Genomic DNA, 393,747 nt, shown 5'->3' on the forward strand with positions numbered 1-393,747 from the left:
GGGGTGCGGGGGCGGGGGGGGGGGGGGCCGGGCCGCCGGGGGCCCGGGGGGGGGCGCGCCCCCGCCTAACCCCCGCCCCCCCCCCCCCCGCGGGGGGGGGGGGGGGGCGCGGCCCCCCCCCCCCCCCCCCCCCCCCACGTCCGCGTGACCCCTCCGACCCCTCGCGTGTGGGCATCAGCACACTCCGTCCCCGCAGGTCAACAGCAAGTTGACGGCCCTTCCAACAGCATGGTGGACTGCCGGAGCCATATACGGCGGCAGGAGAGGAAGCCGGTGTGAATCCGGCGCGGTCCCGCCACTGTCACCGGGGTAGGTAGCCCCGGGAGCCAGGAACTCTCACCGCCGGTCTCGTCGAACCAGGGCGTGGACACCCTGAGTGAGGACATATCGCCATGCTCGGCTGTCGTTCGAGGTCCCGTACCCGCGCAGTGTCCGACCCAGCGATCGGCTGACCCGATGCGTGCCGATCGCGTCTTCGCGTACGGCGCCGCCGCCGGTCTCCTCGGCGACCACGTGCTCGGCGATCCCCGCCGCGGGCATCCGGTCGCCGCGTTCGGCCGTGCCGCCGGTGCCGTGGAACGGGTGTTGTGGCGCGACCACCGAGGCTGGGGCGCCCTGCACACCACCGTGTGCGTGGGTGGCACCGTCACCCTCGCCGCCGTAGCAACTTCGGCCCTACGACCGTCCCGTACGGCCTCTGCCGCCCTCACCGCCGCCGCCACCTGGGCCGTCGTCGGCGGGACCTCCCTCGCCCGTGAGGCCGGGGTCGTCGGGCGGGCGCTGGAGGCAGGGGACATCGATGCCGCTCGGGCGCGGCTGCCGCACCTCTGCGGGCGGGACCCGCACGCCCTCGACGCCGACGGGATCGCCCGGGCCGTCGTCGAGTCCGTCGCCGAGAACACGTCCGACGCGGTGGTGGGCGCCCTGGTCTGGGGTGGCATCGCGGGTGTTCCGGGCCTGCTCGGATTCCGGGCCGTGAACACGCTCGACGCGATGGTCGGCCACAAGTCGGCCAAGTACCGCCGTTACGGCTGGGCTTCGGCCCGCCTCGACGACGTGGCCGGCTGGCCGGGCGCCCGTCTCACCGCCGCCCTCGCGACCGTCGCGGGCGGCGACCCGCGCGGCGCCGCCCGCGCCTGGCGCACCGACGCCCGCAAGCACCCGAGTCCCAACGCCGGTCCCGTGGAGGCCTCCTTCGCGGGAGCCCTCGGCGTGCGCCTCGGCGGGACGCTCTCCTACGGCGGCCGGGTCGAGCACCGGCCCGTGCTCAACGGGGACGGGCGCCCCGTCGCCGTAGGGGACATCGCGCGTGCCGTACGGCTGTCCCGGCGCGTCGGTCTGCTCGCGCTCGGGGTCAGTGTCGCCGGGCGGCTGCTGGTGAAGGGGCGGGCGTCATGAGCGGCGGCGGGCTGCTGGTCGCCGGGACCACCTCGGACGCCGGCAAGAGTGTCGTGACCGCCGGGATCTGCCGGTGGCTGGTGCGGCAGGGCGTGAAGGTCGCGCCGTTCAAGGCGCAGAACATGTCCCTGAATTCGTTCGTGACGCGCGAGGGCGCCGAGATCGGGCGGGCGCAGGCCATGCAGGCGCAGGCGTGCCGGATCGAGCCGACCGCGCTGATGAATCCCGTGCTGCTTAAGCCGGGCAGCGACCGCACCAGCCAAGTCGTCCTCATGGGCAGGCCTGTTGGCGAGATGAGTGCCCGCGGCTATCACGGCGGGCGGCAAGAGGCCCTGCTCGGGACCGTGTTGGACTGTCTCGCCGAGTTGCGGGGCACGTATGACGCGGTGATCTGTGAGGGGGCCGGTTCGCCCGCCGAGATCAATCTGCGGCGGACCGACATCGTGAACATGGGCATCGCCCGCAACGCCCGACTGCCCGTTCTCGTCGTCGGGGACATCGACCGCGGGGGCGTCTTCGCCTCCTTCTTCGGGACCGTCGCGCTGCTGAGCCCCGAGGACCAGGCGTTCGTCGCCGGGTTCCTCGTCAACAAGTTCCGCGGTGATGTGTCGTTGCTGGAACCGGGGTTGGAGATGCTGCTCGGCCTCACCGGGCGCCGGACCTACGGCGTGCTGCCGTTCCGGCATGGCCTCGGGATCGACGAGGAGGACGGTCTGCGCATCTCGTTGCGCGGCACCGTGCGCGAGTCGAACACCGCGCCGCCGGTCGGCGAGGACGTGCTGCGGGTCGCCGTCTGCGCGATCCCCCTCATGTCCAACTTCACGGACGTGGACGCGCTGGCAGCCGAACCGGGCGTGGTGGTGCGGTTCGTGGACCGGCCCGAGGAGTTGGCCGACGCGGATCTCGTCGTGATCCCCGGGACCAGGGGGACGGTGAAGGCGCTGGAGTGGCTGCGGGAGCGCGGCCTCGCCGACCCCCTCGTCCGCCGGGCCGCCGAGCAACGGCCGATCCTCGGCATCTGCGGCGGCTTCCAGATCCTCGGCGAGCACATCGACGACGAGGTCGAGAGCCGGCAGGGGGCGGTCGACGGGCTCGGAGTGCTGCCGCTGCGTGTGCGGTTCGCGCGCGAGAAGACCCTCACCCGGCCGGTGGGCGAAGCCCTTGGCGAGCATGTCGAGGGGTACGAGATCCATCACGGGATCGCCCAACTGACCGGCGGGGATCGGTTCATCTCTGATGACAATGGACACAGCTTGGACGGGTGCCGGGTCGGTCAGACCTGGGGTACCCACTGGCACGGCTCGCTGGAGTCGGACGGTTTCCGGCGGGCGTTCCTGCGCGAGGTGGCGGCCGCCGCGGGGCGCCGGTTCGTGCCGGCGCCCGACACCTCGTTCGCCGCGCTGCGCGAGGAGCAGCTCGACCGGCTCGGCGACCTCATCGAACAGCACGCGGACACGGACGCGCTCTGGCGACTCATCGAGTCCGGCGCGCCGCAAGGACTGCCTTTCATTCCACCGGGAGCGCCCGCATGAGCACAGTGTTGTTGTTGTCGACCGCCGACACGGATCTACTGGCGGCCCGGGCCTCCGGCGCCGCGTACCGGATCGGCAACCCGAACCGGGTCGACGTGGCAGCCGAGTTGCCCGCGCTCGTCGCGGGCGCGGACGTCGCCGTCGTACGACTGCTCGGCGGCAAGCGTGCTTGGGAGGACGGGCTCGCCGCGCTGAAGGCGTCCGGGATTCCGACCGTGCTGCTGGGCGGGGAGACCGTCCCCGACGCGGAGTTGATGGCCGAGTCGTCGGTACCGGCCGGTGTCGTCGCCGAGGCGCTCAGGTATCTCGTCGAGGGCGGGCCGGACAACCTCACCGAACTCGCCCGGTTCCTCTCGGACACCGTGCTGCTCACCGGCGAGGGCTTCGAAGAGCCGCAGAAGATGGCCGAGTTCGGCGTCCACGGCGAGCGCGCCTTCGTCGAGGGACGACCGACCGTCGGCGTGCTCTTCTACCGGGCGCATCACCTCAGCGGCAACACCGCCTTCGTGGACACCCTCTGCGACCAGATCGAGGCGAAGGGCGCCAACGCCCTTGCCGTGTACTGCGGTTCGCTGCGCGGCGCCGACTCCGGGCTGTACGAGATCCTCGGCAAGGCCGACGCGCTCATCGCCACCGTCCTCGCCGCCGGCGGCACGCACGCCTCGCAGGCATCGGCCGGCGGCGACGAGGAAGCCTGGGACATCGGCGCGCTCGCCGGCCTCAACGTCCCTGTGCTGCAAGGACTTTGCCTTACGACGTCCAGGGCGGCCTGGGACGAGTCCGACGCCGCCCTCTCCCCCATGGACGCGGCGATGCAGGTCGCGATCCCGGAGTTCGACGGGCGGCTCATCACCGTCCCGTTCTCCTTCAAGGAGCAAGGCCCCGACGACGTCCCGGTCTACGTCGCCGACCCCGAGCGGGCCGCGCGGGTCGCCGGAATCGCCGTACGGCACGCTAAGTTGAAGCACAAGCCGAACGCCGAGAAGAAGCTCGCGGTCGTCTTCACCGCCTATCCGACGAAGCACTCGCGGGTCGGCAACGCGGTCGGCCTGGACACGCCCGCCTCGGCGATCCGGGTGCTTGATGCTCTGCGGGACGCCGGGTACGGGGTCGATGAACACCCGGACAACGGGGACGAGTTGATCCATCGGCTCATCAACGCCGGTGGCCATGACGTGGAGTGGCTGACGGAGGAGCAACTGGCCGCCGCGCCCGCGCGCGTGCCGCTCGCCGACTACCGGGCCTGGTTCGACAAGCTCGAACCGGACCTCAGGCAGGGCATGTTGGACGCGTGGGGCGAACCGCCCGGCAACCTCTACGTCGACGGCGACGACATCGTGCTGGCATCCCTCCAGTTCGGAAACGTCGTGGTCATGATCCAGCCCCCGCGCGGCTTCGGCGAGAACCCGATCGCGATCTACCACGACCCCGACATGCCGCCGTCGCACCACTACATGGCGGCCTACAGGTGGCTGGACAACAGCTTCGGCGCCGACGCGATCATCCACATGGGCAAGCACGGCACCATGGAATGGCTGCCGGGCAAGGGACTTGGGCTCAGCAGCGGCTGCGCGCCCGACGCCGTACTCGGTGAACTCCCCCTGATCTACCCGTTCATCGTCAACGACCCCGGCGAGGGGACGCAGGCCAAGCGGCGCGGGCACGCCACGGTCGTCGACCACCTCGTGCCGCCGATGGCACGTGCCGACACGTACGGCGACCTGGCCAAGCTGGAGCAACTCCTCGACGAGTACGCCCTCGTGTCCGACCTGGACCCGACGAAGGCGCCGGCCGTGCGCGCGCAGATCTGGACGCTGGTGAAGGCGGCCGAGCTGCACCACGACCTGCATGTGGACGACCAGCCGGACGACGCGGCGTTCGACGAGTTCGTGATGCACATCGACGGCTATCTGTGCGAGATCAAGGACGTGCAGATCCGCGACGGGCTGCACATCCTCGGCGGCGGGCCGGTCGGTGAGGCGCGCGTGAACCTCGTGCTGGCCGTGCTGCGCGCCTCGCAGGTGTGGGGCGGGCAGGCGAACGCCCTGCCGGGGCTGCGGGCCGCGCTGGCACAGCACTTCGGCCTGGTCGAGAAGGAGTTGCTGGCCGAACCGGGCGCGCCGGTGAAGGTGCCGGTGGAGCTGACCGAACTGGTCGACGGGCCCGCCCGTTCCGCCGCCGACGCGATCGATCTGCTGGAGCAGCTGTGCCGCCGGTTCGCGGAGGGCATGGAGTCCCAGGAGTGGGAGGTCACGGCGGTCCCGGCGCTCGTCCGTGCCGTTATCGGCACCGAACTCCCGGACGCCGTCGCGGTGTTGGAGTTCGCCTGCGTCGAGGTCGTGCCCCGGCTCGCCCGCACGACCGACGAGATCGACCACATCCTGCTGGCGCTGAACGGGGGTTACGTCCCGGCGGGTCCGTCGGGCTCCCCGACCCGCGGTCTGGTCAACGTCCTGCCGACCGGCCGGAACTTCTACTCGGTCGACCCCAAGGCCATTCCGTCCAGGCTGAGTTGGGAGGTCGGACAGTCGCTGGCCGACTCTCTCGTGCAGCGCTACCTGCAGGACAACGGCGAGTTCCCCACGTCCGTCGGCCTCACGGTGTGGGGTACGTCGGCGATGCGCACCCAGGGTGACGACATCGCCGAGATCCTCGCGCTGCTGGGCTGCCGTCCCGTCTGGGACGACGCCTCGCGCCGGGTGACCGGCTTCGAGATCGTGCCCGTCACGGAGTTGGGCCGGCCGCGCATCGACGTCACGGTGCGCATCTCCGGGTTCTTCCGGGACGCGTTCCCGCACGTCGTCGGGCTGATCGACGACGCGGTACGGGCGGTGGCCGAACTGGAGGAGCCGCCCGAGTCCAACTACGTCCGCAAGCACGCCGACGAGGACACCGCCGAGCACGGCGACCGGCGCCGGGCCACGGCCCGCGTCTTCGGCTCCAAGCCGGGCGCGTACGGCGCCGGCCTGCTGCCGCTGATCGACGCGCGCAACTGGCGCAGCGACGCGGACCTCGCCGAGGTGTACGCCGTGTGGGGTGGTTACGCGTACGGGCGCGGGCTGGACGGACGGCAGGCGCGTGGGGACATGGAGACGGCGTTCAAGCGAATTGCCGTAGCGGCGAAGAACGTTGACACCCGCGAGCACGATCTCGTCGACGCGGACGACTACTTCCAGTACCACGGGGGCATGGTCGCCATGGTCCGGCACCTGACCGGCACCTCCCCCGAGGCGTACGTCGGCGACTCCGCCACCCCGGACCAGGTGAAGACCCGCACGCTGGGCGAGGAGACCCACCGCGTCTTCCGCGCGCGGGTCGTCAACCCGCGCTGGATGGCGGCGATGCGGCGGCACGGCTACAAGGGTGCCTTCGAGATGGCGGCGACCGTCGACTACCTCTTCGGCTACGACGCGACGGCTGGGGTCGTCGACGACTGGATGTACGAGAAGCTCAGCGCGGAGTACGTCTTCGACCCGGAGAACCGGGACTTCATGAAGAAGTCCAACCCGTGGGCGCTGCGCGGCATCACCGAACGGCTGCTCGAAGCGGCCGAGCGTGGCCTGTGGGCCGAGCCGGACGCGGACACGCTGGAACGACTGCGGGCCACCTACCTGGAGCTCGAAGGCGACCTGGAGGGCGACGACCAGTGACAACTCCCTTTCCGTTCACAGCCGTTGTCGGCCAGGACGATCTGCGGCTCGCGCTGCTGCTGAACGCCGTGTCGCCGGCGGTCGGCGGTGTGCTGGTGCGCGGCGAGAAGGGCACCGCCAAGTCGACGGCCGTGCGCGCGCTTTCGGCGCTGCTGCCGGAGGTCGCCGTCGTGCCCGGCTGCCGCTTCTCCTGCGACCCCGCCGCGCCCGACCCGGCCTGCCCGGACGGGCCGCACGAGACCGGGCCCGGGGCCCAACGCCCCGCGCGCATGGTCGAGTTGCCGGTCGGCGCCTCCGAGGACCGGCTCGTCGGCGCCCTCGACATCGAGCGGGCGCTCTCCGAGGGCGTCAAGGCCTTCGAGCCCGGCCTGCTCGCCGACGCGCACCGAGGCATCCTCTACGTCGACGAGGTCAACCTCCTCCACGACCACCTGGTCGACCTGCTGCTGGACGCGGCGGCGATGGGAGCGTCGTACGTCGAACGCGAAGGCGTCTCCGTCCGGCACGCCGCACGCTTCCTGCTCGTCGGAACCATGAACCCCGAAGAGGGCGAACTGCGACCGCAGTTGCTCGACCGCTTCGGCCTGACCGTCGAGGTCGCGGCCTCGCGGGAGCCCGACCAGCGGGTCGAGGTGGTCCGGCGCAGGCTCGCCTACGACGACGATCCCGCCGGGTTCACCGTGCGCTGGGCGGACGAGGAGTCCGCCGTACGCCAACGGATCGTGGCCGCGCGGGAGTTGCTGCCGTCCGTGCGGCTCGGGGACGGGGCGCTGCGGCAGATCGCGGCGACCTGTGCCGCCTTCGAGGTCGACGGCATGCGGGCCGACATCGTGATGGCCCGTACGGCGACCGCGCTGGCCGCGTGGGCCGGGCGGACCGACGTACTCGCCGAGGACGTACGGCAGGCCGCGTTGCTCGCGCTGCCGCACCGGCGACGGCGAAATCCCTTCGATGCTCCGGGACTTGACGAGAACAAGCTCGACGAGACGTTGGAGGAGTTCGCGGAGCCGGAGCCGCAGTCCGAGGACGACGATCCGGATCCGGACGGCGGTCCTGACGGGTCCGGTGGGGGTGGCGGGCAGCAGCCCGAGTCGGATTCCGATGGGCCTCAGGGTGGCGACACCGGTGCGCAGCCCGAGGCCGGGGAGGGCGGGGAACCGCAGCCTTCGGGCGCGGGCTCGGGTGAGCAGCAGCCCGTGCAGGCCTCCGAGCCCTTCCGGACCAAGGTGTTGAGCGTGCCGGGTCTCGGCGAGGGTGCCGCCGGGCGGCGTTCCCGGGCGCGGACCGAGCACGGGCGGACCACCGGGGCCAGGCGGCCCCAAGGGGCGCTCACCAAGCTGCACTTGGCGGCGACCATCCAGGCGGCCGCTCCGCATCAGCTGGCGCGCGGGCGGTCCGGGCGTGGGCTGGTCGTGCGGCGGGACGATCTGCGGCAGGCGACGCGGGAGGGGCGTGAGGGCAACCTCGTGCTGTTCGTCGTGGACGCGTCCGGGTCGATGGCGGCGCGGCAGCGGATGAGTGCGGTGAAGGGGGCTGTGCTGTCGTTGCTGCTCGACGCGTATCAACGGCGGGACAAGGTGGGGCTCGTGACCTTCCGGGGTTCGGCTGCCGATGTGGCGCTGCCGCCGACCTCCTCCGTGGACGCCGCCGCCGTACGGCTGGAGTCGTTGCCGACGGGTGGGCGGACGCCGCTTGCCGCCGGGTTGCTCAAGGCGCATGACGTGCTGCGGGTGGAGCGGTTGCGGGATCCGGCCCGTCGGGCGCTGGTTGTCCTGGTGACCGACGGGCGGGCCACCGGTGGGCCCGAGCCGGTCGCGCTCGCCGGGCGGGCGGCGCGGTTGTTCGCCGCCGACGGGGTCGCTTCCGTGGTCGTCGACTGCGAGTCGGGGCCCGTACGGCTGGGGCTGGCCGGGCAGTTGGCCGGTGAGCTGGAGGGTACGGCGGTGACGCTGGACGAGTTGCGGGCCGACTCGATCGCCGGGCTCGTGCGGGATGTGCAGGGGAATCAAGGGCGTTCGGGTTCGGGGTCGGGTTTTGCTTCGAGGAGGGCCGCGTAGTGCCGCAGGGGCAGCCAAGTGTCGTACCGGATGACGGATTGACGACTCGTCAGCGGCGGAATCGGCCACTTGTCGTTGTGCATACGGGAATTGGGAAAGGCAAGTCGACCGCTGCCTTCGGGCTCGCCTTGCGGGCCTGGAATCAGGGGTGGCCGATCGGGGTGTTCCAGTTCGTCAAGTCGGCGAAGTGGAAGGTCGGCGAGGAGAACGCCCTTCGGGTGCTGGGGGCTTCCGGCGAGGGCGGGTCCGTCGACTGGCACAAGATGGGCGAGGGGTGGTCGTGGGTTCAGCGCGACTCCCAGATGGACAACGAGGAGAAGGCGCGGGAAGGGTGGGAGCAGGTCAAGCGGGATCTTGCCGCCGAGACCTACAAGTTCTACGTGCTGGACGAGTTCGCCTATCCGATGCACTGGGGGTGGGTCGACGTCGATGAGGTCGTCTCCGTGCTGCGGGACCGGCCGGGCACGCAGCATGTCGTGATCACCGGGCGGAACGCGCCCGAGAAGCTCGTCGAGTACGCCGACCTCGTCACCGACATGTCCAAGGTCAAGCACCCCATGGACGCCGGGCAGAAGGGTCAGCGGGGTATCGAGTGGTGAAGCTGTCGTGACTTCCTTGTCCTCCTCCGTTCCTCGGTTGGTTATTGCCGCGCCGTCCTCCGGTAGCGGTAAGACCACCGTTGCTACGGGGTTGATGGCCGCGTTCGCCTCGCGGGGGCTTGCCGTGTCTCCGCACAAGGTCGGGCCGGACTACATCGATCCCGGGTATCACGCGCTCGCTACCGGGCGGGTGGGGCGGAACCTCGACGCGTATCTGTGTGGGCCGGAGTTGGTCGGGCCGCTCTTCGCACATGGGGCTCGCGGGTGTGATCTCGCTGTTGTCGAGGGTGTGATGGGGATGTTCGACGGGGCTGCGGGGGAAGGGGAGTTGGCGTCCACGGCGCATGTGGCGAAGTTGCTGCGGGCGCCGGTCGTTCTCGTCGTCGACGCTTCTTCGCAGTCTCGGTCTGTTGCCGCGTTGGTGCATGGGTTTGCTTCCTGGGATCCGGAAGTGCGGGTTGGGGGCGTGATCCTCAACAAGGTTGCGTCCGATCGGCATGAGGCCTTGTTGCGGGAGGCGTTGGACTCGGCGGGGGTGCCTGTGCTGGGGGTGTTGCGGCGGGCTCCTCAGGTGGATACGCCTTCTCGGCATCTGGGGTTGGTGCCGGTTGCCGAGCGGCAGGCCGCGGCGGTGGACGCTGTTGCGGCTATGGGGGCGCACGTGTCCGCCGGGTGTGATCTTGAGGGGTTGTTCGCGCTGGCGCGTAGTGCGGGGGCGTTGTCGTGTGCGGCTTGGGATGCGGCTGAGGCCTTGGCTTCTTCGCCCCCTCCGCCCCTACCCGTCCCGTCCCTGGGGGCTGCGCCCCCAGACCCCCATCGGCCTGAACGGCCTCGTCCTCAAACGCCGGACGGGCTAAAAATTGCCGTTGCCGGCGGAGCAGCCTTCACCTTCTCCTACGCCGAACACACCGAACTCCTCACCGCGGCCGGTGCCGAAGTCGTCGTGTTCGACCCGCTCCATGACGAACAACTACCGGACGGGACACGCGGGTTGGTGATCGGGGGCGGGTTCCCGGAGGTGTACGCCGCGGAGTTGTCCGGCAATGAGCCTCTGCGCAAAGCCGTTGCCGCCCTCGCGGAGAGTGGGGCGCCCATCGCCGCCGAATGTGCCGGACTCCTCTACCTGTGCCGGGAGTTGGACGGGATGCCGATGTGCGGGGTGCTCGATGCGTCCGCGCGGATGAGCGAGCGGCTGACTCTGGGGTATCGGGATGCCGTCGCGCTGAGCGACAGTGTGCTGGCCGTGGCCGGGACGCGGATGCGGGGGCACGAGTTTCATCGGACCGTCGTCGAGCCCGGCTCGGGGGCGGCTCCCGCCTGGGGGGTTCGCGCCCCTGAGCGGCGGGTCGAAGGTTTCGTACAACAGGGTGTGCACGCGAGTTATCTGCACACGCACTGGGCGGCCGAGCCCGGTGTGGCCCGTCGGTTCGTGGAGAGGTGCCGGACGTCATGAGCAGCAGCAGGTTGATCGGAGTCGGGGTGGGTCCCGGCGATCCGGAGCTGGTGACCGTCAAGGGTGTCAATGCTCTGCGGGCCGCCGATGTCGTGGTGGTGCCGGTCATGGACAGCGGTGAGCGGGGGCGGGCCGAGGCCACCGTTCTGCACTACGTGCCCGAGGAGAAGGTTCTGCGGGTTGTGTTCGCGCTGAACGAGCGGACCGACCGGGCTCGGCGTGAGGCCGCCTGGGATGCCGCGGGGGCAACGGTCGCCGGGCTGCTCGGCGCGCACGGCATCGTCGCGTTCGCCACCATCGGGGACCCCAACGTCTACTCCACCTTCACCTATCTCGCCCTGACCATCGGGGAGTTGGTGCCGGGGGTCGTTGTGGAGACCGTGCCCGGGATCACCGCCATGCAGGATCTCGCCGCGCGGTCCGGGGCCGTACTCACGGAGGGGACCGAGCCGCTCACGCTCGTGCCCGTGACCGCGGGGGCCGCCGTGCTCAAGGACGCGCTCGCCGGGCCGGGGACCGTTGTGGCGTACAAGTTCGGGCGGCAGGCGGCGGAGGTCGCCGAGGCGCTCAGGGAGACCGGGCGGATCGGGGACGCGGTGTGGGGGTCGGCGCTCGGGCTGCCCGAGGAGTCGATCCGGCCCGCCGCCGAACTGGACGGGGAGCCGCTGCCCTATCTGTCGACGCTCATCGCGCCCGCGCGGCGTGAGGGCGGGCGGGGCGGCAAATTGTGACCGGTCGTAGATCAGGCCGCCGCGAGGCCTACCACCAGCCAGATGAACGCCGCCCCCGCGACCGTGCACAGCAGGGTCGCGGGTGCGGGGTGTTCGTGGTGGGCCTCGGGGAGGATCTCGGCGGCGGCGAGGTAGAGGAGCACGCCTCCGAAGAAGCCGAGATAGCCGCCGAGCAGGGCCTCCGGGATGGTGAGGAAGGCCGTCGAGGCGGCGCCCGCCACCGGGGCCGCCGCGTCCGCGACCAGCATCGCGATGGCCTTGCGGCGGGCGTTGCCGTACAGGCTCGTGATCGTGTACGTGTTGAAGCCGTCCGCGAAGTCGTGGGCGATGACCGCGAGCGCGACCGCCGTGCCCATGCCGCCGCCCACCTGGAAGGCGGCGCCGATCGCGACACCGTCCATGAAGCTGTGGCCGACCATCGCGGCGGCGGCTGTGAGGCCCACCTCGGGCGCGCGGCCGTTGTTCTCCTCGGCTCCGTGCGATGCCTGGCGGGCGGCGAGCAGGCGTTCGACCAGATGGGCCACGAGGAAGCCGGCCACGAAGAGCAACAGGGCGGCCGGTACGCCGAAGACCTCGCGGCCCGCCGCGTGCAACGCCTCCGGCAGCAGGTCGAGGCCGACCACGCCCAGCATCAGGCCGCCGGCCAGGCCCAGGACGAGATGACGGCGGTCGGTCACGCGCTGTGCCGTCCAGCCGCCGGCCAGCGTCATCAGGAACGCGCCGAGCGCGACGAAGACCGCCATAGTCCCCTTGCTATCCGATCAACCCCTGTTCGCGCACATCCTGGCCCACTTCACCCCCACTCGCATTGACGTTCCCCACGCTCCCCACGTTCTGTTTGTTCCGCTTGAGAGGACCCAGCCCCATGGCCGATGCCGATACCCCCACCGGCAAGGTGACCTTCGTCGGTGCCGGCCCCGGTGCAGCCGACCTGCTGACGTTCCGTGCCGCGCGCGCCATCGCCGAGGCCGACGTGGTGATCTGGGCGGCCAGCCTGGTGCAGGCCGAGGTCCTCGACCACGCGCGCTTGGGCGCCGAGATCCTGGACTCGGCGACGATGTCGCTGGAGGACGTCGTCGCCGTGTACGAGCGGGCCCGGAGCGAAGGGCTGCGCGTCGCCCGTATCCACTCCGGTGATCCGGCCCTGTGGGGCGGTACTCAGGAGCAGGTCGACCGGTGCGCCGCGATCGGGATCGCGACCGAGATCGTCCCGGGTGTCTCGGCGTTCTCCGCCGTCGCCGCCCTCGCGCAGCGCGAGCTGACGATCCCCGAGGTCGCGCAGTCCGTCGTCCTCACCCGGCTCGGCGGGGGCAAGACGCCGATGCCGCCCGGTGAGGAGGTGCGGGAGTTCGCGCGCCACGGCACGACCATGGCGATCTTCCTGTCGGCCGCCCGCAGCGGGCAGTTGGTGCGGGAGCTGCTGGAGGGCGGCTATCCGACGGACACGCCCGTCGTCGTCGCCTACCAGGCGACCTGGCCGGAGGAACTGATCGTGAAGTGCACGGTCGGCACGCTGGAGGAGACGGTCAAGGAGCACAAGCTCTGGAAGCACACCCTCTTCCTGGTCGGCCCGGCCCTCGACGCCCACGGCACCCGCTCGCACCTCTACCACCCGGGCCATTTCCACGGCTACCGCAAGGCCGACCCGGAGGCCCGCCGGGCCCTGCGCTCCCGGGGTGCGAGCACGTGATCACCGTCATCGGGATGGGGACGGGGGCGGCGGTCGCGGAGGACGTGCTCGCCGGCGCCCGGCTCGTCGTCGGCGGTCAGCGGCATCTCGCCGCCATCGCCGTCCCCGAGGACGCCGAGCAGGTCGTCCTCGGTCCGCTCGCGCCTGCCCTCGACACCATCCAGGCCTACGTCGAGAAGGGCGAGCCGGTGGTCGTGCTGGCCTCGGGGGACCCCGGGTTCTTCGGGATCGTCCGGGCGCTGGCGGAACGGTTCCCCAGCGACGCCCTCGACGTACGCCCCGGCGTCTCCTCCGTCGCCACCGCCTTCGCGCGCGCCGGTCTGGCCTGGGACGACGCCGTCGTCGTCAGCGCGCACGGACGTGACCTCCGTACGGCGGTCAACGCGTGCCGCGCGCATCCCAAGGTCGCCGTGCTGACCGGGCCGGGGGCCGGACCCGCCGAGCTGGGCGCCGCGCTCACCCACCGGACCGGCGGGCGCGTCCTCGTCGTCGCGTCCGCGCTGGGGTCCGGGGAGGAGCAGGTGGAGCGGGTCACGCCCGCCGAGGCCGCCACCCGGGACTGGGGTACGGCGGTGAGCGTGGTGCTGTGTCTGGACGAGGCGCGGGTGCTGGGTGCCCTGCGAACGGTCGCCGGTGCTGCCGTCGGACCGGCCCGATGGGCGCTGGACGAGCGGGAGTTCGAGCACCGGGACTCGATGATCACCAAGTTCGAGGTACGGGCGCTGGCGCTGGCCCGGCTCGGGCCCCGGCTCGGCGACCTGGTCTGGGACGTCGGCTCGGGCTCCGGGTCCGTGGCCGTCGAGTGCGCGCGGCTCGGCGCCGCCGTCACCGCGGTCGAGAAGACCCGGGACGGTGTCGAGCGGATCCGCGCCAACGCCGAGGCGCACGGCGTCGACGTGCACACCGTGCACGGGGCGGCGCCGACCGTGCTGTCCGACCTCGACGACCCCGATGCCGTGTTCGTCGGCGGGGGCGGGCGCGAACTGCCCGGCATCGTCACCGCGTGCGCGCGGCGGGCCCGGCGGACCGTGGTCGTCGCGATGGCCGCGCTGGACCGGGTACCGGCCGTGCGGGAGGCTCTCTCGGCGGCCGGGCTCGACGTCGACGGGGTGCTGTTGCAGTCGTCCCGGCTGGCGCCGCTGCCGGGTGATGTGACCCGGCTCGCGGCCACCAATCCCGTTTTTCTGCTGTGGGGGATCCGAACCCAGGTCCGAACCCCCGTGTCTCCAGAAGGAGTTGCTCTGTGATCGGCCTCATTTCCGCCACCGCGGCGGGCGCGGCTGCGCGCGACCGGCTGGCCGCCGCGTGGCCGGACCGTACGCGCGTGTACGAGGGTCCCGTCGGGGACGCCGTCCAGGCCGCGTTCGCGGAGTGCGAGCAGCTCGTGTGTTTCCTCGCCACGGGAGCCGTCGTGCGGCTGATCGCCCCGCTGCTGGGCGACAAGCGGACCGACCCGGGGGTCGTGACCGTCGACGAGGGCGGACGGTTCGCCGTGTCGCTGGTGGGCGGACATGGCGGCGGGGCCAATGAACTCGCCGTGGACGTGGGCGAGTTGCTCGGCGCGCAGCCGGTGGTGACCACGGCCACGGACGCGGTGGGCGTGCCCGGTCTGGACACGCTCGGGTTCCCCGTGGAGGGCGATGTCGCCGGGGTCACGCGGGCCCTGCTGGACGGCGAACCGGTCGCCCTGGACGCCGAGTTGGCGTGGCCGCTGCCGCCGTTGAAGGTGTCATCCCATGGTGCCTACGCCATCCGCGTCACCGATCGGGCGGTCGGGCCCGGCGAGCGGGAGGTCGTGCTGCGGCCGCCGTCCCTCGTCGTCGGCGTCGGCGCCTCCAAGGGCGCACCCGTGAACGAGGTGCTCGCGTTGGTCTACGACGCTCTGCGTGCGGCGGAGCTGTCCGTCGGCAACATCGCCGAACTCGCCACCGTGGACGCCAAGGCGGACGAGCCCGGCATCGTCCAGGCGGCTCAGCGCCTGAGTGTGCCGCTGGTGACCTACTCCGCCGAGGAGTTGGCCGCCGTAGAGGTGCCCAATCCGTCGGACGCGCCGCTCGCGGCCGTGGGCACGCCGTCCGTGGCGGAGGCCGCCGCGCTCCTCGGCGGCGGCGAACTCCTCGTCCCCAAGCGGAAGTCGGAGCGCGCCGACGGGCAGCCGGCGATGGCGACCTGTGCTGTCGTACGGCGGGTCGCGCGCGGGCGGCTCGCGGTGGTCGGGCTCGGGCCCGGCGCCCGGGATCTGCTCACGCCGCGTGCGAAGGCCGAACTCCGGCGCGCCGCCGTGCTGGTGGGGCTCGACCAGTACGTCGACCAGATCCGCGATCTGCTGCGGCCCGGGACCGTGGTCCTGGAGTCGGGGCTCGGCGCCGAGGAGGAGCGGGCCCGTACCGCCGTGGCCGAGGCGCGCAAGGGGCAGGCCGTCGCGCTGATCGGCAGCGGGGACGCCGGGGTGTACGCGATGGCCTCGCCCGCACTCGCGGAGGCGTCCGACGACATCGACGTGGTCGGAGTCCCGGGCGTGACCGCCGCGTTGGCCGCGTCGGCGATCCTCGGGGCGCCGCTCGGCCACGACCACGTGTCCATCAGCCTCTCCGATCTGCACACGCCGTGGGAGGTCATCGAACGGCGGGTGCGGGCGGCGGCCGAGGCGGACATCGTGGTGACGTTCTACAACCCCCGTAGCCGGGGCCGGGACTGGCAGCTCCCGAAGGCCCTCGGGATCCTCGCCGGGCACCGGGAGCCGACGACGCCGGTCGGTGTCGTACGGAACGCCTCGCGGCCCGACGAGTCCAGCCGGCTGACGACACTGGCCGCGCTGGATCCGGCGACGGTCGACATGATGACGGTGGTGACCGTGGGCAACACGGCCACCCGGGACATCGCGGGGCGCATGGTGACGCCGCGCGGGTACCGCTGGCAGGCTTCGCAGGCGGCGCAGTCGTCGCAGGAGGTGGCGAAGTGAGTTCTGTGGACCGTGTGGACCGTGTGGTTCATCCGATCGAGGTGGAGTCCTACCGGCGGCTGCGGGCCCGGCTGGACACCTCCCACCTCCCGCCGCTGACCCGTGCGGTCGTGGAGCGGGTCGTCCACTCCGCGGCCGATCTGGAGTACGCGTCCGATCTCGTCCTGGACGAGGGCGAGTTGGCGAAGGCGCACAGCGCGCTGCACGCGGGGGCGCCGGTCGTCGTGGACGTGGAGATGGTCGCCGCGGGCATCACGCGGCACGAGACCGTGTGCAGGCTCCGGAACGCCAAGTCCGGGCCGGGGCTGACCCGTTCGGCACATGCGATCCGGCTCGCGTACGAGGAGGTCGGGCCCGGTGCCCTCTGGGTGATCGGCAATGCGCCGACCGCCCTGGAGGAGTTGCTGACGCTGGACGCCTCCCCCGCGCTCGTCATCGGGCTGCCCGTCGGTTTCGTCGGCGCGGTCGAGTCCAAGGCCGCGTTGCGCGAGAGCGGGCTGCCCGCCGTGAGCAACGTGTCCGAGAAGGGCGGTTCGGCGGTGGCCGCGGCCGCGCTCAACGCCCTGCTGTATCACCCCACTTCGTCATCCGGACCTGTTCCGTCTTCCGAACCTGTCTCACCTTCCGACGCGTACCACCAGGAGAAATCGTGACCACCCCGCCGCCCGCCCTGCTCATCGCCGGACACGGCACCCGGGACGAGGCCGGAGCCGAGGCGTTCCGGGACTTCGTAAGGGAGTTGGGCCGCCGTCACCCCGAACTGCCCGTCGCGGGCGGGTTCATCGAGCTGTCGCCGCCGCCGTTGGGCGACGCGGTGACCGAGCTGGTGGAACGCGGGGTGCGCCGGTTCGCCGCCGTACCGCTGATGCTGGTGTCCGCCGGGCATGCCAAGGGGGACATCCCGGCGGCGCTGGCCCGGGAGAAGGAGCGGCACGAGGGGATCTCGTACACGTACGGGCGTCCGCTGGGCCCGCATCCCTCGCTGCTGAAGGTGTTGGAGCGGCGGCTCGACGAGGCGCTCGGCGAGTCGGCGCGGACGCCCGCCGACCGGGCCGACGTGACCGTGCTGCTCGTGGGGCGCGGGTCGACGGACCCGGACGCCAACGCCGAGGTGCACAAGGCGGCTCGGCTGCTGTGGGAGGGGCGCGGATACGCGGGCGTGGAACCGGCGTTCGTGTCGCTCGCGGCGCCGGACGTGCCGAGCGGCCTGGACCGGTGCGTGAAGCTGGGCGCCCGGCGGATCGTCGTCCTGCCGTACTTCCTGTTCACCGGCATCCTGCCGGAGCGGGTGCGGCAGCAGACGGAGGGCTGGGCGGCGGCGCACCCGGAGATCGACGTGCGGTCCGCCGAAGTCATAGGCCCGGAGCCGGAGTTGCTGGACCTGGTGATGGAACGGTACCGGGAGGCGGTCAAGGGTGATCTGCGGATGAACTGCGACTCGTGCGTGTACCGCATCGCGCTGCCGGGCTTCGAGGACAAGGTGGGGCAGCCGCAGCAGCCGCACTTCCACCCGGACGACGACGGCCACGACCACGACGGTCACCACCACGGGCATCACCATCACGGTGGGCACGCCCATGCACACTGACAGAGCCCACGACCACGATCCGACGGACAGAGCTCACGATCTCCGTCATCACGGTGACGTCGAAGTCCGGGACGACGGCGCCCAGTTGATCGACCTCGCCGTCAACGTGCGCGCGGACACTCCCCCGGCGTGGCTGCGCGAGCGGATAGCCGGTTCGCTGACCGGTCTCGCGGCCTACCCGGACGGGCGGGCCGCTCGCGCCGCGGTCGCGGCGCGGCACGGGCTGCCGGTGGAACGGGTGTTGCTCACGGCCGGCGCCGCCGAGGCCTTCGTGCTGCTCGCCCGCGCGCTGAAGGTCCGTCAGCCGGTGGTCGTGCACCCGCAGTTCACTGAGCCGGAGGCGGCGCTGCGGGACGCGGGGCACTCGGTGGAACGGGTGCTGTTGCGGGAGGCGGACGGGTTCCGGCTGGATGCGGGGGCGGTGCGGGCGGTGCCCGAGGACGCGGACCTCGTGCTGATCGGCAACCCGACCAACCCGACGTCCGTCCTGCACCCCGCTGCGGTGATCGGCCAACTCGCCCGTCCCGGGCGGACGTTGGTGGTCGACGAGGCGTTCATGGACGCGGTGCCGGGTGAACGGGAGTCGCTGGCGGGCCGGACCGACATCCCCGGCCTGGTGGTCCTCCGCAGCCTCACCAAGACGTGGGGGCTGGCGGGACTGCGGATCGGCTACGTCCTTGCCGCCCCCGAGACGGTCGCGGAACTGGAGCGGGCCCAGGCGTTGTGGCCGGTGTCCACGCCGGCGCTCGCCGCGGCGGAGGCCTGCATGGAGTCGCAGGCCCTCGCCGAGGCCGCCCACGCCGCCCATCGCGTCACCGCCGACCGCGCCCATCTCGTCGCCGGGCTCGCCGAGTTCGCCCCCGACGGCCTCCGCGTCATGGAACCCGCCGAGGGGCCGTTCGTCCTCGTCCGCGTCCCGAATGCGGTGGCCGTACGCCGGCATCTGCGCGACCTCGGTTTCGCCGTGCGCCGTGGGGACACGTTCCCGGGGTTGGACGAGGAGTGGCTACGGCTCGCTGTGCGGGACCGGGCGACAGTGAACCGGTTCTTGCAGGCACTGGATCAGGCGGTGACGTTGGCTGGGCGGTGAGGGGGGTCGGCCTTGGCCGTTTGCCCACCCACCCACCCGTCTCGGTGGGCTGAGAGGTCACCGTCCAAGCGTTTCCCACCCACCCGCCCGTCTCGGTCGGCTGAAAGGTCACCGTCCAAACCTTTCCCGCCCACCCACCCGAGTCGGTCGGCTGAAAGGTCACCGTCCAAGCCTTTCCCGCCCACCCACCCGAGTCGGTGGGCTGGGAGGTCAGCGTCTAAACCCTGCCCGCCCGAGTCGGGCGGCCAAGAGGTCAGCCTGCAAGCCCTTCCTTCCCACCCGCCCGCTTGCCGTCTTGCAAGGCGAGCCTCTAAACGCCCGAGACGGGTGGGTGGGTGGGAAAGCAGTTGCCTCAGCCTCGGCGCCGGCGCGTCATCAGCACCGCTCCTCCGCCCGTCGCCAGCAACAACACCGCCCCACCCGCGATGTACGGCGTCATCGAGCTACCCCCCGTCTCGGCCAACCCCGCCTCCGCCGGAGCACCCTGCGGCTTCACATCGGGGGCGGGGTCAGCGGACGGCGTCGAGGCGACCTCGGGTGCCTCACAAGTCGCCCGCGCCAACGTCAACGTCCCCTCCACGTCGGCCACGTTCAGCTTCAACGGGTTGACGGAGACCTTGAGTTCGAGGGCGGTCGCGGCGGCCGTACGGGACGTGGTCGACGTCTTGGACAGATCGAGGCGGACCGAACCGACCCCCGGCACCTGAACCTCCGTAGGGCCACTGGCGGTCACCGTGATCCGCTTGCCGAGCACCGTCACCGCCCCCGGCAGATGCGACGTGGCGACGGGCGCCTTCCCCGCCTCGCACGTCGCCTTCGACGTGACCGCGTCGATCTCGATGAGCGAGAGCAGCGGCAGCCCGGGAACATGGAGCCGCGCATGGGCAAGGTTCGTATAGCCCTCGGCCTTCGTCGCGGACACCGTCGCCTTCGCCGTGGCGACATCCGCACTGAGCACACTGAAAGGCTGGCCGCCATTCACCCCGTCCAACTCGGCGGTGAGCGCGGTCTTTTCGGCACTCTGCGGTGCCTGGACCTCGTTGAGGGAGACCGCGAGCGGGAGGTCCACGGTCTTGTTGAGGAGGGACACGTCGAGCCCGGTGCGGAGCACGACGGCGCTCGCGCGACCCTGGTCGGTGGTCGCGTGGGCGGATCCCGCGCCGGCCAGCGCCACGGGACCGGCGGCGAGGACGGTGGCCGTGGCCACGGTGGCCCAACGGCGTGCGGGCATGCGGAAGTTGGTGCCGTTCAAGGTGTGGGACCCCCAGAAGAGACATGCTTGGGACCCGGTAAGAATTACCCACGATGAGTGAACCGTCAGCGATCCCGCGTCACTTCACCCCATCGTGGGTTTTCCGTGAACGTATTCGAATCGCCTGGCGACTATTCGACCACCAGCCCGTTCAGCACCACCCGCCGCGGCGACGCCAGCACGCGCACATCGGCGCGCGGGTCCGCCTCGTAGACGACGAAGTCCGCCGGCGCACCCTCATCGAGCCCCGGCCGCCCGAGCCACCGCCGCGCACCCCACGCGGTAGCCGACAGCGCCTCCACGGCGGGGATGCCGGCGGTGACGAGTTCGGCGACCTCGGCGGCCACCAGGCCGTGGGCGAGGGAACCCCCGGCGTCCGTCCCGACGTAGACCGGGACGCCGGCGTCGTAGGCGGCGCGGACGGTGTCGTAGCGCCGCTCGTACAGTCGCCGCATATGGGCCGACCAGCGGGGGAACCTGGCGTCGCCGCCCTCCGCGAGCTTCGGGAAGGTCGCGATGTTCACGAGGGTCGGGACGATCGCGACGCCTCGTGAGGCGAACAGCGGGACGAGGTCCTCGGTGAGGCCGGTCGCGTGCTCGATGCAGTCGATGCCCGCCTCGACCAGGTCGCGCAGCGCGTCCTCCGCGAAGCAGTGCGCGGTGACACGCGCGCCGAGCCGGTGGGCCTCGGTGATGGCCGCGTCCACCGCTTCGCGCGGCCAGCACGCGGAGAGGTCGCCGAGGTCGCGGTCGATCCAGTCGCCGACCAACTTGACCCAGCCGTCGCCGCGTTGGGCTTCCTGGGCGACGTAGGCGACGAGTTCGTCGGGCTCGATCTCGTGGGCGAAGTTGCGGATGTAGCGGCGGGTGCGGGCGATGTGCTTGCCGGCGCGGATGATCTTCGGGAGGTCTTCGCGGTCATCGATCCAGCGGGTGTCCGAGGGTGAGCCGGCGTCGCGGAGCAGGAGGGTGCCGGCGCCGCGGTCGGTGAGGGCCTGTTGCTCCGCGGTGTCGGCGTCTACGGGGCCGTGTGTGCCTAGGCCAACGTGGCAGTGGGCGTCGACCAGGCCGGGGAGGGCCCAGCCGTCGACCGTGCGGATGTCGCGTCCGCGGGTTGGACGGTCGTAGGTGATGCGGCCGTCGATGACCCAGAGTTCGTCGCGGATGTCCTCGGGGCCCACCAGGACTCGGCCCTTCATGTGCAGCACCGGTTGATCGCTCATGGGAGGCACGATAGTTCGTCGGGTGCAGGCTCGTCGTGGCTGGTCGCGCCGTTCCCCGCGCCCCTTTAGGGGGTGCTGTCCTCGTCCTGTACCTCAGCCATCGCGGGATCCAGTAGACGCGACAGGAAGTGGCGGGTGCGGTCGTGCTGCGGGTTGGTGATGACCCTGCCCGGAGTGCCGTCCTCGACGATCACCCCACCATCCATGAACACAACCCGGTCGGCCACCTCACGCGCGAACGTCATCTCGTGGGTGACGACCATCATCGTCATGCCCTCGTTCGCCAGCATCCGCATCACCGCCAGCACGTCCCCCACCAGCTCCGGGTCGAGTGCCGACGTCGGTTCGTCGAACAACATCACCTCGGGGTCCATTGCCAACGCCCTTGCGATCGCTACGCGTTGCTGCTGGCCGCCGGAGAGGGAGGCAGGGTAGGCGGTGGCCTTCTCCGAGAGGCCTACACGGCGCAGGTTCTCCGCGGCGACCTTCGCGGCCGCCGTCTTGTCGCGGCGGAGGACCCGGCGTTGCGGGAGGGTGAGGTTCTCGGTGACGGTCAGGTGCGAGAAGAGGTTGAACTGCTGGAAGACCATGCCGATACGGCGGCGTACGGCGTCGATGTCGACATCGGGATCGGTGATCTCGGTGCCGCCGACGAACACCCGCCCCTGGGTGGGCTCTTCGAGCAGGTTCACGCAGCGCAGGAGGGTCGACTTGCCGGAGCCGGAGGGGCCGATGACGCAGACCACCTCGCCCTGGCCGATCTCCAGGTCGATGCCGCGCAGCACCTCGTTGGTGCCGAACGACTTGTGCAGGCCGCGTACTTGGATCTCCGGAGTGCCGGTGCCGGTCACCGGATCGCCTCCCCCGTCTTCGTCTCCATCCGGCGGACCACGAAGCTCAGCGGGATGGTGACCAGCAGGTAGCACAGGCCCGCCACCAGGATCGGGGTGGAGTTGGCGGTCGTACTGGCCAAGTCCCGTCCGTATTTGGAGAGTTCGCGCTCCTCCAGGGTGACGCCGAGGAACAGGACCAGCGAGGAGTCCTTGAAGAGGAGGACGAGTTCGTTGGTCAGCGGCGGCAGGATGATCCGGAAGGCCTGCGGGACGATGATCGACACCATGGCCCGCGCCGGCGAGAAGCCGAGCGAACGGGCCGCCTCCAACTGCCCTTTGGGCACTGCCTGGATGCCCGCTCGGATCGTCTCCGCCATGTACGCGGCCGACACGAGGCCGAGCGCGAGGGCGACCTTGCCGTACGTACCGCCGACGATCTCCGTGCCAGGGAAGGCGAGGGGCACGGCGACGCCGACGAAGATGAAGATCAGCAGGGCGGGCAGGCCGCGGAAGATCTCGATGTAGATCCCGGCCAGCCAGCGGTACGGCCCGACGGATGACAGTCGCATCAGCGCTACGACCATGCCCAGGACCAGCCCGAAGACGAAGCCGGAGAGCGTGTAGAGCACGGTGTTCTTCAACGCCAGCGTGATGACGTCCGGGAACATCTGCTGGGCGATGCTCCACTGCGCGAACTGGTTCTTCAGGCGGCCCCAGTCGGCGGTGACCGCGAAGACGATCACGGCGGCGGCGAAGACGGCGTACTGCACGCCTTGGGACAGCCTGCGCCGCTGACGTCTGCTCAACCCCTGTCTCCTGGGCTGGAGTTGGGGGTCCGCGGTGCCGCTGCTCATGAGGCCGACGGGGAGGCGGCCGAGGCGTCGTAGGGGCCGATCCACTTCTCGTAGAGCTTCTTGTACGTGCCGTCGGCCTTAGCGTCCTTGATGGCCTTGTTGATGGCGGCGAGGAGTTTCGTGTTGCCCTTCTTGACCGTGAAGCCGTACTGCTCACCGGTGTTGAGGTTGTCGACGACCTGGAAGGCGTCGGCGTTGGCCTTGGTCTTGAGCCAGCCCTGGACGACCGGGTAGTCGATGATGACGGCCTGGACCTGGCCGGTGCGCAGGCCGTTGAGGACGGCGTCGGAGGACTCGAAGGAGACGGGGTCGAAGCCCTTGCTCTTCGCGTAGTCCTCGCCGGTGGTCTGCGCCTGCGCGCCGAGCTTCCTGCCCTTGGTCTTCACGTCGGCGAGGGAGGTCAGGCCGCTCTTCTTGTCGACGAGGACGGCCTGGGTGGCGTCGAAGTACGGGTCGGAGAAGTCGACGTTCTTCTTGCGCTCGGCGGTGATGGTCATGCCGGCGGCGGCCAGGTCGCACTCGCCGGCGTTGAGGAAGGCGCCGGTCTTGAAGTTCTCGAACGGGGTGTCGAGGATCGTCTGCTTCACCCCGAGGTCCTTGGCGACCAGGTCGATGAGGGAGACGTCGAAGCCCTGCACCTTGCCGTCGATCTCGGACTGGAACGGCGGGTAGGGCAGGTGCGTGCAGGTGGTGAGCTGACCGGCCTTGACGAGTTCGACGCCACCGGCGGCGGTCTTCGAACCGCTGCCTCCGCTGTCGCTCGACGTGCAGCCGGCCACGAGGACGAGTGCGGCGCTCGCGGTGGTGGCGGCCAGGGTGCGGGCCCGGCGGCCGAGGAGCGTGTTCACGGGGGCCTCCTGTGACGGAACTATGGGTTCCGATTATTCGGAGGGGTTCGGCGGGCCGCTCACCCGGACTGGTGACCAGGGGGCCGTCCGGGCTAAGAAGTCGCCGGTCGGAGGGGTGCGGAGGGCGCTGAGGAGTGCCGGTTACCCTCGTTCCCATCGACTCCCGCGAGTGAAAGAGCACCGCCGTGACGCACCCCTTCCTCGACCTGACCCCGCTGAGCGCCGCGCACTTCGCCTCGATCGAGGACCGGGTGGCCCGACTGCTCGGCACCGAGCAGGATGTCGTGATCATGCAGGGCGAGGCGTTGCTGCCGCTGGAGGGCGCGATCCGTTCCGCGGCGGGGCCGGGCACGCTCGCGCTGAACGTCATCACCGGCCCCTACGGGCAGACCTTCGGGAACTGGCTACGGGACTGCGGCGCCGAGGTGATCGACCTCGCCGTCCCGTTCCACACGGCGGTGACCGCCGACCAGATCCGGGAGGCCTTCGCCGAGCACCCGGAGATCGACTTCGTGTCCCTCGTCCACGCGGAGGCCGCGACCGGCAACACCAACCCGGTCGCGGAGATCGGCGAGATCGTGCGCGCGCACGGGGCGATCTTCTACCTCGACGCGGTGGCCTCCATCGGCGCGGAGCCGGTGCTGCCGCAGGCGTGGGGTGTCGACCTGTGCGTGATCGGCGCGCAGAAGGCGATGGGCGGCCCGGCGGGGGTGTCGGCGGTGTCGGTGAGCCCACGGGCATGGGCCCGTATGACGGCCAACCCCGCGGCCCCGCGCCGCTCGTACCTCTCCCTCCTCGACTGGAAGGACCGCTGGACCGACGCCGGCCGCAAGGCGCTGCCGCACGCACCGGCCCAGTTGGAGATGCTCGCGCTGGAGGCCTGCGTGGAGCGCATCGAGTCGGAGGGCCTGGCCACGCTGACGCACCGCCACGCGCGCGCCGCGGCGGCGACACGGGCGGGCACGCTCGCCCTGGGCGGCGGCCTCGAACCGTACGTCCACGATGCCGCGGAGGCCGCCCCGGTCGCTACGACGCTCAGGACGCCGCCGGGTGTCGTCGCCTCGGAGCTGGTGGCACGGGCCCTGTCCTCGGACCCGACCCTGCCGCTGGCCGCCGGCGGGGGCGCCCTGGCGAAGGAGATGATCCGGGTCAACCACTACGGGGTGGACGCGACGGTGGGCGCGGTGCAGGGTTCCTTGGCAGCGCTGGGCGCGGCGCTGGCCGAGCAGGGGGTGCCGGTGGACCTGGAGGGCGCCCGGTCCGCCGCAGAGAACGCGTGGCGGCAGTCGTGAGCCGAGGTCCTTCCGGGGGCACCGCCGACATCCTGCGGGAAAGTATCGACGGCGTCACCGGCGTCTAATTCCGATGTAATTCCCGGGAATTTTATCGCCTGCTTTACGGGCAGCTTCCCGTATTCTTCTGCCCGATTTACGAGCAGCCAAACGCAAATAATTCGCGTAGATCTCGTGAGGGTTACACCCTTGTGACCCGTTACACAGGGCGTCCATATTGCCCTTTATCTTCGGGTCAAATCGGTACATAGGCTGCACCTTCGCGCGTGTGCTAACACAGCATCGCCCCAGACGTAACCCCATCCCTCCATGCAATTTTGAATTTCCCTCGGTAAATTCAATCCGCATGACTGCCACCCAAGCAGACCTGCACATCGACCGCCCCACGGTGGCCGACGGCGCCGCGTTGTGGCGTATTGCCAAGGACTCGAACGCCCTCGACCTGAACTCGTCGTACAGCTATCTGCTGTGGTGCCGGGACTTCGCCGGTACCTCGGCCGTCGTGCGGGACGAGCGCGGGGAGCCGGTCGGTTTCGTCACCGGGTACGTGCCGCCGGACCGGCCCGGCACCCTGCTCGTGTGGCAGGTGGCCGTCGACGCCGCGCAGCGCGGTCGCGGGCTGGCCGCACGGCTGCTCGACGGACTCACCGAGCGGGTCTCGGGCGACTACGGGCTGACCGCGATCGAGACCACGATCACGCCCGGCAACACCGCGTCCGAGCGTCTCTTCACGTCGTACGCCGAACGCCACGGCGCCGCCGTCGAACGCACGGTCCTGTTCGAGGCCGGTGACTTCCCGGACGGCCCGCACGACCCCGAAGTGCTGTACCGCATCGGCCCGTTGAGCCTCTGAGGACCCCGGCCGGTGGAGTCTCCGACGGCTCCCGGCCGGGTTCCCCAGACTTTCCGCCCCACCCCCGCACCCCCTCACCCCCCACACCGAGGAGCGATTCGCGTGACCATCACCCAGCCCGATCTCAGCGTCTTCGAGACCCTGGAGTCCGAGGTCCGCAGCTACTGCCGCGGCTGGCCCACCGTCTTCGACCGGGCCCGGGGCAGTCGTATGTACGACGAGGACGGCCACGCCTACCTCGACTTCTTCGCGGGCGCCGGCTCGCTCAACTACGGGCACAACAACCCTGTCCTGAAACGGGCGTTGATCGACTATCTGGAACGCGACGGCGTCACGCACGGGCTCGACATGTCGACGAGTGCCAAGCGCGCGTTCCTGCAAACCTTCCAGGACTTGGTGCTGCGGCCGCGCGATCTGCCGTACAAGGTGATGTTCCCGGGGCCGACCGGCACCAACGCCGTAGAGTCCGCGCTGAAGTTGGCGCGGAAGGTGAAGGGGCGCGAGGCCATCGTGTCGTTCACCAACGCCTTCCACGGGATGTCGCTCGGCTCGCTCGCCGTGACCGGCAACGCCTTCAAGCGGGCCGGTGCCGGTATCCCGCTGGTGCACGGCACGCCGATGCCGTTCGACAACTACTTCGACGGCATGGTCCCCGACTTCCTGTGGTTCGAGCGGCTGTTGGAGGACCAGGGTTCCGGCCTCAACAAGCCCGCCGCCGTGATCGTCGAGTCCGTGCAGGGCGAGGGCGGCATCAACGTCGCCCGCCCCGAATGGCTGCGCGCGCTGGCCGAATTGTGCGAACGCCAGGACATGCTCCTCATCGTCGACGACATCCAGATGGGCTGCGGGCGCACCGGCGCGTTCTTCTCCTTCGAGGAGTCCGGGGTCGTGCCGGACATCGTCACCGTGTCCAAGTCCATCAGCGGCTACGGCCTTCCGATGTCCCTGTGCCTGTTCAAGCCGGAGCTGGACATCTGGGAGCCGGGCGAGCACAACGGCACGTTCCGCGGCAACAACCCGGCGTTCGTCACCGCCACCGCCGCCCTGGAGACGTACTGGGCGGACGGTTCCGCGATGGAGAAGCAGACCCGGGCCCGCGGTGAGCAGGTCGAGCAGGGGCTGATCTCCATCACCGAGGAGAACCTCGCCGACATCAAGGAGTACCGGGGCCGCGGGCTGGTCTGGGGCATCGAGTTCAAGGACCCCGAGCGCGCCGGGCGGATCTGCGCCCGCGCCTTCGAACTCGGGCTGCTCGTCGAGACGTCGGGCCCGCAGGGCGAGGTCGTGAAACTCCTCCCCGCGCTGACCATCACCCCCGAGGAGCTGGACGAGGGGCTGAGCATCCTCGCCCGCGCCGTCCGGGAAACAGTCTGACCACCCTGGCCACCTCTTTCATCACCATCTGACACCACGTCAAGGAGGCGTAAACAGCCCGTGATTGTTCGTTCGTTCAAGGAACTCGAAGGCACCGACCGGCACATCAAGGCCGCGTCCGGCACCTGGGAGAGCAAGCGCATCGTCCTCGCCAAGGAGCGGGTCGGTTTCTCGGTGCACGAGACCGTCCTCTACGCGGGTACCGAGACGTCGATGTGGTACGCGAACCACATCGAGGCCGTCGTCTGCGTCGAGGGCCACGCCGAACTCACCGACGACGAGACCGGGCAGACGTACACGATCACGCCCGGGACCATGTACCTCCTCGACGGACACGAGCGGCACACGATGCGGATCAAGGAGGACTTCCGCTGCATCTGTGTCTTCAACCCGCCCGTCACTGGACGGGAGGACCACGACGAGAACGGCGTCTACCCGCTGCTGACCGAGCCCGAGGAGGTGTGACGAGCATGACCACCGTCACCGACATCACCGACCTGTACCCCAGCCGCGGCACCACCGAGGTGTCCGTCCCGCGCAAGGACCCCGTCGTCTGGGGCTCCCCCGACACCCCGGGCCCGATCCCGACGGTCGACCTCCAGGCCTTCGAGCGCGACGGCTTCCTCTCCATGCAGGAACTGCTCCGGGACGACGAAGTCGACGTCTACCGGCAGGAGTTGGAGCGTCTGGTCACGGACCCGGCGATCCGGACCGACGAGCGGTCCATCGTCGAGCCGAAGTCCAAGGAGATCCGGTCCGTCTTCGAGGTGCACCGGATCAGCGAGGTGTTCGCGCGGCTCGTACGCGACGAGCGGGTCGTCGGGCGGGCCCGCCAGATCCTCGGTTCGGATGTCTACGTCCACCAGTCCCGGATCAACGTGAAGCCCGGCTTCGGCGCGAGCGGCTTCTACTGGCACTCGGACTTCGAGACCTGGCACGCCGAGGACGGGCTGCCGAACATGCGCACCGTGTCCGTGTCGATCGCGCTCACCGAGAACCACGACACCAACGGCGGCCTCATGATCATGCCGGGCTCGCACCGGACGTTCCTCGGCTGCGCGGGCGCGACCCCCGAGGACAACTACCGCCAGTCGCTCCAGATGCAGGACGCGGGCACCCCGTCCGACGAGGCGCTGACCGGCATGGCCTCCGAGTACGGCATCAAGCTGTTCACGGGCAGGGCCGGTTCGGCGACCTGGTTCGACTGCAACTGCATGCACGGCTCCGGCGACAACATCACGCCGTTCCCGCGCAGCAACGTCTTCATCGTGTTCAACAGTGTGGAGAACAAGGCAGTCGAGCCGTTCGCCGCGCCGGTACGACGGCCCGAGTTCATCGGGGCCAGGGACTTCACGCCGGTGAGGTGACGGCGAGGCGATCCGCCGCAAGGGCACCCCGGTCACGGCGACCGGGGTGCCCTTCCCCGCTTCAACTCCCTTGCGGCATCAGCCTCTTCCTCGCGTCAGCCGGCCAGCACGTCGAGCACGTCGAGTACGTCCAGCAGGCGGTCGACGTCCTCGGCGGTGTTGTAGAGGTGGAAGGCCGCGCGCAAGTTCCCCGCCCGGTTGGAGACTTCGACCCCGGCCGCGCTCAACTCGCCCTGCCGACGGCCGAGTCCGGGCACGGAGACGATCGGTGACCCGGGGGACGCCACCGGTTCATGCCCGAGGGTGTCCAGCCCCGCGCGGAAGCGGTCGGCGAGGGTGAGGTCGTGGGCGCGTACGGTGTCGACGCCCAACTCCTCCAGCAGCGCGAGCGAGTGGCGGGCTCCGGCGTAGGAGAAGAGGGCCGGGCTCTCGTCGAACCGGCGGGCGGAGTGGGCGAGTTCCGCGACCGGGCCGTAGCAACTGTCCCAGGGTGCCTCGCCCGCGACCCAGCCCGCGAAGACCGGGTTGAGGCCGCCGAGGTCCTCCGGGGTGACCAGGAACGCGACCCCGCGCGGGCAGAAGAGCCACTTGAAGCCGACGGCGGCGACATAGTCGTAGGCGCCCGCGTCGAGGTCGAACCATCCGGCGGCCTGCGACGCGTCGACGTACGTACGCGCCCCGTGTTCGCGTGCCGCCGCCCGGAGCGCGGGCAGGTCGGCGATGCGGCCGTCGGCGGACTGAGCGGCGCTGACCGCGACGAGCGCGGTGCCAGGGCGTACCGACTCGGCGATCCGCTCCAGCGGGACGCTGCGGACCTTGAGGTCGGGGCGCATGTGGAAGGGGTTCACCACGGAGCTGAAGTCGGCCTCGGCGGTGAGGACTTCGGCGCCGGCGGGCAGTGAGGAGGCGATCAGTCCGCTGTAGACGGCGACCGAGGCTCCGGCCGCCACCCGGTCGGCCGGCACGCGGGTCAGCCGGGCGAAGGCGGCGCGGGACGCCTCGACGTCGTCGAACATGTCGGTCGGTGTACCGACCGCGGCCGCCTCGATGGCGGTGTGCATCGCCGTGACCGTACGGGTCGGGAGCAGGCCGGTGCTCGCGGTGTTGAGGTAGGTGTTCTTCGGGGCGAACTCGGCGCGGACGAGGCTCTCGAAGGTCTCCATGTGACCACTCTGCGGCGCCGAGAACCCCTCGTCCATTGCGAATTTTTAGGTGGATCCGCTAAGGAACGCTTATAGATCCACCAGTACTCGGCCCTGACCTGCTGCTTTCAGGCCTGCGGCACCGCGCACCCGTCGGGACCACATGCCTCCGCACCGCCGTCGGCGCTGCTGTCGATCAGCTTGAGCGGGGAGTGCTCGCCCCACGCCTGGGTCAGCGCCTGGGCGAAGACCTCGGCGGGCTGGGCGCCGGAGACGCCGTACTTGCGGTCGAGGACGAAGAAGGGGACGCCGTTCGCGCCCAGCTCGGCGGCCTCGCGCTCGTCGGCGCGGACGTCGTCGGCGTACGCGGTCGGGTCGGCCAGCACCTTGCGGGCGTCCTCGGCGACCAGCCCGGCACCGACGGCGAGCTCGACGAGCCGCTCATCGCTGTCGAACACGGACCGCTCCTCGGCGAAGTTCGCCTTGTACAGCGCCTGGATCAGCTCGTCCTGGCGGCCCTGCGCCTTGGCGAAGTGGAGGAGGCGGTGCATGTCGAAGGTGTTGCCGTGGTCGCGGTCGCGGGTGCGGTAGTCGAGACCCTCGGCGGCGGCCTGCGCGCCCAGGTTGTCCTCACCGGCCTGCGCCTGCGCCTCGCTCATGCCGTACTTCTTGGTGAGCATCTTGAGCACGGGCTGGGTGTCGCCCTTGGCGCGCCCCGGGTCCAGTTCGAAGGACCGGTGCACGACCTCGACGCCGTCGCGGTGCGGGAACGCGTCGAGCGCCTTCTCGAAGCGGGCCTTGCCCACGTAGCACCAGGGGCAGGCGATGTCCGACCAGATCTCGACGCGCATTCTTCGGCTCTCTTCAGGACGTACGGGGGAGAGACAGAGGCTCCCTGTTTCCCCCGTGAACGTTCGAACAGCTCGCTTCATTCCCCCGTCAGGGGCAGGCGCATCCCCAGGTGGTGTCCGCCGTCGGACGGCTCGGCGACCCAGCCCTGCCGGACGTAGAAGGCCTGCGCCCGCTCGTTGTCGACATGCACATCGAGTACGGCGGTCCGCCGGCCGTCGGCCCGCCACTGCTCGACACAGGCCGCGTGCAGGGCCGTACCGAGGCCGGAGCGCCACCTCTCGGGGTCGACGTGGAACTGGAACAGCGTGACCGTGTCCGCCGGGTCGCCGTCCTGGGTACGGAAGGAGGCGACGGCGACGATACGGCCGCTCTCGACCACGCACAGGACATGGGCGTCGGGCCGCTCGATGACACCCCGCCAGGCGGCGAGCCAGTCCCGCCCGTCCTCCGGGACGCCGTCGGGGTAGTACGTCGCCCGGGCCCGCGCGTGCAGCGCGGCGACGCTCTCCGCCTCGGCGGGCAGGGCCGTGCGGATCACCCGGGTTCCACTGACTCGGTCACTGATCATGCAGCCGATGACGTGACTTCGGCCGCTCCGGTTCCCAGGCGGCTGAACTGGGCCCGGTAGGCGCTCGGCGTCAGCCCGGTGCGGCGGACCAGGTGGCCGCGCAGGGAGTCCGCGGTGCCCAGGCCGCAGGCGCGGGCCACCTGGTCCATGGGGAGGGCGGTGGTCTCCAGGAGTTCCTTGGCCCGCTCGATGCGCTGGTGGAGCAGCCACTGCAAGGGACTCACGGCGCTTTCCGCATGGAAGCGGCGGGTGAGGGTGCGGACGCTGACGCCCGCGTGCCGGGCCAGGTCGGTGAGGGTGAGGGGCTTGTCGAGGTTGCGCATGGCCCAGCCGCGGGTGTCCGCGCAGGCGCTGCCGCGCTCGGGTGGCAGCGGGGTCTGCGTGAACTGGGTCTGCCCGCCCGGCCGTACGGGTGCGACGAGGGCGAGCCGAGCGACCTCGTTGGCGACGGCGGCGCCGTAGTCGGTGCGGATGATGTGCAGGCAGAGGTCGATGCCGGCGGCGTATCCGGACGCGGTCAGGAACTGGCCGTCCTGGACGTAGAGGACGTCGCCCCTGAGGTCGAGGGCCGGGTAGCGGTCGCGCAGTTCGTCCGCCAGCCCCCAGTACGTGGTGGCGCTCCGGCCGTCGAGCAGCCCGGCCTCGGCGAGCACGAACGCGCCGCTGCAGATGGAGGCGATGCGCTTGCCCGCGGCGGCGGCCTCGCGGACGGCGGCGACGGCGGCCCGGTCGGGGTCGTACCGTTCGCCGGTGCCCGCGATCACCACGGTGTCGGCGGTGCGCAGGACGTCGAGGCCGCGGCCCACCTGGAGGTCCAGCCCACCGGTCGTCACCACCGGACCGCCGTCGGCGCTGCAGATGGTCACCTCGTAACCCGGGACGCCGTCGATCTCGACCTTCGCGAAGAGCATCTCCGGGATGGCGAGGTTGAACATCGAGACGGGCGACGGCGCGATGATCGCGACGCGATGCGGTGACCGCTTCCTCGGCATGGCCAGAACCTCCGGCTGTATGGCATTCCGGCCACTACTGTACGGCGTCGCGCGCCCGCAGCATGAGGGCATGACAACGCCCACCACCCAACTGACCGCCCGTACCGGCACCTTGACCCCGCCCTCCCCCACGCTCACCCTCACCGCCGCCCTCCTCGGCTTCGCGCTCATCACCCTCGACGCGTCCGTGGTGAACGTGGCGCTGCCGTCCATCGGGACCGCCCTGGGTGGCGGGATGTCGGGGCTGCAGTGGGTGGTCGACGCGTACACGCTGTCCTTCGCCGCGCTGATGCTGTCCACCGGCGCCTTCGCGGACCGGGCCGGGGCGAGCCGCGCGTACGCGATCGGCATCACGGTCTTCACCCTCGCCTCGGCGGCCTGCGGCCTGGCCCCGAACCTGCCCACGCTGATCGGCGCCCGCGTGCTCCAGGGCGTGGCAGCCGCCGTAGTCCTCCCGGCCTCCCTGTCCCTCGTACGACAGGCCTACGCCGAACCCGCCCAGAGGGCCCGGGCGGTGGCCACTTGGGCCGCGGGCGGCTCGGTCGCGGTGGCCCTCGGCCCGGTGGCAGGCGGCGCACTGACCACGGCCTGGGACTGGCGGGGCATCTTCTTCATCAACCTGCCGCTGGGCGCTGTGGCCTTGGTGTTGCTCGTCCGGGCGCCGCGTTCGGAGCGTCGGCCCGCACCGCTGGACCTGCTGGGTCAGCTGACGGCCGCGGTCGCTCTTACGGCGGTCACCTTCGCGGTGATCGAGGGCGGGGGTACGGGAGTTGTGGCTCTGCTGGTCGCGGCCGTCTCGGGCGCGGTCTTCGTCCGGGTCGAGCTGCGGCAGGCCCATCCGGTGGTGCCGCTCGGCCTGTTCCGCAGTCGTACGGTGTCCGTGGCAGTCGCGGCGGGCGCGGCGTGCAGTGTCGCCTTCTACGGCGTGATCTTCCTCTTCTCGCTCTTCTTCCAGCAGGTACAGGGCCGTTCGGCGCTGTACGCCGGGCTGATGTTCCTGCCGATGACCGGTCTGATCCCGGTGACGAACGTCGTGGCGGGCAAACTGGCGGCCCGCTACGGTGCCCGACTCCCCATGCTGGTAGGGCAGTTGCTGGCCGCGCTGGGCGCACTCGTCCTGCTGTACGTCGACGCGGGCACACCCCCGCTCCTGGTGGCCGTACTCCTCGTACCGATGGCCCTGGGCTGCGCCCTGACGGTCCCGCCACTGACCGCCGTGATGATGGACGCGGTGGCGGCGGAGCGCGCGGGCCTGGCGGCCGGAGTCCTCAACTCCGCACGTCAGGTGGCAGGCGGCCTGGGCATCGCCGTGTTCGGGGCGCTGGTCTCCGCCGACTTCACGACAGGCCTGCGGGAGAGCCTCGCGATCAGCGCGGCCCTCTTCGCGGCTACGGCCTACCTCAGCTTCCGTCTCTCAGGTCGTTCGGCCAACTCGGCCTGAACTCAAGGTGGTCGTACGTCACGACACACCCCTCCCCCATCGGCGACTGCGTCATGAACCCGACGAGCGCAGCGTCCGTCTCCTTCTCGTCACCGAGGGTGAAAAGCCGGATGAATATCCACCGCTCGCCATCACGGGAAGCGTGAAAGGCAAAGGCCCGCCCGGTCCGGCTAACCCGCAGCCACACCGAACTCCCGTCCACGGTAAAGGAGTTGGCGTCGTCCGAGTGCCCCCGGGTCACCACCGTACAAACGGTGGGCACATCAGGCGAGTACTCCAGACAGAGCTTGGCCCAGGCCCGCTCCCCCACATGGACATACAACACCCCGGCATCGAACGACCCGGCGAACCCGACAGTGACGCGGGCGATGAGCTGGAAGTCCCCGTGCGGCGCCCCGAGAAGACGAGGCGCGTCGGAGGCGGGGTCCAACCCCTCCCCGGTGGGCGGCACGAACCGATCCTGCCGAGGGCCTGCCCACCCGCTGAGCACACCATCGTCGTACGACCAATGCCCGTCAGGCCCGTAAGTCCGGAGGGGAAAGGGCAGTTGGGAGATCTCCAATTCCATCCACTCATCATCTCAGGCCAAGGGTGTTGCCTTAAGGGGCGCGGGGAACTGCGCGACCAGCCACAACGGACCGTCAGCCCGAAGACCACCGCACCCCCACGGCGCTACCGCTCCAGATGCCCGTCATAACGCCGAGGCAGCCCCAGCGGATTGTCATCCCGAAGCTCCAACGGCAGCAGAGCCTCAGGCGTGTTCTGGTAAGCCACAGGCCGCAGCCACCGCTCAATAGCCGTACCACCAACCGAAGTTGAGGTAGACGTCGTAGCCGGGTAAGGCCCCCCGTGATGCTGCGCGGGCGCCACCGCAACCCCCGTAGGCCACGCATTGACCAACACCCGCCCGGCCAACGGCGTCAGCTCCGCAAGGATCTCCGCGCCACGCCCTTCCCCGGCCGCTTCCTCCGCCGACAGATGAACCGTCGCCGTCAGATTCCCCGGCAGCCGGGACAGCACGGCCTGAGCCTGCGCGTCATCGTCGTAGCGCGCCACGACAGTGAGCGGCCCGAAGCACTCTTCGAGAAGCAGGTCGTACGCCCCCTCGGACGCCAGCTTCTCCGCCGGCACCGTAAGGAACCCGGGGCTCACCGTGTGCTCGCTGCCCGCGCCCGGCGTCACCGGGGACTCCACCTCGGGCAACCCGGCCCGCTCGGTGACGCCCGCGAGGAAGTTGTCGCGCATCCGGTGATCCAGCAGCACCCCGGAGTCCGTGTCGCTGACGGCATCCGTGAGCGACTTGACCAGCCCGTCCCCGGCAGAACCGGACGGCACCAGCACAAGCCCCGGCTTCACACAGAACTGGCCGACGCCCAGGGTCATCGAACCGGCGAGCCCCGTACCGATCGCCTCGGCCCGCTCGGCCGCGGCCGCCTCGGTGACAACCACCGGGTTCAGGGAGCCCAGTTCGCCGTGGAACGGGATCGGGACCGGACGTGCCGCCGCCGCGTCGAACAACGCACGACCGCCGCGTACGGAACCGGTGAACCCGGCCGCCGAGACCAGCGGGTGCTTGACGAGCTCGACGCCCGCCTCGAAGCCGTGGACCAGGCCGAGGACGCCGGCCGGGATGCCCTGCTCGGCGGCGGCCCGGCGCAGCACGCTCGCGACCAGTTCGGACAGGCCGGGGTGGTCGGGGTGGGCCTTGACGACGACCGGGCAGCCGGCGGCCAGCGCGCTCGCGGTGTCGCCGCCGGGGACCGAGAAGGCGAAGGGGAAGTTGGAGGCCGAGTAGACGGCGACGACGCCCAGCGGCACCTTGTAGCGGCGCAGGTCCGGGATCGGCGGGGTCGCGGTGTCGTCGGGGTGGTTGATGACGACGTCGAGGAAGGCGCCCTCGTCGACGATGTCCGCGAAGGCCCTCAACTGGTAGCAGGTGCGGGCGAGTTCGCCGTTCAGCCGGACCGGTCCGAGCGCGGTCTCCGCGTCGGCGACCTCGACCAACTGGTTCTTGGCCGCTTCGAGCTGGTCGGCGGCGCCGCGCAGGAAGGCGGCGCGGACCGTACGGTCGGCGAGCGAACCCCGTGCCGCGTGCGCGGCGCGGACGGCGGTGTCCACCTCCTGGGCTGTGGCCTCCACCGCAACCTGTTCACGCTGCTTCCCGGTTCGGGGGTCGACACTCCAGACTGGTGCTGCTGCCACCGCGGGTCCCTCCACACATGTAATGCCGCAGTTCTGGGTCATTCACCAGGGTCGTTCGATATGCTGAACGCTGTCTCTGATGATGAATATGCTCTCGGAGACTATTTCCCGTCGAACGAAGGGGTCAAGGGCGATGTCGGCAGGCGAGACAGGCGGCGGGGCACAGGTCAAGTCCGCGGTGCGGACGGTGGAGCTGCTCGAATACTTCGCCGGCCGGCCCGGTATGCACTCCCTCGCGTCGGTCCAGGAGGCCGTCGGATATCCCAAGTCCAGTCTGTACATGCTGCTGCGCACGTTGGTAGAGCTGGGCTGGGTGGAGACGGACGCGACGGGCACGCGGTACGGCATCGGCGTACGGGCGCTGCTGGTGGGCACCTCCTACATCGACGGCGACGAGGTCGTCGCGGCGGCCCGCCCGACGCTGGACCGGCTCTCCGACGACACCACGGAGACCATCCACCTCGCCCGCCTCGACGGCACGAACGTCGTCTACCTGGCCACCCGCCAGTCGCAGCACTATCTACGGCCCTTCACCCGGGTCGGCCGCCGCCTCCCTGCCCACTCGACCTCGCTGGGCAAGGCGCTGCTGAGCACGTACTCCGACGAGCAGGTCCGCAAGATGCTCCCGGAGACGCTGCCCGCGCTCACCGAGCACACGATCACCGACCGCGAGAAGCTCATCGAGGAACTCCACCAGGTCCGGGACCAGGGCTTCGCCGTGGACCGCGAGGAGAACACGCTGGGGCTGCGCTGCTTCGGCGTCGCGATCCCGTATCGCACCCCCGCGCGGGACGCGATCAGCTGCTCCGTGCCGGTGGCCCGGCTCACCCCCGCCCACGAACAGATGGTCAAGGACGCCCTGTTCGACGCCCGTGACCGACTGACCCTCGCCACCCGGAGGCTCTGACCCATGGATGTCGCGCTCCGCCCGATCCACGACAGTGATCTGCCGGTCTTCTTCCGGCTGATGAACGACCCCGAGTCCGTCCGGATGGCCGCCTTCACCGCGAAGGACCCGGCCGACAGGGACGCCTTCGACGCCCACTGGAAGCGCATCCGCGCCCTGCCCGGCGTGCGGAACCGCACGGTCCTCGCCGACGGCGACGTCGTGGGCAACGCCGCGGTCTACGGCGAGCCGGGCGAGCGCGAGGTGACGTACTGGATCGACCGCGCCTACTGGGGCAAGGGCATCGCGACGGCCGCGCTGCGCGACCTGCTCGCCGAGGAACCCGAACGCCCGGTGTACGCGCGCGTGGCGGCCGACAACGCAGGCTCGCGGCGCGTGCTGGAGAAGTGCGGGTTCGTCGTCACCGGCCATGACCGGGGGTTCGCGAACGCGCGGGGCGAGGAGATCGACGAACTGGTGCTGACGCTGGACTCATGAACACTCGATGAGCGGGTTCATGAGCGCTCGATGAGAAAAGCCGTGTAAGGGAACGATTCGTTCCCGTCCGATCGTCTTCAGAGCGGGATGAACAAGACGATCAGGCGCACCTCCGTCTTCGTACTGCTCCTCGTTCTCGCCCTCCTGGTGCGGGCGACCTGGGTGCAGTTCTACGACGGCCAGGCACTCGCGGACGACAAGGACAACCGGCGGAACGCGATCGAGACGTACGCGGATCCGCTCGGGAACATCATCGTGGCCGGGAACGCGATCACCGGCTCGGCGCGGACGGGGAGCAGCAGCGACCTCGCGTACAAACGCACGTACACGGACGGCAAGCTCTACGCGGCGGTGACGGGCTACGCCTCGCAGAGCTATGCGCCGACGCAGTTGGAGGGGATCTACGCCGATCTTCTCGATGGCACCGACAGCAGCCTGAAGACCGTCATGGACACGGTCACCGGCGAGCGGGCCGCCCCGGGCAACGTGGTCACGACGATCGACCCCGACGTGCAGAAGGCGGCGTACGACGCGCTCGGCGACAAGAAGGGCGCGGCCGTCGCGATCGACCCGACGACCGGCAAGATCCTCGCCGTCGTCTCGACCCCGTCCTACGACCCCTCGGCGCTGACCGACGCCAACACCGCCGGGACGGCGTGGAAGCAGCTCAACGCGGACTCCGACAAGCCGCTGACCAACCGCGCCCTGCGCCAGCCGCTGCCGCCGGGTTCGACGTTCAAGCTGGTCGTGGCGGCGGCCGCGCTGGAGGACGGGCTGTACTCCTCGGTGGACGAGAAGACGACGAGCCCCTCGCCGTACACCCTGCCGGGCACGGTCACCCCGCTGAGGAACGAGAGTTCCTCAGCGCCCTGCACGAACGCCTCGATCCGGGTCGCGCTCCAGTACTCGTGCAACACCGTGTTCGCGAAGATGGCCGTCGACCTGGGCCAGGACAAGGTCAAGGCGATGGCCGAGAAGTTCGGCTTCAACGACGACAAGCTGGACATCCCGGTGCGGGCCTACCCGAGCGTGTACCCGTCCAACATGAACAAGTCGTCGACGGCCCTGACCGGCATCGGCCAGTACGACGTGACCGCCACCCCGCTCCAGATGGCCATGGTGTCCGCAGCCATAGCCAACGACGGCAAGCTGGTCTCCCCACACATGGTGTCCGAGACCACCGACAGCGGCGGCGATGTGGTCCACAACTACGACGACGCTACGACGACGAAGCAGATCGTCAGCTCGGGCACGGCCCAGCAACTCCAGTCGGCGATGCAGACGGTCATCACGGACGGCACCGGCACGAACGCCGAGATCGCGGGCGTCACCGTGGGCGGCAAGACGGGTACGGCCCAGCACGGCGTGAACAACGACCAGTCGCCGTACGCCTGGTTCACGTCCTACGGCAAGTCCGACTCGACGGGCAAGGAGATCGCGGTGGCGGTGGTCGTCGAGCAGTCGGACGCGGCAAGGTCGGAGATCAGCGGCAACGGCTTGGCGGCCCCGGTGGCCAAGGCAATGATGAAAGCGGCCTTGCTGTGATGCCCTTGTCTTTTGTCTTCAGGGGCGCGGGGCTGTGTCTATTTGCGGCTCCGCCGCGTGGGCGCGACCAGCCACGACGAACTCGCGGCCGACCGCGCAGCGACCTCTACTCCTACTTCACACCCAGAATCTGCTCCACAGGGTCGATGGCGAAGTACACCAGGAACAGCGCCGACACACCCCACAGCAGCCAGTTGACCTCCTTCGCCTTACCGAGCACCGCCTTGATCACGACGTAGGAGATGAACCCGGCGCCGATCCCGTCAGTGATCGAGTACGTGAACGGCATCGCGGCGATGGTCAGAAACGCCGGAATCGCGATCTCGTACTTGTCCCAGTCGATGTGCTTGACGTGGGTCATCATCAGGAACCCGACGGCGATCAGCGCGGGCGCGGCCGCCTGGAGCGGCACGATCGTGAGCAGCGGGGTGAGGAACAGCGCGAGCCCGAACAGCCCACCGGTGATGAGGTTCGAGAACCCGGTACGCGACCCCTCACCGACCCCGGACGCCGACTCGATGTACGCGGTGTTGGAGGACGCGGACCCGATCCCGCCGGCGACAGCGGCCGCCCCGTCGATGAACAGGACGCGCCCGATGTTCGGCACCTGACCGTCCTCGTCCAGGAGACCGGCCTCCGCGCTGATACCGACAATCGTGCCCATGGCGTCGAAGAAGTCGGACAGGATCAGCGTGAAGATCAGCAGGACGACAGTGATCGCGCTGGTCTCGCCGAACGCGCCGAACAGGCTGAAGTGACCGATGAGTCCGAAGTCGGGCGCGGCCACGATCTTGTCCGGCACCTTGGGGGTCATCAGACCCCAACTCTTGATGTCGGCAACGGAGTTGATGATGATCGCGAGGACGGTCATCGTGACGATGCTGATCAGGATCGCGCCCTTCACCTTGCGGGCGACGAGCGCGATGGTCAGCAGGACGCCGAGGCAGAAGACGAGGACGGGCCAGCCGGCGAGATGACCGACGGCGCCGAGCTGCACGGGGACCGTGGTCTCGGCGGCGTCCGGTATACGACTGACGAAGCCGGCGTCGACGAAGCCGATGAACGCGATGAACAGGCCGATGCCGACGCCGATGGCCTGCTTGAGCTGTTGCGGGATCGCGTTCATGATCGCCTCGCGCAGCCCGGTGAGGACCAGCACGCAGATCAGGACGCCCTCGATGACGACGAGGCCCATCGCGTCGGGCCAGCTCATCAGCGGGGCCAACTGGAAGGCGACGACGGCGTTGAGGCCGAGACCCGCGGCGATCGCGAGCGGCAGGTTGCCGCCGACGCCCATGATGACCGTCATCACACAGGCCACCAGGGCGGTGGCGGTGACCAGTTGGCCGGTGTCGAGCGTGTGCCCGAACTTGTCCTTGGCGCTGCCCAGGATGATCGGGTTCAGGACGAGGATGTAGGCCATCGTGAAGAACGTGGCGAAGCCGCCGCGTACCTCACGGCCGAAGGTGGATCCCCGTTCGGAGATCTTGAAGAACCGGTCGACACCGTTCGTCGCCGGTGGTTCGGCACTTGGCCGGTCGGCCACCTTCTGTGACTCGGACATGCGGGTACTCCTCGTGGCTTCAATGATCGGTGCGCGGATGCTGGCTGGATTGTTCCCGCGTTGAACCTGTTTCAGGTTTTCCCCGTGTTACGGAATCGAGGTCGGCCCGCCAGTCCGCGGTCGCCCTGTCAGACGCTGTTCGAAGGTCCGTACCAGATCGGCCAGTTGATCACTGCTACGCTTCCGGATCTCGCGGGGATCATCCCCGAACAAACACGTGTCATCTACATGACACACACAAATCGCAGCGAGGAGAGGTCCGCCGTGGGCACAGTCGTCGACGACGCCGCCTCCGAGGAGTTCCACGCCTTCTTCGAGCGCCACTACGCCGAACTGTCCCGGCTCGCCCACCTGTTGACGGGTGAGGCGGACGCCGCTGACGATCTCGCGGCCGACGCGCTGCTCGCGCTCTGGCACCGCTGGGACCGGGTGCGCGCCGCCGACCATCCCGCGGCCTACGCCCGTGGAGTCGTCGCCAATCTGGCCCGTACCCGGATCCGCAGCGCGGTGCGCGAGCGGCGGCGGGTCGCCCTGTTCTGGTCGCAGCGCGAGGAGAAGACCGAGAACCCGGACGTGGCCGGCGTGGTCGACGTCCAAGAGGCCCTGCGCAGGCTGCCGTTCCGCAAGCGGGCCTGTGTCGTGCTGCGGCACGCGTTCGACCTGTCGGAGAAGGACACCGCGCTCGCCCTCGGTGTTTCCGTCGGTACGGTTAAGAGCCAGACGTCGAAGGGCATGGCGGAGTTGCAGCGGTTGCTCGGTCCGCAGAGCCCCCCGCTGCGGATGCACGCGGCGATGGCACGCGGCGGCGAGACCGGAGGGAGGACCCGATGAGGCACCAGGACGTGCACGACGACGAGTTGATCGCCCGGCTGCACGAGGCGGCCGAGGGACACGAACCCGACCGCTCCCGCATCCTGGCCCGGCTCGAACGCGGCATGGCCGCGCGGTCCCGCCCCGACCACCGGGCCACCCGGCCGCCCGTGTTCGGCTGGGTCCGGGTGGTCAGCGCCACGGCCGCGGTGGCGAGCGTCCTCGCGATCGGCGGCTACGCGGTGGCATCCGCGGTGAAGAGCAACTCCCCCGCCGAGCAGACGGTCTCCGTCTCACCGACGCCGACCCCCACTCCGTCGCCGGACGCGACGAGCCGTACCCCGGTCAAACCGGTTGCGCCGACGCCGAGTTCAGGCTCAGGCACCACGCACAGCACCCCCAAGGCGAGCGCCTCCCCCACCGAGTCCGCGCCCGCCTCGCCCTCCACGCCGGTACTGCCGCCCGCGTCCGGTACGCAGGACGGCCCGCTGTGGTCGGACGGTTCGATCGACCCGGGCAGCAACGACTTCTGGGCGCAGAGCGACGTCACCCTGAAGACGACCAAGCAACTCACCGCGCTCACCGTCCAGTTGAAGGTCAAGCAGACCGGCGGGGTCACCTCCGCGGGCGCCTGGCGCTCACTGCCCGAGCAGGACTTCACGCAGACGGTGACGGAGCAGGACGGGTTCCTGGTCTACACATGGGTACTCAAGGAGGGCCGCACGGTCGCGGTCGGCGAGTGGGTCTTCGCCGGCCAGTACAACCATGAGCGCGGCGGCCGGGACGCCAAGGACGACAGCTACTCGGCGGCGGGCACGGCGGGCGGCCAACAGCTCGCGGTGAAGGGCGACTTCGCGGCGCAGAAGTCGTAGCAGGCCGTCGTAGAGAGCGGCCGTAGAGAAATCTTCAGACGCGCGGCAACCCTTTCTCCACCGGTGGCGACCAAGAGGCGCAAGGTTCCTCTCGCACGGAGTCACACGGAGCAAGTCGCTTGAGCACGCACAAGAAGCACCTCACCCGCAGGCGGGTGCTCGGAGCCTCCGCGATCGGTGTCGCCGCCACCGGCGCGGCCGTCGCGGGCGGTACCGGTCTCCTCTCGTCCGCCTCCGCCGCCGCGTTCGGATACACCGATGACGGCTCCAACCACGTGATCAACACGGGCAGTTCACTCATCTTCAAGGTCTCCAAGTCGACCGGTGACCTCACGTCCCTGGCCTACAAGGGCAAGGAGTACGAGGGCTACGGCGGCAAGCACTCGCATGTCGAGTCGGGTCTCGGTGCCTCCACGGTCACGATCAAGCAGTCGGGGTCGACGATCCTGGTGAAGGTCGTACACGGTGCGATCACCCAGTGGTACGCGGCCCGCAGCGGCGAGAACAACGTCTACCTGTGGACGAACAAGGCGGACGCCTCCTTCACCGCGACCCGGTACATCGTGCGGGTGAAGGCGGGGGTGTTCCCCAACTCCGGTTCGGACGCGTGGGATTCGACCACCGACACGGTCATCGAGGCCGGTGACGTCTGGAAGCACCCTGACGGCACGACCCGCTCCAAGCACTACTCGGGCAAGCGGACCATCGACTACCACCACGTCGGCTTCACTACCGGCTCGGTCGGCCTGTACCTGGTGCGCTCCAACCACGAGAAGGCGTCCGGCGGCCCCTTCTACCGCTCCCTGCTGCGCCACTCGAACGAGGGCGGGGCAGGGCTGTACGAGATCCTGCACTACAACGAGGCCCAGACTGAGCCCGAACGCTTCGGCCTGCAAGGCCCGTTCGTGGTGACGTTCACAGACGGCGGCACCCCGTCCCCCTCGCTCTTCGCGGCGAACCTCGACACCTCCTGGGTGGACTCGCTCGGCATCACGGGCTGGGTCGGCAAGGCGGGGCGGGGGAAGGTGGCGGGGGTCGGCCTGAAGGGCATGGACGCCAAGTACCCCTACACGGTGGGCTTTTCGAACGCCGACGCGCAGTACTGGGCGAAGGCGGCGGCCGGCACCGGCGCGTTCTCCTGCAAGGGGATACTCCCGGGGACGTACACGCTGACCGTCTTCAAGGGCGAACTGGCCGTGCACAGCCAGTCGGTGGCGGTGACCGCGGGCGGTACGACGTCCTTGCACACCCTGAGCATCACGGGTGACCCGTCCACCGCTACGACCATATGGCGCCTCGGCAACTGGGACGGCACACCAGGGGAGTTCAAGAACGCCGAGCTGATGACGTACGCGCATCCCTCAGACGCCCGGGCGTCCAAGTGGACCGGCAACGTCACGATCGGCAGCGGGAACGAGGCCGCGTCCTTCCCGGCGTACATCTGGAAGGACGTCAACAACGGCGTCCTCGTCTACTTCAAACTGACCGCGACCCAGGCAGCCGTAGCCCACACACTGCGGGTCGGGGTGACGACGGCGTACATCAACGCCCGCCCCCAAGTCACCGTGAACGACTGGGTCTCGGCGATTCCCACCCCACCCGCACAACCCTCGACGCGCGATCTCACCACGGGTTCCTATCGCGGAAACAACCACACGTTCGTTTTCAACGTCCCTTCCAGTGCGTGGAGTTCGGACGCGACGAAGTACAACGTGCTGAAGATCAATGTCGTCAGTGGTTCGACGGGGCCGGGATTCCTCAGCCCGGGCACGTCGTTCGACTGTATGGACCTGCTGACCTGAGCCCCCCTCGGTCAGCAGAGCGGCGCCCCCGCCGGTGACGACCGGCGGGGGCGTCGTCCCTTGGATCTCAGGGACTCGTACGCCCCGGTGTCCGGACACGCAGAGCCTGGACGGACCAGTCGAAGAAGGGAGCCAGGCTCTCCGGAGCCGTCCAACCGTTGACCACCGCGAGCAGTTGGAGATATCGCTCCCTGCGGGGGTCGTTGACGCTCTCCAGCCGAGTCGCGAGCCGGTGGCGGAGCTCGACGCCGTCGGGACGGCCGAGGAGCTGCGCGTAGTGCGCGGTGAACACCGCGACGAACGGATCGGCCCGAGGCGAGGCCGGGTCGATGCCGGCGGTCAGGGCCGGCCCGACCTGGTCACGGACGGCTGCGGCGATGTCGCGACGCGGGCCCGTCGTGTCGCCCCGGACCTGATCGGCCACCAGATCCTCGGCCATCCGCCGTACGAAGGCGCGGAAGTCGGGGTCCAGGGACAGTTCGGCCAACTCCACCCACGCCTGGACCTGTTCAGGCTCCGGATTGTCGGGCAGTTCGGGGGTCATCGAGCGCATGACCCCGGCGAATGCGGGGACGGCGTCGTCGAGACCGCCGAATACGGCGTCGAGGAAATCGCCGATCAGACGTCGGCGTTCGTCCTCGGAGAGCTGGGCCAGCCGGTGCATGAATTCCGTCTCCTCAGGTGTGGACCCGCGCTCGGCGACCGCCGTCAGCACCGCGTGCCGCAGGCGCAGGACGCGAATCTGCACCGCCAGCGCTTCGGCGTGCGACGCGGCGACCTCGGGCAGCGAAAGCTCCCGGTCCACGACCTTGCGGATCGTGGAGAGGTCAAGTCCCAGCTCGCGCAGGGTCCTTACGAGGTCCAGACGTGCGACGGCGTCGATGCCGTACAGGCGATAGCCGGCCGGGCTGCGGTCCATCGGCGCCACGATCCCGCGATCGGAGTAGAACCGGACGGTCTTGACCGTGAGCCCGGTCCGCCGAGCGAGTTCACCGATCGAGTAGAGCGTGTCGCCGTCCATGTCACCCACCTTTGCGTCTCCCCCTACTGGAGACTCAAGTCCCTTCGCCGGCCGGGGCATCGCCGCGTTCCAAGGCGGCACGTACGCCTGACCTGTGGCTGGGCCACGTCGTATTCCCATAGGGGTTGCTGTGCTTCGTTGCCGTGCAGCAGGATCGAGCGATGTCCCGAACGGTAGGCCCGCACACCGCCGACCCGTGCCCTCGGTGCTTCGTCGAAGCGGTCCGTCCGGGCGAGCCGGTGACTGTTGGTGGACGCGATGTGGTCGGCTACCACTGCGATCACTGTGCGCATGCGTGGACTCGGCCGGTCGAGGATGATCTGGACGTCTATGACGTGGTCAGGGTGGACCTCCCCAACGCCACGCTCTACGGGGCCGTCTGGCAGGTGGACGCCGATCGCATCCAGGTACGCGGCGCAGGCGGTGAGTGGCTGCGGTGGGTCGAGCGATGGAGGGTGATCGTCTACTGAAATCCTCCCCGCCTGTGCCCAAGGGAGAAGCGCACCGGTCGACTCGTAGGGGTCCTGCGCCTTGGGTCCTCCCCTTGATGACGTAATGAAATGAATCGTCATCAAGGGGAGGCGGAGTCCGCGGCAAGGCACGTCAGTTCATCGTCGCGCCGATCGTCGTAGACCCCGTCGTCAGGAACGTCGTCGACGGCAGCGTCCCGCTCGACGACCGCGCCCCGTACGCCGCGGTCGCATCCGTCGACTTGAACGACGGAGTCGCCACCCCGCTGTCCCAATTGTTCGCCGCGGACACCGCACGCGAACCCAGCGTGTCCGAACCCCCCTTGTTGCCGACGGCGAGGTTGCGGGCCAGGCGGGACTTGCTCGTGGCGAAGAAGAAGCCGGCCTCGGTGTTGGCGTAGGCGGTGTTGCGGTTGAGGATGATGGCGCCGGTGTTGGAGTTCTCGGTGAAGCCGTTGAGGGTGTTGTCCCAGGCCGCGTTGTCGTTGACGACGTGCGCGACGGCGACGCCTCCGCCGCCGAGCTTGAAGCCGTTGCCGTTGCCCTCGAAGGCGGAGTCGTTCCAGCGGTTCTTGCCGTTGCCGTAGGCCCAGGAGTGCTCGATGGTGACCGGCGAGGAGAACTGCCAGAGGTCGAGGCCGTCGTCCGAGTTGTTGTAGAGGCGGGCGCCGGTGACCTTGTTGCCGGTGCCGGAGCCGAACTTGATGGCGATGCCGTCGGCGTTCTGGCCGTGTCCGGCGGCGTCGTAGTTGCCGTAACTGTCCAGGTTCTGCACGAGGTTGTTGGTGGTGCCGTCGCCGCGCAGGGTGAAGCCGGAGTCGCCGTTGTTCGCCGTCACCAGGTTCTTGAAGATGCCGCCGACGGAGGACGTCGCGACGAAGCCCTGTGCCGGGGAACTCTGGAAGGTGAGGTTCTGGACCGTCCAGTAGTCGCCGTAGATGCCGGCCAGCCACTGCCCCGCGGGCAGCTTGGAGCCGTCGATCTTCACCTTCTCCGTGCCGTACGCCTCCAGCGTGATGCGGGCCGAACTGGTGCCGTTCGCCGTGGACTTGAGGGTCGCGGCCGGGGTGTAGGTGCCGGCGCGGACCTGGATGACCGTCCCCGCCGTGGCGTTGGCGACGGCCGACTCCAGCTGGGCGGTGGTGGACACGGTGACCGTCGACGAAGCGGCTTGCGCGCCACCGCTGTTGAGGCCGAGGTAGACGCCGCCCGCCCCCGCGGCGACGACCACCGCGGCGGCGATCGAGAGGGTACGGGTCCTGCGGTGGCGTCCGGTGCTCGTACGCACGGCGTTGGTTCCTTTCCTGGATGACGAGGACGAAACGGGCCGGAGGGGCCGCCCCGGCCCGTTTCTGATCACTGGTCGCCGCCGCGGCCGGAAAGGGTTGCCGCGGTCACGGGAAATGACGGGGGAAGGGAAGCGAAACTTTCGCTCCGGCCCGTCCCACCCGCACCGATTGACGCACCGCACCCCACTGATGACACTCCGAAGGCACAGCCACTCAACAGAATCCCCCACACCCCCACAGGATGTGCCATGCGACCCCGCACCGCCCGCACCCTCCTGCTCCCCTTCCTGGCCCTGGTCCCCCTCCTTCTCGCTCTGCTCGCCGCCCCGCCCAGTACCGCGCACTCAGGAGCACCGCCCGTGACCCACCCCAAGTACGCCGGCTATCTCTTCGCCTACTTCACGGGCGAGGGCACCGCCGACGGCGAACAGATCCGCTACGCCCTCAGCCGCGGCAACGACCCGTTGCACTGGCGGGAGTTGAACCAGGGCAAGCCGGTCCTGACGTCGACGATCGGCGAGAAGGGGCTGCGCGATCCGTTCGTGATCCGCTCCCCGAAGGGCGACAAGTTCTATCTCATCGCCACCGACCTCCGCATGTACCGGAACAGCAGCGGGAGTTGGGACGACGTCCAACGGCACGGCAGCAAGTCGGTGATGATCTGGGAGTCGACCGACCTGGTCCACTGGACCGACCAGCGGCTGGTGAAGGTGGCCCCGGACAACGCGGGCAACACCTGGGCGCCGGAGGCCTATTGGGACGACTCGCTCGGTGAGTACGTCGTCTTCTGGGCATCGAAGCTGTACGCCGACGACGACCCGGGCCACACCGGCTCGACGTACAACCGCATGATGTACGCGACGACGAAGGACTTCCGCACCTTCAGCGACCCGAAGGTATGGGACGACCCCGGTTACTCCGTCATCGACTCAACTGTCGTGAAGTACAAGGACACTTACTACCGCTACACCAAGGACGAACGCGACCCGTCCTCCAGCTCCCCCTGCTCGAAGTTCATCACCGGTGAGAAGTCGACCTCGCTGACCTCCACGTCGTACGACTTCGTCTCGGAGTGCATCGGCAGCGGTGCGATCGAGCGCGGCGAGGGACCGACGGTGTTCAAGTCCAACACCGAGAAGAAGTGGTACCTGTTCGTCGACGAGTACGGGCTGCGCGGCTACGTCCCCTTCGAGACCACCGACCTCGACTCCGGCGAGTGGACCCCGTCCACGGACTACCAGCTCCCCGCAAGTCCCCGGCACGGCACGGTACTTCCGGTGACGCAGGCGGAGTACGATCGGCTGCTGGCCGCGTATCCGGCGACACCGACGTCGGTCGTGGACGCGACGGCGGGCGGGCAGAAGGGGTACGCGGTCGTCACGGAGGCCGCGTCGAAGGTCGTGCTGCCGATGCAACCCGGCGCGGATCTACGGCACTTGGCGCCGACCCTCGCGATCGGCGCGGGCGCGAAGTTCAGCCCGCCCTCCGGTACGCGACGCGACTTCCGCGAGCCACAGTCGTACACGGTCACGGCGGCGGACGGGACGAGCCGTACCTGGACGGTGGAGGCGGTGCCGACGCGAAGTCCCGTGCTGCCGGGGCTGACCGCCGACCCGGACGTGCACTATCTCGACGGGCAGTACTGGATCTACCCGACGAGCGACGGTTACGCGAACTGGGGCGGGACGAGCTTCAAGGCGTACTCCTCAAGGGACTTGGTCCACTGGCGGGACCACGGAGTGATCCTCGACCTGGGTCCCGACGTCTCCTGGGCCGACAAGAACGCGTGGGCGCCGGCGATCGCGGAACGCGACGGGAAGTACTACTTCTACTTCTGCGCCGAGCAGCAGATCGGGGTCGCGGTGGCGGACTCCCCCGCGGGCCCCTTCAAGGACGCCCTCGGCAAACCCCTTGTGGCGAAGGGGAGTTCACTGAGCGGCCAGATGATCGACCCCGCCGTCTTCACGGACGACGACGGGCAGTCGTATCTCTACTGGGGCAACGGGCACGCGTACGTGGTGCCGTTGAACGACGACATGACGTCGTACGACGCGACGAAGGTGCAGGACATCACGGCGGGCGACTTCCGTGAGGGGTCCTTCGTGGTGAAGCGCAAGGGCACGTACTACTTCATGTGGTCGGAGGACGACACCCGCAGCGAGAACTACCACGTGGCCTACGCGACGGGACCGTCCCCGCTCGGCCCGTGGACCGAGCGGGGCACGATTCTGTCCAAGAGCCCCGAGTACGGCATCCTCGGCACCGGCCACCACTCCGTGGTGAACGTCCCGGGGACCGACGACTGGTACATCGTCTATCACCGGTTCGCCCTGAACGGGCCGGGAAAGCCTGGTGGGGACGGCACGCACCGGGAGACCACGATCGACCGCCTGCGGTTCGCGGCGGACGGAACGATTCAGCCGGTGGTGCCCACCCTCGGGTCGATCAGCCCCGTACGGACTGCCCGTACGGACTAGCTGACGAAGTAGGTCGGGTTGGGGATCTTGTACGTCTTGTCGGCGTAGCCCCCGTCGAGGTCCGAGTACTGGTCGCCGAAGTTGGCGATGATGTTGTACCCGAGGTCCTCGATGTGCTTCCGGGTACCGGACTTGTACTGCACGGTGGTGCAGGTCCAGGTACCGGCGGTGGCGCAACTGCTCAAGTACGACGGCGGGTTGTCCGCGTCCTTCAGGAACATGTGGTCGGCGTCGAGGTTGACGTCGGCGCCGACCTTCTTCAGGTTGTCGACCGCGTAGGTGCGCTGCGACTCCTTCAGACCCGAGTTGTAGAACACCGTGACGCCCTTGGACGCGGCGTACTTGACCAGCTCGGGGGTGCCGAAGACCTCCGGGCGGTTGGCCTGGGCGACATACGCGGCCCAAGTGGCCGAGCTGTAGCCGTAGTTGTTCTTCTTCTCGTAGTCGAGGCTGAGCAGCAGCGTGTCATCGATGTCGAAGACGACCGCCGGCTTGACGCCCTTGTGGTGCTTGCGGACGGCCTCGTCGATGTACTTCTTCGCCGACGCGTCGATGCGCGCCAGGTCCTTGGCGTACGGGCTGGTCGCCGAGGCCTGGTACACGCCGCTGCTGTCGAGCGTGGTGCCGTAGTAGGTGTCGATGTCCTTCGTCAACAGGCCGATGTTGTACGGCTCGTGCGTCGAGTTGGCCGTCGACTGGCCGGCGGTGGCGACGCCACCGCCGTACAGGGCGGCACCGGCGACGACACAGGCGGCGCCGAGGGCGGCCGCTCTAAGGGACTTCCGCATGGAATCTCCGGATCTGGTTCCGATGGGTGATGCACCAGGTCAGGGACTGTCTACGCGCATCACACGTCAGGCGCGAGGGCCTTTATCCGATCGATACACAACACACAGGACGGAGAATTACCCGTACATGGGCTCCACTTGACCTTCCCTTGGCCGGCTTCCCCTACCGTCGTGGATGCGACTGCGAACGGGGGAACGCGCGATGGGTGACGGCAAGGACCCGGCCGAGGTCCTCGACATCAAGACCGCCGATATCAAGCGGGCGGCACCGGACTTCCAGACGGCGGCAGTTGATCTCGGCAAGGCGCTGACCGCGCTCGTGAAGTCCCTCGACGGACTGGGTGAACCCTGGGGAAACGACAAGCAGGGCAAGGAGTTCGGCGACTCCTACAAGCCGTTGCAGAAGAAGATCGAGAGTGCGGCGGGCACGCTGGTGCTCGGTCTCACCAGCATTCACGAGGCGATGGCCGACCTGGCGGACGGCCATGTCGACAACGACGAGCTGATCGCCGGGATGTTCACCGAAGTGAAGGTCACCAAGTCGGACGGTGCCGGTGAGCGTTGAGGACGAGGCCCGGAAGATCCTGCTGCATCTGGGCCTGTGGTGGCCGGAGGCCGACTCGGGGAAGCTGCGCTCGGCGGCGACGGCCTGGCGCACCTTCGCGGACGCCGTGGACGACGTACGCGGCCCGGTCAACCAGAGCGCGTCGTCGATCATCCACAACAACACCGGTGAGTCGATCGAGGCGTTCGGAAAATTCTGGGGCCGTTACGCCAAGGACAAGGACACCGGCTGGCTGAGTGACCTGGCCGGTTCCGGGCGCCAAATGGCCACCGCACTCGACAAGTTCGCCGACGCGATCGACGACGCCATCAACAAGCTCTGGACGCAGATCGGCATCGACGCGGCCGTGATCGCGGGCGGGGTGGCGCTCGCGTTCTTCACCGCGGGCCTGGCCTCCGGCGCGGCCGTCGCGGCGGCCGACCTCGTCATCGAGTTCGGCGCGGGTCTCGGCGTCGCGGTCTCCACGACGATCGCGGAGATCGCCGCGGGCACGCTGGTCGCCGCGACCTTCGGCGGGATCGAGTCGGTGACTGTCGACCTCGGTCACGAACGCGCTGGGCCACACGCGAACGATGGCGTACGACCCGGCCGGCCTCCCGGTGTCCCTGACCGACGAGTTGGGGCACACGACGACGATCCGCCGGGACGCCTTCGGCCGCATCCTCGCGGTGACCGACCCGCTCGGGCACACCACCCGGACGGGCTGGACCCCGGAGGGCAAGCCGTCCTGGCGTGAACTGGCGGACGGGGCGCGGGAGTCATGGACGTGGGACGCGCAGGGCAGTCTGCTCAGTCACACGGACGCCGCGGGCAACGTCACCCGACACTCCTCGACGCACTTCGACGTGCCTGCCTCGCGCACCGACCCGGACGGGGCTCGGTACGAGTTCGCCTACGACACGGAGCTGCGGCTGACGGGGGTGACCAATCCGCAGGGGCGGACGTGGTCGTACACATACGACGACGCCGGGAGGCTGACCGCGGAAACCGACTTCAACGGTCGGACGCTGACGTATGTGCACGACGGGGCGGGACGGCTGGTCTGCCGTACGAACGGGGCCGGAGAGACATTGCGCTTCACGCGCGGTCCCCTTGGCCGTGTCGTGGAGCAGCGCGACGAGGCTTCCGGCGACATCAGCACGTACGCGTACGACGCGGACGGAAGGCTGATCCGGGCGAGCAACAAGGACGCCGAGGTGGTGGTGCGACGGGATCCGCTCGGCCGGGTCGCGTCGGAGGCCGTCAACGGCCGGACAATCGCCTTCGAATACGACGCCCTCGGGCAGCGCACGCGGCGCGTGACGCCGTCCGGGCTGGTCTCCGACTGGGCATACGATCCGGCTGGGCGGGCGACCGGACTTCGCACCGCGGAGACGGAGTTGGCTCTCTCCTATGACGCGGCGGGGCGTGAGACACGGCGGAGCATCGGCGAGGCCGTCGCTCTCACCCAGAGCTGGAGCGCGGCCGGGCGTCTGGCCACACAGACTGTGGCATCGTCGTCGTCCGTCACGGCCGGGGCCGACCGGCTGCTCCAGCACCGCGCCTATGCCTACCGGGCCGATGGCTACCTCACCGAGATGGGGAACTGACCTCGGGCACCCGCCGCTTCGACCTGGACGGCATGGGCCGGATCACGGGTGTGCACGCCCATGGCTGGACCGAGACCTACGCGTACGATTCCGCGGGCACATCGTGTCGGCGCGGGCGCCTGGGCACGCCTCCCCCGGTGAGCGCGAGTTCGACGGCACACTCGTCCGCAGCGCGGGTCGCACCACTTACGAACACGACGCACAGGGCCGCCTGGTGCGCAAGAGGCTCAAGCTCCTCGACGGCCGGACGCGCGCATGGTCGTACGGCTGGAACGCGGAAGACCGGCTCACCGAGGTGGTCACCCCGGAAGGGGACCGTTGGCGGTATGCCTACGATCCGTTCGGGCGCCGTGTCTCCAAGCATCGCGTGACCGAGGACGGGGCTGAGAGCGACCGTATCGTTTTCTCCTGGGACGACTCCAGGCTCGCCGAACAGACCGGCCCGCACGGCAGGGTCATCACCTGGGATCACGCACCGGACACCGACCGTCCTCTCACACAGACGGAGCACCGGCCGATGTCCGTCCGGCCCGGGACTTCGTTCCTCGCTCAGCTGGCCGAGGAGACGACAGCCGGCGACGACACCCGCTTCCACTTGATCATCACCGATCCGGTGGGCACGCCTGCCGAGTTGGTCACTCCTGACGGCCGTGTCACGTGGCAGCGCCGTACCTCGGTCTGGGGGACGGGGCTGCACCCGGTGCCCGACGACGAGGTGCCGGTGGACTGCCCGTTGCGCTTTCCCGGCCAGTACGCGGATTCCGAGAGCGGTCTGCATTACAACGTCTTCCGGTACTTCGACCCGGAGACAGGAGGATTCATCTCGGCCGATCCGCTCGGCCTCGATCCTCACCCCAACCACTACGCGTACGCCTCCAACCCCTTTGCGTGGCTCGACCCGTTGGGGCTCGCCTGCAAGAAGATCCCGACCGATGAACTGAATTGGAACGCGCGCAGTCGGCCGACCTTCGGGCACACCTTCACTGAGCACGGAGCGGGCACGAAGAACACGACGAGCCTGACCGACCGCGCACGCAACACCGGGAATCCACAAGGACAGTGGCTGGACAACGACAAGGCTCTGGACTTCCTCAAGGCGCAGCACGACCCTGAGGGCGGAGTACGTGAGGTCGCGCTCCCGAAGGGAATGGGACAGGTCGTCATGCCCAACGGTGAGATAGTGGAGGCCAACTACGCGAGGTTGGTTCCCAAGCCTGACGGATCCTACAAAACAGCGTTCCCGATCGTGAAGAAGTGAGTACACCCGTGGAATTCCGAATGGCTCTGCTTCCGCCGTCCCGTGGAACCTCGTCGACGCCCGACTTCGAGCTCGACGAGGACTACGAGTCCCTGGCCATGGACACATGTCAGCTCCTGGCGGAGACGGACTGTCGCTTTCACGTCGCGGGTTTCGGTCAGGACCCCTGGCCGGTCGACATCTCCTACGACCTTTCAGCGGTCGTGGAGCAGCTGCCCGAGGCCCTGGCCTCGGTGGGCGACGGGAAGCCCGCGCAGATCGACTTCTACGGCCAAGGAGTCGAACGGCTCGTGACGTTCACTCCGCACGAGGGGCAGGTCGTCATCGCCTGCACGACGGAGACGGACTGGACGCCCGAGCCGAGCACGGAAACCGTCTCGCCAGAAGAGGCCGAGGCGATGTTGGCCGCCCTGGCCCACGACTTCAGGCGAGCGCTGGATCGCGCCTGTCCGGACATCGCCGCGGTACAGCCTTTCGCCGGCTGGTGACAGCTCAATAAAATTTGTCAAGGCGGAGCTTATCTGGCAGAACTCCCTCGCCTGCGCGATGCCCTTTCCCCGGGCGCCTGGGTATTCGCCTCCGATCCGGCGCACTACGACATGGGGAGCGGCAACAATCACTGCGTCAAGGATCTGAAATTGTCCGGCATCCATGTAGCCACCGACAAAAGCGGTGAGATGGTCCTGGAATTCCCCCCGAACCAGTGGAAGCACGACTCCGGGCTGCGCATCGGCAATTCCGGCGTGAAACACTTCTCCATCAACTATGCGCATTCCATCGACTGGATGCTGGTCGACACCGTTCGGTGCCAGGACCTGGAGGCGGTGTGGGAGAGCACGGACAGGACGGGCTGACGCAGCAAGCGGGCCCAGCCCGCAACACCGGAACTGGGCCCACTCCACCGGTCAGTTCATCGTCGCCCCGATCGTCGTACTCCCTGTGGTCAGGAACGTCGTCGCCGGGAGCGTGCCGCTGGACGAGCGGGCGTTGTACGTCGATGACGCGTCCGTGGAGATGAAGGACGGGGTGGAGATGCCGGAGTCCCAGTTGTTGCCGGACGAGGTGACCGCGGAGCCCTTGGTGACCGCGCCGCTGCCGTTGCCGACCGCGAGGTTCTTGCCGAGTTTGGCGGAGCTGGTGGCGAAGTAGTAGCCCCACTTGCTGTTGGCGTACGCGGTGGTGCGGTTGATGACGAGGGCTCCGGTGTTGGAGTTCTCGGTGAAGCCGTTGCCCGCGTTGCCCCAGGCCGCCGAGTTGTTGATGACGTGCGCGACGACCTCGCCGTCACCGCCCAGCTTGTAGCCGTTGCCGTCGCCCGCGAACGCCGAGTCCGACCAGCGGTTGACGCCGTTGCCGAAGGACCAGGTGTGCTCGACGGTCACCGGCGTGGAGAAGGACCAGAAGTCGATCCCGTCGTCGGAGTTGTTGTACAGCCGCGCCCCGGTGACGAGGTTCCCGCTGCCGGAGCCGAACTTGATGGCGACCCCGTCCGCGTTCTCGCCGTGCGTCGCGGCGTCGTAATTGCCGTACGAGTCAAGGTTCTTGACCGTGTTGTTGACGGTGCCGTCGCCGGTGAGCGTGAAGCCGGAGTCGCCGCCGTTGATGGTCTTGACGTTGTTCCAGTTGGTGCCGGTGCAGGACTGGCATACGACCGCGCTGTCCGGGGAGTTCTGGAAGGTGAGGTTGGAGACGTTCCAGTAGTCCGCCGTCAGCTTGAAGATCCAGGACCCCGACGGCAGTGACGAACCGTCGATCTTGACCGTCTCCGAGCCGTACGCGGTGAGCGTGACCGGCGAGGACGAGGTGCCGTTCGTCGTGGACTGGAGGGTGGCCGTCGGGTAGTACGTGCCGCCGCGCACCTGAATGACCGTGCCGGCGGTGGCACTTGAGATCGCGCTGGTCAGTTCGGCGGTCGTGTCGACGACGACCGTGGCGGCCTGCGCCTGGGTGGGGAGGACGGCCAGCCCGGCGCCGAAGGCGAGGACTGTGCCGAGGGTGAGAGCGGTACGACGAGACATAGGAGTGCGGTCCTTTCGTCGTTCTGTTGCGGACGGGGGGATTTCAGGGACGCCAGTCACCGAGGTAGGTCGCAGGGGTGTGCAACTTGGCCTCGGTGGCCGTGAGTTGGGGCCGGTTCTCCGGGACGGTGATCACGGAACCCGGTCCCGTGTCGCGGTACTCGTGGAAGCGCATCGACTGCCAGGGATAGGCGTCGCGCATGTTCGTGTAGGGCGCGACCGGGTCGATGCCGGGCCCGATCCGGGTGTCCCGCACGACGAGGGACGGCCAGGCCGTCGTCTCGTACGACGGGACCCACGGCCGGGCCAGCTTGTACGCGGCGTCCTCGGCGCCGGAGGTGATCCGCGAGCGGACCGCGAGGATGCCGTGCGGATTGGCGCGGGCGGTGGACGGGGCGAAGACCATGCCCTTGGGCGTGAAGGCCACGTCCCGTTGCAGGGTGTGGAAGTGACAGTCCGCGAAGACCGCCGTCGCCCGCCCGAAGACGAAGTCGACGTCCCCCTGGATGTAGCAGTGGGAGAAGTACTGCCGGTCGAAGGCATCCAGCGCGGACGTGTCCACGAACAGCGTGTCCTGGTGGGCCAGGAGACGGACGTGCGCGAACTGCGAGCGGTCACCCGTGACATACGCGGCCACCGCCTGCGTCCCCGTGATCTCCGGATGGTCCGCGCGCAGCCAGTCGTTGGCGAGGGTGAGGTCCCGTACGGTCAGCCCGGGCGCCGCCGACGTGAAGGTCGCGGAGCCCGCCGTACCGTACGTCCCCGAACCGTCCGGTTTCTGCGTCCCGTTGGCGTTGTCGTAGACGATGACGACGTCACGCGGGTCGCGGGTGGCACCGCGCAAGGTCAACTCCCCCGCCCCCACGGGCACGTTGACGATCTCGCGGTACGTCCCCGGGTGCACGACGATCGTCCAGCCGCCGCCCTCCGCCGCGTCCACGGCCGCCTGCACCGAGTCACCGGGCCGGACGTGCAGGACACGACGACGGTCGAGCGCTACGGCGGGCCCGGCACCGGCGGCCACCAGACCACCGGCGAGCCCGGTCAGAAGGGTGCGTCTGCGCAGGGCCATCTCAGTGCCTCCGCCCCGGTGTCCAGTCGCCGAGATACGCCTCGCGGGTCGCCGACTCGGCCTGTACGGACGTGAGTTGGGGCCGGTTCTCCGGCACGCTGATCACGGCACCCGGGCCCGTGTTCCGGTACTCGGCGAACCTCTGCCTCTGCCAGGGATAGGTGTCCGACATGTTGGTGTACGGCGCGACCGCGTCGATCCCCGAACCGAGCACCGTGTCCCGCACGGTGAGCATCGGGTGGGCGGTGGTGTCCGAGCCAGGCACCCAGGGACGGGCCAACTTGTAGTAGCCGTCCGGGGCTTGGCTGCTCACGCGGCTGCGCGTCACCAGATACCCGCGCGGGTTCGCGACCGCTGTGGAGGGCGCGAAGACGAAGCCGTACGGTGCCGTCGCCAGGTCGGTGCGGTTGAGCGTCCGGAAGTGGCAGTGGTCGTAGACGGCCGTCGCCCGCCCGAAGACGAAGTCGACGTCTCCCTCGACGTAGCAGCGCGCGTAGTACTGGCGGGCGAAGACGCCGAGGGCCAACGAGTCGGCGTACAGGGTGTCTTGATGGCCGAGGAAGTGGCAGTCGAAGAACGCCGAGCGGTCGCCCTGCACCTTGATCGCGACCGCCTGTGTGCCGGTGATCTCGGGGTGGTCGGCGCGCAGCCAGTCGTTGCCGAAGGTGATCCGGCGGGCCGTGAAGCCGTCGGTGCGGATGGTCGTGGTGGCCGAGCCGGAGGTGCCGTACGTGCCCGAACCGTCCGGTTTCTGGGTGCCGTTGGCGTTGTCGTAGACGATGACGACGTCACGCGGGTTCTCGCTGGCGCCGAGCCAGGTCATCTCCGTGGCGGCGTCGGTGAGTTGGCCGGTCGCCGGGTCGGTGACTCCGGCGGTGACCGTCTCGCGGTAGACGCCGGGCGCGATGACCAGGGTGTACCCGGCACCGGTCGCGGCAGTGACGGCGGCCTGGACGGTGGCGAAGTCGCCCCGGCCGCGCGGGTCGACGTACAGGGTGAGCGGGGTGAGGCGCGCGGCCGGTGAACCGTAGCGGCCGAACGGGCTTGGCCTGCCGAGGGCGAGGGCGGGGACGGCGGTGAGGCCGAGCGCGGCGCCCGCGCCGGCGCTCGCCATGAGGAATCCCCGTCTGGACAGGGGCAGTTGGAGGGAGTGGTGCGAGGGCATGCGGGTGCTCCTTCGCGGTGCGGCTCATGAAGTGGGCGCCGGTGTCGGGCCGGTCGGAGGGCACCGGCCCGGTTTCCGGTGCGGTGGTGTCAGCGCAGGCAGCCCGCGCCCGCGCCCCGGTCGACGACGAACGGCACGGTCTTCGCCGGGTCGATCTTCGTGCGCAGGGTCGGGGTCCAGCCCGCGCCGGACTGCAGGATCTCGGTCGGAACACCCGCGTTGTGGACGGCGATCAGGTCGGTGAGCCGGCCGTTGACGTAGTTGTCGTCGGCGGTGAGCGGCGCCTCGGACCACTTCTTGAGGATGGTCGCCTCGGAGGTGCCGGCCGGGACCGTGAACGCGTTGTGTTCCGCGACGAGTTGGGACTCCAGGCCGATGCCGTAGCTGTAGCCGTAGCCCGGCTCGGCGACGAAGTGGTTGTTGTACGAGTCGACTTGGCCGAAGCGGACGCGGGGTGCGCGCTCGACGAGGTTGGAGAAAAGGTTGTGATGGAGCGTCACCTTCAGGTGGCCCCGGTCGATGGCGGCCGTGGAGGCGCTGTCGCTGTTGCCGATGAGGATCGTCTTGTCGTGGTCGGTGAAGACGTTCCAGGAGGCGGTGACGTAGTCGGCGCCCTTGACGATGTCGAGTTCTCCGTCGTGCTGCTCGAAGATCCGCCCGTAGTAGGTGGGCAGTGAGCTGTCCGGGTGGTCGCCGTCGGTGAACGTGTTGTGGTCCAGCCACACATGGGTGGAGCCATAGATGACGGCGCTGTCGTACTCGGAGTTCCAGTTGCCGGTGTCGCCGTCGGTCGGGTCCCACTGCGGGAAGCAGTCGAGCGGGCTCTCGAAGGCGAGGTTGCGGACGATGACGTTGTCGACGGCCGTGATCTGCAGGCTGGCGCCCTTGAAGCCGGCGTCCTTGCCGATGCCGATGATGGTGGTGTTGGCGGGGACGAACGCCTTGATGGCGGTGTTCTGGTTGGCGGCGGAGACGCGACGCAGGCCCTCGGGGCTGTCAGCCGGCTCGTTGTCGAGGTTCTGGTCGTAGCCCCAGACGGCGGGGTCGTAGGTGGCGAGGTACTGGGCGAAGTCGTAGCCGGGCGAGGCGAACGAGTCGCAGCCCTCGGCGTTGGCGTCGATCACACCCTTCACTCTGATGATCTTCGGCGCGGTGCCGCCGGCGGCCAACGCTGCTTTGAAATCAGCCCAGTTGGTGACGGTGTAGACGTGCTCGGGGGTGGCGGCCGCGCCACCGCTGGTGCCGGTGCCGTAGGAGGCCCAGCCGTCACCGGCGCCGAGGGTCTCGCGGGCGAGACTGCGCGGATGGGCCTGGGCGGTGGTGCTCGTGAGGGCGAGAGCCAGTGCCGTGCAGCCTACGAGCGACGCTATGACGCGTCCATGACACATAGATATACGCACTGTGCGGGTCTCCTTGCTCAGAGGACCGAGGCGTCCGTCGCCTCGGGCCAGGTGATCCAGGACGTCGGAATGTCGTCGCGCAACCGGACGACGTCACGCGGCGCGAGCACCCGGGTGCGCAGCAACTCCCGCGCCACGAGCCGCGCCACGGCGATCGCACCGGGCGGATTGAAGTGCGTGTTGTCCTGCTCGGTGTCGGTCCAGTTGAAGTAGACCTTCGTCTCCTCCGCCCCGAGCCGCTGCCACAGCGCGAGCGACAACGCCTCGATGTCGAGCAGCGCGACGCGCTCCTCCTGGGCGAGCGCGCGCATCGCCGCCGGATAGTCGCCGTGGGTCGGCAATGCGTTGCCGTCGGCGTCGAACCTGCGGCGCTCGACGGGGGTCGTGAGCAGGGGGCGGGCGCCATGAGCCCGCGCCCCTTCGATGTACAGCCGCAGATAGTCCTGATACGTCGTCCACGGCTCGGTGTAGCGGGTCGGGTCGGCGGTCTTCTCGTCGTTGTGTGCGAACTGGACGAGGAGGAAGTCGCCGGGCCGGATGGCCGCGAGAATGGCGTCCAGCCGCCCCTCGTCGACGAAACTCTTCGAACTCCGGCCATTTACGGCTTGATTGGAGACCTCCACCCCCTTGCGCAGAAAGAAGGGGAGCGCCATTCCCCATCCGGTCTCCGGAGCTTCGGTGGAGTACTTCTGGGCGGCGGTGGAATCACCGGCGATGTAGAGAGTGCGGCCCTTCCGCCCTCCGGGTCGAAGAGGAACGGCGGCAAGCGCCGCGAGGGTGACCTGCCTACGACTTAAGGACACAGGGGTGCCTTTCAACGCAGCTGAGGTGCATGCCTTTTAGGGGCGCGGGGAACTGCGCGACCAGCCACAACGGACCCGCAGTCCCCCACAAACCGAAACCACCCGAGCTCAGTGGTTCTGCTTCCAGTCCGCCTGCGCCTTGTTCAACTGGTCGGCCAACGTGTCCAGGAACTCCTTAGCCGTCATCTTCCCCAGCAACAGCTTCTGGAAGTTCGGCTCGTTGTCCGCCTTGGAGATGGTGTTCCAGTCCGGCAGGTAATACGGCAGCTGCACAATCTTCGTGGAGGCCCCGTTCAACGCCGCCGCAGCCAACTGCGTGGGCTCGGACTTCTGGATCCACGCCGCACTCGCCGCATCCGTGTTGGCCGGAACCTGCCCGGCGGACTCGTTGTACTTCGAGTTCTCCGCGGCAGACACAGCGAACTCGATGAACTTCCAGGCCGCTTCCTTGTTCTTGCTGGACTTGAACAGACTCAGCCCGTCAACGGGGTTGGAGATCTGCACCCGCGTACCGTCGTCCAGCGTCGGATTGGGAATGCCCTTGAACTTGTCCGCGCCCAGAGCCTTCAAGTGGTCCTGGTAGGAACCGAGGTTGTGACTCAGCATCCCGATCGTGCCGCTGTCCCACTGCGCGACCATCTTCGTGAAGTCGTTGTTGAGGTCGGCGGACGGAGTGTCCTTCTTGAACAGTCCGACGTACTTCGCCAACGCGGCAACGTTCTTCGGGTCGTTGACCGTCGTCTTGTCACCGTTCCAGAACGACGTGATCCCGGTCTGCCCGTACACCGCGTCCAACGCGGGCGCGATGGACCCCTCACCACCCCGGATGGTGAACCCGAACTTGTTCTTCGCCTTGTCGGTGAGCTTGTCCGCGGCGGCGTAGAACTTCGACCAGGTCGTCGGCGCGTCCAGCCCCGCCGCCTGGAACAGATCGGTGCGGTACCACAAGGTCCCGTTGTTGGCGGAGGTGGGAATCTGGTACAGCGTGTCTCCGCCGCCCGCGGACTTGCTGACGTCGAGCAGGTTCTGGCTCAACTTGCCGTTCAGAGAACTCGACTTGAGCCGGCTGTCCAACGGCTCCAGCGCCCCCTGCACCGCGACCTCCGCGAGCACCGCGGTCCCCACGCCACCAACGTCGGGCAGACCCCCGCCCTGGATCGCGGTGTCGTACTTGGACTGGGCGCTCGCGGCCGGTATCCCGACGTACTTGACCTTGATGTCGGGGTTCTTCTTCTCGAAGTCCGCGATGATCTGCTTCCAGATGTCGGTGCGGACACCGCCGTTGTTGTCCCAGAAGGTGATCGTGCCCTTGCCGGACCCCTCGTCGCCCTTGTCTCCCGCGGCGCCGCTGCCGTCGTCGCCGCAGGCGGTGGCGGTCAGCGCGAGCACGGAGCCCAGGGCGACGGCCACGGCGGCACGCCTGCTTCTGCGGATGCTGGTCTTCATAGAGCGGCTCTCTTCTTGTGGATGCGACGGTGTGGTGGCCTCGCGGGCGGTGGGCAAGCGCTTGCCACGGAGGTGCGTCATTGCGACTCCCAACAGGCGGACGGGCAGGGTGAGTTAGAGAGAACTGATCCGGAATCGCGTGAAACCGGCCGCGCCGGCATGTCCCGTGCCGACGGGCGCGAGCGCGAAGAGCCCGAGCAGGGCGCCGACCCAGCGCCAGGGGGTGGCGGCGAAGACCTGGCCGGTCGGACGCGGCCCGTCCCCGACGTCGTAGAAGAAACGGCACCGCGCCCCGGCGCCGATCTCGATGCGGAGCCGGACCCGGCCCTCGGGGGCGAGGCACGGCTCCCCCGCGTCCCGTTCGCGCTCGGCGACGGGCTCGGCGAAGCGGTGGACGAACATCACCCGGCCGTCCGTGCTCCGCTCCAGCCCGATCCAGCTGTACGCGTCGCCGAGCACGGCGAGCCCAGCTCGTGCGCCCAACTCCTCGCTGTGCAGCCGCAGTTCGACCTCGACCGATACGGGCGTGCCGGGGAGGCGCTGGGTGAGGAGGTTCGGGAGTCGGCGCAGGTCGTGCGCGTCGGCCGAGCGGGCGCAGGTCAGTCGTAGGCCGTCGCCGGAGTGGTGGGTGGCCCAGCCGTCCTGCGGGTTCGCCGTCCACTGCCACTGGCGGCCGTACCGTCCGCCGGGGAAGTCGTCGTCGGTGGCGGGCGCGGCGGACGGCTGCGGCGGGAGGTCCGGTTTCCGGTGTACGGCCACGGGGGCGCCCGCGTCGCCGATGACCGGCCAGCCCTCGTCGTCCCAGCGCATCGGCTGGAGGTGGACCAACCGGCCGTAGGCGCCCCGCTGTTGGAAGTGCAGGAACCAGTCCTCGCCGGACGGGGTGCGCACCCACGCGCCCTGGTGGGGGCCGTTGACGTCGGTGTCCCCTTGCTCCAGGACGACCTTCTCCTCGTACGGGCCGAAGAAGCCGCGTGAGCGGAGCGCGCCCTGCCAGCCGGTCCCAACTCCCCCTGCGGGGGCGAGGATCCAGAACCAGCCTTCGTGCTGGTGGAGTTTGGGGCCCTCCAGGGTGAACCAGCCGGGGATGCGGTCGGCGTCGACGATCACCTTGCCGTCGTCGAGCAGGGTCGTGGCGTCGGGGTGCATGCGGTGGCCGGTGAGGCGGTTCTTGGTGCCCGCGCGGGACTTGGCCCAGGCGTGGACGAGGTAGGCCTCGCCTTCGTTTTCGTCGTCCCACAGGGGACACGGGTCGATCAGGCCCTTGCCCTCCTTGAGGAGGTGCGGGCGGGTCCAAGGGCCGCGTATCTCGGGGGCGTTGATCTGGAAGATGCCCTGGTCGGGGTCGCCCCAGAAGATCCAGAAGCGTTCGTCGTGGTACCTCAACGCGGGGGCCCAGACGCCGCAGTCGTGCCGGGGGGACTTGAACTCCCGTTCTGGTTCGAGGCGTTGGAGGGCGTGGCCGACCAACGTCCAGTTGACCAGGTCGCGGGAGTGCAGCAGCGGCAGGCCCGGTACGCGGCCGAAGCTGGACGCGGTGAGGTAGAAGTCGTCGCCGACGCGGATGACGTCCGGATCGGACCAGTCGGCGTTCAGGACGGGGTTCGTGTACGTCTCGTGCGTCACTGGCTGACCGCCTTCCGCACGAGTGCCGCGGCCTCGGCACGGTCCAGGCTGCCGTCCGCGACGACAGTGACGATCCGTCGTACGACCGTGTCGCCGGGCGGTATCGGCAGCCGCTCCTCCGGTGCCAACGACGCGCCCACGCCCGGGTATTCGGCGGTGCGGACGAACCACGGGTCCTGGCGGGAGCGGTCCGTGGCGCCGGCGAAGACCAGGGTCCAGCCGGTGCCGGCGAGGGCGAGCCAGTCGGCGCGGGTGCCGTGGATCTCCGGTTCGCCCTCGTGGTCGGCGGTGAAGACGCGCGGGGTCTCGGCCTCCTTGCGCGCCCGCCAGAAGAAGCCGCCGTACGCGGCTCCGGGGCGGCCGTTGGTGGCGGGGCTGCCGATCGAGAGGGGGTCGGGCGTCACGTTGGTGAGGGAGAAGGTGAAGTCCAACGCCCAGGCGGTGTCGGTGAGTTCGGTGGCGGCGACCGTACGGCGTTCGCGCAGCAGTTCGGCGCCGGAGGCCACCCAGCGGAGTTCCTCCACGAAGCCGTCGGGGTCGCGGAGCTGGAAGGTGGAGTGGCGTTGGGCGCCGTGGTTGTCCCGTTCCGTGGGGCCCTGGTCACGGACGTAGGTGCGGCCGCCCCAGAAGTTGTGCCCCTCGACGTCGGGAACGGCGACACCGACGCCGAGGTGGTGGGTGTGGTCGACGGGGCTCAGCTCGGTGACCGCCGTGCCGGCCAGGGTGGTGACGGGGTGCAGATACGGGCGCGGGGAGAGCCTGGCGGGCAGCTCGGGCCGGGTGACGTACCGGGCGACCGGGCGGCCCGCGACGCGCAGCACCGGCGTGTCATGGGTGATCATCAGGTGCTCACCTCTTTCGGTGGGGCCCACGAGGCGCCCAGCTCGGAGTAGAGGGCGAGGGTGTCGGCCGCCGCCGTGACCAGTGCGTCGATGCCGGGGACGACCCGGCGGTTCTCGGTGGGGATCAGGTGCCAGGCGTCGGTGGGCAGCGGGGCCGGGTCGGGGGCCTGGCGGATCGCCTCAACCACCTTCATGAAGGCGCCTGTTGTGTCCGGCTCGACCAACAGCGCGTCTCCGTCGGTGAGATGGGCGACCAGGTTCTCCAGCAGGTCCGTGCTGCCGTACTCGAACTCCTCCGGGCCGTGGCCCGCGCGCTGGAGGAGGACGCGGTCCTGCTTGTACCAGTAGGTGATCCGGCCCTGGCTGCCGTGCACCAACACGTAGGGCTCGCCGGGGTGTTCGGCGCACAGGGTCACCGCGACGGTGACCGGGCGGCCCTGGACGGTGGTGACGCGGACGCAGGAGGTGTCGTCGGACTCGATGTCGTTGGCGCGGACGAGTTCGGTCTCGATGCGGACGACGTCCTCGGCGCGGGTCGTGTCGTTGAGCGCGAGGGCGGTGGCGACAGCGTGCGCGAGGGGGTTCGTCAGTGCGCCGTCGATCACGTCGACGCCGTTCAGGCGCCGCTTGCCCGCCCAGGGAGCGCGCCGGTAGTAGGCCTCGTCGCGGGCCCAGGCACCGGCGCCGCCGACGCCGGTCAGCGTGCCGATCGCGCCCTTGGCGATCAGCTCGCGGACCGCGGGCACGGCGTGCGAGCCGAGCGACTGGAACCCGATCTGGCAGACCACCCCGGCCGCGGCGACCCCGTCGGCCATCCGGCGGAACTCGGCGTACGAAGGCGCGGGCGGCTTCTCCAGCAGCAGGTGCACACCCCGCTTCGCGGCGGCCAGGGCGAGGTCCGTGTGGGTCGGGATCGGGGTGCAGATCACGGCGACCTGGGCGCCGGTGGAGTCGAGGAGGGCGCCGAAGTCCGGTGACTGCGCGGGGAGTTCGCCCCCGAGCTCCTCCTCGGTCAGCGGGGTCAGCTCGCAGATGCCGACGAGGCGTACGAGCCCCTTGTCCTGGAGCCGGCGGATGTTCTCGACGTGCCAGCGGCCGTGGCCCCGGGCGCCCGCGAGGACGATGGAGACGGGCGGGGTGACCGCCGTAGCCGCGGGTGTGGTGACGGTCGTAGGACCGGTGTTGGTGGTCATGGGATTCTCCCTGCGTCGACGATCTTCGCCAGCAGGGTAAGCGGTTGCCTCATCCCTTCACCGCCCCCGCGCTGAAGCCGGTGATCAGCCACTTCTGGATGAAGGCGAACACGATCACCACGGGTATCGCCGCGACGATGCCGCCCGCGGCGAGGGCGCCGAGGTCGACGCTGTCCGCGCTCATCAGGGTGTTGAGGCCGACCGGGATCGTCTGCTTGCTCTGGTCGGACAGGAACATCAGGGCGAAGAGGAAGTGGTTCCAGGCGTGCACGAAGGCGAAGGAGCCGACGGCGATCAGCCCGGGCCGCAGCAGCGGGAGGACGACGATGCGGAACGCGGCGAAGCGGTTGCAGCCGTCGACCCAGGCGGCCTCTTCGAGGGACTGCGGGACGTTCCTGATGAAGCCGCTGATGAGGATCATCGAGAGCGGCAGCTGGAAGACGGTCTCCGCGATGATGACGCTGCCGAGCGAGTTGATCATCTGGAGTTTGGCGAAGATCTGGAACAGCGGGACCAACAGCAGGGCGCCCGGCACGAATTGGGAGCAGAGCAGGGCCAGCATGAACGCGCGCTTGATCCTGAACTCGAAGCGGGCGAGCGCGTAGCCGCCGGCCAGCGCGACCACGGTGGTGAGGATCAGGGTGGCCACGCCGACGTAGACGCTGTTCTGGAAGTAGACGCCGAAGCTGCGCTCGGTCCACACCTTCTGGAAGTGGTCGAGGGTCATCGGCCAGGGCACGAGGGAGGTCGAGCCGGCCGGGCGGAACGCGAAGAGCAGGATCCAGTAGAAGGGGATCAGGGTGAAGACGAGGTAGATCCCCAGGGGGACGTAGATCTGCCAGCGCGGGACCTCGTCCCAGGCGCGGCGGACCTTGCGCGGCTGCTGCGGTGCGGCGGACTCCCGCTCGCGGGCCGGGGCGATCTCGGTGATCACTTGTCGCCGCCTCCGAACTTGCTCAGGCGCAGATAGATGATCGAGAAGAAGAGAAGGATGACGAAGGCGACCGTGGTGAGGGCCGACGCGTAGCCGAAGTTGTGGGCCTCGACGCTGGTGTTGGCGACGTACAGCGGGAGCGTGGTCGTCTCGCCGGCCGGGCCGCCGCCGGTCAGGGTGTAGAGGAGGTCGACGTTGTTGAACTCCCAGACCGCGCGCAGCAGTGTGGACAGCACGATCGCGTCCTTGAGGTGCGGCAGGGTGATGTTCCGGAACTGCTGGAAGCGGCTCGCGCCGTCGACCTCGGCGGCCTCGTAGAGGTCCTTCGACACGGACTGGAGGTCGGCGAGGATGAGGATCGCGAAGAACGGGACGCCCCGCCAGAGGTCCGCAACCACCGCTGCGGAGAAGACGGTTGAGGGGTCGGACAGCCAACTCGTGCCGTACTGGCCGATGCCCATGTCGGCGAGGTAACGGGTCACGCCCGTCTGGGAGTTGTAGAGCAGCACCCAGATCGCGGAGGTCAGGACGCCCGACACGGCCCACGGGGAGAACACCAGCGCGCGGCCGACGGACCGGCCCACGAAGGTCTGGTTGACGATCAGGGCGAGTGCGAGACCGAAGAGCAGTTGGAGGCCCACCTCCACGACGACCCACTTGGCGCTGAACGTCAACGTGTCCCAGAACTGGGGGTCGTTGGTGAAGGCGTGGGTGAAGTTGTCGAGGCCCGCGAAGCCGTTGCGCCACGGTTTGGTGGGGTTGTAGTTCTGCAGGCTGTAGTAGAAGACGCTGATGACCGGGTAGGTGATGAAGCCCAGCATGAGCAGCGCCGCGGGGGCGATCAGCAGGTACGGGAGCCTGCGCGGTGTCGCGGAGGCACGGCGCCGCCGGGGTGGCGCGGGCGGTTTCGCCACGGCTGCGGCTTGGGCCATGACTGTTCTCCGTTCAGTACAGGACGCTCAGTGCGGAAGCTCGGTACAGGAGGCTCGGTACAGGAAGCGCTTGCTCGACGGGCATGGGAATCGGGCGTGCGAAGGGTGCTCAACCGGCGTACGGATCAGGCACCTTGCCCGGCCGGGCCAGGAACTCGAAGTCGCAGCCGGTGTCCGCCTGGGTGATCTGGTCGTTGTAGAGCGCGCCGTAGCCGCGCTCGTACCGTGCGGGCGGCGGTGCCCACTCCGCCCGGCGTCGCTCCAACTCCTCGTCGTCCACGTTGAGTTGGAGGGTGCGCGCCTCGACGTCCAGGGTGATGGTGTCCCCGGTCCGTACGAGCGCCAGTGGTCCGCCGACGTACGACTCGGGCGCGATGTGCAGCACGCACGTGCCGTAACTCGTCCCGCTCATCCGGGCGTCGGAGATCCGGACCATGTCCCGGACACCCTGCTTGAGGAGGTGGTCGGGGAGCGGGAGCATGCCGTACTCGGGCATGCCGGGGCCGCCCTTGGGACCCGCGTTGCGCAGCACCAGCACGCTGTCGGCGGTGATGCCCAACTCGGGGTCGTTGATGGTGCGTTGCATGGTCCGGTAGTCGTCGAAGACGACCGCGGGGCCGGTGTGCTTGAGCAGGTGCGGTTCGGCGGCGATGTGCTTGATGACGGCGCCGTCCGGGCAGAGGTTGCCGCGCAGGACGGCCACCCCGCCCTCGGACGCGACCGGGTTGTCGCGCGGTCGGATGACGTCGTCGTTGTGCACCCGCGCGCCGTCGAGCTGCTCGCGCAGGGTGTCGTACGAGACCGTCGGCCGGTCCAGGTGGAGCAGGTCGGTGATGCGGGAGAGGAAGCCGGGCAGGCCGCCGGCGAAGTGGAAGTCCTCCATGAGGTACGTCTGGCCGCCGGGCCGTACGTTCGCGAGGACCGGGACCGTCCGGGCGATGCGGTCGAAGTCGTCGAGCGTGAGATGGACGCCCGCGCGGCCGGCCATGGCGATCAGGTGGATCACGGCGTTGGTGGAGCCGCCGAGGCCGAGGACGGTGGTGACCGCGTCCTCGAAGGCGTCCTGGGTGAGGATCGACGAGAGAACGCGCCCCTTGTGGACTTGTTCAACGATCCTCATGCCGGACTGCGCGGCCATCCGATCGTGCCCCGAGTCCACGGCGGGGATGCTCGACGCACCCGGCACGGTCACCCCGAGCGCCTCGGCGGCGGCCGTCAGCGTGGACGCCGTGCCCATGGTCATGCAGTGCCCGGGCGAACGCGCGAGGCCGCTCTCCAGCTCGGTCATCTCGCACTCGCCGATGAGGCCGGCGCGCTTGTCGTCCCAGTACTTCCACATGTCGGTGCCGGAACCGAGGACCTCGTTGCGCCAGTGGCCCGGCAGCATCGGCCCGGCGGGGACGAAGACGGTGGGCAGGTCGACGGAGGCGGCACCCATCAGGAGCGCGGGCGTGGACTTGTCGCAGCCGCCCATCAGCACGGCACCGTCCACGGGGTACGACCGCAGCAATTCCTCGGTCTCCATGGCGAGGAGGTTGCGGTAGAGCATGGGAGTCGGCTTCTGGAAGGTCTCGCTGAGGGTGGAGACCGGGAATTCGAGCGGGAAGCCGCCCGCCTGCCACACGCCCCGCTTGACCGCCTGGGCGCGCTCACGGAGGTGCACATGACACGGGTTGATGTCCGACCAGGTGTTGAGGATCGCGATGACGGGCTTGCCGAGGTGTTCCTCGGGGAGGTAGCCGAGCTGGCGGGTGCGGGCCCGGTGGCTGAAGGAGCGCAACCCGTCGGTGCCGTACCACTGGTGGCTTCTGAGCTCGTCCGGTGACTTCATACGGACCATCCGGCGGCTATCGCGGCGACCTCGGCGCGCTCGCTCTCGGGCAGGGACCTGCTGGGCGGGCGGACCTCGCGGCGGCACAGGCCGAGGGACGCAAGCGCTTCCTTGACGATCGTGACGTTGTTCGCCGAGCCGTTCGCGGCCCTTAGTTCCTCGAATCGGCGGATCTGTTCCCACACCTTCATCGCCCCCGGATAGTCGCCTGATCGAAGCGCTTCGATCATGTTCAGCGAAACGGACGGGGCGACGTTCACCAGCCCTGAGGTGAAGCCGGTGGCGCCCGCCGAGAAGTAGGAGGGCGCGTACGGTTCGGCCAGCCCGGCCACCCACACGAAGCGTTCGAGCCCCGCGTCCCGCGCGAACCCGGCGAAGCGGGCCGCGTCCGGGACGGCGTACTTGACGCCGATGACGTTCGGGCAGTCGTCGGCGAGTTCGGCGAGGCGGACGCCGGGGAGCTGGGCGTTGCGGATGTACGGGACGACACCCAGGTCGGGCACCGCCTCGGCGATGGCGCGGTGGTAGTCGACCCAGCCGCCCTGCGAGACGTACGGGTGGACGGGCTGATGGACCATCACCATCTGGGCGCCGAGATCGCGGGCATGCCGGGCGGAGGCGATGGCGGTGGGTACGTCGTGGCCGACACCGACGAGGATCGCGGCGCGGTCGGCCGCCTCGTCGATGGTCAACTCCGTGACGAGCTGCCGTTCTTGAGGGGTGAGAGCGTAGAACTCACCGGTGTTCCCATTCGGCGTGACGATCCTGACCCCGCCATCGAGCAGCCGGCGGAGCAAGGCCCGGTGGGTGTCCTGGTCGACGCCGCCGTCCTCGGCGAACGGGGTCACCGGGATCGCCACCACGTCGGCCAGGGCGGTGCGTTGGGCCTCGAACCTCGCCGTCATGCCCGACCGTCCTCTCCGTCTGTGTCCTGTCCTTGGGTGTTCCGCCCATGGGTGTCCCGTCCGCCGGTCTCCAACTCGGTGCCGGGGAAGGCCCGTTGGACGAACGAGGCGATGTGGGCGTGCAGTGCGGTGGCCGCGCCGTCCGCGTCCCCGTCGATGGCGAGCCGCAGGATCTCCCGGTGTTCGCCGGCCTCCCGTTCCCAGGAGGGCGAGGCGGCCCAGGCGACGGCGGAGACGAGGGCCGCCTGGTCGCGGACCTCGTCGAGCATCCGGCCGAGCAGCGGGTTGCCGCACGGCAGGTACAGGGCGCGGTGGAACTCCCGGTTGGCGAGGGAGCGTTCGGCGGTGTCGGTGGCCTCGTCGGCGCGGGTCAGCGCCTCGCGGGCGTCGTCGAGGGAGGCGTGGCGTCGTACGGCACGGCGGAGCGCCTCGGGTTCGAGGAGCAGCCGTACGTCGTACACCTCGCGCGCCATGTCCGCGTCCACCATGCGCACCGTGACGCCCTTGTACTGGTTCATCACGACGAGCCCGGTACCGGCCAGGGTCTTGAGCGCCTCGCGCACCGGGGTCTTGGACACCCCGAACTGCGCGGCGAGGTCGGTCTCGACCAGTGGCTGACCCGGCGTCAACTGCCCGGTGAGGATGCGGCGTTTGATCTCCTCCTGCACGTACTGCGTGCGGGAGGGGATCGGCGTGGGCACAGAGGTCATGCGCGCCTCTCGGATCTCACATATGGCGTCTCATATATGACGTACGAAGTACGACGGGTTGAAGGTAGGAGCGGCCCTGTGTTTCGTCAATGCTTCTGACAAAGGAAGCAGAAAGCGCTTCACATGGTCTTGGTGACGCCTTCGAGCGCGGCGGAGGTGCGGCCGGGGAAGATCGCGGCGGCACGTTCCAGGGCCGCTTCCCTGGTGAGGGTGGGTCCCACGTGGGTGATGAGGAGTTCGCGCGCGCCCTTGGCGCAGGCGGCGGCGTCCTCGGGCGTGAGGTGGACTTGCCGTTCGCCTTCGCGATGCCGGTCGATGTCGGCCTCGCAGAGGAACACGTCGGCGCCGCCCGCGAGTTCGGACAGCGCCTCACAGGGTCCGCTGTCCCCGGAGTACCCGAGGACACTCCCCTGGCTCTCGGCGCGCAGCCCGTACGCCTCGGTGTCGTGGACGACGGCGCGTGCGGTGAGCCGGAGGTTCCAGTGCCGGACGGCGTGGCCGTCGTAGAGCGGCCGGAAGTCGAAGACGCCGCTCAGGAACCGTACGTCCGGCTGCCCGAAGAAGCCGGCGAGCCGGCGGGCGCAGTCCTGCGGGGCGTAGAGCGGGATCGGGGAGGTCGGGGTCATCCCGCCGTAGGCGAACGCGTAGGCCGCCGCGAGGAGATCGGCACTGTGGTCGGCGTGCAGATGCGAGATCCAGATCGCGGTCAGCCGCGCCGGATCCGTGTGCCGCTGCAACTCCGCGAACGTCCCCGTTCCCGCGTCCAGCCACACCTCGGCGCCACCGCCGCGCAGCAGGTACCCGGAGCAGGGGCGGCCGGGACGCGGATGCGGGGAGGCGGTGCCGAGGACGGTGAGACTGAGTGGCATGGTGGGGAAGAGTACGGTTCCGGGGCCCGGGGCACTCACGGTTCAGGGCGTTCCGTGGCGCCCGGCTTCCGGGTGGTCTACGGGGATCCACAGGGCGAAGCGCTGTCAGTACCCTGACGCGGTGATGACCAACGCTCTCCTGTCGAAGGCGATGAGCGGCACCGTCGACCCCCCTCTGCTCCCCCTGCCGGATCGTGTTGTCGAGCTTCTGACGGAGCTGGGCAGCCCGCCGCGGCTGGCGGCTCATCTGCGAGCCGTCCATGACGTCGCGCATCAGCTGGTCGTCTGGCTGGAACAGCGCTACCCGGACGTCGTCTTCGACCGCGAGGCGGTGCTCTTCGGGGCGGCGACGCACGACGTGGGCAAGACGGTGCACGTCTCCGAGCTCTCCGGGCCCGGGGCCGCGCACGAGGAGGCGGGGCAGACCCTCCTGCTCGGGCACGGCGTCAGCCCGGAGCTGGCCCGCTTCGCCGCGACGCACGCGTCGTGGGCTTGGTCACCAGTCGGTCCGGAGGACCTCCTGGTGAGCCTCGCCGACAAGGTCTGGAAGAACAAGCGTGTTCCCGAACTGGAGGATCTCGTCGTGGCCCGGCTGGCCGAAGCGACGGGCAGGGCGGTGTGGGAGGAGTTCATCGCGCTCGATGAGGTTCTCGCCCGCATCGGTGACGGGGCCGACGAGCGGCTGACGTTCCAGGCGTCCTTCCCGATCCACGCCTGAGTGCTCGCCGGACTCTCCTACGGCTTCCACCCCGGGTCACGTCCGCTGAGCCCCAACGCCCTTTCCAGCAGCGGCGCTTCCTCCGCCACCGGCACCACCGGCCCGAAGATGCCGCCCCCGCGGGTCGGGTCCTGTGTGGCCGCGAGGAGGAAGCCGTACGACGTCTGGAGCGCGGCCGGGTCGGGGTCGTAGGGGCGGCCGGTGGCCACCGCCAAGTCCCAGCCGTGGATGACCAGTTCGTCGGCGACGACGGCCGCGGCGACCGCGCCGGGGAGGTCGACGCCGCCCGCGCGGGTCATGCCGGTCCAGGCGGCGGGGTCGCGCCAGGCCTCGGCCAAGTCGTCGAGGGCCTTGGGGAGTTGCTCGCGCCAGTCGGGGCCGATGTCCGGGGCGGTGGCGCCGGGGTTGGTGTCGGTCGTGACGCCCAGGTCCTTGCGCGCGGCGTCACGGAAGGCGACGGACAGGCCGAGCACGTGCCCCAGCATGTTGCGTACGGCTAGCTCGGGACACGGCGTCCCGGCCGTCAGCTGCTCGTCGGTCACCCCCTCGGCGAGCCGTGCGATGACCCGGGTCTGGGGGCCGAGGTCGAGGATCGTGTCATCGGTCATGCGTATCTCCTCAGGGATGGGGCTCCACTCATGAGGTAGACCGGCAGCGGCCCCGAAACTCATCGCGCACCCCCGCCGCGCCTCCACCACCGCGCGTTTCTACGGCACCTGCCCGATGCCGTCGCCCCCGCCTTAGACCCACGATGACCAGGCATGACGACAAACTGGACCGTCACGCGCATCCTGCGGGACCGCAACGCGGGGCTGTATTTCGTGGGCCTGGTCGTGTCCGCCTTCGGCACGTCCGCGCTCGGGCTCGCGGCCGGCGTGTGGGTGAAGGACCTCACCGCCTCGAACGGCCTCGCCGCGCTCTGCACCTTCACCGTGTGGGCCCCGACCCTGTTCGGCCCTGCCCTCGGCACGATCACCGACCGCGTCCGCCGCAAACCCCTGCTGATCAGGACGAACCTGGGCCTCGCCGCCCTCCTCCTCACCCTCTTCGCCGTCCACTCCCGCGCCGACCTGTGGCTCCTCTTCGCCGTCCTGTTCGTCTACGGCACCACCGTCGTCGTCCAGGATCCCGCCGAGTCCGCCCTCCTCGCCGCCGTCGTCGACCGCGACCTCCTCGGCGACTTCAACGGGCTGCGGATGACGGCCGTAGAAGGCATGAAACTGGTCGCTCCACTGACGGGCGCGGGCCTGTACGCGGCGTTCGGCGGGCCTGCGGTGGCCGGTCTGGACGCGGTCACGTTCGCGCTGGCGGCGGCCCTGTGGCTGCTCGTCCGCGCGCGGGAGGAACGGCCGCGGCGCCCCGCCGGCACCTGGCGGGCCCAAACCGCCGAAGGCGTACGCGAGTTGTGGGGACATCCCCTCCTGCGCCCGCTGGTCCTGGCGGGCGGGGCCACCATGTTCCTCGCCTCCCTGAGCAGCTCCACGACCTACGCGATCGTCGACGCCCTGGGGCACGACCCGGCCTACACGGGCGTGCTGTACGCGTCCCAGGGCACCGGTTCGGTGGCGGTCGGTCTCGTCTCCGGACCTGCTCTACGACGGCTCGGCGAGCGGCGGTTCGGGGCAGCCGGCATCGCCCTCACGGCGGCCGGGGTGACCGCACGGGCGGTGCCGTCCGACCCGGTGATCCTGGCGAGCAGCGCGGCGATCGGGCTGGGGCTCCCGTGCGTACTGATCGCCGCGTTCACCGCAGTGCAGCGGGAGTTGCCGGATCCGCTGCTCGGCCGGGCCACCGCCACCGCCAACACCCTGATCTTCACACCGAACGTGATCGGCCTGGGGGCGGGTGCGGCACTGGTCGAACTGGCCGACTTCCGGGTGCTGTTGGTGATGACCGGCGCGGCGTTGCTCGCAACGAGCATGTCCTTGACGGTACTGGGGACGACCGTGTCTCAGACGCTGCTTTCACCGGGCGCGCCCCCGGCGTTGCCCGCACCGGACGCGCCTCCGCCACTGCTTGGTCCGGACGCGTCTCCGGCATCACTTGATCCGGGCGTATCTCCGACACTGCTCGCCCCCGGCGCGTCTCCCCCGTCGCTTGGGCCAGGCGAAACTCCGGCGCTGCTTGACCCAACCTCGCCCTCAGCACCACCCGCACCGGACACGCCTCCCCAGCCGCTCGCCCCCGGCGTGTCTCCCCCGTTGCTTGGGCCAGGCATGACTCCGGCGCTGCTTGACCCGGCCTCGTCCCCAGCACCACCCGCACCTCCCGCACCGGACACGCCTCCCCCGTAGCCCGCGCCCAGCGCATCTCCCCCATGGCTCATCCTGGACGCGCCCCCGCCTCAGAGTCCGCCCAACGCCTCCCGTACCTCCGCCAGGTCCCCGTCCGACGCCAACCCCGCGTGATACAGCCGCAGTTCAGTCGCCCCGAGGCTCCGGGCCCGGTCCGCGTCCGCCGCAAGCGCCCCCGGCCGGCCGCCCATCCCGGAGACCACCGTGAAGTTGGCGGCCAACACGGCCCCGTCCGCGGCCTGTTCGGCGAACGGGGTCAGGAGGCCCGCGCCGCCCGTGCAGGGGACGATCACGCCGTCGGCCACGGAGAGGATGTGGCCGGGGTCCACGCCCGCGTTGGCGCCGCAGTGGTACGACACCGGGTCCGCGTGGAGGAGTACCTGGAAGTCGGCGGGTGCGGCCGCCCGGACCGCGGCGACCGCCTTCTCCTGGAGGGTGCGGGCCCGGTCGTCGCGCCACGCGCGCGTGGCCGTCGCGTTCGTGTCGCCGAGGAGTTTCTCGACCCCCGCCCAGCCGCCGTCGGAGGGCGCGCCCTGCCACACCGGTTCCAGCGCGGTGCGTACGGCCGCCGCCAACTCCTCGGCGTCGAGGCCCTGTTCGCCGTAGCCCTCCCGGCAGGTAGGGCAGAAGCACAGGGCCATCAGGTACTGACCGGCGTCCCCGAGGCCGATGCCGGCGGTCTTGTCGTGGGCGTGCAGGTGGGTGAGGCCGTACCAGCCGAGGGACTCCAGTTCGGTGCCGCGCGCGCCGGGGCGTACGGCGGCCTCGGCGGCGAGGTCGACGAGGTACGCGCGTGTGGCGGGCTGCGCGATGCAGGGCGCCCAGGGGTAGCGGTCGCCGTAGGCGTTGACGACGGAGGTGCCCGGATGGTCCGCGCCCAGGCGGGAGTTGTGGGCCAGCACGACCCAGGTGTGGACCTCCAGGCCCGCGTCCGCGAGGGCGGTGGCGGCCTCGCCGTAGGCGTCACCGGGGGCCCAGTCGCCGGCCGGGTACGGCCTCAACTCCCGTCCCTGCCAACGGTTGTCCGGTGGGTAGAGGACGGCCGCGTGCTCGGCGGTGACGATGCGGTGGCGCGGGTGGCGGGGGGTCAACGCGCGCGTGGAGTGGTACGCGGAGGCCAGGGTCGCCTGCTGGACGCCGAGTTCGGCGATCCTGACGCCCGCCGCCGGGTCGCCGTTGACGTCCCAGGGGTAGACGAATGCCGATGCCTTCACGCGCCGTCCTCCATCTCCGGCACCATCGCCGACTCCATCTGTGACTCGATCAACGTGTAGCCGCGTTCGATGAGTTGGGCGAGCTGCTTGACGTGGTCCTCGGTCGGTTCGGTCAGCGGCGGGCGGACCTCGCCGACGTCCAACCCCCGCATCCGCACACCCGCCTTGACCAGCGAGACGGCGTAACCGCGTCCCTGGGCGCGCAGTTCGACGAACGGCAGGTAGAAGCCGTCCAGGAGGCGGTTGGCCGTGGTGTCGTCGCCGGTCGCGAGCGCGCGGTGGAAGGCGAGCGCGATCTCGGGGACGAAGCAGAACACGGCGGAGGAGTAGAGGGTGATGCCGATGCCACGGTAGGCGAGCTGGGTCTGTTCGGCGGTCGGGAGTCCGTTGAAGTACAGGAAGTCGCCCGGGACTTCGGCGCGTACGGTGCTCACGATCCGCTGCATCAGGTCGAGGTCGCCGAGGCCGTCCTTGAAGCCGATGATGCCGTCGGTGCGGGCGAGTTCGACCACCGTGGCCGGGGTGAACACCGCGTTGTCGCGCTGGTAGACGATGACGGGCAGCGGGGTCGCCGCGGCCACCTCGCGGTAGTGCCGCAGCAGCCCCTCCTGCCCGGCGACCACGAGGTACGGCGGCATGGCGAGCAGCCCGTCCGCCCCGGCGGCCTCCGCGAGCCGTGCGTACCGTACGGCGAGCGCGGTGCCGTAGCCCGCGCCCGCGACCACCGGCACCCGGCCCCCGGTCGCCTCCACGGCGGCCCGCACGCACGCCTCGAACTCCTCCGGCAGCAGCGCGTGGAACTCCCCGGTGCCGCAGCACGCGAACACGGCGGCGGCCCCGGCCTCGACGCCCCGGCGGACATGCGCGCGGTAGACGTCGAGATCGACGGCGCCGTCGGGGCCGTACGCGGTGACGGGGAAGAACAGCGGCCCGCTGGGGATACTGAGCCGGTCGGCGAGAGGGGCTGGCGTCACGGGCTCTCCCTTGAAACAGGCGCGTGCGTTCTTCTGATCAACGTCTACATTTCTGAACAGCCCCACCCTAAGGATCTGCCTCAGGGTGGGTCAAGCAGGCAAATGAGCAAGAAGGAAGCGGATTTCCCAGGTCCACGCCACACTTGACGGGCATGGCGGACGATCCCTAGCTTGTCCATGCATGTGAACTCTATTCACGGATGAGGCCGATCATCCATTGCCGACCCCAAGGAGACCGAGGATGCCCGCTCCCCGCACCATTCTGCTCACCGGCGCCGCAGGCGGGCTCGGCACCCTGATGCGGGGCCTGCTCCCCTCGTACGGCTACGAGCTGCGGCTGCTGGATCTGCGCCCGGTCGAGGGCGAGCCGGACGCGATCACCGCCGACCTCTCCGACCGCGCGGCGCTCCGCGAGGCCGTGCGGGGCGTCGACGCGATCATCCATCTCGCGGGCATCTCCCTGGAAGCCTCCTTCGACAAGATCCTCAGGTCGAACATCGAGGGCACGTACAACCTCTACGAGGCCGCCCGCGAGGAGGGCGTCCCCCGCATCGTCTTCGCCTCCTCCAACCACGCGGTGGGCTACACACCGAGGCCGCAGGCCGGAGACCCGCTCATCCCCATCGACACCCCGCACCGCCCCGACACCTTCTACGGCCTGTCGAAGTCCTTCGGTGAGGACCTGGCGCAGCTCTACTGGGACAAGCACGGTCTGGAGACCGTCTCCGTGCGCATCGGCTCCTGCTTCGCGGAGCCCAGCAGCGTGCGCATGCTGTCCGTGTGGATGAGCCCCGCCGACGGCGCCCGCCTCTTCCACGCGGCCCTCACCGCCGAGGACGTCCAGCACACCGTCGTCTACGGCTCCTCCGCCAACACCCGCCTGTGGTGGGACCTGTCGACCGCGCGGGCGCTCGGTTACGAGCCGCAGGACGACTCCGAGCCGTACGCCGAGAAGATCATCGCCGAACAGGGCGAGCTCCAGCCGGACGTCGAGGCGCACGCCTATCTCGGTGGCCACTTCGTGAACGACCCGCCGATCTGGCCGTACTGACGGGAAAAGGAACTCCGGGGAGGCGGGCGGGCACCGAACGGGCCCGCCCGCAGGCATGTTCGGGCAGGGACCCTGCCCGATCTCACGCGCCGACGCACAGCCGCGCAGGTCCGCGACGGGCACACCGCTCGGTAAACGGTCACACACGGGCAGCATCGGGCGTGCAACAGGCCTGGTCAGTGCCGCGCACCCGCTGTAGAACTTCCCCCAAGGGTCCCACCGGGCCCGAACGGGCAGTACTCCAGGTGAGCGGGAAGGCGGTGTCGGCCATGAGCACGAGTTCGGCGGAGGAACGTCAGCGGGAGATCGTGCGGGCCGCGCGCCGCACCGGCTCGGTCGACGTCACCGCGCTCGCCGCCGAGCTGGGCGTGGCCAAGGAGACCGTACGGCGCGATCTGCGCGCCCTGGAGGACCACGGGCTGGTCCGCAGGACCCATGGCGGTGCCTACCCCGTGGAGAGCGCCGGCTTCGAGACGACGCTCGCCTTCCGCGCCACCAGCCACGTCCCGGAGAAGCGCCGGATCGCCCTCGCCGCGGCCGAGCTGCTCGGGGACGCCGAGACGGTCTTCGTCGACGAGGGCTTCACCCCCCAGCTCATCGCCGAGGCGCTGCCCAGGGACCGGCCGCTGACCGTGGTCACCGCGTCCCTGCCCGTGGCCGGCGTGCTCGCCGAGTCGGAGAACACCTCGGTGCTGCTGCTAGGCGGCCGGGTCCGGCACGGCACCCTCGCCACCGTGGACCACTGGACGACGAAGATGCTCGCCGGCTTCGTCCTCGACCTCGCCTTCATCGGCGCCAACGGCATCTCCCGCGAACACGGCCTGACCACGCCCGACCCCGCCGTCAGCGAGGTCAAGGCACAGGCCATCCGCGCCTCCCGGCGCACCGTGTTCGCGGGCGTGCACACCAAGTTCGGGGCGGTCAGCTTCTGCAGGTTCGCCGAGATCGGCGCCCTGGAGACGATCGTCACGAGCACGCTGCTCCCGTCGGCCGAAGCCCACCGCTACTCGTTGCTGGGGCCACAGGTCATCCGCGTCTAGAACGTCCTGAGCGTCTGGCGCGCCGTTTGAAAACCCAACTCACCCACCAGGGGTGTGCCGTTCCCGTGCGCACCCTATTTCTCCCCATATCTGCAGGAGCGATCCATGCGAACCCAGAGCCGACGACGGCCGCCGCGAGCCACGCTCGCCCTGGCCGCCGTAGGGACGCTGCTCGCCCCGCTGCTCTCCGGCTGCTGGGTCGGAGCGGGCGGCGCCGGATCAGGCGGCAACTCGATCAACGTCCTGATGGTCAACAACCCCCAGATGACCGAACTCCAGAAGCTGGCACCGAACTTCACGAAGGAGACCGGCATCAAGGTCAACTTCACGGTGCTGCCCGAGAACGACGTCCGCGACAAGATCAGCCAGGACTTCGCCAACCAGGCCGGCCAGTACGACGTCGCGACCCTCTCCAACTACGAGATCCCGATCTACGCCCGCAACGGCTGGCTGCACGAGATGGACTCGTACGTCGCGAAGGACCCGGCCTACGACGAGCAGGACATCCTCAAGCCGATGCGGGAGTCCCTGACCGCCGACGACGGCAAGCTCTACGGGCAGCCGTTCTACGGCGAGTCGTCCTTCCTGATGTACCGCAAGGACGTGCTCGCGGCGAAGAACATCACGATGCCCGCGCACCCGACCTGGACCCAGGTGGCCGACATAGCCGCCAAGGTCGACGGCGCGAAGCCGGGCATGAAGGGCATCTGCCTGCGCGGGCTGCCCGGCTGGGGCGAGCTGATGGCGCCGCTGACCACCGTCGTGAACACCTTCGGCGGCACCTGGTTCGACAAGAACTGGAAGGCGCAGCTCGACTCCCCCGCGTTCGAGCAGGCGACGAAGTTCTATGTCGACCTCGTCCGCAAGCACGGCGAGTCCGGCGCGGCCCAGTCCGGCTTCGCCGAGTGCCTCAACAACATCACCCAGAGCAAGGTCGCCATGTGGTACGACGCCACGTCGGCGGCGGGCTCGCTGGAGGCCAAGGGCTCCCCGGTGAAGGGCAAGATCGGTTACGTCCCCGCGCCGGTCGAGAAGACCGACTCCTCCGGCTGGCTGTACACGTGGGCGTGGGGCATCCAGAAGGCGTCCCACAACTCCGACAAGGCCTGGAAGTTCGTGTCCTGGGCGTCCGGCAAGCAGTACGAGCAGCTGGTCGGCGAGAAGGACGGCTGGTCCAACGTGCCGGCCGGCAAGCGCGCCTCGACGTACACGAACCCGGACTACGTCAAGGAGGCCGCCGCCTTCCAGGAGATGACGAAGGCGGCCATCGAGGGCGCCAAGCCCAACGACCCCGGCGTACAGCCGCGGCCCGCGCCCGGCATCCAGTTCGTCGACATCCCCGAGTTCACCGACCTCGGCACGAAGGTCTCCCAGGAGATCAGTTCGGCCATCGCCGGACGGCAGTCCGTCGACTCGGCCCTGAAGAAGTCCCAGAAGCTCGCCGAGCAGATCTCCAAGGAGTACGAGGGACGATGACCGCCACGACAACGGCCCCTCTGGCCACCAGTCCGACCCGTACCGCGCGGCAGCCCTCCGACCGACTGCGCGCCTGGGCCACCCGTGCCCCGCTGCTCCCCGCCCTGGTCTTCATGATCGTCGTGACCCAGCTCCCGTTCGTGGCCACGCTGGTGATCTCGTTCTTCGACTGGAACGCGCTCTATCCGAAGGCCCGGCACTTCACCGGTCTCGACAACTACCACCAGGTCCTGACCGACGCCGACCTGCGCCACTCCGTGTGGACGACGATCCTGCTCACCGTGGCGGTGGTGCTGGCCAGCCTGGTCTTCGGCCTGCTGCTCGCGCTGCTCCTGGACCGGAAGTTCCGCGGCCGGGGCTTCGTCCGCACCCTGCTGATCGCCCCGTTCCTGGTGGTGCCGGTGGCCGCGGCCCTGCTCTGGAAGCATGTGCTCTACAACCCTGAATACGGCCTGCTCAACGGTCTGTTGCACTATGTGGGCGGCCCACAGCCGGACTGGATCTCCAACACCCCGCTGCTCGCCGTGGAGGCATCGCTGGTGTGGCAGTGGACGCCGTTCATGATGCTGATCCTGCTGGCCGGGCTGCAGAGCCGCGACCACCAGCAGATCGAGGCCGCGAAGGTGGACGGCGCCAGCGACTGGCAGGTCTTCCGCTATCTGACGCTCCCGCACCTGCGCCGCTATCTCGAACTCGGCGCCCTGCTGGGCTCGATCTACATCGTCCAGAACTTCGACGCGGTCTTCACCATCACGTCCGGCGGCCTGGGCACCGCCAACCTGCCCTACACCGTCTACCAGAGCTTCTACCAGGCGCACGAGAACGGCCTCGCCTCGGCGGCCGGCGTCCTGGTCGTCATCGGCTCGATCATCATCGCGACCTTCGCCCTGCGGGTCGTGTCGTCCCTGTTCCGTGAGGAGGCGTCCCGCGCATGAGCAGCATCGCCGTACGCGCGCGTGCCCGCCGCAAAGGCGCCGGCCTCGGCCTGGTGGCCTGGGTGCTCGGCATCGTGTTCTTCCTGCCCATCGCCTGGATGGCGCTGACGTCCTTCCACTCGGAGGCGGACGCGGCGACCAACCCGCCGTCCTTCGGGGCCGCCCTCACCCTGGACGGCTACCGGGACTTCTTCGGCACCGGAGGCGGCGCGAGCCCCTGGCCGGCGCTCGTCAACTCGTTGGTGGCGTCGCTGGCTTCGACGCTCTTCGTGCTGCTGCTGGCGTTCCCGGCGGCCTACGCGCTGTCGATCCGCCCGGTGAAGAAGTGGACCAACGTCCTGTTCTTCTTCCTGTCCACGAAGATGCTCCCGGTGGTGGCGGGCCTGTTGCCGATCTACCTGTTCGCGAAGAACGCCGGGATGCTGGACAACATCTGGCTCCTGGTCATCCTCTACACCTCGATGAACCTGCCGATCGCGGTGTGGATGATGCAGTCCTTCCTCGCCGAGGTCCCGGTCGCCGTCATCGAGGCGGCACAGATCGACGGCGCCCGGCTGCCGACCATCCTCGCGCGCGTGGTCGCCCCGATCTCCCTCCCGGGTATAGCCGCGACAGCCCTCATCTGCTTCATCTTCAGCTGGAACGAGCTGCTGTTCGCCCGGGTCCTCACGGGCGTGGTCGCGGAGACCGCGCCTGTCTTCCTGACCGGCTTCATCACCAGCCAGGGCCTCTTCCTGGCGAAGGTGTGCGCCGCGTCGCTCGTCATCTCCCTGCCGGTGCTCGCCGCGGGGTTCGCCGCCCAGGACAAGCTGGTCCAGGGCCTCTCCTTGGGAGCCGTGAAATGAAGGCCGCCGTCATCGAGTCCGTGGGCCGCGCCGTCGTCACCGAGGTCCCCGACCCGACGCCGGGCCCCCGCGAGGTCGTCGTCGAGGTCGCCGCCTGCGGGCTGTGCGGCACCGATCTGCACATCCTCCAGGGCGAGTTCGCGCCCAAGCTGCCGATCGTGCCGGGCCACGAGTTCGCCGGCGAGATCGTCGCGGTCGGCACCCAGGTGACCGAGGTCTCGGTCGGCGACCAAGTAGCCGTAGACCCATCCCTCTACTGCTACGAGTGCCGGCAGTGCCGCAACGGCCACAACAACCTCTGCGAACGCTGGGCCGCTATCGGCGTCACCACGGCGGGCGGCGCGGCCCAGTACGCCGTCGCCCCCGTGGCGAACTGCGTGAAACTGCCCGAGCACGTCCGCACCCAGGACGCGGCCCTCGTCGAGCCACTGTCCTGCGCGGTACGCGGCTACGACGTCCTCAAGTCCCGCCTCGGCGCGCACGTCCTGATCTACGGCTCCGGGACCATGGGCCTGATGATGCTGGAGCTGGCCAAGCGCACCGGCGCGGCGAGCGTCGACATCGTGGACCTGAACCCGGCCCGCCTGGAGACGGCCCGCACGCTCGGTGTCTCCGGGTCGGCGGCGAACGCGGACGAGCTGGACCGGCCGCAGGGCTGGGACCTCGTCGTCGACGCGACCGGCAACGCGGCCGCGATCCAGGACGGCCTGGACCGGGTGGCGAAAGCGGGCACGTTCCTGCAGTTCGGGGTGGCCGACTACGCGACCCGGGTGTCGATCGACCCGTACCGCATCTACAACCAGGAGATCACCATCACCGGCTCCATGGCGGTGCTGCACAGCTTCGAGCGGGCGGCGGAGCTGTTCGCGAACGGCGTCCTCGACCCGGAGATCTTCATCAGCGACCGGATCGAGCTGGAGCGGTACCCGCAGGCGCTGGAGCAGTTCGCGGCGGGGGTGGGCCGGAAGATCGTGGTGATTCCCTGAGCGAATCGACGGGGTTCGAGCCGGTACTTCCAAAGCTTGGCCAATTGGTCACTTGGTAAGGGAACGGCAAAATGGTCTCGGTCGTTCACGAGGCATGACAGCTATGACCCCTGGCTCGAACATCCCTCTTCCGGTCTCCCGGGTGGCGGTCGATGTCTCCGCTCCCGTGCGGCTCGACGTGTCGAGCCTGCTGCTCACCGGCGACGGCAAGGTGCGCTCGGACGACGACTTCATCTTCTACAACCAGCCGAACGGCCCGGGTGTGACGTACCGCTCCGGCGGCGGTACGTCCCCGGACGCGATCACCGTCGACACTGCCGCGGTGCCGCCCGGGATCGAGAAGATCGTCGTCACCGCGAGCCCCGACGCCGCGGGGCAGACCTTCCAGGGCATCGAGCCGACGGCGACGATCCGCAACGCGGAGGACGGCTCGGTGCTGGCCACCTTCACGCCTCCTCAGCTGGGCACCGAGACGGCCCTGGTGGTCGTCGAGATCTATCTGCGCAACGGCGTCTGGAAGGCCCGCGCGGTAGGCCAGGGCTATGCGAACGGCCTGGCGGGCATCGCCACGGACTTCGGCGTCTCGGTGGAGGAACCGGCCGCGGCTCCGGTGGCCCCGCCCACCCCGACGGTGCGGACCCCGGTGGCACCTCCCGTGCCGCAGGCTGCCGCGACTCCCCCGCCGCCGCCCGCCGCACCGCCGCTCGGCGCCGGAAAGATCAACCTCGACAAGGGCCGCGTCAGCCTCCAGAAGAACCAGACCGTCTCCCTGGTCAAGGGCGGCCGCCCGCTCCTCTCCCAGGTCAAGATGGGCCTCGGCTGGGAGCCGGCGTTCCGCGGCAAGGACATCGACCTGGACGCCTCGGTCATCGCCTACGGCCCGCAGCGCAACCACATCGACAGCTGCTACTTCGGCAAGCTCTCGATCCTGAACGGCGCGATCAAGCACTCCGGGGACAACCTCACGGGCGAGGGCGGCGGTGACGACGAGGTGATCGTCGTCGACCTCGGCCGCATCCCCCAGGAGGTCACCGGCCTGGTCTTCACGGTCAACTCCTTCTCCGGCCAGAAGTTCACCGAGGTCGCCAAGGCCTACTGCCGCCTCCTGGACGCCGCGACCGGCGAGGAACTGGTCCGCTTCGACCTCACCAACGCCGAGTCCCAGACCGGCGTGATGATGGCGAAGCTGGTCAAGCAGTTCTCCGGCGAGTGGGACATGACCGCGATGGGCGACTTCGTGAAGTCCCGCACGGTGCGCGGGATGGTGAAGCCGGCCGCCCAGGCGCTGTAACCACCCCACACAGTCCTACGACCGCTGCGGGCGCCCCTGATCGAGGGGCGCCCGGGGTTCAGCTCACTCCCCCTGGGCGGCCGCCGGCCGTAGCCCGTCCGTCAGCAGGGACAGATAGCGGCGGAGGTACTTCCCCTGGCCGTTCGCCAGCTCCGAGGCCGTGGACACCCCGTGGGCCAGCCGCAGGACCTCGATCGGCTCGATGTCCTGACGCAGGGTCCCCTCCCGCTGTGCCGCCTCGACCAGCCGCTGCGCCGCGCTCTTCATATGCGTACCGCAGGCCGTGAGCGCGCGATTGCTGCCGTCCGCGACGGCCGAGCCCAGCAGGGCCTTCATGCCGCGCACCTGGATCGTGCCGACGCACACCTCGTACAGCCACTCGGCCAGCGCCTCGCCCGGGGGCAGTTCCTTCGCGAGTTCGTCGGCACGGGTCCCGAGCGCCTCGATCCGGTCGACGTAGGCCGCCTCCAGCAGCGCCTGCCGGGTCGGAAAATGCCGGTACAGCGTCCCCGACCCGACGCCCGCGCGCTTGGCGATGTCGTCGAGGGACGCGTTCTCCCCGTGCTCGGCGAAGGACTCCGCCGCCACCTTCAGCAGTCGGTCGTAGTTGCGCCGGGCGTCCGCGCGCATGGGTCTGACCTGCGCCATCCAGATACTCCTTGCGAACCGGGGACTGTCTCCGTATCTTACCGAGTACTAAACGGAGACAGTCCCCGCTTATTGCTGCGGGCAGTCCGTGCTGCCCGCACGTCTTTCACACGGGGACGCCAGACCGGGAGAACTCCATGTCCACCCCGTCCGCACCGTCCACCGCCGATGCTCTCTCCGCACCACCCCGGCCCGCCAGGCTCGGTACCGTCCTCTTCGTCGTCGTCACCGCCTACTTGATGGTCGGCGTCGACTCCACCGTCGTCAACGTCGCGCTGCCCGACATCCAGAAGGACCTCGGCTTCAGCCCCACCGGCCTGTCCTGGGTCCTCAACGCCTACACGCTCGCCTTCGGCGGGCTGCTTCTGCTGGGCGGCCGGGTCGGGGACATCGCCGGCCGCCGCCGTACGCTCACGATCGGCGTCCTGCTCTTCGCGACCTCGTCGCTCCTCGGCGGACTCGCGACCGACAGCGCCTGGCTGCTCGCGGCCCGCGCGCTGCAGGGCGTGGGCGCCGCGCTCATCGCACCCAACACGCTCGCCCTGATCACCACCAACTTCCCCGAGGGCCCGCGCCGTCACCACGCGCTCGGCATCTACACCTCCATGGCCGGCATCGGCGCCTCGATAGGGCTGGTCATCGGCGGCATGCTCACCTCCTGGGCATCCTGGCGCTGGTCGCTGCTGATCAACGTGCCGATCGGTGCGGCCGTGGCCCTGGCGCTCCCCCGCTTCGTCGGCGAAACCCCGCGCCACGCGGGCCGGTTCGACGCGGCGGGCGCGCTCACCGGCACCGCCGGGATGACCTCGCTGGTGTACGCGTTCATCCGGGTCTCGTCGGACGGATGGGGCGATGCGCAGGCGCAGTTGGGCTTCAGTTTCGCGGCGGCCCTGCTGGCGGGCTTCACCCTGGTCGAATCCCGCGCCACCCAACCGATCATGCCGCTGCGCCTGTTCACCAGCCGCAACCGCGCGGGGGGCTACGTGGGCGTTCTGCTGCTGCCTGCGGGCATGTTCGGCGCGTTCTACTTCCTCACGCTGATCAGTCAACGGGTCCTGGACTACAGCCCGTTGCGCGCGGGTTTCGCCTTCCTGCCGATGACCCTCGCGCTGTTCACGGTGGTCCGCTTCGTGCCGCGCCTGCTGCCCCGCTTCGGTGCCAAGCCGGTGCTGCTCACCGGCATGGCCCTGCTCGTCGTCTCGGCGGCATGGCTGTCGCAACTCCGCGCGGACGACGGCTACTTGACCGGACTGCTGGGCCCGCTGCTCCTGCTGGGCGTGGGTGTCGGCCTCAGCTTCATGCCCCTCAACGCGACGATCCTCGCGGGCATCCAGCCCCGCGAGGCGGGCGCCGCGTCCGGTCTCCTCCAGACCCTCCAGTGGCTCGGCGGCACCCTCGGCCTGTCCATCCTCGTCACGGTCTTCGGTACGGCGACCCGGCATGCGACCGGGTCACCGTCCGAGATCCTCGTCCACGGCTCGGCCCGGGCGTTCGGCGTCGCCGCGCTGATCGCCCTGACCGCGCTGCTGGTGTCGGCGTTCGTGATCACCGGCAGGAAGACCGAGGGGGCCGGGAGGACCGAGAAGGCCGTCTAGAACAGCGCGCTGTACGCGTTCAGCGCGGGCTGGCCGCCGAGGTGGGCGTAGAGCACGGTGGAGTCGGCTGCGATCTCACCGCGGGCGACCAGGTCGACCATGCCGGCCATCGACTTGCCCTCGTACACGGGGTCGGTGACCATCCCCTCGGTGCGGGCGGCGAGGCGCATCGCCTCCAGGGTGGTCTCGTCCGGGATGCCGTAGATGCCGGCGTGGTAGCGGTCGTCGAGTTCGACGTCGTCGAGGGTCAACTCACGCTTGACGCCGATCAGTTGGGCGGTGCCCTGGGCGATGCGGGCCACCTGCTCGCGGGTCTCGGCGGGCTTCGCCGAGGCGTCGATGCCGAGCACCCGGCGCTCGCGGCCGCCCGCCTCCTCGATCGCCCGGAACCCGGCGACCATGCCCGCCTGGGTGGAGCCGGTCACCGAGCACACCACCACGGTGTCGAAGAAGACGCCCAACTCCCGCTCCTGCTGGGCGACTTCGTGGGCCCAGTTGGCGAAGCCGAGGCCGCCGAGCGGGTGGTCGGAGGCACCGGCCGGGATGGCGTACGGCTTGCCGCCCGACTCCTCGACCTCCCTCAGCGCCTGCTCCCAGCTCTCCTTGAAGCCGATGCCGAACCCGGCCTTCACCAGGCGCACGTCGGCTCCGGCCAGCCGGCTGATCAGGATGTTGCCGACCTTGTCGTAGACGGAGTCGGGCCACTCCACCCAACTCTCCTGGATCAGCACGCACTTGAGCCCGGCGCGGGCGGCGCAGGCCGCGACCTGGCGGGTGTGGTTGGACTGCACGCCGCCGATCGAGACGAGGGTGTCGCAGCCCTTCGCAAGGGCGTCGGCGACGAGGTACTCCAGCTTGCGGGTCTTGTTGCCGCCGTAGGCGACACCGGAGTTGCAGTCCTCGCGCTTGGCCCACATCGTCGCGCCACCGAGGTGGGCGGTGAGGCGCTCCAGCGGGTGGACGGGCGAGGGGCCGAAGAGGAGGGGGTAACGATCGTACGAGGAAAGGGACATGGGTTCTCCAGGGTCAGTCGGCGTCGGCCAGGTCTGCGAGGGTGTGCCAGATGTCGGCCGTGACGCGGACCGCACCGTCCGTGTCACCTTCGGCGCAGGCCTCGATCAGCCGCTCGTGCAGTCCGGCCGAGCGGCATGAGCCGCCCTCGCCGAAGCGTCGTCGCTCCAGTCGGCGGATGAGCGGGGTGTAACGGGCGATGGTCGCGGCGGCGGCGCGATTGCCGCTCACCCGCACCGGTACATCGTGGAGTTCGTCGTCGGCGCGCAGGGCCGCGTCCACATCACCGGCGGCCACGGCGGCGGCGAACCGGTCGTTGGCCGCGCGCATCACGTCGACGTCCGTGTCCCGCAAGAGGGGTACGGCGACCCGTGTCACCAACTCGTGCATGGCCCCGACCACGGCGGCGGCGTCCCGCACCTCGGCGGCCACGACCGGCGTCACCCGGGTGTAGCTCTGCGGCTTGCTCTCCAGCAGCCCCTCCTCCACCAGCCGCGAGAACGCCTCGCGTACCGGCGCGCGCGACAAGCCGAGCCGCCCGGCGAGATAGGCGTCCCGCACCACGGCGCCGGGCTCGATGTCACCGGCCACGATGGCGTCGCGGATCGCTTCGTAGGCACGGTCGCGGAGGAGGGTGCGCGGGACGGGCCGTAGAGCTTCCATGAACCGAATAGTAGAAGTGAAATGTTAGATGTCAATCTTGGGGCACAAAGGAGTGCGCACCGATACGGTGGGCCGTCGAGCCAGAGGGGGCTAGATGGAACAGAGGGAACAGCCGTCGCCGGAAGCGGGGCGGGACACCTTCGGCGAGTTGTCGTCGTTGACCGACGTCGATGAGGTCGCCTCGGCGATCGTCGGCCTCATGAGCAACTTGTTCAGCGACTACGAACCGCGGGACGAGGGCGGGCGGCGGGTCGTCTTCGAGTTCGGGGCGAGCCTGCTGCGCGGCGGCTCGGGCGACGCCGAGATGGACGAGATGCTGCGGGAGAAGTACCTGTCCTTCGACGACCGGCCGCGCGCGGAGTGGCACGCGGAGGCAGACTTCGACGCGATCGCCGCGCTGGCGCGAACGCTGATGGACTCACGGGAACGCCCCGAGACACAGATCGTCCAACCGGCCGGCCTGGAACTGCTCGTCCGTGACGAGACACAGTATGAGGCGCTGCGCGCCCCGGAAGGCACGGCCACGGCGTACGAGGTGCCGACGCCGAAGGGAACCTGCACGGTCACGGTCGGCCCGCCCTCGCTCGCCCTGCTGCTGCGGCTCGCACTGAGGCGATCCGGGATGGAGCGTCTGTCGGTGTTCGACCGTCAGCGGACGCAGGCTCACCTCATCGAGCAGGAGCACCGCAAAGGGCTGGCCGAAGGCGCCGTCGCCCGGATCTCGGCGCAGCGGCTGCTCGGCGTGACGGCTGAGCCCTGGCTGTGCTCATTGCGGCTCGACGGCCCGCCCGGCATTGACCTCGCCGAGCTGGAGCAGGTGGCAACGGCGTTCCGAGTACGGCTGGCCTACGAAAGCGACGTGGTGCTCGTACCGGTTCTCGACGTCAACCGTCTCGACGGGTCGTCCCAGCCTCGGCTGATCCGCCAACTTCCGCTGCGGGCGGAGGAGTTCGTGGAGGCGATCGGTCAGGGCACGGCGACCGGATTCATGGGCGACCGGCTGCTGGGCCCGGCGCCCGAGGTCCAAGAGGGGCACGAGGTCCAGGCAGAGCTGTCCCAGCGCTATCTCCGGGCCATCGCGGCGACCGATCCCTTCGCGGCCTTCATGGGCTACTACCAGGTGTTGGAGTACAGCATGGAGGAGGAGTGGTTCCAGGCACTGCGCCGGCGGGTCGAAGCCTCGGGCGGCGTGCTGGAGCGCCCCGCGGACAGCATGCGCAAGGCCGCCAAGCCGGCCGCCGACGCCCTCGGCGAGCGCACCGAGGATCTCGCCTTCCGTGAGGTCCGAGGGCTGAAGGCGGTGCTGGACAGGCATCTCGACATCGGTGCACTCGCCGCCGATCTGGACCGGTATCTGCAGGGCGCAGCCGACTACTTCGCCACCGGCACGGTCCACTTCGCCCAGGTGCCGCACCTGGACTTCGGCCGTGCCGGTGATCCGGCCGGGCAGGCTGTTCTCAGGGCGCGTGCCGCGGAGCGCATCTACCAGGTCCGGTGCGCGGTCACGCACAGCAAGGAGTCCGGCAACCGGTACAGCCCGTACACGGACGAACTCTCCTTGGGACGTGAAGTACCGCTCGTCAGGATCGCCGCGGAACATCTGCTCTTCCCCGCCGACGAGCGGCTGTGACCCGATCGCCGGCGGTCAGCGCTTCTGCCGCTTCCAGGGACCGGTGATCGCCAGCATGATCCCCGGCGTCTGGATGTTGGCGAACAGGGTCTTGCCGTCGGGTGAGAAGGTCACGCCGGTGAACTCGCTGAACTCCGGCTTCTCCGCGGTGCCGATGTTGAGTTCGTTGCGGGCGATCGGGTACGTGCGGCCGCTGTCGGTCGCGCCGAACAGGTGCTGGACGCCCTCGCCGTCCTCGGCGATGACGAGGCCGCCGTAGGGAGAGACGGTGATGTTGTCGGGGCCGTCGAACGCGCCGTCCACGGACGGGTCCGGGTTGACGCCGAGCAGCACCTTCAGCGTCAGGGTGCGGCGCTTGGGGTCGTAGAACCAGACGGCGCCGTCGTGCTGGACGGGGCTCTCCGTGCGGGCGAACGAGGAGACGATGTAGGTGCCGCCGTCACCCCACCACATGCCCTCCAGCTTCCGGGCGCGGGTGACCTCACCGGTGGCGAACTGCTTGCGGACGGAGGTCGTCTTCGCGTCGCGGTCGGGGACGTCGACCCAGTCGACGCCGTACACCGTGCCGATCTTCGTGGCGCGGGAGAGGTCGTCGACGAACTTGCCGCCGGAGTCGAAGCACTTGAAAGCCTGGAGGACGCCCGCGTCGTCGGCGAGGGTGCGGAGCTTGCCGCGGCCGTGGTGGAAGTGCTCGGGCGGGGTCCAGCGGTAGAGGAGGCCGTTGGGGTTGGCCGCGTCCTCGGTCAGGTAGAGGTGGCCGCGCTTGGGGTCGACCACCACGGCCTCGTGGGCGTAGCGGCCAAGTGCCTTGATCGGCTTGGGGCTTCGGTTGGCGCGGCGGTCGACGGGGTCGACCTCGAAGACGTAGCCGTGGTCCTTGGTGAAGCCGTTGGTGCCGGCCTTGTCCTCGGTCTCCTCGCAGGTGAGCCAGGTGTCCCAAGGCGTGTTGCCGCCCGCGCAGTTGGTCGCGGTGCCGGCGATGCCGACCCACTCGGCGACGTGGTCGCGGCGGACCTCGACGACCGTGCAGCCACCGGCCGCGGCGGGGTCGTAGACGAGGCCCTCGGTCAGCGGGACGGGGTGGGGCCAGTTGGCGCGGGGGCCGGCCAGCTCGTGGTTGTTGACGAGGAGGGTGGCGCCGCGCGGGCCGTCGAAGGTGGACGTGCCGTCGTGGTTGGAGGGGGTGAACTCGCCCGACTCCAGCTTGGTCCTGCCGCTGTAGGTGATGACGCGGTACTTGAAGCCGGCGGGCAGGGCGAGGAGGCCGTCCGGGTCGGCGATCAGCGGGCCGTAGCCGACACCGACGTGCCCGTGTCCGGACGTCGATTTCTCGGCCGTGCTCTCGGCGTCGACGTAGGTGTCGGTGTCGGTGGAAGCGAGGGCGTTGGGCGCGGTGGCGAGGGCGCCGACGCTGCCCGCCAGCGCGACCCCGGCACCGGTCATCGCGGACTTGGCGGTGAAATCCCTGCGGGTGAGCGACATACGTGTCTCCTGTGACGGTGGGTGTGCCGTGGAGGGTGGCGGACCTCGGTCGGCGCCACGCTTCCGCCCATGTCTGAACACGAGTTGAACACCGGTCGACTTCGCCGGGCCCTCTTCCATGAATCCGTATGCGATCAGCCACGAAGCCGTATGAGATCAGCCATGGGATTCAAAAATCACCGGTTCCGCTTCGCCCTGGCCCACCCTCGCCGATCGGCTCAATTCCCTTGCTGGGAACGGGCCTTGAAGGCCGCCTTCCGCGCTTCCTTCGCGATCCGCTTGTCCGGGTGCAGGCGGCCCATCGCCTCCAGGACATCCGCGGTCGCCGGGTGGTCGACCCGCCAGGCCGCCGCGAAGAACCCGTTGTGCTGCTGGGCCAGGCCCTCGACCAGGGCCTGCAGTTCCTCGGAGTTGCCCTCGGCGGCGAGCTGCGCGGCGACCGTGTCGACGGTCAGCCAGAACACCAGGTCCTCGGAGGGTGCGGGGACGTCGCTCGCGCCGTGTTCGCTCAGCCAGACCCGGGCGAGGCCGCCCAGCTCGGGGTCGTCGAGCACCTCGCGGAGCGCGGGCTCGGCCTCGTCGCCGACGAGGGAGAGCGCCTGCTGGCAGAGCAGCCGCCGCAGGGGCGCGCCGGTGTCGGCGCCACGGGCCGCGGCGAGCAACTCCCGCGCTGCGGCCAGGGGTTCGCGGCGCGCCAGCCACTGCTCGGTCTCGGCCCGCACGGCCCCCTGCGGGAACGTCGACGTCCCGTCGAGCAGCGCGTCCGCGCCCTTGTCCGCGAGATCTCCTACGGCGGGGGCGGCGAAGCCTGCCTCAAGGAGGCGGGCGCGGAGGCCGTAGAGGCCGAGGGGGGTGAGGCGGACCATGCCGTAGCGGGTGACGTCGGTCTCGTCGACGGGCGCCGAGGGTCCGTCCGTCAGCTCGTCCGGGTCGGCCATGAGCGCCTCGTCGACGGGCTGGTACTCGACGATGCCGACCGGTTCGAGGAGCCGGAACTGGTCGTCGAGGCGCATCATCGCGTCGGAGACCTGTTCCAGGACGTCGTTGGTGGGTTCGCCCATGTCGCTGGGCACGATCATCGACGCGGCGAGCGCGGGCAGCGGGACGGGGCCGTCGCCGGGGCCGTCCTCGTTGACGGTGAGGAGGTAGAGGTTGCCGAGGACTCCGTCGAGGAACTCGGCCTCCGCCTCGGGGTCCCAGTCGAGTGACGAGAAATCGACCTCGCCGCCCTCGTCCATGGCGTCGACAAGACCGTCCAGATCGGGCACGCTCGCGTCCGCGAGGAGGGTGTCGAGGGCGCCGAGCCACACCGCGAGGACGTCGCCGGGCGAGCCGGAGGTGAGCAGCGCCAGCTCCTCGCCGGCCGTGACGGTGCCCTCCTCCTCGTCGACGACCTCGACGAGCCCGGTGTCCACGGCGACCCGCCAGGCCTCGCTCGCGTCGGCCGCGGCGTCCTCGTCGGTGAGCCCGAGGATCTCGGCCGCGGCGGGCAGCTGCTCGTCGACAAGGCTGCCACCGGCGTCGATCCGGGTGTCGGGTCCCGCCCAGCGGGCGAGCCGTGCGGCCCGGGCGAGCAGGGGGGTGGACAGCGCGTCGCGCGCCAGCTCCGCTTCGGAGTGCAGCCGCACCGGCGGCAAGGGGGAGCTGTCTGACATCGGTGGGTTCTCCTAGGGCGCCTCGATGGCCGTACGACGGCCGTACACGACACACGACTCAGCCGCTCAGCCTAGACGGATTTCGACCCATGCCGCCCGGTTCACGTTCCGGCCACGAGGCGTACATGGCTGAAACCTTGACAACTGGGCGGCTCCGCAATGAGATTGACGCGCGTAGAAATGTCATGGACACCCAGTCCGGGTAACATCTACGCGCGTCGCCACCGTCCCACCGGTTCGCGGCTCCCACCGCCGTATTGCCTGTTCTCACCTGTTCCATCACCCTCGTCCCGGCACTCATGCATGTCCCCGGAGGGATCCCGTTGCCGAGCAAGTCCTCCGCGCGTCTCGCCGCGCTGACCGTCGCCGCCGTCTGTTCCGTGGCGTCCACGATCGTTCTCACCTCGCCCGCGCACGCCGACGGCGTGCGCATCCATGACATCCAGGGCACGACCCGCGTGTCCCCGTACGCCGGCCAGAAGGTCGCGGACGTACCGGGCATCGTCACGGGCGTCCGCACGTACGGCTCGTCGAAGGGGTTCTGGTTCCAGGACGCAACCCCGGACGACAACCCGGCCACCAGCGAGGGCGTCTTCGTCTTCACCAGCTCCACGCCGAAGGTCGCCGTCGGCGACTCGGTCACCGTCTCCGGCACGGTCTCCGAGTACGTGCCGGGCGGTGCCTCCACGGGCAACCAGTCGCTGACCGAGATCACCAAGCCGACGGTCACCGTCGTCTCCAGCGGCAACGCCGTTCCGGCCGCCACGGTGATCAGCGACCGGTCCGTGCCGAGCACGTACACCCAGGCCGGTGACACCGCCGCGAGCAATTCGATCAACGCGCTGACGCTCCAGCCCAAGAAGTACGCCCTGGACTACTACGAGTCCCTTGAGGGCATGAACGTCCAGGTCTCCGACGCGCGCGTGGTCACCGCGACCGACCCGTACGCGGAGCTGTGGGTCACGGTGAAGCCGCACGAGAACGCCACCCGGCGCGGCGGCACGGTCTACGGCTCCTACGAGTCGCAGAACGGCGGCCGCCTCCAGATCCAGTCCCTGGGCGCGACGGCGGACTTCCCGGTCGTCAACGTCGGCGACAAGCTCACCGGCACCACGGACGGCCCGCTGGACTTCAACCAGTACGGCGGCTACACCCTCGTCGCGAACGAGATCGGCGCCGTGAAGAGCGGCGGCCTCCAGCGCGAGACGACGAAGAAGCAGTCGAAGAACCAGCTCGCGGTCGCGACGTACAACGTCGAGAACCTCGACCCCTCGGACGGCACCTTCGCCGCGCACGCCGCCGCGATCGTCAACAACCTGCAGTCCCCCGACATCGTGTCCCTGGAGGAGATCCAGGACAACAACGGTGCGACGGACGACGGCACGGTCGACGCGAGCGTCACGGTCAACAAGCTGATCGACGCGATCGTCGCGGCCGGCGGCCCGAAGTACGACTGGCGCTCGATCGACCCGGTCAACGACAAGGACGGCGGCGAGCCCGGCGGCAACATCCGCCAGGTGTTCCTGTTCAACCCGGAGCGGGTCTCCTTCACCGACCGCGCGGGCGGCGACTCGACGACCGCCGTGGGTGTCACCAAGGTGCACGGCAAGGCGCAACTGACCACGTCCCCGGGCCGGATCGACCCGGCCAACGCGGCCTGGAGCGCGAGCCGCAAGCCGCTCGCGGGCGAGTTCGTCTTCAAGGGCAAGACGGTCTTCGTGATCGCCAACCACCTGATCTCCAAGGGCGGCGACCAGCCCCTGACCGCGCAGTACCAGCCGGTCACCCGCAGCTCGGAGACCCAGCGCCACGCGCAGGCGACGGCGGTCAACGCCTTCGTCGACGAGATCCTCGCGGCGCAGAAGAACGCGGACGTCATCACGCTCGGCGACATGAACGACTTCGAGTTCTCCGACACCGCGAAGATCCTCGAAGGCGACGGCGAGCTGTACTCGGCGATCAAGTCCCTGCCGAAGAACGAGCGTTACACGTACGACTACCAGGGCAACGAGCAGGTCCTGGACCAGATCCTGATCAGCCCGTCGGTCCGCAAGGACTGCTTCGAGTACGACAGCGTCCACATCAACTCGGAGTTCAACGACCAGATCAGCGACCACGACCCGCAGGTGCTGCGCTTCCAGCCGTAGCACCTGCGAGGGTTGGACGGGGTCCGCACCAGGTCAGGCGAAGGCCCCGTCCAGCCAGTTCTGCCAGGCGAGTTCGTTCGTCTTGGCGTCGGCGTCCGCGGCGAAGTCGTGGACGCTGACGCCGACCGGGGCACCCCAGTGGTTGCGTCCGAAGAAGCGGATCAGCGCGCTGTCGGTGCGCAGTCCGATGAAGTACGGGTCGCGGAAGTCCACCACGGCGTCGAGGAGTTGGCCCTGGGGCCCGCGGGCCTGCACCCGTGCCCCCTCGGCGGTGTCGTCCGCGAGGCCGAGCGCGCGGGCCGCAACTTCCAGCGCGTCAGGGACAGTTGAGGCGTCGGGCCCGTTGAGTGTCGCGAAGGCGACCGGCCGGCCGGCGAAGTGGGTCACGTACTCGCGCAGGGTGTGCAGATAGAACCCGTTGTGCTTGCTCGCGCCGTCGTACTGGTTGTCCCAGTCGTCGGTGAAGATCCCGCTGTGCACGTACCGCACCCAGGCCCGCCGGCCGTCGTCGCGGGGCTCGATGGTCTCGTCGATCTGGTTGAGGCTCTGGGTCGGGAAGCCGACGTCCTCGCTGAGGGCGGTGAGCCGGTGCGGCGGGTCGAAGTTCGTGAGCGTGGACCCGAAGGGCCCGACGCGCTTCTCCCCGTCGAACTCCATCGGCCACAACCAGCCGCCCGTACCGGACGTGATGGCGTCCCACACCTCCCCCGGCGTGGCGTCGACCTCAAACTCGTAGACGATCTCGAATTCCTTGGACATGACTGGCTCCTGAGTCCTACTGATCCAATTCCGGGGTGGACGGGTCCGGTTCGGGGACGGGCCGGGGCTGCGGCTGTTCCTTGACCGTGGGGTGGACGGCCACGATGATCCGGTGGTCGCGTCCATCCTCCGCGTCACCCGCGTCGTACTTGCGGATGAGGGCGCTCACCCCGGCGGTCAGTTCCTGGATGAACGCGGCCCGGTCGGCGGCGGACGCGAAGCGCACCTCGCCGTCCAGCGCGTAGGTCGCCAGCCGCTTGTGGGCCTTGGTGGCCCCGGTGATCAGCGAACCGACGTCCCGCACCAGCCGGGCGCCGAGCGCCAGCAGCCAGCGCGCGGAGAGCTGGTCGCGGAACCGGTCCGGGTCCGGCTGCACGGCGGCGAGCGCGAGCGGCGAGATGACGTACGACGCGGCGGTCGCCCGCATCAGCCGCTCGGTGACATTGCCCTTGCGCCGCTCGCCTGCCAGCTCGACCAGGCCGTGCCGCTCCAGCGCCTTGAGGTGGTAGTTCACCTTCTGCCGGGGCAGTCCGACCTTGCCGGCCAGCATGGTGGCCGACGCGGGTCCGGCCGCCAGCTCGGCGAGCAGCCGGGCCCTTATGGGGTCCAGCGAGACGGCTGCGGCCTCGGGGTCCTCGATCACGGTGACGTCCAGCATGCGTCCACCGTCTCACCGAACACTTTTTTTGTCCAGGGGAGTGAGGTTGTCGGTGGGAGTTGTCGGCGGGATCCGTCATTCTTGACGTGTCCCACGCCGCGCGGGGCCGACGCCACATCACCAAGGGGGCCCCACTGATGAGCACCGATCCGGAGCACAAGCCGCTCCACGCCGTGGACATCACGCTGGACGACGCCTGGGCGATCTACGACTTTCTGGTGCCGCGCCTCGAATCGCTGCAACGCTCCCACGGCGACGGCACGGAGGAGCACCGCACAGCCGCAGCTCTCGCCGAGGCGGTGTCGGCCCTCGTCCTGGAGATCGAACGTGAAATCCGTGGCCCCGTGAGACCGCGTCTCGCCACATCCTCGGCCCGGCCGCCCGCTCCCGTCCCCGCACCGACCGAGAGCGAGCGGATCGCCAAGGAGAAGCAGCGACTCGGCACGATCAGGGAGTGCTGGAACCAGCTCTGCGGCATCGTTCATATCTGGCACGACAGCGACGGCTACGACCGGGCCCGCTGGCGGCAGGTGTCCTTCCTGGACGCCGCTGCCGAGGTCGAGTATCAGCGGTACGTTGCCGAAGCCTGCCTCCGGGAGGCCGCGCGGCCGTGAACACCGCGATCACCCGCGGACGAGACCGAGCGCGTGGTCGTAACGGCTCACCGTGCTGCTCTTCAGTCCCTGCCAGGTCTGGACGCGTTCCCAGAGCGCGGTGGCGGAACCGATGCCGTCGCCGGGGGCGGCGAGGGCGTCCAGGTGGGACTGGGCGCTGTCCCACTCGGCGTAGTTGAGGACGCGGGTGCCGTCGGTGGAGAGGTGGAAGTGGGCGGAGATACCGCCGGGGTGCGGCGCGGGTTCGCTCTCCAGGGCCTCGAACACGGCGTCCACCCAGGCGCGTTGGCGGTCGGGGTCGGGTCCCTCGAACTCGATGTCGACGATCACGACGCAACCGGGGGTACGGCCGCCCCGGTCGGCCGGGCCGCCGCTGCGGTAGTGGCGGTAGCGGCCGAGGCCGAGTCGCTCGATGGCCGGTACGGCGGTGCCGATCTCGTCGGCGCGCTCCTGGCGGTGGGTCTTGACGAAGGTCTCGTACGCCGGCTCGCTCGTCCATTGCGAGTAGTGCAGCAGGGTGGAGGCGTCGTGGCCGGTGTACACGTGGTAGCCGAGGAGGTCGCCGGCGGGCCAGGGGCGGCGTTCCCAGGCGCCCGCGATCGCCTCGACGGCCTGCCGTTGGCGCAGCGGCGTTCCCACCCGCCAGGTGCTGAAGACGGGGGCGCCGACGCGGGGGTCGGAGAGGTCGGGGTGGGAGTCGGTACGGCGGGTCATGCGGGCCTCCACTGATCGGTACGGGTGCGTATACCGACCAGCCTTCAACCTCGACCAAAGTTGAGGTCAAGGCCCGCCTTGCTGCTGTCCCCCACTCCCTTCCAGGCGGGCCAACCGGCTCTGGAACCAGTCGAGGCGGGCCTGCAACAGGGCGGCTTCCGCGACGAGTTCGGGCACACCGAGCCCATCGGGAAGTCCGGGGTCGACGGTCGCCGCCGGGGCTGCCTGGTCGTCTCCTGGGCCGCCGCTGCCCGCCACCACCCGCAGCCCGTCCCCGGCCAGCCGGGCGAACCCGGCGAGCGGGACGGACGTACGGCTGCGGACGCAGCCCGGGCATGCGGCGGCCAGGGCGCGCCAACCGGGCCTGCCCCAACCGGCGTCGGCGAGGGCGACGGCCCGGGCGCCGCAGCCGCAGGGGCCGACGGTGGCGGTGCGGACGCGTTGGCTGGCGTAGCGGAAGCCGCGTTCGAAGCGGATGTAGGTGCCGAGCACGGTGATGTCGAGGAGGACCGCCGCGCGGTGCTCGGCGGTGCACAACAGGGCTTCCGCAGCCGCCCGTTCGTGCACACAGTGGAAGCCGCAGTCGCAGAGTCGCGCGGGCGAACGGTGCCGGCGGCCGTACACGCAGGACGCGTCGGCCACGACTCCGTACGGCAGCGCGCCGCCCAGCGACACACCGGTGAACCCGGCCCGGGTGCCGTCCTGGGACAGCACCGGGTGGGCGATCTTGAATCCGGTCGGCGGCTCCGTCGGGCGTTCCTCGGGGAGCCGCAGTCTCATCGGGCGGCCGGTACCTCTTCGGGCGCCGTCAGTTCCGTGATCTCCGCGAACTCCGTGATCCTTTCGGGGAGTTCGCGTTCGTCCTCGTGGATCTGCGGCCGCTCCTCGGCGACTCCGGTGGCCAGTGCCTTGCCGAGCTTCATGACGCCTCCCGTGACCAGGGGTGGATCGACTTCCCACGTCGGTGACCTTCCTGGCCATGGTGACCCATGAGGGGGCCAATTGGACATAGGGCCTTGGGCTCTCTCCGTCTCCGCGATTCTCCGGAGGGATGTCGGCGGTCTGTCGGCGGTGACCGCGCGCTGTCAGCGGTCTGTCGGTGGACGTTGCGAGCTTGGCCGGGTGGTGCTCCGCCTGAGCACGCCGCCCCAGAGCGCAAGGAGCCTGTCATCGTGTCTTCCGCATCCCAGAGCCGAACGTGGGACGTTCACCGGCTGCCGTCCGCCGAGGGCAGGAACTTCCTGGTCACCGGGGGCAATGCCGGGATCGGTTACTTCGCGGCGGAGCAGCTCGCCGCCACCGGCGCCGTCGTCGTCCTCGGCAGCCGGGACGCCGCGAAGGCCGACGCCGCCATGGCCTCGATCCGCTCGCGCGTCCCCGGCGCGCGGGTGCGGCACCTCGTGCTGGACCTCGCCGACCTGTCGTCCCTGAAGGCCGCCGTGGACAGGCTGGACCTCGGCCGTCTCGACGCGGTGGTCCACAACGCGGGGGTCGCGCTCGACGACCCGCCGCGCCGGGAGACCGCGGACGGCCACGAGCTGATGTTCGGCACCAACCACCTCGGCCACTTCGCGCTCACCCGGTGGCTGGCCCCCCTGCTGTCCGCGGCGCCGGCGGGCCGCGTCGTGACGGTGGGAAGCTTCGCGGCGCGGTCCGAGCGGCTGGACCTGGACGATCTGGGTTCGACCCGGGACTACCGGCCGAAGCGCGCCTACGGCCGCTCGAAGCTGGCGCAGATGTGCTTCGGCTTCGAACTCGACCGCCGCCTGCGTGCCGTCGGCAGCACGGTGCTCAGCGTGGTGGCCCACCCCGGCGGCGCACTGGACACCCTCACCCCGTCCCGCGCGCCGGTACACGTGACGAACCCCGGCCAACGGCTGCGCGCCCTGCCCGCCGGGCTCCTGGTACAGGGCAAGCACGCCGGAGCACGGCCCGTCGTCCGTGCCGTCCTCGACCCGGAGGTGCGGGGAGGGCAACTGTGGGGCCCAAGGGTGTTCGGCCTGCGCGGCCTGCCACGGCGTGAGCCCGTCCCCTCCCACATGGCCGACCCGGATGTCGGCGCCCGCCTCTGGACGGCGAGCGGTGAGCTGACCGGCACGGATCCGGACCTCGGGTTCCGATAGGCGCGGGAACTTCCGCTGGGCGTCGGCGAGTTGCCTACGCGTCACGCCCGGCGGGCCGGCCACCCCGGCTCCGGTACGGACCGCCGCGGAAGGAGAGGCTCCCGTACGGGCGAGGGCGGTCGCCGTGTTCGTGGGCGGCGTCGGAGCGGTCGGCGGGGGTCGAGCGCTCGGCCAGGGCTCGCAGTGTCTCCAGGCCGGCCATGATCTCGGCGCGGTGCCCGGAGGTCTTCATCCAGGCAGCAGCCGCGCGAACATCGCCCTCGTCGTAGGCCCACAGGACGTGCCCGGCGCAGCGGGTCCGGTGCCAGAGTGGGCGCCGGAAGAAGGGGTCCTCGGTGCCGCCCGGTAGTTCCGTCGCGTACCCGGGCGCGGGCAGCCCGGGACGCGGCACCACGAGCGCGCGACCACCGCAGCGGGGGCAGACCACCAGGACGCGGCCGGTGAAACGGGCGAGGGGGCGGCGTCGTCGTGGTGGCGGCCGGGGACGTCGGCGGCTCCTTCCGCGTCACGCCGCCGCACGGAGTCCCCGGTGTCGCCGCTCCCCGTCACACCACCACTCACCATTCCGCAGCATTCCTTATCGATATCCCGTAGAAGAATTAAGTGGAGCTTCACTGTCGCTCTGCGGAGACTACTCCCATGACGAACACGGCCAGCTCCGCCCCACCCCCTTTCGGTCGCGCCCTGTGCGCGATGGTCACCCCCTTCACCGAGACGGGCGCGCTCGATCTCCCCGGTGCCCAACTCCTCGCCGAGCGGCTGGTGTCGGAGGGCTGTGACGGGCTCGTGCTGTCCGGGACGACCGGTGAGTCGCCGACCACGACGGACGCGGAGAAGGCGGCGCTCATCACCGCCGTCCGCGAGGCCGTCGGCGACCGGGTCCCCCTCGTCTCGGGCGTCGGCACCTTCGACACCCGGCACACCGTGGAACTCGCCCTCCAGGCCGAAAAGGCGGGCGCGGACGGGGTGTTGGTGGTCTCGCCGTACTACAGCAGGCCCCCGCAGGACGCCCTGGAGGCGCACTTCCGCGAGGTCGCCGACGCCTCCGGGCTCCCTCTCGTCCTCTACGACATCCCGGGCCGCACCGGCACCCGTATCGAACCGGAGACCATGATCCGGCTCGCCGAGCACCCCAGGATCGTCGCGGTCAAGGACTGTTCCTACGACTTCCTCGGCATCCAGAAGGTGCTGGACCGCACGGAGTTGGCGTACTACGCGGGCTGCGACGAGCACATCCTCGCGCTGTACGCGGTGGGCGGGGCGGGCTATGTGAGCACCGTCGCGAACGTCGTCCCCGCCCGACTCCGGGCGATCCTGGACGCGTTCGAGGCGGGCGACACCCCCGTGTCCGCCCGCCTCCAGCAACGCGCCACGCCCTTCATCGAGTTGATGATGTCGGCGGGGCTGCCCGGCACGGTGACGGTCAAGGCGCTGCTCAACTCGCTGGGCCTGCCCGGGGGTTCGGTCCGGGCCCCGCTGCGGCCCGCCGGCCGGGATGCGGCCGACGGGCTGCTGGCGGCGTACGAGGAGTTCATCGCCGTGTGACCAGACCGGCGCCAAGTCGGCGCCGGTCTCTCAGCGTTGGGCGAAGACGGGCACCCACCGTCCGGCGCTGACGTCGGACTTGCCCCCGAGGTAGCCGCTCAGCGGTACCTCCTTGTCGCTGCCGACGGTGACCAGCATGAGCCGCGTGTGGAATTCGCTCCCGTTCGTCCCCTCGCCCACGTCCCAGGCGATCAGCGACTTGTCGTCGGCCCAGGCGAGCAGTTGCTGCCCCCGGACCTCGCTCTTCTCGCCGGTGGCGGAGTCGACGATGTACGACGAGGTGGGCCACGACGTCCCCGCGAAGTCACCGGCGACGAGCTTGCCGTCCGGGGACAGCCCCGCGTCGACGAACCAGACCAGGTACTTGCTGCCGTCCTCCGGTGCGGGGACCTCGGCGCCCGTGAAGTCGTAGAACAGCTTGTTGACCTCGTCGGAGGGGAGGCCGGCCCAGATGTACCTGCCGTCGCGGGTGAGGGCGAAGTCCTGGCGGTTGTTGACGGAGGTGGGCAGGCCGTCCGCCCGCTGGCCGCCGACCGTGACCCCGGCCCAGGAGCCCTTGCCGGAGGCCACGTCGAGGACGTAGAAACCGGTGCGGCTCGACGGTACGTCGGGCTCCCCGACGTTGGGGTCCGCCGGGTGGAACTCCGCGTCGGGGTTGTGGGTGTAGGTCGTCGCGACCAGCTTCCGGCCGTCGTCCGAGAACGACACACCACCGACCTTGTGACTGACCTGGATCCACCGCTTCACCTCGCCGGTGGCCAGGTCGAGCAGGCCGATCCGGGAGGCGGGCAGGGTCCGTTCCAGGACGGCGGCGGTCTTCATGCCCGGGGCGACGGCGACGAACGACCATTTGGGGGCCTTCACATAGGTGCCGGTCTTCCGGTCGAACAGCCAGTAGGTGCGCTCGGAGACGGACTCCCTGGCCGACAGCGTGACCTTGGCCGGGATGTAATAGGCGGCAAGTGCCGTCTTCCCGGCGGCGATCAGCTCGCGCGGCGGCGACTGGTCCGGGTGGGCGCTCGTGTTCTCCCGGTCCACGACACCCGTCGGACGGACGTCGTCCTTACCCGAGGAGAGCCGCGGCACACCCACCGCTACGGCGATCACGGCGACCGTCGCGACGACGGCGGCCACGAGCTTTCGGGTACGGCGGCGCCGGCGGACGGCGAGCACCCAGTCGGCGAACCCCGGTCCCGCCGGGGGCTGTTCGGCGGCCTGTTCGCGCAGTGTGTCGCGCAGGAGATCGTCGACGTTCACGGGCGCACCTCCACGGGCGCGTGGTCACGGGAGGACCCGAGCTCGGTGCCGGCCGGGCCCAGGGCGGCCAACTCCGGTGCGAGGACGCGCAGTCGGGCCAGGGAACGGTGGGTGGTGGACCGTACGGTGCCGACGGAACAGCTGAGCAGCCGGGCCACTTCGGCCTCCGGGAGGTCCTCGAAGTAGCGCAGCACGAGGACGGTGCGCTGGCGGGAGGTGAGCCGGGACAGCGCCTCGCGCATCACGACGCGCAGCTCGGCGGCGGACGAGGCGTCCGTGTCCGCGCGGGTCTCCGGCGGTTCGGCGACGGTCAGTTCGCGTCTTCGCCACTTCAGCCGCCAGCGGCTGACCTGCTGCCGGTAGAGGATCTGCCGTACGTACGCCTCGGGTTCGTCGATCCGCTCCCACCGGCCGGCCGCCTTGGCCAGGGCGTTCTGCAGCAGATCCTCACCGGCGTACCGGTCTCCCCCGCTGAGCAGCACGGCGGTCCTCAGCAGCACCGACGACCTGTTGTCCACGAAGTCCCGGAAACCTTCCAGCCCTTCGGCATCCATCGTCACCTTCACTCACTTCCCCGACGGCACACGATGCCCCGCCCCCTGTGATCCTTGGGACGTGTGCGGACACCGCCCGCTATGCCTGCCGGCACGAGAAATTTCCGCCCGCCTCGCCCAACCACTCCCCTACGGTGGCCGCATGAGCCGTCGGCCTGCCCGAGCTGCCGTACGTCGGCTGACGAACATGAGGCCCGACATGGGTCGAGCGCCCTCCCGGCGAACGGAAGGGCGCTCAACTCATGTGGACGAACCGCTAGTTGTGGCTGTGCAGGATCTCGTTCAGGCCGCCCCAGACCGCGTTGTTCGGGCGGGCCTCGACCGTGCCGGTGACCGAGTTGCGGCGGAAGAGGATGTTGGAGGCGCCGGAGAGTTCGCGGGCCTTGACGATCTGGCCGTCGGGCATCGTGACGCGGGTGCCGGCGGTGACGTAGAGACCGGCCTCGACGACGCACTCGTCGCCGAGCGCGATGCCGACGCCCGCCTCGGCGCCGATCAGGCAGCGCTCGCCGATGGTGATGCGGACGTTGCCGCCGCCGGACAGCGTGCCCATCGTGGACGCGCCGCCGCCGATGTCCGAACCGTCGCCGACCACGACACCGGCGGAGATCCGGCCCTCGACCATCGACGTGCCGAGCGTGCCGGCGTTGAAGTTGACGAAGCCCTCGTGCATGACGGTCGTGCCCTCGGCGAGGTGCGCACCCAGGCGGACCCGGTCTGCGTCGGCGATGCGGACGCCCTTCGGGGCCACGTAGTCCGTCATGCGCGGGAACTTGTCGATCGACGTGACCTGGAGGTGCAGGCCCTCGGCGCGCGCGTTCAGCCGGACCGTCTCGACGTCGTCCACGGCGACCGGGCCGAGCGAGGTCCAGGCGACGTTGGCGAGGAAGCCGAACATGCCGTCCAGGCTCTGGCCGTGCGGCTTGACCAGCCGGTGCGAGAGGAGGTGCAGCCGCAGGTACACGTCGTGCGCGTCGAGCGGCTTGTCGTCGAGGGAGGCGATGACCGTGCGGACCGCGATGACCTCGACGCCCCGGCGGACGTCCGGGCCGATCGCCTTGGCCGCACCCTCACCGAGCAGCTCCACGGCACGCTCGGCGGACAGGCTCTCCGTACCGGCGGGCCCGGGTTCGGCGGACAGTTCGGGCGCGGGGAACCAGGTGTCGAGAACGGTCCCGTCGGCGGCGACGGTGGCGAGCCCGGCGGCAACGGCGCCGGTGGTGCGAGGTGCGGTCGTGTCGGTCATGAGGGAAACCTAACCTGGCGGGGGCGGCGGGGACCAACTCGTGCGCGGGGCGTCTCAGGGAACGACACGCACGGGCCCCGTCGACGCGGATCACGGGCCTGCGTCAGCCTCGCTCACCGGCCTTGTCCACCACGGCCCGCGCGGCGATCGAGTTGCCGCCGACGACCTTGCCGTCCAGGAGCATCCGCATGCCGACGATCCGATACGTCTGCGGGTCGAGCAGCCACTGGTCCGCCGCCGACTCCCCGGACTTGGGGTTGTCCTCCCTGACGTAGCCCAGGGCGATCGCCTGGCGCCCCGCGGCGTCCTTCACCAGATGGTCGGTGACCTTCCCGCCCGGCAGGGTCGCGAGGGCGGGTACCGGTGGATGTCCGCCGCGTACCGGTCGTAGAGCAGGGCGAACGACTCCGGCTGCTCCAACGACCGGGCGACGACCTCAGCGTCGTCCCCGTCCCGCGCCGCACCCGGCGGTGGTCCGCTCACCAGGTTTCCCGCGATTCGTCAGTGGCGTCGACGGCGTCGACATGCCGTCGTGTCGGCTCCTGTTACCCGGTGGGGGCCGAAGAGTTCACGGAGCGGGGCCGGAGAGTTCGCGAGGGGGCTGCGGGAAAGCGCTTCAGCCCTCCGCGGGCCACGGAACCACCCGCCCCAACACCTCCCGCGCATACGCCTCGTCATACGGCGCGCCCGTCAACAGCACCTGCAGACAGATCCCGTCGATCAGCGCGACGAGCGCCCGCGCGGTCACCGGGTCGGTCCGCCGGGCCAGTTGGTCGGCGAGGTCGCGGGCCCACTCGTCGGCGACGGGGCGCAGGGCGGGGCGTCGCAGGGCGGCCAGGTACAGCTCGTACTCCAACTCGACGCCCGTGCGGTCACCCGCGAGCCACTCCCCCATCCAGCCGGCCAGCTCCCCGGCCAGGTCGGTCCGCGGGTCCTCAAGACCGCCCCGCGAGGCGATCACCTTGGCGAAGGCCTCGTTGGCCTGGCGCAGGGCGGCGACCATCAGTTCGTCGAGGGTCGTGAAGTGGTACGTCGTCGAGCCGAGCGGAACATCGGCCTCGGCGGCGACGGAACGGTGGCTGAGACCCGCGATGCCCTTCGCCCCGACCACCCGGATCGCCGCGTCGATGATCCGCTGCCGCCGCTCGGGGTCGTGACGCCGGGCCATCAGTGCGTGCCTCCCCTGGCCATCAGTGCGCGCCGCCGAGGTTGAGGACCACGACCCCGACGATGATCAGCGCGATGCCGGCGGCCTTCGCGAGGGTCATGCCCTCACCGAGGAACACCGTCCCGATCGCCACGATGGCGGCGGTGCCGAGGCCCGCCCAGATCGCGTAGGCCGTACCGACCGACATGGACTTCAGCGTCTGCGCGAGCAGCGCGAAGGAGAGCACGTATCCGAGTACCGTGAGGACCGACGGCCACAGCCGGCTGAAGCCGTGGCTGAACTTCATGGCGGTGGTGCCGCCCACCTCCGCGGCGATCGCCGTGAGGAGCATCAGGAATCCCATGTGTACGAGTGTACATAACGGAATCTCATAGAAACCGCTCACTGAAACGGCTGCTCATGGTCCCCTCGCTCCACTACTGTTTCACCGTTCACACACCTGGCTTTCACGGTCACGGCCGTCGCCATGGGCGCCGCTGGAGGAACAGCGCATGCCAGACAGTTCACCCCCGCCCTCCCCCAACTCCCCCTGGGAGAACGGCTGGGCCCCCGACAGCTCCCGGGCCCCCGGAACCCGCCGGCTCTATCTGGCCGGGGCGCTCGCCATCACCACGATCGTCGTGTGCGTCACGGCGATCGTCGTGACGGACAAGCAAACTGACGACACGTCACGCACAAAGAAGGCGGACCCGACGGCACCGGCCGGCGCGGACGGCCCCGGCCTGCTCTCGTACGCGTCCCCGTCGAAGCAGAGCACGCCGACGCCCGACGAGCACAAGTCGAACCCGGCCTCGGCGAAGGCGCCCGGCACCACGCCGTCCGCCACCGCGGGACCCAGCTCGAAGCCCGCCGCGAAGTCCCCGTCTCCGTCCAAGTCGACGTCGTCCCACGGCAGTTCATCCGGCACGTCGGGCTCGTCGTCCTCCACCGCCTGGAAGTCGGTCCGCTCGGTCAACTACCCGGACCGCTACTGGCAGGTGAGCGGCGACTTCGTCAAGCTCAACCCGGCCGGCTCCGCCGCGGCCCGCCGCGCGGCCACCTTCAAACTGGTCAAGGGCCTTGCGAACAGCTCCTGTTACTCCTTCACGACGGCCGACGGCAGCTACCTGCGCCACCGCAACTTCATCCTCCGCGCGGAACGCAACGACGGCTCCTCCCTCTTCAAACAGGACGCCACCTTCTGCCCCCGCCCGTCGCCCTACTCCGGCGCGGTGATGCTGGAGTCGGTCAACTACCCGGGCCGCTTCCTCCGCCACCAGGACTTCCAGCTCAGGCTGGACCGCTACCAGGACAGCACCCTGTACCGGTCGGACTCGGCGTTCCGGTTGGTGGCCGGGCTCGACTAGGCGGGCTCAATGGGGCGGGCCCTCGGAGTCGGCGAGCACCACCCAGCCCACGGCCTCGTCCTGCCCGATGTCGACGTGATGCAAAGAAACGGCCATACCCCGAAGGTATGGCCGTTTCCGGTGAGTCGGCAGGCTCAGACGTTGAACCCCAACGCCCGAAGCTGGTCCCGTCCGTCGTCCGTGATCTTGTCCGGACCCCACGGCGGCATCCACACCCAGTTGATGCGGAGTTCGTTGACGAGGCCGTCCGTGGCGGACTTGGCCTGGTCCTCGATGACGTCCGTCAGCGGGCAGGCCGCCGAGGTCAGGGTCATGTCGATGGTGGCGATGTTGGCGTCGTCGATGTGCACGCCGTAGATCAGGCCGAGGTTGACGACATCGATGCCCAGTTCGGGGTCGACGACGTCGAGGAGGGCCTCGCGGACCTCCTCCTCGGAGGCGGGCTTGATCTCCATGGTCTCGGTGTCACTCATGCCGTCTTCCTTTCCGCGTCGGAGTCGGCTCCGCCCAGGGCCTGGGCCGTCGCGTCCTTCCACGCCATCCAGCTGAGGAGGGCGCACTTCACCCGTGCCGGGTACTTGGAGACGCCGGCGAACGCGATCGCGTCCTCCAGCACCTCCTCCATCGCGTCGTCGGGCTCGATCCTGCCCTTGGACTGCATCAGCTCCAGGAAGGTCGCCTGGATCTTCTGCGCCTCGGACAGTTCCTTGCCGACGAGGAGGTCGTTCAGTACGGAGGCCGATGCCTGGCTGATGGAGCAGCCCTGGCCCTCGTAGGAGATGTCCGTGATCTGCTCGCCGTCGTACTTCACGCGCAGCGTGATCTCGTCGCCGCACGTCGGGTTGACGTGGTGCACCTCGGCGTCGCCATCCCGCAAGCCCCGGCCGTGCGGGTGCTTGTAGTGGTCCAGGATGACTTCCTGGTACATCGAATCCAGCTTCACGGTCTCAGTTCACGTCCCTCAGCCGAAGAAGTTCCGTACGTGCTCCAAGCCGTCGACCAGTGCGTCGATCTCGGCCGGCGTGGAGTACAGATAGAACGACGCTCGCGTGGTCGCAGGAATTCCGTAGCGGAGGCAGACCGGTCGGGCGCAGTGGTGGCCGACCCGGACCGCGATGCCTTCCTCGTCCAGCACCTGGCCCACGTCGTGCGGGTGGATGTCGCCCAGGGTGAAGGAGATCGCCGCGCCCCGGTCCTCGGCCGTGGTGGGGCCGATGATCTTCAGGTCGGGGACGTCCAGCAGGCGCTTCACCGCGTACTCGGTCAGCGCGTGCTCATGGGCGAGGATCTTGTCCATGCCGATCGCCGACAGGTAGTCGATCGCCGCGCCCAGACCGACCGCCTGGGCGATCGGCGGGGTGCCCGCCTCGAACTTGTGCGGGGCGGGAGCGTAGGTCGACGAGTGCATCGACACGGTCTCGATCATCTCGCCGCCACCCAGGAACGGCGGGAGGTCTTCGAGCAGCTCCTGGCGGCCCCAGAGGACGCCGATGCCCGTCGGACCGCACATCTTGTGGCCGGTGAAGGCCACGAAGTCGGCCTGGAGGGCCTGCACGTCCAGCGGCATGTGGGGCGCGGCCTGCGAGGCGTCGATCAGGACCAGGGCCCCGACCTCCTGCGCGCGGCGCACGATCTTCTCGACCGGGTTGACCGTGCCGAGGATGTTCGACACCAGGACGAAGGAGACGATCTTCGTCTTCTCCGTGATGATCTCGTCGATGTTGGAGAGGTCCAGGCGGCCGTCGTCGGTGAGGCCGAACCACTTCAGCTTCGCGCCGGTGCGCTGCGAGAGCAGCTGCCACGGCACGATGTTGGAGTGGTGCTCCATCTCCGTGATGACGATCTCGGTCTCGTGGTCCACGCGGTAGGGCTCGTCGGCCCAACCCAGCATGTTCGCAACGAGGTTGAGCGACTCGGAGGCGTTCTTGGTGAAGATCACCTCGTCGCGGCTGGGCGCGTTGATGAACGTCGCGACCTTGTCGCGCGCGCCCTCGTACAGCGCCGTGGCCTCCTCGGCGAGCACATGCACACCGCGGTGGACGTTGGCGTTGTAGCGCTCGTAGTACTCGTTCAGGGCGTCGAGCACCTGGCGCGGCTTCTGCGAGGTCGCCGCGTTGTCCAGGTACACGAGCTTCTTACCGTCGTGAACCGTGCGGTCCAGGATGGGGAAGTCCTTGCGGATCGCCTCGTCGAGTAGTTGGGACGTACCCGTGAGGAGGCCCGGCGTCTGCGTCACGCTGATACGCCACCCTTCGTGGTGTAAGCCTCGTAGCCCTCGTTCTCCAGCTTGTCGGCCAGCTCGGCGCCGCCGGACTCGACGATCCTGCCGCCGGAGAAGACGTGCACGAAGTCGGGCTTGATGTAGCGCAGGATGCGCGTGTAGTGCGTGATCAGCAGGGTGCCGACCTCGCCGGTCTCGCGGACGCGGTTCACGCCCTCGGAAACGACGCGCAGGGCGTCGACGTCCAGGCCGGAGTCGGTCTCGTCGAGGATCGCGATCTTCGGCTTGAGCAGCTCCAGCTGAAGGATCTCGTGGCGCTTCTTCTCACCGCCGGAGAAGCCCTCGTTGACGTTGCGCTCGGCGAAGGAGGGGTCCATGGAGAGGCGCTCCATGGTCTCCTTGACCTCCTTCACCCACGTACGCAGCTTGGGGGCCTCACCGCGGACGGCGGTGGCGGACGTACGGAGGAAGTTGGAGACCGACACACCGGGGACCTCGACCGGGTACTGCATCGCGAGGAACAGGCCGGCGCGGGCGCGCTCGTCGACGGACATCTCCAGGACGTCCTCGCCGTCGAGGGTGACGGTGCCGCCGGTGATCGTGTACTTCGGGTGGCCCGCGAGCGAGTAGGCGAGGGTCGACTTGCCGGAGCCGTTCGGGCCCATGATGGCGTGGGTCTCGCCCTGCTTCACGGTGAGGTCGACGCCCTTGAGGATCTCCTTCGTGGCGTTGTCGGCCTCGACGGTGACGTGCAGGTCGTGGATTTCAAGCGTTGCCATGGGTTCCTCAGGACTCCTGGGTGAGGGAGACGAGCACGTCGTCCCCTTCGATCTGTACGGGGTAAACGGGTACGGGGCGCGTGGCGGGAAGGCCGGACGGCTTGCCGGTGCGCAGGTCGAACGCGGAGCCGTGCAGCCAGCACTCGATCTGGCAGTCCTCCACCTCGCCCTCGGAGAGCGAGACGTTCGCGTGCGAGCAGATGTCGTTGATCGCGAACACCTCCCCCCCGGTCTTCACGACCGAGACCGGCGTGCCGTCGAGTTCCACCCGCTTCGGGGTGTCCTCCTCCAGCTCGCCGAGGCCACAGGCGCGTACGAAGGTCATCAGACCGACGCCTCCAACTCCGCGTCGATCTTCTCCAGCAGCCGCTCCTGGATGTCGGCGACACCGATCTGCTGGACGAGTTCGGCGAAGAAGCCGCGGACGACCAGGCGTCGGGCGTCGTCGGCGGGGATGCCGCGGGCCATCAGGTAGAAGAGCTGCTCGTCGTCGAAGCGGCCGGTCGCGGAGGCGTGTCCGGCGCCGACGATCTCGCCGGTCTCGATCTCCAGGTTCGGCACGGAGTCGACGCGGGCGCCGTCGGTCAGCACGAGGTTGCGGTTCATCTCGTACGTGTCGGTGCCCTCGGCCTTGGCCTCGATGAGCACGTCACCGATCCACACCGCGTGGGCGCCCTCGCCCTGCAGCGCGCCCTTGTAGATGGCGTTGGACTTGCAGTGCGCGACGTTGTGGTCGACCAGGAGACGGTGCTCCTGGTGCTGGCCGGCGTCCGTGAAGTACAGGCCGAACAGCTCGGCCTCGCCGCCGGGTCCGGCGTAGGCCACGCGCGGGTGCAGTCGTACGAGGTCGCCGCCGAAGGTGACGACGAACGACTTGAACGTGGCGTCCCGGCCGATCAGGGCGTTGTGCTGGCCGACGTGCACGGCCTTGTCGTCCCAGTCCTGGACGGAGACGACGGTCAGCTTGGCGCCGTCGCCGAGGATGTAGTCGACGTTGGCGGCGAGGACCGCGTCACCGGTGTGGTCGATGACGACGACGGCCTCGGCGAAGGCTCCCAGCTCGACGACCTGGTGGCCGTAGGCGACCCCGCCCTCGCCGTGCACGACGATGCGGATCGGCTCGGTCAGGACCGTCTCCTTGGGGACGGTCACGACCGAGGCCTTCTCGAAGGACGAGTAGGCCTGCGCGGCCACGCGGTCCACCGGGGTGCCGGCCTTGCCGAGCCGCGCGTCGTCACGGCCGACGGTCTCCACGGTGACCCCATCGGGGGCCCCGATGGCGACCTTCACGCCGTCGCCGGTGGCGACCGCGGTGCCGTCGTGCAGCCCGCGCAGGCGCTCCAGCGGGGTGAACCGCCACTCCTCCTCGCGGCCGTGGGGGACCGGGAAGTCCGCCACGTCGAAGGACGGGGGCGCGCTCATGCGCGTGGCGACGGTCGACTCGGCGGCAACGGCCACCGCGCCGGCGGTGGTGGACCCCACCGGAATACTCTGAGCCTCAGCCATGGCTGTCGGTCTGCTCTCTTTCCTGCGTCAGAATTCGCTTGCTGCTTACAGAAGACCGGTCTTAACCGACCGAGCCTTCCATCTGCAGCTCGATCAGCCGGTTGAGTTCGAGCGCGTACTCCATCGGGAGCTCCTTGGCGATCGGCTCGACGAAGCCGCGCACGATCATCGCCATCGCCTCGAACTCGGTCAGACCGCGGCTCATCAGGTAGAAGAGCTGGTCCTCGGAGACCTTGGAGACGGTCGCCTCGTGGCCCATGGACACGTCGTCCTCGCGGACGTCCACGTACGGGTACGTGTCCGAGCGGGAGATGGTGTCGACGAGCAGCGCGTCGCACAGCACGTTCGACTTGGAGCCGTGAGCGCCCTCGCCGATCTCGACGAGACCGCGGTAGGACGTACGACCGCCGCCGCGCGCCACCGACTTGGAGACGATGTTGGACGACGTGTTCGGCGCCATGTGGACCATCTTGGAGCCGGCGTCCTGGTGCTGGCCCTCGCCCGCGAAGGCGATGGAGAGGGTCTCGCCCTTGGCGTGCTCGCCCATCAGGTAGACGGCCGGGTACTTCATCGTCACCTTGGAGCCGATGTTGCCGTCGATCCACTCCATGGTCGCGCCCTCGTAGGCGACGGCGCGCTTGGTGACCAGGTTGTAGACGTTGTTCGACCAGTTCTGGATGGTCGTGTAACGGCAGCGGGCGTTCTTCTTGACGATGATCTCGACGACCGCGCTGTGCAGCGAGTCCGACTTGTAGATCGGGGCCGTACAACCCTCGACGTAGTGCACGTAGGCACCCTCGTCGACGATGATCAGGGTCCGCTCGAACTGGCCCATGTTCTCCGTGTTGATCCGGAAGTACGCCTGCAGGGGGATCTCGACCTGCACGCCCTTCGGCACGTAGATGAAGGAACCGCCGGACCAGACCGCGCTGTTCAGCGACGCGAACTTGTTGTCGCCGACCGGGATGACGGTGCCGAAGTACTCCTTGAAGAGCTCCGGGTGCTCCTTCAGCGCGGTGTCGGTGTCCAGGAAGATGACGCCCTGCTCCTCCAGGTCCTCACGGATCTGGTGGTAGACGACCTCGGACTCGTACTGCGCGGCGACACCGGCGACGAGGCGCTGCTTCTCCGCCTCGGGGATGCCGAGCTTGTCGTACGTGTTCTTGATGTCCTCGGGCAGGTCCTCCCAGGACTCCGCCTGCTTCTCCGTGGAGCGCACGAAGTACTTGATGTTGTCGAAGTCGATGCCGGAGAGGTCGGAGCCCCAGTTCGGCATGGGCTTCTTCTCGAACAGGCGCAGGCCCTTGAGGCGGAGCTTGGTCATCCACTCCGGCTCGTTCTTCTTGCCGGAGATGTCCCGGACGACGTCCTCGTTGATGCCGCGCTTCGCGGAGGCACCGGCCACGTCGGAGTCGGCCCAGCCGTATTCGTAGGTACCCAGACCCTCAAGCTCGGGGTGGGCGGTCTCCTCGATGGGGAGCGTCATGCGGGGTTCCTCCCGGCGGTACGTGCAGATGCGTGCGGTGGATCGGAAACGGTCTTGGAATTCTTCGGGATAAACGTGGTGCACACGCCGTCGCCGTGGGCGATGGTGGCCAGTCGCTGGACATGGGTGCCGAGCAGTTGGGAGAAGAGCTCGGTCTCCGCCTCGCACAGTTGCGGAAACTGCTCGGCGACATGGGCGACCGGGCAGTGGTGCTGGCAGAGCTGCTCACCGACCGGTGCGCTACGCGCCGTAGCAGCGTACCCGTCCGCGCTCAGGGCCTTGGCCAGGGCTTCCGCGCGGTTCTCGGGGGCGGCGGCCTCGACGACCTTGCGGTAGGCGATGGCCTGGGCGGCCATGCGGTCACGGGCGAAGGCCACGACGGCCTCGTCCCCGCCCTCGCGCTGTGCGATCCAGCGCAGCGCGTCCGCGGCGAGCTTGTCGTAGGACTGGTCGAAGGCGTCGCGACCGCAGTCGGTCAGGGCGAACACCTTCGCGGGGCGGCCGCGCGTGCGCGCTCCGTAGACCCGCTGCTCACGTGCTTCCACGACGTCGTCGGCGGCGAGTGCGTCGAGATGACGGCGTACGGCGGCCTGGGTCAGCCCCAGCCGGCCGGCGAGGTCGGCCACGGTCGACGGGCCGTGGTCCAGGATGGAGCGCGCGACACGGTTGCGGGTGGACCGCTCACCGGTCGCGAGTTCCTCCTGCGGAGCCTCGCCAACGTTTTTCACAACGCCATTGTTGCGTAATTCCTCAGAGGCAGGCAACCCGCGTCCGGCGGATGGACGGTGCGCTGCATCACTTAGGCATACCTAATCCGACCTGCGAAAACGATCTTTGATCGATCAATCCACTGGCGCCACGGACCCCCTTCGAGGACACTCCACGACCATGCCCACACCCCCTCCCACCGGCCCACTCGTCACCCGGGACACAGTCGCCGCACAACTGCGCGAGCTGGGCGTCCGCCCCGGCGAGACCCTCCTCGCACACACCTCCCTCAGCTCCCTCGGATGGGTCTGCGGAGGCGCCGTGTCGCTCGTCCAGGGACTCCTCGACGCCCTCGGACCGGACGGCACCCTGGTCGTCCCCACCCAGACCGGCGACCTCTCGGACCCGGCCCACTGGGGAAACCCGCCGGTCCCGCGCGAGTGGTGGGACACCATCCGCACCTCCATGCCGTCCTACGACCCCCTCGTCACGCCCTCACGCGGCGTCGGCGTGCTTCCGGAGACCGTCCGCACCTGGCCCGGCGCCGAGCGCTCCGCGCACCCGCAGACGTCGTTCGCGGCGCTCGGCCCGCGCGCGGCCGAGATAGTCGCCGGCCACGCGACCGACTGCCGGCTCGGCGAGCGCAGCCCGCTGGCCCGCCTGGAGGCCCTCCACGCGCGCGTGCTGCTGCTCGGCGCGGGCTACGACGCCTGCACCAGCTTCCATCTCGCCGAGTACCGCGTCCCGTCCCCGCTGGTCCAGGTCGGCCGCCCCGGACCGGACGGCTGGGAGACGGTGACCGAGGTGTCGATCACCTCGGACCGCTTCGACGAACTGGGCCACGACTTCGAACGGGACCGTCCGGTCCTCCGGGGGAAGGTGGGCGCGGCCGACGCGCGGCTGTTCCCGGTGGCGGACGCCGTGGCGTACGCGGAACGGTGGCTGCCGCTGCACCGCCCCCGTGAGGAGGAGTTCCCGTCCGGGGGAGATCCCGCACCCGCCCGCCTGAGGCGCGGGCCGCGTACCTAGACTCGGGCCCATGCGAAGTGAGCCCGTGCTCCAGGTCCAGGCCCTGGTGAAGCGGTACGGCACGAAGACCGCGGTGAACGGCCTCGACCTGGTGGCCGATGCGGGTGTCACCGCGGTGCTCGGTCCCAACGGGGCGGGCAAGACGACCACGGTCGAGACCTGCGAGGGGTACCGGAGGCCGGACGCCGGCACGGTGCGCGTCCTGGGCCTCGACCCGGTCCGTGAGTCCGCCGCGCTGCGCCCCAGAATCGGCGTGATGCTCCAGTCCGGCGGCGTCTACTCGGGCGCCCGCGCCGACGAGATGCTCCGCCACATCGCCAAGCTGCACGCGCACCCGCTGGACGTGGACGCGCTCATCGAGCGCCTGGGCCTCGGCGGTTGCGGCCGCACGACGTACCGCCGCCTGTCCGGCGGCCAGCAGCAACGCCTCGCGCTCGCGATGGCCGTCGTAGGCCGCCCGGAACTGGTCTTCCTGGACGAGCCGACGGCAGGCCTCGACCCGCAGGCCCGCCGCGCGACCTGGGACCTGGTCAGGGACCTGCGCACAGACGGGGTCTCCATCATCCTCACGACCCACCACATGGACGAGGCCGAGCAGTTGGCCGACGACGTGGCGATCATCGACGCCGGCAAGGTCATCGCGCAGGGCTCCCCCGAGGACCTGTGCCGCGGCGGCGCCGAGAACACCCTCCGCTTCACCGGCCGCCCCGGCCTCGACGTCGGCTCCCTCCTGAAGGCCCTCCCGGCCGACTCCACGGCCGCCGAACTGACCCCGGGCTCCTACCGCGTCGGCGGCAAGGTCGACCCCCAACTGCTCGCCACGGTCACCTCCTGGTGTGCGCAGCACGGGGTGATGCCGGAGAAGATCTCGGTCGAACGGCACACCCTGGAGGACGTGTTCCTGGAACTCACCGGCAAGGAGCTGCGCTCGTGACGACGACTGTTCCGGGGACGTACACCCCGCGGCCCGGGGCGGCCCCCCTCCCCCGCATGATCGCGGCACAGGCCGCCCTCGAAACGAAGATGCTCCTACGGAACGGCGAGCAGCTCCTCCTCACGGTGGTCATCCCGACCCTCCTCCTGGTGCTGTTCAGCTCGGTGGACATCGTCGACACCGGCAACGGCAAGTCCGTCGACTTCCTCACCCCCGGCATCCTCGCCCTGGCCGTGATGTCGACGGCGTTCACGGGCCAGGCCATCGCCACGGGCTTCGAGCGCCGCTACGGCGTCCTGAAGCGCCTCGCGTCCTCCCCGCTGCCCCGCTGGGGCCTGATGACCGCGAAGACGGTGTCGGTCCTGGTCACGGAGATCCTCCAGATCATCCTGCTGACGGCGATCGCCTTCGCGCTCGGCTGGTCCCCGCACGGCAACCCGTTCGCGGTCTTCCTGCTCCTGATCCTCGGCACGGCGGCCTTCTCCGGCCTCGGCCTCCTGATGGCGGGCACCCTGAAGGCGGAGGCGACGCTGGCCGCGGCGAACCTGGTGTTCCTGCTGCTGCTCGTCGGTGGCGGGGTGATCGTGCCGATGGACAAGTACCCGTCCGGCGTCCAGGACGTACTCGGCCTGCTGCCGATCTCGGCGCTCTCGGACGGCCTGCGGGACGTGCTCCAGCATGGCGCCGGGATGCCGTGGGGCGACCTGGGGATTCTGGGCGTGTGGGCGGTCGTGGGGCTGGCGGCGGCAGGGAAGTTCTTCCGCTGGGAGTGAATCCGGGCGGGCTCACTGGACCCACATCCGGGAGACGAGCGGGCCGAAGCCCGGCGTGGTCTGGTAGTTGCCGAGGCGGGCGGAGGTGAAGGCCACCTGCCTGACGTTCGCTACCGGGAGCTGGACCGCCTCGTCGGTGACCTTCCGGTCGACCTGCGTCCACAACCTCCCGGCCTGGGCGGAGTGCGGGGCCTTCTGCGGCCTGGGCGGAGGCAACGAGCCGGTCCAGTGACGGGGAACAGTACTCGGCGGGATCCACGTTGTTGCTGCCGTCCGCGGACCGGAAGCCGTCGCAGGTGAGGTTGGGCGTGAAGTAGGTGGAGGAGGACGGGTAGTCGGGCCACCACGCCTGGAACATCAGGTGCGGTCTCAAGGCCCAGGTGATCTGCGCCCGCTGACCCTCCGGAACGGGGGTACGGAGGAAACGAGTGGGGTGCCGAAAGCGGCGCCCCGCTTCCTCATCGCCGACCCTCGTGAATACGTGCACAAGCACCCCCCTACGATGGTCCCCGTGCCAAACGTGACCCCCGCCGACGTCGTAGCCGCCGCGCGCAACCCCCTCGCCTTCATCGCCGCACGTTGGACCCCGGATCCCCGGACGGTCCGGCGGGCGGCTCTCGCCGCGCTCGTCATGTCCGTGGTCATCGTGGTCACCGGCGGTGCCGTCCGGCTGACGGGCTCCGGGCTCGGCTGCCCGACCTGGCCCAAGTGCACGGACGACTCACTGACGACGACCAGCGCGATGGGCTTCCACGGTGCCATCGAGTTCGGCAACCGGATGCTGACGTACGTCCTGTGCGCGGCCGTCGGCTGGGCGATCATCGCCGCGCGCTCGGAGAAGCCGTACCGCCGCACCCTCACCCGGCTGGGCTGGGCGCAGTTCTGGATCGTGATGAGCAACGCGATCCTCGGCGGCATCGTGGTGCTGGTCGGCCTCAACCCGTACACGGTCGCGGCGCACTTCCTGCTCTCCTCGGCCCTGATCGCGGTCGCCACGCTGATGTGGCAGCGCAGCCGGGAGGGCGACGGGGAGCCCAAGCCGCTGGTCGGCAAGGCCGTCCAGCAACTGGTGTGGTTCCTGGTCACCGCCTCCGTGCTGCTGATCGCGGTCGGCACAGTGGTCACCGGCGCGGGCCCGCACGCGGGTGACTCCAAGGAGGTCGACCGCATCCCGATCGACTGGGAGACGGTCGCCAAGCTGCACGCGGTGCTCGCCTGGATCGTGGTCACGCTGACGTTCGCCCTGTGGTTCGTCCTCAAGGCGGTCGACGCCCCCAAGGGCCCCCTGGACCGCACCCGGGACCTGTTCCTGATCCTGCTCTCCCAGGGCGTCATCGGTTACGTCCAGTACTTCACGAACCTCCCCGAGGCCCTGGTCGCCCTCCACATGCTCGGCTCCTGCCTGGTGTGGATCGGGGTGCTGCGGGTGCTGCTGTCGCTGCGCGAGCGGCCGGAGGTCGTGGCCGACCTGCCGGGCCCGTCGGTGGAACAGTCACTGCCCACGCGCGCGTGAAGCGTCACCCGTAATACCCGTAAACAAATGGCTCACCCGTAGCGGGTCACGAAGTCGTCGATCGCCGGGCCCAGATAAGCCCGGGTCAGCTCGGCCCGGCGGTCGAGCCAGCCCTCTTCGGGGGCAGCGGACGGTACCGGATCGTCGTAACGCCGCCGTACGACGTCCTCCACGACCTCCACCGGAGCGCCGAGCGAGGGCAACAGGTCGAGGGCCTCGCGCTTGGTGATCAGGCGGCCGTCCCGGCGGGTGACCGTCGCGCGGGCGAAGGTGGTCAGGCCCACGTCGACCCAGCCGTTCTCGAGCCAGATCTGCGGCTTGTCGACGGCCGGCCGCCAGAACTCCCGCTGGTCCCGTACGACGAACTCGGCCAGCTCCTGGTCCGTCACCTCCGGCAGCAGGTCCTTCGGTGGTCCGCCGTGCAACACCCGCCCGAATTGGTGCAGTTCACGCCGGGTGACCGGCGTGACGGGCCGACGGGTGACGTGGTCGTGGGCCCAGGTGAGGTGGCGCTGGTTCGGGGCGTCCTGCGTTCCCGGCGCGAGGTAGCTGCAGTGCAGCCGGACGGCGAGGGGGTCGGTGCGCAGCCCTCGGTGCAGGGCGACCAGTTGGCGGGCGGTGCTCGGCTTCAGGGGATGGTCGAGGATGGCTATGAGGTCCAGGTCGCTGCGGCCCTCCTGGTAGTCGCCCCCGCCGAGCGAACCATGGGCCCACACGGCGATGGGCTCCAGGGGGGCCAGTTCGTTCAGGAAGCGGGCGAGCAACGCGTCGGTCGGCATGGGCCCAGTCTGTACAGCTCACTCCAGCCCGTACACCCTCTTCGCGTTGCCGACCGCGATCAGTCCCGCCACGCGTTGCGCGTCGGCCGGTGACCAGGCCCCCTCGGCGACCCAGGTACCGAGCACCCGCGCGAGCGCCTCACGGAACAACCGCGCTCCTACGACGTGCAGTTCGGGCAGTCCGTGGGCCCCGCTGGAGAAGAGGATCTTGCCGAAGGGGGCCAGTTCCAGGATCTCGGCGAGCACGGTCGCGGCACGGGCACCGGTGCGCACGAGGGCGGCACCGGAGTCGGCGTAGACGTGCGGGAAGACGCCGGCGAGGTGGGCCGCGTGCCGGTGGTACGGGTAGCTGTGCAGCAGCACCAGGTCCGTGCCGAGGCCGGCCGTCGCCCGTACGAAGTCGGTGAGCAGGACGGGGTCGGTACGGTCGATGCGGACGCCCGGTTCGCCTAATCCGGCGTGCAGTTGGAGCGGCAGGCCGGATGCCACCGCGATCCACAGCAGGTGCCGTAGCAGCACCGGGTCGCTGAGCGTTCCGCCGACCCGGCGCCCGGCCAGCCAGCGGGCCGCCGCGCCCCGTACCTCGCCGGGACCGGGCGGTTCGGGCGCGAGCGCCAGGCCGTGCCGTACGCCCGCCACGGAGGTGAAGGCGACCGCGCTCGCGGCGGCGCCGTGCACCGACTCGGCGAGGTTGGCGAGGAAGGACTCGACGGTGCCGGAGGTGTCGGCGACCTGTTCGGCGAGGAGTTCCAGGCGGACGATCTCCCGCGCGTCCGCCTGGCCCGCGGTCGCCATCTCGGCGGGTCCGGTGAGGTCGCCGGGCAGGCCGGTGTCGATCAGGTACGTCGTGATGCCACTGCCGCGCAGCAGCCTGCGGCCCGCTTCCAGTACGCCGAGTTCACGGCGCCGGGCGAGATAGCGGGCGGGTGGACAGTGCGGCTCCAGGCCGAGCAGGGGTGGGCACCATCGTCGTACGGCGAAGCCCGTCTGGGTGTCGAAGAGGGTGGTGCCGGGGGCGGGTGGGCCCTCGGTGCGGGCGAGTTGGGCCTCGAAGGTGCCGAGGCCCAGCTCCGTTCTCAGGACGCCGTGGCAGTACTGGTCCACGAGGGACGGCGTTTCGATCATCCGGGCTCCCCGTTGCTGGACCTTGTGTTCCTGAGGTCCTAACGGGTGAATCGGGTGTGAGGTGTTGCTGGGACACACCCCGTGTGAGGGGGCGCCATGGGGTGGGGGTGCAGGTGCGTCAGCGATCGACGGTCCGTTGTGGCTGGTCGCGCCCACGCGGCGGAGCCGCAAATAGATACAGCCCCGCGCCCCTTTGGGGCGCTACCCGCCTACCTGGATGCCCGCCATGCGCTTCCACTCGTACGGGCCCGTCGTCACCTTGGCCGCGAACTCGCCGTCGAAGGCCTCGTGGACGGTGATCCCGGACTTCTCGACCGCCTGCTGGGCGATCTCGTACGTCGTGGCGACCAGGTCGCCCCAGCCGCCGTCCTCGCCGACGAGGACGATGCGGGCGCCGCGTTCCCCGATGTACGCGACCTGGGCCTCGGCCCCGCCGTGCGCCTTGGAGAAGGTGCCGATCTGCTTGGCGAGGCGGGCCACCTGGCGCTCGGCCTTCGCGTCAACCTGCTGCGTGTCTGCCATGGCCAGGATGCTACCGACGGGTAGATCGAACGGCGACGGGCGGGGTGAGTGACTCCCGCCTCAGCGGGACTCCTACCTCAGGAAGGGGTCCACCGCGATCGCCACGAACAGGAGCGACACGTAGGTGATCGACCAGTGGAACAGCCGCATCTCCTTGAGTTTGCCGCCACTCACCTCGGCCTTGGCCCGGTTCTGCAGCCCGTGCGCCTCCCACAGCCAGAAGCCGCCGGCCAGCAGCGCGACCGTGGTGTAGAACCAGCCGGTATAGCCGAGGGGCGTCAGCAGCAGCGAGACTGCGACCATGACCCAGCTGTAGATGACGATCTGCTTGGCGACGACCTTGTTCGAGGCGACGACTGGAAGCATCGGCACGCCTACGCGCGCGTAGTCGTCCTTGACCTTCATGGAGAGCGGCCAGTAGTGCGGCGGCGTCCAGAAGAACATGACGAGGAAAAGAATGATGGGCGCCCAGGACATGGAGTCCTTGACCGCGGACCAGCCGATGAGCACCGGCAGGCAGCCGGCGATGCCGCCCCACACGATGTTCTGCGAGGTACGCCTCTTGAGGATCATCGTGTAGACGACGACGTAGAAGAGGAGCGCTCCGAGCGCCAGCCAGGCCGACAGCCAGTTGACGGTCAGGCCGAACAGCAGGGTCGAGATCACGCCGAGCGAGATGCCGAAGGCGAGGCACTCGCGGGGGCTGACCATGCCGGTGACCAGGGGGCGCTGTGAGGTGCGGTCCATGAGCGCGTCGATGTCGCGGTCGATGTACATGTTGAGCGCGTTGGCGCCACCCGCGGAGAGGTAGCCGCCGACACAGGTGAGGAGGACCAGCTTGAGGTCCGGCACACCCTGCTGGGCCAGGAACATCACCGGAACGGTGGTGATCAGCAGCAGCTCGATGATCCGCGGCTTCGTCAACGCCACGAACGCCATGACCCGGGCCCCGATCGGCCGCCGGCTCGGGCTCTGGCTCGCCCCGACAATCCCCGCTGGACGGGATTCAACGGCCGTCACGCACACCCCTGACAGAGACATCCCAGCAAGCCTTCGGGTGTGAACTCCCCGTAAAGGCTCACGCGTACCACGCCACTCTAGACGTTGCCCAGACCCGGACATTCGCGGGGGTGGGGTCGTGTTGGACGGCACCCCCGGACGAGCTGATCGCCACTCTGTTGAGCACTCGGACGAGCACCTCCGTATTCAGTTGCCGGATGCGAATCGACCCAGTCGGGAGGCGGATCCGCGAGAGTCCCGGCAGTCTGGAATGACTCGAAAAAATGCGCGTTCTTACGGGGGTAGGCTCGACAACGGCCGGTGGGCGCCGCGTGCACCGGCATTCGACATGCGTGACATGTGGAGAGGAGCCCTGACCCAGGGTGAGCACCAAGCCGACCACAACAGACCTCGACTGGACCGAGTTGGACCAGCGCGCGGTGGACACCGCGCGCGTCCTGGCAGCCGATGCCGTACAGAAGGTCGGTAACGGCCATCCCGGTACGGCGATGAGCCTGGCCCCGGCCGCGTACACCCTCTTCCAGAAGGTGATGCGCCACGACCCCGCCGACGCCGACTGGGTGGGGCGCGACCGGTTCGTCCTGTCCGCCGGTCACTCGTCCCTGACCCTCTACACGCAGCTCTACCTGGCCGGGTTCGGCCTGGAGCTGGCCGACCTGGAAGCGTTCCGCACGTGGGGCTCCAAGACTCCGGGTCACCCCGAGTACGGCCACACCACCGGCGTGGAGACGACGACCGGCCCGCTGGGCCAGGGTGTCGCCAACGCGGTGGGCATGGCGATGGCCGCCCGCTACGAGCGCGGTCTGTTCGACCCGGACGCCCCGCAGGGCGAGTCCCCGTTCGACCACTTCATCTTCGCCATCGCCGGTGACGGCTGCCTCCAGGAGGGCATCTCCGCGGAGGCGTCCTCCATGGCCGGCCACCAGGAGCTCGGCAACCTGATCCTCCTGTGGGACGACAACCACATCTCCATTGAGGGTGACACCGAGACCGCGGTCTCCGAGGACACCGTCAAGCGCTACGAGGCCTACGGCTGGCACGTCCAGCGCGTCGCCCCGAAGCCGGACGGCGACCTGGACCCGCACGCCATCTACAACGCCATCGAGGCCGCGAAGAAGGTGACGAACAAGCCGTCGTTCATCGCGATGCGCTCGATCATCGCCTGGCCCGCGCCGAACGCGCAGAACACCGAGGCCGCGCACGGCTCGGCGCTCGGCGCCGACGAGGTCGCCGCCACCAAGCGGGTCCTCGGCTTCGACCCGGAGAAGTCCTTCGACGTCTCCGACGACGTCCTCAAGCACACCCGCCAGGCGCTGGAGCGGGGCCGCGAGGCGAAGGCCGCGTGGGACCCGTCGTACCAGGAATGGCGCACCAACAACCCGGAGCGCGCGGCCGAGTACGACCGCATCCGCGCGGGCGAGCTGCCGGCCGGCTGGGAAGAGAAGCTCCCGGCCTTCGAGACGGGCAAGTCCGTCGCCACCCGTGCCGCGTCCGGCAAGGTGCTCCAGGCGCTCGGCGCGGTCATCCCGGAGCTGTGGGGCGGCTCGGCCGACCTCGCGGGCTCGAACAACACGACGATCGACAAGACGTCGTCGTTCCTCCCGGCGGACAACCCGCTGCCGGAGGCGAACCCGTACGGCCGCACGATCCACTTCGGCATCCGCGAGCACTCCATGGGCGCGGAGCTGAACGGCATCACGCTGCACGGCAACACGCGTGCCTACGGCGGTACGTTCCTCGTCTTCTCCGACTACATGCGCAACGCCGTGCGGCTGTCGGCGCTGATGCACCTGCCGGTGACGTACGTGTGGACGCACGACTCCGTCGGTCTCGGCGAGGACGGCCCGACCCACCAGCCGGTCGAGCACCTGGCCTCGCTGCGCGCGATCCCGGGCCTGAACGTGGTCCGCCCCGCCGACGCCAACGAGACGGCCATCGCCTGGCGCGAGGTCCTGCGCCGCTACACCAAGGTCTACGGCGAGGGTGCCCCGCACGGTTTCGCGCTGACGCGCCAGGGTGTGCCGACGTACGACGCCAACGAGAACACCGCCAAGGGCGGTTACGTCCTGTTCGAGGCCTCCACGGGTACGCCCGAGGTGATCCTCATCGGTACGGGTTCCGAGGTGCACGTGGCCGTCGAGGCGCGCGAGCAGCTGGAGGCCTCCGGGGTTCCGACGCGGGTCGTGTCCATGCCCTGTGTGGAGTGGTTCGAGGCGCAGGACAAGGAGTACCGGGACAGCGTGCTGCCGCCGTCGGTCAGGGCGCGGGTCGCGGTCGAGGCCGGGATCGGTCTGACCTGGTACCGGTTCGTCGGGGACGCCGGTCGCATCGTTTCCCTGGAGCACTTCGGGGCTTCCGCCGACGGCAAGGTGCTCTTCCAGGAGTTCGGCTTCACTGCCGAGAATGTGGCCGCCAAGGCCCGGGAATCCATCGCCGCCGCCCAGAGCTGACGCTGACAGACGCTGACAAACGACACGTAGGAGATGCATTTTCCATGACAGACGCACTCAAGCGCCTCTCCGAGGAAGGCGTCGCGATCTGGCTGGACGACCTGTCGCGCAAGCGGATCACGTCCGGCAACCTCGCCGAACTGATCGACCAGCAGCACGTCGTGGGCGTCACCACCAACCCGTCGATCTTCCAGAAGGCGATCTCGGAGGGTGACGGTTACGACCAGCAGCTCTCCGACCTCGCCGCCCGCAAGGTGACCGTCGAGGAAGCCATCCGCATGATCACCACGGCGGACGTCCGCGACGCCGCCGACATCCTGCGGCCGGTCTTCGACGCGACCGGCGGCCAGGACGGCCGGGTGTCCATCGAGGTCGACCCGCGGCTGGCCCACAACACCAAGGCGACCGTCGCCGAGGCCAAGCAGCTGGCCTGGCTGGTGGACCGCCCCAACGCTCTGATCAAGATTCCGGCCACCGAGGCGGGCATCCCGGCGATCGCCGAGACGATCGGCCTCGGCATCAGCGTGAACGTCACGCTGATCTTCTCGCTGGAGCGCTACCGCAAGGTGATGGACGCGTACATCACCGGTCTGGAGAAGGCCAAGGAGCGCGGCCTGGACCTCTCCAAGATCCACTCGGTGGCGTCCTTCTTCGTGTCCCGCGTGGACACCGAGATCGACAAGCGGATCGACGCGCTGGGCACCGACGAGGCCAAGGCCGCCCGCGGCAAGGCCGGTCTCGCCAACGCGCGGCTCGCCTACGAGGCGTACGAGGAGGTCTTCTCCTCGGACCGCTGGCTGGCCCTGGACAAGGCGCAGGCCAACAAGCAGCGTCCGCTGTGGGCCTCGACCGGCGTCAAGGACAAGGCGTACAAGGACACGCTGTACGTGGAGGACCTGGTGGCGCCGAACACGGTGAACACCATGCCGGAGGCCACCCTTGAGGCCACCGAGGACCACGGCCGGATCACCGGCGACACCATCACCGGAACGTACGAGCAGTCCCGCGCCGAACTCGACGCCCTGGAGAAGCTCGGGATCTCCTACGACGAGGTGGTGCAGCTCCTGGAGGACGAGGGCGTCGAGAAGTTCGAGGCCTCCTGGACCGACCTGCTCAAGTCGACCGAGGCGGAACTCAAGCGCCTCGCCCCCTCGGAGGGCTGAAACCTTGTCGAGCAGCAACCCGCTGCGTGACCCCGCCGACCGACGGCTCCCGCGTATCGCGGGGCCGTCGGGCCTGGTCATCTTCGGCGTCACAGGCGATTTGTCACGCAAAAAGCTGATGCCCGCCGTGTACGACCTCGCCAACCGGGGTCTGCTGCCGCCGGGTTTCTCGCTCGTCGGCTTCGCCCGGCGCGAGTGGGCCCACGAGGACTTCGCGCAGGAGGTCCACGACGCCGTCAAGGAACACGCCCGTACGCCGTTCCGTGAGGAGGTCTGGCAGCAGCTCGTCCAGGGGATGCGCTTCGTCCAGGGCACCTTCGACGACGACGACGCGTTCGAGCGGCTCCGCGACACGATCGACGAACTGGACAAGGCGCAGGGCACGGGCGGCAACTTCGCCTTCTATCTGTCGGTGCCGCCGCGCTCCTTCCCGGTCGTCATCCAGCAGCTGAAGAAGCACGGGCTTGCCGACCAGGAGAAGGGTTCCTGGCGCCGCGCGGTCATCGAGAAGCCCTTCGGCCACGACCTCAAGTCGGCCGAGGACCTCAACAAGGTCGTGCACGAGGTCTTCGCGGCGGACCAGGTCTTCCGCATCGACCACTACCTCGGCAAGGAGACCGTCCAGAACATCCTGGCGCTCCGCTTCGCCAACACGATGTTCGAGCCGATCTGGAACCGGTCCTTCGTGGACCACGTGCAGATCACCATGGCCGAGGACATCGGCATCGGCGGCCGGGCCGGCTACTACGACGGCATCGGCGCCGCCCGTGACGTCATCCAGAACCACCTGCTCCAGCTGATGGCGCTGACCGCGATGGAGGAGCCGTCCTCCTTCTCCGCCGACGCGCTGGCCGCCGAGAAGGAGAAGGTGCTCGGCGCGGTACGGCTGCCGAAGGACCTGGGCAGGAACACGGTCCGCGGGCAGTACGCGGAGGGCTGGCAGGGCGGCGAGAAGGCCGTCGGCTACCTCCAGGAGGACGGTATCGACCCCAAGTCGAAGACCGACACCTACGCCGCCATCAAGGTCGAGGTCGACAACCGCCGCTGGGCGGGCGTCCCCTTCTACCTGCGCACCGGCAAGCGCCTGGGCCGCCGCGTCACCGAGATCGCGGTGGTCTTCCAGCGCGCCCCGCACTCCCCCTTCGACCAGACGGCGACGGAGGAGCTGGGCCAGAACGCGATCGTCTTCCGCGTCCAGCCCGACGAGGGCGTCACGGTCCGCTTCGGCTCCAAGGTGCCCGGCACCTCGATGGAGATCCGGGACGTCTCCATGGACTTCGCCTACGGCGAGTCGTTCACGGAGTCCAGCCCGGAGGCGTACGAGCGCCTGATCCTCGACGTCCTGCTCGGCGACTCGAACCTCTTCCCGCGCACCGAGGAGGTCGAGCTCTCCTGGAAGATCCTCGACCCGATCGAGCAGTACTGGGACAAGCACGGCAAGCCCGCGCAGTACCAGTCCGGGACCTGGGGTCCGGTCGAGGCGGACGAAATGCTCGCACGAGAGGGACGGAGCTGGCGTCGGCCATGAAAATAGACCTCACCGACACCACTGCCAGCAAGATCAACAAGGGGCTGGTGAAAGCCCGCCGCGCCATCGGGACCCCGGCCGTCGGCATGGTGCTCACCCTCGTCGTCGTCACGGACGAGGAGAACGCCTACGACGCCCTGAAGGCCGCCAACGACGCGTCGCGCGAGCACCCCTCGCGCACACTCGTGGTCATCAAGCGTGTCTCGCGCTCACCTCGGGACCGCACCCAGTCCCGCCTCGACGCCGAGGTCCGGGTGGGCACGGACGCGGGCAGCGGCGAGACGGTCGTCCTGCGGCTCTACGGCGAGGTCTCCGACCACGCCCAGTCCGTGGTGCTGCCGCTGCTGCTGCCGGACGCGCCGGTGGTGGTCTGGTGGTCGGTGGACGCGCCGCGCGATCCGGCCAACGACCCGCTGGGCGCCCTGAGCCAGCGCCGGGTCACCGACAGCTACGCGGCGGAGAAGCCCGTCGACGAGCTGCGGTCCCGCGCCGAGAGCTACGAGCCGGGCGACACCGACCTGGCCTGGGCCCGGATCACGCCGTGGCGTTCGATGCTGGCCGCCGCGCTCGACCAGGTCGACTCGGAGATCGTCTCCGTCGAGGTGGCTGGCGAGGAGTCCAACCCGAGCGTCGAACTGCTCGCGATGTGGCTCGCCGACCGCCTCCACGTGCACGTACGGCGGGCGGTCTCCGCGGGTCCCGGTCTGACCCAGGTGCGCCTGGAGACGACCGGTGGGCCCATCACGCTGCACCGTTCTGACGGGGCGATGGCCACCCTGGCCCTGCCCGGCCAGCCGGACCGCGCGGTGGCGCTCAAGCGCCGTGAGACGTCCGAACTCCTCGCGGAGGAGCTGCGTCGGCTCGATCCGGACGACACGTACGCGTCCGCGCTGCGGTTCGGCGTGGACCGGCTGGGCGGCATCCAGTCGGCGGCGGAGCGGGCGGAGGCGGCGGCTCAGCCGGTGCCGGCGCTGCCGGTGCGCTCGGTGACGGAGCCGGCGACGACCGGTGCGCAGCCGGCCTCCTCGGAGAGCGGGGGCGCCGACCGGCCCACCCCCGCGAAGATGCCCCCGGTCAAGAAGGCTGATCCGCAGTGAGCACTCCCCAACTCGTCGTCCACCGCGACAAGGAACTGATGGCCCAGGCCGCCGCGGCCCGGCTGATCACGAAGATCGTGGACGCACAGGCCTCGCGCGGCTACGCCTCGATCGTGCTCACCGGCGGTCGCAACGGCAACGGTCTGCTGGCGGCTCTCGCGGGCCAGCCCGCCCGGGACGCCGTCGACTGGGGCCGCCTCGACCTGTGGTGGGGCGACGAGCGGTTCCTGCCCGAGGGCGACCCGGAGCGCAATGTCACCCAGGCCCGGGAGGCACTGCTCGACGCGGTGCCGCTGGACCCGAAGCGCGTGCACGCCATGCCCGCGTCCGACGGCCTCTACGGCAACGACGTGGAAGCGGCGGCCGCAGGCTACGCCGAGGAACTCGCCCGGTCCGCCGGTCCCGAGAACCATGGTCCCGTCCCGACCTTCGACGTCCTCATGCTGGGCGTCGGCCCGGACACCCATGTGGCGTCGCTCTTCCCGGAGTTGCCCGCCGTACGGGAGACCGAGCGCACGGTCGTCGGCGTGCACGGCGCGCCCAAGCCTCCGCCGACCCGGGTCACCCTGACCCTCCCGGCGATCCGCTCCGCCCGTGAGGTGTGGTTGCTCGCGGCCGGCGAGGACAAGGCGGAGGCCGCGGCCATCGCCCTGTCGGGCGCGGGTGAGATCCAGGCACCGGCGGCCGGTGCGCAGGGCCGCGCCCGCACCCTGTGGCTGCTGGACGCGGCGGCCGCCTCACAGCTGCCGCGCGCACTGTATCCGCCGGCGTCCGCCTGACACCGGCGACACCGGCACCCTGCTGAAGAGCCCGTACGACCTCGGCCGTACGGGCTCTTCGGTGTCTCAACGCCCGCGCAGCTCGCGGTACTTGGCGACCAGGGCCATCGTCGACGCGTCCAGGCCGGGCACGTCGGCGCCTTCGGTCAGGGCGGGTTCGACGCGCTTGGCGAGGACCTTGCCCAGCTCGACGCCCCACTGGTCGAAGGAGTCGATGTTCCAGACCGCGCCCTGCACGAACACCTTGTGCTCGTACAGCGCGATCAACTGCCCGAGCACCGACGGGGTCAGCTCGCGGGCCAGGATCGTGGTCGTGGGGTGGTTGCCCTTGAACGTCTTGTGCGGCACCAGCTCCTCGGGCACACCCTCGGCACGCACCTCGTCCGGTGTCTTGCCGAAGGCCAACGCCTGTGTCTGCGCGAAGAAGTTGGCCATCAGAAGGTCGTGCTGCTTCTTGAGCCCGTCGCTCAGCTCGGCCACCGGCTCGGCGAAGCCGATGAAGTCCGCCGGGATCAACTTCGTGCCCTGGTGGATGAGTTGGTAGTACGCGTGCTGGCCATTGGTCCCGGGCGTACCCCAGACCACCGGCCCGGTCTGCCAGTCGACCTCCTGGCCGTCCCGGCCCACGTACTTGCCGTTCGACTCCATGTCCAGCTGCTGCAGATACGCGGTGAACTTGGAGAGGTAGTGGCTGTACGGCAGCACGGCGTGCGACTGGGCGTCGTGGAAGTTGCCGTACCAGACACCCAACAGGCCAAGCAGCAAAGGCACGTTGGACTCGGCCGGTGCGGTGCGGAAGTGCTCGTCGACGAGGTGGAAGCCGTCGAGCATCTCGCGGAAACGGTCCGGGCCGATGGCGATCATCAGGGAGAGACCGATGGCCGAGTCGTAGGAGTAGCGGCCGCCGACCCAGTCCCAGAACTCGAACATGTTCTCCGTGTCGATGCCGAAGTCCGATACCTTCCCGGCGTTCGTCGACAGCGCCACGAAGTGCTTGGCGACGGCTTCCTGACCGGCCTTCAGCTCCGTGAGCAGCCAGTCGCGGGCCGAGGTCGCGTTGGTGATCGTCTCGATCGTGGTGAACGTCTTGGAGGCGATGATGAACAGCGTCTCCGCCGGGTCGAGGTCACGGGTCGCCTCGTGCAGGTCGGCGCCGTCCACGTTCGACACGAACCGGACCGTGAGGTCGCGGTCGGTGAAGCTGCGCAGCACCTCGTATGCCATCGCCGGGCCCAAGTCCGAGCCGCCGATACCGATGTTGACGACGTTCTTGATGCGCTTGCCGGTGTGGCCGGTCCACTCGCCGGAGCGGACGCGGTCCACGAAGCCGGCCATCTTGTCGAGCACGGCGTGGACTTGGGGCACGACGTTCTCACCGTCGACCTCGATCACCGCGTCACGCGGGGCGCGCAGCGCGGTGTGCAGGACCGCGCGGTCCTCGGTGACGTTGATCTTCTCGCCCCGGAACATCGCGTCCCGGAGGCCGAACACGTCCGTGGCGGCGGCCAGCGCGTGCAGCAGCCGCAGGGTCTCGTCGGTGACGAGGTGCTTCGAGTAGTCGAGGTGCAGGTCACCGACCTTGAGCGTGTAGCCGGTGCCGCGCCCGGGATCGGCGGCGAACAGCTCCCTCAGCTGCACCTCGCCGAGCTCCTCACGGTGCTTGGCCAAGGCGGTCCACTCGGGCGTCTGGTTGAGCCTGGTACGGCCGTTTGCGTTCATTGCGACTTCAGCCTTCTTTCCTACCGACCTGGGGGCCGGTTCCAACCTAATTGATCAGCCCGTGGCATGAGCGGTCGTCGCGTCGTCCTGCGGGGCAACAACAGGTACGTCCGGCTTGACCGCAGGTATCAGCGCGATGACCGACAGGACGAAGAAGGCGGCGGTGAGCAGGGCAGGTGTGTTCAACCCCCAGGCGGTGGCGACGGCCCCACCGAGGAGGGCGCCCAGCGGAGCCCCGGCGGCGGCCAGGGTACGGAAGGCCGAGCTGACCCGGCCCAGCATGTCGGCGGGGGCACGCTGCTGCATCAGCGTGGTCGTGTTGACGTTCCACAGCATGCTCATGAAGCCGAAGACGCCGAGTGCCGCCACGATCGCGATCAGGCTGCGCACGGAGCCCATGACGACGAGGGTGCCGGTCTGCACGAGGCCCGCGAGCAGCACGCTCCGCATCGGGCCGAGGCGGGTGGTGATGCGTCGGTTCACCACTCCCCCGGCGAGGCCGCCGACGGTGAACGCGGTGGTCGCCGCCGCGTATCCGGCCGTTCCGGCGTCCAGCCAGCCGGTCACCAGGATCACCAGGGTGGCGATCAGGGCGCCCATGCCGATGTTGCACAGGGCGGTCGCGACGCACAGTCCGCGCAGGGGCCGGTCGCGCCACAGGGTGCGCAGTCCGTCCGCGATCTCACCGCGCAGCGTGCTGCCCACCGGTCCCGGCCCGCGGTCGGGCGCGGCGGTGCGCAGCGAGGCGACCAGTGCGGCGGCGAGGAGGAAGGTCCCCGCGTCGGCCACGAAGGGAACCGCCGCTCCCGCGGCGATCAGCAGGGGCACCACGGGCGCTCCCATCAGGCCGCCGGCGATCTTCTGCCCGGTCATCAGCCGGGCGTTGGCGCTGCCGAGCTCCGCCCGGTCCACCAGGGCCGGCAACAGGGCCGTGGAGGCGTTGTCGAAGAGGGTCTGCACTGTGGTCAGCGCGAAGGCCAGCGCGATGAGCAGCAGGATCGAGGCGTGGTCGAGGGCGACGGCCACGGCGAAGGCGGCGACGAGCAGTCCGCGGAGCGCGTCCACCGTCCACATCGCGCGCCGCTGGTCCACCCGGTCGGCGACCGCGCCGCCGAGCAGTCCGAAGACGATCCAGGGCAGATAGCCGCAGGCGGTCACGGAGGCGATGAGGAGGGGGCGGTCCGTCAGCGAGACAGCGAGCAGCGGCAGTGCCGCGCAGCGCGTCCCCGAACCGCGAGATCACGGCGGCGCTCCACAGCCGCCCGAACCCCCCGCGCCACGCGGGCACATGACTGCCCGTCACCTCGACCGTCGTCACCGCTCACCCTCACGATTCGTCACTTCACAAACCGTAGAGGGCACCCCTGACAATCGGTCCGGGGCGGGTCGGCCACCGGGCTGTGAAACAGCTCCGGCCAGACACCTTGTGGGCGTCCGGCCGGTTCAACTCCTAGATTTCTCCCCGCAGTTTGGCGAGCGCCTCGGCGAGGATCGCCTCGCCGTCCGCGTCGCTGCGCCGCTCCCGTACATACGCGAGGTGCGTCTTGTAGGGCTCGGTGCGCGGCGGGTCCGGCGGGTTGTCCCGGTCCTGTCCGGCCGGGAAGCCGCAGCGCGGGCAGTCCCAGGTGTCGGGAACCTGCGCGTCGCTGGCGAAGCTGGGCTGCGTCTCGTGCCCGTTCGAGCACCAGAAGGAGATGCGCAGCCGGGGCGCGGACTCGCCACGCTCGGCCTCGCCCATCGGCCCCGCCCCGACCCGGCTTCCACGGATCGCGTTGCCACTTGCCACGGTCGTAACTCCCTGCGTGATGGTGCCGCGAAGCGAGTCGGCGTTTTCGCTCCGTTGCGAGCGCCTCAGTCTACGTAAGGCCCAACGCGCGTCCAGTGGTTGGAGTTACAGCCCCTACACCTAGACGCAAGCCCCATGATAGGCCGCGCTCAGCTGCGCGTACCGAACATGGGGCCTTACGTACGGAATGTGCGACGGAACGTGCGGTCAGCTCGTCTTCATCAGCAGGCCGAGCACGACGATGCAGGCGAACCAGAGCACACCGAGCACCACGGTGATGCGGTCCAGGTTGCGCTCGGCGACCGAAGAGCCGCCGACGGACGACGCCATGCCGCCACCGAACATGTCGGAGAGACCGCCGCCCTTCCCCTTGTGCATCAGCACCAGCAGCATCAGCAGCAGGCTGAAGACGATCAGGGCGATCGAGAACCCCAAAACCACGGCTGGACCAACTTCCTCGGATTCGGATGGACGACAGGGCATAGCGGCTGGCGCTATGCCCCCGCAAGAGTACGACGGATCCCGGCTACCGCCTACACGCGGCTTGTCGGTTCGCCTGACTCACTGGTCGCGGAAGCGGGCGATCTTGACGAACTCGTCCGCGTCCAGCGAGGCACCGCCGACCAGGGCGCCGTCGACGTCGGGCTGGGCCATGATCTCGGCGACGTTGCCGGACTTGACGGAGCCGCCGTACTGGATGCGGACCTGGTCGGCCAGCTCCTGCGAGTACAGCTCGGCGAGCTTGCCGCGGATGGCCTGGCAGACCTCCTGGGCGTCGCCGGCACCGCAGACCTTGCCGGTGCCGATGGCCCAGACGGGCTCGTAGGCGATGACGATGGACTCGGCCTGCTCGGCCGGGACGTCCTTGAGGCCGCCCTCGACCTGGGAGAGGGTGTGGGCGACGTGGTTGCCCGCCTCGCGGATGTCGAGTTCCTCGCCGACGCAGAGGATCGGGGTCAGGCCATGCTTGTAGGCGGCCTTGACCTTGGCGTTGACGATCTCGTCGGTCTCCGCGTGGTACTGGCGGCGCTCGGAGTGGCCGATGGCCACGTACGTGCACTTCAGCTTGGCCAGCATCGCACCGGAGATCTCGCCGGTGTAGGCGCCGGAGTCGTGCGCCGAGATGTCCTGGGCGCCGTACTTGATCCTGAGCTTGTCGCCGTCGACCAGGGTCTGCACGGAGCGCAGGTCGGTGAAGGGCGGCAGGACGGCGACCTCGACGGCCTCGTAGTCCTTGTCCGCGAGGGCGAAGGCGAGCTTCTGGACGTGGGCGATGGCCTCAAGGTGGTTGAGGTTCATCTTCCAGTTGCCCGCCATGATCGGCGTGCGCGTGCTCATTGAGGTCAGTCCTCCAGTGCGGCGAGGCCGGGGAGCGTCTTGCCCTCTAGGTATTCGAGGGAGGCGCCGCCGCCGGTCGAGATGTGGCCGAATGCGGTCTCGTCGAAGCCCAGGATGCGGACGGCCGCGGCGGAGTCGCCACCGCCGACGACCGTGAAGGCCGGGGAGTCGAGAAGGGCCTGGGCGACCGCCTTGGTGCCCTCGGCGTAGTCGGGGTGCTCGAAGACGCCCATCGGACCGTTCCAGAAGATGGTGGCCGCGTCGGCGAGCTTCGAGGCGTACAGGGCACCGGTCTCGGGACCGATGTCGAGGCCCATCTGGTCGGCCGCGATGGCGTCCGCGGCGACGGTGGTGGGGTTGGACGGGGCCTTCGTCTTCAGGTCCGGGAACGCGGACGCGGTCACGACGTCGACCGGGACGACCAGCTCGACACCGTTCTTCTCGGCGCGCTCGACGTACTCGGTGACGGCGGGAATCTGGTCGTCCTGTACCAGGGAGGCGCCGATCTCGTAGCCCTGGGCCTTGAGGAAGGTGAAGGCCATGCCGCCGCCGATGAGGATGCGGTCGGCCTTGCCGAGCAGCTGGTCGATGACGGCGAGCTTGTCGGAGACCTTGGAGCCGCCGAGGGCGACCACGTAGGGCCGCTTGACGTCCTCGGTGAGCTTCTTCAGGACGCCGACCTCGGTGGCGATGAGGTAGCCGGCGTAGTGCGGCAGGCGGGCCGGGAGGTCGTACACAGAGGCGTGCTTGCGGTGCACGGCACCGAAACCGTCGCCTACGTAGACGTCCGCCAGGGCGGCGAGCTGGTCGGCGAACTCGCCGCGCTCGACGTCGTCCTTGGAGGTCTCGCCCGCGTTGAAGCGCAGGTTCTCGATGACCGCGACCTGGCCGGGTTCGAGGCCGCGCACCGCGTCGTGGGCGGCGGGGCCGACGGTGTCCTGGGCGAACGCGACCGGCGCGCCGAGGAGTTCGGCGAGGCGCTCGGCCGGCTGGAGGAGGGAGAAGGCCGGGTCCGGGGCACCCTTGGGGCGGCCCAGGTGCGAGGCCACGATCACCTTGGCGCCCGCCTCGACGAGGGCCTTGATCGTGGGCAGCACGGCGCGGATACGGCCGTCGTCGGTGATGAGGCCGTCGGCCAGCGGGACGTTGAGGTCGGCGCGGACGAAGACCCGCTTGCCGTCCACGCCTTCGGCGAGAAGTTCGTCGATCGTCTTCATAAAGGGACTCCTAGGGAGGGCTCTTCAGATCCGAGAGGGCTGATCGATCACTACGTAGCAAAGGCTCGGACACTACGTAGCAAGGGCTCGGACAGCGCGGCGTGCGCTGCCCGAGCCCTGACTCACATCGAGTTGCCTGCTCTGGGAGTTAGAGCTGGCCGCCGACGAAGACCGTGAGGTCGACGAGGCGGTTGGAGTAGCCCCACTCGTTGTCGTACCAGCCGAGGATCTTCACCGTGTTGCCCTCCTGGACCATGGTCAGGAGGGAGTCGAAGGTGCAGGAGGCCTGGTCGCCGACGATGTCCGAGGAGACGATCGGGTCCTCGGTGTAGGACAGGTAACCCTTGAGGTCGCCGTCCTCGGAGGCCTTCTTGAACGCGGCGTTGACCTCGTCCTTGGTGACCTCGCGCTGCAGCGTGACGACCAGGTCGGTGGCCGAACCGGTCGGGACCGGGACGCGCATCGCGATGCCGTCCAGCTTGCCCTTGAGCTGCGGGAGGACCAGGGCGGTGGCCTTGGCGGCACCGGTCGTGGTCGGGATGATGTTCTCGGCGGCGGCACGCGCGCGGCGCAGGTCCGAGTGCGGGAAGTCCAGGATGCGCTGGTCGTTCGTGTACGCGTGGACCGTCGTCATCAGGCCCTTGACGATGCCGAAGTTCTCGTCGAGAACCTTGGCCATCGGCGCCACACAGTTGGTGGTGCAGGAGGCGTTCGAGATGACGTGGTGGTTGGCCGCGTCGTACTTGTCCTGGTTGACGCCCATCACGATCGTGATGTCCTCGTCCTTGGCCGGAGCCGAGATGAGGACCTTCTTGGCGCCGCCGGCGATGTGCTTCTCGGCGTCGGCCTTCTTCGTGAAGATGCCGGTCGACTCGATGACGATGTCGACGCCCAGCTCGCCCCACGGGATGTCGGCGGGGTTGCGCTCGGACAGGACCTTGATCGTGTGTCCGTCGACGGTGATCGTGTCGGCGGTGTGCGACACCTCGGCCTGGAGGCGCCCCAGGATGGTGTCGTACTTGAGCAGGTGAGCGGTGGTCGCGGTGTCACCCAGGTCGTTGACAGCCACGATCTCGATGTCAGCACCCTGCTTCAGCAGCGCGCGGAAGTAGTTACGACCGATGCGGCCAAAGCCGTTGATGCCTACGCGGATCGTCACGAACCGATCTCCTCGTTGGTACGCCGGCTCAGTGCCGGCGAGTTGTATGGGATGTCCCCGACCGCCTACGACCCTACCTCCCTGAGCCCTCCGTGGTGACATCGAGATGCCCCATACACGGCAGGGCGGTCCGTACCCGCCAGTAGGGGTACGGACCGCCCTTGATGTTCATGACATCGTCACACCGGGTCAGCTGGTCAGAGCCGTCAGCGCCTTCTTGAGCAGGGCCGCGCGGTCGGTCGCCGAGGTGACCTGTTCCAGGCCGAAGCCGAGCAGCACGGTGCGGTCGGTGGTGACCGCGCCGTACGTCTGGAACAGGGCTCCGGTGCGGGTCCAGTCCTTCAGGACGGCGGGGCTGCCGGCGGGCGGCCCTGACACGGTCCAGGCGCCGAGCGAGGTCTCGAAGCCCTCGGTCTGGGTCGCCGTGCCGCCGACGACGAGCGAGGTGTCGTCGGCGAGGACGCCGTGACCGCCGGAGCCCGGGTCGGTGATGTAACTGAGCGAGACCTCCACCGACTTGCCCGCGTAGGCGCTCAGGTCGAAGCCGACCTGCTGCCAGCCGTTGGAGGCGCCGGTGAAGCTGTTCCACGAGCCGGTGGTGCCGGTCGCGGTGCAGCCACTGGTGGAGAAGGTCAGGTAGTGCTTGAGCCACGGGTGTTCGGCGACGAGGAACCCGGCCTCGCACTCCGAGGGCAGGGCGGTGCTGGTGGCGCCGCCGACCTCCGGGAGCGTGGTCCAGTCGTCGGCCCCGGTGGTGTGGATCTCGACGACGGCGTGGTCGTAGCCGGGCTCGGTGTCCCACAGCAGCTCGCTGCGGAGCGTGGGCTTGTCGGCCGCGCTCACCCCGGTGAGGTCGATGGTGCGGGTGAGGCGCTTGTAGGCGTCGTCGGTGTGGACGGCGGCGGCCATGTAGGAGCCCGCGTAGGGCCCGTACGGGTTGACGGTCCCGGCGAACTGGCCCGCCCCGGCACTCGCGAACTGCGGGTACGTGGCCGTGGACAGCGAGTCGGAGGTGACGCTGTAACTGCCCGCCCGGTCCAGCGGGTTGCCGGGCGCGCCGCTGAGCGGCCCGGTGAAGCCGGCGAGCTTGCCGGAGCCGGTGAAACCGGTGGCCCCGGGGAGGGACGTACGCGAGTAGGCACCGAGGTAGTACTGGCTGAAGTCGTTCGAGGGAGTGCCGTCGCCGAGGTCGACGAAGCCACCCGCCTGCTCACCGGCCTCGATCAGCTTGCCGCCCTCGTTGAGGAAGGCGCGCAGCTGGAGCTGGGTGTCGTTGCCCGGTCCCGCCGTGCCCGAGTAGTGGACGACGGTCTTGAAGTGGCCGAGCACGCCGAGCGCGTCGGGCGCGCCCTGTGTGGCGACGTCCCAGACGACCGCCTTACGGCCGTCCGCCTTCAGGGCGTCGACGTAGGTCTGCGCCTGTGTCGCGGCAGCGCCCTCCTCGGCGACGACGAGCGTGTCGGCCGCGGGCCTGTTGGCCACCGTGTAGGTGAAGTGCGCGCTGGAGGTGGGCTTCCCGGCCTTGGTCGCGCCGGTGAACCAGACCTCGACCTTGTCGCCCGGGTCGCCGTCCTTGACCTTGGCCCGGTACTCGTCGAAGTACAGGTTGTCGTCGCCGCCGTAGGTCTGGCCGCCCTTCCAGGGCTTCAGTGCCATGTCCTCCGTACGGCCGCCGTTGACGCGGTACTTGAGCTCCTTGTCACGCACGGACTTCCGTACGACGACGGCGACTTCCTGGTCGGCGCCGCGCGAGTACGACGTCGGGAAGGCGGCCGGGGTGAAGTCGGCGGCGCCGAGGCCGACCGATGATGTCGGCTGGTCGGGGTGGGCGGCGGTCTCGGCGACCGAGAGCGCGAAGGGGATGTTCTTCGCGAACTCGTCCTGGATCAGCTTCTCGTCGTCGGGGAAGTTGAAGACGGACTGGCAGTCGGCCGCGTTCCAGGCGTCGTTGGGGTCGATGTTCGACGCGGTCTGGCAGGTCGACATCTCGGGGGTGAACATCGACATGCTGTTGACGTTCGACGCGTGGCCGTCCGCCTCGCCGTTGGTCGTGTACAGCTCCGAGGAGACCTGCGAGTGGTAGCCGGGGATCGCCGGGTTGTCCGGGGTGCCGGCGAGCGCCTTGTAGAGCACGTCGTCCGGGGTCGGCGTCGCGACCTGCCAGCCGACTCCGTAGAGGAGGAGTTCGGCGGCGGAGTGATAGTTGATGCCGTAGGTGAAGCCGATCCGCTTCTCGAAGCTGTCGAGCGCCTGGGTCTCCGGTTCGGAGGCCGGAGCCGTTCCGCGGTAGGTCTCACTCGTGGGGTTCGGGGACGAGCCCTCGTCGTCGTAGCCCCACTTGTAGGCGAAGTTGCGGTTGAGGTCGACGCCGTCGCCGGTGGAGATGGTGCCGTCGCCGTTGACGTCCCGCAGGTTCTTGCGCCACAGGCGGGTGTCGGAGTTCTGGAAGGTGTAGTCGTAGCCGTCCGGGTTGGCGGACAGCACGAACCACAGCTCGGTCGAGTCGACGATCTTCTTGATGCGCTTGTCGGTCTTGTAGTTGTCCAGGTAGTAGTGCATCAGCCGGCGGGTCATCTCCGGTGTGATCCACTCGCGCGCGTGCTGGTTGGACACGTACAGCACGGAGGGCTTGGAGCCGTCCTTGGTCTTCTTCGCGTTCTTGGTCAGTTTGAGCGCGAGGATGTCCTGGCCGTCGATCGTCTTGCCGATGGACTCGACCTTGGTGAGACCGGGGTTGGCCTGGCCCGTCTTGACGATCTCCTCTTCGAGGCCGCCGCTTCCGCTGTACGGGCGGAACACCCCCTGCGCCGCGTCCTCGACCCGCGTCTCGGCCTTGGCCGACAGGGTGTGCTCGGTGAGGTCGACGCCCTGCTTCTCCAGCTTCTGGGCCTGCTGGTCGGTGAGGTAGACCTCGACGGCGGTCTTGCCGGAGGCGGAGAACTGGTTGTCGCCGAGTTCGTGGGCGTCCTGTCCGGCCTTCAGGAGCAGGGGTATCTGCTTCTGGGTGACGTCGGCGTGGAAGACCTTGACCTCGGCGGGGTCGGACTTCGTCGAACTCCCGCCCTGCGCCTGGGCGATGGGTGCGATGCTGGCCCCGGCGATCAGGAGGGCGCCGACAGCGAGGATCGATCTCGCTCTGTGTCTCATGAATCCCCCTAGCAGTCGTTCGCCACAGCGGCGAACAGTTGCCAGGCTCATGACACTTCATGATCGAGTCAAGGGTGCCTCAAGGACAGTCAAACGGGGCCCTCGGGGTGCGGGCCGTTGATTGCCCCCGGCCTGATCGGCCGTCGGGCCCGAATGGGCGCCCGCGTCGGCGTGCCAACGGTTCGTCAGCAGTCGGCCAAGGGGGCCGACGACAACGAAACGCCGGTGCCGACGCCCCAAGTGGGCATCGGCACCGGCGTATTGACGGATCATCGGCCGATCCGTGTCGAGTGATCGTCAGCCGACCATGTTGTCGGCCATCTCCTCGGTGATGCTGGACTCCGTGCCCGGGATGCCGAGGTCCTGGGCGCGCTTGTCGGCCATCGCCAGGAGTCGGCGGATACGGCCGGCCACCGCGTCCTTGGTGAGCGGCGGGTCGGCGAGGGCGCCGAGCTCCTCCAGGGAGGCCTGCTTGTGGTCCATGCGCAGGCGGCCCGCTGCCGCGAGGTGCTCGGGGACCTCGTCCGCGAGGATCTCCAGCGCGCGCTGCACGCGGGCGCCGGCGGCGACGGCCGCGCGGGCCGAGCGGCGCAGGTTCGCGTCGTCGAAGTTGGCGAGCCGGTTCGCCGTGGCACGCACCTCGCGGCGCATCCGGCGCTCCTCCCAGGCCAGCACCGACTCGTGGGCGCCGAGCCGGGTGAGCAGGGCGCCGATCGCGTCGCCGTCACGGACGACCACGCGGTCCACGCCGCGCACCTCGCGTGCCTTCGCCGCGATCGACAGCCGGCGCGCGGCGCCGACCAGTGCGAGCGCGGCCTCCGGACCCGGGCAGGTCACCTCCAGGGAGGAGGACCGGCCGGGCTCGGTCAGTGAGCCGTGGGCCAGGAACGCGCCTCTCCAGGCCGCCTCCGCGTCACAGGTGGCCCCGGAGACGACCTGCGGCGGCAGGCCCCGGATGGGGCGGCCACGGCCGTCCACGAGCCCTGTCTGCCGGGCGAGCTGATCGCCGCCCGCGACCACCCGGACGACGTAACGGGAGCCGCGGCGGAGGCCGCCGGGCGCCATCACGATCAGTTCGGAGCTGTGGCCGAAGATCTCCAGGATGTCCCGCTTGAGCCGGCGCGCCGCCATCGCGGTGTCCAGCTCCGCCTCGATCACGATGCGCCCGCTCACCAGGTGGAGGCCTCCGGCGAACCGCAGAATGGCGGAGACCTCCGCCTTCCTGCAGCAGGTCCGGGTGACGGGGAGCCGGGAGATCTCATCCTTCACCGCTGCCGTCATCGCCATGGGCCGATCCTTCCATGCATCCGAAAAATACGGTCGTACGCGGCGGCCAACAGCTCCGGGTCGTGCCTTGGAGTTCCGTCGGTCCGGGCCACCGGCGCCAGCTCGACCGCGGCGTCCAGCCGCTTGGCGGCTTCGGTGAGCGACGCGCGATCGGGCACGGCGGCCTCGTCGGCCAGCACCACGTCCAGGGCGAGTTTAGGGGCGTGTCGTCCCAAAACCTCCAAATGACGCTGCGGGGAGAAGCCATCGGTTTCTCCGGGCTGCGGCGCGAGGTTCAGGGAGAGTACCCGGCGCGCCTTCGTCTCGGTGAGCGCGTCGAGCAGTTCCGGGACCAGCAGGTGCGGGATGACGGACGAGAACCAGGAGCCCGGGCCGAGCACCACCCAGTCCGCGTCGAGCACGGCGGCGACGGCCTCGGGCACGGCCGGCGGGTCGTGCGGCACGACGTGCACGGACATCACCTCGCCGGGCGTCAGCGCCACGGTCGCCTGCCCCCGGACGGTGTCGACGTCGTCGGGCCGTGCCGGATCGTGCCCCTTGACCAGGGCCTGCAGCTCCAGCGGAACGGCGGACATGGGCAGCACGCGCCCGTGCGCGCCAAGCAGCTTGCCGACCAGGTCGAGGGCCTGGACATGGTCACCGAGCTGCTCCCACAGGGCGACGATCAGCAGATTGCCGACCGCGTGTTCATGCAGGTCGCCCTTGGACTGGAAGCGGTGCTGGATGACACGGGCCCAGGTCTGGCCCCAGTCGTCGTCGCCGCACAGCGCGGCGAGGGCCTTGCGGAGGTCCCCGGGGGGCAGCACGCCCAGTTCGTCGCGCAGGCGTCCGCTGGAGCCGCCGTCGTCGGCCACGGTGACGACGGCGGTGAGGTCGCCGGTGATGCGGCGCAGCGCGGTGAGCGAGGCGGACAGGCCCATGCCGCCGCCGAGGGCGACCACCTTGGGCTGGGTGCCGCGCCGGCGCGGCTTGCCGCCGCGGGCCTCCACGGGCCTGGTCGTCCGTCCTTCGGGTACCACTCGGCGCAGCCTGCCCAGCCGTGGGCTACGTCCTGTCATTCCCGTCCCATGTCCCGGTGTACGACCACCGTCTCCACGCCCTCGGCCACGAGCCGCGCGGCGAGCTTCTCCGCCGTGGCGACCGAGCGGTGCTTGCCGCCGGTGCAGCCGATCGCGATCGTCACGTACCGCTTGCCCTCGCGCCGGTAGCCGGCCGCGATGAGCCTGAGCAGCTCGGCGTAGCGGTCGAGGAACTCCTTGGCGCCGGGCTGGTTGAAGACGTACGCCGAGACCTCCTCGTTGAGGCCGTTGAAGGGGCGCAGCTCCGGGATCCAGTGCGGGTTGGGCAGGAAGCGCATGTCGGCGACGAGGTCGGCGTCGACCGGAAGGCCGTACTTGAAGCCGAAGGACATGACGGTGGCCCGCAGTTCGGGCTCCTCCTCGCCGGCGAACTGGGCGTCCATCTTGGCCCGCAGTTCGTGGACGTTGAGGCTGGAGGTGTCGATGACGAGGTCGGCGTCGCCGCGCAGTTCGCGCAGCAGCTCGCGTTCGGCGTCGATGCCGTCGACGATGCGGCCGTCGCCCTGGAGGGGGTGGGGGCGGCGCACCGACTCGAAGCGGCGCACCAGGGCGTCGTCGGAGGACTCCAGGAAGACGATCCGCCGGGTGACGTTCTTCGACTCCAGGTCGGCGAGGGACTCGCGGAGGTTGTCGAAGAAGCGCCGTCCGCGTACGTCGACGACGACCGCGATCCGTGCCACGTTGCCCTGGGAGCGGGCGCCGAGCTCCACCATGGTGGGGATCAGGGCGGGCGGGAGGTTGTCGACGACGAACCAGCCGAGGTCCTCCAGACACTTGGCGGCGGTGGACCGCCCGGCTCCGGACATGCCGGAGATGATCACCAGTTCGGGGATGGCCGCTTCGGGCACCCCGGGTGTCGTGCTGTCCGTACTCACCTGTGCTCCGTCGTCCTGGACCTCTTGCTGCGGAGCCTGATCGTCGCCGGTTTCCTTGTGCGTCCGATCTCGGTCCGCTGTGGGCTGCTTCTCTTGTTCGGTCATGTCTCCTGCCCCCGTCGCTCGTCCGGGGCTCCCGCGGGTACGGGCTCCCCTGGGGCACCCGCCGTCGTCTCGGGTGTCCCGTCTTCCATGTCATCCATGATCTCTCCAGTCGCCGTGTTCACGGCGGGTGCGGCCGGGGCCGCCTGGGCGAGGGCCACCGCGATGGTCTCGGCGGTCTTGCGACCTATGCCCGGAACCTCGCAGATCTGGTCGATTGTCGCGGATCGCAGCTTCTTCACCGAACCGAAGTGCTTGATCAGTGCCTGCTTGCGTGTCTCGCCGAGGCCGGGCACGTCGTCCAGGGGGCTCGCCCGGAACCGCTTGGCCCGCTTGGCCCGCTGATAGGTGATCGCGAAGCGGTGGGCCTCGTCGCGGACGCGCTGGAGGAGGTAGAGGCCCTCGCTGGTGCGGGGCAGGACCACCGGGTCGTCGTCGTCCGGGAGCCACACCTCCTCCAGGCGCTTGGCGAGGCCGCACACGGCGATGTCGTCGATGCCCAGCTCGTCGAGGGCCTTCTTGGCGGCGGCGACCTGCGGCTGCCCGCCGTCGACCACTACGAGCTGCGGCGGATAGGCGAACCGCTTGGGACGGCCCTCCTCGTCCTTGAGGTCGTCGCCGTCGGCCCACTCCCCCGTCTTCTCCTTCTCGGCGAGATAGCGCCGGAAGCGACGGGTGATCACCTCGTGCATGGAGCGGACGTCGTCCTGGCCCTCGAAGCCCTTGATCTGGAAGCGGCGGTACTCGCTCTTGCGCGCCAGCCCGTCCTCGAAGACGACCATCGACGCCACGACGTCGTCGCCCTGGAGGTGCGAGATGTCGTAGCACTCGATCCGCAGGGGCGCGCTGTCCAGGTCGAGGGCCTCGGAGATCTCCTCCAGGGCGCGCGAGCGGGTGGTGAGATCGGAGGCGCGCTTGGTCTTGTGGAGGATCAGCGACTGCTGGGCGTTGCGCGCGACGGTCTCCATGAGGGACTTCTTGTCGCCGCGCTGCGGGATGCGCAGCGACACGTTCGCCCCGCGCCGGTCCGTCAGCCACTGCTGGACCGGCTCCACCGGGTCGGGCAGGGCCGGGACGAGGACCTCCTTGGGGACGGAGTCCCCGGTCTCCTCGCCGTAGAGCTGCTGGAGGGCGTGCTCGACGAGGGCCGCGGTGGTGACGTCCTCGACCTTGTCGGTGACCCAGCCGCGCTGGCCACGCACGCGTCCGCCGCGGACGTGGAAGATCTGGACGGCCGCCTCCAACTCGTCCTCGGCGACGGCGATCAGGTCGGCGTCGGTCGCGTCGGCGAGGACGACCGCGCTCTTCTCCATGGCCTTCTTGAGGGCGTCGATGTCGTCGCGCAGGCGGGCGGCCCGCTCGTACTCCATCTCCTCGGCCGCGTCCGTCATCTGTTTCTCCAGACGGCGGATGTACGTGCCGGTGCGGCCGGCCATGAAGTCGCTGAACTCCTCGGCCAGTTCGCGGTGCTCCTCCTCGGAGACGCGGCCGACGCAGGGAGCGGAGCACTTGCCGATGTAGCCGAGCAGACAGGGGCGGCCGGTGCGCGCCGCGTTCTTGAAGACGCCGGCCGAGCAGGTGCGGACGGGGAACACGCGCAGCAGGAGATCCACGGTGTCGCGGATCGCCCAGGCGTGTCCGTACGGCCCGAAGTACCGGACGCCCTTCTTCTTGTGACCGCGCATCACCTGCACGCGCGGGTACTCCTCGTTCATCGTCACCGCGAGGTACGGGTAGCTCTTGTCGTCGCGGTACTTGACGTTGAACCGGGGGTCGTACTCCTTGATCCAGGAGTACTCCAGCTGGAGTGCCTCGACCTCCGTGGACACCACCGTCCACTCCACCGACGCGGCCGTGGTGACCATCGTGCGCGTGCGCGGGTGAAGTCCGGCCAGGTCCTGGAAGTAGTTCGCCAGGCGCTGGCGCAGACTCTTCGCCTTTCCGACGTAGATCACCCGGCGGTGCTCGTCGCGGAACTTGTAGACCCCGGGCGAGTCCGGGATCTCTCCCGGCCTGGGGCGGTAGCTGGAGGGATCGGCCATGTTTCACACCCTACTGGCGTGGAGTGACAGCGCGGCGGGGCTGTGGACAACGCCGGACACGCCCGGCGGAACTCTTGCGGGGTGTCCGGCCGGTACTCCGAGCGGGACTCCTACCTGGACTCCAGAAACGTGAGAACCGCCAGGACACGGCGGTGGTCGTCGGGGGCTTCCGGAAGGCGGAGTTTGCCCAGGATGCTGCGGACGTGCTTCTCGACGGTGCCTTCGGTGACCCACAGCCTGCGGCCGATGCCGGCGTTGGAGCGGCCCTCCGCCATCAGCGCCAGGACCTCGCGCTCGCGGGTGCTGAGGAAGGACAGCGGGTCGCCGCGGCGCTGCGCCGAGAACAGCTCGTGCACCAGGGAGGGGTCGACGACCGAGCCGCCCTTGTGGATGCGGTCGAGGGCCTCGACGAACTCGTCGACGACCGTGATCCGGCTCTTGAGGAGATAGCCGATCTTGTGGCCGCCGGCCAGCAGTTCCAGGGCCTCCTCGACCTCGACGAACGCGGACAGCACGAGGATGCCGGTGTCGGGGTGGCGCTCCCGGATCGTCCGGGCCGCCTTCAGGCCCTCGGTGGAGTGGTCGGGCGGCATCCTGATGTCGACGATCGCGAGGTCGGGCCGCTCGGCGTCGACCAGTTCCAGGAGCCGTACCGCGTCGCCGGCCTGGCCCGCGACCTCGTAGCCCAGGCGTTCGCACAGGCTCGCGAGACCCTCCCTGAGCAGGACGTCGTCGTCGGCGAGGACGACCCGTCCCCGCGCGGTCTGCTGCGATGCGTCCATCGTCACGGCTCCCCTTGCCCGACCGGTGCGGTGCGCCACGCACAGCCTGCCGGACAGGGTCGGGTACGGCTAGCAGGTAAGGGAATTGGGGGTGACCGTGAAGACGTGGCGCCGTGTCCGGGCGATTCTCGATGCAGTGCGAATGCGGGCGGACCGGTCACCCGGGCGCGAGGCGCCGGACCCCGGGTCGGCAGGTCGGAAGGGCTGCGGAAGATGCGGCGGACACAGGCGGACAGACGACGGCGGCCGGTCCGTGTACGCCCGTACGAGGACGACACGCGGTCCCTGAAGGACCTCCTCGACCCGCGGGACCCCGACGTGGTCCGCGCCAAGCGCCTGCGTGCCAGAACCTCTGAGCACTCCTGGAGCCGGACGGCTGCCTCTCCGTCCGAGAAGACCGCCCGACGCGTACGCGACATCACCGAGTCCCTGGTTCCCCCGGCCTGGACCCCATCGCGTACGCCTCGGGCGGTCACCCCTCCGTCCGGGGAAGCGGCAGTCGTACGGTGAGGGTCGTGCCCTCCCCTGGTGGGCTGGCGACGTGCAGCTTGCCGCCGATCGCCTCGACGCGGTCGACGAGTCCGATGAGCCCGGAGCCGCGCCCGAGGTCGGCGCCGCCCACTCCGTCGTCGGCGATCGTCACCTCCAGGACGTCGTCCTCGACCCGCGCGGACACCGCCACGAAGCTCGCGCGCGCGTGCTTGACGGCGTTGGTGAGGCACTCGGAGGTCACGTAGTAGACGGCGACCTCGATCCGCTCCACGAGGCGGCCGGCGGGCAGGCGCAGGTCGAGTTCCACGGGGACGGCGGAGCGGCGGGCGAGTGCGCGCAGGGCCGGGCCCAGGCCGCCCTTGGAGAGGATCGCGGGATGGATGCCGCGCGCGACCTGCAACAGGTCGGCGAAGGTGTCGTCCAGGCCCTTGGCGATGTGGTCCAGTTGCTCGGCGAGTTCCTCCGGCTGCTCGTCCAGCATCGACTGGGCCATCCTGAGGTCGAGTTGGAGCGAGACGAGCCGCTGTTGGACGCCGTCGTGCAGATCGCGTTCGATACGGCGTCTGGAGGCGTCCCCGGCGGCCACCACGCGCGCGCGTGACGCGGTGAGCTGGTCGCGGCTGTCGGCGTTGGCCAGGGCGGTGGCGACGAGTTCGGTGAAGTCGGCGAGCCGGGACTCGGTGCCCGGGGGCAGCGGTTCGGTGCCGTCGGCGGCCGCGACGACGGCACCCCACAGCCGGTCGTCCACGACGATGGGGGCGCCCACCGAGCGGCCCACACGCGCGGGGCGGGCGGTGCGCGCCACCTCCGCCGCGGCGGCCGTCTCAGCTTCGGCGGCGGCTCCGCGGGCGGAACCGAGGACGGTGGCGGCCCCGTCGACGCCGTAGCGCAGGACCGCGGCGGAGCCGCTGCTGAGGACCCTGCCCACCTGGTCGGCGACTTCGGAGAACACCTCGTGCGGTGGCACCCCGCGCGCGACGAGGGTGGCGACCCGGCGCAGCGCGGTCTGTTCGCGGGCGGCGCGGCGGCTCTCGGTGACGTCTCGTGCGGCGGCGTAGATCAGGCCGTCCGCGGTGACCGGGCGGGCGTTCCACTGGAGCCAGCGTTCGGTTCCGTCGTCCCGGAGGAGGCGATTCTCGAACTCGGCCAGTTCGACACCACTCGCCAGCCGGTCGAGGGCGGCACGCGTGCGTGCCCGGTCCTCCGGGTGCACGAACTCCAGCCAGGGTCTGCCCAGGAGTGCGTCGGCGGAGTGGCCGAGGGTCCGCTCGAAGGCGGGGTTCACGCGCTTGAAGTAGCCGTCGAGTCCCGCGATGCACAACAGGTCGAGGGAGAGGTGGAAGATGCTCGCCAGCTCCTGCTCGGCCTTGTCGCGCCGCCCGTGCGCGGCGGCGAAGGACGCCATGGTGCCGTTCATGCCGCCGAGCAGCCGCGCCCAGGTCCCCTCGAACGCGGCGACGTCCGCGCGGTGGCCGAGCCGGTTGTCGTCGATCGCCGTGTTCATGGTGTTGATCTCGCCGGCGAGCCGTTCGGTGGTGACCCGTAGTTCCCGGAACGTGTCGGCGACGGCGCCGAGTTCGTCCCGGCCCGTGTACCGGATGTCGTACGACAGATCGCCCTCGGAGAGCGCGCGGGCGCCTGCGGAGACCTCGCTGAGGGGGCGGGTGATCGACAGCCGCAGGGTCAGGGCGAGAACGGTGACGGCGGCCAGGACGGCAAGCGACACGCTGAGGTCGCGTGCCTCACGCGTGCGTGCCGTGTCGAGGTCGCGGGCGGCGTCGCGGCCCAGTTCGGCGGCGGCCTGGTGCTGGATGCCGCGCAGGGCCTCGATGCGCCGGGTCGACGCGGTCAGCCAACCGTCGTACGTGGGCCAGGCGTTGCGCTGGGCGTGCGGGTCGGCGAGGGTCTCGCGGGTCGTGCGGACGACGAGGCCGGGGTGCTGGAGGAGGGCGACGTAGAGCCTGCCTTTTAGGGCGGCGGGCGCGGTCCGGTCGAAGTCGTCCAGGAGCGCGTCCTCCAGGGCCAACCACCGGTCCGTGGCGGTGGCGTGCGGGGCGTCGCGGGTGTCGAAGAGCACGGCCAGTTCGGTGCGTTCGCGTTCGGCGGCCTCGATGGCGTTCAGGAGCGCGATGTGGGCGTCGGCCGCCTGTCCGGAGGTGCGGGTCGGCCGGCCGGACTCCAGGGTGGCGGCCAGCTCCAGGAGGTCGTCCTCGATCGTGTCGTACTGGGCGGCGAGTTGGGGCGCGGTGAGCGAGCCGGTCCCCGACTGGAGCCGCAGGGCGTGCAGTTGGCGGTTCCGCGCGTCGAGCCGGCCCGCTACGTCGGACGGCCCGGTCCAGTCGGCCGCGCCCAGGAGAGCCGCGTTCAGGGCGTGGTCGGTGGCGTGCTGCGCACCGGAGCGTTCCTTCAGGGTCGCCGCTCCGGGACGCAGCCGGGCCTTCACGGCGGCGATGCGTTCCCTGGCGATGGCGTCGGTCAGCGCGGTGGTCCTGAACGACAGCGCGGTCGCCGTACGGAAGTCCCGCATCGTCTGCGCGTCGTGCCACTGCGAGACGGCGCCGAACACGGTGAACGCCAGCATGCCGGTCACCGGGAGCAGCACCAGGAGCATCAGCTTGCGCCCGACGCGCAGCCGGGCGAGGAAGGGTATCCGGAGGGCGGCACCGGGCCGCGGGTGCCGACGACGGGGGCCACGCCGGGCGGGGCGGTCGGAGCGCGGGCTGCGCAGCTCCGGGAGCGCGGTGGGCGTGGCGAGGTCGGGCTCGGGGCGGAACCCTGCGAGCAGCCTACGGAGCGGGCCCGGGGACAGGGGGCGACGCACGGCGGGCCCTCAGCGGCCCGGAGGTGGGACGTATCGATGATGGTCGGTCACATGCCCAGCCTGCCCCCAATCGGCCATGATCGTCAGGGCCTTGGGGAGGCCGGGTCCCTCGGAGTCGGGCACGCGCGCGTAGGACCCACGTCGAGCACGCGCGCGTAAGGCGGCCCCGCCGGGCTCGCGCCCGTGGAACCCTTGTCGAGCACGCGCGCGTAAGACCCCGTCCGGCACCCGCCCGTAGAACCCTGTCGGGCACACGCGCGTGGCGCCCGCTTTCGCTACCTGCTCGGCGGATAGCCGTCGTGCGCCGCGAGGTCGTCGTCGATCTTCTTGGCGGCCTGGTCGAGGGTGGCCTTGACCGGCGCCCGATTGAAGATGATCTTCGCGAAGGCCCGGGAGAAGGCGTCGGTGATCGCCGGGTAGGCGGGCGTCTGGGGCCTGGGGCGGGCGACTCCGTCCTGGAGTTGCTCGATGAAGAGGTGCTCGGGGCCGCCGGGTGCGTACTGCGGCGAGAGTTCGATCGCGCTCTCGGTCGCCGGGATCGCCCCGTTGGCCACGGTCATCCGGTGCACCTGGGCGGGCTGGAGCAGGAAGGACAGGAAGCGCCACACGGCGTCACCGTCCGCGTCGCCCGCCGGGACGCCCCACTGGAAGGAGCCCATCCCCGTGACGGTCCCCTGGCCGAAGTCGGGCAGCGGGACGATCGCGACGTCCCCGGGGAAGGCCTTGTTGAATTCCGGATAGGTCCAGTGCCCGCACCAGGAGATCGCGCTGCGGCCGCTGACGAACGCCTTGTCGTCCTTGACCATGTCGATGAGCCCCGCCTTGGCCCAGTTCTGCATGTCGGTGAGCGCCTTGACCGAACCGGGGCCGTTCACATAGCCGTCGGCGGTGCGGAAGTTCCTGGGCTCGACGAGGTCGCCGCCCGCCGACCACACGGCGGGTGCGAAGCCGTAGGTGTTCCACTCCTGGCCCGGCTGCGCGTAGACGAGCCGCAGGTCGAGCGGTGCCTTGTAGCCCTGAGTGCGCAACTTGCGCAGGATGCCCGTCAGTTCGCCGGCCGTCCAAGCGTCCTTGGGGCCGGTCGGGACGCGTATCCCGGCCTTCTTCATGACGGACTTGCGCACATACAGGCCCATGCCCGAGTCGAAGGTGCCGATGCCCCACAACCTGCCCGCGTAGGTGCCCTGTTGACGGATCGTCGGCAACAGGTCGGCGCGGACGCTCGCGGGCACACAGGAGTCGATCGGCCGGAGCTTGCCCGACCAGGCGTAGCTGTAGAGGTTCGGGCCGTCGAAGTCCAGGAGGTCGGGCAGGTCGCCGCTGGCCGCCGCCGACAGCACCAGGGCGGTGTAGGCGCGGTCCTCCGGGAGGGTGACCAGTTCGACGCGCACCCGCTTCTGCTGTCGGTTGAACTCCTTCACCTGGTTCTGCAGCGTGGTGAACTCGCCGCTGGGGCCCGCGTGGTACCAGACGGTGATGTGCGCGGTTCCGTGGATCTTCCCGTCGCAGGTGGTGTCCTTCGGGGACGCGCCCGCCCCCTTGGCGTCGCTCCCGCCGCCGTCGCACGCGGCCAGCAGCAGGGCCGCGCACACCACCCAGGGGACCAGGGTTCCGCGGATCCCGCGGCTGCCGGTCCACGCGCGCGTGGCGCTCGTTCCGTTCATGGCAGACCCCCACTCGACCGGACGACGTGGTCTCCCCAGGGCGCCGTCATGCTACCGCCCGTCGCATCCCCATCGCCCTGCGTGCACGAGAACCTCCGGTCGTGGCACGGGACTTCAGCACTTTCCGGCTAGCCGGAAAGCGCGGCCGACCGCCGGTTGGCAAGCTGGGCACATGTCGCTGCGCTGTCTCCTCGTCGATGACAGCGCCCGGTTCCTGGAGGCGGCTCGCGCCCTGCTGGAACGCGGCGGCGTGGAAGTCGTCGGCACCGCCTCGACGGGCGCGGACGCCCTCTCCCAGGCCCGGGAAAAGGCCCCCGACGTCGTTCTGGTCGATCTCGACCTCGACGGCGAGAACGGCTTCGACGTCGCGCGCCGGCTGGTGGGCGACGTACCGGCGGTGATCCTCATCTCGACGCACTCCCGGGAGGACTTCCAGGAACTCATCGCCGCCAGCCCCGCACACGGCTTCCTGCACAAGTCGGCCCTGTCCGCGCGGGCGATCAGGGACGTGCTGGGCGACGACGGGCCGCCCGCACCACCGTGAGCGCACCCGGCGTGACTAGGCCACATCACATATGCCTGATGGGCGACAGGTGTTGTCGGGACTTGGTCAACACGCTTCAATGCGGGGGAACTCGGGGCGTGAACGACGGCGTACGGATGTGAAGACCCTTCTCCGGCGCCGACGGGGGCCCCGAAGCAACTCGCGTGAACGGTCTGACCAGCCGTTGTGAACATTCACAGAAAGGGCCCCTGCATGCCGCACGCCACACAGCAGGCGGACGTCGCCACCGCGGAACTGGACTCGGCCCTGCGCGGCGGCCCCTTCCATGTCGCGCTGCGCGCCGCCATCGCCGCCCGCGGACTGCCGCTGCAACGCGTCCAGCACCACCTCTCGCGCTACGGGGTCAAGGTCGGTGTCACCAGCCTGAGTTACTGGCAGCAGGGCGCCCGCCGCCCGCAGCGCCCCGAGTCGCTGCGCGCCGTACGGGCACTGGAGGAGATCCTCCAGCTCCCCGAGGAATCCCTGATCCGGCTGCTCGCCGAGGCCGAGGAACGCGCCGTGGCGCAGCGCCCGGCGGCCCGCTCGTACCGCTCCTTCGTCGAGGCCTCCGGCGTCCTGGAACAGCTGCTGGCCGGACTGGAGGCCTCGCTCGACAGCGGCCTGCACACCCTGGGGCACCACGAGCGCGTGCGCGTCGGACCGCACCGCGAGCTGGCCGGCCGCGAGTCGCACCACATCGTCCGCGCCCACCGGGACGGCATCGACCGCTTCATAGCCGTCCACTACGGAGACCCGGGCTGCACCCCGGACCGCATGACCGTGCACGCCCTGGAGAACTGCCGCACGGGCCGCGTCCGCCGCCACCACGAGACCGGCATCCTGGTCGCCGAACTCCTCTTCGGCACCCGCCTGCGCTCCGGAGATACGTTCCTCTTCCGCTACGGCGTCGAGGACGGCACCGCCGGCGTCTCCCGCGAGTACGTCCGTGACTTCGGTATCGCGGGCGGCCAGTACGCGCTCCAGGTGCGCTTCGACGAGAACGCGCTGCCGGTGCGCTGCCACCGCTTCACCCAGCACTCGGCGGCGGCCCCGCGCAGCGGCCGCCAGGAACTGCGTCTGGCGGGAGGACACCACTCGGTGCACCTCGTCGAGCCGCGGATGCGGTCGGGGATCGTGGGGATCGGCTGGGACTGGGAGTGAGCCGCCGGAGCCCGGCCGCCCTGAGGATCAGGCGGCCGGCCCCGCGACGATCTTCCCGTTCTCGGCCGTCACCTTCAGCTCCTGCAACGGCTCGGTGGCCGGCGACTGCACCACCTTGCCGGTCATGGCGTCGAACTGGCTGCCGTGGCACGGGCAGATGAGCGTCGTGCCGTCCAGCTTGTTGATGGGGCACTGCGCGTGCGTGCAGATCGTGCTGTACGCCTTGAGGGTGCCGTTCGCCGCCCGGCTGACGACCACGTTCTGATCGCGGTACAGCTTGGCGCTCCCCTTGGCGACCTCGCTCTCCGCGCCGAGGTCCACGGGCGCGGTCGGGGTCGCCGCGGCCCCTGAGCCACCGCCCGAGCAGGCGCTGAGTCCGAGCCCGGCGACGGGCGTGAGGGCCGCGCCTCGCAGGACGGTACGACGGCTCGGGGCGGGGCGGCCGGGCATGGGGGTCTCCAGCTGTTGTCGTTCGGGGTGTCCGGGCTGTTCAAGGCGCGGTGCACGGCGACGATACCCGTGGCGTTCCGCCCGCTTTGAGGTGGGTTCACCGGACGGGCGCTCACGGTACGTAAACGTTTGCGCAAGCGTTTACGCCTGGCGTCGGATGAGATACGTTCCCGACCGGAAGGCCTGCCGCATTTCAAGGCCCGCCGCACCTCGGGGAGGGGGATCCGCGATGGCCACCATGGCCGACGTCGCACGGAGCGCCGGTGTCTCCGTCGCGACCGTCTCGCACGTCCTGAACGACACCCGTCCGGTGCTGCCGGGCACCCGGCAGGCCGTGCTGACCGCGATCGAGGAACTGGGCTACACCCCCAACACCCTCGCCCGCTCCCTGGTCACGTCCCGCACCCGCTCCATCGGCCTCGCGGTGTCGGCGATCAGCAACCCGTACTTCACGGAGATCCTCCAGGGCGTGGAGGCCGGCGCCCTGGAACAGGGCTACAGCCTGCTCATCGCCGATCCGCACGACGACCCGGAGCACGAGCGCACGGTCGTCCAACTCCTGCACGAGCGCCGGGTGGACGGCATGATCGTCGCGCCGTCGGCGGCCCCGGACGCCCTGGTCGCCTACCTCGGCCGGCACTCCGTACCGACGGTGTTCCTCGACCGGGTGGTCGACGCCCCCTCGGACGACGCACCGCCCGTCGACCAGGTGTGCGCCGAGAACGTCGAGCCGACGGCCCACCTCGTCACCCACCTCGCCGGACTCGGCCACCGCCGCATCGGCCTCGTCGCGGGTCTGCCCGGGCTCAGCACCACCCGCGAGCGGATCGCGGGATACCGCCACGGCCTCGCCACCGCCGGACTCCCTTACGACGAACGGCTGTTGACGCACGGCGACTCCGAGTCGGCCGCCGCCGAGCGGGCCACCGAGAAGCTGCTGTCCCTCGCCACCCCGCCCACGGCTCTGGTCACCGCGAACAACGCGATGACCATCGGCGCCCTGCGCGCCCTGCGCGAGCGCGGCCTGTCCGTCCCCGGCGACCTGGCGTTGTGCTGCTTCGACGCCTTCACCTGGGCCGACCTGTTCGAGCCCCGGCTCACCGCGATCGCCCAGCCCAGCAAGGAGATCGGCGCCCAGGCCTTACGGCTGCTGTTGGACCGCCTCGCCTCGCCGGACCGGCCCGCCCGCGTCCTGCGCCTCCCTTGCGCCTTCGTCCACCGCACGTCCTGCGGCTGCCCCGACCCGTCCGAACAGTCCCAGAGGGGAAACATCTCGTGATCGTCGTAGCCGGTGAGGCCCTGATCGACCTGGTGCCGCAGGGCACGGGAGCACTCGCCGCCCTGAAGCCGGCGCTCGGCGGCGGCCCGTACAACACCGCCGTCGCCCTCGGCCGCCTCGGCTCCCCCACCGCCTTCTGCTCCCGCGTCTCCTACGACGCGTTCGGCGAGGCCCTGCTCGCCGGGCTGCGGCAGGCCGACGTGGACGTCCTGGACGTACAGCGCGGCCAGGAGCCGACCACCCTCGCGGTCGCCACGCTCGACGCGCACGGCTCGGCCACGTACTCCTTCTACGTCGACGGCACCGCCGACCGGCTCTTCGAGGTGCCCGCGGCGCTGCCCGCCGAGACCGAGGCGGTGTCCTTCGGCACCTGCTCGCTCGTCCTGGAGCCGGGCGCGAGTGCCTACGAGGAGCTGATGCGGACCGCGTTCGCGCAGGGCGTGTTCACCCTGCTCGACCCGAACATCCGGGCGGGCCTGATCCCCGACGCGGACGCGTACCGGGCGCGCTTCAAGAGCTGGCTGCCGTACGTGTCGCTCCTCAAGCTGTCCGAGGAGGACGCGCTGTGGCTGGGCGGCACCCCGCGCGAGTGGCTGGACGCCGGTCCCTCGGCCGTCGTGATCACCCAGGGCGGCGACGGCCTCGCCGCGTTCACCCAGGACGGCACGGTGTACCCGGTGCCGGGCGAGAAGGTCGACGTCGTGGACACGATCGGCGCCGGTGACACCGTCAACGCGGCGCTGCTGCACGGCCTGTCCGTCCGGAACGCGCTGTCCGCGGAGGGGATGGCCGTCCTGGGCCGCGATGGCTGGACCCAGCTGCTGCGGCTCGCGGCGCGGGCGGCGGCGATCACGTGCTCACGGGCGGGGGCGGAACCGCCGTACGCCTCTGAACTGGGCGTTCTGTAGAGGCTGTTGAACGCGTGTGGCGCCCTGCGGGGAGGTTCCCGCAGGGCGCCACACGCGCGTGCTCGCTGCCGGTCAGGCCTTGCGGGCTCGCGTCGTTTTCTTCGCGGGCGTGGCCTTCTTGGCAGGCACGGACTTCTTCGCCGCGACCGCCGCGGTCTTCTTGGCGGCCGTCTTGCGCGGCGCCTTCACCGGGGCCCCGTCGCTGATCCGGTCGGCGTCTAGGATCTCGCGCAGGAACTTGCCCGTGTGGCTGGCCCCCACCGCGGCGACCTGCTCCGGTGTGCCCTCGGCGATGACCAGACCGCCTCCCGCGCCGCCCTCGGGGCCCATGTCGACGACCCAGTCGGCGACCTTGATCACGTCGAGGTTGTGCTCGATGACGATGACCGTGTTGCCCTTGTCGACCAGGCCGCCGAGCACGGTGAGGAGCTTGCTGATGTCCTCGAAGTGCAGGCCGGTGGTCGGCTCGTCCAGGACGTAGACCGTACGGCCGGTGGAGCGGCGCTGGAGCTCGCTGGCGAGCTTGACGCGCTGTGCCTCACCGCCGGACAGGGTGGTCGCGGACTGGCCGAGGCGGACGTAGCCGAGGCCGACGTCCTTGAGGGTGTTGAGGTGGCGGGCGATCCCGGGGACCGCCTCGAAGAACTCCGTGGCCTCCTCGATGGGCATGTTCAGGACGTCGGCGATGGACTTGCCCTTGTAGTGGACGTCCAGCGTCTCCCGGTTGTAGCGGGCGCCGTGGCACACCTCGCACGGGACGTAGACGTCCGGCAGGAAGTTCATCTCGATCTTGATGGTGCCGTCGCCCGCGCAGTTCTCGCAGCGGCCGCCCTTGACGTTGAAGGAGAAGCGGCCGGGCAGATAGCCCCGCACCTTCGCCTCGGTCGTCTCCGCGAACAGCTTGCGGACGTGGTCGAAGACTCCGGTGTACGTCGCCGGGTTGGATCGGGGGGTGCGGCCGATGGGCGACTGGTCTACGTGCACGACCTTGTCGACGAGGTCGTCGCCGTCCACGCGCGTGTGCCGTCCCGGCACGTTCCTCGCGCCGTTCAGCTCGCGAGCCAGGTGCGTGTACAGGATGTCGTTGACCAGGGTCGACTTGCCGGAGCCGGAGACGCCGGTGACCGCGGTGAACACGCCCAGGGGGAACGAGACGTCGATGTCCTGGAGGTTGTTCTCCCGGGCGCCGTGCACCGTGAGCCGGCGGGAGGGGTCGAGCGGGCGCCGGATCTCGGGCAGCGGGATGGCCTTCTTGCCGGACAGGTACTGACCGGTCATCGACTCGTCGTTGGCGAGCAGCTCCTTCAGGGAGCCGCTGTGCACGACCTTGCCGCCGTGCTCGCCCGCGCCGGGACCGATGTCGACGATCCAGTCGGCGACCTTGATGGTGTCCTCGTCGTGCTCGACGACGATGAGCGTGTTGCCCATGTCGCGCAGCCGGACCAGGGTCTCGATCAGCCGGTGGTTGTCGCGCTGGTGCAGGCCGATGGACGGCTCGTCGAGGACGTACAGGACGCCCACGAGTCCGGAGCCGATCTGGGTGGCCAGGCGGATGCGCTGGGCCTCGCCGCCGGAGAGCGTGCCGGCCGCGCGGTTCAGCGAGAGGTAGTCGAGGCCGACGTCGACCAGGAAGCGCAGCCTCTCGTTGCACTCCTTGAGGACGCGCTCGGCGATCTTCTTGTCGCGGGCGTCGAGCTTCATGCCGCCGAGGAACTCCGCGCAGTCGCTGATCGACATCCCGGAGATCTCGGCGATCGACTTGTCCATGATCGTGACCGCGAGGACGACGGGCTTCAGACGCGTGCCGTGACAGGTGGGGCAGGGCACCTCGCGCATGTAGCCCTCGAAGCGCTCCCTGCTGGCGTCGCTCTCCGCTTCGCCGTGCCGCCGCTTCACGAAGGGGACGGCGCCTTCGAAGGGCGTCGTGTAGACCCGCTCGCGTCCGTACCTGTTCCGGTACCGAACCTCGATCTGCGTCTTGTGGCCGTAGAGCAGGGCCTTCTTGGCGCGCTGCGGGAGGCCCGCGAAGGGGATGTCGGTGCGGAAGCCCAGCGCGTCCGCGAGGGCGCCGATGAGGCGGCTGAAGTAGTCCTTGGTGTGGCCGTGCGACCACGGGTGGATGGCGCCCTCGTCCAGGGACTTGTCCTCGTCCGGGACGATCAGCTCGGCGTCGACCTCCATGCGCGTGCCGATGCCGGAGCACTCGGGGCAGGCGCCGAAGGGCGAGTTGAAGGAGAAGGAGCGGGGCTCCAGCTCCTCGAAGGACAGGTCGTCGTACGGGCAGTACAGGTGCTCCGAGTACATGCGTTCGCGCTCGGGGTCGTCCTCGGGGAGGTCGACGAAGTCGAGCACGACCATGCCGCCGGACAGCCCGAGGGCGGTCTCCACGGAGTCGGTGAGCCGGCGCTTGGCGGAGTCCTTCACCGTGAGGCGGTCGATGACCACCTCGATGGTGTGCTTCTCCTGCTTCTTCAGGACGGGCGGCTCGGAGAGCTGGATGGTCTCGCCGTCCACGCGCGCGCGGCTGTAGCCCTTGGTCTGGAGGTCCGCGAAGAGGTCGACGAACTCGCCCTTGCGCTCGCGCACCAGCGGCGACAGGACCTGGAAGCGGCTTCCCTCGGGCAGCGCCAGGACCTTGTCGACGACGGCCTGCGGCGACTGGCGCGTGATCGGCCGGCCGCACTCCGGGCAGTGCGGCTTGCCGATGCGCGCGAAGAGCAGGCGCAGGTAGTCGTAGACCTCGGTGATGGTGCCGACCGTCGAGCGCGGGTTGCGCGAGGTCGACTTCTGGTCGATGGAGACGGCCGGGGAGAGACCCTCGATGAAGTCGACGTCCGGCTTGTCCATCTGGCCGAGGAACTGGCGGGCGTACGAGGAGAGCGATTCCACGTAGCGCCGCTGGCCCTCGGCGAAGATCGTGTCGAAGGCCAGGGAGGACTTGCCCGACCCGGACAGGCCCGTGAAAACGATGAGCGAGTCGCGTGGAAGGTCGAGCGAGACATTCTTCAGATTGTGCTCGCGCGCGCCACGGACGATGAGACGGTCGGCCACGCCGGTCCGCACCTTTCTTGAGAGAAGTGACAGGGGCGGGGCCCCCGTCATTCCCAGACTAGGGGGAGCCACTGACAACGCCGGTCGGAATCCCGGCCGAGGCATAACAACCTCCGGCCTTCCAGCATGCCCGACGCCGCACCCGACGATATAGCACGTGCATTCGATTTATGGCACTGCTTCACCACCTTCACCCAAAGGTGTGGCGGGACTAGGGTCAGCAGCATGATTGATCACGCTCATGACCTGGCCTCTGTACGTGATGCGACCGAGCGAGTGCTCACCGCTGCCGCCGCACTGGACAACGGTTCCGTGGCCGCGCCGTCACGGCTTCCCGGCTGGAGCCGCGGTCACGTCCTCGCCCACCTCGCCCGGAACGCGGACGCCCTCGTGAACGTCCTGGAGGGGCGCCCCATGTACGCGACGGCGAGCGTCCGCGATGCCGACATCGAGCGCGACGCTCCTCGTCCCCTGGACGTCCAGCTCGCCGACGTGCGCGAGAGCGGGGCCCGTTTCCAGGACGCGGGTGCCGCTCCCTCGGACTGGTCCCGCACCGTGGAGCTGCGCAACGGGGTCGTCGACTCCGCGTCCCGGATCCCGTTCCGGCGCTGGATCGAGGTCGAGCTGCACCACGTGGACCTGGGGATCGGCTACGAGCTGGAGGACCTCCCGGAGGAGTTCACCCAGCGGGAGATCGCTTTCCTGGTCGAGCGGTTCGACGGGCACCCGGACGTGCCGTCGACCCACCTCACCGACGGCACGCACGCGTGGAGCACGAGCCGGTCCGCCGAGAAGCCCGACCTCACCGTCACCGGCAGCCCGGCGGCTCTGCTCGGCTGGCTTTGCGGACGCCGTGACGGGTCCGGCCTGACGGTCGACGGGGGCTCCTTGCCGACGCTGCCGCCGCTATAGGGTGACCGCCATGACGTACAGCGGCGAGGTGACGGTCGGCGGACCGGCGGATGTGCACGAGCTCACGGACCTGATGATCACCAAGATCGCGGTAGGGCCCATGAACAACAACGCCTATCTGCTGCGCTGCCGGGCCACGGACGAGCAGTTGCTGATCGACGCGGCCAACGACGCGGAGACCCTGCTCGGCACGATCGGCGAGGACGGCATCGCGTCCGTCGTCACCACCCACCAGCACGGCGACCACTGGCAGGCGCTCGCGGAGGTCGTGACGGCCACGCGCGCGCGTACGTACGCGGGCCGCGAGGACGCCGAGGGCATCCCGGTGCCGACGGACGTCCTGGTCGACGACGGCGACACGATCCGCGTGGGGCAGGTCGAGCTGACCGCGCGTCACCTCGTGGGTCATACGCCGGGTTCGATCGCGCTCGTCTACGACGACCCGCACGGGCACCCTCATGTGTTCACCGGGGACTGCCTGTTCCCGGGTGGCGTAGGCAACACCTGGAAGGACCCCGAGGCGTTCGCGAGCCTGATCCGCGACGTCGAGACGAAGATCTTCGGCACGCTCCCGGACGAGACCTGGGTCTACCCGGGGCACGGCAACGACACGACGCTGGGCGCGGAGCGCCCGCACCTGCCGGAGTGGCACGCGCGCGGGTGGTGACGGTCCGGCAGGAACCGGCGCGTGCGCGCCCCGTGTGAATCCTTCGCACGCACCGGTGTCCCGCACGCGCTCCCCACGCGCGTGGTTGCGCGGTCGACTGGAAGCAGCCCCGCTCAGGACGACGGCTCCTGCGCGGACGGGCCGCCGGTCCATCATTCCCCGCCCTCGACCGGCGGCCCCGGCGAGCGGGCCGGAATCGGCGTCCCACAGGTGCTGTTCACAAGAGCGCAACAAGCGTTCCCACTATGCGGACATTCGGGGCTGTGACCTGGACAATCAGGACGTCCGACTGTCACCCTCCCGCCATGCACCTTGCCCCTCGCGTACTGCGCCGCGCGATATCCGCCGCAACCGTAGCCCTGCTCGCCACCGCCGTCGGCTGTGCTCCGCAGCCGGAGGACAAAGCCTCGGACCAGGCCTCCGGTTCGACCGCGACCACCTGCGCCAAGGGCAAGTTGGCCACCCAGACCTCCGGCAAGCTGACGATCGCGACGGACGAGCCGGCGTACGAGCCGTGGTTCGAGGACGACAAGCCCGCCAACGGCAAGGGCTTCGAGTCGGCGGTCGCGTACGCCGTGGCGAAGCAACTCGGCTACGACAAGAGCGCCGTCGTCTGGCAGAGCGTCCCCTTCAACAAGGCCTTCGCGCCCGGCGTGAAGACCTTCGACTTCGACATCAACCAGGTGTCGATCAGCACCGAGCGCAAGAAGGCCGTCGACTTCTCATCCGGCTACTACGACGTGCGTCAGGCCGTCATCGCGCTCAAGGGCGGCAAGGCCGCCAAGGCGACGAGCATCGCGGGCCTGAAGGGCCTCAAGCTGGGCGCCCAGGTCGGCACCACGAGCCTGAACTACATCAGCGACGTGGTGAAGCCGACGCAGCAGGAGGCCGCGTTCTCCAAGAACGACCAGGCCGTCTCCGCACTCAAGAACGGCCAGGTCGACGCGATCGTCGTCGACCTGCCCACGGCCTTCTACATCACCTCGGCCGAGGTGACCAACGCCAAGATCGTCGGCCAGTTCGAGAACCAGGGCGGCACGCCCGAGCAGTTCGGGCTCGTCCTCGACAAGGGCAGCGACCTCACGTCGTGCGTCACGTCGGCCGTGAACGCCCTCCGCAAGGACGGCACACTGGCCGCGCTGGAGAAGCAGTGGCTCTCCGACGCCGTCGACGCCCCGGTCCTCAAGTGACCGTGGTGAAGGACGACTCCGGCCGGGAGGCCGCGGACGACAAGGGCGACATGCCCGGCGGGGGCGACACGTACGTCCCCTCGCAGCGGCGCCTGGACCGCGAGCGTCACAAGCGCACCCGTGCCCGGCGCGCGACCGCCATCGCCGCGGTGTCGACCCTGGTCACGGCCGTCGTCCTGTACGTGGTCGTGGTCAGCGCGCCGGGCTGGGAGCGCACCAAGGAGACCTTCTTCGACGGGCACTACGCGCGCGAGGCGTTCCCCAAGGTCCTCGAAGGGCTGTGGCTGAACGTCCGGCTGCTGCTGATCTGCGGCGTGCTGGTGCTCGTCCTGGGCATGCTGATCGCCATCGCGCGCACCCTGCGCGGGCCGGTATTCTTCCCCCTGCGGGTGCTGGCCGCCGCGTACACGGACTTCTTCCGCGGGCTGCCGCTGATCATCAACCTGATGATCGTGGTCTTCGGAGTGCCCGCCTTGCGCCTCCAGGGCGTGACCGTCGACCCCGTGTGGCTGGGCGGTGCGGCGCTGACGCTCACGTACTCGGCTTACGTCGCCGAGGTGTTCCGCGCGGGCATCGAGTCCGTGCACCCCTCGCAGCGCGCCGCGGCCCGCTCGCTGGGCCTGAGCAACCGGCAGGCGCTGCGGCACGTGGTGCTCCCCCAAGCTGTACGCCGGCAGGTGCCGCCCTTGTTGAACGATCTCGTGTCCCTCCAGAAGGACACCGGGCTCGTGTCGATCGGCGGCGCGATCGACGCCGTACGGGCGTCCGACATCATCGCGCAGCGCGCCCTGAACTACACGCCGTACATCGTCGCGGGGCTCGTCTTCGTGGCGCTGACCATCCCGATGACCCGCTTCACGGACTGGGTGACCGCGCGGATGGACAAGCAGCGCGCCCAGGGAGGCACGACATGAGCACCGACACCACCTCGCCCGTGCTGCGCATGGAGTCCGTCCGCAAGACCTTCGGCACGTCGGTCGTCCTGCGGGACGTCGACCTGGAGGTCCCGCAGCACACGGTGACCGCGCTGATCGGCGCCTCAGGCTCCGGCAAGTCCACGCTGCTGCGGTGCGCGAACCTCCTGGAGGACATCGACGACGGCGCGATCTGGCTGGACGGCGAGGAGATCACCGACCCGCGCGTCGACCCGGACGCGATACGGCGCCGTATCGGCGTGGTGTTCCAGGCGTACAACCTGTTCCCGCACATGACGGTCCTGGAGAACATCACCCTGGCCCCGCGCCGGGTGCACGGCGTGTCCCGTGCGGAGGCCGAGGCACACGCGCGTGAGCTGCTGGAGCGGCTCGGGCTCGGGGACAAGGCGGGCGCCTACCCGGACCGGCTGAGCGGTGGTCAGCAGCAGCGGGTGGCGATCGTGCGCGCCCTGGCCGTACGTCCCCGGCTGCTGCTCTTCGACGAGATCACCGCCGCGCTCGACCCCGAGCTGGTCGGTGAAGTGCTCGCCGTGGTGCGGGACTTGAAGGACGAGGGCATGACCATGGTGCTGGCCACGCACGAGATGGGCTTCGCCCGGGACGTCGCCGACCAGGTCTGTTTCCTGGACGGAGGGGTCGTCCTGGAGCGCGGCACGGCTCAGCAGATCTTCGGCGACCCGCAACAGGAGCGCACGCGGCGCTTCCTGCGACGGATCGTGGAGGCGGGCCGTCTGTGACGGGGCGTCTGTAACTGGTGGTCTGTAAGGGGCGTGCGCTTGGAGGCCGGTGCTTACGTGTCGGCCTTCCCCGCGCCCGCCAGCGCGGCGACCCGCTCCACGCCGAACACGTACCCCTGCACACCGCACCCCGCGATGACACCGTCGGCGCGCAGCGAGACGTACGAGTGGTGCCGGAACGACTCGCGCTGGTGGATGTTGGAGATGTGGACCTCCACCACCGGCAGCCCGTCACAGGTGTTGAGGGCATCCAGGATCGCGACCGAGGTGTGCGAGTAGGCGGCCGGGTTGATCACGATGCCGCAGTGGTTCAGCCGCGCCTCGTGGATCCAGTCGACCAGTTCACCCTCGTGGTTGGACTGCCGGAAGTCCACCGTGCCGCCGAGCCCCGCCGCCGCCTTGACGCACAGCGCCTCGACGTCGGCGAGCGTGTCGGAGCCGTAGATCTCCGGCTGCCGCTGGCCCAGGAGGTTCAGGTTGGGGCCGTTGAGGATCATGATCGGGGCGTTGGCCAGGGTGCGGGGCACGGTTCCTCCGGTCCGTTCGGACATGTCGTTCGAGGCGGGGCCGCCGGTCGACGGCCGCTGCTCGGACCCGGTCTATCACGACCCCTCCGCACCAGCGCACGCCCCCGTAACCGTTGCTCACTGTGGGTAGTTGACGCGGCATGCACGATGTACGCACCGTAAGACCCCCTTCCATGCTGCGCCTCGCGGCCGCCTCGCTCGCCGGGACCGCGATCGAGTTCTACGACTTCTTCGTCTACGGCACGGCGGCGGCCCTGGTCCTCGGCCCCCTGTTCTTCCCGACGTTCTCGCCGGTGGCGGGGACACTGGCCGCCTTCGGGACGTTCGGGGTGGGTTTCGTGGCGCGCCCGCTGGGCTCGATCCTGTTCGGGCACTTCGGGGACCGGCGCGGACGGCGGCCGGTCCTCGTCGCCTCGCTGCTGCTGACCGGCGCCTCGACGGTCGCGGTCGGCTGCGTACCGTCGTACGGCTCGATCGGGGTGGCCGCTCCCGTGCTCCTCCTGGTGCTGCGTTTTCTGCAGGGGCTGGGGCTCGGCGGGGAGTGGGGCGGTGCGGTGCTGCTCACCGCCGAGCACGCGCCGGCCGGGCGGCGCGGATTGTGGTCGAGCTTTCCGCAGGCCGGGCCCGCGGTGGGGTTCCTGCTGGCCAACGGCGTGATGCTGGCGCTGTCGGCGACCCTGACGGATGCCCAGTTCGCGCACTGGGGCTGGCGGGTGCCGTTCTGGGTGGCCGGGGTGCTGGCCCTCGGTGGGCTGTGGCTGCGCTCGTCGCTCGCGGAGAGCCCCCGGTTCCTCGAAATCGACGACCACGCGCGCGTGCCGCTCGCCGAAGTGGTGCGCGAGCACTGGCGGTTGGTGCTGCTGACCGCCGGGGCCCTGTCGGTGGGGTACGCCATCTTCTACTCGGTGACGACGTGGTCCCTCGCCTACGGCACGGAGCGGCTCGGGGTCGGCCGTACGGAGATGCTGGCCTGCATCATGGCCGCCGTGGTGGTGAAGGGTTCGCTCACCCCCGTGATGGCGCTGCTGAGCGACCGCTACGGGCGCCGGACGCTGTGTCTGCTGGGGTGCACGGCCGCCGCGTTGTGGATGTTCCCGATGGTCGCGCTGCTCGCCACGGGTGCGCCGCTGCTGATGTTCCTCGGGTTCCTGGGGGCGCTGCTCGCGTTCGTGACGATGTTCGCCGTGCTCGGCGCGTACCTGCCGGAGCTGTACGAGCCGCGGGTGCGCTGCACGGGCGCCGCCGTCGGCTACAACCTCGGCGGGGTCCTCGGCGGCGCGCTCACCCCGATCGTGGCGACGGCGCTCGCCGAGCACAGTGGGCGCGTCCCCTGGGGTGTCGGCGCCTATCTGACCGGGGTCGCCCTGCTCAGCCTGGGCTGCTTCGCGCTGCTGCCGGAGACCCGGCCGGTGGGGGCGGTGGCCGCGGAGCCGGTCACCGGGTGAGGGCTCGCGCGGCGGGGGGACGTAAGGCAGCAGGAGACGTAAAGGCTTGCGTAAGCGTTTACGTGCCGTCCGGAACGCCTCGCGCACGGAACTCAGCGCGTTACGGATTGATCGCCAGCTCCAAGTACGCCGCGAACAGCACCAGATGGACTCCGCCCTGGAGCGGTGTCGCCCGGCCCGGTACCACCGTCAGCGAACTCACCACGATCGTCAGGGCGAGCAGCACCATGTGTGTGGAGCCGAGGCCGAGGACGAGCGGGCCGGAGAGCCAGATGGACGCGAGGGCGACGGCGGGAATGGTGAGGCCGATGCTGGCCATCGCGGAGCCGAGCGCGAGGTTGAGGCTGGTCTGCACCCGGTCGCGGCGGGCCGAGCGCAGGGCGGCGATGGTCTCGGGGAGCAGCACGAGCAGCGCGATGATCACGCCGACGACTGCGTGGTGCAGCCCGGCCGCCTCGACGCCGGACTCGATGGTCGGTGAGACGCCCTTGGCCAGTCCGACCACGCCGATCAGGGCGAGGCCCAGCAGGCCCAGGCTGATCAGGGCGGTGCGGGCGGAGGGGGCGTCCGCGTGGTGGTCCTGGGTGATCGCCTCGCCCTGCCGGGAGACCGGCAGGAAGTAGTCGCGGTGCCGCACGGTCTGCGTGGCCACGAAGAGGCCGTACAGGGCGAGCGAGGAGAGCGCGGCGAAGGTGAGCTGGGCGCCGGAGAACTCCGGGCCCGGCTTGCTGGTGGTGAAGGTCGGCAGGACCAGACTGAGCGTGGCCAGGGTCGCCACGGTGGCGAGGGCGGCGCCGGTGCCCTCGGGGTTGAAGACCGCCGTGCCGTGGCGCAGCGAGGCGACGATGAGGACCAGGCCGACGATGCCGTTGCAGGTGATCATGACGGCCGCGAAGACGGTGTCCCTGGCGAGGGTCGAGCTTTTGTCGCCGCCGTCGGCCATCAGGGTGACGATCAGGGCGACCTCGATGATCGTGACAGCGACGGCGAGGACGAGGGAGCCGAAGGGTTCCCCGACCCGGTGGGCGATCACCTCGGCGTGGTGCACCGCGGCCAGCACGGCGCCGGCGAGGACCACGGTCACCAGGGCGACGACCACGGCGGGCAGATCCTTGCGCCCCCAGGTGAAGACCAACAGGACGGCCGCGAGCACCGGTACGAAGGTCGTCCACCGGTTGGTGAGCGACCTGAGCCGAGTGATCATGAAGCGATCCTCGCAGAGGCGTACGGGCCCCGCACTCCGGCGCCGCGGGGCCCGTCCGGTGCTACTTGAACTCGGTCATGTCCAGTACGTCGCAGTCGGTGAACGACGGTGGCCTGGTACACAACGCGGCCATCTGCTCGGCCATTTTGCCGGTCTCGGGGTCCTGGCTGTTGCGCATGGCGTCGTCGTACGAGTCGAACTCGATCACGACGAGGACGTGGCCCGGATTGTTCCGGTCCCGCAGGACGAGGCGGTGCGTCGGCCCGCCGGCACGGCCCGCCATCCGCTTGTCCGCCTCCTCGGCCACCGCCTGCATCTCGTCGAAGCGGTCGGTCTCGAAGTCGACGATCTGCACGAACTTCTTCGATACATCCATGGATACCTCCACGCGGCCGTGGCGCTCCCGGACCGGTCGCGCTCGGTATCCAACGAAGCACCGGGAGCGGCGGTCGGCAATTCATCGTGCGGTGCTCCCGGTGATCGTTGTTCCTACGTCGGACGCGGTCAGACGTCGATGCTGTCCTTCGGAGCGCCTTCGGTCTCTGCCTGCGCCGCCTCGGCCGCCGCCTGCTTCTTGTTGGCCATCAGGCTGGTGATCGTGGTGACGATCAGGACCGCGCAGATCACGCCCAGCGAGACCGGGATGGAGATCTCCGGGACATGGACGCCGGACTCGTGCAGTGCGTGCAGCACGAGCTTGACGCCGATGAAGCCGAGGATGACCGACAGGCCGTAGCTGAGGTGGACCAGCTTCTTCAGCAGGCCGCCGATGAGGAAGTACAGCTGCCTGAGGCCCATCAGCGCGAAGGCGTTGGCCGTGAACACGATGTACGGGTCCTGGGTCAGGCCGAAGATCGCGGGGATGGAGTCGAGCGCGAAGAGCACGTCCGTCGTACCGATCGCGAGCATCACGACCAGCATCGGGGTCATGACCCGCTTGCCGTTCTCCCGGATCCACAGCTTGGTGCCGTGGTACCGGTCGGCCACGCCGAAGCGGCGCTCGGCGGCCTTGAGCAGCTTGTTCTCCTCGAACTCCGCTTCCTCCTCGTCGGCGCGGGCCTCCTGGATGAGCTTCCAGGCGGTCCAGATGAGGAAGGCGCCGAAGATGTAGAAGACCCACGCGAAGCTGGCGAGGATGGCCGCGCCGGCCGCGATGAAGATGGCCCGCAGGACCAGGGCTATGAGGACGCCGACGAGCAGCACCCGCTGCTGGTACTGCGAGGGCACGGCGAACTTCGCCATGATCAGGACGAAGACGAAGAGGTTGTCGACGCTCAGCGACTTCTCGGTGATGAAGCCGGCGAAGAACTCCCCGCCGGCCTGGCCGCCCCCGAAGAGGAGCAGGCCGAGTCCGAAGAGTCCGGCGAGGGTGATCCAGACGATCGTCCAGATTCCGGCTTCCTTGATCGACACGTCATGCGGCTTGCGGCCGATGAAGAAGTCGACCGCGATGAGGGCCGCCAGCCCCACGATGGTCAGGACCCACAGGGTCACGGAAACATCCACTACTGCTCCTCCGGCGGTATTAACGGCAAATGGTCAGCGTCGTCGCTACCGGAGGTCTCTTCCACCTTGGACGGGCGCCCAGGGCCGACGCCCCGGGATCTGGCCTGATCCGTATTGACGGGTACGCCGCAGCAGATAGGGAGTACTCCCCTCCGTACGGAAAAGCCTACCCTAACCACCAAGGAAAGGTAAAGCAATTACCAAAGAAAGGATAAATGTGCAGGTGAAGGCCCTTTACCTGAGCTTGGTGCGGGCCGTCGCGACCTCGGTCAGCACCTGCCGCAGCACCTGGCTGCCGGGCGGCACGAGCGAGGGCTCGTACGTCCAGGCATGTCCGACCCAGGGGTCGGCGAGGTGGTCGTCGGGCAGCGGGGTGAGTCGCATCAGCGAACGCCAGAGGGGGTCGAGCAACGGGCCGTAGCCCGCGGCGTCCTCGCGGTCCGCGACCATCATCAGATGGACGCCGACGCTCGGGCCCTCGTCGGCGAGATAGCGCAGCTGGGTCACGGCGCGGTCGTCGAAGCCGTGCGGAAAGTCGTTGACGATCAGCAGTTGTTCGGCCGTGTCGAGGCCGGGCGGCAGCGAGTCGGCGGCACCGCCGCGCACCGCCATCTGCACCAGGTCCACCCGCTGGGTGAGCCGGGTCAGCACGTCCGTCACCCCGGCGGCGCCCACGGCGGGCGGCGCCGCGAGCACGCCGGTGTGCACCAGGGGGACCAACGCCTGCGCCGCCGAACCGGCGGGGTCGATGACGTGCACGGCGAACTCGCCCGCCGGATAGACGGCGAGCAGCCGGGCCGCGTGTGCCACGGCCGTGTCCAGCGCGAGGCGCCGCAGTTCGTGCGAGTCGGTGAACGAGCCGTCGAGGGACTCCGCGCCACCGCTGTCGATCCACAGGCCGCGCTCCAGCGGCAGCCGGACCAGCATCGGGACGCGCAGCTCGGGGCTCTCCGGGAGGTGGAGATCGCCGAGGCGCACGGCCATCGGGATCTCCATCGGAACGCGGTAGCCGTGCCAGACGGGGTTGTCCCAGCCCGCGAACGCCGGCGGAAGCGCGGGTTCGACCACGTCGGACTCGGCGGCCAGCTGGGCGAGGTCCCGGTCCAGGGCCGCCCGTGCCTGGTCGACGAGTTGGGCGTGCTTGACCTGCGCCGCCTCCCGGGCCGCGTCCCCCTGACCACCGATCCGGCTGCGCGGATCGGACAGGGCCTGGTCGAGTTCCTTCTCCCTGCGCGAGTCCGCGAAGTCGACCGCACTGCGGTACGCGGCCATGGTGCGCGCCAGGTCCTCGAACATCCCCCACACCTGGTTGTACAGCCGCTCCTCCATCGACCACCCGGTCGCGTCCCCGGCAACGGGCCGCGCGGGCTGCCCGGGCTGAGCCGGCGCCGCGGTCGGCGCGGGCTGCGGGGGTGCCCCGGTCTGCTGCCGGCGCGGGTGGCTGTAGTCGATCGGGCCACCGGAGGCGGGGGCGGCGGGCTGAGTGGCGGCCGGGTCCGCGGGCGCGGCGGAACCGGGGAATCCGGACTGCGGCGCTACAGCCCCCGGGCTGCCCTGCGTCCCGTACGGAGACGTCGGCTGCGGTGCTACGGCTCCGGGGGCGCCCTGTGTCGCAGGGCCGCTCCCCTCGGGGCCGAGGACCGGTGTGGCCGTCTGGCGGGTGCGGTCGCCGTCCGGGGTGCGCGGTGGGGGTGCGGCCACGGAGCGGGCGAGGCCGTGGGCCACCGCTTCGTTGATGGTGCCCGCGAGGTGGGGGGCCTGGGGCAGGCCCTGGTCGGTGAGGAGTTCGGCGAGGCCGCCCGCGTAGCCCTGGCCGACGGCACGTACTTTCCAGGCACCCTGCCTGCGGTACAACTCCAGGGCCACGACAGCGGATTCGGCGTCCAGGCCGGTGATCGTGTAGCTGGCGACCTCGGTGCCGTCGAGGCCGGTGACCGCGACGAAGGGCGCGGCCAGGGCGCCGAAGCGGGCAGGGCCGTCGGCGCCGAGGGGCAGGGCGAGGAGCACGCTGACGCGGTGCACGGCCTCGGGCATGGCGCCCAGGTCCACCGCAAGGCGGTGGTCGGCGGCCGCCTGCTTGGAGACCTCCAGGCCGGGCAGGGTGGGTGTGCCCGGGTGGGCCACCCACTCGACACCGTGGATCCTGCCGCGCTCGTCGCCGAGCGTGGCGGCGGCCACGACCGGCTGGCCGGCCGCGACCCGGATCTCCAGGCGCACTTGGGAGAGCGGGTGGTTCTGCCCCCGCACCAGCTCGGCTGCCATCGCTCTCGTCCCCCTGCTCAGCCGTGTCGTGTCGTGTGCGCCGGGCCGCCCTACAGGTGCGGCAGGATCGCCGGCATCAGGTCCTGGAAGGTGCGGCCGTTGGTCGGCGTGCCGAGGGCCGTCAGCGTCCAGCCCGAACCGGTGCGGTGCACCTTCGCCATGATCTGGGCGGTGTACTGGCCGCCGCCCGCCAGCGTGTAGCGGGCCAGCTCCTGGCCGTTGGTCTCGTCGACCAGGCGGCAGAACGCGTTCTGCACCTCCTGGAAGGTCTGGCCCGTGAAGGAGTTCACGGTGAAGACGATCTGGTCGATGTGGACCGGCACGCGCGCGAGGTCGACGAGGATCGCCTCGTCGTCCCCACCCTGGCCGACGCCGCCGACGAGGTTGTCGCCGGTGTGGCGCACGGAGCCGTCGTCGCTCACCAGGTGGCGGAAGAACACCACGTCGACGGGCTGCTTGTCGGCGAACAGCACGGCGGACGCGTCGAGGTCGATCTCCCGGGTGCGCGAGCCGAACAGGCCGCGCCGGGGAGCCGCCTGCCAGCCGAGACCCATGCGCACCGCGGTCAGGCCGGACCCGTCGTTCTTCTGCAGACTGATGGCCTGACCCTTGGTCATGTTGACCGTCACGGCTGTTCCCCTCTCGAACTGTCCCCTGTTGCCGCAGAATCCGCGGATGTCCAGAACCCTACGCAGCGCCACTGACAGTGCCGAACCCCGCATCGGACTTTGTGTCGGTCTTGCAACACAGAGCGCATACCCCGAGGTCCGGCGGTCCACCCGGGCGGTCAGGCCAGGCCGCCCTCCTTCATCTGACGCAGTTCCTTCTTCATCTCGTGGACCTCGTCGCGCAGCCGGGCCGCGACCTCGAACTGCAGGTCGGCGGCGGCGGCACGCATGCGTGCCGTCATCTCCTCGATCTGCTCGGCGAGTTCGGCCGCCGGACGGTCGGTCGGCACGGTGTCCTGGGCCTTGCCCTTGGCGGACTTGGCGCTCTTCGCGGCCTTGCCGCCGAGCGCGGGCACGGGGGTCTTGGCGCCCTTGCCGTCCTTGGCCTTGCGGTACCCCGAGCCGAGCAGCTGCTCCGTGTCGACGTCCTCGCGGGCGATCTGCGCGACGATGTCGTTGATCTTCTTGCGGAGCGGCTGGGGGTCGATGCCGCGCTCCGTGTTGTACGCGACCTGCTTCTCCCGGCGGCGGTTGGTCTCCTCGATGGCCTTCTCCATCGCCGGGGTGATCCGGTCGGCGTACATGTGGACCTGGCCGGAGACGTTGCGCGCCGCGCGGCCGATGGTCTGGATCAGGGAGGTGCCGGAGCGCAGGAAGCCCTCCTTGTCGGCGTCCAGGATGGCCACCAGGGACACCTCGGGCAGGTCGAGGCCCTCCCGGAGGAGGTTGATGCCCACCAGGACGTCGAACTCGCCGGAGCGCAGCTCGCGCAGCAGCTCGATGCGGCGCAGGGTGTCGACGTCGCTGTGCAGGTAGCGGACCTGGATGCCGAGTTCCAGGAAGTAGTCCGTGAGGTCCTCGGCCATCTTCTTGGTGAGCGTGGTGACGAGGACCCGCTCGTCCTTCTCGGTGCGCTTGCGGATCTCGTGCACCAGGTCGTCGATCTGACCCTCGGTGGGCTTGACGACGACCTCGGGGTCGATGAGGCCGGTGGGGCGGATGATCTGCTCGACGGCGCCGTCCGCGCGCGAGAGCTCGTACTTGCCCGGGGTCGCCGACAGGTAGACCGTCTGTCCGATGCGCTTCTGGAACTCCTCCCACTTCAGGGGGCGGTTGTCCAGAGCGGAGGGCAGCCGGAAGCCGTGGTCGACGAGGGTGCGCTTGCGGGAGGCGTCGCCCTCGTACATGGCGCCGATCTGCGGGACCGTGTTGTGCGACTCGTCGATGACGAGCAGGAAGTCTTCCGGGAAGTAGTCGATCAGGGTGTTCGGCGCGGAGCCGGGCTCGCGGCCGTCGAAGTGCATCGAGTAGTTCTCGACGCCGGAGCAGGAGCCGATCTGGCGGAGCATCTCCAGGTCGTACGTGGTCCGCATGCGCAGGCGCTGGGCCTCCAGTAGCTTGCCCTGCTTCTCCATCTCGGCCAGCCGCTCGGCGAGTTCCTTCTCGATGTCGTTGACGGCCCGCTCCATGCGCTCGGGGCCGGCGATGTAGTGGGATGCCGGGAAGACGTAGAGGTGCTCGTCCTCGCTGATGATCTCGCCGGTGAGCGGGTGGAGGGTGGAGAGTGCCTCGATCTCGTCGCCGAACATCTCGATGCGGACGGCCAGTTCCTCGTAGACCGGGAAGATCTCGATTGTGTCGCCGCGGACGCGGAAGGTGCCGCGGCTGAAGGCCACGTCGTTGCGCGTGTACTGGATGTCCACGAAGCGGCGCAGCAGCTGGTCGCGGTCGATCTCGTCGCCGACCTTGAGGGGGACCATGCGGTCCACGTACTCCTGCGGAGTACCGAGGCCGTAGATGCAGGAGACGGAGGCGACCACGATGACGTCGCGGCGGGTGAGCAGCGAGTTGGTCGCGGAGTGGCGCAGGCGCTCCACCTCCTCGTTGACCGAGGAGTCCTTCTCGATGTAGGTGTCCGACTGCGGGACGTAGGCCTCGGGCTGGTAGTAGTCGTAGTACGAGACGAAGTACTCGACGGCGTTGTTCGGCAGGAGCTCGCGGAACTCGTTGGCCAGCTGGGCGGCCAGGGTCTTGTTCGGCGCCATCACGAGGGTGGGGCGCTGGAGCTTCTCGATCATCCACGCGGTGGTGGCGGACTTGCCGGTGCCGGTCGCGCCCAGCAGGACGACGTCCTTCTCACCTGCCTCGACGCGTCGGGCCAGCTCGGCGATGGCCGCCGGCTGGTCGCCGCTGGGCTGGTAGGGGCTGACGACCTCGAAGGGCGCCACCGTGCGTTCGATGTGGGAAACGGGCCGCATGGAACCAACCGTACGACCCACCACTGACAACGGGGTCGGATCAGCGGTTCTGCGGGGTGCGGGAGCGGCGGTGCCCGAGCTCGCGGGCGGCGCGGACGGGGGTGCGCCGGGGGTGCGGCACCAGGGCGCCGGCCGGGACGCCGGGCTTGTGCTCGACGGGGGCCTGGGCCGGTTTCCCCATGACCATCAGCGGGTCGAACATCACGACGACGCCGGCCAGGAGGAGGAAGGCGATGGGGCCGATCATCATGGGCGCGAGCAGGGACGCGGCCGACACGCCGTCGGTGGTCGGGGCCGTGCCGTGGACGTGGACGCTGAGGGCGGCCATGCCGGTGTAGTGCATGCCGGTGACGGCGAGCCCCATGACGAGGCTCGCGCCCACACTCCACAGGAACCCGCGGACCTGCCCGGCGGCCCAGAGGGCGCTGATCGCGGCGACGACCGCTATGACGACGGACGCGGAGACAGTGAACGTGTTGTATTCGAGCTTTCCGTTGAGACGCATGCTGGCCATACCCAGGTAGTGCATCGAGGCGATGCCCAGTCCGGTGAGGGTGCCGCCGGTGAAGAGCGCCGTCCCGCGGGCTCCCCGGTAGCCGACGATGAAGATCCCGACGCCCACCATGACGACGGCGACGGCGAGGCTCGCGAAGGTCATCGGTTTGTCGTAGTGGACCGGTGTCTCGCGGACCGAGAACCCCATCATCGCGATGAAGTGCATCGTCCATATGCCGGAACCGATCGCCGCCGATCCGAGGGCGAGCCATCCGGGGCGCCAGGACTGGGCGACGAGCATCGATCTGGTGGTGCAGCGCAGGCCGAGGGCGCCGCCGAGGCACGCCATGAGGTAGGCCACCAGCGGTGTGACGAGTCCGTAGCTGAATCCGTCGACCGTGCCCTGCATGCGCAGTTGCCCTTCCGTCCTGTTCCATTCCGGAATTCCTGAAACGCGCCCAGCCCCAGGACCGCCGGAACGGTCAGGGTCGACGCAGAGAGTATGACCCCCACCGGAATGGTCGAACGATTTTCCGGCAAAGAAACACGGCCTTGCCTCAGTTGTGCGGCACCGGTGAGCGGACTTGGGCAACACCATTCATTCTGTGTCCATCCTGTAACCCCACGGGTAGTGACGTTCCGCTGTCATCCTTGAGCTGTATGTGATCGCTCGATGCGAGGAGTACGCATGCACCTGCGCGCAGTTGCCGCCTCGACCGCGCTCCTGGGGGCCGCCGCCCTTCTGCTCCCCTCCCCCGCCGCCCGGGCCGGCGACGCCGCCCAGTGGCCCACGGTCGTCGCCCATCGAGGTGCTTCCTCCTACGCGCCCGAGAACACCCTGGCCTCCATCGACAAAGCGGCCCGGCTCGGCTTCCAGTGGGTCGAGAACGACGTCCAGCGCACCAAGGACGGCGAGCTCGTCGTCATCCACGACGACAGCCTGAAGCGCACCACCGACGTCCAGAAGGTGTTCCCCCATAGGGCTCCTTGGAAGGTGAAGGACTTCACCGCCGCCGAGATCGCGCGCCTCGACGCGGGAAGCTGGTTCGGTCCCGCGTTCACAGGCACGCGCGTGCCCACGCTCACGCAGTACATGCGCGAGGTGGAGCACAACCATCAGAGCCTCCTCCTGGAGATCAAGAACCCGGAGCTGTACCCCGGCATCGAGCAGCAGACCCTCAAGCTCCTGGGCAACGAGGGGTGGCTGGACGAGGGGCACCTCGACGACCGGCTGATCGTGCAGAGCTTCAGCGCGGACAGCATCCGCGTCGTGCACGATCTGAGGCCCGCCATCAGGACCGCCTTCCTCGGCACGCCCCCCATGTCCGCCCTGCAGGACTACGCCGCGTACACCGACCTGATCAACCCGTCGTACGGCTCGATCTCCATGGGCTACGTCTCCGCCGTGCACGGGCACACGGGCCCGCACGGCCGTCCGATGGAGGTGTACGCCTGGACCGTCGACGACGCGCCGACCGCCTGGAAGGTCGCCGGGTACGGCGTGGACGGGCTCATCACGAACAAGCCGGACGTGGTGCGCTCCGCGCTGAACGGGTTCTGAGGCCGCTCGCGGGGCGTTGTCAGTGCCGGGTCGTACGGTGGGCGCATGGACAGCAATGGGCAGAACGAGCAGCGGGTCGTGTGGACCGTCGTCGGCACCGACATCGGTCCGCTGCTGCTGGCCGCGACACAGGACGGCCTGGTCAACGTCGTCTTCCACGCCACGGACGCGGTGCGCGACAAGACCCTCGACCGGCTGGCGACCCGGCTGGGCACCGAACCGGTCGAGGCGCCCGACTCCCCTTTGCTGGCCGAGACGATACGTCAGATCGAGGCCTACTTCGCCGGTGATCTGCGCGACTTCGAGCTGCCGCTCGACTGGTCCCTGATCTCCGGCTTCAACCGGCAGGTGCTGCGCGAGCTGGCGTCCGGCGTGCGGTACGGCTCGGTGGTCGGGTACGGCGATCTGGCCGGACGGGTCGGGCAGCCGCTCGCGGCCCAGGCGGTGGGGGTGGCGATGGGGTCCAATCCTCTGCCGGTCGTCGTGCCGTGCCATCGGGTCGTCGAGAGCGACGGCGGCATCGGCGGGTTCGGGGGCGGTCTGGAGACGAAGAGGAAGCTGCTGGCGCTGGAGGGGGTGCTGCCCGAGCCGTTGTTCTGAGGGCTCGGGCGCGCAGGGAAATCGGGGGAGGGACGCTGTGCTGGTGAGGACCGGCTTCACATACGCGTGTGGTCGCGGCGGTACGAGGTGCGCGCTGTGACCGCTGCAGAAGAACGAACTGTCGCGGCCGACCGGCTGCCCGCGCTGCGGCGCCGGGTGTCCGGGGTGCTGATCGCGACCCAGATCCTGGGCGGGCTCGGCGTAGCCACCGGGATCGCGCTGGCCGCCGTACTGGCCAAGCAGGTCAGTGGGACCGAGTCGCTGTCCGGGCTGGCGCCCACGGCGACCGTGACGGGGACGGCGGTGCTGTCGATGCCGTTCGCGGCGCTGATGATGGCGCGTGGCCGACGTCCCGGGCTGGTCCTCGGGTATCTGGTCGGGGCGCTGGGAGCCGGGGTCGTGGTGCTCGCGGCGAGCATCGGGAGCTTTCCGCTGCTGCTGTGCGGCATGGCCGGGTTCGGGGCGGCCTCGTCGGCGAACCTGCAGTCCCGGTTCGCGGCCGCCGATCTGGCCGAGCCGGAGCAGCGGGCCCGGGCCATCTCCCATGTCGTGTGGGCTACGACCATAGGGGCGGTCCTCGGTCCGAACATCGCCGCGCCCGCGGGCCGTAGCGTCTCCGGGCTCGGGATACCCGCGGCGGCGGGCCCCTTTCTGTGGGCGGGTGCGATCTTCCTGGTCGCCGCGGTCGTGGTCGCCGTGATGCTGCGGCCCGATCCGTTGCTGACGGCGCGGGCGCTCGCGCCGGACGAGGACCGGTCGCCCGCCGCGCGGTCGCTGCGGGCCGGGTTCGCGGCGGTGGCGGCCTCGCCGCGGGCGCGGCTGGCGCTGGTGACGGTGTCCGTCTCGCACACGGCGATGGTGTCGGTGATGGCGATGACGCCGGTCGAGTTGGGCCAGCACGGGGCGAGCATCGATCTGGTCGGGCTGGTGATCAGCGGGCACATCGCGGGGATGTACGCGTTCTCGCCGCTCATGGGGAGGCTGTCCGACCGGGTCGGGCGGCTGTCCGGGACAGGGCTCGCGGTGGGGCTGCTGGCCTGTGCCGCGTTCCTCGCCGGTACGGCGGGCGGTAGTCATGGGCGGGTCGCGCTGGGGCTGTTCGTGCTGGGCCTGGGGTGGTCGGCGGGGCTAGTCTCCGGCTCGGCGCTGCTCACGGACTCGGTGCCGCAGCCGGCGCGTGCCGCCGCGCAGGGGCTGTCCGACCTCACCATGAACACCTCGGCGGGCATCGGCGGAGCGGTCGCCGGGCTGGTGGTCGCCGAGGCGAGTTACGGCTGGCTGAATCTCACCGCCGCCTGCCTGCTGATACCCCTGGCCGCGCTGGCCCTTCTCACCCGCTCCCGGAAGATCCCGGTTTCCGATGTCCCGCGAAGGGTGGCCGGGAGGCCCGGCCGGTAGCAGACTCCGCCGTGCGCACAGCCACTGGCATCCGGGGGATCGGAGCCGAAGGGACGGCGAACACGCATGAGTGGAAGCGGAAACAGGGCAGTCGCGTATCTCAAGCCGGGAGCGGTGGAAGTCAGGACCATCGAGTACCCGACGCTTGAACTGCAGGACGGGCCGGGAGTCGCCCCCGCCAACGTCGGCCGAAAGGCCCGGCACGGGGTGATCCTGAAGGTGCTCGCCAGCAACATCTGTGGCAGCGACCAGCACATGGTGCGCGGTCGGACGACCGCGCCCGAGGGGCTGGTCCTCGGACACGAGATCACCGGAGAGGTCGTCGAACGGGGTCCGGACGTCGAGTTCGTCGACGTGGGCGACATCGTCTCCGTACCGTTCAACATCGCCTGCGGACGGTGCCGCAACTGCAAGGAACGCAAGACCGGCATCTGCCTGAACGTCAACCCGGCCCGCCCCGGGGCGGCTTACGGCTATGTCGACATGGGCGGCTGGGTCGGCGGTCAGGCCGAGTACGCCATGGTCCCGTACGCGGACTTCAACCTGCTGAAGTTCCCGGACCGGGACGAGGCACGCGAGAAGCTGCTCGATCTGACCATGCTGTCGGACATCTTCCCGACCGGTTTCCACGGCGCGGTCACCGCGGGCGCCGGGGTCGGGTCCACGGTGTACGTCGCCGGGGCGGGTCCGGTCGGTCTGGCGGCAGCCGCGTCCGCACAGCTGCTGGGCGCCGCGGTCGTCATCGTCGGCGACCTGAACGCCGAACGCCTGGGCCAGGCAAGGAGTTTCGGCTGCGAGACCGTCGACGTCTCGCGCGGCGACATCGGGGAGCAGATCGCCGAGATCCTCGGCGAGCCCGAGGTGGACGCCGCGGTCGACGCAGTCGGCTTCGAGGCACGGGCGCACGGCCCGGACGCCCCGGAGGCACCGGCGACGGTCCTCAACTCGCTGATGGGCGTCACGCGCGCGGGCGGTGCCCTGGGCATCCCCGGGCTGTACGTCACCGCCGACCCCGGCGGGGTCGACGAGGACGCGAAGAGCGGCACCCTGAAGGTGCGGCTCGGGCTCGGCTGGGCCAAGAGCCACGCGTTCACGACCGGTCAGTGCCCGGTGATGACGTACCACCGGAGTCTGATGATGGCGATCCTGCACGGGCGCGTGCACATCGCCAAGGCGGTCAACGCGACCCCGATCTCCCTGGAGGACGCACCGCGCGGTTACGCCGAGTTCGACCAGGGCGCCAGCCGCAAGTACGTGCTCGATCCGCACGGGACTCTGGCGGGCGTGAGCCCGGTCTGACACACGGAAAGTGGGGGCCACGCACGCGTGGCCCCCTTTTTCCACGTCGACCGCTGGTGGTGTCTCCCACAGTCCGCGAGGGTTTGACCAGGCCCGGCACCCGCCAGGGATGAGGGAAGACCGAACGACAGGAGGCGCGTGGTGCTGGTGGTGTCCGAGGAAGTACGCGAGGCGATCGACGCGCGTCGACCCGTGGTGGCCCTGGAGTCGACGATCATCGCGCACGGGCTGCCGCGCCCGCGCAATCTGCGGGTGGCGCTGGAGCTGGAGGCGGCGGTACGGCAGGAGGGCGCCGTACCCGCGACGATCGCCGTGCTGGACGGGCGGCCCCATGTCGGCCTGGACAAGGAGCAGTTGGAGCGGGTCGCCAACGAGAACGGCATCCGCAAGCTGGGCCACCGCGACCTGCCGCTCGCGGTGGCGGCCGGGGCCAGCGGAGCGACCACGGTGTCGGCGACGGCGCTGCTGGCCGCACGGGCGGGCATCCGGGTGTTCGCTACCGGGGGGCTCGGCGGGGTGCACCGGGAGTGGACGGTGACACAGGACGAGTCCGCCGACCTGGGACTGCTGGCGTCCACCCGGATCACGGTGGTGTGCGCGGGCGTGAAGTCGATCCTGGACGTGCCGGCGACCCTGCAGCGCCTGGAGACGCTGGGCGTGGCGGTCGCCGGATACGGCACGGACCGCTTCCCCGGCTTCTATCTCTCCGACTCGGGGTATCCGGTGGACTGGACGCTGGAGACCCCCGAGCAGGTCGCGGCCGTGATGCGGGCGCAGGACGCGCTCGACGCCCCGGATTCGACGCTGATCGTCGCCAATCCGGTGCCCGAGGACGAGCAGTTGGATCCCAGGCTGCACGCGCGTGTGCTCGCCGCCGCGCTGCACGCGTGCGAGGCGGAGGGCGTCACCGGGCAGGCGGTCACCCCGTTCCTGCTCGGCTACCTGGTCGAACACACCGACGGTGCCTCACTGACCGCCAACCTGGCGGCCGTGCGCGGCAACGTACGGCTGGCGGGGCGGATCGCGGCGGCCTGGGCCGAGGCGTGACGACGAGGCCGAACGGCGCCCTCCTGGTCGTCGGGGACGTCGTCACGGACGTCGTCGCCCGACACCGGGGGCCGCTCGCCCCGGGTACGGACACCGCCGCCGCGATCCGCACGGTGCCGGGCGGCGCGGGCGCCAACGTGGCCTGCTGGGCGGCCCATTGGGGCTGTACGGACGTACGGCTGCTCGGTCGTGTGGGCACGGACGCGGCGGCATGGCACGAGCGGGAGCTGGTCGCCTCCGGTGTGCGGCCCCGTCTCGTCGTCGATCCGGCGGCACCGACCGGGACCGTGATCTGCCTGGTCGACACGGGGGCGTCGGCCGAGCGGACGTTCCTCACGGACAGCGGCGCGTCCCTGCGGTTCGATCCCGGCGACTGGTCGGACGCGCTGCTCGACGGCGTCGTACGGCTGCATCTGTCGGGCTATCTGCTGTTCTCCGAGCCGAGCCGGGCGCTGGCGGCCGTGGCGCTGGAGTCGGCACGCGCGCGTGGGGTGCCGGTGAGTCTGGATCCGGCGTCGGCGGGGTTCCTCGTGGAGCTGGGCGTGGACCGCTTCCTGGCGCTTGTCGAGGGAGTGGACGTCCTGCTGCCGAGCCGTGACGAGGCGTGCCTGCTCACGGGGTTGCCCGATCCGGCGGACGCGGCGGCCAAGCTGAGCCGCCATGTCCCCCTGGTGGTCACCAAGCAGGGCGCCGAGGGAGCCCTGGTGGCCCACTCAGGCACGGTCCACGCACGCGTACCGGCCGAGCCGGCTGTTCCCAGGGACACCACGGGTGCGGGGGACGCCTTCACGGGGGCGTTCCTCGCGACGCTGCTGGCGGGCGCCGAGCCGGAGGAGGCGGCGCGGGAGGGGTGCCGGGCGGGGGCTCGGGCGGTGGAACGGGTGGGAGGGCGACCACCTGGGCGGGGGTGAGGGGTGCTTGCGTCGGGCGCCGGTCAACTGTGCTGGGCGGAGAGGGAGTTGTACGGGGAGGGCGGTCGCTGGTGCGGGACGGTGACTCCCCAGCATCGAACCCGGCTCCGCCGAATACCCACCACCACCCCTCAACTCCCGCCCCCCGCCTACGCCTTCCGCCCCCACGCCGAGATCATCGGCGCCGTCGCCAGATCCATCGTGCCGGAGGCGACGTTGGCCAGGTGGCGGTCGATCTCCTCGTCCGTGGCCAGGCCCGCGGTGACGAGTTGGTCGCGGATCTGACGGACCGTGGCGGATTCCAGCGCGGCGCAGGCCGGTGAAGTGACCGGGAAGTACGCGTCGGCCTCGACGCGGCGCAGGCCGGCCTCGCGGAGCAGGCGCGGGAGCCGGCGGCCGTAGGAGAGGTCGGCGCCGCGGTCGGCGAGGAGTTTGCGGAAGCCGTGGCGGAGGCGGTTCGCGAGTTGCTGCTCGGGGCCGTGTTCGTCGGGGCAGAGCAGGGGCTGCAGCGCGGGGTCCGCGTCCTCGATCAGGAGGCGGCCGCCGGAGCGCAGGGACTTGATCATCGAGCGCAACGCCCGTTCGCGGTCCGGCACATGGACGAGGACGAGCCTGGCGTGCACGAGGTCGAAGCCCTCCCCGGGCGGTTCCTCGGCGCCGACGTCATGGACGCGCACCTCGACCGGCGGCCGTGCGGCCGAGGCGACCTGCGAGGTGTCGATGTCGGTCGCGACGACCTTTCCGGTCGGGCCGACTTTCTTCGCCAGCCAGGACACCACCGAGGTGCCGCCGACGCCGACCTCCCAGACGCGCCAGCCGGGTCCGACGCCGAACCCCTCCAGGTGCCGGAACGTCGTGGGGTCGAAGAGCGTGGCGAAGGCGTCGAAGCGCTGTCCCGCCTCGGACTGCCGGTTGTCGAGGAGATACCCGTCGGATCGCGTCATGCCGCGATCATCCCAGTTGCTTCGGTTGTCAGGAGGGGGCGACGCTCCGGTTGTCGGGCGGGGCGAAGCTCCGGTCCACGGCACCCTTGCCACGACCGTGCACCGGTTCATCCACAGCCGGGAACAAAGCGGAGGATTCCGTTCCCACAGGCTTACCCACGGCTCACGTCGGCCTGGCAAACTGGCACGCCACGGCGCAGAAATGCGATGCGAGGGGATCCACGCAAGGAGATCCGGATGTCCATGGCAGGGAATCTTCGGAAGGTCACGGGCCTCGGCAGGGTCGGCGGCCTCCGCAAGGTGGCACGGCTGGCCCGGCGGCACCCGCGGGTCGACCTGAGCCACCACGCCCGGTCGCCGCTGGGCTCCTCGGTGGTGAAGTGCGTCACGTATCAGGACGGCGTCCGGGTCCCGGTCGGCGGCGATCTGGTGGACGCCGTCGAGCGGGTGCGCAAGAAGGACGACGGCTTCGTCTGGCTGGGCCTGCACGAGCCGACGAACGAGGAGTTCGCGGGCATCGCCGAGCTCTTCGACCTGCACCCGCTGGCGGTCGAGGACGCGATCGAGGCCCATCAGCGCCCCAAGGTGGAGCGCTACGGCGAGACGCTGTTCGCCGTGTTCAAGACGGTCTGCTACGTCGAGCACGAGAAGCTGACCGCGACGAGCGAGGTCGTGGACACCGGCGAGATCATGGTGTTCGTCGGCGCCGAGTTCGTCATCACCGTGCGGCACGGACGGCACGGCTCACTGGGGCCGCTGCGCGAGGAGTTGGAGTCGAACCCGCGGCAGCTCGCCAAGGGACCGGCCGCGGTGCTGCACGCGATCGCGGACCATGTGGTCGACGACTATCTGAGCGTCACGGACTCGGTGCAAGCGGACATCGACCAGGTGGAGACGGACGTGTTCGCGGAGAACGGCGCGCGGGCGGACCCGGGCCGTATCTACCAACTCAAGCGTGAACTCCTGGAGTTGAAGCGGGCGATCGTCCCCCTCAGCCGCCCGCTGGAGGAACTCGCCACCCGGCCGATGCGGGTGATCGGACCGGAGATACAAGCCTACTTCCGGGACGTCTCCGACCACCTGCTGCGCGCGAAGGAGCAGATAGCGTCCTTCGACGAACTGCTCAACTCGATTCTGCAGGCGCACCTCGCCCAGGTGACGGTCGCGCAGAACGAGGACATGCGGAAGATCACGGCCTGGGCCGCGGTGATCGCCGTACCGACGATGGTGTGCGGTGTGTACGGCATGAACTTCGACCACATGCCGGAGCTGCACTGGCGGTTCGGCTATCCCCTGGTCATCGGCGTGATATTCGTGTCCTGTCTGGCGCTGTACCGGGGCTTCCGGCGCAACGGCTGGCTGTGAACGCCAGCCGCTGAACCGGAAACGGCCCTGCGGCACAACGCCCGGAAACGGTCCGGCAGTTCAGCGCCCGGGACCGCCCGGCGGTTCAGCGCATGCCGCTGCGGGCGTAGACGCTCTCGACCCAGCCGGCGAGCTGTTCCTCCGTCAGATGCTGGGCCAGGTCGGCCTCGCTGATCATGCCGACGAGGCGTTTGTTCTCGATGACGGGAAGCCGGCGGATCTGGTGTCCCTGCATCTCCTGGAGCACCTCGCCGACATCGGCGCCGGAGTCGATCCAGCGGGGGGTGCCCTGGGCCATCTCGCCGGCGGTGATCTTGGCCGGGTCGTGGCCCATGGCCACACAGCCGACGACGATGTCCCGGTCGGTGAGGATGCCGCAGAGCCGTTCGTTCTCGTCGCTGATGGGCAGGGCTCCGACGCCCAGTTCGCGCATCAGCTGGGCGGCGCGGTCCAGGGTCTCATGGGCGGGGATCCACTGGGCGCCCCGGTGCATGATGTCTCCGGCGGTGGTCATGAAGTACCTCCCGGTGCCGGACGGCCGGCGCGGCACAGAACGTTCCGCTAGTCCCGGCGCCCTACATTCTCGCCGCGCGACGGGGTGAACGCACCCGGACGGTCACGATTTCCGGTGTGCCGGAGCGCCACCCCAGGTCCGCGGGACTCACTCGCTCCGTGGATCAGCCGTTCCACGCCGGGTGACGCGGGTCGTCGGCGCGTACCAGGACGTCCGCCGTACCGGCCGGGTCGGTGTCGTCCTCGTAGCGCTCGAAGGCGGGGAGGGTCCAGTGCTCGGTGTCGGGGGTACGGCGGCGCAGGGCGCCCGGTGAGAGGAGGACGTGGACGGTCAGGTCGAAGGGGAACCAGTGCCGAAGGAGGAGGGGGCCGTGCAGCAACAGGACGGCACCGGGCGGGAGTTGGACGTAGGGGCTGCGGGTGGCGCGGTCGGCGACCGGGTCCCACAGATCGGGCAGGACACGGCCGTCCCCGTCCGGTTCGAGCGGGCCGAAGACCTCGCGCCACAGGGCGCGGGTGTCGAACCAGCCGTCGTAGTACGCCTCGACGTCCTGTCGCCCGTACTCCAGCCGCAGCGAGGCCGGGCGCAGAAACCCCTCGGTGCCGACGACGAGCGAGGAACGGCCGCGGACGCGCAGCGCCTCCGAGACGCGTTCGGCGAGGTCGCCGGGGTGGGCCGCCGGGGCGCCGTCGAGGGCGACGCGCGGCCAGGGGCTGCCGTCGGCCGGCTCCAGGTCGAGCAGACGCTCGGCGAGCAGGTCGCCGAGCCGGTCCCAGGTGATCGCTTCCAGTCGCACAGGGCCCATGATGCGGCAGGCCGCGATCAGCGTGTGTCGGGCCGGTGGCCGCTACGGGCCGCGAGGAGGTGCGGAAGGTGGGGATCGCTCCAGGCGCGGGCGGCGTCGAGGAGCGGGACGAGGCTGCGGCCGAGCGGGGTGTGCCGGAGGGCGCGCCCGGGCTGTCGTACGCGGATCTGGCGGTGGCGGTGCTCGACGAGATCGAGACGCCGACCCGGCATCGCGAGCGCGCGTCGGTGTTCGTCCCGCGTGACGTTCGCAGGGCCGCTGAGAGATAGGAGAGAGACGCGCAGCAGAAGGGAATGAATCGCGTATGGCACCACTCACGACTCCCCCGGCTCCCCGTGGACTTCTGGTTGTTCAACCGCTCAGGAAGCGGCACTGTGCCGAATGCCGTCGGGGGCCGTTGCCGTTGCTGGTCGTCGAGGGCGGGGTGCCGCGGTGTCTCGGCTGTGTGGATCTCGGGCATCTGGTGTTCCTGCCGCGCGGCGACACGGCGTTGACGCGCCGGGCGCGGGAGGAGAGTGGGCTGTCGGCGGTGGTGGTGCGGTTCGACCGGCGGCGGGGCCGGTACGAGCGGCAGGGCGTTCTCGTCGAGGAGGCGGGGCTCGCGCGGGCCGAGGAGCGGTGTCTCGCGGACGCGGAGGCGCGACGGCGGCGCCGGGCGCGGGACGCGGTGCGGCGTGCCGCGGAGGACGTGCGGTTCGCGGAGGCGTTCGCGGCGGAGATACGACGCTTGTTCCCCGGCTGCCCCGGGGCGCGGGCCCGGGCCGTCGCCGCGCATGCCTCGGCGCGGGGCAGCGGGCGGGTGGGGCGGAGTGCGGCGGGGCGGGCGTTGTCCGAGGGCGCGGTGGTCTCGGCGGTGGTGGCTTCCGTACGGCATGTGGACACGCCCTACGACCAGTTGCTGATGAGTGGGGTGCCGCGGCATGAGGCTCGGCGGCGGATCTCGGCGGGGGTGGAGGCGGTACTTCGGGGGTGGCGGGAGGGCGGGGTGCAACCGGAGACCAGGGCGGAGGCAGATGTCCGGGCGAACGCGGAGGCCGGGTGAGGAGGAAGGCGGGGAACCCGGTTGCCCAGCGTGCCGTCACCGGCCCCGAAAAGTGCCGTCGCCGGCCCCTAGGGCATCGCCGCCGACCCGGAAGAGGCCGTCACCGGCCCGGAGCGTGCTGTCGTCGCCCCGGAGGGCCTCGTGGACGCCCGCTTATGCCCGGGCGATTCTCGGCCATGGTGACCCGGTCGGGGGCGGGTTTGACTTGTCCCGGTGGTCGGTGGTGGGCAAGATCTCGGCTCTACGGGCGGGAGTTGATGTCGGCATGATCGGTGAACCGTATGTGACGCTGACGGTTCTGGGGGTGCTCGTGACCGGCGTGATGGCCGGGGTGTTCTGTGGCTTCTCCGTGCTGGTCGTGCGGGGGCTGGCCGAGTTGCCGCCCGCGCAGGGGGTCGCCGCGATGAACGCGATCAACACGGCGGCGATGACGCCGGCCTTCATGCTGCTGTTCGCCGGTTCCGCGGTGGTGTGCGCGGTGATCGCGGTGGTGACGTTCGTGCTGTGGCCGGATCAGGGGACCGTGGAGTTGCTGCTGGGCAGCGCGCTGTATCTGTTCGGCGCGTTCGGGCTGACCCTCGTCGCGAACGTGCCCCGCAACGAGGCGCTGCTGAAGCTGGACCCGGGGACGCCGGAGGCCGCCGCGTACTGGCCGTCGTACGTGCGCGAGTGGACGATGTGGAATCACGTCCGCGCGGTCGCCTCGGCCGCCGCCGCGCTGGTGTACATGCTGGCTCTCACCTGAGAGAAACCACATGATCACCTGAGCGGGCACTGGCGAGGGCTCGCGGGGCCGCCCGCGGGACCAGGTGAGAAAGCCGTCTCGCCCCACTCTGCGCGCCCGGCCCAGGGGCCTTATCGTGGCTGAAAGAGTGCCGCCCGATGACGCACGGCCTGTCGTACGCGGACGCAAGGAAGACGGCCATGGCCGATCCCAAGGGTTTTATGACCACTCCGCGCGAGGAGTGGCCCCGCAGGCCCGTCGCGGAGCGGGTGCAGGACTGGGACGAGGTGTATGTCCCGGGTGCGCTGCTGCCGATCGTCACGAAGCAGGCCGACCGGTGCATGGACTGCGGCGTCCCGTTCTGTCACGAAGCCTGCCCGCTCGGCAATCTGATCCCCGAGTGGAACGATCTGGTCAGCCGGGAGGACTGGCGCGCGGCGGCCGACCGGCTGCACGCGACCAACAACTTCCCCGAATTCACCGGGCGGTTGTGCCCGGCGCCGTGCGAGGCGGGGTGCGTGCTCGCCATCAACCAGCCCGCGGTCACCATCAAGAACGTCGAGGTCGCCATCGCCGACCGCGCCTGGACCGACGGTTTCGCGCCACCTCGGCCACCGGACCGGCTCTCGGGGCGGACCGTCGCGGTGATCGGCTCCGGGCCCACCGGCCTCGCCGCGGCACAGCAGTTGACGCGGGCCGGGCACACGGTCGCCGTGTACGAGCGGGACGACCGGCTCGGCGGCCTGATGCGGTACGGCATCCCCGAGTTCAAGATGGAGAAACGGCATCTGGAACGGCGGCTTGAGCAGATGCGGGCCGAGGGCACCAAGTTCCGTACGTCGACGACGGTCGGGCGGGACATCGGGGCGGCCGAGCTGCGGGCGCGCTACGACGCGGTGGTGATCGCCACGGGAGCGACGGCGTGGCGTGAACTGGCCGTACCGGGGCGGGAGTTGACCGGTATCCACCAGGCGATGGAGTACCTGCCGCTGGCCAACCGGGTGTGCGAGGGCGACTTGGCGGCCTCTCCCCTGTCCGCCGCCGGCAAGCATGTCGTGATCGTGGGCGGCGGCGACACCGGGGCCGACTGCCTGGGCACGGCGGTGCGTGAAGAGGCCGCGTCCGTCACGCAGTTGGACATCTACGCCCAGCCGGACGCCGAGCGCGACGAGGACGCGGAGCCCTGGCCGACGTATCCGAAGATCTACCGGCTCTCGGCCGCGCACGAGGAGGCACGGGATCTGGAGACGGCTCCGGCGGCGGACGCGGACGCGCGGCTGTTCGCGGCGTCGACGCTCCACTTCGAGGGTGACGGGGACGGGCACGTGCGGTCCCTGCACCTGGTCGAAGTCGACGCGGAGCGCAGCCCGTTGGACGGTTCCGGGCGCAGCCTGCCCGCCGATCTCGTGCTGCTCGCCCTCGGGTTCTCCGGGCCCGGTCGCGAGGACGGGCTCATCGGCCAACTGGGGTTGGCGATGGCGCCGCGCGGCACGATCACCCGGGACGCGGACTTCGCGACGAGTGCGCGCGGGGTGTTCGTCGCGGGGGACGCGGCGCGCGGGCAGTCGCTGATCGTGTGGGCGATCGCGGAGGGGCGGGCGGTGGCGGCGGCCGTCGACCGTTATCTGACGGGGAGTTCCCAACTCCCGGCGCCCATCGGGCCGTACGACCGCCCGATGACGGTGTGAGACGGCGGAGGTGCTCGTCCAAGTCGACGTGCGGGGCGCGGACATCACCGCCGAACGGCAGGCGCTCGCCGCGCAGCAGGTCTGGGAACGCTGCCGGGACTCCACCTCCGTGCCGATGAACCACGCAACGCTGGGCAGCCTCGGCGACGGCATGTTCGCCGGGGTCGTACGGCCCGCGCTCGCCGAACACGACCGTATGCGGCTGCGCGGCTGCCTGGAGGACGCGGCCCTCGACCGCGCCCACCTCACGGTGATGGGCATGGGCGACACGGACGCGGACGACGACTGACCCGACGCGCAATCCGGACGTATGATGCCAAAGCGCCCCCGTCCCCGAGCATCCCGGGTCGCCCATGGCAACCGTTCCCACACCCGCACCCCAACTCCGCCTGCCCAGACGTGCGATAAGGCTGCTCCTCGTCGTCGCCCTCTGCTACGTCGCCCTGTGGGCCACCGGCGCGCTCGGCGTCCTCGCGTTGTCGTACTGGGCGCGCGAGGAGACCCCGCCGCCTCCGGGGACCCGTACCGTGCAGGGCATCCGTCACTTCCAACCCGTCGACACCGAGGGCACGTTGTGGCGAGGTGCCGCTCCCTCCCCCGGCGGCTACCGGAAGTTGGCCCGCCTCGGTTTCACCACGGTCGTGGATCTGCGCGCCGAGGACCTGACTGCGGCGCAGCTCGCCGAACCGGGCAGGGCCGGGCTGGACGTCGTACGACTGCCCATTCGGGACGGGCAGACGCCAACTCCCGCGCAGGTGGGGCGGTTTCTGGATGTCGTCGCGTCGGCGGGCGGGCCGGTGTTCGTGCACTGCGGTGCGGGGGTGGGCCGTACGGGGACGATGGCGGCGGCGTATGTCGTGCGGACCGGGGAGGCGTCGTCGGCGTCGGCGGTCCGGCGGAATCTCGCCGTCGGGCCGCCGTCGATCGAGCAGATCTACTACGCGCTGAGCCTCGGCCGGGGCCCGGGCCGGCTGGAGCAACCGCCGTTGCCGGTGGTCGCCGTCAGCCGGCTGGTGGACGCACCACGACGCATGCTGTCGTGGTTCTGAAGCCCGCCGCCGAGCGGTGTCAGGGCTTGCGCCCCACCGCCCCGTACCCGGGAATCGTCCCGTCGTCCTGGCCCGGCACCGGCTCGCCCAGCTCCGGATGCCACCGGTCGACCACCGCCACCCCCGGCTCGACCAGGTCGAGGCCGGTGAAGAAGCGGGCGAAGCCGGTGCGGGAGCGGAGGGCCAGGGTGCTGCCCGCCGCCGTGAGTCTCTCGATCGCCGCCGTCGACTCCTCCGGGGTGAAGTCGGCGGTGGCGTGGGTCATCATCAGGTAGCTGCCGGTGGGGAGTTGGGACAACAGGCCGTCGACCAGCTCGTGCGCGCCGTCCTCGTCGGAGACGAAGTGCAGCAGCGCGACGAGGGACAGGGCGACGGGCCGGGTGAGGTCGAGGACCGCTCGCGCGCCCTCGAGGACGGTGTCGGGCTCGCGCACGTCGGCCTGCAGATACGCGGTGGCGCCCTCGGGTGTGCCGCGCAGCAGGGCCGCCGAATGGGCCGGCACGACCGGGTCGTTGTCGCAGTAGACGACACGTGCCTCGGGCGCGACGGCCTGCGCGACCTGGTGCAGGTTCGGCTCGGTCGGGATGCCCGTGCCGATGTCCAGGAACTGCCGTACGCCGTGCTCGGTGAGCCAGCGGGTGGCCCGGTGCATGAACGCGCGGTTGACACGTGCCATGACCGGCACCCTCGGATCGAGGGCGAGCATCTGGCGGCCCATCTCCACGTCGACGGGGTAGTTGTCCCTGCCGCCGAGGTACCAGTCGTACATGCGGGCGGGGTGAGGCCTGCTGGTGTCGATCTCGACGGTCTTGTCGATCCTGTCGGTGGGCCGCACGGTCATGGCGTGCTCCATAAGCTCTTAAAGCAACATGTGATCAAGTCGGTACCAAAATAAGGAGGTTCGGTAAGGAAAAAGCATTCAGCACAGGTGGTCGGCTCAGGACAGCAAGAAATCCGCCTCGCCCGCTTTCGCCCCCTCGATGAAGGCCGTCATCTCGTCGGTCGTGTAGATCAGGGCCGGCCCGTCCGGGTCGGTGGACTGACGGACGGCGATCCGGCCGTCGGCCAGCTTCATCGCCTCCAGGCAGTTGCCGCCGTTGCCGCCGCTCCACGGCTTGTGCCAGCCTTCGCTTCCCAAGTCCCGCGCGGGCATACCGTTGTAGACGCTCATACGCGGCTTGATGCGATCCATTCACAGCTCCTTGCGGAGATCCTTGAGGATCTCCTTCGTGCGATGTGCCGTAGCGGCCTGCGCCGCCATGCGGTCCATGACCTCAAGGTGGGTCGCCACCTCTTCGCGCGCGTCCAGATAGACGGCGCCGGTCAGGTACTCGCTGTAGACCATGTCCGGCAGTTCGGACATGGCAAATCGGAACAGCACGAAGGGCCCGTACGTGCCCGGGTGCGGCCCCGAGGAGAACGGGGCGACCTGCAGGGTCACGTTGGGCAGCTTCGTGGCGTCGAGCAGTTTGTCGATCTGGGCACGCATCACCTCCGGGCCGCCGACCGGGCGGCGCAGGGCGGTCTCGTCCATGACGACCCAGAAGCGGGGCGCGTCGGGACGGGTGAGCAGGTCCTGGCGCTGCATGCGCAGCGCGACATGGCGCTCGATGTCGTCGGGATCGGTCTGGCCGATGGCTCCGGACTTCAGCACTCCGCGCGCGTACTCCTCGGTCTGCATCAGACCGGGCACGAAGTGCGGTTCGTACGACCGGATGAGCGCGGCCGCGCCCTCCAGGCTGACGTGCATCGAGAACCAGCCGGGCAGGATGTCGTGGAAGCGCTGCCACCAGCCGGGCCGGTTGGCGTCCTCGGCGAGCTGGACGAAGGCCTCGGCCTCCTCGTCGGAGACGCCGTAGGACTTCAGGAGGAGCTGGAGGTAGGGGATCTTGAGAGAGACCTCCGCCATCTCCATGCGGCGGACCGTGGCGGGGGCGACACGGAGGACGCGGGCGGCCTCCTCGCGCTTGAGCCCCGCGCGTTCCCGCAGGTCCAGCAGGCGCCGGCCGAGGACGACCTGGCCGACCGTCGGTGCGGACCGCGGCTCGCTCACGCTCCACCTCCACGAATGAGTGCTGAGTACCGAGTACCGAGTAAGTGACGAGTCAAGTGCTGCGTAATGGGTTGAGTACTGACAGCGCATGCGTCCGTACAGCTCGGCGAAAGGGTTCTCCCGACCCGACGAACCGGTCCCGGCCCGCCGTAACGATCCCGGCGAACCGAATCCTGACAGCCCTGCGGCGCCATTCGAAGACTCATTCGAAGATCGGGACAGACCTCCGGAGATCCCAACTGGCGCCGCGCGACTTTCTGTTGCGAGCAGTGTGCCACGACCGTGCAGAGCGTCATACAGCACTCTGCATTTTTCATAGTGACACTTGCCAAGTGTTCACGGCGGGGCGATAGTGGCAAGCGTGATTCCGTCCGCGCCCTTAGGAACAGACGCCGCCGCAGGCCGCCTCGGTCTCGGTACTGCTCCGGGAGCCGTCCCTGGTGGGGCCGCTGCCGAGCGCCGGTTCCGGTTCGAGCTGGCCGCCCATCCAGGTTCCCCGGCCCAGGCGAGACGCCTGACGCGGGCCCGGCTGTCCGGCTGGTCCGTGTGCGAGGACACCTGCGACACGGCGGTACTGGTCGTCTCCGAGCTGGTCACCAACGCGATCGTGCACACCGCGAGCAGCCACATAGTCTGCGAGCTGCACGATGGCGACGACCTGGTGCGGATAGCCGTCCACGACGAAGGCTGCGCTCCCGGCGAGCCTCATCCGTCCCCGCAGCGGCCGGATGAGGAGCACGGGAGGGGACTGCTTCTCATCGACGGGCTCTGCCGGGCCTGGGGCGCACAGGAACACGGACCCGGCCTGCTGGTCTGGGCCGACCTGCCGCGGCAGGCGGACCCGGCGCACGGCCACCACCCGGCCCCCGGCCACGACAGTTCCGTACCGCGCAACGACCTGGGTTGGGGCGCACGACCCAAGCCGGGTCCGTCGGGCGGTTCGGGCGACGAGGACGAGGCGACGGCACACTTCGGGGCCTTCGAGGATCTGGGCGTATTTCCGGGGCGGGGGCATGGGGGTGCCTCCGGCAGCGGGCATGGGGGTGCCGGCGACTTCGGAGGTCTGGACCTCGGCGGCTTCGGGGGCCGGGAGCACGAAACCGGAGGCGGCCCTGCTCGTGGTGGGGCCGGCTCCGGTACGCGGGGCCGGGAGGGCGCGGGCCACTTCGGGGGCCTCGGTCAGGAGACCACCGGTCTCTTCAGGGGCCGGGGACACCAGGACGCCGGCGACCTCCCGGACTCCGCGGAGACCGGGGAATCGGGCGGGTTCGTGGATTCCCGCGGGCTCGGGGATTCCCGTAGCTTCGGGGACTTCGGTACGGGGGTCGAATGGGTGTGAGCGGCGGGTCTCGTCCCGGCCAGGTGCTCAGTCTCGACACGCTGGTCCGTCTGGGGCGTGCGCTGCACGGGCCGGGTACGCCCCAGCGCCTGGCCGTCCCGGAGGGGATGACGGCGCCGCTCGGCTGTGACGCCGTGGCCGTGCCCGCGCGTTTCGGGCCGCTGGTTCTGCCCCGCCTGCCGCGCGTCGGCTGTGTCTACGCCGATGAGGCGCACTGGTGGTGGATCGTTCCGTCCGACTCCGATTACGCGCTGGACTGGCCTGCGCCGGCGCGATACACCACGGGGGCGCTGGTTCCCGACTCGCCTCGCGCGCCCGGTCTCATCCACAAGCCTGACGGCAAGCTGCCGTATACGCCGCCGATTCCGTTGTACCTGGCGGTGTGCCGGGTTACGGGGGCGACTCCTTCTTGGTCGCGGCCTATCAGCGCGTAGCGCTCCGCGGGTTGAGCGGATTTGTCCGCGGGTCCGGTGGGGGTTTCCCTGCGGGTCCGGCGGGGGGGTTTCCCTGCGGGTTCGGTGGAGTTTTGTCTGCGGGCCAGTGGGGGCTGGTCGCGCAGTTCCCCGCGCCCCTTCGGGCGCTATGCGCCCGCCCGCCCACGCGGCGGAGCCGCACATCGATACAGCCCCGCGCCCCTTCGGGCGCTATGCGCTCGCCCGCCCACGTGGCAGAGCCGCACATCGACACAGCCCCGCGCCCCTTTCGGGCGCGATGCGCCCGCCCACGTGGCTGCGCCGCGCATCAACAGAACCCCAGCCCCCCTGCCTTCCCGGCGTACGCCCGCGCGTCCTCGGCCCTCCCTCCCGCGCTCTCCCCCGCACCCCTCCCACCCCGCGATAGTGGCCGTTCGTGCACGATCGGGGGAGGTCGGCGGTGGGGAGGAAGGGTGACTCGGGGCCAGGGGAGCCGTCCGCGTCGGAGCAGCTGCTGTTCGGTGGGCCCTTGCGGTACGACACGGGGTGGAGTCAGCACGGCGACGCGTTCCTGGAGCTGAGCTTCCGGTCCATGGTGACGCGGTTGCCGGCGATGCTGAGGTCGAGTTTCCGGCTGGCGTGGCAGGCCGACCCGCGGGCCGCGCGGGTCGTGCTGGCCGCCGAGGCGTGCCGGGGCGCCACCCGGGCGGTGAGTCTGCTCGCGGTCAACAGCGTGCTGGGGCGGCTGATCACCGGCGGTCCCATCGAGGACCGGCTGCGCGGTGCCGTCCCCGCGCTGGTCACGATGGCCGCGGTGATGCTGGTGGGCGCGCTGCTGCGGGCCGCGTCGACGTACGCGACCGGGCGTCTTGAGCCGAAGGTGGAGCGGGTCGCCACCGAGCTGTACCTGGAGCGGGCGGCGGCCGTGGAACTGGCCGCGATCGAGGACCACGCGTTCCACAAGCTGCTGGACACCGCGCAGTACGGCGCCGTGTCGGCCCGAAACATGATCTCGTACGCGACGAACGTCATGAACGCGCTGATCTCGCTGATCGCGGCGGCGGGCGTGCTGACCGTGCTGCATCCGGCGCTGCTGCCGCTGCTGGCGACGATGACGCTGCCCAGCGCGTGGGGCGCGCTGACGAACGCGCGGCGCCACTACGAGTCGTTCCACACCTGGGTGCAGCACGTCCGGGCCGGCCGTCTCATCGGTTCGCTGCTCACCGAGCCGGAGGCGGCCCCGGAGATCCGGGTGCACGGCGTCGGGCCGTTCCTGCTGCACCACTTCCACGAGATGTCGGAGAGCGCGGAGGCGGAACAGGCCCGGCTGGCCCGGCTCACGGCCCGTACGGGGCTGATCGCGGCGACCTGGACGGGCCTCGCGACGGCGGCGACGTACGCGACGCTGGGCGGGCTGCTGCTGTCGGGGGCGATGGCGCTCTCGGTGGCGGGTACGGCGGTGATCGCGATCCGCACCGGTTCCGCGAGCCTCGACACGCTCGTCCTGGCGGTGAACCAGCTGCACGAGGAGGCCCTGTTCGTGGGCGATCTGCAGAAGCTGTACCGGGAGGCGACCGAGTGGGCGATCCCGGTCGGCGGGACGGCGCTGCCCGAGGAGCCGCGGGAGATCCGCTTCGAGAACGTCACGTTCAACTATCCGGGCGAGGCCACCCACCCCGCACTCGACGATGTCTCCCTCGCCCTCCCGCTCGGCCGGATCATCGCGCTGGTCGGTGAGAACGGCTCCGGCAAGACGACCCTGGTGAAGCTGCTGGCCGGGCTGTACCGGCCGGACCGGGGCCGGATCCTGTGGGACGGCGTCGACGCGGCTGGCGCGGACCGGCAGCAACTGGCCGACCGGATCGCGATGGTGGCGCAGAACTTCAAGCGGTGGCCGTTCACCGCCCGTGTCAACGTGGCCGTCGGGCGGTCCGCGGCGCCGCTCACCGAGGAGCGGCTGACCGATGCTGTCGCCGAGGCCGGTGCGCAGGACGTGATCGCGGATCTGCCGCGCGGCCTGGACACCCTGCTGGCCCGCAACTTCAGCGGCGGGCACGAGCTGTCGGGCGGTCAGTGGCAGCGGCTCGGGATCGCCCGGGCCGCGTACCGGAGGGGCCGCATCCTGATCGTGGACGAGCCGACGGCGGCCCTCGACGCCCGGGCCGAGCTGGAGGTATTCGAGAAGATCCGCGCGCTGGCCGGCACCGGGCAGACGGTCGTGCTGATCACGCACCGGCTGGCGTCCGTACGCCACGCGGATCTGGTGCACGTCCTCGATCAGGGGCGGTTGGTGGAGTCCGGGACGCCCGACGAACTGCTCGCGAGCGGCGGTGTGTACGCGGAGCTGTACGCGCTCCAGGCGGACCAGTTCACGGCGAAGGTGCCCGCCCCGAAGGCGGGCTGACCTCTCAGGCGGCGGCGTCCACGACGTCGCCGCTGCGCACGACCACCAGGAACGCGTCGGTCGCGATGTCCATGACGACCTCAGCCTGCAGGCCCTCCAGACGGCGCGCCTGCGCGAACTCCTCCGCCGGCCACGAGCCACGCGGCCCGCCGGCGGGAAAACGCTCAAGCACCGTTCGCCCGTTCACCCTGTACCTCCCTGTCGTGCTGAAACTCGGAGAGCTTCGTGAAGCCTCATAGAGTTAAACGCCGACAGTACGGTGAACGGCTCGCGAAGTGACGGTACTGAGACATAGTCGACACCCGGCCGCACACTCCTTCCGCACACGGCCCGCGTCAATCCCTCGTCACCGTCCGTGTCAATCCTCGTATTCGTCGTGATAGCGGACGCGCTCACTTCCCGCAGGCGCCCCGAGCGCCGACGCGCGCCCCTTGGGCTCCTCCCACTCCTCCTGCCGCCCCAGCGCGGTCAGATCCAGGAAGGTGGTGGTCGAGCCGAGCCCGTCGAGCCCGCGCTCATAGGTCGAGTAGGTGTGGAACACCCGGTCGCGGTCCCGCAGGAAGCAGCTGACGCCCGGCCGCTCGACGGGTTCCCCGTCCCCGACGAGCGTGACGTCGAAGTCCCAGTTGAAGTCGCCGCCGAAGGACGAGTACCAGGGCAGCGTCCACCCCATCCGCGCCTTGAACGGCAGGATCTTCGTGTACGGCGCCCTCGACACGGCGGCGAACGTCGTGCCGCGCACCTTCAGATGGGCCAGGTGCCCGATCTGGTCGAGGAACGCCGAGCAGCTGCGGCAGCCCGCGTCCCACTCGGGCGCGAACATGAAGTGGTAGACGACGAGTTGGCCGCGCCCCTCGAAGAGGTCGAGCAGGGTGGCCTTCCCGTCGCCGCCCTCGAAGAGGTACTCCTTGTCGATCTCCACCATGGGCAACCGGCGCCGCTCGGCGTTGAGCGCGTCACGCGCGCGCGTGGCCGCCTTCTCCTTGACCAGCAGTTCCTCGCGCGCCGCGCGCCACTGCGCGCGCGAGACGATCTCCGGAAGCGACATGGGGGCCCTCCTGTGACAACGGTCCGTTGAGGGGTGGACCGGAGGGAGGACCGGAACTCATCGCCGCGTGGGAAAGTTTCTTGGAGAGATCTTCAGAGGGTCGGGGGATGTTCAGAGGGACTTCGTCCCGTACGACACCGGAAGCGCGAGCAGCCCCCGGGCGCGCAGCGAAGGCCGCCACCGCACCTCGCCCTCCCCCAACTCCAGCCGCGGGAACCGCTCCAGCAGCGCGGCCAGCGCGATCTCCGTCTCGGCGCGGGCCAGCGGCGCGCCCAGGCAGTAGTGGATGCCGTGGCCGAGCGCGAGATGCCCGGAGGTGTCGCGGGAGAGGTCGAGCCGGTCGGGCCCGGGGAAGCGGTCCGGGTCACGGTTCGCGGCGGACGCGGACACCCAGACCGTCTCGCCGGCGGGGATGGTGACCCCGCCGATGGTGACGTCCTCGACGGGGAAACGCCGGATGGCGAGCAGCGCGGGCCCTTCATAACGCAGGAACTCTTCTACGGCGGCGGGGAGTTGGGCGGGTTCAGCGCGCAACGCGGCCAGCTGCTCGGGGTGTTGCAGCAGGGCGAGCACGGAGTTGCCGATGAGCTGGACGGTGTTCTCGTACCCGGCGAAGAGGATGAGGAAGGCGAGGGACATCAGCTCGTCCTCGCTGAGCCGGTCGCCCTCGTCGCGCACGGCGATCAGGTCGGAAAGAAGATCGTCACCGGGCTCTTCCCGTTTGTCGGCGAGGAGTTGGGTGAAAAAGCCGAGCATCGCGACGACCGCGTGCTTGCCGGCCTCGGGCGGTGTCCCGGGGGCGGGCGCCACGAGGGTGTCGGTCCACACCCGGAAGTCACGCCGGTGCCGGTCGGGCACGCCGAGCAGGTCGCAGATGACGGTGATGGGGAGGGGGGCCGCATAGGAGGCGATGAGGTCGGTGTCGCCCTCCTCCCCCAGCGCGTCGAGGAGTTGGTCGGCGGTGCGTCGAATGGGCTTGCGGAGCTGCTCCGTTCGGCGCGGGGTGAACGCGCGGCCGACCAGGCGCCGGATGCGGGTGTGGTCCGGCGGGTCCATGTTGAGGAGGTTCGCGTCGAGCGCGGGCGGCAGCGAGAACCCCTTGTAGGTCCCGGCCGTGGCATGCCTCTTGTCCAGCGAGAGCCGCGGGTCGGCCAGCGCCGCCCGCACGTCGTCGTACCGGGTGACGAGCCAGGCGGGGGTGCCGTCGGGGCCGGCGATGCGGTGCACGGGGGCGCTGTCGCGCAGGCGCCGGTACACGTCGTACGGGTGGTCGAGAAGGCCGTCCGCGAGATCCATGGGGCCAGCCTAGAGGCGCGGCTCAGGTGTCGTATTCCTGGATGCGCCGGCCATGACTCCGGTCGACCAGGGCGGGCAGACGGTCCTCCAACTCCCGTACGACAGCGGGCACATCGAGCGTGAGCAGCTCGCGGTCACGCATGAGAACCCGGCCGTCGACGATCGTGGTCCGGATATCGGAGGAACGGGCGCTGTGCACGAGGGTGGCGGCGAGATCGTGCACGGGCCGCGTGTGCGGCCCGGTGAGGTCGACGAGGATGATGTCGGCCCGGCGTCCCGGCGCGATGCACCCGATCGAGTCACCCAGCCCGACCGCCCGCGCACTCTGGAGGGTTGCGTGATGCAGGGCTTGACGGGACGTCAGCCACCGCGGATCGCCTTCGGTCGACTTCTGGATCAGCGCCGTGAGCGCCATCGACTCCCACACGTCGAGGGAGTTGTTGGAGGCGGCGCCGTCCGTGGCGAGTCCGACCGGGATGCCGATGGCGCGCAGGGCGCGGATCGGAGTGGTGTCCGGCCAGGCGAACTTGAGGTATCCCCGGGGCGCGGTGGCGACCGCCGTACGGCCGCTCGCGCGCTCCAGGACCGGGAGGTCGCGGTCGATGATGCCGGTGCCGTGGGCGATGAGCAGGTCGGTGGCCAACAGGCCCGCGCGGTCGAGGACTTCGATGGGGGTGATGCCGTGGCGGGAGAGGCTGGTGTCGGTCTGGTCGCGGTTCTCGGCGGCGTGGATGTGCACGGGGAGGCCGTGTTCCAGGGCGAGTTCGGCGGTGGCGGCCAGGTCTGCGTCGGTCACCGTGTAGGGGGCGTGCGGGGCGAGGGCGGTGGTGATGCGGCCGTCGGCGGTGCCCCGGTGCCGTAGCGCGAACTCCAGTGATTTCTCCCGGCCTTGAGGACCCTGGGAGGAGAAGTAGGCCTCGCCGAGATGGGCGCGGATCCCGCACTCGGTGACCACGGCGGCGACCGTGTCCATGGAGAAGTAGTGGTCGGCGAAGCAGGTGACCCCGGCGCGGATCATCTCGGCGCAGGCGAGCCGCGTCCCCAACTCCACGTCTTTCTCAGTGAGGTTGGACTCGACTGGCCAGACGACGTCGTTGAACCACTCCTCCGTGGGGAGGTCCTCGGCGAGCCCGCGCAGCGCGACCATCGGGGCGTGGGTGTGGCAGTTGATCAGCCCCGGCAGGGCGGCCTGGCCGCGTGCGTCGACGCGTTCGACGGCGGCGAGGCCGACCATGTCCGCCGCGCTCGTCACCGACTCGACGAGCCCGTCCCGTACGACGATCGCCGCGTCCCGCTCGAAGCCGATGCGCTCCTGGTCGTCGTGGACGAGAACGGTGCAGCCGGTAATGAGGAGATCGGCAGGAGAGTCACTCACTCTCCCAACGTACGACGCCGTCCTCGCCCCGCGTGAGCCGAACCGCGCATCCCGGCGTGGCGCTGTCGCGAGCCGTCCCGGACCAGCACGCTTGCCTCACGACCAAGGCTCATGGCGCACGACCAAGGCTTCTGGAAGGGGCCCCGCATGCTCCTCGGCACCTGGAATCTGGAGAACCTGTTCCGCCCCGGCGGCCCGTCCGGCCCCCAGGACAAGGCCACCTACGAGACGAAGCTCGCCTCCCTCGCCGCCGTGATCACGGAACTGGACCCGGTACTGCTCGGCGTCCAGGAGGTCGGTGACCCGGCCGCGCTCGACGACCTGGCCGGGATGCTGGACGGCGAGTGGCACACCGCCACCTCCGCGCACCCGGACGTCCGGGGCATCCGGGTCGGCTTCCTCAGCCGTACGCAGCCGCGGGTCGTCGCCGACACGAACACGTTCCCGGCCCACCTGCGCCCGGTGCAGGCGGACGACTCGGGCGCCGAGGAACCGGGGGTGGGCCGGGGTTTCCTGGCGGTGGAGGTCACGACGGCGACCGGCCCGCTGACGGTGGCGGTCGCCCACCTCAAGTCGAAGCTGCTGACCTATCCGGGCAACCGTTTCTTCCCGCACGACGAGGGCGAACGGGCGCGCTACGGCGCCTACGCCCTCTACCGCCGGGCCGCTGAGGCGGCGACCCTGCGCGCGCTGGCCGACGAACTGCTCGCCGGTGAGGGCGGTACCCGGGACGTGGCGGTCCTCGGTGACATGAACGACGAGGTGCAGGCCGCGACCACCCAGATCCTGCTCGGCCCGCCGGGTTCGGAGATCGGCACGCCGGGCTACGACCGGCCCGACCGGGGCGACGCGGTCCGCCTGTGGGACGTGGCGCCGCTCATCCCGGCCGACCAGCGCTACTCCCGGATCAACTCCGGGCGCCGCGAGCTGATCGACCACATCCTGCTCAGCCATCACCTGGTCCACCGGGTGACGGTGGCGGGGACGGGACTGCCGGGTGAGGGAGCGCCTCAACTCCCGTCGGTGGGACCGGATCCGGCGGAGCGGCGGGAGGCGCCGGGGTCGGACCACGCCCCGGTGTGGGTGCGGGTGGAGTAGCCCCCTGTACGGCCCGTAGGGGCGAACTGGCTAGACGGCGATGGTGAGTTCGATGGCGCGCAGCCCGACGCGCCCCCGTCCCCGCTCGAACTCCTCCAGCAGCTCGGTGAGTTGCTCGATGTGGCGAGACGTGAGCCGTCCCGTGTCGTCGAGATGGACGGCGCAGGCGGTCGTCGTGTCCACGAGCCGTTCGAGGACGGCGGCGACCTCGTCCGTGCCCTCCGTGTGCCGGGCGAGGGCGGGGAGTTCGGCGGCCGAGACGGCGATGGCGCCGCGGGCCTCGGCGAGCGTGCGGTAGGCCTCGCGGCGCAGGGTCCAGCGCTCGGCTCGGTCGTCGGACTCGCTCAGGACGTGCACGAGGTAGGCGTGTGCGGCGGCGCCCGCGGCCGCGAGCCGGGCGCGTACGCCCGCGCCGCGCTTCCCCGGCATCGGCAGATGCCCGACGATCAGCACGATCGCGCAGGCCAGCAGCGTCTCCCCGATCCGGCCGGCGGAGGCCTGCGGCTCCCCGCCGACCATCACGAGGGAGAGCACGAGAACGGTGACGACCGCGGTCTGCGCGGCGAAGTGCCGGGTGGCGACGGGAATGAGCGCACCGCTGAGCGCCACGAGCGCGACAAGCCCTTCGGGCCGGGGCAGCACGGCGGCGAACCCGGCGAAGAGGAGCGCCCCCAGCACGGTCCCCGCCGCCCGGCTGAGCGCCCGCGAGGCGAGCGGTCCGAGGTCGGGCTTGACGAGGAAGACGGCGGTGGCGGGCAGCCAGTACCAGTGCTCGTGCTGCCCGTACCAGCGGGCCTGGTGCAACGCCTGCGCGACGGCGACACTGGCCCCGAAGCACAGAGCCACCCGCAGCCCGTACTCCCGCCCTCCGGCCCCAAAGGCCTTACGGAGCACATCAGTTGGCGTACGCCGACGCGTGTGCAGATCGCTCCCCTCCGCCTGGTCGAAGGCGTCGGCGGCCTGCAGCAGCGCGTCGTCGAGGGCGCGCAGCGCGGGCGCGGAACGGTTGGGCGCGGGCAGCGGCCCGGTGGGCGCGTTGTCGCGCACGGCGGCGGCGAGCCGACGCGGCCCTTCCCCTGCCCGTGCCGAAACCGCTTCCCCGGCCCAGGCGATCGCGGTCGCGGCCTCGGCGAGCGGCAGCGCGGCGGCGTACTGCCCGTGCAGCCGCCGCTCGGCCGCCGAACTGGCGTACCGCCGCAGCCGCGGCCCTGCAAGGGCGTCCTGCGCGTGATCGAGCGCGGCGGTCAGCGCGGCGCGCCGCCCCGTCGCCTCCGGCCCACCGCTGGCGTCGAGCAGCGCGGCGATCGCGTCGTACACGGCGGCTACGGCGTGCCGCTCGCCGTCGAACCGGTAGTCACCGGCGATGGCCCCGGGCGTGGGCAGCGCCAGCCGCAGCAGGACCAGCCAGGCGGCCCCGGCGAGGAAGGCGAGGGCCCGCTGCCACCCCGGTTCGGGCAGCGGCATCCCGGCACCGATGGCGGAGGCGACGAGGAGTTGCGTACCCGCGCCCGACGCGACGGGCCCGATGGCGCTGAACCCACCGGCGACCAGCCCGATGCCGGTGAAGAGCAGCGTCAGCACGACAGCCCCGACATGCGCCCCGGTGTACGTCCCGATCAGCAGACCGGCAGCTCCGGCCAGCGCGGGGCCCCCGAGTCGCTTGACGGAGGCCCGCCGGCTCCCGGGCCGGTCGTTGATCCCGGCGAGCATCGCCCCGAGCGCGGCCAGCACCCCGAGGGACGTACGCCCGACCAGCACGGCTGCCATCAGCAGCGGCCCGGCGGCCAGCGCCCCTCGCGTGACCGCGCTCCAGGGAACCGGTCCGCGCTGGGCACGGAGCGTGTGGGCGAGCCAGGGCGGAAGGGAGAACGCGTCGGTACGACGGGACACAGGGCTCCTGTCTTGACGAGGGCGGGGTGTGCCTTCGGGCGACGGTGGCCGGGGCGGTAGCTGGAGCGGGTGCTGAAGCTGGTGCGGGCGGCTGGGGTGGTAGCCGTGGTGTCCACGGTAGTTCGCGACCTTGTGCGGAACGGGCCGTGCGCATTTCGGCGATGTGAAGGTTGGCCGCAAAGCCGCTTTCTTTATGAACGCAACGCCGAGAACAGCGCCCCCACGTCGGAAACCCCGCGATCGAGCACAGCCGGTTCGGGGCACAGCCCGGCCACGATCCCGTCGACCGCCCGCAGCCCGGCCCGCTCCAGCAACCGCTTCTAGTTCGTCATCCACTCCCCCCGCTCCGCCAGCACCCCGTGCCCGGCCTGCGCGGCGGCCACGGCGACCGCACCGGCGACCTCGGTGAGCCGCCCCTTCGGGGCGTGGTTGGACCGCGCGTACGCGAGGGTGGCGTCGGCGGTGCCGTGCCGGCGCTCGGCGACGACCAAGTAGCTGGGAATCCCGGCGAGATGGAACAGCAACGGCTCCACCCGGAACCGCCCTTCCTCCGCCTCCGCCAACTCCCGTTCCACCACGTCGAGATCGCGATAGTGCACGGCGCCGGAGCGATGGGTGCCCTGGGCGCGGGAGCCGCCGAGGGCTACGGCCCGTGGCGAGGCGGTCGGCGGTGGTGTCGAGCAGCCCGCGTCGTCAGCGGGCGTGGGCACGGCTTCGGCTCCAACTGGTCGTCCGGGGACGGGAATCGCCGGAAGCGTACGCAGGGGACGCGCCGGGCGCCACGCGTTGATGCGCGCCCCTCAACCTGACCCCACACGCTGTCGCACAGGCACTCAGCCCGTCGCCGCCATCCCGAAGTCCGCTCCCGAGATACCGCCCAGCGCCTCCGCGATGCGCAGCAACGGCTCGCGCAGGGCGGTCAGTTCGGTGCGCATCGGCTCGGCCTGTGGCCAGGCGGCCTCGTGGTCCAAGGGGGCCGTGTCCGCCGGGCAGCGCGCTTCGTAGGCGGCGAGGCGGGGGTGCCAGGTGCTGGTGAAGGGGCGGATGGTGTCGTTGATGAGGGTGTAGGCGAGGCTCTGGACGGTCGGGGCGCCGGAGCCGCGTTCGAGGCCGACGCTGTACGTGTGCAGCGTCCCGCGCGTGAAGTCGATCAGTGACTTCAGGGACGCCAGCGCCTCGCGCAGACTGCCCGTGCCCGGTGCCAGTTCCTGCACCCCGATGCGGGTGACCAGTTCGACCTGGATATCGAAGGCGGCCATCCGCTCCGACTCACTGGGTGCTGCCATGGGTGCCTCCCTCCGGCTGCCGGGGAAGGCCAGCGTAACCGGGTCGCGGCGGCCGCACAGGGTCCGCAGGGCCGCGTGCCGCAGGGACTCGGTGCGGGCGGGCGCCGGGTCGTGGTGGTGCCACGCGTGCAGGGTGACCGGGTGGAGCCGCCAGCCGCCGTCGGCCACCGGTGCCAGCAGGCTGCGCACGCGCAGTTCGGAGACGCCGTTCCCGGCCCGCCGCGCGGCGACAGCCCTGGGCACCCGGTCGACGGCGGCGAGCACACGTTCCGCGTCCTCCACCGTCAGCGGCAACGGGTGCAGTACGGCTGCGCAGCGCAGGACGTCGGCGGCCTCGGCCGTGTCCACGTCCCGTACGAGAGCACCCGTGACGTCCGTCCCGGCGAGCGTGTCGAGAAGCGAACCCCCGCGCGCGTGCAGCCGGTCGTACAGCTCGCGCGGCCGATGCCCGGCCCGGATCGCACGCCCCAGAAGTCCGAGGGCGAGCGGATGCCCCTCGACCGCCTCGGCCAGTGCCTCGTCACCGCCGACGAGCACGCGCGCGTGGAGGGCGTCGAGCGGTTCCAGGTCTACGGGGGTGCCGATTCCGGCGTAGGCACGGCTGCGCAGGGTGAAGACGGTGCGGCCGAGTGGATGGGGCGCCGCCATCGCGGCGATGTCGCGGGCGCTGAGCCGGTCGGCGGGGACGGAGTCGACGATCCACAGGAACGGTCCGTCGGCACCGAGGCCAGCGGCGGCGGAGTCGGAAAGGGCCCGCACGGAGTCGTCGTAGGACTGCCCGCTGACCCAGAACACACCGCCCGGGTAGGCCGCCTCGAAGCGGAGTGCGTACTCCTGGGCGAGCGCCGACTTGCCGATGCCGGACATGCCGCGGATCTGTACGGCGCGCGGGGCGTCACGGCCGGTGACGAGGGGCGCGGAGTGGGCGTGCAGGGCTGAGTGCACCTGCCAGAGTTCGGAGAGGCGGCCCAGGAAGTCGAGGCGCGGCTCCGGGGAGCCCAACAGCCAGCGTCGGACGGCACGTTCCTGGATGGCCATCGGGCCGTCGAGGCGGGCGATGTGCTCGCGTACGTCGGCCACCAGGGCGGTGGGGTCGTCGGCCGAGGCGTGCCGGGCGTCGCGGAGTTCGACGGGGTGGATGTGGCCGGAGGCCGGCTCGGGGTTGACGACCATGACGCGGCCGCGCGGATCGCCCTCCCCCAGGCCCGCCAGATAGGCCGTGGTCAACTCCCACTGGCATGCCTCGCGTTCGGGGTAGCCGGTGGAGTAGTAGGCCAGCAGCGCCTTGGAGCGGGCCAGTTCGCGTCGGATGGTGTCGCTGATGCCGGCGAAGGAGGCGACCCCGGTCTCGTCGGTGAACACCTCAAGGCCGCCGTCGCGCAGCATCTGCGCGAGCGGTCGGACCCGTTCCACGTCACCGCGGCTGTAGCTGAGGAAGACATCCCACACGACGGCTTACCCTACTGTGGGTACCGGGGAGGGCGATCATGAGACACAGGCAGCGCAGGCGGCGGGGTCCGGGCGGTCCGTCACAGATCACGGCCAGACTGACGATCCCGTTCGTCGGCGAGATCTCCGGCACCTGGGAACCCGCCGACGCGGAACGAAGCGCGGCCTGGGAGCTGTACCTGCAGCTCGTCACCCGCGTGTCGGTCGAGGAACTCGCCGCCGACGAGGGCTTCCTGCGCGAGGCGCTGTCCTCGTTCTACACGTTCTTCGGCACCACCCGGGACATCCTCCACCGCCACGGGCCCCAGATCGCCCCGCCCGTACCCCCTGGTCACGTCAGCTTCGCCGTCCTCGCGGTCACCGTCCTCAACCGCGTCCTGCGCCCTCTCCTCGCGACCTGGCATCCCCGCCTCGCCGCCTACGAGTCCCAGCGGCCCGAAGGGCGCGATCCGGTGGCGTGGGAGCGGGAGTGGGAGCACGCGGACGCGCTGCGCGGTGCGATCGCGGAGGTGCGGGGCGTGCTGAGGTCATTGGCGCGGACCTTGCAGGAGGTGGCCGAGGTCGGCGACCTCATCGACCTGCCCGCACCGCGCACTCCCGAGGACGCGACGACAAGGGCGAATCGGGGCACCCCCCCCCGGCGGTTCAAACAGGTCCTGACACTCCGAACCCTCCTGACGCCTCCGGGGCCTGAGGTCACTCTCGCCGCGTAAGGCCGTCGGGTCGATTGTCAGTGGTGCGCGCTTCACTGGAGTGGTCACTGAGAGTCACCACGGGGGAGCGGTCGATGGCAGCGCACGAGACGCATGAGAGCGAGCAGGGAAACGAGCAGGGACAGGAGCAGGGGCGGGACGCGGAGGGTGGCGGCGACGCGCATGCCACTCGTACGCATCTCTCGGCCGCCGGGTTGCGCGCTCGGGGATGGACGGCCGGGATGGTGCGTCAACTGCTCGGTGAACCCGATCTGTTGCGGGTAAATCCGCATTCCCGGGCGGCGCCGCAGATCTGGCTGTACTGCGTCGAGCGGGTCGAGGACGCTGAACGGAGCGAGGAGTTCCGGGCCGTTTCGGCGGCCGCCGCGCGGAGGCCGGCCGCAGCGCGGGTCGCCGCCCGGCGCAGGCGGCGGGAGGTGCTGGCGCGGATCGCGGCCGAGCCGATCGACGTGCCGCGGCTGGCTCCGCACAGGTTGGCGACGCTTGCGGTCGAGCATCGCGAACGGCGGGACGAGGAGCGGGCGTACGAGCGGCGGGAGCTGCCACCGGAGGGTGTCGTCGTGCTCGACCGGTGGAAGGTCGACTATCTGCTGCACCGGCTGGCTCGTTACGGCGAGTTGCTGAACGGGCTGCACGGGAGTGCCGGGCGGGCTACTGCGGAGGCGTTGCTCCGGCGGCGGATCCATGCGGCCATCACCGAGGCGTACCCGTCTCTTGCGCAGGAGTGCGAACGCCGACTGTCCGGCGGAAATTGGGATGCGGGAGCCTCGTCCATGTGATCGGCTGACGCCCGCACCGCCCCGACCGCCGACCGCCAACTGCCGGCCGCCGGTGCCCGATCGACCGATTTCTGGGAGACCCCGTGCTCGAACGCGTCACCGTCCCCGCGCTCTTCCCGCCGCCCACCTACTCGCACGCCACCGTCGTCGAAGCCGGTACGAAGCTCGCCTTTCTCGCCGGGGCGGTTCCGCTCGACATCGACGGCAAGGTGGTCGGCGTGGGGGACGCGGTGCGGCAGGCCGAGCAGGTGGTGGTGAATCTCGGGGAGCAACTGCGGGCGGTCGGGAGCGACTTGGGGCATGTCGTCGCGACGGACGTGTACGTCGTGAGCAGCGAGCCCTCGGTGTTGTCCGCCGTGTGGGAGGTGGTCGAGGCGTCCGGGCTCAGCGCGGGGCCGCATTCGTCCACGCTCGTCGGCGTGGCCTGCCTCGGGTACACCGGGCAACTCGTGGAGATCACGGCGACTGCCGTCGTACCGGAAGAAGCGCCGGCAGATGACGAGGTGGCCCAGTCGTGAACCCCGATTCCGAGGTCGTCGTCACGCTGCGGCGGGCGACCGCACCGGATGCGCGCCCCGCCGCCGATGTGTGGCTGCGTTCGTTCGCCGCCGCGCTGCCGACCGTCGTGAGTCCGCGGTCCGCCGACGACGTGCGGGACTACTTCCGGGACGTCGTCGTGCCGTTGCGGGAGATCTGGGTGGCCGACGCGGGGGACGGCGGTGGGATCGTGGGGCTGATGGTGATCAACGGGGATGAGGTGTCGCAGCTGTATCTCGAACCTGCCTGGCGCGGGCGGGGGCTCGGGGACCGGTTCGTCGGGCTCGCGAAGGAGCGGAGTCCGGAGGGGCTGCACCTGTGGACGTTCCAGGTGAACAAGCCCGCCCACCGGTTCTACGAGCGGCACGGCTTCGTCGCCGTCGAGTTCACGGACGGCAGCACCAACGAGGAGCGCGAGCCGGACGTGCGGTATGTGTGGGAGCCCAAGCCGTAAGCCAAGAGCCGTAGGCCACGAGCCGTGGGCCACAAGTCGTGAGTCAGGGGCGGGCGTTGCTGGCCAGTTCGAGGGCGTTCGCCGGCCACCACTGGCCTGCCGCCGGGCCGCCTCGGCAGGTGCCGTCGGACTCGCCGGGGCGTTTGATCCACAGGTAGGCGTCGAGGAGCGGGTTGTCCGTGCGGGTCGTCGGCGGGGTGCCGAGGGCGCGGCCGGGTGGATTGCACCACGCGTCGGTGCCGGTGTAGGGGCCGTTGCCGTTGCGGCTGGTGTCGATGACGTAGTGCTTGCCGGCGAGGTCTTTGGAGAGTTGGTCGCCGTACGTCGAACTCGCGTTGTTCGTCTGGTAGTTGGAGACGTTCAGGGCGACGCCGTCGGCTCGGGCGACCCCGGACGCCTTGAGCGCGGCGACCAGTCGCCGGGCCTCGGGGATCCAGCTGGAGTTGCCCGCGTCGACGTAGACGTGGGTGTGCGGTTGGCGTTTGAGGCGGTCCACGGCGTGGGCGAGCAGTGCGTAGCGTTCGCTCGGCATGACCCGGGTGCAGCCGGCGACCACCTGGGCGACCGCGTCCGGTTCGACGATCACGTAGGCGCCCCGGTCGCCGAGGGCGGTCGCGAACTCGTCGATCCAGGTGCGGTAGGCCGCCGCGGTGGGGGCGCCGCCGAGGGAGTACTGGCCGCAGTCCCGGTTCGGGATGTAGTACGCGACGAGTACGGCGACGCGGCCGGCCTGGGCGGCGGCGGTGGTGCGGGCGCGGACGACCGGGCCAGGGTCGGGTCCGTTGAGCCACTCGGCCTCGGGTCTGGCGGCGATGCGGTCCATCAGCGTGGCGTCGGCTGTCCGGCCGGCCTCGCGCCAGGCGGCTGCCTGCTGTGCGGCTCGGGAGTCGGGGGCGGTCCAGAACGGTTCCGGTACGTCGCGTGTCGCCCCGGCGCAGCAGAGTCCTGCCAGGAGGGTGACGAGGAGGGCTCGGCGTACCGGGGTGGGCAACGTGGCTCCGTTCCTGCCGCGCGGGGTGGCTGGGCGGCGGCTTGTCCTTCCCGGAGTTTGCGGGGCGCTCGGGGTTGGTCCGGTGCGTGACCTGGTAGGGCGGGGGAAGATCACCCCTACGGGGGTGCGGTGCGGCGAGGGGTACGGCGCGATAGGGGGTGCCGGGATCTGTCGTTGCGCGGCTGCAGCGCCGTCGTGGCTGGTCGCGCAGTTCCCCGCGCCCCTTAAAAACGCCTCGGCTGGTCCGGCCTTCAGGGCGCGGGTCGGTCAGAGGCGGTGGGGCAGCGGCTTTTAGGGGCGCGAGGAACTGCGCGAGCAACCCCCACGCACCCGCACTCTGAACTCGACCCAGCAGCCCCGACCAACCGCGCACTCAGAAACCCTGCCTCCACACCCCGGACCACCCCACACCCCCTCAGCACCCCCGCCCCCACCCCCTCCTCTTCACCACCGGCCTCGCGAAACTCCCCGTCCTGCTCGTCCTCAGTCCCAACCCCACCAGCGACTCAGCAAGCTTCACCGCCGCCCCGACCCCGTCCACCACCGGCAACCCCAGCTTCTCCCCCACCACCCGCTGCAACCCCGTCATCCCGGCACACCCCAGCACCAACACCTCGGCCCCCGCCGCGCACACCCGTTCCGCGGCCGCGAGGAACGCCGCCTCCGTGCGGGCGTCGTCGTCGCCGAGGTCGAGGACGCTCAGCCCCGTCCCCACCACCCCCGCGCAGTTCCGGCCCACCCCCGCCAGCTCCAGGCTGTCCTCGATCTGGCCGCAGGACCGTTCCAGCGTGGTGACGACGCCGTAGCGGCGGCCCAGCAGACAGGCCAGGTGGGCGGCCGCCTCGGTGATGTCGACGACCGGTACGTCCACCAACTCCCGCACGCCTTCCCGCCCGTGCTCCCCGAAGCCGGCCATGACGACGGCGTCGTACGCGGGGCCCTCGTACGTCCGGAGCAGGTCCATGACGGCCGCCGCCGAGAGGTAACTGTCGAGCCAGCCCTCCGCGGACTCGGGGCCCCACGCCGGGGTCAGGCCGGTCACGGTGGTGCCCGGGCCTGCCGCGGCCCGGGCACCTCGTACGATCTCCTCGGTCATCTCCTGCGTGGTGTTGCAGTTGGTGACGACGATGCGCACGCTGGTCAGACCTCCAGCGGCTCGGGAGCGGGCTCGGCGGCGGCTCGGTCGGTGCGGCAGATCAGTACGTACAGGCCCGCGCCCAGTGCCGTACCGATGAACCACGAGTACGGGGCCACGTCGCTGAACGTCTTCACCAGCGCGAGCACCGCCGCGACCGCCGCCGAGGGCAGGAACGCCCACAGGGCCTTGGGGTTGACGCCCTTCCGGTAGTAGTAGCGGGAGCCGGGGGTCGCGTCGAAGAGTTCCTGTACGTCGACCCGGCCGCGCTTCACCCAGTAGTAGTCGACCATGATCACGCCGAACAGCGGGCCCAGGAAGGCGCCGAGGCCGCCGAGGAAGTAGTTGACGACCGTCGGGTTGGAGAAGAGGTTCCACGGGGTGACGACCAGCGCGGCGACCGTGCTGATCATGCCGCCGATCTTGAAGGTGATCTTCTGCGGCCAGACGTTGGCCAGGTCGTACGCCGGTGAGACGAAGTTGGCGACGATGTTGACGCCCATGGTGGCGACGGCGAACGTGAACGCGCCCAGCACCATCACCCAGGTGTTGCCGACCTTGGCGACCAACTCCGCCGGATCCGTGATGGCTTGGCCCCAGACCTCCAGCGAACCGGCCGTCACGATCACCGAAACGACCACGAACGCCGTGGAGTTGATGGGCAGGCCCCAGAAGTTGCCGCGGCGGACGGTCTTGTAGTCCGGCGCGAAGCGGGAGAAGTCGCAGAAGTTGAGCATCAGCGTGCCGTAGGTCGCGAGGATCAGCCCGATCGCGCCGAACCACTGCCGCCACTGCTCGCCGAACGAGACCGGGTGCGGGGTCGAGGTGAGGGAGATCGACCAACCGGCCTTCGCCAGCACCCAGATGGCCAGCGCGATCATCACCAGCCAGATCGCCGGGCCGCAGAAGTCCTGGAACTTCCGTACGGATTCCATGCCCTGACTGATGATCACCGCCTGGATCAGCCACAGCGACACGAAGGAGACCCAGCCGAGGGCGTCAAGTCCCAGGAAGGAGTGGTGAGTCCAGGATTCCAGGCCCGGCCACGCGGCCAGCAGCATCACGTTGACGGCGACGGACGCGAGGTAGGTCTGGATGCCGTACCACATGATGGCGATCACGGCCCGGATGAGGGCCGGGATGTTCGCGCCCCACACGCCGAAGCTGATGCGGCTGACGACCGGGAACGGGACGCCGTGGGCCTGCCCGATCCTCCCCATCCAGTTCATGCCGACGTAGATGAGCACGAAGCCGACGAGCAGGGAGGTGAAGACCTGCCAGACGTTCATGCCGAGGACCAACAGGCCCGCGGCGAACGTGTAGTTGCCGAGGTTGTGGACGTCGGACATCCACATGGCGAAGAGGTCGAAGACCTTCCAGTTCCGCTTGTCGGCGGGAGCGAGGTCTTCGTTGGTGAGCCGGGGGTCGGGGACGAACGCTGGTGTGCCGGTGGCTTCGGCACTGTCGGCGAGGGACACGGGGCCTCCAGGGCAAGGGGACGGAGGGCGGCGACCGTTTGGTATACCAAACTGCGGTCATGGTCCCGCCGTCAAGCATTCCGACCGATGTCACGATTGTTAACGCTCGGTAAAAGACCCCCGGAGTCGGAGAAGATTGCTCCATGAGCTCCATGACGAAGATCGAACCCCTGGGCGCGGTCCGCGAGCGCGTCCTGGCGAACCTGCGCCAGGAGATCATCGCGGGCCGCCTCGGACCGGGCGACCGGCTGGTCGAGCGCGAGCTCGCCGAGCGGTTCGGCGTCTCCCGGGTGCCGGTCCGCGAGGCGATCCGCGCGCTGGTCGCCGAAGGGTTCGTCCACTTCGAGACTCCGCGCCGCACGGTCGTACGCCGTCTCACCCCGAACGACGTGCGGGAACTCTTCGAACTGCGCGAGGCTCTGGAGGTCTACGCGGCCGGGCTCGCCGCGTCCCGCGCGACACCGGAGGAACTGGCCGAGGTGGAGGAACTCCTCGACCGCGCGGCCGCCGCGACCGAGGCCGGGGACGCCGAGGTGATCACCGACATCAACAGCCGCCTGCACGACAGCATCGTGGCGATAGCGGGCAACACGCAGCTGACCGCCGCCCTGGAACCGGTCGCCGGCCGACTGCGCTGGATGACCCGACGGAACGAGGAGTGGCCTCAACTCCTCGTGGAACACCGCGAGTTGTACGAGGCGATCGCATCCGGCGACCCGGCCCGCGCCCGCGCGCACGCACTGGCCCACGTGCGGACCAACTATCGTTCCACGGTCCGGCATCTGTTCGGGGACGCGCAGCCGTAGGCAAGGGGAGAGAACATGGTCAGCAGACGTGGCCTGTTGGGCGGAGCCGCCGCCTTCGTGGGCGTCGGCGTGGCGCAGGGGGCGGGGGTGGCCGTGGCGGACGTGGCGCTGGACACTCCGTTCACGCCGGTCGGCACACCACATCTGGCGCAGGCCGAGCAACTGGTGGGATATCAGCGGCTGTTGGCGGCCGGGTATCTGACAAGTGGACTGGTGGGGCACTGGGCGCTGGACGGCTCGGGTACCGACCGTTCCGGCCACGAGCACCCCGTCACGCTCGGCTCCGGCGCGACTTGGACGGCACTGCGGGCGGGCGGCGAGCTGAGTCTCGACGGGACGTCCGGGGCGTACGCGACCACCGACTCCGTCCTGGACACGACACTTCCCTTCACCGTCTCGGCGTGGGTCCGCCTGGCGAGCGACGCCGACCCGGCGACCATGTACACGGCGGTGAGCCAGGACGGGACGACCACCAGCCGCTTCCTCCTCCAGTACGACAACACCGTCTCCACCTGGGCCTTCAAGGTCCGCAGCGAGGACCAGAGCAGCAAGGTGTCGGCCGTCGCGACGTCACCGGCGGCCCTCGGCGTCTGGACCCACCTCGCCGGCGTCTGGGACGGCACGCAGATCCGGCTGTACGTCGACGGGCAGCCGCAGGGCAGCGCCGCGACCACCACCCTGTCCTGGGCCGCGGCCTCCGGCTTCTCCCTAGGCCGGGCCCGCTTCGACGGCGCGCCCGTCAACCGGTTCAAGGGCGCGATCGACGACATACGGGCGTACGGCCGCGCCCTGACGGCCGACGAGATCGCCCTGGTCAGCGGCCGTACGGCCCGCCTGAACAACGTCTATCGGACGGACCCGGGCGCCACCCTCACCTGGGGTACGCCCGACGACCCGGCGAGCTGGGTGGCCCGCGCCCGCTGCGCGTCCTTCGTCACCGGCGTCCTCAAGCACACCTACGGCTGGGCGAGCGACGACTACTTCCTCCAGTACTTCCAGGAGAAGGTCCCGGAGGCCGCCGACTACTGCGCGGCGTTCCTGAACGGCACCGCCGGCCCCCGCTTCCAGCGCGTCCGCAAGGTCGCCGACCTCCAGCCGGGCGACATCATCGCCGTCGACTACAAGGGCAGCGACCCCGACAACACCGGCCACATCGTCATGGTCCGCGAGGTCGAGGGCGTCTTCAGCGGCACCGCCGACTTCACCGGCGAGACCCAGTACGCCGTCGAGATCGTCGACTGCACCTCCGACCCGCACGGCGTCTACGCCCTGACCAACTACCCCAAGTATCCGGACACCCGCATGGTCGGCAACGTCACCGGCGAGAACCTCCAGGGCGTCGGCATCGGCCACATGATGTTCTACGCCTCCGACACCACGGGCGAGTTCTCGCGGTACCGGTGGAGCGTCAACTCGTCGAAGAGCACCGGGACTTACGACGTGACGGCCCGACCGGTGGCCGCGGCGCGCGTCGGCTGACCAACTGGGCTAGCGGCGGGCGTACTTGTCCGTCGCCGCCACCAGCGCCTCCGCGACGCCGGGCGCGCTCGCGTTGTGCCCGGCTTCGTCCACGATCACCAACTCGCTGCCGGGCCAGGCGTGATGGAGCCGCCAGACGACACCGAGGAGGTTGCCGAGGTCGAGGCTGCCCTGGACGAGGGTGCCGGGGATGTCCTTGAGGAGGGGCGCTTCCCGCAGCACGACGCCCTCCTCATTTCCTTCTCCGAGGAAGTGGTCGTTGCCGAAGTAGTGCGTGACGGTCCGCGCGAAGCACATCCTGAACTCCGGGTCCTCGTACCGCTTTTCGGAGCGCGGCGGCGCCGGGACGATCGCCGTCTCCCAGTCCGTCCAGGCGCGTGCGGCCCGCTCCCGCACCGCCCGGTCGGGCGACTCGATGAGCCGGTTGTAGGCGGCGGCGAGGTTCCCTTCGCGCTCCTCGGCGGGGAGTCCGGAGACGAACGCCGCGAACGCCCCCGGGAAGAGCTTCCCAAGCCCCCTGGTCAGCAGGGCGACTTCGGGATCGGACCCGGTGGCGACACAGGTCAGCACCAGCTCCGACACCACACCCGGATGCGTCTGCGCGTATCGCAGCCCGAGCACCGACCCCCACGACGCGCCCCACACCAGCCACCGTTCGATCCCCAACTCCCGCCGCAGCAGCTCCAGATCGGCGATGAGGTGGGCCGTCGTGTTCACGCTCATGTCGGTGTCGTACGCACTCGCGTGCGGCGTCGAACGTCCGCACCCGCGCTGGTCGAGCAGCACGATCCGGTACACGGCGGGGTCGAAGTACCGCCGGGGGTAAGGGGAACAGCCCGACCCCGGGCCGCCGTGCAGCACGACCGCGGGCTTGCCGTGCGGGTTGCCGCAGGTCTCCCAGTAGACGTGGTTGCCGTCGCCGACGTCGAGCATGCCGTGGTCGTACGGTTCGATCTCCGGATACAGGCCCATCCTGCGACCCTAACCTCGCTACGGTCCCGGCGTCCCCGGCCTCGCTACGGCGCGGTCGGCAGCCCAGCCGCCCCGGCCGCCGTACTCAGGACGTCCCGCAGCATCGCGGGGGTGAGTTTGCCGGTGAAGGTGTTGCGCTGGCTGACGTGGAAGCAGCCGAAAAGGTCGAGTCCGTCGAGGGAGACCTGTGTCCCGTGCCCGAACGCGGGCCGTGGGCGCGGGACTTGCCACCCCGCCGCCGCGAACGCCGGCAGCGCCGCCTGCCAGCCGAAGGCGCCGAGGACGACCACGGCCCTCAACGTCGGCCGCAGCAGGGTGAGTTCCTCGACGAGCCAGGAACGGCAGGTGTCGCGTTCCTCGGGGGTGGGCTTGTTGGCGGGCGGGGCGCAGCGCACCGGTGAGGTGATGCGCACGCCGTACAGCTCCAGGCCGTCGTCGGCGCTCACGGCGGTCGGCTGCGAGGCGAGGCCGATGTCGTAGAGGGCCTCGTACAGGACGTCCCCGGAGCGGTCGCCGGTGAACATGCGGCCGGTGCGGTTGGCGCCGTGCGCGGCCGGGGCGAGTCCGATGATCAGGAGCGACGCGTCGGCGGGGCCGAAGCCGGGCACCGGGCGGCCCCAGTACGTCCAGTCGGCGAAGGCGGCGCGTTTGGTGCGGGCGACCTCCTCCCGCCAGGCGACCAGGCGGGGGCAGGCCCGGCAGCCGGCGATCCGGTGATCGAGGTCGGACAGGTTCATGCGGCCACCGTATGTGCCCTCACCGTGCGGGCTCGGGTGAGGATCGCGAAAGCCGCGCCCGCGCCTCCTGGGACGCGGGCCGCGAGGGAGCCCCCTCAGGTCGGCGGCCGAAACCCGCCGGAGGCGCCCACCCCGGGGTACTAAAGTCGAGGCATGGCTTCAGAGGGCGCGGACGAGACCCACGGCGACCAAGGAACCGGCGCGACCACGACGAGCCGGAACTCCGACGCGCCCCAGAACCCTGCCGCTGAGGCGCAGAGCGACGCCGTGGCCGCCGCCAAGGCCGCCAGTCCGGTCAACGGTGAGAGCGTCCGCGTCGACAGTTGGATCTGGTCGGTCCGTCTGGTCAAGACCCGTTCCATGGGTGCCGCCGCCTGCAAGGGCGGCCACGTCCGTGTCAACGGTGAGCGGGTGAAGCCCGCCCACTCCGTCCACGTCGGCGACGAGGTGCGCCTCCGGCACGAGGGCCACGAGCGTGTCGTCATCGTGAAGCAGGTCATCCGCAAACGGGTCGGCCCTCCGGTCGCCGTCCAGTGCTACGTGGACAACTCCCCGCCGCCCCCGCCCCGCGAGGCCGTCGCCCCGGCCGGCATCCGCGACCGCGGCACCGGCCGCCCCACCAAACGCGACCGCCGCGACCTTGAACGCCTGCGCGGCATCCCCGGCGCCGGCCTCGACCCCGCCGCCGCTCCCGATACTCACCGGGACCGGGACACCCGCCGCGACGCGCGTCGCGGTACCCGTCGCGACCCGCAAAGATGACAACTGGTCCCAGCTCCGGCACCACCGCTCCCGATATCCCCCGGGACCACGACACGCAACGGTGACATCCGGCCCGGGCCCCTCGGCCCACCGGACGCCACCGTCACCCCGTGCTCAGCGACAGCCATAGGCACGCACAGCCGTCGCCGCCAGCCGTATCGCACGGATCACGCCCGTCGTCGTACCACTCGCAGCAGCTCCGCGTTCTGCCCCCGCCGTGCCCAGGCGATCAGGGCCAGCGGGATGATCAGGATGAGCGGTGTCGCCGCGTTCTCACCGTGGAACGCGGTCATCTGCACGACGAACGCACCCACCATCAGCGCGCTGAGCGCCGTCGCCGCCACCGACTGCAGCAGCGGGACCAACAGCCCGACAGCACCGGCCAGTTCGAGCGCGCCGATCGTGTACATGGCCCCGCTGCCCCAGCCGATCTTGTCGAAGGACTCCACGGCCGAGGAGTTCGCAATCAGCTTGGGCAGCGCGCTCGCGACGCCGTAGAACAGGGCGAGCAGCACTTGGAGGGCGCGCAGCGCGATCCGGGCACGGCGACCGCGGGTGGTCGCGGACGCGGGGGCCAGGGAGTTGGCGGACGCGGCGGAGGCTACGGAAGCGGTGGTCTCGGACATGAGGTTCTCCTGTGGGAAGCGGTGGGAGCGCTGGGAAGCGGTCCGTGTTGCTGTCACAGGGGTAGACCGGCTCTCGTCCTCGAACTCATCGCCGCCGCACCCGATTTCCTCGGCTAATCCGCTGCCTCTGCCTCTTCGTCTCCCTCTGCCACCGCCACCGCCACCGCCCTCACCCATATCCGGTCCGGTGTCAGATAGCTGTCCACCTTCAGTCCCGCCTCCGCCAGCGCCTCCTCGAACTGGTCCCTCGTCAACGGCCGGGACAGGAACGTCTGGGTCCAGACCGCGTCCGGAAACACATACTCCGCACGCACCGAGTCGACCCCGTCCCCGACCGGCTCCGCCGACACCATCCGCACGGTGAAGCCACTGGGGTCGATCCGCTCGCGCGGCAGGTTCGTGTGGTAGTCCTCGCCCTCCCGCTGGATCAGCACGCAGCCGCCGGGCGCGACATGCCGGACGCAGGTCCGCAGCAGTCCGCGCCGCACCTCGATGTCCCCGGCGTGCACCAGGAACGACGCGAGCATCACCACGTCGAAGGTCTCGCCCAGATCGAGGTTCTCGATCGGGCTGCATATCGTGCGCGCGCCCTTGACCCGCTCCAGCATCTCGGCGGACTCGTCGACCGCCGTGACAGTAAACCCGCGCTCCAGGAGGGGGTGGGTCATCCGTCCCACCCCGCTGCCCAGCTCCAGGATGCGCGCGCCCGCCGGCACGGCCGCGGCGATGATGTCCGGCTCCTGGCCGATCGACAGCCGAGAGTACAGCTCGACCGCGCAGCCGTCCGGAGTGATCGCCCCGGGTCCTGTCCCCTCGTACCCCTCACGCATTTCGATTCGCATGCCCGTCCAACGGTCCGCGTCCGCACGTCCGTTCCCGACTCGCACTGGTTCACCCGTACGAGTCAATTCCCTTCAGGCAGGCAACTGTTGGCAGCTGTTGGAGGTCGGAGCCGAGCCTGGATCAGAGCGGAAACCACCCGTGCCCGATGTACCAGTGCCCGCCCTCCCGCAGATGGTCCCCGACGGCCCGCTCCACCGACGTACCCCGCGGCAGGCTCTCCACCGGCAGATCGGGATGCCCGAAGACGAACTGGACGGGCTCGGTGTCGGCCGGCTCCGTGTCCTCGCGGATCACTAGGAACCGTTCCTGGAAGCGGACGATGTTGGAGTCGGCGGAGAGGCACCGCTTCAACTGCGGGTCGAGCAGCCAGGAGTGGCAGGTCGCGACCTCGTGGCGCTCCTCGGGGAAGTGCCGGGCGAAGAACGCGCGGGCCAGTTCCAGCGAGCGGTCGCACGCGGCCGGGGTGAGCGGCCCGGAGAAGTCGGGGATGTGCAGGTTCAGGCAGGGCGCCCCCCGCACCGCGTCCAGCCCGGCCGCCGTGAGCGCCTGCGCGCTGCGCTCACCGAGCCGCGACCGCTCGAACTGTAGCCGTCCCAGCTGGTACAGCTCGCCGCGGAAGTGCGGGACGAGCCACTGCGGGAACGGCAGCCCTGCCCCGCCGAACCGTCTGTGGTGCACCGCGATGTTGCGTCCCAGGTCGGCGAGGGTGCGCCGGGAGACGTCGGCGGGGACGCCGCGTTCGCGGTGGTACGCGCGCGTGGAGGGCAGTGCGGCGACGAACACGTAGACGGAGAAACAGGCGCCGATCTCGGGCGGGGCCTCGGGCAGCCGGGCCAGGAGCAGCTCGGTGAGCCGGGTCCAGTGGCCGTGCTCCCCGATGTCCTTGACCAGTTCGCCGACGCACTCCTCCAGGAGTCGCATCGCGTCGGTGTCCCGCGCCAACACCCGGTGCAGTCGCACCAGTTCGTTGATGTCCTCATGGGGTACGGCGAGGTCGAGCAGGACCTCGGGCAGTTCGTCGGCGTCCGGCAGCACGATGCGCTTCCCCTCCCTGTGGAGCCCTGTGGAGAACGTCCGAGCCGAAGAGTACGTTGCAAGGAGGAGTAGTGATCCTGATGCGTACAGGCAGTGAGCCCACGACCGCGCGCAGTCCGCTACGGACGCGGTTCTGGCTGAGCGTGTGGGGGCTGGTCTGGACGATCTTCGGCACGGTCGCGTTCGCGATCGCCGGTCGCCCCGGGTGGGCGGCGGCCTGCGCGGTGCTGTGGCTGATCGTCACGATCGACATGACCATGATCCTCAGACACATGCGCCAGGGCCCGCACTACCAGCCGGGCCCGGACATCCCGCCGTACCGACCACCGGAGCACCGCCACCCCTGACCGGCGGAAGCGTGCCCCCGTGGGCATGCCCTCACAGGTGCACGCCTACAGGTATGCGTCTCCAGGAGCACGCCTACCCGTCGAAGCGGGCCGCCTTCAGGTACTGCGGTTTCGGGTCGAGCGCGGCGGCCAGCCTGAAGTGGCGTTTGGCCTGGTCCGCGCGGCCCTGTCGCTCGTAGGTGCGGGCGAGCGCGAAGTGCGCGAAGGCGTTGTCCGGCTCGCGCTCCAGGACGATGGTGAACTCCAGCTCGGCTGGGCGCAGTTGCGCGGCCGCGAAGAAGGCACGCGCGCGCAGCAGCCGCGCGGCGGTGTTCTCCGGGTGCGCGTCGATGACGCGGTCGAGCAGCTTCACCGCGCCCCGCGGGTCCCGCGCGTCGAGCAACTGCTCGGCGGCACGGAAGTCGATGACATGCGTCTCCGGAGTACGTCCGGTCGTTCCGCTGTTCTCGGGCACGGCAAAGTCCTTCCCTCACTCGGACGTTTCAACGCCCGGAGAAAGGGCCGCTATTCCTGAGGGGGCTGCTGGGGCGCATGCGCCCTGCGCACGAGTTCGGCCCATACGTCCCGTACGCGCCGCTCCAGCGCCTCCAGGGGTACGTCGTTGTCGATGACGATGTCCGCGATGGCGAGCCGCTTCTCGCGCGTCGCCTGGGCGGCCATACGCGCGCGTGCGTCGTCCTCGGTCATGCCCCGCAGCCGGACCAGCCGGTCGAGCTGGGTCTCGGGGCTCGCGTCGACGACGATCACCAGGTCGTACAGCGCGGCGAGGGCGTTCTCGGCGAGGAGGGGGACGTCGTGGATCACTACGGAGTCGTCGGCCGCGGCCGTTTCGAGCTCGCGGGAGCGCCTGCCGACCAGGGGGTGCACGATCTCGTTGAGGACGGCCAGCTTCTCGGGGTCGGCGAAGACGATGGAGCCCAGCTTCGGCCGGTCCAGTCCGCCGTCCTCGGCGAGCACGTCCTCCCCGAAGGCCTCGACGACCGCCGCGAGCCCGGGAGTTCCAGGCGCGACGACCTCGCGCGCGATGCGGTCGGCGTCGATCAGCACGGCGCCGTACCCCACGAGCAGTCGCGACACTTCACTCTTACCGGCACCGATGCCCCCGGTGAGGCCGACCTTCAGCATGAACCGAAGCCTACGGCCTGTCACTGACAGGGCACGCGGCGACCGTCGGCAACCGCTCCGTTGCCGTCCTCGCCCTAGTTGTCGCCCTCGCGCTCCGCCAGGAAGCGCTCGAACTCCTGCCCGATCTCGTCCGCGGACGGGATGTCGACCGGCTCGGCGAGCATGTTGCCGCGGCTCTCGGCGCCCGCGGCGGCGTCGTACTGGTGCTCCAGGCCCTGGACGAGCGCCACGAGCTCCTCGTCGCCCTCCTGGATCTGGCGGTCGATCTCGGTCTGGGTGCGGTGGGCCTCGGTGCGCAGGGAGTGCGCGATGCCCGGGAGGACCAGTCCGGTGCCCGCCGTGATGGCCTCCAGGACGGTCAGGGCCGCGTCCGGGTACGGGGACCGGGCGATGTAGTGCGGGACGTGCGCGGCGACGCCCAGGACGTCGTGACCGGCCTCCATGAGGCGGTACTCGACGAGCGCCTCGGCACTGCCGGGGACCTGCGCCTCGTCGAAGGGGCTGCGGTGCCCGGGGACGAGGTCGTTGCGGTTGCCGTGCGGGGTGACGCCGACGGGCCGGGTGTGCGGGACGCCCATGGGGATGCCGTGGAAGTTCACGGACAGGCGGACGCCGAGCCGCTCCACGATCTGCTGGACGGCCGCGGCGAAGCGCTCCCACTCCACGTCCGGCTCGGGGCCGGAGAGCAGCAGGAAGGGCGCTCCGGTGGCGTCCTGGACCAGCCGTACGTCGAGGGTGGGCTCCTCGTAGTCGGTCCACCGGTCCCGCTTGAAGGTGAGCAGCGGGCGGCGGGCTCGGTAGTCGACGAGCCGGTCGTGGTCGAAGGTGGCGACGAGCTGGTGGGGCAACGTATCGAGCAGACGTTCGACGATCTGGTCGCCTGTCTCGCCCGCGTCGATGTATCCGTCGAAGTGGTAGAGCATGACAAGACCGGCCGACTCCTGTGCGAGCGCCATGTCGACGACTGCCAGGCCCTTCGGCTCCCATGCGTACAAACCCTGCGGATCAAGCACAGTGACCGCTCCTCCTCGTGTTCGTACTGCACAACGCCCTCCAGGGCATGGGCATTCCCGCCCATGCCCCTGATCAGGCACCTCTTACGGGCTTTTCATGCGCCGCTCCCGTGTGTCACCGGGAGAGTGTCCACGTCACGAGGACAGCACGCGCGCGTGGAGTGCGGTCACGGCCTTGCGGGCGGAGGAGAACGCGCCGTGCTGCCAGGCGTCGGTGTAGGTGAGCCAGTCGCCGGCGAAGTAGACGCGTCCGGTGGGGTCGTTGAGCGGCTTGTAGCGGACGTCGTCGGGGCCACCGGGGGTGTCGTGCCACGCGGCCTCCAGGTGGGGCGTCTGACGCCAGTGGTGGGAGAAGGACGATGCCAGTTCGGTGCGGTACTTCTCCCCGTAGATCTTCACGCCTGCGGCCACCGCCCGCTCTTCGCGCCCCTTGGGGGTGAGCTTCGCGTAGGAGTCCGCGTTGTCGTCGTAGTTGTAGTACCCGATCAGGACACCCCGCTCACCGTGGAAGCCGTACGAAGGGTGCCAGATGTGGGTGACGTCCTGGTCGGTCTCGGTGATACCGCCGTAGATCCGGTGATCGAGCTCCCACCAACGGGACTTGTACTCCAGGCCGATCTTCGCGGCGGACGACGGGGTGATCGCCTCCAGCGCGGTCTGGACGCCGGCGCCGAGGTTGTGCGGGATCTTGGCGAGGATGTTGGGCGGCAGGGCGCCGACGCAGTAGTCGGCGTCGACCACCTTCGTCCGGCCGCCCTGGGTGTAAGTGACGGAAACGCCACTCCCCTTGTCGGTGATTTTCGAGACGACCGCCCCGGTACGGATGCGATGGGCGCCGATCGCCCGGGTGAGGGCCTTCGGTATCTGGTCCATGCCGCCGACCGGCTGGAACATCAGCATGGCCTGGTCGAAGCCGAATTCGAAGGAGAAGTAGCGTCCGACACCGCTGGCGAAGACCTCGGAGGCGGTGGGCACGTCCCCCAGCAGCACACCAGGGGTACCCGCGGCGGCCGGAACGGTCGAGTACCCGCGGAAGTCACCGCCCTTGTAGTCCAGCGTGTCCCCGAGCTCTCCCCAGCCCTTGAGGAACTCGACGAGCCTCTCCTGGTCGGTGGCGGTCAACTCCTTGTCCAGAGCGCCCTTGTCGGTGGCCTTGGCGAGCAACTCCGAGACATAGCCGTAGACATCGGCCTTGGCGGTGCGGTAGCGCTCGGGCTTGGTCATGCCGGTGGACTCGTTGTAGATGTACGCGTCCGCGTTGACGTTGGTGAACACCTCGATGGGGACGCCGAGTTCACGGCAGTAGTCGAGGGTGACCATCCACTGCGGGATCCGCGCGGGGCCGCAGTTCATGTAGTGGCCGTCGGCGAAGCGGGCGGTCTGCCGGTTGCCGTAGAGGTCGGTCGTGGTGTCGCCGCCGCGGGCGGTGAAGTTACGGCCGCCGGTACGGTCCCTGGCCTCCAGGATCGTACAGTCGTAGCCGGCCTTGCCCAGTTCGTACGCCGTGGTCAGCCCGGCGATGCCACCGCCGACGATGACGACCTTCGCCGCACCGCGTCCGGTGAGGTGGAAGTCCCCGGCACTCAGGGCGCGGAAGGGCTGCTCCCGCTGGGCGGCCTGCGCGGTGGGGGCGAGCCCGAGGGCTCCCATGGTGGCGAACATCGTGCCCGCGCCACCGGTGAGACCCACGTTCCGCAGAAATGCACGTCGGCTCTGGTTCCTTGCCATTGTCCGGCTCCCCTTCTCCGATCATGAATGACCGAGGCAGGGTCCCAACAGCCGGTTACGGCACGGCAGTTACGGATGTATCCCGCACGTTTCTGCAAGGCCGAGGAAACGCGCCCTCTAGGGGCGCGGGGAACTGCGCGATCAACCCCCACCGGCCGCAAGCCGAAACACAACCGAGGGGCCGCACCCCGAAAGGTACGGCCCCTCAATCAAGAGCTACTGCTCAGTGGGCGTTCAGCTCTGCCCACCCGCCAGCTTCTCGCGCAGCGCAGCAAGCGCCTCGTCCGACGCCAGCGCACCGGAGGTGTCCGCACCCTCGGAGGAGTACGAACCGCCGCCGCCACCGGCCGCGGCCGGAGCCGCACCCGGGGTGTCGACACCCTCGGCCGCCGCCTGGGCGTCGGCCTCGCGGGACTTGATGACCTGCGCCTGGTGCTGCTCGAACCGCTGCTGCGCCTCGGCGTACTGGTGCTCCCACGCCTCCCGCTGGGTCTCGTAGCCCTCGAGCCAGTCGTTGGTCTCGGGGTCGAAGCCCTCGGGGTAGATGTAGTTGCCCTGGTCGTCGTACGACGCGGCCATGCCGTAGAGCGTCGGGTCGAACTCGACCGAGGCCGGGTCGGCACCGAAGGACTCGTTGGCCTGCTTCAGGGACAGCGAGATCCGGCGACGCTCAAGGTCGATGTCGATGACCTTGACGAAGATCTCGTCGTTGACCTGGACGACCTGCTCCGGGATCTCCACGTGGCGCTCGGCCAGCTCGGAGATGTGCACCAGACCCTCGATGCCCTCGTCCACGCGGACGAACGCACCGAACGGAACCAGCTTCGTGACCTTGCCGGGCACGACCTGGCCGATCTGGTGGGTGCGGGCGAACTGCTGCCACGGGTCTTCCTGCGTCGCCTTCAGCGACAGGGAGACGCGCTCGCGGTCCATGTCGACGTCGAGGACCTCGACGGTGACTTCCTGGCCGACCTCGACAACCTCGGAGGGGTGGTCGATGTGCTTCCAGGACAGCTCGGAGACGTGGACCAGACCGTCGACGCCACCCAGGTCCACGAAGGCACCGAAGTTGACGATCGAGGAAACCACGCCGGAGCGGACCTGACCCTTCTGGAGGGTCGTGAGGAACGTCTGGCGGACCTCGGACTGGGTCTGCTCCAGCCAGGCACGGCGGGACAGGACCACGTTGTTGCGGTTCTTGTCCAGCTCGATGATCTTGGCTTCGAGCTCCTTGCCCACGTAGGGCTGGAGGTCGCGGACACGGCGCATCTCGACGAGAGAAGCCGGCAGGAAGCCACGGAGGCCGATGTCGAGGATGAGTCCACCCTTGACGACCTCGATGACGGTACCGGTGACGATGCCGTCCTCTTCCTTGATCTTCTCGATGGTGCCCCAGGCGCGCTCGTACTGGGCGCGCTTCTTCGAGAGGATCAGGCGGCCTTCCTTGTCCTCCTTCTGGAGAACAAGGGCTTCGATCTCGTCGCCGACCTTGACGACCTCGTTCGGGTCGACGTCGTGCTTGATCGAGAGCTCGCGGCTCGGGATGACACCTTCGGTCTTGTAACCGATGTCGAGCAGGACCTCGTCCCGGTCGACCTTCACGATGACGCCGTCGACGATGTCGCCGTCGTTGAAGTACTTGATCGTCTCGTCGATCGCGGCGAGGAAGGCTTCCTCGTTACCGATGTCGTTGACCGCTACCTGCGGGGTGGTGGCGGTGGTCTCGGTGCTGCTCGTCATGTGGGAAAGGGCTCCGGTACGGACATTGAAGTCGTAGGTACTGCTCACGCCGAGAGCCTTTTTCGCTTCGCTCTGCAGAAGGCCGGACAGCCAAGGAAGCGCCGATCCGGAACACCAGGTGTCCGGTGGCGCCTCGAAAACCGAGGGGACATACATACAGATGCGAGCGCAACCTGCTACGTCTGAGGTGCGCAGGCCCGCAGCGCAACTTGTAGCATACGGGGGCAGCCAGGCAGGGTCAATGCGCGAAGGCGCACACCCGGGGCGGATCGCCGCATACCCGGCACAAAACGTGTCCCGCGAGGCCACGCAGGCCTGAACCACCCCTTCAGTGACGCCGCCGGGCACAGCCGCACCGTAGAGGTGACGGAAGAGTACGACGAGGGAGCCGATCATCCAAGAGCCCGATGCGTTCGAGCCGGAAGCCACCCGGCGTGATGCCGACGTCACCGAGAGTTCCCGGGCCAACCGGGGCTGGTGGGACCGGAACGCGGACGACTACCAGGTCGAACACGGCACCTTTCTCGGCGACGACCGCTTCGTGTGGGGCCCCGAGGGCCTCGACGAGGTGGAGGCCGAGCTCCTCGGCCCGCCCGAGGAGCTGAAGGGCAAGGACGTCCTGGAGATCGGCGCCGGCGCGGCCCAGTGCTCGCGCTGGCTGACCGCCCAGGGTGCCCGCCCGGTCGCCCTGGACCTCTCCCACCGCCAGCTCCAGCACGCGCTGCGGATCGGCGGATCGTTCCCTCTGGTCTGCGCCGACGCGGGCGCGCTGCCCTTCGCGGACGGGTCCTTCGACCTGGCCTGCTCGGCGTACGGGGCGCTGCCGTTCGTCGCCGACCCGGTGCTGGTGCTGCGCGAGGTGCGCCGGGTGCTGCGGCCCGGCGGCCGGTTCGTCTTCTCGACCACGCACCCGATCCGCTGGGCGTTCCCCGACGAGCCGGGCCCCGAGGGGCTGACGGTCTCCGCCTCGTACTTCGACCGCACTCCGTACGTCGAGCAGGCCGACGACGGCAGCGCGGTCTACGTGGAGCACCACCGGACGATCGGCGACCGCGTCCGGGACATCGTGGCGGCGGACCTGCGCCTGGTGGACCTGGTCGAGCCGGAGTGGCCGTCCTGGAACACCGCGGAGTGGGGCGGCTGGTCGCCCCTGCGCGGCAACCTGATCCCCGGGACGACGATCTTCGTGTGCGAACGCGACCGGTAGAACCACCGAGGAGCTGACGGAACGCGGGCACGCGCGCGTAGAGGCCGTTTCGCACGGCGTACGACACTGGGGTCGTGATCCGCTACGACGCCCTCGACGCGCTGCCCGTCCGCAGTGCCCTGCCCGGACTCGACGCCGCCCTGGAGGCGGGCGGTACCGCCGTGCTCGTCGCGCCGCCCGGCACCGGCAAGACGACGCTGGTGCCGCTCGCGCTGGCCGGGCTGCTCGGTGAGGGGCCCACGCGGCGGGTGGTCGTCGCCGAGCCGCGGCGGATCGCGGCGCGGGCGGCGGCCCGGCGCATGGCGTGGCTGCTGGGCGAGAAGGTCGGCGAGAGCGTCGGCTACACCGTGCGCGGCGAGCGGGTCGTCGGACGGCACGCACGCGTGGAGGTCGTCACGACCGGGGTGCTGCTCCAACGGCTGCAACGGGACCAGGAGTTGGCGGGCGTCGACGCCGTGATCCTGGACGAGTGCCATGAGCGGCACCTGGACGCGGACACGGTGGCCGCTTTCCTGATCGACGTACGGGAGGCCCTGCGGCCCGAGTTGCGGCTGGTCGCGGCGTCCGCGACCACCGACGCGCAGGGCTGGGCCCGGCTGCTGGGCGATGCGCCGGTGGTCGAGGCGGAGGGTGTCGCGTACCCGGTGGAGGTCGTCTGGACGCCTCCGGTACGTCCCGTACGGCCGCCGCACGGCATGCGCGTGGACCCGGCGCTGCTCACGCATATGGCGTCGACGGTACGGCGGGCGCTGGGCGAGCGGGACGGGGACGTGCTCTGTTTTCTGCCCGGGGTCGGGGAGATCGCGCGCGTGGCCGGGCAGTTGGGCGACCTGGGCGGGGCCGAGGTGCTCCAGGTGCACGGGCGGGCACCGGCCGCCGTGCAGGACGCGGTGCTGTCCCCGGGGGCGCGGCGGCGGGTGGTGCTCGCGACGTCCGTGGCGGAGTCCTCGCTGACGATTCCCGGTGTACGGGTGGTCGTCGACTCGGGGTTGGCGCGGGAGCCGCGGGTCGATCACGCGCGCGGACTGAGCGCGTTGGCGACGGTACGGGCGTCGCAGGCGGCGGGGCGACAGCGGGCGGGGCGGGCCGGGCGTGAGGCACCCGGGGCCGTGTACCGGTGCTGGGCCGAGGCCGAGGATTCCCGTCTGCCGCGTTTTCCGGCGCCGGAGATCAAGGTGGCCGATCTGACGGCGTTCGCGCTTCAGGCGGCGTGCTGGGGCGATCCTGGGGCGTCGGGGCTGGCGTTGCTGGACGCGCCGCCCTCCGGGGCGATGGCGGCGGCTCAGGGTGTGTTGGCGGCGGTGGGTGCCGTCGACTCGGGTGGGCGTGCGACGGCTCGGGGTGCGCAGTTGGTTCGGCTGGGGCTGCATCCCCGGCTGGGACGGGCCCTGTTGGACTCGGGTCCGGCTGGCGCCGAGGTTGTCGCGCTGCTCAGTGAGGAGGCGCCCCGGGCTTACGGGGATGATCTTGCCGGGGCTTTGCGGAGTGCTCGACGTGGAGGGGACGCCTATGCCGGGCGGTGGCGTGCGGAGGTTCGGCGGCTGCGGGCCGCGGGGGCTGAGATTTCCCACCCACCCACTGGTCACGCCCCTCCTGCAAAAGCGAACGTCGAAATCGACGATTCGCTCGTCGGTCTCGTCGCCGCCCTCGCCTACCCCGAACGCGTCGCCAAAGCCGACGGTGGTTCCTACCTCCTCGTCTCCGGCACCCGAGCCGAAGTCGGCGAAGCCAGCACCCTTCGCGGAGCACCATGGATCGCCGTCGCCGTGGCGGACCGGCCCATCGGCAAGGGGCACGCACGCGTGCAGCTCGGAGCCGTGATCGACGAGGACATCGCCCGGTTCGCGGCCGGGGCGCTGCTCAGCGAGGTGGACGAGGTCCACTGGGCCGGCGGAGACGTCGTGGCCAGGCGCGTCGAGCGGCTCGGGGCCGTCGAGTTGGCGGCGCGGCCTCTGAAGAACGCCGACGCCGTTGCCGTACGGGATGCGCTTGTCGAGGGGTTGCGGCAGGAGGGGTTCGGGCTGTTGCGGTGGTCCGCGGATGCTCAAGTGCTGCGGCAGCGGCTGGCGTTCCTGCATGTGAATGTCGGGGAGCCTTGGCCCGATGTGTCCGACGACGCGCTCCACGCGCGCGTGGACGAGTGGCTGGAGCCGGAGTTGGGGCGGGCGCGGCGGCGGGGGGATCTGGGGCGGATCGACGCGGGGCAGGGGCTGCGGCGGTTGTTGCCGTGGGCCTCGGGGGATGCAGGGCGGTTGGACGAGTTGGCTCCGGAGCGGTTCCTCGTGCCGAGTGGGTCCAGGATCCGGATCGACTACGGGGATCCCGAACAGCCCGTGCTCGCCGTCAAGTTGCAGGAGATGTTCGGACTTCACGAGTCGCCGACCGTCGCCGGGGTGCCCGTGCTCGTGCATCTGCTGTCCCCCGCCGGGCGGCCCGCCGCCGTCACCGCCGATCTCGCGTCCTTCTGGAAGGACGGCTACAAGGGCGTGCGGGCCGAGTTGCGGGGGCGGTATCCGAAGCATCCGTGGCCCGAGGACCCGGCGAGCGCCGAGGCCACGCGGTTCACCAACGCGCGGCTCAGGCGGTGACCGGTTCCGGTTCGTGGACCTCGGTGGGGGCGGGGTCTCCGGGGCGCCTGCTGCGGGCCTCCAGGTAGAGGGAGAGGGCCAGCAGGAGGAGGCCGAGGGTCAGGAAGCCCCAGGGGAGGTAGGAGACCATCAGCAGGACGAGGGTGCGGTTGGACTTCACCAGGGCGACGGTGTGCTTGATGTAGTCCTCGCGCATCTTCACGTCGCCGGCGAACGCCGTCACCTTGTCCCGGCCGCCCAGGAGAGTGCCGCCGCGCAGCTCCTCCTTGTGGAGCTCCTCGCCGTAGACCGGTGCTCCGGTGACGGGTTCGACCCAGAACCTGCGGACCGTGGTGTACCAGCGGGTGGTGCCCGTCCTGGCGACGGACTCCGGGGTGATGCCCTTCACGGGCATCGTCTTCGGGAAGGGGACCTTGGTCCAGGGGATGGTCTGCTCGAAGTAGTAGACCTTGACGCCGCGGAAGTTCTGGGTGCCCTTGTAGTGGATGGGGTTGGTGGTGCGGGTCTGCGCGTCGAAGTACTCGTAGTCCCGTTTCTGGGTCAGGAACGGCCACTTGAACTCGATGCCGTCCCGTTTCACCGGGTCGCCGTCGACCATCTCGCCGGTGGCGTGGACGGGGTCCTGGGTGTGCGCGTCGAAGATGTAGCGCTCGGGGATGGAGGAGACCATCTTGCCGTCGGGGCCCTGGACGTAGGACAGGCCGTCCCAGACGACGACGTCCCGGCCCGCCGTCTTGTCGATCTTCTTGGCGGCCTCCACGTTGCCCTTCAGGGTCTGCACGATGGTGACCTTGGGGACCGTCTTGGCCTGCATGGTGCCGTAGTCGAGGAGGGTGGCGTTCTTCGCCTCCAGGACCATGTCCTGGTACTGGTTCGCCGGGATCTTGGCCAGGCGCGGGAAGGCGTACCAGCGCAGCAGCGGGGACAGCGCCGTGAAGAACACGGCGAGGGCGAGCAGGATCAGGCTGGCCTTGCGGCGCATCTCGGCCTCCATCCCAGGGAGTCAAACGCTTGCGCAAGCGTTTACGGGTGCGCGGGCACCGTCGTCAGCAGCGGTTTCGGGGAGGTCTTGCCCATCGGTGAGCCCATCGCGGTGATGGTCAGGACCAGCGCGAACGCGAGCACGAGTCCGGTCGCGGCGGCGATCAGGGCACGCATGCCGGCCTCCCGACAGACAGAAACCGAATGGATTCAGGAACTGATAGGTCGTCAGGTCCGGCACCGTAGCAACGCACGGGCGAGATGAGAACACGTTGCACACACGACAAAGGCGCCCACCCGCCGAAGCGGAGGGGCGCCCTCGTCCTACGGTCGTGCAGCCGGACTACGCGCTCGGCGATGCCGACGGGCTCGCGCTGGCGCTCGGGCTGGACGAAGACGTGTCGGCCGCCGCCACGGTCAGTTCGACCGTGAGGGTCGCGCCGCCCGTGGTGGTGATCCGGAGCAGGAAGGTGCCGGTGGTGTCGTCGGCGTACAGCTTCGGCAGCTTGAGGAGGCCGTCGGCGTCCGTGGCCAGGCCCGTGAGGGTGCGTACGGTCTTGCCGTCCGTGTCCTTGAAGTAGGGGCCCTTGTCGTTCTCGGTGGCGTCGTCGGTGGCCTTGATGAGGGTCGCGGTGGCGGCGACCTTGTCGGCGACGGCGCCGTTCTCCGTGGCCTTCACCTCGACCTGGTCGGCGAACTCGCCGCCCGGCGTGCAGGTCAGCGCCGTGGTGCTGGTGCGGACCAGGGTGTCGGCGACGCGGGGCGTGACGCTGGCCGGGTAGTCGAGACCGGCGATCGTACGGCCGACGACGGTCGCGCGGACGGTGAAGTCACCGGTGGTCTCGCCGGCTTGGAGGGCGGGGGCGACGGCCACACCGGAGGCGTTGGTGGTGACCGTGGCGACCTTCTCGCCGCCCGTGAAGGTGGTGTCCGTGGTCCCGACGATCGTGAACCGGATCCTGACCTTGGCGACGGCCTTGCCGGCCGAGGTCTCGGCGCTGGTGCTGATCTTCTTGCTGAACTGGTCGCCCGCGACCGCCGTGAGCTTGGCCGTGCCCGCGTCCGCGAGCTTGGCCACCGTGTCGGTGGGCGTGGGAGTGGGCGTCGGGCTCGGGCTGGACGGCACGGAGGGAGTGGTGGTGTTGCCCGGCTTGCTCGGAGTCGGGTCGGGGCTCGGCGACGGGGTGCTCGGAGTCGTCGGCGAGGGCGAAGTCGTAGGACTGGTGCCGGAGTTGTCGTCGCTGCGGCCCGACGGCAGGGTGCCCGTGCCGTCCGGGACCGAGTGGGTGCCCTTGCGGTAGTACTCCAGCCAGGACAGGACCGTGTTCAGGTAGTCCGTCGAGTTGTTGTAGCTGAGGATCGCGCTGCGCAGGCCCGCGTCGGTCGACAGGTTCCAGTCGTTGCGGCACAGGTAGTGGCCGGCGGCGAGGGCGGCGTCGTAGACGTTGTTGGGGTCCTTGACCCCGTCGCCGTTGCCGTCACGGCCCGCCCAGGCCCAGGTGGACGGGATGAACTGCATGGGCCCGACGGCCTGGTCGTACGTGCTGTTGCCGTCGTACAGACCGTGGTCGGTGTCCTTGATGAGCGCGAAGCCGTTGCCGTCGAGCGCGGGGCCCAGGATCTTGGAGGTCGTGGTGCCGTTCGCGTCGACCTGGCCGCCGCGGGCCTGGCCGGACTCGACCTTGCCGATGGCGGCGAGGAGTTGCCAGGGCAGGTTGCAGCCGGGCTTGGAGGCGGCGAGTTCGGTCTCGGCCTTCTTGTAGGCGTCGAGGACGGTCGCCGGGATGCCGGCCTCGGCCTCGCCCACCGAGACCGGGGTCCCTATGGACGGCGACTGGCTGTCGCTCGGGCTCGGGTTGGGGCTGCTGAGGGGCGGGAGGTCCGTGTAGTACGGCGAGTCTCCGGTGGCGCTGTGGTCGGTGCTCCCGTCGGGCGTCGCCTGGCCGGTGGCGAGCGTTCTGTGGCCGCCGGTCACCGCCGGAGCCTGGGACGCGGACAGTGCCGCGACCGCTGCCGCGGCCACCGCCGTCGTCGCCGCACCCTTGCGCAGCCGCCTGCCGAAATGCGCCGTCATGGAGTGAACCCCTCCCAGGGACGCCCGAGCGCCCGTCCTTGTCTGTTGCCTCTGCGCCTGGTGTGACGGTCGACCCGCCCCACAGGTTGCCCTCGTGGTCGTAATCGGATGGTGTGTACTTCTGTCCTCCGCCTCCGCCCGTCCGCGGGCCCCGCGCGGGGACCCAGGCGACCCTACGACAACTTGCTTTGCACGGGCACCCGTTGGTGACCGTTATTCACCGCTTGGCCATATGCCGATGTCTCCTACGGAGCGCCCTGTTGCCGTTCACCTTGAGTCATGCCGCCGCCGTACTGCCCGCCGTGCGCGGCGACGGAAGAGGGCGCGGCCGTCTCGTGCCTGCGGTGCTGGTGGCGGGTTCCTTCGCCCCCGACATGACGTACTACGCGGCGAGTGCGGTCCCCGGAGCGATGGAGTTCGGTGAGGTCACGCACTCCTTCCCGGGCGTCTTCACGGTCGACGTCGCGATCACCTGGGCGACGGTCGGCCTGTGGCTGCTGCTGCGCGAACCCCTGGTGGCCCTGCTCCCGCGCGCCCGCCGGCCCCGGACGGCGACCCTGTTGCGCTGCGGCGCCCCACGCGCGCGTGCGACCCCGTCACTGGCCGCGTGGTGGTACGTCTCCGCGGTCCTCGGCGGCCTGACCCACGTCGTCTGGGACGCGTTCACCCACCACGACCGGTGGGGCGTACGCCTGTTCCCCGTCCTCGACCGGGAGCTGGGCGGCAGACCGCTGTTCTCGGCCCTGCAGTACGGCAGTTCGGCGCTCGGCGCGCTGCTGATCACCGTGTTCGTGGTGCGTGCGCTACGACGGGTTCCGGCCGCCGAGCCGGTGGGGGTGCCCGTGCTGTCGGTACGGGACCGGTGGGCGGCCGGGATCGTCATCGCCGCCTGTGCCCTGGTCGCGGCGGCGGAACGGGCGTCGACCTGGTGGGCCTACTGGGGCTCGACGGCGACCCCCTGGGACCTGATCCCGACCGTGTGCTTCGGCGCGGGGGCGGGCCTGGTGCTGGGCGTGCTCCTGTACGCGGTCGGCGTCCGCGTGTGGCGTCCGGCTGCAGCCGGGGTGCCTGACGCCCCGGACGGGGTCAGCGCTGACCGGAGCCGTCCGGCGGGGTCGCGATGAACACCGTCATGGTGTGCGCGGAGGGTGACCTCGGGAGCCGGCTGAGGACGAGGTCCAGGTAGCTGCGCCCCAGGTCGGCCCAGAGCCGCCAGACGGGGGTGCCGGTGGGGGTGATGGCGGGTCCCTGGGGATGTCTGGCTTGTTCTCGGGGGTCTACGGCCGTGTCGTCCCGGAACGTGAGGCGGCGCCGGAGTCCTGCGGCCGTGTGCTGGACGGCCATCGCGAGGTCGGCGGGAATGCGGGCGGTGCTTGCGCCGACCGCGAAGGCCGGAACCGGCGGTCGAAGCGCACCCTGCGCTGCGGCGGCCCCCGCTGCCTGCGCCTGCGCCGTCCGGCGGTGAAGCGTGCGTATACCCATGCCCGCATCCTTACGGTCGCCGGAGGCGGGAGGCGCTTCCGCGGGGGCCACGCGGGTGACGGGCCCTCCGGGGGTTGGGCGGAGGTTGTGCGGGGGGTTTCTGCCGCCGGGGGTGGGTGTGTGCCGGGCGGGGTGGGGTGCGGGGCGGGTGCTGTGGGGGCGGGTGCGCTGGCTGAGGTAGGACGCGGTGTCGTGCCCTGCGGGCAGCCTGGGAGCGGGGACGGCGCGCCGATGGGGTGGGGGCGGTGCGGGCGCCCTGCGGGGGCACGAGAGGGGTTGGGGTGGGCTCGGCACCGCCGGGATGGGTTGTGGTGGGTGCTCGCCGTTGCGGCGGGAATCTCTTGCGGGTCAGGTCCAAGAACCGGGATGGACAGCTCTTGTGCGGGCCGGGTCAACGAAACCCCAGGAAGGGCACTGCGGTGCTGGTGGCTGCGGCGTGGTGGGCGTTCGCGGCGGGACTTTCGTGCAGGTGGACTGCAGGGCAGGCCCCACAGGCAGTGGGGAGGGACGAAGGTGAGCCCAGGCGTCCGGGCTCTCCAGCGGCACGGCAGCCCCGGGCCGATCCTCCGCAGCCGGCCCAGGCAACACACCTCAGCCACTCACCCAAGCCACGGTTCCCCGTCACCCACTCCGCCGTGACTCACCGCAGCCCCAGCCGAGGCTCGCCGCGCACCACCCCGGCCGACATACCCCCACCCCCGGCCGGAGCAACCCCCCGCACAACCCCCGCCCAACCGCCGGAGGCTAGTGCGCGGCCGACTCCCAGTCCGGTCCCACGCCCACCGAGACGTCCAGGGGTGCCCGGAGGTGGACCGCGCCGGCCATCGCGTGGCGGACGAGTTCCTCGGTGGCCGCTCGTTCCCCGGGGGCGATCTCCAGGACGATTTCGTCGTGGACCTGGAGGAGCATGCGGGACTTCAGGTCGGCCTCGCGCAGGGCGGTGTCGACCTTGAGCATGGCCATCTTGACGATGTCCGCCGCGGTGCCCTGGATCGGGGCGTTGAGCGCCATGCGCTCGGCGGCCTCGCGGCGTTGACGGTTGTCGCTGTTGAGGTCGGGGAGGTAGCGGCGGCGGCCGAAGAGGGTCGCCGTGTAGCCCGTCGCCCGTGCCTCGTCGACCGCACGGCGCAGATAGTCCCGTACGCCGCCGAAGCGCTCGAAGTACGTGTCCATCAGGACCCGCGCCTCGCCCGCGTCGATGTTCAGCTGCTGGGAGAGGCCGAAGGCGGACAGGCCGTAGGCGAGGCCGTACGACATCGCCTTGATCTTGCGGCGCATCTCCGCGTCGACCGCGGAACCCTCGACCGAGAACACCTGGGAGGCGACCGTGGTGTGCAGGTCCTCGCCCGAGGTGAACGCCTCCAACAGCCCCTCGTCCTCGGAGAGATGGGCCATCACGCGGAGCTCGATCTGACTGTAGTCCGCGGTCATCAGGGACTCGTAGCCCTCGCCCACCACGAAGCCCCGGCGGATCGCCCTGCCCTCGTCCGTGCGGACCGGGATGTTCTGCAGGTTCGGGTCCGTGGAGGAGAGGCGGCCGGTCGCGGCCACCGTCTGGTTGAACGTGGTGTGGATGCGGCCGTCCGTCGCGATCGTCTTGATCAGGCCCTCTACGGTGACGCGCAGCTTCGCCTGTTCGCGGTGGCGGAGCATGATGACCGGCAGTTCGTTCTCGGTCTGGTTGGCCAGCCAGGCCAGGGCGTCCGCGTCGGTCGTGTAGCCGGTCTTCGTCTTCTTGGTCTTGGGCAGGCCGAGTTCGCCGAAGAGGACTTCCTGGAGCTGCTTGGGCGAGCCGAGGTTGAACTCGTGCCCGGCCGCCGCGTGCGCCTCCTTCACCGCCTGTTGGACGGCGCCGGCGAACATCTGCTCCATGGCTTCGAGGTGCGTCTTGTCGGCCGCGATGCCGGACCGCTCCAGGCGGGCCAGCAGGATCGAGGTCGGCAGCTCCATGTCACGCAGCAGGTCCGCCGCGCCGACCTCCTGGAGCCGCTCCCCGAAGGCGTCTCCCAGGTCGAGGATCGCGCGGGCCTGCACCATCAGGGCGTCCGCCTCGGCGCCGTCGTCCGCACCGAACGCGAGCTGCCCGTCGGCCGTGGCGGCGGGGGCCAGTTCGCGGCCGAGGTACTCCAGGGACAGCGCGTCCAGGTCGAAGGAGCGGCGGCCGGGCTTGACCAGGTAGGCGGCGAGCGCGGTGTCCATGGAGATGCCGGCGATGGTCCAGCCGTGCTCGGCGAAGACCCGCATCGCGCCCTTGGCGTTGTGGAACACCTTGGGGCGGTCGGCGTCGGACAGCCAGGCCGAGAACGCGTTCTCGTCGCTCTCGTCCAGCTCGGCGGGGTCGAACCAGGCGGCCGCTCCTCCGGCGGTGGCGAGCGCGACCTCGGTCACCGAACCCGAGCCGAGCGCCCAGGTGTCGACGGTGGCGACCCCGAGGGGCTCGGTGCCGTAGTCGGTGAGCCAGCCGGTCAGTTCGCCGGTGCCGAGGACCGAGCCGTCGACCGCCACACCGCTCTCGGCGGGCGGGGTCGCGTCGGCCTCCTCGTTGCCCGGGTCGACGGCCAGGAGGCGCTCGCGCAGCGAGGGGTTGCGGATCTCCAGGGTGTCGAGAACCATCGCGAGGGCCGTGCGGTCGTACGGAGCGCGCTCCAGGTCGAGGACCGTCCTGGGCAGCTCGACGTCCTTGACCATCTCGGTGAGGCGGCGGTTGAGCTTGACGGCGTCCAGGTGGTCGCGGAGGTTCTGCCCGGCCTTGCCCTTGACCTCGTCGACGCGCTCCACCAACTCCGCGAACGAACCGAACTGGTTGATCCACTTCGCGGCGGTCTTCTCGCCGACGCCGGGGATGCCCGGGAGGTTGTCGGACGGGTCGCCGCGCAGCGCCGCGAAGTCGGGGTACTGGGCCGGCGTCAACCCGTACTTCTCGACGACCTTCTCCGGAGTGAACCGGGTCAGCTCGGAGACACCCTTCGTCGGGTACAGCACCGTGGTGTGGTCGGACACCAGCTGGAACGAGTCCCGGTCGCCGGTGACGATCAGCACGTCGAAGCCCTCGGCCTCGGCCTGGGTGGCGAGCGTGGCGATGACGTCGTCGGCCTCGAAGCCGTCGACCGCGAACCGGGACACGTGCATCGTGTCGAGCAGCTCGCCGATCAGCTCGACCTGGCCCTTGAACTCGTCCGGGGTCTTGGAGCGGTTCGCCTTGTACTCGGTGAACTCCTCGGAGCGCCAGGTCTTGCGGGACACGTCGAAGGCCACCGCGAAGTGCGTGGGCGCCTCGTCGCGCAGGGTGTTGGCCAGCATCGACGCGAAGCCGTAGATCGCGTTCGTCGGCTGGCCCGTCGCGGTCGTGAAGTTCTCCGCGGGCAACGCGAAGAACGCGCGGTAGGCCAGCGAGTGCCCGTCCATCAGCATCAGCCGTGGACGGTCTCCGCCGGAGGTGTTCCCGGAGGTCTTGTCGGTCTTCTTCGATGCTGTCTCTGCCACGACCCCGATCCTGCCACGCCCCACTGACAGTCGGAGTCACGGTCGCCGCGTCGGAGGTCACGGTCGCGACGGCGGGGCCGGGCCAGGAGCGGCGGAAGTCTCCGCCGCGAGGGCGGGAGCGGCGGCCGGAATCGTCGTGGCCCGCGGCGCGGAGGCGCGTACGAAGGCAGTCCGCGGAAGGCGAAGGTGGTGAGCCCGGTGGCGTCGCGGCGGCGGTCGTAGGAGAACCCCTCCCCGTGGCCGCGCGGGCTGAACGACCCCGCGCGCGTGCAAGGTCACCATCGTCGCGCGGACGCGTCCCGGCCCGCCCCGGTGCACACCGGACGGACCGGCACCGGCCGCCGCAGCACAGGCCGGCCGGAGGACAGCACCCGCGGCGGAGACCCGCCGGACGGCAGCACCGGCCGCGACGAGGAGCCGGACAAGCCCACCCCACGCCTCGCCCCGCACCCACGCCGGACCCTCGTAGCCGCCGCCCGCCGCGAAGAAGCAGTTGCCCCGCCCCGCGCTCGCGCCGGACCCCCGCTCGTCGCGGCCTGGACCGAGGCCCGCCCCGTCTCACCCCGCGCACACGCCGAACCCATAGATCCCACGAACCGACCTCGGCGCTGTCACTGCCCCGTGCGAGGATCGGAGATGTAGCGCACATGTGCCAGCGAAGGAGGGCCCGCGATGGCCACGAAGCCGCCCAAGGGTGATCCGGTCCAGGACGCCCCGCAGGTCACCGAGCCCAAGCACGCCGCGGCAGGACTTCCAGCGATCGGGCACACGTTGCGCATCGCCCAGCAGCAGATGGGTGTGAAACGCACCGCGTTGACGCTGCTGCGGGTCAATCAGAAGGACGGCTTCGACTGCCCGGGCTGCGCCTGGCCGGAGCCGGACCACCGGCACGCGGCGGAGTTCTGTGAGAACGGCGCGAAGGCGGTCGCCGAGGAGGCCACCCTGCGCCGGGTCACCCCGGAGTTCTTCGCGGCCCACCCGGTGGCCGATCTCGCGACCCGCAGCGGGTACTGGCTGGGGCAACAAGGGCGTCTGACGCATCCCATGTATCTCCCCGAAGGGGCCGAGCGCTACGAACCGGTCTCCTGGGAGCGTGCCTTCGACATCGTCGCGGAGGAGATCGCCGCCCTCGGCTCCCCCGACGAGGCGCTGTTCTACACCTCGGGCCGGACCAGCAACGAGGCCGCGTTCCTGTACCAGCTGTTCGCAAGGGAGTTGGGCACCAACAACCTGCCCGACTGCTCCAACATGTGCCACGAGTCGAGCGGTTCGGCCCTCAGCGAGACGATCGGCATCGGCAAGGGCAGCGTCCTGCTGGAGGACCTCTACCAGGCCGACCTGATCGTCGTCGCCGGCCAGAACCCGGGGACCAACCACCCGCGCATGCTCTCCGCCCTGGAGAAGGCCAAGGCCAACGGCGCGAAGATCATCAGCGTCAACCCGCTGCCCGAGGCGGGCCTGGAGAAGTTCAAGAACCCGCAGACCCCGCAGGGCATGCTCAAGGGCGCCGCCCTCACCGACCTGTTCCTGCAGATCCGCATCGGCGGCGACCAGGCCCTCTTCCGCCTCCTCAACAAGCTCATCCTTGAGACGGACGGCGCGGTCGACACGGAGTTCATCGACGAACACACCCACGGCTACGAAGAGTTCGCCGCCGCCGCGCGGGACGCCGACTGGGACGAGACGCTCCTCGCCACCGGGCTGACCCGCCCGGAGATCGAGCAGGCCCTGGAGATGGTCCTCGCCTCCGAGCGCACCATCGTGTGCTGGGCGATGGGCCTCACCCAGCACAAGCACGCCGTCCCGACCATCCGCGAGGTCGTCAACTTCCTTCTGCTGCGCGGCAACATCGGCCGCCCCGGCGCCGGCGTGTGCCCGGTGCGCGGCCACAGCAACGTGCAGGGCGACCGCACGATGGGCATCTTCGAGCGCCCCGCACCCGCCTTCCTGGACGCCCTGGAGAAGGAGTTCGGCTTCGCCCCGCCGCGCGAGCACGGCTACGACGTCGTCGCCGCGATCCGCGCCCTGCGCGACGGCGACGCGAAGGTGTTCTTCGCCATGGGCGGCAACTTCGTGTCCGCGTCCCCCGACACCGAGGTCACCGAAGCGGCCATGCGGCGCGCCAGCCTCACCGTGCACGTGTCGACGAAGCTCAACCGCTCGCACGCCGTCACGGGCGCGCGTGCCCTCATCCTGCCCTGTCTGGGCCGCACCGAGCGCGATCTCCAGGGCGGCGGCAAGCAGTTCGTGACCGTCGAGGACTCCATGGGCATGGTGCACGCCTCCCGCGGCCGCCTGGAGCCCGCGAGCGCCGACCTGTTGTCGGAGCCGGCCATCGTGTGCCGCCTCGCCCGCCGCGTCCTGGGCGCGGAATCCCGCACGCCCTGGGAGGAGTTCGAGAAGGACTACGCGACGATCCGCGACCGCATCGCCCGCGTGATCCCCGGCTTCACCGACTTCAACGCGCGCGTGGCCCACCCCGGAGGCTTCGCCCTCCCGCACGCCCCGCGCGACGAACGCCGCTTCCCCACCGCCACCGGCAAGGCCAACTTCACGGCAGCGCCCGTCGAATACCCCGAACTCCCCGAAGGGCGCCTGCTGTTGCAGACGCTGCGCTCGCACGACCAGTACAACACCACGATCTACGGCCTCGACGACCGCTACCGGGGCATCAAGAACGGCCGCCGGGTCGTCATGGTCCACCCCGACGACGCCGCCCGGCTCGGGATCGCCGACGGGTCGTACGTCGATCTGGTCGGCGAGTGGAAGGACGGCGTGGAGCGGCGGGCGCCCGGTTTCCGGGTCGTGCTCTATCCGACCGCGCGGGGCTGCGCGGCCGCCTACTACCCGGAGACCAACGTCCTGGTCCCCCTGGACGCCACCGCCGACACAAGCAACACCCCGGCCAGCAAGTCCGTCGTCGTACGTCTGGAACAATCGACCACCGACTGAGCGTTCGCTCAGCCGTCAGTCAGGTCCACCCGCCAGACGCAGGACGAACGGAGTCGGCCCCATGGGCGAGCAGCAGCACGGGAAGTTCCCGCAGGACGTCATCGACGAGTACTCGGCACTCGGCGTCGACCTGGTCGCCCTCTTCTCCGCGGGGCACCTCGGCACCCGGATGGGCGTGGAGATCGTCGAGGCGTCCGCCGAGCGCGTCGTCGGCACCATGCCCGTCGAGGGGAACACCCAGCCGTACGGACTGCTGCACGGCGGCGCCTCCGCCGTCCTGGCCGAGACCCTTGGCTCGCTGGGGTCCATGCTGCACGGCGGCAGCACGAAGCTCGCCGTCGGCGTCGACCTCAACTGCACCCACCACCGGGGCGCCCGCTCCGGCCTCGTGACCGGCGTCGCCACCCCCGTGCACCGGGGCCGCTCGACAGCGACGTACGAGATCGTGATCAGTGACGAGGACGGGCGACGGGTGTGCACCGCGCGGCTGACCTGCATGCTGCGGGACATCAAGCCGGGCGACCCCGTCCCCGCGACCACCGCGAGCTGAATCCCCGCACGAGCCGATCGCGGCCGGGCCCACGGCTCGCCGCGAACCGGCCCCGGACCGGAGGATCTCGACCCTGTCTTCCGCACCCCCGTCCGCTCCCCTACCGTTTCCCCATGAGGCTGCCGGCATGAGCGGTATCGGGCCCGTCGAATCCGTCGACTCACCGGAGAGAGACGGGAGTTACGAAGTCATCGGGGGTGACTCGCCCCGCCTGACCGACCATTGGCACACCCTGCCGCGACGCACCCGCAGGGCCGTGCTCGCGGCGGGCACGACCGCCGCCGTCGCCGTCGGAGCCGTCCTCCTGCCGCCCTTCCACGACGGGCGGCAGGACACCCCGGCCCCACCCGTGCCGTGGCCCGCGAACATCACCGAATGGCGCTACACCGGGCTCGCCCAGACCACCGACACCCCCACCACGACCGGCTTCTTCCGCTTCGCGGTCACCGTGGACAGCGGACCCCCCGTCGCCATCCGGGTCACCGGCGCCGCCTTCGACGGGCTCACCGCCCAGGCCGTCCCGGCCCCGTCCTTCACCGTCCGCACCGGGGCGACCCGCCGCGTCACCGTGGAGATATCGGTTTCCGACTGTTCGGGACTGCCCCTGAATGCGGACCTCGCCTTTCTGGACGTAACGCTGCGTAACACGCGCGCAATACAACACCACAGTTTCATCTTCGGCAGCGCCTACTCCAAGGACCTTTCCCAGCTCCTCCACAGGGCCTGCGGTACGACAAACGCCAGGCCAGGCCTACGGCCAAGCGGAAGTGCAGGTTCTCAAAATGTGGACCGGGGCTGAATTCCGCCAAACCGGCTGAGACCCACCTTTCGCCAAGCCCGCCAACCGGCACGTCATAACAAGAAAGTCACAAGCCAGCGCACGACGATGCCGATGCCTACAGACCGGGCTTAGAGTCACGGCCAGTCACCGCTCCATCGGGAGTTGGGTACCAGCGCAGCACCTTGCCGCTCCACACCGGGGCGACTGTGCCTGCGGAAAGGACTGATTGTGCGACAGCGTTCTTTGGTGATACTGACCTCCGTTCTCACGACCGGAGCTCTGACCCTCACCGCGTGCGGCTCCCGGGACAGCGGCAGCAAGAGCGACAGCGGGTCGACCACCCTGACCATCGGTGTCGACGCCCCGCTGTCCGGTGAGAACTCCACCACCGGTCTCGGCATCCAGTACGGCGTCCAGATCGCCGTCGACGACGCCAACAAGAACAACTGGGTCCCCGGCGTCAAGTTCAAGGTCAAGGCCCTGGACGACAAGGCGCAGCCCGCCACCGGCCAGTCCAACGCCACCGCCTTCACCGGCGACAGCAACGTTGTCGGCGCCGTCGGCCCGCTGAACTCCGGCGTCGCCCAGTCGATGCAGCAGGTGTTCGCCTCGGCCAACATGGTCGAGATCTCGCCGTCGAACACCAACCCCGCCCTGACCCAGGGCAAGGACTGGGCGACCAAGAAGACGCGGCCGTACAAGACGTACTTCCGCACCGCCACCACCGACGCCCTCCAGGGTGCCTTCGCCGCCGACTACGCGTACAACGGCCTCAAGAAGAAGAAGGCCTTCGTCGTCGACGACAAGCAGACCTACGGCGCCGGCCTGGCCGGGATCTTCAACAGCGCCTTCAAGAAGCTCGGCGGCTCCATCGCGGGCACCGACCACGTCAACACCGGCGACACGGACTTCAGCTCCCTCGTCACCAAGATCAAGAACTCCGGCGCCGACCTGCTCTACTACGGCGGCCAGTACGACGAGTCGGAGAAGATCACCAAGCAGCTCAAGGGCGCCGGCGTCAAGATCCCGCTCTTCGGCGGTGACGGCATGTTCGCCACCACCTACATCCAGACCGCCGGCAAGGCCGCCGAAGGCGACCTCGCCACCTCCGTCGGCGTCCCCGCCGACACCCTGCCCGCCGCCAAGCAGTTCATCGCGACCTACAAGGCCAAGGGCTACAAGGGTGACTACGGCGCCTACGGCGCCTACGCCTACGACGCCGCCACCGCCATCATCAAGGCAGTGAAGGCCGCCAAGGACGGCAACGGCGACAAGCTGCCCACCGGCAACGACCTCCGCTCCAAGGTCGTCGACGCCGTACAGAAGTCCGACTTCGAGGGCATCTCCGGCAAGGTCGCCTTCGATGAGTACGGCGACACCACGAACAAGCAGCTCACCGTCTACCAGGTCACCAACGGCGCCTGGAAGGCCGTGAAGACCGGCACCTTCAACGGCAGCTGACCTCACAGCTCCAGCACCACCGCACCACGGGCCGCGCGGAAGGAGGATCCCGACCGCGCGGCCCGTTGTCACACCCCCCCACCCCCAGGCACGCGATCTGTGCACACGACCACCAGCGACAATGGAGGCCACGCGGTGAACACCCTGCCGCAGCAGCTGGCCAACGGGCTGCTCCTAGGCTCGATGTACGGGCTGATCGCCATCGGCTACACGATGGTGTACGGCATCGTCCAGCTCATCAACTTCGCGCACGGCGAGATCTTCATGACCGGAGCGTTCGGCGCTCTCACGGTCTACGCCTACATCCTGCCCGACGGCACCGCGATGGTGGTCGCCGTACCACTCATGCTGATCGGCGGCGGAATCGTCTCCGTCCTCGTCGCGGTAGGGGCAGAACGATTCGCCTACCGCCCCCTGCGGCAAGCACCACGGCTGGCGCCCCTCATCACCGCCATCGGCCTCTCCCTGTCACTCCAGGAACTCGTCCGGAACTTCTACCCCGGCGCTGACAAGGCCCGCTCCTTCCCGAGCCTCGACGGCAACCACGACATCGGCTCCGTCACCATCTCCGACGCCGACATCTTCCTGGTCATCGCCGCCGTCATCTGCATGTCCGGCCTCGCCTGGTTCGTCCGCAAGAGCCGCACCGGCCGCGCCATGCAGGCCACCGCCCAGGACCCGGACACCGCCCAGCTCATGGGCATCGACACCAACCGCATCATCGTCATAGCGTTCGCCATCGGCGGCTTCTTCGCCGCCGTAGCCGCCGTCTCCTACGGCCTCAAGTACGGCAACATCGACTACCGCATGGGCTTCCTGATGGGCCTCAAGGCCTTCACCGCGGCCGTCATGGGCGGCATCGGCAACATCTACGGCGCCATGCTCGGCGGAGTCGTCCTCGGCGTCGCCGAGACCCTCGCCTCCGCCTACATCAGCAAGATCCCCGGCATGGAACAGCTCGGCGGCTCCAGCTGGGCCAACGTCTGGGCCTTCTGTCTCCTCATCCTCGTACTGCTGTTCAGGCCACAAGGCCTGCTCGGCGAACGCGTCGCGGACAGGGCGTGATCACATGACCGAGACGACCAAAACCCCGGCCACCCCGCCCGCCGACAACGCCACCGCGACCGCGCACCAGGGCCTCATCCCGATGCCCGCCGCAGCGGCCCGCGCACTCACCCTCGGCGGCGGCATCGCCACCGTCGTCTCCGCGTTCCTCGCCTGGACGTGGACCTCCGACTTCCCCGGCGACCTCACGGTCTACGGCTACCCCGGCGGCCTGCAATGGCTCACCGTCGTGGGCGGCCTCCTCGTCGCCCTCTTCGCCCTCGCCGGATACGGCGTCCGCGGCCTCGGCTGGCTCACCCCCGCCGGCGCCACCGGACCCACCCTCCTCACCGCACTCGGCGTCTTCGCCACCACCTGGTACACGGTCATCGCGATCGCCGTGAAGCTCGGCGGATTCGTCAACCTCGAACCCGGCGCGTACATCGCGGCCATCGCCTCCCTCGCCACGGTCATCGGCACCTTCGGCCTGCCCGCCGGCGAAGGCGCGCCCCAGAGGGCGAAGGAAGCGTCCGGCTCCTACCTCGCCATCCACGGCCGCTCCCGGTGGCGGCTCGTCCTCGCAGGCGTCAAGTTCCTCAACGCCTACATCGGCAAGCCCCCCACCATCCCCGCCGCCGCACCCACCGCCCCCTGGATCCAGCGACTCGTCATCACGATCGTCGCCGCCCTCGCCCTCACCGTCTTCGCCTACGGCATCGACGCCGAGGACCAACTCTTCGTCGGCTTCCTCATCGTGGTCGTCTTCACCACCTGGGCCCTGCACAGCGCCGGCCTCTTCGACCGGTTCAGCCACCTCACGGCCACCAACCGCAGCTTCGCCCTCGCCATGGGCTTCGTCGCCGCGATCGGCTTCCCCTTCACCCAGAGCAACGACCACTACGCCAACCTCGGCGTCAACATCCTGATCTTCGGGACCGTCGCCCTCGGCCTCAACATCGTCGTCGGCCTCGCCGGACTCCTCGACCTCGGCTACGTCGCCTTCCTCGGCGTCGGCGCCTACACCGCCGCCCTCGTCTCCGGCTCCGAGTTCTCCAAGTTCTCCGGCGTCCAGTTCCCCTTCTGGGCCGCAGCACTCACCGGCGCAGCCGCCAGCCTCATCTTCGGCGTCCTCATCGGCGCCCCCACCCTGCGCCTGCGCGGCGACTACCTCGCCATCGTGACCCTCGGCTTCGGAGAGATCTTCCGCATCTCCGTCAACAACATGGACGGCGTCTCCGGCCCCGACGTCACCAACGGCCCCAACGGCATCCCGTCCATCCCCGACCTGTCGTTCTTCGGCTTCAACTTCGGCCAGAACCACGACATCGCCGGATTCACCATCGGCCGGTTCGCCAACTACTACCTGCTCATGGTCCTGATCAGCGCCCTCGTCGTCACGATCTACCGCCGCGCCTCCGACTCCCGCATCGGCCGATCCTGGATCGCCATCCGCGAGGACGAGACCGCCGCCACCGCCATGGGCATCAACGGCTTCCGCGTCAAACTCATCGCGTTCGCCCTCGGCGCCACCCTCGCCGGCCTCGCCGGCACCGTCAGCGCCCACGTCACCTACAGCGTGGTACCCAACCCGTACCAGTTCGCCGGAGCGGCCCCGCCCAACTCCGCGTTCCTCCTCGCCGCCGTCGTCCTCGGCGGCATGGGCACCGTCTCCGGACCCTTCCTCGGCGCCGCCCTGCTCTACCTCCTCCCGGAGAAGCTCGTCGCCCTCCAGGACAAGTCACTCCTCGCCTTCGGCATCGCGCTCATCCTCCTGATGCGCTTCCGCCCCGAAGGAATCATCCCCAACCGCCGACGCCAGCTCGAATTCCACGAGACCGGCCAACTCGACGTACCGGACACCACGACCCTGACCGACGAACCGGCCATCACCAAGGCAGGGGCGTAGAGAGCCATGACGACACCCGTACTCGAAGCCCGTGACGTCACCATGCGCTTCGGCGGCCTCACCGCCGTCCGCTCCGTCGACTTCACCGTCAACGCCGGCGAGATCGTAGGCCTCATCGGCCCCAACGGCGCCGGCAAGACCACCTTCTTCAACTGCCTCACCGGCCTCTACGTCCCCACCGAGGGCACGGTCTCCTACAAGGGCACGGTGCTCCCACCCAAGCCCCACCTGGTGACCAAGGCCGGCATCGCCCGCACCTTCCAGAACATCCGCCTGTTCGCCAACATGACGGTCCTGGAAAACGTCCTCGTAGGCCGCCACACCCGCACCAAGGAAGGCCTCTGGTCCGCCCTCCTCCGCGGCCCCGGCTTCAAGAAGGCCGAAAAGGCCAGCGAAGAACGCGCCATGGAACTCCTGGAGTTCATCGGCCTCGCCCACAAGCGCGACCACCTGGCCCGGAACCTCCCCTACGGCGAACAGCGCAAGCTGGAGATCGCACGCGCCCTGGCCTCCGAGCCAGGCCTCCTGCTGCTGGACGAACCGACGGCCGGCATGAACCCCCAAGAGACGCGGGCGACCGAGGAGTTGGTCTTCGCCATCCGCGACAAGGGCATCGCCGTCCTCGTCATCGAGCACGACATGCGCTTCATCTTCAACCTCTGCGACCGCGTCGCCGTCCTCGTCCAGGGCGAAAAACTCGTCGAAGGAACCTCCGACGTCGTCCAGGCCGACGAACGCGTCGTAGCCGCCTACCTCGGCGAACCGTTCGAAGGCACCCCCGACGAAACGGCACCCACCGCCGAGACCACGGAAGCGGAGAGCACCACCAGCACCAAGGGAGAAGCCCAGTGACCGCACTGCTAGAGGTCGAGGACCTCAGGGTCTCCTACGGCAAGATCGAAGCCGTCAAGGGCATCTCCTTCAGCGTCGAAGCCGGCCAGGTCGTCACCCTCATCGGCACCAACGGCGCCGGCAAGACAACGACCCTGCGCACCCTCTCGGGCCTGTTGCAGCCCTCGGGCGGCAAGATCACCTTCGACGGCAAGCCGCTCAACAGCGTCCCCGCCCACAAGATCGTCGCCCTCGGACTGGCCCACTCCCCCGAAGGCCGGCACATCTTCCCCCGCCTCACCATCGCTGAAAACCTCCAACTCGGCGCCTTCCTCCGCAAGGACAACGCAGGCATCGAGAAGGACATCCAGCGCGCCTACGACCTCTTCCCCATCCTCGGAGAACGTCAGAAGCAGGCAGCGGGCACGCTGTCCGGCGGCGAGCAGCAGATGCTGGCGATGGGCCGCGCCCTCATGTCCCAGCCGAAGCTCCTGATGCTCGACGAGCCGTCCATGGGCCTCTCGCCGATCATGATGCAGAAGATCCTGTCGACGATCGTGGAACTCAAGGCATCGGGCACGACGATCCTCCTGGTCGAACAGAACGCCCAGGCGGCCCTGTCCCTCGCCGACCAGGGCCACGTCATGGAGGTCGGCAACATCGTCCTCTCCGGCACAGGCGAGGACCTCCTGCACGACGAGTCGGTACGGAAGGCATACCTCGGCGAGGACTGAGGCCGAGCCTGAGGCTCAGGTAGCTTTCCCCGTTTTTCTACGACGAGGCCCGCGCCCCCTCTCTCGGGGCGCGGGCCTCGTCGTACGTACTGCCGCAGGTCGGTGTCAGCCCTTGGAGGACTTCTTCTCGTCCGCGTCCTGGATGACCGCCTCGGCGACCTGCTGCATCGACATCCGACGGTCCATCGACGTCTTCTGGATCCACCGGAACGCGGCCGGCTCCGACAGCCCGTACTCCGTCTGCAGAATCGACTTCGCACGGTCGACCAGCTTGCGCGTCTCCAGACGCAGCGTGAGATCGGCGACCTCCTGCTCCAACTGCTTGAGCTCGGTGAAGCGGGACACCGCCATCTCGATCGCGGGCACGACGTCACTCTTGCTGAAGGGCTTCACCAGGTACGCCATCGCACCGGCGTCCCTCGCCCGCTCGACGAGGTCACGCTGCGAGAAGGCGGTGAGCATCAGCACCGGCGCGATGCCCTCCTCGGCGATCTTCTCGGCGGCGGAGATCCCGTCCAGCTTGGGCATCTTCACGTCGAGGATCACCAGGTCGGGCTTGTGCTCACGGGCCAGCTCGACGGCCTGCTCACCATCACCGGCCTCACCGACGACGGTGTACCCCTCCTCCTCCAGCATCTCTTTGAGATCGAGCCGGATCAGGGCCTCGTCCTCGGCGATGACGACACGGGTCGTCAGCGGAGGCACGTGCGACTTGTCGTCGTCGGGCGCGTCTACGGGCTGGGGCGACTCGGGGGCGGTCACGGGGGCTCCTCGTTCAGGGCGGGGTGCTGCTCCCAAGAGCGTACCTAGCTGCGGTAAGGTAGTTGCCCAAGGGGTTGGGCAACTCCTTCCTTTCAAAGGCCCCAGTACTCCAACTGGTTAGAGAGGCCGCTCTCAAACAGCGGACAGTGTGGGTTCGAATCCCACCTGGGGCACTTTTCCTTCGGATCGAAGGTTGCCATCGGAAGCGGAAGTTCACGTTCGCGTGAACCTTCGCTTTTTGCTGCGTGTCGCGACGATCACCCTCACAGAGTGTGCACATGTACGACATCAGCACACGCAAGCGAGCGCTCGCACTGGTCGAGCAAGGCCGCAGCCTCAACTCCGTGAGCCGCGAGACCGGCATCTCCCGCGCCACGATCCGCTCCTGGCAGGACCGACTCGAACCCCTGCCCAGCATCACGACTCCGGCTCCCGGGCCCCCCGCTGACAATCAGGCCTACGCCTACCTCCTGGGCCTCTATCTCGGCGACGGCTGCGTCAGCGCCCACCCGCGCGGCACCGGCTACTACCTCAGAATCGCGTGCGCCGACGCATGGCCCGGGCTCATCCAACTGTGTCGCGAGGCCATAGCGAAGGTGCGCCCCGGCATCGGCGTCTTCGCACTCCAGAAGGAGGGCTACGCAATGGTGACCAGTTACTACCGACACTGGCCTCACCTCTTCCCCCAGCACGGTCCCGGCAAGAAGCACGACCGCCTTATCGCCGTCGAACCCTGGCAGCAGGAGATCGTCGACGCCCACCCTTGGGAGTTCATCCGGGGTCTCGTCCACTCCGACGGCTGCCGCATCACCAACTGGACGACCCGCCTCGTCCGCGGTGAGACAAAGCGTTACGAATACCCCCGCTACTTCTTCACCAACCTCTCCACGGACATCAGGCAGCTCTACACCGACACCCTCGACAAGGTCGGCGTCAGCTGGAAGCAGGCCAACGCCAACAACATCTCCGTCGCCCGCAAAGCCTCAGTCGCCCTCATGGACACCCACGTGGGCCCCAAACACTGACCCCACAACATGACGCGTCACAACCCGCCCCCACCCCCTTTGTGACCTCCCCCAATTCCCCGCACGACCGTTGACCGGCACAAACCCCACCCGCGATGTTCGGCCGCATGACACCCCTGAACAGACGAGGTTTCGTCGCGGCTGCCGCCGGTGCCGCCGCAGCCGCCGTAGCCATGAGCCCGGATTCCGCCGCAGCCCTGATCCAGGAACAAATCCCCACGAACATGAACGAATTGAACTTCTCCAACAAAGACGACTTCGCAGCCGCCGACAAGGGATTCATCGCCGCCCTGAAACCCGGTGTCGTCAAGAACGCGGCCGGAGAAGTCGTCTTGGACAACGACGCCTACGCCTTCCTCAAAGGCAACACCCCGAAGACAGCCAACGCGATTCTCTGGCGCATGTCTCAACTCACCCGGAAACAGGGGCTGTTCAAGGTAACCGACCGGATCTATCAGGTCCGCGGACTCGACCTCTCCAACATGACGATCGTCGAGGGCGACACCGGCGTGATCGTGATCGACCCGCTGATCTCGGCCGAAACCGCCGCCGCAGCACTGCAGTTGTACCGGGACCACGTCGCCGACAAAGAAGTGACCGGCCTCATCTACACGCACCCGCATGGAGCACGCGGTCTCCGAGAACGTATACGCGGGGACGGCGATGACCCGCCGTTCCATCTACATGTACGGCGCTCAACTCCCCAAGAGCCCTGCCGCACAAGTCGGTTGTGGGCTCGGGCAGAACATCTCCACCGGAACCATCGGGCTCCTCGAACCCACCCGGTACGTCTCGACGACCGGGCAACGGCTCACCGTCGACGGCGTCGTCATGGAGTTCCAGATGACGCCGGGGACGGAGGCGCCCGCCGAGATGGACTTCCTGTTCCCCGATCTCCGTGCCGTCTGCATGGCCGAGAACGCCACGCACACGATGCACAACATCATCACGCTGCGCGGCGCCCAGGTCCGCGACGCGAAGCAGTGGGCCGCCTACCTCACCGAGTCGATCGAACTCTACGACGGTCAGGTCGACGTCGCGTTCGCTTCGCATCACTGACCTACGTGGGGGAACGACGAGATCGTCGGGCTGCTCGAAGCGCAGCGGGATCTGTATGCGTACATGCATGACCAGACCTTGCGGATGCTCAACTCCGGTCTCACGGCCGGGAAATCGCGGAGGAGTTCCAACTGCCGCCCGCGCTCGCGGAGGTGTGGGCGAACCGGGGTTATTACGAGTCGATCAGCCATAACGTGAAGGGTATTTATCAGCGGTACATGGGCTGGTTCGATGCCAATCCGGCTCATCTTTGGGAGCATCAGCCGGTCGCGGAGGCGAAGCGGTATGTCAAAGCGTTGGGAGGTCCGGAATCCGCCCTGTCGAAAGCCCAGGCATTCGTCCGTGACGGCGATCTCCGTTTCGCCGCCACTCTCCTCAACCAAGGTGTATTCGCCGAGCCCGATGAGAAGAAGCCCAAGGAACTCCTCGCACAGGTCTATGAAAAGCTGGCGTACGCGACGGAGAACGCGGTCTGGCGGAACTTCTATCTCACGGGTGCGATGGAGTTGCTGGAGGGTGTCAAGGCGCCTTCGTCCGCTTCCGACAGCTCGGATGTGAAAGCGGCTCTCTCCGTCGATCAGCTCATCGATGCCATGTCGGTGCGGGTCGACGGGCCCAGGGCGTGGGATCTCGATCTCGCCATCGACTGGTGTCTGCCGGGGCAGGGCACGTACTGGCATCTGCGGCTGAGGCACGGTGTGTTGACGCGTACGTCGGGTGCCTCGCCCAGCCCCTCCGCCGGGCTGACGCTCACCATGAACAAGGTGCAGGTGTTGCAGCTGTTGGCCGGGAAGGGGTTGGGGGCGATTCAGGTGTCCGGGGATGTGACGTTGCTGACCACGTTGTTCTCGGTGATCGTGACTCCTGTGGCGGACTTCAACATCGTTACGCCATAGGGCTACTTGGGGCTGTCGTCCTCGCCGACGTGGTGGACGCGGACGAGGTTGGTCGAGCCGGCGACTCCGGGGGGTGAGCCTGCCGTGATGACGACGATGTCGCCCTTCTGGCAGCGGCCGTACTTGAGGAGGAGTTCGTCGACCTGGTCGACCATGGCGTCGGTGGAGTCGACGTGGGGGCCGAGGATGGTCTCCACGCCCCAGGTGAGGTTGAGCTGGGAGCGGGTGGCCGGGTCGGGGGTGAAGGCCATGACCGGGATGGGCGAGCGGTAGCGGGAGAGGCGGCGGACGGTGTCGCCGGACTGGGTGAAGGCGACGAGGAACTTGGCGCCGAGGAAGTCGCCCATCTCGGCGGCCGCTCGGGCGACGGCGCCGCCCTGGGTGCGGGGTTTGTTGCGTTCGGTCAGTGGGGGCAGGCCCTTGGCGAGGATGTCCTCCTCGGCGGCTTCGACGATGCGGGCCATGGTGGTGACGGTTGCGATGGGGTATTTGCCGACGCTGGTCTCGCCGGAGAGCATCACCGCGTCCGTGCCGTCGATGACGGCGTTCGCCACGTCGCTGGCTTCCGCGCGGGTGGGGCGGGAGTTCTCGATCATCGAGTCGAGCATCTGGGTGGCGACGATGACCGGTTTGGCGTTGCGCTTGGCGAGTTTGATGGCGCGCTTCTGGACGATCGGGACCTGTTCGAGGGGCATTTCGACGCCGAGGTCGCCGCGGGCGACCATGATGCCGTCGAAGGCGGCGACGATGTCGTCGATGGCCTCGACCGCCTGGGGTTTTTCGACCTTGGCGATGACGGGGAGGCGGTGGCCTTCTTCGTCCATGATGCGGTGGACGTCGTCGATGTCCTTGCCGCTGCGGACGAAGGAGAGGGCGATGACGTCGAAGCCGGTGCGCAGGGCCCAGCGGAGGTCGGCCTCGTCCTTGTCGGAGAGGGCCGGGACGGACACGGCGACTCCGGGGAGGTTCAGGCCTTTGTGGTCGGAGACGATGCCGCCTTCGACGACCTTGGTGTGGACGCGGGGGCCGTCGACTGCGGTGACTTCGAGGCAGACCTTGCCGTCGTCGACGAGGATGCGTTCGCCGGTGGTGACGTCGGTGGCGAGGCCGGCGTAGGTGGTGCCGCAGGTCTGGCGGTCGCCTTCGGCGCCTTCTTCGACGGTGATGGTGAAGGTGTCTCCGCGTTCAAGGAGTACGGGTCCTTCGGTGAAGCGGCCGAGTCGGATCTTCGGGCCTTGAAGGTCGGCGAGCATTCCGACGCTGCGGCCGGTCTCCTCGGAGGCCTTTCGGACGCGCTGGTAGCGCTCCTCGTGTTCGGCGTGGGTGCCGTGGCTGAGGTTGAAGCGGGCTACGTCCATTCCGGCTTCGACCAGGGCTTTGATCTGGTCGTACGAGTCGGTGGCGGGGCCCAATGTACAGACGATTTTTGCTCGGCGCATGTTTCGAGCCTAGGCCTTACCGGCGGGTAGGGAATTGGCCGTGCATGACTACTCAACAACCTTTGGGTGAAGGGTTATTGACAAGGCTTGAATGTGCGGCGGGGTGCTCCAATGAGCGTTCGAATCGTCGAATTGCGGATGCATGTCAAAGGCGCGGGGGTGCCATCGTGAAGCGTGCGTTGACCTGGGCGTAGACGTGTTGCCGTTGGGGTTCGAGGTCGAGGGGTGCGGCGGTGGTGTCCTCGGCGGCTGCGCCGGCGAGGGACATGGAGCGCATACGGCGCTGGGGGGTGCCGTAGGTCTCGGCGTTCTCGGCGCCGATGTCGGCGAGTTCGACGAGGGCGGCGAGGGTCGTCCCCAGTGCTTCGGCGTATTCGCGGGCGCGTTGGACGGCTTCGTGGACGGCTTGTTGGCGGGCCTGGCGGTGGACGGGTGAGTCGGGGCGCAGGGCCCACCAGGGGCCGTCGACGCGGGTGAGGTCGATGTCGGCGAGGCGGGTGGTGAGTTCGCCGAGGGCGGTGAAGTCGGCGAGTTCGGCGGTGACGTTGACTCTGCCGTGGTAGCGGTGGACGCGTTCGCCGCGGCCGTGTTTGGTGAGTTCGGGGGTGATGGAGAAGCCGCCGGTCTCCAGGCGTTCGACTGCTTCGCCGTAGCTCTTTATGAGGTCGAGGACGGTGGCGTTGCGGCGGGTGAGGTCGTCGAGGGCGGTGCGGCGGTCGGTGCCGCGGGCGGCGACGGTGATGCCGATGCGGGCGATCTCGGGGTCGACTTCGAGGCGTGCTTCGCCGCGGACGGCGATGCGGGGGGCGTCGGGGGTGCCGTAGGGGACGGGGGGTTGGGGGTCGTCCGTGCCGGGGGTGGTCATACGTCCCACTCTGTCAGGTGGGTCGGCTGGTGGTCATCAGATCGAAACCTGCGGGACCTGTCGCGGCCAGTAAGAAGCGGGTAAGAATCTACGCGCGTTGTTGACCGTTTCCCGAGGAGATCCAGACATGCCCTTGAACCGCCGGAAGTTCCTGAAGAAGTCCGCTGTGACGGGTGCGGGGGTGGCGCTGGCCGGTGCGGCGGCGGCTCCGGCGGCGCAGGCCGCGGAGAAGAAGCCGGGCAGGCATCCGAAGCGGTACTCGCTGACCGTGATGGGCACGACGGATCTGCACGGGCATGTCTTCAACTGGGACTACTTCAAGGACGCGGAGTACGCGGACGCCAAGGGCAACGCGATGGGTCTGGCGCGGGTCTCGACCCTGGTGAACCAGGTCCGTCAGGAGAAGGGGCGGCGGAACACGCTGCTGCTGGACGCTGGTGACACGATCCAGGGCACTCCGCTGACGTACTACTTCGCGAAGGTGGACCCGATCACTGCCAAGGGCGGTCCGGTGCATCCGATGGCGCAGGCGATGAACGCGATCGGGTACGACGCGGCGGCGCTGGGCAACCACGAGTTCAACTACGGCATCGAGACGTTGCGGAAGTTCGAGGACCAGTGCCGTTTCCCGCTGCTGGGGGCGAACGCGCTGGACGCGAAGACGCTGAAGCCGGCGTTCCCGCCGTACTTCATCAAGACGTTCCGTGTGCCGGGTGCGCCGCCGGTGAAGGTGGCGGTCCTCGGGCTGACGAACCCGGGTATCGCGATCTGGGACAAGGCGTATGTGCAGGGGAAGTTGACGTTCCCGGGGCTTGAGGAGCAGGCGGCGAAGTGGGTGCCGAAGCTGCGGTCGATGGGGGCGGATGTCGTCGTGGTGTCGGCGCACTCGGGGTCGTCGGGGACGTCGTCGTACGGTGACCAGCTGCCGTACGTGGAGAACTCGGCGGCGCTCGTCGCGCAGCAGGTGCCGGGGATCGACGCGATCCTCGTGGGTCACGCGCACGTGGAGATCCCGGAGTTGAAGGTCACGAACACGGCGACGGGCAAGACGGTCGTGCTGTCCGAACCGCTGTGCTACGCCGAGCGGTTGAGCGTGTTCGACTTCGAGTTGGTCTTCGAGAAGGGGCGTTGGAGCGTCGAGTCGGTGGCGGCTTCGCTGCGGGACGCGAAGACGGTCGCGGACGATCCGAAGATCACGCGGTTGCTGAAGGACGAGCACGCGCTGGTCGTGAAGTACGTCAACCAGGTGGTCGGTACGGCGACGGCGACGCTGACGACGGTCGACGCGCGGTACAAGGACGCGCCGATCATCGACCTGATCACCAAGGTCCAGGAGGACGTGGTGAAGGCGGCGTTGGCGGGGACCGCGTACGCGTCGCTGCCGGTGATCGCGCAGGCGTCGCCGTTCTCGCGGACATCGGAGATCCCGGCGGGAGAGGTGACGATCCGGGATCTGTCGGGTCTGTACGTGTACGACAACACGCTGGTCGCGAAGTTGCTGACGGGTGCTCAGGTGCGGGCCTACCTGGAGTACTCGGCGGAGTACTTCGTGCAGACGGCCGCCGACGCGGCTGTCGACACGGAGAAGTTGACGAACGCGGGTGGTCGTCCGGACTACAACTACGACTACGTGTCGGGGTTCTCTTACGAGATCGACATCGCGCAGGCGGCGGGTTCGCGGATCAAGAACCTGACGTACAACGGTGCCGCGTTGGACGACGCGCAGCAGTTCGTGCTGGCGGTGAACAACTACCGGGCGAACGGCGGCGGTGCGTTCCCGCATGTGGCGTCGGCGACGGAGGTGTGGGCGGAGTCGACGGAGATCCGGACGCGGATCGCGGAGTGGGTGACCGCGAAGGGTGTGCTGGATCCGGCCGGCTTCGCTTCGGTGGACTGGAAGTTGACGCGGAACGGGACGCCGGTCTTCTGAGCCGGTTCCTGAGCTCGTCCTCTGGGGGCCCGGCGGCTCTGGTCGCCGCCGGGCCCCTTCTCAGCGTTCCACGAGTGGGGTGAGGGTGCGGGTGGCCTGGCGGGCCGGTGGGATCTGGGACTGGGGGTCAAGACCGAACGTGGTGAAGGCCGTTCGGCCGGGGAGGGGGTAAGGCTCCTTGCCCGTGAGGGAGTTGAGGATGGTGGCGCTGCGCCAGGCGGCGAGGCCGAGGTCGGGGGCGCCGACGCCGTGGGTGTGGAGTTCGGCGTTCTGGACGTAGACCTGGCAGCCGGAGCCGGTGACGGCTGGGTCGAGGACGAGCCTGAACTGGTCGTCTACGCGCGGGCGTTCGGCGCTGTCGCGGCGCAGGTAGGGGTCGAGTCCGGCGAGGATGCGGCCGAGGGGGCGTTCGCGGTAGCCGGTGGCGAGGACGACGGCGTCGGTGGTGAGGCGGGAGCGGGTGTTCTGCTGGAGGTGTTCCAGGTGGAGTTCGACCTTGGTGGTCGCGATCCGGCCGGCGGTGCGGACGCGGACGCCGGGGGTGAGGACGGCGTCGGGCCAACCGCCGTGCAGGGTACGGCGGTAGAGCTCGTCGTGGATGGTGGCGATGGTGCCGGCGTCGATGCCCTTGTGGAGTTGCCACTGCGAGGTGACGAGGCGGTCGCGGACGGGTTCGGCGAGGGCGTGGAAGTAGCGGGTGTAGTCGGGGGTGAAGTGCTCCAGGCCGAGCTTGGAGTACTCCATGGGGGCGAAGGCCTCGCTGCGGCCGATCCAGTGGAGTTTCTCGTGTCCCGCGGGCCGGTTGCGGAGCAGGTCGAGGAAGACCTCGGCGCCGGTCTGTCCTGAGCCGATGACGGTGATGTGGTCGGCGGCGAGAAACGTTTCGCGGTGGGCGAGGTAGTCGGCGGCGTGGATGACGGGGACGCCGGGGGCTTCGACGAGGGGCTTGAGCGGGTCGGGGACGTAGGGGGCGGTGCCGACGCCGAGGACGATGTTCTTGGTGTAGGTCCGGCCGAGGGCCTCGGCCTCGCCGTCGCTGTCGAGCTGGGTGAAGTCGACCTCGAACACGTCGCGTTCGGGATTCCAGCGGACGGCGTCGACCTGGTGGCCGAAGTGGAGTCCGGGGAGGCTGCCGGCGACCCAGCGGCAGTAGGCGTCGTACTCGGCGCGCTGGATGTGGAAGCGCTCGGCGAAGTAGAAGGGGAAGAGGCGGTCGCGGGCCTTGAGGTAGTTGAGGAAGGACCAGCGGCTGGCGGGGTCGGCGAGGGTCACCAGGTCGGCCAGGAACGGGACTTGGACGGTGGCGCCGTCGATGAGCAGGCCGGAGTGCCAGTCGAAGCAGGGGCGCTGTTCGTAGAAGGCCGTGTCGAGTTCGCTGAGCGGGTGGGCGAGGGCGGCCAGCGAGAGGTTGAACGGTCCGATGCCGATGCCGACCAGGTCGCGGGGTGAATCGGGTTCGTGGCGTGGGGGGTTGGGGGTCTGGGGGTGACCCGTCGGGGGGTGGCTCATCGGGGGGTGTTTCCTTCCACCAGTTTCAGGAGGGCGGCCAGGTCGTCGGGCCGGGCGTGGGGGTTGAGGAGGGTGGCCTTGAGCCAGAGCCGCCCGTCGAGCGCGGCCCGGCCGAGGACGGCCCGTCCGTCGGTGAGGAGTTGGCGGCGTACGGCGGCCACGGCGTCGTCGGTGGCGTCGGCGGGCCGGAACAGGACGGTGCTGATGACGGGTGGGGCGTAGAGCTCGAAGCCGGGGTGGTCGCGGACGAGGGCGGCGAACTCCCGTGCGCGGGCGCAGACTTGGTCGACGAGGGTGCCGAGTCCGGTGCGGCCGAGGGTTTTCAGGGTGACGGCGAGTTTGAGGACGTCGGGTCTGCGGGTGGTGCGCATCGAGCGGCCGAGGAGGTCGGGCAGGCCCGCTTCGGTGTCGTCGTCGGCGTTGAGGTAGTCGGCGCGCTGGGTGAGGGCGGCGAGGTCGCGGGGGTGTCGTACCGCGAGGAGGCCTGCGGCGACGGGCTGCCAGCCGAGTTTGTGCAGGTCGAGGGTGACGGTGTGGGCGCGGTCGAGGCCGGCGAGTTTGTCGCGGTGGCGGTCGCTGAAGGTGAGGCCTCCGCCGTAGGCGGCGTCGATGTGGAGGCGGGCGCCGTGGGCGGCGCACAGGCCGGCGATCTCGGGGAGCGGGGCTATGAGGCCGGCGTCGGTGGTGCCGGCGGTGGCGGCGACCAGGACGGAGCCGCGGGGGCCCGGGAGTGCGGTGAGGGCGTCGTCGAGGGCGGCGGGGTCGAGGGTGCCGGTGGGGGTGGGGACGACGACGGGGTCGGGCAGGCCGAGGAGCCAGGCGGCGCGGGGCAGGGAGTGGTGGGCGTTGCTTCCGCAGACCAGCTGCACGGTGCCGCTGTGGGCTTCGCGGGCGAGGAGCAGGGCGAGTTGGTTGGCTTCGGTGCCGCCGGTGGTGACGAGGGCGTCGGCGAGGCCGATCTCGTGGGCGAGGGTGCGGGTGACGAGCGCTTCGAGGGCGGAGGCGGCGGGGGCCTGGTCCCAGGAGTCGAGCGAGGGGTTCAGCGCGCTGACGGCGAGGTCGGCGGCGGCGCTGACGGCGAGCGGCGGGCAGTGCAGGTGTGCCGCGCACAGCGGGTCGGCGGGGTCGGCGGCGCCTTCCGCGAGCGCGTGCACGAGGGTGCGCAGGGCGTCGGGGTCGCCGTCGTCGGGGAGTACGTCCCCTACGGCGTCCCGCATGCGGGCGGCGACCGCGTCGGGGCCGCCCGCGGGGAAGGGGCCGCCGCGTGCCCGGCGTCCGGTGCGGAGGGCGTCGAGGACGGTGTCGAGCAACGGCCGCAGGGCGTCGGGTCCTTCGGGGCCTGAGGCGAGGGGGGCGCTGCTCATGCTGTCCTCCGGGGCGCGGGCAGGGGGAGTTCCAGCTTGGACCCGGATGAGTCGACGCGCCCGGGGAGAACAACGATCGGAACCCGAAAGGGTGTTGTTCAGTGCCCGGTGTGGGAGTTGGTGTTGGTGCGGGCGTTGCTGGGGGCTGCGCCCCCAGACCCCCGCTTCGGCCCTGAAGGGGCCTCGTCCTCAAACGCCGGACAGGCTGGAATGCCAGGGGCGTTTGAGGAGCACCCGGGTCTTTGCTACGCCCCCCGTACCCGCAATGCGCGCCCCAGGTCGTCGAGTTGGTCGACCAGCTTGCGGTGCAGGGACGGGATGAGGTCGGCGTCGCGGAGGCATTCCTCGCCGAGGCGGAGGGTTTCGGGGTCGACGGCGTGGGTGGGGAAGGCCCAGCGGCCGGCGGCGTCGGCGATGGCGGGGCCCCGGCGGGTGGCGAGGGCTACCGCGTCCGTGAAGAAGCGGGGCACGTAGTCCCGTACGAGGTCGGCCTGTTCGGGTTGCCAGAAGCCCTGGGCGGTGGCGGTGAAGAGGTAGTTGGAGAGGTCGTCCGTGGTGAACATGGCCTCCCAGGCGGTGCGTTTGGCCTCGGGGTCGGGGAGGGCGGCCCGGCAGCGGGCGGCGCCTTCCTGGCCGGTGGCGGACGGGTCGCGCTCCAGCTCGGCGGCGATCGCGGGCGCGTCGGTGGCGCCGAGGACGGCGAGGCGGGCCAGGACGCGCCAGCGGAGTTCGGGGTCCAGCTCCGGGCCGCCGGGGACGGTGCCCTCGGTGAGCCAGGCGGCGATGGTGTCGGGGTGGGCGGCGACGTCGATGAAGTGGCGTACGGCGATGAGGCGCAGGCCGGGGTTCGACCCGTCCTCGGTGCGGCGGATGAGGTCGCGGCACAGGGCGGTGAGGGTGGCGAGGGCGGCCGGGCGGGCCTCGGGGGTGAGGTAGCGGTCGGTGACCTGGGCGGAGGCGAAGGCGAGGACGCCCTGGACGAGGGCGAGGTCCGTCTCGTGCGGGAGGTGGGCGCGGGCGGCGTCCAGGTAGGCGGAGGCGGGGAGTTGGCCGTCGCGGACGGTGTCGCGCAGGGCGTTCCAGACGACCGCGCGGGTGAGGGGTTCGGGGAGGCCGGAGAGGCTGGTGCGGACGGTTTCGAAGGAGTCGGGGTCGAAGCGGACCTTGGCGTAGGTGAGGTCGCCGTCGTTGAGGAGGAGCAGCGCCGGGGGCTTGCCGAGGGGTTGGGGCTCGGTCTGCGGGACGTCGAGGTCGATGCGTTCGCGCAGGGTGAGGCGGCCGGGGTCGCCGGGGTCCTGGTCATACAGGCCGACGGCGATGCGGTGCGGGCGGCTGCCCGTGCGGTCGACGGTCAGGGTGTACGTGCCGTCGTCGGCGCGGGTGACGGTCGGGGTGAGCGTGTCCACGCCCGTCGTGCGCAGCCACGCGTCCGCCCACGCGTGGACGTCCCGTTCGGTGCCCGAGGCGAGGGAGTCGATGAAGTCGGCGAGGGTGGCGTTGGCGAACTTGTGGCGGGCGAAGTGGGTGTTGATGCCGGCGAGGAAGTCCTTCTCGCCGAGCCAGGCCACGAGTTGGCGTAGTGCGGAGGCGCCCTTGGCGTAGGAGATGCCGTCGAAGTTGAGGAGGGCGGAGGCGGTGTCGTCGACGTTCTCGGGGGCCACGGGGTGGGTGGAGGGGCGCTGGTCGGCGTCGTAGCCCCAGGCCTTGCGGACGACTCCGAAGTCGGTCCAGGTGTCGGTGAAGCGGGTGGCCTCGGTGAGGGTCTGGTAGCCCATGTACTCGGCGAAGGACTCGTTCAGCCAGATGTCGTCCCACCACTGGAGGGTGACGAGGTCGCCGAACCACATGTGGGCCATCTCGTGGGCGATGACCATGCCGCGGGTCTGCCGCTCGGTGTCGGTGACGGCGGAGCGGTAGATGAACTCGTCGCGGAAGGTGACCAGGCCGGGGTTCTCCATCGCGCCCGCGTTGAACTCGGGGACGAAGGCCTGGTCGTAGGAGTCGAAGGGGTAGGGCTCCTCGAACTTCTCGTGGTAGCGGTCGTAGCACTGACGGGTGATGTCGAGGATCTCCTCGGCGTCCGCGTCGAGGTGGGGGGCCAGGGAGCGGCGGCAGTGGATGCCGAAGGGCAGGCCGCGGTGTTCGGTGCGGACGGAGTGCCAGGGGCCGGCGGCGACGGCGACGAGGTAGGTGGAGACGAGGGGGGTGGGGGCGGCCTGCCAGCGGCCTTCGCCGAGGTGTTCGGTGACGCCGTTGGCGAGGACGGTCCAGCCTTCGGGGGCCGTCACGGAGAGGTCGAAGACGGCTTTGAGGTCGGGCTGGTCGAAGGCGGCGAAGACGCGCTGGACGTCTTCCATGAAGAGCTGGGTGTAGACGTAGGTCTCGCTGTCGGTGGGGTCGGTGAAGCGGTGCATGCCTTCGCCGGTGCGGGAGTAGCGCATGCTCGCGTCGACGCGCAGTTCGTGCTCGCCGGCGGTGAGGCCGGGCAGCGGGAGCCGGTTCTCGACGAGGTGCTCGGGGTCGAGGGGGCGGCCGTCGAGGGTGACGGAGCGCAGCTCGGCGGGCTTGAGTTCGACGAAGGTGTCCGCGTCGGCACGAGCGGTGAACGCGATGACGGTGCGGGAGTCGAAGGTGTCTTCGCCCGTCGTCAGATCGAGTTCGATCGTGTAGCGGTGGACGTCGAGGAGCCTGGCACGGGTCTGCGCTTCGTCGCGCGTCAGTACGGACATGCAGGACATGCTGCCTGATGGCACTGACATGGCACAGAAGTGGCCGGTGAGAGGACACCTAGGCGGTCCGGTACGCGGCCTATGTCCGGTCGGACGCGGGTGCGGGGGCGGTGTTCTGGGCGTCGCGCTGGTAGGGCACGCGCGCGTCCGGGTGGGGCAGGGCGGGGCGGGGTTCGTGCGGGTCCTTGAGGAGGGCGCGGAGCTCGCGGACCTCCCGTTCGAGGGCCCGGTGGCGCTGGTGGGCGTCGTAGAGGTAGCGGACCTTGGTGCGCAGGACCCAGGGGTCGACGGGTTTCATGACGAGGTCGGCGACGCCGAGGGTGAAGGCGGCGGAGGTCATCTCGGGGTCGGGGCCGAACCCGGTGAGGAGGAGGACGGGGATGTGCTGGGTCTGCTCCAGGCGGCGCATGTAGCGGACGACGTCCAGGCCGCTGACGCCGGGCATGCGCACGTCGAGCAGGAGGAGGCCGACCCTGCCGCGGAGCACCTGCTTGAGGGCCTCGTCGCCGCTGGTGGCGCGGGCGAGCCGGTAGCCCAGCGGGGCCAGGGCGCTCTCCAGCGCGTACAGCGTGTCCTCATGGTCGTCGACGATGAGGATCTCGGCATCCGACGGCATGGCCCGACGTCCCTCCCGCGTGGGACAACCAGCTTATGACGCAGGTGTTGACGGGGTGTGCCCGTCGACTGACATGGAGTGCACAAGGAGCGCACAGCGCAGCATGCCCCCGAACTCGCCCCGCTGTCACGCCCCTTACCGGACGTGCGAGGTCAGTTCGCCGTGGGTGAACCGCCGTTCACGGCGTCCTCCGCGATGCGTTCGTGGTGGCGGATGACCTCGCCGATGATGAAATTCAGGAACTTCTCAGCGAACGCCGGGTCCAGCTTGGCGCTTTCGGCCAGCGCGCGCAGGCGTTCGATCTGGCGGGCCTCGCGGGCCGGGTCGGCGGGCGGCAGCCGGTGGGTGGCCTTGAGGACACCGACCTGCTGGGTGGCCTTGAAGCGTTCGGCGAGCATGTGGACGACGGCGGCGTCGATGTTGTCGATGCTGTCGCGCAGCCGGGCGAGTTCCTCGCGCACGGCGGGGTCGACGTCACCGGTTCCGTTGGTGCTGGTGGTCATGGGCGACAACCCTACGTGGAGCCCGGCCACTCGATCACCGGGACTATGTGGCGTGCGGCCACTCGATGATCGGTGGGTCGGCCGGATCGGGGACCTGGTCGCTCCAGCCGCCGGGGACGGTTCGGCCCTGCTGGGCGCGGAAGCGGACGGGGGGCATGCCGACGCGGCGGGTGAACAGGCGGCTGAAATAGGCGGGATCGTCGTAGCCGACGCGGCGGGCGACGGCGGCGACGGGGAGTTCGGTGGCGGCCAGGAGTTCCTTGGCGCGGCCCAGGCGGATGCCGAGGAGGTAGTCCTTGGGGCTGCATCCGGCGCCCTGGCGGACGGCGGTGCGCAGGGCGGCGGGGCTCATGCCGGGCCGGGCCGCGTGGTCGGCGACGGTGAGCGGCAGGCAGGCGTCGCGGGCGAGGGCCTGGAGGACGGGGTCGCCGTCGGGGGCGAGGTCGGCGCGGGCGCGGCGCAGGGCGACCAGGAGTTCGTGGACGGCGGCGCCGGTCTCCACCTCCAGGAGGGGGTTGCCGCGGCGTGCGGCGCGGGCCATGCGCCCGATGACCGCGCGGGGTCCCGTCGCGTCCGAGAGGGGCACCACGGGCCGCTCCGGCTCGATGTAGCCGAGTTCGGTGTACGTCGTCGTCGCGGGTCCGGTGAAGTCGACGAACCCCTCGTCCCAGCCGCCGCCGGGGTCGGGCGCGTAGTGGTGCGGCACGCCGGGGGTGAGCCACAGCAGCGCGGGCGCGGTGACGGTGGTGCGGCGGCCGTCGGGGGTCAGGTACCAGCCGCCGCCCGCGCTGATCACGACGGCGACGTGGTGGTCGAGGGTGCGGGGGCCGACGGTGGGCAGGGCGCCGTACTGGAGGCCTACGCCGAGGCAGGCGAGTCCGAGGCGGTGGTGGGCGGGTGTGGGCGTGAAGAAACGCATCCAGGTGTGGTACATCGGCACCCCCTCACGCGGTGTTCGGTCCAAGTAGCGGTGATCTTTGTCCATGGACGTGATCGCCGCCAAGGGGCGAGAGTCGTCGGCATGAGTGAGTTCACCGTGGGCGACAGGGACTTTCTGCTGGACGGGCGGCCGGTGCGGCTGCTGTCCGGGGCACTGCACTACTTCCGGGTGCACGAGGCGAGCTGGGGGCACCGGCTGGCGATGCTGCGGGCGATGGGCCTCAACTGCGTGGAGACGTACGTCCCGTGGAACCTGCACGAGCCGGCGCCGGGCGACTTCCGGGACGTCCAGGCGCTGGGCCGGTTCCTGGACGCGGCGCGGGAGGCGGGCCTGTGGGCGATCGTGCGCCCGGGGCCGTACATCTGCGCGGAGTGGGAGAACGGCGGGCTGCCGCACTGGCTGACGGGAGAACTGGGGGCACGCGCGCGTACGCGTGACGCACGCTTCCTGGGCCACCTGGAGCGCTGGTTCCGTCACCTGCTGCCGGAGATCGTGTCCCGCCAGTTCGACCGCGGCGGCCCGGTGATCATGGTGCAGATCGAGAACGAGTACGGGAGTTACGGCTCCGACGCGGTGTATCTGCGGCGCGTGGAGGAGTTGTTGCGCGACCAGGGTGTCACCGTCCCGCTGTTCACCTCGGACGGTCCCGAGGACTTCATGCTGAGCGGCGGCTCGGTCCCCGGTGTCCTCGCGACGGTGAATTTCGGGTCCCACGCGCGCGAGGCCTTCGAGACACTGCGCGGGCACCAGCCCGATGGGCCGCTGATGTGCATGGAGTTCTGGTGCGGCTGGTTCGACCACTGGGGCGGCGAGCACGTCGTCCGCGATGCCGGGGACGCGGCGGGAGCCCTGCGGGAGATCCTGGAGTGCGGCGCGTCGGTCAACCTCTACATGGCGCACGGCGGCACCAACTTCGCCGGCTGGGCGGGCGCCAACCGGGGCGGCGGCGCCCTGCACGAGGGCCCCTTGGAGCCCGATGTGACGTCGTACGACTACGACGCCCCGATCGACGAGTACGGGCGCCCCACGGACAAGTTCTGGCGCTTCCGCGAGGTGCTCGCCGCGTACGCGGACGGCCCGCTGCCCGAACTCCCGCCCGCACCGGCGGTGTTGGGCCGCCCGGCCGAGGTGGACCTGACGGGCTGGGCGTCCCTGGCCGACGTGCTGGAGGCACGCGGCGGCCCGGAGACGGAGGGGCCCGTGCCGCCGACCTTCGAGGAACTGGACGTGGACCGCGGGATCGTCCGCTACGAAGTGACCGTTCCGGGACCGCGCGCGCCCTATCCGCTCACCGCGCGCGGGCTGCGGGACCTCGCGGTGGTGTACGTCGACGGGGAGCGGGCCGGGGTCCTCATGGAGGGCGACGAGCAGCTCAAGGAGCCCGTCGCCGGGCACGCGTGTGTGCAGCTGTGGGTGGAGTCCCTGGGGAGGGTCAATTACGGGCCGCGGCTCGGGGAGGCGAAGGGGATCACCGGGGGGCTGCTGCACGAGCGGCAGTATCTGCACGACGTACGCGCGCGTGGGCTGCGTCTCGACTCGCTGGACTCACTGGACGACGTCGAGGGGGTTCCGCTGCGGGAACTGCCCCCGGACGGCTCCCCCGGGCTGTACCGCGGCACCGTCGAGGTGCGCGGCGCCGGGGACGCGCTGCTCGAACTGCCGGGCTGGACACGGGGGTTCGTGTGGGTCAACGGGTTCAGTCTGGGGCGGTACTGGTCGGCCGGTCCGCAACGGGAGCTGTACGTCCCCGGTGCCGTCCTGCGGGAGGACGTGAACGAGGTGTGGGTGCTGGAGCTTCAAGAGGCGCCGGTCCCTTCGGAGTTCGCCCTCACGCTGCGAAGCCTCTGAAGGGTCTGCAGAAGGCCGAGGGATCATGAAGGGTCTGTAGAAGGCTGCGGGATCATCGGGCGACGGGGGCGGACCCGATCTCGACGACCCGCGCCCAGTCGGGCGGTGTGTCCGGCACATAGTCGGGGTCGTCCTCGGCGTACTCCCCGGTCTCGTAGCGGCGCGGGAAGAGCCCGACCACCGTCCGGCAGGGCGGCCGGGTGTCCGGCCAGTCGGTCTGGCCGTCGGTGAGGACCACGACCGCGTCGGGCCGGGGCTGGGTGCGCAGCGCCTTGGCGAAGCCGGTGCGCAGGTCCGTGCCGCCGCCGCCCAGCAGCTCGATGCCCTCGGCGCGGCACAGCGGTTGCGCGACCCGGGCCGCCGCGTCGCACGGCACCACGGTGACCAGGTCGCGGCGGCCGCCCACGGCCCGTGCGATCGCGGCGACTTCGAGGAGCGCGCTGCCCAGCTCGGCGTCGCTGACCGACCCGGAGGTGTCGATGACCACGCACACCCGGGGCGGCCGGCGACGCAGGCTCGGCAGCACGATGCCGGGCAGCGACACCGAGCGGCGCGAGGGCCTGCCGTAGGTGTAGTCCTCGCCGGCGCCGGGCGCGGAGACCGCCGAGCGGATCGCCGCGCCGAGCAACTGCCGCCAGGGCTGCGGCGGATGGAACGCCTCCTCCGCCCACCGCCGCCACCCGCTGGGGGCGCTCCCGGGGCGGCCGGTGATGCCCTGCGCCACCCGGAAGCGGACGGCGTCGCGCTGCTGCTCACTGAGTCCGTGCGCGCCGTCCGCGCCCAGGTCCCACTCCCGGTCGAGCCCGTCGGCACCGCTGCCGCAGTCCAGCCAGGCCAGGTCCTGGGTGCGCGGCCCGAGTCGGAACCAGCGCAGGTAGTCCTCCATGAGGTTCCCCGCGGGCAGTCCCAACAGCCCCGGCTGGACGGCACCCTCGGGGGTGACCAGGCCGTCGCCGAACGCGTCGTCGTTGATCTCGAAGTCGGCGGCGATGTTCATCCGCAGCCGCTCCCCCGGGCCGGTCAGTCCGCGCTCGCGGGCGACGCGGTCGCTGCGTCCGTGGTGGTCGCGGAGGAGGTGCGAGACCTCGTGGACCCAGACGCCGGCCAGGTCCTCGACGGACATCCGGTCCACGAAACCCGGCGAGACGTAGCAGCGCCAGTGCCGGTCGACGGCCATCGTCGGCACGTGCCGCGACTCGACCGTGTGGAGCGCGAAGAGGGCCGTGGCGAGATAGGGGCGGACGCGGGCCGCGTAGAGGCGGGCGGCGAAGAGCTTGTCGACGTCGAGAGCGCCCGCCCCCGTGGCCACGGACGTGTTCATCGGCCCCCCTTCGCGGCCGTGGCGGCGCGGTCCGCCCGCTGCGACAGCGAGACCACTCCGGCGAGTCGCTCGATCGAGGCGGGCACGTCCCAGTCCTCGCGGCGCAGCGAGGCGAGGGTGGTCGCGGGGACGACGACCAGGTCCGGGGCGCCGGTCTCCAGCGCCCGGACCAGCAGCGCCCACGCCGCGTCCCAGCGGGCCCGGTCGGGACGGTTGCGGACCGCGGCCACCACACCGTCGAGCACGGCCTGCCGCAGATCCCCGCGCGCGGGCAGCTCACCGGCCGTCGGATCGGCGAGGAAGATCTCGGGGTCGGGAAGGTCCATCCGGTCCACACTCGCGAGCAGTTCCAGCCCGGGACCGTCCCCCACCGTGCCCCTGACCAGGAGGGACAGCACCTCCCGCGAGGAACCGGCCGCCGTGGCGAACGCGATCAGGCTCATCGCCATCTCCCAGCTCCGGGGCGACGGCCAGGCGCCCCCGCGCCGCGTCTCGTTGCCGGGCAGCTGGTGGACGAGCTTGGGCCGCCCGGTGAGCAGCCCGCACACCGCTCGGCGCGCGAAGTCCACGGCCTCGGGCAGCTTCTCCGGGTCGAGCGTCGGCAGGGTCGCCCGCGGCCAGGTCCCACCGAGTCCGCGTACGACGACCTCGTGATCGTGCGTCCATTGCAGGTGCACGAAGCGGTTCGCCAGCGGCGGGCTCAGCTCCCAGCCGTCGGCCGCCGAGGACCGCGGGTTGGCGGCCGCCACGATCCGCACCCCCGGCGGCAGCCGCAGCGCGCCGATCCGCCGCTCCAGCACCAGCCGCAGCAGCGCGGCCTGCACGGCCGGCGGCGCCGTGGACAACTCGTCCAGGAACAACAGCCCCCGGCCCGCCCGCACAAGCCGTACGGCCCAGTCCGGCGGGGCCATCGGGACGCCCTGCTCGGCCGGATCGTCGCCCACGACGGGCAGCCCGGAGAAGTCGGACGGCTCGTGCACGCTGGCGATCACTGTGGTCAACGGCAGGTCCAGGGCGGCGGCGAGCTGCGTCAGGGCGGCCGTCTTGCCGATACCGGGCTCGCCCCACAGCAGCACGGGGAGGTCGGCGGCGACGGCCAGGGTCAGGGCCTCCAGCTGGGTGTCGGGGCGGGGTTCGGTGGTGGTGTCGCGCAGGAGGGTCAACAGGTCGTCGGCGACGTCGAGTTGGGCGGGTGAAGGGATGGGGTCGGCGGGGTTGAGGGCGGCGTACAGGGTGCGTGTGGGCATATGGGGTCACCTTTGGGGTTGGGGTGGGTGTGGGTGAACTCGCTTGAATGGCCGGTTGGTTGAGGGCAGGGCTGCGAGCGCCCTGTGCGGTCAGCGGCCGGTGGTGCGGCGGGGGCGGAGCTTCTGGGCGTGTGGAAGTCCCGGGAAGAAGTGGCCGGATCGGGGTCCGGGTCCGGTCAGGCCCGCCCTGAACAGCCCGTAAGCGAGCCGCCGTTCGGCCGCCGCCCGCAGTTCGTCCCGCAGCGCGCCGCCGCGCAGCACCGCGTCAGGACCGAGCAGTCCTTCTACGACGGCCAGCGCGCCGGCGGTGTCGCCGTGGATGAGGCGTTCGCGCACGCCGGTGAGGCAGTCCGGGTGGCGGTGGGCCTCGTCGATGGCCCGCAGACACGGCAGCGGGGTGCCGGTCAGCGCGACCAGCAGTTCCTCGCGCCGGATCTCGGCCGGATCGTGGTCCAGGGGGGCCAGTACGCCGTCGACCAGACCGATCCGGTGCTGGGCGCCCCGGCATTCGATCAGATGCGGATCCCTGGCCCGGTCCAACACCCGCGCGGAAGCGTGCGGTTGAGGCCGGGACCGATCCGGTACGAGTGCGGCGGCGACCAGCGGATGCAGCTGGCCGGCGTCGATCGCACCGGTGCGGAGGAGTTCCAGGTCGGGCAGGACCCAGGTGGCCGCGTCGGGGAGGACCGGTAGCGCGGTGGTGCTGGCGCTCGTAGACGCCGGTGCGATACGCAGGGTGTCCGCGACCGGGTCCAGGGTCAGCGCGAGCCGGTGCCGGGAGCCGAGCCGTACGACGACGGGACCGGGCGTCCGCCCCTCCGCGCGGAGCAGGATCGCCGCCTCGGCCGCCCATCGGTCGACGGCGCAGTGACGTCCCTCCAGCGCGGTCTCCGGCAGATCCGGGATCGGCGGAGGGTCATCGGAGCGTGGCCGATCGGCGCCGGACCGGACCCGCAGCTCACCGCTCCTCCCCGCGTCCCACAGATGCCGGTGCAGGTCGAGGCGGAACCAACGGCTGGGCCGGGGATGCGGATGCCGGCGGGCGTCGGCGTCGCGGCGCGTGCCGTCCCACAGCGCGAGGCTGACGCGCTGGCCGCCGTCCGCCCAGGCAGGCGGAGTGCGGACCACCAGGTGCGGCGGGCCGGTGGCGTCGTCCCCGTAGCGGGCCAGGGTGAGGGTCAGTCCCGGGCGCAGCAACCCGTCAGGGGCGATCCTCGGCAGATGCCAGCGGAGCAGGTCAGGGGCCAGTCGGCGGAGATCGGCGCGGACCCGGGCGGCCAGTTCCCGGCCGTGGGCGCGCGCTACGGACCGTAGATCGAGATCGAGGTCCACGCCCGCGGCGGCGCAGGCGCCCGCCCAGTCGCCGGCGTGCCGACGGGCCGTAGCGGTCTCGATCATGGAGGGCGGCACGGCGAACTCGCGCACGCGCAGCCAGAAGGAAAGCCGGGAATCCCCGATCGCGGTGTGAGGGAGCATCAGCACTCACCTTGCGCGGACGGGACCCCCATTCTGTGAACAGAGTGAGTCGTCATCGCCGGGAGCATAACCTTCCCGGCCGCGATCTGTCAGGCGGATTTCAGGGGCGTGCATTCGTGCGCACCGGCATAGAGTGGATGCGGGTTCAGGGCGTCTCTGGGGGTTGTGGACGTGGCGGACGACGGACCGGTCGAGCACGGCTACCCGCACCTCGATACGGTGCGGGACGCCATCACCGCGCTCTACAAGCGGTTGTCCTACGACACCGTCCAGACGTTCGCGACCAGCGTGGCCCCCGTCGACGTGGCGTTCGGCGACACGGACGACCTGCATCTGGGGGCGCAGCGGGTGGCCCGTGAGATGGTCCGGCACTACCGGCTCCCGGACGCCCGGCCGATCATCAGTTTCCGTGAGATGACCCATGCGGCGAACGTCGAACTCACTGCCGGGCCCGAGTACTTCATCGAGTTGAACGACCGGTTCCGCACGCATCGGCGGGACATCGGCGCGGCTCTCGCGCACGAGGTCATGCACGTCTATCTGCACCGCCTCGACCTGTCCTTCCCCGGCACCCGCGAGAACGAGATCCTCACGGACACGGCGGCGACGTACCTCGGCGCGGGGTGGCTGCTGCTGGACGCGTACCGGGAGGACTCGGCGTCCTCGCAGAAACTCGGCTATCTCACGCCGGAGGAGTTCGGGTACGTCCTCGCCAAGCGGGCCCTGGTCTTCGGCGAGGACCCCTCCGTGTGGTTCACCAGCCCGCAGGCCTACACGGCGTACGTCAAGGGCATGGCCCAGGCCCGGCGCGACGAACAGCAGCCCCCGTTGACCGCGGCTGGGTGGGCTGGGCGGCGCCGGTACGCCCACGACCGGCGGCACGCACCCCCGGGTTCTCGGTCAGGCGTGCCGTACGCCTTCAGCGGGGACCGGGGTGGCAGCTTGCGGGTGTCTTTCCCGTGCCCTACGTGTCATCAGCGCATCCGGGTGCCGGTGCGGGGGCGGGTACGGGCGAGGTGTTCTCTGTGCCGGACGGTGTTGGAGTGCGACACGTAGGTTGAAGTACCGGGTATGTTCCGGATGTTCACGCGGCAGGCGGTGTTGCTGTGAGCGCCCTTGGGGGCTCCGCCCCCGGGCCTATGCCCACCCACCGCCCGTGCGGGTCGGCTGAGAAGCGGGCCAAGAACCACCCTCTCCACCTACGCCCCGTAAACCGCCCCCGGCACCCCCGCCTCCCCCAACAACTTCAGCACCGTCTCCCCCACCTCCCCCACCCCCCACCGCGCCCCCTTGTCCACACCGGGCCCCGCCCGCCATCCCTCCATGACAGTGATCCGCCCGCCCTCGGCCTCGAACACCCGCCCGGTGACCCCGGCCCCCTCCCCGGACCCCAGCCACACCACCAACGGCGACACGTTCTCCGGCGCCATCTCATCGAACCCGGAGCCGGGCGCGGCCATGGTCTCGGCGAAGGTGTGTTCCGTCATGCGGGTCCGTGCCGCGGGGGCGATCGCGTTGACCTGGACTCCGTAGCGGGCGAGTTCGGCCGCCGCGACCAGGGTCAGGCCGATGATGCCGGCCTTGGCGGCGCTGTAGTTGCCCTGTCCGACAGAGCCCAACAGCCCTGCTCCGCTGCTGGTGTTGATGATCCGGGCGTCCGGAGTACGGCCGGCTTTCGTCTCCGCGCGCCAGTGGGCGGCGGCGTGTTTCAGGGGCAGGAAGTGCCCCTTCAGATGGACGCGCATCACCGCGTCCCAGTCGTCCTCGTCGAGATTGACGAGCATCCGGTCGCGCAGGTAACCCGCGTTGTTGACAAGGGTGTCGAGCCGGCCGTAGGTCTCCAGTGCGGTCGCCACCAGGGACGCGGCGCCGGCGGCCGTGGCGATGTCGCCGCCGTGGGCGACCGCCTCGCCGCCCGCCGCGCGGATCTCGGCGACGACCTGCGCGGCCGGGCTGTCGGGGTCCGGGGTGCCGTCGAGGCCGACGCCGAGGTCGTTGACGACGACCCGGGCGCCCTCGGCGGCGAAGGCGAGGGCGTGGGCGCGGCCGAGCCCCCGCCCCGCGCCGGTGACGACGACGACCCGCCCGGCACAGATTCCGCTCATCTCGCGTCTCCTTCCATCTCGATCACCCTTCAACTCGCTTCCCCTTGTTGGCAGTTGCCGCGTCCAGGAACGCCGGCCGCTCCCCGCCCCCGTGGACCAGAAGGCTCGCCCCGCTGATGTAGGCGGCGGCGTCGGAGGCGAGGAAGACCGCTGCCGCGCCGATGTCGGAGGGGTCGGCCAGGCGGCCGAGCGGGACGGTTCGGGAGACGGCGGCGATGGCGTCCTCGCCGCCGTAGTGGAGGTGGGACAGCTCCGTGCGGACCATGCCGACGACGAGCGTGTTGACGCGGATGTCCGGCGCCCATTCCACCGCCATCGAACGGGCCAGGTTCTCAAGACCGGCCTTGGCCGCCCCGTACGCCGCCGAACCGGGCGAGGGGCGGCTGCCGCTGACGCTGCCGATCATCACGACCGAGCCCTTGGCGCGCTTGAGGTGCTCGTACGCGGCGAGGGACGCGGTGAGCGGGGCGAGGAGGTTCAACTCGATGATCCGCGCGTGGCGTTCGGCCTCCGCGTCGACGAGGGGGCGGTACGGCGCGCCGCCCGCGTTGTTGACGAGCACGTCGAGCCGGGGCAGCGCGGCGAAGAACTCCCGTACGGCGTCCGGGTCGCGCAGGTCGAGGGGCCGGAACTCGGTTCCCTTGACCGGGCCTTCGGGCGGTCTGCGCGCGCAGGTCAGCACCTCGGCACCGGCGTCGACGAAGGCCCGTGCGATACCGGCGCCGACGCCTCGGGTGCCGCCGGTGACGAGGACCGTTCTTCCGTCGAGTGACTGGTCGCGCGAGTTGTCCACAGGGTGCTTGTCCACAGGGCCTCCCGCTCGGATTGTCCGGCTGCTAGCTTCGAAGCCTCGCACCTAACAAATGTTTGGTGGAAAGGTAGCTGATGCGTCCATGGGTGTCTCCACCTCAACCTCGACAAAGGCGATTTCCGTGGTCACGGTCGACTACCCGCCGGTGAACGCGCTGCCGGTGGACGGCTGGTTCGCCCTGGCCGACGCCGTGCGCGCGGCCGGGCGCGACCCCGACGTCCGCTGTGTGGTGCTGGCGGCCGAGGGTCGGGGCTTCAACGCGGGCGTGGACATCAAGGAGATACAGGCGCGGGGCCAGTCGGCCCTGGTCGGGGTCAACCGGGGCTGTTTCGAGGCCTTCGCGGCGGTCTACGAGTGCGAGGTGCCGGTCGTCGCGGCCGTGCAGGGGTTCTGTCTGGGCGGGGGCATCGGTCTGGTCGGCAACGCGGACGTGATCGTGGCGAGCGAGGACGCCACCTTCGGCCTGCCCGAGCTGGACCGGGGCGCACTGGGCGCCGCCACGCATCTGGCCCGGCTGGTCCCCCAGCACCTGATGCGCGCCCTGTACTACACCTCGCGCACGGCGACGGCGGCCGAGCTGCACGCGCACGGCTCGGTGTGGCGGGTCGTACCGCGCGCCGAACTCCTGCCCGCCGCACTGGAGTTGGCGGCCGAGATAGCCGCCAAGGACGGCGAGCTGATCCGCCTCGCCAAGTCCGCGATCAACGGCATCGACCCCGTCGACGTCCGCCGCAGCTACCGCTTCGAACAGGGCTTCACCTTCGAGGCCAACGTCAGCGGGGTCGCCGACCGGGTCCGCGACACCTTCGGCACGTCGGACAGAGAGGAGGCCTAGGTGAGCGACAAGACGATGACGGCCGACGAGGTCGTCTCCCGGCTGCACAGCGGCATGACCCTCGGCATCGGCGGCTGGGGCTCGCGCCGCAAACCCATGGCTCTGGTACGGGCGTTGCTCCGCTCGGACCTCACCGACCTCACCGTCGTCTCCTACGGCGGCCCGGACGTCGGCATGCTCGCGGCGGCCGGCCGTATCCGCAAGCTGGTGGCCGCGTTCGTCACGCTCGACTCGGTCCCCCTCGAACCGCACTACCGCGCGGCACGCGAGAGCGGAGCGTTCGAGCTGACGGAGGTCGACGAGGCGATGTTCATGTGGGGCCTGCGCGCCGCCGCGAACCGGCTGCCGTTCCTGCCCGTGCGCGCGGGCATCGGCTCGGACGTCATGCGGGTCAACCCCGGCCTGCGGACGGTCACTTCGCCGTACGAGGACGGGGAGACGTTCGTCGCGATGCCCGCCCTGCGGCTGGACGCGGCCCTGGTCCACGTCAACCGCGCCGACCGGTTGGGCAACGGCCAGTACCTGGGCCCGGATCCCTACTTCGACGACCTGTTCTGCGAGGCGGCGGACACGGCCTATGTCTCCTGCGAACGGATCGTGGACACCGCCGAGTTGACGAAGGAGGCCCCGCCGCAGTCCCTGCTCGTCAAGCGGCTGAACGTGACCGGGGTCGTCGAGGCCCCCGGCGGCGCCCACTTCACGTCGTGCGCTCCCGACTACGGCAGGGACGAGGACGTCCAGCGGCTGTACGCGACGACACCCTGGGCGGAGTTCTCGGAGCGCTTCCTGGCCGGTGACGAACAGGCCTACGAGTCGGCGGTGCGGAACTGGCAGGAGGAGCAAGGGTGATGGACGTACTGCGCGGGGACGTACGGCGTTCCGAGTACTGCGTGATCGCCTGCGCGGAGGCGTGGCGCGACGCCGGGGAGATCCTGGCCAGCCCGATGGGGTTCATCCCGTCCGTCGGCGCACGGCTGGCCCGGCTCACCTTCGCGCCGGATCTCCTGCTCACCGACGGCGAGGCGATGCTCGTCCGCCCGGACGGGACGCCGGAGGGCTGGTTGCCGTACCGGCAGCATCTGGCCCTGGTGTCCGGTGGGCGGCGGCACGTGATGATGGGCGCGAGCCAGATCGACCGGTACGGCAACCAGAACATCTCGTGCGTCGGTGACTGGGCGCGGCCGAAGCGGCAGTTGCTCGGGGTGCGCGGGGCATCGGTCAACACGCTGAACAATCCGACGAGTTACTGGGTACCCCGGCACTCGCCCCGGGTGTTCGTGGAGAAGGTCGACATGGTGTGCGGGGTGGGGTACGACCGGGTCGCCGAGCACCCGGGGACGGCCCGCTTCCACCGCATCCCCCGGGTCGTATCCGACCTCGGTGTCTTCGACTTCGCGACCCCCGACCACTCGATGCGGCTGGCCTCGCTGCATCCGGGGGTGAGTGTGGAGCAGGTCCGGGAGGCTACGGGGTTCGAGCTGGCCGTCCCGGACGAGGTGCCGTCGACCCGCGAACCCACCCCGGACGAGTTACGGCTGATCCGTGAGGTGATCGACCCGGCCGACACCCGGCTCAGAGAAGTGAGTTCGTGATGGAGACCGCGCTGACCCGGCTGGTCGGGGTCCGGCATCCGATCGTGCAGACGGGCATGGGGTGGGTGGCGGGACCGCGTCTGGTGTCGGCCACGGCGAACGCGGGCGCGCTGGGCGTCCTCGCCTCCGCGACCATGACGACCGACCGGCTCCGGGACGCGGTCCGCGAGGTCAAGTCCCGTACGCGGGAGCCGTTCGGGGTGAATCTGCGCGCGGACGCGACCGACGCCGGCGACCGGGTGCGGATCATCATCGAGGAGGGCGTACGGGTCGCGTCCTTCGCGCTCGCGCCGTCCGCCGAGCTGATCGCCGAGTTAAAGGAGGCGGGGGTGGTCGTGATCCCCTCGATCGGGGCGCGGCGGCATGCGGAGAAGGTCGCGGCGTGGGGGGCGGACGCGGTGATCGTGCAGGGCGGGGAGGGCGGCGGGCACACCGGGGAGGTGGCGACGACGGTGTTGTTGCCGCAGGTCGTGGACGCGGTGGACATACCGGTCATCGCGGCCGGCGGTTTCTTCGACGGGCGGGGGCTGGTCGCGGCGCTGGCCTACGGGGCGGCGGGCGTCGCCATGGGCACCCGGTTCCTCCTCACCTCGGACTCGACGGTCCCGGACGCGGTGAAGGCGGCGTATCTGGCGGCGACGGTCAAGGACGTCACGGTCACGCGGGCGGTCGACGGCCTCCCCCACCGCATGCTCCGCACGGAACTGGTCGACGCCCTGGAGATCTCCGGCCGTACGAGAACCCTGCTCCAGGCGATACGCCGGGCGGCGGGCTTCCGCCGGCTGTCCGGTCTGACCTGGCGGCGCATGATCCGCGACGGCCTCGCCATGAAGCACGGCAAGGAGCTGACCTGGAGCCAGGTGCTGCTGGCCGCGAACACGCCGATGCTGCTGAAGGCGTCGATGGTGGACGGGCGCACGGATCTGGGGGTGATGGCGTCCGGGCAGGTCGCCGGGGTGATCGAGGATCTGCCGTCGTGTGCGGAGTTGGTCGCACGGGTGATGAAGCAGGCCGAGGAGGTGCTGTGGACGCTGGTGCGGGCCGACTCCTGAACCGCCTTTGAACCGCCCGGCCCGATCAGAGCCGTTCGATGATCGTCACGTTGGCCTGGCCGCCGCCCTCGCACATGGTCTGGAGGCCGAACCGGCCGCCGGTGCGCTCCAGTTCGTGCAGGAGGGTGGTCATGAGCTTGACGCCGGTCGCGCCGAGCGGGTGGCCGAGGGCGATCGCGCCGCCGTTGACGTTGACCTTCTCGGGGTCCGCGCCCGTCTCCTTCAGCCAGGCCAGGACGACGGGCGCGAAGGCCTCGTTGATCTCGACGAGGTCGATGGCGTCGATGGAGAGGCCGGTCTTCTTCAGGGCGTGGGCGGTGGCCGGGATGGGGGCCGAGAGCATGCGGATCGGATCCTCGCCCCGGACGGAGAGGTGGTGGACGCGGGCGCGGGGCGTCAACCCGTGCTCCCGCACCGCCCGTTCCGAGGCGAGCAGCATCGCCGCCGCGCCGTCGGAGACCTGGGAGGAGCACGCGGCGGTGATGGTGCCGCCGTCGACGACCGGTTTAAGGCCGGCCATCTTCTCCAGGGAGGTGTCCCGGCGAGGGCCCTCGTCGACCGCGACCGCGCCGTAGGCCACCGTCTCCCGTTCGAAGCGCCCCTCGTCGATCGCGCGCAGGGCCCGCCGGTGCGAGCGGAGGGCGAACTCCTCCTGGTCCTGCCTGCTGATCCCCCACTTCGCGGCGATCATCTCGGCCCCGGCGAACTGGTTCACCGGCCGTGTCCCGTACCGCGCGCGCCAGCCCTCGCTGCCCGCGAAGGGGCCGTCGGTGAGGCCGAGCGGTTCGGCGGCCTGGCGGGAGGCGAAGGCGATGGGGATGAGGGACATGTTCTGCACGCCGCCCGCGACGACGAGGTCCTGGGTGCCGGACAGGACGCCCTGCGCCGCGAAGTGCACGGCCTGCTGCGAGGACCCGCACTGCCGGTCCACCGTCACGCCCGGCACCTCCTCGGGCAGCCCGGCTGCCAGCCAGGCGGTCCGCGCGATGTCCCCGGCCTGCGGCCCCACCGCGTCCAGGCACCCGAAGACGACGTCCTCGACGGCGGCGGGATCGATCCCCGAGCGCGCGACCAGTTCCTTGAGCACATGCGCCCCGAGGTCGGCGGGATGCACCCCGCTCAGCCCTCCCCCGCGCCGCCCGACGGGCGTACGGACCGCTTCGACGATATAGGCCTCGGCCATGTCAACTCCCCATACAGACCTGTGAGTTATGTGCGTACGGCGATCCCGTCGAGGACCATCGACAGGTACTGCCGGGCGATCTCCTCGGCGCTGTGCTGTCCCCCCGGCCGGTACCAGGACGCGGCGACCCACACCGTGTCCCGGACGAACCGGTAGGTGAGCCGGACGTCGAGGTCGGCCCGGAAGACCTGGGCGGCGACCCCGCGCTCCAGCGTGGACAGCCACGCCTTCTCGAACTTGCGCTGCGACTCGGCGAGGAACGCGAACCGCTCCTGCGCGACCAGGTGCTTGCTCTCCTTCTGGTAGATCGCGACGGCGGCGCGGTGCCGGTCGATCTCCCGGAAGGACTCGGTGACCAGGGCCTCCAGCGTCTCGCGCGGATCCAACTCGGCGTCCAGGACGGTGTCGTAGCCGCCCCACAGCTCGTCGAGGAAGGTGCGCAGGATCTCCTCCAGCATCGATTCCTTGGAGTCGAAGTGGTAGTAGAGGCTGCCCGCGAGCATGCCCGCGTGGTCGGCGATCTTCCGTACGGTGGTGGCGTTGTACCCCTGCTCGGCGAAGACCTCGGCCGCCGTGTCGAGGAGTTCACGACGGCGGGCCGGAGCGGCGGTCACCGGGGGCTTCTTCTTGGTCGGCACGGACCCATTGTCGTGCCCCGGCCCCGGCCTCTCGCGCGACCCCTTGTCCGCACTCTCGCGCCGCTACGCATGCTGGCTGCTCACGGAGACGACCTCGCCGGTCATGTACGAGGAGTAGTCCGAGGCCAGGAACACGATCACGTTGGCCACCTCCCAGGGCTCCGCGTACCGCCCGAAGGCCTCGCGCGCGGTGAGTTCGGCCAGCAGCTCCGGTGTCGTCACCTTCACCAGGTGCGGGTGCATGGCGAGGCTCGGCGAGACCGCGTTGATCCGCACTCCGTACGCGGCGGCCTCGATCGCCGCGCACCGGGTCAGCGCCATCACGCCCGCCTTGGCCGCCGCGTAGTGCGCCTGTCCGGCCTGGGCGCGCCAGCCGACGACGGAGGCGTTGTTGACGATCACCCCGCCGCCGCTCCCGCGCATCGCGCGCAGGGCCGCCCGGGTGCACCGGAACGTGCCGTTCAAGGTCACGTCCAGCACCTTCGACCACTGCTCCTCGGTCATGTCGACGAGGTCCGAAGTGCCGCCCAGGCCCGCGTTGTTGACGACGACATCGAGACGTCCGTGCGTGGCGACGGCCGCGTCGAACAACCCCTGCACCTGCGCCTCGTCGGTGACATCGCACGGCAGCGCGGCGACCGACTCCGCGCCGAACTCCCCGGCCAGCTCGGCCTCGTACTCCTTCAGCCGCCGCGCATGCGCATCGCTGATGAGCACGCGCGCGCCCTCTTCCAGGAAGCGGCGCGCGGTGGCCCCGCCGATGCCCGCGCCCGCGGCGGCGGTGACGACGGCGGTGCGCCCCTTCAGCAGCCCGTGCCCGGGGACGTGTGCCGGACTCTCGACGCCTGTCATGGGCCCACGCTAACCTACCAAACACTTGTTAGGGAAGGATGGTTGGCGATGGACCTCGACTTCACTCCCGCCGAGGAGGCGTTCCGTGCCGAGGCCCGCAGCTGGCTGCGCGCACACGTGCCGACCGAGCCCCTCCCGTCCCTCGAAACCGAGGCCGGCTTCGCCGCGCACCGCGCCTGGGAGGGCCAACTCGCCGCGGACCGTTGGTCGGTGGTGTCCTGGCCGGAGGAGTACGGCGGCCGGGGCGTGGACATCGTGCGGTGGCTGGTCTTCGAGGAGGAGTACTACGCGGCGGGCGCGCCGGGCCGGGTCGGCCAGAACGGCGTCAACCTGCTCGCCCCGACCCTCTTCGACCACGGCACACGGGAGCAACGCGCGCGCGTGCTGCCCTCGATGGCGACCGGCGAGGTGGTGTGGGCGCAGGCGTGGTCGGAACCGGAGGCGGGTTCGGACCTGGCGTCGCTGACCTCACGGGCCGTACGCACCGGCGGGGGCTGGCTGCTGAGCGGCCAGAAGACGTGGTCGTCGCGCGCGGCCTTCGCGGACCGCGCGTTCGGCCTGTTCCGCAGCGAGTTGGACACCCCGAAGCCCCATCAGGGCCTGACCTACCTGATGTTCGACCTGCGCGCGCCCGGCGTCACGGTCCGCCCGATCGGCCGCCTGGACGGAAAACCGGCCTTCGCGGAGCTGTTCCTGGACGAGGTGTTCGTCCCCGACGAGGACGTGATCGGCGAGCCGGGCCAGGGCTGGCGGGTCGCCATGTCGACCGCCGGCAACGAACGCGGCCTCACCCTCCGCTCCCCCGGCCGCTTCCTCGCCGCCGCCGAGCGCCTCCTCAACCTCTGGCGGGCACAAGGCAGTTCGCCAGAGCTACGGGACCAGGTGGCCGACGCCGTGATCGGCGCCCGCGCCTACCAGCTCTTCACCTACGCCAACGCCTCCCGTTTCCTCGACGGCGAGTCCATCGGCCCGGAGTCCAGCCTGAACAAGGTCTTCTGGTCCGAGTACGACATCGCGCTGCACGAGACGGCCCTCGAACTGCTGGGTGAGGAGGGCGAGTTGGCGGACACCGACTGGGCCGAGGGTTATGTCTTCTCGCTCGCGGGCCCCATCTACGCCGGTACGAACGAGATCCAGCGCGACATCATCGCCGAGCGCCTGCTCGGCCTGCCGAACGGCCGTCGCTGATGCGCTTCCTCCTCGACCCCGAACAGCGGGCGTTCGCCGACTCGTTGAACGCGATGCTGACGGCCGCGGACACTCCGTCGGTCGTACGGTCCTGGAGCCGCGGCGAGCACGCGAGCGGGCGCGCGTTGTGGCGCCGTATCGCCGGGGCGGGGGTGTTCGCACTGGCGGTGCCGGAGGCGTACGAGGGGCTGGGACCCCGGCCGGTCGAACTCGCCGTGGCGTTCGTGGAGTTGGGGCGGCACGCGGTTCCGGGGCCGCTGGTCGAGACGGTCGCGGCGGCGACGCTGCTGGCCGCCCTGGACGACTCCGCCCCGGCCAAGCGGCTGTTGCCCGCACTGGCCTCCGGCGAGTCGACGGCAACGCTGGCGACGGGGCGGTACGCACTGGATGCGGACATCGCGGACGTACGGCTGACGACCCGGGCGGCACGGGACCCGATGGGACAGGCCGCGGCAGAGACGGTCGTAGAAGCTGAGGCGGCGGACCAATCGGCGTTCGGAGGAGACACGTCCGCATCCGGAGGAGACCGGTCGGCGCCCAGAGAAGGCGCGTCGGCGTCCGAGGCAGGCGGGTCGGCGGGGCCGCGGCTCGCCTCCCCGCCTTGCGACGCACTCCTGCCCGATGACGCACCTCCGGCGGCCGAGTTGCGGCTCGGGCCCCCGCCCGGCCACGCCCCCTCGGCGGGCGAGCCCTGCGCGTCCCTCGACCCCGCCCGCCGCCTCTTCCCCACCCCCACCGGCGGTGAACTCCTCGCTGTCGGACCGCAGGTGACCGCTGCCGTCACCCACGCCCTCACCTGGGCCCGCCTCGCCACCGCCGCCCAAGCCCTCGGTGTCGGGCTCGCGTTGCTCGACAGGACCGTCGCCTACGTCAAGCAGCGGACCCAATTCGGGGTGCCCGTCGGCTCGTTCCAGGCGGTCAAGCATCAACTGGCCGATGCGAAGATCGCGTTGGAGTTCGCACGCCCGATGGTCTTCGGTGCCGCGCTCACCATGACGGAGTCGGACGTGGCCGCGGCCAAGGTCACGGCGTGCGAGGCGGCGTACAGAACCGCCCGTACGGCGCTTCAACTGCACGGTGCGATCGGTTACACCGCGGAGTACGACCTGTCCCTGTGGCTGACCAAGGCCCGTGCCCTGCGCGCGAGTTGGGGCAGCTCGGGTGAATGCCGGGCCGCCGTGCTCAATGGCTTCAGTGGTGGTGGTCGCCGCTCGTGAGTTCCTTGTACTCCTCCGGCGTCGGCTTGGGGATGTGGGTCTCGGGTCCGAACATCGCCTTGGCGAGCCGGGCCCGTACCCGCTGTCCGCCCTTGACCTGCCGCTCGACGCCGTTCGCGTCGACGAGCGGGCCGATCGCGTACGGCGGTTCCTGTTCGTGCTGGGTGAGCCTGAACCGCTCGTCCGGGGTGAGGGGTTCGTGGACCTCGACGTACTCGCCGTGCGGCAGCATCTTGATGAGGCCGGACTCGCGGCCGTGCAACACCTTGTCCCGGTCGCGGCGTTGGAGTCCCATGCAGACCCGTTTGGTGACGATGAAGGCGGCCACCGGCATCACGAAGAACGAGATCCGCACGAACCAGGTGATCGTGTTGATCGAGAGATTGAGATGCGTGGCCACCACGTCGTTGCCGCCGCCGATCAGCAGCACCGCGTACAGGCTCAGCCAGGCCACCCCGAGGCCGGTGCGTACGGGCATGTTGCGCGGCCGGTCCAGGATGTGGTGTTCGCGTTTGTCGCCGGTGATCCAGGCCTCGATGAAGGGGTAGGCGCCGATGGCGGCGAGGATCAGCGGGAAGAGCGTGAAGGGGATGAAGACGCCCAACTCCAGTGTGTGGCCCCAGGCGTTGAGCTCCCATCCCGGCATCACCCGGATCAGCCCCTCGGAGAAGCCGAGATACCAGTCGGGCTGGGCACCGGTCGTCACCAGGTCCGGCCGGTACGGTCCGAAGGCCCACACGGGGTTGATGCTGGCGATCCCGCCCATGATCGCGAGGACGCCGAAGACGAGAAAGAAGAAGCCGCCCGCCTTGGCCATGTAGACCGGCAGGAACGGCATGCCGACCACGGACTTCTGGTTGTGTCCGGGCCCGGGATACATGGTGTGCTTGTGGTAGAAGACCAGGATCAGGTGCGCGACCACCAGGCCCAGCATGATCCCCGGCAGCAGCAGGACATGGACCGGGAAGAGCCGCGAGATGATGTCGTGGCCCGGGAACTCCCCGCCGAACAGGAACATCGACATGTACGTGCCGACGATCGGCACGGACAGGATCGCGCCGTCCGCGAAGCGGATGCCGGTGCCGGACAGCAGGTCGTCGGGGAGCGAGTAGCCGGTCAGCCCGGTGATGATGCCGAGGAACAACAGGGTCCAGCCGAACACCCAGTTGATCTCGCGCGGTTTGCGGAACGCGCCGGTGAAGAACACCCGCATCATGTGGATGAGCATGCCTGCGATGAAGACGACGGCCGCCCAGTGGTGGATCTGCCGGATCAGCAGCCCGCCGCGCACGTCGAAGCTGATGTCGAGGGTGGACTCGAACGCCCGGGTCATCGGGATGCCGTTCAACGGCGCGTACGAGCCGTGGTAGATGACCTCGACGCCGCTCGGTTCGAAGAACAGGGTGAGATAGACGCCGGTGAGGATCAGGATGAGGAAGCTGTAGAGGCAGATCTCGCCCAGCATGAAGGACCAGTGGTCCGGGAAGACCTTGCGCATATTGGACTTGGCGATCGCGTACAGCCCGAGCCGTCCGTCCGCCCAGTCGGCGAGCTTCTCCCCTTTGCCGGCCTCGCCCGGCCGTGCACCGCCCGCCGTGCCGTTCACCGTTCGTGCGCCGTCCATACGTTCGTCGCCCTCCCCGTCCGGATCACCCCACAGGGTGTCACGAGGTCCGGGCTAAGCCAACGGTGCGTCAGCGGGCAATGGCAGCCCGATCACGGCGGTGCGACCCCGCGCGTGCAGCACCGCCTCCTCATCGCCCAACTGCACGGCGTCGTACGGCCCGAGAGCCGTTCCGGCCACCTCGGCGGTCCCGTCGAGCGCCACCACCAGGGTGCCCGCGCGCAGGGGCAGCCGCCCTCGGACCACGGCGACCGTGGGGGCCGTAGAACCCGCCGTAGAAGCTGCCGTAGGACCCGCGCCTCGGCGCCACATGACGTTGAGGTTGACGACCGGCCCGTCCAGCAACCGGCAGTCGGTCGGTACGTCGCCTCTGAAGTCCCGTGGAACGTAACGGGTGTTGACCAGCCACCGTTCGCCGCCCACCGTCAGATCCATGCCCGCGCCCGCGACGACGGTCAGGGTGCGGTCGACCTCCGGGAAGGCCGAGAACGGCCCGTCCGCCGCGACCTCGGCGAGGCTCACCCGCCACGCGAAGTCGTCCATGCCCGCGTCCTCGGGCCAGGCGGCGATCTCCCGCGTCACACCGCCACCGTTCCTCCAGGGCACGGCGGTTCGGGCCGAGGCGGGCAGGAACCGGATCACTGGACGATCCCCTGCTCCTGGGCGGCCGCGAGCCACTGCGGGAACTCGCCCATCAGCCGGTCGTACAGCTCGTCGTCGGACATCTTCCGGGGATCCGAACCGGCCGGGAAGAAACCGGCGTTGTCGATCACCCGCTTCTGCGGCACCGCCAACTCGTCCAGCCTGCGCAGGAATTCGAACTGCTTGCTCCGCGCCTTGCCGAATCCGACGAACTGCCAGAACAGCGGAAGCCTCGCCGCCTTGCACAAGTACCGTTCCGCGGCTGCCCTGTTGCTGGGGCCGCCGTCGGTCTGGAAGACGACGAAGGCCGGGTCCTTCGCGCCGCTGTCGAGGTAGTGGTCGATGACGGCGTCCATGGCCAGGTGGTAGCTGGTCAGCCCCATGTGCCCGAGCCCGGAGACGATCCGCTCGATCCGCCCTTGGTGGTCGTCGAGGGCGATGTCCGTGACGGCGTCGATGTCCGTCGAGAAGAAGACGACCGGCACGGTCCCGTCGTCGTCCAGGTGCGCCGACAGCCCGAGCACCCGGTCCGCGAGCGCCTGCACACTGCCGTTCTTGTAATACGGCCTCATGGAGCCCGAGTAGTCGACCACGAGATAGACGGCCGCCCGCTGCCCGTCCAGCCCGTGCTTGCGCAGCGAGACCCCGGCGCTCTTGTACAGGCTGACCAGCGCGGGCGCGGTCTCCTCGACCTTGCTGAGCGAGATCGCGGCCACAGGGGCTCCCTTCGGATCACGGCGAAAAGGCCGAGATTACGCCACTCCGGTGCCGCGAGAGCAATGTCCCCCCAACCCCGGAATAAGGGACGTAACCACACCTACGCTGGGCCCATGAAACGCGCCGGCGTCCTGATGCTCGCCGCCGTACCCGTCGTCCTCGCGGCGACGGCCTACGGCTCCTCGTCCACCGCCCACGACGACCCGCGGCCCGGGGCGCCCTCGGCGGCGACCCAGCGCAGAGCACCCGAGGGTCTGGCCGCGCCGGCCATGAAGAACCTCGCCCAGGAGCTGGTGGCCAGCGCCGAGAACTCCACCCTCGACTGGCACAGCGCGTACGCCTACATCCAGGACATCGGCGACGGACAGGGGTACACCGCGGGCATCATCGGTTTCTGCACCGGCACCCACGACCTGCTCGTCCTGGTCGAGCACTACACCGCGGCCCACCCGGACAACGGCCTCGCCCGCTACCTCCCCGCCCTGCGCAAGATCGACGGCACGGACTCCCACGAGGGCCTGGACCCGGGCTTCCCGGCCGCCTGGCGCGCCGAGGCGAAGGTCCCGGCCTTCCAGGCGGCGCAGGACGCGGAGCGCGACCGCATCTACTTCGACCCGGCGGTCAGCGCCGCCAAGCGCGACGGCCTGGGCCCGCTCGGCCAGTTCATCTACTACGACGCGATCGTCTTCCACGGCCCGGGCACGGACGGCTTCTACGGCATCCGGGAGCGCGCGACGCGGCGGGCCGAGCCCCCTGCCGAAGGCGGCTCCGAGGAGGCCTACTTGAGCGCCTTCCTCGACGTCCGCCGCGCCACCATGCGGGCCGAGCACCCCGGCATCGACACCACCCGCATCGACACGGCCCAGCGGAAGTTCCTGGAGGAGGGGAACCTGGAGCTGCGGACGCCGTTGGTGTGGAAGGTGTACGGGGAGACGTACAAGGTGCCGTAGAGAAGCGGGAGTCGGTCCCGGACATGCGGCGGCGCCTGCCGGTCCGGTCGGGGACTAGGCAGGCGCCGTCTCGTGTACCGCACGCCTTTGTGCGGGACGTTTTTGATGGGCCGTCAGGCCCCGTGAACTCTCAGACCATCAACGCCCGGTCCGTCGGCCGGATCGGCGCAGGCAGTTCGCTGGCGCCGGTCAGGAAACGGTCGACTCCGCGCGCGGCCGAGCGGCCCTCCGCGATCGCCCAGACGATGAGGGACTGGCCGCGGCCCGCGTCACCGGCGACGAAGACGCCGGGGACGTTGGTCTGGAAGTCGGCGTCGCGGGCGATGTTGCCGCGCTCGTCGAGGCCCAGGGCGAACTGGTCGACGAGGCCGTTCTGGCGGTCGGTGCCGGTGAACCCCATGGCCAGCGTGACCAGTTGGGCCGGGATCTTGCGCTCGGTGCCGGGCTTCTGGGTCAGCTTGCCCTCGACGAACTCGACCTCGACGAGGTGCAGCCACTGGACGTTGCCGTCCTCGTCGCCCTCGAAGTGGGTGGTATTGACGGAGTAGACCCGCTCACCGCCCTCCTCGTGCGCGGAGGTCACCTTGTAGAGCATCGGGAAGGTCGGCCAGGGCTGCGCGACCGCGTTCCGCTCGTCGCCCGGGCGGGGCATGATCTCCAACTGCGTGACGGAGGCGGCCCCTTGGCGGTGTGCCGTACCCACGCAGTCGGCGCCGGTGTCGCCGCCGCCGATGACGACGACGTGCTTGCCCTCGGCCGAGATCGGGGCGGTGACGTAGTCGCCCTCCTGGACCTTGTTCGAGAGGGGCAGGTACTCCATCGCCTGGTAGACGCCGGTCAACTCCCGTCCGGGGACGGGGAGATCACGGGCGGTGGTGGAGCCGGCGGCGATGACGACCGCGTCGTAGCGCTTGCGGAGGTCGGTCGCCTTGAGGTCGACGCCGATCTCGATGCCGGTGCGGAAGCGGGTGCCCTCCGCGCGCATCTGCTCGATACGGCGGTTGATGTGCCGCTTCTCCATCTTGAACTCGGGGATGCCGTACCGGAGAAGGCCTCCGATGCGGTCCGCGCGCTCGTAGACGGCGACGGTGTGGCCGGCCCGGGTGAGCTGCTGGGCGGCGGCGAGGCCCGCCGGGCCCGAGCCGATGACCGCGACGGTCTTGCCGGAGAGGCGCTCGGGGGCCTGCGGGGCGACGTCGCCGGTCTCCCACGCCTTGTCGATGATGGAGACCTCGACGTTCTTGATGGTGACCGGCGGCTGGTTGATGCCCAGCACGCAGGCCGCCTCGCACGGCGCGGGGCACAACCGCCCGGTGAACTCGGGGAAGTTGTTCGTCGCGTGCAGACGCTCCGACGCGGCCGTCCAGTCCTCGCGGTACGCGTAGTCGTTCCACTCGGGGATCAGGTTCCCCAGCGGACAGCCGTTGTGGCAGAACGGGATGCCGCAGTCCATGCACCGGCTGGCCTGCTTGCCGATGATCGGCAGCAGCGAACCGGGGACGTAGACCTCGTTCCAGTCCTTCAACCGGACGTCCACGGGGCGGGACTTGGCGACCTCGCGCCCGTGGTTCAGAAAGCCCTTCGGGTCAGCCATTGATCGCCGCCTCCATCATCTTCTCGGTGATCTCGGTCTCGGAGAGACCCGCTCGCTCGGCGGCGTCCTTGGCGGCGAGCACTGCCTTGTATGCGCTGGGGATGATCTTGCTGAAGCGGTCCACGGACACGGCCCACTCGGCGAGCAGCTTCTCGGCGACCGTGGAACCGGTCTCCTCGGCGTGCCGGCGCACCACGTCGTGCAGCCACAGCTTGTCGGTGTCGTCCAACTCCTCGACGGCGCCCGCGTTCCCGACGTTGACGTTGTCGGGGTTCAGGTCGATGACGTAGGCGATGCCGCCGGACATGCCGGCCGCGAAGTTACGGCCGGTCTCGCCCAGGACGACCGCCCGGCCGCCGGTCATGTACTCGCAGCCGTGATCGCCCACGCCCTCGGAGACCACCGTGGCACCGGAGTTTCGGACACAGAACCGCTCACCGGTCCGCCCGCGCAGGAACAGCTCGCCGCCGGTCGCGCCGTAGGCGATGGTGTTGCCCGCGATGGTGGAGAACTCGGCGAGGTGGTCGGCGCCCCGGTCGGGACGGACGATGACCCGGCCGCCCGAAAGGCCCTTGCCCACATAGTCGTTGGCGTCGCCCTCCAGGCGCAGCGTGACACCGCGCGGGAGGAAGGCGCCGAAGGACTGGCCCGCGCTGCCGGTGAAGGTGATGTCGATGGTGTCGTCAGGCAGACCGGCCCCGCCGAACTTCTTCGTCACCTCGTGGCCGAGCATGGTGCCGACCGTGCGGTTGATGTTGCGGATCGCGACCTGGGCGCGGACCGGCTGGGCGTCGGTGGCGCTGGACGCGGCGAGGGCGTCGGCGGCGAGCTTGATCAGCTCGTTGTCGAGCGCCTTCTCCAGGCCGTGGTCCTGCTTGATGACCTGGTGGAGGCCTGCGCCGTCCGGGAGTTCGGGGACGTAGAAGAGGGGGGCCAGGTCGAGGCCCTGCGCCTTCCAGTGGTCCACCGCGCGCTCGACGTCGAGCGTGCCGGCCTGGCCGACAGCCTCCTCGATGGTGCGGAAGCCCAGCTCGGCGAGGATCTCGCGGACCTCTTCGGCGATGAACTGGAAGAAGTTCACGACGTATTCGGCCTTGCCCGCGAACCGGTCGCGCAGCACCGGGTTCTGGGTGGCGATGCCGACCGGGCAGGTGTCGAGGTGGCAGACGCGCATCATGACGCAGCCGGAGACGACGAGCGGCGCGGTCGCGAAACCGAACTCCTCGGCGCCGAGCAGCGCGGCGATGACGACGTCACGGCCGGTCTTGAGCTGGCCGTCGGTCTGGACGACGATCCGGTCGCGAAGTCCGTTGAGCAGCAAGGTCTGTTGGGTCTCGGCGAGGCCCAACTCCCAAGGTCCACCGGCGTGCTTGAGTGAGGTGAGCGGGGAGGCGCCCGTACCGCCGTCGTGGCCGGAGATGAGGACGACGTCCGCGTGCGCCTTCGACACACCGGCGGCGACCGTGCCGACGCCGACCTCCGAGACCAGCTTGACGTGAATCCGCGCCTGCGGGTTCGCGTTCTTCAGGTCGTGGATCAGCTGGGCGAGGTCCTCGATGGAGTAGATGTCGTGGTGCGGCGGCGGCGAGATGAGCCCGACACCGGGGGTGCTGTGCCGGGTCTTCGCGACCCAGGGGTAGACCTTGTGGCCGGGCAGCTGGCCGCCCTCGCCGGGCTTGGCGCCCTGGGCCATCTTGATCTGGATGTCGTCCGCGTTGACCAGGTACTCGGAGGTCACGCCGAAGCGGCCGGAGGCGACCTGCTTGATGGCGCTGCGCCGGGCCGGGTCGTAGAGCCGGTCCGCGTCCTCGCCGCCCTCACCGGTGTTGGACTTGCCGCCCAGCTGGTTCATGGCGATGGCGAGGGTCTCGTGCGCCTCCAGGGAGATGGAGCCGTACGACATGGCGCCGGTGGAGAAGCGCTTGACGATCTCGCTGACCGGTTCGACCTCGTCGATGGAGATCGAGGGCCGGTCCGACTTGAAGCCGAAGAGGCCGCGCAGGGTCATCAGCCGCTCGGACTGCTCGTTCACGCGGTCCGTGTACTTCTTGAAGATGTCGTAGCGGTTGGTGCGCGTCGAGTGCTGGAGGCGGAAGACCGTCTCCGGGTCGAACAGGTGCGGCTCGCCCTCGCGGCGCCACTGGTACTCGCCGCCTATGTCGAGGGCGCGGTGCGCGGGCGCGATGCCGCTCGCCGGGTACGCCTTCGCGTGGCGGGCGGCGACCTCCTGGGCGATGACGTCGATGCCGACGCCGCCGATCTTGGTGGCCGTACCGCTGAAGTAGGCGTTGACGAACTGCTCGTCGAGGCCGACCGCTTCGAAGACCTGGGCGCCCCGGTAGGAGGCGACGGTCGAGATGCCCATCTTGGACATGACCTTGAGGACGCCCTTGCCGAGCGCGTAGATCAGGTTGCGGATGGCCTGCTCGGCCTCGATGTCGGTGAGGAACGTGCCCGCGCGGACGAGGTCCTCGACGGACTCCATCGCCAGGTACGGGTTGACGGCCGCGGCGCCGAAGCCGATGAGCAGGGCGACGTGGTGGACCTCGCGGACGTCACCGGCCTCCACCAGCAGGCCCACCTGGGTGCGCTGCTTGGTGCGGATGAGGTGGTGGTGGACGGCGGCGGTGAGCAGCAGCGAGGGGATCGGCGCGTGCTCGGCGTCGGAGTGCCGGTCCGAGAGAACGATCAGCCGGGCGCCGTTCTCGATGGCCGCGTCGGCCTCGGTGCAGATCTCGGCGAGGCGGGCGGCGAGGGTGTCGCCGCCGCCGGAGACCCGGTACAGACCGGACAGGGTCGCGGCCTTCATGCCGGGCATGTCGCCGTCGGCGTTGATGTGGATGAGCTTGGCCAGCTCGTCGTTGTCGATCACCGGGAAGGGCAGGGTGACGCTACGACAGGAAGCGGCGGTCGGCTCCAGCAGGTTGCTCGCCGGGCCGAGGGACGAGCGCAGGGAGGTCACGAGCTCTTCCCTGATCGCGTCCAGCGGCGGGTTGGTGACCTGCGCGAACAGCTGGGTGAAGTAGTCGAAGAGCAGGCGCGGCCGCGAGGACAGCGCGGCGATCGGCGAGTCGGTGCCCATCGAACCAATGGGCTCGGCACCGGCCTTGGCCATCGGCGCGAGGATGACGCGCAGCTCCTCCTCGGTGTAGCCGAAGGTCTGCTGGCGGCGGGTGACCGAGGCGTGGGTGTGCACGATGTGCTCACGCTCGGGCAGGTCGGACAGCTCGATCTCACCGGCTTCGAGCCAGTCGGCGTACGGCTTCTCGGCGGCGAGGCCGGCCTTGATCTCGTCGTCCTCGATGATGCGGTGCTCGGCGGTGTCCACGAGGAACATGCGGCCGGGCTGGAGGCGGCCCTTGCGGACGACCTTCGCGGGGTCGATGTCGAGGACGCCGACCTCGGAGCCGAGGACGACGAGGCCGTCGTCGGTGACCCAGTAGCGGCCGGGGCGCAGGCCGTTGCGGTCGAGGACCGCGCCGACCTGGGTGCCGTCGGTGAAGGTGACACAGGCCGGGCCGTCCCAGGGTTCCATCATCGTGGCGTGGAACTGGTAGAAGGCGCGGCGGGCCGGGTCCATGGAGTCGTGGTTCTCCCACGCCTCCGGAATCATCATCAGCACCGAGTGCGGCAGCGACCGGCCACCGAGGTGGAGCAGCTCCAGCACCTCGTCGAAGGACGCGGAGTCGGAGGCCTCGGGCGTACAGATCGGGAAGATCCGGTCGATCTTGTCCTGGTCGCCGAACAGGTCGGAGGCGATCTGGGACTCGCGGGCCGCCATCCAGTTGCGGTTGCCCTTGACCGTGTTGATCTCGCCGTTGTGCGCGACGAAGCGGTACGGGTGGGCGAGCGGCCACGACGGGAACGTGTTCGTGGAGAACCGGGAGTGCACGAGCGAGATCGCGGAGGCGAAGCGCCGGTCGGACAGGTCCGGGAAGAAGGGCTCCAGCTGACCCGTGGTGAGCATGCCCTTGTAGACGATGGTCCGCGCGGACAGCGACGGGAAGTAGACGCCGGCCTCACGCTCGGCGCGCTTGCGCAGCGCGAAGGCCTTGCGGTCGAGGTCGATGCCCTGGGTCTGCCCGTCGCTCACGAAGAGCTGACGGAACAGCGGCATGGTGGAGCGGGCCGTGGCACCAAGGAGTTCGGGCGCGGTCGGAACCTCACGCCACCCGAGAACCGTGAGGCCTTCTTCTACGGCGATCGTCTCAACCTGCGAGACGATCGCGTCGGCGCCGTCCTCGGGCAGGAAGGCGATGCCGACCGCGTATCCACCGGCGGCGGGGAGGTCGAATCCGGCCACCTCGCGGAAGAAGGCGTCCGGCACCTGGGACAGGATGCCCGCGCCGTCGCCGGAGTCGGGCTCGGCACCGGTCGCACCGCGGTGCTCCAGGTTGCGCAGCACGGTGAGCGCCTGCTCGACCAGCGCGTGGCTCGCCTCGCCGGTGAGGGTGGCCACGAAGCCGACGCCACAGGCGTCGTGCTCGTTGCGGGGGTCGTACATACCCTGTGCGGCAGGGCGAGCATCCATGAAGGACCAGTTCTGGCCATTCGCGGTGTGCTGGGACGGCTGGCGCGGCGTACGCATCGGCTCTCCCGTCGTCGTCGTGGCATATGCATGGGCATAGGGACGACGTTGGCCCTCTGCGGGTAAGCGCAAAATTTCGTGCAGGTTACATGATGGAACGGTTCTCGGGAACCGGATACTCCGTTCCAACATGCGGACGCCGTGGGGTCGCGGCGCGGCACCGCACAAGCGGTGGAGGTGAAGGGGACCAAAACGGACAGATCGATGTCCGTCGGTCCATGGCAGAGGGAGCGTCGTAGCCCATCCCGCGGGTGCGCCGCGGGCGTCATTGCCCACAGCGCTTACGGCTCATGCCCAGTGGTTAAGCGTTCGAAACCAGCGAGTAACGGCTACTTATGCGACTCAACGCATAAGTGCGCGTCGGGCTATCCTACGACCGTTCCGAACAAGGTGCCCAGGGCGTACGTCACACCGGCCGCCGCACCGCCCAGCGCGAGCTGCCGCAGCCCGCTGAACCACCAGGTCCGCGCGGTCACCCGGGCCACCACCGCGCCACACCCGAACAACCCGACGAGCGCGAGCAGCAGCGCCGGCCAGAGCGCGGTCGCCCCGAGCAGGAACGGCAGTACGGGAAGCAGCGCGCCCAGCGCGAACGCCCCGAAGGACGACACGGCGGCGACGAGCGGGGAAGGCAGATCCCCGGGGTCGATCCCGAGCTCCTCCCGGGCATGTATCTCCAGAGCCTGCTCGGGATCGCGCGAAAGCTGCCGGGCAACTTCACGGGCAAGCGCAGGCTCGACCCCACGGGACACATACAGGGAGGCAAGCTCCCCTTCCTCATCCTCCGGGTGCTTGCGCAGCTCACGGCGCTCGACCTCCAGCTCGGCCTCGACCAGCTCGCGCTGGGAGGCCACGGAGGTGTACTCACCGGCCGCCATGGAGAAGGCACCGGCGGCGAGCCCGGCCAGCCCGGTGATGACGACGGTCTGATGACTGACGGCACCACCGACGACACCGGTCATCAGAGCGAGGTTGGAGACGAGACCGTCCATCGCCCCGAACACCGCGGGGCGCAGCCAACCGCCGTTCACATCACGGTGGGTGTGGTTGTCGCGGTGCGCCTCGTGGAGCGTCGCTTCGGTCTCGATGATGGCCATGCGGTGATCCCCCAGGAGGCTGAGAGTCAGCTGACGGAAAGCTGACAGGTAGCTAAGGTGAGGCTAACTTTAGACAAGTTCTACTCTTCGACAACACTGAACATACGCCTTTCATTTCCCGCCCTCCAGCAAGGAAAGGCTGGGCTAACCTGCACCTTTATCCTCGAACGCTCATACGTGATAGTGGCCGATCAGATGTCGACCGGGTGACGCCGCACTCCGTCAGGCTCTGCCGAAGGCCTCCCGTGGGAGACATCCGCAAAGGGTTCCGCGCCCTGAGGCGCCCTGAGGGAACCCCGTAGGAGAGGCCGCCCATGGCATCGATCGCCTGCATTCCCCCGGTCCCGGCGCCCAAGAACGCCACCGAACTCCGCGAACGGGCGCGCGGCGCGCTGCTCGGCCTCGCGGTGGGAGACGCCCTCGGCGCACCGGCGGAAAACATGAAGCCCTCGGAGATCCGCGCCCGTTGGGGCCGCATCACGGGCTACGTCGCGGAGAACCCGGCCGGCACGGACGACACGGAGTACGCGATCTTCTCCGGCCTCCTCCTGGCCCGCCACGGCTCGGCCCTCACACCGACCCACGTGGAGGCGGCCTGGCACGAGTGGATCGCGGACCGCGACGAGGGCCCGTTCCGGGGAGCGGGTTTCAGCGAACGCGGCACCCTGGAGAACCTCCGCCGAGGCCTGGCAGCCCCCATCTCGGCACAACACCGCCACGCCTGGAGCGACGGCCTGGCCATGCGCGCGGCCCCCTTCGGCGTCTTCGCGGCGGGCCGCCCGGCGGAAGCGGCCCGTCTCGTCGCGATCGACGGTTCGGTGAGCCACGACGGCGAGGGCATCTACGGCGGCCAGGCGGTGGCGGCGGGCGTGGCGGCGGCGATGGCGGGAGCGCCGACGATCGCGGTAGTGGCATCAGCCCTGGCAGTAGTCCCCGACGACTCCTGGACCGCCCGCTCCCTCCGCCGAGCGGTGGCGGTGGCCCACCGAGGCGAACGAGCGGTCCGCTCCGCGGTCGTCATCGGCGGCTACCCCTGGACCGACCTGGCCCCCGAGGCGGTGGCCCTCGCCTTCGGCGCATACGCCGCAGCGGACGGCGACTTCACGGAGTCGGTCCTCACCGCGGTGAACATGGGACGGGACGCGGATACGACGGCCGCGGTGGCGGGCGCCCTGGCAGGCGCGACCCGGGGCGCGTCCTCGATCCCGCCCGACTGGGCGTCGGCGATCGGCCCGGCGAGAGGGAGCTGCCTGCCGGCGATGGCCGGCCACCATGTGCTGGACATCGCCGAGTTGCTGGTTCCGGGGGAGGGCGGGAAGTGGGGCACGGGGGGCGTGGTCCGACTCGATCAACGGGAGCAACGGGAGTACGTGCTGGCTGCGGATGAGGACGAGGTGCAGCTGTGAGGCGCGAGGAGAGCGAGGGCAATGGGCCGGCGCCGAAGGCGCAACGGATTGAACCTGCGGTCACTGCCGGCGAGTCCGCCGGGCAGGGGCTACCCGCAACCAACGCCCCACTCCACCCGGAGCCGCTCCAGCCAGCAGCCGCGAACGGCGAACACGCCCCGCAGGGGCCACCCACACCCGACCGCCGTCTCCGCCCCGAGCCGCTCCAACTCGCTTCCGCCGACGGCGAGTCCGCCCCGCAAGAGCCGCCCACCTCCAGCTCCCGTCCCAACCTGCTCCAACCCGCAGACGCCAATGGCGAACCCGCCCCACAAGAACCACCAGCCTCCAGCCCTCACCTCCACCCCAACCTGCTCCAACCCACGGCCACCGAAGGCGAACCCGCCCCGCAAGAGCCACCCACCTCCGACGCCCGTCCCGAGCTGCTCCAACCCGCAGACGCCGAAGGCGAACCCGCCCCACACGAACCACCCGCAGCCGCCGACGGCGAGTCCGCCCCACAGGGGCCACCCGCACCCGACGACGAAAGTTGTACGGGCGGTGCGGATGGGAGCACAAAGGCCGATGGCGAAGCCGAGGCCGTTCACGAGGCCCGCCGGATCGAGGGGCTGCTGCTAGGACTCGCCGCAGGGGATGCCGCCGGTTGGCCCGCCGCGAGGCACCGCGCTGCCCGCATGCCCGAGTGGACCCGCCGCCTCACCCGCGAGCTGGACACCTTCGCCGAACAGAACGCGACCACCACCCTCCCCGTCCCCATCGCCCTGAACCAACCCCCCGAGCCCCTACGCCTGGGCCCCTCCGACGACGCCGAATGGGCAGCGTTCGCCGCGGAAGCCGTACTGAGAGCCGGCGACGACACAGTCCTCGGCGACCTGAGCCGCGAGCGCCGCACCCGCGCCGCGATCGACCTCACCTGGAACGCCATCGCCAGCGAGGTCGCCGCCGCAGCGGACCGCGCCCCGGAGGTCGAATCCGCCGTACTCCCCCTCCGCGCCCGCATCTCGGTACGGGCCGGCCTGGGCAACCTCGCAGCCGGCCTCCGCCCACCCGCCACCGGCCACGACAACCCCCACTACTTCGACGACGCGGCCTGCGTAAGAGCCTGCGTACTGGCCGTGGCGCACCCCGGCGACCCCCAACGCGCCGCCGCCCTCGCCGAGTTCGACGCCCACTACACCCAGGACGGCGACGGAGTCCACGGCGCCAGAGCGATGGCCGCGGCCCTCTCCCTCGCCCTGGTCGGCGCGGCCGTAGACGAATGCGTGGCAGCCGCCCTGGCCGAACTCCCGGAAGCCACGGAGATCGGCCGTAACGCCCGCCACGCACTGAAGTTGGCCCAGGACAGCGACAACGCCTTCGCCCTGATCCCCCTCTTGGAACACCAGATCGTCGACCACGTCTACAGCTACGGAATCGCGGCCGCCGAAACCGTCCCGGTAGCCCTCGCGTTGGCGACAGCCGCCCGCGGCCGTATCGCGGAAGCGGTCCCCGCCGCAGCCTGCCTCTCCCGGGTCGCGGACTCGGCCCCGGCCCTGGCAGGCGCCCTCACCGGAGCACTCAGCGGTGGCCAGGCGATCCCCGCAACCTGGCGGGACGCCTGCCGCACCCTCTCCGGCTGCGCCCTCCCCCGCCTCACCGGCACGGACCTCGTAGAACTCGCCGAACTCCTGGAAGCCACACAACCGGCCCTCCCAAGAGGATGATTCAGGGCATGACGCCCAAAGAACCAGAAACCAGCCTCGAAGAGAGGATCACCGGAGCCCTCGTGGGTGCCGCCGTCGGCGACGCCCTCGGCGGCCCCGTCGAGGGCTACTCCCCCGACCAGATCCTCGAACGCCACGCCGGCCGCGTCCACGGCATCGTCGGCCCCTGGAACGGCGAGGCCTGGCGCACGGCCCGCCCCATCGCCCCGTATCACAAGGGCGACGGCCACGTCACCGACGACACCTTGATGACCCACGCTCTCGTACGGGTCTACGCCCGGGTCCGCGACCACCTCGACGCCTACTCCGTCGCCGACCACCTCGTCCCGGACCTGATGCAGAACCCGCGCTGGATCCCGGAGTTGGAGGCGGAAGCCATCCCCCTCCAACGCGTCTTCCTCGCGGAGAAATGGCTCGCGGCCCGCCTCCACTACGGCCACGTCGACCCCCGCGAAGCCGGCGTCGGCAACATCGTCAACTGCGGTGCCGCGATGTACATGGCCCCGGTCGGCCTGGTCAACGCGGCCCATCCGGCGGGCGCTTACGCCGAGGCCCTCGACATCGCGGGCGCCCACCAGTCGTCGTACGGCCGAGAGGCAGCCGGTGTCTTCGCGGCGGCGGTGGCCGCGGCCTGCGTACCGGGCGCGACCCCCGACTCGGTCGTGGCCGCCTGCCTCGCCCTGGCGAAGGACGGCACCCGCACCGCCATCGAGCAGGTCTGCGAAGTGGCCGCCCGTTACTCGGACTTCGAGTCGGCGCTGGTCCCCCTGCGGGAGGCGGTCGCACCGTACGACACGGTGGGCCCCGACTACCGCGCCCCGTCCCTGGACGCCCGCCGCCCCTCCCGCACCAAGGCGATCGAGGAACTCCCCGTCGCGCTCGGCATGTTGGTGGTCTCCGGCGGCGACTACCGCCACGCGGTGCTGGGTTCGGTGAACTACGGCCGGGACTGCGACTCGATCGCGACGATGGCCGGCGCGGTGGCCGGCGCCCTCGGCTCCACGGTCCCGCAGGACTGGTCGAAGACGGTCGCCGAGGCCAGCCGCCTGGATCTCTGGGAACCGGCGGCGACCCTCACCACCGTCACCCGCGAGCTCTTCGAACGCGACGTCCTCCGACGCCGGGCCCACGAGGCGGCGTTCACCGAGATCGGAGGGCTGAAGTGCTCCGACTGACCTGGGTCCAGCCGGAGGACCTGCTCGGCCACGAGCTGCGCCAGGCCGCCCAGGACGGGCGCGAACCGTCGGCGATCGCGGCACGATGGCGGGCGGCGGGCGGGACGGAGGCACCGGAACGGGCGGGCGCGTCGGACCGACCCCCCACCCGCTATCTCCGGTTGCTCGCCGAGGACCTGCTGGACGAACTGGCCGACCTGCCCAGCCGGTTGGCGGACCAGGAGCCCACCGACCTGACACGGATCAAAGCCCTCTGCCCCAACTGGCCCACCCCACAAGCCACTTCCCCACCCCGCCCGGCCCTCTTCGAGGCCGCCTGGCTGGGCCGGGCCGTCGGCTGCCTCCTCGGCAAACCGGTCGAGAAGCTCCCCCTCGACGGCATCCGCCAACTCGCCCGTGCCACCGGCAACTGGCCCCTGAACACCTACTTCACCGCCCGAGGCGTCCCCACCGATCTCCTCGCCACCCACCCCTGGAACCGCCGCTCCGCCCCCACCTCCCTCGCCGAGAACATCGACGGCATGCCCGAGGACGACGACCTCAACTACCCCCTGTTGAACCTCCTGTTGCTGCAGCGCCACGGCAAGGACTTCACCACCGCCGACGTGGCGAAGCTCTGGCTCGACGAACTCCCCGCAGGCCGCACCTTCACCGCCGAACGCATCGCCTACCGCAACCTCCTCACCGGCCTGGAACCCCCGCGAACGGCCCGCCACCGCAACCCGTTCCGCGAGTGGATCGGCGCCCTGATCCGCGCCGACGTGCACGGCTGGACCAACCCCGGAAACCCCGCCGCCGCTGCCGAACAGGCCCACCGCGACGCCACGTTGACCCACACCGCGAACGGCGTCTACGCGGCGATGTTCACGGCGGCCACCATCGCCACCGCGACCACCGGCACCCACGACATCCACACCTGCCTGCGCACCGGCCTGACGGTCGTCCCGCCCGGCTCCCGCCTGGCCAAGGCGATCCGGCACGCCCTCCAACTGGCCCGGAAACACCGGGGCTTCGACGAGGTGGTGGACCAACTCCACGCTACCTACAGCGGAACCCACCACTGGGTCCACGCGATCCCCAACACCGCCCTGATCGCCGCCGCCCTCACCCACGCGGACGGCGACTTCACCGGCTCCATCTGCCGTGCGGTGTCCGGGGGTTGGGACACCGACTCCAACGGCGCGACGGTCGGCAGCATCGCCGCCCTCCTCTCGGACACCGCTCTCCCCGACCGCTGGACGAACCCCCTCAAGAACCGACTCGCCACCTCCGTAGGCGACTTCAACGGCATCGGCTTCGACACCCTCGCCCGGCTCACCCATCAGGAGACCGCCCGCCCATGACCCACATCGCCGTGCTCGGCAGCACGAACATGGACCTCGTCGCCTACGTCGCGAAGGCCCCGCAGCGCGGAGAGACCGTGACGGGACGGGAGTTCCGCACGATCCCCGGCGGCAAGGGCGCCAACCAGGCTATCGCCGCGGCCCATTCGGGCGCCGACGTCACCATCATCAGCGCGGTCGGCAATGACGTCTACGGCGCTCAACTCCGGTCCGCCTTCGAGCACTCCGGTGTCGACACCGACCACCTCCGCACCGTCGAGGGCCCGTCCGGCACCGCCCACATCGTCGTGGACGACGAGGGCGGCAACGCGATCGTCGTGATCCCCGCCGCCAACGGCACCGTCGACCACCTCGCCCCCGGCGACGAGGCCACGATCGCCACGGCCGACGCCCTGCTCCTCCAACTGGAGATCCCCCTCGCCGCGGTGATCGCGGGCGCGGAAGCGGCCCGCCGCCACGGCATCCGTACGATCCTCACGCCCTCCCCCGCCCAACCGCTGCCCCCCGAACTCCTCACCGTCGTAGACCTGTTGGTCCCCAACGAGCACGAGGCCACCGCCCTCACCGGCCGCACCGACCCGCGCGAGGCGGCGGCGTCCCTGCTCGACCAGGTGCCCGAGGTGATCGTCACCCTGGGCGCGGCGGGCAGCCTGTACGCGGCCCGGGGCGCCGACCTGTTCACCGTCCCCGCGCCCCGAGTGACCGCCGTGGACTCGACCGGCGCGGGCGACACCTTCGTCGGCGCACTGGCGGTGGCGCTCGCCGAGGGCCGCCCGATGCGCGACGCGCTGGGCTGGGCGGCAGCGGCGGCGGCGCTGTCCGTGCAGCGGCCCGGCGCGACGGCGTCGATGCCGTTCCGCTCGGAGATCGACAAGCAGTACACCTCATGACCGGGACGACGACCACAACTCCCCTGTCCGGCCTGCGCGTTCTCGATCTCGCGACGCTCTTCGCCGGTCCCCTCGCCGCCACCATGCTCGGCGACTTCGGCGCCGAGGTCATCAAGGTCGAGCACCCGACCAAGCCCGACCCGTCCCGGGGCCACGGCCCGTCGAAGGACGGCATCGGCCTGTGGTGGAAACTGCTCGGCCGCAACAAGCGCGCCATCACCCTCGACCTGTCGAAGCCGGGCGGGCGCGACACCCTCCTCCGCCTCGCCGCCACCGCCGACGTGATCATCGAGAACTTCCGCCCCGGCACCCTGGAGAAATGGGACCTCGGCTGGGCCGAACTCTCCGCCGCCAACCCGAAGTTGGTGCTCGCCCGGGTCACCGCCTTCGGCCAGTTCGGGCCCTACGCCCACCGCCCCGGCTTCGGCACCCTCGCCGAGGCGATGAGCGGCTTCGCCGCGATCACCGGCGAACCGGACGCACCCCCGACCCTCCCGCCGTTCGGCCTCGCCGACTCGATCGCGGGCCTGGCGACGGCGTACGCGGTGATGACGGCCCTCGCCGCCCGCGACCGCACGGGCGAGGGCCAGGTCGTCGACATGGCGATCATCGAACCGATCCTCACCGCGCTGGGCCCCCAGCCCCTCTGGTACGACCAGCTCGGCCACGTCCAGCCGCGCACCGGCAACCGCTCCCAGAACAACGCCCCGCGCAACACCTACCGTACGGCGGACGGCAGTTGGGTCGCCGTCTCCACCTCGGCCCAGTCGATCGCCGAGCGCGTGATGCGCCTGGTCGGCCGCCCCGAACTGATCGACGAACCGTGGTTCGCGACGGGCGCGGACCGGGCCCGGCACGCCGACGTCCTCGACGCGGCGGTCGGCGACTGGATCGCGCAACGCACCCGCACCGAAGTCCTCGCCGCCTTCGAGAAGGCGGAGGCGGCGGTCGCCCCCATCCAGGACGTACGGGACGTCATGGAGGACCCGCAGTACCAGGCCCTCGACACGATCACCACCGTCGACGACCCCGAACTCGGCCCTCTCCGCATGCAGAACGTCCTCTTCCGCCTCTCCGCCACCCCCGGCGCGATCCGCTGGACCGGCCGCCCCCACGGCGCCGACACGGACACGGTCCTGACCGAACTCGGCCTGACCGACACCGAGTTGACCACTCTCCGCCAGGCGGGCGCCCTGTGACCCCCCACCACCTGACCTGGCTCTACGTCCCCGGCGACCGCCCCCCGATCGTCGCCAGGGCCCTCGCCGCCGGCGCCGACGTGGTCGTCGTCGACCTGGAGGACGCGGTCGCCCCGGACCGCAAGGACTACGCCCGCGCGGCCACGGCGGAGCTTCTCGCGGAGCCCCGGCTCAGCGTCCACGTCCGCGTGAACGCCCTGGACACCCCCTGGGCGGCCGACGACCTCCGCACCCTCGCACCCCTCCCGGGCGTGTCCGGCCTACGGCTCCCGAAGGTCACGTCCGCCGAGGACGTCGTAGCCGTAGCGGAAAAGGCCCGCGACCTCCCCCTGTACGCCCTCCTGGAGACGGCCCTCGGCATCGAACGGGCCTTCGCCATCGCCTCCGCGCACTCCTCCGTGCACGGCATCGCGCTCGGCGAGGCGGATCTACGGGCCGACCTGGGCGTACGCGACGACGCGGGCCTGGACTGGTCCCGTTCCCGGGTGATCGTCGCCGCCCGAGCCGCAGGACTGACTCCGCCGCCCCAGTCCGTCCACCCGGACATCCGCGACCTGGAGGGCCTGGCCGCCTCCTGCGCGCACGGCCGCGCCCTGGGTTTCCTCGGCCGCGCGGCGATCCACCCCCGTCAACTCCCGGTCATCGAGAGCGCGTTCCTCCCGACGAACGAGGAGATCGAACAGGCCGAGGCGATCGTCAAGGCAGCCATGCGGGAGGAGGGCGCCCAGGCCCTGCCCAGCGGGCAGTTCATCGACGCGGCGGTGGTGGCGGCGGCGCAGCGAACACTCACGTTGGCGCGCCGTACCTGAACACGATGAGGGCGCCCCGTGAAACACAGGGCGCCCTCATCGTCGTAGAACCGGCCGTCAGCCCTTCTTGGCCGACTCGGCCTCGTCTTTCTTGAGGTCCACTTCGTTCGCCGCGTCCGCTTCCTCGGCGTCCGCGTCTTCCTTCGGCTCCTCTTCCGAGGCCGCCGTGCTGTCGTCGCCGTCGGTCTCATCGGCCGGGGTGTCCGTGTCCGGTTCGACGACCTCTTCGCGGCCCGGGCGCTTCTTCGCCGAGATGACGAAGTAGAGGACCGCGAGCAGGAAGACGATCATCGCGGTCCAGTCGTTCAACCGCAGGCCCAGGAAGTGGTGGGCGTCGTCGACGCGCATGTACTCGATCCAGCCGCGGCCGACACAGTACGCGGCGACGTACAGCGCGAACGCCCGGCCGTGGCCCAGCTTGAAGCGGCGGTCGGCCCAGATGACGAGGAAGCCGACACCGATGCACCACAGCGACTCGTACAGGAACGTCGGGTGGTAGTAGCCGGGGACGCGGCCGTCCGTCGAGGACGTGATGTGCAGCGCCCAGGGGAGGTGCGTCTCGCGGCCGTACAGCTCCTGGTTGAACCAGTTGCCCCAGCGGCCGATGGCCTGGGCGAAGGCGATGCCGGGGGCCAGCGCGTCGGCCCAGGCCGGCAGCGGGATGCCACGGCGGCGGCAGCCGATCCACGCGCCCACCGCGCCGAGCGCGATCGCGCCCCAGATGCCGAGGCCGCCCTGCCACACCTTGAAGGCGTCCACCCAGTCGCGGCCCTCGCTGAAGTACAGCTCGTAGTCCGTGATCACGTGGTAGAGGCGACCGCCGACGAGGCCGAACGGCACGGCCCAGACAGCGATGTCGGCCACCGTCCCGACCTTGCCGCCGCGGGCGACCCAGCGTTTGTTGCCGAGCCAGACGGCGACGAAGACGCCGATGATGATGCAGAACGCGTAACCGCGCAGCGGAATGGGGCCGAGGTGGATGACCCCGCGCGACGGGCTGGGAATGTAGGCAAGTTCCATGGCAGGGTCGACGCTACCGTGCCGGACCGTGACCTCGGCAAGCGGCCCGGCTACGGCTCCATAACGGGCCGGTGTGAAAACCGACCCGCCCGCTTACCCCTCGTCACCCCTTGTTGGCCGCCTGGACCAGCTGCTTCAGCTTCGCCGGGGTCATCGTCTGGTCCGCGTAGATGTTCTTGCCGTCGAAGAGGACGGTCGGGGTGCCGGTGAATCCGCCGGCCTGGAACGCGGCGGCGGACTTGGTGACCCAGCTGTCGTGCGTACCGCTGTTGACGCACTTCTGGAAGGCGGGCGTGTCGAGACCCTTCACCTTGCCCGCCAGCTCGATCAGCTTGGCGTTGCTGGAGAAGGCGTCGTCCGTCTCCTTGGGCTGGTTCTCGTACAGCACGTCGTGGAAGTCGCGGAACTTTCCGGCGTCCTGGGCGCAGGCCGCCGCGTTGGCCGCGCGCTTGGAGCCGGTGCCGCCGAGGTTGCCGTCGATGATCGTGACCAGGTGGTACTGCACCTTGAGCTGCCCGGAGTCGGTCAGCTCGTGGAGGGTCGAGCGGTACGCCGTCTCGAAGGCCTGGCAGGCCGGGCAGCGGAAGTCCTCCCACACCGTGAGCGTCGGCTTGGCACTGTCCTCGCCGACCTGGATCGCCAGGCTGTCCTTGCCGGTCGCCCCGGAGGGCGCCACGACCGGGCCCGCCTTGCCGCTGCCGCTGTCGTCCTTGCCGTGGTTCGCGGCGAGGACGCCGACCACCGTCGCCAGACCCAGCACGCAGACGACGCTCGCGGCCACGATCAGCGTGCGCCGCCGCCTCTCCGCGGACTTCTGCTTCTCACGCTCGACCGCCAGCCGCTCGCGGGCGGTGCGCTTTCCGTCACGGTTCTTCTCGCTCACACCCCGCAGAACGAACCGGGGAGGCGCAGCGCGCCTCCCCGGTCCCAGGTCCACCCATACGAGGGACCAGTTGTTCTGTTATGCCGGTTGCTCCGTGACGCCCGGCTTTCTGTTACGCCTCTCCGCGCACGCCCTTCGCCAGCTCGCCCGCGAGCACGCGGACCGCCTCGACCCCGGCCGCGTCGTCCGGCGCGTCCAGCATCCCCTTGACGAAGGCGGAGCCGACGATCACGCCGTCCGCGAAGCGGGCCACCTCGGCGGCCTGCTGGGCGTTCGAGACACCGAGCCCGACACACACGGGCGTGTCGGTGGTGGCCCGGGTGCGCTCGACGAGCTCCTGCGCCTGCGCGCCCACGGACGCGCGGGTGCCGGTGACGCCCATCAGGGAGGCGGCGTAGACGAAGCCGGTGCCGACCTTGGTGATCTCGGCGAGGCGGGCGTCCTTGCTGCTGGGCGCGACCACGAAGACCGTGGCGAGCCCGTGCTTCTCCGCGTGCTCCCTCCACAGCCCCGCCTCCTGCACGGGCAGGTCGGGCAGGATGCACCCGGCGCCGCCCGCCTCGGCCAGTTCGGCGGTGAAGCGCTCGACTCCGTAGCGGTCGATCGGGTTCCAGTACGTCATGACGAGTACGGGCTTGCCGGTCGCCGCGTGGGCCTCGCGGACCGTGCGCATGACGTCCGCGATCTTGACGCCGCCGCGCAGGGCGATGTCGTCGGCGGTCTGGATGACGGGACCGTCGAGGACGGGGTCGCTGTGCGGCAGACCCACCTCGACGATGTCCGCGCCGCCGTCGAAGGCCGCCTTGATCGCCTCGATGCCGCCGTCCACGGTCGGGAAACCGGCCGGGAGATAGGCGATGAGCGCGGCCCGTCCCTCGGCCTTCGCGGCGGCGAGGGTGTCGCTCAACAGCCGGATGTTGCCGCTCACTTGGCGTCCCCCTCGATCTCCGCGACGTCGGCGGTGTTCGCCGCGACCTCGGCATCGGTGTCGTACAGACCGAAGTACCGCGCGGCCGTGTCCATGTCCTTGTCGCCGCGCCCGGACAGGTTGACGACGATCAGCCCGTCCTTGCCCAGCTCCCTGCCGACCTCCAGCGCACCCGCCAAGGCGTGGGCGCTCTCAATCGCCGGGATGATCCCCTCGGTGCGCGACAGCAGGCGCAGGGCCTGCATGGCGGCGTCGTCGGTGACCGCGCGGTACTCGCCGCGGCCACTGTCCTTGAGGTAGGAGTGCTCGGGGCCGATGCCCGGGTAGTCGAGACCGGCCGAGATCGAGTACGGCTCGGTGATCTGGCCCTCCTCGTCCTGGAGGACGTAGGACCGCGAACCGTGCAGGATGCCGGGCTCACCCGCGGTGAGCGTGGCCGCGTGCTCACCCGTCTCGACGCCGTGTCCGGCGGGCTCGCAGCCGATGAGGCGTACGTCCGCGTCCGGGATGAAGGCGTGGAAGAGGCCGATGGCGTTCGAACCGCCGCCGACGCACGCGATGGCCGCGTCGGGCAGGCGTCCTGCGCGCTCCAGGATCTGGCGGCGGGCCTCGACGCCGATCACGCGGTGGAAGTCGCGGACCATGGCCGGGAAGGGGTGCGGGCCCGCGACCGTACCGAAGAGGTAGTGCGTACGGTCGACGTTGGCGACCCAGTCGCGGAACGCCTCGTTGATCGCGTCCTTGAGCGTGCGGCTGCCGGACTTCACGGCGATGACCTCGGCACCGAGCATGCGCATCCGGGCCACGTTCAGCGCCTGGCGCCGGGTGTCGATCTCGCCCATGTAGATGGTGCATTCGAGGCCGAACAGCGCGCAGGCGGTGGCGGTCGCGACACCGTGCTGACCGGCGCCGGTCTCCGCGATGACCCTGGTCTTGCCCATGCGCTTGGTGAGCAGGGCCTGGCCGAGGACGTTGTTGATCTTGTGCGAACCGGTGTGGTTCAGGTCCTCACGCTTGAGGAAGACCCTCGCGCCCCCCGCTTCCGCGGCGAAGCGGGGTACCTCGGTGAACGCGCTCGGCCTGCCGGTGTAGTTGAGGAGGAGGTCGTCCAACTCGCGGGCGAACTCGGGGTCGTGCTTGGCCTTGTCGTACTCGACGGCTACCTCGTCCACGGCGGCGACGAGGGCCTCCGGGATGAACTTGCCGCCGAACGCGCCGAAGTAGCCCTCGGCGCTGGGGATTTGGCCGTCGGGGTCTGGGATGAAGAACTCGCTGGGCATGCGGAAACCTCACGGTGAGTTTGGGAAATGCCTAATCGCCGTGGGGGCAGGGATTATCTGTTGAGTGCCGGCCGGATGTGGCTGGTCGCGCAGTTCCCCGCGCCCCTATGGGGCGCGCTGCCATCGACGGCCGTTTACCTGCCCAGGTTCGTCACCGATGACGTAACGGACCCTGCGCCCGTGCACCCTGCGTGCCGGGGCGCGGCAACCCCTCGGACGGCAGCCGCGCGCGAGGCGGGCGTGCCGGTCCATGGGGGTCAGGGTGAGTGTCATCGGGGCTCAGCCTAGCGGGTGATCAGCTGCGGCCGTGGCGCAGTGCGGGGTGCTCTCCCGCTGCCACCAGGTCCGAGACCGCCGACTTGGGGTCGCGGCCGGTGACCAGGGACTCGCCGACCAGGACCGCGTCGGCGCCGGCGTTGGCGTAGGCGATGAGGTCGTGGGGGCCGCGGACGCCGGATTCGGCGATCTTGACGATGTGTGCGGGGATCTCGGGGGCGACGCGCTCGAAGGTACCGCGGTCGACCTCAAGGGTCTTGAGGTTGCGGGCGTTGACGCCGATGATCTTGGCGCCGGCGTCGACCGCGCGGTCGACCTCGTCCTCGTCGTGGACCTCGACGATCGGGGTGAGGCCGATCGACTCGGCGCGCTCGATGAGGGACTCCAGGGCCGGCTGGTCCAGGGCCGCGACGATCAGCAGGGCGAGGTCGGCGCCGTAGGCCCGGGCCTCCCAGAGCTGGTACGACGTGACGATGAAGTCCTTGCGGAGGACCGGGATGTCCACGCGGGCGCGGACGGCCTCCAGGTCGGCCAGCGAGCCGCCGAAGCGGCGCTGTTCGGTGAGGACGGAGATGACGGCGGCGCCGCCCGCCTCGTAGTCCGCGGCGAGGCCCGCCGGGTTGGCGATCGCGGCCAGCGCGCCCTTGGAGGGGCTGGAACGCTTGACCTCGCAGATGACCTTGACGCCGTCGCCGCGCAGTGCGGCGACCCCGTCCTTGGCCGCGGGAGCCTTCGCCGCGCGCTCCTTGAGCTCGTCGAGGCTGACGCGCGCCTGCCGTTCCGCCAGGTCGGCACGGACTCCGTCGATGATCTCGTCGAGCACACTCACGCGAGCGGCCCCCTTCCGGACGGTGGAAAAGCCATGGTCACATCTGACCTCGATGGTATCCGGAGGAAGGCGTAGGCCTCGCATCCGGTTGACGCCGGTCCCACTACCTGGACATGTGCCGGTTGATCAAGGATGTAGCCAGCCACCGAACGGCAGGTTCCGGACAACCGTGAAGACCAGCACCAACGCGCCCAGACCCCACAGCTGGACCCTGCCGAGTTCGATCCGCGCGGGCCGGCCGCGCGCCGCACGGACCACCCAGACGGTCCATACGACCGTGAAGGCCAGATAGCCCACCACGGCGATCGCGTTGTCCTGGAGCGCCGCCAGGAAGTCCCCGTGGATGAACTCGTGCGCGCTGCGCAGACCGCCGCAGCCGGGGCAGTACAGGCCGGTGAAGCGGTACAGGGGGCAGACGGGGTAGTGGCCCGGCTGGTTCGGGTCGACCGCGCCGACGTAGGCGAAGGCTCCGGCGACGGTCGCGAGGACGGCCGCGGGCACGGCGACGCGGTTCAGCACGGAGGCGGAAGCGGGGGCGCGCGTCTGCGGCATGCTCTGGCTGTCGGCGTTCACGTCTCGCATTGTGCCCCCTGGCCCTCTCGTGCGGCACGCGCGCGTGAGGGGCGGCCCCCGGTGCCGGTGCACCAGGGCCGCCCCTCCACGAAGTGGTGGCTGACAGCCACGTCTCAGCTGTCGGCGTGCGCCGTCTTGCCGAGCAGCTCGGTCAGGTCCTGGGGACGGTCCTTGGGCATGCCCATTCCCATCGCGCTCATGACCCAGCCGACGATGCCGCCGACGACCGTGATCCCCATTCCGGCCCAGAAGCCGGCCGGCTGCGCCATCACCATGAAGGCGCCCGCGACCAGGAACCCGATGAAGATGATGGTGGTACCGGTCCAGGCGGCCAAAGTGTGACCGTGGCTGTTGCCCGCCATGACGTGCTCCTCGTTGCTGTGTACGTGTGTGAGCAGACGCTCGCGGTTCATTGTTCCGCACGCGTGCGGATGCGGTGCTCCGGGGTGGCCCCGCGCGCGGCGCGGTTCAGGAGCGCCCCGAAGGGGCGCGGGGAACTGCGCGCCCAGCCACGACGGCGCCGCAGCCAACCGACGGCCCGGCGCATCGCCTGCTCTCCCAGCGGAGCGCTCACGCGCCGGTGGGATCCTCGCCGCGGTCAAGGGCCTTCCAGATGTCCTCGGGGCGATCGGGGTCCACCACAGGAGCCCGCCGGGGGCGAGGCGCGCCGTTGCGTTCGTAGCGGCCCGACATCGCGGGCCAGCGGCGGCCGTAGAGCAGGGCGAGCAGGCCGGCCAGCAGGATCAGCCCGCCGCCGACCGCGGCGACGTACGGCCAGGCCGTGTGGTCGAAGGCGTGGACGACCGACGAGGTGTCGCCGGAGGCCTGCGCGGCCTTGTCGTCGAGCGCGGAGCTGTCGGTGGCGCCGAGGAGGGCCGCGGCGACGATGCCCGCGCCGGAGAGCGCGAGGAGGGCGGAGACCGCGAAGCGGCCCGTCCTGCGGACGGCGAAGACGGCGACGAGCGCGGCGAGGCCCACTATGGCGAGCGCCGCGGGCACACCCGTGACGTCGCTGCCCTTGGCGGAGAGCGGGAACGCGTCGCCGGCCACCGTCGCGGTCCCCATCGACCAGCGCTGACGGGTGGCCAGCAGCGCCACGGCCGCGCCGAGCGCACCGCTCAGCAGGGCCACGGCGAGGCTGCGGCGGCCGGCGCGCGCGGCGGGGCCTTCGCCTTCGGAACGGGGGTGAGGAACAGCAGCAGTCACGTGGTCCACTATCGCTCCAACCCCGGGCGAACCGTCACCCGGGGTTCATATGACCCTCGTCCTATTGCCCGAGCCGGTTCGCCGTGTGCACGGCGCGGAGGACCGCCGCCGCCTTGTTGCGGCACTCCTGGTCCTCCATCTCGGGGTCCGAGTCGGCGACGATTCCGGCGCCCGCCTGGACGTAGGCCGTGCCGTCGCGGAGCAGGGCCGTACGGATGGCGATGGCGGTGTCGGAGTCGCCGGCGAAGTCGAGGTAGCCGACGCAGCCGCCGTACAACCCCCTTCTGGACGGCTCCAGTTCGTCGATGATCTGCATCGCGCGGGGCTTGGGCGCGCCCGAGAGAGTGCCGGCCGGGAAGCAGGCCGTGAGGACGTCGAAGGCGGTACGGCCGGGTGCCACGCGGCCGGTGACCGTCGAGACGATGTGCATCACGTGGGAGTACCGCTCGACGGACATGAAGTCGACGACCTCGACCGAGCCGGGCTCGCAGACCCTGCCCAAATCGTTACGCCCGAGGTCGACCAGCATGAGGTGTTCGGCGCGCTCCTTGGGGTCGGCGAGGAGTTCGTCGGCGAGGGCCTGGTCCTCCTGCGGGGTCGCGCCGCGGTGCCGGGTTCCTGCGATGGGGTGGACCATCGCGCGGCCGTCCTCGACCTTGACGAGGGCCTCCGGGGAGGAGCCGACGACGTCGAAGCCGTCGAAGCGGAACAGGTACATGTACGGGGACGGGTTGGTCGCCCGCAGCACCCGGTACACGTCCAAGGCGCTTGCCGTGCACGGTGTTTCGAAGCGCTGCGAGGGGACGACCTGGAAGGCCTCGCCCGCGCGGATGCGCTCCTTGATGTCCTCGACGGCCTCCTTGAAGTCGGGGCCGCCCCACAGCGCGGTGTACTCGGGGAGCTCGGAGGGCGGGAGCTGGGCGGGCGGCTGGGCCACCGCGCGGGAGAGGTCCGCCTGCATGGCGTCGAGGCGGGCGATCGCGTCCGCGTGGGCCTCGTCGACGCCGGTGTCGAGGTCGTTGTGGTTGATCGCGTTGGCGATCAGCAGGACCGAGCCCTCCCAGTGGTCCATCACGGCGAGGTCGCTGGTGAGGAGCATGGTCAGCTCGGGGAGCTTGAGGTCGTCGCGTTCGCCCGGGCCGATCTTCTCCAGGCGGCGGACGATGTCGTAGCCGAGATAGCCGACCATGCCGCCGGTGAAGGGCGGCAGTCCCTCCTGGTGGGGGGTGTGCAGGGTCTCGATGGTGGCGCGCAGGGCGGCGAGGGGGTCGCCGTCGACCTGGACGCCGACGGGCGGGGTGCCGAGCCAGTGGGCCTGGCCCTCGCGGACTGTCAGGGTGGCGGCACTTCGCACACCCACGAACGAATACCGGGACCAGGAGCGGCCGTTCTCCGCGGACTCCAGGAGGAAGGTGCCGGGGCGCTCCGCGGCCAGTTTGCGGTAGAGCGCGACCGGGGTGTCGCCGTCGGCGAGGAGCTTGCGGGTGACCGGGATGACGCGACGGTCGGTGGCCAGCTTGCGGAACGTCTCAAGGTCCATGGCGGCTGACCCTACTGATCCGAGGCGGCGGCACTGGAGTCGGCGCCGTCCTTGAGGAGCACGTCGGCGTCGAAGCAGGTGCGGGCGCCGGTGTGGCAGGCGGCGCCGACCTGGTCGACCTTCACGAGGACCGTGTCGGCGTCACAGTCCAGGGCGACGGACTTCACGTGCTGGAAGTGGCCGGAGGTGTCGCCCTTCACCCAGTACTCCCGGCGGCTGCGGGACCAGTACGTGCAGCGGCCCGTCGTCAGGGTGCGGTGCAGCGCCTCGTCGTCCATCCAGCCGAGCATGAGCACCTCACCGGTGTCGTACTGCTGGGCGATCGCGGGGACGAGCCCGTCGGCGCTGCGCTTGAGGCGGGCGGCGATGTCGGGATCGAGGCTGCTGGGCTGGGGCGTGCTGGTCATGGGGCCATTGTGCCGCGCTCCACTGACAGTCCTGGCCGGGCGTCCACTGTGCGGACCCCGTGCACGGTCGTAGGCTGACGGCATGTCGACCTTCGCGAAGCGTGAACGACTTCTGCTCGCCGATCTCCTGGAGACCGCGGGCCCCGACGCCCCGACGCTCTGCGAGGGGTGGCAGACCCGTGATCTCGCCGCGCACGTGGTGGTGCGCGAGCGCCGTGCCGACGCCGCCGGCGGCATCATGATCAAGCAGCTCGCGCCGCGGCTGGAGCGGGTGATGACGGAGTTCGCGGCGAAGCCGTACGAGGAGCTGATCCAGCTCATCCGTACGGGCCCGCCGCGCTTCTCGCCGTTCCAGCTCAAGCAGCTCGACGAGGCGTCCAACACGGTCGAGTTCTACGTCCACACGGAGGACGTACGCCGGGCACAGCCGGAGTGGACTCCGCGCGAGCTGGACCCGGTGTTCCAGGACGCCCTGTGGTCGCGCCTTGAGCGCATGGCCCGGCTGGTGGGCCGCACCGCGCCGACCGGGCTCGTACTGCGCCGCCCGGACGGCCAGACGGCGGTCGCCCACAAGGGGGCGCCGGTCGTGACGGTCACCGGTGAGCCCTCGGAGCTGCTGCTGTTCGCTCACGGGCGGCAGAGCGTGGCCAAGGTGGAGCTGGACGGCGACGAGAACGCGATCGCCAAGCTCCAGGAGGCCAAGCAGCTGGGGATCTGAGCCGGGGTTGTCAACAGGCCGGGTCAGCCGGGCAGTTCGGCCCGCCGCAGGTCCCGGACGCCCAAAGCGATGACCCCGCCCAGTCCGCAGACCACCGCGCTGACCACGAACACCGGGCCCGTGCCCCACGCCCCGATCGCGGCGGCCGACAGTGGCATGCTGAGCGGGGCGAAGCCGAGGCTGACCAGGCCGGAGACGGCGGTGACGCGGCCGAGGTAGGCGGGGTCGGCCTGTGTTTGGAGCAGTGCTCCGCACATCGCCCCGCTGAGTCCGGCGAGCAGCCCGATGAGCAGGGCGACGCCGACGGCCGCGACGACGCCCGGGACGTAGGCGAGGGCACCGATCGCGACGGAACCGGCGATGATCGACCAGCCGGCGACCCGTCCGGCGTGCGGCAGCCGCCCCCGTACGGTCAGCAGCAGCGCGGCGGCCCCCGCACCGGTTCCGAAGCCGGAGAGCACCCAGCCCATGCCGGACGCGCCCCACCCGCGCTCGTCCGCCAGCAGGGTCAGGCCCACGTTGAGCGGGCCCACGAAACCGAGGTCGCCGAGCGCGATGGCCAGCATCAGCGGGGCGAGGACGCGGTGGCCGCGGATGTAGCGCAGGCCGGCCCGGAGGTCGCCGAGAGGGGATGCCGGCCGGTCATCGGCTTTGTCGTCCGTCGGCAGGTCCCGCATCCGTACGGAGATCAGCAGCGGCACCGACACCGCGATCAGCAGCCCGGCCAACGCGAACGCCGCCGCCGCGCCGCCCACCGCGACACCCAGCCCGCCGAGCGGGGCGCCGACGATGCTCGCGAAGCGGATGCCGAGTCCCCGCATGCCCTGCACGCGCGCGAGTTGGTCGCGGCTCGTCACGCGCGCGGGGAGTGCGCCCACCGCCGGCATGAACACCGCGTCGACCGTCCCGAACACCACGGCGAGCAGCGCCAGCGGCCACAGTCCCGGGCTCGTCAGGAAGAGCAGCGCGGCCACGGCCAGCACCGCCGCGCAGCGCACCGCGTCACTCCCGATGACCACCCTGCGCGGCCCGAACCGGTCGGCGACGACTCCCCCGCCCAGCATCAACAGGGCCCGCGGCACGGCACTGACCGCCATCACCACCCCCGCCTGAGTCGGCGAACCAGCCTGCACCGCTGCCCAGGACAGGGCGATGTAGTACACGCTGTCGCCGACCATGGACGCCGTGTACGCACCGAGCCAGCGCAGGACGTTGGGGTCGCGGTGGGCGGGTCTGCCGGTGGTCGTGCCGTCGGCTATGAGTGTGGCGGTCACGGGAGTTCGTCCTCTCCTGGGCTCAGACACGGAACGGGAAGCCGTACACGTGGATGGCGACGTTCTCGCGCCCTTCGGCGTCGCCGGACCGGCTCTTCTCGTCGTACTTCCGCACCAGGGCGACCAACTCCTCGCGGAGTTCGTTCAGTTCGGCCGGGTTCAGCCGGAAGAGGGACTCGCTGTCGGGTGCCGCGGCGTTCCATTCGGGGCCCCAGGTGAGGCGCTCGTCGAGGTAGCGGCGGTACATGTCGGTGCGCTGCTCGTGGAAGAGGCGGGTCGCCGCGAGGTGCGCGGCCGCCTTCTCCGGCGCGTCCCGGAAGTCCTTGTCGCGGATGCTCACGCCCTCCGAGGAGGGCTGCCACCACCGCTCCCGTCCGTCCGCGCTCTGCGGTGCGGCCTCTTCGATCAGCCCGTGCTCGGCGAGCTTGCGCAGGTGGTAACTGACCAACGAGACGGCCTCGTCGACCTGCTCGGCGAGTTGGGAGGCCGTTGCCTTCTCCGCCACGCACAGACCTCGGTACAGCTGCATTCGGAGCGGATGAGCGAGTGCCTTGAGCGTGCCCACGTCCGTGATGGGACGGCTTCCCTTGGCTGTCATGTACGCCACCGTAGATGCGAAAGGAAAGTTGCACAATATTCTTTGCGCAACTTTCCTTTCGCATCTGCCCACAAGTAAGCCCCGGTCGCCAGGAGACCGGGGCTTACAACGCTTCTACGGAAGTCACCAAACCGGAAGTCACCTCACGGGGTGACCCGCTTCCCTCAACGCCTGCTTGACCTCACCGATCCGCAGATCCCCGAAGTGGAAGACGGAAGCCGCCAGCACCGCGTCCGCCCCCGCCGCCACCGCCGGCGGGAAGTCCGCGAGCTTGCCCGCGCCCCCGGAGGCGATGACCGGCACGGTCACGTGCTTGCGCACCGCCGCGATCATCTCCAGGTCGTAGCCGTCCTTCGTGCCGTCCGCGTCCATCGAGTTGAGCAGGATCTCCCCCGCCCCCAACTCGGCGGCCCGGTGCGCCCATTCGACGGCGTCGATGCCGGTGCCCTTGCGGCCGCCGTGGGTGGTGACCTCGAAGGAACCCGACTCCGTACGGCGCGCGTCCACAGACAGCACCAGCACCTGCCGGCCGAACCGCTCGGCGATCTCCCGGATCAGCTCAGGCCGCGTGATCGCCGCCGTGTTGACGCCGACCTTGTCCGCGCCCGCGCGCAGCAGCTTGTCCACGTCCTCGGCCGTGCGGACGCCGCCGCCGACCGTGAGCGGGATGAAGACCTGCTCGGCGGTGCGGCGGACCACGTCGTACGTCGTCTCGCGGTTGCCGGAGGACGCGGTGATGTCCAGGAAGGTCAGCTCGTCGGCGCCCTCGGCGTCGTAGACCTTGGCCATCTCGACGGGGTCGCCCGCGTCGCGCAGGTTCTGGAAGTTGACGCCCTTGACGACCCGGCCGTTGTCCACGTCCAGGCAGGGGATGACTCGTACGGCCAAGGTCATGCGGACCTCCCGGATTCCCCAGCTTCCCCGCCGGAGCGGTACGCCTCCACCTCGACCTCGACGACCAGGCTCGGGTCGACGAAGCCGGACACGATGATCATCGAGGCGGCGGGGCGGATCGCGTCGAACAGTTCCTTGTGTGCGCGGCCCACGTCCTCCACATCCCGGGCGTGGGTGATGTACATACGGGTGCGCACCACATCGGCGGGGCCGAGACCCAGTTGCTCCAGCGCCGAGAACGCGACGTTGAACGCGTTGACCGTCTGCTCGTAGGGACCGCCCCCGGCGATCTCGCCGTCCACTGTCGACGTGCACCCGGAGACCAGCACCAGGCCGTTGGGCAGCTCCACCGCGCGGGAGTAGCCGAAGGCGTCCTCCCAGGGCGCGCCGGTCGACACGCGTCGTAGCTCGGTCACCGGGCCACCGCCTCCAGGGCCTCTTCCAGGGTGAACGCCTTCGCGTACAGGGCCTTCCCGACGATGGAGCCCTCGACACCGAGGGGGACCAGCTCGGAGATGGCACGGAGGTCGTCGAGCGACGACACGCCACCGGAGGCCACCACCGGGCGGTCGGTCGCCGCGCAGACGTTGCGCAGCAGCTCCAGGTTGGGGCCCTGGAGGGTGCCGTCCTTGGCGATGTCGGTGACCACGTACCGCGCGCAGCCCTCGGAGTCGAGGCGGTCCAGCGTCTCGTAGAGGTCGCCGCCGTCGCGGGTCCAGCCGCGTCCGCGCAGGGTCGTGCCGCGTACGTCGAGGCCGACCGCGATCTTGTCGCCGTGCTGGGCGATGACCTTGGCGACCCACTCCGGGGTCTCCAGCGCGGCGGTGCCGAGGTTCACCCGGGTGCAGCCGGTGGCGAGGGCGGCGGCGAGGGTGTCGTCGTCGCGGATGCCGCCGGACAGCTCGACCTTGATGTCCATGGCGCCGGCGACCTCGGCGATGAGCTTGCGGTTGTCGCCGGTGCCGAAGGCGGCGTCCAGGTCGACGAGGTGCAGCCACTCGGCGCCGGAGCTCTGCCAGGCGAGGGCGGCCTCCAGGGGGGAGCCGTAGGAGGTCTCGGTCCCGGACTCGCCGTGGACGAGGCGGACGGCCTGGCCGTCGCGGACGTCGACGGCGGGGAGGAGTTCGAGCTTCGAAGGCATCAGAGGGTTCCGATCCAGTTGTTCAGCAGCTGCGCTCCGGCGTCGCCGGACTTCTCGGGGTGGAACTGCGTGGCCCACAGGGCGCCGTTCTCGACGGCGGCCACGAAGGGCTTGCCGTGCGTCGACCAGGTCACCAGGGGGGCGCGCATCGCCGGGTTCACGACTTCGAGGGTCCAGTCGTGGACGGCGTAGGAGTGCACGAAGTAGAAGCGCGCGTCCGCTTCGAGGCCCGCGAAGAGCTGGGAGCCCGCCGGGGTGTCGACGGTGTTCCAGCCCATGTGGGGCACGATCTCGGCCTGGAGCGGCTCGACCGAGCCGGGCCACTCGTCCAGGCCCTCGGTCTCCACGCCGTGCTCGATGCCGCGCGCGAACAGGATCTGCATGCCGACGCAGATGCCCATCACCGGGCGCCCGCCGGCCAGCCGACGCCCGACGATCCAGTCACCGCGCGCCTCCTTGAGGCCCTGCATACAGGCGGCGAAGGCACCGACACCCGGCACCAGCAGGCCGTCCGCGTTCATGGCCTTGTCGTAGTCACGCGTTATCTCGACCTCGGCACCCGTGCGCGCGAGGGCGCGCTCGGCGGAACGGACGTTCCCGAAGCCGTAGTCGAAGACGACGACCTTCTTAGAGGCATTCGCCGCGCTCAATTCCACACCGCCAATCGCATGACCCCCGCGACCAGACACATCCCCGCGCCGATGGAGACCAGCACGATGAGGCTCGCCGGCATCTTCTGCTTGACGAAGGAGTAGACCCCGCCGAGGAGGAAGAGTCCGACGACGATCAGGAGGCTGGAGAGGCCGGTCACAGCGCGCCCTTCGTGGAGGGGAGAATGCCGGCCGCGCGCGGGTCGCGCTCGGAGGCGTACCGCAGGGCGCGGGCGAGGGCCTTGAACTGGCACTCCACGATGTGGTGCGCGTTGCGCCCGTACGGCACGTGCACGTGCAGCGCGATCTGGGCCTGGGCGACGAAGGACTCCAGGATGTGCCGGGTCATCGTCGTGTCGTACTCGCCGATCATCGGCGCCATCTTCTCGGGCTCGGTGTGCACGAGGTACGGGCGGCCGGAGAGATCCACCGTCACCTGGGCGAGGGACTCGTCCAGCGGGACCGTGCAGTTGCCGAACCGGTAGATCCCGACCTTGTCGCCGAGCGCCTGCTTGAAGGCGGCGCCGAGCGCGAGGGCGGTGTCCTCGATGGTGTGGTGGGAGTCGATGTGCAGGTCGCCCTCGGTCTTCACGGTGAGGTCGAACAGACCGTGCCGGCCGAGCTGGTCGAGCATGTGGTCGTAGAAGCCGACTCCTGTCGACACGTCGACCTTGCCGTGCCCGTCGAGATCGATCTCGACGAGGACCGACGTCTCCTTGGTCGCCCGCTCCACCCGTCCTACGCGGTTCATGTGCTCTGCTCCTTCGTCAACTCACGGACCGCGTCGAGGAACGCGTCGTTCTCTTCGGGGGTTCCGGCGGAGACCCGCAGCCACCCCGGGATGCCGTTGTCCCGGACCAGGACGCCCTGGTCGAGGATCTTCTGCCAGGCGGTGTGCGAGTCCGCGAACCGCCCGAACTGCACGAAGTTCGCGTCGGACTCGACGACTTCACACCCGAGGGCACGCAACTCGCCCACCAGCCGGTCCCGTTCACGCTTCAGCTGCTCCACGTACCCGAGCAGTGTGTCGGTGTGCTCCAGGGCGGCCAGCGCGGTCGCCTGGGTGACGGCCGACAAGTGGTAGGGCAGCCGTACGAGTTGGACGGCGTCGACGACCGCCGGGTGCGCGGCGAGATAGCCGAGGCGGAGCCCCGCCGCCCCGAATGCCTTCGACATCGTCCGCGAGACGACGAGATTCGGCCGACCTTCGAGCAGCGGCAGCAGCGAGTCGCCGTGGCTGAACTCGATGTACGCCTCGTCGACGATCACCATCGACGGCTTTGCGGCCTGCGCCGCGTCGTACAGCGCGAGGACCGTCTCGGGCGGAACGGCGTTGCCCGTGGGGTTGTTGGGGGTCGTGACGAACACGACGTCGGGCTTGTTCTCGGCGATCCACCGCTCGGCGGCGGCGACGTCGATCGTGAAGTCCTCGTTGCGCGGACCGGAGATCCAACCGGTCCCCGTGCCGCGCGCGATGAGCGCGTGCATCGAGTACGACGGCTCGAAGCCGATCGCGGTACGGCCGGGCCCGCCGAAGGTCTGCAGCAGCTGCTGGATGACCTCGTTGGAGCCGTTGGCCGCCCACACGTTCTCGACGCCGACCCGGTGACTCCCGGTCTTCGTGAGGTAGTTGGCCAGCTCGGTGCGCAGCTCTACGGCATCCCGGTCGGGGTAGCGGTTGAGGTCGTGGGCGGCCTCACGGACGCGCTCGGTGATCCGCTCGACCAGCGCCTCGGGCAGCGGGTAGGGGTTCTCGTTGGTGTTCAGCCGCACGGGCACGTCCAACTGGGGCGCGCCGTAAGGGGACTTGCCGCGCAGCTCGTCCCGTACGGGAAGATCGTCGATTCCGAAGCTCACTTGCCGGGCACCTTCCAACCGAACCTAGCCTTGACCGCCGCTCCGTGCGCGGGCAGGTCCTCCGCCTCCGCCAGCGTGACCACGTGATGCGCTACGTCCGCCAGCGCGTCCTTCGTGTAGTCGACGATGTGGATGCCGCGCAGGAAGGACTGCACGGACAGGCCGGAGGAGTGGCAGGCGCAACCGCCGGTCGGCAGCACGTGGTTGGAGCCGGCCGCGTAGTCGCCGAGGGAGACGGGCGCCCAGGGCCCGACGAAGATGGCGCCGGCGTTCCGCACCCGGTCGGCCACGGCAGCCGCGTCGGCCGTCTGGATCTCCAGGTGCTCGGCACCGTACGCGTCCACGACCCGCAGACCCTCGTCGATGCCGTCGACGAGGACGATCGCGGACTGCCTGCCCGCGAGGGCCGGGGCGATCCGGTCCTCGATGTGCTTGGTGGCCGCGACCTGCGGTTCGAGTTCCTTCTCGACCGCGTCCGCGAGCGTCACGGAGTCCGTGACCAGGACGGCCGCGGCGAGCGGGTCGTGCTCAGCCTGGCTGATCAGGTCGGCGGCGACGTGCACCGGGTCGGCGGTGTCGTCGGCGAGGACCGCGATCTCGGTCGGGCCGGCCTCGGTGTCGATGCCGATCTTGCCGGTGAAGTAGCGCTTGGCGGCGGCGACCCAGATGTTGCCGGGGCCGGTGACCATGTTGGCCGGGGCGCAGGACTCGGTGCCGTGGGCGAACATCGCGACGGCCTGGGCGCCGCCGACGGCGTAGACCTCGTCGACGCCGAGCAGCGCGCAGGCGGCGAGGATCGTCGGGTGCGGCAGACCGCCGAAGTCCGCCTGCGGCGGCGAGGCGAGCGCGATGGAGCCGACGCCGGCTTCCTGGGCCGGGACGACGTTCATGATCACGGACGACGGGTAGACCGACCGACCGCCGGGCGCGTACAGCCCCACCCGGTCGACCGGCACCCACTTCTCGGTGACCGAGCCGCCGGGCACGACCTGCGTGGTGTGCGTCGTACGGCGCTGCTCGCGGTGGACGAGCCGGGCGCGCCGGATGGACTCCTCCAGGGCCGCGCGCACCGCCGGGTCGAGCTGCTCCAGCGCGTCGCTGAGCGCCTGCGCCGGGACCCGCACCTGCTCAAGGCGTACGCCGTCGAACTTCTCGGCGAAGTCGATCAGCGCCGCGTCGCCCCGATGATGCACGGCCTCGCAGATCGGCCGCACCTTCTCCAGGGCGGCCGAGACGTCGAAGTCGGCTCGGGGCAGCAGGTCGCGCAGGGCGGGGCCCTCGGGGAGGGCGTCGCCGCGCAGATCGATTCGGGCCAAAAAGAAATGTTGCAGCACGGGAGTAATTCTCGCAGACCGCCATCGGGCGCTGCTCCCGCATATCAATGGCTGATACAGAACGTGGCCGGAACCCGGAAGATCCCCTTCACGTCTAGTGTTCCGGGGGTTACTCAGCGGGCATGAACTGCTGTGCGAAACCCGTGAGTAGTTGAGAGGGATGAAAGAGCAGTGACCGAGGGTGCCGGCATCCGCGCGGGGGATGTCCCGGACGATGCGACCGCCGCCGAGGCCGGTATGTGGCAGGCCTTCCGCAACGGCAGCGTGTACGACCTGAGCAGCGGCGACACCGTCGTCGACGATCCGCACGGCGGACATCCGTGGGGCCCCGAGCGGACCGTACGGGCACGGTTCGTGTGCTGGCTGCTCCTCGACGGACCGCCCGCGCTGTCGGGCCGGGTGGCCTCCCTGAAACTCACCGGTGTGCAGATCAGCGGCATCCTGGACCTGGCGGGCGGCACCGTCACGCCGTACGTCGAGCTGAAGGGCTGCCGTTTCGAGCGGGAGGTGCTGCTGCCGGAGGCCCGCTTCCAGACCGTACGGCTGGTGGACTGCTCGGTGCCGCGGCTGGAGGCGGCGCGGGTGCACACGGAGGGTGACCTGCATCTGCCCCGCTGCCGCTTCCACAACGGCGTACGGCTGACCGACGCGCACATCGGCACCGATCTGCTGCTGAACCAGGCGGTCGTCTACCGGGACCGCACCGGGCGTTCGATCGCCGCCGACGGCATGACCGTGGGGCAGGACCTGCAGGCCGAACTCCTGGAATCGCACGGTGAGTTGAGCCTGCGCAGCGCCAAGGTGGGCGTGTCGCTGAGCCTGCGCGGGGCCCGGCTGTCCAACCCGTACACCCGACTCGCCCTGAACGCGCCCCAGTTGACCGTCGGCCGCACCCTGTACCTCACCCCGGCCGGTGTCGGCGGTCCCTGGCTGAGCGGTACAACTCCCGCGCGCGGGACGCGTATCCAGCGTTTCTCGTGCCAGGGCGGGGTGCGGCTGGACGACGGGCGGTTCGGGGACGCGGTGGACCTGGAGCGGGCCCGGTTCACCTTCACGGACGACCAGGAGCTGTCGCTGCTGCGGATCCAGGCGCCCGAGTTGCGCTTCCTCGGGGAGCGGCCGCAGCGCGGCAAGGTGGTGCTGTCGGGGGCGCGGGTCGTCAACCTCATTGACCGGGCGAGCAGTTGGCCGGGGCCGGGCAACCTGCACATGGGCGGCTTCGCGTACGAGAACCTGGTACCGCAGGGCCCGTTCCCGCTGGACTCCCGCCTCGACTGGGTGGCGGCGGCGACTCCCGAGTACGCCCCGGAGCCGTACGAGCGGCTCGCGACCGTGCTGCGCGACGCCGGTGAGGACGAGGACGCGCGCGAGGTGCTGCTCGCCAAGCAGCGGCGGCGCCGGGAGAGCCTGCCGATCGCGGCGAAGGTGTGGGGGGTCGTGCAGGACTGGACGGTCGCCTACGGGTACCGGCCGGGCCGGGCCGCCGTGTGGATGGCGGTGCTGTGGGCGGCGAGCTCGCTGGCCTTCGCGCACGCCGACCACGCGCCGGTGAGCGGGAACGGGCATCCGCCGTGGAGTCCCGCCCTGTTCGCGCTGGACCTGCTGCTGCCGGTGATCGACCTGGGGCAGGCGGGCCAGTGGCAGCTGCACGGCGGCTGGCAGTGGCTGTCGGTGGCGCTGATCCTGCTGGGGTGGATCCTGGCGACGACGGTCGCGGCGGGCGCCACACGGCTGCTCAGACGCGGCTAGGAACCGCCCGTAAAGGGCGCCGGGCACAGCACTCGAACAGTTGAGCAACAGTCACCTTTTGCCTGGGCTTGACCGAAGCGCGTACAACTTTCAGCCGGGTGGTCAAACGGTCTGGCGCACTCCGGATCGGCGGTCTTTCAATGGTCGACACCATGGCTCTGCTGCGCGCGTTCATCCGCACCGCCCGGATGGCAAGGAACACCTCGCGGCTCGCCGCCGGGCTGCCGGCCGACGACGAGGTCCTCCTCGACGCGCCCGACGACCGGCTCGGCCCCGCGCTGGTCGCGGCCGGGCGCGGCGAGTACGGCCCCTCCTCGGACCTGCTCGCCGCCACGCGCGCTGCCGCCGAGTGGGAGGACCGCGACCGCCACACCCGCCGGCTCGCCGCGTTCGCCCGCTCCCGCCCCGAGTGGCTGGACGACTGGTGCGCGGCCGCCCCGCAGAACCCGGACGCGCTCCTCCTCACGGCCCAGCTGGCGATGGACCGCGGCTGGGAGTCGCCGGCCCGCGCCGAACTGCTCCGCGAACTGAGCCCGCTGATCACGGCGGCGGCCGAGGCCGAGCCGCGCGACCCGGTGCCGTGGCGCCTCGCCCTGGACCGGGCGCGGGGCACGAACGCCGGGCACGCCGAGTTCGAGCGGCTGTGGGGCGAGGCGGTCCGCCGCTCCCCGCACCACTACGGCTGCCATGTGGCGGCCCTCCAGTACCTGTCGGCGGCCTGCTGCGCGCAGTGGGGCGACACGCCCCACACCGCCCGCTGCTCCCACCGCGAGTGCTTCGACTTCGCCGAACCGGCCGCCCAGGACGCCCTGCCGGGCTCACTCGTCCAGGCCCTGCCGGTACGCGTGGCCTTCGCCTGCCTGACCGACGGCTGTGCTCCTACGGTGCCCCGCGCCCGCCTGGACGCGGCGGCCGACCTGGCCATAGCCCTCTCGGCCACGTACGCGGCGGCGGACCCGTGGCCCGCAGAGGTCCGCAACCTCCTGGCATACGTCCTCATCCGCCTGGAACGATGGACGGACGCTCTCGACCAGCTCCGCCTGATCGGCCAGCACGCGACGTCGTTCCCCTGGGACCGGATCTCCGACGACCCGCTGGGCCAGTTTCTCGAAATCCGGGACGGCGTACGGATAGCGGTGGCCTCGGACATCCCCCTCGGCGGCCCGATTCCGCCCGCTCTGCAAGCGATTCCGACGCAGCCGTGGGCCTTCGAGGACGCACCCGGGTATCCACGGAGTGAGCACGGCGGACGTGCCCGCTCCGGCGACCATTAGGCTTTTGCGCCGTGACCACCGTCCGGCTGCCGCTCTTCCCCCTGAACTCGGTTCTGTTCCCGGGGCTCGTGCTTCCTCTGAACATTTTCGAGGAGCGCTATCGCGCCATGATGCGCGAACTGCTCAAGACCCCTGAGGAGGAATCGCGCCGATTCGCCGTCGTGGCCATCCGCGACGGCCACGAGGTGGCATCGACCGCCCCGGGCATGCCCGACCAGACGGCCGTGCCCGAACGCGGCCCCGCGGCCGGCTTCGGCCCCGACCCGCTCAAGGCCTTCCACTCGGTGGGCTGCGTGGCCGACGCGGCCACGATCCGGGAGCGCGCCGACGGCAGCTTCGAGGTACTGGCGACGGGCACGACCCGCATGCGGCTGCTCTCCGTGGACGCCTCGGGCCCGTTCCTGACGGCCGAGCTGGAGGAGCTGCCCGAGGAGAAGGGCGACGAGGCGGGCGCCCTTGCCGAGGGCGTGCTACGCGCGTTCCGCCAGTACCAAAAACGCTTGGCGGGCGCCCGCGAACGTACCCTGTCGACCGGCGAGGCCGAACTCCCGGACGAGCCGGCGGTCGTCTCCTACCTGGTGGCCGCAGCGATGATGCTGGACACGGCGACCAAACAACGCCTCCTCCAGGCCCCCGACACCGCCTCCCGCCTACGAGACGAACTGAAACTCCTCCGCTCCGAGACGGCCATCATCCGCAACCTGCCGTCCCTGCCGGCATCGGACCTGACCCGAGGCCCGACAAGCCTGAACTGACCCCAGAAGCCGGACAAACTGATGGCCAAGAAGCCAAAACAACAACAGTCGGGCGGCACTCCCGCGACAGTCGTCCTGACGACTGCGGGGGTGCCGTACGAACTCCACGCCTACGACCACGACCCGTCCCACCCCTCCTACGGCGAGGAGGCAGCCGAGGCGATGGGCGTCTCCCCGGACCGGGTCTTCAAGACCTTGCTGGCGGACGTAGACGGCACCCTGACAGTGGCCGTGGTCCCGGTGGCAGGCCAACTGGACCTGAAGGCCCTCGCCTCGGCGGTGGGCGGCAAACGCGCGACAATGGCCGACCCCACCCTCGCCGAACGCACCACGGGCTACGTCCGAGGCGGCATCTCCCCCCTGGGCCAACGCAAAAGACTCCGCACAGTCCTGGACACCTCGGCCACCACCCACCCCACGATCTGCGTCTCGGCCGGCCGCCGCGGCCTGGAGGTCGAACTCTCCCCCGAGGACCTGAAAACCCTCACGGATGCGGTACTGGCCCCCATCGGCCGTGCGTAACCTCTCGACGCCGTCTCGGTCCTGGGTTAAGCACAAGAGACATGTCGAAGAAAACACGGAAACGAAAGTGGCGCATCAGAAAACACAGGGCCAACCATGGGCGCCGGCCGGCGTAGGCGGCGTTTCGGGCGCCTGTGTGGTGTCCGTCTCTCGGGGGACGTATGGAGTCTCCCAGGGACGTGACTTCTGAGGACAGGCGGGCAACCCAGCCTGCCCGGCGCTCCCTGCGGGCGCTCCTCAACACAGGCCCGCGTTACCCAGCCCGTCCCGCACCTCTCAACACAGGCCCGCATTATTCAGCCCGTCCCGCACCTCTCAAGGCCCGCATTATTCAGCCCGTCCGGCGTTTGAGGACGAGGCCGTTCAGGCCGACGGGGGTCTGGGGGCGGAGCCCCCAGGCGGGGCGGAAGGGGCGGCAGCCCCTGGGGATGGGACGGGTAGGGGCGGCGGGGGCGAGAAAGCCTAGGACAGAGGAGCCCCGTACCCATCCTTGGGCCCAACTCCCTGCTCCACATACCCCGGCTCAGGATCCCGAGGCCCGAACAACGCCGTAAGCCCCAGATGAACGACCAGCGCGGCAACCGGCCAGGCCAGCAACGCCCCCTTCGCCCCCAACTTCAGCGGCGCGGAAAACGTAACCCCCTTACCCACGGCCTTCGCGTGCGCGAGCACATCCTTGGTCGGCCCGAACCACATCCCCAGCCGCCAGGCGAGGAACGAGGCGAGCAGCCCGCCCAAGGCCAGCGCGGCGACCAGCGGCACTCCCCCACGCCGCCGCAACAAAAAGACGACAAGCGCGCTCACGACCCCAAAAGCCACCGCGAGCAGAGTGAACGTTCCGTCCACCCCCACGGCCTGCTCGCCCTCGGAGTCCTTGAGGTAGACGACCCAGCTCTTGTCGACGACGTCCCCGACGAGCGGCACATGCGGGGCCAGCCACCACCACAGCACTCCGAGCAGCACCCCACCGACCGCCGAGGCGACCGTGACGACCACGGCCTCGACCAGCTCGGTCCTGATCGCGGGCCCGTCCTGGCCGTAGGACGCTTCCTGCGGGGGATACGCGGGATACCCGGCACCCGGGTCACCCGAGGCACCCGGCGGCTGCCACGCGTCGTGCGGGGACTGGTCACGCGGCGGCGGAGGCGGAGTCAGCGGTGCGGTCACGATGCCATCGTGCCAGGCCCGGCTGTGCGGCGCGTCACCGGACGGCAGCCCGACGGTAGGCCCAGGCGGCGACGGCCAGCGAAACGACCCCGACCCCGGCGCATACCGCGAGGTCACCGAGGACGAGCGCCCAGTCCGGATGCGCCCCGAACGTCTGCGCGAACGCCTCCACGCCGTACGTCGAGGGCACCAGATCCCGCAGGAACCGCACCGCGTCCGGCATCCGATCAGCCGGCAGCACACCCAGCAGCAAGGCTGCGGACATACCCAACTGCCCGAGCAGCGTGGCGAGTTCGGGCCGAGGCGCAAGCAGCCCGAGGGCCGCCCCGAGTCCGGCGAGCGCGGCCCCGGCGAGCGGGACCACCGCCGCCAGGATCCAGATGTTCCCCATCGGCAGCCCGAACAGCACACAGCCGAAGACGGCGGTCAGCACGGTCCCCGGCACGGTGAAGGAGGCGTACGCGCCCGCCGCGCCCAGCACCACCGCCGCGGGCGGCACCGGCAGGGTGGCGTAGTGGTCGAGCCCGCCGCTGCCGCGCAGCTGCCCGAAGTACTGCGCGAGCAGGTTGAGCCCGACGTAGGCGACGACGAGCACGGACGAGCCGGCGACGACGAACTGGGCGTCGTGACTCCCGCCGTCGACGACCCCGCGCATCATGATCAGGATGCCGACCGACTGGAAGGTCGCCACGAACAGCAGCGGGATCCGCGCGACCCGCGCCCTGGACAGCTGCGCCCGGTACACGGCGGCCATGGACGGCCAGAACCTGGCCCGCGGCCCGAGCTCGGCCGCGCCACCGTCGGCGGCCTCCGGCACGGCCAGGGGACCACTCGGCAGAACATCGGCGGATACGACACTCACGTCGCGCTGCTCCTCTCGACGCCGGCAGTCGCCCTGTCCCATACGGATACGACGGCTCGTGTACTCATGCCTTCACCAGCCCCTGCGCGTTTCCGCCCAGCGTCAGATACACGTCCTCCAGGCTGGGCGTGGCCAGGGTGAAGTCGTCCAGGGCGGCGAACGCGGCCCCGCCGGTCACCGTGGCGACGGCCACCCGGGCCTCCTCGGGGGCCAGCCGCAGCGTCCAGCGGCGGCCGGACTCGACGGCCCGGTCCCGCAGCGCGGCGACCTCCGGGACGTCCAGCGGCGGCTTCTCCCGCCACACCAGCTCGACCCGCACCTCGCCCGCGACCTGTTCCTTGAGCCCGGCGGGGGTGTCGCAGGCGATGACCTTGCCCTGGTCGAGGACGGCGACCCGGTCGAGGACGGTCTCGGCCTCGATGACGTTGTGGGTGACGAGCAGCACGGTGGACCCGCGCTCGGCCCGCCGCCGGTCGACGGCGGACCACACGGCCCTGCGCGCCACCGGATCCATCCCGGTGGTCGGCTCGTCGAGCACCAGCAGCGGCCGCTCCCCGACCAGCGCGGCGGCCACACACGCCAGCCGCCGCTGCCCGCCGGACAGCTTCTTGAGCGGCCGCCCGGCAATGGCCGTGAGCCCCAACTCGTCCAGTACGGCGTCCCGTTCGGCCCGTGCGTCGCGCAGGCCCAGGCCGCGCAGCCGGGCGGTCGTCTCGGCGGCGAGCGACACGGTCAGTTCGTCGAGGGCAGAGGACTCCTGGCCGAGGTGGGCGAGGATCCGCGCGGCCCGCTCGGGGTGGCGCACGATGTCGTGGCCGAGGATCTCGACGCTGCCGGCGTCGGGCCGCATGAGTCCGGTCAGCTGGCGTACGAGGGTGGACTTGCCGGCGCCGTTCGGCCCGAGCAGTCCGAAGATCTCGCCCTGGCGGATGTCGAGGGTGACGTCGTCGGTGGCCCGCACCTCGGGGGTGCCCGGCGCACCGCGCCGTCCGCGCACCGCCGGATAGGTCTTGCTGAGCCCGCGCACCGCACACACGACATCCCCACCGTGTCGAAGTGCCACTCCCGCGCGCGTACTCACGGGACGAGACTACGGGGTCCGGGAGCCCCGCCCGTTCGCGGGTCGGTCGAGAACGGCACATTCGTCGGTAAAGCCGTCCCGCCGCGAGGCCGCCCGGCCACCGGAGCAACCGGCTCCGCTCACTCTCCGGCGGGCGCGTGCTCCGCGGCCGTCCGTACGTCGATCTCGCGCCAGAAACCGGCCCGGATCGCGTACCGGTCGTGCTCGTCGATCTGGTCGTCCTTGTGCGCGAGGAGGCCGAACCGGGCGGCGTAGCGCAGCAGTTCGCCGTCGATGCGGTGCGGGACGCGCGGGTACATCCCGGACAGTTTCTGCAGGTGGCTGCCGTGGTCGCCGAGGCGGCCCATCCAGCGGCGGGCGAAGACCTGGCCGACTTCGTAGGGGTCGCCGCCGACCGTGGTGATGTCCTCCTCGCGGTCGGCCCAGCGCTGCTCGGCGGTGGTCAGCTGCGCCAGCGTCGGCATCGAGGCGACCTCGGGCGACTCGGCGGCGCCGCCCGGCCGGTCGACCCACCCTTTGTCGGAGGACCAGCGCAGCGTCGCGCTCGCGGGCTGCTGTGCGGGCGCGGTGGCACCGGGGGCCTTCAGGCTCGCCAGGTCCTTCGGGGTGGGCACGCCCTTGGGCGCGGGCACCCGCTCCTGCGAGCCGTTCTCGGATCCGGCCTCCGCGGTCGCGTGCTCGCTCTCCTCGGCCGGCCGCTCGCGTGTGGCCGGCGCGGACTCGGGCAGCGGCGCGGACAGGATCGCGGCGATCTCCGGCCGCGGCACGGGCGGCGGCGCGCACACCCCGCCGAGATCCTTCGCCCGTACGGCCTTGGTGATCCAAATCCGGTCCAGCACCCGCCGCTCGTCGGCCTCGGCGACCAGGTCCTCGGACTGGTTGTAGTCCCCGTCCGCGGCCTGCACGGCCCACAGGTGTACGGCGACGCCGTGCTCCTTGGCGGCCATCATGCCCGGCAGCAGATCGCCGTCACCGGTGACGAGCACGACGTCGGAGCAGGCGCGGTTGCGGGCCAGCTCGGTCAGCTCGGCGTGCATCGCGGCGTCGACGCCCTTCTGCGCCCAGCGGCCGTCGCTGCGGGTCAGGGCGCCGAGGCGGACGGTCACGCGGGGCATCACGCGGAGCCTGCGGTGCTCGGGCTGGGGGACGCGGTCGGGGGCGCCGTCGAACCAGTAGATGCGCAGCAGGGGGCGTTCGGTGTCGGACTCGGCTCGCTCGCGCAGACCCTGGATGAGGGCGGCGTGATCGACGGTGATCCTGGAACGCGAGGGCTCTCCGGCGAGGAGACTTGCTGCGGCCCCCAGCAGATACCCGGCGTCCACCAGGACGATGCAGCGGTCCACGCGACTCACCCTCTTCCCGGTCGGTTCACTTCGGGCTTGCTTCGAGTCTGCCCGACCGCGCAGGGGTTAACGGCCCGAACTCGATCTTCGGCGTGGCGTTTCGGGGCTTCTCTCTCGTACCAACCATGTCACACACGGTAATTATCCGAAATGCGTTCTTCATCAGGCTATGTGAATCTGGTCGCGGCCCTGGCCCCTAGATCCCCCTCAGGAGGCAGATCACCATGGCCAAGAACAAGAACCGTGACCGTAAGCAGCCGCAGTCGGAGCGCTCCCAGGAGCAGGCCACGTCGTCCTCGATGGAGGCACAGGCCGAGCAGCGCATATCCCAGGTGACACCCGGCGACATGGCCCGCAAGGGCAAGCAGAAGCGCTTCGGCCACAACTGAGGCCTGCTTCAAGGGTGTTGAACGACTGAGGGGCGCGTCCGTTGGCGGATGCGCCCCTCAGTCGCTTCGCTGTGTCCGTTGCTCAGCCGGCCAGGCAGGCCGCGCCGAGCAGCACCTTCAAGTCGCCGAACAGCGCCGGGTCGGGCTTCACCCGGTGCTTGTCCAGACGCAGGATCGTGGTCTTGGTCGGGCCCTGGAGCTTGATGCGGACCTCGCTGTCGCCCCGGTGGTGGCTGAGGATCTCACCGAGCCTGCTGACCATGGGCGGGGTGACCCTGGTGGCCGGGATGGTGAGGATCACGGGCGCGTTGGTGCCCGCGTTCGACACGTCCGGGACCTGCATCTCCATCGCGACCAGGCGCGGCACGTCCTCACGCTTGTCGAGACGGCCCTTGACGAACACGATGGTGTCCTCGACGAGTTGGGTCGACACCAGCTGGTAGGTCGCCGGGAAGAACATGCACTCGATGGAGCCCGCGAGGTCCTCGACGGTGGCGATCGCCCAGGCGTTGCCCTGCTTGGTCATCTTGCGCTGGAGGCCCGAGATGATGCCGCCGATGGTGACGACCGCGCCGTCGGCGTGCTCACCTCCGGTGAGCTGGGCGATGCCCGCGTCGGACTTGTCGGACAGCACGTGCTCCAGGCCGAAGAGCGGGTGGTCGGAGACGTACAGACCGAGCATCTCCCGCTCCTGGGCGAGGAGATACGTCTTCTCCCACTCGTCGGTGGTGAACTCCACGTCGAGCCCGAAGCCGGGCTCGCTGGTGTCCTCCTCGCCCATGCCCCCGAAGAGGTCGAACTGCCCCTCGGCCTCCTTGCGCTTGACCGCCACCACGTTGTCGATCATCGGCTCGAAGTGCGCGGTGAGGCCCTTGCGGGTGTGCCCCAGGGTGTCGAACGCACCGGCCTTGATGAGGGATTCCGTGGTCCGCTTGTTGCAGGCGGCGGCCTCGACCTTGTCCAGGTAGTCGGGGAAGGAGCCGTACTTCCCCTTCGCCTTGCGGGACCTGATGATCGAGTCGACCACGTTCGTGCCGACGTTGCGCACGGCCTCCAGGCCGAAGAGGATCACGTCGTCGCCCTGGGCGGCGAAGTTGTGCACCGACTCGTTGACGTTCGGCGGGAGCACCTTGATCTTCATGCGGCGGCACTCGTTGAGGTAGATCGCGGACTTGTCCTTGTCGTCCTTGACCGAGGTGAGCAGCGCCGCCATGTACTCGGCCGGGTAGTTGGCTTTCAGGTAGGCGGTCCAGTACGAGACCAGGCCGTACGCGGCGGAGTGCGCCTTGTTGAACGCGTAGCCGGCGAAGGGGACCAGGACGTCCCACAGGGCCTGGATCGCCTCGTCGCTGTAGCCGTTCTTCTGGGCGCCGGCCTGGAAGATGGTGAAGTTCTTCGCCAGCTCGTCCGGCTTCTTCTTGCCCATCACGCGGCGCAGGATGTCGGCCTCGCCGAGCGAGTAACCAGCGACGATCTGGGCGGCCTTCTGCACCTGCTCCTGGTACACGATCAGGCCGTAGGTCACCGCGAGGACCTCCTCAAGGGGCTCCTCCAGCTCCTTGTGGATCGGGGTGATCTCCTGGCGCTTGTTCTTGCGCTCGGCGTAGTTGATGTGCGAGTTCATGCCCATCGGGCCGGGCCGGTACAGGGCCGAGACGGCGGAGATGTCCTCGAAGTTGTCGGGCTGCATCTGGCGCAGCAGCGAGCGCATCGGGCCGCCGTCGAACTGGAAGACGCCCAACGTGTCGCCGCGGCAGAGGAGTTCGAAGGTCTTGGGGTCGTCCAGCGGGAGGGCGAGCATCTCCAGGTCGATGCCCTTGTTGGACTTCACCATCTTGATGGCGTCGTCCATGATCGTGAGGTTGCGCAGGCCGAGGAAGTCCATCTTCAGCAGGCCGAGCGACTCGCACTGCGGGTAGTCCCACTGCGTGATGGTCACGCCGTCCGTGTGCCGCACCCACACCGGGGCGTGATCGACGATGGGCTCGCTGGACATGATGACGCCGGCCGCGTGCACGCCCATCTGCCGGACCAGGCCCTCGACGCCCTTGGCGGTGTCGATGACCTTCTTGACGTCCGGCTCGTTCTCGTACATCCCGCGGATCTCGCCCGCCTCGCCGTAGCGGGGGTGCTTGGGGTCGGTGATGCCGGAGAGGTCGATGCCCTTGCCGAGGACGTCGGCGGGCATCGCCTTGGTGAGCCGGTCGCCCATCGCGTACGGGTAGCCCAGCACGCGCGCGGAGTCCTTGATGGCGTTCTTGGCCTTGATCTTGCCGTAGGTGCCGATCATGGCGACCTTGTCGGCTCCGTACTTCTCCGTCACGTACCGGATCACCTCGACGCGCCGACGCTCGTCGAAGTCGATGTCGACATCGGGCATGGAGACGCGCTCGGGGTTGAGGAACCGCTCGAAGATCAGGCCGTGCGGGATCGGGTCGAGGTCGGTGATGCCCATGGCGTACGCGACGATCGAACCGGCCGCGGAACCACGGCCGGGGCCCACTGCGATGCCGTTGTTCTTCGCCCACATGATGAAGTCGGCGACCACGAGGAAGTAGCCCGGGAACCCCATCTGGATGATGACGTCCATCTCGTAGTCCGCCTGCTTCTGGCGGTCGTCGGGGATGCCGCCCGGGAAGCGGCGCTCCATGCCGCGGCGGACCTCCTCCTTGAACCAGGTGACCTCAGTGAAGCCGTCCGGGATGTCGAACTTCGGCATGAGGTTCTTCGCCTCGAACATGCCGGAGGTGTCGATCTGTTCGGCGACCAGGAGGGTGTTGCGGCAGCCCTCCTGCCAGGCGTCCGAGGAGTCCACGGCGTACATCTCGTCGGTGGACTTCAGGTAGTAGCCGGTGCCGTCGAAGCGGAAGCGGTCCGGGTCGGAGAGGTTCTTGCCGGTCTGGATGCAGAGCAGGGCGTCGTGGGCGACCGACTCGTGCGCGTACGTGTAGTGCGAGTCGTTCGTCACCAGGGGCGGGATGCCGAGCTTCTTGCCGATGTCCAACAGGCCGTCACGGACCCGGTGTTCGATCTCGATGCCGTGGTCCATCAGCTCCAGGAAGTAACGGTCCTTGCCGAAGATGTCCTGGTACTCGGCGGCGGCCTTCAGTGCCTCGTCGTACTGCCCGAGGCGCAGCCGGGTCTGGAGCTCGCCCGAGGGGCAGCCGGTGGAGGCGATGAGCCCCTCGGACCACTGGGAGATGGTCTCCTTGTCCATGCGCGGCCACTTCTGGAGCCAGCCCTCGGCGTACGCGTCCGACGACAGCTTGAAGAGGTTGTGCAGGCCCGTCTTGTTCGCCGCCCAGATCGTCTTGTGGGTGTAACCACCGGAACCGGAGACGTCGTCGCGCTTCTGGTGCGGCTGGCCCCACTGGATCTTGCGCTTGTTGCGCCGGGACTCGGGGGCGACGTACGCCTCGATGCCGATGATCGGCGTGACGCCCGCCTTCTTCGCCGTGTGGAAGAAGTCGTAGGCCCCGTGCAGGTTGCCGTGGTCGGACATCGCGATATGGGTCATGCCCATCTCGTTGCACGCGTTGAACATGTCCTTCAGCCGCGCGGCACCGTCCAGGAGCGAGTACTGGGTGTGGACATGCAGGTGCGTGAACGGCGGCTTTGACACGGCTTGGCCTCCAGGAGATAGGTGCTTTGGCGCGCAGCGCCTCGTTGAGGGGTGGTGGTCGGGTGGCGGGTGGGCGATCGACAAAGTGCGGCGGACGGTCTGGGGGGACGAGACCGAATCCTATGCCTCGCCACTGACACACGGCGGGCACTCCCGCGTACCTTCAAGCGTTGGAAAGTGACGACAGACCCGTCACAGGTCACGCACCACCCGTACCAGGAGGCACAGAGCGATGTCGGTTCCGCAGCTCAACGACGAGCACCGCGGCGAGGAGATCCTCGCCGTCTTCGACACCGCCTTCGGCGAGCTCCTGGCCGCCGACCCGGCCGCGTTCCGCGTGAAGTTCCGGAAGATGGCAGCCTCGGCGTTCGCGTTCTACCGGGGCACGGCGTGCCTCTTCTACCACGACCTGGACGCCGAGAAGCGGGGCGGCCCATACCTGGACGACCGCACCTCGCGCGTGTGGATCCACGGCGACCTGCACGCCGAGAACTTCGGCACGTACATGGACTCGAACGGCCGCCTGGTCTTCAACGTCAACGACTTCGACGAGGCGTACGTCGGCCCGTTTACCTGGGACCTCAAGCGCTTCGCCGCCTCCGTGGCGCTCATCGGGTACGCGAAGGCACTCAGTGACGAGCAGATCACCGAGCTGGTGCAGGTCTACGCGGGCGCGTACCGCGAGCGGGTGCACGCGCTGGCGACCGGCGCGAAGAGCGACGAGGTGCCGCCGTTCACGCTGGACACGGCCGACGGCCCGCTGCTGGGCGCGCTGCGCACTGCCCGCTCGCTGACCCGCTTCGAGCTGCTGGACTCGATGACGGAGATCCGTGACTTCGAGCGCCGCTTCGCGTCGGGCGGCGGCTCCATCGAGCTGGACGCGGCGACCCGCTACAAGGTCCTCGCGGCCTTCGACGGCTATCTGGAGACGCTCCCCGAGTCCTCCCTGGACCGCCCCGACTCCTACCGCGTGAAGGACGTCGTCGGCCGCCGGGGCATCGGCATCGGCTCGGCCGGACTGCCGTCGTACAACATCCTCCTGGAGGGCAACAGCGACGCCCTGGAGAACGATGTGGTGATCTACATCAAGCAGGCCCAGACGCCGGCCGTCTCGCGGCACATCACGGACGCGGCGATCCGGGACTACTTCCAGCACGAGGGGCACCGCACGGTGATCTCCCAGCGCGCCCTCCAGGCGCACGCGGACCCCTGGCTGGGCTGGACCGAGCTGGGCGGGACCGGGCAGCTGGTCGCCGAGGTGTCGCCGTACGCGGTGGACCTGGACTGGAGCGACATCGACGACCCGGAGGAGATCGCCGCCGTCGTCGCGGACCTGGGGCGGGCCACGGCCACGATGCACGCGGCGGCCGACGACCAGTCCGGCGAGTCCCTGGTGCCGTTCTCCACGGAGCGGGCCATCGACGCGGCGATCGCGGCCGACGAGGACGGCTTCGCGGGCGTGCTCGTCGACTTCGCGCACAGCTACGGCGCTCGCGCGCGTGCCGACCACCAGACCTTCGTCGACCTGTTCCGCAACGGCCGGATTCCGGGTCTGTAACCATCCGTACGCTCACAGGAACCCTTTAGCGGTGCCTTACCGGAGCACGTGACAGACTCTCTCCGCTATGGACATATCCGGGATCCAGCTCAGGGCCGTACGCGCGGCGCTGTTCACGGCACTGGTCGTGACGCTCAGCACCGCGTCGCACGTGCTGCTGTCCCGGGTCCCGCTTCCGCTCGGCACGGTGGCGGCGATCGCCGCCACCGTGTTCGTGATCGCGTACGCGCTCGCGGGCCGCGAGCGCGGCTTCGGCAGGATCGCCGCACTGCTGATCCCGCTGGAGCTGGCCGCCGACACGGTCTTCACCACCGGCCAGCACGCCTGCTACGGCAGGGCGGGCGGCCCGGTCGCCGGACCGCTGCGCTCGGTCGGCCTTGACGTGCTGTGCAGCGGCGGCAGCGTGGGCACCTCGCTGGCCCGGATGACCGACAACCCCCATCAGGCGGCGGCGCTGCTCGCGCACACCGACGCCACCGCCGCCTGGCTGCTGCTCGGCGCGCACATCGGCGTGGGGCTGCTCGCCGCCGCCTATCTGCGCCGCGGCGAGCGCGCGCTCTCCGAACTGCTGCGCGCGGCAACGGCGGTGGGCTTCCGCCCGCTGCTCCTGGCCGTCGCCGCGGTGTCGGGCCGACGCACCGCGCCGGTGCGCCGGCTGCCGCGCGCCACGCACCGCATGGCCACCGCCCGTGAGCGGCTGCTGGTGCACTCCCTGGGACGGCGTGGACCGCCGTGCTCGGTCCTGCCCGCGGTCTGAACACCCCACAGGTACCTGAGCACACATCAGTCCCCCACACGTATTCCGCGTACGACGTGTACGCGTCCCATATGGAGATCACCAACATGAGCAAGCGGAACAGCGCGGCGGCGAAGACGGCGGCCCGTGAGCGGCTGCGCGCCGAGCGCGAACGTCAGGCCAAGCGCGCCAAGGTCAGGCGGCAGCTCATAGTCGCCGCTTCGGTCGTCGGCGTCCTCGCGATAGCCGGCGGCATCGGCTACGCCGTCGTGCAGAACAACAAGCCCACCTACTGGGAGTCGGCGAAGGACGACAAGCTCGTCAAGCCGGCCAACACCACCGGCACCAACGGCACGACGGTCGTCCTCGGCAAGAGCACCGCCAAGAAGACCCTGGTCATGTACGAGGACCCGCGCTGCCCGATCTGCGCCCAGTTCGAGCAGACCGTCGGCTCGACGGTGAAGAGCGACTTCGACGCCGGCAAGTTCAAGATCCAGTACGTCGGCGCCACGTTCATCGACAACAAGGACAACGGCGAGGGCTCCAAGAACGCGCTGAGCGCCATGGGTGCCGCGCTGAACGTCAGCCCCGAGGCGTTCCTCGAATACAAGACCGCGCTCTACTCGACGAAGTACCACCCGGACGAGACGACCGACAAGTTCAAGGACGACTCGTACCTGATCAAGGTCGCCAACACGGTCCCCGCCCTGAAGAACAACGCGGCCTTCCAGAAGGCCGTGAAGGACGGCACCTACGACAAGTGGGCGCTGGACATGTCCGCGACCTTCGACAAGAGCGGGGTGACCGGCACCCCGACCCTGAAGATGGACGGCAAGACGCTGACCGGCTCGGACGGCACGAACGCGCCGATGACGGTGGCCGACTTCACCACGGCGATCACGGCGGCCCTCAAGGCCTGAGCCTTGTTGTAAGACGCCGTTGCAAGACGCGCGGCCGAAGAGCGGGCGAACTTTACGAGTTCGCCCGCTCTCGTTAATACTGATCAGTAACCTGGTCGCTCGTGACCAGTCGATACAGAGCACCCGAGGACGTCAACTCGCCCTCCCCGCGCCGCCGTACGGTCGTCAAGGCCGCGGCCGCCACCGCCGTCCTGGCCGGCCCGCTGATCGCCGCGCTCCCAGCCGGGGCCGCCGCCGAAACTCCTTCCTTCCTGCACGGAGTCGCCTCCGGGGACCCACTCCCGGACGGCGTCCTGCTGTGGACCCGGGTGACACCCACCACCGAGGCGGCCCCCGGCTCCGGGCTCGGCCCGGACACCGAGGTGAGCTGGACGGTAGCCACCGACAAGGCGTTCACGAACGTCGTCTCCCGGGGCTCCCTCACCGCGACCGTCGCCTCAGACCACACCGTCAAGGCCGACATCCGCGGCCTGGCCCCGGCCACCGACTACTGGTTCCGCTTCTCGGCCGGCGGCACCGACTCCCCGGCGGCGCGCACCCGCACCGCGCCGGCGGCGGACGCGACCGTGTCCGGCCTGCGCTTCGGCGTCGTCACCTGCGCCAACTGGGAGGCGGGCTACTTCTCGTCGTACCGCCATCTCGCGGCCCGCAACGACCTGGACGCCTGGCTGCACCTGGGCGACTACATCTACGAGTACAAGTCCGGCGAGTACGCGGCGCGCGGCACGGTCGTACGGCAGCACGCGCCCCTGAACGAGATCATCACGCTCGCCGACTACCGCACCCGGCACGGCAAGTACAAGACCGACCCGGACCTGCAGGCGCTGCACGCCAAGGCGCCGGTCGTGGCGATCTGGGACGACCACGAGTTCGCGGACAACGCCTGGTCGGGCGGCGCGGTGAACCACACCGAGGGCGCCGAAGGCACCTGGACAGCGCGCCAAGCAGCCGCGAAACAGGCGTACTTCGAGTGGATGCCGGTCCGCCCGGCGATCGCGGGCACCACCTACCGCCGTCTGCGCTTCGGCAAGCTCGCGGATCTCTCGCTCCTCGACCTGCGCTCCTTCCGTTCGCAGCAGGCGGGTTCGGGCAGCGGCGCGGTCGACGACCCGGACCGTACGATCACGGGACGCGCCCAACTCGACTGGCTGAAGGCGGGGTTGAAGGCGTCGGACACCAAGTGGCGGCTGGTCGGCAACTCGGTGATGATCGCGCCGTTCGTCATCGGCTCACTCACCGCCGACCTGCTCAAGCCGCTCGCCAAGCTGCTGGACCTGCCGCAGGACGGCATAGGCGTCAACACCGACCAGTGGGACGGCTACACCGACGACCGCCGTGAACTCCTCGCCCATCTGCGCTCGAACGCGATCGGCAACACGGTGTTCCTCACTGGCGACATCCACATGGCCTGGGCCAACGACGTGCCGGTGGACGCCGGGACGTACCCGCTCTCGCCGTCCGCGGCGACGGAGTTCGTGATCACCTCGGTGACCTCGGACAACCTCGACGACATAGTGAAGGTGCCCGAGGGCACGGTCTCCGCGCTCGCCGCACCGCTCATCGAGCTCGCCAACCGGCACGTCCACTGGGTCGACACGGACCGCCACGGCTACGGCGTCCTCGACATCACGGCCGACCGGGCGCAGATGGACTACTACGTCCTGTCCGACCGCACCTCGGCGACCGCGACCTCGTCCTGGGAGCGGTCGTACCGGACGCGGACCGGCACGCAGAAGGTGGAGCGCACGTACGACCCGGTGTAGTCACAGCGTTTCGAGGAAACCGAGAGCCACCCGCCAGGTGGCCTCGGCGGCCTCCTCGTCGTAGTCCGGGAGGTCGGGGTCGGTGTACAGGTGGCCGGCTCCGGCGTACCGGTAGATCTCGACGTCGGCGCCGGCCCTGCCCATCTGCAGGTACCAGGAGCTGAGCCAGTCGTCGGTCTCGAACTGGTCCGGCTCGGCGACGTGCAGTTGGACCGGCAGATCGTCGACGGAGGCGTTGGCCGCGATGTCCGAGGTGCCGTGCAGGAGGAGCAGTCCGCGGGCCTTCTCGTCGCCGAGGGCGAGGGTCTGCGCGACGGAGGCGCCGAGCGAGAACCCGGCGTAGACGAGACCGCGCTCGGAGTACGGGGCGGCGGCCAGCACGGCCCGCTTCAGCAGCTCGTCCTTGCCGATCCCGTCGTTGAAGGCCATGCCCTCCTCGACCGTCTCGAACGTATGCCCCTCGAAGAGGTCCGGGGTCCACACCTCGTGGCCCGCCGCGCGCAGCCGCTCGGCGGCGTCGCGTACCGCCGGCCGGAGACCGTACGTGGAGTGGAAGAGCATGATGTTCATGAAGCCATCGTGCCAGTACGGTCGGACACATGGAGAACGTACTGCGCCCGCTGATCGTCATCGGCGGCTCCGTCGTCCTCACGCTGCTCATCGGCTGGGTCACCGACCTGCTGCTGCGCAAGGCGGACGCCCGGCACGACGACACCACGCTGTGGGGCCAGCTGCGCCGGGGCCGCGTGCCCTACCAACTGCTGCTCTGCGCCGCCTTCCTCAGAGGCTCCTACGACCAGGCCGAACTGCTGGAGGAACACCGGGTCGGCATCGGCCAGACCCTGACCCTGGTGCTGATCGGCGCCACCGCCTGGCTGATGATCAGGGTCGCGGCGGCGATCGTCGAGTCGTCGTACGCGCGCTACGCCCGCGCCTCCCACAATGCGGCCCGGGTCCGCCGGGTCCGCACCCAGGTGACGCTGATCACGCGGGTGGTCGCCGCGATCGTGGGTGTGGTGGCGGTCGCCGCGATGCTGCTGACGTTCCCGGCGATGCGCGCGGCCGGCGCGTCCCTGCTGGCCTCGGCGGGCGTCCTGGGCATCGTCGCCGGTGTCGCCGCCCAGTCGACGCTCGCCAACCTCTTCGCGGGACTGCAGATCGCCTTCGGCGACATGGTCCGCATCGGCGACACCGTGGTCGTGGACGGCGAGTGGGGCACGATCGAGGAGATCACCCTGACCTTCCTGACGGTACGCACCTGGGACGAGCGCCGGATCACCATGCCGGTGTCGTACTTCACGTCCAAACCCTTCGAGAACTGGTCCCGCGGCACCCCCCAGATGACCGGCATCGTCTACTTCCAGGTGGACCACTCGGCCCCGGTCGACGCGATGCGCACGCAACTCCGCGAAATCCTCCGAGCCTGCCCGGCCTGGGACGGCCGCAGCTACGGCCTCGTCGTCACGGACACCACCCCGAACACGATGGAGGTCCGGGCCCTGGTCACGGCAAAGGACGCGGACGACATCTGGACGGTACGGGTCACCGTCCGCGAACAGATGATCCGCTGGCTGTACACGGAGCATCCGTACGCCCTCCCCCGCGTCAGCACGGCGGACGCGGCGCCGATCCCGGGCGAGGATCCGTCGCCCAACGGCGGTGCTTCCCGCTCGGCTCACGAGCCTCCGGGGGGCAACCGAGGCTGAGGGCGCGGCGGCCGGCTGACTGCCGTCGGCTACGGCTCGAATTGCCCACCCACGCACCACCTGTTCACCGTCGGTTGAGGGGTGGGCGTCTGCCGCTGGGGTGTGGCGCCGCCGGCGGCTGCTGGCTCTGTGGCCTCAACGTCCTTGCCGGGCAGGGCTGTTGATCGGGGTGGGGAAGTCGCGAGGTGATCGGGAGCGGCCGGGGGTGAGCGGCTCCGGGTACCTCAACGCCCATGCCGGGGCACGCCGTTGAACCGGGCGCCCTTCGAAGCGAGCGGGACCCGGCTACGGCTACGGCTACGGCTACGGCTACGGCTACGGCTGAGCAACTCCGGACACCGTAACGCCCGCGCACAGCCCCGCCATTGACTCGGACGACTTGTAAGGCGAGCGGAACCTGGCGGCCGACGAGACCAGCCGGCCCGAGGTCGCAACGCCCATGCCCGGCGAGAACCCTCCCCGCCCCGCACGCCCGAGCCCGAGCCGAGGCCGGTGTGCCCGACGTCTCAACCCCCGCGCACGGCACCGCCGTTGACCGGAACCAAACCCCGGCCAGTCAGCCCCAGCCCCTCAACGCCCGCGCTCAGCCCCGCCATTGACCTGAATCACCTGCGAAGTCACATGCCCGGCGGCCGGGGACGCGAGCCAGTGCAAGGTCGCGGCGACATCCCCCGGGGTGCCGGCCCGCCCGGTCGACGTATCGTTGATGAGCCGTTCACGCCGGGCGGGATCGATCTGCGGCCCGAAGAACTCGGTGTCCTCGATGTACCCGGGCGCGACCACGTTCACGGTGATGCCGCGCGGGCCGAGATCCCGGGCCAGGTCATGGGCGTACGGATGCAACGCGGCCTTGGCCCCGCCGTACGCCCCGCTCCCCGAACCCCGGTACGCGGCGATGGAGCTCACGAACAGCACCCGCCCGCCCGGCTCCGCGAGCCGCGGCTTCAGCGCCTCGGTGAGCAGCGCGGCGCTCAGGGTGTTGATCCGGAAGTTGACCGTCCAGTCGTGCGCGACGCGGTCCAGCGGGTCACTGCTCACGCTCCCCGGCTCCAACGCCCCGGTACCGCCCGCGCCGTGCACCAGCACATCCACGGTGCCGAACTCCTCGGCGACGAACCGCCCGACCCCACGCACGACTTCGGGCTCACTCAGGTCCCCGGCGTACGTCAACGCCCCCGGCACCTCGGCCTTCTCCAGCACCTCGCGCCGTCGCCCGAGGAGCAACACCCGATCCCCGTCACCCGCGAAGACACGCGCCGCGGCGAGCCCAATTCCCGTACCGCCACCACTGATTACAACGTTGCGAGCCATGGGACGAGCCTACAAAGAGGGCAAGGGCGAGCACGAGCCAATTCGACCGGCGGCCGCCAACGGCGCCGAGCCCTCACGGGAAACGTCCACCCTTCAATCGCCCGTAAACGGGCGGCGCGTGGGTGGGCAAGCACTCACCTCAAGCTACGGACATCCAGATGCCGAAGCACCCGGTCCACGATCTCCGGATCCGCCCCGGGTTCACTCCGCGCCGCAAGCACCTCATGCCGGGCCGCGCTCATCATCTCCCCCTGGATCCGCCGCATCCGCTTCACCCGCTTCACCCGCTTCTCGTACACCTCCCGCCGCTCCCCGTCCCCCACCTCGGGAGAGATCCGCACCCCGATGTCGAACGCCCGCCGCAACAACTGCTCGGACACCTCCTCCGGCAGCTCCTCGACATCCTCGATCTCCCGCAGCCTCCGCTTCGCGGCCTTCGCCGCCCGCACCGCCAGCTCCTTCTCGAACGCCTTCTCACTGTCGATGTCGGCCCGCACCCCGAGCCGCTTCACCAGCCACGGCAACGTGAGCCCCTGAAGCACCAGCGTCGCCATGATCACCCCGAACGCGATGAACACGATCTCGTCCCGGTCCGGGAACGCCGACCCGTCGTCCATGGTCAGCGGAATCGCCAGCGCCAGGGCCACGGACGCCACCCCGCGCATCCCCGCCCACCACATGATCACGGTCTCCCGCCAGGACGTCGGGATCTCCTCGTCGTAGTCCCGCTTGGCGTGCAGCCGTTTCGTCAGCCAGGTCGCCGGCAGCAACCACGCCAGCCGTACGACCACCACGACTCCGACGATCGCGGCGGCCCAGCCGAGCATCTCGCCCCACCGCCCGGACGCCGTACGGATCGCGTTGTGCAGTTCGAGCCCGATGAGCCCGAACGCGACCCCCGTCACCAGCGTGTCCACCACGTCCCACACGGTCGCCCCGGCGAGCCGCGTCAGCACGTCGTCGGCGCCGAGCGAGTACTCGGCCAGGAACAGCGCGGTGGTGAGCACCGCGAGCACCCCGGACCCATGCAGCTCGTCGGCCAGGACGTACGAGGCGTACGGCACCAGCAGCGTCAGCCCGATCTGCAGCGTGGCGTCGTCGAGAGCCGACATCAGCTTGTTCGTGGCCCACCCCAGGGCCACTCCGACCACTACGGCGACGACGGCGGACAGCACGAAGTCGAGCCCGGCACGCCAGAAGTCGAAGCTCCCGCTGACGGCGGCGGCAATCGCGACGTGGTAGAGCACGATGGCCGTCACGTCGTTGAAGAGACCCTCGCCCTCCAGGATCGACACCAGCCGCCGCGGCAGCCCGAGTTGCCCCGCGACGGCGGTCGCGGCGACCGGGTCGGGCGGCGCCACCAGCGCGCCGAGCGCCACGGCGGCCGCGATCGGCAGCCCCGGCACGATCGCGCTCGCGACGGCGGCCACGGCGAGGGTGGTGACGAACACCAGCGCCACGGCCAGCAGGAAGATGGGCCGGATGTTGGCCGTGAACTGCCGCCAGGAGGTGCGCCGTACGGCCGCGTACAGCAGCGGTGGCAGCAGCAGGGGCAGGATCAGTTCGGGCGGGACGTTCACGTTCGGCACGAAGTCGGCCACCGCGAGGACTATCCCGAGGAGCGTCACGAGCACCGGCGCCGGCAGACCGAACCGGTCCCCCAGCGGGACGCTCACCACGGCCCCGAGCAACAGGACGAACAAAAGGGCCAATTGATCCACGGTCAGGGCTCCGGCGGGATCTCGACGTTCACACAACGGACGCCCAAGCCTGCCACGCCGCCTACCCCACCAGCTCTTTCGACGCCCGTCGGTCGCGGAAGCCGGTTACAACGCGCGCCGCATCGCCAGGTGCGGAATACCGGCGTCCGCGAACTCCAGACCGTACGCCTCGTAGCCGAGCCGCTCGTAGAACCCAAGGGCATGCGTCTGCGCATGCAGGTCTACGGCGGCGAGCCCACGCGCGCGTGCCGCGTCCTCGATGGCCCGCACCAGCGCGACCCCGACCCCGAGCCCCCGCGCCTCCTTCGTGACGGCCAGCCGCCCCAGGGACCCCACGGCCGGGTCCCCGCCGGTCTTCGCCGCGGCCGCCTCGCCGTACAACAGCCGCCCGGTCCCGAGCGGCACCCCGTCCTCACGCACGGCCAGCACATGCGTCGCTACGGCGTCGTACGCGTCGTACTCGATCTCCTGGGGCACGCCCTGCTCGACGACGAAGACGTCCTTGCGCACCGCGAAGCAGGCCTCACGGTCGGCCGGGTCCTCGGCGACGCGCACCGCGTACGACGTCGGACTCATGCGTAGGTCTCCTCGCGCACCAGGTCGAGGGCCTGCTGGAGGTCGTCCGGGTAGCCGCTCTCGAACTCGACCCACTGGCCGTCGGCGGGGTGCTCGAACCCGAGCCGGACCGCGTGCAGCCACTGGCGGGTCAGGCGCAGCCGCTTGGCGAGCGTCGGGTCGGCGCCGTAGGTCAGGTCGCCCACGCACGGGTGGCGGTGGGCCGCCATGTGCACGCGGATCTGGTGGGTGCGGCCGGTCTCCAGCTTCACGTCGAGCAGCGAGGCCGCGCGGAACGCCTCGATGAGGTCGTAGTGCGTGACGGACGGCTTGCCCTCGGCGGTGACCGCCCACTTGTAGTCGTGGTTCGGGTGGCGGCCGATGGGGGCGTCGATGGTGCCGCTGGTCGGGTCCGGGTGGCCCTGGACCAGCGTGTGGTAGCGCTTGTCGACCGTGCGCTCCTTGAACTGGCGCTTCAGGGAGGTGTACGCCCGCTCCGACTTGGCGACGACCATCAGGCCGGACGTGCCGACGTCGAGGCGGTGCACGATGCCCTGGCGCTCGGCGGCACCGGACGTCGAGATGCGGTACCCGGCGGCGGCCAGGCCGCCGATGACGGTCGTCCCGGCCCAGCCGGGGCTGGGGTGGGCGGCGACGCCGACCGGCTTGACGATCACGATCACGTCATCGTCGTCGTAGACGATCTCCATGCCCTCGACGGGCTCGGCGACGATCTGCACGGGCGCGGGCGCCTGCGGCATCTCGACCTCCAGCCAGGCCCCGCCGTGCACCCGCTCGGACTTCCCGACCACCGAGCCGTCGACCGTGACCTTCCCCGCCGCGGCCAGCTCGGCGGCCTTCGTACGGGAGAAGCCGAACATGCGGGAGATGGCGGCGTCGACACGCTCGCCCTCCAGGCCGTCGGGCACGGGCAGGTTTCGGATCTCGGGAACTGTGCTCACTCGGTCGAGTATGCCGGACGGGTCCGACACCGCCTTACCCGAGCCGAGGCGCTCAGTCCTTGTGGACGGTGCCGTCCGGGTCCAGGCCGCGGAAGGAGAGCAGCACGATCAGGATGCCGCCGCACACGATCGCCGAGTCGGCGAGGTTGAAGACGGCGAAGCCCTTGGGCGCGATGAAGTCGACGACCTCGCCCTGGAAGATGCCCGGCGAACGGAAGATCCGGTCGGTGAGGTTGCCGAGCGCACCGCCCAGCAGCAGCCCGAGCGCGATGGCCCACGGCAGGCTGTAGAGCTTGCGGGCCAGCCGGGCGATCACCACGATCACCGCGGCCGCGATCATCGTGAAGATGACCGTGAAGGCCGCGCCGAACCCGAAGGCCGCGCCGGGGTTGCGGATCGCGTGGAACTCCAGCCAGTCCCCGAAGACCTCGATCGGCGCGTGGTGCTCCAGCTTGGCGACCACGAGCAGCTTGCTGACCAGGTCGAGGGTGTACGCGAAGGCGGCCACCACGAACAGGACGGCGATCCGGCGCTTTCCCCTGCGGGGCGCGGTGTCGCCCTGTTCCGGCTCGGCCCCCGCCGCCTCTGGGGTATCCGGCGTACCGATGATGCGCTCCGCCTCTGCCACGTGAGTCCCTCGAACCTAGGTACCTGACTGAGGAAGAGGGTACGGCACACCTCTCGGCACCCTCAGTACCGGCGTTCAGTACCGGCGCTCCTGCTTCTGCTTGCACTCGACGCACAGGGTGGCCCGGGGGAAGGCCTGCATGCGGGCCTTGCCGATCGGGTTGCCGCAGTTCTCGCACAGGCCGTAGGTACCGGCGTCCAGCTTCCCCAGGGCGCGCTCGGTCTGGATCAGCATCTCGCGCGCGTTGGCGGCCAGCGCCATCTCGCTCTCGCGCGTGATGTTCTTGGTGCCGGTGTCGGCCTGGTCGTCGCCTGCACCGTCCCCGGAGTCCCGCATCAGACCGGCGAGGGCCTGCTCGGTGGACGTGATCTCCTCACTCAGCCGCGCCGCCTCGGACTGCAGCTCGGTGCGGGCCTCCTCGACCTCCTCGGGCGTCCAGGGGTCCTCGCCGGGGCGCACCGCGAGCTCGCCGGGCACCACCGCGACCCGCGCCTTCGGAACAGCCGTCTTCGCCGCCGTGGCCGTGCCAGGAGTCTTCTTCGCAACCACCGTCGTGGCTCCCGTCTGCTCCGCGGCCTGCGCCGCGCCCGCCTTTGCCTTCTTGGCCGCGCTCTTCTTCGTGCCGGTCGCGCTCTTCCTCGTGCCGGTCGTGCTCTTGGTTCCCGCAGTACTCTTGGTGCCGGTGGCGCTCTTCGTGCCCGTGGCGCTCTTCGTAGAACCGCTCTTCGCGCTGGTGATGCTCTCCGTAGGACTGCTCTTCGTCGACGTGCTCTCAGGGGCGACGGTTTTCTTCACGGCCGCTTTCTTCGCGACCGTCTTCTTCACGGCGGTCTTCTTCACGGCGGTCTTCTTAACAGCCGCTTTCTTCGCGACCGTCTTCTTCACGGCGGTCTTCTTCACGGCGGTCTTCTTAACAGCCGCCTTCTTCACGGCCGTCTTCTTCGTTTCCGTAGCCTTCGGAGCGGCCGTCACCTTCGTCACCGCCGCCTTCGTAGCCCCCGTCCCCGTAGCCGCCCTCTTCGTAACGGTCGTCTTCGTAGCCGTCGCCTTCTTCGTCGCCGTGGATTTCTTCGTCGCCGTGGATTTCGCGGTGCTCTTCCTGGCCACCGCCTCCTTCGCCGCCCCCTTCGCGGCCCCCGGTCTCTCGGCCCCTTCCCCGGTCGTCTTCTTCGAAGAAGCCGCCTTCGTAGCGACCGCCTTCTTCGCCGCGGTCTTCTTCGTTGCGGTCTTCTTCGCCACCATGGCCGCGGCCCCTTCACATTTTGTGATCACGCACGCGAATCGTGCTGGGACGATAAATCGACTTGAGTCCCGCGGCAACGGGGCACGCCGCCCGATTCGTCCACCCCTCTGGCCCCGCGCGGCAAGCCTGCATGCGTTGTGCCCAGCTCCCCGCCGGGTAATCCGCCGAGTCCGACGCCTCGAACATCGAACGCGTGTTCAGCGCCATTCGAGTCGTACGGCAGGTCGGCAGACCTCCGGCCGGACCCCTGCCGGAAGCACCCCCACAGGCCCTCGCCGAGGCCCCCGCAAAACCGGTCGGCCGCTGTCCGTGCGGCCCCGTACACTGGGCGGAGCGAGAAGCGTGGATGGGGACGAGTAGCGGCGTACGCAGCCCAGAGCGACCCGGGGACGGTGGAAGCCCGGGGGCGAGCGCGACGTGAAGATCACCCCGGAGCCGCCGGAAGAAAGCCGCAGCCCACCAGCCGCGGCCGGTAGACCCGGTATCGCGACCCCAATGAGGGGGCTCACTGGTGTGCTGGACGCACCGGGGAGCCAAGGAGGGTGGTACCGCGGGAGCGCGCCGCACACGGCGTACGGAAAGTCGTAGCTCTCGTCCCTCCGGACGGAAGGCAGAAAGTCCGCCGGAGGAAGCTCGCTGATGACAACGCCGACGTATCGCCAGGTGCCCGCCCAGGTCGACCTGCCCGCGCTGGAGCACGCCGTGCTCGACTTCTGGCGCGAGCAGAAGATCTTCGCCAAGACCCTGGACCAGTCCGAGGGACGCCCCGAGTGGGTGTTCTACGAGGGCCCGCCCACGGCCAACGGCATGCCGGGCGCCCACCACATCGAGGCGCGCGTCTTCAAGGACGTCTTCCCCCGCTTCCGCACCATGCGCGGCTACCACGTGGGCCGCAAGGCCGGCTGGGACTGCCACGGCCTCCCGGTGGAGCTGGCGGTCGAGAAGGAGCTGGGCTTCACCGACAAGCAGGACATCGAGGCATACGGCATCGCCGAGTTCAACGCCAGGTGCCGCGAGTCCGTGACCCGCCACACCGACGCCTTCGAGGCGCTGACGACCCGCATGGGGTACTGGACGGACCTCGAAGACCCGTACCGCACGATGGACCCCGAGTACATCGAATCGGTCTGGTGGTCCCTCAAGGAGATCTTCAACAAGGGCCTGCTGGTCCAGGACTACCGCGTCGCCCCCTGGTGCCCCCGCGACCAGACGGGCCTCTCGGACCACGAGCTGGCGCAGGGCTACGAGACGGTCGTCGACCCCTCCGTGTACGTCCGTTTCCCGCTCACCTCCGGTCCGCTGGCCGGCCGTGCCGCACTCCTGGTCTGGACGACGACCCCCTGGACGCTGGTGTCCAACACGGCCGTCGCCGCCCACCCCGAGGTCACCTACGTCGTCGCGACGAACGGTGAGGAGCAGCTCGTCGTCGCCGAGCCGCTGCTCGCCAAGGCCCTCGGCGAGGGCTGGGAGACCACCGGTGAGTCCTTCACCGGCGCCGAGATGGAGCGCTGGACGTATCAACGTCCGTTCGAGCTCGTGGAGTTCCCGGAGCCCGCCCACTACGTGGTGAACGCGGAGTACGTGACGGTCGAGGACGGTACGGGTCTGGTCCACCAGTCCCCCGCCTTCGGCGAGGAGGACCTCAAGGTCTGCCGCGCGTACGGCCTGCCGGTGGTCAACCCGGTCCGCCCGAACGGCACGTTCGCCGAGGACGTCCCGCTCGTAGGCGGTGTCTTCTTCAAGAAGGCCGACGAAAAGCTCACCGAGGACCTCAAGGACCGCGGCCTGCTCTTCAAGCACGTGCCGTACGAGCACAGTTACCCGCACTGCTGGCGCTGCCACACCGCGCTGCTCTATTACGCGCAGCCCTCCTGGTACATCCGCACCACGGCCGTCAAGGACCGCCTCCTCCAGGAGAACGAGAACACCAACTGGTTCCCGGACACCGTCAAGCACGGCCGGTACGGCGACTGGCTGAACAACAACATCGACTGGGCGCTGTCCCGCAGCCGCTACTGGGGCACCCCGCTGCCGATCTGGCACTGCGAGGACAATCACCTCACGGTCGTCGGCTCCCGCGCGGAGCTGACCGAGCTGACGGGCACCGACCAGTCGGGGCTGGACCCGCACCGTCCGTTCATCGACGCGGTCACCTTCGCCTGCCCCCAGTGCGGCGAGACGGCCACGCGCGTGCCGGAGGTCATCGACGCCTGGTACGACTCGGGTTCGATGCCGTTCGCGCAGTGGGGATACCCGTACAAGAACAAGGAGTTGTTCGAGAGCCGCTACCCGGCGCAGTTCATCTCCGAGGCGATCGACCAGACCCGCGGCTGGTTCTACACGCTGATGGCCGTCGGCACACTGGTCTTCGACAAGTCGTCGTACGAGAACGTCGTCTGCCTCGGCCACATCCTCGCCGAGGACGGCCGCAAGATGTCCAAGCACCTCGGCAACATCCTGCAGCCGATCCCGCTGATGGACCAGCACGGGGCGGACGCGGTGCGGTGGTTCATGGCGGCGGGCGGCTCCCCGTGGGCGGCACGCCGCGTGGGCCACGGCACGATCCAGGAGGTCGTCCGCAAGACCCTCCTGACGTACTGGAACACGGTCGCCTTCCAGGCCCTGTACGCGCGCACGTCCGACTGGGCGCCGAGCGCGGCGGACCCGGCCCCGGCCGACCGCCCGGTCCTGGACCGCTGGCTCCTGTCCGAACTCCACGCGCTCACCGACCAGGTGACGCAGGCTCTGGAGTCCTACGACACCCAGCGCGCCGGCAAGCTCCTGTCGGCGTTCGTCGACGACCTGTCCAACTGGTACGTCCGCCGCTCCCGTCGCCGCTTCTGGCAGGGCGACAAGGCCGCGCTGCGCACCCTGCACGAGGTCGTCCAGACGGTCACCCAGCTGATGGCCCCGCTGACCCCGTTCATCACCGAGCGGGTCTGGCAGGACCTCATCGTGCCGGTGACCCCGGGTGCCCCCGAGTCCGTCCACCTCTCCTCGTGGCCCAAGGCGGACCTCTCCGTCATCGACCCCGAGCTGTCCAAGCAGATGGTCCTCGTACGCCGCCTGGTGGAGCTGGGCCGGGCCACGCGCGCGGAGTCGGGCGTCAAGACGCGCCAGCCGCTGTCCCGCGCGCTGATCGCGGCCACGGGCTTCGCCGCCCTGGACCGGGAGCTGCACGCGCAGATCACGGAGGAGCTGAACGTCGAGGGCCTCGCCTCGCTGAGCGAGGTCGGCGGTTCGCTGGTCGACACCACGGCGAAGGCCAACTTCCGCGCCCTGGGCAAGCGGTTCGGCAAGCGCGTCCAGGACGTCGCGAAGGCCGTCGCGAACGCGGACGCGGCCGCGCTGTCCCTGGCCCTGCGCGAGGGCACGGCGGCCGTGGAGGTGGACGGCGAGACCATCACGCTGGCCCCGGATGAGGTGATCATCACAGAGACGCCGCGCGAGGGCTGGTCCGTGGCCTCCGACTCGGGGGCGACGGTCGCCCTCGACCTGGAGATCACCGAGGAGCTGCGGCAGGCGGGCCTGGCCCGTGACGCGATCCGCCTGATCCAGGAGTCCCGCAAGAACAGCGGCCTGGACGTCGCCGACCGGATCGCCCTGCGCTGGACGTCGACCGACCCGGCGGTCATCGCCGCCCTGTCCGAGCACGCGGCCCTGATCGCCGACGAGGTCCTCGCCACGGACTTCGCCCAGGGCGAGGCGGACGACAGCTATGGCACGCCGTTCACTGACGAGGGGTTGTCGCTGGTGTTCCGCCTGCACAAGGCGTAGGCACCACCGGCACGAAAGGGCCCGGCCTCCTTCATGGAGACCGGGCCCTTCTCTCGCGCCCAGCGGCCAACTCACGTGACCCAACGGTCAACTCACGTGATCCAGCGCTCGACCCAGGCAAAAAGGGTGGGGCCCCGGATCGAAATCCGGGGCCCCACCCTGAACGCTGCCGACGCCCAAGGCGTACTAAAGGCCGGTCAGTTGTCGTCCTCGTCGATCAGGAACCCGCGCATCGGCGAGGGAGCCTGGCCCATCGGCGACGGGCCCTGCGGCCGTACCGGCGCCATCGGCTGGGTCATGGCCGGGGACATCTGCTGCTGGCCGCCGTAGGACGGACCGGCGGGCGGCGGGCCGCCCATGCCCTGGTTGCCGCCGTACGACGGGGCGCTGGCGCCTGCCGGGGCCATCGAGGGCGCCGGGGACGGCGGAAGCGACGCGGTCGCCGGAGTACGCGGCGGGGCCAGCGAGTCGTCGGCCTGGGTCTCCAACTGACGCAGCTGGGACTCCAGGTAGGACTTCAGACGCGTGCGGTACTCGCGCTCGAAGCCGCGCAGGTCCTCGACCTTGCGCTCCAGCGTGGCGCGGGCGGACTCCAGGGAGCCCATCGCGACGCGGTGCTTCTCCTGCGCGTCCCGCTCCAGGGCGTCGGCCTTGGCTCGGGCGTCACGCTCAAGACCCTCGGCGCGCGAACGGGCCTCGCCGACGATCTTGTTGGCCTCGGAACGGGCCTCGGCGATCGCCTGGTCGGCGGTCTGCTGGGCCAGCGAGAGGACACGGGCGGCGCTGTCGCCACCGGGGCCCTGCTGCGGCATGCCGCCACCCATGGGACCGCCCATGGGGCCGCCCATCTGCTGCTGCATGGGGGGCTGGCCGCCCATCTGACCCTGCATCGGGCCCTGGCCCATCTGCTGCATCTGACCCTGCATCGGGCCCTGGCCCATCGGACCGCCCATGGGGCCCTGGCCCATCGGACCCTGACCCTGCGGGCCGCCCTGACCCTGGCCACCGGGGCCGGCGGGCAACTGCGGGGCGCCGCTCGGCAGCTGGGGCGGGCCACCCATGGGGCCGCCCATCTGCTGCTGCGGCGGGCCCGATATGCCGGCGGGCACCGGGCCGCCCGGACCGCGCATGCCTTGCGGGGGCATGCCCTGCTGGGGCATCCCCTGCTGCTGCATGCCGCCTTGCTGCATGCCGCCCTGCTGCTGGTCCTGTTCGGGGGGCTTGCGCATGTTCTGTTGGTTCTGCGCCGCGGCGCGCGTGGCCGCGGCCAGCTTGGCGCGCAGGTCCTCGTTCTCGCGGAGCAGGCGCGTCAGTTCGGCTTCGACCTCGTCGAGGAAGGCATCGACCTCGTCCTCGTCATAGCCTTCTCGGAGGCGGACGGTCGTGAACTGCTTGTTCCGCACGTCCTCGGGGGTCAACGGCATCTCTTCACCTCAACGTAGTCATCGGCAGTCGGCAAGACCGTATCGTCCACTGTCACCTCGCGAGATTGCCCACGATAGAGATCAAGATGTAGACGATGATCATCAGGACGAAGAAGGACAGGTCGAGCGCCACGCCCCCGAGACGCAACGGCGGGATGAACCGCCGCAGAAGCTTCAACGGTGGATCGGTGACAGTGTAGGCGGCCTCCAGAACGACCACCATCGCCTTGCCGGGTTGCCATGAGCGGGCGAACTGGAAGACGTAGTCCATGACCAACCGGAAGATGAGCACGATGAGGAACACCATCAGCGCGATGTAGATCACCTGCGCGAACACGCTCATGGTCTGTCTTTCCCTCTCCCCTGTTCCGTGCTTTCTAGCGGCTGTCTGTCTCAGCTCTGATTGAAGAACCCGCCCTCTGCGATGCGGGCCTTGTCCTCCGCCGTGACATCGACGTTAGCAGGCGACAACAGGAACACCTTCTGCGTCACCCGCTCGATGCTGCCGTGAAGACCAAACACCAAACCGGCCGCAAAGTCGACAAGTCGCTTGGCGTCTGTGTCATCCATCTCAGTCAGATTCATGATCACCGGGGTGCCTTCACGGAAGTGTTCCCCGATGGTACGGGCCTCGTTGTAGGTCCGGGGGTGAAGTGTGGTGATCCGGTAAGGCTCTCGTTCCGACACGACCTTGGGCATGATCACCGGTGCGTTCTTCTCCAGGGACTGGCGTTCTTGTGTGATGGATGCCACGGGCGCGATACGCGCCGGACGCCCTGATTCCGCACCCAGTGAAGCGGAATGGGACACCGGTTCGCGAGGGGCCGGAGGCTGCACCACTCGTACCGGTTCGTCCCTTTGAGACTGATGTGGGGTGTGTGACTGGTGCGACGGCTCGTGCCGTCGACGGTCCCGCTCGGGCTCCGGGTCCAGTTCGGGTTCGAAGTCGTCATCGGGGTCGAAACCCCGGCCGTCGTACCCATCGTCCTCCACGAGGCCGAGGTAGACCGCCATCTTGCGCATCGCGCCGGCCATGCTCTGAGTCCTCCGCTCTGTGGTGGATCGGCTGACGACTGCCAAGTGCCCGCGATCCACGAGGTCGTTATGCCCGCCTTCGGCGGCATTGACCATATTTTCTGCTGTGGTCCGACTTCCTGGCGACGTTACCCGAGCCTGGGGCGCACGCCGAGTACCGCAGTGCCGACGCGTACATGTGTCGCTCCGGCTGCCACGGCCTGTTCGAGGTCCGCACTCATCCCTGCCGACACCATGTTCGCAGCAGGATGGGCTCGGCGCAGGTCAGTCGACAAATCCATCAACCGCCCGAACGCCTCCAGTTGGCGTCCCGCGTACTCACCGGTGAGCGGAGCGACGGTCATCAGCCCGTCGAGCCGCAACCCCGGAGCTCCGGCGACGAGATCGGCCAACTCCCCGATCCCGCCCGGTCCGACGCCGCCCCGCTCGCCCCGCCCGCTCACTCCCGCGTCGAGTGCGACCTGGATGAGACAGCCCAGTTGGCGTCCGGACCGCTCGGCCTCCTTCGACAGCGCGGTGACGAGCCGGGACCGGTCGACCGACTGCACGACATCGGCGTAACCGACCACGGATCGCACCTTGTTGGTCTGCAACTGACCGACGAAGTGCCAACTCAGCGGCAGATCCGCGCATTCGGCGGCCTTCGGGGCGGCGTCCTGGTCCCGGTTCTCGGCGACATGACGCACACCGAGTTCCGCCAACATCCGCACGTCACTTGCCGGATAGGTCTTGGTGACCACGATCAGGGTCACTTCTTCACGCTTCCGCCCGGCCGCGGCACAGGCGGCGGCGATGCGCTCCTCGACTTTCGCCAGATTTACGGCGAGTTCGTCCCTACGGTCCGTCATGTCCCGTCAGTCCAGCCAGACATAGCTCGCCAGCCGCCCGGTCGTACGGTCGCGGCGGTACGAGAAGTGGTCGTCCGATTCACGGGTGCACACCGGTGACTGCTCCCGGTCGCGCACCCCGAGCCGGTCGAGCTGCGCGTGCGCTCCGGCGGTCACGTCGACCGCGGGAGTGCCCCAACTCGTCTCGGCGTACGCCGCCGGTTCCACGGCGGCGACGTCGGCGCGCATGTCCGCGGGCACTTCGTAGCACCGGCCGCAGACGGCGGGTCCGGTGCGGGCGACGATCCGGGCGGGATCGGCGCCGAGTTCCACCATGGCCGCCACGGCGGCGGGGACGACCCCGGCGACGATGCCCGGGCGTCCGGCGTGGGCCGCGCCCGCGATCCCGGCGACCGGGTCGGCGAGCAGGACCGGCGTGCAGTCGGCGGTCAGCACGGCGAGGGCGAGGCCGCGCCGGGCGGTGACGAGCGCGTCGACGGAGGGGATGTCCGAGACGCCCCAGGGCCCCTCGACGACCGCCACGTCCGCGCCGTGCACCTGGTTCATCCAGACCACCAGGGCCGGGTCCAACCCCAGTGACTTGGCGGCCAGTTCACGGTTGGTACGGACCGCATCGGGGTCGTCCCCGACCGCGCCGCCGAGGTTGAGCTCCTCGTACGGAACGGCGCTCACCCCGCCCCACCTGTCGGTGAAGGCGAAGTGCGCGCCGCTCACGGTGTCGAACTGTCCTATCACTTCAGGAAGTCCGGTACGTCCAGCTCCTCGGCGGCGCTGTCCGAGTAGGTCCGCGACGGCGGGACCGGCGGGGCGACCGGGAGGTCGGCGACCGGCTCCGAAGCGGGCTCCGGCTCCTCCTTGGGCTTGACGCTGCCGAGCGAGCCGAAGGACGGACGGCTCTCCTGCCGTACCGGAGTCGGCTCGTCGCGGCGGGCCGAGGTGGAGCCCGTGCCCGTCTCGCGGCGGGTCGGCGGCTGCCCGCCGTCGAAGCCGGCCGCGATGACCGTGACCCGGACCTCGTCGCCGAGGGCGTCGTCGATGACCGCGCCGAAGATGATGTTGGCCTCGGGGTGGGCGGCCTCGCTGACCAGTTGGGCCGCTTCGTTGATCTCGAACAGGCCGAGGTCGGAGCCGCCGGAGATGGAGAGCAGGACGCCGCGGGCGCCGTCGATCGAGGCTTCCAGCAGCGGCGAGGAGATCGCCATCTCGGCCGCCGCCACCGCGCGGTCGTCGCCGCGGGCCGAGCCGATGCCCATGAGGGCCGAACCGGCCTCGGACATCACGGACTTGACGTCGGCGAAGTCGAGGTTGATCAGGCCGGGCGTGGTGATGAGATCGGTGATGCCCTGCACACCGGAGAGCAGGACCTGGTCCGCCGACTTGAAGGCGTCGAGGACCGAGACCTGGCGGTCCGAGATGGACAGCAGCCGGTCGTTCGGGATGACGATGAGGGTGTCGACCTCTTCGCGGAGTTCGGCGATGCCGTCCTCCGCCTGGTTCGCCCGGCGCCGTCCCTCGAAGGTGAACGGGCGGGTGACCACGCCGATGGTGAGGGCGCCCAGGGAGCGCGCGATGTTGGCCACGACGGGGGCGCCGCCGGTGCCGGTGCCGCCGCCCTCTCCGGCCGTCACGAAGACCATGTCGGCCCCCTTGAGGACCTCCTCGATCTCCTCGCGGTGATCCTCGGCGGCCTTGCGGCCGACGGCCGGGTTGGCGCCGGCGCCGAGTCCGCGGGTGAGTTCGCGGCCGACGTCGAGTTTGACGTCGGCGTCGCTCATCAACAGCGCCTGCGCGTCGGTGTTGATGGCGATGAACTCGACGCCCTTGAGACCGACCTCGATCATCCGGTTGATGGCATTGACACCACCGCCGCCGACACCGATGACCTTGATGACTGCGAGGTAGTTCTGCGGTGCTGCCACGTCGAAGGCCTCTCGCCTCGAATTACGTCGCCGTCACCGTGCGGTTCCGCGCGGGACGGCAGATGCCGAATGGGACGGTCCGTAGCGCCGACCCGAACCCTAACGTTGAAGTTTAGGGTTACCAGTGTGTCTGTTCCTTGAAGTCTTCTGAACAGGACACTAAGTCGACAAGTGGCGCACGTTCAACGAACACGCCGAACCTCCCGTTTTTCTTTTCACCCTATGTGATCAGCCGTAGCGCTGCCCAACCAGGGTGCTGGCCTGCGCGAATGTGCGTCAACTCCCGGCTGACGCAGGGGCGGTGGGAACACTTACGTCGAAGTGCCGGGCGCCGGAAGCTGCTTTCATGAGAGCGGTGAGCGTACGCGCCTTCGCTGTGCCCTTCTCGCCGCTTCCCCACGCGACGGTACGGCCGCCGGTCAACTCCAGTGAGATGTCGTCGTAGGAACGGACCTTGACGACCTGGGTGACGCGGGCGACCGCGGCCGGAATGTCACCCGCGACCTTCACCGCCTCGCGCACGAGTCGGTCCTCGCCGAAGCGGCGCAGGCCCGCCGCGGACGAACTCGACGGGGAGAGCGTCAATTCGAGGGTGGGGACGGACTTCGGCGGCGTGGAAACGGTGGCGAATCGCACGCCCTCGTCGTCCACTTCGATGAAGTTTCCGCCCTTTTTCTCCACCAGAACCGGGCTGCGTTCGGTCACTTTCAGCCCGATTCCATGAGGCCAGGAACGGACTACGTCAACGGTGTCAATTCGGGGCAATTTCCTGCGGAGTCGGGCTTCGATCGCATCGGTGTCGACGGAGACGAGCGGTCCGCCGACCGGAACGTCGGCGGCTTCGCGCACCTGCTCCGGCGTCAGGACCTTGGTGCCGGAGACCGACACCTTCTCCACCCGCAGCCACTGCGAGCCGTAGAGCAGCCAGACCGCCGCGGTGCCCAACAGGACTGCGGCGAGGGCGAGTACGACAATCAGACGAAGGCGTCTTGGTCCCAGACGCCGGACAAGGGGCGGGCCGGACGACTCCTGTTGGCGTTCACCGCGCTCGGCGGTCGTCGGTCCGGCCACGATCCCCTGCCTCTCTCACATATGGCTAGCGGTGCCGCGAGGCGATCGCCTCGTACACCATGCCGACGAGCAGGTCGTCGGCGTCCCGGCGGCCGAACTCGCTTGCCGCGCGCGACATTTCGTACAGCCGGTGCGGGTCGGCGAGCACGGGCAGGACGTTGCCCTGGATCCACTCGGGCGTCAGTTCCGCGTCGTCGACCAGGAGTCCGCCGCCGGCCTTGACCACCGGCTGGGCGTTCAGCCGCTGTTCGCCGTTGCCGATGGGCAGCGGGACGTAGGCGGCCGGGAGTCCGACGGCGGAGAGTTCGGCGACGGTCATCGCGCCCGCGCGGCAGAGCATCATGTCGGCCGCGGCGTACGCGAGGTCCATCCGGTCCACGTACGGTACCGGGATGTAGGGGGGCATCCCCGGCATCTGGTGCACCTGCGGCAGTTCGTTCTTCGGGCCGACCGCGTGCAGGATCTGGATTCCGGCCTGTTGGAGGTACGGCGCGACCCGCTCGACCACCTCGTTCAGGTGCCGGGCGCCCTGCGAGCCGCCGGAGACCAGCAGCGTCGGCAGGTTCGGGTCGAGCCCGAACGCGGCCCGGGCCTCGGGCCGTACGGCCGCGCGGTCCAGGGTGGCGATCGAGCGGCGCAGCGGGATGCCGATGTAGCGGGCGTCGCGCAGCTTGCTGTCCGGGGTCGAGACCGCGACCCGGGCCGCGTACCGCGAGCCGATCTTGTTGGCCAACCCTGGCCGGGCGTTGGCCTCGTGGATCACGATCGGCACCCCGAGGCGCTTGGCCGCGAGGTAACCGGGCAGCGCCACATAGCCGCCGAAGCCGACGACGCAGTCCGCCTTGGTGCGCTCCAGGATCTGCTCGGCCGCCTTGATCGTGCCGCGCAACCGGCCCGGCACGGTGATCAGTTCGGGGGTGGGCTTGCGCGGCAGGGGTACGGCGGGGATCAGCGCGAGTTCGTAGCCCCGCTCGGGTACGAGACGGGTCTCAAGGCCGCGCTCCGTGCCCAGGGCCGTGATCCCCACAGTGGGGTCCTGCCTGCGCAGGGCGTCCGCGAGGGCGAGCGCCGGCTCGATGTGGCCGGCGGTCCCCCCACCGGCGAGTACGACATGCACCGAAATTCACCGCTCTCCGGACGAACGCGCCGCCGAGGCACGCCGTCGCATCGTGTTCCATCTCCGGGGCCGTTGGCCGGAACCGGTACCCCTGGCCCCCCGCTTTCTACCAAAGCGGGGTTGCCGCATCGCAAGCGCCGCCCGCGCAGCGGGGTCGTCGCGCGCGAAGGCGATCAGCAACCCGATGGCGAACATGGTCGGCAGCAGGGCGGAACCCCCGTAGGAGAACAGCGGGAGCGGGACGCCGGCGATCGGCAGCAGGCCGAGCACCGCACCGATGTTGATCACCGCCTGAGCGATGATCCAGGTGGTCACGCCTCCCGCGGCATACCTCACGAAGGGGTCCTCCGTGCGTCCGGCCACGCGGATACCCGCATAGCCTAGAGCCGCGAAGAGGGCGAGCACGGACAGTGTGCCCGCCAGACCCAGTTCCTCACCGGTGACGGCGAAGATGAAGTCGGTGTGGGCCTCGGGGAGTTGACCCCATTTCTCCACACTCGCCCCGAGCCCGGAGCCGAAGATCCCGCCGGATGCGAGCGCGTAGATCCCGTGCACGGCCTGCCAGCAGTCGGCGACCCCCGTCTTGGGCTCGGTGGCGCCGATGCAGGCGAGCCGGGCCATGCGGTTGGGGCTGGTCTTGATGAGGATCACACCGATGGCGGCCGCGATCGACAGCACGCCGACGAAGAGCCGGGTGGGAGCGCCGGCCAGCCACAGCAGGCCGAACAGGATCGCGGTGAGGATGATCGCCGTACCCATGTCGCCGCCGAGCATGATCAGTCCGAGCAGCATGAACGCGACCGGCACCAGCGGCACCAGCATGTGCTTCCACTGGGCCAGCATCGCCTTGTCCTGTTTGCGGGCGAGCAGGTCGGCGCCCCACAGGACAAGGGCCAGCTTGCCGAACTCGCTGGGCTGGATCTGGAAGGAGCCGCCGAGCGAGATCCAGTTGCGGTTGCCGTTGACCGACATCCCTATCCCCGGCAGCTGCACCAGCGCCATCATGAAGACGGCGCCCGCGAGGATCGGATAGGCCAGCGCCCGGTGCAGTTTGACCGGCATCCGCGAGGCGGCGAGCGCCAAGACCCCGCCGATACATGCCGCGAGGAACTGTTTGCGGAAGAAATACGAGCCGGGCAGCGAGAGTTGGAGCGCGGTGATCTGAGAGGCCGAGTAGACCATCACCAGACCCAGCACGGTGATCAGCACGCTGCCGCCGGCGATCAGGTAGTAGGCGGTCAGCGGTCGGTCCCAGGCCCGGCGGGCGTTGGTGTAGAGCCGTCGTACGGGGTTGTCGCGGACGGTCCTGGCGGCGGCGGGACGTCTGGGGGTCCGCTGCTGCACGGGCGGCCGGCCGGTACGGCTACTGGGCATCAGCGCCTCCGCTTGCGTCGGTCAGGCGCCGAGTTCGCGAACCGCCTGGGCGAACGCGTCACCGCGCTTGTTGTAGTTGGCGAACATGTCCATGGAGGCGCAGGCCGGGGCGAGCAGCACCGTGTCGCCGGCGGCGGCGAGCCGCTGTGCCTCCTGGACAGCCGCGAGCATCGCCCCAGTGTCGGTCCGGTCGAGGTCGACGACGGGTACTTCCGGCGCGTGTCGCGCGAGGGCTTCGCGGATCAGCGCGCGATCGGCGCCGATCAGCACCACGCCCCGAAGGTGCTTGGCGGACTTGGCGACGAGTTCGTCGAAGGTGGCGCCCTTGGCGAGTCCGCCCGCGATCCACACGATCGACTCGTAGGCCGCCAACGAGGCTTCCGCCGCATGGGTGTTGGTGGCCTTGGAGTCGTCGATGTACGCGACACCGTCCACATCGGCCACGTGCGCGATGCGGTGCGCGTCGGGCGTGAAGGCCCGCAGCCCGTCCCGTACGGCCTTGGCGGGCACCCCGAAGGCGCGCGCGAGGGCAGCGGCGGCAAGGGCGTTGGCGATGTTGTGCGGGGCGGGCGGATTGACGTCGGAGACTTCCGCCAGCTCCTGCGCGTTCTTCTGCCGGTCCTCGACGAAGGCACGGTCCACCAGAATGCCGTCCACGACGCCGAGTTGGGACGGCGCGGGGCTGCCGAGGGTGAAGCCGATCGCCCGGCACCCCTCCTCGACGTCGGCCTCGCGGACCAGGTCCTCGGTGGCCTTGTCGGCGACGTTGTAGACGCAGGCGACCCGATTGCCTTCGTAGATACGGCCCTTGTCGGCGGCGTACGCCTCCATCGAGCCGTGCCAGTCGAGGTGATCGGGCGCCAGATTCAGGACGGCGGCGGAGTGGGCGCGCAGCGAGGGCGCCCAGTGCAGCTGATAGCTCGACAGTTCCACGGCGAGGACGTCGTACTGCTCGTCCCCGAGTACGGCGTCGAGGACCGAGACCCCGATGTTGCCGATGGCGGCCGTGCGCAGACCCGCCGCCTTCAGGATGGAGGCGAGCATCTGGACCGTGGTGGTCTTGCCGTTGGTGCCGGTGACGGCCAGCCAGGGGGCCGCATCGGGGCCGCGCAGACGCCACGCCAGCTCCACGTCCCCCCACACCGGAACGCCCGCCTCACGCGCCGCCGTGAACAGCGGCTTGTCGGGCTTCCAGCCGGGGGTGGTGACGATCAGTTCGGTGCCGTCGGGCAGGGTCCCCGCGGCAGGGTCGCCGAGGCGCACGGTGATGCCGAGCGCCTCCAACTCCGCCGCCTGGGCCCGGGAGCGCTCCTCGTCGCCGTCGTTGACGACCGTGACGAGCGCGCCGAGGCCGTGCAGGACCTTGGCCGCCGGGATCCCGGAGACACCGAGCCCGGCGACGGTGACGTGCTTGCCCTCGAAGGAGAGCCCCTGCCCTTCGGTCACTTTTTCGCTGCCCATCCCGCGTAGAAGAGGCCCAGGCCGACGATCACGCAGATGCCCTGGATGATCCAGAAACGGACCACCACGAGCACTTCGGACCAGCCCTTGAGTTCGAAGTGGTGCTGGAGCGGGGCCATGCGGAAGACCCGCTTGCCGGTGAGCTTGAAGGAGCCGACCTGGATGACCACGGACATGGTAATGAGGACGAAGAGGCCACCCATGATGGCGACGAGCAGCTCCGTGCGGGAGAGGATCGCCAGACCGGTGAGGACACCGCCGAGGGCGAGTGAGCCCGTGTCTCCCATGAAGATCTTGGCCGGCGAGGTGTTCCACCACAGGAAGCCCAGGCAGGCGCCCATCAGTGCCGAGGCGATGACCGCGAGGTCGAGCGGATCGCGTACTTCGTAGCAGGCGTTCGGGTTGGTCAGGGTCTGCGCGTTGGCGCAGGACTCCTGGAACTGCCAGACACCGATGAAGGTGTAGGCACCGAAGACGAGCACCGAGGCGCCGGTGGCGAGGCCGTCCAGACCGTCCGTCAGGTTCACGCCGTTCGACATCGCGAGGATCATGAACAGCGCCCAGATCACGAAAATGATCGGGCCGAGCTTCCAGCCGAAGTCCGTGATGAACGACAGCTTCGTGGAGGCCGGGGTGTTGCCGCTGGCGTCCTTGAACTGCAGGGCGAGCACCGCGAAGCTGATGCCGACGATCAGCTGGCCGGCCATCTTCGCCTTGGCCCGCAGGCCCAGCGAACGCCGCTTGACGATCTTGATGTAGTCGTCGAGGAAGCCGACCAGGCCCATGCCCACCATCAGACCGAGCACCAGCAGACCCGAATAGGTCGGCGCGTACCCGGTGATGACCTTGGACAGGAAGTACGCGGCGACCGTCGCGAAGATGAACGCGATACCGCCCATCGTCGGCGTACCGCGCTTGCTGGCGTGCTCGCGCGGGCCGTCGTCACGGATGTACTGGCCGTAGCCCTTGCGGGCCAGCAGCTTGATCAGCAGCGGGGTGCCCACCAGGGTCAGGAACAGGCCGATGACTCCTGAGAACAGGATCTGCTTCATCATCGGGCGGCAACCTCACCCTCGGTACCGGCCTCGACGAGCGCCTGCGCCACGCTCTCCAGACCGACCGACCGGGACGCCTTCACGAGAACGACGTCTCCCGGGCGCAACTCGCTGCGCAACAGGTCGACCGCCGCCTGTGCGTCGGACACGTGCACCGACTCCTCACCCCACGAACCCTCGTTATATGCGCCCAGTTGCAGCCAGGACGCTTCCCTGCCCCCGACCGCGACGAGCTTGCCGACATTGAGCCGGACGGCCAGCCGTCCGACCGCGTCGTGCTCGGCGAGCGCCTCGTCCCCCAGCTCGGCCATCTTGCCGAGCACCGCCCAGGTCCGCCGCCCCTTGCCCATGGCCGCGAGCGCGCGCAAGGCGGCTCGCATGGACTCGGGGTTCGCGTTGTAGGCGTCGTTGACGATGGTCACGCCGTCCGGTCGCTCGGTGACCTCCATCCGCCAGCGGGAGAGGGAGCCCGCCTCGGAGAGCGCGGTGGCGATCTCGTCTGCGGACATGCCCAGCTCATGGGCGACGGCGGCCGCGGCGAGCGCGTTCGACACGTGGTGCTCACCGTACAGGCGCATGGTCACTTCGCTGCACCCGGAGGGTGTGTGAAGGCTGAAGGCGGGCTGTCCGCTGTCCGTGAGTCTCACGTTCTCGGCCCGTACGTCCGCTTCGCCGGACTCTCCGAAAAGGATCACCTTCGCCTTCGTACGGGACGCCATGGCCCGTACGAGCGGATCGTCCGCGTTGAGGACCGCGACGCCGCCGTCTTCAACTGAAGGGAGCGCTTCTACGAGTTCGCCCTTTGCCTGTGCGATCTGCTCCCGGCCGCCGAACTCGCCGATGTGGGCGGTGCCGACGTTGAGGACGAGGCCGATCTGCGGGGGCGTCAGATCCGTGAGGTAGCGGATGTGACCGATCCCGCGGGCGCCCATCTCCAGGACGAGGAATCTCGTCTCGGCGGTGGCGCTCAGCGCGGTCAGCGGCAGCCCGATCTCGTTGTTGAACGATCCCGGTGTGAACACCGTGGGCGCCTTGCGCGCGAGCACCTGGGCGATGAGGTCCTTGGTGCTGGTCTTGCCCGCCGAGCCGGTAAGGGCGACGAGGGTCGCGCCGAGCCGTCGTACGACATGACGGGCGAGGGCGCCCAGAGCGCTCTGGGCGTCGTCCACGACGATCGCGGGGACGCCGACCGGGCGGGACGCCAGGAGGGCCACCGCGCCCGCCTCGACGACCGCGTCCGCGAAGTCGTGGCCGTCGACGTGCTCGCCGACGAAGGCGACGAAGAGGCTGCCGGGTTCCACTTCCCGGGAGTCGCGGACCACCGGGCCGGTGACCTGGACGGACGGATCCGGTATGTCGTGCGTCTGCCCGCCGACGACTTCTGCGATCTCGGCGAGGGAGAGGGCGATCACAAGTTCATCCCTGGGTCTTCTGGATAGCTTCGCGAAGCACCTGGCGGTCGTCGAAGGGACGGACCACTCCGGCGATGTCCTGGCCCTGCTCGTGGCCCTTGCCCGCGACCAGCACGGTGTCCCCCGGCTGTGCGCGGGCGACGGCGGCGGCGATGGCGTCGGCCCGGTCCTCGAAGACCTGGACCTCGCCACGCTCGTGCGCGGGCACCGACGCGGCGCCCTGGAGCATCGTCGCGAGGATCGCGAGGGGGTCCTCGGAGCGGGGGTTGTCGGAGGTCAGTACGGCGGTGTCGGCGAGCCGGGCCACCGCGGCGCCCATCGGCTCGCGCTTGGTCCTGTCCCGGTCGCCGCCGCAGCCGAGCACGACGTGCAGCTTGCCCTCGGTGACCTTGCGCAGCGCGCGCAGGACCGATTCGACGGCGTCCGTCTTGTGGGCGTAGTCGACGACCGCGAGATACGGCTGCCCGGCGTCCACGCGCTCCAGGCGGCCCGGCACGCCCGGTACCGCGGCGATGCCGTCAGCGGCGAGCTGCGGGTCGAGGCCGGCGGTGGCCAGGGCGGCGATCGCGGCGAGGGTGTTGGCCACGTTGAAGGAGCCGGCGAGCGGCGATCTGGCGGTGATCAGCTCGCCCTTGGGGCCGACCGCGGTCAACGTCGAGTCCATCGGGCCGACTTCGACGTCCTGGGCGCGCCAGTCGGCGTCCGGGTGGCCCTCGGCGGAGTAGGTGACCACGGGGACCGTGGCCTCGGCGGCGAGCCTGCGGCCGTAGGCGTCGTCGAGGTTGACCACGCCCTGGCGGCTGCGCAGCGGTGTGAACAGCTGGGCCTTGGCCTGGAAGTAGTCCTCCATGCCCGAGTGGAACTCCATGTGTTCCGGGCTGAGGTTGGTGAAGACCGCGATGTCGAAGATGCAGGCGTCGACCCGGCCGAGGACCAGCGCGTGGCTGGAGACCTCCATGGCGACCGCGTCGACCCCGCGCTCCAGCATGACCGCGAACAGGGCCTGGAGATCGGTGGCTTCGGGGGTCGTGCGCTCCGACTTGATGCGCTCGTCGCCGATGCGCATCTCGACCGTGCCGATCAGACCCGTGGCCCGGACCGTTTTCAGGCCGCCCTCTACGAGGTAGGCCGTGGTGGTCTTGCCGGACGTTCCGGTGATGCCGATCTGGAGCAGATCGCGGCCGGGGTGACCGTAGATGGTCGCCGCCAGCTCGCCCATCTGCCCGCGCGGGTCATCGACGACCAGCACCGGCAGGCCGGTCGCGGCCGCGCGGTCGGCACCGGCCGGGTCCGTCAGGACGGCGACGGCACCGAGGCCGGCCGCCTGCGTGACGAAGTCGGCGCCGTGCAGACGGGCGCCGGGCAGCGCGGCGTACAGGTCGCCGGGGCGGACGGCGCGCGAGTCATGGGTGATGCCCGTGATCTCGGCGGTCGGCACCGGCGCTGTCGTCATGGTCACGGCGGCGGCCAGTTCGTCGGCGAGTTCCGCAAGGGGTGTGGCGGAGATCCGCGCCGGCCTGGGCGGCCCCGGGTAGGTCACGGATGCGCCCTTCTGGGGGGTTTGGGACTGATCGGCGGGTGGCACGGCGGTGAGCGTACCGGGCGCACCGGCCCCGGAGCGAAGTGAGGGGCGGGGCCTGCTGTCCTGCTGGCCCTGGTTCCCGGACTGGGAGGTGATCATGGTCACGGATCGGTTCCTGGCTGTTGCGCTGATCAGGGCGTGAAGGTCACGGGCAGATTCGCGGCCTTCGCCCCGGTGGGCGGGACCTGGAGGGTCTTGAGGGCGAACTCCATCACCTGCTTGTAGATCGGTCCGCAGATCTGACCGCCGAAGTAGCTTCCGCTGGTGGCGTTCTGGATCGCGCAGTAGACGGTGATGCGGGGGTTGTCGGCGGGCGCGAACCCGGCGAACGACGAGGTGTAGCCCTTGTACTTGCCGGTGGCCGGATCCACGCGGTTGGCGGTGCCGGTCTTGCCCGCGACCCGGTACCCCGGAATGGCGGCCTTACCGCCCGTGCCCTGCTCGTCGTCCACCACGGACTCCAGCATCTGGGCGAGGGTCTTCGCCGTCTTCGCACTGATGACCCGGGTCTTCTTGGGCGTCGCCGCGGGCGTGAAGCGGCCGTCGGGCCCCTTCGTGCCGCGCACCAGGGTGGGCTCGACGCGGACTCCGCCGTTGGCGACCGTCGAGTAGACGGAGGCCGCCTGGAGCGCGTTGAGGGACATGCCCTGGCCGAAAGGAATCGTGTACTGCTGCGAGGTCGACCACTTGTCGGCGGGCGCGAGGATGCCCTTGGTCTCGCCGGGGAAGTTCAGCCCGCTGTAGCTGCCGATGCCGAACTTGCGCAGATACGAGTACAGGACCTGGTTGGCCTCGGGCTGGGTCTTGCCGAGCTGGCCGGCCGCCTCGATGGTCCCGATGTTGCTTGACTTCGCGAGGACGCCGTTGAGCGTCAGGTTCCAGGTGGCGTGGTCCACGTCGTCCTGGAAGAGCCGGTCGCCGCGGTGCAGCCGGTTCGGCACGACGACATGCGTCAGCGGGGTGGCCGCGTTCTCCTGCAGTACGGCGGCCATCGTCATGACCTTGGCGGTGGAACCGGGCTCGTAGGCGTCCTGGAGGGCCGCGTTGCCCAGGGAGGCCGCGTTCGCCTGCGCGAGGTCGTTCGGGTCGAAGCCGGGCGCGTTGGCCATGGCGAGGATCTCCCCGGTGCGGGTGTCCTGCACTATCACGTACCCGCGGTCCGCCTTGGACTTCTTCACCTGCTCGGTGATGGCGTTCTGCGCGGCCCACTGGATGTCGCGGTCGATCGTCAGCTCCACGTCGGAACCGGGCACCGCCGGCGTCTCGGTGGAGCCCGCGGTGGGCACCTGGAGACCGCCGGACTGGGCGTAACGGACCTTGCCGTCCTTGCCGGTGAGGTCCTTGTTCAGCTGCTGCTCGATCCCGCCGCCGCCCTTGCCGTCGGCGTTGACCCAGCCCAGTATCCCGGCGGCGAGATCGCCGTTCGGGTACACGCGCTTGGTGGTGGGGACGGCGAGGACACCGGCAAGGACGTTGACCGTGGTCGGGTCGGTTCCGGACTTGGTGGTGAGCGCGCTCTTCAGGTCCTTGATCTGCTTCCAGACCTGCGGGGTCTGCCGGTTGGCGAGCACCACGTAGCGCAGGTTCTTGTTCGCGGGCCTGAGCTTCTTGACGAGGGAGGCCTGGTCCACGCCGAGGATCGGGGCGAGGAGGGCGGCCGCCTGTTCGGGCCCGTCGTCGATCTTCAGCTGCTTGCGGGTGAACAGGGTCGGGTCCGCGGTGATCGTGTACGCGTCCACGCTGGTCGCGAGCGCCACCCCGGAACGGTCGGTGATCTCGCCGCGCTCGGCGGCCAGGACGTAGTCGACGTACCGGTTCTGCGCGGCTTTGGCGGCGTACGCGCTCGCGTCGACGGCCTGCACCTGGAGCAGTCGTACGACGAACGCGATGAGGACGAGGGTCAGCGCGAGGCTGATCATGCGCAGCCGGGGGCGGGGGCTGCCGAGCCGGAGGGAGCGCGGGCCCGCCGGGCGGGCGCCGGAGGAATAGCCAGGGGTATGAGATGCAGGAGGGGGCGAGGCCGGGCGGCGGGCCGGACGGGCGCCGGGACCGGGGCGGCGCCGAGGGGCGTTACCGCCCTCTGGCCGTTCGGGCCTGGCCGGTCCGGGCACTCGGCGGCGCGGCGGTTCCCTGTCGGACACTTCCGTCACCTGCCGGGGGTTGTCGGGGTGGAGGACTGTGCTGTGGATGACTGCGCTGTGGAGGTCTGGGTTGTAGAGGTCTGTGCCGTAGAGGTCTGCGCGGGCCGGGTCACGACGGGGGTGGCCGCGGGGGCCGGTGCCGGTACGGCGGCCGCGGGGCCCGGGCTCGAACTTGGGCTCGGGCTCGGCCTGCTGACGAGTGCTTCGGGTGCGAGGACCACCGGTGCGCTCACGGTCTTGGCGGCGGCCTGCTCCGGGACACCCTTCACCGTCCCATTGGGGTCGAGGAAGGCGGGGTCCCCGCCGGGCACCATGCCCAGCTCGTGGGCGCGGCGCTGGAGGGCGTCGGGGGCGGAGTAGGCGTCGACGTCCCGCTGGAGGGCCTGTTCCTCGTCGGTGAGGCTCTTCGTCTGCTTCTGGAGGTCGTCCAGCTTGAACTGCCCCTCGCTGAGCGCGGAGTTCAGCACGAGCAGCGCGATCAGGCCGCCGCCTAGGAGGAGCACTACGAGGAGGACGAACGGGGTACGGGCCGCCTGGATCCCACCTGTCTGGATCCCACCTGCCTGCGCGGGCCCGGTCGGGAAGAGCCGCGCGAAACGGGCAGCCCTGCCCCTCAGTTCGGGTTTCCTACTCACTCACGCCCCCGAGTTGGAATATCAAACTCAATCAACGACGTCCTCCCTGATGCGCTGAGCCCCCCGCAGCCGCGCGGGTGCCGCTCGCCGGTTCTCGGCGACCTCTTCCTCGGTGGGAAGTTCGGCACCGCGCGTCAGGAGCTTGAGCCGGGGCTGGTACCGCTCGGGCACGACCGGCAGCCCAGGAGGCGCGGTGTTGGCGGCGCCGGCCGCGAACACCTGCTTGACCAGGCGGTCTTCGAGCGAGTGGTACGACAGGACGGCGATCCGGCCGCCCACGGCAAGCGACTTCACGGCGGCGGGGATCGCGCTCTCCAGGACGGACAGTTCGCCGTTGACCTCGATGCGCAGCGCCTGGAAGGTGCGCTTGGCCGGGTTGCCGCCGGTGCGCTTGGCGGCCTGCGGCAGCGAGTCGCGGATCAGCTCGACGAGCCGCGCGCTGTTGCTGAACGGCTCCTTGTCGCGCTCACGGACGACCGCGGAGACGATCCGCTTGGCCTGCTTCTCCTCGCCGTACGCCCGCAGGATGCGGACGAGTTCACCGGGCGCGTAGGTGTTGAGGACCTCGGCGGCGCTGATGCCGGTCGTCTGGTCCATGCGCATGTCGAGGGGGGCGTCCTGGGCGTAGGCGAAGCCGCGGTCGGCCTCGTCGAGCTGCATGGAGGAGACGCCGAGGTCGAACAGAACGCCCTCCACGCGCGCGAGGCCGAGCCGCTCCAGTACGTCGGGCAGCTCGTCGTAGACCGCGTGCACGAGGGTGGCGCGGTCGCCGAAGGGGGCGAGGCGCTCACCGGAGAGGCGCAGGGCCTCCTTGTCGCGGTCGAGGGCGACGAGGCGGGCCTCGGGGAACCGGGTCAGCAGGGCCTCGCTGTGCCCGCCGAGGCCGAGCGTGCAGTCGACGACCACCGCGCCCGGCCGCTCCAGCGCGGGGGCCAACATGTCCAGGCACCGCTGGAGCATCACCGGGACGTGTCGACTCTGGCTCAAGGGGCCCTCTCAGATCCGGCACGGGCCCTACGCACCGCCGGGTCCCCGCCCGCTGATGAAAGGGAAGCCTGCCGGCGCCGAAAGCGTCAGCCGACCGGGAGCGGGAGGAGGCCGAGCCGTACGTACGCGCCGCGCACGTGTCGTTCAAGCTGGGGGAGAATCCGGAAGGTCGCCGGGGTCTCCGGGAAAAGTCCAGCAGGGAGGGCCTCGCCTCCCGCTTCGCGCAACTTTAGTCCACGCTGTCTCACGGTCAATCAACCGGCCTGCGCGTCGCGGGCCCGGGTGCGTGCGATGCCTCAAAACGGGAAGAATCACCCGGACGGGTGCACCCCCGCCACCCGTGTGGGTTACCTCACAAGAGGACGCAATGACGCTCTTTTTCCCGTCCCGCACCAAGACCGCACCGCCGGTGACCAGTACCGTCATAGGTATGACGACCTCCGCATCCGTACCCACAGAGTCCGAAGGCGCCATAACCGACGGCGGGACCGTGACGGACCGCCTCGTCGAGGCCAACGAGCAGTACGCCGCCGCCTTCACCGATCCCGGCATGGACGCCCGCCCCGTTCTGCAGGTGGCCGTGGTGGCCTGCATGGACGCCCGTCTCGACCTGCACGCCGCGCTCGGCCTGGAGCTGGGCGACTGCCACACCATCCGCAACGCGGGCGGTGTGGTCACCGACGACGTGATCCGTTCCCTCACCATCAGCCAGCGGGCGCTCGGCACCCGCAGTGTGGTTCTCATCCACCACACCGGCTGCGGCCTGGAGTCCCTCACCGAGGAGTTCCGGCACGACCTGGAGATGGAGGTCGGCCAGCGCCCCGCCTGGGCGGTGGAGGCCTTCCGGGACGTCGAGCAGGACGTACGGCAGTCCATGCAGCGTGTGCGCACCTCGCCGTTCCTGCTGCACACTGATGATGTGCGCGGCTTCGTCTTCGACGTGAAGTCGGGTCTGCTGCGCGAGATCGACCCCGCCTGACGCGCCCGCCCGCCCCGAAACTTCGAAAAGTTCGCCCCTCGGACCGCCCAAAAGGTCGTAAGACCCGACAAAGCGAAGGCAGTTGTCCACAGGCGAGTGACACGAACCGGTAACGGCAACAAGAATGCGGGTGTGGCGTCACGCGGAACTTTTCCCGCGTGCCGTCCGTGTTTCGGGGTGGGCCGGTCCGCAGTGCGTGCGCCGGCCCATGGAAAGAACGGGCCGAGGAGGGCCGGGTGACGACCTATGACGATCGAGCGAGCCTTACAGATCTGACCGCCACTGTGGAGCGAGTCCGCAGTTCGGTGGAAGGAGTGATCGAGGGCAAGCCCGAGGTCGTACGGCTTTCGCTGACCGTGCTGCTCGCCGAGGGACATCTTCTGATCGAGGACGTTCCAGGTGTGGGCAAGACAATGCTGGCCAAGGCGCTGGCGCGGTCGATCGACTGTTCGGTGCGGCGAATCCAGTTCACGCCCGACCTGCTGCCCTCGGACATCACCGGTGTGTCCATCTGGGACCAGCAGCAGCGGGACTTCGAGTTCAAACCGGGCGCGATCTTCGCGCAGATCGTGATCGGCGACGAGATCAACCGCGCCTCGCCGAAGACCCAGTCCGCGCTCCTGGAGTCCATGGAGGAGCGGCAGGTCACCATCGACGGCCAGACCTACGAGCTGCCCAGCCCCTTCATGGTGGTCGCCACGCAGAACCCGGTCGAGATGGAGGGCACCTATCCGCTGCCCGAGGCGCAGCGCGACCGCTTCATGGCCCGGGTCTCCATCGGCTATCCCAGCGCGGAGGCCGAGCTGCAGATGCTGGACATCCACGGCGGGGTGAGCCCGCTGGACGACCTCCAGCCCGTGGCCCACGCGCACGACATCGTCAAGCTGGTCGAGGCGGTCCGCGGCGTCCATGTCGCCGACCCGGTGCGCAGGTACGCGGTGGACCTGGTCTCCGCCACGCGCAACCACCCCGACCTCAGACTCGGCGCCTCCCCGCGCGCGACGCTGCACCTGCTGCGCGCGGCGAAGGCCTCCGCCGCCCTGAGCGGCCGTGAGTACGCGCTGCCGGACGACATCCAGGCGCTCGCGGTCGCGGTCCTGGCGCACCGCCTGCTGCCCACCGCGCAGGCCCAGCTGAACCGTCGTACGGCGGAGCAGGTCGTCCAGGAGATCCTCCAGCGCACCCCCGTGCCCGCGGCGCCGGCCCCGCAGAGCGGCCTGGGCCTCGGGGCGTACGGGCAGCAGCCTCCCCGGAGGCTGTGATGACCACCGGGGAGGCGGAGACCGACCGGGACGAGAAGGGCGGTGTCCGTACGGCCCTGGCCGGGCTGACGACCCGTGGACGCTCCTTCCTGGCCGCCGGTATCGCCGCCGCGGTGTGCGCGTACGTCCTGGGGCAGAGCGATCTGCTCCGGGTCGGGCTGCTGCTGGCCGTGCTGCCCCTGGTCTGCGCGACCGTGCTCTACCGCACCCGCTACCGGGTGGCCGGCAGCCGCCGGCTCTCCCCCGCGCGCGTGCCCGCCGGCAGCGAGGCCCGCGTCCATCTGCGGATGGACAATGTCTCGCGGCTGCCCACGGCCCTGCTGATGCTCCAGGACCGGGTGCCGTACGTGCTCGGCCCGCGCCCCCGCTTCGTCCTGGACCGGGTCGAGGCGGGCGGCCGGCGCGAGGTGTCCTACCGGGTCCGCTCCGACCTGCGCGGCCGCTACCCCCTGGGCCCGCTCCAGCTCCGCCTGACGGACCCCTTCGGGATGTGCGAACTGACGCGCTCCTTCTCGACCTTCGACACCCTCACCGTCATCCCGCGCGTGGAGGCCGTCCCCCCGGTCCGCCTCAGCGGCGAGGCCAAGGGCTACGGCGACGGCCGCAACCGCTCGCTGGCCCTGGCGGGCGAGGACGACGTGATCCCGCGCGGGTACCGCTACGGCGACGACCTGCGCCGCGTGCACTGGCGCTCCACCGCGCGCTACGGCGAGCTGATGGTGCGCCGCGAGGAGCAGCCGCAGCGCGCCCGCTGCACGGTCCTGCTCGACACGCGGGGCATCGCCTTCGCGGGCCAGGGCCCGGACTCGGCCTTCGAGTGGGCCGTCTCCGGCGCCGCCTCCGTCCTGGTGCACATGCTGGAACGGGGCTTCTCCGTACGGCTGTTGAGCGACACCGGCAACTCGGTGCCGGGCCAGGACGCCGACGGGTTCGCGGGTGCGAGCCAGGAGTCGGCGGACGCGGCCGGGCTGATGATGGACACCCTCGCGGTGATCGACCACTCGGACGGCTCGGGCCTGTCCCGGGCCTACGACGTTCTGCGCGGCGGGAACGAAGGGCTGCTGGTGGCCTTCTTCGGCGACCTCGACGAGGAACAGGCCGCGGTGGTCGCGCGGATGCGCCAGCGCAGCGGGGGCGCCCTCGCCTTCGTGCTGGACAGCGACGGCTGGGTGCGTGAGTCGACCGATGTCCCCGGTGCCGGGGACGAGCCCGAGGAGCGGCTGCGGATGCTGCGCGACGCGGGCTGGACCGCTGTGGGCGTGCCGCGCGGCGCGTCCCTGACCGATCTGTGGCAACAGGCCGACCGGGAGCGGAACGGCATCACCGCGACCGGACTCGGGGAGGGATGGGCATGAGCGGGCGGGCACGACTGGCGATCTGCGCCTGGGTGGCCACACTGCTGGCGTCCTGCGCGATGTTGCCCCTGGTCTCCCCGGCGACCTGGATCATCCAGGCCGCCTTCATGCTGGCGATCCAGACCGGCGTGGGCGCGGCGACCCGGCGGGTGCCGCTGGCCCGGCCGCTGACGGTCGCGGCGCAGGCCCTGGTCACGCTGCTGATGCTGACCCTGGTCTTCGCGCACGCGCAGGCCCTCGCCGGGTTCGTCCCGGGCCCCGAGGCCTTCCAGCACTTCGCCGACCTGCTGCAGCAGGGCTCCGACGACGTCTCCCGGTACGCGATCCCGGCACCGCTGCACGACGGCATCCGGCTGATGCTCATCGGCGGTGTCCTGGTGATCGGCCTCGCGGTGGACACGCTCGCGGTCACCTTCCGCAGCGCGGCCCCGGCCGGACTGCCGCTGCTCGCGCTGTACTCGGTCGCCGCCGGGCTGTCCGAGAGCAGCGTCAGCTGGCTGTGGTTCCTGCTCGCCGCCGCCGGCTATCTGATGCTGCTGCTGGCCGAGGGCCGGGACCGGCTCGCCCAGTGGGGCCGCGTCTTCGGCGGGGCGCCCCGCACCACCCCGGGCTCGGACACCTCGGGCCCGCTCGCGCCGGTCCGCACCGGGCGGCGGATCGGCGCGGTCGCGATGGCCATCGCCCTGCTGCCGCTGCCGACCATCTCGGGCGGCCTGCTGGACGCGGCCGGGACCGGGGTGGGCGCGGGCAACGGAAGCGGCGGCACGATCTCCGCTGTCAACCCGCTGGTCTCGCTGCGCGACAGCCTGAACGTGGACGAGAACCGCCAGGTCCTGTCCGTGCGCACCAACACGAACGACATCTCGGACATGTATCTGCGGATCGTGTCCCTGGACGACTTCGACGGCACCACCTGGAAGCCGTCCCAGCGGCACATCCAGGGTGTGCCGAGCACGTTCCCGACCCCGACCGGTCTCGGCGCCGACATCAAGCGCTCGGAGATCAAGACCCGGATCTCGGCCGCGGACTGGTACGCCCAGGACTGGCTGCCGATGCCGTATCCGCCCAGCGGCGTGAGCATCGACGGCAGTTGGCGCTACGAACCGGTGGGCATGACGGTCGTCGGCGATCACGGGCAGAACACCCGCGGGGTGACCTACCAGGTCAGCAGCCTCGACGTGCAGCCGACCGCGGAGCAGCTGGCCACGGCCCCGGAGCCGTCGGCGACCCTGCGGAACCAGTACACGAAGGTGCCGAAGTCACTCCCGGCGGTGGTGGCCGACACCGCTCGCAAGGTCACCGCGGGTTCGACCAGTCACTACGAGCAGGCGGTCAAGCTCCAGGACTACTTCGCGGTGACCGGCGGCTTCCAGTACGACACCCAGGTGGACGTCGGCACCGGCCGCGACGCGATCGCCAAGTTCCTGAAGGACAAGCAGGGTTTCTGCGTCCACTTCTCCTTCGCGATGGCGGCGATGGCCCGCACCCTGGGCATCCCGGCCCGGGTCGCGGTGGGCTTCGCGCCGGGCACCCCGGAGGCGAACGGTTCGGTGTCGGTGGGCCTGAAGGACGCGCACGCCTGGCCCGAGCTGTACTTCGAGGGCGTGGGCTGGACCCGCTTCGAGCCGACTCCCAACCGGGGTTCGGTGCCGTCGTACACCCAGTCGACCACCCCCGGCAGCGACGTCCCGGACCCGGCCCTCCCCTCGACCTCGACGAGCACGGCGCCCTCCGCGGCCCCCTCGGCGAGCGAGAGCTGCACGGCCCAGCTGCGGAAGCTGGACGGCTGCGCGAGCCAGGCCCCGGCGATCGCGGCGGGCGGTGACCCGCACGATCCCTGGTGGTACGTGCAGATGGTGGCGCTGGGCCTGGGCGCGCTCCTGCTGCTGACGGTCCCGTTCTCGCCGATGCTGTGGCGGGCCCGGATGCGGTCCGTACGGCTGGGGGCGCACGGTCGTACGGAGGCGGAGGCGGCGGTCCACACGCTGGCGGTGTGGGAGGAACTGACCGATACGGCCTGGGACTTCGGGATCTCGCCCGACGAGTCGCTGACCCCGCGCAGGGCGGCGGCGCGGATCGTGGAACTCGGGCATCTCGATCCACCGTCGGCCGCCTCGGTGCACCGGGTGGCGGACGCCGTGGAGCAGGTCCTTTACGCGCCCCGGCCGCAGCTCGCGGCGGGGCTCGCGCAGGACGTCCGGCGCGTGGTCGTCGGGTTCCAGGACACGTCCGGCCGCTCCACGCGGCTGCGCGCACTGGTCGCCCCGCGCTCGACCGTCCGGGTGGTGTGGGCGCTGTCGGCCTGGCGGACGTCGGTGACGACGCGGGCGGCGGCACTGCGGCCGGCCCTGCGCAAGCCGTCCGGACAGCAGGGCTAGGGCCTGAAGAAACACAGCAGGGCATACAGGAGGGGGCGACCACCGGTTCGGTGGTCACCCCCTCACTCGTGTCTTGAGGAGCGCCGCGTGTGCTGCTTCCGCGGGGCCGGGTGCTGCTACTGGCCGCCCTGTTGCTCGTCGCGGCGGCGCTGCCAGCGCTGCTCGATACGATCCATCACCGAGCGCCGCTGCCGTCCCTGGCTGCGGGCGTGCGGAGCGCCTGCGGCAGGCTGTTCGCCAGGCTTGGGGGCCTTGCGCCAACCGGTCACGGCGAGTACCGCGCAGCCCAGCATGACGAGGAATCCCACCACGCTGACCCAAATCTGCAGCGTGACCATGCCGGCGATGAGGAGCGCGATACCTACGAGAAAGCCGGCCACTGCCTGGTAGACCCGTCGCCGGGTGTACGTGCGCAGGCCGCTTCCTTCGAGCGCTGTCGCGAACTTGGGGTCTTCGGCGTACAGCGCTCGCTCCATCTGCTCAAGCATTCGCTGCTCGTGCTCCGAGAGCGGCACGGAGTCCTCCTCATCGTGCAGTCGCCGGGGCGACCCGGGGGGTCCCTTCAGGATAGGCAGGGAATCGCCCCCGTGAAACCCGCCCCTCTACGCCAATTGGCCAACCGGAACCCGCCATGGCCGTTCCGACTCGCTGAGGCTTCCATTCCCCAGGAGCCGTCCCGTCATGCCGGGCGGTCTCCCTCGATCATACGGCGCCGGGCCCCCGATCGGGGGGCCTGTGGCGTACTCCATGTGCTGTCGAGCCCCTGATCAGGGGTCCGGCACGGGAGGCCACTCACGCCTCTCCGGCACCTCGGGTCTCGCCGAGCACATGAAGCTGCGTGGCCACGGAGTGGAACGCCGGGAGCTCGGCCGCCGCGGCCTCCAGCTTCAGCAGCGCGTCCAGGGCGCCGGGCTCGGTGTCCACGAGGACGCCGGGAACCAGGTCGGCGAAGACCCGCACCCCGTGCACGGCGCCGACGTCGAGGCCCGCGCCCTCGACGAACGCGGCGAGCTGCTCGGCGGTGAAACGGTGCGGGACGGGGTCGGCTTCGCCCCAGCGGCCGTTCGGGTCGTCGAGGGCCTGCCGGGCCTCCTTGAAGTGGCCGGCGAGAGCGCGCGCGAGCACGGCACCGCCGAGCCCGGCGGCGAGCAGGCTGAGGACGCCCTCGGGGCGCAGCGCGGCCACCACCGTGCGGACGCCCTCGGCGGGGTCGTCCACGTACTCCAGGACGCCGTGGCAGAGCACCGCGTCGTAGCCGCCGCGCTCGACCACGTCGAAGAGGCCGTGCGCGTCGCCCTGGACGCCCCGCACGCGGTCGGCGACACCGGCCTCGGCGGCGCGGCGCTCCAGCGCGAACAGCGCGTTCGGGCTGGGGTCGACGACGGTGACGCGGTGCCCGAGGCGGGCGACGGGCACCGCGAAGTTGCCGCTGCCGCCTCCGGTGTCGAGGACGTCCAGCGCGTCCCGACCCGTGGCCTTGACCCGCCGGTCGAGGGCGTCCTGAAGGACGTCCCAGACCACGGCGGTACGGAGGGAGGCGCGGGGGCGGCTCGGGTCCGACACGGCAGTTGACTCCTCGGCGCGGCACCGCCTGTGCACGGCGGAGCGAACGGGCTGCCTCCCCGGCCCGGGTGCGGGCGGAGGGAAGGCTTCAGGCGCCTTCCACCCTATTGCCTCCGGTGCCGTACCTGGTCATGTGTCTCACGCGGCGGAGCAGCATATCGATACTGCCCCGCGCCCCTTTGGGGCGCTGCTCACCCCGCGCGGTCCCCCGGCCGCTCCGGGTCCTGGCGTGGCTGGGGCAGGACCGGCTGGAGGACGAGCACCCGCTCGACCAGGCGCAGGAACATCGCCACGTCGCGTATGAGGTCGTCGGCGTCCCGGCGGGTCGCCGCGCCCTGGATGCCCGCCTCGGCCCGCGCGCGGCGCCGGGCGCCGGAGGCGAACAGGGCGCTCCACTCGGTGAGTTCGGGCGCGATCTCGGGGAGCACTTCCCAGGCGCTGCGGATACGGCCGCGGCGCCGGGCCGTGGGCTCGGGCTGGACGCGCGCGGCGAGTACCGCGGCGGCGGTGCGCAGGGCGGCCAAGTGGGCCGTGGCGTAGCGCTCGTTCGACGTTTCGAGGACGGCTGCCTCGTCCAGACCCGCGCGGGCCTGGGCGAGGAGGTCGAGGGCGGCTGGTGGGGCCGTGGCCCGGCGGAGCACGGGGTGCACGTCGCTCGCCGGGCCGGTCAGTGAGGGGGCAGGGCCGGAGGCGCGGCGCCGACGGGCGGCGGCTGCGGACGAGTTGGCCATGACGAACCTCCTGTCGTCGTGTGACGGCACGCCCAGTCAGGTAGTGCCGTATGTGCCCCATCGTGGGGTATGGCACTGACAATCCGTTCTGACCTGCGCTTTTGCTTCGATCGAAGGTTCGGGCTACTTTTTGCACTGACCAGTCAGTTCAAAAGTTGGCTTTGGGGCAGGGGGCGGGGAACCGTGAGCGGGGTCGGTGTCACAGCCGAGGACTTCGGGGTCGAGGGGCCGCGTGGCTGGGCGTTCCGGGGGGTCTCCCTGGACGCCGGGCCCGGCTCGCTGATCGCCGTCGAGGGGCCGTCCGGGTCCGGACGTACGAGTCTGCTGCTCGCGCTCACCGGGCGGATGAAGGCGTCCGAAGGGACCGCCGCCGTGGGTGAGTTCACGCTCCCGAAGCAGTCGGCGGCCGTGCGGCGGGTCAGCGCGCTGGCCAATGTTGCCGGGGTCACCGACCTCGAACCGGCGCTGACCGTCGGCGAGCATCTGCGCGAACGGGCGCTGCTGCAACGGCGGTTCGGGGACTCGGTACGCGGGCTGCTGCGGCCCCGCACCGAGCGCGCCGTGGAGGCGGGGCTGCGGATCGAGGGGGCGCTGACCGCCGCCGGGCTCGACCGCGAGGCGCTGCCCAAGGGCGCGCGGACCGCCGTACGGGATCTGGAACGGCCGCAGGAATTGCGGCTGTCCATCGCGCTTGCGCTCATCGGGCGGCCCGCGCTGCTCGGCGTGGACGACGTCGACCTCAAGCTCTCGGATGCCGAACGGGCAGAGATCTGGGCGCTGTTGAGGTCGCTCGCCGATTCCGGAACGACTGTCGTAGCGGTGTCCACCGAGGGGACGGAGAAGGCCGATGCACGCGCCACGACTGGCCGCGCTTGAGCTCAGGCGCTTCGGCAGGGGGAAGCTGCCGCGCGCGGCGCTCGTCGCCCTCCTGCTGCTGCCGCTGCTCTACGGCGCCTTGTACCTGTGGTCCTTCTGGGACCCGTACGGCCGCCTGGACCGTATCCCCGTGGCGCTCGTCAACGACGACAAGGGGGCGAGTGCCGACGGAAAGAGGGTCACGGCGGGCGACGACATCACCAAGGGGCTGCGGGACAGCGGGACGTTCGACTGGCACGAGGTGAGTGCGGCCACCGCGCGGAAGGGGGTCGAGGACGGCACGTACTACTTGTCGCTGACCATGCCGGCCGACTTCAGCGAGCGCGTCACCTCCAGCGCGGGCGACTCCCCGGAGACGGGCGCGCTCCAGGTGCGGACGAACGACGCGAACAACTACATCGTCGGGCAGATCTCCCGGACGGTGTTCAGCGAGGTGCGGTCGGCCGCGTCCACCAAGGCCTCGCGGACCTTCCTGGACCGGATCTTCGTGTCGTTCTCCGACATCCACGGCCAGACCGTGAAGGCCGCGGACGGCGCCGACAAGCTCAAGGGCGGCATCGGTACGGCCGAGGAGGGTTCCAAGGATCTCGCCGACGGCCTGAAGGACGCCAAGAAGGGCAGCGGCAAGCTCTCCAAGGGCCTGAAGAAGCTGGACACGGGCGCGGGCGACCTGGAGGACGGCTCGCGGCAGGTGGCGGCGGGGACGCAGACCCTCGCGAACACGGTCAACGGGGTCGCCGACAAGGTGGGTCCCTTCCTCAAGGACAACGAGAAGACCATCGGGGACACCGCCCAACTGGTCGCCGATTCCGCCAGGACCATCCGCGGGAACCTCGATGTCCTGGTGAAGACGGCGCCGGTCGCCGCCAAGGGCGCGCACGCGGCCTCGGACACCCTGGACGACGTCTACAGGGCACGCTGCGAAGGCGTCGTCCTGAAGGATGACGCCTGCCCCGACCTGAAGAAGGCCGCTACGGCCGCCTCCGACGTGGCCAAGGTCGCCGACGACGTGAACAGCCTGGTCGCCGACCAGAACGGCGACCTGAAGAAGCTCGACACGAACCTGGCCACGCTCCAGACGCAGGCCCAGGCGCTCGCCGACCGCGCCCCGCACCTCTCCGAGGACCTCGACGACGCCGTGGCCAAGGTCAACAGGCTGAACGACGGTGCCTCGAAGGTGGCCGCGGGCGCCAAGACCCTGCACACCGGGCTCGGCACCGCGAAGGCAGGCGCCGCCGACCTGGACGCCGGTGTCGGCAGGCTGAGGACGGGCGCCGTGGACCTCAACGGCGGCCTGTACAGGCTCGTCGACGGCTCCGGGAAGCTCGCCGGCGGTCTGCACGACGGCGCCGCGCAGATCCCGGACTACGACAAGCAGGACCGCGACCAGCGCACCGGTGTCATGGCCGACCCGGTCCAACTGGCCTCCCAGGACCTGCACAAGGCGCCCAACTACGGCACCGGATTCGCCCCGTACTTCATCCCGCTGTCCCTGTGGGTGGGCGCGATGGTGGCCTACATGCTGATCGCGCCCATGAGCCGGCGCGCGCTCGCCGCCGGTGCCTCGGCCTGGCGGATCGCGCTCGCGGGCTGGCTGCCGGTGGTCGCGGTCGGGGTGCTCCAGACGGTGGCCCTGATGGCCGTACTGCACTGGGCGATCGGCCTGGAGATGGCGCGGGCGGCCGGCACGGTCGGCTTCCTGTTCCTGGTGACGGCGTGCTTCGCGGCCATCGTGCAGTGGCTGAACGCACGCTTCGGAGCGGCGGGCCGGATCCTCGTACTCGCCCTGCTGATGCTCCAGTTGACGTCGGCGGGCGGCACCTATCCGGTGCAGACCAGTCCGGGTTTCTTCAACGCGATCCACCCCTTCCTGCCGATGAGTTACGTCGTCGAGGCCCTACGGAGGCTCATCACGGGCGGTGGCCTGGGACCCGTGTGGCACGCGTGCGTGGTGCTCGTCGCCTTCACCGCCGGGGCGCTCGCGCTGACCGCGCTGTCGGCGCGCCGCCGCCAGGTGTGGACGCTCGACCGGCTGCACCCGGAGCTGAGCCTGTGAGCGCGCGCGGGACCTCGACACCCGTGCCCGCGGCGGCAGCCGGGCCTGTGACAATCAGGCCCATGGAAAGCAGCAGCACCCCGTCGGGCGGCAGCACGCGCCGCGAGGCCACCCGGCAGAAGCTCTACGAGGCGGCCGTCACGCTCATCGCCGAACAAGGCTTCTCCGCCACCACGGTGGACGAGATCGCCGAGCGTGCCGGGGTCGCGAAGGGCACCGTCTACTACAACTTCGCCAGCAAGTCCGTCCTCTTCGAGGAGCTGCTGCGGCACGGCGTGGGACTCCTCACCGCCTCGTTGCGGGAGGCGGCCGAGCAGACGGCCCGGGACGGCGGCAGCAAGGTCGACGCCCTGGACGCGATGGTCCGCGCGGGCCTCGTCTTCATCGCCCGCTACCCGTCCTTCACCCAGCTCTACGTGGCCGAGCTGTGGCGCACCAACCGCGCCTGGCAGTCCACGCTCATGGTGGTACGGCAGCAGGTGAACGCGGCGATCGAGGACGTGCTGCACGCGGGCGTGGCCAATGGCGAGTTCAGCCCTGAGATCGATGTCCGGCTGACCGCGGCCGCGCTGATCGGCATGGTCGTGGTGGCCGCCCTGGACTGGCAGTCGTTCCAGCCGGAGCGCTCCCTGGACGACGTCCACGCGGCGCTGTCCCGGCTGCTCCAGGGGCGGGTCAGCGGCGGCCGCTGACAACAGGTCACAGGACGACAGGTCACAAGCAGAAGCGCCGGTCCGTTGTGGCCGCGTCCCCCGCGGGCCACCCCGAACCGGCGCCTCCTTGTGCTCCCCCGTACGTTCCCCCTGTCGGAACCCCCGTTGGTCAGTCCCAGGGTTCCCCCGTGCCTCTCTTCCGCCGAGAGTCCGGCGGAAGGAGCGGCCAAGGGCGCGGGCCCCGTTCCGCCGCCCCGTGTCGGCGGTACCGGAGCCGCGCCCCTTTCCGTGCCCCTACTCTCTCGTTCGCGCAGGTCGCACCCCATCCGCGCGCGTACTCATCTCACTCCCTAGGTACGGATACTCAGCCGTACGCACTCAGGCCCAGGACGCCATGTTGCCGAGTGGTTACTATCGCCTCCGTGTCCGTACTCCCCCTGGTCTTCACCAGCGGCTGGGCCAGCGGCGTCAACGCGTACGCGGTGGTGCTGCTGCTCGGGATCTTCGGCGCGACCGGAGTGACCGACGCGGTCCCCGAGTCGCTGCAACGCCCTGAGGTCCTCGTCACAGCGGGCGTCCTGTTCCTGTGCGAGGCGGTCGCCGACAAGATCCCCTACGTCGACTCCCTGTGGGACTCCGTGCACACGGTGATCCGGCCGGCCGCCGGGGCGTGGGTCGGGGCGGTGCTCGCGGGCCACAGCGGTTCGATGAACGATGTCGTGGCGGGACTGATCGGCGGTTCGTCGGCGCTGGCCAGCCACACCGTCAAGGCCGGGACGCGGATGGCGATCAACACCTCGCCGGAGCCGTTCAGCAACGTGATCATGAGCTTCGCGGAGGACCTCGGCGTCGGCGGGATCGTCTCGTTCGCGATGTTCCATCCCCAGGCGGCGGCGATCATCGCGGCCGTGCTGCTGGTGGCCGGGCTCACGGTCCTGTTCTTCCTGGTCTCGCGGATCCGGCGGTTCCTGCGCCGCCGGGCCCAGCGCCGGGAGGAGAAACGGCTCGCCGCGCAGGTGGGACACCCGCCCGGACAGCCATCGGACCACGACCCCTGGTGACCGCCCGCGACCGGACTGTCAGTGGCGGCCGATAAAGTCGCGGGCATGGCACGGATTGCGGTGATCGGCGCCGGCATGGGCGCGATGGCGGCCGCTGCCCGGCTGGCCGTCGCGGGCCACCGGGTGGCGGTGTACGAGCGTACGGAGACGTACGGCGGTGCGGTGCGCCGATTCGAGCGGGACGGGTTCTCCTTCGACACCGGCCCCGGTCTGCTGTCTGTGCCCGCGGTCTACCGCGACCTGTTCATCAAGACCGGCAAGGAGCCGCTGGAGGACCTGGTCGAGTTGGTCCAGGTCGACCCGTCGTCCCGGCACGTCTTCGCGGACGGCACGGAGGTGTCGTTGCCGAACGCGTCCCGCGCGGGCGTCGTCACGGCCCTGGACGAGGCCCTGGGCGGCGGCGCGGGCCAGCGCTGGGGCGACTTCCTGATCCGGGCCCGCGAGGCCTGGGACCGCACCCGCAGGCCGCTCCTGGAGGAGCCCCTGTGGCCCAACTGGTCGGTGCTGGCCGACCAGGAGCCGTATCCGGCGGTCCCGCACAAGAAGCTGCTGCGCACCCGGCGGGCGGGCACCCTCGCCGAGATCTGCGCCTGGGAGCTGCGCGACGAGCGCCTGACCGCCCTCCTGGAGAGCCACGCGCTCGCGTACGGCCTCGATCCCCGGACCGCTCCGGCAAGCGCGGCCGTGCTGCCGTACATGGAGCACGCCTTCGGCACCTGGTATGTGCCGGGCGGCATGCGGGAGTTGGCGCGCGCGGTGTACGAGCGGTGCGTGGCGAGGAGGGTCGAGTTCGTCTTCGGGGCCGAGGTCACCCGGGTGCTGGAGAAGGACGGGCGGGCGGCGGGGATTGAGCTGGCCGACGGCACCATGGCCGACGCGGACCATGTCGTGGCGGACGTGGACCCCGCGCGGCTGCGGGCCCTGACGGAGCGTCCGCTGGACGAGGACGGCGATGTGCGGGCCGACGCGGACTCACACCGGCCGGTGCGGTGCACGCTGCTGCTGGCCTTGCGCGGCCCGCGTGAGGACGGGGCCGTTCACCGGACGGTGGTCCACGCCCCGGACCGCGAGGCCGAGTTGGACCTCCTGGCCTCCCCCGGCGGTGACGAGCCCCGCTGTCCCACGGTGACGGTGCTGCGCCCCGACGACCCCGCGCTCCGGCCGGACGGTGACCACGAGTCCGCGGTGGTCTCCGCCGTGCTGTCGAGCGAGGCCGGCTGGGACGACGAGGGCACGGTCCGGCGGTACACGGACTTCCTCCTGGAGGCCGCCGGGCGGGCCGTACCGGGGCTGCGGGAGCGCCTCATGTGGCACGAGGTGCGCACCCCGGAACACACGGAGGGTGAGACGGGCGCCCGCTTCGGCGCCGTGCCCGCGCCCTCGCTCGCCGCCGGGCAGGGCCGTTTCCTGCACCCGGCGAACAGCACGCGCGTGCCCGGGCTCTACCGGGTCGGCGGCTGGTCCCACCCCGGCGGCGGGCTTGCGCACGCCGGTATGTCGGGGGCGCTGGTCGCCGGACTGATCGTGGAAGGACCCCGGTTCAGGGGGTCTCAGTAGGCTTCAGAAACGGTACTGCTCGTCGTAGCCGGGGCCCGACTGCGGCTGCTGCTGCGGCTGTTGCTGGCCGTCGCCCTGGTAGGGGTACTGCTGCTCCGGCGGCATTTCGCCGCCGTAGGTCTCGTCGTTGCGCTGCTGCGGGACCCACACGCCGCCGGCCGGGGTCTCGCCGCCGTAGCCGCCGTTGCCGTACTGGTCCTGCGTGTAGCCCTGTTGGGGATACTGCTGCTGACCGTCGTAGCCCGTTTCGTAACCGGTGCCGCCGTAGGTCTGGGTGCCGATGTACGGGTCGGAGTAGGCGGCGTACTGCTGCTGGCCGGTCGTGTCGTAGCCGTACTGCTGCTGGTCGTAGCCCGCGTAGTTGTTGTCGTAGCCGTAGTTCTGGTCGGCCGCCGCGTAGGCCTGGTCCTGGGGCTGGCCCGCGGCCGCCGCGGCGTACGCCTGGTCCGTGCCCTCGTAGTTGGGGTCCGTGGCGTTGGCGTACGCGGCGGCGCTGTACACGCCGTAGGAGCCGGTGTCGTCCGGGAGGGGCTGCGGCTCGTAGACCGAGGTGGTCTCGGCGGCCGTGGGGGCGACGGGGCGGTTCGGGGTGAACACGTCGTCGCGGTCGTAGTCGTCGTCCTGGCCGAAGGCTGCCTTGTTCTGGCCGTGCTCCTGGAAGCCGTCCTCCGCCCCTTCGGGACCGGAGACGTCCAGGTTCGGGTCCTGCTCGTCGGGCTCACCGCGGCGGCGCTTGGTGCCGCCCGCGCCCGGCCGGCCGGAGACCGCCCAGCCGGCTTCGAAGCCGCGGCGGAACGACAGGGTGACGTAGGTCTGGCCGACGGCGAAGGCCACGGCGCCCAGGCCGATCACGACGACGGAGGGAATCAGCACTCCGAGGACGACGCCCAGGAAGCCGACGAAAGCGAGCAGCCGCCAGCGCAGGCGTGCCTTGTACTGCAGCAGCACCTCACCGAGCAACCACAGTGCGACGATGCCGAACGCGATGTAGAGGACCGTCCAGCCCATGTACGCCCCTCTCCCAGTGGCCGCTACGCAGTGTGTCCTATTCCGGAGCGACCGGTCTAGGCCTGCGGTGGGTGGTGCAGGCCCAAGTTCTCGTAGATTTCAAGTGACGCCGTGGAGCTGTTGAGCGTGATGAAGTGCAGTCCGGGGACTCCCTCGGCCAGCAGCCGGGCGCAGAACTCGGTGGCGAACTCGATTCCGATCGAGCGTACAGCGGCCGGATCGTCTTTGGCTGTGAGGATTCGCTCTTTCAGAGCGGCCGGGATGTCGGCGTTGCTGAGCTGCGGCAACCGCTCCAGCATCCGCACGCTGGTCACCGGCATGACCTCGGGGATGACCGGGGTCGCGCAGCCCGCGGCTCCGACGCGGTCGCGCAGCCGCAGATACGACTCGGGTTCGAAGAACATCTGGGTGATCGCGTAGTCGGCGCCGGCCCGGCACTTGTCGACGAAGTGCGCGACGTCCGTGTCCCAGTCCGGGGAGCGCGGATGCATCTCCGGGAAGGCGGCGACACCGACGCAGAAATCGCCCGACTCCTTGATGAGCCGCACCAGTTCGGCCGCGTACGTCAGCCCCTGCGGGTGCGCCACCCAGTCGGCCATCGGGTCGCCGGGCGGGTCGCCGCGCACGGCGAGGATGTTGCGGATCCCGGCGTCGGCGTACTGGCCGATGATGTTGCGCAGTTCGGCGACGGAGTGGTTGACCGCGGTGAGGTGGGCGACCGGGGTGAGCGTGGTGTCGGCGACGATCTGCTCGGTCTCCCTGACGGTGCCCGCGCGCGTGGAGCCGCCGGCGCCGTAGGTCACCGAGACGAAGTCGGGGGCGACCGCCTCGACCCGCCGCAACGCGCTCCACAGGTTCCGCTCGCCCTTGGGGGTCTTCGGCGCGGAGAACTCGAACGAGTACGTCGCTTTGCCGGTCGCGAGCATGTCCCGCACGGTGCGTGCGCGATCAGTCCTGGTGGATGCGGTTCCGAAGGCCATACCCGCAGGTTAGTCAGGGGGCGGCGGTCACCCAACCGGAAGTGGGAATTTGCCTGTTTTGTCGCCCTCTTGTCCACCCATCGGACAGCAGCGCGACTTCCTGGACGCCTGTCAGAGCTGCCGCAGCCGCTTCGCGAACTCCGTCGCCGCCGCGCCCGGGTCGTCGGCCTCCGTGATGGCCCGTACGACGACGACGCGGCGGGCGCCCGCTTCGAGGACCTCGTCGAGGTTGCCGAGGTCGATGCCGCCGATGGCGAACCAGGGGCGGTCGGTGCCCAGGGCGGCCGTGTACCGGACCAGGTCGAGGCCGGGGGCGTGGCGGCCGGGCTTCGTGGGGGTGGGCCAGCACGGGCCGGTGCAGAAGTAGTCCACGCCCTCCTGGACGGCGGCCGCGGCCGCTTCGGACTCGGCGTGCGTGGAGCGGCCGATCAGGATGTCCTCGCCGAGGATCGCGCGGGCCGCGGGGACCGGGAGGTCGCCCTGGCCCAGGTGCAGGACGTCGGCGCCGGCGGCGTGGGCGACGTCCGCGCGGTCGTTGACCGCGAGGAGTCTGCCGTGTCGGGCGCAGGCGTCGGCGAACACCTGGAGGTGCTCCAGTTCCTCGGCGGCCTCCATGCCCTTGTCGCGCAGCTGCACGATGTCGACCCCGCCGGCCAGGACCGCGTCCAGGAACTCCGCGAGGTCGCCCTGGCGTCGGCGGGCGTCCGTGCAGAGGTAGACCCGGGCGTCGGCGAGTTCCGCGCGGGCGGCGGCTGCGGCGGTGTCGGGCATGCGTGTGTCCCCCGTTGTCCTGCTGGTCGTGTGGTGGTCTCGCGTACGGGCCGCGGGCAGGGCATTGTCGGGCAGGCCCTCGCGTCGCCGCGGCCCGTACACCTCTCGGTCGTGCGGGTCAGACGGCGAGCGCCTGGGCGCGGCGCTTCACCTCCGTGCCGCGATTCTCACTCAGTGCCTGCGCGGGGGTGCCGGGCAGGCTGGGGTCGGGGGTGAAGAGCCACTCCAGCATCTCCTCGTCGGAGAAGCCGTCGTCCCGCAGGAGCGTCAGGGTCCCCGTGAGGCCCTTGACGACCTTCTGCTCGGCCCCGTCGATGAAGGCGGCGGGGACGTGCAGCGCGCGGTTCTCACCACGGCGTACGGCGATGACTTGGCCGTCCTTGACCAGCTGCCGCACGCGTGTCACCTCGACATCGAGCAACTCTGCGATGTCGGGCAGCGTGAGCCAGGCGGGGACGAGAGCATCGATCTTTGCGTCAATCTCGGTCACGTAAACAGCGTGCCATCCCGGACTGACAGTCGGAAGCCGGGCCGGTCCGACTCGGGGGGACGAACTAGGCGATAGCCGCCTTCATCGGGAGAGAAGCATCCGCCAGCAGTGCGTGATCCATGGGCGTGGCCGACTCGATCAGCCGGCGGCCCTGGGCCAGGTCACGGGGGCGGCCGACCGCCAGGAGGGCCACCAGACGGTCCCCGCGCAGCCAGCAGACGCTCCACGCCGGGGTGGCCGGGTCGCCGCGCCACAGGGTGGTGTCGGCGGACGCGTGATGGCCGGCGTACTGGACGAACCGGCCGAACTGCTCCGACCAGAAGTACGGCACCGGGTCGTACACCGCCGGGCTCTCCCCCACGATGTTCGCGGCGACCGTGCGCGGGCCCTGGAGGGCGTTGTCCCAGTGGTGGACGAGAAGTCGCTCGCCGTACCTTCCCGAAGGGAAGGAGGCGCAGTCGCCGACCGCGTACACGTCCGGCACCGAGGTGCGCAGCCGGTCGTCGGCCAGGACCTCGCGGTGCGCGCCGAGTTCGATGCCGGAGCCGGTCAGCCAGGCGGTGGCGGGGCGGGCGCCGATGCCGACCACGACGGCGCCCGCGGGCAGCCGTGAGCCGTCGTCGAGGACCACCTCGCCGGGCTCGACGTGCGCCACGCGTGCGTGCGTCCGCAGTGTGGCTCCGGCGGCGGCGTACCAGGCGGCCATCGGCGCGGCTACCTCGGCGGGCAGCGCCCCCGCGAGCGGCCGGTCGGCGGCTTCCACGACGGTCACCACGCAGCCCGCCTCGCGCGCGGCCGTGGCGAACTCGGCGCCGATCCAGCCCGCGCCGACGACCACGATGTCGTGCTGCCGCGCGAGTACCGGGCGCAGCCGCTCGGCGTCGTCCAGGGTGCGCAGCAGATGCACCCCGGGGATGCCCTCGGCGCCCGGCAGCCGGATCGGTTCGGCGCCGGTGGCGAGCACCAGGACGTCGTAGGGCACCGGGCCCTCGGCGGTGTCCAGTTCGTGGTCGGCGGGGCGCACGCCCACCACCTCGCGCCCCAGCTGCACTTCGATGCCGAGCGCCTCGAAGTCGACGTCGAAGGCGGAGCCCTCGGCCTTGCCGAGCAGGACGGCCTTGGACAGCGGGGGCCGGTCGTACGGCTGATGGGGTTCCGCGCCGATCAGCGTGACGGTGCCGGTGAAGCCCTGGTCCCGTAGCGCGACCGCGGTCTGCACCCCGGCCATGCCCGCGCCGACGACGACCGCACGCCGCCCTGTCACCGTGCCCTGGTCCCGCGTCTGCTCGCTCACTCGATCACCATAGACACCTGACAATTTGTCAGTCAGCGGGCGCGTCAGGTGACCTGTTCCACAGTGCTGGTCCCGTTTCCCGGCTGGGACTCCCACTCCCAGGTCTCTTCGAGGCGAATGCGGCCGTCGGGCAGTTCGATCACTTCGGACACACAGTGCCCGGAGGACGTCGTCCCGTCCGTCTTCAACTGCACGTACCTGAAGTCGATGCGGTCCCCCGCGCGCGTGCCGACGAGACGCCCCCGTAGGACGTCGCCGCCCGCGTATTCGGCCCAGATCTCGCCGTCCTGCTCGTGGTACGCGAACCGGGTGCGGGTGCCGACCTGACCTGGGGCCTGGTCCGCGACGGGGGCGAGGACGAGACCGTCGAGCGAGCGGGCCATGGACAGAGGCTCCCTTACTGGGACAGGTGACAGCGGGCTAGGGTGGCCAACGTAAAGCACTCGCGGGAGTCCGGACGTACCGGGCTGAGAGGGAGGCTGGCGGCCTCCGACCGTACGAACCTGATCCGGGTCATGCCGGCGAAGGGAGGGGCTGGACGCCCATGCCTGCACGTACGTCAGACGTCCTCGTCGTCGGGGGCGGGATCATCGGCCTGGTCACGGCCTGGCGCGCGGCCCAACGCGGCTTCGCCACGGCCGTGGTGGACCCGGAGCCGGGCGGCGGGGCCGCCCAGGTGGCCGCCGGGATGCTGGCCGCCGTCACCGAACTCCACTACGGCGAACAGACCCTGCTCGCCCTCAACCTCGCCTCGGCGCACCGCTACCCGGACTTCGCGGCCGAGCTGACCGACCTCACCGGCCTCGACCTCGGCTACCGCCGCTGCGGCACGCTCGCCGTCGCCCTGGACGCCGACGACCGCGCCCATCTGCGCGAACTGCACGCCCTGCAGCACCAGTCGGGGCTCGACTCCGAGTGGCTGTCGGGGCGCGAGTGCCGGCGCCTGGAGCCGATGCTCGCGCCGGGCGTGCGCGGGGGGCTCAGGGTCGACGGGGACCACCAGGTCGACCCGCGGCGGCTGGCGGGCGCGCTGGTGGCCGCCTGCGAGCGCGCCGGGGTCGTCTTCCACCGGACGTGGGCCGAGCGGCTCACGGTCGAGCGGGACCGCGCCACGGGGGTCGTCACGCGCGAGGGCGAGGTGCTGGGCGCGGGCCAGGTCGTCCTCGCGGGGGGCAGCCTCAGCGGGCAGCTGAAAGGCGTCCCGGACGACGTCCTGCCGCCCGTACGGCCCGTGAAGGGGCAGGTGCTGCGGCTGACCGTGCCGGAGCGGCACGCGCCGTTCCTGAGCCGGACCGTGCGGGCCGTGGTGCGCGGCAGCCAGGTGTACCTGGTGCCGCGCGAGAACGGCGAGCTGGTCGTCGGCGCGACCAGCGAGGAACTGGGCTGGGACACCACCGTGACCGCGGGCGGGGTCTACGAACTGCTGCGCGACGCCCACGAGTTGGTCCCCGGGATCACCGAACTGCCGCTCACCGAGACCCGGGCCGGACTGCGCCCCGGGTCCCCCGACAACGCGCCGCTGCTCGGCCCGACCGCGCTGCCGGGACTGCTGCTGGCCACCGGGCACTACCGCAACGGCGTGCTGCTCACACCGGTCACCGGCGACGCCCTGGCGCACGCGCTCAGTACCGGTGAACTCCCGGACGAGGCACGCCCGTTCACCCCGAAGCGGTTCGCCCGCACGCACCTCGTGGAGCAGCCCGCATGAACATCTCCGTCAACGGCGAGCACCAGGAGATCGCTCCCGGCACGCCCCTCGACGTGCTCGTACGGTCCCTCGTCCCGGCCCCCTCCGGTGTGGCCGCCGCCCTCAACGAAACCGTCGTCCCGCGCGCGGAGTGGCCGTCGACGTCCCTCTCCGAGGGAGACCGCGTCGAGGTCCTCACCGCCGTCCAAGGAGGCTGACCCATGGCCGACGACCTCTTCGTCCTCGGTGGTACGTCCTTCACGTCCCGGCTGATCATGGGCACCGGAGGTGCGCCCAGTCTCGACGTCCTGGAGCGCGCGCTGGTGGCCTCCGGTACGGAACTCACGACGGTCGCGATGCGGCGCGTCAACACGTCCGTGCACGGCTCGGTGCTGTCCGTCCTGGAGCGGCTCGGTATCCGGGTGCTGCCCAACACCGCGGGCTGCTTCACGGCGGGCGAGGCCGTGCTGACGGCCCGGCTGGCGCGGGAGGCCCTGGGGACCGCGCTGATCAAGCTTGAGGTGATCGCGGACGAGCGCACGTTGCTGCCCGACCCGATCGAACTCCTCGACGCCGCCGAGACCCTGGTCGACGACGGCTTCACGGTGCTGCCGTACACGAACGACGATCCCGTGCTGGCGCGGAAGCTGGAGGACGTCGGGTGTGCGGCGATCATGCCGCTGGGCTCGCCGATCGGCTCGGGGCTCGGGATCCGCAACCCGCACAACTTCCAGCTGATCACCGAGCACGCGCGCGTGCCGGTGATTCTGGACGCGGGGGCGGGTACGGCGTCCGACGCGGCGTTCGCGATGGAGCTGGGGTGCGCCGGTGTGATGCTTGCCTCGGCGGTGACGCGGGCGCAGGAGCCGGTGTTGATGGCGTCGGCGATGCGGAGCGCGGTGGAGGCGGGGCGGCTGGCATTCCGGGCGGGGCGTATCCCCCGTAGGCACTTCGCCGAAGCGTCCTCTCCTGCGGAGGGCCTGGCGGTACTGGATCCTGAACGGCCCGCTTTCTAGGCACCCTGTACTGCACTTCCGCTTCGTCTCCCACCCGCGCGCCACCCGTTTACGGTCGGCCAAGAGGTGAACCACTCCCGTGGGGGTCCTCGCCGTCGGCGGCTGCCGGTCGCCGCCCGCGCCCGGCCGCAGACACCCGCCCCACCCTGAGGTATCCGTCACAGGTCGGCTGCAGTACCGCCTCGAAACCGGGCGAAAAGGCCGTGCTTTCAGCCTTGGCTCGTACACTCACCTGCGTGGATACGACCCTTCATGACCCTCTCGTCGGGCAGTTGCTCGACGGCCGCTATCGCGTCGACGCGCGGATCGCCGTCGGCGGGATGGCCACGGTCTACCGGGCCGTGGACACCCGCCTGGACCGGGTTCTCGCGCTCAAGGTGATGCACCCGACGCTGGCGGCCGACGCCCACTTCGTGGACCGGTTCATCCGCGAGGCGAAGTCCGTGGCGCGGCTGGCGCATCCGAACGTGGTGCAGGTCTTCGACCAGGGCGCCGACCGGTCGTACGTCTATCTGGCGATGGAATACGTCGCCGGCTGCACCCTGCGGGACGTGCTGCGCGAGCGCGGGGCGCTGCAGCCGCGGGCCGCGCTGGACATCCTGGAGCCGGTGCTGGCCGCGCTCGGTGCCGCGCACCGGGCCGGGTTCGTGCACCGGGACATGAAGCCGGAGAACGTGCTCATAGGGGACGACGGCCGGGTCAAGGTCGCCGACTTCGGGCTGGTCAGGTCCGTGGACACGGTGACCAGCACCACGGGGTCCGTGCTCGGCACGGTGTCGTATCTCGCGCCGGAGCAGATCGAGGGCACCACCGCCGACCCCCGGGTCGACGTGTACGCGTGCGGTGTCGTCCTGTACGAGATGCTCACCGGCCAGAAGCCGCACGACGGGGACTCCGCCGCGATCGTGCTCTACAAGCACCTGCACGAGGACGTCCCGCCGCCCTCGGCGCTCGTGCCGGGGCTGGCGTACGAGCTGGACGAGCTGGTCGCCACCGCCACCGCGCGCACCCCGGACCTGCGGCCGTACGACGCGGTCGCGCTGTTCGGTCTTGTCCGCGAGGCGCGGTCGCGGCTGGGCGCCGAGCAGTTGGACGCGGTGCCGCCGCAGGCGCTGACCTCGGAGTATCCCAACGCCGAGAACCGTACGAGTGTGATCCCGCGCTCGCTGACCGTGCCGCGTCCGCTGCCGGTCAACGAGGACGACGAGCCGCGTGACACGTTCGACCGGACCAGCCGGTTCGAGAGCGGTCCGCCGCTGCCGCCCCGGCGGCGCGAGGCGCGGCTCCCCCGGCGCGGGCTGCTGGCGGTCGTCGCCGCCCTGCTGCTGATCGTCGGGGTCGGGGCGGGGGTCTGGTACATCAACTCCGGCCAGTTCACCAAGGTCCCGCCGCTGCTGGCGAAGACCGAGGCGCAGGCGAGGGAGCGGCTGAAGGACACCGGCCTCGACGTCAAGAAGGTCGACCACGCGTACTCCGACACCGTGAAGCGCGGCACGGTCATCAGCACCGACCCGGAGTCCGGCGCCCGCATCCGGGACAACGACTCGGTGGCCCTGACCATCTCGGACGGCCCGGAGACGGTGAAGGTCCCCGACCTGACCGGCACCCGCCTGGCCAAGGCGCAGACCCTGCTGAAGCAGGACGGGCTGGCGGCCGGCATGGTCACCAGGGAGTTCAGCGACGACGTCCCCAAGGGCCTCGTGATCAGCACGGACCCGGAGGCGGGCACCGAGCGCCACGCGGGCTCGGCTATAGCCCTGACCGTCAGCAAGGGCAGCGCGGTCGACGTGCCCGACGTCACCGGCGAGGACCTGGACGACGCGAAGTCGGACCTCCAGGAGGCCGGTCTCACCGTGAAGGTGTCGGAAACCGAGATCACCTCGGAGTACGACGCGGGCCAGGTCGCCCAGCAGACCCCGGCCGGCGACAGCCAGGCCGCCGAGGGCGACACGGTGACGCTGACCCTGTCCAAGGGCCCGGAGCTGGTCGAGGTCCCGAGCGTGGTCGGCGCGAGCGTCGACGCCGCGACGAAGCTCCTTGAGCAGTCCGGCTTCGAGGTCAAGGAGGACCGGGGCCTGCTCGGCCTGTTCGGCGACACTGTGAAGAGCCAGTCCGTGGACGCGGGCGAACAGGCTCCCAAGGGGTCGACGATCACGATCACCATCCGGTGACGGGGGCGGCACGCGCGCGTGTCACCCTGGACGGGTGAGCAGCGAGTCCCCCTCCCCCGTCTTCCGCAACCCCGTCGGCGGCCATGTCCCCGTGGCCGGCGGCCTCCACTCCGTGGGCCTGTCCTACGCCCGTGAGCTGGCCGCCGAGACCGTGCAGGTCTTCGTCGCCAACCCGCGCGGCTGGGCCACACCGGCCGGGAACCCGCGCCAGGACGAGGAGTTCCGCGCCGCCTGCGAGGCCGAGTCGATCCCGGCGTACGTGCACGCCCCGTACCTGATCAACTTCGGCTCGCACACCGAGGCCACCGTGGAGAAGTCCGTTGATTCGCTACGGCACTCGCTGCGGCGCGGGCGGGAGATCGGCGCGCTCGGTGTCGTCGTGCACACCGGAAGCGCGACGGGCGGGCGGGAGCGGTCGGTGGCCCTGGCCCAGGTGCGCGAGCATCTGCTGCCGCTGCTCGACGAGTTGACCCACGACGACGACCCGTTCCTGCTCCTGGAGTCGACGGCCGGCCAGGGTTCCTCGCTCTGTTCGCGGACCTGGGACTTCGGACCGTACTTCGAGGCGCTGGACGCCCACCCGAAGCTGGGCGTCTGCCTGGACACGTGCCACATCTTCGCCGCCGGACACGACCTGACCGGCCCGAGCGGCATGCACCAGACCCTCGACCTGCTGGTGGACACGGTCGGCGAAGGCCGGCTGAAACTGATCCACGCCAACGACTCCAAGGACGTCGTCGGCGCCCACAAGGACCGCCACGAGAACATCGGCTCCGGCCACATCGGCGAGGATCCGTTCCGCGCCCTGATGACCCACCCGGCGACCGCGGGCGTACCGCTGATCATCGAGACGCCCGGCGGCAAGGAGGGGCACGCGGCGGATGTGGAGCGGCTGAAGAAGCTGCGGGACGGCTGACGCCCGGGCCGCCGTCAGCCGGCGCCCAGCGCGTACGCCCCCACCGCCAGCCCCGCGCCCAGCAGCGCCAACGCCCCTCGCAGGAAGCGGTACTTCGCCGCGAGGATCACGCTGACGTCCTGGAACTGCGTGAGCAGCCAGCGCACCGGGTCCCGGCCGGCCTCGGCGACACCGCGCAGCAGTGCCTCGGGGTCGTCGCGGGCCTCGACCGCGTCGGCGTAGAACGTCAGGCCCACGGTCCTGCGTACCGTCCAGGTGCGGGGCAGGATCACCCCGAGCAGCAGGACGGTGCCGACCGCCCACAGCACCGCGGCGCCCGCGAGCAGCACCTGACCGGTGCCGGAGACGCCGGCCGGCGCCCGGCCGCCGCCGATCAGCAGCGCGGGCACCGCCAGGGCACCGGAGAGCAGCACGGACGCCTTCACATCCGCCCTGCCCAGGTCCTCCCGCACGGTGAGCAGCAGCCGTTCGGCGACGTACCGGGCGTCGGTGTCGGAGTCCGGCATCACGGGCTCCGGGGAGTTCACGTCCGGCCGCCGGACTCGTCCGTGCCGGTGTCCGGCGTGGCGTCCTGCGGCTCGTCGGCGTACGGCTTCGGCGCGGCGGGCGGCACCGGCAGAGCGCCCGTCACGGCCGGCGGCGGCATGAGCGGCACCGGAGGGACCGGCGGCGCGAGGGGGGTCGGCGGAACGGGCAGCGCGGTCGGGGCGGGCGGCAGTCCGTTCTGGAAGACACCGTGGGCGGCCGTGCGGCTGAAGTCGATGAGCGCCTGTACCTGGTCGTCGATCTGGTGGCGCTGCACCACCCCCTGGTTGATCAGGTTGGTGAGGTAGTCCAGGGCACCCTGCCGCTGCTCCCGGGCCTGCACCTGGAGCGCGCCAAGGATGTCCTGCGCCCGGGACGGGTCCTGGGCCAGGACGTGGGCGTACTGTTCGGCCTCGCCCGCGGCGATGAGCCCCCGGGCGACCTCCATGTTCGCCTCGATCCGCGCGTTGTTGGCGGCGTCCACGGCCCTCTGGACCTCGCTGTCCGACTGCACCGCCACCATGTTGGCATGGTGGTCGGAGGCGGCCTGGCCCAGGTCGATGCGGATGAACACCTGGGTGGACAGGCCCAGTTCGGCCCCGAAGTCGTTCCAGCGGCCGCTCGCCAGCTCGTCCTGGATCGCCTCGTCGGCCTGCTGTGCGGAGTCCAGGTTGTGCCGCCTGCTGATCCCGCGCAGCCGTGCCTCAAGGGGCGGGCGGAGCATCCGCTCCACGTCCACCACCCGCTTCTCGGCGGCCAGATGGAAGTTGTGCACCTCCCAGTTGACGTCGGCGCCCGCCTTGAAGCGTGACTTGTCCCCGTAGGTGGGAAGTTCCAGCTGGAAGGAGACCTGGTGCTGGCCGCGGGCGACCCAGCAGACCGAAGTCGGCTTTCCCATCAGGGGTTTGTTGTGGTGCTCGGCCCCGCGGACCGTGACGACGCTGTGTCCGCCGTTGCGGTAGAAGAGCACCGAGGCGACCTGGCTGCTGCGGTGCCGGTAGGGGCCCGTCGGGGTGAACTCGGTGACGAAGGGGCCTCTGATGTTGTGCGGAAGGACGAACTCCCCCTGGGGGTTCTGGGGCTGCCAGGCCTGTTGGCCCCACATGTTGTTGCTCATGGTGTTCCCGCTCCCTGGACCGCCTCCCACATGCGGCGGACCTGCTGGTCGTCCAACGGATTGTCGGGGTCTTCCGACAGTTCTTTGATCAGTGAAAGCAACCGGTGCCGGTCGTCCGGCCCGTGCACGAGCAGCGGCAGGAACCGCTCCAGCGGCTCCGCCCAGGCCCGGCCCGCGCAGCCGCGCAGCCAGTCCGCCAGGGTGTCCACGGCCGCCTCGTACGACCGGCCGGTCTGCAGCGCGGTCCACAGCAACCCGGCGAGTTCCGGGGCGAGTTCGGGCCGTACGGCGGCCAGCGCCAGCATCAGCGGCCAGTCGCCGTAGCCCTCCAGGTCCGGGTGCTGGTTCCACAGGTCGACCACGGAGAGGCCGGCCAGGTAGATCGCGCTCTGCAGGCCGAGGTCCTGGTGCGGCCGCCGCTCGTCGGAGAGCCACAGGCGGATCCGCCGGAAGGTCGCCGGGTCGCAGTTGGCGCCGCTGAAGTGGGCGACCTGGGCCGAGGCGACGGTCCTCAGCTTCCCCTCCTCCCAGACGCCGATGCCGCCGAGGAGGTCGAGCGAGTCCCGGACGGTGACGGTGGCCCGGCCCCGGCCGAGCACCGCTGCGGCCGTCCAGCGCAGGTTCTCCTCCCCCTCGCGCGCCCAGAGCGCGACCAGGGCCCGGGTCGCGCTGCCGACCTCCGGGGAGGCCACGGCCACGTCGAGCACGTTGGCGGCGAAGACCCGGCGGCGGAGCTGGTCGGCCTGGCCCATGGGCTGCACCAGTTCCTGCACGGTGTGCGAGCAGTCGAGCCGGCACAGCTGTCCCGCCGCGACCGCGGCCCGGACCCAGACCTGGGGACGGCCGTCCTCGCACAGCCCGGACAGCCAGCGCAGCACGGGACCGCGCACATTGTGCCGGTGCTCCCAGAGATGGATGAGGACGGCGGCGGCGAGCGACTCGCCCCGGAACCGGACCGTGCGCACCGGGACGTCCTCGTCGCCGACCTGTTCCACGCCGAGTTCGGCCACGGCGCGCGCGGAGACAAGCCGGGCGTCGACACCGTCGCTGAACAGCGGACGGCCCGGTGTCGACTCCGGGGCCACGGTGACGGCCAGCTCCCAGGCGAGGATCTCCGCGGCCTCGGCGACCGCGCTCAGCGAGGCCCCGCCGAGCACCGCCACGGCGATCCGGTAGGCCGCGTCCCGCAGCCGCTGCGGGGTCTCGGACCGCGGACCTCCCACGAACCACTCGGCGGCCTGCGCCTTGGCGAACTCCCGGCATTCGTCGAGGAGTTCGGCATGGGTACGGGATCCGCGCGCGTACTTGGCGACCAGCACCGCGAACCGGGCCGCCTCCCGCGGCCGGAGCTCACCGAGGCCGAGCGCCGCGGTCACGTCCGGGGCGGTCGCGGCCGACCGTGCCGTGCTCTGCGCCGACGGCGGCACGTCCTCCAGTTCGTTCGCGAGGTGCTTCTCCAGTACGTCGGCGGCGGCGGCCGGGGTGTGGAGGCGGTGGTAGCGACCGCCCTGGGAGTACAGGTCGCCGACCTCGGGCACGGCCAGCAGGACGGCGTACGCCTTGCGGTCACCGAGGAGGGCGCACCACCGGTCCAGGCCTGCCTCGCCCGGCAGTCCGGCGGTCGAGGACTCCAGGAGGTAGCCGTGCCCCTCGTGGATCTGTTCCGCCTCCAGCTCGTCCAGATCGGTCTCGGGGTCGAGCCGGGAGACCTTGCCCCGGGTCAGGTCGTCCACCAGGGAAAGGGCGGTGTACATCCGGCCGGTCCCGGGCTGTCCGCACAGCAACAGCAGCCGCCGGGACCGGAGTTGCTCCTTGAGTCCGCCGTATCCCTCGGGCTCCTGGAAGACCTGGCGCAGTGTGCGCAGTTCCTCCTCCGGCACCGGGCCCGCGAGGAGCCGTGGTCCGTGCTGTCCGAACAGGTTGACGGCCCCGATGGAACCGCCGCTGATCAGGGTGCTCGACCCCTGCGAGGTGAAGCTGGGTCCGGCAGACCGGTAGACGCGGGACGCCGCCGCGCCGGATCCCAGTCCCTCCCCCGCCAGCGGGTCGGCGGACGCGCCCCCGATGACGTCCTGCGCCGGCTCGGACCCGGCGACGGGCTCGGCCTTCGGCTGCTGGTCCTGCTGGGGGTTCGGGGCCCCGGCTCCGGCGGGCTGCCCGCCGGGGTTCGGTTTCGGGTTGGGCCCCGGGGGCGCCGGGTTCTGCGCGTTCACCGCTCACTGCCCGGGTGTGCGGACCTGCCGATGTTGATCGTTTCGATCCGCTCGCTGTTGATGATCTCCCCGCTGCCGTGGTTGTGGTTGTTGATCACGCGCCCGGGAGCCGCCTCCGGCGCGGCCGGTGCGGCCGGTGCGGGGCCGGAGGGGCCGACCGAGGGCTTCCCGGGTTCGGGCAACGGCGGCTGCGGCAGCCCCGGGACCATGAACCACGCGGTCTGCGGGCCTTCCTTGAGCTTCACCTCGCGGCCGGCGTAGTGCTCGGGCTCCACCCAGCGCCCGCCGGGCCGTACGACCTCCTCGTACAGCCGGTCGGAGGCCACCGCGACCAGGGCGGCCTGCGGGGCCAGTTCCAGGACGGCCTTCGCCGTATCGCAGTCGCCGAGGCGGCAGGCCAGGTCGACGGCCCGGCCGGAGCGGCCGTGGGCGTCGGCGGTGACCGGACCGATGTGCATGCCGACGCGGAGTCTGAGCGGGACCCTGGCCCGGTCGTTGCTCTCGCGCAGGTTCTGGTGGAGATACTCCAGCCATTCGCCGACCACCCGCTTGGGCGCCACGGTGGACGTCAGGATGCTGAGAATCCCGTCCCCCCGGTCCTCCTGGTACAGGCGCGGCGCCCGGATGCCCGCCTGTTCGAAGGCCTTGCCCGACACCTCGTAGAGTCTGGCCCGCATGTCCGGTTTCTCCGAGTCGGACAGCAGCCCCGACCCCTGAGCGTCCAGATTCACGATGAAGCCGTACTCGGCTTGCCCCTCCATCACTTTCCCCTCCTGCCGTTCCGGCGACCCCGGACCCCTGTGATGTTCCCGGGACCGACGGGTCGCCGCTGTAGCCGTTTACACAGCGCGGGACTTGCGTGTCCTCAGGTGTCCCGCTCCCGGTGCTCGCCGCTCGCCAGCAGCCGGAGTGGTTCCAGGTCGGCGACGGCCAGGGTGCCGGGGCCGGTGCGGACCAGGCCCTGCTCGCGCAGCAGTCGCAGTGCCTTGGCCACGGCCTCGCGGGTGGATCCCACGGAGGCGGCCAGTTCGTGCTGGGCGAGGGGCAGTCTGATCGTGACGCCGGTGCCCTCGGGCCGGCCGGTGCGGTCGGCGAGTTCGACCAGTCGCTCCGACAGTCTCTGCAGCACGGTCATGGAGGCCAGGGCCCGGCGCTCGTGGTCGGCGCTGCGCAGCCGTTCGGTGAGCTGTCCCACCAACAGGGCGTTGGCGTGCGGCCGTTCGGCGAGGAACCGGCGGAACCGCTCCGCCGTGACGACCAGGCCCGTGACCGGGCCGAGCGCGCTCACCGAGGCGCTGCGCGGTCGGCCGTCGAGGGCCGCCATGTCGCCGACGACCTCGCCGGCCTGACGCAGCCCCAGGATCAGCCGTCCGCCCCGCTCGGTCGTCGACCACACGGTGCACCAGCCGCTGAGCACGACCACGGCGAACGTGGTGCGCTCCCCCTCGCCCATGAGGGGATCCTGCGACGCGTACGGATGCCGGGTGCCGAGCGCGGCAAGGGCCGCGCGATCAGCGGCAGCCAGTCCGCCCATGAAGGTATGGCGCTCGCCGAACAGCCCCACCGTAGTCCCCCGACCGATATCCCCCGTGGTCGCCAAGCGGAATGCGGCAGGGCCAGGTGAACTAGTCCGCCCGTGGCCTCGCCCGCCAAGCGAGGCACTCAGAGTAGCGCTCTCGGCACGGAATGCGCCCCCAGTTACCGGAACGCGACCTTGGCACCACGGCGAGTGAGAGGCATCAGAGTTCGGGGCCGTCGTCCGGCCCCTCCTGATACGAGTACCGCTGCTCTTTCCACGGATCCCCCACGTTGTGGTACCCCCGCTCCTCCCAGAACCCCCGCCGGTCCGCCGTCATGTACTCGACGCCCCGGACCCACTTCGGGCCCTTCCAGGCGTACAGGTGGGGGACGACCAGGCGGAGGGGGAAGCCGTGTTCCGCGGTGAGGAGTTCGCCGTCCTTGTGGGTGGCGAAGATGGTGCCGGCGGCGGCGAAGTCGGCGAGGCGGAGGTTGGCGCTGAAGCCGTACTCCGCCCAGACCATGACATGGGTGACGGCCGGGGCCGGCGGGGCGGTGTCCAGGATCGTGCGGGCGGGGATGCCGCCCCATTCGGCGCCGAGCATGCTGAACTTCGTGACGCAGTGCAGATCGGCCACTACCGAGTCGTAGGGCAGAGCTGTGAACTCGTCGTGGTTCCAGCAGTGCTTGTCGCCGTCGGCGGTGGCGCCGAAGACCCTGAACTCCCAGCGCTCGGGGCGGAACTTGGGCACCGGGCCGTAGTGTGTGACCGGCCAGCCGCGCTGGAGCCGCTGGCCCGGTGGAAGCTCGGGCTGTTCGACCCCTCTCTGACCCATGACTCCATCCTGACAGACCGGGGGCGGTGCGCATGACCGGCTCTGGGCGGATTCGGGCAACTCATACTAAGCATGCACTTACTGGACGACGTCTTCGCGCCGGTGCAATCATGCGGCGCAACCCGCCAGTTCCCCCCGTTTCTGGAAGGAGCCTCTGCGATGCAGGGCGACCCCGAGGTCCTCGAATTCCTGAACGAGCAGCTCACCGGCGAGCTGACCGCGATCAACCAGTACTGGCTGCACTACCGCATCCAGGACAACAACGGCTGGACCAAGCTCGCCAAGTACACGCGTGAAGAGTCCATCGACGAGATGAAGCACGCGGACAAGATCACCGAGCGCATCCTGATGCTCGACGGTCTGCCGAACTACCAGCGGCTGTTCCACGTCCGGGTCGGCCAGACGGTCACCGAGATGTTCCAGGCGGACCGGCAGGTGGAGGTCGAGGCGATCGACCGCCTCAAGCGCGGGATCGAGGTGATGCGCACGAAGGGCGACATCACGTCGGCCAACATCTTCGAGGACATCCTTGAGGACGAGGAGCACCACATCGACTACCTCGACACGCAGCTGCAGCTGATCGAGCAGCTCGGCGAGGCGCTGTACATCGCGCAGCAGATCGAGCAGCCCAGTTAGCACCTGCCCGACGGACCGTCCCTAGGCCGCGTCTTCCAGTCCGGCCAGTTCGGTCAGCTCCGCCAGTTCGCTCAGCCCGGCCATCTCGGCGAGCATCGGCTTGCCCTGGTCGGACAGCTCGCGGCGCGGGCAGGCGCCCCGGCCCAGCAGGGCCTGGATCCGGCGTACGCAGGACCCGCAGTCGGTGCCCGCCTTGCAGGCCGACGCTATCTGCCGGGGGGTGCAGGCACCGCCCTCCGCGTGCCTCGCCACCTGCGCCTCGGTCACACCGAAGCAGTTGCAGACGTACACGCGGGTCACCTCCCGGGCGGGATCGAAGGTCGTCGTGCCATCCCGATAATCGGTGAGGCTAACCTAACCTTACCCGCCACGCCGGAGCTGTAAAAGTGGCGTGGGGGGGGGGGGGGGGGGGTTGTGGCGGCCCCCCCGCCCCCCCAAGAAAAAGAAACAAAACAGGAACGGCACGAAAAGCCGATCGCCCCGGAGGCGCG

General features: G+C 70.3%; 354 protein-coding genes, 1 tRNA gene, 5 pseudogenes and 2 riboswitches. Of the genes and pseudogenes, 150 read left to right on the forward strand and 210 right to left on the reverse strand.

Annotated features, from left to right (window positions below; translation table 11 throughout):
• The first annotated feature begins 214 nt into the window (after positions 1-214).
• A riboswitch (cobalamin riboswitch) is annotated at positions 215-357 on the forward strand.
• A 99-nt stretch (positions 358-456) separates the two neighbouring features.
• The 7 genes from ACGFY9_RS07740 to cobI are packed head-to-tail and all read left to right on the forward strand — an operon-like array spanning position 457 to position 11,420.
• Positions 457-1,398, forward strand: a complete 942-nt coding sequence (locus ACGFY9_RS07740) for a cobalamin biosynthesis protein (protein WP_393752860.1) — start codon at positions 457-459, stop codon at positions 1,396-1,398.
• Positions 1,395-2,930 carry a cobyric acid synthase gene (locus tag ACGFY9_RS07745; protein WP_393752861.1) on the forward strand — a complete coding sequence of 512 codons (1,536 nt, stop codon included), beginning with the start codon at positions 1,395-1,397 and terminating at the stop codon, positions 2,928-2,930. Before ACGFY9_RS07740 ends, ACGFY9_RS07745 begins: the two co-directional genes overlap by 4 nt.
• Positions 2,927-6,580, forward strand: coding sequence for a cobaltochelatase subunit CobN (cobN, locus tag ACGFY9_RS07750; protein ID WP_393752862.1), 3,654 nt, complete (start codon positions 2,927-2,929; stop codon positions 6,578-6,580). Before ACGFY9_RS07745 ends, cobN begins: the two co-directional genes overlap by 4 nt.
• Positions 6,577-8,637 (forward strand): putative cobaltochelatase, encoded by a 2,061-nt coding sequence (locus ACGFY9_RS07755; protein WP_393752863.1) that lies wholly within the window; start codon positions 6,577-6,579, stop codon positions 8,635-8,637. The genes cobN and ACGFY9_RS07755 overlap by 4 nt, the downstream gene beginning before the upstream one ends.
• Positions 8,637-9,236 (forward strand): cob(I)yrinic acid a,c-diamide adenosyltransferase, encoded by a 600-nt coding sequence (gene cobO, locus ACGFY9_RS07760; protein ID WP_393752864.1) that lies wholly within the window; start codon positions 8,637-8,639, stop codon positions 9,234-9,236. Before ACGFY9_RS07755 ends, cobO begins: the two co-directional genes overlap by 1 nt.
• 16 nt (positions 9,237-9,252) lie before the next feature.
• The gene (locus ACGFY9_RS07765) at positions 9,253-10,689 is read left to right on the forward strand and encodes a cobyrinate a,c-diamide synthase (RefSeq protein ID WP_393753364.1); all 1,437 of its coding nucleotides are present in this window, start codon (positions 9,253-9,255) and stop codon (positions 10,687-10,689) included.
• Positions 10,674-11,420, forward strand: a complete 747-nt coding sequence (gene cobI / locus ACGFY9_RS07770) for a precorrin-2 C(20)-methyltransferase (RefSeq protein WP_393752865.1) — start codon at positions 10,674-10,676, stop codon at positions 11,418-11,420. The genes ACGFY9_RS07765 and cobI overlap by 16 nt, the downstream gene beginning before the upstream one ends.
• An 11-nt stretch (positions 11,421-11,431) precedes the next feature.
• Here the strand turns inward: cobI and ACGFY9_RS07775 are convergent, their stop codons facing one another.
• A complete protein-coding gene (locus ACGFY9_RS07775) occupies positions 11,432-12,163 on the reverse strand; it encodes a ZIP family metal transporter (protein WP_393752866.1) in 732 nt (243 codons plus the stop codon).
• 122 nt (positions 12,164-12,285) lie between these two features.
• On the opposite strand from ACGFY9_RS07775, the gene cobM reads away from it, so the two are divergent.
• Genes cobM through cobC form a run of 6 tightly spaced genes read left to right on the forward strand, consistent with a single transcriptional unit; the run spans position 12,286 to position 18,750 of the window.
• A complete protein-coding gene (gene cobM, locus ACGFY9_RS07780) occupies positions 12,286-13,110 on the forward strand; it encodes a precorrin-4 C(11)-methyltransferase (RefSeq protein WP_393752867.1) in 825 nt (274 codons plus the stop codon).
• Complete coding sequence (cbiE, locus tag ACGFY9_RS07785; RefSeq protein ID WP_393752868.1) at positions 13,107-14,357, forward strand: precorrin-6y C5,15-methyltransferase (decarboxylating) subunit CbiE; 1,251 nt, start codon at positions 13,107-13,109, stop codon at positions 14,355-14,357. Before cobM ends, cbiE begins: the two co-directional genes overlap by 4 nt.
• Positions 14,354-16,072, forward strand: coding sequence for a precorrin-3B C(17)-methyltransferase (cobJ, locus tag ACGFY9_RS07790; RefSeq protein ID WP_393752869.1), 1,719 nt, complete (start codon positions 14,354-14,356; stop codon positions 16,070-16,072). Before cbiE ends, cobJ begins: the two co-directional genes overlap by 4 nt.
• A 14-nt stretch (positions 16,073-16,086) precedes the next feature.
• On the forward strand, positions 16,087-16,725 hold the full coding sequence (locus ACGFY9_RS07795) for a precorrin-8X methylmutase (protein WP_393753365.1): 639 nt from the start codon (positions 16,087-16,089) through the stop codon (positions 16,723-16,725).
• The gene (locus ACGFY9_RS07800; protein WP_393752870.1) at positions 16,722-17,660 is read left to right on the forward strand and encodes a sirohydrochlorin chelatase; all 939 of its coding nucleotides are present in this window, start codon (positions 16,722-16,724) and stop codon (positions 17,658-17,660) included. The genes ACGFY9_RS07795 and ACGFY9_RS07800 overlap by 4 nt, the downstream gene beginning before the upstream one ends.
• A complete protein-coding gene (gene cobC / locus ACGFY9_RS07805; protein ID WP_393752871.1) occupies positions 17,650-18,750 on the forward strand; it encodes an Rv2231c family pyridoxal phosphate-dependent protein CobC in 1,101 nt (366 codons plus the stop codon). Before ACGFY9_RS07800 ends, cobC begins: the two co-directional genes overlap by 11 nt.
• Positions 18,751-19,102: 352 nt before the next feature.
• On the opposite strand, the gene ACGFY9_RS07810 is transcribed toward cobC, so the two are convergent.
• The 5 genes from ACGFY9_RS07810 to ACGFY9_RS07830 form a co-directional block, all read right to left on the reverse strand.
• On the reverse strand, positions 19,103-20,002 hold the full coding sequence (locus ACGFY9_RS07810; protein WP_393752872.1) for an SCO1860 family LAETG-anchored protein: 900 nt from the start codon (positions 20,000-20,002) through the stop codon (positions 19,103-19,105).
• 131 nt (positions 20,003-20,133) lie between these two features.
• Positions 20,134-21,225 carry an amidohydrolase family protein gene (locus ACGFY9_RS07815; protein WP_393752873.1) on the reverse strand — a complete coding sequence of 364 codons (1,092 nt, stop codon included), beginning with the start codon at positions 21,223-21,225 and terminating at the stop codon, positions 20,134-20,136.
• 65 nt (positions 21,226-21,290) lie between these two features.
• Positions 21,291-22,076, reverse strand: coding sequence for an amino acid ABC transporter ATP-binding protein (locus tag ACGFY9_RS07820; protein WP_393752874.1), 786 nt, complete (start codon positions 22,074-22,076; stop codon positions 21,291-21,293).
• Positions 22,073-22,912 (reverse strand): amino acid ABC transporter permease, encoded by an 840-nt coding sequence (locus ACGFY9_RS07825; protein ID WP_393752875.1) that lies wholly within the window; start codon positions 22,910-22,912, stop codon positions 22,073-22,075. The genes ACGFY9_RS07820 and ACGFY9_RS07825 overlap by 4 nt, the downstream gene beginning before the upstream one ends.
• Positions 22,909-23,760, reverse strand: coding sequence for a transporter substrate-binding domain-containing protein (locus tag ACGFY9_RS07830; protein WP_393752876.1), 852 nt, complete (start codon positions 23,758-23,760; stop codon positions 22,909-22,911). The genes ACGFY9_RS07825 and ACGFY9_RS07830 overlap by 4 nt, the downstream gene beginning before the upstream one ends.
• A 185-nt stretch (positions 23,761-23,945) precedes the next feature.
• Here ACGFY9_RS07830 and ACGFY9_RS07835 point away from each other — a divergent pair, with 185 nt between their 5' ends.
• From ACGFY9_RS07835 to thpD, 5 genes are all read left to right on the forward strand, one after another.
• A complete protein-coding gene (locus tag ACGFY9_RS07835) occupies positions 23,946-25,052 on the forward strand; it encodes a pyridoxal-phosphate-dependent aminotransferase family protein (RefSeq protein WP_393752877.1) in 1,107 nt (368 codons plus the stop codon).
• Between the two features lie 346 nt (positions 25,053-25,398).
• Positions 25,399-25,905, forward strand: coding sequence for a diaminobutyrate acetyltransferase (gene ectA, locus ACGFY9_RS07840; protein WP_393752878.1), 507 nt, complete (start codon positions 25,399-25,401; stop codon positions 25,903-25,905).
• A 102-nt stretch (positions 25,906-26,007) separates the two neighbouring features.
• Entirely contained in the window at positions 26,008-27,279 is a 1,272-nt protein-coding gene (gene ectB / locus ACGFY9_RS07845) for a diaminobutyrate--2-oxoglutarate transaminase (RefSeq protein WP_393752879.1), read from the forward strand.
• A gap of 60 nt (positions 27,280-27,339) precedes the next feature.
• A complete protein-coding gene (locus ACGFY9_RS07850) occupies positions 27,340-27,744 on the forward strand; it encodes an ectoine synthase (protein WP_033283204.1) in 405 nt (134 codons plus the stop codon).
• Between the two features lie 5 nt (positions 27,745-27,749).
• Positions 27,750-28,646, forward strand: coding sequence for an ectoine hydroxylase (gene thpD, locus ACGFY9_RS07855; RefSeq protein WP_393752880.1), 897 nt, complete (start codon positions 27,750-27,752; stop codon positions 28,644-28,646).
• A 95-nt stretch (positions 28,647-28,741) separates the two neighbouring features.
• Here thpD and ACGFY9_RS07860 read toward each other — a convergent pair whose 3' ends face one another.
• The 4 genes from ACGFY9_RS07860 to ACGFY9_RS07875 form a co-directional block, all read right to left on the reverse strand.
• Complete coding sequence (locus ACGFY9_RS07860) at positions 28,742-29,809, reverse strand: aminotransferase class V-fold PLP-dependent enzyme (protein WP_393752881.1); 1,068 nt, start codon at positions 29,807-29,809, stop codon at positions 28,742-28,744.
• A 107-nt stretch (positions 29,810-29,916) separates the two neighbouring features.
• Positions 29,917-30,639 (reverse strand): DsbA family oxidoreductase, encoded by a 723-nt coding sequence (locus tag ACGFY9_RS07865; RefSeq protein ID WP_393752882.1) that lies wholly within the window; start codon positions 30,637-30,639, stop codon positions 29,917-29,919.
• Positions 30,640-30,716: 77 nt separating this feature from the next.
• The gene (locus tag ACGFY9_RS07870; RefSeq protein WP_393752883.1) at positions 30,717-31,208 is read right to left on the reverse strand and encodes a GNAT family N-acetyltransferase; all 492 of its coding nucleotides are present in this window, start codon (positions 31,206-31,208) and stop codon (positions 30,717-30,719) included.
• The gene (locus tag ACGFY9_RS07875) at positions 31,205-32,200 is read right to left on the reverse strand and encodes a GlxA family transcriptional regulator (protein ID WP_393752884.1); all 996 of its coding nucleotides are present in this window, start codon (positions 32,198-32,200) and stop codon (positions 31,205-31,207) included. The genes ACGFY9_RS07870 and ACGFY9_RS07875 overlap by 4 nt, the downstream gene beginning before the upstream one ends.
• Positions 32,201-32,270: 70 nt before the next feature.
• On the opposite strand from ACGFY9_RS07875, the gene ACGFY9_RS07880 reads away from it, so the two are divergent.
• A complete protein-coding gene (locus ACGFY9_RS07880) occupies positions 32,271-33,641 on the forward strand; it encodes an MFS transporter (RefSeq protein ID WP_393752885.1) in 1,371 nt (456 codons plus the stop codon).
• Here the strand turns inward: ACGFY9_RS07880 and ACGFY9_RS07885 are convergent.
• Both ACGFY9_RS07885 and ACGFY9_RS07890 read right to left on the reverse strand, forming a co-directional pair.
• Positions 33,601-34,209: a DUF1349 domain-containing protein gene (locus ACGFY9_RS07885; RefSeq protein WP_393752886.1), complete on the reverse strand. Its 609-nt coding sequence runs from the start codon at positions 34,207-34,209 to the stop codon at positions 33,601-33,603. The two genes, ACGFY9_RS07880 and ACGFY9_RS07885, sit on opposite strands and share 41 nt — an antisense overlap.
• Positions 34,210-34,313: 104 nt before the next feature.
• The gene (locus ACGFY9_RS07890) at positions 34,314-35,843 is read right to left on the reverse strand and encodes an aldehyde dehydrogenase (NADP(+)) (RefSeq protein ID WP_393752887.1); all 1,530 of its coding nucleotides are present in this window, start codon (positions 35,841-35,843) and stop codon (positions 34,314-34,316) included.
• A 133-nt stretch (positions 35,844-35,976) separates the two neighbouring features.
• Between ACGFY9_RS07890 and ACGFY9_RS07895 the strand changes: the two genes are divergently transcribed.
• From ACGFY9_RS07895 to ACGFY9_RS07905, 3 genes are all read left to right on the forward strand, one after another.
• Positions 35,977-36,750: an IclR family transcriptional regulator gene (locus ACGFY9_RS07895; protein ID WP_366494305.1), complete on the forward strand. Its 774-nt coding sequence runs from the start codon at positions 35,977-35,979 to the stop codon at positions 36,748-36,750.
• A gap of 3 nt (positions 36,751-36,753) precedes the next feature.
• Complete coding sequence (locus tag ACGFY9_RS07900; protein ID WP_393752888.1) at positions 36,754-37,227, forward strand: GNAT family N-acetyltransferase; 474 nt, start codon at positions 36,754-36,756, stop codon at positions 37,225-37,227.
• A gap of 87 nt (positions 37,228-37,314) precedes the next feature.
• Positions 37,315-38,772, forward strand: coding sequence for a peptidoglycan D,D-transpeptidase FtsI family protein (locus ACGFY9_RS07905; protein WP_393752889.1), 1,458 nt, complete (start codon positions 37,315-37,317; stop codon positions 38,770-38,772).
• A 112-nt stretch (positions 38,773-38,884) separates the two neighbouring features.
• Here the strand turns inward: ACGFY9_RS07905 and ACGFY9_RS07910 are convergent, their stop codons facing one another.
• Positions 38,885-40,336, reverse strand: coding sequence for an NCS2 family permease (locus tag ACGFY9_RS07910; protein WP_393752890.1), 1,452 nt, complete (start codon positions 40,334-40,336; stop codon positions 38,885-38,887).
• A 264-nt stretch (positions 40,337-40,600) separates the two neighbouring features.
• Here ACGFY9_RS07910 and ACGFY9_RS07915 point away from each other — a divergent pair, with 264 nt between their 5' ends.
• From ACGFY9_RS07915 to ACGFY9_RS07925, 3 genes are all read left to right on the forward strand, one after another.
• Positions 40,601-41,167, forward strand: a complete 567-nt coding sequence (locus tag ACGFY9_RS07915; protein WP_393752891.1) for a SigE family RNA polymerase sigma factor — start codon at positions 40,601-40,603, stop codon at positions 41,165-41,167.
• On the forward strand, positions 41,164-42,018 hold the full coding sequence (locus ACGFY9_RS07920; protein WP_393752892.1) for a hypothetical protein: 855 nt from the start codon (positions 41,164-41,166) through the stop codon (positions 42,016-42,018). The genes ACGFY9_RS07915 and ACGFY9_RS07920 overlap by 4 nt, the downstream gene beginning before the upstream one ends.
• A 119-nt stretch (positions 42,019-42,137) precedes the next feature.
• A complete protein-coding gene (locus ACGFY9_RS07925; RefSeq protein ID WP_393752893.1) occupies positions 42,138-43,820 on the forward strand; it encodes a rhamnogalacturonan lyase B N-terminal domain-containing protein in 1,683 nt (560 codons plus the stop codon).
• A 67-nt stretch (positions 43,821-43,887) separates the two neighbouring features.
• Here the strand turns inward: ACGFY9_RS07925 and ACGFY9_RS07930 are convergent, their stop codons facing one another.
• Positions 43,888-44,841, reverse strand: a complete 954-nt coding sequence (locus ACGFY9_RS07930) for a MerR family transcriptional regulator (protein WP_393752894.1) — start codon at positions 44,839-44,841, stop codon at positions 43,888-43,890.
• 161 nt (positions 44,842-45,002) lie between these two features.
• Between ACGFY9_RS07930 and ACGFY9_RS07935 the strand changes: the two genes are divergently transcribed.
• On the forward strand, positions 45,003-45,311 hold the full coding sequence (locus ACGFY9_RS07935; protein WP_393752895.1) for a hypothetical protein: 309 nt from the start codon (positions 45,003-45,005) through the stop codon (positions 45,309-45,311).
• Positions 45,312-45,444: 133 nt separating this feature from the next.
• Here the strand turns inward: ACGFY9_RS07935 and ACGFY9_RS07940 are convergent, their stop codons facing one another.
• Positions 45,445-46,599, reverse strand: coding sequence for a right-handed parallel beta-helix repeat-containing protein (locus tag ACGFY9_RS07940; protein WP_393752896.1), 1,155 nt, complete (start codon positions 46,597-46,599; stop codon positions 45,445-45,447).
• A gap of 249 nt (positions 46,600-46,848) precedes the next feature.
• Between ACGFY9_RS07940 and ACGFY9_RS07945 the strand changes: the two genes are divergently transcribed.
• The gene (locus ACGFY9_RS07945) at positions 46,849-49,077 is read left to right on the forward strand and encodes a family 43 glycosylhydrolase (RefSeq protein ID WP_393752897.1); all 2,229 of its coding nucleotides are present in this window, start codon (positions 46,849-46,851) and stop codon (positions 49,075-49,077) included.
• Here the strand turns inward: ACGFY9_RS07945 and ACGFY9_RS07950 are convergent.
• Positions 49,074-49,865: an HAD family acid phosphatase gene (locus ACGFY9_RS07950; protein WP_393752898.1), complete on the reverse strand. Its 792-nt coding sequence runs from the start codon at positions 49,863-49,865 to the stop codon at positions 49,074-49,076. The genes ACGFY9_RS07945 and ACGFY9_RS07950 overlap by 4 nt on opposite strands.
• A 202-nt stretch (positions 49,866-50,067) precedes the next feature.
• Between ACGFY9_RS07950 and ACGFY9_RS07955 the strand changes: the two genes are divergently transcribed.
• From ACGFY9_RS07955 to ACGFY9_RS07975, 5 genes are all read left to right on the forward strand, one after another.
• Entirely contained in the window at positions 50,068-50,430 is a 363-nt protein-coding gene (locus ACGFY9_RS07955; RefSeq protein ID WP_393753366.1) for a hypothetical protein, read from the forward strand.
• Between the two features lie 572 nt (positions 50,431-51,002).
• The gene (locus ACGFY9_RS07960) at positions 51,003-52,019 is read left to right on the forward strand and encodes a hypothetical protein (protein ID WP_393752899.1); all 1,017 of its coding nucleotides are present in this window, start codon (positions 51,003-51,005) and stop codon (positions 52,017-52,019) included.
• Positions 52,020-52,122: 103 nt separating this feature from the next.
• The gene (locus tag ACGFY9_RS07965) at positions 52,123-53,277 is read left to right on the forward strand and encodes an RHS repeat domain-containing protein (protein WP_393752900.1); all 1,155 of its coding nucleotides are present in this window, start codon (positions 52,123-52,125) and stop codon (positions 53,275-53,277) included.
• A 20-nt stretch (positions 53,278-53,297) separates the two neighbouring features.
• Entirely contained in the window at positions 53,298-53,765 is a 468-nt protein-coding gene (locus tag ACGFY9_RS07970) for a hypothetical protein (RefSeq protein WP_393752901.1), read from the forward strand.
• Positions 53,766-53,915: 150 nt separating this feature from the next.
• Complete coding sequence (locus tag ACGFY9_RS07975) at positions 53,916-54,131, forward strand: hypothetical protein (protein ID WP_393752902.1); 216 nt, start codon at positions 53,916-53,918, stop codon at positions 54,129-54,131.
• Between the two features lie 51 nt (positions 54,132-54,182).
• On the opposite strand, the gene ACGFY9_RS07980 is transcribed toward ACGFY9_RS07975, so the two are convergent.
• The 15 genes from ACGFY9_RS07980 to ACGFY9_RS08050 form a co-directional block, all read right to left on the reverse strand.
• A complete protein-coding gene (locus ACGFY9_RS07980) occupies positions 54,183-55,295 on the reverse strand; it encodes a chondroitinase-B domain-containing protein (RefSeq protein ID WP_393752903.1) in 1,113 nt (370 codons plus the stop codon).
• A 43-nt stretch (positions 55,296-55,338) separates the two neighbouring features.
• Positions 55,339-56,361: a pectinesterase family protein gene (locus tag ACGFY9_RS07985; protein WP_393753367.1), complete on the reverse strand. Its 1,023-nt coding sequence runs from the start codon at positions 56,359-56,361 to the stop codon at positions 55,339-55,341.
• A gap of 7 nt (positions 56,362-56,368) precedes the next feature.
• Positions 56,369-57,532 carry a pectinesterase family protein gene (locus tag ACGFY9_RS07990; RefSeq protein ID WP_393752904.1) on the reverse strand — a complete coding sequence of 388 codons (1,164 nt, stop codon included), beginning with the start codon at positions 57,530-57,532 and terminating at the stop codon, positions 56,369-56,371.
• A gap of 89 nt (positions 57,533-57,621) precedes the next feature.
• Positions 57,622-58,920, reverse strand: coding sequence for a polysaccharide lyase family 1 protein (locus ACGFY9_RS07995; RefSeq protein WP_393752905.1), 1,299 nt, complete (start codon positions 58,918-58,920; stop codon positions 57,622-57,624).
• A 29-nt stretch (positions 58,921-58,949) separates the two neighbouring features.
• Complete coding sequence (locus ACGFY9_RS08000; RefSeq protein WP_393752906.1) at positions 58,950-59,735, reverse strand: rhamnogalacturonan acetylesterase; 786 nt, start codon at positions 59,733-59,735, stop codon at positions 58,950-58,952.
• 108 nt (positions 59,736-59,843) lie between these two features.
• Positions 59,844-61,181: an ABC transporter substrate-binding protein gene (locus ACGFY9_RS08005; RefSeq protein ID WP_393752907.1), complete on the reverse strand. Its 1,338-nt coding sequence runs from the start codon at positions 61,179-61,181 to the stop codon at positions 59,844-59,846.
• A 114-nt stretch (positions 61,182-61,295) separates the two neighbouring features.
• On the reverse strand, positions 61,296-62,807 hold the full coding sequence (locus ACGFY9_RS08010; RefSeq protein ID WP_393752908.1) for a family 43 glycosylhydrolase: 1,512 nt from the start codon (positions 62,805-62,807) through the stop codon (positions 61,296-61,298).
• A complete protein-coding gene (locus tag ACGFY9_RS08015; protein ID WP_393752909.1) occupies positions 62,804-63,649 on the reverse strand; it encodes a PmoA family protein in 846 nt (281 codons plus the stop codon). The genes ACGFY9_RS08010 and ACGFY9_RS08015 overlap by 4 nt, the downstream gene beginning before the upstream one ends.
• Positions 63,649-64,842: a Gfo/Idh/MocA family protein gene (locus tag ACGFY9_RS08020; protein WP_393752910.1), complete on the reverse strand. Its 1,194-nt coding sequence runs from the start codon at positions 64,840-64,842 to the stop codon at positions 63,649-63,651. Before ACGFY9_RS08020 ends, ACGFY9_RS08015 begins: the two co-directional genes overlap by 1 nt.
• A gap of 49 nt (positions 64,843-64,891) precedes the next feature.
• Entirely contained in the window at positions 64,892-65,776 is an 885-nt protein-coding gene (locus tag ACGFY9_RS08025; protein WP_393752911.1) for a carbohydrate ABC transporter permease, read from the reverse strand.
• Positions 65,773-66,708 (reverse strand): carbohydrate ABC transporter permease, encoded by a 936-nt coding sequence (locus ACGFY9_RS08030; RefSeq protein WP_393752912.1) that lies wholly within the window; start codon positions 66,706-66,708, stop codon positions 65,773-65,775. The genes ACGFY9_RS08025 and ACGFY9_RS08030 overlap by 4 nt, the downstream gene beginning before the upstream one ends.
• 109 nt (positions 66,709-66,817) lie before the next feature.
• Complete coding sequence (gene araD, locus ACGFY9_RS08035; protein ID WP_393752913.1) at positions 66,818-68,548, reverse strand: L-arabinonate dehydratase; 1,731 nt, start codon at positions 68,546-68,548, stop codon at positions 66,818-66,820.
• A complete protein-coding gene (locus tag ACGFY9_RS08040) occupies positions 68,536-69,444 on the reverse strand; it encodes a dihydrodipicolinate synthase family protein (RefSeq protein WP_393752914.1) in 909 nt (302 codons plus the stop codon). Before ACGFY9_RS08040 ends, araD begins: the two co-directional genes overlap by 13 nt.
• Entirely contained in the window at positions 69,441-70,154 is a 714-nt protein-coding gene (locus ACGFY9_RS08045; RefSeq protein ID WP_393752915.1) for a GntR family transcriptional regulator, read from the reverse strand. The genes ACGFY9_RS08040 and ACGFY9_RS08045 overlap by 4 nt, the downstream gene beginning before the upstream one ends.
• A gap of 119 nt (positions 70,155-70,273) precedes the next feature.
• The gene (locus tag ACGFY9_RS08050; protein WP_393752916.1) at positions 70,274-71,023 is read right to left on the reverse strand and encodes an MBL fold metallo-hydrolase; all 750 of its coding nucleotides are present in this window, start codon (positions 71,021-71,023) and stop codon (positions 70,274-70,276) included.
• Between the two features lie 124 nt (positions 71,024-71,147).
• Between ACGFY9_RS08050 and ACGFY9_RS08055 the strand changes: the two genes are divergently transcribed.
• Positions 71,148-71,741 (forward strand): HD domain-containing protein, encoded by a 594-nt coding sequence (locus ACGFY9_RS08055; protein ID WP_393752917.1) that lies wholly within the window; start codon positions 71,148-71,150, stop codon positions 71,739-71,741.
• A gap of 17 nt (positions 71,742-71,758) precedes the next feature.
• On the opposite strand, the gene ACGFY9_RS08060 is transcribed toward ACGFY9_RS08055, so the two are convergent.
• Complete coding sequence (locus tag ACGFY9_RS08060) at positions 71,759-72,349, reverse strand: TIGR03086 family metal-binding protein (RefSeq protein WP_393752918.1); 591 nt, start codon at positions 72,347-72,349, stop codon at positions 71,759-71,761.
• A gap of 153 nt (positions 72,350-72,502) precedes the next feature.
• Here ACGFY9_RS08060 and ACGFY9_RS08065 point away from each other — a divergent pair.
• Positions 72,503-73,699, forward strand: a pseudogene (locus ACGFY9_RS08065) (MFS transporter); the annotation flags it as partial.
• Between the two features lie 386 nt (positions 73,700-74,085).
• On the opposite strand, the gene ACGFY9_RS08070 reads toward ACGFY9_RS08065, so the two are convergent.
• Both ACGFY9_RS08070 and ACGFY9_RS08075 read right to left on the reverse strand, forming a co-directional pair.
• Positions 74,086-75,249: a hypothetical protein gene (locus tag ACGFY9_RS08070; protein ID WP_393752919.1), complete on the reverse strand. Its 1,164-nt coding sequence runs from the start codon at positions 75,247-75,249 to the stop codon at positions 74,086-74,088.
• Positions 75,246-76,223, reverse strand: a complete 978-nt coding sequence (locus ACGFY9_RS08075; protein WP_393752920.1) for a 5-dehydro-4-deoxyglucarate dehydratase — start codon at positions 76,221-76,223, stop codon at positions 75,246-75,248. Before ACGFY9_RS08075 ends, ACGFY9_RS08070 begins: the two co-directional genes overlap by 4 nt.
• A 241-nt stretch (positions 76,224-76,464) precedes the next feature.
• On the opposite strand from ACGFY9_RS08075, the gene ACGFY9_RS08080 reads away from it, so the two are divergent.
• The 7 genes from ACGFY9_RS08080 to ACGFY9_RS08110 all read left to right on the forward strand — a co-directional run bounded on the left by ACGFY9_RS08080 (position 76,465) and on the right by ACGFY9_RS08110 (position 83,847).
• A complete protein-coding gene (locus ACGFY9_RS08080; protein WP_393752921.1) occupies positions 76,465-77,274 on the forward strand; it encodes an NAD-dependent epimerase/dehydratase family protein in 810 nt (269 codons plus the stop codon).
• A gap of 269 nt (positions 77,275-77,543) precedes the next feature.
• Positions 77,544-78,314, forward strand: coding sequence for a DeoR/GlpR family DNA-binding transcription regulator (locus ACGFY9_RS08085; protein ID WP_318015573.1), 771 nt, complete (start codon positions 77,544-77,546; stop codon positions 78,312-78,314).
• 105 nt (positions 78,315-78,419) lie between these two features.
• Positions 78,420-79,790, forward strand: coding sequence for an ABC transporter substrate-binding protein (locus tag ACGFY9_RS08090; protein WP_393752922.1), 1,371 nt, complete (start codon positions 78,420-78,422; stop codon positions 79,788-79,790).
• On the forward strand, positions 79,787-80,725 hold the full coding sequence (locus ACGFY9_RS08095; RefSeq protein ID WP_366432130.1) for a sugar ABC transporter permease: 939 nt from the start codon (positions 79,787-79,789) through the stop codon (positions 80,723-80,725). Before ACGFY9_RS08090 ends, ACGFY9_RS08095 begins: the two co-directional genes overlap by 4 nt.
• Positions 80,722-81,570, forward strand: a complete 849-nt coding sequence (locus tag ACGFY9_RS08100; RefSeq protein ID WP_393752923.1) for a carbohydrate ABC transporter permease — start codon at positions 80,722-80,724, stop codon at positions 81,568-81,570. Before ACGFY9_RS08095 ends, ACGFY9_RS08100 begins: the two co-directional genes overlap by 4 nt.
• Positions 81,567-82,556: a zinc-dependent alcohol dehydrogenase family protein gene (locus ACGFY9_RS08105; RefSeq protein ID WP_393752924.1), complete on the forward strand. Its 990-nt coding sequence runs from the start codon at positions 81,567-81,569 to the stop codon at positions 82,554-82,556. The genes ACGFY9_RS08100 and ACGFY9_RS08105 overlap by 4 nt, the downstream gene beginning before the upstream one ends.
• 103 nt (positions 82,557-82,659) lie before the next feature.
• On the forward strand, positions 82,660-83,847 hold the full coding sequence (locus ACGFY9_RS08110) for a TerD family protein (protein WP_393752925.1): 1,188 nt from the start codon (positions 82,660-82,662) through the stop codon (positions 83,845-83,847).
• 63 nt (positions 83,848-83,910) lie between these two features.
• Here the strand turns inward: ACGFY9_RS08110 and ACGFY9_RS08115 are convergent, their stop codons facing one another.
• Entirely contained in the window at positions 83,911-84,495 is a 585-nt protein-coding gene (locus tag ACGFY9_RS08115; RefSeq protein WP_393752926.1) for a TetR/AcrR family transcriptional regulator, read from the reverse strand.
• 137 nt (positions 84,496-84,632) lie between these two features.
• Between ACGFY9_RS08115 and ACGFY9_RS08120 the strand changes: the two genes are divergently transcribed.
• Positions 84,633-86,090, forward strand: coding sequence for an MFS transporter (locus ACGFY9_RS08120; protein WP_393752927.1), 1,458 nt, complete (start codon positions 84,633-84,635; stop codon positions 86,088-86,090).
• Here the strand turns inward: ACGFY9_RS08120 and ACGFY9_RS08125 are convergent.
• Together ACGFY9_RS08125 and ACGFY9_RS08130 are read right to left on the reverse strand one after the other, a co-directional pair.
• On the reverse strand, positions 86,087-87,103 hold the full coding sequence (locus ACGFY9_RS08125) for a 1-aminocyclopropane-1-carboxylate deaminase (protein ID WP_393752928.1): 1,017 nt from the start codon (positions 87,101-87,103) through the stop codon (positions 86,087-86,089). The genes ACGFY9_RS08120 and ACGFY9_RS08125 overlap by 4 nt on opposite strands.
• A 13-nt stretch (positions 87,104-87,116) precedes the next feature.
• Positions 87,117-87,764: a GntR family transcriptional regulator gene (locus tag ACGFY9_RS08130; protein ID WP_393752929.1), complete on the reverse strand. Its 648-nt coding sequence runs from the start codon at positions 87,762-87,764 to the stop codon at positions 87,117-87,119.
• Between the two features lie 94 nt (positions 87,765-87,858).
• Between ACGFY9_RS08130 and ACGFY9_RS08135 the strand changes: the two genes are divergently transcribed.
• Positions 87,859-89,394 carry a hypothetical protein gene (locus ACGFY9_RS08135; RefSeq protein ID WP_393752930.1) on the forward strand — a complete coding sequence of 512 codons (1,536 nt, stop codon included), beginning with the start codon at positions 87,859-87,861 and terminating at the stop codon, positions 89,392-89,394.
• Between the two features lie 15 nt (positions 89,395-89,409).
• On the opposite strand, the gene ACGFY9_RS08140 is transcribed toward ACGFY9_RS08135, so the two are convergent.
• Positions 89,410-90,876, reverse strand: coding sequence for an alkaline phosphatase PhoX (locus ACGFY9_RS08140; protein WP_393752931.1), 1,467 nt, complete (start codon positions 90,874-90,876; stop codon positions 89,410-89,412).
• 218 nt (positions 90,877-91,094) lie between these two features.
• Positions 91,095-92,531, reverse strand: coding sequence for a hypothetical protein (locus ACGFY9_RS08145; RefSeq protein ID WP_393752932.1), 1,437 nt, complete (start codon positions 92,529-92,531; stop codon positions 91,095-91,097).
• A gap of 323 nt (positions 92,532-92,854) precedes the next feature.
• Between ACGFY9_RS08145 and ACGFY9_RS08150 the strand changes: the two genes are divergently transcribed.
• Positions 92,855-94,678, forward strand: coding sequence for an endonuclease/exonuclease/phosphatase family protein (locus tag ACGFY9_RS08150; RefSeq protein WP_393753368.1), 1,824 nt, complete (start codon positions 92,855-92,857; stop codon positions 94,676-94,678).
• Between the two features lie 33 nt (positions 94,679-94,711).
• Here ACGFY9_RS08150 and ACGFY9_RS08155 read toward each other — a convergent pair whose 3' ends face one another.
• Complete coding sequence (locus tag ACGFY9_RS08155; protein ID WP_393752933.1) at positions 94,712-95,437, reverse strand: SRPBCC domain-containing protein; 726 nt, start codon at positions 95,435-95,437, stop codon at positions 94,712-94,714.
• Positions 95,438-95,453: 16 nt separating this feature from the next.
• Positions 95,454-96,095: an ArsR/SmtB family transcription factor gene (locus tag ACGFY9_RS08160; protein WP_393752934.1), complete on the reverse strand. Its 642-nt coding sequence runs from the start codon at positions 96,093-96,095 to the stop codon at positions 95,454-95,456.
• A 137-nt stretch (positions 96,096-96,232) separates the two neighbouring features.
• Here ACGFY9_RS08160 and ACGFY9_RS08165 point away from each other — a divergent pair, with 137 nt between their 5' ends.
• On the forward strand, positions 96,233-96,709 hold the full coding sequence (locus tag ACGFY9_RS08165; RefSeq protein ID WP_393752935.1) for a hypothetical protein: 477 nt from the start codon (positions 96,233-96,235) through the stop codon (positions 96,707-96,709).
• 9 nt (positions 96,710-96,718) lie between these two features.
• Here ACGFY9_RS08165 and ACGFY9_RS08170 read toward each other — a convergent pair whose 3' ends face one another.
• The 3 genes from ACGFY9_RS08170 to ACGFY9_RS08180 form a co-directional block, all read right to left on the reverse strand.
• A complete protein-coding gene (locus ACGFY9_RS08170) occupies positions 96,719-97,423 on the reverse strand; it encodes an antibiotic biosynthesis monooxygenase (protein ID WP_393752936.1) in 705 nt (234 codons plus the stop codon).
• 66 nt (positions 97,424-97,489) lie between these two features.
• A complete protein-coding gene (locus ACGFY9_RS08175; protein ID WP_393752937.1) occupies positions 97,490-98,203 on the reverse strand; it encodes a hypothetical protein in 714 nt (237 codons plus the stop codon).
• Positions 98,200-98,346 (reverse strand): hypothetical protein, encoded by a 147-nt coding sequence (locus ACGFY9_RS08180; protein WP_393752938.1) that lies wholly within the window; start codon positions 98,344-98,346, stop codon positions 98,200-98,202. Before ACGFY9_RS08180 ends, ACGFY9_RS08175 begins: the two co-directional genes overlap by 4 nt.
• A 249-nt stretch (positions 98,347-98,595) precedes the next feature.
• Between ACGFY9_RS08180 and ACGFY9_RS08185 the strand changes: the two genes are divergently transcribed.
• A complete protein-coding gene (locus tag ACGFY9_RS08185) occupies positions 98,596-99,546 on the forward strand; it encodes an SDR family NAD(P)-dependent oxidoreductase (protein WP_393752939.1) in 951 nt (316 codons plus the stop codon).
• A gap of 34 nt (positions 99,547-99,580) precedes the next feature.
• On the opposite strand, the gene ACGFY9_RS08190 is transcribed toward ACGFY9_RS08185, so the two are convergent.
• A complete protein-coding gene (locus ACGFY9_RS08190) occupies positions 99,581-99,940 on the reverse strand; it encodes a hypothetical protein (protein ID WP_393752940.1) in 360 nt (119 codons plus the stop codon).
• Positions 99,941-100,185: 245 nt separating this feature from the next.
• On the opposite strand from ACGFY9_RS08190, the gene dapA reads away from it, so the two are divergent.
• The gene (gene dapA / locus ACGFY9_RS08195) at positions 100,186-101,091 is read left to right on the forward strand and encodes a 4-hydroxy-tetrahydrodipicolinate synthase (RefSeq protein ID WP_393752941.1); all 906 of its coding nucleotides are present in this window, start codon (positions 100,186-100,188) and stop codon (positions 101,089-101,091) included.
• Between the two features lie 30 nt (positions 101,092-101,121).
• Here dapA and ACGFY9_RS08200 read toward each other — a convergent pair whose 3' ends face one another.
• From ACGFY9_RS08200 to ACGFY9_RS08230, 7 genes are all read right to left on the reverse strand, one after another.
• Entirely contained in the window at positions 101,122-102,348 is a 1,227-nt protein-coding gene (locus ACGFY9_RS08200) for a WD40 repeat domain-containing protein (RefSeq protein WP_393752942.1), read from the reverse strand.
• Entirely contained in the window at positions 102,345-102,902 is a 558-nt protein-coding gene (locus ACGFY9_RS08205; RefSeq protein WP_393752943.1) for a SigE family RNA polymerase sigma factor, read from the reverse strand. The genes ACGFY9_RS08200 and ACGFY9_RS08205 overlap by 4 nt, the downstream gene beginning before the upstream one ends.
• A gap of 256 nt (positions 102,903-103,158) precedes the next feature.
• The gene (gene dapD, locus ACGFY9_RS08210) at positions 103,159-104,148 is read right to left on the reverse strand and encodes a 2,3,4,5-tetrahydropyridine-2,6-dicarboxylate N-succinyltransferase (protein ID WP_393752944.1); all 990 of its coding nucleotides are present in this window, start codon (positions 104,146-104,148) and stop codon (positions 103,159-103,161) included.
• 103 nt (positions 104,149-104,251) lie between these two features.
• Positions 104,252-104,461, reverse strand: coding sequence for a hypothetical protein (locus ACGFY9_RS08215; RefSeq protein WP_393752945.1), 210 nt, complete (start codon positions 104,459-104,461; stop codon positions 104,252-104,254).
• Positions 104,458-104,631 (reverse strand): hypothetical protein, encoded by a 174-nt coding sequence (locus ACGFY9_RS08220; RefSeq protein ID WP_393752946.1) that lies wholly within the window; start codon positions 104,629-104,631, stop codon positions 104,458-104,460. Before ACGFY9_RS08220 ends, ACGFY9_RS08215 begins: the two co-directional genes overlap by 4 nt.
• A 133-nt stretch (positions 104,632-104,764) precedes the next feature.
• Positions 104,765-105,316 (reverse strand): TetR/AcrR family transcriptional regulator, encoded by a 552-nt coding sequence (locus ACGFY9_RS08225; RefSeq protein WP_393752947.1) that lies wholly within the window; start codon positions 105,314-105,316, stop codon positions 104,765-104,767.
• Between the two features lie 22 nt (positions 105,317-105,338).
• Entirely contained in the window at positions 105,339-105,659 is a 321-nt protein-coding gene (locus ACGFY9_RS08230; protein ID WP_393752948.1) for a DMT family transporter, read from the reverse strand.
• Positions 105,660-105,807: 148 nt separating this feature from the next.
• Between ACGFY9_RS08230 and ACGFY9_RS08235 the strand changes: the two genes are divergently transcribed.
• Positions 105,808-106,662, forward strand: a complete 855-nt coding sequence (locus tag ACGFY9_RS08235) for an AbfB domain-containing protein (protein WP_393752949.1) — start codon at positions 105,808-105,810, stop codon at positions 106,660-106,662.
• Between the two features lie 134 nt (positions 106,663-106,796).
• Here ACGFY9_RS08235 and ACGFY9_RS08240 read toward each other — a convergent pair whose 3' ends face one another.
• From ACGFY9_RS08240 to ACGFY9_RS08275, 8 genes are all read right to left on the reverse strand, one after another.
• The gene (locus tag ACGFY9_RS08240) at positions 106,797-107,135 is read right to left on the reverse strand and encodes a metal-sulfur cluster assembly factor (RefSeq protein ID WP_019060535.1); all 339 of its coding nucleotides are present in this window, start codon (positions 107,133-107,135) and stop codon (positions 106,797-106,799) included.
• Positions 107,132-107,605: a Fe-S cluster assembly sulfur transfer protein SufU gene (sufU, locus tag ACGFY9_RS08245; protein ID WP_393752950.1), complete on the reverse strand. Its 474-nt coding sequence runs from the start codon at positions 107,603-107,605 to the stop codon at positions 107,132-107,134. The genes ACGFY9_RS08240 and sufU overlap by 4 nt, the downstream gene beginning before the upstream one ends.
• Positions 107,606-107,623: 18 nt before the next feature.
• Complete coding sequence (locus tag ACGFY9_RS08250) at positions 107,624-108,898, reverse strand: cysteine desulfurase (protein ID WP_393752951.1); 1,275 nt, start codon at positions 108,896-108,898, stop codon at positions 107,624-107,626.
• The gene (gene sufC / locus ACGFY9_RS08255) at positions 108,895-109,662 is read right to left on the reverse strand and encodes a Fe-S cluster assembly ATPase SufC (RefSeq protein ID WP_355912915.1); all 768 of its coding nucleotides are present in this window, start codon (positions 109,660-109,662) and stop codon (positions 108,895-108,897) included. The genes ACGFY9_RS08250 and sufC overlap by 4 nt, the downstream gene beginning before the upstream one ends.
• Before the next feature lie 7 nt (positions 109,663-109,669).
• On the reverse strand, positions 109,670-109,987 hold the full coding sequence (locus ACGFY9_RS08260) for a non-heme iron oxygenase ferredoxin subunit (protein ID WP_019060531.1): 318 nt from the start codon (positions 109,985-109,987) through the stop codon (positions 109,670-109,672).
• On the reverse strand, positions 109,987-111,168 hold the full coding sequence (sufD, locus tag ACGFY9_RS08265; protein WP_393752952.1) for a Fe-S cluster assembly protein SufD: 1,182 nt from the start codon (positions 111,166-111,168) through the stop codon (positions 109,987-109,989). Before sufD ends, ACGFY9_RS08260 begins: the two co-directional genes overlap by 1 nt.
• Positions 111,169-111,229: 61 nt before the next feature.
• Positions 111,230-112,654 carry a Fe-S cluster assembly protein SufB gene (sufB, locus tag ACGFY9_RS08270; protein WP_362978710.1) on the reverse strand — a complete coding sequence of 475 codons (1,425 nt, stop codon included), beginning with the start codon at positions 112,652-112,654 and terminating at the stop codon, positions 111,230-111,232.
• The gene (locus ACGFY9_RS08275) at positions 112,651-113,382 is read right to left on the reverse strand and encodes a helix-turn-helix transcriptional regulator (RefSeq protein ID WP_393752953.1); all 732 of its coding nucleotides are present in this window, start codon (positions 113,380-113,382) and stop codon (positions 112,651-112,653) included. The genes sufB and ACGFY9_RS08275 overlap by 4 nt, the downstream gene beginning before the upstream one ends.
• A 160-nt stretch (positions 113,383-113,542) precedes the next feature.
• Between ACGFY9_RS08275 and ACGFY9_RS08280 the strand changes: the two genes are divergently transcribed.
• From ACGFY9_RS08280 to ACGFY9_RS08290, 3 genes are read left to right on the forward strand one after another with little or no spacing between them, the layout of a single operon-like run.
• Positions 113,543-114,391 carry an aminoglycoside N(3)-acetyltransferase gene (locus ACGFY9_RS08280; RefSeq protein ID WP_393752954.1) on the forward strand — a complete coding sequence of 283 codons (849 nt, stop codon included), beginning with the start codon at positions 113,543-113,545 and terminating at the stop codon, positions 114,389-114,391.
• A gap of 10 nt (positions 114,392-114,401) precedes the next feature.
• The gene (locus ACGFY9_RS08285) at positions 114,402-115,325 is read left to right on the forward strand and encodes an ABC transporter ATP-binding protein (RefSeq protein ID WP_393752955.1); all 924 of its coding nucleotides are present in this window, start codon (positions 114,402-114,404) and stop codon (positions 115,323-115,325) included.
• 56 nt (positions 115,326-115,381) lie between these two features.
• Positions 115,382-116,098, forward strand: a complete 717-nt coding sequence (locus ACGFY9_RS08290; RefSeq protein WP_393753369.1) for an ABC transporter permease — start codon at positions 115,382-115,384, stop codon at positions 116,096-116,098.
• Between the two features lie 12 nt (positions 116,099-116,110).
• Here the strand turns inward: ACGFY9_RS08290 and ACGFY9_RS08295 are convergent, their stop codons facing one another.
• Positions 116,111-116,314 carry a hypothetical protein gene (locus ACGFY9_RS08295; protein ID WP_393752956.1) on the reverse strand — a complete coding sequence of 68 codons (204 nt, stop codon included), beginning with the start codon at positions 116,312-116,314 and terminating at the stop codon, positions 116,111-116,113.
• A gap of 286 nt (positions 116,315-116,600) precedes the next feature.
• Here ACGFY9_RS08295 and ACGFY9_RS08300 point away from each other — a divergent pair, with 286 nt between their 5' ends.
• Entirely contained in the window at positions 116,601-117,611 is a 1,011-nt protein-coding gene (locus ACGFY9_RS08300; RefSeq protein ID WP_329351218.1) for a COX15/CtaA family protein, read from the forward strand.
• A gap of 32 nt (positions 117,612-117,643) precedes the next feature.
• On the opposite strand, the gene ACGFY9_RS08305 is transcribed toward ACGFY9_RS08300, so the two are convergent.
• From ACGFY9_RS08305 to ACGFY9_RS08320, 4 genes are all read right to left on the reverse strand, one after another.
• Complete coding sequence (locus tag ACGFY9_RS08305) at positions 117,644-118,390, reverse strand: nucleotidyltransferase (RefSeq protein ID WP_393752957.1); 747 nt, start codon at positions 118,388-118,390, stop codon at positions 117,644-117,646.
• 18 nt (positions 118,391-118,408) lie between these two features.
• A complete protein-coding gene (locus ACGFY9_RS08310; protein WP_033283127.1) occupies positions 118,409-119,515 on the reverse strand; it encodes an amidohydrolase family protein in 1,107 nt (368 codons plus the stop codon).
• 201 nt (positions 119,516-119,716) lie between these two features.
• Positions 119,717-120,037 carry a hypothetical protein gene (locus ACGFY9_RS08315; RefSeq protein WP_393752958.1) on the reverse strand — a complete coding sequence of 107 codons (321 nt, stop codon included), beginning with the start codon at positions 120,035-120,037 and terminating at the stop codon, positions 119,717-119,719.
• 72 nt (positions 120,038-120,109) lie between these two features.
• Positions 120,110-121,063, reverse strand: a complete 954-nt coding sequence (locus ACGFY9_RS08320; protein ID WP_393753370.1) for a heme o synthase — start codon at positions 121,061-121,063, stop codon at positions 120,110-120,112.
• 356 nt (positions 121,064-121,419) lie between these two features.
• Between ACGFY9_RS08320 and tkt the strand changes: the two genes are divergently transcribed.
• Genes tkt through pgl form a run of 5 tightly spaced genes read left to right on the forward strand, consistent with a single transcriptional unit; the run spans position 121,420 to position 128,074 of the window.
• Positions 121,420-123,507 carry a transketolase gene (tkt, locus tag ACGFY9_RS08325; protein ID WP_393752959.1) on the forward strand — a complete coding sequence of 696 codons (2,088 nt, stop codon included), beginning with the start codon at positions 121,420-121,422 and terminating at the stop codon, positions 123,505-123,507.
• A gap of 44 nt (positions 123,508-123,551) precedes the next feature.
• Positions 123,552-124,670, forward strand: a complete 1,119-nt coding sequence (gene tal / locus ACGFY9_RS08330; protein ID WP_393752960.1) for a transaldolase — start codon at positions 123,552-123,554, stop codon at positions 124,668-124,670.
• Between the two features lie 4 nt (positions 124,671-124,674).
• Complete coding sequence (gene zwf, locus ACGFY9_RS08335) at positions 124,675-126,198, forward strand: glucose-6-phosphate dehydrogenase (protein ID WP_393752961.1); 1,524 nt, start codon at positions 124,675-124,677, stop codon at positions 126,196-126,198.
• A complete protein-coding gene (gene opcA / locus ACGFY9_RS08340) occupies positions 126,195-127,295 on the forward strand; it encodes a glucose-6-phosphate dehydrogenase assembly protein OpcA (RefSeq protein WP_393752962.1) in 1,101 nt (366 codons plus the stop codon). The genes zwf and opcA overlap by 4 nt, the downstream gene beginning before the upstream one ends.
• Positions 127,292-128,074, forward strand: a complete 783-nt coding sequence (gene pgl, locus ACGFY9_RS08345; RefSeq protein ID WP_393752963.1) for a 6-phosphogluconolactonase — start codon at positions 127,292-127,294, stop codon at positions 128,072-128,074. Before opcA ends, pgl begins: the two co-directional genes overlap by 4 nt.
• A 66-nt stretch (positions 128,075-128,140) precedes the next feature.
• On the opposite strand, the gene pgi is transcribed toward pgl, so the two are convergent.
• The 15 genes and pseudogenes from pgi to ACGFY9_RS08420 all read right to left on the reverse strand — a co-directional run bounded on the left by pgi (position 128,141) and on the right by ACGFY9_RS08420 (position 149,584).
• Positions 128,141-129,793 (reverse strand): glucose-6-phosphate isomerase, encoded by a 1,653-nt coding sequence (pgi, locus tag ACGFY9_RS08350; protein ID WP_393752964.1) that lies wholly within the window; start codon positions 129,791-129,793, stop codon positions 128,141-128,143.
• Positions 129,794-129,847: 54 nt separating this feature from the next.
• Positions 129,848-131,111, reverse strand: a pseudogene (locus ACGFY9_RS08355) (MFS transporter).
• A gap of 132 nt (positions 131,112-131,243) precedes the next feature.
• Positions 131,244-131,579 carry an RNA polymerase-binding protein RbpA gene (locus ACGFY9_RS08360; protein ID WP_003957010.1) on the reverse strand — a complete coding sequence of 112 codons (336 nt, stop codon included), beginning with the start codon at positions 131,577-131,579 and terminating at the stop codon, positions 131,244-131,246.
• Between the two features lie 207 nt (positions 131,580-131,786).
• The gene (gene secG, locus ACGFY9_RS08365) at positions 131,787-132,020 is read right to left on the reverse strand and encodes a preprotein translocase subunit SecG (RefSeq protein WP_078652560.1); all 234 of its coding nucleotides are present in this window, start codon (positions 132,018-132,020) and stop codon (positions 131,787-131,789) included.
• A gap of 120 nt (positions 132,021-132,140) precedes the next feature.
• A complete protein-coding gene (gene tpiA / locus ACGFY9_RS08370; RefSeq protein WP_393752965.1) occupies positions 132,141-132,917 on the reverse strand; it encodes a triose-phosphate isomerase in 777 nt (258 codons plus the stop codon).
• A gap of 5 nt (positions 132,918-132,922) precedes the next feature.
• Positions 132,923-134,134, reverse strand: coding sequence for a phosphoglycerate kinase (locus ACGFY9_RS08375; protein WP_393752966.1), 1,212 nt, complete (start codon positions 134,132-134,134; stop codon positions 132,923-132,925).
• 148 nt (positions 134,135-134,282) lie between these two features.
• Positions 134,283-135,293, reverse strand: coding sequence for a type I glyceraldehyde-3-phosphate dehydrogenase (gap, locus tag ACGFY9_RS08380; RefSeq protein ID WP_328684046.1), 1,011 nt, complete (start codon positions 135,291-135,293; stop codon positions 134,283-134,285).
• Positions 135,294-135,482: 189 nt separating this feature from the next.
• Positions 135,483-138,440: a M14 family zinc carboxypeptidase gene (locus ACGFY9_RS08385; RefSeq protein ID WP_393752967.1), complete on the reverse strand. Its 2,958-nt coding sequence runs from the start codon at positions 138,438-138,440 to the stop codon at positions 135,483-135,485.
• A 297-nt stretch (positions 138,441-138,737) separates the two neighbouring features.
• Positions 138,738-139,727 (reverse strand): DNA-binding protein WhiA, encoded by a 990-nt coding sequence (gene whiA, locus ACGFY9_RS08390; RefSeq protein WP_019067568.1) that lies wholly within the window; start codon positions 139,725-139,727, stop codon positions 138,738-138,740.
• Positions 139,718-140,785 (reverse strand): uridine diphosphate-N-acetylglucosamine-binding protein YvcK, encoded by a 1,068-nt coding sequence (yvcK, locus tag ACGFY9_RS08395; RefSeq protein ID WP_026150944.1) that lies wholly within the window; start codon positions 140,783-140,785, stop codon positions 139,718-139,720. Before yvcK ends, whiA begins: the two co-directional genes overlap by 10 nt.
• Positions 140,782-141,786, reverse strand: coding sequence for an RNase adapter RapZ (gene rapZ / locus ACGFY9_RS08400; protein ID WP_366494212.1), 1,005 nt, complete (start codon positions 141,784-141,786; stop codon positions 140,782-140,784). Before rapZ ends, yvcK begins: the two co-directional genes overlap by 4 nt.
• Complete coding sequence (gene uvrC, locus ACGFY9_RS08405) at positions 141,783-143,825, reverse strand: excinuclease ABC subunit UvrC (protein WP_393752968.1); 2,043 nt, start codon at positions 143,823-143,825, stop codon at positions 141,783-141,785. The genes rapZ and uvrC overlap by 4 nt, the downstream gene beginning before the upstream one ends.
• Positions 143,826-143,935: 110 nt before the next feature.
• Positions 143,936-144,607, reverse strand: a complete 672-nt coding sequence (locus tag ACGFY9_RS08410; RefSeq protein WP_393752969.1) for a response regulator — start codon at positions 144,605-144,607, stop codon at positions 143,936-143,938.
• A 472-nt stretch (positions 144,608-145,079) separates the two neighbouring features.
• Positions 145,080-147,710 (reverse strand): PAS domain S-box protein, encoded by a 2,631-nt coding sequence (locus ACGFY9_RS08415; RefSeq protein WP_393753371.1) that lies wholly within the window; start codon positions 147,708-147,710, stop codon positions 145,080-145,082.
• A 485-nt stretch (positions 147,711-148,195) separates the two neighbouring features.
• Positions 148,196-149,584 (reverse strand): extracellular solute-binding protein, encoded by a 1,389-nt coding sequence (locus tag ACGFY9_RS08420; RefSeq protein WP_393752970.1) that lies wholly within the window; start codon positions 149,582-149,584, stop codon positions 148,196-148,198.
• Between the two features lie 172 nt (positions 149,585-149,756).
• Here ACGFY9_RS08420 and ACGFY9_RS08425 point away from each other — a divergent pair, with 172 nt between their 5' ends.
• Both ACGFY9_RS08425 and ACGFY9_RS08430 read left to right on the forward strand, forming a co-directional pair.
• Positions 149,757-150,128 carry a response regulator gene (locus tag ACGFY9_RS08425; RefSeq protein WP_393752971.1) on the forward strand — a complete coding sequence of 124 codons (372 nt, stop codon included), beginning with the start codon at positions 149,757-149,759 and terminating at the stop codon, positions 150,126-150,128.
• 213 nt (positions 150,129-150,341) lie between these two features.
• On the forward strand, positions 150,342-151,289 hold the full coding sequence (locus ACGFY9_RS08430; protein WP_393752972.1) for a hypothetical protein: 948 nt from the start codon (positions 150,342-150,344) through the stop codon (positions 151,287-151,289).
• Positions 151,290-151,316: 27 nt separating this feature from the next.
• On the opposite strand, the gene ACGFY9_RS08435 is transcribed toward ACGFY9_RS08430, so the two are convergent.
• Complete coding sequence (locus ACGFY9_RS08435; protein ID WP_393752973.1) at positions 151,317-151,739, reverse strand: Rieske 2Fe-2S domain-containing protein; 423 nt, start codon at positions 151,737-151,739, stop codon at positions 151,317-151,319.
• Positions 151,740-151,968: 229 nt separating this feature from the next.
• On the opposite strand from ACGFY9_RS08435, the gene ACGFY9_RS08440 reads away from it, so the two are divergent.
• Together ACGFY9_RS08440 and ACGFY9_RS08445 are read left to right on the forward strand one after the other, a co-directional pair.
• A complete protein-coding gene (locus ACGFY9_RS08440) occupies positions 151,969-153,018 on the forward strand; it encodes a LacI family DNA-binding transcriptional regulator (RefSeq protein ID WP_393752974.1) in 1,050 nt (349 codons plus the stop codon).
• Positions 153,015-153,926 carry a carbohydrate kinase gene (locus ACGFY9_RS08445; RefSeq protein ID WP_393752975.1) on the forward strand — a complete coding sequence of 304 codons (912 nt, stop codon included), beginning with the start codon at positions 153,015-153,017 and terminating at the stop codon, positions 153,924-153,926. The genes ACGFY9_RS08440 and ACGFY9_RS08445 overlap by 4 nt, the downstream gene beginning before the upstream one ends.
• 72 nt (positions 153,927-153,998) lie before the next feature.
• On the opposite strand, the gene uvrA is transcribed toward ACGFY9_RS08445, so the two are convergent.
• Positions 153,999-156,977 (reverse strand): excinuclease ABC subunit UvrA, encoded by a 2,979-nt coding sequence (gene uvrA, locus ACGFY9_RS08450; RefSeq protein ID WP_393752976.1) that lies wholly within the window; start codon positions 156,975-156,977, stop codon positions 153,999-154,001.
• Between the two features lie 225 nt (positions 156,978-157,202).
• Here uvrA and ACGFY9_RS08455 point away from each other — a divergent pair, with 225 nt between their 5' ends.
• From ACGFY9_RS08455 to ACGFY9_RS08475, 5 genes are all read left to right on the forward strand, one after another.
• Positions 157,203-157,889, forward strand: coding sequence for a maleylpyruvate isomerase family mycothiol-dependent enzyme (locus tag ACGFY9_RS08455; RefSeq protein ID WP_393752977.1), 687 nt, complete (start codon positions 157,203-157,205; stop codon positions 157,887-157,889).
• Positions 157,890-157,899: 10 nt separating this feature from the next.
• Entirely contained in the window at positions 157,900-158,556 is a 657-nt protein-coding gene (locus ACGFY9_RS08460) for an MBL fold metallo-hydrolase (protein ID WP_393752978.1), read from the forward strand.
• Between the two features lie 305 nt (positions 158,557-158,861).
• Complete coding sequence (locus ACGFY9_RS08465) at positions 158,862-159,746, forward strand: ABC transporter substrate-binding protein (RefSeq protein WP_393752979.1); 885 nt, start codon at positions 158,862-158,864, stop codon at positions 159,744-159,746.
• A complete protein-coding gene (locus ACGFY9_RS08470; protein WP_393752980.1) occupies positions 159,743-160,660 on the forward strand; it encodes an amino acid ABC transporter permease in 918 nt (305 codons plus the stop codon). The genes ACGFY9_RS08465 and ACGFY9_RS08470 overlap by 4 nt, the downstream gene beginning before the upstream one ends.
• Positions 160,657-161,418, forward strand: coding sequence for an amino acid ABC transporter ATP-binding protein (locus ACGFY9_RS08475; protein WP_393752981.1), 762 nt, complete (start codon positions 160,657-160,659; stop codon positions 161,416-161,418). Before ACGFY9_RS08470 ends, ACGFY9_RS08475 begins: the two co-directional genes overlap by 4 nt.
• Positions 161,419-161,471: 53 nt before the next feature.
• Here ACGFY9_RS08475 and aroQ read toward each other — a convergent pair whose 3' ends face one another.
• A complete protein-coding gene (aroQ, locus tag ACGFY9_RS08480; RefSeq protein WP_393752982.1) occupies positions 161,472-161,945 on the reverse strand; it encodes a type II 3-dehydroquinate dehydratase in 474 nt (157 codons plus the stop codon).
• A gap of 173 nt (positions 161,946-162,118) precedes the next feature.
• Between aroQ and ACGFY9_RS08485 the strand changes: the two genes are divergently transcribed.
• Complete coding sequence (locus ACGFY9_RS08485) at positions 162,119-163,390, forward strand: MFS transporter (protein WP_393752983.1); 1,272 nt, start codon at positions 162,119-162,121, stop codon at positions 163,388-163,390.
• A 100-nt stretch (positions 163,391-163,490) separates the two neighbouring features.
• Here ACGFY9_RS08485 and ACGFY9_RS08490 read toward each other — a convergent pair whose 3' ends face one another.
• From ACGFY9_RS08490 to ACGFY9_RS08520, 7 genes are all read right to left on the reverse strand, one after another.
• The gene (locus ACGFY9_RS08490) at positions 163,491-164,594 is read right to left on the reverse strand and encodes a calcium:proton antiporter (RefSeq protein ID WP_393752984.1); all 1,104 of its coding nucleotides are present in this window, start codon (positions 164,592-164,594) and stop codon (positions 163,491-163,493) included.
• A gap of 61 nt (positions 164,595-164,655) precedes the next feature.
• A complete protein-coding gene (locus tag ACGFY9_RS08495; RefSeq protein ID WP_393752985.1) occupies positions 164,656-164,970 on the reverse strand; it encodes a hypothetical protein in 315 nt (104 codons plus the stop codon).
• A 128-nt stretch (positions 164,971-165,098) separates the two neighbouring features.
• Positions 165,099-166,100 carry a TerC/Alx family metal homeostasis membrane protein gene (locus ACGFY9_RS08500; protein ID WP_393752986.1) on the reverse strand — a complete coding sequence of 334 codons (1,002 nt, stop codon included), beginning with the start codon at positions 166,098-166,100 and terminating at the stop codon, positions 165,099-165,101.
• A gap of 234 nt (positions 166,101-166,334) precedes the next feature.
• Positions 166,335-168,362: a TerD family protein gene (locus tag ACGFY9_RS08505; RefSeq protein ID WP_393752987.1), complete on the reverse strand. Its 2,028-nt coding sequence runs from the start codon at positions 168,360-168,362 to the stop codon at positions 166,335-166,337.
• A 50-nt stretch (positions 168,363-168,412) separates the two neighbouring features.
• Positions 168,413-168,991, reverse strand: a complete 579-nt coding sequence (locus ACGFY9_RS08510) for a TerD family protein (RefSeq protein ID WP_033283094.1) — start codon at positions 168,989-168,991, stop codon at positions 168,413-168,415.
• Positions 168,992-169,149: 158 nt separating this feature from the next.
• Complete coding sequence (gene uvrB / locus ACGFY9_RS08515; RefSeq protein WP_393752988.1) at positions 169,150-171,288, reverse strand: excinuclease ABC subunit UvrB; 2,139 nt, start codon at positions 171,286-171,288, stop codon at positions 169,150-169,152.
• Positions 171,289-171,328: 40 nt separating this feature from the next.
• Complete coding sequence (locus ACGFY9_RS08520; RefSeq protein ID WP_393752989.1) at positions 171,329-172,192, reverse strand: MHYT domain-containing protein; 864 nt, start codon at positions 172,190-172,192, stop codon at positions 171,329-171,331.
• A 279-nt stretch (positions 172,193-172,471) separates the two neighbouring features.
• On the opposite strand from ACGFY9_RS08520, the gene ACGFY9_RS08525 reads away from it, so the two are divergent.
• The 6 genes from ACGFY9_RS08525 (at position 172,472) to ACGFY9_RS08550 (ending at position 178,599) form a co-directional block, all read left to right on the forward strand.
• Entirely contained in the window at positions 172,472-173,344 is an 873-nt protein-coding gene (locus ACGFY9_RS08525; RefSeq protein ID WP_393752990.1) for a glycerophosphodiester phosphodiesterase, read from the forward strand.
• 45 nt (positions 173,345-173,389) lie between these two features.
• Positions 173,390-173,944, forward strand: coding sequence for a methylated-DNA--[protein]-cysteine S-methyltransferase (locus ACGFY9_RS08530; RefSeq protein WP_393752991.1), 555 nt, complete (start codon positions 173,390-173,392; stop codon positions 173,942-173,944).
• 96 nt (positions 173,945-174,040) lie between these two features.
• Positions 174,041-175,342, forward strand: a complete 1,302-nt coding sequence (locus tag ACGFY9_RS08535) for an MFS transporter (protein WP_393752992.1) — start codon at positions 174,041-174,043, stop codon at positions 175,340-175,342.
• Between the two features lie 66 nt (positions 175,343-175,408).
• Positions 175,409-176,641, forward strand: a complete 1,233-nt coding sequence (gene fdhA, locus ACGFY9_RS08540) for a formaldehyde dehydrogenase, glutathione-independent (RefSeq protein WP_393752993.1) — start codon at positions 175,409-175,411, stop codon at positions 176,639-176,641.
• Between the two features lie 138 nt (positions 176,642-176,779).
• The gene (locus ACGFY9_RS08545) at positions 176,780-177,688 is read left to right on the forward strand and encodes a pseudouridine-5'-phosphate glycosidase (RefSeq protein WP_393752994.1); all 909 of its coding nucleotides are present in this window, start codon (positions 176,780-176,782) and stop codon (positions 177,686-177,688) included.
• Positions 177,685-178,599, forward strand: coding sequence for a carbohydrate kinase family protein (locus ACGFY9_RS08550; RefSeq protein ID WP_393752995.1), 915 nt, complete (start codon positions 177,685-177,687; stop codon positions 178,597-178,599). The genes ACGFY9_RS08545 and ACGFY9_RS08550 overlap by 4 nt, the downstream gene beginning before the upstream one ends.
• Before the next feature lie 149 nt (positions 178,600-178,748).
• On the opposite strand, the gene ACGFY9_RS08555 is transcribed toward ACGFY9_RS08550, so the two are convergent.
• Positions 178,749-179,543 (reverse strand): methyltransferase domain-containing protein, encoded by a 795-nt coding sequence (locus ACGFY9_RS08555; protein WP_393752996.1) that lies wholly within the window; start codon positions 179,541-179,543, stop codon positions 178,749-178,751.
• Positions 179,544-179,780: 237 nt separating this feature from the next.
• Here ACGFY9_RS08555 and corA point away from each other — a divergent pair, with 237 nt between their 5' ends.
• On the forward strand, positions 179,781-180,908 hold the full coding sequence (gene corA, locus ACGFY9_RS08560; RefSeq protein WP_393752997.1) for a magnesium/cobalt transporter CorA: 1,128 nt from the start codon (positions 179,781-179,783) through the stop codon (positions 180,906-180,908).
• A gap of 85 nt (positions 180,909-180,993) precedes the next feature.
• On the opposite strand, the gene ACGFY9_RS08565 is transcribed toward corA, so the two are convergent.
• The gene (locus ACGFY9_RS08565) at positions 180,994-181,422 is read right to left on the reverse strand and encodes a CBS domain-containing protein (RefSeq protein WP_019060469.1); all 429 of its coding nucleotides are present in this window, start codon (positions 181,420-181,422) and stop codon (positions 180,994-180,996) included.
• Positions 181,423-181,585: 163 nt separating this feature from the next.
• Positions 181,586-182,227 (reverse strand): uridine kinase, encoded by a 642-nt coding sequence (locus tag ACGFY9_RS08570; protein WP_393752998.1) that lies wholly within the window; start codon positions 182,225-182,227, stop codon positions 181,586-181,588.
• Positions 182,228-182,295: 68 nt separating this feature from the next.
• Between ACGFY9_RS08570 and ACGFY9_RS08575 the strand changes: the two genes are divergently transcribed.
• The 6 genes from ACGFY9_RS08575 (at position 182,296) to ACGFY9_RS08600 (ending at position 186,730) form a co-directional block, all read left to right on the forward strand.
• Positions 182,296-182,496, forward strand: coding sequence for a hypothetical protein (locus ACGFY9_RS08575; RefSeq protein ID WP_393752999.1), 201 nt, complete (start codon positions 182,296-182,298; stop codon positions 182,494-182,496).
• Positions 182,497-182,531: 35 nt separating this feature from the next.
• Positions 182,532-183,269, forward strand: coding sequence for a DUF2293 domain-containing protein (locus ACGFY9_RS08580; RefSeq protein ID WP_393753000.1), 738 nt, complete (start codon positions 182,532-182,534; stop codon positions 183,267-183,269).
• Between the two features lie 265 nt (positions 183,270-183,534).
• Entirely contained in the window at positions 183,535-184,014 is a 480-nt protein-coding gene (locus tag ACGFY9_RS08585; RefSeq protein WP_393753001.1) for a DUF1772 domain-containing protein, read from the forward strand.
• 179 nt (positions 184,015-184,193) lie between these two features.
• A complete protein-coding gene (locus tag ACGFY9_RS08590; protein ID WP_393753002.1) occupies positions 184,194-185,681 on the forward strand; it encodes a glutamate synthase subunit beta in 1,488 nt (495 codons plus the stop codon).
• Between the two features lie 10 nt (positions 185,682-185,691).
• Positions 185,692-185,970, forward strand: a complete 279-nt coding sequence (locus ACGFY9_RS08595) for a hypothetical protein (protein WP_393753003.1) — start codon at positions 185,692-185,694, stop codon at positions 185,968-185,970.
• 64 nt (positions 185,971-186,034) lie between these two features.
• Positions 186,035-186,730, forward strand: coding sequence for a dual specificity protein phosphatase family protein (locus ACGFY9_RS08600; RefSeq protein ID WP_393753004.1), 696 nt, complete (start codon positions 186,035-186,037; stop codon positions 186,728-186,730).
• Between the two features lie 19 nt (positions 186,731-186,749).
• On the opposite strand, the gene ACGFY9_RS08605 is transcribed toward ACGFY9_RS08600, so the two are convergent.
• From ACGFY9_RS08605 to ACGFY9_RS08615, 3 genes are all read right to left on the reverse strand, one after another.
• Positions 186,750-187,571 carry an SAM-dependent methyltransferase gene (locus tag ACGFY9_RS08605; protein WP_393753005.1) on the reverse strand — a complete coding sequence of 274 codons (822 nt, stop codon included), beginning with the start codon at positions 187,569-187,571 and terminating at the stop codon, positions 186,750-186,752.
• Positions 187,572-187,667: 96 nt separating this feature from the next.
• The gene (locus tag ACGFY9_RS08610) at positions 187,668-187,922 is read right to left on the reverse strand and encodes a DUF397 domain-containing protein (RefSeq protein ID WP_019060458.1); all 255 of its coding nucleotides are present in this window, start codon (positions 187,920-187,922) and stop codon (positions 187,668-187,670) included.
• Entirely contained in the window at positions 187,923-188,783 is an 861-nt protein-coding gene (locus ACGFY9_RS08615; protein WP_393753006.1) for a helix-turn-helix domain-containing protein, read from the reverse strand. It lies immediately after the preceding gene.
• A gap of 352 nt (positions 188,784-189,135) precedes the next feature.
• Between ACGFY9_RS08615 and ACGFY9_RS08620 the strand changes: the two are divergent.
• The 3 genes and pseudogenes from ACGFY9_RS08620 to ACGFY9_RS08630 form a co-directional block, all read left to right on the forward strand.
• Positions 189,136-189,744, forward strand: a pseudogene (locus ACGFY9_RS08620) (ATP-binding protein); the annotation flags it as partial.
• Between the two features lie 368 nt (positions 189,745-190,112).
• Positions 190,113-190,556, forward strand: coding sequence for a hypothetical protein (locus ACGFY9_RS08625; RefSeq protein ID WP_393753007.1), 444 nt, complete (start codon positions 190,113-190,115; stop codon positions 190,554-190,556).
• A gap of 439 nt (positions 190,557-190,995) precedes the next feature.
• A complete protein-coding gene (locus ACGFY9_RS08630; RefSeq protein ID WP_393753008.1) occupies positions 190,996-192,939 on the forward strand; it encodes an ABC transporter ATP-binding protein in 1,944 nt (647 codons plus the stop codon).
• 4 nt (positions 192,940-192,943) lie between these two features.
• On the opposite strand, the gene ACGFY9_RS08635 is transcribed toward ACGFY9_RS08630, so the two are convergent.
• From ACGFY9_RS08635 to ACGFY9_RS08650, 4 genes are all read right to left on the reverse strand, one after another.
• Complete coding sequence (locus ACGFY9_RS08635; RefSeq protein WP_019060453.1) at positions 192,944-193,126, reverse strand: hypothetical protein; 183 nt, start codon at positions 193,124-193,126, stop codon at positions 192,944-192,946.
• A gap of 171 nt (positions 193,127-193,297) precedes the next feature.
• Positions 193,298-193,987 carry a DUF899 domain-containing protein gene (locus ACGFY9_RS08640; RefSeq protein ID WP_393753009.1) on the reverse strand — a complete coding sequence of 230 codons (690 nt, stop codon included), beginning with the start codon at positions 193,985-193,987 and terminating at the stop codon, positions 193,298-193,300.
• 111 nt (positions 193,988-194,098) lie between these two features.
• Positions 194,099-195,283, reverse strand: a complete 1,185-nt coding sequence (locus ACGFY9_RS08645; RefSeq protein WP_393753010.1) for a cytochrome P450 — start codon at positions 195,281-195,283, stop codon at positions 194,099-194,101.
• A 22-nt stretch (positions 195,284-195,305) separates the two neighbouring features.
• A complete protein-coding gene (locus ACGFY9_RS08650; protein WP_393753011.1) occupies positions 195,306-196,658 on the reverse strand; it encodes an amidohydrolase in 1,353 nt (450 codons plus the stop codon).
• A 147-nt stretch (positions 196,659-196,805) separates the two neighbouring features.
• On the opposite strand from ACGFY9_RS08650, the gene ACGFY9_RS08655 reads away from it, so the two are divergent.
• Positions 196,806-197,756: an endonuclease/exonuclease/phosphatase family protein gene (locus tag ACGFY9_RS08655; RefSeq protein ID WP_393753012.1), complete on the forward strand. Its 951-nt coding sequence runs from the start codon at positions 196,806-196,808 to the stop codon at positions 197,754-197,756.
• Between the two features lie 30 nt (positions 197,757-197,786).
• Here ACGFY9_RS08655 and ACGFY9_RS08660 read toward each other — a convergent pair whose 3' ends face one another.
• From ACGFY9_RS08660 to ACGFY9_RS08670, 3 genes and pseudogenes are all read right to left on the reverse strand, one after another.
• Positions 197,787-199,646, reverse strand: a complete 1,860-nt coding sequence (locus ACGFY9_RS08660) for an FUSC family protein (RefSeq protein WP_393753013.1) — start codon at positions 199,644-199,646, stop codon at positions 197,787-197,789.
• Between the two features lie 191 nt (positions 199,647-199,837).
• Positions 199,838-200,330, reverse strand: a pseudogene (locus ACGFY9_RS08665) (hypothetical protein).
• 149 nt (positions 200,331-200,479) lie between these two features.
• The gene (locus tag ACGFY9_RS08670; RefSeq protein ID WP_393753014.1) at positions 200,480-202,381 is read right to left on the reverse strand and encodes a TIR domain-containing protein; all 1,902 of its coding nucleotides are present in this window, start codon (positions 202,379-202,381) and stop codon (positions 200,480-200,482) included.
• A gap of 38 nt (positions 202,382-202,419) precedes the next feature.
• Here ACGFY9_RS08670 and ACGFY9_RS08675 point away from each other — a divergent pair, with 38 nt between their 5' ends.
• From ACGFY9_RS08675 to ACGFY9_RS08690, 4 genes are all read left to right on the forward strand, one after another.
• Positions 202,420-203,094, forward strand: a complete 675-nt coding sequence (locus ACGFY9_RS08675) for a hypothetical protein (protein ID WP_393753015.1) — start codon at positions 202,420-202,422, stop codon at positions 203,092-203,094.
• A 74-nt stretch (positions 203,095-203,168) separates the two neighbouring features.
• Entirely contained in the window at positions 203,169-203,873 is a 705-nt protein-coding gene (locus ACGFY9_RS08680) for a hypothetical protein (protein ID WP_393753016.1), read from the forward strand.
• A gap of 83 nt (positions 203,874-203,956) precedes the next feature.
• Entirely contained in the window at positions 203,957-204,391 is a 435-nt protein-coding gene (locus tag ACGFY9_RS08685; protein WP_393753017.1) for a RidA family protein, read from the forward strand.
• Positions 204,388-204,864 carry a GNAT family N-acetyltransferase gene (locus tag ACGFY9_RS08690; protein WP_393753018.1) on the forward strand — a complete coding sequence of 159 codons (477 nt, stop codon included), beginning with the start codon at positions 204,388-204,390 and terminating at the stop codon, positions 204,862-204,864. Before ACGFY9_RS08685 ends, ACGFY9_RS08690 begins: the two co-directional genes overlap by 4 nt.
• Before the next feature lie 43 nt (positions 204,865-204,907).
• On the opposite strand, the gene ACGFY9_RS08695 is transcribed toward ACGFY9_RS08690, so the two are convergent.
• From ACGFY9_RS08695 to ACGFY9_RS08705, 3 genes are all read right to left on the reverse strand, one after another.
• Positions 204,908-205,855, reverse strand: a complete 948-nt coding sequence (locus tag ACGFY9_RS08695) for a glycoside hydrolase family 6 protein (protein WP_393753019.1) — start codon at positions 205,853-205,855, stop codon at positions 204,908-204,910.
• A 415-nt stretch (positions 205,856-206,270) separates the two neighbouring features.
• Positions 206,271-206,990 (reverse strand): aspartate/glutamate racemase family protein, encoded by a 720-nt coding sequence (locus ACGFY9_RS08700; RefSeq protein ID WP_393753020.1) that lies wholly within the window; start codon positions 206,988-206,990, stop codon positions 206,271-206,273.
• Positions 206,991-206,995: 5 nt separating this feature from the next.
• Positions 206,996-208,468: an NCS1 family nucleobase:cation symporter-1 gene (locus ACGFY9_RS08705; RefSeq protein ID WP_393753021.1), complete on the reverse strand. Its 1,473-nt coding sequence runs from the start codon at positions 208,466-208,468 to the stop codon at positions 206,996-206,998.
• Between the two features lie 143 nt (positions 208,469-208,611).
• Here ACGFY9_RS08705 and ACGFY9_RS08710 point away from each other — a divergent pair, with 143 nt between their 5' ends.
• Complete coding sequence (locus ACGFY9_RS08710; protein WP_393753022.1) at positions 208,612-209,274, forward strand: GntR family transcriptional regulator; 663 nt, start codon at positions 208,612-208,614, stop codon at positions 209,272-209,274.
• Positions 209,275-209,289: 15 nt separating this feature from the next.
• Positions 209,290-210,753, forward strand: a complete 1,464-nt coding sequence (locus ACGFY9_RS08715; RefSeq protein WP_393753023.1) for a LamG domain-containing protein — start codon at positions 209,290-209,292, stop codon at positions 210,751-210,753.
• A gap of 9 nt (positions 210,754-210,762) precedes the next feature.
• On the opposite strand, the gene pip is transcribed toward ACGFY9_RS08715, so the two are convergent.
• Both pip and ACGFY9_RS08725 read right to left on the reverse strand, forming a co-directional pair.
• On the reverse strand, positions 210,763-211,725 hold the full coding sequence (gene pip / locus ACGFY9_RS08720; protein WP_393753024.1) for a prolyl aminopeptidase: 963 nt from the start codon (positions 211,723-211,725) through the stop codon (positions 210,763-210,765).
• 44 nt (positions 211,726-211,769) lie between these two features.
• Complete coding sequence (locus tag ACGFY9_RS08725; protein WP_393753025.1) at positions 211,770-212,462, reverse strand: uracil-DNA glycosylase; 693 nt, start codon at positions 212,460-212,462, stop codon at positions 211,770-211,772.
• A gap of 153 nt (positions 212,463-212,615) precedes the next feature.
• Here ACGFY9_RS08725 and ACGFY9_RS08730 point away from each other — a divergent pair, with 153 nt between their 5' ends.
• The gene (locus ACGFY9_RS08730) at positions 212,616-213,224 is read left to right on the forward strand and encodes an RNA-binding S4 domain-containing protein (protein ID WP_393753026.1); all 609 of its coding nucleotides are present in this window, start codon (positions 212,616-212,618) and stop codon (positions 213,222-213,224) included.
• 167 nt (positions 213,225-213,391) lie between these two features.
• Here ACGFY9_RS08730 and ACGFY9_RS08735 read toward each other — a convergent pair whose 3' ends face one another.
• The 3 genes from ACGFY9_RS08735 to ACGFY9_RS08745 all read right to left on the reverse strand — a co-directional run bounded on the left by ACGFY9_RS08735 (position 213,392) and on the right by ACGFY9_RS08745 (position 215,728).
• Positions 213,392-213,850, reverse strand: a complete 459-nt coding sequence (locus ACGFY9_RS08735; RefSeq protein ID WP_393753027.1) for a DoxX family protein — start codon at positions 213,848-213,850, stop codon at positions 213,392-213,394.
• A gap of 113 nt (positions 213,851-213,963) precedes the next feature.
• The gene (locus ACGFY9_RS08740) at positions 213,964-214,680 is read right to left on the reverse strand and encodes a class I SAM-dependent methyltransferase (RefSeq protein WP_393753372.1); all 717 of its coding nucleotides are present in this window, start codon (positions 214,678-214,680) and stop codon (positions 213,964-213,966) included.
• 133 nt (positions 214,681-214,813) lie between these two features.
• Complete coding sequence (locus tag ACGFY9_RS08745) at positions 214,814-215,728, reverse strand: acyltransferase domain-containing protein (protein ID WP_393753028.1); 915 nt, start codon at positions 215,726-215,728, stop codon at positions 214,814-214,816.
• Between the two features lie 80 nt (positions 215,729-215,808).
• On the opposite strand from ACGFY9_RS08745, the gene ACGFY9_RS08750 reads away from it, so the two are divergent.
• Positions 215,809-216,075, forward strand: coding sequence for a DUF6343 family protein (locus tag ACGFY9_RS08750; protein ID WP_393753029.1), 267 nt, complete (start codon positions 215,809-215,811; stop codon positions 216,073-216,075).
• Positions 216,076-216,148: 73 nt separating this feature from the next.
• Here the strand turns inward: ACGFY9_RS08750 and ACGFY9_RS08755 are convergent, their stop codons facing one another.
• From ACGFY9_RS08755 to rpsA, 5 genes are all read right to left on the reverse strand, one after another.
• The gene (locus tag ACGFY9_RS08755; protein WP_365307622.1) at positions 216,149-216,529 is read right to left on the reverse strand and encodes a tetratricopeptide repeat protein; all 381 of its coding nucleotides are present in this window, start codon (positions 216,527-216,529) and stop codon (positions 216,149-216,151) included.
• A gap of 50 nt (positions 216,530-216,579) precedes the next feature.
• Positions 216,580-217,200 carry a dephospho-CoA kinase gene (gene coaE, locus ACGFY9_RS08760; RefSeq protein ID WP_393753030.1) on the reverse strand — a complete coding sequence of 207 codons (621 nt, stop codon included), beginning with the start codon at positions 217,198-217,200 and terminating at the stop codon, positions 216,580-216,582.
• A gap of 74 nt (positions 217,201-217,274) precedes the next feature.
• A complete protein-coding gene (locus ACGFY9_RS08765; RefSeq protein WP_366494142.1) occupies positions 217,275-218,213 on the reverse strand; it encodes a PAC2 family protein in 939 nt (312 codons plus the stop codon).
• A gap of 135 nt (positions 218,214-218,348) precedes the next feature.
• Positions 218,349-219,875 carry a flavin monoamine oxidase family protein gene (locus ACGFY9_RS08770; protein WP_393753373.1) on the reverse strand — a complete coding sequence of 509 codons (1,527 nt, stop codon included), beginning with the start codon at positions 219,873-219,875 and terminating at the stop codon, positions 218,349-218,351.
• 300 nt (positions 219,876-220,175) lie between these two features.
• Entirely contained in the window at positions 220,176-221,681 is a 1,506-nt protein-coding gene (rpsA, locus tag ACGFY9_RS08775) for a 30S ribosomal protein S1 (RefSeq protein WP_200690747.1), read from the reverse strand.
• Between the two features lie 391 nt (positions 221,682-222,072).
• On the opposite strand from rpsA, the gene ACGFY9_RS08780 reads away from it, so the two are divergent.
• Both ACGFY9_RS08780 and hrpB read left to right on the forward strand, forming a co-directional pair.
• Positions 222,073-222,888 (forward strand): class I SAM-dependent methyltransferase, encoded by an 816-nt coding sequence (locus ACGFY9_RS08780; RefSeq protein ID WP_393753374.1) that lies wholly within the window; start codon positions 222,073-222,075, stop codon positions 222,886-222,888.
• A gap of 74 nt (positions 222,889-222,962) precedes the next feature.
• On the forward strand, positions 222,963-225,476 hold the full coding sequence (hrpB, locus tag ACGFY9_RS08785) for an ATP-dependent helicase HrpB (RefSeq protein WP_393753031.1): 2,514 nt from the start codon (positions 222,963-222,965) through the stop codon (positions 225,474-225,476).
• Here the strand turns inward: hrpB and ACGFY9_RS08790 are convergent.
• The 3 genes from ACGFY9_RS08790 to ACGFY9_RS08800 form a co-directional block, all read right to left on the reverse strand.
• A complete protein-coding gene (locus ACGFY9_RS08790) occupies positions 225,466-226,458 on the reverse strand; it encodes a DUF3068 domain-containing protein (protein ID WP_393753032.1) in 993 nt (330 codons plus the stop codon). The genes hrpB and ACGFY9_RS08790 overlap by 11 nt on opposite strands.
• A gap of 41 nt (positions 226,459-226,499) precedes the next feature.
• Positions 226,500-226,634: an SPW_0924 family protein gene (locus ACGFY9_RS08795; protein ID WP_106437209.1), complete on the reverse strand. Its 135-nt coding sequence runs from the start codon at positions 226,632-226,634 to the stop codon at positions 226,500-226,502.
• A 166-nt stretch (positions 226,635-226,800) separates the two neighbouring features.
• On the reverse strand, positions 226,801-228,531 hold the full coding sequence (locus tag ACGFY9_RS08800) for a lytic transglycosylase domain-containing protein (protein WP_393753033.1): 1,731 nt from the start codon (positions 228,529-228,531) through the stop codon (positions 226,801-226,803).
• A 260-nt stretch (positions 228,532-228,791) separates the two neighbouring features.
• On the opposite strand from ACGFY9_RS08800, the gene ACGFY9_RS08805 reads away from it, so the two are divergent.
• Entirely contained in the window at positions 228,792-229,655 is an 864-nt protein-coding gene (locus ACGFY9_RS08805; RefSeq protein ID WP_393753034.1) for a DUF4184 family protein, read from the forward strand.
• On the opposite strand, the gene ACGFY9_RS08810 is transcribed toward ACGFY9_RS08805, so the two are convergent.
• Positions 229,618-230,013 carry a hypothetical protein gene (locus ACGFY9_RS08810; protein WP_393753035.1) on the reverse strand — a complete coding sequence of 132 codons (396 nt, stop codon included), beginning with the start codon at positions 230,011-230,013 and terminating at the stop codon, positions 229,618-229,620. The two genes, ACGFY9_RS08805 and ACGFY9_RS08810, sit on opposite strands and share 38 nt — an antisense overlap.
• Before the next feature lie 744 nt (positions 230,014-230,757).
• Entirely contained in the window at positions 230,758-233,496 is a 2,739-nt protein-coding gene (gene polA, locus ACGFY9_RS08815) for a DNA polymerase I (protein ID WP_393753036.1), read from the reverse strand.
• Positions 233,497-234,168: 672 nt separating this feature from the next.
• On the opposite strand from polA, the gene ACGFY9_RS08820 reads away from it, so the two are divergent.
• The 8 genes from ACGFY9_RS08820 to ACGFY9_RS08855 all read left to right on the forward strand — a co-directional run bounded on the left by ACGFY9_RS08820 (position 234,169) and on the right by ACGFY9_RS08855 (position 243,755).
• A complete protein-coding gene (locus ACGFY9_RS08820; RefSeq protein ID WP_393753037.1) occupies positions 234,169-236,448 on the forward strand; it encodes an FdhF/YdeP family oxidoreductase in 2,280 nt (759 codons plus the stop codon).
• 61 nt (positions 236,449-236,509) lie between these two features.
• Positions 236,510-236,998 (forward strand): PaaI family thioesterase, encoded by a 489-nt coding sequence (locus tag ACGFY9_RS08825; protein ID WP_393753038.1) that lies wholly within the window; start codon positions 236,510-236,512, stop codon positions 236,996-236,998.
• A 127-nt stretch (positions 236,999-237,125) separates the two neighbouring features.
• Positions 237,126-237,797: a hypothetical protein gene (locus ACGFY9_RS08830; RefSeq protein WP_393753039.1), complete on the forward strand. Its 672-nt coding sequence runs from the start codon at positions 237,126-237,128 to the stop codon at positions 237,795-237,797.
• A gap of 225 nt (positions 237,798-238,022) precedes the next feature.
• The gene (locus tag ACGFY9_RS08835; RefSeq protein ID WP_393753375.1) at positions 238,023-239,240 is read left to right on the forward strand and encodes a branched-chain amino acid ABC transporter substrate-binding protein; all 1,218 of its coding nucleotides are present in this window, start codon (positions 238,023-238,025) and stop codon (positions 239,238-239,240) included.
• A 135-nt stretch (positions 239,241-239,375) separates the two neighbouring features.
• Positions 239,376-240,305, forward strand: a complete 930-nt coding sequence (locus ACGFY9_RS08840) for a branched-chain amino acid ABC transporter permease (RefSeq protein WP_359605144.1) — start codon at positions 239,376-239,378, stop codon at positions 240,303-240,305.
• A gap of 4 nt (positions 240,306-240,309) precedes the next feature.
• Entirely contained in the window at positions 240,310-242,190 is a 1,881-nt protein-coding gene (locus ACGFY9_RS08845; protein WP_393753040.1) for a branched-chain amino acid ABC transporter permease, read from the forward strand.
• Between the two features lie 6 nt (positions 242,191-242,196).
• Positions 242,197-243,042 (forward strand): ABC transporter ATP-binding protein, encoded by an 846-nt coding sequence (locus ACGFY9_RS08850; protein WP_393753041.1) that lies wholly within the window; start codon positions 242,197-242,199, stop codon positions 243,040-243,042.
• The gene (locus tag ACGFY9_RS08855; protein ID WP_393753042.1) at positions 243,039-243,755 is read left to right on the forward strand and encodes an ABC transporter ATP-binding protein; all 717 of its coding nucleotides are present in this window, start codon (positions 243,039-243,041) and stop codon (positions 243,753-243,755) included. The genes ACGFY9_RS08850 and ACGFY9_RS08855 overlap by 4 nt, the downstream gene beginning before the upstream one ends.
• A 105-nt stretch (positions 243,756-243,860) precedes the next feature.
• On the opposite strand, the gene ACGFY9_RS08860 is transcribed toward ACGFY9_RS08855, so the two are convergent.
• Positions 243,861-244,517 carry an ANTAR domain-containing response regulator gene (locus ACGFY9_RS08860; protein ID WP_019062225.1) on the reverse strand — a complete coding sequence of 219 codons (657 nt, stop codon included), beginning with the start codon at positions 244,515-244,517 and terminating at the stop codon, positions 243,861-243,863.
• A 98-nt stretch (positions 244,518-244,615) separates the two neighbouring features.
• Between ACGFY9_RS08860 and ACGFY9_RS08865 the strand changes: the two genes are divergently transcribed.
• The 3 genes and pseudogenes from ACGFY9_RS08865 to ACGFY9_RS08875 all read left to right on the forward strand — a co-directional run bounded on the left by ACGFY9_RS08865 (position 244,616) and on the right by ACGFY9_RS08875 (position 247,497).
• A tRNA-Leu gene (locus tag ACGFY9_RS08865) sits at positions 244,616-244,690 on the forward strand.
• A 105-nt stretch (positions 244,691-244,795) separates the two neighbouring features.
• Positions 244,796-245,542, forward strand: coding sequence for a helix-turn-helix domain-containing protein (locus ACGFY9_RS08870; protein ID WP_393753043.1), 747 nt, complete (start codon positions 244,796-244,798; stop codon positions 245,540-245,542).
• A 107-nt stretch (positions 245,543-245,649) separates the two neighbouring features.
• Positions 245,650-247,497: pseudogene (locus ACGFY9_RS08875) on the forward strand (alkyl/aryl-sulfatase).
• Positions 247,498-247,499: 2 nt separating this feature from the next.
• Here the strand turns inward: ACGFY9_RS08875 and pyk are convergent.
• Positions 247,500-248,936, reverse strand: coding sequence for a pyruvate kinase (gene pyk / locus ACGFY9_RS08880; RefSeq protein ID WP_393753044.1), 1,437 nt, complete (start codon positions 248,934-248,936; stop codon positions 247,500-247,502).
• Positions 248,937-249,081: 145 nt separating this feature from the next.
• Positions 249,082-249,801, reverse strand: a complete 720-nt coding sequence (locus ACGFY9_RS08885; protein WP_393753045.1) for an SIMPL domain-containing protein — start codon at positions 249,799-249,801, stop codon at positions 249,082-249,084.
• 127 nt (positions 249,802-249,928) lie between these two features.
• On the opposite strand from ACGFY9_RS08885, the gene ACGFY9_RS08890 reads away from it, so the two are divergent.
• On the forward strand, positions 249,929-251,731 hold the full coding sequence (locus ACGFY9_RS08890) for a bifunctional metallophosphatase/5'-nucleotidase (RefSeq protein WP_393753046.1): 1,803 nt from the start codon (positions 249,929-249,931) through the stop codon (positions 251,729-251,731).
• 60 nt (positions 251,732-251,791) lie between these two features.
• Here ACGFY9_RS08890 and ACGFY9_RS08895 read toward each other — a convergent pair whose 3' ends face one another.
• From ACGFY9_RS08895 to ACGFY9_RS08920, 6 genes are all read right to left on the reverse strand, one after another.
• The gene (locus tag ACGFY9_RS08895; protein ID WP_393753047.1) at positions 251,792-253,240 is read right to left on the reverse strand and encodes a lysine N(6)-hydroxylase/L-ornithine N(5)-oxygenase family protein; all 1,449 of its coding nucleotides are present in this window, start codon (positions 253,238-253,240) and stop codon (positions 251,792-251,794) included.
• Entirely contained in the window at positions 253,237-254,604 is a 1,368-nt protein-coding gene (locus ACGFY9_RS08900; protein ID WP_393753048.1) for a pyridoxal phosphate-dependent decarboxylase family protein, read from the reverse strand. The genes ACGFY9_RS08895 and ACGFY9_RS08900 overlap by 4 nt, the downstream gene beginning before the upstream one ends.
• A gap of 245 nt (positions 254,605-254,849) precedes the next feature.
• The gene (gene pepN / locus ACGFY9_RS08905; RefSeq protein ID WP_393753049.1) at positions 254,850-257,333 is read right to left on the reverse strand and encodes an aminopeptidase N; all 2,484 of its coding nucleotides are present in this window, start codon (positions 257,331-257,333) and stop codon (positions 254,850-254,852) included.
• A gap of 79 nt (positions 257,334-257,412) precedes the next feature.
• Positions 257,413-257,949, reverse strand: coding sequence for a two-component system response regulator (locus tag ACGFY9_RS08910; RefSeq protein WP_393753050.1), 537 nt, complete (start codon positions 257,947-257,949; stop codon positions 257,413-257,415).
• A 152-nt stretch (positions 257,950-258,101) separates the two neighbouring features.
• A complete protein-coding gene (locus tag ACGFY9_RS08915) occupies positions 258,102-258,452 on the reverse strand; it encodes a chorismate mutase (protein WP_033286773.1) in 351 nt (116 codons plus the stop codon).
• A gap of 43 nt (positions 258,453-258,495) precedes the next feature.
• Positions 258,496-259,386: a helix-turn-helix domain-containing protein gene (locus ACGFY9_RS08920; protein ID WP_393753376.1), complete on the reverse strand. Its 891-nt coding sequence runs from the start codon at positions 259,384-259,386 to the stop codon at positions 258,496-258,498.
• Between the two features lie 87 nt (positions 259,387-259,473).
• On the opposite strand from ACGFY9_RS08920, the gene ACGFY9_RS08925 reads away from it, so the two are divergent.
• Complete coding sequence (locus ACGFY9_RS08925) at positions 259,474-261,240, forward strand: beta-galactosidase family protein (protein WP_393753051.1); 1,767 nt, start codon at positions 259,474-259,476, stop codon at positions 261,238-261,240.
• Between the two features lie 52 nt (positions 261,241-261,292).
• Here ACGFY9_RS08925 and ACGFY9_RS08930 read toward each other — a convergent pair whose 3' ends face one another.
• From ACGFY9_RS08930 to ACGFY9_RS08940, 3 genes are all read right to left on the reverse strand, one after another.
• Complete coding sequence (locus ACGFY9_RS08930; protein ID WP_393753052.1) at positions 261,293-262,561, reverse strand: VWA-like domain-containing protein; 1,269 nt, start codon at positions 262,559-262,561, stop codon at positions 261,293-261,295.
• Complete coding sequence (locus ACGFY9_RS08935; RefSeq protein ID WP_393753053.1) at positions 262,558-263,808, reverse strand: AAA family ATPase; 1,251 nt, start codon at positions 263,806-263,808, stop codon at positions 262,558-262,560. Before ACGFY9_RS08935 ends, ACGFY9_RS08930 begins: the two co-directional genes overlap by 4 nt.
• Before the next feature lie 90 nt (positions 263,809-263,898).
• Complete coding sequence (locus ACGFY9_RS08940) at positions 263,899-265,284, reverse strand: hypothetical protein (RefSeq protein WP_393753054.1); 1,386 nt, start codon at positions 265,282-265,284, stop codon at positions 263,899-263,901.
• A gap of 171 nt (positions 265,285-265,455) precedes the next feature.
• On the opposite strand from ACGFY9_RS08940, the gene ACGFY9_RS08945 reads away from it, so the two are divergent.
• Positions 265,456-266,340 carry a hypothetical protein gene (locus ACGFY9_RS08945; protein WP_393753055.1) on the forward strand — a complete coding sequence of 295 codons (885 nt, stop codon included), beginning with the start codon at positions 265,456-265,458 and terminating at the stop codon, positions 266,338-266,340.
• 143 nt (positions 266,341-266,483) lie between these two features.
• Here the strand turns inward: ACGFY9_RS08945 and ACGFY9_RS08950 are convergent, their stop codons facing one another.
• Positions 266,484-267,389: an SDR family oxidoreductase gene (locus ACGFY9_RS08950; RefSeq protein WP_393753056.1), complete on the reverse strand. Its 906-nt coding sequence runs from the start codon at positions 267,387-267,389 to the stop codon at positions 266,484-266,486.
• A gap of 22 nt (positions 267,390-267,411) precedes the next feature.
• Entirely contained in the window at positions 267,412-268,197 is a 786-nt protein-coding gene (locus ACGFY9_RS08955) for an SDR family oxidoreductase (protein WP_393753057.1), read from the reverse strand.
• 85 nt (positions 268,198-268,282) lie between these two features.
• Between ACGFY9_RS08955 and ACGFY9_RS08960 the strand changes: the two genes are divergently transcribed.
• The 4 genes from ACGFY9_RS08960 to ACGFY9_RS08975 are packed head-to-tail and all read left to right on the forward strand — an operon-like array spanning position 268,283 to position 271,679.
• Complete coding sequence (locus ACGFY9_RS08960) at positions 268,283-269,035, forward strand: enoyl-CoA hydratase family protein (RefSeq protein WP_393753058.1); 753 nt, start codon at positions 268,283-268,285, stop codon at positions 269,033-269,035.
• Positions 269,036-269,884 (forward strand): CoA transferase subunit A, encoded by an 849-nt coding sequence (locus tag ACGFY9_RS08965; RefSeq protein ID WP_393753059.1) that lies wholly within the window; start codon positions 269,036-269,038, stop codon positions 269,882-269,884.
• Positions 269,884-270,627, forward strand: coding sequence for a CoA-transferase subunit beta (locus ACGFY9_RS08970; RefSeq protein WP_393753060.1), 744 nt, complete (start codon positions 269,884-269,886; stop codon positions 270,625-270,627). Before ACGFY9_RS08965 ends, ACGFY9_RS08970 begins: the two co-directional genes overlap by 1 nt.
• Complete coding sequence (locus ACGFY9_RS08975; RefSeq protein WP_393753061.1) at positions 270,627-271,679, forward strand: NAD(P)H-dependent flavin oxidoreductase; 1,053 nt, start codon at positions 270,627-270,629, stop codon at positions 271,677-271,679. Before ACGFY9_RS08970 ends, ACGFY9_RS08975 begins: the two co-directional genes overlap by 1 nt.
• Before the next feature lie 25 nt (positions 271,680-271,704).
• Here ACGFY9_RS08975 and ACGFY9_RS08980 read toward each other — a convergent pair whose 3' ends face one another.
• The 3 genes from ACGFY9_RS08980 to ACGFY9_RS08990 form a co-directional block, all read right to left on the reverse strand.
• Positions 271,705-272,862 carry an acetyl-CoA C-acetyltransferase gene (locus ACGFY9_RS08980; protein ID WP_393753062.1) on the reverse strand — a complete coding sequence of 386 codons (1,158 nt, stop codon included), beginning with the start codon at positions 272,860-272,862 and terminating at the stop codon, positions 271,705-271,707.
• 26 nt (positions 272,863-272,888) lie between these two features.
• Positions 272,889-273,500: a TetR/AcrR family transcriptional regulator gene (locus tag ACGFY9_RS08985; RefSeq protein WP_393753063.1), complete on the reverse strand. Its 612-nt coding sequence runs from the start codon at positions 273,498-273,500 to the stop codon at positions 272,889-272,891.
• Positions 273,501-273,563: 63 nt separating this feature from the next.
• The gene (locus ACGFY9_RS08990) at positions 273,564-274,352 is read right to left on the reverse strand and encodes an SDR family oxidoreductase (RefSeq protein ID WP_393753064.1); all 789 of its coding nucleotides are present in this window, start codon (positions 274,350-274,352) and stop codon (positions 273,564-273,566) included.
• A 48-nt stretch (positions 274,353-274,400) separates the two neighbouring features.
• Between ACGFY9_RS08990 and ACGFY9_RS08995 the strand changes: the two genes are divergently transcribed.
• Both ACGFY9_RS08995 and ACGFY9_RS09000 read left to right on the forward strand, forming a co-directional pair.
• Positions 274,401-275,540, forward strand: a complete 1,140-nt coding sequence (locus ACGFY9_RS08995; RefSeq protein ID WP_393753065.1) for an acyl-CoA dehydrogenase family protein — start codon at positions 274,401-274,403, stop codon at positions 275,538-275,540.
• Positions 275,540-276,757 carry an acyl-CoA dehydrogenase family protein gene (locus tag ACGFY9_RS09000; protein WP_393753066.1) on the forward strand — a complete coding sequence of 406 codons (1,218 nt, stop codon included), beginning with the start codon at positions 275,540-275,542 and terminating at the stop codon, positions 276,755-276,757. Before ACGFY9_RS08995 ends, ACGFY9_RS09000 begins: the two co-directional genes overlap by 1 nt.
• On the opposite strand, the gene ACGFY9_RS09005 is transcribed toward ACGFY9_RS09000, so the two are convergent.
• The 3 genes from ACGFY9_RS09005 to ACGFY9_RS09015 are packed head-to-tail and all read right to left on the reverse strand — an operon-like array spanning position 276,732 to position 279,739.
• The gene (locus ACGFY9_RS09005; protein ID WP_393753067.1) at positions 276,732-278,381 is read right to left on the reverse strand and encodes a cytochrome bc complex cytochrome b subunit; all 1,650 of its coding nucleotides are present in this window, start codon (positions 278,379-278,381) and stop codon (positions 276,732-276,734) included. The genes ACGFY9_RS09000 and ACGFY9_RS09005 overlap by 26 nt on opposite strands.
• Positions 278,382-278,435: 54 nt before the next feature.
• A complete protein-coding gene (locus tag ACGFY9_RS09010) occupies positions 278,436-279,023 on the reverse strand; it encodes a HutD family protein (protein WP_393753068.1) in 588 nt (195 codons plus the stop codon).
• The gene (locus ACGFY9_RS09015) at positions 279,020-279,739 is read right to left on the reverse strand and encodes a vWA domain-containing protein (protein ID WP_393753069.1); all 720 of its coding nucleotides are present in this window, start codon (positions 279,737-279,739) and stop codon (positions 279,020-279,022) included. The genes ACGFY9_RS09010 and ACGFY9_RS09015 overlap by 4 nt, the downstream gene beginning before the upstream one ends.
• A 114-nt stretch (positions 279,740-279,853) precedes the next feature.
• Here ACGFY9_RS09015 and ACGFY9_RS09020 point away from each other — a divergent pair, with 114 nt between their 5' ends.
• The gene (locus ACGFY9_RS09020) at positions 279,854-280,690 is read left to right on the forward strand and encodes a chitosanase (RefSeq protein WP_393753070.1); all 837 of its coding nucleotides are present in this window, start codon (positions 279,854-279,856) and stop codon (positions 280,688-280,690) included.
• Positions 280,691-280,820: 130 nt separating this feature from the next.
• On the opposite strand, the gene ACGFY9_RS09025 is transcribed toward ACGFY9_RS09020, so the two are convergent.
• From ACGFY9_RS09025 to ACGFY9_RS09035, 3 genes are all read right to left on the reverse strand, one after another.
• Positions 280,821-282,284 (reverse strand): glutamate synthase subunit beta, encoded by a 1,464-nt coding sequence (locus ACGFY9_RS09025; protein WP_393753071.1) that lies wholly within the window; start codon positions 282,282-282,284, stop codon positions 280,821-280,823.
• Complete coding sequence (gene gltB, locus ACGFY9_RS09030) at positions 282,277-286,872, reverse strand: glutamate synthase large subunit (RefSeq protein ID WP_393753072.1); 4,596 nt, start codon at positions 286,870-286,872, stop codon at positions 282,277-282,279. Before gltB ends, ACGFY9_RS09025 begins: the two co-directional genes overlap by 8 nt.
• A 365-nt stretch (positions 286,873-287,237) precedes the next feature.
• Positions 287,238-287,969, reverse strand: a complete 732-nt coding sequence (locus ACGFY9_RS09035; RefSeq protein WP_393753073.1) for a VIT1/CCC1 transporter family protein — start codon at positions 287,967-287,969, stop codon at positions 287,238-287,240.
• Positions 287,970-288,283: 314 nt separating this feature from the next.
• On the opposite strand from ACGFY9_RS09035, the gene ACGFY9_RS09040 reads away from it, so the two are divergent.
• The 7 genes from ACGFY9_RS09040 (at position 288,284) to ACGFY9_RS09070 (ending at position 296,494) form a co-directional block, all read left to right on the forward strand.
• Positions 288,284-289,375 carry an ADP-ribosylglycohydrolase family protein gene (locus ACGFY9_RS09040; protein WP_393753074.1) on the forward strand — a complete coding sequence of 364 codons (1,092 nt, stop codon included), beginning with the start codon at positions 288,284-288,286 and terminating at the stop codon, positions 289,373-289,375.
• 422 nt (positions 289,376-289,797) lie between these two features.
• Complete coding sequence (locus ACGFY9_RS09045; RefSeq protein WP_393753377.1) at positions 289,798-291,078, forward strand: ADP-ribosylglycohydrolase family protein; 1,281 nt, start codon at positions 289,798-289,800, stop codon at positions 291,076-291,078.
• An 8-nt stretch (positions 291,079-291,086) separates the two neighbouring features.
• Positions 291,087-292,253 (forward strand): ADP-ribosylglycohydrolase family protein, encoded by a 1,167-nt coding sequence (locus ACGFY9_RS09050; RefSeq protein WP_393753075.1) that lies wholly within the window; start codon positions 291,087-291,089, stop codon positions 292,251-292,253.
• Positions 292,241-293,596, forward strand: coding sequence for an ADP-ribosylglycohydrolase family protein (locus tag ACGFY9_RS09055; RefSeq protein ID WP_393753076.1), 1,356 nt, complete (start codon positions 292,241-292,243; stop codon positions 293,594-293,596). Before ACGFY9_RS09050 ends, ACGFY9_RS09055 begins: the two co-directional genes overlap by 13 nt.
• A complete protein-coding gene (gene rbsK / locus ACGFY9_RS09060; RefSeq protein ID WP_393753077.1) occupies positions 293,593-294,486 on the forward strand; it encodes a ribokinase in 894 nt (297 codons plus the stop codon). Before ACGFY9_RS09055 ends, rbsK begins: the two co-directional genes overlap by 4 nt.
• The gene (locus ACGFY9_RS09065; protein ID WP_393753078.1) at positions 294,483-295,685 is read left to right on the forward strand and encodes a CaiB/BaiF CoA transferase family protein; all 1,203 of its coding nucleotides are present in this window, start codon (positions 294,483-294,485) and stop codon (positions 295,683-295,685) included. The genes rbsK and ACGFY9_RS09065 overlap by 4 nt, the downstream gene beginning before the upstream one ends.
• Positions 295,682-296,494 (forward strand): HpcH/HpaI aldolase/citrate lyase family protein, encoded by an 813-nt coding sequence (locus ACGFY9_RS09070; RefSeq protein ID WP_393753079.1) that lies wholly within the window; start codon positions 295,682-295,684, stop codon positions 296,492-296,494. The genes ACGFY9_RS09065 and ACGFY9_RS09070 overlap by 4 nt, the downstream gene beginning before the upstream one ends.
• 57 nt (positions 296,495-296,551) lie before the next feature.
• Here ACGFY9_RS09070 and lgt read toward each other — a convergent pair whose 3' ends face one another.
• The 12 genes from lgt to hisI all read right to left on the reverse strand — a co-directional run bounded on the left by lgt (position 296,552) and on the right by hisI (position 305,436).
• Positions 296,552-297,514, reverse strand: coding sequence for a prolipoprotein diacylglyceryl transferase (gene lgt / locus ACGFY9_RS09075; protein WP_393753080.1), 963 nt, complete (start codon positions 297,512-297,514; stop codon positions 296,552-296,554).
• Between the two features lie 103 nt (positions 297,515-297,617).
• Positions 297,618-298,397: a DsbA family protein gene (locus ACGFY9_RS09080; RefSeq protein ID WP_393753081.1), complete on the reverse strand. Its 780-nt coding sequence runs from the start codon at positions 298,395-298,397 to the stop codon at positions 297,618-297,620.
• Positions 298,398-298,509: 112 nt separating this feature from the next.
• On the reverse strand, positions 298,510-299,325 hold the full coding sequence (gene trpA / locus ACGFY9_RS09085; RefSeq protein WP_393753082.1) for a tryptophan synthase subunit alpha: 816 nt from the start codon (positions 299,323-299,325) through the stop codon (positions 298,510-298,512).
• Positions 299,322-300,605, reverse strand: coding sequence for a tryptophan synthase subunit beta (trpB, locus tag ACGFY9_RS09090; protein ID WP_393753083.1), 1,284 nt, complete (start codon positions 300,603-300,605; stop codon positions 299,322-299,324). Before trpB ends, trpA begins: the two co-directional genes overlap by 4 nt.
• Before the next feature lie 105 nt (positions 300,606-300,710).
• A complete protein-coding gene (trpM, locus tag ACGFY9_RS09095; RefSeq protein WP_106971753.1) occupies positions 300,711-300,878 on the reverse strand; it encodes a tryptophan biosynthesis modulator TrpM in 168 nt (55 codons plus the stop codon).
• A 22-nt stretch (positions 300,879-300,900) separates the two neighbouring features.
• Positions 300,901-301,710, reverse strand: a complete 810-nt coding sequence (trpC, locus tag ACGFY9_RS09100) for an indole-3-glycerol phosphate synthase TrpC (protein WP_393753084.1) — start codon at positions 301,708-301,710, stop codon at positions 300,901-300,903.
• A 126-nt stretch (positions 301,711-301,836) separates the two neighbouring features.
• On the reverse strand, positions 301,837-302,292 hold the full coding sequence (locus tag ACGFY9_RS09105; protein WP_393753085.1) for a DUF2752 domain-containing protein: 456 nt from the start codon (positions 302,290-302,292) through the stop codon (positions 301,837-301,839).
• A 104-nt stretch (positions 302,293-302,396) separates the two neighbouring features.
• On the reverse strand, positions 302,397-302,645 hold the full coding sequence (locus tag ACGFY9_RS09110; RefSeq protein ID WP_033284522.1) for an HGxxPAAW family protein: 249 nt from the start codon (positions 302,643-302,645) through the stop codon (positions 302,397-302,399).
• Between the two features lie 47 nt (positions 302,646-302,692).
• Positions 302,693-302,857, reverse strand: coding sequence for a hypothetical protein (locus tag ACGFY9_RS09115; RefSeq protein WP_393753086.1), 165 nt, complete (start codon positions 302,855-302,857; stop codon positions 302,693-302,695).
• Positions 302,854-303,498 carry a TIGR02234 family membrane protein gene (locus tag ACGFY9_RS09120; protein ID WP_393753087.1) on the reverse strand — a complete coding sequence of 215 codons (645 nt, stop codon included), beginning with the start codon at positions 303,496-303,498 and terminating at the stop codon, positions 302,854-302,856. The genes ACGFY9_RS09115 and ACGFY9_RS09120 overlap by 4 nt, the downstream gene beginning before the upstream one ends.
• Before the next feature lie 52 nt (positions 303,499-303,550).
• Positions 303,551-305,029: an anthranilate synthase component I gene (locus ACGFY9_RS09125; protein WP_393753088.1), complete on the reverse strand. Its 1,479-nt coding sequence runs from the start codon at positions 305,027-305,029 to the stop codon at positions 303,551-303,553.
• 11 nt (positions 305,030-305,040) lie between these two features.
• Positions 305,041-305,436: a phosphoribosyl-AMP cyclohydrolase gene (gene hisI, locus ACGFY9_RS09130; protein ID WP_393753089.1), complete on the reverse strand. Its 396-nt coding sequence runs from the start codon at positions 305,434-305,436 to the stop codon at positions 305,041-305,043.
• Positions 305,437-305,518: 82 nt separating this feature from the next.
• Here hisI and ACGFY9_RS09135 point away from each other — a divergent pair, with 82 nt between their 5' ends.
• Positions 305,519-306,154, forward strand: coding sequence for a TIGR03085 family metal-binding protein (locus ACGFY9_RS09135; protein WP_393753090.1), 636 nt, complete (start codon positions 305,519-305,521; stop codon positions 306,152-306,154).
• Positions 306,155-306,177: 23 nt separating this feature from the next.
• Here ACGFY9_RS09135 and ACGFY9_RS09140 read toward each other — a convergent pair whose 3' ends face one another.
• The 10 genes from ACGFY9_RS09140 to hisD form a co-directional block, all read right to left on the reverse strand.
• The gene (locus tag ACGFY9_RS09140; protein ID WP_393753091.1) at positions 306,178-307,428 is read right to left on the reverse strand and encodes an MFS transporter; all 1,251 of its coding nucleotides are present in this window, start codon (positions 307,426-307,428) and stop codon (positions 306,178-306,180) included.
• A 22-nt stretch (positions 307,429-307,450) separates the two neighbouring features.
• Positions 307,451-308,026 carry an ArsR/SmtB family transcription factor gene (locus ACGFY9_RS09145; RefSeq protein ID WP_393753092.1) on the reverse strand — a complete coding sequence of 192 codons (576 nt, stop codon included), beginning with the start codon at positions 308,024-308,026 and terminating at the stop codon, positions 307,451-307,453.
• A gap of 138 nt (positions 308,027-308,164) precedes the next feature.
• Positions 308,165-308,920: an imidazole glycerol phosphate synthase subunit HisF gene (gene hisF / locus ACGFY9_RS09150; RefSeq protein WP_365307692.1), complete on the reverse strand. Its 756-nt coding sequence runs from the start codon at positions 308,918-308,920 to the stop codon at positions 308,165-308,167.
• Positions 308,917-309,336, reverse strand: coding sequence for a RidA family protein (locus ACGFY9_RS09155; protein ID WP_393753093.1), 420 nt, complete (start codon positions 309,334-309,336; stop codon positions 308,917-308,919). The genes hisF and ACGFY9_RS09155 overlap by 4 nt, the downstream gene beginning before the upstream one ends.
• Positions 309,333-310,061 (reverse strand): bifunctional 1-(5-phosphoribosyl)-5-((5-phosphoribosylamino)methylideneamino)imidazole-4-carboxamide isomerase/phosphoribosylanthranilate isomerase PriA, encoded by a 729-nt coding sequence (gene priA / locus ACGFY9_RS09160; protein ID WP_393753094.1) that lies wholly within the window; start codon positions 310,059-310,061, stop codon positions 309,333-309,335. The genes ACGFY9_RS09155 and priA overlap by 4 nt, the downstream gene beginning before the upstream one ends.
• On the reverse strand, positions 310,061-310,717 hold the full coding sequence (gene hisH / locus ACGFY9_RS09165; RefSeq protein WP_393753095.1) for an imidazole glycerol phosphate synthase subunit HisH: 657 nt from the start codon (positions 310,715-310,717) through the stop codon (positions 310,061-310,063). The genes priA and hisH overlap by 1 nt, the downstream gene beginning before the upstream one ends.
• Positions 310,708-310,872, reverse strand: coding sequence for a hypothetical protein (locus ACGFY9_RS09170; protein WP_366432314.1), 165 nt, complete (start codon positions 310,870-310,872; stop codon positions 310,708-310,710). Before ACGFY9_RS09170 ends, hisH begins: the two co-directional genes overlap by 10 nt.
• Positions 310,869-311,462 (reverse strand): imidazoleglycerol-phosphate dehydratase HisB, encoded by a 594-nt coding sequence (gene hisB / locus ACGFY9_RS09175; RefSeq protein ID WP_393753096.1) that lies wholly within the window; start codon positions 311,460-311,462, stop codon positions 310,869-310,871. The genes ACGFY9_RS09170 and hisB overlap by 4 nt, the downstream gene beginning before the upstream one ends.
• Positions 311,459-312,568, reverse strand: coding sequence for a histidinol-phosphate transaminase (locus ACGFY9_RS09180; protein WP_393753097.1), 1,110 nt, complete (start codon positions 312,566-312,568; stop codon positions 311,459-311,461). The genes hisB and ACGFY9_RS09180 overlap by 4 nt, the downstream gene beginning before the upstream one ends.
• Positions 312,565-313,884 carry a histidinol dehydrogenase gene (hisD, locus tag ACGFY9_RS09185; protein WP_393753098.1) on the reverse strand — a complete coding sequence of 440 codons (1,320 nt, stop codon included), beginning with the start codon at positions 313,882-313,884 and terminating at the stop codon, positions 312,565-312,567. Before hisD ends, ACGFY9_RS09180 begins: the two co-directional genes overlap by 4 nt.
• Positions 313,885-314,073: 189 nt before the next feature.
• Here hisD and ACGFY9_RS09190 point away from each other — a divergent pair, with 189 nt between their 5' ends.
• The 4 genes from ACGFY9_RS09190 (at position 314,074) to ybaK (ending at position 318,202) form a co-directional block, all read left to right on the forward strand.
• Positions 314,074-315,651 carry an oxidoreductase gene (locus ACGFY9_RS09190; protein ID WP_393753099.1) on the forward strand — a complete coding sequence of 526 codons (1,578 nt, stop codon included), beginning with the start codon at positions 314,074-314,076 and terminating at the stop codon, positions 315,649-315,651.
• Positions 315,652-315,791: 140 nt separating this feature from the next.
• On the forward strand, positions 315,792-316,925 hold the full coding sequence (locus ACGFY9_RS09195) for a hypothetical protein (protein ID WP_393753100.1): 1,134 nt from the start codon (positions 315,792-315,794) through the stop codon (positions 316,923-316,925).
• Positions 316,926-316,936: 11 nt separating this feature from the next.
• Complete coding sequence (locus tag ACGFY9_RS09200) at positions 316,937-317,680, forward strand: LON peptidase substrate-binding domain-containing protein (RefSeq protein ID WP_393753101.1); 744 nt, start codon at positions 316,937-316,939, stop codon at positions 317,678-317,680.
• A gap of 21 nt (positions 317,681-317,701) precedes the next feature.
• On the forward strand, positions 317,702-318,202 hold the full coding sequence (gene ybaK / locus ACGFY9_RS09205) for a Cys-tRNA(Pro) deacylase (protein ID WP_393753102.1): 501 nt from the start codon (positions 317,702-317,704) through the stop codon (positions 318,200-318,202).
• Between the two features lie 462 nt (positions 318,203-318,664).
• Here ybaK and ACGFY9_RS09210 read toward each other — a convergent pair whose 3' ends face one another.
• From ACGFY9_RS09210 to ACGFY9_RS09225, 4 genes are all read right to left on the reverse strand, one after another.
• Positions 318,665-319,369: a DUF2567 domain-containing protein gene (locus ACGFY9_RS09210; RefSeq protein WP_393753103.1), complete on the reverse strand. Its 705-nt coding sequence runs from the start codon at positions 319,367-319,369 to the stop codon at positions 318,665-318,667.
• A 34-nt stretch (positions 319,370-319,403) separates the two neighbouring features.
• Positions 319,404-320,231, reverse strand: coding sequence for an ABC transporter permease (locus ACGFY9_RS09215; RefSeq protein ID WP_393753104.1), 828 nt, complete (start codon positions 320,229-320,231; stop codon positions 319,404-319,406).
• A gap of 64 nt (positions 320,232-320,295) precedes the next feature.
• On the reverse strand, positions 320,296-321,267 hold the full coding sequence (locus tag ACGFY9_RS09220) for an ABC transporter ATP-binding protein (RefSeq protein ID WP_393753378.1): 972 nt from the start codon (positions 321,265-321,267) through the stop codon (positions 320,296-320,298).
• 164 nt (positions 321,268-321,431) lie between these two features.
• Positions 321,432-322,655, reverse strand: a complete 1,224-nt coding sequence (locus tag ACGFY9_RS09225) for an NYN domain-containing protein (RefSeq protein WP_393753105.1) — start codon at positions 322,653-322,655, stop codon at positions 321,432-321,434.
• 224 nt (positions 322,656-322,879) lie between these two features.
• Here ACGFY9_RS09225 and ACGFY9_RS09230 point away from each other — a divergent pair, with 224 nt between their 5' ends.
• A complete protein-coding gene (locus tag ACGFY9_RS09230) occupies positions 322,880-323,044 on the forward strand; it encodes a hypothetical protein (RefSeq protein ID WP_393753106.1) in 165 nt (54 codons plus the stop codon).
• Between the two features lie 82 nt (positions 323,045-323,126).
• Here the strand turns inward: ACGFY9_RS09230 and dnaE are convergent, their stop codons facing one another.
• The gene (dnaE, locus tag ACGFY9_RS09235) at positions 323,127-326,666 is read right to left on the reverse strand and encodes a DNA polymerase III subunit alpha (protein ID WP_393753107.1); all 3,540 of its coding nucleotides are present in this window, start codon (positions 326,664-326,666) and stop codon (positions 323,127-323,129) included.
• A 232-nt stretch (positions 326,667-326,898) separates the two neighbouring features.
• On the opposite strand from dnaE, the gene ACGFY9_RS09240 reads away from it, so the two are divergent.
• The 4 genes from ACGFY9_RS09240 (at position 326,899) to ACGFY9_RS09255 (ending at position 331,643) form a co-directional block, all read left to right on the forward strand.
• A complete protein-coding gene (locus ACGFY9_RS09240) occupies positions 326,899-328,224 on the forward strand; it encodes a DUF2252 domain-containing protein (protein ID WP_318015764.1) in 1,326 nt (441 codons plus the stop codon).
• A gap of 67 nt (positions 328,225-328,291) precedes the next feature.
• Entirely contained in the window at positions 328,292-328,981 is a 690-nt protein-coding gene (locus ACGFY9_RS09245) for a hypothetical protein (RefSeq protein WP_393753108.1), read from the forward strand.
• 86 nt (positions 328,982-329,067) lie between these two features.
• Positions 329,068-329,880, forward strand: a complete 813-nt coding sequence (locus ACGFY9_RS09250; RefSeq protein ID WP_393753109.1) for a thioredoxin domain-containing protein — start codon at positions 329,068-329,070, stop codon at positions 329,878-329,880.
• A gap of 101 nt (positions 329,881-329,981) precedes the next feature.
• Complete coding sequence (locus ACGFY9_RS09255; RefSeq protein WP_393753110.1) at positions 329,982-331,643, forward strand: alkaline phosphatase D family protein; 1,662 nt, start codon at positions 329,982-329,984, stop codon at positions 331,641-331,643.
• On the opposite strand, the gene ACGFY9_RS09260 is transcribed toward ACGFY9_RS09255, so the two are convergent.
• Positions 331,644-332,213 carry a dienelactone hydrolase family protein gene (locus ACGFY9_RS09260; RefSeq protein WP_393753111.1) on the reverse strand — a complete coding sequence of 190 codons (570 nt, stop codon included), beginning with the start codon at positions 332,211-332,213 and terminating at the stop codon, positions 331,644-331,646. It abuts the gene before it with no gap.
• Positions 332,214-332,242: 29 nt separating this feature from the next.
• On the opposite strand from ACGFY9_RS09260, the gene ACGFY9_RS09265 reads away from it, so the two are divergent.
• On the forward strand, positions 332,243-333,349 hold the full coding sequence (locus ACGFY9_RS09265) for a mechanosensitive ion channel family protein (protein WP_393753112.1): 1,107 nt from the start codon (positions 332,243-332,245) through the stop codon (positions 333,347-333,349).
• A 570-nt stretch (positions 333,350-333,919) separates the two neighbouring features.
• Here the strand turns inward: ACGFY9_RS09265 and ACGFY9_RS09270 are convergent.
• The 6 genes from ACGFY9_RS09270 to ACGFY9_RS09295 all read right to left on the reverse strand — a co-directional run bounded on the left by ACGFY9_RS09270 (position 333,920) and on the right by ACGFY9_RS09295 (position 339,768).
• A complete protein-coding gene (locus tag ACGFY9_RS09270) occupies positions 333,920-334,660 on the reverse strand; it encodes an SDR family NAD(P)-dependent oxidoreductase (RefSeq protein WP_393753113.1) in 741 nt (246 codons plus the stop codon).
• Positions 334,661-334,794: 134 nt separating this feature from the next.
• Positions 334,795-336,381: a Na+/H+ antiporter gene (locus ACGFY9_RS09275; protein WP_393753114.1), complete on the reverse strand. Its 1,587-nt coding sequence runs from the start codon at positions 336,379-336,381 to the stop codon at positions 334,795-334,797.
• A 105-nt stretch (positions 336,382-336,486) separates the two neighbouring features.
• Positions 336,487-336,957 carry a GNAT family N-acetyltransferase gene (locus tag ACGFY9_RS09280; RefSeq protein ID WP_393753115.1) on the reverse strand — a complete coding sequence of 157 codons (471 nt, stop codon included), beginning with the start codon at positions 336,955-336,957 and terminating at the stop codon, positions 336,487-336,489.
• Positions 336,954-337,898, reverse strand: coding sequence for an RluA family pseudouridine synthase (locus ACGFY9_RS09285; protein WP_393753116.1), 945 nt, complete (start codon positions 337,896-337,898; stop codon positions 336,954-336,956). The genes ACGFY9_RS09280 and ACGFY9_RS09285 overlap by 4 nt, the downstream gene beginning before the upstream one ends.
• Positions 337,899-337,950: 52 nt before the next feature.
• Positions 337,951-338,526: a signal peptidase II gene (gene lspA / locus ACGFY9_RS09290; protein WP_393753117.1), complete on the reverse strand. Its 576-nt coding sequence runs from the start codon at positions 338,524-338,526 to the stop codon at positions 337,951-337,953.
• Between the two features lie 75 nt (positions 338,527-338,601).
• Entirely contained in the window at positions 338,602-339,768 is a 1,167-nt protein-coding gene (locus ACGFY9_RS09295) for a TraR/DksA family transcriptional regulator (RefSeq protein ID WP_393753118.1), read from the reverse strand.
• A 640-nt stretch (positions 339,769-340,408) separates the two neighbouring features.
• Here ACGFY9_RS09295 and ileS point away from each other — a divergent pair.
• Positions 340,409-343,546: an isoleucine--tRNA ligase gene (gene ileS / locus ACGFY9_RS09300; RefSeq protein ID WP_393753119.1), complete on the forward strand. Its 3,138-nt coding sequence runs from the start codon at positions 340,409-340,411 to the stop codon at positions 343,544-343,546.
• A 197-nt stretch (positions 343,547-343,743) separates the two neighbouring features.
• On the opposite strand, the gene ACGFY9_RS09305 is transcribed toward ileS, so the two are convergent.
• The 16 genes from ACGFY9_RS09305 to rsmH all read right to left on the reverse strand — a co-directional run bounded on the left by ACGFY9_RS09305 (position 343,744) and on the right by rsmH (position 361,607).
• Complete coding sequence (locus tag ACGFY9_RS09305) at positions 343,744-344,970, reverse strand: DivIVA domain-containing protein (RefSeq protein WP_318015774.1); 1,227 nt, start codon at positions 344,968-344,970, stop codon at positions 343,744-343,746.
• 52 nt (positions 344,971-345,022) lie between these two features.
• Entirely contained in the window at positions 345,023-345,313 is a 291-nt protein-coding gene (locus tag ACGFY9_RS09310) for a YggT family protein (RefSeq protein ID WP_019062316.1), read from the reverse strand.
• A gap of 50 nt (positions 345,314-345,363) precedes the next feature.
• Complete coding sequence (locus ACGFY9_RS09315; protein WP_033284465.1) at positions 345,364-346,005, reverse strand: cell division protein SepF; 642 nt, start codon at positions 346,003-346,005, stop codon at positions 345,364-345,366.
• A 128-nt stretch (positions 346,006-346,133) separates the two neighbouring features.
• Positions 346,134-346,853 carry a YggS family pyridoxal phosphate-dependent enzyme gene (locus tag ACGFY9_RS09320; RefSeq protein ID WP_393753120.1) on the reverse strand — a complete coding sequence of 240 codons (720 nt, stop codon included), beginning with the start codon at positions 346,851-346,853 and terminating at the stop codon, positions 346,134-346,136.
• Between the two features lie 6 nt (positions 346,854-346,859).
• A complete protein-coding gene (gene pgeF, locus ACGFY9_RS09325) occupies positions 346,860-347,588 on the reverse strand; it encodes a peptidoglycan editing factor PgeF (RefSeq protein WP_393753121.1) in 729 nt (242 codons plus the stop codon).
• Complete coding sequence (gene ftsZ / locus ACGFY9_RS09330) at positions 347,585-348,772, reverse strand: cell division protein FtsZ (protein ID WP_393753122.1); 1,188 nt, start codon at positions 348,770-348,772, stop codon at positions 347,585-347,587. The genes pgeF and ftsZ overlap by 4 nt, the downstream gene beginning before the upstream one ends.
• Positions 348,773-349,048: 276 nt before the next feature.
• Positions 349,049-349,843: a cell division protein FtsQ/DivIB gene (locus ACGFY9_RS09335; RefSeq protein ID WP_393753123.1), complete on the reverse strand. Its 795-nt coding sequence runs from the start codon at positions 349,841-349,843 to the stop codon at positions 349,049-349,051.
• A gap of 25 nt (positions 349,844-349,868) precedes the next feature.
• Positions 349,869-350,960, reverse strand: a complete 1,092-nt coding sequence (gene murG / locus ACGFY9_RS09340; protein WP_366494041.1) for an undecaprenyldiphospho-muramoylpentapeptide beta-N-acetylglucosaminyltransferase — start codon at positions 350,958-350,960, stop codon at positions 349,869-349,871.
• Between the two features lie 6 nt (positions 350,961-350,966).
• Complete coding sequence (gene ftsW / locus ACGFY9_RS09345) at positions 350,967-352,334, reverse strand: putative lipid II flippase FtsW (protein ID WP_393753124.1); 1,368 nt, start codon at positions 352,332-352,334, stop codon at positions 350,967-350,969.
• Positions 352,335-352,355: 21 nt separating this feature from the next.
• The gene (gene murD / locus ACGFY9_RS09350; protein WP_393753125.1) at positions 352,356-353,795 is read right to left on the reverse strand and encodes a UDP-N-acetylmuramoyl-L-alanine--D-glutamate ligase; all 1,440 of its coding nucleotides are present in this window, start codon (positions 353,793-353,795) and stop codon (positions 352,356-352,358) included.
• Positions 353,777-354,850, reverse strand: a complete 1,074-nt coding sequence (gene mraY / locus ACGFY9_RS09355; protein WP_393753126.1) for a phospho-N-acetylmuramoyl-pentapeptide-transferase — start codon at positions 354,848-354,850, stop codon at positions 353,777-353,779. Before mraY ends, murD begins: the two co-directional genes overlap by 19 nt.
• Complete coding sequence (gene murF, locus ACGFY9_RS09360) at positions 354,847-356,262, reverse strand: UDP-N-acetylmuramoyl-tripeptide--D-alanyl-D-alanine ligase (protein ID WP_393753127.1); 1,416 nt, start codon at positions 356,260-356,262, stop codon at positions 354,847-354,849. Before murF ends, mraY begins: the two co-directional genes overlap by 4 nt.
• Before the next feature lie 4 nt (positions 356,263-356,266).
• The gene (locus tag ACGFY9_RS09365; RefSeq protein WP_393753379.1) at positions 356,267-357,802 is read right to left on the reverse strand and encodes a UDP-N-acetylmuramoyl-L-alanyl-D-glutamate--2,6-diaminopimelate ligase; all 1,536 of its coding nucleotides are present in this window, start codon (positions 357,800-357,802) and stop codon (positions 356,267-356,269) included.
• Positions 357,803-357,975: 173 nt separating this feature from the next.
• Positions 357,976-359,985, reverse strand: coding sequence for a peptidoglycan D,D-transpeptidase FtsI family protein (locus ACGFY9_RS09370; protein ID WP_393753128.1), 2,010 nt, complete (start codon positions 359,983-359,985; stop codon positions 357,976-357,978).
• 5 nt (positions 359,986-359,990) lie between these two features.
• On the reverse strand, positions 359,991-360,620 hold the full coding sequence (locus tag ACGFY9_RS09375) for a septum formation initiator family protein (RefSeq protein WP_393753129.1): 630 nt from the start codon (positions 360,618-360,620) through the stop codon (positions 359,991-359,993).
• Between the two features lie 27 nt (positions 360,621-360,647).
• Positions 360,648-361,607 carry a 16S rRNA (cytosine(1402)-N(4))-methyltransferase RsmH gene (gene rsmH, locus ACGFY9_RS09380; RefSeq protein ID WP_393753130.1) on the reverse strand — a complete coding sequence of 320 codons (960 nt, stop codon included), beginning with the start codon at positions 361,605-361,607 and terminating at the stop codon, positions 360,648-360,650.
• Between the two features lie 430 nt (positions 361,608-362,037).
• Between rsmH and ACGFY9_RS09385 the strand changes: the two genes are divergently transcribed.
• The 4 genes from ACGFY9_RS09385 to ACGFY9_RS09400 all read left to right on the forward strand — a co-directional run bounded on the left by ACGFY9_RS09385 (position 362,038) and on the right by ACGFY9_RS09400 (position 367,581).
• The gene (locus tag ACGFY9_RS09385; protein WP_393753131.1) at positions 362,038-362,586 is read left to right on the forward strand and encodes a beta-class carbonic anhydrase; all 549 of its coding nucleotides are present in this window, start codon (positions 362,038-362,040) and stop codon (positions 362,584-362,586) included.
• 236 nt (positions 362,587-362,822) lie between these two features.
• Positions 362,823-363,848: an AAA family ATPase gene (locus ACGFY9_RS09390; protein ID WP_393753132.1), complete on the forward strand. Its 1,026-nt coding sequence runs from the start codon at positions 362,823-362,825 to the stop codon at positions 363,846-363,848.
• Positions 363,848-365,203 carry a DUF58 domain-containing protein gene (locus ACGFY9_RS09395; RefSeq protein WP_393753133.1) on the forward strand — a complete coding sequence of 452 codons (1,356 nt, stop codon included), beginning with the start codon at positions 363,848-363,850 and terminating at the stop codon, positions 365,201-365,203. The genes ACGFY9_RS09390 and ACGFY9_RS09395 overlap by 1 nt, the downstream gene beginning before the upstream one ends.
• Positions 365,200-367,581: a DUF3488 and DUF4129 domain-containing transglutaminase family protein gene (locus ACGFY9_RS09400; RefSeq protein ID WP_393753134.1), complete on the forward strand. Its 2,382-nt coding sequence runs from the start codon at positions 365,200-365,202 to the stop codon at positions 367,579-367,581. The genes ACGFY9_RS09395 and ACGFY9_RS09400 overlap by 4 nt, the downstream gene beginning before the upstream one ends.
• A gap of 116 nt (positions 367,582-367,697) precedes the next feature.
• Here ACGFY9_RS09400 and ACGFY9_RS09405 read toward each other — a convergent pair whose 3' ends face one another.
• The 3 genes from ACGFY9_RS09405 to ACGFY9_RS09415 form a co-directional block, all read right to left on the reverse strand.
• A complete protein-coding gene (locus ACGFY9_RS09405) occupies positions 367,698-368,096 on the reverse strand; it encodes a DUF3040 domain-containing protein (RefSeq protein ID WP_327404724.1) in 399 nt (132 codons plus the stop codon).
• A gap of 277 nt (positions 368,097-368,373) precedes the next feature.
• Positions 368,374-369,144 carry a methyltransferase gene (locus tag ACGFY9_RS09410; RefSeq protein ID WP_393753135.1) on the reverse strand — a complete coding sequence of 257 codons (771 nt, stop codon included), beginning with the start codon at positions 369,142-369,144 and terminating at the stop codon, positions 368,374-368,376.
• A 191-nt stretch (positions 369,145-369,335) separates the two neighbouring features.
• Positions 369,336-369,875: an SAV_6107 family HEPN domain-containing protein gene (locus ACGFY9_RS09415; RefSeq protein ID WP_393753136.1), complete on the reverse strand. Its 540-nt coding sequence runs from the start codon at positions 369,873-369,875 to the stop codon at positions 369,336-369,338.
• A gap of 183 nt (positions 369,876-370,058) precedes the next feature.
• Between ACGFY9_RS09415 and ACGFY9_RS09420 the strand changes: the two genes are divergently transcribed.
• The 5 genes from ACGFY9_RS09420 to ACGFY9_RS09440 all read left to right on the forward strand — a co-directional run bounded on the left by ACGFY9_RS09420 (position 370,059) and on the right by ACGFY9_RS09440 (position 376,078).
• Positions 370,059-370,751 carry an ATP-binding cassette domain-containing protein gene (locus tag ACGFY9_RS09420; protein ID WP_393753137.1) on the forward strand — a complete coding sequence of 231 codons (693 nt, stop codon included), beginning with the start codon at positions 370,059-370,061 and terminating at the stop codon, positions 370,749-370,751.
• Positions 370,723-372,807, forward strand: a complete 2,085-nt coding sequence (locus ACGFY9_RS09425; RefSeq protein ID WP_393753138.1) for a YhgE/Pip family protein — start codon at positions 370,723-370,725, stop codon at positions 372,805-372,807. The genes ACGFY9_RS09420 and ACGFY9_RS09425 overlap by 29 nt, the downstream gene beginning before the upstream one ends.
• A gap of 62 nt (positions 372,808-372,869) precedes the next feature.
• Positions 372,870-373,499, forward strand: coding sequence for a TetR/AcrR family transcriptional regulator (locus tag ACGFY9_RS09430; RefSeq protein ID WP_393753139.1), 630 nt, complete (start codon positions 372,870-372,872; stop codon positions 373,497-373,499).
• A 383-nt stretch (positions 373,500-373,882) separates the two neighbouring features.
• On the forward strand, positions 373,883-374,521 hold the full coding sequence (locus tag ACGFY9_RS09435; RefSeq protein ID WP_393753140.1) for a DUF4126 domain-containing protein: 639 nt from the start codon (positions 373,883-373,885) through the stop codon (positions 374,519-374,521).
• 45 nt (positions 374,522-374,566) lie between these two features.
• Entirely contained in the window at positions 374,567-376,078 is a 1,512-nt protein-coding gene (locus ACGFY9_RS09440) for a phytoene desaturase family protein (protein ID WP_393753141.1), read from the forward strand.
• 3 nt (positions 376,079-376,081) lie between these two features.
• On the opposite strand, the gene ACGFY9_RS09445 is transcribed toward ACGFY9_RS09440, so the two are convergent.
• From ACGFY9_RS09445 to ACGFY9_RS09470, 6 genes are all read right to left on the reverse strand, one after another.
• A complete protein-coding gene (locus ACGFY9_RS09445; RefSeq protein ID WP_393753142.1) occupies positions 376,082-377,086 on the reverse strand; it encodes a hypothetical protein in 1,005 nt (334 codons plus the stop codon).
• A 56-nt stretch (positions 377,087-377,142) separates the two neighbouring features.
• Positions 377,143-378,066, reverse strand: coding sequence for a methylenetetrahydrofolate reductase [NAD(P)H] (gene metF, locus ACGFY9_RS09450; protein WP_393753143.1), 924 nt, complete (start codon positions 378,064-378,066; stop codon positions 377,143-377,145).
• Positions 378,067-378,177: 111 nt separating this feature from the next.
• Positions 378,178-378,837: a thiamine phosphate synthase gene (thiE, locus tag ACGFY9_RS09455; RefSeq protein ID WP_393753144.1), complete on the reverse strand. Its 660-nt coding sequence runs from the start codon at positions 378,835-378,837 to the stop codon at positions 378,178-378,180.
• Between the two features lie 118 nt (positions 378,838-378,955).
• Complete coding sequence (locus ACGFY9_RS09460; protein WP_033284439.1) at positions 378,956-379,327, reverse strand: Rv2175c family DNA-binding protein; 372 nt, start codon at positions 379,325-379,327, stop codon at positions 378,956-378,958.
• 64 nt (positions 379,328-379,391) lie between these two features.
• Positions 379,392-380,621, reverse strand: a complete 1,230-nt coding sequence (locus ACGFY9_RS09465; RefSeq protein WP_393753145.1) for an NAD(P)/FAD-dependent oxidoreductase — start codon at positions 380,619-380,621, stop codon at positions 379,392-379,394.
• 44 nt (positions 380,622-380,665) lie between these two features.
• The gene (locus ACGFY9_RS09470) at positions 380,666-381,004 is read right to left on the reverse strand and encodes a hypothetical protein (RefSeq protein ID WP_393753146.1); all 339 of its coding nucleotides are present in this window, start codon (positions 381,002-381,004) and stop codon (positions 380,666-380,668) included.
• Between the two features lie 52 nt (positions 381,005-381,056).
• Positions 381,057-381,168: riboswitch (TPP riboswitch) on the forward strand.
• Between ACGFY9_RS09470 and thiO the strand changes: the two genes are divergently transcribed.
• The 5 genes from thiO (at position 381,166) to ACGFY9_RS09495 (ending at position 386,411) form a co-directional block, all read left to right on the forward strand.
• Positions 381,166-382,329, forward strand: a complete 1,164-nt coding sequence (gene thiO / locus ACGFY9_RS09475; protein ID WP_393753147.1) for a glycine oxidase ThiO — start codon at positions 381,166-381,168, stop codon at positions 382,327-382,329. (Overlaps the previous riboswitch by 3 nt.)
• Positions 382,326-382,526: a sulfur carrier protein ThiS gene (gene thiS, locus ACGFY9_RS09480; RefSeq protein WP_393753148.1), complete on the forward strand. Its 201-nt coding sequence runs from the start codon at positions 382,326-382,328 to the stop codon at positions 382,524-382,526. Before thiO ends, thiS begins: the two co-directional genes overlap by 4 nt.
• A 3-nt stretch (positions 382,527-382,529) precedes the next feature.
• A complete protein-coding gene (locus ACGFY9_RS09485) occupies positions 382,530-383,324 on the forward strand; it encodes a thiazole synthase (protein ID WP_393753149.1) in 795 nt (264 codons plus the stop codon).
• A gap of 236 nt (positions 383,325-383,560) precedes the next feature.
• On the forward strand, positions 383,561-385,495 hold the full coding sequence (pknB, locus tag ACGFY9_RS09490; protein ID WP_393753150.1) for a Stk1 family PASTA domain-containing Ser/Thr kinase: 1,935 nt from the start codon (positions 383,561-383,563) through the stop codon (positions 385,493-385,495).
• Between the two features lie 34 nt (positions 385,496-385,529).
• Complete coding sequence (locus ACGFY9_RS09495) at positions 385,530-386,411, forward strand: deoxyribonuclease IV (RefSeq protein ID WP_393753151.1); 882 nt, start codon at positions 385,530-385,532, stop codon at positions 386,409-386,411.
• A 14-nt stretch (positions 386,412-386,425) separates the two neighbouring features.
• Here the strand turns inward: ACGFY9_RS09495 and ACGFY9_RS09500 are convergent, their stop codons facing one another.
• The 6 genes from ACGFY9_RS09500 to ACGFY9_RS09525 all read right to left on the reverse strand — a co-directional run bounded on the left by ACGFY9_RS09500 (position 386,426) and on the right by ACGFY9_RS09525 (position 392,620).
• Positions 386,426-386,917, reverse strand: coding sequence for a Pycsar system effector family protein (locus ACGFY9_RS09500; RefSeq protein ID WP_393753152.1), 492 nt, complete (start codon positions 386,915-386,917; stop codon positions 386,426-386,428).
• 17 nt (positions 386,918-386,934) lie between these two features.
• Positions 386,935-388,053, reverse strand: a complete 1,119-nt coding sequence (locus ACGFY9_RS09505) for a hypothetical protein (protein WP_393753153.1) — start codon at positions 388,051-388,053, stop codon at positions 386,935-386,937.
• A complete protein-coding gene (locus tag ACGFY9_RS09510; RefSeq protein ID WP_393753154.1) occupies positions 388,050-390,266 on the reverse strand; it encodes a hypothetical protein in 2,217 nt (738 codons plus the stop codon). The genes ACGFY9_RS09505 and ACGFY9_RS09510 overlap by 4 nt, the downstream gene beginning before the upstream one ends.
• A complete protein-coding gene (locus ACGFY9_RS09515) occupies positions 390,263-391,027 on the reverse strand; it encodes a hypothetical protein (RefSeq protein WP_393753155.1) in 765 nt (254 codons plus the stop codon). The genes ACGFY9_RS09510 and ACGFY9_RS09515 overlap by 4 nt, the downstream gene beginning before the upstream one ends.
• Positions 391,028-391,131: 104 nt before the next feature.
• Positions 391,132-391,800, reverse strand: a complete 669-nt coding sequence (locus tag ACGFY9_RS09520) for a Crp/Fnr family transcriptional regulator (protein ID WP_393753156.1) — start codon at positions 391,798-391,800, stop codon at positions 391,132-391,134.
• A 205-nt stretch (positions 391,801-392,005) separates the two neighbouring features.
• The gene (locus ACGFY9_RS09525; RefSeq protein WP_393753157.1) at positions 392,006-392,620 is read right to left on the reverse strand and encodes a sulfite oxidase-like oxidoreductase; all 615 of its coding nucleotides are present in this window, start codon (positions 392,618-392,620) and stop codon (positions 392,006-392,008) included.
• A 159-nt stretch (positions 392,621-392,779) separates the two neighbouring features.
• Here ACGFY9_RS09525 and bfr point away from each other — a divergent pair, with 159 nt between their 5' ends.
• Entirely contained in the window at positions 392,780-393,256 is a 477-nt protein-coding gene (bfr, locus tag ACGFY9_RS09530) for a bacterioferritin (RefSeq protein ID WP_019062355.1), read from the forward strand.
• Positions 393,257-393,277: 21 nt separating this feature from the next.
• On the opposite strand, the gene ACGFY9_RS09535 is transcribed toward bfr, so the two are convergent.
• Entirely contained in the window at positions 393,278-393,556 is a 279-nt protein-coding gene (locus ACGFY9_RS09535; protein ID WP_393753158.1) for a bacterioferritin-associated ferredoxin, read from the reverse strand.
• Positions 393,557-393,747 lie beyond the last annotated feature (191 nt).

Source organism: Streptomyces sp. NPDC048504 (assembly GCF_043200035.1).
Lineage (GTDB): Bacteria > Actinomycetota > Actinomycetes > Streptomycetales > Streptomycetaceae > Streptomyces.

Excerpts from the sequence above, each read along its gene's own strand:
- ACGFY9_RS08425 (WP_393752971.1), top strand. The coding sequence starts at position 149,757 with ATGTCGCTGCGCTGTCTCCTCGTCGATGACAGCGCCCGGTTCCTGGAG.
- ACGFY9_RS09050 (WP_393753075.1), top strand. The coding sequence starts at position 291,087 with ATGACGCCCAAAGAACCAGAAACCAGCCTCGAAGAGAGGATCACCGGA.
- dapD (WP_393752944.1), bottom strand. The coding sequence starts at position 104,148 with ATGACCGACACGACCGCACCTCGCACCACCGGCGCCGTTGCCGCCGGG.
- ACGFY9_RS08795 (WP_106437209.1), bottom strand. The coding sequence starts at position 226,634 with ATGCGTGCCCTGATCGCCGCCGCGACCGGACTCGTGCTCGCGTTCGCG.
- ACGFY9_RS07935 (WP_393752895.1), top strand. The coding sequence starts at position 45,003 with ATGTCCCGAACGGTAGGCCCGCACACCGCCGACCCGTGCCCTCGGTGC.
- uvrC (WP_393752968.1), bottom strand. The coding sequence starts at position 143,825 with ATGGCCGATCCCTCCAGCTACCGCCCCAGGCCGGGAGAGATCCCGGAC.
- ACGFY9_RS09385 (WP_393753131.1), top strand. The coding sequence starts at position 362,038 with ATGACGACCTCCGCATCCGTACCCACAGAGTCCGAAGGCGCCATAACC.
- bfr (WP_019062355.1), top strand. The coding sequence starts at position 392,780 with ATGCAGGGCGACCCCGAGGTCCTCGAATTCCTGAACGAGCAGCTCACC.
- hisF (WP_365307692.1), bottom strand. The coding sequence starts at position 308,920 with ATGACCTTGGCCGTACGAGTCATCCCCTGCCTGGACGTGGACAACGGC.
- ACGFY9_RS09125 (WP_393753088.1), bottom strand. The coding sequence starts at position 305,029 with ATGGACCTTGAGACGTTCCGCAAGCTGGCCACCGACCGTCGCGTCATC.
- thiS (WP_393753148.1), top strand. The coding sequence starts at position 382,326 with ATGAACATCTCCGTCAACGGCGAGCACCAGGAGATCGCTCCCGGCACG.
- ACGFY9_RS08375 (WP_393752966.1), bottom strand. The coding sequence starts at position 134,134 with ATGAAGACGATCGACGAACTTCTCGCCGAAGGCGTGGACGGCAAGCGG.
- ACGFY9_RS08870 (WP_393753043.1), top strand. The coding sequence starts at position 244,796 with ATGTACGACATCAGCACACGCAAGCGAGCGCTCGCACTGGTCGAGCAA.
- ACGFY9_RS09315 (WP_033284465.1), bottom strand. The coding sequence starts at position 346,005 with ATGGCCGGCGCGATGCGCAAGATGGCGGTCTACCTCGGCCTCGTGGAG.
- dapA (WP_393752941.1), top strand. The coding sequence starts at position 100,186 with ATGACGAACACGGCCAGCTCCGCCCCACCCCCTTTCGGTCGCGCCCTG.
- ACGFY9_RS09320 (WP_393753120.1), bottom strand. The coding sequence starts at position 346,853 with ATGACGGACCGTAGGGACGAACTCGCCGTAAATCTGGCGAAAGTCGAG.
- ACGFY9_RS08415 (WP_393753371.1), bottom strand. The coding sequence starts at position 147,710 with ATGCTCCTGGTGCTGCTCCCGGTGACCGGCATGCTGGCGTTCACCGTG.
- ACGFY9_RS08045 (WP_393752915.1), bottom strand. The coding sequence starts at position 70,154 with ATGACCTCTGTGCCCACGCCGATCCCCTCCCGCACGCAGTACGTGCAG.
- priA (WP_393753094.1), bottom strand. The coding sequence starts at position 310,061 with ATGCCTTCGAAGCTCGAACTCCTCCCCGCCGTCGACGTCCGCGACGGC.
- ACGFY9_RS08465 (WP_393752979.1), top strand. The coding sequence starts at position 158,862 with ATGCACCTTGCCCCTCGCGTACTGCGCCGCGCGATATCCGCCGCAACC.
- ACGFY9_RS08995 (WP_393753065.1), top strand. The coding sequence starts at position 274,401 with ATGGACCTCGACTTCACTCCCGCCGAGGAGGCGTTCCGTGCCGAGGCC.
- ACGFY9_RS07910 (WP_393752890.1), bottom strand. The coding sequence starts at position 40,336 with ATGTCCGAGTCACAGAAGGTGGCCGACCGGCCAAGTGCCGAACCACCG.
- ACGFY9_RS09415 (WP_393753136.1), bottom strand. The coding sequence starts at position 369,875 with ATGGCCAACTCGTCCGCAGCCGCCGCCCGTCGGCGCCGCGCCTCCGGC.
- ACGFY9_RS07775 (WP_393752866.1), bottom strand. The coding sequence starts at position 12,163 with ATGGCGGTCTTCGTCGCGCTCGGCGCGTTCCTGATGACGCTGGCCGGC.
- ACGFY9_RS09260 (WP_393753111.1), bottom strand. The coding sequence starts at position 332,213 with ATGAACATCATGCTCTTCCACTCCACGTACGGTCTCCGGCCGGCGGTA.
- ACGFY9_RS08060 (WP_393752918.1), bottom strand. The coding sequence starts at position 72,349 with ATGACCGATGACACGATCCTCGACCTCGGCCCCCAGACCCGGGTCATC.
- ACGFY9_RS09395 (WP_393753133.1), top strand. The coding sequence starts at position 363,848 with ATGACCACCGGGGAGGCGGAGACCGACCGGGACGAGAAGGGCGGTGTC.
- tpiA (WP_393752965.1), bottom strand. The coding sequence starts at position 132,917 with ATGAGCACGCGCACGCCGATCATGGCGGGCAACTGGAAGATGAACCTC.
- ACGFY9_RS08570 (WP_393752998.1), bottom strand. The coding sequence starts at position 182,227 with ATGGGCCCTGTGCGACTGGAAGCGATCACCTGGGACCGGCTCGGCGAC.
- ACGFY9_RS08420 (WP_393752970.1), bottom strand. The coding sequence starts at position 149,584 with ATGAACGGAACGAGCGCCACGCGCGCGTGGACCGGCAGCCGCGGGATC.
- rbsK (WP_393753077.1), top strand. The coding sequence starts at position 293,593 with ATGACCCACATCGCCGTGCTCGGCAGCACGAACATGGACCTCGTCGCC.
- ACGFY9_RS07955 (WP_393753366.1), top strand. The coding sequence starts at position 50,068 with ATGGGTGACGGCAAGGACCCGGCCGAGGTCCTCGACATCAAGACCGCC.
- ACGFY9_RS07900 (WP_393752888.1), top strand. The coding sequence starts at position 36,754 with ATGGATGTCGCGCTCCGCCCGATCCACGACAGTGATCTGCCGGTCTTC.
- ACGFY9_RS09145 (WP_393753092.1), bottom strand. The coding sequence starts at position 308,026 with ATGACAGCCAAGGGAAGCCGTCCCATCACGGACGTGGGCACGCTCAAG.
- ACGFY9_RS08310 (WP_033283127.1), bottom strand. The coding sequence starts at position 119,515 with ATGATCGAAACGCCGTCCCTCGTGGACCAGTACTGCCACGGCGTCCTG.
- ACGFY9_RS08915 (WP_033286773.1), bottom strand. The coding sequence starts at position 258,452 with ATGACCACCAGCACCAACGGAACCGGTGACGTCGACCCCGCCGTGCGC.
- ACGFY9_RS08980 (WP_393753062.1), bottom strand. The coding sequence starts at position 272,862 with ATGGCCGAGGCCTATATCGTCGAAGCGGTCCGTACGCCCGTCGGGCGG.
- ACGFY9_RS08645 (WP_393753010.1), bottom strand. The coding sequence starts at position 195,283 with ATGGATCTCGCGGACGGCCTTCTCGACCACCCGTACGACGTGTACCGG.
- ACGFY9_RS08605 (WP_393753005.1), bottom strand. The coding sequence starts at position 187,571 with ATGACCGTGCGGCCCACCGACAGGATCGACAAGACCGTCGAGATCGAC.
- ACGFY9_RS08750 (WP_393753029.1), top strand. The coding sequence starts at position 215,809 with ATGCGTACAGGCAGTGAGCCCACGACCGCGCGCAGTCCGCTACGGACG.
- ACGFY9_RS09445 (WP_393753142.1), bottom strand. The coding sequence starts at position 377,086 with ATGGGCTGGACGGTCCTCTACATCGCGTTCGGCATCGTCGCACTGTGG.
- yvcK (WP_026150944.1), bottom strand. The coding sequence starts at position 140,785 with ATGACAGGACGTAGCCCACGGCTGGGCAGGCTGCGCCGAGTGGTACCC.
- ACGFY9_RS08140 (WP_393752931.1), bottom strand. The coding sequence starts at position 90,876 with ATGTCGCTCACCCGCAGGGATTTCACCGCCAAGTCCGCGATGACCGGT.
- ACGFY9_RS08895 (WP_393753047.1), bottom strand. The coding sequence starts at position 253,240 with ATGAGCCACCCCCCGACGGGTCACCCCCAGACCCCCAACCCCCCACGC.
- trpM (WP_106971753.1), bottom strand. The coding sequence starts at position 300,878 with ATGACACTCACCCTGACCCCCATGGACCGGCACGCCCGCCTCGCGCGC.
- pyk (WP_393753044.1), bottom strand. The coding sequence starts at position 248,936 with ATGCGCCGAGCAAAAATCGTCTGTACATTGGGCCCCGCCACCGACTCG.
- ftsW (WP_393753124.1), bottom strand. The coding sequence starts at position 352,334 with ATGCCCAGTAGCCGTACCGGCCGGCCGCCCGTGCAGCAGCGGACCCCC.
- ACGFY9_RS08940 (WP_393753054.1), bottom strand. The coding sequence starts at position 265,284 with ATGCTCCCTCACACCGCGATCGGGGATTCCCGGCTTTCCTTCTGGCTG.
- ACGFY9_RS07990 (WP_393752904.1), bottom strand. The coding sequence starts at position 57,532 with ATGCCCTCGCACCACTCCCTCCAACTGCCCCTGTCCAGACGGGGATTC.
- ACGFY9_RS08005 (WP_393752907.1), bottom strand. The coding sequence starts at position 61,181 with ATGAAGACCAGCATCCGCAGAAGCAGGCGTGCCGCCGTGGCCGTCGCC.
- cobC (WP_393752871.1), top strand. The coding sequence starts at position 17,650 with ATGCACACTGACAGAGCCCACGACCACGATCCGACGGACAGAGCTCAC.
- ACGFY9_RS08740 (WP_393753372.1), bottom strand. The coding sequence starts at position 214,680 with ATGCGTGAGGGGTACGAGGGGACAGGACCCGGGGCGATCACTCCGGAC.
- ACGFY9_RS09515 (WP_393753155.1), bottom strand. The coding sequence starts at position 391,027 with ATGGAGGGGCAAGCCGAGTACGGCTTCATCGTGAATCTGGACGCTCAG.
- ACGFY9_RS08950 (WP_393753056.1), bottom strand. The coding sequence starts at position 267,389 with ATGAGCGGAATCTGTGCCGGGCGGGTCGTCGTCGTCACCGGCGCGGGG.
- ACGFY9_RS09485 (WP_393753149.1), top strand. The coding sequence starts at position 382,530 with ATGGCCGACGACCTCTTCGTCCTCGGTGGTACGTCCTTCACGTCCCGG.
- ACGFY9_RS08430 (WP_393752972.1), top strand. The coding sequence starts at position 150,342 with ATGCCGCACGCCACACAGCAGGCGGACGTCGCCACCGCGGAACTGGAC.
- ACGFY9_RS08910 (WP_393753050.1), bottom strand. The coding sequence starts at position 257,949 with ATGCCGTCGGATGCCGAGATCCTCATCGTCGACGACCATGAGGACACG.
- ACGFY9_RS08525 (WP_393752990.1), top strand. The coding sequence starts at position 172,472 with ATGCACCTGCGCGCAGTTGCCGCCTCGACCGCGCTCCTGGGGGCCGCC.
- pgi (WP_393752964.1), bottom strand. The coding sequence starts at position 129,793 with ATGAACGCAAACGGCCGTACCAGGCTCAACCAGACGCCCGAGTGGACC.
- ACGFY9_RS09240 (WP_318015764.1), top strand. The coding sequence starts at position 326,899 with ATGTCGGTTCCGCAGCTCAACGACGAGCACCGCGGCGAGGAGATCCTC.
- ACGFY9_RS09135 (WP_393753090.1), top strand. The coding sequence starts at position 305,519 with ATGTCGACCTTCGCGAAGCGTGAACGACTTCTGCTCGCCGATCTCCTG.
- ACGFY9_RS07825 (WP_393752875.1), bottom strand. The coding sequence starts at position 22,912 with ATGAGCAGCGGCACCGCGGACCCCCAACTCCAGCCCAGGAGACAGGGG.
- ACGFY9_RS07960 (WP_393752899.1), top strand. The coding sequence starts at position 51,003 with ATGGCGTACGACCCGGCCGGCCTCCCGGTGTCCCTGACCGACGAGTTG.
- ACGFY9_RS08930 (WP_393753052.1), bottom strand. The coding sequence starts at position 262,561 with ATGAACACGTCCGTGGCCACGGGGGCGGGCGCTCTCGACGTCGACAAG.
- ACGFY9_RS08585 (WP_393753001.1), top strand. The coding sequence starts at position 183,535 with ATGATCGGTGAACCGTATGTGACGCTGACGGTTCTGGGGGTGCTCGTG.
- ACGFY9_RS08730 (WP_393753026.1), top strand. The coding sequence starts at position 212,616 with ATGGCTTCAGAGGGCGCGGACGAGACCCACGGCGACCAAGGAACCGGC.
- ACGFY9_RS07920 (WP_393752892.1), top strand. The coding sequence starts at position 41,164 with ATGAGGCACCAGGACGTGCACGACGACGAGTTGATCGCCCGGCTGCAC.
- ACGFY9_RS08455 (WP_393752977.1), top strand. The coding sequence starts at position 157,203 with ATGATTGATCACGCTCATGACCTGGCCTCTGTACGTGATGCGACCGAG.
- ACGFY9_RS07930 (WP_393752894.1), bottom strand. The coding sequence starts at position 44,841 with ATGGACGGCGACACGCTCTACTCGATCGGTGAACTCGCTCGGCGGACC.
- ACGFY9_RS08810 (WP_393753035.1), bottom strand. The coding sequence starts at position 230,013 with ATGGGTATACGCACGCTTCACCGCCGGACGGCGCAGGCGCAGGCAGCG.
- ACGFY9_RS08885 (WP_393753045.1), bottom strand. The coding sequence starts at position 249,801 with ATGACCACCCCCGGCACGGACGACCCCCAACCCCCCGTCCCCTACGGC.
- rpsA (WP_200690747.1), bottom strand. The coding sequence starts at position 221,681 with ATGACGAGCAGCACCGAGACCACCGCCACCACCCCGCAGGTAGCGGTC.
- ACGFY9_RS08280 (WP_393752954.1), top strand. The coding sequence starts at position 113,543 with ATGCCCACACCCCCTCCCACCGGCCCACTCGTCACCCGGGACACAGTC.
- tal (WP_393752960.1), top strand. The coding sequence starts at position 123,552 with ATGACAGACGCACTCAAGCGCCTCTCCGAGGAAGGCGTCGCGATCTGG.
- ACGFY9_RS08580 (WP_393753000.1), top strand. The coding sequence starts at position 182,532 with ATGGCACCACTCACGACTCCCCCGGCTCCCCGTGGACTTCTGGTTGTT.
- ACGFY9_RS08410 (WP_393752969.1), bottom strand. The coding sequence starts at position 144,607 with ATGGACGCATCGCAGCAGACCGCGCGGGGACGGGTCGTCCTCGCCGAC.
- ectA (WP_393752878.1), top strand. The coding sequence starts at position 25,399 with ATGACTGCCACCCAAGCAGACCTGCACATCGACCGCCCCACGGTGGCC.
- pepN (WP_393753049.1), bottom strand. The coding sequence starts at position 257,333 with ATGTCCGTACTGACGCGCGACGAAGCGCAGACCCGTGCCAGGCTCCTC.
- ACGFY9_RS09430 (WP_393753139.1), top strand. The coding sequence starts at position 372,870 with ATGGAAAGCAGCAGCACCCCGTCGGGCGGCAGCACGCGCCGCGAGGCC.
- ACGFY9_RS09500 (WP_393753152.1), bottom strand. The coding sequence starts at position 386,917 with ATGCCGGACTCCGACACCGACGCCCGGTACGTCGCCGAACGGCTGCTG.
- ACGFY9_RS08020 (WP_393752910.1), bottom strand. The coding sequence starts at position 64,842 with ATGACCACCAACACCGGTCCTACGACCGTCACCACACCCGCGGCTACG.
- ACGFY9_RS09065 (WP_393753078.1), top strand. The coding sequence starts at position 294,483 with ATGACCGGGACGACGACCACAACTCCCCTGTCCGGCCTGCGCGTTCTC.
- ACGFY9_RS09025 (WP_393753071.1), bottom strand. The coding sequence starts at position 282,284 with ATGGCTGACCCGAAGGGCTTTCTGAACCACGGGCGCGAGGTCGCCAAG.
- ACGFY9_RS08845 (WP_393753040.1), top strand. The coding sequence starts at position 240,310 with ATGACCGAGACGACCAAAACCCCGGCCACCCCGCCCGCCGACAACGCC.
- ACGFY9_RS08385 (WP_393752967.1), bottom strand. The coding sequence starts at position 138,440 with ATGAGACACAGAGCGAGATCGATCCTCGCTGTCGGCGCCCTCCTGATC.
- ACGFY9_RS09295 (WP_393753118.1), bottom strand. The coding sequence starts at position 339,768 with ATGGTGGCGAAGAAGACCGCAACGAAGAAGACCGCGGCGAAGAAGGCG.
- ACGFY9_RS09040 (WP_393753074.1), top strand. The coding sequence starts at position 288,284 with ATGGCATCGATCGCCTGCATTCCCCCGGTCCCGGCGCCCAAGAACGCC.
- lgt (WP_393753080.1), bottom strand. The coding sequence starts at position 297,514 with ATGGAACTTGCCTACATTCCCAGCCCGTCGCGCGGGGTCATCCACCTC.
- ACGFY9_RS08235 (WP_393752949.1), top strand. The coding sequence starts at position 105,808 with ATGCCAGACAGTTCACCCCCGCCCTCCCCCAACTCCCCCTGGGAGAAC.
- ACGFY9_RS08080 (WP_393752921.1), top strand. The coding sequence starts at position 76,465 with ATGCCCGCTCCCCGCACCATTCTGCTCACCGGCGCCGCAGGCGGGCTC.
- ACGFY9_RS08970 (WP_393753060.1), top strand. The coding sequence starts at position 269,884 with ATGGACGTACTGCGCGGGGACGTACGGCGTTCCGAGTACTGCGTGATC.
- ACGFY9_RS08935 (WP_393753053.1), bottom strand. The coding sequence starts at position 263,808 with ATGCCCACACGCACCCTGTACGCCGCCCTCAACCCCGCCGACCCCATC.
- ACGFY9_RS08960 (WP_393753058.1), top strand. The coding sequence starts at position 268,283 with ATGGGTGTCTCCACCTCAACCTCGACAAAGGCGATTTCCGTGGTCACG.
- ACGFY9_RS08520 (WP_393752989.1), bottom strand. The coding sequence starts at position 172,192 with ATGCAGGGCACGGTCGACGGATTCAGCTACGGACTCGTCACACCGCTG.
- ACGFY9_RS08095 (WP_366432130.1), top strand. The coding sequence starts at position 79,787 with ATGACCGCCACGACAACGGCCCCTCTGGCCACCAGTCCGACCCGTACC.
- ACGFY9_RS09400 (WP_393753134.1), top strand. The coding sequence starts at position 365,200 with ATGAGCGGGCGGGCACGACTGGCGATCTGCGCCTGGGTGGCCACACTG.
- araD (WP_393752913.1), bottom strand. The coding sequence starts at position 68,548 with ATGGTCCGTATGAAGTCACCGGACGAGCTCAGAAGCCACCAGTGGTAC.
- ACGFY9_RS07860 (WP_393752881.1), bottom strand. The coding sequence starts at position 29,809 with ATGGAGACCTTCGAGAGCCTCGTCCGCGCCGAGTTCGCCCCGAAGAAC.
- ACGFY9_RS09020 (WP_393753070.1), top strand. The coding sequence starts at position 279,854 with ATGAAACGCGCCGGCGTCCTGATGCTCGCCGCCGTACCCGTCGTCCTC.
- ACGFY9_RS07995 (WP_393752905.1), bottom strand. The coding sequence starts at position 58,920 with ATGTGTCATGGACGCGTCATAGCGTCGCTCGTAGGCTGCACGGCACTG.
- ACGFY9_RS08300 (WP_329351218.1), top strand. The coding sequence starts at position 116,601 with ATGGTCCCCGTGCCAAACGTGACCCCCGCCGACGTCGTAGCCGCCGCG.
- ACGFY9_RS08610 (WP_019060458.1), bottom strand. The coding sequence starts at position 187,922 with ATGGATCGCATCAAGCCGCGTATGAGCGTCTACAACGGTATGCCCGCG.
- ACGFY9_RS07885 (WP_393752886.1), bottom strand. The coding sequence starts at position 34,209 with ATGGAATTGGAGATCTCCCAACTGCCCTTTCCCCTCCGGACTTACGGG.
- ACGFY9_RS08890 (WP_393753046.1), top strand. The coding sequence starts at position 249,929 with ATGCCCTTGAACCGCCGGAAGTTCCTGAAGAAGTCCGCTGTGACGGGT.
- ACGFY9_RS09230 (WP_393753106.1), top strand. The coding sequence starts at position 322,880 with ATGGCCAAGAACAAGAACCGTGACCGTAAGCAGCCGCAGTCGGAGCGC.
- ACGFY9_RS08285 (WP_393752955.1), top strand. The coding sequence starts at position 114,402 with ATGCGAAGTGAGCCCGTGCTCCAGGTCCAGGCCCTGGTGAAGCGGTAC.
- ACGFY9_RS08115 (WP_393752926.1), bottom strand. The coding sequence starts at position 84,495 with ATGGCGCAGGTCAGACCCATGCGCGCGGACGCCCGGCGCAACTACGAC.
- ACGFY9_RS08680 (WP_393753016.1), top strand. The coding sequence starts at position 203,169 with ATGGCAGCGCACGAGACGCATGAGAGCGAGCAGGGAAACGAGCAGGGA.
- hisB (WP_393753096.1), bottom strand. The coding sequence starts at position 311,462 with ATGAACCGCGTAGGACGGGTGGAGCGGGCGACCAAGGAGACGTCGGTC.
- ACGFY9_RS08230 (WP_393752948.1), bottom strand. The coding sequence starts at position 105,659 with ATGGGATTCCTGATGCTCCTCACGGCGATCGCCGCGGAGGTGGGCGGC.
- ACGFY9_RS08790 (WP_393753032.1), bottom strand. The coding sequence starts at position 226,458 with ATGCGCCGCAAGGCCAGCCTGATCCTGCTCGCCCTCGCCGTGTTCTTC.
- ACGFY9_RS08090 (WP_393752922.1), top strand. The coding sequence starts at position 78,420 with ATGCGAACCCAGAGCCGACGACGGCCGCCGCGAGCCACGCTCGCCCTG.
- ACGFY9_RS08820 (WP_393753037.1), top strand. The coding sequence starts at position 234,169 with ATGGCCACGAAGCCGCCCAAGGGTGATCCGGTCCAGGACGCCCCGCAG.
- ACGFY9_RS08050 (WP_393752916.1), bottom strand. The coding sequence starts at position 71,023 with ATGCCACTCAGTCTCACCGTCCTCGGCACCGCCTCCCCGCATCCGCGT.
- ACGFY9_RS08825 (WP_393753038.1), top strand. The coding sequence starts at position 236,510 with ATGGGCGAGCAGCAGCACGGGAAGTTCCCGCAGGACGTCATCGACGAG.
- ACGFY9_RS08145 (WP_393752932.1), bottom strand. The coding sequence starts at position 92,531 with ATGTCAGACAGCTCCCCCTTGCCGCCGGTGCGGCTGCACTCCGAAGCG.
- ACGFY9_RS08155 (WP_393752933.1), bottom strand. The coding sequence starts at position 95,437 with ATGTCCAAGGAATTCGAGATCGTCTACGAGTTTGAGGTCGACGCCACG.
- ACGFY9_RS09470 (WP_393753146.1), bottom strand. The coding sequence starts at position 381,004 with ATGGCCCGCTCGCTCGACGGTCTCGTCCTCGCCCCCGTCGCGGACCAG.
- ACGFY9_RS08925 (WP_393753051.1), top strand. The coding sequence starts at position 259,474 with ATGAGTGAGTTCACCGTGGGCGACAGGGACTTTCTGCTGGACGGGCGG.
- ACGFY9_RS08505 (WP_393752987.1), bottom strand. The coding sequence starts at position 168,362 with ATGGCAGCCGAGCTGGTGCGGGGGCAGAACCACCCGCTCTCCCAAGTG.
- ACGFY9_RS09305 (WP_318015774.1), bottom strand. The coding sequence starts at position 344,970 with ATGCCGTTGACCCCCGAGGACGTGCGGAACAAGCAGTTCACGACCGTC.
- ACGFY9_RS08305 (WP_393752957.1), bottom strand. The coding sequence starts at position 118,390 with ATGCCGACCGACGCGTTGCTCGCCCGCTTCCTGAACGAACTGGCCCCC.
- ACGFY9_RS08110 (WP_393752925.1), top strand. The coding sequence starts at position 82,660 with ATGACCCCTGGCTCGAACATCCCTCTTCCGGTCTCCCGGGTGGCGGTC.
- ACGFY9_RS08030 (WP_393752912.1), bottom strand. The coding sequence starts at position 66,708 with ATGGCCCAAGCCGCAGCCGTGGCGAAACCGCCCGCGCCACCCCGGCGG.
- ACGFY9_RS08770 (WP_393753373.1), bottom strand. The coding sequence starts at position 219,875 with ATGTTCGCCACCATGGGAGCCCTCGGGCTCGCCCCCACCGCGCAGGCC.
- ACGFY9_RS08105 (WP_393752924.1), top strand. The coding sequence starts at position 81,567 with ATGAAGGCCGCCGTCATCGAGTCCGTGGGCCGCGCCGTCGTCACCGAG.
- ACGFY9_RS08495 (WP_393752985.1), bottom strand. The coding sequence starts at position 164,970 with ATGGATGTATCGAAGAAGTTCGTGCAGATCGTCGACTTCGAGACCGAC.
- ACGFY9_RS08290 (WP_393753369.1), top strand. The coding sequence starts at position 115,382 with ATGATCGCGGCACAGGCCGCCCTCGAAACGAAGATGCTCCTACGGAAC.
- ACGFY9_RS08435 (WP_393752973.1), bottom strand. The coding sequence starts at position 151,739 with ATGCCCGGCCGCCCCGCCCCGAGCCGTCGTACCGTCCTGCGAGGCGCG.
- gltB (WP_393753072.1), bottom strand. The coding sequence starts at position 286,872 with ATGCGTACGCCGCGCCAGCCGTCCCAGCACACCGCGAATGGCCAGAAC.
- murD (WP_393753125.1), bottom strand. The coding sequence starts at position 353,795 with ATGGGCAGCGAAAAAGTGACCGAAGGGCAGGGGCTCTCCTTCGAGGGC.
- corA (WP_393752997.1), top strand. The coding sequence starts at position 179,781 with ATGTCCATGGCAGGGAATCTTCGGAAGGTCACGGGCCTCGGCAGGGTC.
- ACGFY9_RS07950 (WP_393752898.1), bottom strand. The coding sequence starts at position 49,865 with ATGCGGAAGTCCCTTAGAGCGGCCGCCCTCGGCGCCGCCTGTGTCGTC.
- ACGFY9_RS08475 (WP_393752981.1), top strand. The coding sequence starts at position 160,657 with ATGAGCACCGACACCACCTCGCCCGTGCTGCGCATGGAGTCCGTCCGC.
- ACGFY9_RS09520 (WP_393753156.1), bottom strand. The coding sequence starts at position 391,800 with ATGGGCGGACTGGCTGCCGCTGATCGCGCGGCCCTTGCCGCGCTCGGC.
- ACGFY9_RS07865 (WP_393752882.1), bottom strand. The coding sequence starts at position 30,639 with ATGCGCGTCGAGATCTGGTCGGACATCGCCTGCCCCTGGTGCTACGTG.
- ACGFY9_RS07880 (WP_393752885.1), top strand. The coding sequence starts at position 32,271 with ATGACAACGCCCACCACCCAACTGACCGCCCGTACCGGCACCTTGACC.
- thiO (WP_393753147.1), top strand. The coding sequence starts at position 381,166 with ATGCCTGCACGTACGTCAGACGTCCTCGTCGTCGGGGGCGGGATCATC.
- ACGFY9_RS09310 (WP_019062316.1), bottom strand. The coding sequence starts at position 345,313 with ATGAGCGTGTTCGCGCAGGTGATCTACATCGCGCTGATGGTGTTCCTC.
- ACGFY9_RS07980 (WP_393752903.1), bottom strand. The coding sequence starts at position 55,295 with ATGTCTCGTCGTACCGCTCTCACCCTCGGCACAGTCCTCGCCTTCGGC.
- ACGFY9_RS08085 (WP_318015573.1), top strand. The coding sequence starts at position 77,544 with ATGAGCACGAGTTCGGCGGAGGAACGTCAGCGGGAGATCGTGCGGGCC.
- ACGFY9_RS08530 (WP_393752991.1), top strand. The coding sequence starts at position 173,390 with ATGGACAGCAATGGGCAGAACGAGCAGCGGGTCGTGTGGACCGTCGTC.
- ACGFY9_RS09005 (WP_393753067.1), bottom strand. The coding sequence starts at position 278,381 with ATGGACGGCGCACGAACGGTGAACGGCACGGCGGGCGGTGCACGGCCG.
- opcA (WP_393752962.1), top strand. The coding sequence starts at position 126,195 with ATGAAAATAGACCTCACCGACACCACTGCCAGCAAGATCAACAAGGGG.
- sufC (WP_355912915.1), bottom strand. The coding sequence starts at position 109,662 with ATGGCAACGCTTGAAATCCACGACCTGCACGTCACCGTCGAGGCCGAC.
- ACGFY9_RS09000 (WP_393753066.1), top strand. The coding sequence starts at position 275,540 with ATGCGCTTCCTCCTCGACCCCGAACAGCGGGCGTTCGCCGACTCGTTG.
- ACGFY9_RS08180 (WP_393752938.1), bottom strand. The coding sequence starts at position 98,346 with ATGAAGCTCGGCAAGGCACTGGCCACCGGAGTCGCCGAGGAGCGGCCG.
- ACGFY9_RS08920 (WP_393753376.1), bottom strand. The coding sequence starts at position 259,386 with ATGTACCACACCTGGATGCGTTTCTTCACGCCCACACCCGCCCACCAC.
- ACGFY9_RS08175 (WP_393752937.1), bottom strand. The coding sequence starts at position 98,203 with ATGAGACTGCGGCTCCCCGAGGAACGCCCGACGGAGCCGCCGACCGGA.
- ACGFY9_RS08735 (WP_393753027.1), bottom strand. The coding sequence starts at position 213,850 with ATGTCCGAGACCACCGCTTCCGTAGCCTCCGCCGCGTCCGCCAACTCC.
- whiA (WP_019067568.1), bottom strand. The coding sequence starts at position 139,727 with ATGGCGATGACGGCAGCGGTGAAGGATGAGATCTCCCGGCTCCCCGTC.
- ACGFY9_RS08485 (WP_393752983.1), top strand. The coding sequence starts at position 162,119 with ATGCTGCGCCTCGCGGCCGCCTCGCTCGCCGGGACCGCGATCGAGTTC.
- ACGFY9_RS08975 (WP_393753061.1), top strand. The coding sequence starts at position 270,627 with ATGGAGACCGCGCTGACCCGGCTGGTCGGGGTCCGGCATCCGATCGTG.
- ACGFY9_RS08460 (WP_393752978.1), top strand. The coding sequence starts at position 157,900 with ATGACGTACAGCGGCGAGGTGACGGTCGGCGGACCGGCGGATGTGCAC.
- ACGFY9_RS08125 (WP_393752928.1), bottom strand. The coding sequence starts at position 87,103 with ATGTCCCTTTCCTCGTACGATCGTTACCCCCTCCTCTTCGGCCCCTCG.
- ACGFY9_RS08130 (WP_393752929.1), bottom strand. The coding sequence starts at position 87,764 with ATGGAAGCTCTACGGCCCGTCCCGCGCACCCTCCTCCGCGACCGTGCC.
- ACGFY9_RS09250 (WP_393753109.1), top strand. The coding sequence starts at position 329,068 with ATGAGCAAGCGGAACAGCGCGGCGGCGAAGACGGCGGCCCGTGAGCGG.
- coaE (WP_393753030.1), bottom strand. The coding sequence starts at position 217,200 with ATGCTGAAGGTCGGCCTCACCGGGGGCATCGGTGCCGGTAAGAGTGAA.
- ACGFY9_RS09105 (WP_393753085.1), bottom strand. The coding sequence starts at position 302,292 with ATGCGAGACGTGAACGCCGACAGCCAGAGCATGCCGCAGACGCGCGCC.
- ACGFY9_RS09425 (WP_393753138.1), top strand. The coding sequence starts at position 370,723 with ATGCACGCGCCACGACTGGCCGCGCTTGAGCTCAGGCGCTTCGGCAGG.
- ACGFY9_RS09270 (WP_393753113.1), bottom strand. The coding sequence starts at position 334,660 with ATGGCTCGCAACGTTGTAATCAGTGGTGGCGGTACGGGAATTGGGCTC.
- ACGFY9_RS08440 (WP_393752974.1), top strand. The coding sequence starts at position 151,969 with ATGGCCACCATGGCCGACGTCGCACGGAGCGCCGGTGTCTCCGTCGCG.
- ACGFY9_RS09265 (WP_393753112.1), top strand. The coding sequence starts at position 332,243 with ATGGAGAACGTACTGCGCCCGCTGATCGTCATCGGCGGCTCCGTCGTC.
- ACGFY9_RS08055 (WP_393752917.1), top strand. The coding sequence starts at position 71,148 with ATGACCAACGCTCTCCTGTCGAAGGCGATGAGCGGCACCGTCGACCCC.
- hisI (WP_393753089.1), bottom strand. The coding sequence starts at position 305,436 with ATGACCAGCACGCCCCAGCCCAGCAGCCTCGATCCCGACATCGCCGCC.
- sufD (WP_393752952.1), bottom strand. The coding sequence starts at position 111,168 with ATGGCTGAGGCTCAGAGTATTCCGGTGGGGTCCACCACCGCCGGCGCG.
- ACGFY9_RS09035 (WP_393753073.1), bottom strand. The coding sequence starts at position 287,969 with ATGGCCATCATCGAGACCGAAGCGACGCTCCACGAGGCGCACCGCGAC.
- ACGFY9_RS08100 (WP_393752923.1), top strand. The coding sequence starts at position 80,722 with ATGAGCAGCATCGCCGTACGCGCGCGTGCCCGCCGCAAAGGCGCCGGC.
- ACGFY9_RS08135 (WP_393752930.1), top strand. The coding sequence starts at position 87,859 with ATGGAACAGAGGGAACAGCCGTCGCCGGAAGCGGGGCGGGACACCTTC.
- thpD (WP_393752880.1), top strand. The coding sequence starts at position 27,750 with ATGACCACCGTCACCGACATCACCGACCTGTACCCCAGCCGCGGCACC.
- ACGFY9_RS09195 (WP_393753100.1), top strand. The coding sequence starts at position 315,792 with ATGGTCGACACCATGGCTCTGCTGCGCGCGTTCATCCGCACCGCCCGG.
- ACGFY9_RS08555 (WP_393752996.1), bottom strand. The coding sequence starts at position 179,543 with ATGACGCGATCCGACGGGTATCTCCTCGACAACCGGCAGTCCGAGGCG.
- rapZ (WP_366494212.1), bottom strand. The coding sequence starts at position 141,786 with ATGACCGAACAAGAGAAGCAGCCCACAGCGGACCGAGATCGGACGCAC.
- ACGFY9_RS08205 (WP_393752943.1), bottom strand. The coding sequence starts at position 102,902 with ATGGATGCCGAAGGGCTGGAAGGTTTCCGGGACTTCGTGGACAACAGG.
- metF (WP_393753143.1), bottom strand. The coding sequence starts at position 378,066 with ATGGCCTTCGGAACCGCATCCACCAGGACTGATCGCGCACGCACCGTG.
- ACGFY9_RS09525 (WP_393753157.1), bottom strand. The coding sequence starts at position 392,620 with ATGGGTCAGAGAGGGGTCGAACAGCCCGAGCTTCCACCGGGCCAGCGG.
- mraY (WP_393753126.1), bottom strand. The coding sequence starts at position 354,850 with ATGATGAAGCAGATCCTGTTCTCAGGAGTCATCGGCCTGTTCCTGACC.
- ACGFY9_RS07895 (WP_366494305.1), top strand. The coding sequence starts at position 35,977 with ATGTCGGCAGGCGAGACAGGCGGCGGGGCACAGGTCAAGTCCGCGGTG.
- cobM (WP_393752867.1), top strand. The coding sequence starts at position 12,286 with ATGGCCGATGCCGATACCCCCACCGGCAAGGTGACCTTCGTCGGTGCC.
- fdhA (WP_393752993.1), top strand. The coding sequence starts at position 175,409 with ATGAGTGGAAGCGGAAACAGGGCAGTCGCGTATCTCAAGCCGGGAGCG.
- ACGFY9_RS08565 (WP_019060469.1), bottom strand. The coding sequence starts at position 181,422 with ATGACCACCGCCGGAGACATCATGCACCGGGGCGCCCAGTGGATCCCC.
- ACGFY9_RS08715 (WP_393753023.1), top strand. The coding sequence starts at position 209,290 with ATGGTCAGCAGACGTGGCCTGTTGGGCGGAGCCGCCGCCTTCGTGGGC.
- ACGFY9_RS07870 (WP_393752883.1), bottom strand. The coding sequence starts at position 31,208 with ATGATCAGTGACCGAGTCAGTGGAACCCGGGTGATCCGCACGGCCCTG.
- ACGFY9_RS09440 (WP_393753141.1), top strand. The coding sequence starts at position 374,567 with ATGGCACGGATTGCGGTGATCGGCGCCGGCATGGGCGCGATGGCGGCC.
- ACGFY9_RS08170 (WP_393752936.1), bottom strand. The coding sequence starts at position 97,423 with ATGACCCGCCGTACCGACTCCCACCCCGACCTCTCCGACCCCCGCGTC.
- ACGFY9_RS08990 (WP_393753064.1), bottom strand. The coding sequence starts at position 274,352 with ATGACAGGCGTCGAGAGTCCGGCACACGTCCCCGGGCACGGGCTGCTG.
- ACGFY9_RS08015 (WP_393752909.1), bottom strand. The coding sequence starts at position 63,649 with ATGATCACCCATGACACGCCGGTGCTGCGCGTCGCGGGCCGCCCGGTC.
- ACGFY9_RS07740 (WP_393752860.1), top strand. The coding sequence starts at position 457 with ATGCGTGCCGATCGCGTCTTCGCGTACGGCGCCGCCGCCGGTCTCCTC.
- ACGFY9_RS08830 (WP_393753039.1), top strand. The coding sequence starts at position 237,126 with ATGAGCGGTATCGGGCCCGTCGAATCCGTCGACTCACCGGAGAGAGAC.
- ACGFY9_RS07745 (WP_393752861.1), top strand. The coding sequence starts at position 1,395 with ATGAGCGGCGGCGGGCTGCTGGTCGCCGGGACCACCTCGGACGCCGGC.
- ACGFY9_RS07905 (WP_393752889.1), top strand. The coding sequence starts at position 37,315 with ATGAACAAGACGATCAGGCGCACCTCCGTCTTCGTACTGCTCCTCGTT.
- ACGFY9_RS09245 (WP_393753108.1), top strand. The coding sequence starts at position 328,292 with ATGGACATATCCGGGATCCAGCTCAGGGCCGTACGCGCGGCGCTGTTC.
- ACGFY9_RS09505 (WP_393753153.1), bottom strand. The coding sequence starts at position 388,053 with ATGAGCAACAACATGTGGGGCCAACAGGCCTGGCAGCCCCAGAACCCC.
- ACGFY9_RS08160 (WP_393752934.1), bottom strand. The coding sequence starts at position 96,095 with ATGCTGGACGTCACCGTGATCGAGGACCCCGAGGCCGCAGCCGTCTCG.
- ACGFY9_RS08725 (WP_393753025.1), bottom strand. The coding sequence starts at position 212,462 with ATGAACCTGTCCGACCTCGATCACCGGATCGCCGGCTGCCGGGCCTGC.
- pip (WP_393753024.1), bottom strand. The coding sequence starts at position 211,725 with ATGGGCCTGTATCCGGAGATCGAACCGTACGACCACGGCATGCTCGAC.
- ACGFY9_RS08710 (WP_393753022.1), top strand. The coding sequence starts at position 208,612 with ATGAGCTCCATGACGAAGATCGAACCCCTGGGCGCGGTCCGCGAGCGC.
- ACGFY9_RS07970 (WP_393752901.1), top strand. The coding sequence starts at position 53,298 with ATGGCTCTGCTTCCGCCGTCCCGTGGAACCTCGTCGACGCCCGACTTC.
- ACGFY9_RS08260 (WP_019060531.1), bottom strand. The coding sequence starts at position 109,987 with ATGACCTTCGTACGCGCCTGTGGCCTCGGCGAGCTGGAGGAGGACACC.
- ybaK (WP_393753102.1), top strand. The coding sequence starts at position 317,702 with ATGGCCAAGAAGCCAAAACAACAACAGTCGGGCGGCACTCCCGCGACA.
- ACGFY9_RS09110 (WP_033284522.1), bottom strand. The coding sequence starts at position 302,645 with ATGGCGGGCAACAGCCACGGTCACACTTTGGCCGCCTGGACCGGTACC.
- ACGFY9_RS08640 (WP_393753009.1), bottom strand. The coding sequence starts at position 193,987 with ATGTCGCTTCCGGAGATCGTCTCGCGCGCGCAGTGGCGCGCGGCGCGC.
- ACGFY9_RS08315 (WP_393752958.1), bottom strand. The coding sequence starts at position 120,037 with ATGGCAGACACGCAGCAGGTTGACGCGAAGGCCGAGCGCCAGGTGGCC.
- ACGFY9_RS08040 (WP_393752914.1), bottom strand. The coding sequence starts at position 69,444 with ATGACGGCGAGGTTCGAGGCCCAACGCACCGCCCTGGCCGACGTGGTG.
- ACGFY9_RS08655 (WP_393753012.1), top strand. The coding sequence starts at position 196,806 with ATGCTCCTCGGCACCTGGAATCTGGAGAACCTGTTCCGCCCCGGCGGC.
- ACGFY9_RS08900 (WP_393753048.1), bottom strand. The coding sequence starts at position 254,604 with ATGAGCAGCGCCCCCCTCGCCTCAGGCCCCGAAGGACCCGACGCCCTG.
- ileS (WP_393753119.1), top strand. The coding sequence starts at position 340,409 with ATGACAACGCCGACGTATCGCCAGGTGCCCGCCCAGGTCGACCTGCCC.
- ACGFY9_RS08600 (WP_393753004.1), top strand. The coding sequence starts at position 186,035 with ATGGCAACCGTTCCCACACCCGCACCCCAACTCCGCCTGCCCAGACGT.
- ACGFY9_RS07875 (WP_393752884.1), bottom strand. The coding sequence starts at position 32,200 with ATGCCGAGGAAGCGGTCACCGCATCGCGTCGCGATCATCGCGCCGTCG.
- ACGFY9_RS07945 (WP_393752897.1), top strand. The coding sequence starts at position 46,849 with ATGCGACCCCGCACCGCCCGCACCCTCCTGCTCCCCTTCCTGGCCCTG.
- ACGFY9_RS08165 (WP_393752935.1), top strand. The coding sequence starts at position 96,233 with ATGAGCACCGATCCGGAGCACAAGCCGCTCCACGCCGTGGACATCACG.
- ACGFY9_RS08625 (WP_393753007.1), top strand. The coding sequence starts at position 190,113 with ATGGGTGTGAGCGGCGGGTCTCGTCCCGGCCAGGTGCTCAGTCTCGAC.
- uvrB (WP_393752988.1), bottom strand. The coding sequence starts at position 171,288 with ATGCGGCCCGTTTCCCACATCGAACGCACGGTGGCGCCCTTCGAGGTC.
- ACGFY9_RS08675 (WP_393753015.1), top strand. The coding sequence starts at position 202,420 with ATGAGACACAGGCAGCGCAGGCGGCGGGGTCCGGGCGGTCCGTCACAG.
- trpB (WP_393753083.1), bottom strand. The coding sequence starts at position 300,605 with ATGCCCAGCGAGTTCTTCATCCCAGACCCCGACGGCCAAATCCCCAGC.
- sufB (WP_362978710.1), bottom strand. The coding sequence starts at position 112,654 with ATGACGCTCCCCATCGAGGAGACCGCCCACCCCGAGCTTGAGGGTCTG.
- ACGFY9_RS08590 (WP_393753002.1), top strand. The coding sequence starts at position 184,194 with ATGGCCGATCCCAAGGGTTTTATGACCACTCCGCGCGAGGAGTGGCCC.
- ACGFY9_RS08490 (WP_393752984.1), bottom strand. The coding sequence starts at position 164,594 with ATGATCACTCGGCTCAGGTCGCTCACCAACCGGTGGACGACCTTCGTA.
- cobN (WP_393752862.1), top strand. The coding sequence starts at position 2,927 with ATGAGCACAGTGTTGTTGTTGTCGACCGCCGACACGGATCTACTGGCG.
- ACGFY9_RS08850 (WP_393753041.1), top strand. The coding sequence starts at position 242,197 with ATGACGACACCCGTACTCGAAGCCCGTGACGTCACCATGCGCTTCGGC.
- ACGFY9_RS08800 (WP_393753033.1), bottom strand. The coding sequence starts at position 228,531 with ATGACGGCGCATTTCGGCAGGCGGCTGCGCAAGGGTGCGGCGACGACG.
- thiE (WP_393753144.1), bottom strand. The coding sequence starts at position 378,837 with ATGCCCGACACCGCCGCAGCCGCCGCCCGCGCGGAACTCGCCGACGCC.
- ACGFY9_RS08240 (WP_019060535.1), bottom strand. The coding sequence starts at position 107,135 with ATGAGTGACACCGAGACCATGGAGATCAAGCCCGCCTCCGAGGAGGAG.
- ACGFY9_RS08120 (WP_393752927.1), top strand. The coding sequence starts at position 84,633 with ATGTCCACCCCGTCCGCACCGTCCACCGCCGATGCTCTCTCCGCACCA.
- ACGFY9_RS08225 (WP_393752947.1), bottom strand. The coding sequence starts at position 105,316 with ATGGCCCGGCGTCACGACCCCGAGCGGCGGCAGCGGATCATCGACGCG.
- ACGFY9_RS09280 (WP_393753115.1), bottom strand. The coding sequence starts at position 336,957 with ATGAGTCCGACGTCGTACGCGGTGCGCGTCGCCGAGGACCCGGCCGAC.
- ACGFY9_RS07815 (WP_393752873.1), bottom strand. The coding sequence starts at position 21,225 with ATGAGCGATCAACCGGTGCTGCACATGAAGGGCCGAGTCCTGGTGGGC.